The organism is Mucilaginibacter sp. KACC 22773 (assembly GCF_028736215.1).
GTDB lineage: Bacteria > Bacteroidota > Bacteroidia > Sphingobacteriales > Sphingobacteriaceae > Mucilaginibacter.
The window spans coordinates 2,479,876-2,941,248 of sequence record NZ_CP117883.1 but is presented as its reverse complement, the minus strand read 5'-3'; the positions used below and the strand labels follow the sequence as shown (position 1 = coordinate 2,941,248).

Annotated in this window: 358 protein-coding genes, 2 tRNA genes, 1 other RNA gene and 2 pseudogenes (1 of these 363 only partly in view); 153 read left to right on the top strand and 210 right to left on the bottom strand. The window is 43.2% G+C overall.

The genetic code is table 11. The features are described 5' to 3' along the window. The 8 genes from PQ469_RS12375 to PQ469_RS12340 form a co-directional block, all read right to left on the bottom strand. Window positions 1-176 carry the 5' portion of a hypothetical protein gene (locus tag PQ469_RS12375; RefSeq protein WP_274209700.1) on the bottom strand. It extends 58 nt beyond the left edge of the window, so the window shows 176 of its 234 coding nt (coding positions 1-176); its start codon is at window positions 174-176; the stop codon falls past the left edge of the window. Beyond that, complete coding sequence (locus PQ469_RS12370; protein WP_274209701.1) at window positions 140-1,054, bottom strand: IS3 family transposase; 915 nt, start codon at window positions 1,052-1,054, stop codon at window positions 140-142. Before PQ469_RS12370 ends, PQ469_RS12375 begins: the two co-directional genes overlap by 37 nt. Before the next feature lie 2 nt (window positions 1,055-1,056). Continuing rightward, window positions 1,057-1,611 (bottom strand): hypothetical protein, encoded by a 555-nt coding sequence (locus PQ469_RS12365; protein WP_274209702.1) that lies wholly within the window; start codon window positions 1,609-1,611, stop codon window positions 1,057-1,059. Window positions 1,612-1,729: 118 nt separating this feature from the next. Further along, window positions 1,730-4,858 carry an efflux RND transporter permease subunit gene (locus tag PQ469_RS12360; RefSeq protein ID WP_274213242.1) on the bottom strand — a complete coding sequence of 1,043 codons (3,129 nt, stop codon included), beginning with the start codon at window positions 4,856-4,858 and terminating at the stop codon, window positions 1,730-1,732. A gap of 30 nt (window positions 4,859-4,888) precedes the next feature. Beyond that, window positions 4,889-5,983: an efflux RND transporter periplasmic adaptor subunit gene (locus PQ469_RS12355; protein ID WP_274213241.1), complete on the bottom strand. Its 1,095-nt coding sequence runs from the start codon at window positions 5,981-5,983 to the stop codon at window positions 4,889-4,891. A gap of 13 nt (window positions 5,984-5,996) precedes the next feature. Continuing rightward, window positions 5,997-7,298 carry a TolC family protein gene (locus PQ469_RS12350; protein WP_274213240.1) on the bottom strand — a complete coding sequence of 434 codons (1,302 nt, stop codon included), beginning with the start codon at window positions 7,296-7,298 and terminating at the stop codon, window positions 5,997-5,999. 69 nt (window positions 7,299-7,367) lie between these two features. Beyond that, a complete protein-coding gene (locus tag PQ469_RS12345; RefSeq protein ID WP_274213239.1) occupies window positions 7,368-8,732 on the bottom strand; it encodes a sensor histidine kinase in 1,365 nt (454 codons plus the stop codon). Between the two features lie 6 nt (window positions 8,733-8,738). Next, window positions 8,739-9,422 (bottom strand): response regulator transcription factor, encoded by a 684-nt coding sequence (locus tag PQ469_RS12340; RefSeq protein ID WP_274213238.1) that lies wholly within the window; start codon window positions 9,420-9,422, stop codon window positions 8,739-8,741. A gap of 121 nt (window positions 9,423-9,543) precedes the next feature. Here PQ469_RS12340 and PQ469_RS12335 point away from each other — a divergent pair, with 121 nt between their 5' ends. The 3 genes from PQ469_RS12335 (at window position 9,544) to PQ469_RS12325 (ending at window position 13,604) form a co-directional block, all read left to right on the top strand. Continuing rightward, window positions 9,544-11,121 (top strand): glycoside hydrolase, encoded by a 1,578-nt coding sequence (locus tag PQ469_RS12335; protein WP_274213237.1) that lies wholly within the window; start codon window positions 9,544-9,546, stop codon window positions 11,119-11,121. 145 nt (window positions 11,122-11,266) lie between these two features. Then, on the top strand, window positions 11,267-12,346 hold the full coding sequence (locus tag PQ469_RS12330; protein WP_274213236.1) for an AI-2E family transporter: 1,080 nt from the start codon (window positions 11,267-11,269) through the stop codon (window positions 12,344-12,346). Between the two features lie 439 nt (window positions 12,347-12,785). Then, complete coding sequence (locus tag PQ469_RS12325) at window positions 12,786-13,604, top strand: sugar phosphate isomerase/epimerase family protein (protein ID WP_274213235.1); 819 nt, start codon at window positions 12,786-12,788, stop codon at window positions 13,602-13,604. Between the two features lie 132 nt (window positions 13,605-13,736). Here PQ469_RS12325 and PQ469_RS12320 read toward each other — a convergent pair whose 3' ends face one another. From PQ469_RS12320 to PQ469_RS12280, 9 genes are all read right to left on the bottom strand, one after another. Continuing rightward, entirely contained in the window at window positions 13,737-14,762 is a 1,026-nt protein-coding gene (locus PQ469_RS12320) for a DUF4097 family beta strand repeat-containing protein (protein ID WP_274213234.1), read from the bottom strand. A 162-nt stretch (window positions 14,763-14,924) separates the two neighbouring features. Further along, complete coding sequence (locus PQ469_RS12315; RefSeq protein ID WP_274213233.1) at window positions 14,925-17,321, bottom strand: ABC transporter permease; 2,397 nt, start codon at window positions 17,319-17,321, stop codon at window positions 14,925-14,927. 120 nt (window positions 17,322-17,441) lie between these two features. Further along, the gene (locus PQ469_RS12310; RefSeq protein WP_274213232.1) at window positions 17,442-19,823 is read right to left on the bottom strand and encodes an ABC transporter permease; all 2,382 of its coding nucleotides are present in this window, start codon (window positions 19,821-19,823) and stop codon (window positions 17,442-17,444) included. Between the two features lie 150 nt (window positions 19,824-19,973). Then, on the bottom strand, window positions 19,974-21,338 hold the full coding sequence (locus PQ469_RS12305; RefSeq protein ID WP_274213231.1) for an ABC transporter permease: 1,365 nt from the start codon (window positions 21,336-21,338) through the stop codon (window positions 19,974-19,976). A gap of 18 nt (window positions 21,339-21,356) precedes the next feature. Further along, window positions 21,357-22,349: an ABC transporter permease gene (locus PQ469_RS12300; RefSeq protein WP_274213230.1), complete on the bottom strand. Its 993-nt coding sequence runs from the start codon at window positions 22,347-22,349 to the stop codon at window positions 21,357-21,359. A 108-nt stretch (window positions 22,350-22,457) separates the two neighbouring features. Further along, on the bottom strand, window positions 22,458-24,884 hold the full coding sequence (locus PQ469_RS12295) for an ABC transporter permease (RefSeq protein ID WP_274213229.1): 2,427 nt from the start codon (window positions 24,882-24,884) through the stop codon (window positions 22,458-22,460). A 107-nt stretch (window positions 24,885-24,991) separates the two neighbouring features. Beyond that, window positions 24,992-27,376 carry an ABC transporter permease gene (locus PQ469_RS12290; protein ID WP_274213228.1) on the bottom strand — a complete coding sequence of 795 codons (2,385 nt, stop codon included), beginning with the start codon at window positions 27,374-27,376 and terminating at the stop codon, window positions 24,992-24,994. 92 nt (window positions 27,377-27,468) lie between these two features. Next, window positions 27,469-29,862: an ABC transporter permease gene (locus PQ469_RS12285; protein ID WP_274213227.1), complete on the bottom strand. Its 2,394-nt coding sequence runs from the start codon at window positions 29,860-29,862 to the stop codon at window positions 27,469-27,471. A 225-nt stretch (window positions 29,863-30,087) separates the two neighbouring features. After that, window positions 30,088-31,824: a phospho-sugar mutase gene (locus tag PQ469_RS12280; RefSeq protein WP_274213226.1), complete on the bottom strand. Its 1,737-nt coding sequence runs from the start codon at window positions 31,822-31,824 to the stop codon at window positions 30,088-30,090. A 768-nt stretch (window positions 31,825-32,592) separates the two neighbouring features. Here PQ469_RS12280 and PQ469_RS12275 point away from each other — a divergent pair. From PQ469_RS12275 to PQ469_RS12260, 4 genes are all read left to right on the top strand, one after another. Next, window positions 32,593-33,348, top strand: coding sequence for an SDR family oxidoreductase (locus PQ469_RS12275; protein WP_274213225.1), 756 nt, complete (start codon window positions 32,593-32,595; stop codon window positions 33,346-33,348). A gap of 75 nt (window positions 33,349-33,423) precedes the next feature. Further along, window positions 33,424-34,002 (top strand): TetR/AcrR family transcriptional regulator, encoded by a 579-nt coding sequence (locus tag PQ469_RS12270; RefSeq protein WP_274213224.1) that lies wholly within the window; start codon window positions 33,424-33,426, stop codon window positions 34,000-34,002. A gap of 400 nt (window positions 34,003-34,402) precedes the next feature. Then, entirely contained in the window at window positions 34,403-36,298 is a 1,896-nt protein-coding gene (locus PQ469_RS12265; RefSeq protein ID WP_274213223.1) for an AAA domain-containing protein, read from the top strand. Window positions 36,299-36,398: 100 nt separating this feature from the next. Continuing rightward, window positions 36,399-36,917 (top strand): DinB family protein, encoded by a 519-nt coding sequence (locus tag PQ469_RS12260; protein WP_274213222.1) that lies wholly within the window; start codon window positions 36,399-36,401, stop codon window positions 36,915-36,917. A 52-nt stretch (window positions 36,918-36,969) separates the two neighbouring features. Here PQ469_RS12260 and PQ469_RS12255 read toward each other — a convergent pair whose 3' ends face one another. Together PQ469_RS12255 and PQ469_RS12250 are read right to left on the bottom strand one after the other, a co-directional pair. After that, window positions 36,970-37,764, bottom strand: coding sequence for a helical backbone metal receptor (locus tag PQ469_RS12255; protein ID WP_274213221.1), 795 nt, complete (start codon window positions 37,762-37,764; stop codon window positions 36,970-36,972). 1 nt (window position 37,765) lies between these two features. Further along, window positions 37,766-39,169 carry an undecaprenyl-phosphate glucose phosphotransferase gene (locus PQ469_RS12250; RefSeq protein WP_090650270.1) on the bottom strand — a complete coding sequence of 468 codons (1,404 nt, stop codon included), beginning with the start codon at window positions 39,167-39,169 and terminating at the stop codon, window positions 37,766-37,768. A 65-nt stretch (window positions 39,170-39,234) separates the two neighbouring features. Here PQ469_RS12250 and PQ469_RS31445 point away from each other — a divergent pair, with 65 nt between their 5' ends. Continuing rightward, window positions 39,235-39,375: a hypothetical protein gene (locus tag PQ469_RS31445; RefSeq protein ID WP_490356160.1), complete on the top strand. Its 141-nt coding sequence runs from the start codon at window positions 39,235-39,237 to the stop codon at window positions 39,373-39,375. A 1-nt stretch (window position 39,376) separates the two neighbouring features. On the opposite strand, the gene PQ469_RS12245 is transcribed toward PQ469_RS31445, so the two are convergent. The 3 genes from PQ469_RS12245 to kdsA all read right to left on the bottom strand — a co-directional run bounded on the left by PQ469_RS12245 (window position 39,377) and on the right by kdsA (window position 42,508). Further along, entirely contained in the window at window positions 39,377-40,708 is a 1,332-nt protein-coding gene (locus PQ469_RS12245; protein ID WP_274213220.1) for a nucleotide sugar dehydrogenase, read from the bottom strand. 58 nt (window positions 40,709-40,766) lie between these two features. Then, a complete protein-coding gene (locus PQ469_RS12240) occupies window positions 40,767-41,702 on the bottom strand; it encodes a KpsF/GutQ family sugar-phosphate isomerase (protein ID WP_090650266.1) in 936 nt (311 codons plus the stop codon). Window positions 41,703-41,788: 86 nt separating this feature from the next. After that, window positions 41,789-42,508 (bottom strand): 3-deoxy-8-phosphooctulonate synthase, encoded by a 720-nt coding sequence (kdsA, locus tag PQ469_RS12235; RefSeq protein WP_274213219.1) that lies wholly within the window; start codon window positions 42,506-42,508, stop codon window positions 41,789-41,791. A gap of 204 nt (window positions 42,509-42,712) precedes the next feature. Between kdsA and hscB the strand changes: the two genes are divergently transcribed. Both hscB and PQ469_RS12225 read left to right on the top strand, forming a co-directional pair. Further along, a complete protein-coding gene (hscB, locus tag PQ469_RS12230; protein ID WP_274213218.1) occupies window positions 42,713-43,273 on the top strand; it encodes a Fe-S protein assembly co-chaperone HscB in 561 nt (186 codons plus the stop codon). Window positions 43,274-43,301: 28 nt separating this feature from the next. After that, a tRNA-Leu gene (locus tag PQ469_RS12225) sits at window positions 43,302-43,381 on the top strand. A gap of 15 nt (window positions 43,382-43,396) precedes the next feature. Here PQ469_RS12225 and PQ469_RS12220 read toward each other — a convergent pair. From PQ469_RS12220 to PQ469_RS12210, 3 genes are all read right to left on the bottom strand, one after another. Next, the gene (locus tag PQ469_RS12220; RefSeq protein ID WP_274213217.1) at window positions 43,397-44,311 is read right to left on the bottom strand and encodes a recombinase family protein; all 915 of its coding nucleotides are present in this window, start codon (window positions 44,309-44,311) and stop codon (window positions 43,397-43,399) included. Between the two features lie 83 nt (window positions 44,312-44,394). Then, entirely contained in the window at window positions 44,395-44,889 is a 495-nt protein-coding gene (locus tag PQ469_RS12215; protein ID WP_274213216.1) for a recombinase family protein, read from the bottom strand. Then, entirely contained in the window at window positions 44,886-45,068 is a 183-nt protein-coding gene (locus tag PQ469_RS12210; protein ID WP_274213215.1) for a hypothetical protein, read from the bottom strand. The genes PQ469_RS12215 and PQ469_RS12210 overlap by 4 nt, the downstream gene beginning before the upstream one ends. Before the next feature lie 334 nt (window positions 45,069-45,402). Between PQ469_RS12210 and PQ469_RS12205 the strand changes: the two genes are divergently transcribed. Beyond that, window positions 45,403-45,585 carry a hypothetical protein gene (locus PQ469_RS12205; protein ID WP_274213214.1) on the top strand — a complete coding sequence of 61 codons (183 nt, stop codon included), beginning with the start codon at window positions 45,403-45,405 and terminating at the stop codon, window positions 45,583-45,585. Here the strand turns inward: PQ469_RS12205 and PQ469_RS12200 are convergent. Continuing rightward, window positions 45,550-45,810: a hypothetical protein gene (locus tag PQ469_RS12200; RefSeq protein WP_274213213.1), complete on the bottom strand. Its 261-nt coding sequence runs from the start codon at window positions 45,808-45,810 to the stop codon at window positions 45,550-45,552. The two genes, PQ469_RS12205 and PQ469_RS12200, sit on opposite strands and share 36 nt — an antisense overlap. A gap of 198 nt (window positions 45,811-46,008) precedes the next feature. Here PQ469_RS12200 and PQ469_RS12195 point away from each other — a divergent pair, with 198 nt between their 5' ends. Then, window positions 46,009-46,233: a hypothetical protein gene (locus tag PQ469_RS12195; protein WP_274213212.1), complete on the top strand. Its 225-nt coding sequence runs from the start codon at window positions 46,009-46,011 to the stop codon at window positions 46,231-46,233. Between the two features lie 20 nt (window positions 46,234-46,253). Here the strand turns inward: PQ469_RS12195 and PQ469_RS12190 are convergent, their stop codons facing one another. The 10 genes from PQ469_RS12190 to PQ469_RS12145 all read right to left on the bottom strand — a co-directional run bounded on the left by PQ469_RS12190 (window position 46,254) and on the right by PQ469_RS12145 (window position 52,317). Next, entirely contained in the window at window positions 46,254-46,514 is a 261-nt protein-coding gene (locus tag PQ469_RS12190; RefSeq protein WP_274213211.1) for a hypothetical protein, read from the bottom strand. A gap of 2 nt (window positions 46,515-46,516) precedes the next feature. Then, window positions 46,517-46,747, bottom strand: a complete 231-nt coding sequence (locus tag PQ469_RS12185) for a hypothetical protein (protein WP_274213210.1) — start codon at window positions 46,745-46,747, stop codon at window positions 46,517-46,519. A 66-nt stretch (window positions 46,748-46,813) separates the two neighbouring features. Further along, entirely contained in the window at window positions 46,814-47,098 is a 285-nt protein-coding gene (locus PQ469_RS31390) for a PH domain-containing protein (protein WP_490356161.1), read from the bottom strand. A 198-nt stretch (window positions 47,099-47,296) separates the two neighbouring features. Beyond that, a complete protein-coding gene (locus PQ469_RS12175; protein WP_274213208.1) occupies window positions 47,297-47,923 on the bottom strand; it encodes a patatin-like phospholipase domain-containing protein in 627 nt (208 codons plus the stop codon). After that, window positions 47,923-48,720, bottom strand: coding sequence for a DUF4099 domain-containing protein (locus PQ469_RS12170; protein WP_274213207.1), 798 nt, complete (start codon window positions 48,718-48,720; stop codon window positions 47,923-47,925). The genes PQ469_RS12175 and PQ469_RS12170 overlap by 1 nt, the downstream gene beginning before the upstream one ends. A 2-nt stretch (window positions 48,721-48,722) precedes the next feature. After that, the gene (locus PQ469_RS12165; protein WP_274213206.1) at window positions 48,723-49,910 is read right to left on the bottom strand and encodes an ArdC-like ssDNA-binding domain-containing protein; all 1,188 of its coding nucleotides are present in this window, start codon (window positions 49,908-49,910) and stop codon (window positions 48,723-48,725) included. A gap of 10 nt (window positions 49,911-49,920) precedes the next feature. Then, a complete protein-coding gene (locus tag PQ469_RS12160; RefSeq protein ID WP_274213205.1) occupies window positions 49,921-50,346 on the bottom strand; it encodes a M23 family metallopeptidase in 426 nt (141 codons plus the stop codon). Continuing rightward, the gene (locus PQ469_RS12155) at window positions 50,343-50,756 is read right to left on the bottom strand and encodes a hypothetical protein (RefSeq protein ID WP_274213204.1); all 414 of its coding nucleotides are present in this window, start codon (window positions 50,754-50,756) and stop codon (window positions 50,343-50,345) included. The genes PQ469_RS12160 and PQ469_RS12155 overlap by 4 nt, the downstream gene beginning before the upstream one ends. Before the next feature lie 33 nt (window positions 50,757-50,789). Beyond that, window positions 50,790-51,236: a hypothetical protein gene (locus PQ469_RS12150; protein ID WP_274213203.1), complete on the bottom strand. Its 447-nt coding sequence runs from the start codon at window positions 51,234-51,236 to the stop codon at window positions 50,790-50,792. Window position 51,237: 1 nt separating this feature from the next. Further along, window positions 51,238-52,317: a type IV secretory system conjugative DNA transfer family protein gene (locus tag PQ469_RS12145; RefSeq protein WP_274213202.1), complete on the bottom strand. Its 1,080-nt coding sequence runs from the start codon at window positions 52,315-52,317 to the stop codon at window positions 51,238-51,240. 129 nt (window positions 52,318-52,446) lie between these two features. Here PQ469_RS12145 and PQ469_RS12140 point away from each other — a divergent pair, with 129 nt between their 5' ends. After that, window positions 52,447-54,168, top strand: a complete 1,722-nt coding sequence (locus PQ469_RS12140; RefSeq protein WP_443192805.1) for a thiopeptide-type bacteriocin biosynthesis protein — start codon at window positions 52,447-52,449, stop codon at window positions 54,166-54,168. Here PQ469_RS12140 and PQ469_RS12135 read toward each other — a convergent pair. Both PQ469_RS12135 and PQ469_RS12130 read right to left on the bottom strand, forming a co-directional pair. Then, the gene (locus PQ469_RS12135; protein WP_274213200.1) at window positions 54,165-54,830 is read right to left on the bottom strand and encodes a LytR/AlgR family response regulator transcription factor; all 666 of its coding nucleotides are present in this window, start codon (window positions 54,828-54,830) and stop codon (window positions 54,165-54,167) included. The genes PQ469_RS12140 and PQ469_RS12135 overlap by 4 nt on opposite strands. A 65-nt stretch (window positions 54,831-54,895) precedes the next feature. After that, window positions 54,896-55,957 (bottom strand): sensor histidine kinase, encoded by a 1,062-nt coding sequence (locus PQ469_RS12130; protein WP_274213199.1) that lies wholly within the window; start codon window positions 55,955-55,957, stop codon window positions 54,896-54,898. 96 nt (window positions 55,958-56,053) lie between these two features. On the opposite strand from PQ469_RS12130, the gene PQ469_RS12125 reads away from it, so the two are divergent. The 3 genes from PQ469_RS12125 to PQ469_RS31385 all read left to right on the top strand — a co-directional run bounded on the left by PQ469_RS12125 (window position 56,054) and on the right by PQ469_RS31385 (window position 57,965). Then, the gene (locus tag PQ469_RS12125; protein WP_274213198.1) at window positions 56,054-56,209 is read left to right on the top strand and encodes a hypothetical protein; all 156 of its coding nucleotides are present in this window, start codon (window positions 56,054-56,056) and stop codon (window positions 56,207-56,209) included. A 22-nt stretch (window positions 56,210-56,231) separates the two neighbouring features. Beyond that, window positions 56,232-57,425: a hypothetical protein gene (locus PQ469_RS12120; protein ID WP_274213197.1), complete on the top strand. Its 1,194-nt coding sequence runs from the start codon at window positions 56,232-56,234 to the stop codon at window positions 57,423-57,425. Between the two features lie 294 nt (window positions 57,426-57,719). Further along, on the top strand, window positions 57,720-57,965 hold the full coding sequence (locus PQ469_RS31385) for a helix-turn-helix domain-containing protein (RefSeq protein WP_147051838.1): 246 nt from the start codon (window positions 57,720-57,722) through the stop codon (window positions 57,963-57,965). 181 nt (window positions 57,966-58,146) lie between these two features. Here PQ469_RS31385 and PQ469_RS12115 read toward each other — a convergent pair whose 3' ends face one another. Further along, complete coding sequence (locus PQ469_RS12115) at window positions 58,147-58,470, bottom strand: hypothetical protein (RefSeq protein ID WP_274213196.1); 324 nt, start codon at window positions 58,468-58,470, stop codon at window positions 58,147-58,149. Window positions 58,471-58,475: 5 nt separating this feature from the next. After that, a complete protein-coding gene (locus tag PQ469_RS12110) occupies window positions 58,476-59,816 on the bottom strand; it encodes a hypothetical protein (RefSeq protein ID WP_274213195.1) in 1,341 nt (446 codons plus the stop codon). 218 nt (window positions 59,817-60,034) lie between these two features. Here PQ469_RS12110 and PQ469_RS12105 point away from each other — a divergent pair, with 218 nt between their 5' ends. Beyond that, window positions 60,035-60,634 carry a class I SAM-dependent methyltransferase gene (locus PQ469_RS12105; RefSeq protein ID WP_274213194.1) on the top strand — a complete coding sequence of 200 codons (600 nt, stop codon included), beginning with the start codon at window positions 60,035-60,037 and terminating at the stop codon, window positions 60,632-60,634. Between the two features lie 254 nt (window positions 60,635-60,888). Beyond that, window positions 60,889-61,476 (top strand): ComF family protein, encoded by a 588-nt coding sequence (locus tag PQ469_RS12100; RefSeq protein ID WP_274213193.1) that lies wholly within the window; start codon window positions 60,889-60,891, stop codon window positions 61,474-61,476. 1,440 nt (window positions 61,477-62,916) lie between these two features. Here the strand turns inward: PQ469_RS12100 and PQ469_RS12095 are convergent. The 7 genes from PQ469_RS12095 to PQ469_RS12065 all read right to left on the bottom strand — a co-directional run bounded on the left by PQ469_RS12095 (window position 62,917) and on the right by PQ469_RS12065 (window position 83,215). Continuing rightward, window positions 62,917-63,402: a hypothetical protein gene (locus tag PQ469_RS12095; protein WP_274213192.1), complete on the bottom strand. Its 486-nt coding sequence runs from the start codon at window positions 63,400-63,402 to the stop codon at window positions 62,917-62,919. 8 nt (window positions 63,403-63,410) lie between these two features. Further along, window positions 63,411-68,945 carry a DUF8696 domain-containing protein gene (locus PQ469_RS12090; RefSeq protein WP_274213191.1) on the bottom strand — a complete coding sequence of 1,845 codons (5,535 nt, stop codon included), beginning with the start codon at window positions 68,943-68,945 and terminating at the stop codon, window positions 63,411-63,413. 50 nt (window positions 68,946-68,995) lie between these two features. Further along, window positions 68,996-72,274, bottom strand: coding sequence for an RHS repeat domain-containing protein (locus PQ469_RS12085; protein ID WP_274213190.1), 3,279 nt, complete (start codon window positions 72,272-72,274; stop codon window positions 68,996-68,998). Between the two features lie 827 nt (window positions 72,275-73,101). Next, on the bottom strand, window positions 73,102-73,278 hold the full coding sequence (locus tag PQ469_RS12080) for a hypothetical protein (RefSeq protein ID WP_274213189.1): 177 nt from the start codon (window positions 73,276-73,278) through the stop codon (window positions 73,102-73,104). Between the two features lie 375 nt (window positions 73,279-73,653). After that, entirely contained in the window at window positions 73,654-74,100 is a 447-nt protein-coding gene (locus PQ469_RS12075) for a hypothetical protein (RefSeq protein WP_274213188.1), read from the bottom strand. Window positions 74,101-74,102: 2 nt separating this feature from the next. Continuing rightward, on the bottom strand, window positions 74,103-79,991 hold the full coding sequence (locus tag PQ469_RS12070; protein WP_274213187.1) for a DUF8696 domain-containing protein: 5,889 nt from the start codon (window positions 79,989-79,991) through the stop codon (window positions 74,103-74,105). A gap of 50 nt (window positions 79,992-80,041) precedes the next feature. Next, on the bottom strand, window positions 80,042-83,215 hold the full coding sequence (locus PQ469_RS12065) for an RHS repeat domain-containing protein (protein WP_274213186.1): 3,174 nt from the start codon (window positions 83,213-83,215) through the stop codon (window positions 80,042-80,044). Between the two features lie 91 nt (window positions 83,216-83,306). On the opposite strand from PQ469_RS12065, the gene PQ469_RS12060 reads away from it, so the two are divergent. After that, window positions 83,307-83,525: a hypothetical protein gene (locus tag PQ469_RS12060; RefSeq protein ID WP_274213185.1), complete on the top strand. Its 219-nt coding sequence runs from the start codon at window positions 83,307-83,309 to the stop codon at window positions 83,523-83,525. 957 nt (window positions 83,526-84,482) lie between these two features. On the opposite strand, the gene PQ469_RS12055 is transcribed toward PQ469_RS12060, so the two are convergent. The 3 genes from PQ469_RS12055 to PQ469_RS12045 are packed head-to-tail and all read right to left on the bottom strand — an operon-like array spanning window position 84,483 to window position 89,601. Then, complete coding sequence (locus PQ469_RS12055) at window positions 84,483-85,784, bottom strand: HlyD family secretion protein (RefSeq protein WP_274213184.1); 1,302 nt, start codon at window positions 85,782-85,784, stop codon at window positions 84,483-84,485. Between the two features lies 1 nt (window position 85,785). Further along, window positions 85,786-87,963 carry a peptidase domain-containing ABC transporter gene (locus PQ469_RS12050; protein ID WP_274213183.1) on the bottom strand — a complete coding sequence of 726 codons (2,178 nt, stop codon included), beginning with the start codon at window positions 87,961-87,963 and terminating at the stop codon, window positions 85,786-85,788. 36 nt (window positions 87,964-87,999) lie between these two features. Beyond that, the gene (locus PQ469_RS12045) at window positions 88,000-89,601 is read right to left on the bottom strand and encodes a cysteine peptidase family C39 domain-containing protein (protein ID WP_274213182.1); all 1,602 of its coding nucleotides are present in this window, start codon (window positions 89,599-89,601) and stop codon (window positions 88,000-88,002) included. 381 nt (window positions 89,602-89,982) lie between these two features. On the opposite strand from PQ469_RS12045, the gene PQ469_RS12040 reads away from it, so the two are divergent. The 10 genes from PQ469_RS12040 (at window position 89,983) to PQ469_RS11995 (ending at window position 101,142) form a co-directional block, all read left to right on the top strand. After that, a complete protein-coding gene (locus PQ469_RS12040) occupies window positions 89,983-90,255 on the top strand; it encodes a hypothetical protein (protein ID WP_274213181.1) in 273 nt (90 codons plus the stop codon). 114 nt (window positions 90,256-90,369) lie between these two features. Continuing rightward, entirely contained in the window at window positions 90,370-91,323 is a 954-nt protein-coding gene (locus tag PQ469_RS12035) for a hypothetical protein (protein ID WP_274213180.1), read from the top strand. A gap of 95 nt (window positions 91,324-91,418) precedes the next feature. Beyond that, entirely contained in the window at window positions 91,419-91,694 is a 276-nt protein-coding gene (locus PQ469_RS12030; RefSeq protein WP_274213179.1) for a helix-turn-helix domain-containing protein, read from the top strand. Window positions 91,695-92,510: 816 nt separating this feature from the next. Further along, window positions 92,511-93,158 (top strand): hypothetical protein, encoded by a 648-nt coding sequence (locus PQ469_RS12025; protein ID WP_274213178.1) that lies wholly within the window; start codon window positions 92,511-92,513, stop codon window positions 93,156-93,158. Window positions 93,159-93,760: 602 nt separating this feature from the next. Beyond that, window positions 93,761-93,904, top strand: a complete 144-nt coding sequence (locus PQ469_RS12020; RefSeq protein ID WP_274213177.1) for a winged helix-turn-helix transcriptional regulator — start codon at window positions 93,761-93,763, stop codon at window positions 93,902-93,904. A gap of 167 nt (window positions 93,905-94,071) precedes the next feature. Further along, complete coding sequence (locus tag PQ469_RS12015; RefSeq protein ID WP_274213176.1) at window positions 94,072-94,833, top strand: SDR family NAD(P)-dependent oxidoreductase; 762 nt, start codon at window positions 94,072-94,074, stop codon at window positions 94,831-94,833. Between the two features lie 71 nt (window positions 94,834-94,904). After that, window positions 94,905-95,513: a TetR/AcrR family transcriptional regulator gene (locus PQ469_RS12010; protein ID WP_274213175.1), complete on the top strand. Its 609-nt coding sequence runs from the start codon at window positions 94,905-94,907 to the stop codon at window positions 95,511-95,513. Between the two features lie 54 nt (window positions 95,514-95,567). After that, a complete protein-coding gene (locus PQ469_RS12005) occupies window positions 95,568-96,929 on the top strand; it encodes a TolC family protein (protein ID WP_274213174.1) in 1,362 nt (453 codons plus the stop codon). A gap of 93 nt (window positions 96,930-97,022) precedes the next feature. Then, window positions 97,023-98,075, top strand: a complete 1,053-nt coding sequence (locus tag PQ469_RS12000) for an efflux RND transporter periplasmic adaptor subunit (RefSeq protein WP_274213173.1) — start codon at window positions 97,023-97,025, stop codon at window positions 98,073-98,075. A gap of 4 nt (window positions 98,076-98,079) precedes the next feature. Continuing rightward, on the top strand, window positions 98,080-101,142 hold the full coding sequence (locus tag PQ469_RS11995) for an efflux RND transporter permease subunit (RefSeq protein ID WP_274213172.1): 3,063 nt from the start codon (window positions 98,080-98,082) through the stop codon (window positions 101,140-101,142). Between the two features lie 189 nt (window positions 101,143-101,331). On the opposite strand, the gene PQ469_RS11990 is transcribed toward PQ469_RS11995, so the two are convergent. The 7 genes from PQ469_RS11990 to PQ469_RS11960 form a co-directional block, all read right to left on the bottom strand. Further along, window positions 101,332-102,396 (bottom strand): YncE family protein, encoded by a 1,065-nt coding sequence (locus tag PQ469_RS11990; protein ID WP_274213171.1) that lies wholly within the window; start codon window positions 102,394-102,396, stop codon window positions 101,332-101,334. Window positions 102,397-102,716: 320 nt separating this feature from the next. Next, complete coding sequence (locus PQ469_RS11985; RefSeq protein WP_274213170.1) at window positions 102,717-103,703, bottom strand: 3-keto-disaccharide hydrolase; 987 nt, start codon at window positions 103,701-103,703, stop codon at window positions 102,717-102,719. A 517-nt stretch (window positions 103,704-104,220) separates the two neighbouring features. Further along, complete coding sequence (locus PQ469_RS11980) at window positions 104,221-105,396, bottom strand: formylglycine-generating enzyme family protein (protein ID WP_274213169.1); 1,176 nt, start codon at window positions 105,394-105,396, stop codon at window positions 104,221-104,223. 24 nt (window positions 105,397-105,420) lie between these two features. Then, complete coding sequence (locus tag PQ469_RS11975; RefSeq protein ID WP_274213168.1) at window positions 105,421-107,046, bottom strand: arylsulfatase; 1,626 nt, start codon at window positions 107,044-107,046, stop codon at window positions 105,421-105,423. 3 nt (window positions 107,047-107,049) lie between these two features. Further along, window positions 107,050-108,951: an arylsulfatase gene (locus tag PQ469_RS11970; RefSeq protein ID WP_274213167.1), complete on the bottom strand. Its 1,902-nt coding sequence runs from the start codon at window positions 108,949-108,951 to the stop codon at window positions 107,050-107,052. A 170-nt stretch (window positions 108,952-109,121) separates the two neighbouring features. Next, a complete protein-coding gene (locus PQ469_RS11965) occupies window positions 109,122-110,561 on the bottom strand; it encodes a RagB/SusD family nutrient uptake outer membrane protein (protein ID WP_274213166.1) in 1,440 nt (479 codons plus the stop codon). Between the two features lie 18 nt (window positions 110,562-110,579). Continuing rightward, window positions 110,580-113,732, bottom strand: a complete 3,153-nt coding sequence (locus tag PQ469_RS11960) for a SusC/RagA family TonB-linked outer membrane protein (RefSeq protein WP_274213165.1) — start codon at window positions 113,730-113,732, stop codon at window positions 110,580-110,582. A 581-nt stretch (window positions 113,733-114,313) separates the two neighbouring features. Between PQ469_RS11960 and PQ469_RS11955 the strand changes: the two genes are divergently transcribed. After that, a complete protein-coding gene (locus tag PQ469_RS11955) occupies window positions 114,314-117,703 on the top strand; it encodes a DEAD/DEAH box helicase (RefSeq protein ID WP_274213164.1) in 3,390 nt (1,129 codons plus the stop codon). A gap of 85 nt (window positions 117,704-117,788) precedes the next feature. Here the strand turns inward: PQ469_RS11955 and PQ469_RS11950 are convergent, their stop codons facing one another. The 9 genes from PQ469_RS11950 to PQ469_RS11910 form a co-directional block, all read right to left on the bottom strand. Then, the gene (locus tag PQ469_RS11950) at window positions 117,789-123,098 is read right to left on the bottom strand and encodes an Ig-like domain-containing protein (protein WP_274213163.1); all 5,310 of its coding nucleotides are present in this window, start codon (window positions 123,096-123,098) and stop codon (window positions 117,789-117,791) included. 283 nt (window positions 123,099-123,381) lie between these two features. Continuing rightward, the gene (locus PQ469_RS11945; RefSeq protein WP_274213162.1) at window positions 123,382-124,275 is read right to left on the bottom strand and encodes a glycoside hydrolase family 16 protein; all 894 of its coding nucleotides are present in this window, start codon (window positions 124,273-124,275) and stop codon (window positions 123,382-123,384) included. 480 nt (window positions 124,276-124,755) lie between these two features. Further along, entirely contained in the window at window positions 124,756-126,087 is a 1,332-nt protein-coding gene (locus PQ469_RS11940) for a TldD/PmbA family protein (RefSeq protein ID WP_274213161.1), read from the bottom strand. Window positions 126,088-126,094: 7 nt separating this feature from the next. Continuing rightward, a complete protein-coding gene (locus PQ469_RS11935; RefSeq protein ID WP_274213160.1) occupies window positions 126,095-127,732 on the bottom strand; it encodes a TldD/PmbA family protein in 1,638 nt (545 codons plus the stop codon). 31 nt (window positions 127,733-127,763) lie between these two features. Further along, window positions 127,764-129,548: a Rossmann-fold NAD(P)-binding domain-containing protein gene (locus tag PQ469_RS11930; RefSeq protein WP_274213159.1), complete on the bottom strand. Its 1,785-nt coding sequence runs from the start codon at window positions 129,546-129,548 to the stop codon at window positions 127,764-127,766. 6 nt (window positions 129,549-129,554) lie between these two features. Beyond that, window positions 129,555-131,681: a DUF4175 family protein gene (locus PQ469_RS11925; protein ID WP_274213158.1), complete on the bottom strand. Its 2,127-nt coding sequence runs from the start codon at window positions 131,679-131,681 to the stop codon at window positions 129,555-129,557. After that, window positions 131,678-133,192, bottom strand: coding sequence for a BatA domain-containing protein (locus PQ469_RS11920; RefSeq protein ID WP_274213157.1), 1,515 nt, complete (start codon window positions 133,190-133,192; stop codon window positions 131,678-131,680). Before PQ469_RS11920 ends, PQ469_RS11925 begins: the two co-directional genes overlap by 4 nt. Before the next feature lie 69 nt (window positions 133,193-133,261). Beyond that, the gene (locus PQ469_RS11915; protein ID WP_274213156.1) at window positions 133,262-134,137 is read right to left on the bottom strand and encodes a DUF58 domain-containing protein; all 876 of its coding nucleotides are present in this window, start codon (window positions 134,135-134,137) and stop codon (window positions 133,262-133,264) included. 148 nt (window positions 134,138-134,285) lie between these two features. Further along, window positions 134,286-135,284 carry an AAA family ATPase gene (locus tag PQ469_RS11910; protein ID WP_274213155.1) on the bottom strand — a complete coding sequence of 333 codons (999 nt, stop codon included), beginning with the start codon at window positions 135,282-135,284 and terminating at the stop codon, window positions 134,286-134,288. A 162-nt stretch (window positions 135,285-135,446) separates the two neighbouring features. Here PQ469_RS11910 and PQ469_RS11905 point away from each other — a divergent pair, with 162 nt between their 5' ends. The 5 genes from PQ469_RS11905 to PQ469_RS11885 all read left to right on the top strand — a co-directional run bounded on the left by PQ469_RS11905 (window position 135,447) and on the right by PQ469_RS11885 (window position 140,930). Then, complete coding sequence (locus tag PQ469_RS11905; protein WP_147060103.1) at window positions 135,447-136,073, top strand: DUF4159 domain-containing protein; 627 nt, start codon at window positions 135,447-135,449, stop codon at window positions 136,071-136,073. Window positions 136,074-136,135: 62 nt separating this feature from the next. Continuing rightward, the gene (locus PQ469_RS11900; RefSeq protein ID WP_090650962.1) at window positions 136,136-136,756 is read left to right on the top strand and encodes an RDD family protein; all 621 of its coding nucleotides are present in this window, start codon (window positions 136,136-136,138) and stop codon (window positions 136,754-136,756) included. 90 nt (window positions 136,757-136,846) lie between these two features. After that, window positions 136,847-138,481: a TldD/PmbA family protein gene (locus PQ469_RS11895; protein WP_147060099.1), complete on the top strand. Its 1,635-nt coding sequence runs from the start codon at window positions 136,847-136,849 to the stop codon at window positions 138,479-138,481. A 3-nt stretch (window positions 138,482-138,484) separates the two neighbouring features. Continuing rightward, complete coding sequence (locus PQ469_RS11890; RefSeq protein WP_274213154.1) at window positions 138,485-139,822, top strand: TldD/PmbA family protein; 1,338 nt, start codon at window positions 138,485-138,487, stop codon at window positions 139,820-139,822. A 199-nt stretch (window positions 139,823-140,021) separates the two neighbouring features. After that, the gene (locus PQ469_RS11885) at window positions 140,022-140,930 is read left to right on the top strand and encodes an RpnC/YadD family protein (protein WP_274213153.1); all 909 of its coding nucleotides are present in this window, start codon (window positions 140,022-140,024) and stop codon (window positions 140,928-140,930) included. Window positions 140,931-141,015: 85 nt separating this feature from the next. Here the strand turns inward: PQ469_RS11885 and PQ469_RS11880 are convergent, their stop codons facing one another. Together PQ469_RS11880 and PQ469_RS11875 are read right to left on the bottom strand one after the other, a co-directional pair. Continuing rightward, window positions 141,016-141,204: a hypothetical protein gene (locus PQ469_RS11880; protein ID WP_274213152.1), complete on the bottom strand. Its 189-nt coding sequence runs from the start codon at window positions 141,202-141,204 to the stop codon at window positions 141,016-141,018. A 54-nt stretch (window positions 141,205-141,258) separates the two neighbouring features. Next, window positions 141,259-142,230: a hypothetical protein gene (locus PQ469_RS11875; RefSeq protein ID WP_274213151.1), complete on the bottom strand. Its 972-nt coding sequence runs from the start codon at window positions 142,228-142,230 to the stop codon at window positions 141,259-141,261. A 490-nt stretch (window positions 142,231-142,720) separates the two neighbouring features. Between PQ469_RS11875 and PQ469_RS11870 the strand changes: the two genes are divergently transcribed. The 4 genes from PQ469_RS11870 to PQ469_RS11855 all read left to right on the top strand — a co-directional run bounded on the left by PQ469_RS11870 (window position 142,721) and on the right by PQ469_RS11855 (window position 146,188). Then, window positions 142,721-143,743, top strand: a complete 1,023-nt coding sequence (locus tag PQ469_RS11870; protein ID WP_274213150.1) for an SDR family NAD(P)-dependent oxidoreductase — start codon at window positions 142,721-142,723, stop codon at window positions 143,741-143,743. Window positions 143,744-143,775: 32 nt separating this feature from the next. Beyond that, complete coding sequence (locus PQ469_RS11865; protein ID WP_090645939.1) at window positions 143,776-144,606, top strand: helix-turn-helix domain-containing protein; 831 nt, start codon at window positions 143,776-143,778, stop codon at window positions 144,604-144,606. Window positions 144,607-144,936: 330 nt separating this feature from the next. Continuing rightward, entirely contained in the window at window positions 144,937-145,647 is a 711-nt protein-coding gene (locus tag PQ469_RS11860) for an SDR family NAD(P)-dependent oxidoreductase (protein ID WP_274213149.1), read from the top strand. Window positions 145,648-145,849: 202 nt separating this feature from the next. Continuing rightward, window positions 145,850-146,188 (top strand): zinc ribbon domain-containing protein YjdM, encoded by a 339-nt coding sequence (locus PQ469_RS11855; protein ID WP_274213148.1) that lies wholly within the window; start codon window positions 145,850-145,852, stop codon window positions 146,186-146,188. Between the two features lie 146 nt (window positions 146,189-146,334). Here PQ469_RS11855 and PQ469_RS11850 read toward each other — a convergent pair whose 3' ends face one another. The 8 genes from PQ469_RS11850 to PQ469_RS11815 form a co-directional block, all read right to left on the bottom strand. Beyond that, window positions 146,335-148,341, bottom strand: coding sequence for a fibronectin type III domain-containing protein (locus PQ469_RS11850; protein WP_274213147.1), 2,007 nt, complete (start codon window positions 148,339-148,341; stop codon window positions 146,335-146,337). Window positions 148,342-148,351: 10 nt separating this feature from the next. Continuing rightward, complete coding sequence (locus PQ469_RS11845) at window positions 148,352-154,810, bottom strand: carboxypeptidase-like regulatory domain-containing protein (protein ID WP_274213146.1); 6,459 nt, start codon at window positions 154,808-154,810, stop codon at window positions 148,352-148,354. Window positions 154,811-154,814: 4 nt separating this feature from the next. After that, window positions 154,815-156,509: a hypothetical protein gene (locus tag PQ469_RS11840; RefSeq protein ID WP_274213145.1), complete on the bottom strand. Its 1,695-nt coding sequence runs from the start codon at window positions 156,507-156,509 to the stop codon at window positions 154,815-154,817. A gap of 319 nt (window positions 156,510-156,828) precedes the next feature. Next, window positions 156,829-156,984: a hypothetical protein gene (locus tag PQ469_RS11835; RefSeq protein ID WP_274213144.1), complete on the bottom strand. Its 156-nt coding sequence runs from the start codon at window positions 156,982-156,984 to the stop codon at window positions 156,829-156,831. 11 nt (window positions 156,985-156,995) lie between these two features. Then, window positions 156,996-157,220 carry a hypothetical protein gene (locus PQ469_RS11830; protein WP_090639927.1) on the bottom strand — a complete coding sequence of 75 codons (225 nt, stop codon included), beginning with the start codon at window positions 157,218-157,220 and terminating at the stop codon, window positions 156,996-156,998. A gap of 44 nt (window positions 157,221-157,264) precedes the next feature. Beyond that, window positions 157,265-157,768 carry a hypothetical protein gene (locus PQ469_RS11825; RefSeq protein WP_274213143.1) on the bottom strand — a complete coding sequence of 168 codons (504 nt, stop codon included), beginning with the start codon at window positions 157,766-157,768 and terminating at the stop codon, window positions 157,265-157,267. Between the two features lie 470 nt (window positions 157,769-158,238). Continuing rightward, entirely contained in the window at window positions 158,239-159,150 is a 912-nt protein-coding gene (locus PQ469_RS11820; protein WP_274213142.1) for a helix-turn-helix domain-containing protein, read from the bottom strand. 84 nt (window positions 159,151-159,234) lie between these two features. Further along, the gene (locus PQ469_RS11815; protein WP_274213141.1) at window positions 159,235-160,053 is read right to left on the bottom strand and encodes an SDR family oxidoreductase; all 819 of its coding nucleotides are present in this window, start codon (window positions 160,051-160,053) and stop codon (window positions 159,235-159,237) included. 201 nt (window positions 160,054-160,254) lie between these two features. Between PQ469_RS11815 and PQ469_RS11810 the strand changes: the two genes are divergently transcribed. Together PQ469_RS11810 and PQ469_RS11805 are read left to right on the top strand one after the other, a co-directional pair. Then, on the top strand, window positions 160,255-161,022 hold the full coding sequence (locus PQ469_RS11810; RefSeq protein WP_274213140.1) for an SDR family NAD(P)-dependent oxidoreductase: 768 nt from the start codon (window positions 160,255-160,257) through the stop codon (window positions 161,020-161,022). A gap of 92 nt (window positions 161,023-161,114) precedes the next feature. Then, window positions 161,115-162,032, top strand: a complete 918-nt coding sequence (locus tag PQ469_RS11805; protein ID WP_274213139.1) for a helix-turn-helix domain-containing protein — start codon at window positions 161,115-161,117, stop codon at window positions 162,030-162,032. A gap of 120 nt (window positions 162,033-162,152) precedes the next feature. Here PQ469_RS11805 and PQ469_RS11800 read toward each other — a convergent pair whose 3' ends face one another. From PQ469_RS11800 to PQ469_RS11730, 15 genes are all read right to left on the bottom strand, one after another. Continuing rightward, complete coding sequence (locus PQ469_RS11800; protein ID WP_274213138.1) at window positions 162,153-163,811, bottom strand: trypsin-like peptidase domain-containing protein; 1,659 nt, start codon at window positions 163,809-163,811, stop codon at window positions 162,153-162,155. Between the two features lie 106 nt (window positions 163,812-163,917). Further along, window positions 163,918-165,069 (bottom strand): TlpA disulfide reductase family protein, encoded by a 1,152-nt coding sequence (locus PQ469_RS11795; protein WP_274213137.1) that lies wholly within the window; start codon window positions 165,067-165,069, stop codon window positions 163,918-163,920. Between the two features lie 158 nt (window positions 165,070-165,227). Next, the gene (locus PQ469_RS11790) at window positions 165,228-166,175 is read right to left on the bottom strand and encodes a hypothetical protein (RefSeq protein ID WP_274213136.1); all 948 of its coding nucleotides are present in this window, start codon (window positions 166,173-166,175) and stop codon (window positions 165,228-165,230) included. 26 nt (window positions 166,176-166,201) lie between these two features. Continuing rightward, entirely contained in the window at window positions 166,202-167,152 is a 951-nt protein-coding gene (locus PQ469_RS11785; protein WP_274213135.1) for a hypothetical protein, read from the bottom strand. 16 nt (window positions 167,153-167,168) lie between these two features. Continuing rightward, complete coding sequence (locus PQ469_RS11780; protein ID WP_274213134.1) at window positions 167,169-168,581, bottom strand: PKD-like family lipoprotein; 1,413 nt, start codon at window positions 168,579-168,581, stop codon at window positions 167,169-167,171. A gap of 17 nt (window positions 168,582-168,598) precedes the next feature. After that, window positions 168,599-169,447: a DUF4843 domain-containing protein gene (locus tag PQ469_RS11775; protein ID WP_274213133.1), complete on the bottom strand. Its 849-nt coding sequence runs from the start codon at window positions 169,445-169,447 to the stop codon at window positions 168,599-168,601. Between the two features lie 10 nt (window positions 169,448-169,457). After that, window positions 169,458-170,927: a RagB/SusD family nutrient uptake outer membrane protein gene (locus tag PQ469_RS11770; protein WP_274213132.1), complete on the bottom strand. Its 1,470-nt coding sequence runs from the start codon at window positions 170,925-170,927 to the stop codon at window positions 169,458-169,460. Between the two features lie 11 nt (window positions 170,928-170,938). Then, window positions 170,939-174,376, bottom strand: a complete 3,438-nt coding sequence (locus tag PQ469_RS11765; RefSeq protein ID WP_274213131.1) for a SusC/RagA family TonB-linked outer membrane protein — start codon at window positions 174,374-174,376, stop codon at window positions 170,939-170,941. Window positions 174,377-174,539: 163 nt separating this feature from the next. After that, complete coding sequence (locus PQ469_RS11760; RefSeq protein WP_274213130.1) at window positions 174,540-175,661, bottom strand: FecR family protein; 1,122 nt, start codon at window positions 175,659-175,661, stop codon at window positions 174,540-174,542. A gap of 194 nt (window positions 175,662-175,855) precedes the next feature. Beyond that, window positions 175,856-176,437, bottom strand: a complete 582-nt coding sequence (locus PQ469_RS11755) for an RNA polymerase sigma factor (protein WP_274213129.1) — start codon at window positions 176,435-176,437, stop codon at window positions 175,856-175,858. A 537-nt stretch (window positions 176,438-176,974) separates the two neighbouring features. After that, window positions 176,975-178,108, bottom strand: coding sequence for an efflux RND transporter periplasmic adaptor subunit (locus PQ469_RS11750; protein WP_274213128.1), 1,134 nt, complete (start codon window positions 178,106-178,108; stop codon window positions 176,975-176,977). A gap of 10 nt (window positions 178,109-178,118) precedes the next feature. Further along, window positions 178,119-182,471, bottom strand: coding sequence for a CusA/CzcA family heavy metal efflux RND transporter (locus tag PQ469_RS11745; protein WP_274213127.1), 4,353 nt, complete (start codon window positions 182,469-182,471; stop codon window positions 178,119-178,121). Between the two features lie 94 nt (window positions 182,472-182,565). Continuing rightward, a complete protein-coding gene (locus PQ469_RS11740; protein ID WP_274213126.1) occupies window positions 182,566-182,952 on the bottom strand; it encodes a hypothetical protein in 387 nt (128 codons plus the stop codon). Between the two features lie 114 nt (window positions 182,953-183,066). Then, window positions 183,067-183,402 (bottom strand): glycoside hydrolase family 130 protein, encoded by a 336-nt coding sequence (locus PQ469_RS11735; RefSeq protein WP_274213125.1) that lies wholly within the window; start codon window positions 183,400-183,402, stop codon window positions 183,067-183,069. A 77-nt stretch (window positions 183,403-183,479) separates the two neighbouring features. Beyond that, the gene (locus PQ469_RS11730; RefSeq protein WP_274213124.1) at window positions 183,480-183,731 is read right to left on the bottom strand and encodes a hypothetical protein; all 252 of its coding nucleotides are present in this window, start codon (window positions 183,729-183,731) and stop codon (window positions 183,480-183,482) included. Window positions 183,732-183,860: 129 nt separating this feature from the next. Between PQ469_RS11730 and PQ469_RS11725 the strand changes: the two genes are divergently transcribed. After that, entirely contained in the window at window positions 183,861-184,346 is a 486-nt protein-coding gene (locus PQ469_RS11725) for a DUF2231 domain-containing protein (protein ID WP_274213123.1), read from the top strand. A 136-nt stretch (window positions 184,347-184,482) separates the two neighbouring features. Here PQ469_RS11725 and PQ469_RS11720 read toward each other — a convergent pair whose 3' ends face one another. The 4 genes from PQ469_RS11720 to PQ469_RS11705 all read right to left on the bottom strand — a co-directional run bounded on the left by PQ469_RS11720 (window position 184,483) and on the right by PQ469_RS11705 (window position 187,955). Continuing rightward, on the bottom strand, window positions 184,483-184,887 hold the full coding sequence (locus PQ469_RS11720; RefSeq protein WP_274213122.1) for a nuclear transport factor 2 family protein: 405 nt from the start codon (window positions 184,885-184,887) through the stop codon (window positions 184,483-184,485). An 11-nt stretch (window positions 184,888-184,898) separates the two neighbouring features. Then, window positions 184,899-185,756 (bottom strand): SDR family oxidoreductase, encoded by an 858-nt coding sequence (locus tag PQ469_RS11715; RefSeq protein ID WP_274213121.1) that lies wholly within the window; start codon window positions 185,754-185,756, stop codon window positions 184,899-184,901. Between the two features lie 108 nt (window positions 185,757-185,864). Further along, window positions 185,865-186,449: a Crp/Fnr family transcriptional regulator gene (locus PQ469_RS11710; protein WP_274213120.1), complete on the bottom strand. Its 585-nt coding sequence runs from the start codon at window positions 186,447-186,449 to the stop codon at window positions 185,865-185,867. Window positions 186,450-186,656: 207 nt separating this feature from the next. Beyond that, entirely contained in the window at window positions 186,657-187,955 is a 1,299-nt protein-coding gene (locus PQ469_RS11705; protein ID WP_274213119.1) for an MFS transporter, read from the bottom strand. 107 nt (window positions 187,956-188,062) lie between these two features. On the opposite strand from PQ469_RS11705, the gene PQ469_RS11700 reads away from it, so the two are divergent. Beyond that, the gene (locus PQ469_RS11700; RefSeq protein ID WP_274213118.1) at window positions 188,063-189,349 is read left to right on the top strand and encodes a DUF2851 family protein; all 1,287 of its coding nucleotides are present in this window, start codon (window positions 188,063-188,065) and stop codon (window positions 189,347-189,349) included. A 1-nt stretch (window position 189,350) separates the two neighbouring features. Beyond that, a complete protein-coding gene (locus tag PQ469_RS11695) occupies window positions 189,351-189,572 on the top strand; it encodes a PspC domain-containing protein (protein WP_090650769.1) in 222 nt (73 codons plus the stop codon). Window positions 189,573-189,651: 79 nt separating this feature from the next. Here the strand turns inward: PQ469_RS11695 and PQ469_RS11690 are convergent, their stop codons facing one another. Continuing rightward, entirely contained in the window at window positions 189,652-190,032 is a 381-nt protein-coding gene (locus PQ469_RS11690) for a DUF1493 family protein (protein WP_158643021.1), read from the bottom strand. Window positions 190,033-190,414: 382 nt separating this feature from the next. Between PQ469_RS11690 and PQ469_RS11685 the strand changes: the two genes are divergently transcribed. Continuing rightward, a complete protein-coding gene (locus PQ469_RS11685; protein WP_274213117.1) occupies window positions 190,415-191,104 on the top strand; it encodes an HAD family hydrolase in 690 nt (229 codons plus the stop codon). Further along, window positions 191,101-191,730: pseudogene (locus tag PQ469_RS11680) on the top strand (CatA-like O-acetyltransferase). The gene PQ469_RS11685 and the pseudogene PQ469_RS11680 overlap by 4 nt, the downstream one beginning before the upstream one ends. Here PQ469_RS11680 and PQ469_RS11675 read toward each other — a convergent pair. Both PQ469_RS11675 and PQ469_RS11670 read right to left on the bottom strand, forming a co-directional pair. Beyond that, the gene (locus PQ469_RS11675; protein ID WP_090650758.1) at window positions 191,727-192,236 is read right to left on the bottom strand and encodes a GNAT family N-acetyltransferase; all 510 of its coding nucleotides are present in this window, start codon (window positions 192,234-192,236) and stop codon (window positions 191,727-191,729) included. The pseudogene PQ469_RS11680 and the gene PQ469_RS11675 overlap by 4 nt on opposite strands. A gap of 67 nt (window positions 192,237-192,303) precedes the next feature. Beyond that, entirely contained in the window at window positions 192,304-192,639 is a 336-nt protein-coding gene (locus PQ469_RS11670) for a cupin domain-containing protein (protein ID WP_274213116.1), read from the bottom strand. A gap of 225 nt (window positions 192,640-192,864) precedes the next feature. Between PQ469_RS11670 and PQ469_RS11665 the strand changes: the two genes are divergently transcribed. Beyond that, window positions 192,865-193,770 carry a J domain-containing protein gene (locus PQ469_RS11665; protein WP_274213115.1) on the top strand — a complete coding sequence of 302 codons (906 nt, stop codon included), beginning with the start codon at window positions 192,865-192,867 and terminating at the stop codon, window positions 193,768-193,770. 5 nt (window positions 193,771-193,775) lie between these two features. After that, on the top strand, window positions 193,776-194,069 hold the full coding sequence (locus PQ469_RS11660) for a chaperone modulator CbpM (RefSeq protein ID WP_090650749.1): 294 nt from the start codon (window positions 193,776-193,778) through the stop codon (window positions 194,067-194,069). Window positions 194,070-194,073: 4 nt separating this feature from the next. On the opposite strand, the gene PQ469_RS11655 is transcribed toward PQ469_RS11660, so the two are convergent. Then, window positions 194,074-195,756, bottom strand: a complete 1,683-nt coding sequence (locus PQ469_RS11655) for a MutS-related protein (protein WP_274213114.1) — start codon at window positions 195,754-195,756, stop codon at window positions 194,074-194,076. Between the two features lie 91 nt (window positions 195,757-195,847). Between PQ469_RS11655 and PQ469_RS11650 the strand changes: the two genes are divergently transcribed. Beyond that, window positions 195,848-196,126: a hypothetical protein gene (locus PQ469_RS11650; RefSeq protein ID WP_274213113.1), complete on the top strand. Its 279-nt coding sequence runs from the start codon at window positions 195,848-195,850 to the stop codon at window positions 196,124-196,126. A gap of 77 nt (window positions 196,127-196,203) precedes the next feature. Here PQ469_RS11650 and PQ469_RS11645 read toward each other — a convergent pair whose 3' ends face one another. From PQ469_RS11645 to kaiC, 6 genes are all read right to left on the bottom strand, one after another. Continuing rightward, window positions 196,204-198,741: a PAS domain-containing protein gene (locus tag PQ469_RS11645; RefSeq protein ID WP_274213112.1), complete on the bottom strand. Its 2,538-nt coding sequence runs from the start codon at window positions 198,739-198,741 to the stop codon at window positions 196,204-196,206. A gap of 337 nt (window positions 198,742-199,078) precedes the next feature. Next, window positions 199,079-199,855: an enoyl-CoA hydratase/isomerase family protein gene (locus tag PQ469_RS11640; RefSeq protein ID WP_090650741.1), complete on the bottom strand. Its 777-nt coding sequence runs from the start codon at window positions 199,853-199,855 to the stop codon at window positions 199,079-199,081. Window positions 199,856-199,959: 104 nt separating this feature from the next. Then, window positions 199,960-201,624, bottom strand: a complete 1,665-nt coding sequence (locus PQ469_RS11635) for a PAS domain-containing sensor histidine kinase (protein ID WP_274213111.1) — start codon at window positions 201,622-201,624, stop codon at window positions 199,960-199,962. Between the two features lies 1 nt (window position 201,625). Further along, window positions 201,626-201,958, bottom strand: coding sequence for a circadian clock KaiB family protein (locus PQ469_RS11630; RefSeq protein WP_274213110.1), 333 nt, complete (start codon window positions 201,956-201,958; stop codon window positions 201,626-201,628). Window positions 201,959-201,968: 10 nt separating this feature from the next. Continuing rightward, entirely contained in the window at window positions 201,969-202,256 is a 288-nt protein-coding gene (locus tag PQ469_RS11625) for a circadian clock KaiB family protein (protein WP_090650727.1), read from the bottom strand. Window positions 202,257-202,262: 6 nt separating this feature from the next. After that, window positions 202,263-203,996: a circadian clock protein KaiC gene (kaiC, locus tag PQ469_RS11620; RefSeq protein WP_274213109.1), complete on the bottom strand. Its 1,734-nt coding sequence runs from the start codon at window positions 203,994-203,996 to the stop codon at window positions 202,263-202,265. A gap of 346 nt (window positions 203,997-204,342) precedes the next feature. Here kaiC and PQ469_RS11615 point away from each other — a divergent pair, with 346 nt between their 5' ends. From PQ469_RS11615 to PQ469_RS11605, 3 genes are all read left to right on the top strand, one after another. Next, window positions 204,343-206,943, top strand: a complete 2,601-nt coding sequence (locus tag PQ469_RS11615; RefSeq protein WP_274213108.1) for a PAS domain S-box protein — start codon at window positions 204,343-204,345, stop codon at window positions 206,941-206,943. A 128-nt stretch (window positions 206,944-207,071) separates the two neighbouring features. Beyond that, window positions 207,072-207,542 (top strand): ferritin-like domain-containing protein, encoded by a 471-nt coding sequence (locus PQ469_RS11610; RefSeq protein WP_177183843.1) that lies wholly within the window; start codon window positions 207,072-207,074, stop codon window positions 207,540-207,542. A 10-nt stretch (window positions 207,543-207,552) separates the two neighbouring features. After that, window positions 207,553-207,876, top strand: coding sequence for a hypothetical protein (locus PQ469_RS11605; protein WP_274213107.1), 324 nt, complete (start codon window positions 207,553-207,555; stop codon window positions 207,874-207,876). On the opposite strand, the gene PQ469_RS11600 is transcribed toward PQ469_RS11605, so the two are convergent. Beyond that, window positions 207,873-208,262, bottom strand: a complete 390-nt coding sequence (locus tag PQ469_RS11600) for a DUF8785 domain-containing protein (RefSeq protein ID WP_274213106.1) — start codon at window positions 208,260-208,262, stop codon at window positions 207,873-207,875. The two genes, PQ469_RS11605 and PQ469_RS11600, sit on opposite strands and share 4 nt — an antisense overlap. Window positions 208,263-208,443: 181 nt before the next feature. Here PQ469_RS11600 and PQ469_RS11595 point away from each other — a divergent pair, with 181 nt between their 5' ends. After that, window positions 208,444-209,925, top strand: a complete 1,482-nt coding sequence (locus PQ469_RS11595; protein ID WP_274213105.1) for a PAS domain-containing sensor histidine kinase — start codon at window positions 208,444-208,446, stop codon at window positions 209,923-209,925. A gap of 11 nt (window positions 209,926-209,936) precedes the next feature. Here the strand turns inward: PQ469_RS11595 and PQ469_RS11590 are convergent, their stop codons facing one another. From PQ469_RS11590 to PQ469_RS11560, 7 genes are all read right to left on the bottom strand, one after another. After that, entirely contained in the window at window positions 209,937-210,710 is a 774-nt protein-coding gene (locus PQ469_RS11590; RefSeq protein WP_274213104.1) for a DUF6438 domain-containing protein, read from the bottom strand. Between the two features lie 29 nt (window positions 210,711-210,739). Beyond that, window positions 210,740-211,372: an HAD family hydrolase gene (locus tag PQ469_RS11585; protein ID WP_090650705.1), complete on the bottom strand. Its 633-nt coding sequence runs from the start codon at window positions 211,370-211,372 to the stop codon at window positions 210,740-210,742. 199 nt (window positions 211,373-211,571) lie between these two features. Next, window positions 211,572-212,231, bottom strand: a complete 660-nt coding sequence (locus PQ469_RS11580) for an MBL fold metallo-hydrolase (RefSeq protein WP_090651067.1) — start codon at window positions 212,229-212,231, stop codon at window positions 211,572-211,574. 316 nt (window positions 212,232-212,547) lie between these two features. Further along, window positions 212,548-213,462, bottom strand: coding sequence for a ribonuclease Z (locus PQ469_RS11575; RefSeq protein ID WP_274213103.1), 915 nt, complete (start codon window positions 213,460-213,462; stop codon window positions 212,548-212,550). Window positions 213,463-213,483: 21 nt separating this feature from the next. Next, on the bottom strand, window positions 213,484-213,861 hold the full coding sequence (locus PQ469_RS11570) for an STAS domain-containing protein (protein WP_090650699.1): 378 nt from the start codon (window positions 213,859-213,861) through the stop codon (window positions 213,484-213,486). A 52-nt stretch (window positions 213,862-213,913) separates the two neighbouring features. Next, complete coding sequence (locus PQ469_RS11565; protein WP_274213102.1) at window positions 213,914-214,858, bottom strand: phosphoribosylaminoimidazolesuccinocarboxamide synthase; 945 nt, start codon at window positions 214,856-214,858, stop codon at window positions 213,914-213,916. A 121-nt stretch (window positions 214,859-214,979) separates the two neighbouring features. Further along, on the bottom strand, window positions 214,980-215,939 hold the full coding sequence (locus PQ469_RS11560; protein ID WP_090650694.1) for a PhoH family protein: 960 nt from the start codon (window positions 215,937-215,939) through the stop codon (window positions 214,980-214,982). Between the two features lie 101 nt (window positions 215,940-216,040). Between PQ469_RS11560 and PQ469_RS11555 the strand changes: the two genes are divergently transcribed. The 4 genes from PQ469_RS11555 (at window position 216,041) to PQ469_RS11540 (ending at window position 220,732) form a co-directional block, all read left to right on the top strand. Next, window positions 216,041-216,817, top strand: coding sequence for an SAM hydrolase/SAM-dependent halogenase family protein (locus PQ469_RS11555; RefSeq protein WP_090650692.1), 777 nt, complete (start codon window positions 216,041-216,043; stop codon window positions 216,815-216,817). Window positions 216,818-216,826: 9 nt separating this feature from the next. Then, window positions 216,827-217,354 (top strand): hypothetical protein, encoded by a 528-nt coding sequence (locus PQ469_RS11550; protein ID WP_274213101.1) that lies wholly within the window; start codon window positions 216,827-216,829, stop codon window positions 217,352-217,354. Window positions 217,355-217,384: 30 nt separating this feature from the next. Beyond that, a complete protein-coding gene (locus PQ469_RS11545; protein ID WP_274213100.1) occupies window positions 217,385-219,217 on the top strand; it encodes an ABC transporter ATP-binding protein in 1,833 nt (610 codons plus the stop codon). A gap of 114 nt (window positions 219,218-219,331) precedes the next feature. Further along, window positions 219,332-220,732 (top strand): MBL fold metallo-hydrolase, encoded by a 1,401-nt coding sequence (locus PQ469_RS11540; protein WP_090650686.1) that lies wholly within the window; start codon window positions 219,332-219,334, stop codon window positions 220,730-220,732. 230 nt (window positions 220,733-220,962) lie between these two features. Here the strand turns inward: PQ469_RS11540 and PQ469_RS11535 are convergent, their stop codons facing one another. From PQ469_RS11535 to PQ469_RS11525, 3 genes are all read right to left on the bottom strand, one after another. After that, window positions 220,963-222,306, bottom strand: a complete 1,344-nt coding sequence (locus PQ469_RS11535; RefSeq protein ID WP_274213099.1) for a PhoH family protein — start codon at window positions 222,304-222,306, stop codon at window positions 220,963-220,965. 655 nt (window positions 222,307-222,961) lie between these two features. Further along, window positions 222,962-223,720 carry a TIGR03915 family putative DNA repair protein gene (locus PQ469_RS11530; protein ID WP_274213098.1) on the bottom strand — a complete coding sequence of 253 codons (759 nt, stop codon included), beginning with the start codon at window positions 223,718-223,720 and terminating at the stop codon, window positions 222,962-222,964. A gap of 2 nt (window positions 223,721-223,722) precedes the next feature. Next, complete coding sequence (locus PQ469_RS11525; protein WP_274213097.1) at window positions 223,723-224,979, bottom strand: putative DNA modification/repair radical SAM protein; 1,257 nt, start codon at window positions 224,977-224,979, stop codon at window positions 223,723-223,725. Window positions 224,980-225,248: 269 nt separating this feature from the next. On the opposite strand from PQ469_RS11525, the gene PQ469_RS11520 reads away from it, so the two are divergent. Continuing rightward, entirely contained in the window at window positions 225,249-225,608 is a 360-nt protein-coding gene (locus PQ469_RS11520) for an Ohr family peroxiredoxin (protein WP_274213825.1), read from the top strand. A gap of 79 nt (window positions 225,609-225,687) precedes the next feature. Here PQ469_RS11520 and PQ469_RS11515 read toward each other — a convergent pair whose 3' ends face one another. Then, a complete protein-coding gene (locus PQ469_RS11515) occupies window positions 225,688-228,630 on the bottom strand; it encodes a TonB-dependent receptor (protein WP_274213096.1) in 2,943 nt (980 codons plus the stop codon). Window positions 228,631-228,937: 307 nt separating this feature from the next. Between PQ469_RS11515 and proB the strand changes: the two genes are divergently transcribed. Then, window positions 228,938-230,017 carry a glutamate 5-kinase gene (gene proB, locus PQ469_RS11510; protein ID WP_090650678.1) on the top strand — a complete coding sequence of 360 codons (1,080 nt, stop codon included), beginning with the start codon at window positions 228,938-228,940 and terminating at the stop codon, window positions 230,015-230,017. 2 nt (window positions 230,018-230,019) lie between these two features. Continuing rightward, entirely contained in the window at window positions 230,020-231,267 is a 1,248-nt protein-coding gene (locus tag PQ469_RS11505) for a glutamate-5-semialdehyde dehydrogenase (RefSeq protein WP_274213095.1), read from the top strand. A gap of 98 nt (window positions 231,268-231,365) precedes the next feature. Here PQ469_RS11505 and PQ469_RS11500 read toward each other — a convergent pair whose 3' ends face one another. After that, complete coding sequence (locus PQ469_RS11500) at window positions 231,366-231,884, bottom strand: DinB family protein (protein ID WP_274213094.1); 519 nt, start codon at window positions 231,882-231,884, stop codon at window positions 231,366-231,368. Further along, on the bottom strand, window positions 231,884-232,891 hold the full coding sequence (locus PQ469_RS11495; RefSeq protein ID WP_274213093.1) for a glycosyl hydrolase: 1,008 nt from the start codon (window positions 232,889-232,891) through the stop codon (window positions 231,884-231,886). Before PQ469_RS11495 ends, PQ469_RS11500 begins: the two co-directional genes overlap by 1 nt. A 132-nt stretch (window positions 232,892-233,023) precedes the next feature. Between PQ469_RS11495 and PQ469_RS11490 the strand changes: the two genes are divergently transcribed. Next, on the top strand, window positions 233,024-234,565 hold the full coding sequence (locus PQ469_RS11490) for a L,D-transpeptidase family protein (RefSeq protein WP_274213092.1): 1,542 nt from the start codon (window positions 233,024-233,026) through the stop codon (window positions 234,563-234,565). Between the two features lie 59 nt (window positions 234,566-234,624). Here the strand turns inward: PQ469_RS11490 and PQ469_RS11485 are convergent, their stop codons facing one another. The 3 genes from PQ469_RS11485 to PQ469_RS11475 all read right to left on the bottom strand — a co-directional run bounded on the left by PQ469_RS11485 (window position 234,625) and on the right by PQ469_RS11475 (window position 238,743). Next, a complete protein-coding gene (locus tag PQ469_RS11485; RefSeq protein WP_090650046.1) occupies window positions 234,625-235,410 on the bottom strand; it encodes a murein L,D-transpeptidase catalytic domain family protein in 786 nt (261 codons plus the stop codon). A 220-nt stretch (window positions 235,411-235,630) separates the two neighbouring features. Then, window positions 235,631-236,212 carry a nitroreductase family protein gene (locus PQ469_RS11480; RefSeq protein ID WP_274213091.1) on the bottom strand — a complete coding sequence of 194 codons (582 nt, stop codon included), beginning with the start codon at window positions 236,210-236,212 and terminating at the stop codon, window positions 235,631-235,633. Between the two features lie 98 nt (window positions 236,213-236,310). Continuing rightward, a complete protein-coding gene (locus tag PQ469_RS11475) occupies window positions 236,311-238,743 on the bottom strand; it encodes a thiamine pyrophosphate-dependent enzyme (RefSeq protein WP_274213090.1) in 2,433 nt (810 codons plus the stop codon). 136 nt (window positions 238,744-238,879) lie between these two features. Between PQ469_RS11475 and PQ469_RS11470 the strand changes: the two genes are divergently transcribed. Together PQ469_RS11470 and PQ469_RS11465 are read left to right on the top strand one after the other, a co-directional pair. Beyond that, window positions 238,880-239,278: a DUF1573 domain-containing protein gene (locus PQ469_RS11470; RefSeq protein WP_090650036.1), complete on the top strand. Its 399-nt coding sequence runs from the start codon at window positions 238,880-238,882 to the stop codon at window positions 239,276-239,278. Between the two features lie 161 nt (window positions 239,279-239,439). Next, the gene (locus tag PQ469_RS11465; RefSeq protein ID WP_274213089.1) at window positions 239,440-240,666 is read left to right on the top strand and encodes a pyridoxal phosphate-dependent aminotransferase; all 1,227 of its coding nucleotides are present in this window, start codon (window positions 239,440-239,442) and stop codon (window positions 240,664-240,666) included. Between the two features lie 80 nt (window positions 240,667-240,746). Here the strand turns inward: PQ469_RS11465 and PQ469_RS11460 are convergent, their stop codons facing one another. After that, window positions 240,747-241,595, bottom strand: coding sequence for an isocitrate lyase/PEP mutase family protein (locus PQ469_RS11460; RefSeq protein ID WP_274213088.1), 849 nt, complete (start codon window positions 241,593-241,595; stop codon window positions 240,747-240,749). A gap of 164 nt (window positions 241,596-241,759) precedes the next feature. Between PQ469_RS11460 and PQ469_RS11455 the strand changes: the two genes are divergently transcribed. Continuing rightward, a complete protein-coding gene (locus PQ469_RS11455; protein ID WP_274213087.1) occupies window positions 241,760-242,350 on the top strand; it encodes a DUF4202 domain-containing protein in 591 nt (196 codons plus the stop codon). Window positions 242,351-242,443: 93 nt separating this feature from the next. After that, window positions 242,444-242,833 carry a VOC family protein gene (locus PQ469_RS11450; RefSeq protein WP_274213086.1) on the top strand — a complete coding sequence of 130 codons (390 nt, stop codon included), beginning with the start codon at window positions 242,444-242,446 and terminating at the stop codon, window positions 242,831-242,833. Between the two features lie 117 nt (window positions 242,834-242,950). Here PQ469_RS11450 and PQ469_RS11445 read toward each other — a convergent pair whose 3' ends face one another. From PQ469_RS11445 to PQ469_RS11425, 5 genes are all read right to left on the bottom strand, one after another. Next, window positions 242,951-244,375 (bottom strand): MATE family efflux transporter, encoded by a 1,425-nt coding sequence (locus tag PQ469_RS11445; RefSeq protein WP_274213085.1) that lies wholly within the window; start codon window positions 244,373-244,375, stop codon window positions 242,951-242,953. A gap of 239 nt (window positions 244,376-244,614) precedes the next feature. Then, entirely contained in the window at window positions 244,615-248,028 is a 3,414-nt protein-coding gene (locus PQ469_RS11440; protein WP_274213084.1) for an FtsX-like permease family protein, read from the bottom strand. A gap of 545 nt (window positions 248,029-248,573) precedes the next feature. Further along, complete coding sequence (locus PQ469_RS11435; RefSeq protein WP_274213083.1) at window positions 248,574-249,329, bottom strand: carbohydrate-binding protein; 756 nt, start codon at window positions 249,327-249,329, stop codon at window positions 248,574-248,576. Further along, window positions 249,322-249,621 carry a beta-xylosidase family glycoside hydrolase gene (locus PQ469_RS11430; protein WP_274213082.1) on the bottom strand — a complete coding sequence of 100 codons (300 nt, stop codon included), beginning with the start codon at window positions 249,619-249,621 and terminating at the stop codon, window positions 249,322-249,324. Before PQ469_RS11430 ends, PQ469_RS11435 begins: the two co-directional genes overlap by 8 nt. A gap of 69 nt (window positions 249,622-249,690) precedes the next feature. Beyond that, a complete protein-coding gene (locus PQ469_RS11425) occupies window positions 249,691-250,530 on the bottom strand; it encodes a family 43 glycosylhydrolase (protein WP_274213081.1) in 840 nt (279 codons plus the stop codon). A 30-nt stretch (window positions 250,531-250,560) separates the two neighbouring features. Between PQ469_RS11425 and PQ469_RS11420 the strand changes: the two genes are divergently transcribed. Continuing rightward, window positions 250,561-250,992 carry an alpha/beta hydrolase gene (locus PQ469_RS11420; protein WP_274213080.1) on the top strand — a complete coding sequence of 144 codons (432 nt, stop codon included), beginning with the start codon at window positions 250,561-250,563 and terminating at the stop codon, window positions 250,990-250,992. A 160-nt stretch (window positions 250,993-251,152) separates the two neighbouring features. Here PQ469_RS11420 and PQ469_RS11415 read toward each other — a convergent pair whose 3' ends face one another. From PQ469_RS11415 to PQ469_RS11390, 6 genes are all read right to left on the bottom strand, one after another. Beyond that, a complete protein-coding gene (locus PQ469_RS11415) occupies window positions 251,153-253,309 on the bottom strand; it encodes a glycoside hydrolase family 3 C-terminal domain-containing protein (RefSeq protein ID WP_274213079.1) in 2,157 nt (718 codons plus the stop codon). A gap of 260 nt (window positions 253,310-253,569) precedes the next feature. Next, window positions 253,570-255,030 (bottom strand): cellulase family glycosylhydrolase, encoded by a 1,461-nt coding sequence (locus tag PQ469_RS11410; RefSeq protein ID WP_274213078.1) that lies wholly within the window; start codon window positions 255,028-255,030, stop codon window positions 253,570-253,572. 185 nt (window positions 255,031-255,215) lie between these two features. Next, window positions 255,216-256,436 (bottom strand): glycan-binding surface protein, encoded by a 1,221-nt coding sequence (locus PQ469_RS11405; RefSeq protein ID WP_090645922.1) that lies wholly within the window; start codon window positions 256,434-256,436, stop codon window positions 255,216-255,218. Window positions 256,437-256,470: 34 nt separating this feature from the next. Continuing rightward, on the bottom strand, window positions 256,471-258,042 hold the full coding sequence (locus tag PQ469_RS11400; protein ID WP_274213077.1) for a RagB/SusD family nutrient uptake outer membrane protein: 1,572 nt from the start codon (window positions 258,040-258,042) through the stop codon (window positions 256,471-256,473). Between the two features lie 8 nt (window positions 258,043-258,050). Beyond that, window positions 258,051-261,212 (bottom strand): SusC/RagA family TonB-linked outer membrane protein, encoded by a 3,162-nt coding sequence (locus PQ469_RS11395; RefSeq protein WP_274213076.1) that lies wholly within the window; start codon window positions 261,210-261,212, stop codon window positions 258,051-258,053. 604 nt (window positions 261,213-261,816) lie between these two features. Beyond that, window positions 261,817-265,986 (bottom strand): hybrid sensor histidine kinase/response regulator transcription factor, encoded by a 4,170-nt coding sequence (locus PQ469_RS11390; RefSeq protein ID WP_274213075.1) that lies wholly within the window; start codon window positions 265,984-265,986, stop codon window positions 261,817-261,819. 1,107 nt (window positions 265,987-267,093) lie between these two features. On the opposite strand from PQ469_RS11390, the gene PQ469_RS11385 reads away from it, so the two are divergent. Further along, window positions 267,094-268,791, top strand: coding sequence for a cellulase family glycosylhydrolase (locus PQ469_RS11385; RefSeq protein ID WP_274213074.1), 1,698 nt, complete (start codon window positions 267,094-267,096; stop codon window positions 268,789-268,791). Between the two features lie 331 nt (window positions 268,792-269,122). Here PQ469_RS11385 and PQ469_RS11380 read toward each other — a convergent pair whose 3' ends face one another. From PQ469_RS11380 to PQ469_RS11355, 6 genes and pseudogenes are all read right to left on the bottom strand, one after another. Continuing rightward, window positions 269,123-269,263, bottom strand: a complete 141-nt coding sequence (locus tag PQ469_RS11380) for a glycoside hydrolase family 97 C-terminal domain-containing protein (protein ID WP_274213824.1) — start codon at window positions 269,261-269,263, stop codon at window positions 269,123-269,125. A 375-nt stretch (window positions 269,264-269,638) separates the two neighbouring features. Beyond that, a pseudogene (locus PQ469_RS31440) lies at window positions 269,639-269,976 on the bottom strand (glycoside hydrolase family 97 catalytic domain-containing protein); the annotation flags it as partial. A 269-nt stretch (window positions 269,977-270,245) separates the two neighbouring features. Then, window positions 270,246-270,398 carry a hypothetical protein gene (locus PQ469_RS11370; protein ID WP_274213073.1) on the bottom strand — a complete coding sequence of 51 codons (153 nt, stop codon included), beginning with the start codon at window positions 270,396-270,398 and terminating at the stop codon, window positions 270,246-270,248. Window positions 270,399-270,630: 232 nt separating this feature from the next. Continuing rightward, window positions 270,631-270,999: a transfer-messenger RNA gene (ssrA, locus tag PQ469_RS11365) on the bottom strand. Between the two features lie 127 nt (window positions 271,000-271,126). Continuing rightward, window positions 271,127-272,068: an alpha/beta hydrolase gene (locus tag PQ469_RS11360; protein ID WP_274213072.1), complete on the bottom strand. Its 942-nt coding sequence runs from the start codon at window positions 272,066-272,068 to the stop codon at window positions 271,127-271,129. Between the two features lie 4 nt (window positions 272,069-272,072). Beyond that, window positions 272,073-272,603, bottom strand: coding sequence for a hypothetical protein (locus tag PQ469_RS11355; RefSeq protein ID WP_274213071.1), 531 nt, complete (start codon window positions 272,601-272,603; stop codon window positions 272,073-272,075). 195 nt (window positions 272,604-272,798) lie between these two features. Between PQ469_RS11355 and PQ469_RS11350 the strand changes: the two genes are divergently transcribed. From PQ469_RS11350 to PQ469_RS11295, 12 genes are all read left to right on the top strand, one after another. Continuing rightward, entirely contained in the window at window positions 272,799-273,260 is a 462-nt protein-coding gene (locus PQ469_RS11350; protein WP_274213070.1) for a nuclear transport factor 2 family protein, read from the top strand. Window positions 273,261-273,616: 356 nt separating this feature from the next. Then, on the top strand, window positions 273,617-274,795 hold the full coding sequence (locus tag PQ469_RS11345) for a sensor histidine kinase (RefSeq protein WP_274213069.1): 1,179 nt from the start codon (window positions 273,617-273,619) through the stop codon (window positions 274,793-274,795). A gap of 152 nt (window positions 274,796-274,947) precedes the next feature. Next, entirely contained in the window at window positions 274,948-275,643 is a 696-nt protein-coding gene (locus PQ469_RS11340; protein ID WP_090649985.1) for a LytR/AlgR family response regulator transcription factor, read from the top strand. A 111-nt stretch (window positions 275,644-275,754) separates the two neighbouring features. Then, the gene (locus tag PQ469_RS11335; protein ID WP_090649982.1) at window positions 275,755-276,132 is read left to right on the top strand and encodes a response regulator; all 378 of its coding nucleotides are present in this window, start codon (window positions 275,755-275,757) and stop codon (window positions 276,130-276,132) included. Window positions 276,133-276,337: 205 nt separating this feature from the next. After that, window positions 276,338-276,586 (top strand): PqqD family protein, encoded by a 249-nt coding sequence (locus PQ469_RS11330; protein WP_274213068.1) that lies wholly within the window; start codon window positions 276,338-276,340, stop codon window positions 276,584-276,586. Next, window positions 276,586-277,638, top strand: a complete 1,053-nt coding sequence (locus PQ469_RS11325; protein ID WP_274213067.1) for an ATP-grasp domain-containing protein — start codon at window positions 276,586-276,588, stop codon at window positions 277,636-277,638. Before PQ469_RS11330 ends, PQ469_RS11325 begins: the two co-directional genes overlap by 1 nt. A gap of 10 nt (window positions 277,639-277,648) precedes the next feature. Next, entirely contained in the window at window positions 277,649-279,004 is a 1,356-nt protein-coding gene (locus PQ469_RS11320) for a type III PLP-dependent enzyme domain-containing protein (protein WP_274213066.1), read from the top strand. Further along, window positions 279,001-281,160 (top strand): urea transporter, encoded by a 2,160-nt coding sequence (locus tag PQ469_RS11315; RefSeq protein WP_274213065.1) that lies wholly within the window; start codon window positions 279,001-279,003, stop codon window positions 281,158-281,160. Before PQ469_RS11320 ends, PQ469_RS11315 begins: the two co-directional genes overlap by 4 nt. Further along, a complete protein-coding gene (locus tag PQ469_RS11310) occupies window positions 281,142-282,326 on the top strand; it encodes a tetratricopeptide repeat protein (RefSeq protein ID WP_274213064.1) in 1,185 nt (394 codons plus the stop codon). The genes PQ469_RS11315 and PQ469_RS11310 overlap by 19 nt, the downstream gene beginning before the upstream one ends. Further along, entirely contained in the window at window positions 282,314-282,934 is a 621-nt protein-coding gene (locus PQ469_RS11305; RefSeq protein ID WP_274213063.1) for a tetratricopeptide repeat protein, read from the top strand. The genes PQ469_RS11310 and PQ469_RS11305 overlap by 13 nt, the downstream gene beginning before the upstream one ends. A gap of 145 nt (window positions 282,935-283,079) precedes the next feature. After that, on the top strand, window positions 283,080-284,162 hold the full coding sequence (locus tag PQ469_RS11300; protein ID WP_274213062.1) for a hypothetical protein: 1,083 nt from the start codon (window positions 283,080-283,082) through the stop codon (window positions 284,160-284,162). Window positions 284,163-284,296: 134 nt separating this feature from the next. Then, complete coding sequence (locus PQ469_RS11295) at window positions 284,297-285,202, top strand: PepSY-like domain-containing protein (protein ID WP_274213061.1); 906 nt, start codon at window positions 284,297-284,299, stop codon at window positions 285,200-285,202. A gap of 174 nt (window positions 285,203-285,376) precedes the next feature. Here PQ469_RS11295 and PQ469_RS11290 read toward each other — a convergent pair whose 3' ends face one another. After that, window positions 285,377-288,052, bottom strand: a complete 2,676-nt coding sequence (locus tag PQ469_RS11290; protein WP_274213060.1) for a glycoside hydrolase family 2 protein — start codon at window positions 288,050-288,052, stop codon at window positions 285,377-285,379. 32 nt (window positions 288,053-288,084) lie between these two features. Beyond that, entirely contained in the window at window positions 288,085-289,524 is a 1,440-nt protein-coding gene (locus PQ469_RS11285) for an alpha-L-fucosidase (RefSeq protein ID WP_274213059.1), read from the bottom strand. A 463-nt stretch (window positions 289,525-289,987) separates the two neighbouring features. Here PQ469_RS11285 and PQ469_RS11280 point away from each other — a divergent pair, with 463 nt between their 5' ends. From PQ469_RS11280 to PQ469_RS11250, 7 genes are all read left to right on the top strand, one after another. Beyond that, window positions 289,988-290,608, top strand: coding sequence for an RNA polymerase sigma-70 factor (locus tag PQ469_RS11280; protein ID WP_177183835.1), 621 nt, complete (start codon window positions 289,988-289,990; stop codon window positions 290,606-290,608). Window positions 290,609-290,698: 90 nt separating this feature from the next. Beyond that, window positions 290,699-291,796, top strand: coding sequence for a FecR family protein (locus tag PQ469_RS11275; protein WP_274213058.1), 1,098 nt, complete (start codon window positions 290,699-290,701; stop codon window positions 291,794-291,796). Window positions 291,797-292,037: 241 nt separating this feature from the next. Next, window positions 292,038-295,355, top strand: a complete 3,318-nt coding sequence (locus PQ469_RS11270; protein ID WP_274213057.1) for a SusC/RagA family TonB-linked outer membrane protein — start codon at window positions 292,038-292,040, stop codon at window positions 295,353-295,355. A gap of 6 nt (window positions 295,356-295,361) precedes the next feature. Beyond that, entirely contained in the window at window positions 295,362-296,951 is a 1,590-nt protein-coding gene (locus tag PQ469_RS11265) for a SusD/RagB family nutrient-binding outer membrane lipoprotein (RefSeq protein ID WP_274213056.1), read from the top strand. 123 nt (window positions 296,952-297,074) lie between these two features. Further along, window positions 297,075-300,389, top strand: coding sequence for a VCBS repeat-containing protein (locus tag PQ469_RS11260; protein ID WP_274213055.1), 3,315 nt, complete (start codon window positions 297,075-297,077; stop codon window positions 300,387-300,389). Continuing rightward, window positions 300,389-301,732, top strand: a complete 1,344-nt coding sequence (locus PQ469_RS11255; RefSeq protein ID WP_274213054.1) for a vanadium-dependent haloperoxidase — start codon at window positions 300,389-300,391, stop codon at window positions 301,730-301,732. Before PQ469_RS11260 ends, PQ469_RS11255 begins: the two co-directional genes overlap by 1 nt. Window positions 301,733-301,789: 57 nt before the next feature. After that, window positions 301,790-303,955 carry a glycoside hydrolase family 3 N-terminal domain-containing protein gene (locus tag PQ469_RS11250; RefSeq protein ID WP_274213053.1) on the top strand — a complete coding sequence of 722 codons (2,166 nt, stop codon included), beginning with the start codon at window positions 301,790-301,792 and terminating at the stop codon, window positions 303,953-303,955. 152 nt (window positions 303,956-304,107) lie between these two features. Here PQ469_RS11250 and PQ469_RS11245 read toward each other — a convergent pair whose 3' ends face one another. From PQ469_RS11245 to PQ469_RS11235, 3 genes are all read right to left on the bottom strand, one after another. Further along, window positions 304,108-307,098 carry a glycoside hydrolase domain-containing protein gene (locus PQ469_RS11245; RefSeq protein WP_274213052.1) on the bottom strand — a complete coding sequence of 997 codons (2,991 nt, stop codon included), beginning with the start codon at window positions 307,096-307,098 and terminating at the stop codon, window positions 304,108-304,110. Between the two features lie 262 nt (window positions 307,099-307,360). Next, on the bottom strand, window positions 307,361-308,713 hold the full coding sequence (locus PQ469_RS11240) for a Gfo/Idh/MocA family protein (RefSeq protein ID WP_274213051.1): 1,353 nt from the start codon (window positions 308,711-308,713) through the stop codon (window positions 307,361-307,363). A gap of 21 nt (window positions 308,714-308,734) precedes the next feature. Further along, window positions 308,735-310,045 carry a DUF3472 domain-containing protein gene (locus tag PQ469_RS11235; RefSeq protein WP_274213050.1) on the bottom strand — a complete coding sequence of 437 codons (1,311 nt, stop codon included), beginning with the start codon at window positions 310,043-310,045 and terminating at the stop codon, window positions 308,735-308,737. Window positions 310,046-310,260: 215 nt separating this feature from the next. On the opposite strand from PQ469_RS11235, the gene PQ469_RS11230 reads away from it, so the two are divergent. After that, entirely contained in the window at window positions 310,261-311,289 is a 1,029-nt protein-coding gene (locus PQ469_RS11230; protein ID WP_274213049.1) for a LacI family DNA-binding transcriptional regulator, read from the top strand. Window positions 311,290-311,405: 116 nt separating this feature from the next. Here PQ469_RS11230 and PQ469_RS11225 read toward each other — a convergent pair whose 3' ends face one another. The 4 genes from PQ469_RS11225 to PQ469_RS11210 form a co-directional block, all read right to left on the bottom strand. Further along, entirely contained in the window at window positions 311,406-312,944 is a 1,539-nt protein-coding gene (locus tag PQ469_RS11225; RefSeq protein ID WP_274213048.1) for a beta-N-acetylhexosaminidase, read from the bottom strand. 61 nt (window positions 312,945-313,005) lie between these two features. Further along, on the bottom strand, window positions 313,006-313,761 hold the full coding sequence (locus PQ469_RS11220; RefSeq protein ID WP_274213047.1) for a 6-phosphogluconolactonase: 756 nt from the start codon (window positions 313,759-313,761) through the stop codon (window positions 313,006-313,008). Window positions 313,762-313,867: 106 nt separating this feature from the next. Continuing rightward, on the bottom strand, window positions 313,868-316,162 hold the full coding sequence (locus PQ469_RS11215) for a GH92 family glycosyl hydrolase (protein ID WP_274213046.1): 2,295 nt from the start codon (window positions 316,160-316,162) through the stop codon (window positions 313,868-313,870). Between the two features lie 232 nt (window positions 316,163-316,394). Next, window positions 316,395-317,456 carry a proline iminopeptidase-family hydrolase gene (locus PQ469_RS11210; protein ID WP_274213045.1) on the bottom strand — a complete coding sequence of 354 codons (1,062 nt, stop codon included), beginning with the start codon at window positions 317,454-317,456 and terminating at the stop codon, window positions 316,395-316,397. 221 nt (window positions 317,457-317,677) lie between these two features. Here PQ469_RS11210 and PQ469_RS11205 point away from each other — a divergent pair, with 221 nt between their 5' ends. The 3 genes from PQ469_RS11205 (at window position 317,678) to PQ469_RS11195 (ending at window position 321,447) form a co-directional block, all read left to right on the top strand. Further along, on the top strand, window positions 317,678-318,160 hold the full coding sequence (locus tag PQ469_RS11205) for a VOC family protein (protein WP_274213044.1): 483 nt from the start codon (window positions 317,678-317,680) through the stop codon (window positions 318,158-318,160). A gap of 150 nt (window positions 318,161-318,310) precedes the next feature. Continuing rightward, window positions 318,311-320,191, top strand: coding sequence for a CocE/NonD family hydrolase (locus PQ469_RS11200; protein WP_274213043.1), 1,881 nt, complete (start codon window positions 318,311-318,313; stop codon window positions 320,189-320,191). 461 nt (window positions 320,192-320,652) lie between these two features. After that, window positions 320,653-321,447 carry an SDR family NAD(P)-dependent oxidoreductase gene (locus tag PQ469_RS11195; protein WP_274213042.1) on the top strand — a complete coding sequence of 265 codons (795 nt, stop codon included), beginning with the start codon at window positions 320,653-320,655 and terminating at the stop codon, window positions 321,445-321,447. 100 nt (window positions 321,448-321,547) lie between these two features. On the opposite strand, the gene PQ469_RS11190 is transcribed toward PQ469_RS11195, so the two are convergent. Beyond that, a complete protein-coding gene (locus tag PQ469_RS11190) occupies window positions 321,548-321,748 on the bottom strand; it encodes a coproporphyrinogen III oxidase (RefSeq protein WP_274213041.1) in 201 nt (66 codons plus the stop codon). A 254-nt stretch (window positions 321,749-322,002) separates the two neighbouring features. On the opposite strand from PQ469_RS11190, the gene PQ469_RS11185 reads away from it, so the two are divergent. The 4 genes from PQ469_RS11185 to PQ469_RS11170 are packed head-to-tail and all read left to right on the top strand — an operon-like array spanning window position 322,003 to window position 324,953. Beyond that, window positions 322,003-322,404: a DUF4442 domain-containing protein gene (locus PQ469_RS11185; protein ID WP_337993762.1), complete on the top strand. Its 402-nt coding sequence runs from the start codon at window positions 322,003-322,005 to the stop codon at window positions 322,402-322,404. 9 nt (window positions 322,405-322,413) lie between these two features. Continuing rightward, window positions 322,414-322,872 (top strand): GNAT family N-acetyltransferase, encoded by a 459-nt coding sequence (locus tag PQ469_RS11180; RefSeq protein WP_274213039.1) that lies wholly within the window; start codon window positions 322,414-322,416, stop codon window positions 322,870-322,872. 25 nt (window positions 322,873-322,897) lie between these two features. After that, window positions 322,898-323,521 carry an AlbA family DNA-binding domain-containing protein gene (locus tag PQ469_RS11175; RefSeq protein ID WP_274213038.1) on the top strand — a complete coding sequence of 208 codons (624 nt, stop codon included), beginning with the start codon at window positions 322,898-322,900 and terminating at the stop codon, window positions 323,519-323,521. A gap of 52 nt (window positions 323,522-323,573) precedes the next feature. Continuing rightward, window positions 323,574-324,953 (top strand): MATE family efflux transporter, encoded by a 1,380-nt coding sequence (locus PQ469_RS11170; RefSeq protein WP_274213037.1) that lies wholly within the window; start codon window positions 323,574-323,576, stop codon window positions 324,951-324,953. Here the strand turns inward: PQ469_RS11170 and PQ469_RS11165 are convergent. From PQ469_RS11165 to PQ469_RS11135, 7 genes are all read right to left on the bottom strand, one after another. Further along, window positions 324,950-325,852, bottom strand: coding sequence for a histone deacetylase family protein (locus PQ469_RS11165; RefSeq protein ID WP_274213036.1), 903 nt, complete (start codon window positions 325,850-325,852; stop codon window positions 324,950-324,952). The genes PQ469_RS11170 and PQ469_RS11165 overlap by 4 nt on opposite strands. 5 nt (window positions 325,853-325,857) lie before the next feature. Continuing rightward, window positions 325,858-326,712: a bestrophin family protein gene (locus PQ469_RS11160; RefSeq protein WP_274213035.1), complete on the bottom strand. Its 855-nt coding sequence runs from the start codon at window positions 326,710-326,712 to the stop codon at window positions 325,858-325,860. 11 nt (window positions 326,713-326,723) lie between these two features. Continuing rightward, the gene (gene kynU / locus PQ469_RS11155) at window positions 326,724-328,010 is read right to left on the bottom strand and encodes a kynureninase (protein ID WP_274213034.1); all 1,287 of its coding nucleotides are present in this window, start codon (window positions 328,008-328,010) and stop codon (window positions 326,724-326,726) included. A 35-nt stretch (window positions 328,011-328,045) separates the two neighbouring features. Next, window positions 328,046-328,648: a DNA-3-methyladenine glycosylase gene (locus PQ469_RS11150; protein WP_274213033.1), complete on the bottom strand. Its 603-nt coding sequence runs from the start codon at window positions 328,646-328,648 to the stop codon at window positions 328,046-328,048. Further along, on the bottom strand, window positions 328,645-329,295 hold the full coding sequence (locus tag PQ469_RS11145; protein ID WP_274213032.1) for an alpha/beta hydrolase: 651 nt from the start codon (window positions 329,293-329,295) through the stop codon (window positions 328,645-328,647). Before PQ469_RS11145 ends, PQ469_RS11150 begins: the two co-directional genes overlap by 4 nt. Then, window positions 329,295-329,771, bottom strand: coding sequence for a GAF domain-containing protein (locus PQ469_RS11140; RefSeq protein ID WP_274213031.1), 477 nt, complete (start codon window positions 329,769-329,771; stop codon window positions 329,295-329,297). The genes PQ469_RS11145 and PQ469_RS11140 overlap by 1 nt, the downstream gene beginning before the upstream one ends. Window positions 329,772-329,946: 175 nt before the next feature. Beyond that, window positions 329,947-331,656 (bottom strand): GMC oxidoreductase, encoded by a 1,710-nt coding sequence (locus tag PQ469_RS11135; RefSeq protein WP_090647692.1) that lies wholly within the window; start codon window positions 331,654-331,656, stop codon window positions 329,947-329,949. A 193-nt stretch (window positions 331,657-331,849) separates the two neighbouring features. Here PQ469_RS11135 and PQ469_RS11130 point away from each other — a divergent pair, with 193 nt between their 5' ends. The 9 genes from PQ469_RS11130 to PQ469_RS11090 all read left to right on the top strand — a co-directional run bounded on the left by PQ469_RS11130 (window position 331,850) and on the right by PQ469_RS11090 (window position 340,295). Next, entirely contained in the window at window positions 331,850-332,692 is an 843-nt protein-coding gene (locus tag PQ469_RS11130) for an MOSC domain-containing protein (protein WP_274213030.1), read from the top strand. Next, entirely contained in the window at window positions 332,689-332,967 is a 279-nt protein-coding gene (locus tag PQ469_RS11125) for an Rdx family protein (protein WP_274213029.1), read from the top strand. Before PQ469_RS11130 ends, PQ469_RS11125 begins: the two co-directional genes overlap by 4 nt. Window positions 332,968-333,221: 254 nt before the next feature. Further along, complete coding sequence (locus PQ469_RS11120; protein ID WP_090647684.1) at window positions 333,222-333,656, top strand: RrF2 family transcriptional regulator; 435 nt, start codon at window positions 333,222-333,224, stop codon at window positions 333,654-333,656. 233 nt (window positions 333,657-333,889) lie between these two features. Next, window positions 333,890-335,980, top strand: a complete 2,091-nt coding sequence (locus PQ469_RS11115) for a ferredoxin-like domain-containing protein (protein ID WP_274213028.1) — start codon at window positions 333,890-333,892, stop codon at window positions 335,978-335,980. Further along, window positions 335,980-336,756 (top strand): uroporphyrinogen-III C-methyltransferase, encoded by a 777-nt coding sequence (cobA, locus tag PQ469_RS11110; protein ID WP_274213027.1) that lies wholly within the window; start codon window positions 335,980-335,982, stop codon window positions 336,754-336,756. Before PQ469_RS11115 ends, cobA begins: the two co-directional genes overlap by 1 nt. Further along, entirely contained in the window at window positions 336,734-338,242 is a 1,509-nt protein-coding gene (locus PQ469_RS11105) for a TSUP family transporter (protein ID WP_274213026.1), read from the top strand. Before cobA ends, PQ469_RS11105 begins: the two co-directional genes overlap by 23 nt. A 1-nt stretch (window position 338,243) precedes the next feature. Next, window positions 338,244-338,954 (top strand): phosphoadenylyl-sulfate reductase, encoded by a 711-nt coding sequence (locus PQ469_RS11100; protein ID WP_274213025.1) that lies wholly within the window; start codon window positions 338,244-338,246, stop codon window positions 338,952-338,954. 139 nt (window positions 338,955-339,093) lie between these two features. Continuing rightward, a complete protein-coding gene (locus tag PQ469_RS11095) occupies window positions 339,094-340,026 on the top strand; it encodes an RpnC/YadD family protein (protein ID WP_274213024.1) in 933 nt (310 codons plus the stop codon). Between the two features lie 89 nt (window positions 340,027-340,115). Next, window positions 340,116-340,295, top strand: coding sequence for an Rpn/YhgA-type helix-turn-helix domain-containing protein (locus tag PQ469_RS11090; protein WP_274213023.1), 180 nt, complete (start codon window positions 340,116-340,118; stop codon window positions 340,293-340,295). A gap of 51 nt (window positions 340,296-340,346) precedes the next feature. Here the strand turns inward: PQ469_RS11090 and PQ469_RS11085 are convergent, their stop codons facing one another. After that, a complete protein-coding gene (locus PQ469_RS11085) occupies window positions 340,347-340,928 on the bottom strand; it encodes a GNAT family N-acetyltransferase (RefSeq protein ID WP_274213022.1) in 582 nt (193 codons plus the stop codon). A 608-nt stretch (window positions 340,929-341,536) separates the two neighbouring features. Between PQ469_RS11085 and PQ469_RS11080 the strand changes: the two genes are divergently transcribed. Continuing rightward, entirely contained in the window at window positions 341,537-341,878 is a 342-nt protein-coding gene (locus PQ469_RS11080) for a hypothetical protein (RefSeq protein WP_090647651.1), read from the top strand. 73 nt (window positions 341,879-341,951) lie between these two features. Here the strand turns inward: PQ469_RS11080 and PQ469_RS11075 are convergent, their stop codons facing one another. The 11 genes from PQ469_RS11075 to PQ469_RS11025 form a co-directional block, all read right to left on the bottom strand. Continuing rightward, a complete protein-coding gene (locus tag PQ469_RS11075; protein WP_274213021.1) occupies window positions 341,952-343,739 on the bottom strand; it encodes a beta-N-acetylhexosaminidase in 1,788 nt (595 codons plus the stop codon). A gap of 261 nt (window positions 343,740-344,000) precedes the next feature. Further along, entirely contained in the window at window positions 344,001-345,425 is a 1,425-nt protein-coding gene (locus PQ469_RS11070; RefSeq protein ID WP_274213020.1) for an efflux transporter outer membrane subunit, read from the bottom strand. 105 nt (window positions 345,426-345,530) lie between these two features. Beyond that, a complete protein-coding gene (locus PQ469_RS11065) occupies window positions 345,531-348,746 on the bottom strand; it encodes an efflux RND transporter permease subunit (protein ID WP_274213019.1) in 3,216 nt (1,071 codons plus the stop codon). A 151-nt stretch (window positions 348,747-348,897) separates the two neighbouring features. After that, entirely contained in the window at window positions 348,898-350,034 is a 1,137-nt protein-coding gene (locus tag PQ469_RS11060; protein ID WP_090648054.1) for an efflux RND transporter periplasmic adaptor subunit, read from the bottom strand. Between the two features lie 337 nt (window positions 350,035-350,371). Beyond that, on the bottom strand, window positions 350,372-350,977 hold the full coding sequence (locus PQ469_RS11055; RefSeq protein WP_274213018.1) for a TetR/AcrR family transcriptional regulator: 606 nt from the start codon (window positions 350,975-350,977) through the stop codon (window positions 350,372-350,374). A 198-nt stretch (window positions 350,978-351,175) separates the two neighbouring features. Then, window positions 351,176-351,676: a DinB family protein gene (locus PQ469_RS11050; RefSeq protein ID WP_274213017.1), complete on the bottom strand. Its 501-nt coding sequence runs from the start codon at window positions 351,674-351,676 to the stop codon at window positions 351,176-351,178. 140 nt (window positions 351,677-351,816) lie between these two features. After that, window positions 351,817-352,254 carry a DUF5990 family protein gene (locus PQ469_RS11045; protein ID WP_274213016.1) on the bottom strand — a complete coding sequence of 146 codons (438 nt, stop codon included), beginning with the start codon at window positions 352,252-352,254 and terminating at the stop codon, window positions 351,817-351,819. A 203-nt stretch (window positions 352,255-352,457) separates the two neighbouring features. Then, window positions 352,458-353,207, bottom strand: coding sequence for a menaquinone biosynthetic enzyme MqnA/MqnD family protein (locus PQ469_RS11040; protein WP_274213015.1), 750 nt, complete (start codon window positions 353,205-353,207; stop codon window positions 352,458-352,460). A 15-nt stretch (window positions 353,208-353,222) separates the two neighbouring features. Further along, window positions 353,223-353,840: a histidine phosphatase family protein gene (locus PQ469_RS11035; RefSeq protein WP_274213014.1), complete on the bottom strand. Its 618-nt coding sequence runs from the start codon at window positions 353,838-353,840 to the stop codon at window positions 353,223-353,225. Window positions 353,841-353,963: 123 nt separating this feature from the next. Further along, complete coding sequence (gene mqnE / locus PQ469_RS11030; RefSeq protein ID WP_274213013.1) at window positions 353,964-355,160, bottom strand: aminofutalosine synthase MqnE; 1,197 nt, start codon at window positions 355,158-355,160, stop codon at window positions 353,964-353,966. 221 nt (window positions 355,161-355,381) lie between these two features. Then, window positions 355,382-355,903 (bottom strand): hypothetical protein, encoded by a 522-nt coding sequence (locus PQ469_RS11025; protein ID WP_274213012.1) that lies wholly within the window; start codon window positions 355,901-355,903, stop codon window positions 355,382-355,384. 97 nt (window positions 355,904-356,000) lie between these two features. Here PQ469_RS11025 and PQ469_RS11020 point away from each other — a divergent pair, with 97 nt between their 5' ends. Then, window positions 356,001-357,116: a trans-sulfuration enzyme family protein gene (locus PQ469_RS11020; protein WP_274213011.1), complete on the top strand. Its 1,116-nt coding sequence runs from the start codon at window positions 356,001-356,003 to the stop codon at window positions 357,114-357,116. Window positions 357,117-357,187: 71 nt separating this feature from the next. On the opposite strand, the gene PQ469_RS11015 is transcribed toward PQ469_RS11020, so the two are convergent. The 4 genes from PQ469_RS11015 to PQ469_RS11000 all read right to left on the bottom strand — a co-directional run bounded on the left by PQ469_RS11015 (window position 357,188) and on the right by PQ469_RS11000 (window position 364,140). Then, entirely contained in the window at window positions 357,188-358,237 is a 1,050-nt protein-coding gene (locus tag PQ469_RS11015; protein ID WP_274213010.1) for a DUF6807 domain-containing protein, read from the bottom strand. 6 nt (window positions 358,238-358,243) lie between these two features. Next, window positions 358,244-359,599: a Gfo/Idh/MocA family protein gene (locus tag PQ469_RS11010; protein WP_274213009.1), complete on the bottom strand. Its 1,356-nt coding sequence runs from the start codon at window positions 359,597-359,599 to the stop codon at window positions 358,244-358,246. A gap of 219 nt (window positions 359,600-359,818) precedes the next feature. Next, a complete protein-coding gene (locus PQ469_RS11005; protein ID WP_274213008.1) occupies window positions 359,819-360,679 on the bottom strand; it encodes a sugar phosphate isomerase/epimerase family protein in 861 nt (286 codons plus the stop codon). A gap of 17 nt (window positions 360,680-360,696) precedes the next feature. Continuing rightward, window positions 360,697-364,140: a ThuA domain-containing protein gene (locus PQ469_RS11000; protein WP_274213007.1), complete on the bottom strand. Its 3,444-nt coding sequence runs from the start codon at window positions 364,138-364,140 to the stop codon at window positions 360,697-360,699. Between the two features lie 386 nt (window positions 364,141-364,526). On the opposite strand from PQ469_RS11000, the gene PQ469_RS10995 reads away from it, so the two are divergent. Beyond that, window positions 364,527-365,330, top strand: coding sequence for an alpha/beta fold hydrolase (locus PQ469_RS10995; protein WP_274213006.1), 804 nt, complete (start codon window positions 364,527-364,529; stop codon window positions 365,328-365,330). A gap of 15 nt (window positions 365,331-365,345) precedes the next feature. On the opposite strand, the gene PQ469_RS10990 is transcribed toward PQ469_RS10995, so the two are convergent. Beyond that, window positions 365,346-366,371, bottom strand: a complete 1,026-nt coding sequence (locus tag PQ469_RS10990) for a WD40/YVTN/BNR-like repeat-containing protein (protein WP_274213005.1) — start codon at window positions 366,369-366,371, stop codon at window positions 365,346-365,348. 234 nt (window positions 366,372-366,605) lie between these two features. Here PQ469_RS10990 and PQ469_RS10985 point away from each other — a divergent pair, with 234 nt between their 5' ends. Both PQ469_RS10985 and PQ469_RS10980 read left to right on the top strand, forming a co-directional pair. Next, entirely contained in the window at window positions 366,606-368,516 is a 1,911-nt protein-coding gene (locus tag PQ469_RS10985; protein WP_274213004.1) for an AMP-dependent synthetase/ligase, read from the top strand. Between the two features lie 197 nt (window positions 368,517-368,713). After that, a complete protein-coding gene (locus PQ469_RS10980) occupies window positions 368,714-369,916 on the top strand; it encodes a DUF763 domain-containing protein (RefSeq protein WP_274213003.1) in 1,203 nt (400 codons plus the stop codon). Window positions 369,917-370,072: 156 nt separating this feature from the next. On the opposite strand, the gene PQ469_RS10975 is transcribed toward PQ469_RS10980, so the two are convergent. From PQ469_RS10975 to gltB, 5 genes are all read right to left on the bottom strand, one after another. Next, complete coding sequence (locus tag PQ469_RS10975) at window positions 370,073-370,693, bottom strand: family 43 glycosylhydrolase (RefSeq protein ID WP_274213002.1); 621 nt, start codon at window positions 370,691-370,693, stop codon at window positions 370,073-370,075. Then, the gene (locus PQ469_RS10970) at window positions 370,636-371,070 is read right to left on the bottom strand and encodes a glycoside hydrolase family protein (protein WP_274213001.1); all 435 of its coding nucleotides are present in this window, start codon (window positions 371,068-371,070) and stop codon (window positions 370,636-370,638) included. The genes PQ469_RS10975 and PQ469_RS10970 overlap by 58 nt, the downstream gene beginning before the upstream one ends. A gap of 52 nt (window positions 371,071-371,122) precedes the next feature. Beyond that, window positions 371,123-371,656 carry a DUF4142 domain-containing protein gene (locus PQ469_RS10965; protein WP_274213000.1) on the bottom strand — a complete coding sequence of 178 codons (534 nt, stop codon included), beginning with the start codon at window positions 371,654-371,656 and terminating at the stop codon, window positions 371,123-371,125. Between the two features lie 191 nt (window positions 371,657-371,847). Further along, window positions 371,848-373,326 carry a glutamate synthase subunit beta gene (locus tag PQ469_RS10960; protein WP_090647539.1) on the bottom strand — a complete coding sequence of 493 codons (1,479 nt, stop codon included), beginning with the start codon at window positions 373,324-373,326 and terminating at the stop codon, window positions 371,848-371,850. 6 nt (window positions 373,327-373,332) lie between these two features. Continuing rightward, window positions 373,333-377,850: a glutamate synthase large subunit gene (gene gltB, locus PQ469_RS10955; RefSeq protein ID WP_090647536.1), complete on the bottom strand. Its 4,518-nt coding sequence runs from the start codon at window positions 377,848-377,850 to the stop codon at window positions 373,333-373,335. Between the two features lie 440 nt (window positions 377,851-378,290). Here gltB and PQ469_RS10950 point away from each other — a divergent pair, with 440 nt between their 5' ends. The 14 genes from PQ469_RS10950 (at window position 378,291) to PQ469_RS10885 (ending at window position 392,557) form a co-directional block, all read left to right on the top strand. Continuing rightward, window positions 378,291-378,782, top strand: coding sequence for a D-glycero-alpha-D-manno-heptose-1,7-bisphosphate 7-phosphatase (locus PQ469_RS10950; protein WP_274212999.1), 492 nt, complete (start codon window positions 378,291-378,293; stop codon window positions 378,780-378,782). A gap of 180 nt (window positions 378,783-378,962) precedes the next feature. After that, a complete protein-coding gene (locus tag PQ469_RS10945; protein WP_274212998.1) occupies window positions 378,963-380,492 on the top strand; it encodes a hypothetical protein in 1,530 nt (509 codons plus the stop codon). A gap of 340 nt (window positions 380,493-380,832) precedes the next feature. Beyond that, window positions 380,833-381,684 (top strand): ATP phosphoribosyltransferase, encoded by an 852-nt coding sequence (hisG, locus tag PQ469_RS10940; protein WP_090647526.1) that lies wholly within the window; start codon window positions 380,833-380,835, stop codon window positions 381,682-381,684. An 89-nt stretch (window positions 381,685-381,773) separates the two neighbouring features. Next, entirely contained in the window at window positions 381,774-383,060 is a 1,287-nt protein-coding gene (hisD, locus tag PQ469_RS10935; protein ID WP_274212997.1) for a histidinol dehydrogenase, read from the top strand. A 1-nt stretch (window position 383,061) separates the two neighbouring features. Further along, a complete protein-coding gene (locus tag PQ469_RS10930) occupies window positions 383,062-383,790 on the top strand; it encodes a hypothetical protein (RefSeq protein ID WP_274212996.1) in 729 nt (242 codons plus the stop codon). A gap of 1 nt (window position 383,791) precedes the next feature. Next, window positions 383,792-384,850, top strand: a complete 1,059-nt coding sequence (gene hisC / locus PQ469_RS10925) for a histidinol-phosphate transaminase (RefSeq protein WP_274212995.1) — start codon at window positions 383,792-383,794, stop codon at window positions 384,848-384,850. A 4-nt stretch (window positions 384,851-384,854) separates the two neighbouring features. After that, complete coding sequence (locus tag PQ469_RS10920) at window positions 384,855-386,150, top strand: hypothetical protein (RefSeq protein ID WP_274212994.1); 1,296 nt, start codon at window positions 384,855-384,857, stop codon at window positions 386,148-386,150. Further along, a complete protein-coding gene (hisB, locus tag PQ469_RS10915; protein WP_090647512.1) occupies window positions 386,143-387,285 on the top strand; it encodes a bifunctional histidinol-phosphatase/imidazoleglycerol-phosphate dehydratase HisB in 1,143 nt (380 codons plus the stop codon). The genes PQ469_RS10920 and hisB overlap by 8 nt, the downstream gene beginning before the upstream one ends. An 87-nt stretch (window positions 387,286-387,372) precedes the next feature. Beyond that, complete coding sequence (gene hisH / locus PQ469_RS10910; RefSeq protein ID WP_090647509.1) at window positions 387,373-387,963, top strand: imidazole glycerol phosphate synthase subunit HisH; 591 nt, start codon at window positions 387,373-387,375, stop codon at window positions 387,961-387,963. A 5-nt stretch (window positions 387,964-387,968) separates the two neighbouring features. Next, complete coding sequence (locus tag PQ469_RS10905; RefSeq protein ID WP_090647506.1) at window positions 387,969-388,718, top strand: 1-(5-phosphoribosyl)-5-[(5-phosphoribosylamino)methylideneamino]imidazole-4-carboxamide isomerase; 750 nt, start codon at window positions 387,969-387,971, stop codon at window positions 388,716-388,718. A 128-nt stretch (window positions 388,719-388,846) separates the two neighbouring features. After that, on the top strand, window positions 388,847-389,602 hold the full coding sequence (gene hisF, locus PQ469_RS10900; RefSeq protein WP_274212993.1) for an imidazole glycerol phosphate synthase subunit HisF: 756 nt from the start codon (window positions 388,847-388,849) through the stop codon (window positions 389,600-389,602). Window positions 389,603-389,959: 357 nt separating this feature from the next. After that, on the top strand, window positions 389,960-390,547 hold the full coding sequence (hisIE, locus tag PQ469_RS10895; protein WP_274212992.1) for a bifunctional phosphoribosyl-AMP cyclohydrolase/phosphoribosyl-ATP diphosphatase HisIE: 588 nt from the start codon (window positions 389,960-389,962) through the stop codon (window positions 390,545-390,547). Between the two features lie 92 nt (window positions 390,548-390,639). Further along, window positions 390,640-391,530, top strand: coding sequence for a class A beta-lactamase (gene bla, locus PQ469_RS10890; RefSeq protein ID WP_274212991.1), 891 nt, complete (start codon window positions 390,640-390,642; stop codon window positions 391,528-391,530). Window positions 391,531-391,654: 124 nt separating this feature from the next. Then, a complete protein-coding gene (locus tag PQ469_RS10885; protein WP_274212990.1) occupies window positions 391,655-392,557 on the top strand; it encodes a WD40 repeat domain-containing protein in 903 nt (300 codons plus the stop codon). Window positions 392,558-392,570: 13 nt separating this feature from the next. On the opposite strand, the gene PQ469_RS10880 is transcribed toward PQ469_RS10885, so the two are convergent. Beyond that, window positions 392,571-393,332, bottom strand: coding sequence for a C40 family peptidase (locus PQ469_RS10880; RefSeq protein WP_274212989.1), 762 nt, complete (start codon window positions 393,330-393,332; stop codon window positions 392,571-392,573). Between the two features lie 228 nt (window positions 393,333-393,560). Beyond that, window positions 393,561-393,914: a 4Fe-4S dicluster domain-containing protein gene (locus PQ469_RS10875; RefSeq protein ID WP_090647487.1), complete on the bottom strand. Its 354-nt coding sequence runs from the start codon at window positions 393,912-393,914 to the stop codon at window positions 393,561-393,563. 101 nt (window positions 393,915-394,015) lie between these two features. On the opposite strand from PQ469_RS10875, the gene PQ469_RS10870 reads away from it, so the two are divergent. From PQ469_RS10870 to PQ469_RS10810, 13 genes are all read left to right on the top strand, one after another. Beyond that, window positions 394,016-395,041: an acyl-CoA reductase gene (locus PQ469_RS10870; RefSeq protein WP_274212988.1), complete on the top strand. Its 1,026-nt coding sequence runs from the start codon at window positions 394,016-394,018 to the stop codon at window positions 395,039-395,041. 97 nt (window positions 395,042-395,138) lie between these two features. Next, complete coding sequence (locus PQ469_RS10865) at window positions 395,139-395,348, top strand: fructose-6-phosphate aldolase (protein ID WP_274212987.1); 210 nt, start codon at window positions 395,139-395,141, stop codon at window positions 395,346-395,348. Between the two features lie 5 nt (window positions 395,349-395,353). After that, a complete protein-coding gene (locus PQ469_RS10860; RefSeq protein WP_090647474.1) occupies window positions 395,354-396,034 on the top strand; it encodes a cell division ATP-binding protein FtsE in 681 nt (226 codons plus the stop codon). A 235-nt stretch (window positions 396,035-396,269) separates the two neighbouring features. Next, window positions 396,270-396,881: a nucleotide exchange factor GrpE gene (locus PQ469_RS10855; RefSeq protein ID WP_274212986.1), complete on the top strand. Its 612-nt coding sequence runs from the start codon at window positions 396,270-396,272 to the stop codon at window positions 396,879-396,881. 202 nt (window positions 396,882-397,083) lie between these two features. Further along, window positions 397,084-398,253, top strand: a complete 1,170-nt coding sequence (gene dnaJ, locus PQ469_RS10850) for a molecular chaperone DnaJ (RefSeq protein ID WP_274212985.1) — start codon at window positions 397,084-397,086, stop codon at window positions 398,251-398,253. Window positions 398,254-398,405: 152 nt separating this feature from the next. Next, entirely contained in the window at window positions 398,406-399,554 is a 1,149-nt protein-coding gene (locus tag PQ469_RS10845) for a DmpA family aminopeptidase (protein ID WP_274212984.1), read from the top strand. Between the two features lie 307 nt (window positions 399,555-399,861). Beyond that, window positions 399,862-400,302: a hypothetical protein gene (locus tag PQ469_RS10840; protein WP_274212983.1), complete on the top strand. Its 441-nt coding sequence runs from the start codon at window positions 399,862-399,864 to the stop codon at window positions 400,300-400,302. Continuing rightward, a complete protein-coding gene (locus PQ469_RS10835; RefSeq protein WP_274212982.1) occupies window positions 400,296-400,865 on the top strand; it encodes a hypothetical protein in 570 nt (189 codons plus the stop codon). Before PQ469_RS10840 ends, PQ469_RS10835 begins: the two co-directional genes overlap by 7 nt. After that, the gene (locus PQ469_RS10830; protein ID WP_274212981.1) at window positions 400,862-401,458 is read left to right on the top strand and encodes a hypothetical protein; all 597 of its coding nucleotides are present in this window, start codon (window positions 400,862-400,864) and stop codon (window positions 401,456-401,458) included. The genes PQ469_RS10835 and PQ469_RS10830 overlap by 4 nt, the downstream gene beginning before the upstream one ends. Before the next feature lie 81 nt (window positions 401,459-401,539). After that, entirely contained in the window at window positions 401,540-402,643 is a 1,104-nt protein-coding gene (locus PQ469_RS10825; RefSeq protein ID WP_274212980.1) for an exo-alpha-sialidase, read from the top strand. A gap of 252 nt (window positions 402,644-402,895) precedes the next feature. Continuing rightward, complete coding sequence (locus PQ469_RS10820; RefSeq protein WP_274212979.1) at window positions 402,896-403,816, top strand: ABC transporter ATP-binding protein; 921 nt, start codon at window positions 402,896-402,898, stop codon at window positions 403,814-403,816. Then, on the top strand, window positions 403,809-405,062 hold the full coding sequence (locus PQ469_RS10815; RefSeq protein WP_274212978.1) for an ABC transporter permease: 1,254 nt from the start codon (window positions 403,809-403,811) through the stop codon (window positions 405,060-405,062). The genes PQ469_RS10820 and PQ469_RS10815 overlap by 8 nt, the downstream gene beginning before the upstream one ends. Before the next feature lie 173 nt (window positions 405,063-405,235). Continuing rightward, window positions 405,236-406,165 carry a Ppx/GppA phosphatase family protein gene (locus PQ469_RS10810; RefSeq protein ID WP_274212977.1) on the top strand — a complete coding sequence of 310 codons (930 nt, stop codon included), beginning with the start codon at window positions 405,236-405,238 and terminating at the stop codon, window positions 406,163-406,165. Window positions 406,166-406,473: 308 nt separating this feature from the next. On the opposite strand, the gene PQ469_RS10805 is transcribed toward PQ469_RS10810, so the two are convergent. The 6 genes from PQ469_RS10805 to PQ469_RS10780 all read right to left on the bottom strand — a co-directional run bounded on the left by PQ469_RS10805 (window position 406,474) and on the right by PQ469_RS10780 (window position 410,762). Next, a complete protein-coding gene (locus PQ469_RS10805; protein ID WP_090647432.1) occupies window positions 406,474-406,743 on the bottom strand; it encodes a hypothetical protein in 270 nt (89 codons plus the stop codon). A gap of 25 nt (window positions 406,744-406,768) precedes the next feature. Continuing rightward, the gene (locus PQ469_RS10800) at window positions 406,769-407,083 is read right to left on the bottom strand and encodes a hypothetical protein (protein ID WP_274212976.1); all 315 of its coding nucleotides are present in this window, start codon (window positions 407,081-407,083) and stop codon (window positions 406,769-406,771) included. After that, window positions 407,080-408,477 (bottom strand): radical SAM protein, encoded by a 1,398-nt coding sequence (locus PQ469_RS10795; RefSeq protein WP_274212975.1) that lies wholly within the window; start codon window positions 408,475-408,477, stop codon window positions 407,080-407,082. The genes PQ469_RS10800 and PQ469_RS10795 overlap by 4 nt, the downstream gene beginning before the upstream one ends. After that, on the bottom strand, window positions 408,470-409,219 hold the full coding sequence (locus PQ469_RS10790; protein ID WP_274212974.1) for a prolipoprotein diacylglyceryl transferase: 750 nt from the start codon (window positions 409,217-409,219) through the stop codon (window positions 408,470-408,472). The genes PQ469_RS10795 and PQ469_RS10790 overlap by 8 nt, the downstream gene beginning before the upstream one ends. 95 nt (window positions 409,220-409,314) lie before the next feature. Beyond that, a complete protein-coding gene (locus tag PQ469_RS10785) occupies window positions 409,315-410,055 on the bottom strand; it encodes a carboxypeptidase-like regulatory domain-containing protein (RefSeq protein ID WP_274212973.1) in 741 nt (246 codons plus the stop codon). A gap of 62 nt (window positions 410,056-410,117) precedes the next feature. Then, window positions 410,118-410,762: a hypothetical protein gene (locus PQ469_RS10780; RefSeq protein ID WP_274212972.1), complete on the bottom strand. Its 645-nt coding sequence runs from the start codon at window positions 410,760-410,762 to the stop codon at window positions 410,118-410,120. Between the two features lie 64 nt (window positions 410,763-410,826). Here PQ469_RS10780 and PQ469_RS10775 point away from each other — a divergent pair, with 64 nt between their 5' ends. The 5 genes from PQ469_RS10775 to PQ469_RS10755 all read left to right on the top strand — a co-directional run bounded on the left by PQ469_RS10775 (window position 410,827) and on the right by PQ469_RS10755 (window position 416,260). Continuing rightward, on the top strand, window positions 410,827-412,824 hold the full coding sequence (locus PQ469_RS10775; RefSeq protein ID WP_274212971.1) for a M1 family metallopeptidase: 1,998 nt from the start codon (window positions 410,827-410,829) through the stop codon (window positions 412,822-412,824). A gap of 134 nt (window positions 412,825-412,958) precedes the next feature. Further along, a complete protein-coding gene (gene mqnC / locus PQ469_RS10770; RefSeq protein ID WP_090647397.1) occupies window positions 412,959-414,083 on the top strand; it encodes a cyclic dehypoxanthinyl futalosine synthase in 1,125 nt (374 codons plus the stop codon). 95 nt (window positions 414,084-414,178) lie between these two features. Beyond that, on the top strand, window positions 414,179-414,730 hold the full coding sequence (gene scpB, locus PQ469_RS10765) for an SMC-Scp complex subunit ScpB (protein WP_274212970.1): 552 nt from the start codon (window positions 414,179-414,181) through the stop codon (window positions 414,728-414,730). Between the two features lie 140 nt (window positions 414,731-414,870). Continuing rightward, window positions 414,871-415,065, top strand: a complete 195-nt coding sequence (locus PQ469_RS10760; protein ID WP_090647388.1) for a hypothetical protein — start codon at window positions 414,871-414,873, stop codon at window positions 415,063-415,065. Between the two features lie 76 nt (window positions 415,066-415,141). Beyond that, window positions 415,142-416,260, top strand: coding sequence for a GNAT family N-acetyltransferase (locus PQ469_RS10755; RefSeq protein WP_274212969.1), 1,119 nt, complete (start codon window positions 415,142-415,144; stop codon window positions 416,258-416,260). Between the two features lie 28 nt (window positions 416,261-416,288). On the opposite strand, the gene PQ469_RS10750 is transcribed toward PQ469_RS10755, so the two are convergent. Continuing rightward, the gene (locus PQ469_RS10750; protein ID WP_076378169.1) at window positions 416,289-416,630 is read right to left on the bottom strand and encodes a helix-turn-helix domain-containing protein; all 342 of its coding nucleotides are present in this window, start codon (window positions 416,628-416,630) and stop codon (window positions 416,289-416,291) included. Window positions 416,631-417,150: 520 nt separating this feature from the next. Here PQ469_RS10750 and PQ469_RS10745 point away from each other — a divergent pair. Next, a complete protein-coding gene (locus PQ469_RS10745) occupies window positions 417,151-417,558 on the top strand; it encodes an Rrf2 family transcriptional regulator (RefSeq protein WP_274212968.1) in 408 nt (135 codons plus the stop codon). A 54-nt stretch (window positions 417,559-417,612) separates the two neighbouring features. Continuing rightward, a complete protein-coding gene (locus PQ469_RS10740; protein ID WP_274212967.1) occupies window positions 417,613-418,257 on the top strand; it encodes an NAD(P)-dependent oxidoreductase in 645 nt (214 codons plus the stop codon). 52 nt (window positions 418,258-418,309) lie between these two features. On the opposite strand, the gene PQ469_RS10735 is transcribed toward PQ469_RS10740, so the two are convergent. The 3 genes from PQ469_RS10735 to PQ469_RS10725 all read right to left on the bottom strand — a co-directional run bounded on the left by PQ469_RS10735 (window position 418,310) and on the right by PQ469_RS10725 (window position 422,580). Beyond that, window positions 418,310-419,662, bottom strand: coding sequence for a 3-keto-disaccharide hydrolase (locus tag PQ469_RS10735; RefSeq protein WP_090647371.1), 1,353 nt, complete (start codon window positions 419,660-419,662; stop codon window positions 418,310-418,312). A gap of 149 nt (window positions 419,663-419,811) precedes the next feature. After that, window positions 419,812-421,143, bottom strand: coding sequence for a Gfo/Idh/MocA family protein (locus PQ469_RS10730; RefSeq protein ID WP_274212966.1), 1,332 nt, complete (start codon window positions 421,141-421,143; stop codon window positions 419,812-419,814). A gap of 405 nt (window positions 421,144-421,548) precedes the next feature. Then, window positions 421,549-422,580, bottom strand: coding sequence for an aldo/keto reductase (locus PQ469_RS10725; RefSeq protein WP_274212965.1), 1,032 nt, complete (start codon window positions 422,578-422,580; stop codon window positions 421,549-421,551). A gap of 272 nt (window positions 422,581-422,852) precedes the next feature. Between PQ469_RS10725 and PQ469_RS10720 the strand changes: the two genes are divergently transcribed. From PQ469_RS10720 to PQ469_RS10710, 3 genes are all read left to right on the top strand, one after another. After that, window positions 422,853-423,077 (top strand): CDGSH iron-sulfur domain-containing protein, encoded by a 225-nt coding sequence (locus tag PQ469_RS10720; RefSeq protein ID WP_090647357.1) that lies wholly within the window; start codon window positions 422,853-422,855, stop codon window positions 423,075-423,077. Between the two features lie 125 nt (window positions 423,078-423,202). Beyond that, window positions 423,203-424,456, top strand: a complete 1,254-nt coding sequence (locus tag PQ469_RS10715; RefSeq protein WP_274212964.1) for a serine hydrolase — start codon at window positions 423,203-423,205, stop codon at window positions 424,454-424,456. A 182-nt stretch (window positions 424,457-424,638) separates the two neighbouring features. Continuing rightward, window positions 424,639-425,382 carry an SRPBCC family protein gene (locus tag PQ469_RS10710; protein WP_274212963.1) on the top strand — a complete coding sequence of 248 codons (744 nt, stop codon included), beginning with the start codon at window positions 424,639-424,641 and terminating at the stop codon, window positions 425,380-425,382. Window positions 425,383-425,455: 73 nt separating this feature from the next. On the opposite strand, the gene rplT is transcribed toward PQ469_RS10710, so the two are convergent. The 4 genes from rplT to thrS form a co-directional block, all read right to left on the bottom strand. Further along, window positions 425,456-425,800, bottom strand: coding sequence for a 50S ribosomal protein L20 (gene rplT, locus PQ469_RS10705; RefSeq protein ID WP_076369188.1), 345 nt, complete (start codon window positions 425,798-425,800; stop codon window positions 425,456-425,458). 79 nt (window positions 425,801-425,879) lie between these two features. Further along, window positions 425,880-426,080: a 50S ribosomal protein L35 gene (gene rpmI / locus PQ469_RS10700; RefSeq protein ID WP_090647347.1), complete on the bottom strand. Its 201-nt coding sequence runs from the start codon at window positions 426,078-426,080 to the stop codon at window positions 425,880-425,882. A 124-nt stretch (window positions 426,081-426,204) separates the two neighbouring features. Beyond that, the gene (gene infC / locus PQ469_RS10695; protein ID WP_090647343.1) at window positions 426,205-426,771 is read right to left on the bottom strand and encodes a translation initiation factor IF-3; all 567 of its coding nucleotides are present in this window, start codon (window positions 426,769-426,771) and stop codon (window positions 426,205-426,207) included. A gap of 1 nt (window position 426,772) precedes the next feature. Then, window positions 426,773-428,698, bottom strand: coding sequence for a threonine--tRNA ligase (thrS, locus tag PQ469_RS10690; RefSeq protein ID WP_274212962.1), 1,926 nt, complete (start codon window positions 428,696-428,698; stop codon window positions 426,773-426,775). Between the two features lie 262 nt (window positions 428,699-428,960). On the opposite strand from thrS, the gene PQ469_RS10685 reads away from it, so the two are divergent. Next, complete coding sequence (locus PQ469_RS10685; RefSeq protein WP_274212961.1) at window positions 428,961-429,560, top strand: hypothetical protein; 600 nt, start codon at window positions 428,961-428,963, stop codon at window positions 429,558-429,560. Here PQ469_RS10685 and PQ469_RS10680 read toward each other — a convergent pair. From PQ469_RS10680 to PQ469_RS10655, 6 genes are all read right to left on the bottom strand, one after another. Further along, a complete protein-coding gene (locus PQ469_RS10680; protein ID WP_274212960.1) occupies window positions 429,557-430,096 on the bottom strand; it encodes a DinB family protein in 540 nt (179 codons plus the stop codon). The genes PQ469_RS10685 and PQ469_RS10680 overlap by 4 nt on opposite strands. Window positions 430,097-430,141: 45 nt before the next feature. Next, on the bottom strand, window positions 430,142-430,870 hold the full coding sequence (locus PQ469_RS10675) for a (Fe-S)-binding protein (RefSeq protein ID WP_274212959.1): 729 nt from the start codon (window positions 430,868-430,870) through the stop codon (window positions 430,142-430,144). Window positions 430,871-430,879: 9 nt separating this feature from the next. Further along, entirely contained in the window at window positions 430,880-432,202 is a 1,323-nt protein-coding gene (locus PQ469_RS10670) for an MFS transporter (RefSeq protein WP_274212958.1), read from the bottom strand. 478 nt (window positions 432,203-432,680) lie between these two features. Further along, the gene (locus PQ469_RS10665; protein ID WP_274212957.1) at window positions 432,681-435,149 is read right to left on the bottom strand and encodes a glutaminase family protein; all 2,469 of its coding nucleotides are present in this window, start codon (window positions 435,147-435,149) and stop codon (window positions 432,681-432,683) included. Between the two features lie 403 nt (window positions 435,150-435,552). Continuing rightward, window positions 435,553-436,014 carry a DUF4268 domain-containing protein gene (locus tag PQ469_RS10660; RefSeq protein ID WP_274212956.1) on the bottom strand — a complete coding sequence of 154 codons (462 nt, stop codon included), beginning with the start codon at window positions 436,012-436,014 and terminating at the stop codon, window positions 435,553-435,555. Window positions 436,015-436,049: 35 nt separating this feature from the next. Continuing rightward, window positions 436,050-436,391, bottom strand: a complete 342-nt coding sequence (locus PQ469_RS10655) for a hypothetical protein (RefSeq protein WP_274212955.1) — start codon at window positions 436,389-436,391, stop codon at window positions 436,050-436,052. Window positions 436,392-436,612: 221 nt separating this feature from the next. On the opposite strand from PQ469_RS10655, the gene PQ469_RS10650 reads away from it, so the two are divergent. Continuing rightward, a tRNA-Leu gene (locus PQ469_RS10650) sits at window positions 436,613-436,694 on the top strand. 143 nt (window positions 436,695-436,837) lie between these two features. Here PQ469_RS10650 and PQ469_RS10645 read toward each other — a convergent pair. Continuing rightward, on the bottom strand, window positions 436,838-436,978 hold the full coding sequence (locus tag PQ469_RS10645; protein WP_274212954.1) for a hypothetical protein: 141 nt from the start codon (window positions 436,976-436,978) through the stop codon (window positions 436,838-436,840). Between the two features lie 14 nt (window positions 436,979-436,992). Between PQ469_RS10645 and PQ469_RS10640 the strand changes: the two genes are divergently transcribed. Both PQ469_RS10640 and PQ469_RS10635 read left to right on the top strand, forming a co-directional pair. Beyond that, the gene (locus tag PQ469_RS10640) at window positions 436,993-438,027 is read left to right on the top strand and encodes an SDR family NAD(P)-dependent oxidoreductase (protein ID WP_274212953.1); all 1,035 of its coding nucleotides are present in this window, start codon (window positions 436,993-436,995) and stop codon (window positions 438,025-438,027) included. Window positions 438,028-438,080: 53 nt separating this feature from the next. Beyond that, complete coding sequence (locus PQ469_RS10635) at window positions 438,081-438,896, top strand: helix-turn-helix domain-containing protein (RefSeq protein ID WP_274212952.1); 816 nt, start codon at window positions 438,081-438,083, stop codon at window positions 438,894-438,896. Between the two features lie 273 nt (window positions 438,897-439,169). Here PQ469_RS10635 and proA read toward each other — a convergent pair whose 3' ends face one another. Next, window positions 439,170-445,046 (bottom strand): anti-phage protein ProA, encoded by a 5,877-nt coding sequence (gene proA / locus PQ469_RS10630; protein WP_274212951.1) that lies wholly within the window; start codon window positions 445,044-445,046, stop codon window positions 439,170-439,172. A gap of 746 nt (window positions 445,047-445,792) precedes the next feature. Here proA and PQ469_RS10625 point away from each other — a divergent pair. After that, entirely contained in the window at window positions 445,793-446,647 is an 855-nt protein-coding gene (locus PQ469_RS10625) for a hypothetical protein (RefSeq protein ID WP_274212950.1), read from the top strand. A gap of 70 nt (window positions 446,648-446,717) precedes the next feature. Here the strand turns inward: PQ469_RS10625 and PQ469_RS10620 are convergent, their stop codons facing one another. The 4 genes from PQ469_RS10620 to PQ469_RS10605 all read right to left on the bottom strand — a co-directional run bounded on the left by PQ469_RS10620 (window position 446,718) and on the right by PQ469_RS10605 (window position 452,813). Continuing rightward, window positions 446,718-448,250 (bottom strand): Gfo/Idh/MocA family protein, encoded by a 1,533-nt coding sequence (locus tag PQ469_RS10620; protein ID WP_274212949.1) that lies wholly within the window; start codon window positions 448,248-448,250, stop codon window positions 446,718-446,720. A gap of 5 nt (window positions 448,251-448,255) precedes the next feature. After that, window positions 448,256-448,936 (bottom strand): 3-keto-disaccharide hydrolase, encoded by a 681-nt coding sequence (locus PQ469_RS10615; RefSeq protein ID WP_090647288.1) that lies wholly within the window; start codon window positions 448,934-448,936, stop codon window positions 448,256-448,258. A 353-nt stretch (window positions 448,937-449,289) separates the two neighbouring features. Then, window positions 449,290-450,327 carry a glycoside hydrolase family 43 protein gene (locus PQ469_RS10610; protein ID WP_274212948.1) on the bottom strand — a complete coding sequence of 346 codons (1,038 nt, stop codon included), beginning with the start codon at window positions 450,325-450,327 and terminating at the stop codon, window positions 449,290-449,292. A gap of 32 nt (window positions 450,328-450,359) precedes the next feature. After that, entirely contained in the window at window positions 450,360-452,813 is a 2,454-nt protein-coding gene (locus tag PQ469_RS10605) for a TonB-dependent receptor domain-containing protein (RefSeq protein ID WP_274212947.1), read from the bottom strand. A 239-nt stretch (window positions 452,814-453,052) separates the two neighbouring features. On the opposite strand from PQ469_RS10605, the gene PQ469_RS10600 reads away from it, so the two are divergent. From PQ469_RS10600 to PQ469_RS10590, 3 genes are all read left to right on the top strand, one after another. Continuing rightward, window positions 453,053-454,171, top strand: coding sequence for a sensor histidine kinase (locus PQ469_RS10600; protein WP_274212946.1), 1,119 nt, complete (start codon window positions 453,053-453,055; stop codon window positions 454,169-454,171). Window position 454,172: 1 nt separating this feature from the next. Then, entirely contained in the window at window positions 454,173-454,907 is a 735-nt protein-coding gene (locus PQ469_RS10595) for a LytR/AlgR family response regulator transcription factor (RefSeq protein ID WP_274212945.1), read from the top strand. A 133-nt stretch (window positions 454,908-455,040) separates the two neighbouring features. Beyond that, window positions 455,041-455,202, top strand: a complete 162-nt coding sequence (locus PQ469_RS10590; RefSeq protein ID WP_274212944.1) for a hypothetical protein — start codon at window positions 455,041-455,043, stop codon at window positions 455,200-455,202. Window positions 455,203-455,410: 208 nt separating this feature from the next. Here PQ469_RS10590 and PQ469_RS10585 read toward each other — a convergent pair whose 3' ends face one another. From PQ469_RS10585 to PQ469_RS10575, 3 genes are read right to left on the bottom strand one after another with little or no spacing between them, the layout of a single operon-like run. Beyond that, window positions 455,411-456,817: an efflux transporter outer membrane subunit gene (locus tag PQ469_RS10585; RefSeq protein ID WP_274212943.1), complete on the bottom strand. Its 1,407-nt coding sequence runs from the start codon at window positions 456,815-456,817 to the stop codon at window positions 455,411-455,413. 18 nt (window positions 456,818-456,835) lie between these two features. Then, a complete protein-coding gene (locus PQ469_RS10580) occupies window positions 456,836-459,994 on the bottom strand; it encodes an efflux RND transporter permease subunit (protein WP_274212942.1) in 3,159 nt (1,052 codons plus the stop codon). A 41-nt stretch (window positions 459,995-460,035) separates the two neighbouring features. Next, complete coding sequence (locus tag PQ469_RS10575) at window positions 460,036-461,235, bottom strand: efflux RND transporter periplasmic adaptor subunit (RefSeq protein ID WP_274212941.1); 1,200 nt, start codon at window positions 461,233-461,235, stop codon at window positions 460,036-460,038. Window positions 461,236-461,373 lie beyond the last annotated feature (138 nt).

The window sequence follows — 461,373 nt, the reverse complement described above, 5'->3', positions numbered from 1 at the left end:
AAGTTAAATAACTTGTTGTTTGTTTGTTGTGTTGGAATGTGGGAAACTCCTTCAGTTTTCCATATTTCAACACGTTTTTCTTTTTTTGCTTCTTTTTTTCTTTTTGCTGAACCTCCTCTTTTTGTTGATAACTCATCTGTCAGGCGGGTATGGCCAGCGGCTTTTCCTTCTCCCATTTGCCCGGGTATTCCTTCCAGCGTTTTTTCAGTACATCACCTTGTTCATGCGCCTGGCAAGGCGTCAGGTAGTCACAGCTTCCATGGGGCCTCAATTCGTTGTATGCCTTAATACTGCTATCGATCTTTTTATAAGTCTGCTCAAAGTTAACCGGGCTGATGTACAGGTCGAACTCCCCCTTGATGATGCCATTCATTCGTTCGGCCAGTGCATTCTCATACGGGTCACCCCGTTCAGTCATACTGATGGAAATAGTTTCGTTCCCAAGCAATTCCACATAATCCTTAGAGCAGTATTGGGACCCTCTGTCAGAGTGATGGGTAAGGGTTTGCCCGCTGTAACTGCGGACATCCAGGGCCATCTGTAAGGCCGCTATAGGCCCCAGCGCCAGCATATCCAGGCGGAAACAATAACCCATGATCTTACGTGAAAATGCATCTGTTATCAGTGACAGGTAGCCCCATTGGTTTTGCACCCGAATGTAAGTTATATCGCTTACCCAAAGTTCCTCCGGCCGTATAATATGCATTTCCTTTACCAGGTTGGCGTACTTATGCATCCAGTGCCGGGAATCGGTGGTGATTGCTTTTCGTTTACGCTGCCTGATCAGCAGCTTATGAGCGTCAAGCAAGTCAAACAGGTAGTCCCTGCCGATTTCTATATGATGAGAAGCCAGTTGCGGCTTAAGCAGATAAAGCATCTTTCTTGTCCCTAACCGGGGTAAAGGCTTCCTTATTTCATGAACAAGCTGCAGGATAATTTCCTCTTTGATAGAGTCATCCTGGTTTCTCCATAAGTGATCATAGTGCGCATGGCGGGTTTTGCCAAACAGTCCGCATAGAAACGCCCAGCTTAAATGCGCGTAATCCTGCTTCATTATCATGACTGCCTGGCCCCAGCTTTTTTTCTGATCTTGATCTTAAACTGATCCTCTGCTACATCAATAAGGGTATTTAAGGCACTGATCTTTAGCTGTGCATATTCCAAAGCCTTTTTTAAAGCTTCCGTTTCCGGGTCCGGCACACCAGACTGCCCTTCAGCTTTATCCTTCATCTCAAACTTTTCATGAACCGCAAGTTCGGCATTTTCTTTCAACGAGGCCTTAAGCCATTTATTTAACGTTTCTCCACTTAGTCCGTATGACTTCCTCGCTGCATAAGGTTTCAGAATGCCTTGCTCAACCTGGCGGACGACGGATCTTTTTTCTATGTCGCTTAAATGATATCCCCGCTGTTTTTCCTGGTACTCTTTCGAGCCGCGGTCGCGCATCCATTTACTCAGAGATGCCCGCGACATGCCATACTGATAGGCTATCACGCTCCGCGGAGTCCCTGATTCTATCAATTTTATGATCTCATTCCGTAGGCTGCTTTCAAAGTGACATCGCTTAGTAAGGCGAATCTGACTCGCTTTTTGTTCCGATTCTTCTTTCATACACTTTCTTTTAGTGTATAGTTATTTCAGGACGAGTCAGTGTGACCCCTGTTAAAAAAGCCCCCGTCATTACAACGGGAGCTTGGTTATATATAGAAATTAGGGAAAGTTCCTTGTTTTACAACCTGCCGGTATCTCCGCTTTCCACGCGTTTGCGATAAGTCCAGTAAAACACAATGGGGAATACAAACAGGTTAAAAATGGTATTGGTAATTAAGCCGCCAATTACCACAATGGCCAATGGTTTTGAAGCCTCGGAACCGATACCTGCGGACAATGCAGCCGGCAACAAACCAATAGCGGCCATCATAGCCGTCATGATAACCGGGCGCATCCTATCGGCTACACCGTTTTTCAAAGCCTCGGTAAAATCGGTAAATTGATGATGCCGCAGCTCCTTAATGTTCGATTTAAATTTCGAGATCAGGATAACGCCATTCTGCACGCAGATACCAAATAAAGCTATAAACCCTATCCCTGCAGATATATTAAAGTTAACCCCGGTAATCAACAAAGCCAGGATGCCACCCATGATAGCAAAAGGCACGTTGTTTAATACCAGCAGCGAATCCCTGAAGTTGCCGAAAAGGATAAACAGGATAAAGAAGATAATAAGCAAGCTTACCGGCACCGCCTGCGACAGCCTTTGCGTAGCACGCTGCTGGTTTTCAAAGTCGCCGGCCCATTCCAGGCGGTAATCTTTAGGCAGTTTTATTTGCGCGTTAACTTTGGCCTGTGCTTCGGCAATGGTGCTGCCCATATCCCTGCCGCGGATAGAGAACTTGATAGCGCCGTACCGACTGTTTTTATCCCGGTATATCATACTGATGCCCGTTATTTTGCCAATATCCGCTATCTCCCTTAGCGGAACTTTACCACCATTCAAAGTAGGCACACGCAAATCGCCTATGGCCGTTGCATTGTTCCTAAAATCTTCCGGGTAACGGATCCTTAGGTCAAACTTCTTTTCACCTTCATAAATCTGTGTAGCAGCGCGGCCGCCTATTGCAGTTTCAATAACCGCGTTGGCATCGGCAGCTGTGACACCGTATTGGGCCATTTTATCCTGGTTAAGGTTTATCTGTAACTCGGGCTGGCCCATGTTGCGTAAAATGCCCAAATCTTCAATACCGCGTACACCTTTCAGGATTTTGTAAATCTGTTCTTCCCTGCTTTCGATATAAGGGTAGTTATCTCCAAACATTTTCACCACGATCGATCCCTTTACCCCCGATACTGCTTCTTCCACGTTATCTGATATAGGTTGTGAGAAGTTGAGGTCGACACCGGGATAAAACTTTAGTTTATCCTGCATTCTGGCAATTAATTCCTCTTTGGTTTCTTTACGTTTCCATTCGTCCTGCGGATAAATATCAACATGGAATTCTATGTTATAAAAGCCGGTAGCATCGGTACCATCATTTGGCCTGCCGGTTTGCGATATCACCTGCTTAACCTCGTCAAAACTCAGGAAAATCCGGCGCATCTCGTTTGATAGCTTAACTGATTCTTCCAGCGAGGTACTTAACGGGCCGGTTGCCCGCACATATATCGATCCTTCGTTTAATTCCGGTAAAAACTCGGTACCTAATAATGTAAAACAACCTAAACTAATAACCAAAGCAGCAACTGCTATCGGGAATACTATTTTGCGTCGTTTAAAACACAGGTTATAAAAGCGAAGTGCATTTTTGGTGATAAACTCAACAAATACGTTATGACGTTCCTTTACATTTTTACGTAACAGGATGCTGCTCAGCGCGGGCACCAGTGTAAAAGTTAACAACAAGGCACCCAAAAGCGCAAAACTCAATGTCCAGGCCAGGGGCGAAAACATTTTTCCTTCTACCTTTTGAAAGCTGAAGATGGGTAATAAACCGGTGATGATAATAGCTTTGGCAAAAAAGATGCCCTTACCGTTTACCAAGCTGGCCTGGCGGATTAAGCCAAGCTTGCTGAGCTTGTTAAAATTCTCCATCCCCATTTCTTTGGCCTTATGGTCAAGCAGTACAAAAATCCCCTCCACCATTACAACGGCCCCATCTATAATGATACCAAAGTCGATAGCGCCCATCGAGAGTAGATTGGCGGACATGCCTTTCAACTTTAGGCACATAAAGGCAAACAACAGCGCCAGCGGGATGATAATGGCTACAATTATCGTAGTGCGCCAGTCGGCCATAAACAGTAATACAATCACCGTTACAAATATGATTCCTTCGGCCATGTTATGCAGCACAGTATGCGTTGCAAAATCAACCAGGTTTTCGCGGTCGTAAAAGGTATTGATCTTAACGTCCTCAGGCAGTATAGTACCGTTCAGTTCTTTGATCTTATCTTTAAGGCCTGCAATAACTACACTCGGGTTTTCGCCTTTGCGCATAACCACTATACCCTCTACCACATCCGGGTCAACATCGCGGCCTACCTGACCCAATCTCGGTAATGATGCTTCGGTTACCTCGGCAATAGTCTTTACATAAATAGGCGTACCTTTTACGTTATTAACAACAATGTTCTTTATCTCGCTGATGTTGTTGAGCAAGCCAATACCGCGTACCACGTAAGCCTGCCCGCTTTGCTGTATCACATCGCCGCCTACGTTTACGTTACTTTTGGATACTGCATCAAATAACTGCAAGGGGGTAATATCGTATTGAACCGCCTTTTCGGGGTTTATAGTAATCTGGTAGGTTTTCACCTCGCCGCCAAAACTGTTTACATCGGCTACGCCCGGCACCGCCCTTATCTCGCGGCTTACCACCCAATCCTGTATGGTTTTCAATTCGCGTACCGACCGCTTATTACTGGTTAAGGTGTAACGGTAAATTTCGCCTGTCGGCCCGTAGGGAGGTTCAATTTCGGGGGTAATACCATCTGGCAAATTGGCCTCATCAAGGTGGTTGTTGATCTGTAAACGAGCAAACGCATAGTCTACATCATCATCAAATGTAATTTTTACTACCGACAGGCCAAACAGGGACGACGAGCGCACACTGGTCTTTTTCTCGGCCGGGTTCATGGCCAGTTCTATGGGGCGGGTTACAAATTTTTCAACCTCCTCGGCGCTGCGGCCGGGCCACTGTGTTATAATAGTTACCGATGTGTTGGTTACATCCGGAAAGGCATCTATAGCTATGGTTTTAAAACTGATATAGCCCGCCACCGCCATAAGCAGGGTAACAAAAAATATAAAAATCTTATTTTTAAGTGCAAAAGACAGCACTCCTTTTATGAACTTGTTCATCTGTTCGTTTTATAAAATGATCGTGAACTGTTAGTCCTTTAATGACTCGTACAGGTAAACCTGCCTTGAAGCAACCACGCGCTGTCCGGGCCTTAGCCCTTTGCTGATGTAGGCCACATCTTCTACCCGCTTGGCTATTTCAACCGGCTGGATATGTACTTTAGCCGGCCCATCTACAACAACCACGTAGTTTTTATTATTATCAAACACAATAGCATCTGTTTTAATGGCCGGCAGGTTCATGCCCGATTTGGCCTGGATTTTTACATTAGTAAACATACCCGGCTTAAGCATATTATCCGGATTGCTTATCATCACCCTGGCACGCATTACTTTATTATCCGGATCGAGCACGTCAAAAAGCTTATCAATTTTGCCGGTAAATACTTTATCCGGATAGGCCAACGTAGTTATTTGTACTGCATCGCCAACTTTTACACTGGCAATGTCTGATTCATACATGTTGATGAGCACAAATACCGACGACAAATCGGCTATGGTAAACAGGTTCTGGTTATTATCCGCACGTACCTGCATATCATCCGTTACATTTTTCTCGATAATGTAACCGTTTAGCGGCGCCTGGATTTCATACCCTTTGCCGTTGCTTTTATTGATAGACATGATAGAACCGGCACGGTTGTTTTCGGCAGTAGCCTTTTGATAATCTGATTTTGCCTGCTCCAGGTCTTTCTCGGACGACAGGCCGCTTTTATAAAGATCCTGCGTGGTTTCCAGCTGGCGTTTGGCATTTCGCAGGTCGGCCTGTGCCGAAATCAAGTCGCGGCTGAAGCCGGCAATCTCGGCACTTTTCATGGTAGTAAGCACCTGGCCTTTTTTAACCACATCGCCCAGCTGCACATGAACCGATTGCGCTATACCGCTCACCATCGGAAAAATTTTTACCATTTTGCTTTCATCCGGCGCAATGCTGCCGGTAAGCGTTATTTCCGACAGCGCGTTCTCCGCCTTTACGGTGTCAATAACCAGACTACGCAATAACGTATCAGTTACCTCAAAGCGGGTATCTTTCGCAGCTTCGTCCGGATGATGCGAACAGGCCGAGATAGATAAAATCAATGCCGGAAGAATACTAAAAACAACTATTTTATATGGGCGATACATGATCTGTGTGTTATTATTGATTAAAGAATGGTGTGCCGGTTGCAAAATTCAATTGCTCTAACGAAGTGATGCGGTTGAGTTGCAGATTATTTAACTGCAGCGTATTGGTTTTATACGAATCATAAAAATCAAGAAACTCCAACAGGCCTATGTTATGTTTCTGGTAGTTTTTAAACACTTCCTGTATCAGGTGGTTAAAATCCTGCTTAAACTTGGGATCGAAGCTATTGTACAGGTTTTCAAGGCGTAACGCGCCCTTATAGTTATTGGCCAGTTCACTTTCCAGCTGGTCCTGCTGGCTTTGCAGCTGCACCTTACTGGCATCAACCGCAATACGGGCCTGTTTTATGCCGCCCTGGTTGCGGTTAAAAAATGGCAGCGAAAACGCTATGCCCGCGCTTGAATAATCCCGGATATAACTACCCTGCTTGTCATAGGCCAATGAAAGAGTAACATCAGGTATGGCCGTGGCCTTTTGCAGTTTCAGGTTAATGTTGTTATAATCAACAACCGAGCGGGCAACTTTAAGATCGTAACGGTTGGCATTGGCAGAATCTACAAGACGTTGATAAGGTACATCTGACACCATATTTTTTCCTTCCAGGTTAATGTCAACCTGGGGCAACACGAAGCTCGACGGTTTGGCGCGGATCATCAATTTCAACTCGCTTTGGGTGTCATCAATGCTATCCATCAAGTCATTTAGTTCTGATTGCAGTGAGTATAACTGCGACTGGATGCGCAGCACTTCTTTTTGGGAGATATTGCCTTTAGTATATTGTTCCTGGAAAGCCTTAAGCGTTTTCGCCAGCGAATTAATCTCTTCCTGGTAAACCTGTGCCGACTGCTCCTGGAAATAGATCTTATAAAAGTCGTTCCTGAGCGTATACCTTAGCGTTCGTAACAGATCAAAAAGCTGGTACTGAGCCTGCTGTGCACTTATCTGCGCCAGCTGGATATTTTTATTGCGCTTGCCCGCGGTTTGGATAAGCTGCGATAGCTGGGCCGAATATTCGCCGCCATCATGGCTGGTATCAAAAAAGCGTTTGGTTTGCGGGTTGTATAAAACGTTGGCAAAACTAAAATCGGGGTTATTGAACAACCGTGCAGTAATTACTTGCGCCTGCGCCTGGTCAACATTATAGTGCTGAATAATGAGGTCGAGATTGTTTTTTAAGAATTGATCTTCTGTCTCTTTCAATGACATCCTGAGGGTATCGCCGCCGGAGGGTTGCCCGTAAACCGGGCCCCCGACAGCTATACACCATAGTAATAGTTGAATTGAAAAAAGAACGATAACAAATTTTCGGTGCATAGTTTATTTGTTTGGCGCAAAACTATACCACCCAAATTAGACCAGCATTAAAGCGGGATTAGAAAGAGATTAGAAAATTGGCACAAAACTAATGGTAAAAGTTGTGCCTTGCCCAACTACCGATTGTATATTGATGGTGCCATTAAATAACTGGATAATTTTAAAAGCTACGTACAGCCCTACCCCATTGCCGTCAAATACACGCCCGTTTGCGCTGCGGTAAAAGGGGGTAAATATTTTTTCCTGGTCTTCGGCAGGAATACCAACGCCCTTATCAATAATTGTAATTACTATGGATTGATCATCGGCATTTAAACGGCAGGTAACGGGTTGATTATGCGAGAATTTAAACGCATTACCAATAATATTATTGAAGGCTATTTTAAGCAAAGTGGGGTTAGCGTTAATAAATAGCGCCTGTTGGTCGTCGGGCAAATGATCAATTTGTACCTGTAGTTGCGGGTGCCCGGCCGACATAGCCCAATGATGCTGCAACTCCCATATTTGTTCATCAATCTGGATAGGTTCCAGCTTTGCGCGGGTATATTCCATATCCGTTTGCGCCAGTTCCATTAAGCTGCTAATGGTATCACTAAGTCGCCCGGCATCATTTAATACCGAATTCAACAGTCGTTCATAATCTACGATACTGCGTTGCTTGTTCAGGGCAACCTCTACTTCGCCAATAATACTTGTAACCGGGGTGCGCAACTCGTGCGATGCATTGGCTACAAAAGTTTGCTGTAACTCAAACGAGTTTTGAAGGTGACTAAGCAGGCGGTTAAAATTAAGGGCCAGGGCACTTATTTCGTCCTTACCTTTTCCTTCGTCAACCCTTACATGTAAACTGCTGGCATTAATTTGCTTCATTTGTTTGATAAGGCCATCAATGGGCATCAGCGATCGCTTTGCAAACCACCTGCCTATGAAAAACAAAACGCTGTTCACCACTATCAAAATGATAATCATAATACGGATAATTCCCGATAGGCGCACCTTTGCCTGCTGATCATACGCGGAAGCCAGGATCACGAAATTCCCTTGGTTATCATGATAGTAAATACCTATTGTTTGGCGTTCGCCTTCCCTAAAGCTGATGTACTTTTTTGCGCGGACTTCTTCAATGGTGTTAAAGCTCCAGTATTGCTCTTTATCTTTTATAAACGAGGCTATGTTGTTGGCATTGTAAACCCTTATTACCTCGTTGGGCAATTGTTCCAGCATACGTTCGCGAACGTGGTTTAATGAATCGGATGATATTTCGTCGGCTTCGAGGTATAGCTGTGCGGCCACCTTTGCCCTATCTTTTAAATGCCCGTAAAAATCCGTTCTGAAAAAGTTGGCAAAAGCCAGGTACATACTCGCCATAATAATTAGCAGCATGGCAGAACTAAGGAGTGTAAAATTTAAGGCAAGCCTGTTTTTTATTTTCATACAGCCTTATTTCTCCTTTAAAATATACCCCATACCTATAACTGTATGAATAAGTTTTGACTGCGCGCCCTTTTCTATTTTTTTACGCAGGTAGTTTACATACACGTCAATAAAATTGGTGCCAGTGTCAAACTGGATATCCCAAACCTTTTCGGCAATATAATCTCTTGATAATGTTTTGTTGGGGTTGCGCAAAAACAATTCCAGTAAATAGTATTCTTTTGTGGTCAGAGTAATTTCGGTACCAGCGCGCTCGGCAGTTTTGGTAAAGGTGTTTAGTTTCAGGTCGCTAAAGGTTAATAAACCTTCTTCCTGGGGCATTTCCTGCCGTGAACGCCTTAGCAAAGCATTCATCCGCGCCAAAAGCTCGTTAAAATGAAAGGGCTTTACCAGGTAATCATCAGCGCCCGCCTGCAGGCCGTTTACCTTATCGTCTACCCTATCCAGCGCGGTAAGCATTAATATGGGCAGCTGCTTATTATCCCTGCGGATGCGACGGCAAAGATCTATGCCATTAATATCAGGTAGCATCAAATCAAGGATTATTAGATCAAAAGTATGCCCGGCCAACAGGTCAATCGCGCTAAAGCCGTCAATGGCGTGTGTTACCTCATAATCATGTTCCTGCAATCCCTTTGAAATAAAGGCGGCTACTTTTTCTTCGTCTTCAATAAGGCAAATACGGTTCATCCTAAAGGGGTAATTAATTGGTTACAAATTAAAGGAATAATATGACATGTATAATCAACAGGCCCGTTTCCCCGCAATTAAATAGCTAATAATACAATTATCCCGGCTTATATTTGCACCGATGAAACCGACAAAAAACTTTATTAAACTAATGGCCGTCCCGTTGTTATTGACAACGTTTTTTAATTGTACATCAATTGCCCAAACTACCGATACAACAATAACCCTGCATATCAATTTGAATAATACCGCCCAGGTAATTGAAAACATAGGCGCATCGGGTTGCTGGTTTTCTGAAGGGATAGGCAAATACTGGCCCGCCGAAAAAAAGGAAGCCATCGCTCGTTTATTATTCAGTAAGCAAAAAGACAAGTTGGGAAACCCATTGGGAATTGGCTTATCGGCCTGGCGTTTTAACATTGGCGCCGGAACTGCAGAACAAGGCGATAGCAGCGGAATTAAAGATTTCAGGAGGCGATCTGAATGCTTTTTAAGCCCAAATGGCGATTATGACTGGAACAAGCAGGCCGGCTATCAATTCTTTTTAAAAAAGGCACATGATTATGGCGTAGAAACACTCATAGCCTTTTCAAACAGCCCGCCGGTGCAATTTACACGTAACGGGCTTGGTTATAAAACAGAAAAAGACTTTACCAGTAACCTGAAGGCCGATGCCTATGGCGCCTATGTTAATTTTTTGGCTAAAGTGATTAGCCATTTTGATAGTGAAGGTGTTCATTTCAGCTATATCAGCCCGGTTAATGAGCCTCAGTGGGATTGGTCGCGCCCGTATATGCAGGGCGACCAGGAGGGCACGGCATGGAAAAACGACGAAATATACCATGTGGTTAATGAACTTAACGGTGTTTTAAATAAAGAGAAATTAAACACTAAAATTTTGATAAGCGAAGCGGGCATGCTCAATTACCTGTATTCGGGTAGTGGTAATTCAACAAACCAAATTCAGCGTTTTTTTGGCACAAATAGTTCATTATCTGTTAAGGCATTAAACCATGTACCGCCAACAATTGCCGGCCACAGTTACTTTACCGAAACTACCGACAGCGCAATGGTAGCTACCCGGAGCCAACTGGCCGATACCGCTAAAAAATATGGCGTCAACTTCTGGCAATCGGAATACAGCATGCTGGCCGATGGTTTTAAAGAAGGCTCAAATGGTGACCGGAGCGCGATAGATTGCGCATTGTTTTTGGCAAAAGTTATTCACTCCGATTTAACAGACGGTAATGCTACCGCCTGGCAATTTTGGAATGCCTATGAACCAGGCAGCGCCGATTTTAATACCCGGTATTACCTCATCGCTTTAAACCCCAAACCCGATTTTAAAGATGGCGAATTTACGGTAACCAAAAACCTGTGGGCCCTTGGCCATTACAGTTTATTTGTGCGTCCCGGCATGGTACGTGTACTTACCGGTACAGCGCCTGCCACACAAAGTAAAATCCTGGTTTCGGCATGGAAAGATGTGAATAATAAACTGGTTATAGTAGCTGTTAACCGTGGCACGGCCGATACAAAGGTAAAACTCGATTTAAAAAACATCACCAAAAAATACAAAACGCTTAGCACCTATTTAACCAATGGTGATAAGGACGTAAATATGCGGGCTTCTCAAAGTAAGTATACTAACAGCGTTTTACTCCCGGCACGGTCAATATCAACATTTGTACTGGATTGATTGAAGCGTTAACCACCCGTAAACGGATGAATGAGTGCTACCGGCGCTTTTGGCCTTGATATTAAATCAATATTGCGATATTGTTAAAACTTTTGGAGGTGTTCATTGTCCCCTATTTGAACATTCTTTTTCAAATTAGCACAAAATGGCCCTCAATAGCGATAAATATACCGGTAAAACAACTCAAAAAGAACTCACCTATATTCAAAAAGTATGGCAAACCGTTGCCGTAGTAGCCCTGTTGGTAGTAGTAATACTGATTGCCCGGGTTGCTTTTAATGTATTATTAATGGTACTTGCGGGTGTACTCATCTCCGTATACTTTCACGGCCTTGGCGACATGATCCAGCGGAAAACCCTATGGCGCCGCCGCATCTGCATGATTATTTCTATCGGTGGCACGTTTGTGTTGCTTGGGGTACTGTTTTGGTTTATGGGGTCTAAAATATCAAACCAGGTAGCAATATTAAGCGATACGCTTCCGCATACAATCAGTAATGCCAAACTAAAACTGGCCGAAACCCCTATCGGAAGAAAAATCCTGGAATACCTGGCTGATGATAACTCAGATGCCTTAATGACTACTGCCAAATCCTTCTTTAATACCAGCTTCGGTGTGCTGGGCGATATTTATATCATCCTGTTCCTGGCTATATTTTTTACCAGCAATCCTAACCTGTATAAAGACGGCATGATAAAATTAGTGCCCGAAAGCCGCAAACCGCTCGCCCACCAGGTGATAGACAGGATTAGTTTCGCCCTAAAAGGATGGCTAAAAGGAATGATGTTATCGATGGTGCTGGTATTTATTTTACTTTCTATCGGGTTAGGCGTCATGAGCATACCCGTAGCTTTGGTACTTGCCCTGCTTACCGGGCTGCTCAAGCTTATCCCCAACTTTGGATCGTTGGCAGCCATGATTCCCGGCGTATTGCTGGCTTTAACCATCAGCACAAATACCGCTATAGTTGTGGCTTTAATGTATATGGTTACTCAAACTATAGTAAGTAACATAGTAACTCCTATAATTCAAAATAAAATGATAAACCTGCCGCCAGCATTAACCATACTGGCGCAGGTATTAATGGGCACATTATCCGGTGTTTTGGGTGTTATACTTGCAGTACCCTTGTTAGCTATCGTAATGATTTTGGTTGATGAGCTGTATGTTAAAAAGATAGCTGATCTGGATATTGTAATTGTGCCTGAAAGAGGCCAACCCTAAACACAAAAAATGCGCTCCGGATCTCATCCCGAAGCGCATATTACTAATCAACTAAATCCAAATTTCTCAAGTTTGGAAGTTTTTTATCGGCATTGCTGTAGTCAAACCTAAAATAAGATTACTATACTGCTGGGGTGCCTCCCTGCTATTCTTTAAAAACACGCGCCAAATATATAATATTTTGATATTCAGAAATTTGCAAAACATGCAGTTATTTTAGCCCTGCGGAAACGTTACAGTACGCGTGCGTTTCTATAGCTTAAATTTGGGGGTCGACCAAAATACAATCGAAGCGCAAACCAATTGAGGAAGTTCGATTTAATTTTAAAAGAAAGCGATCTGGTGTTATAAGATATAGTGGGGCAAATAATCATATATTTATCGCATAGTAAAAATTAGCCATACAGATTATCTTTTCACCGTTCTTATAAATGTTATAATGAAAATAAAGTTTTTTTGCCCGCGCTGGGGTTCTGAACAATTGCCCTGGGACGAATTTTGTTTTAAAGTAAAGGAAGCCGGTTACCAGGGCGTTGAAGCATCTGTACCTTTTGATGAACACGAAAAAGACATCATTTTAAATGCGCTTAAAAAGCATAACCTGTTATTGATTGGCCAATATTACCAGTCGTTTGAAGAAGATTTTGAGGCGCATAAAATCAGCTTCCGTAAGCATCTGGAAAATTTAGTAAAGGCACGGCCGGTTTTAATTGACTCGCAAACAGGAAAGGATTATTTCACAAACGAGCAAAATAAAGCGCTTTTTGCCATAGCCAACGAGATTGCTGTGAAAAGCAGAATTACCATTGCCCATGAAACACACCGAAATAAAGCTCTGTTCGCCGCTCATATTGCTAAGCAATTGCTTACAGATAACCCCGATGTTTTAATAACCGCAGATTTTTCGCACTGGTGTAATGTATCTGAAAGCTTACTGGAACAGCAACCAGAAGCGGTTAAAATAGCCATCAGCCGGACTGTTCATATTCACGCACGCGTTGGCCATGCCCAATCTGCACAGGTTTCTGATCCAAATGCCCCCGAATGGCAACCAGAGCTGGAAGCACATTTGCAGTGGTGGGATGCCATAGTAAAATCGCGCCTGCAAAACGGCGCCGGGTTATTAACCATTACACCCGAGTTTGGCCCTTCCCCTTACATGCCTGTACTGCCTTATACAAAAATGCCGGTATCAAACCAATGGGACATTAACCTTGGCATGATGCAATTACTTAAGAAACGCTACCAGGAGCCCTAAGTCTGGGGTTTTAAGTCTGATTCGTCATTTTAGACTTAGAACTTAAGGCTTGGGACTTAAGACTTAAAACACGAAGAGCCTGTCGCGTTAAACAACAGGCCCCCATGCGTACTTGTTTACTTTATATAGATCTTAGTTAAGATTAAGATTGATACGGCTGTTGCCCCTTACCTCAAACGATGAACCGCCGCCATTCAATTTGCCTTCTATTCTTTCTTTTTCTTTAGTACCGCTAAAGTTTGATGTAAAGTTGGCTTCTACCTTATCAGCACGCATATCAAGGTCAAGGGCCGACTTGGATGGCACCGAAATATCGATGTGACCCGAACTTACATCGATTTTAACGTATTTGCCTACACTGCTAAATTGCGCATGAAAGCTGCCACCACTGGTTGAGGCATCTAACGCACAAGCCAGCCCGTTAAGGTTGATGCTGCCACCGGATGTACCTGTTTTTAACTCGCCTGCGATATTGTTGGCGCTGATGCTGCCACCGCTGGTGTTGGCATCAATAGTTCCCTTTAAATCGGTAAGATGTAATGAGCCACCCGAGGTTTCGAGGTGAATTTTTCCATTGCAGTTACTTGCCTCAATACTACCGCCGCTTGTTTCCAAATCAATGCTTGATCCCGAATTGCTTACATGAATGCTGCCGCCTGATGTTTGGCCTTTAATCATCCCTGTTAATTTATCAACATGCAAACTGCCGCCGCTTGTTTCAAATTTTTCGGTACCATCCAAATTATCCAGGTGTATGCTGCCACCGCTGGTATTCAGGCTGGTGTTAACATTTTTAGGTACAAATACTTTAAAACCGATACTTAGCGAGTTTCTCCAATTAGAGAAATTGTGCTTGTTTTTGGCTGTGGCATGAACTTCGCCGCCACTAACGGTAACGCTTAGTTCGTAGTTTTGCAGGCGTTTCTCTATTTCTTCTTTTGATATATTGCCGATGCTATTGTTTCCCTGGATATAAACTTCAACGCGCGGCGACTCGCCGGCGGCACCGCTTACGGTAATACTTCCGCCAGATGTGTTCACAAATACATCTTTAACAGCTCCGGAAATGGGTTTGGTCATGTATGGGGTTTTGGAGTCCTGCGCAAAAACAACACAGCTTTGGCAGGCAACAAAAAATAGCAGTAAGTGCTTTTTCATAATGTTTTAGTTTGGTTTATTAATAAGACAACAGCAGGAAGAAATACGTTGCATGTGGGGGAAAATAAATCCTAAACACTAAAAGGAATTACCAAACATTATACTATCAAATCTTAATATCAGACTTTTCACCAATGAACTAATGAACCAATGAACTATTCACTATTCACTCCTCAAACTATCCACCGGATTTGCCAGCGCAGCCTTAATTGCATGGTAGCTGACAGTGATAATGGCCGTTAATACAGCAATGCCGCCTGCGGCAGTAAATACCCACCAGGGTATGGTGATACGGCTGGCAAAATTCTGCAGCCAGTTGTGCATTGCCCACCAGGCTACCGGCGAAGCTATAATAACAGACAAAAGCACCAGTTTTAAAAAATCCAAAGAAAGCAGTGTACTTATTTTTGACAAGCTGGCACCTAATATTTTGCGGATGCCAATCTCTTTGGTGCGCTGTTCAATAGTGAACGCCGCAAGCCCAAACAAGCCCATGGTGGCCAATATCACAGTAATGTAAGTGAATAAACTAAAAATCGCGGCTAATCTGTCCTCGGCCTTGTATTGCAGGTTAAAGGCATCGTCCATGAAAGTGTATTCAAACGGGGTATCCTGATCATACTTTTTATAGATGCCCTGCATTTTGGCCAGCAAGGTTGGCAAATTGGTATGGGGATTTATTTTTACGAAAAGGCTGCATCCGGTCTTTTTCCAAAAGGATGAGGTATCGGGAAGTGTAATTAAAGCAAAGGGCCTTAACTCATCTGCCATTGAGCTAAAGTTGAAATTTTTAAGTACACCCATAACCTGGAGATTGTTATTGCCATCACTAATGAAACTGCCTACCGGGTTTGCGGGTAAATGCAGCTTCCCTATAGCCAGTTCGTTAATAACCACTTTATTGCGGCCGGTAATTTCGGTATTTGGCGCAGGCGGATATTTCCATTTTAAGCCAAGAACAGGGATAAAGTTATTATCGGCAACTAAATTGGCTATAGGTATACTTTTCTCTTCTTTGGTTTTGCCGACAGCAAAAAACATATCATAACCCTTGTACATGGCATAATGCGATGTGGCTATCTCCCCGATACCTGCCAAATCACTAATGTCTTTTTTAAATGCCTGGTAGTTTTTTACCAGACCGGTACCTACAGGCAGCATTACGATATTATCGCGGTTAACTCCTGTATCTGCGTGCCTGAAATAATAGAGCTGCCGGTCGATAACAATTCCGCATATAATCAGCCCCACAGATATGGCAAACTGCAGGGTAGTAAATACTTTACGTACCATTGCGCCGCCCGCCTGCGTGCTCATTTTGCCCTTTAGGGTAACTACAGGTTTAAAAGCCGATAAAACTAACGAAGGGTAGCTGCCTGCTATTAACACCGTAAGCACCAGCAAAGCTAACAGCAAGCCTAAAACTACCGGGCTATATAAAAACGAGCTATCTATCTTTAACTGCAACACATTTAAAAACCAGGGCTTGCAAAGATAACACAGGCAATAACTCAGCACGAATGAAATGCCCGCAAACAAGGCAGACTCTACATAAAACTGCATAGCAATACTAATACGGCTTGCCCCAGACACCTTGCGCACCCCCACTTCCTTGGCCCTTAACGTAGCCCTCGCAGTAGAAAGGCTCATGTAATTAACCAATGCCAGCAGTAATATCAACACAGCCACCAACGGAAAAATCTTTAAATACCTGGTGTTAGATGAATCACCAAAGTTCATGTGCAGGTGGGTATCAGTTATTGGCGATAAAGTATAAATCATCTCGCCCAGGCTTTTGTCTTTTTTGGCCATTGCCTGCAGGTTACGCCTCAACGCGGCAGTGTCCGAAGCATGTTTTAAAAGCAAATTCAACCCAAATGAGCCAAAACTTATCTCTTGCGAACCTGTATACATTGATGCTTCTTTCATTGAAAGCAAACTTGTGTTAGACGCTACAAAGTTGAAGTCGATAGATGAATTTGACGGGGCATTTTCGGCTACCCCGGTAATGTGGTAAGTATAGGCACTATCTGTTTTTATAATAAGTGTTTCGCCCACAGGATTCGTGTTACCGAAGTATTTTTTTGCGATATCCTTTGAAATTACAACAGAGAATGGCGCTTTAAGTGCTTCCGATGCTTCTCCTGACAACAACTTAAAAGAATAAAAATTAAAGAAACCCGCATCCGCGAAGATCAGTTTATTTTCTGCGAACTTATTTTCGGGTGATGCAGGATTGCTCACCACCATTGGCCTGAAATAAACCATTGTTCGCATGTAATCCTCCACTACAGGATTGTTTTGCTTTACGATAGGCCCGGCAGTGTAACTCATATAGGCCATATTCATGACATTCCCCCCCATCTTTATAGATGCCCGCAGGTTATAAATCCGCTTCCCGTTTTTGTGGAAACTATCGTAACTCATTTCATGGGTTACATACAGCATAATCATGATACAAACGGCCAGGCCAACTGCCAAACCTGTTATATTGATAAAGGTGAACCCCTTATTCCTGCTTAAACTCCTGAATGCAATCTTAATGTGGTTACGCAACATAAATCCTAATTTCTAAATTCTAAACCCTAAAATTCAAACTCTAAATCCTAATTTAAGCACCAATTTACCCACAACTCACAACTCACAACTCACAACTCACAACTCACAACTCACAACTGCCTACTCACTCTTCAGGCTTTTTACCGGGTTGGCCAACGCGGCTTTTGTTGATTGTATGCTTACCGTAACGGCGGCTACCAATAAGGCTGCAATACCTGTTACTACAAACACCCACCATTGTATATCAATACGGAAAGCGAAATCCTGTAGCCACTTGCTGGATATATACCAGGCAATTGGCGATGCGATAACGGTAGCTATAATCACCAGCGTTAAAAAATCTTTAGCAATCAGCATGATAATATTTACAACACCCGCACCCAGTACTTTACGAATACCAATCTCTTTGGTGCGCTGCACTACGGCAAAGGCTGTTATGGCAAATAGGCCTAAGCAGGCCAGTATGATGGCCAGTGCAGAAAATGTAGTGAATACCCCTGCTGTACGTTGTTCGGTGCGGTATAGGGCATCATAATCATCATCCAAAAAGCGATAATCAAACGGGCGGTGGCTAACCCTATCTTTCCATACCTTACCAATTTGGGCCAACGTTGCGGCGGTGCTATTCCCATCTATCTTCACAAACATCCGGTGTAACTGTTCGTTGTCCAGAAATAAGATCAGGGGCGTTATCTGGTCATGGAATGATTTAAAATTAAAGTCTTTTATCACGCCTTTTATTGTTCCGGTTACTCCTTTTGATATGGTTTTGCCAATAGCCTGCTCTGGAGTCCAGCCTAATGCTTTTACCGCCGACTCATTTAACATAAAGGTGTAATGATAATTTCTACGTTGATTTGTAGTATCCAGCAATAGCAAATCCGCATGGGTATAATCACTTCCCGAAATTAGTTTGAGCTGCATTGTTTTTATAAAATCCTCGTCAACGGGGATAGCATTTACAGAAATATTTTTACCGTCATTGGTGTTTATACCATCGCCCCAGCCAACATTTATAGGTTCGTCATTAGCAGCAGCTACTGATTGCACGCCGGGAATACCGCTCATCGCTTTTTTTATTGCATCCAGCTGCGGTAACATCTTCGCATCTATAGGCAGTACTACCATGTTGCTTTTGCTGTAACCAATATCCTTATTGCGGATGTATGATAATTGCTGCAGTATTACGATGGTAGATATGACCAAAAACACCGAGATCGCAAACTGGAAAACTATTAACGATTTACGTACGTTTTGACCGGATGTAAATGAGAACCCCGATTTTAATATTTTTACCAGCTTAGCATTTGATAATAACAATGCAGGATAAGCCCCCGCCGCAAAACCAACCAATAAACTTAATGCCACAAGGCCCAAAAGTATGAAGGGGTTGACTAAGGTGGCAGCTTCAAGTTGTTTGCCCGATATTTGGTTGAACAAAGGCAAAATCAACGCCGCCAGCACAATGGCCAATAGTGCAGCTATAACCGCTGTAAATACGGATTCAACAATGAATTGCCAAAATAATTCGCCATTGCCGGCACCCATAACTTTGCGTACACCAATTTCGGCACCCCGGCCTGCGGATTGGGCGATAGCAAGGTTAACATAATTTACACAACCTATTATCAATATTAATAAGGCTACAATTAAAAGAACGTAGATGTATGTTATGCTGCCAACCGGTTCAAATTCATCAGCCAGGTTTGATTTTAAATGTATATCTGTTAAAGGCTGCAAATTGTAAGTAAGATAATGGTTGCCATCCATTTTTAGTTCTTTTTTGCTTACCGTATTCACCATGTAAGCCGATACCTGTTTTTGCAATTCAGCAGGTGAAGCTTTATCGTTAAGCAGCAAATAAGTCATGTTATTGGCTGTCCACCATTGCTCCGGCCCGTTCATATCCATATAAAGACTAAATGGCAGTACAAAATCAAACTGTATTTGCGAATTGCTTGGCACATTTTCTGCTATTGCCGACACAGTGAAGTTTTTTGAGCCAACTTTCAATACTTTGCCCAATGCATCCTGGTTGCCAAAATATTTCTCAGCCGATTTTTGAGTGATCACAATTTTATCCGGAGCACTTAAAGCCGATGAGATATCGCCTTTAACTAAATTAAATGAAAATACTTTGAAGAAATTCGGATCAGCATACAAAATGCTTTTTTCGTCGAATACCTGGTTATTATAACCAATTACCCTGTTTGATTTAAACGTTCGTACATAGTCCTTTACCCTGGGCAACACCCGCTTAAATTCCGGACCAGCTTTAGTACCACTTACGGCTATGCTTTGTGGTCCATCAGCCGTGTTATATTCCATAGTTGCCCGCACTATCCTATCGGCGTTAACGTGAAACTTATCGTAACTTGTTTCGTGTTTAATGTAGATGCCTATAAGCAGGCAACTGGCAATCCCCACCGTTAAACCCAGTATGTTGATGAACGCATACAACTTGTTCTTTTTTAAATTACGCCACGCTAATTTGGTATTCATATGTATTTAAATGATAAATTCTAAACTCTAAAAAGGAAAATTCCTAAACTCTAATTTCTAAACTCTAAAAACGAAAAATTCTAAACTTTAAATTTCAAGTTATCAAACTTTTCACCAATGAACTAATGAACCAGTGAACCAATGAACAATCTATTCAGATCTTAAGCTTTTCACCGGGTTCATTAACGCTGCTTTAAGCGATTGAAAACTAATGGTAACAAGGGCGATAACAAAAGTTAAAAATGCAGCCAGCACAAATATCCACCAGTGGAGCGGGGTTTTGTAAGCAAAGGTTTGCAGCCATTTATTCATGCAATAATAACCAATTGGCATTGCAATAACTGTTGCCAGTAATACCGGTTTAAGCAGGTCTTTCGAGATTAGAATAAGGATGTTTTGCACCGATGATCCTAATACTTTGCGTACACCAATTTCTTTGGTGCGTTTTGTGGCAGTAAACGAAGCCAGGCCAAATAAACCAAGGCAGGCAATAAAAATAGCCAGGCCCGAAAAGATAGTCAGCATGGTTTGCTGCCTGATGTCTGTTTTATACGTGGTATCAAACTTCTGATCCAAAAAAGTATATTCAAAAGGGTAAACCGGCGCCACTTTGGTATAAATATTTTTCACAGCCGCCACCGATGCGGGTATATTGCCTGGTTTTAGTTTGATAACAATTACCCTCCTGTCGTCATTTGGCGCAATGACGAGCGCATCCATGTTTTCTTTAAGGGAAAGGTAATTAAAATCCTCAACCACGCCCACTACATTACGCTTTTTATCATCCCTGCCCCTGTTTTTTATCCACTTGCCTATAGCCTGCTGTGGCGAGAAACCCAAGTCCTTGGCACAGGTGCGGTTAATGAGCACCGAGTTAGTAGTATCTGTAGCAAATTCCGGCGAAAAGTCGCGGCCGGCAATTACCTTTAAACCTAAAGTTTTTACGTATTCAAAATCGGCAAATTCGGTGCGCGATTTAAAAACGGACTGTTGCCCTTCAGCATCAAAGGCGTGCACATCATAAAACCCACCTGGCTCGCCCGACATCAGGGACACTGATGATACAGCACCCGAATTTTGCAATTCATCCTTAAAGGCTTTGCGGTGATCATAAATATCATTGTTATCTATCTTGATCACCAGCGTTTGTTCTTTATCATACCCCAACGATTTGCTTTTGATATAATGCATCTGGTTTACGATAACAATTGTGCCGATAATAAGCATCACCGAAATGCTGAATTGCAATACCACCAATCCCTGCCTGAAAATACTGCCGCCTTTGCCCAGCTTCAATTTACCCTTTAATGCCTGTATAGGCGAAAACGCCGACATAAATATGGCCGGATAACTTCCCGCTAAAACGCCCACTATCAAGATAACTCCAAACAGGAACAGCCAGATAGGTGCGCTATTCCATGATACGGTTAAGGAATAGCCTAACAATTGATTGTAAAAAGGCATCAGCAGCAACAATAAACCGATTGACAATGCGCACGAAATGAGCGCCAGCATCAACGACTCGCCAATAAACTACCAGATTAAATGGTTACGCAACGCCCCCATTACCTTGCGCATACCAACCTCTTTTGAACGCTCAACCGCCCTTATGGTGGCCAGGTTCATGAAGTTGATACAGGCAATAAGCATAATAAGTGCCGCTATAGATATAAAGATGAATACTACCGTTTTATCGCCATGCTTAACATTGTCAAAGGCCGAATATTGCTCAAAGTAAATGTCATTGAGCGGGGTTAAACCCAGGTCGAATTTGGCGCCGAATTTTTGCATATCCTTGCCCATATATTTATCCATGAACTGCTTAAACCGGCTCTCGAGCGCTGTTTTGCTGGTATGCTCGTTCAAAAGCACATATACAAACAGTCCGTTATTAATCCACACATTAAAACCCTGATTTTTAGTATAATTGGCTATCGGCATCACCAAATCAAAATCAAGGTGCGAGTTTGACGGCACGTCCTTGGCAACGCCCGTAACTTTCAGGTTCAGCTGCTTATCAAACTGCACTACCTTACCCATGGCATTATCGGCCGAGCCGAAGTATTTTTTGGCAGTAGTCTCGGTAAGTACCACGCTATTGGGATTATCAAGCGCTGTGGCGGCATCACCCTTAAGAAGCGGGAAAGTAAACAGCTTAAAAAAGCCGGCATCTACGGCATACACCTTCTTTTCATTAAAGGCTTTTTCGCCAAAAGATACCAGGTTATTTTGCGGCGATACCCGCACTGCCATCTTAATATCCTGCGGATAATCGTTCAACAACGCCGGCGCATACGGGCCCGACAGGTATGGAACCCTCGGTTTCGCCGGATCGAAGCCACGCATTACCCGGTAAATATTTTTGCCCTGCTTATGAAATTTATCTACACTAAACTCATTCATAATATACAGGAAAATCATGAGGCACACCGTAATGCCCATGGTTAACCCCAGGATATGGATCAGCGAAAAAACCTTTTGCTTATAAAGGTTTCGCCAGGCTATTTTTAAATAATTACGTATCATTTTATTTGTTCATTAGTTCACTGGTTCATTAGTTCATTGGTACTTATCGCTTCATAACTTTGTAGTGAGCTCCCCGCTGCTTACTGCAAACTCACAACTGCCCACTCACTACTCACTACGAAGGCTCTTCACCGGGTTACTCAACGCCGCTTTGATGGATTGAAAACTGATAGTGGCGAAAGCTATAAAAACAGCCAGGAAAGCCGATACTGCAATTACCCACCATTGAATGTTTTGGCGGTAGGCAAAGCTTTGTAGCCATTGGTGCATAGCCAGCCAGGCTAAGGGCGTTGCCACCAAAATGGCTATCAGTACCAGTTTAATAAAATCTTTGCTCAGCATAGCTACTATGGTACTTACTTCGGCGCCCAACACTTTGCGGATGCCTATTTCTTTGCTGCGCTGCTCGGCGGCGTAAGCGGCAAGGCCAAACAAACCAAGGCAGGCAATAATAATGGCCAGCGTGGTAAATACAATGGCTATGGTGCCCATGCGCTGCTCGGCGCGATAGGTGGCATCAAAATCATCGTCCATAAACGAGTAGTTAAACTCCCGGTTTGGCGCCACAGATTTCCATTTGCTTTTGACAAGGCCCATCAGTGTTGTAATGTTGGCCGTATTTATTTTCAGGCTCAAGGCCCCCCTGTCTTCGCCGTACATCAATACTACCGGGCTGATGTTGGTTTTTAATGAATTGAAATTAAAATCTTTTATCACTCCAACTATCCTGTATCCCTTCCAAACCCTGGCCATATTATCCTGCGGAACGTACAGCATTTTGTTAACCGGATCGGCCACATCCATCAGTTTTGCCGCTGTTTCATTAATGATCATCGACGCGGTATCTGTGCCCATTTGTTTATTAAAATTGCGGCCCTTTACCAGTTTCAAACCAAGAGTGCCTATGTAATCTTCATCAACCATCCAGGTTTGCGCCAGCACTGCCTTCTTTTGGTCAAGGTTACGATCGGGGAAAACGCTGCTGCTGTTACGGTAGTCCATAGTTGGCAAAAAGCCTGTCATGGTGGCATTAATTACGCCCGACAACTGCTTTACTTCGTTTTTAAATGTGGCAGCCTGTGCGCCCATTTCATAAATACCATGAATAATCAATACCTGGTTACGGCTATAACCCAGATCTTTACTTTGGATATATTTTAACTGGTTATAAATAACCAGGGTGCCAATAATCAGGAAAATAGATATCGAAAACTGGAACACTACCAGGAAACTTCTTAACCAGCCGCCTTTAAAACCATTGGCCAGCTTACCTTTTAATACCTCGATAGGTTGAAATGCCGAAAGGAAGATAGCCGGATAAAAACCGGCCAAACAGCCAATAATTAATACTGCCGCCAACATGCCCGGCAACAGCCAGCTTAATGCGCCGATATTGAAACTAAATGATTTATCGGCCATGTTGTTAAACACGGGCATAAATAAATAAGCCGTAATTATAGCCAGCACCGCCGCTATAAACGTAACCATCACCGACTCAGCCAAAAACTGAAAAATAAGGTATTTACGTGGCGAGCCCAACACTTTACGTACCCCAACCTCGCGCGCCCGGTTTGATGAGCGGGCGGTAGATAGGTTCATGAAGTTTACACAGGCTATAAGCAATATAAAAATAGCCACCGCTGTAAAAATGTATACGTACTGAATATTGCCATTGGGCGCAAGTTCTGATACAGCGTTTGATTTTAGGTGAATGTCTTTTAGCGCAATTAAATTAAGCTGGTACTTATTACCTGCTTTTTCAAACTGATCGAAAGTGATGTGAAGTATACTTTGCAGCTGCGGACCGGCATACTTACGCATGAGCAATGGTAATTTGGCTTTAAATTTCTGCGGATCGGCCCCATCACGCAATAAAACATAAGTATTAAAATTGTTGCTGAACCAGGCGTCATCCTTACTTTCGGCAAGGGTGCTCATTGATAAAAAGAAACCGAAATTAAAATGCGACTGCTTCGGGATATCTTTTATAACCCCGGTTACTTTGTAAAGTATGCTATCGTTAAACGTAAGCGTTTTGCCAACCGCCAGTAACGGATCATTAAAATAGCGCCTGGCAACGCTTTCATTAATTACCACGGTATGCGGGTCGACCAAAGCCTTATGCGGGTCGCCGGCTATCATCGGGAATGTAAACACGTCAAAAAGTGTAGCGTCGGCAAACAGCATCTGGTTTTCCTTAATGTTTTGGTTGCCTTTCTTTACGTTGTAGCCTCCCCTGTTTATTAGCCGCACGGTTTTCTCTACTTCGGGCAAATCGGCCACTAAAGACGCCGCCAACGGCGCGGGCGAACTGGCGTACGACTGATCGTTGCCGCCAAATTTGATATCGTTATTGATTCGATATATCCTGTCGGCCTTTGTATTAAACTTGTCGTAACTCAGCTCATCTACCACATAAAAAATAATAAGCAAACAGGTAGCCAGCCCAAGGGCCAGCCCCAAAACATTAATAGCCGTAAAACCCAGGTTTTTCTTGAGCGTACGAAACGCCGTTTTAATGTAGTTTTTTATCATTTCAATTGGTTCATTAGTTCATTGGTACTTATCGCTTCATAACTTCGTAGTGAGCTCCCCGCTGCTTACTGCAAACTCACAACTGCCTACTCACTACTCACTACTCACTACTCACTACGAAGGCTCTTAACCGGGTTGGCCAAAGCGGCTTTAACCGATTGTATGCTGATGGTTAGCAGGGCTATTGCCGTTGCACCAAAGCCGGCCATCAGGAAGATCCAGGCAGTTATGGTAATCCGGTAAGCATAATCCTGCAGCCATTTGTCCATGGCGTAATAGGCCACAGGCACCGCTATTAAAATAGAGATCGCTATAAGTACAATAAACTCGGTAGTCAGCAACCTGATAATGCCTGCAACGCTTGACCCTAATACCTTACGGATGCCGATCTCCCTGGTCTTTACCTGTGCCGAATAGGTTGCCAGGCCAAAAAGCCCAAGGCATGATATAAAAATAGCAATGGCCGAAAACACGTTAAATAGCGAGCCTGTACGTTGCTCTGTTTTGTATAGCTGGTTAAACGAGTCATCTAAAAAAGTATAGGAAAACGGCGAATCGTTATTGTATTGTTTCCAGGAAGTAAGCGCGGCTGCAATGGCTTTTTGTGCATTGGCACCAGTGGTTTTAATGTATATTTTGTAGCAGTCGTCGGCGCGGTAGTACAATACCGCCGGCTCAATTTTTTTACGCATAGATGCGAAGTGAAAATCCTTTACTACCCCACTTATGGTACCCTTCATTTTTTGGATGCGGATATTTTTACCTATCGGATCCTTAAGGCCCATAGCAGATACCGCGGCCTCGTTTAGCACAAAACGGGTAGTATCAGCAATAGCCCCGGTAAAGGCTACACCCTCCTTCATTTTTATTTTAAAGAAAGATATAAAATCCTTGTCGGCAGCAATCGGATGAAAAAACAGGTTAGCTTTGGCTGGTTTACCGTCCCAGTCGTTATCGCCTGTCCAGTTATCGTTTTCAATAATATCATTGCCAGACCGGGTTACCGATATAATACCGGGCTGCTTCAGCAACTCCTGTTTAATGGCATCGTAATGCGTTTTCATATCGCGCATATTAAACACAAACACGTTTTCTTTATCATAGCCAAGATCCTTTTTCTGGATAAAATTGAGCTGCCTGCCAATTACCAGGGTGCCGATGATCAGCACGATAGAAACGCTGAACTGAACCACAACCAGTACCTTCCGGAAAACGGTATTTCCTATACCCGTAGTTACTTTACCCTTAAGCGCTTTTAATGGCTCAAAAGATGAAAGCAACAAAGCCGGGTAAATGCTTGATGCTGCTAAGGTGCCTATCAGTGTAATTACCACATACATCCAAACCTGGTAGTTGGTTACAGATAGTTGCAATTGCTTGCCCGAGAAGTTATTGTACATAGGCATCAGCACATACATTAAAATAAGGGCAAACAGGGTTGATATGGCAAACAGTAAAGTAGTTTCAATCATAAACTGCATAAATAGCTGCAGTTTACCGGCGCCTATTATTTTGCGCATGCTTACTTCCTTGGCCCTTAACATCGATCGTGCTGTCGAAAGGTTTACGTAGTTGATGCAGGCTATTACCAGTATCAAGATGGCCACAATGGCAAATGTGCGTACTGTTTCAATACCTCCGTTACTGCCATCGGCTTTGTACAAATGCATCTGGAACAGTGGCTGCGCAAGGTAAGGCACGGGCGCATCTACCGGGTGTTCGCGTTCATGTATCGCACGAAGCTTTTTGGTAACCTGGTTAATATCGGTATTGGGCTTAAGCAACAGGTAAGTATCAAATGCAAAATTGGCCCAGTCGCCATCCATCGAAGAGATGAACGTTTTATTGTCGTAGCTTAATTTCCTATCCATGTAGGCCAGCTTGTTAAACCGGCTCATGGGCAGCAGGATGTTATATTTTAGGGTGGAGTTTGCAGGATAATCGGCAACTACCCCGGTTACTTTCAGGTTTTCGTTTAAGCCTAAAACAACCACCTTGCCTATAGGGTCTTCGTTGCCAAAGTATTTTTTGGCTATAGCCTGTGTTATCACTACCGAATTATTATCCGGGAATGGTTTTTTCTTATCGCCTGCAACCAGCTTAAAATCAAATACAGAAAAGTATGAAGGATCGGTAAAAGCAAAATTATCTTCCCTGAAATTCTTTTCCTTGTATTTAAACGGCGCTACGCCAATATTCCTGATCCGCACGGCATCGGTAACCTCCGGCATCTCGGCTTTGGCGTAAGTAGCAAGCGGGGCAATAATCGAGGTAAATATCTGTTTGCTTTCATCAGTACCGCCCACAATGCCAACGCGGTATATCTCCGCCCCTTTTTTGTTGAACGTATCAAAACTCAACTCATCCTGCACCCAAAGCAGCATAAACAGGCCAATCACTAACCCAAAGGTTAACCCAGCCACATTAATGGCCGCGTAAAACTTATTGTTTACAATGTTACGCCAGGCTGTTTTAAAATAATTTTTTATCATTTTGTTTAGTCATTAGTCATTTCGCTACGCTGTCATTGGTCATTGGTACTTTCATCACCGGATAATACCAATGACTAATGACCGGTGACCAATCATTCACTTTTAAGGCTCCTGGCAGGATTAACTGTGGCCGCCCTTGCTGATCGTGCACTTACGGTCAAAAATGCGATTACAGCCGCTATAGCACCCGCCAGCAGGAATACCCACCACTGTATCTCAATACGGTAGGCAAAGCTTTGCAGCCATTTGCTCATACTGTACCAGGCTAATGGCGATGCTACCAGTGCTGCAAATAACACGAGTTTCATCAAGTCTTTCGACAACAGGTTTACGATACTGGTTACACTGGCGCCCAATACTTTGCGAATGCCTATTTCCTTAACCCTTTGCTCGGCAGTAAAAGTGATCAGGCCGAACAGACCTAAGCACGCAATACCAATGGCCAGTATGGTGAACACAAACAGTAGCTTGCCTTGCTTTTGCTCGGTTTGATATTGGGCTGCAAAGTTTTGATCAAGAAAATTATAGTCTGCTTTATTCTCAGGATCAAAGCGGGCATATACCTTTTGCAGGTAGCTGATAGCTGCCTGCACATTACCCTGGCCCAGCCGCACGTATAAATTATCTTTATCTTTTGTTTCGGATGGAAGGCTTAATACCATGGGCGATATTTTGTGCTGCAGCGAGTAGGTATTAAAATCCTTTACTACGCCTATCACGGTTGCGTAGGTAACCACCCCATGATTTACTCCGCTGCGAACGCGCGCGCCGACCGGGTTTTTCCAGCCCATTTCTTTCACCAGTGTTTCGTTAACCAATATGGAATGGTTGGCGGTATCGGCAGGGCCTTTCATGAAATTACGCCCGGCAGCCATTTTTATCTGCATAGCAGGTAAAAAGTCCTCATCGATGATCAATGATTCTACCAGTTTGCTATCCGGACCTTTTTTTCCGTCGGCCCCTATGCTAAAATAGGTAGATCCGATATCGTTATTACCGATGGGATTGCCGGCAACCGCCACGCTTTGGATCAGGGGGCTTTGCAGTAATTGCGTTTTAATTTCGTCGGTTTTCGCCCTCACGTCGCGGTTACCAATATGAAACGTAAGCATTTGCGATTTGTTGAAGCCAAGGTCTTTAGTCAGCACAAAATTGAGTTGCTGGTAAATTACGCAGGAGCCAACGATCATTAATATGGTAATCACAAACTGGAATACTACCAGCCCCTTGCGGAAAAGAATAGTTGAAGATTGGTTACCCAACTGCCCCTTCATGGCGCTAATGGTTTTAAAGCCAGAAAGGAACAAAGCCGGGTATACACCGCTTACCACGCCGGTAACTACAGCGAATAATACAAATACCACCAACGATTTGGTTACCCCGAAATACCAAAGCTGTAACGATTTACCGGATAGGATATTTACGTAGGGTAAGGTAGCCTGTATCAGTACCATACCTGCAATGGTAGCCAGCACCGCCAGCAGGATTGATTCGGCAAAAAACATGTACAGCAATTGCATCCGGCCCGAGCCGATTACTTTCCGGGTGCCAATCTCTTTGATCCTGACAGATGAGCGAGCCGTGGTAAGGTTAACGTAATTGATAACCGCAATGGCCAGGATGAGCAGACCAACGATGCCAAAAACATACAGGTAGGCTACGTTGCCATTATTGCCCATCTGGTAATCAAGGCTGGAGTGCAGGTGAATGGCTGTAAGTGGCAATAGTTCCAGTTTATAGGTTACCCCTGCCAGGTTTTGTTTCAGGTATTTGTTATAAAAGTCACCGGAGCCTGCTTCTATTTTTTTATAGTCATCATGATCTTTTAGCAGCACAAAGGTGTAAATGCCTGCGTTGCCCCAGTTGCCATTATAATCGGCATTGAATGAACGGAGTGCGCTAAACTTAAATGTAGAATTTTGCGGCACATCATCAATTACCGCGGTAACGGTATTTTGAACGTCGCCTTCAAAAGTTATCACCTTATCAATGGCGGAGGAAATATCACTACCAAAGATCTTTTCGGCCAGTGTTTTGGTTAAAACGATACATTGTGGCTTTACAAGCGCCGTGTTGGGATCGCCGGCTAAAAAGTGATAGCTAAATACATTAAAGATGTTTTTATCGGTAAAAGAAATATCGCCGGCCTCAACCTGCTTTTCGTTGTAAACAATTTTGCCGCCGCCCTCCAAATCAACACGTACGGCCTCTTCAACATCGGGGTAGTCTGCTTTTAGCGCCGGTGAATAGGGTGGCGAGGTTACCGCCAGGTTAAAACTGCCGCCGTTCCATTTGCCATGCTGGGCTACCTGGAAAATCCTGTCCGATTTTTCATTATAGCGGTCGTAACTCCACTCATCGGCAACGTATAAACTGATAAGCCAAAACGCTGCCACCCCAATAGCCAGGCCGCTTACATTGATAATGGAGAAAACCTTATGCTTTATTAGGTTTCGCCAGGCTATTTTTATGTAATTCTTGAGCATGAGGCAAATATTTAACGTTTATACAACTTAAATACTAAAACCCGTACCAATTACATAATTACTTAATTAACAACAACTTATAAAAAATCAAATATAAAAAACCGTCCGCTTTCGTACGGTATCCGTGCAAAGGCGAACAGATGGAGATTTTTCAGCCCCATGATAACGCAAAAATCCCGGCGCAAGGGCCGGGATTTTCAGCATATGTAATTTTAAACGAATGGCTTACACGCCCAGGTCCTGCATAATGGCGTCAATTTTAGCATCCAATTGCTTGTCGGTATCGGCATAAGCTTCTTTACTCGCCAGTTTACCGTTAACGCTGCAATAAAATTTAATCTTCGGCTCGGTACCTGATGGACGGGCAGATATTATGCTGCCATCTTCGGTAATAAACTGTAACACATCTGATGTAGGTAACTCAATTGCTTTGGTAGTGTTGGTATTCAGGTCGGTTTCTACCTGGAATTCGTAATCCTTTAAAGTAACCACTTTTGATCCGCCTAAAGTAGCCGGCGGATTTTTCCTGAATGTTTCCATCATGGCTTTAATTTCTTCGGCGCCGGTTTTACCTTTTTTGGTTATCGATATCAGCTTCTCTTTATAGAAACCATATTGAACGTATGTATCAATCAAGGCCTCAAATAAGCTGCTGCCTTTGTCTTTGTAATAGGCCGTCATTTCGGCAATAAAGGCGCTTGATACAACAGCATCTTTATCGCGTACCAGCTCGCCTATCAAGTAACCATAACTTTCCTCGCCACCGCCAATGAAGGTTTGTTTGCCTTCAAAACGGGTCATCAGTTCGCCTATGTACTTAAAGCCGGTTAGTGTATTATAGCAGGTCACGTTTTTGGCTTTAGCTATGGCATCAATCAGGTTTGATGTTACAATGGTTTTAACAATGTACTCGTTGCCGGTAAGTTTACCTTTATCTTCCCATGCGCTAAGCAGGTAGTTGATAAGCATACAGCCGGTTTGGTTACCGTTAAGCAATATAAATTCGTTATCGGTGTTTTTTACTGCTATCCCTACACGGTCGGCATCGGGGTCGGTTGCTAACACTAAATCGGCATCAACTTCCTGTGCTTTTTTTAAAGCCAGGGTTAACGCTTCTTTTTCTTCGGGGTTTGGATACACTACCGTAGGGAAATTTCCATCGGGTGTAGTTTGTTCATCCACCAGTATCACATTCTCAAAACCAAAACATTTTAAAGCTTGCGGCACCAGGGTAATACCTGTACCATGAATTGGCGAATAAACAATTTTTAAATCTTTTTGGCGACTTATGGCTTCTGGTGAGATAGATAATTTTGTGATCCCTTCTAAATAAAGCTCATCAACTTCCTCGCCTATCTCTTCAATGTTTGCATCAACACGGTTGAATTTAATTTCGTCGATGCTGGCAATTTTTGCCACTTCGTCCATAACCGCTTTATCATGCGGTGATACGAATTGGCCACCATCGGCGCCATATGCTTTGTAACCATTGTACTCTTTAGGGTTATGCGATGCAGTAAGCATCACCCCGCTTTTGCAACCAAAGTGGCGCACGGCAAACGAAAGTTCAGGTGTTGGGCGCAGCGCCTTAAAAAAGTAAACATGAATATCGTTGGCCGAAAATACCTCGGCTGTGATGTTCGAAAACAAGTCGGCGTTGTTGCGGCTATCGTGTGCTATGGCAACTTTAACTTTTTCGCCAGGATAGGTTTTTTTAAGGTAGTTTGCCAGACCCTGGGTAGCTGCACCAATAGTGTACTTATTAATACGGTTTGAGCCTGGGCCCATGGTACCACGCAAACCACCGGTACCAAATTCCAGGTCGCGGTAAAACGAGTCTGTTAACTCGGTATATGCTTTATTGTCTAATAAAGTTTGAATTTCCTGTTTAACATCGGCATCGTAATTTCCTTCGAGCCAGGTGTTTACTTTTTTTAGGATGGATGGGTCTAAGTCCTGCATTGGTATAGTATTTAAAAGATGATTGGGTTAACCAGTGGTTGTAACAAATATGGTAATAAAATGTGTGTTTAAATCACGATCAAAAAAATCTGCTGGTTTAAAATTCCCCATATCGTTACGGCGATAAATGTAATATTTTCTGCAATTATCTTTCATTATAAAAACATTAATTCCGGCAGCTTATAAATTATAGTTTCTCAAATCCGCTCAAATCCGCCCAAATGCGTCCTTGCTGCATTGAAATAAAATAAGGGGGAGGGGGGTAAAATCCCAACCTCGGGCCACGCTCAACTAAGCCATCATCTGGTATTGCGTTTAGGCGATAGTAAATTTTGCATGATATGGCGCAGCCCAGCCTCACCAACAGAAAGTTAAGCAGCTTCGTCCTTATCTGTACTCTGGATTTACAAGCAAGCTTGACGGAAATATTAAAACACAATGAGCTTTTAAACAAAGTCAAATAATCTTAAGTTCTTTGCAATAAATAATTTATGTATTCTATATAATATATTACTTTTAGCTAAATTTCCTTTGAACGCTATTTTATGGAATGACAAATGAAGTTAAAACATATCTCCCGGGCAAAGCAGCAATAACACAACACCCGGTATCATTTAGCATAATCAGCTCCAAAAAATCAGTTGCAGGCCCAGTTTTGTAAGCCAATTGTAATCATCAGTAAAACCATCATTTTTATTTTGGAACGATCATTCCAATTTTATTATCTTTGAGTCATCAAACAAAAAACAGTTATTAAAAAATAAAACAATGAGCAATTTAACAAACAAAGTAGCCGTGGTTACAGGTGGTAACAGCGGCATAGGATACGCCACCGCAAAAGAGTTGGCAGCCAAAGGTGCACAGGTAATTATTACCGGGCGTAATGCCGCCACAGTAAGCAAAGCAGCCGAAGAACTGGGTGTAACCGGTATAGTCTCCGATCAGGCTAAGTTAAACCAGATAGACACCCTGGTTGCCCAGGTGAAAGCACAATTTGGCAAAATAGATATACTATTTCTTAATGCCGGTGTAGCCTTGTTCAGCCCGATGGAAGTTGCAACCGAAGAGCATTATGATACCATGATGAATCTAAATGTAAAAGGCGTGTATTTCACCGTTCAAAAATTTCTGCCTATTTTAAATGATGGCGGTTCTATCATATTCAACGCATCAGTTAACGCATCATTAGGCGCCCCCGATAGCAGTGTATATGCAGCAAGCAAGGCAGCCCTGCTATCATTCACTAAAGTATTTGCCCGCGAATTAGCCTCCCGTAAAATCCGTGTTAACTCCGTATCACCAGGCCCGGTTGAAACCCCGCTTTATGGTAAACTTGGCTTAACTGAAGAACAGGTTAGCGGCTTTGGATCTGTTTTAAGCCAAAGGGTTTTGCTTAACCGTTTTGGCAAATCAGAAGAAATTGCAAATGCGGTAAGGTTCCTTGCTTCCGACGATGCCTCATTTATAACCGGCACCGAGCTTGTTGTTGATGGTGGCTTAACTGTTAATGCACTTATTTATTAAAAAAAACATCAAAAAATTTACACCTATTTGGAATGAATATTCCAAATAGGTTTTTGTATTATTACAATTTAAACTATGGCCAGGAATAAAGATTTTGACGAAGATAAACTGCTTGGCAAAGCCGTTGAGTTGTTTTGGGATAAAGGGTATCATGCAACATCTGCCCAGGATTTGGTAGATGAATTGGGTATTAGCCGCTCAAGTTTATACAATACCTATACTGATAAAAAAACGCTGTTTTCAAAGGCCTTACGGCAGTACCAGGGCAAAAACACCAACGCGGTACTCACATTACTCAACAATACCGAAAACCCGGCAGAAGCCATTAAACAGGTTCTGTATGGTGTGATCCGCGAAAGCGAAGAAGACAAATTTACCAAAGGCTGTTTTATGGTAAATACAGCCATCGAATTATCCAGCCACGATAAAGAGATTGCAGAACTGGTTTCTCAAAACAACCAAAGTGTGGAAGATGCGCTAACCAGTGTTATAAAGAAAGGCCAGCACCAGGGACAGTTTAAAACCGCCCTGCCCGCCCGGGCACTGGCAAGGTTTATTTTTAGTACTATAAGCGGTTTAAGGGTATCGGCCCGTAGTGGGGCCGGCAGCAATGTACTGGAAGATATTGTGCGCGTGGCTTTATCGGCTTTGTAAGGGTCGCGCTTAATGAATGCCATTAAGGTAAGGAATTAAGGTCGATTTAATATCGAAGACCGAATGTCCAATATTGAATATGAAGGAAAAACTTCAGAGTTGGGCATTCGAAATTCAGTGTTCGATATTAATTACCCTTCTGTTTTTCTTACCTTGACGATGGCTTTTCTTCGGCTCCTGTATTGGGCAACACAAGCACAAATATTTGGAGGAGGCTAAATTACGCTAATACATCAGTTTAATGTTAACCATGTAAAAAATATAAAATATTGATTATCAGATATTTATAAACTTACAATCCGAAATATGTTAAGTTATGTTAACCCAATTAGATGCGTTTGCCCCAATAGCTTTCTGCCTTCCGCCTTAAGCATTTAGCTTTATTACTACCTTTGCGCCGATGGATTATTTTAAGAAGCTGCTCGATCTGCTGAACAAAGAAAAAGAAGAAGACCGCAGCGCCTACCTCAAGCTTACCGAAAACACATCTGCTGCAGATCGTCGTGGGCAGGGCCTTACCTGGTACCCTATCGCCATCAGGAATACCGAACCCGGCCGGGGCGATTACATCAATGTAGAGGTGGAACGTACCACCCACCAGGATATTTCTCACCAGTTACGCTTTGGTGTACCCGCCGCCTTATTCAGCAATCACGATCCTCAAAAAGATCGCGTGGAGGGTACTATTACCTACCAGGGCGGTAACAGGCTCAAGATTACCTTATATACCGACGAACTGCCCGATTGGGCCCGCGACGGCAAATTGGGCATCGACCTGCTATTTGATAATAACAGTTACGACGAAATGTTTAAGGCCATTAAACAAGCATCGGCCTTGGGCGAAAAACCGGAAGGCCGTTTGGTAAATATCCTCAGTGGCAAAACCTCCCCTGTTTTTGCTGATGCTGCCCAGCCATTAAATATTTCCCGTTTGAATGCATCCCAACTGGCGGCAGTTTACAAAATAGTAACTGCGCAGGATCTGGCCATAATTCATGGCCCGCCGGGCACCGGGAAAACCACCACACTGGTACAGGCCATTTGTTTGTTAGCTAAACAAACCGGCAAACAAATTTTAGTAGTGGCCCCAAGCAATACCGCCGTTGACCTGCTGAGCGAAAAACTGGCCGACGAAGGCTTAAACGTTTTAAGAATAGGCAACCCCAACCGGGTATCCGAAAAACTGGTTTCGCTTACGCTGGATAGCAAAATGGCCGAACACGCGGATAATAAACTCATCCGCACGCTAAAAAAACAGGCCAGTGCCTATAAAGATATGGCGCACAAGTATAAGCGCAGCTTTGGTAAATCGGAACGCGACCAGCGCAAAGCCCTGTTTAACGAGGCACACAAGATCATGAAAGATGTGGCCCTAACGGAGCAACACATTATTGACGACCTGGTGAGCAAAGCGCAGGTAATAACCGCCACTCTTGTTGGTTCCAACCATTACACCATCCGCGAAGTAAAATTTGAAACTGCGGTTATTGACGAAGCCGGCCAGGCCCTTGAACCTGCCTGCTGGATTCCTATCCTGAAAGCGCAGAAAGTAATTTTGGCCGGCGATCATTTGCAGCTGCCCCCTACCATTAAATCAAACGATGCTGCCCGTGCAGGTTTAAGCACCACCCTCCTCGAAAAATGCGTTGCCCTTCATCCCGAAGCCGTTGTTTTATTAAATGAACAATACCGCATGAACGATACCATTATGGGCTTTTCATCCCGGGAGTTTTATGGCAATCAGTTAAAGGCTCATGCTTCCGTAGCAACACGATTATTGTTCAATGGCGATACGCCGGTTACTTTTATCGATACCGCCGGGGCCGGGTTTGAAGAGCAAGTAGCAGGCACCAGTACCTATAACCCGGATGAAGCAGCACTGCTCTTCAAACATCTAAACCGCCTGGTAACGGAGATCGATCCGACCGACAAATTCCCATCGTTAGCCATTGTATCGCCTTATAAAGAACAGATCAGGGTGCTGAATGAACAATTGCAGGCCAACCCGGAACTGTTGCCTTATATCGATAGTATTGCTATTAATACCATTGATAGTTTCCAGGGGCAGGAACGCGATATGGTTTACATCAGCCTGGTGCGCAGCAATGCCAATGGCGAGATAGGCTTCCTTTCGGATATCCGCCGCATGAACGTAGCCATGACCCGCGCCCGTAAAAAACTGGTAGTTATAGGCGATAGCGCTACCCTAACCCGTTTACGGTTTTATGCTGATTTTGTGGAATATACCGAAAAGCTGGGCGGCTACCAAAGCGCCTGGGAGTATGTATCAGATTAGCAGCCTGTCGTATATCGCCCTTAATCGGTCGGTTACACAGGTCATCGAATCAAATTACATACCGTAACTTTACCATAAAGAAAAAAGCTATTGATAAGCGATGATAAAGATTGCCCGCCCATATATTGAGGATGCACCCTCCTGGTACCCCTATTTTTTCGATTTAGCCAAAGGCGATGACCTCATTGAAGCATTGGAGGTTAACAAACAGCAAACAATTGACTTGATCCGGTCGATCTCATCATCAGCGGAAAATTACAGCTATGCCGGGGGTAAATGGACTATAAAACAAGTGTTAATTCATCTCGCTGATGACGAGCGTTATTATGCCTACAAAGCTTTTTGCTGCTCGCGGCAGGTTGATGCATTATTAGAAGTGCCGCAGGGCAATGATTATAATAAGGATTTTAACGCGCAAAACCGCACCTTAACAGATATAGCCGAAGAACTGATAACCATAAGGGAAGCTACCATCAGCCTTTATAAACACATGACCGATGCCATGCTGGATTTCAAATTTGACAAACTGCCGGTTTATACCGCAAGAAGTGTGGGCTGGATGGTTGTTGGGCACAATGTTCACCATTGTAATATGTTGAAGGATATATATTTAAAATAGGAAAATGGTGATTATTTCCATAATTATATTTTTGCCGCTTTAATAAAAGTGATTACTTAAAGAGCAAACCAAGTTCATTCAGCAATTTATTAAAATAGCCAGGAACTTCCAGCAGCCGGCTGCCATACCATGAAAACATTTCGCCATCAACTAAAACAACTTTGGCTTTTGGCAACAACTGTTTAAACTCATCAATATGCTTTTGTCTGAACGGATATGGTTCGGATGATAAAAACACCACGTCGGGGTTTGCGGTAACCAAATCATTGGCTGATACTTCCGGGTATCGCTCCGCTTCAAAAACGTTATTCAGGGCACACATTTGCATCAGGCTATCAATATAAGTTTGCCTGCCTGCAACCATGTATGGTTTCCTCCATATAAAATAAGCTATTTTGATATTTAACGGGTGAAAAACAAGTGTATTAAAACGATGCCGGATTTCGCTGTTTAAAGCGTCCGCCTCCTGCTTTTTGCCAACAAGTTGACCAACACTTTGAATCATGCTGAAAGCCGTTTCCAGGTCATGAATATCACTGATCCAAACAGGGCAAATATGCATCAATGCCTCAATCTGGCTCCGTTCGTTCTCCTCTTTGTTGGCTATGATCAGTTCCGGTTGCAGGGATTTAATAAGCCCGATATCCAGTTGCTTAGTACCCCCTACCTTTGTAACCGCCTTAACTTTCTGCTTTGGATGGATACAGAATTTAGTAATGCCTACAAGTTCGGCGTCTAAACCTAAATAAAAAAGCAACTCGGTTTGCGAGGGCACTACCGAAACTATGCGCTTTGGTATGGCAGGCAGATTAATTATGCGGTTTAACTGGTCGCAAAACCCGGCCATCTTAAAACGCGTTCTTCTCTCCTCTTAAAGCATTCCAGAACGTCAGGAAAACGATCTTCATATCTAACAGGAACGACCAGTTTTCAAGGTACCAAACATCGGCTTCAACACGTTCAAGCATTGCCTGGGTTGTTTGGGTTTCGCCCCGTAAGCCATTTATTTGTGCCCAACCGGTAATTCCGGGCTTTAAAAAGTGCCTTACCATAAAGGTGTCTATAAGCTGCGAATATTGTTGCGTGTGGCTAATCATGTGCGGCCTCGGCCCTACTACAGACATATTACCCAATATCACGTTAAAAAACTGAGGCAGTTCGTCAAGGCTTGTTTTGCGGATGAAAGCACCCGTTTTGGTAATACGGGCATCGCCCCGGGTTGCTTGTTTCTTGTCAGAATCCTTGTTTACCCGCATACTGCGAAACTTATAACACTTAAATGGTTTATTATCCCTTCCTGAGCGCTCCTGCACAAAAAACACAGGGCCCCTGGATTCAAGTTTGATGAGAATAGCCAGGATAGGAAAAAGCCAGCTGAATACAAAAAAGATGATAAATAGCGAAAACAAAACATCAAACAACCGCTTAATAAACCGGTTAAGCATATTCTCCAACGGCTCGGGCCTTACCGATATAACCGGAATATGCCCAAAGCTTTGAATAAAAGTTGGCTTTTTTGCGTAATCATAATACTCTGGGATGAACTTAAACCTGATGAGATTTTTGTCGGCATCGAGCATTAATCTTTCAATTGTTGCCGCCTCCGAGTTAGGCAACGTACAAAAAATTTCGTCTACCTTGTTATTCAGCACGTAACTGATACAATCATCAGTACCACCCAAATAAAGGTGTTTATCATTTACCGTTTCAGGATTATCATCAAAAAAACCTATCAGATTATACCCGCGCTCCGGATTCTGTTTAAAAAAGCCATATAAATCAGTACCAATCCTACCTCCGCCAATAATAATCACCGCACGGGTATCTATCAATGATGCCCTGTCGCTTTTGCGTATTGTAAGGAATATAAGCTTCCACAAGCCAAGCAAAAACCCAAATAACGCAAGTGAGTAAAACAGGTACTCACGCGTAATAAAATATGCCTTGGTACCTATCAGTATAATTATGGTAAAGCAAATAAAACTTACAAACAGCATGTATGTTTTTATAACACCACGATAAGTTTTGATTGAATCTTTATTTAAAACATGTTCATACAACCCGGTAATATTGGCCGACAATAGCCATATTAAATTAAACACTAAAACAACGGGTAAATATTTCCTGTTATTTATCCAAAAAATGTATGACCTATCCTCGATAAAGTAAGAGATTACCATGCTCATATTAAGTATAATATAATCAATGGTAAGGTTCACTGCTTTAATAAAAGTAGCGTATCTGTGAATCATGTATTAGAGCTTGTTGAAGTATTTAACACCTGCTAAAATTAGCATATTTATTTATAAATAACAATGTGATAATTGGAAGTACAATCAGTTACAAATATGTTATTGCATGTGTGGCAAAATTAAAAATTAAGAAATTTATATCAAATCAAATATGTGTTTACCGTAACATTTTACAACTATCACATAGCAAAAACAACTTTGGCTAAACTATAACCGGCCATCAACTATACCTTTATCCAGTATTCCCTTTATATCATAAATAACTGATGAGGCTTCTTTTTTCAACCGGTTATAATCCAGACCGAAAAATTCCTTATGTGATACCGCTACTATTATAGCATCGTATCCACCCTTCAGCTCGTCAAAAGTTTTAATAGTTTTAACCCGGTACTCTAATTCAACCTCGGATGGATCTGCCCATGGATCGTAAATCTCATAACATGCTTCAAACTCACTTAAAACCTTTACAATATCAATTACACGGGTGTTGCGTACGTCGGGGCAGTTTTCTTTAAAAGTGAACCCAAGCACCAGCACATTTGAGTTTTTAACCGGGATTTCCTTTTTCACCATCAGCTTGATAACTTCGAGGGCTACGTATGTGCCCATGCCATCGTTAAGCCGGCGGCCGGCCAGTATAATCTCGGGATGATAACCTACCTCCTGTGCTTTTTGGGCAAGATAATACGGATCAACTCCGGTACAATGACCACCAACAAGACCGGGTTTAAAATTCAGGAAATTCCATTTGGTACCGGCTGCTTCCAAAACAGCATGGGTATCAATACCCATTATCTGAAATATTTTGGCCAGTTCATTTACAAATGCAATATTAATATCGCGTTGCGAGTTTTCAATTACTTTACAGGCTTCGGCAACTTTAATACTCGGGGCTTTGTGAGTCCCCGCCGTAACAATTGCCTGATAAAGGTTATCAATAAAATTAGCGGCCTGGGGCGTTGAGCCGGATGTGACCTTCAAAATATTAGTAAGGGTATGCACTTTATCCCCTGGATTGATCCGCTCAGGCGAATACCCTGCGTAAAAATCAACGTTGAACTTAAGCTCCGATATCCGTTCAAGTATGGGTACACATATATCCTCAGTAACTCCAGGGTAAACTGTCGATTCATAGATTACTACGTCGCCCACTTTAAGTACAGAGGCAACTGATTCACTTGCCTTTTTTATCAGGTCAAGATCGGGCCGGTTATGCTGATCTGTGGGTGTAGGTACTGAAATTATATAAACATTACAATCTGCTATATCCTGAATATCCGAAGTAAATACGAGCCCGTTGCCAGCGCCGCCTGATAAAACCGATCCCAATACATCGGCATCAGTTTCCAGCGTACGGTCAAAAGCATTATTTAACTCATCAACCCTGCTTTTTTTTATATCAAATCCTTTTACCGGGAATTTTTTTGCAAACTCAACGGCCAGGGGCAATCCCACATATCCCAGTCCTATTATTGCAATGCGGGTAGTTTCCGGGGCGTTAAATTGTTGCTGGATTTGATTTGACAGATGATCAAACATGTTTAAACGAGGGTAGATATTTGCAAATATATATTATTTTTTGTGTTGATAAACCATATTATTGACTGTAGATCTGGTATACGCCCGCGACAGACCTGTTAGCCGCCGACCCCACAAGTAAGGTGGTAATTTTCTTGTCGATCATCAATTGCTCGGCATAACCTGCAAACTCCTCACCATCAATAATAAGCGGATTGGCCGTCATTATTTCCAAAACACTTAGGGTCGATGGGTCCGGGTGTTTCAATAAAGCGCGCCGCAAATCACCATCGGTAATAACACCTTTAATATTATTCGCCTCGCCAACTATCACCATCCCCAGCCGCCCGGCCGACATGTTGAGTAATAACTCTGTGAACGACGCACCTTCATGTATAAAAGGCAATTTATCGGTACGCATTATATCTTTTACCTTAACTAACAATTTTCGGCCAAGGCTACCGCCGGGGTGGAAACGGGCAAAATCATGCTGCTTAAATCCGCGCGACTCCATCAAAGCAATGGCAAGCGCATCGCCCATTACCAAGGCCGCCGTAGTTGATGATGTTGGCGCCAATTCAAGCGGACAAGCCTCGCGCGCGATTTTTATATTTAAATGATGATGGCTGTTTTTAGCAACAGTAGAATTTACATTACCCGTTACTCCAATAACCAGATTATTGTTCCATTTTAAGAAAGGGATTATGCGTAGTACTTCATCGGTTTCACCCGAATAGGAAATCAGCATAACAGTATCGTTGGGGCCAACCATCCCAAGATCGCCGTGAAAAGCCTCGCCCGGATGTAAAAAAAAGCTTGGTGTACCAGTGCTGGCAAGTGTGGCCGCAATTTTTTTTCCTATAAGGCCGGATTTACCGATACCAATAACTACTACCTTACCGGTACAATTTAATACGGCCTCAACGGTTTTAGTAAATTCGTCATCAATTAACCCCGCCACGTGCTTCAGCGATTCTATTTCGATGTCAAAAACTCTTTTGGCAATATCCTTCATTAATATTATACGTTTTACGTATTAAGTTTTACGTTTTTAATGATAGTTCACGTACTACTTACAACGTAATACGTAAAACACCAACACTATACAAGTGAACCTATCAACGCATCCAAATCATGTAACTTCAGCATGTTAGGGCCATCGCTAAGCGCGTTATCCGGATCGGGATGGGTTTCAATAAAATAGCCATCGGCGCCAAAAGCCTTTGCCGCTAAGGCCATCATAGGCACAAAAGTACGGTCGCCGCCGGTTTTGCCACCGGCTCCACCTGGTCGTTGTACCGAATGGGTACAATCCATGCAAACCGGGTGCCCAAAAGCCTTCATGTCATATATGTTCCTGAAATCAACAGCAAGGTTATTGTAACCATACATATTACCACGCTCAGTTAGTATCACCTTGGTATTACCAGCCTCTAACACCTTTTGTGCAGGATAAAACATATCAGCTCCCGACAGGAACTGCGCTTTTTTTACATTTACTATTTTACCGGTCTCGGCTGCTGCTACTAAAAGGTCGGTTTGACGGCACAAAAATGCCGGAATTTGCAACACGTCAACTACCTCAGCAGCCACAGCCGCCTGAAAGGGTTCGTGAATATCGGTAATAACAGGCAAACCAAATTTTTCTTTAACATTCTGAAGCATTTCCATCCCCTTCCCAATGCCCGGGCCGCGGTACGAGTGAATGGATGTCCGGTTAGCTTTATCAAAAGATGATTTGAAAATAACAGGGACGTTATACTTTTGGCCAACTTCGGCAACCTTTTGGGCAACAGTGTATAACAGTTCCTGGTTTTCCATTACACATGGGCCTAATATAAAAAACGGCTTCTGCCGCATCTGCTCAAATAACATATTATGTAGGTTATGTGGCAAAGATAATGATAAGCGCGAACTTCACGAATGAAACTAATAGGCACGAATATACAGGCAGGAATATATCATTTGTTTATAATCTTGATCCTGTCCGGTGTCCTGTTATGAAATTAGTATCAATTAACATTCGTGAAATTCGACATAATTGGTGAAATTCGTGTTTATATGGATTATTTTGAATTTTATGGCATACCCGAGTCATTTAACATTGAACCGGCAAAGCTTAAAAAGAAGTTTTACGAACTAAGCAAACTATATCACCCCGATTTTTATGCGGGCGAAGACGAGGCAAAGCAGCAGGAAATACTGGAATTATCTACCCTAAATAACAAAGCTTACCAGGTATTAAATGATCCGGCACGCAGGATGGAGTACATTTTAAAGCTGCATGACCTGGTATCTGAGGGGGCAAAACCACAATTACCTGCAGATTTTTTAATGGAAATGATGGATATTAACGAACGCCTGATGGAAGTTGACAATGCCACAGAATTAGCTTCCATAACAGCGGAAGTGCTTGCTTTTGAGGCCGATATTAATGAAAGCCTAAATAAGCTAACAGCCGATTATACCCAACTTGACCATACCGCGCAGGAAGAACGCCGCATAAAAATTGCAAATATTTACTATAGACAAAAATATCTGTTGCGAATTAAAGAGAGTTTAGATACATTTGCAGCCCGCATGTAAAAGATCACAGATCAATATAACAGAGCATGCCCAGCTGGCGGAATTGGTAGACGCGCTGGTCTCAAACACCTGTGGGAAACCGTGCCGGTTCGACTCCGGCGCTGGGTACTAACCGGATTCCGGTTAGAAAACTGAAGGGGTTGCTTGTAAAAAAGCAACCCTTTTTTCATTGATTTTCAGTATGTTATCGTAAAAGATTGGATGAATAAAAGCGGTTCTAAACGCACCATCACCCCATAGCAGATTATCTTTGAACACCCCCCTAATCAGGGTTTGCTTCTGAATTACGTTCCCCTTCTCGTAAATCTGATGTAAGTTGGATAATTCTGGAAGTAAGCGTTGAATTAAATCATCGCCTGAATCAAGCTGAGGTTTGTTTTTTCCGTTTAAAGCTAATTCGAGTTTTGCTTTTTCCTCCTTAAATTTTTGAAACCAGGTTTTATAAGTACTGGCTTCAATTTCATTGTTCATTAACCTTTCTTCAAGTTTGTATATTTTCTCATTGATATCATGCAATGCTTTTAGATTTTCAGATTGCCGCTCCTTTTTTAGTTTCAAAGGTTCAACCAGCATAGCTTTCGAAGTTTCAATTAAGAAGTTTACATGATGAGGTTGAAAACTTAAACCTTTAAGCACGTTTTCAAAACGCTCGTGCAGCATCCCACCGGCAATGTTTACATTGGTATGTTGTGTGCAACGGTAATACAAATAATATTGTTTCCGTCCCTTTGTCCAACCAGCGGTCATACTTAGGCCACACCAACATTTCAAAACCCCTCTTAACGGAAAATCTTCTGCTGGTTGTATCCTTGTTTTTCGCTTACTGTTTGCTAACATACTTTGGACGAGCCAAAATTCCGCATCTGAAATGATTGGTTGGTGAATAGCCTTCACGTATTTTTCAGGTAATTCTTTAAATGCCGGAACCTTAATCAGGCCAGCATAAACACAATTTTGAAGTATATCCTGTATGGCTGAGCTCCCGGTGTGTTTAAATCCTAAAGCTTTGGCATTTTTATAAATAAGATATTGGGGCACCCCCAAGATATAGTCCCTGAATATTCGTTCGATTATTAATGCCTGGGGTCTATTAATTTCAATTAAATTTCGTTTGGTTCCATCTACAATATTCTGATAACCATAGGTGCGCGTCCCAAATAGCGTCCATTTTCTTTAGCATTTCTGATACCCTGTTTAGTTCTTTTCCTAATATTAAAAAGTTCCTTGTTGGCCATCATATAATCGAGCGCCCTTTTCATAAAAACATCTGGATCTGAAGTATCAAGATCTATCCTTTCGCTGGTGGATATTACTTTAACTCCGTGTTTGTTTTCCAGCTCGGCAATTTTATTTAATGCCTGGGGTAAGTTCCGGCTAAACCTGTCATGATCCAGTACGATGAGGTATTGACACTCGCCTTTATATTTTTTCAAATAGGCTTCCAACGCTTTATAATCTGGTCTGTCGAACGTGAAACTTGACTCTCCATTGTCTTTAAATACCCCAATAACCTTCAAATTGTTACGTCTACAGTATTCTCTTATGGTAGATTCCTGATATTCCAGAGATTTTGATTGATCTTTAGCGCTTAACCGCATGTAGCCAATTGCGTTCATAATTCTTCTTTTATAATAATATCAACAATAATTTGTGCTATTAAAGTTAGCAAAATCTTTTCATCTTCAGCAATTTGGGAATCTCTTTTTTTACGGTTTTTTACGGCGGAACCAAATTTATCGGACAGCTTATCAATGATTAAGGACGGCTTGATACCTTTTTGTTTTTCATCAACCATAAGTTAAACAGGTATTAATTAGAATGAAACTGATAAAATATTGCGGCTTATTACCTGAAAATTACCGGGGAACATAAGTTAACGGAACGATGTTTTCAGCAGGAAGGAAGCTATTTGACAGGCATGATTGGTGATTATAGGGATAAAGTCAAAAAGCTTTTGGTATTAAAGGGCGAGTAGAAAAAATAAAAGCCCCAATTATTACACAAGATGGCGATGAACTGACCGGTTCAGCGGAGCAACAGCTGAGCATCCGGGTGATCACTCCCGCAAAAAAGCGGCCCGCGAGTTGTTTGAACATACGGTATTTGCATGCAAGGTCAATACGATTGGTGTGACCATAAAAGATCTGCAGTCACCGGAAACACTATTCCCGGAAACGGTCAACTACGATTTTGAAGTAATGCGAAATGACCTGCCTTTTAGCAAGCCCGATACCGGCCTCTTGCTGGAGGCCATTACTTTTTACTGCACCACCAGGCTACAGGTAACCGAGGCGCAGCTGATCATTTGTTAAATTGAACGACTGGAGAGTGACGATGATCCTGATGATGAAGACGATGACGAAACCCACTATGATTTTAAATATTTCGGTGGAGACGATAAACAGGTGATCTACCTGGCTGACGGGAGTTTCCGGATGCAGGTGGAGGAAAGAGAGCCTACGAAAATGAAAAGCGGCCTTGTGCTGACAGCCATCCTGTTTCAGCCATTCGTGGACGCTCACGTCCTGCGTTTTCATTATGATGACTGGGAGATTCAGTCCTATTACATTTTCACCATCTTGATTTGTGAGCAGCCACTGGACGGTTTTATGCGACCAAAGAAAATGTATTTCGACGCGATAGATTATTATTTCGTACATGCTTTGGGGGTGAATAATTACCAGCTAGGCCTACCCTAACATTCCTATCTATACCAGGAAGATTAAAAACAAGATATGAAAAGACAGCAGCAGCAATACCTAGCTTCCCTTTCTGAGAAAGACAGGGAATACCGGGAAAGCCTGGCACCCGGTGACAGGGCTTTATACGACTATTTCAGCAGCAGCCCCGCAATGCCTAAAAGCCCAAACGGGGGTTTTACGCCAGGGCACGCCTTAGGGCACGAATTAATCGTTGGAGATTGTACACCCGAGCTTTGGGAGAAGATCGGGCATATGTAATAGTCAAAAACGGTTTACTTTTATAAGAGACCTCCCGACAGGCTTTGCAATTGCTGGGCGATGGCCTGCAACAGCTCTTTATTCAGCGTATTCAGGTTAGCTTCCAATTGTTGTGCCGTCAATAAAGCCCGGTAGTTCCGTTCTTCATCAGGTTCAAAGATAACTCCCAACCCGTTGATTCGGACTTCGATCCGATGGATATAACCGTAAGCATAAAACCGTGCCTGGAATTCCATTTCCTGATCCTGAAAAGTTACCGGTAGAGACAGCAATTCACCCATAGTTAATAACGTTGCCGGTTACGGTAAAATGCACGCATGTGAGCCTGGAAAAGCCGTTCATTACCACGTCTTTCAGCAGCTTCCCTGGAGCGTTTCAGGTATCCCCGGATAAAAACGGCCCAGATGCCAAAACCGATTAAAAAAGCGGGTAAAGGGTTTTTCATGTTCAAACCGCCTAATAAAGCGCCGGTAGAGATGAAAATCGTAATGATGAGATAAATGGCAGTTTTCATAATTTCAACGCATAGATTTACTAAAAAAGTTAGCAAAAACAAAATTTACTGACAATAATTTTCCGGTTAATTTAACTCCGCAATATGGTTAGCCAGCCGTGCTTTCTGCACATGATCCCGAATCGTATTGATAATATCCGAAACCGGGATGCCGGTTAACGTCAGGCGCCTATTTTCCGGGTCCTTCGTTTTTAAAGTCAGGTTCATCAAGCTGAATACCCGGAGCATCAAGGGTTGTACGACCACGTAGTCTTTGACGCGGTACATTTCGAGGCTATTCAGCCGGGTAAAAAACAGGCCGGTACTCACCCGGATTACTTCCGGGCTAATCAGGTAGCAGGTCCTCCGGATATACAGGAAGCGGTAAGCGGCAATCAGGATTAATGCCAGGCTGACCCATACAAAAGCCGCAACCAGGTTCCATGCTATCCAAAAAAAAATCCCGACAGCGCAATCAGGGGAATAACCTGTAAAAATGCATAGCGTGCGGAAGGCTTCAGGATGAGCTCCGGCTGTAGTTTTATTTCGTCAAAATCCATCGTTAATAGTTTAATGGTTAAATGTCATTGTCATCAGGTGGTCTATAAATGTCGCCGCCATATTTGATTTGTGGGTACGTACAGTAAAACGGTAGCCTGCTGCTTTTTCAAATGCATGCAGGCTAAAGCCGCCGGTATCGAGGGTATAAAGTGCATTCCGGAAATTAACCGTTACCCGGTTACCTGTGACGGTCACTTCCATGGGCCACCCGTGCAGGCCGGCAGCGATTTTAAGGTCGATAATCTTCCCTAACAACTCCCTGTCGAACAGCAGGTGCAGCTTTTTATGTCCGAGGTTACTACGGATCCACTGCAACTGACTGCCCTGCGGCAGCGTTCCTACGCTGACGAACAGGATATTATCCGCTTTTTTCAGCCAGTTTCGGCGGAGGGTTAAAAAGGCAATAGCGTCCATGGCTGAACCGGCCAGGAAAACATCGCTGACCATGTGCAGGTTTAAATTTCCGGCCATCCATAGCTGACCGGCTACCGGGACCTTATGAAAGGCAAAACCGAAGTGCTCGATTACATTGCCATAGCTGAAGACCAGGTTGCCAATAGCGTCAGTGTGATAAAATGGCCGGAAAAATAATTGCACCTCTGGCGGAACGCCGAAGCGGGTAGGAAAGGGGCTCATCAGCGTCGCGGGCTGGGATAAGTATAGCCACGATGATACTGGCCGGGCGGGCGGGAGTTGATGTCATGGCCTTTATGAGTTTGCAATTCATCCAGATCCATTTTGGCTTTGAGATAGCCGGTGCTTAAGTCGGCTGCATCCTTTTCATCGCGTTTTTTGTTAAAAAGTGCATTCAATCCTTTAAAAAGGATGTAAGATATCCCGCCATCCAGTACCACGGATACGATTAAACCGATCTTATTTGCCCTGACGGCATCCTCACTGGTAGCACTGAACCGGAAAGCGGTTCCGTCCTGTAGCTGAACTTCCTTACCCTTGCGGTAACGCTCCTTCTGGTCCAGGGTCAACAACTCATCGTTAACCATATCCGGCACGAGGATTTTCTCGGTATCTGTAATGATAAACTCCCGGGTGTCGGGATCAAATTCGATCAATACCTCTTTTTGAACCCCGTGGTCGTTTATAGTCTTACCGACATTGGCTATTTCACCCTGTTCGAGCTCTTCGGCCTCGGTATCTGTGAGGTAATCAGGGATGTCCGCTTCGCGGTAAATGGGGTGTACCAATAAATCTAAATTTCCGGCGGTATTGGGGCGCAGGGATAATTTAGCATCGAGGGCGGGAATGCGAAGGCCATCGGTCTCGATGTTTTCGAGGCGCAGCATGCCGGTGCGGTTGCCGGACAGGAGCGCAGTCAGATCCTTTTCATTTAAATTCAGGTGACCATTCCCGGCCAATCCAATCTTTTGCAGGTCTGCCAGCGGCAATTCCTCTTCTTCAAATATTTTCTGAAACATGGTTATCGTTTTCTTGAATAGGTTTGCGATTGGCCATTATCTCCGGCCATTTCGATACCAGCCGCGGCGTCCTGGTTATAATCGTACGCTGCTTCCTGTGAATTTTGGCGAACGTTTAACAGCGAAGCGTAGAGACCATCCGTCGGGGCAACTTTGAGTTTTGCGCCAGTGGATTGATCGATCAGTTTTAAGGATTTGTTAGCCAGCACCTTTTCAACTTCATACAAGGTATTGTTATACCCGATCACATCACCTTTGCCAAATGAGGGTAAAGGCAATTCCTGGCTTACCTCTTCTTTTATTTCGATCTTTTGCTCAAAACCCACCAGGTAATCGACCACCACCTGCGCGTCGTCGGCAGCGTTAAACAGTTCGGAAGGATGTTCGGTGAGTATGCGTACCCAGGCATCGGCGAGGTCATTGGACACATCGTGTTCCATCCCTAAGTTCAATTCCGAGCTGATGAACACTGCGGCAATATTTGCCCTTAATTCCCGCCTGCTCCATTCATCGTCGTCGCCAATCGGCGGCAGGTCAAAATATACGTCTTTATTGGCGGCAGCCCATCGCGGCATTTGCTCCATCACTTTAGAAAAATACTCGAATTCATCATGGTAATCCTTCACCGAAATATTACCTGATTCCGGGTTATAAAAGGTATCGCTTTGGGAATACACCAACGAGGCTCCAGTCGCGTCAATGATCGCCTTAGCCCGTTCCAAAGGTTCCGGTAAAGCCTCATTCTTTGAATTCAATTCCGGCATATTACGCAGCTGCGCGGCATTGAACAACCACGCATCTTTTAAGGTGGGCTGTTCGAGTTCGACCCTTTCCATCACCGGCTTGCCCCCGGATGACACTTCCGGCTGGTGATCGCTACCGACCTTTTGCCTTAATTCGTTGGTGGCGAAGAACTGGATCAGTGTGCCTTTTTCTTCCTTTTCAACGGGTGTTTTGTTAAACGAGGCCTGTTTGTAAGACATCCATCGCGGATCCTCGTTGCCCTTCATGAGCAGGACAAGCGCGGCAGGGCCAGTGTAGTTAATCCCCGTGGTGGGATTGTACGGCATGGCCAAAGCAGCCTTCCCATCAGGCTTCATTGGTTTTTGAAAAATCGAATTGCCTGCTTTTAAGGCAGCAATCATCTTGTCAGCGATCTGCGCTGACAGCGGTTTGAATTGTTCACTCATCTGATTAAATTTATTGATTACTTAATTTTATTAGCGACAGCATGAAGGCAGCGGGGTCAATCAACCTGTGCCTGAACTGCATACTGAAGTGCAGATGTTCACCGGTTACCCTCCCGGTTGCCCCGGTAATTCCAATAGGATTTCCTTTTGAAACGGCATCACGAGGCATGACAAAAGCCCGTGAAAGATGGCCATAGGCGCTTTGGAAATCGCCGTGATCGATCCGGATATAGACGCCGGAAACGGGGCCATAACCTACAGCCTGGACAGTACCTGACAGGACCGCGAAAACCGTATCGCTGTTCGACCGCAGGTCGATCCCATTATGCAAACTATACAAGCCATTCACGGGGTGAACCCGGTAGCCATAGGCAGAGGAAAGTGACCAATGTTTCATTGGCAGGCACAGGAACATGCCGATCAGTAACCTGTTCATCGTTTGCGGGCATTTGTTTGTTGAAGTTGTATGACATCCTTGAGAAGATCGAGGCAAAGCGGCTGAATATCCGGGTTGTTTACAGCCAACTGAAGGGCATTGCGCAACTTGTCACCATCACCATACCGGATAGTCAAGTCAAGTTGGGTTAAGGCCTTCAGTTCGGGAAATGCCAGCCGATCACCATGATCTACGAGCAAGTGATGAATTTCATCCACCGATTTCAGGACGAATAAAGCATCTGACGCATATAAAGCTGTCGTATGATCGGAAAATGCCACATAGAAACCGTCATCAGCCATGTCGGCAAAACGGATAACACCTATGGTATTTTGTTTACCGGCCGGGTCATGTTCAAGTGCAGGATGAACCAATACCAGTCCACCTGTTAATTCCGTATTAATGTCCATAAAAAAGGATATTGGGATAAAAAACGAAAACGATTACCTCGCCCGGGCCGGTGGGCGTAGCTGGTTCAAATGCACGGTGGCCACATGGTTGATGCCCAGTTTGTCATTTAGCGGAATCAGCGCAAATTGCTGTAGATTGGGGTGATCTTTTAGTATTAGCAGGGCTTCGCGATTGGGGGCCGGACGGTCGGTTTGCTGCAGCAAATTGACCCGAAACAAGGTCTTGAAATCCCCGCTGGAAAGCTTCATCCGGTTATCCATCATTTCATTGTATACTGAAATATTGCTTTTTAATACCAATAAGGCATCGCTGCTGTAACGGGACTGCCCGTTTTTGCCAAAACTTACGTAGATATCATCACTGTCCAGGTCAGCTTCTGTGACCAGGCCAACCTGGTTTTGGCGGCCTGCCGGATCATGGGCCAGGTCGGGATTGACCAGCACAAACGTGCCTGTCATTTCATCTGTCTTACTCATCATTTCAGAATTTATCGTTATTAAACTTGTTGCTGCCCAGGGCCTTCATTGTAGCTTTGGGCATCACCGGTGGCGCTGCCGGTTTTCGAAATTTCGCGATCATGGTTTCTACTTCCCTGTTGATGCGCAGGAAATTATGCCGCAGGATTTCGTCCTTCCTGCCTTTGAAGTCGTAGTAAACCGGGAGATCGGTGAAACCTGCTTCTTCTTCGGCAATTTCTTTGGGATCAAGATTAACTTTGCAGTTTACAGCCGATGTTTCAAACTTCCCCGTAAACTTTTCCCGGACGTCTGCCGCGATCAGGCCCACCATTTCCCCTGTATTGAGGGAAGCCATTTTGCCCGCAGGAATGAGGGACTCCAGTTTTTCATTCAACGAGGTTGACGTCCTATTGCGGTCAATCGACAGGCTCTCCCCTATTTGCTTATTCTTCCCGAACATGCGTTCCAGCCATTCCAAAGTTTCCTTATTGCGTACTGACCCAGCCAATACATTACCGGTAACCGAAGTGATGGTATTGGCCGTATCTTTCCCATATTGCTGCTGAAATTGCGGTATTTCCTGCAGGCCTAAGAGCACGCATAGCTTGTTGGAACGGGCCACTGCGATCAGGTTTTCGACTTTGTGCACGTAGAGTGTCGGTACCTCATCGATGATCAGCGCGGAGGGCAGGTTGCCTTTGCTGTTGATCAGCCTGGTTAAGCGATTCAGTACAATGGAATAACAGGCCGAATTGATATTCTGGGTATTGGGGTCATTCGCCAGCACCACGATGCCGGGATCTTCCTTACCGGAGATCTTCATGTTGAAATCGTCACCGGAAAACACCCAGTAAGTTTCCTTAGTAGCCAGCCGGCTGATAAAGATCTTCAGGGTACCTACCTGGCCTTCCAGCTGGTCAAACGCTTTGGCTTCGAAGGCGCTCCGGAAAGGCGATAACAGGGAAACCAGTTCCGGTTCGGTAAAAATCGTGTTGAAAATATCCTCATAGGAATGGTTTAAAAAGGACAACACATGCGGAAAGCTGGAGAATTTCCCGGGCGAGGTGAGGCGACCAAGCGCATTGACTGGACGCCGGTACATCAGTTATTTCTAAAAACCTGGCAGCGGCGGCCGTCCTCTACCCCTTTCGCCCCGCTGATCATTCATGACGATGAGGTTTCCGGGTTAGGTGATCTTGCGGGAAATTCGAAATTACCGCCGTCGATCTCTATGTTATTTACAAAATCTGCTGACAAGCTTGTCCTTGAAAATAACGGCGGGGCTACTGCAACAGCATTAACCGGTCGTTTTAACGTATTCAGCGAGGAAGCAAATAGGCTTTGCCAGGAAATCGCGCGGGCCGAGGCGATGGCAAACCCCGACGTCCTATTCGCGGAAATCCACCAGCTATCTGACATCCATGTAGATAACATTAACCGGCGTAAACCAGTTTACGACCATATTATCCATATCAATACCTTTCCATGTCCTACCGGCCAGCAACAGATCAGGCTTGACGACCTCCAGGTTTCGATCCAGGGCGATGACATCCTGCTCGAATCGGTCAGCCTTAAAAAAAGGGTGATACCCCGGTTACCAACCGCGTATAATTTCAATCACAATGAACTGGCTATTTTCCGGTTTTTATGCGACCTGCAATACCAGGGATTGCAGGCCAACCTGACATTTAACCTGGAACAAATTTTCCCCGGGCTTGATTTTTACCCAAGGGTAGAATACCGGGGTATGGTCATCAGCCTGGCTAAATGGCGGCTTCAAAATCAAGATATTGCGGGCTTAATCACCGCACCATCCATCGGTAAACTGCACATCATGCGCCAGGTACGCGGCATACCTGCTTTGGTATCGATGGGGATGAGCGACCAGAAGCTGGTATTTGATCTATCCTGTGATGCGGAAGCTTTGTTTTTTATGGATTGCCTTAAAGAACAACAAAACATTTTAATCACTGAATACCTGGAGCCAGACCGTTCGGTGACTGCCGGAAAAAACAGACTGGCCGGACAATTTGTTGCACTGCTTACCAGAACTGACCGCATTTATAACGGAATTGCCATTCAGAACAGTCCTAAGCGGAAAGCATTGCACAGGTCATTTCCTCCCGGAAGCCAGTGGCTATACTTTAAAATCTACTGTGCCGAAGAAACATCGGATACGATATTGTTAAAACTTATTGGCAAACTCAGCCAGGCAGCCAAAGCTAAAATAGAGCTGTGGTTCTTTATCCGGTACTATGATCCGGAAAGCCACATCCGCCTGCGGATCCGCACTGATATTTCAAATTATGGGGAAATGGTCAAAACAATCTCGCGAATAATTGGCCATAAGTCCGTTAAAGGTTTTGTACGGGATGTGAAGCAGGACACCTACGTGCGTGAAGTCGAAAGATATAGTGCAGCATTAATGGAAAATGTTGAGCACTGTTTCCATACCGGCAGTGAACTCGTGGTGCAGTGGTTAAACCAAAAGATAAAACCCGAAGCCCCCAATGGATTTGACATGGCCGTTTTTAGATTAGTCTATCAAATGGCCGCCAGGTTCGCCGAGGGAAGCGCTGTTATTTCCGATTTTTTCAGGCAAAGGGCAGAAAGCTTTATTTCAGAATTCGGAGACACCAGGAACTTCCGACTGGACCTGGACCGAAAATACAGGATGGTTGCGAGGGAACTGGAGGCAGCACTTGAACACCTGGCTGAAGACCCAAAAACAAAGGACATCGTAGCGGAGACAGCTTTCCTGAAGTCGGTCGAAAATCTTGCGAAGGGCTCAGCAGCATGGGCGGATGGCAAAAGGCTGAATTTATTGGCGGACCTGATCCATATGCAGGTTAACAGGCTATATTCTGATCAACAACGCAGGCATGAACTACTGATCTGTTTTTGTTTATATAAATATTCCACATCCCTTGTTTTGAGGGATGTGGCGTATTAATTATCTGAAAGGCGTTTGCTAATGAGGAATTCAGGTGCAAGGCGCTTCATAAACGCGGCCTCATAAGCTTTTCCTATTGGAATTGCCCGGTCATTATGCAGCCTGACCTGTGATTTTTCGATTGCGCTGACCTGTTTTAAATTAACGATGTACGAGCGGTGGACCTGGCAGAAACCGACCGGAGGTAATTCTGCAAGGATCTCTGCCAGGGTAAGGTAGGTTAATACCTTACCGGCAACCAGATGAATTTCGATATAGTTGAGCGCCGCTACGATGTAAATAATTTCATCGATAACGACTTTGATGTATTTTTCCTTGGCATCACCTTTTACAAAAAAGGAAGCCCGTTCTTTGACAACGTTATGTTTACCCTGCCGTTCAGCCATTACTTTTTGAATAGCCTTATAAAAACGGGCATACGCTACCGGTTTTAACAAATAATCAATGGCTTTCAGCTCAAACGCTTCGACACCAAATTCCCGGTAGGAGGTTATGAATATGATACTGGTTTCACTATTAACCAGCCCTGCCAATTCTAACCCGGAAATGCCCGGCATATCGACGTCAACCAGCAGCAGCATCGGGGCAGTATCACCGGACAGGCTTGATAAAACACCTGCCGGATCAGTTGTCGCCCCCACCAGCTCCAATTCGGGCGTCATTTGTACGTATTGCTTTAATATATTGACCGCGTGAGCTTCATCATCAATTATAAATGTGGTAATTGTCATAATGGTATATTTAGTTCGGCTTCGAAAAAACCGTCATCTTCCCTGGTTGAAAGCGTATAATCCGGTCCGTAAGTAAAGTCGAGGCGGATCCGGATATTTTCCAAGCCTGTACTTCGTAACCTTGCGAACGGTATTTTTGCTTTTGATCGGTTACTGGTCAAGAATTTCAATTTGCCGGGCTGATTTAATACCAGTTTAATCGTTGCCGGATAATCCCGAAGATCCCCATGTTTGAATACGTTTTCAACGAGCGTAATCAATACCATTGGAATCAATCTCTGGTCAGCTATTGCCCCGTAAACCGAAAATTCGACCTTATTTTTATGCTCAAAACGAGCCTGGCTGATCCGGATCAAATTATGGATCTGCTCCACTTCACCGGCCAATAATATTTTGCCATCCTTATCGGTTTCTTCCATCCCATATCGCATCATATCAGCCAGTAGAATGACATTTTGGGCGGCTTCCGGTGAATTATTATAAACCAGGCTATGAATAAAATTCAGGGAGTTGAAGAGCAGATGCGGGTTGATTTGCTGTTTCAACAATGCGTTTTGTGAACGGGCCAGGCTGGCTTCGAGGGTGAGGTTATCGCGCGCGGCCATTAATTGTTTGATTTCGGCATCCTTAGCCTTTCGTTCAAAGACAGAAATATTAGAAGCTGCCCAAAATAGCGTGGCCAGCGCAGCAAAAAACAGGTTCCTGTTGAAGTCGAGCGCAATGAATTGCCTGATTTCCGAAAACATCAACCCATTTCCATTGCTATATAAATAATCCAGCAGCAGCTTAATCGCCAGGAATACTAGCGTTTCCAGGATAATGAGCAACAAAACCTTAAAAAACCTCGCCCTGATCAAATGCCTTGTCCGGTTTAATATGATCATGTGCGTATAGAAAAGTAATACGTTTACTAAAAAATAGGAAAAATACCTCTCCAGATACAACTCTGAAATGGCAAAATAAACAGAAGATAGTTCATAAAAAATGTAAAAAAACCACCAAAGCAGGTGGTAGAAAACCACCCTGTACTTATGAAACTTCATAAAATCAACTTTCATTAAGAAGTTCATTTTTGGTGTAATTTTCCAGGGGATTGATGTAATAAAAATATCCTTCTTCTTATAAAATATTAATATAGTAAAAAAAATAATATTATGAAAACCAACAACATTAAATTACCCAAACAAACCGTAACACGTCGTTTTAACTTTGTTAACGATTCACAAACCAACACAGTTCAAACTTCCAGCTCCAAAACCGATCCTACAAACACGTGTACTACTTTATTTACCACAACGCATTACGTTTAACCGGTCATCTTAAATAGCAATTATGCTGAGCGCAAAAAGTGTTTTTTCTGATAAGGAATCTTTCCATCACCTCCATTTATTAAGTGAACTGGAAAATTTATTGACCGGCAATTACACCGACGACATTTTAAAAAAGTTAGATGAAGTCATTGTAAAAGTCCGGGCCTCCTGGACTTTTACAGCTTTTTCTGCTTTAACGGAACCCGCAATGCGGCGATATTTTACTCACCAGTTATTGTTTATTTCGGGCGCGCCGGAAAAGTACTTTAATAATCGCAGCCAAAGACTGGTTGAAAACCGGTTAACTCATTCCATCATCACCGAAAAAGTCTGTTTATTGGCCGACGACTTGTTGACCTATTACGGTAATTACCCCGACAAAACGATCCCCGTTGCTATTAGTTACAGGCAACACTATACCAAAAACTTAAAAGACACCGGTATAAAAATTTGTAACGCGCTGGAAGATTCACCTGTTAAACCCAAAATCACTGAATTTTTAAAACGGTATATAGAGGATATGACGGATGATAAAAATGTTTCCTGTAGTTTGTCACAATTGGTTTATTTTAAGCAGGTAATTGATGAACTAAGCACGATCATTCCTGATGCAAATTCCGGTAATTTCCCTCAACTCGTTTATCAAAAGCTGATAGCACTGGAGTTAAACCAGTTTGACGTACTGGTTGTACAACAGGAGGAAATCCTTAGGGAAATATCAGGTAAGCCCAAACCAAATCAATTATCACTTCTTAAACACTATACCGAGCTTTTCAGCTACCTATCAAAAGGGGAAATTTCACGATATGATGACCGGTGGCCACCTTTATCCCAAATCCTGTCAGACTGGTTGCAGGAAGTAAAAGAAAGTTTAGAACCTGCAAACCACCCATCGCCGTCACACCAGGCAGCCAATAACAAGCGCCTGAAACTTGAGTTTTCAGTCTCCCATCTTGCCTGCCTGATCAGGCTGTTCTTTAAAGAACACCTTATTAACGCTGTGCCCCTTACTGAAATTTTTGATTTTTTCGCGGAAAACTTCAGCACGAAAAGGCAGGAATTCATATCCGCACACGGGCTTAGCAAGGAGTATTATAGTAAAAACCAGGTTACTGCAGCGGAAATGAAAGCGATTCTTCAAAAAATGATCAGCAGAATTAACCAGGATTATTTCCCGGTAGTGGCTGCAATAGGTGTAACAATTTTCTTTCGCTGAGAAAAGCAGCAAGTTCTCCCAACCATGCATAATTAAACCCTGTCCTGTTACCAAGCTCCTCCGGGTTTAAACTGGTAACGTCCTTTAACGTTACGAACCCCATGGCGACGCATTTCGATTTGAATTCTTCACTCAATTCCAGTTCCAGTATCAGAAGATCCATTTGCACCGAGATAAAATCTTGTCCCATTGTTCCTTGCGGGTAATTTTTTTATTTTCTTAGGCTAAAATATTAAATATCGCCGATATATCGGCGTATAATTCAAACTTTAATATTTCATTTTCGGGGTTGAAATGGCCAACCGAAATGTTGAGGCAAATAAGATAATAGGTATCAGGTTGCGCGACGAGCGTAAATCCAAGGGAATATCACAGGAGAATTTGTGGGCTATTTCAGGGATCACCACTTCGCAAATCAGAGAAATTGAGAAAGGCAGAGGAGACCCGAGGTTAAGTACCATGGTTGAGCTTGCTAAAGCACTCAATGTCTCCATAGACGTACTATTGCCACCCAGCACATACCTAAATAAAGCAGGTTAGGTTAGTCCGGAAAAATCAGGTGCCAATTTAACATATCAACCGGCCCTTTATTCATCTGTACAACCCTCGTTCTTTATAGGAATTTGGCATAACAGATAATACGATGCCAAATAAAAAGGGGAACTGGTTGGTTCCCCTTTTTTGCATAAATTTTTTGAGCGATAGTAATATTTACCAAAAATTATTTTTCAGGCTCTTTATAGGGTAGTTTAAACCTTTCATTGTGGAAGATCATTTCTCCCCACTCCCAGAATCGCCAGGGTTTGATGGTAAAGGTTCGATACAGTTTATTGTCGCCCTGGTCTTTCTCCGGGTGTTGACAAAGAAAATACCCATAAAGTCGTTGACATCCTAAAAACGACTTTCCCTTTCCACCTTCCTCGTTATAGGTAAATGACCCATCGATATTTGAATATGTGAAATCTTCCTGTAAAAAAAAGGTAAAAAATGGCAAGTTGCCTATAAACACAATGCAGAGTATTACAATAATAATTTTCGTCTTCATAATAATTAGATTGTTGGGTCACATGATCCTTTACTGTTTGGGGTAGTACCTCCTTTTGCGTTTACATTCGGTTTACCATCTAACTTTTCTATGTTATATCCTAATGTAGAGGGTGCCATTGTCTTATATTCATTTCCATCCGAATCGTATCCGGCAGTCGTTGATGCATTGGGTAAAACAATCCCGCCCTGTTGAACAGCATTATTTACAAAAGTCGTGCAATTCATCGTTATTATATCGTAGGTGGACGGTGGATTTGAAATATATGTCGCAATTTTTTTAAACTGATCGGCAGTTACACTATAACTTATGCTTGCATTATAGTTCAAATCGCCCCCATTATTGACAATTTTCGATGGCGCGTGTGATTTATCCTTTCCGCTTGCGTCAGGATAAAATCCTACAACCTGAGTAATTGACTGGTTTCCATTTGATTTTGTAAGTCCGATAGCTGTATGTCCTACCGAGTTTGGACCAATGTTAAAGGTCGTGCCAGGCCAAGGTTCTTGTACATAAACAGTTATGGTCAATTTAGCGCCGTTATCCGGAATATTATCAAAACAAATCATCAGGTTTTTAGGGTTTACCTTGGGATTATTTTCACCCGGCAGATTGGATGCAGCGGGTGCCGCGCCCGCACCGGAAGAGCTGCCACCGCCTGAACCTGCTGCTGCTGTTCCCGGGCCCGATCCGTCACCGCCCCCGCCAGTTAATATGCCTGATGACCCGTCATCTATAATTTCATTTTGACGAATTTTTTCTGAATAAACTACCACATTCCCTTCGCTGTCTATGTAGTTATCATCTACCCACTGGCAGGTAGTGATCACCTGGACGTAATTGGTATGTAAAGTATTCCCGGAACTATTTGAAGGTTGCGGCTTGATTAAACCAATCGCTTTTCCACCCGAATAAATATATCCGGAAAGTAAGCGATAGCTGCTGTCAAAAGTGAAAATTTTGCCGGTAAAGTCCGCTTCTGTTACTTTTTGCTTTTGCTGCAGGTAAAAAGCATCCGGGATTATTTCGAGCATATGCTGGTTAATAGCCCCGGTAGTATCCCTGAAAAATGCGACACGCCTGTATCCCAACTTCAACTGGTTGTAAACAGGACGGCCGGCCAGGTCAACAAGCCAGTAAAGATTTTTGTTCCGTACTACCTGCCTGGCCGTTTTCCATTCCAACGTGTTTGTCGTATCGGAATGATACCAGGTTTTGATCTCCTCTAAAGTTAATGCAGCTGTGCTGGTTGTTTTTCCGGAATTAACAGCCGGTAAATGCCGGTCTTTTTGACATGCTGAAACCAGCATGATCAAAATTACGGTCATTGTTATTTTTGTTTTCATAGGTGATGGTTTTACCACAAATTACGAAGCAATTTTCCATTAGTAATTTGATTCAAATCAAATAATTCTATTTTTTTTATACTTACAATTGCCAGGTTTTTCAATACAATCCGGATACTACCGGAATTTTCGTCACCGTTGATGAGGACTTTCAACAAGAACTTATCATCGGCATCATCAAAATTAATGTTCAATTTGGCTTAAATAAATTTGCATCTATGTCCGATAATGACAATTCCGCCATCTTCAATTATCACCGCAGCGTGATAGCCTGGCATGGCAATAAAAGTCATGGGGCTCTTGGCTGGACAGACCTCGATAGCCAGTTATTGCGTTTCAGCATATTGTCTGAAATGGCCGATTTCGGGGGTTGCTCCATATTAGACGCAGGCTGCGGACATGGCGACCTGCTTGCTTACCTGGTACCACTTTACGAAGGGATTACCTATACCGGCGTAAAACAAATACCTGAATTAATGAAAGAAGCGCAATCCCGGTATGGTGAATTATCTCATGTCCATTTTCTGCAGGCTGACTTTATCAATGATGAATTGCCGTTATCGGATTATGTGCTTGTCAGCGGATCATTAAACTATTATTACAGCGACCCTGATTTTATTTATCATGCGATCAACAAATTGTACCAGAGCTCGAAAAGTGGCCTCGGCTTTAACCTACTCAGACAAATTATCCCAAACGGTCTCCTGGCATCCTATGAACCCCAACAGATCATAAACTTCTGCGGTACAATTTGTCCGAATGTGCAACTGAGAACAGATTATAGCCCGGAAGATTTTACGGTTTATATGTACCGTTAGCGCGGCAGACAAAGGTCAGTTCTATCCAATATGACACCGAATATTAAGTTCAGAAATCCATTATTTAGCTCAGGGAAAACAATGAACCCGATAATTCATTTTATGATTATTGTTTCATTTGAGCATTAAACAGCCTGGCTATGCAACTGATGCAGCGTAAATTACGGTACCAGGACAAGATCAACTTTCAATTGTACCATTTATGTTATTATTTCTCTGCCCCATCGTTTTGGGATAATGACCGTAAACAGGTTTTGGAATTTAAAAACAATAAGGAGCGCACAATCCGGACGTTTATTTCAGAAAGCATCAATAATCTCCTGTTGCACCAGATGAGCCGGGATTTGGTAATTATCCGCGCACTTGGCAGTAATGAATTGGAGGCTGATAATCCGGCTGAAAAGCCGCTGGACCGTTTGGGTAACAGCCTCGCAGCAACTTTTGGTTGTTATTATTTGCCGCAAATCCTGCATAAAAGAAAGGCCACCAAGCCTATTAAATCACTGAATCTGACTAACCGCCAAAAGATGCTGGCCGATGTTTATGAGGTAAAAAAAAATGTCACTAATCTCAACCGTCGTAAAGTGCTCATCCTTGATGATGTCGTTACCACCGGTGTAACTTCCTGCGCTATAATCAGCGCTATTCTAAAAGCTTTTCCAGCTGCAAAGATCAACGTGTTTTCTCTCGCATGGACGCCTACTGTTAACCAGCAGACCTATTTGATGGATTTACAAAGCAGGTCACTTCATTTTAGCGAACCTGGGCCTGTTTACGGGAAAATAAAAAAGGAAACAGATGAGGAATTTGAAAGGGGCAGAACAAATGTTTCGCTCTTTTAAGGGTATAACATCTCTCTCCTACACTAATTAAACTTCGCCGCTTTGCGTCCTTGTTTACCGCTACTAATCTTGCGTTCGATTTATCATTTTAAACGTGCTATTTTTACCAAAATGCCAGTATTCTGCTGAAAACATAGCTGGTTTTGTCTTTCTTATGCTGTTTACGCCAGGCTTGCCATCTTTATTAAAAATAAATTACGGTCGTCGGAATGCTTTGGGTCTACCAGTCATTGTATGAATATTTTACACCTCATAAAAGTTATACATTTAAAAACTCACCGGTTTCAAGCTATTTTTAAGTTGTAAAAAAAACATTCATTAATAATTCACGATAATTTAATATTATTACACCTCAAGCAGGCACCCGCCTGCATTGTGATAAGGTTTAGGTTTAAGTCCCCGGCGGCGAGCGCTTAGGGGACTTTATTTTGCCTAGCCCGCCAAAACACCCACTGCTTTTGCAATATATTGAGATGTAGATTTTTTAACTTATGCCAATAAAAATCTGTTCCCCGGTAGCCTTGATAATTGTAATGCTAAATTCCGCTACTCTATATTCACTTTTATGTCACCATTCTATTAGTTCCATTGGTTGACGCTGGCGCAATAAGGTACCTCCGAATGTTTCGGGCAAAATAAATGGATAGCTTTTAGTGGCATCGTCAAGGAATCCGATACAAATACGTGTAAATAACTTTAGCAGACCAGCGTATTGGTCTTTTTTTCAGTGCGGTGAAAATTGGTTGGGACATAATCTTTTAGCGATTCCTCACTATTGTGCCATAAGTTCAAGTATGAGAAAAAGGTTACAGGGGGAAATAAAAAATTATGATGGGAAAAGCCATTAAAAACACACGATTTACCCAAGTGCGGGTAAGTGTTAATCAAGACGATAATTTCTGAAATCTTAACTTTAAATTCAGAGAAACTTTTGAATTAGATTTCTTCCAGCCGATACTGAACGCCCGAGGGTCAGTTAAAATAAAGTGAGCTGGACACGGCCCACTGTTTTGAGCTTATAGGTACGCTTCAATTTCACATGCCCTGTCTTATCCTTGTATTCTCCTCTACCGTGCGAAGCAACCGTTGGTACTCTGCCAGTTCTCATCTTTGCTGATCGTTGCAAACTATGTTCCGGCATCATAAAATGCAGGCGTGCCCCGTGTAAGCACCCCGGTTCTGCTGACCGTATAATGGGTAACTTTACGGCCGCCGTCATCCCGCGCTGGTCGTTGCAGGAAAAGCTACCAGGTCATTTGCCATTCGTAAACGTCATATCGTTCGGGGAGCCCTGCCAATGGTAAGCATAGTTCCATTGCCGCCTTTCGCTGCTGTTCCCGTAAAAGTTGCTATTGCGTTATAGCTGATAGACTGTGTCGCAGGCGTGATCGTGACGGTTGCCCGCTGCGGGTAAACCGTCACGATAGGACAACTGGGAATTTAATTATGCTCAACATCCAGAATTAGAGTATCCAAATTATGAATGGGAATTACATTTCTTAAACTATCTGCAAGCTTTCTTATGTCCAACGTTCTCTTATGCGCCATTGCTATACTATCTGCAATCCTAACTTTATTTTGAATTATGGTTAGATCGTCATAAATTATATGAATTCTTATGTTTTTTAAATGAATTTTGTTTAAATCAACACTTGCCGTTTTTGAATTAATTCTTATTGTTAAAAGATTTCTTTCGTTGGAATCAATCGAGAAACGAGTAATTAATTTAGGGAAATCAGTATGCAAATCGTTAACATTAATAATAGTATCAGATATTTTTTTATCATTTATCAACACATTTAAATGACATAATTTTATATTTAACGTACCCGATGCATCCATTAGAAGTGAAACCATTTTTTTTTTGCCAGCAGAATGACACCCTATAAATAAAACTAAACCAACCATGATATATATCTTCTTCATAGCTTAAACTATTGGTTATTTATTATTGGCATTAAAATATGCATTCCGTATTTCCTGTCGCCTCTATAAGGACGGTTATTCGTTGTAGTGCTATTTGTTACTCCGTTATTTTGTCGGTTAGTTATTATAGCCCTGTTAAAGCCATGATTCAAATTGTATAGGGTATAGTTTAAGTAAATAGATTTCATTTCAAAGCTAGTAAATTTATTCCCTTTATACATTCCTCCATTATAGTCCATCGGGTCACTTTTATTTCCTTCGAAATGATCTATAAATCCGAATTGGTGACCTACCTCATGATAAGCTGCGTCAATATTAGTTTGTGATCTTCCCTGATTTTCAATATAAGAAAGTCTTTCAAAAGGTCGATTTGTAATACCCGCAGCAGGTGTTACGCCATCTGACGATAAGCCGTTAACCTTATCGACAATTGCAACAACGTTATCAGTTTTCCCTATATCATCTACAGAATGAGCAACACTAAATTGGGCATCAATTGTATAAATTACGGTTTTTACTGTTCCGTCGGCATTGTTGGTAACTTCTGAACTGGAAGAATTATTTAACATTGAATTTAAACCGGATGCCACTGCATCCGCACCTCCCTGTTCCGTTACATCAATAACTTTTCCTGTAATATGAGTTGTATTGATTGTGTATGTATTTCCATTTTTATCAGTTCTTGTAGAAGTTGTGGTCCATACCGAATCACCATTCATATCAATATGTGAGATAGGATTAAGAGCCCCGTATTGGTAGGGAGTCATTGAAGAATATTTTTCAGCATAGGCATCCATCGTACCAAACCTAGCAATAGCCGGATCATAGAACCTTGCACCATAATCGTACTGACCTGTCTCGTCCTGCAATTCCTTTTTATTGTAAAGATAATGATTCGTTCCCGGAGTTCCTGCAGCAGAACGCATGCCGAACGGATAGTAATCATCCGCCTGCAATAACACTGCTTTCAGCGTAACTGGGTCCTTGTAGAACGTCACGCGGGTATTGCCCAAATGGTCGGCCAGGTCATATTCATAACGGTAGGTGCCGTCCGTCCGTTTCGAGGCCCGCCCCTCTTCCGTCTGGATAAAATCGAGTCCGTGCGTCCCGCTCAGGTTATCATACTGGATGCCCGATATGTAATCCGTCGTCGTTGTTCCGCTTACCTTTCGGAGCTTGTCCCCTGCCGCATCATAGGTATAGGCGATATTGAAAGCCCCGGTACCTGTTTTAACTACGGTAGAAGGCAGGTTCAGCAGGTTATAAGTGAGCGTCGCCCCGGTGCGGCCATCTGTTGTCACATTACCGCTGTTAGGATCATAGGCATAGTTCACGCTGGTCAGCCCGCTTACGGATTGCAGCTGGTTAGTCCCTGCAATATAGGTATAACCGTAGGCTGTATTGGCATCACGTTTTAATGCCTGGATATTCCCCCCCTGGTCATAGCTGATACCGCTTTCCGACATCGGCCCTGATACTCCCGAGATCACCCGGTTCATGGCATCGTAGGTATAACTGAATGTTTGTGATGAGGGTTGCTGATAAGTGTACCATTGCTGGCTGGATATATTGCCGTTGTACTGCGGCGATGAGCCGCTGTTATAGCCCAGCTGCATCGCGAACATCGACTGTGCTGTCGGCGCGGTCGCAGGGTCGTTGATCTTGCTCAGCCAGCCCCGCTCGTTATAAGCGTAACCGGTCTTTTGCAAAAAGTAGCCGCCGAGGTCTTCGCTGCCCTGCTTTTTCGTCCACAGCTGGCCAAGTTCGTTATAGGCCTGCTGCGACAACAGGACATTAGCTTCACTGTTGATCTGCTCATAGGTTTGCTTTTTACGGCCCAGGTGATCATATACATACGTATTGGTTATGGTGACCGCCAGCCCCGCCGTGGTATAGTGCTTCCGTGTACTTGATGTTAATGCGTTCGTAAAATCATAATGATTAGTCACCACATCATAATTACCCGTATTCGGGCTACCCCCGCCAAGGTTGTGCTGCTTGTATGTTTGCAGTACCCTACCGAAGCTATCATAATAGGTTACCGACCAAAGGCCGTAAGTGGCCCCTAAAACGTATTGCTTAATGGCGGTTACTGAACCTTTGGGCAGCGCTATCGCCCCTGCCGGGGCCGTGGTAAAGGCCGGGGGCAAACCTGTAATATTACTAAAGGTGTAATCATCGTAATAATTGATGCCCAGGTAAGTGGTGATGGATGGATAACTGCTGATCGTATAACCGGTCGTTGCATCAGCGGTGTTCCTCACATCCCATTGGGATGCACCGTAGATATTAGCCTGCAACGTAGCTTGCGGATATGCGGATACATCCGTCCACAAACCTGTTATGATCACCCGGCCAAGGCCGTCATACTTCATCACCGTCCACTGGTTGCTTGTCCGCTGCACCGCGTCCTGGCTCAGCACCACCTGGTCAAGCCTGTTGTAAACCATGTATTCCCAGCCTTTGCCCGGTATCTTCTTCTGGATCATCCTGTTCCGCTGATCGTACTTATACTGGTAACAAAGGTTGTTCAGCACACCGGCCGCAGGTACGCCGCTTAACATGTCTCCGCCAGCCAGCGGCGGAAGCACGAAGGCCAGGTTACCCAGGTCATCGTATACATAATACGTCGACAGCATTTCTGCTGACGTCACCGCATTCACCGTTTTCAGGTTATAGGTACGCTTCAATACCACATGGCCTGTCTTATCCTTGTATTCCTCTACCGTGCCGAAGCAACCGTTGGTACTCTGCCAGTTCTCATCTTTGCTGATCGTTACAAACAATGTTCCGGCATCATAAAATGCAGGCGTACCCCGTGTAAGTGCCCCGGTACTGCTGACCGTATAATAGGCAGCTTTACGGCTGCCGTCATCCCCGCTGGTCGTTGCAGGGAAAGCTACCAGGTCATTTGCCGTGTATACTATCTTTGACGTGTGGCCTGATATGCCATCTGTCGGCTGCCAGGCTGCACCAGCAGACCCTTGTTCTGTTACCCGGTTCAGTGGCGAAGCCTCGAACGCAGTTTGTGCAAAGGACGGCGTGATACTCCCGCTTACCGGAATCTGGGTTACGCCAGGCGCATTCCAGGTACCACCGCCCGGCGTATTGTAAAACGAGGCCTGGTCCGCAATTGCAGTGCTCTTGTAACTGCCGTTACTATTTGCCGCTGTTGCCACATATGGAAGGTATTTTGCCGCCTCCCGCCCAAACGGATCGTAGACATTAGGCACCACGATATCCCTGTTCGAGGGGCTTGCCTTGACCTGTACCGTTTGCAGCGGCCTGCCCAGCCCGTCAAAGTATTGGATAATTTGGTTGACATCGCAGGTACTGTAACCTGTACCGAATGTCTGCATTTGTGTCCGGGGAACAGACATGGTGATATAATTCTTATCTGCGCTCGGGCTTGATCCCAGCGCCACACATTCCGTTATCGTCACCGTAGCTACATTACTATTCACTGTTGCACCATTGCTGGTTACCGAAACCCGAAAGTATTTGGTCGAAACAAGTACGTCGGGATTGTAGCTGCTGCCTGTTGCCGTATTGATATTGATAAAAGTTATATTATCCGCCGAGATCTGCCACTGGTACGTGAACGTACCATTTCCACCAGACGGCGTACAGGTTAATACGCCTGCTGCAGCATTCGGAATGACCATCTGGCTGGCCGGCGAAATTACTGCGCTTAACTGCGGGTTAACCATCACCGTCGCTGACGCACTGTTCACCGTCACACCGTTGCTCGTTACCGCCCTGCGGTAATATTTCGTTGCCGTCAGGGTACCGCTCGTATAACCCGTACCTGTTGCGCCGCTGATATTCGTAAATGTCGTATTGTCCGGTGAACTTTGCCATTGGTAAGCATAAGTACCGTTGCCGCCCGTTGCTGCTCCCCCTGTTAAGCTTGCGGGTGTATTGTAGTTAATCGCCTGCGTCGCCGGGCTGATCGTTCCGGCTACAAGCTGAGGGTACACCGTTACCGTCACAGAGTTGCTGTTTAACGGTTGGCCATTACTCGTTACCGTCCTGCGGTAATACGTCGTTGTAGTCAGGCTGCCGCTCGTATAGCTGACACCTGTTGCGCCGCTGATATTCGTAAACGTCGTATTGTCCGGTGAACTTTGCCACTGGTAAGCATAAGTACCGTTACCACCCGTTGCTGCTCCCCCTGTTAAGCTTGCTGGTGTATTGTAGTTAATCGCCTGCGTCGCCGGGCTGATCGTTCCGGCTACAAGCTGAGGGTATACCGTCACCGTCACAGAGTTGCTGTTTAACGGCTGGCCGTTGCTCGTTACCGTCCTGCGGTAGTAGGTTGTTGCCGTCAGGCTACCACTCGTATAGCTGACACCCGTCGCGCCGCTGATATTCGTAAATGTCGTATTGTCCGGTGAACTTTGCCATTGGTAAGCATAAGTACCGTTGCCGCCCGTTGCTGCTCCCCCTGTTAAGCTTGCGGGTGTATTGTAGTTAATCGCCTGCGTCGCCGGGCTGATCGTTCCGGCTACAAGCTGAGGGTACACCGTTACCGTCACAGAGTTGCTGTTTAACGGTTGGCCATTACTCGTTACCGTCCTGCGGTAATATTTCGTTGCCGTCAGGTTACCGCTCGTATAACCCGTACCTGTTGCGCCGCTGATATTCGTAAACGTCGTATTGTCCGGTGAGCTTTGCCACTGGTAAGCATAAGTACCGTTACCGCCCGTTGCTGCTCCCCCCGTTAAGCTTGCTGGTGTATTGTAGTTAATCGCCTGCGTCGCCGGGCTGATCGTTCCGGCCGTTAGCTGAGGGTATACAGTGACAATAACCGAACCGCTCGTTGCCGATGAACCGAAACCGGTCGACACGATCCTGTAATAGGTTGTCGACGTCAAAGCCGGCGGCGAATAACTCAACGATGTTGCGCCGGACACTACTGACCAGTTACTGTTATCCGGGGAGCTTTGCCACTGGTAAGTGAAACTGCCGTTGCTGCCTGTTGCGGCTGTTGCCGTCAGCGCTGTCGATGGTGCGCTGTTGTAATTAGCTGCCTGGCTGGAAGGACTAATTGTGCCTGATACCGTCGGGCTGTAAACAATAACACCCAGCGGGTAAGTAGAACCTGTCTGCCCTACAGAGTTATAAGCGTAACAGTTGATCGTAAAACTACCGGCATAGTTCGCCGGTACTGTCAATGTTCCCGTTAAGCCTGACGACGACATCATCACGTTATCGTCCGTCGCTACCCAGGAATAGCCTGTCGCCCCCGATGCTGAGGTCGTCGTATACGTTGCCGTAATCGACGATGCACCGCTCTGCAGCTGGATCGGGCCCGATATCGGGCCCGGGGCACCGGGTGGGTCCGTCGGCTGAACCACATTAGGGCTCACCGTACCTTTTTGCCCGTATGCCTGATTAACGGTAAATATAATTCCCATGACTAAAAACAGCCGAAGCAACGCTTCAACCTTTAGATGTAGCCGCCTGGATAGCCGGTGTACAAGGCTTATAAAAAACTCGCTGTTTAACAGGTTCGCCTGTTTGGTAGTGTGATCATGCATATCGTGATAATAGAAAAAGGTCGTTTTGGTACTTTGTTCAGGAACTTACTCTAGTTATTGGCGTAATGGTAATCCATGTGCTTAATAATATTACCGTCTTTGTCTTTGATGTTCAACAATCGCTGAAAGCTGTCATACTCATAATAGGTAACCAGTCCCTTGGCGTCGGTACTGCTGGTAATACCCAAAATAGGATTGCAGGTAAATGTACTTACCTGGTAAGTACTACTGGCCATTAAAGGTGTTAAAAAGCTTTTAACCTGCGCATCTGTTGGTAAAATGTTATTCTTGAAGTTTTCAACAGCGGTTACTCCCCCCAGGGCGGAAACGATGTCGCTGTAAACAGCGTTTTCAACTTTCGCTATAGGATATCGGCCCGCATAACTCCATATATAACAGGTTCTTGGCCCCAGGTCCTTCCCGGTTTCAACCTCGTTCCCCTGATTGTCGTACGTGTAGTAATGCAGTCTTGGTTCATATGCATTAATCCCTGTTTTCGAGCTGACAACGTTGGGCGCAATAACAGTTCCCCAGGCCGCGTAATCTGTCTTGACAGAGTTCAGGAAATTGGATAACGAGTTTTTATAATTCAACTGCTCTACAACAGGCCCCCAGATATGCCTGGTGTACATGTCCGTATATGGTTGTTGCGACGAAAAGTCCGAGGGATATTTGTATACCGAAATAAAATTATCACCCGAACTGGTTAACATCGTTTTTTGTGTTACCAACTGATGCTCTAAGTTACCGTAAACATAACTCGTTGTCGTCGTTACCGGCTTCAGCCCGTTCGCGTCAAACTGGATTTCATCCGTCTCAATTAACTTGTTCAAGCGGGACGGATAATAGTAATATTGTATACCCTTCCAGACCGTTGAGGAGTTTGAGTCTTTGTTATAAGTTGCGACTCTGGCCCCTAGGACGTCAGTACTATGATTTATTGCCGAATTGCTTCCATAATAATCATCTTTGTAAGCATTGGTCAGGCTTCTTATCAAGATATAACTCCCACTGACCTTGCTGTAGGTAAGTTGTTGCAATAAGGAGCCACGTCTCCACGATTGAGAAACTGTCGGCACAAACGGAAAACTGACTCCGGAAGATTCATTGATCGGGATGGTATTATTTACGTAGTCATCCTTATAGCAACTCGGCGTACTCGAATTGACCCCTAAAAAATCAAGATAACCCAAACCATATACGGGGCTACCGGAAGCGGCCGCATAAGATGATATGTAATCAACCGGCACCGAGTACAAAAACTCAGTTTTTCCTCCGGTCCCTAATTCATGGGTCTGAGTGTTCTGGCCATTGTATACGGTGACCTTACTATAAGCTACGCCATCGTCGTCCCCTGCTATCCTTGAAACAGCAGTTCTTGTGGTTACGATGTCCGGTGCGCCATGATTATAAATCATCTGGTAATCATACTTTGGAATTGTGTTCAGCGTACCTGAAGAATTAGAAAACGAATCCAGGTATTCATAATTTTTATCAATGGTATTACCGGCAACGGGGTCGTTTATAATCGTTTCCTTTACCCTGATACCACCTGCCGATTTGTATCCCGGGTTCATATATTGAATACCAGACATGGTAAAACTGTAACTTCCTGTTGTGGTTGCATCACTCGCCAGTGCCTGACTGGTTGATGTGTACTTGCAGATACGAAGGATATAATTGCCATTAGGCAACCCAACATTATCAGACCCGCTTTTGGTTGTACCATCAACAATTATCTGCCCTGAGGAAGAATAAACAGGATTCTGAAGATCGGTCGTTTTAAATATTTTAAAGAATAAATTGGTTTGAGGATTTGATGCCGAAATAGGCACGGCATTGCCCGAACAGGTTGGAGGCGTGCCAGGAGGAGCGTAACCCTGGAAATTTATTTTGAAGGTTACACCATTGGCCGAATAGTTATTTACGCTAAAGTTGACCTCCGGTGATACATTGCACGGCGATACTGCCGCTGCATAATTGAGATATTGGGGAGTAAAGTCCAGTTGGTTGTAAGATATGTTTATTCTGTTACCCTCGTAAATAAAATTTGTATATCCACCCGTTGGATAAGTTATCTTGATAAGCACACCCGCCTTCGCATAATTTTCATCAGGATTCCTGTCAGCACCATTCGTAAAAGACGGCACTCCATTGACAAATCCATTTTGATACCGGGGAATAAGCGTAGTATTGGAACTCTTCCCGTTGTAATAGCCCCAGTGGTCGATTGCTTTGGAAGTCAGTCTGTCGGGTAACCAAACACCATTTTCATATGTGAACAGGTATGGCGGTTTAGCCTGGCTACTATTGTCAACTTCCTGAATACTTTTAAGTGACAGCCTAAGCGTCGTGTTTGCAGTAGTTGTTGCGGTCGCTGGTGTCAGACTACTAAATTCGACCATGCTGCCATCTCCAAAATAGTTATAGCTTAAATTAAATCCTTTAATTAGGTTATTATTGGTGTCCTTTATTTGGATGCTACTAAGTATTTGACTTCCTTTGAGATCGTGCCTAAAGGCCCCAGGCACGAAGCTGATCGATCCGCCTGAAAAGTTAATTTGCGAAAGTCTCATTGCCTGGCTTTGTGTGATGGTTATATTTGAAAAGGAGTTCCAGCTGACCACATCGCTTACTGTTTCAGAAATAAATTGCTGATTTTCGGTTGTGTAAGATTGATAACTTAATGTTATATTATCCGCAGTATTGCCCGTAGCGGACTTGATAGCTGTCAGATACCAACTGGTACAATAATTACCCCCTGGACTTGGCAATGAGCTGAAAGCCTGGTCGAATATCTTATATTCGTATACAACTCCACGTGGATCAGTAATAGTCCAATTGTCGAATCGCCCACTTACCCTATTCACTGTAATTTTAAGATTGGTTTGAGGCATCTGGTGGACGTTCCCGCTTTGATCGAGTACAAACTTTCCTGATCCGGCAGGACATGAATAGCTAAAAACATCAGGTTCCCAATCGGGACTGCCACCTTCCGCACTGTAATAGGTATCATAGGTATAATCATTGGGACAAATGGGTATGATATTGTTCGTGCTTGCGAATCCTGAGGTCGCATCGTCCGGAGATCCTTTTACTGTTCGTGTTATTTGACCTCCTGCCATTAGAGCCCAGCTTGCACCAACCCATGAAGGCGTTTCTTCAACCTTAATTCCGCCTGCATGATAGTTTAATGAAATAGGCAAGGAAATATCCCGTTGCTTAATATTCCATATGGGAACACTAATTTCAGGAATGCCCCTATAGAGGTCTACCGGCTGATCGATAAATTTTTCTAATGCCGCCGCTTCCGGGGGCGGGGGGATCACATTTGTAAAAGAAAGCTGAGCATTTGCTACCTCAAACCGAGACAGAAAAAAAAATAGAAATAAAAGACAGAAGTTTGCTTTTGAATTCATTTTTGAGTTATATGGTTTTTTATTATTAAAATTTAATTTCAATTAGACAGATCCAAGTGAATATGCTTCCGCCGAAGCCGGATCTCAATTCGAGCTACTTTTGTTGGTTCTTATTAATTAGTCAATTCCTGTGCAATTAATTACAGGTGGGTAAGCTGTGGGCGTGGCAATGATTGAAAATAGACATCGTTCGTTTTCGAAATCTAATTTTTAATCAACAAATCAAACCAGCACAATTGAAAACTCTTAAAGGAAAAGAATAATTACGTTGTCGGCGACCGTTGACTTTCTGAAATTAGAAGCTTGATACTTTATAAAGGACAGTGTTTGGGCGGTATTTTTCTTCATTTTGTTGTGATTGTTTAAGTTCCTTAAAAGTATCATTTCAAAATGAAAAATCAAATGCATTTATAATATTTTTTTCAATACACCTGTATTTAGCTTCCGGTAGGTTGCCATCCTAGCTGATTAAACTATTGCACGGCAACAAAACATTAATCTACTATCATTTATTACTTTCGGTTATATACACTCGGCGTTTTATATAATGCCCGTTCCTGTTTTTTTTTGTTACCCGACCCATCGCGCTGACACAAAACAATTTACAGCGTAAAACAGCAGCAGAGCAGCGTTTTTACCAATGTTTCATTGAGCAAGTTAGTATCCCGCAAAGTAAACGCGGCTTGTAAATTTTCAAGAACAGATTCGCTATATCGGCACCTCGTACCTCGTATGTTTCAGTTGTCTTTAATACCTGATATATTAATAACGGTAACACCGGGTTCGACCGTCCCTGTATGCAGATTATCATCTGTAGCAACATATTGAGGCGCAACCCTTTCTACTTCATTTATTGCTTTATCGAAACCATAACCAACTCCTCCAACTACTGATATTTCATCCCCTTGTTGCATTTTGCCATCTCTTGTTATATCTTCAAAACATGACCGACCTCCAACGAAATTTGAAAAGTCACTTCCTAATTATTCAGAAAATGGATTTTGTTAATTTTTAAATCCTTTCCATCGTGTCGTTCAACTAACTCCCCATATCGATCAGAGGCTGACTATCGATAGGGTAACCAATGAAACTGTATAGTGACAACCATCTTCATGTAATTCATTTTCAGATACAGCTCGGTTTATTTTGAATTAATTTAGATTCGATTTAAAAAGTTCATTCGGATGCAATCTCTCCCCAAAAAGCTATTTACCAAAATTCTTGATATTCAAATGCTTCAGTCATAGGCCAACTCTCCATTCAAGTGCGAGGAACTGAGGAAAGCCCTTTCAAAACTTTCTTCTCTGCTTATCAAATTCTATTTTTTCATTCGTCCTAATTTTAAATGCTCGGTCATTTGAAGCATCCCATTTATCTATATTTTTTAATTCTTCTTCTGTAGGATTGTAAAATTCAAAAAAAACTCCATCGGGCGAAGCCGTCATAACTCCCGTGAGTTTTAGCCTCTCGGACAATATGTTCCCATGATAATCGTATGGAATAAATTTTGTATTATTTATATCTTTAATACGAATATAACCCATCCTTGATGAGTCACTAAATTTAATAGTTCCTATCCCATCACTCTTCGATGTAGAGTCTTTTGTTAATCTGATAAAATACCACCCACTTTTATGGGAGTCTATAAAAATGTTCACAGTTTTAACACTTGAAACAGAATTACAATTACTAAAATAGGCTAATGCCAAAAAGATCACAATTGTCATTTTTTTCATTATCATTTATCATTTAAAATAACAGAACCTGGTGTATTACCTATTTTATTGGTTTCCTTATATCGTTCATTTATCCTTTGATAATCATCAATTGCCCGCATTTCTCTTTGAGCCATCCTGATAAGAAAAGGTTGAAGACTCGGATTAGAAGACTGCAATGAAGTGACAGACCAAAACCTTGTCGCATGACTTCGAATAAAAGAATCCTGTTGATAGCGATACCAATTTACTCCTGCTACATTCATACTCACCGAAGGATAAGTCCCGTGCATAAGATCGATATTTAAGTTTCTTTTCTGGCCAAATGATATTACAAATTCCTGATTCACGTCCACATTTTTGCCAATTACCTTTAATCCTGCTGTTTCGATGGGAGGGGTTGTAACGTGAGCGAATATCATCAGGGAATATTCGCCGCTAGATGACCCGGCCAAATATCCTGATCCTTGTTGAGTATTTAATTGTCCGGGCGTATTAACACCGTCGAGGCCGGGCGCATTAAAAGTCGCCCCGACCGTTCTCCTATAATCGACCGTGAAGTTTGAGAAGCTGCCGTCTTCTTTGTAATTCCCTGTTATTGAAATACTCGTTGTTAACTTATCGCCGGCCGCAGCTCCAGATACCTCTTCAGGTAATGGTAAATCATTTGGAGTATTAATATAGCTTGTTGTTGTAATAGTTAACGTACTTCCGATGTTGGAGTAGATCATATTGTCTTGAGTAAAGGCTTTATCTTTGGAATTGTTCCAAATTATCCCTCCATCACTACCCCTAAACCAATCATTACCATCAGGATCGGTAATTTTAATGGGGGAATTTGTGACATAGTTATAAGGCGATAATGGGTAATATTTCTCAGTTAAGGCATCCATCGTTGTCCATCTAGCAATAGCCGGATCATAGAACCTTGCACCATAATCGTACTGACCTGTCTCGTCCTGCAATTCCTTTTTATTGTAAAGATAATGATTCGTTCCCGGAGTTCCTGCAGCAGAACGCATGCCGAACGGATAGTAATCATCCGCCTGCAATAACACTGCTTTCAGCGTAACTGGGTCCTTGTAGAACGTCACGCGGGTATTGCCCAAATGGTCGGCCAGGTCATATTCATAACGGTAGGTGCCGTCCGTCCGTTTCGAGGCCCGCCCCTCTTCCGTCTGGATAAAATCGAGTCCGTGCGTCCCGCTCAGGTTATCATACTGGATGCCCGATATGTAATCCGTCGTCGTTGTTCCGCTTACCTTTCGGAGCTTGTCCCCTGCCGCATCATAGGTATAGGCGATATTGAAAGCCCCGGTACCTGTTTTAACTACGGTAGAAGGCAGGTTCAGCAGGTTATAAGTGAGCGTCGCCCCGGTGCGGCCATCTGTTGTCACATTACCGCTGTTAGGATCATAGGCATAGTTCACGCTGGTCAGCCCGCTTACGGATTGCAGCTGGTTAGTCCCTGCAATATAGGTATAACCGTAGGCTGTATTGGCATCACGTTTTAATGCCTGGATATTCCCCCCCTGGTCATAGCTGATACCGCTTTCCGACATCGGCCCTGATACTCCCGAGATCACCCGGTTCATGGCATCGTAGGTATAACTGAATGTTTGTGATGAGGGTTGCTGATAAGTGTACCATTGCTGGCTGGATATATTGCCGTTGTACTGCGGCGATGAGCCGCTGTTATAGCCCAGCTGCATCGCGAACATCGACTGTGCTGTCGGCGCGGTCGCAGGGTCGTTGATCTTGCTCAGCCAGCCCCGCTCGTTATAAGCGTAACCGGTCTTTTGCAAAAAGTAGCCGCCGAGGTCTTCGCTGCCCTGCTTTTTCGTCCACAGCTGGCCAAGTTCGTTATAGGCCTGCTGCGACAACAGGACATTAGCTTCACTGTTGATCTGCTCATAGGTTTGCTTTTTACGGCCCAGGTGATCATATACATACGTATTGGTTATGGTGACCGCCAGCCCCGCCGTGGTATAGTGCTTCCGTGTACTTGATGTTAATGCGTTCGTAAAATCATAATGATTAGTCACCACATCATAATTACCCGTATTCGGGCTACCCCCGCCAAGGTTGTGCTGCTTGTATGTTTGCAGTACCCTACCGAAGCTATCATAATAGGTTACCGACCAAAGGCCGTAAGTGGCCCCTAAAACGTATTGCTTAATGGCGGTTACTGAACCTTTGGGCAGCGCTATCGCCCCTGCCGGGGCCGTGGTAAAGGCCGGGGGCAAACCTGTAATATTACTAAAGGTGTAATCATCGTAATAATTGATGCCCAGGTAAGTGGTGATGGATGGATAACTGCTGATCGTATAACCGGTCGTTGCATCAGCGGTGTTCCTCACATCCCATTGGGATGCACCGTAGATATTAGCCTGCAACGTAGCTTGCGGATATGCGGATACATCCGTCCACAAACCTGTTATGATCACCCGGCCAAGGCCGTCATACTTCATCACCGTCCACTGGTTGCTTGTCCGCTGCACCGCGTCCTGGCTCAGCACCACCTGGTCAAGCCTGTTGTAAACCATGTATTCCCAGCCTTTGCCCGGTATCTTCTTCTGGATCATCCTGTTCCGCTGATCGTACTTATACTGGTAACAAAGGTTGTTCAGCACACCGGCCGCAGGTACGCCGCTTAACATGTCTCCGCCAGCCAGCGGCGGAAGCACGAAGGCCAGGTTACCCAGGTCATCGTATACATAATACGTCGACAGCATTTCTGCTGACGTCACCGCATTCACCGTTTTCAGGTTATAGGTACGCTTCAATACCACATGGCCTGTCTTATCCTTGTATTCCTCTACCGTGCCGAAGCAACCGTTGGTACTCTGCCAGTTCTCATCTTTGCTGATCGTTACAAACAATGTTCCGGCATCATAAAATGCAGGCGTACCCCGTGTAAGTGCCCCGGTACTGCTGACCGTATAATAGGCAGCTTTACGGCTGCCGTCATCCCCGCTGGTCGTTGCAGGGAAAGCTACCAGGTCATTTGCCGTGTATACTATCTTTGACGTGTGGCCTGATATGCCATCTGTCGGCTGCCAGGCTGCACCAGCAGACCCTTGTTCTGTTACCCGGTTCAGTGGCGAAGCCTCGAACGCAGTTTGTGCAAAGGACGGCGTGATACTCCCGCTTACCGGAATCTGGGTTACGCCAGGCGCATTCCAGGTACCACCGCCCGGCGTATTGTAAAACGAGGCCTGGTCCGCAATTGCAGTGCTCTTGTAACTGCCGTTACTATTTGCCGCTGTTGCCACATATGGAAGGTATTTTGCCGCCTCCCGCCCAAACGGATCGTAGACATTAGGCACCACGATATCCCTGTTCGAGGGGCTTGCCTTGACCTGTACCGTTTGCAGCGGCCTGCCCAGCCCGTCAAAGTATTGGATAATTTGGTTGACATCGCAGGTACTGTAACCTGTACCGAATGTCTGCATTTGTGTCCGGGGAACAGACATGGTGATATAATTCTTATCTGCGCTCGGGCTTGATCCCAGCGCCACACATTCCGTTATCGTCACCGTAGCTACATTACTATTCACTGTTGCACCATTGCTGGTTACCGAAACCCGAAAGTATTTGGTCGAAACAAGTACGTCGGGATTGTAGCTGCTGCCTGTTGCCGTATTGATATTGATAAAAGTTATATTATCCGCCGAGATCTGCCACTGGTACGTGAACGTACCATTTCCACCAGACGGCGTACAGGTTAATACGCCTGCTGCAGCATTCGGAATGACCATCTGGCTGGCCGGCGAAATTACTGCGCTTAACTGCGGGTTAACCATCACCGTCGCTGACGCACTGTTCACCGTCACACCGTTGCTCGTTACCGCCCTGCGGTAATATTTCGTTGCCGTCAGGGTACCGCTCGTATAACCCGTACCTGTTGCGCCGCTGATATTCGTAAACGTCGTATTGTCCGGGGAACTCTGCCACTGGTAAGCATAAGTACCGTTGCCGCCCGTTGCTGCTATGCCAGTTAGCGTTGCTGTTGCGTTATAGCTGATCGACTGTGTCGCCGGGCTGATCGTTCCCGCCGTTAGCTGCGGGTACACCGTTACCGTCACAGAGTTGCTGTTTAACGGCTGGCCGTTGCTTGTTACAGTTCTGCGGTAGTAGGTTGTTGCCGTCAGGCTGCCACTCGTATAGCTGACACCCGTCGCGCCGCTGATATTCGTAAATGTCGTATTGTCCGGTGAACTTTGCCATTGGTAAGCATAAGTACCGTTGCCGCCCGTTGCTGCTCCCCCTGTTAAGCTTGCGGGTGTATTGTAGTTAATCGCCTGCGTCGCCGGGCTGATCGTTCCGGCTACAAGCTGAGGGTACACCGTTACCGTCACAGAGTTGCTGTTTAACGGTTGGCCATTACTCGTTACCGTCCTGCGGTAATACGTCGTTGTAGTCAGGCTGCCGCTCGTATAGCTGACACCTGTTGCGCCGCTGATATTCGTAAACGTCGTATTGTCCGGTGAACTTTGCCACTGGTAAGCATAAGTACCGTTACCACCCGTTGCTGCTCCCCCTGTTAAGCTTGCTGGTGTATTGTAGTTAATCGCCTGCGTCGCCGGGCTGATCGTTCCGGCTACAAGCTGAGGGTATACCGTCACCGTCACAGAGTTGCTGTTTAACGGCTGGCCGTTGCTCGTTACCGTCCTGCGGTAGTAGGTTGTTGCCGTCAGGCTACCACTCGTATAGCTGACACCCGTCGCGCCGCTGATATTCGTAAATGTCGTATTGTCCGGTGAACTTTGCCATTGGTAAGCATAAGTACCGTTGCCGCCCGTTGCTGCTCCCCCTGTTAAGCTTGCGGGTGTATTGTAGTTAATCGCCTGCGTCGCCGGGCTGATCGTTCCGGCTACAAGCTGAGGGTACACCGTTACCGTCACAGAGTTGCTGTTTAACGGTTGGCCATTACTCGTTACCGTCCTGCGGTAATATTTCGTTGCCGTCAGGTTACCGCTCGTATAACCCGTACCTGTTGCGCCGCTGATATTCGTAAACGTCGTATTGTCCGGTGAGCTTTGCCACTGGTAAGCATAAGTACCGTTACCGCCCGTTGCTGCTCCCCCCGTTAAGCTTGCTGGTGTATTGTAGTTAATCGCCTGCGTCGCCGGGCTGATCGTTCCGGCCGTTAGCTGAGGGTATACAGTGACAATAACCGAACCGCTCGTTGCCGATGAACCGAAACCGGTCGACACGATCCTGTAATAGGTTGTCGACGTCAAAGCCGGCGGCGAATAACTCAACGATGTTGCGCCGGACACTACTGACCAGTTACTGTTATCCGGGGAGCTTTGCCACTGGTAAGTGAAACTGCCGTTGCTGCCTGTTGCGGCTGTTGCCGTCAGCGCTGTCGATGGTGCGCTGTTGTAATTAGCTGCCTGGCTGGAAGGACTAATTGTGCCTGATACCGTCGGGCTGTAAACAATAACACCCAGCGGGTAAGTAGAACCTGTCTGCCCTACAGAGTTATAAGCGTAACAGTTGATCGTAAAACTACCGGCATAGTTCGCCGGTACTGTCAATGTTCCCGTTAAGCCTGACGACGACATCATCACGTTATCGTCCGTCGCTACCCAGGAATAGCCTGTCGCCCCCGATGCTGAGGTCGTCGTATACGTTGCCGTAATCGACGATGCACCGCTCTGCAGCTGGATCGGGCCCGATATCGGGCCCGGGGCACCGGGTGGGTCCGTCGGCTGAACCACATTAGGGCTCACCGTACCTTTTTGCCCGTATGCCTGATTAACGGTAAATATAATTCCCATGACTAAAAACAGCCGAAGCAACGCTTCAACCTTTAGATGTAGCCGCCTGGATAGCCGGTGTACAAGGCTTATAAAAAACTCGCTGTTTAACAGGTTCGCCTGTTTGGTAGTGTGATCATGCATATCGTGATAATAGAAAAAGGTCGTTTTGGTACTTTGTTCAGGAACTTACTCTAGTTATTGGCGTAATGGTAATCCATGTGCTTAATAATATTACCGTCTTTGTCTTTGATGTTCAACAATCGCTGAAAGCTGTCATACTCATAATAGGTAACCAGTCCCTTGGCGTCGGTACTGCTGGTAATACCCAAAATAGGATTGCAGGTAAATGTACTTACCTGGTAAGTACTACTGGCCATTAAAGGTGTTAAAAAGCTTTTAACCTGCGCATCTGTTGGTAAAATGTTATTCTTGAAGTTTTCAACAGCGGTTACTCCCCCCAGGGCGGAAACGATGTCGCTGTAAACAGCGTTTTCAACTTTCGCTATAGGATATCGGCCCGCATAACTCCATATATAACAGGTTCTTGGCCCCAGGTCCTTCCCGGTTTCAACCTCGTTCCCCTGATTGTCGTACGTGTAGTAATGCAGTCTTGGTTCATATGCATTAATCCCTGTTTTCGAGCTGACAACGTTGGGCGCAATAACAGTTCCCCAGGCCGCGTAATCTGTCTTGACAGAGTTCAGGAAATTGGATAACGAGTTTTTATAATTCAACTGCTCTACAACAGGCCCCCAGATATGCCTGGTGTACATGTCCGTATATGGTTGTTGCGACGAAAAGTCCGAGGGATATTTGTATACCGAAATAAAATTATCACCCGAACTGGTTAACATCGTTTTTTGTGTTACCAACTGATGCTCTAAGTTACCGTAAACATAACTCGTTGTCGTCGTTACCGGCTTCAGCCCGTTCGCGTCAAACTGGATTTCATCCGTCTCAATTAACTTGTTCAAGCGGGACGGATAATAGTAATAAGAAATCCCTTTATATACTGCAGAGCCAGCAGGCGTTCCATCTGGGGCCACACCGTGTTCCTGGAAGTACGTTGCGACCCTCGCCCCTAAGACATCAGTGCTATGATTTATCTGGGTATTGCTCCCATAATAATCGTCTTTATAAGTATTGGTCAGGCTTTTGATCATAATATAGTTCCCGGCAACTTTGCTATATGTAAACTGATTGAGCAAAAGCCCTCTCCTCCAGCCCTGTGAAACATTTGGAACAAATGGGTAAGTAACCCCATAGGAGTAATTGATCGGCGTCGCGTTATTTACCATGGCATCTGTATAGCAACTGGAAGTCGTTGAATTGATAGCCATGAAATTATTATAACCTAAAGTACTGACTGAGCCAACACCGGAATAGGTGTATGTCGTGACATAATCTACAGGCACCGTATAAATGTACTCTGTTTTTCCATTGGTTCCGACTTCCTGGGTCTGAGGATTTTTCCCTTCATAAACGGTAACTTTACTATAAGAAACACCATCATCATCACTGGTGACGTTAGCTACCGACGTTCTGACATTGATTACGTAAGAACCATTAGGTCCATATTCAAACTTGTAGACGTAGGTTGGAATATAACTAAGTGTCCCGGAACTTTGTGCACCGTCAATGTATTCAAATGTCTTATCAATTACATTATTTGTTATCGGATCAGTATTCAATATTTCCTTAATCCTTAACCCTCCGGCTAATTTATAACCCGGATTGCTATATTGTACGCCTGACATGGTAAAACTATAACTACCCGATGTCGTAGCATCACTTGCAAGCGCCTGGGTGTTTTGACCATATTTACAGATCCTCAACACATAATCCCCATTGGCTAAACCAACTTGATCTGATCCTGATTTGGTTGTACCGTCAACGATCATCTGACCAGATGACGTGTATACAGGATTATTAAGATCAGTAGCTTTAAAAATTTTAAAGAATAGATTAGTTGCCGGATTAGCCACCGTTATCGGAGTAGTATTTCCAGTACATGTGATTGGGGTGGCAGATGGTACATATGACTGAAAATTTATTTTAAAAGCGACTGCATTTCCAGGATAATTATTAACGGTGAAATTGACTGGAGGGGAGACGTTGCAAGCGGATACGGCCATGGCAAAATTAAACTGCTGGGGAGAATAATCCAGCTGATAATATGACGTATTAACCCTGTTATTTTCATATACAAATGTTGTAGAGCCACCTGTCGGGTAGATTATTTGCTTCAGTGAACCGGCCTTCGCGAAGCTCTCATCAGGGTACCTGTTGCCTCCACCCGAACCTGTTGTATAGATAGGCGCCCCGTTAATAAAACCGTTTTGATAAGACGCGATTAGGGTAAGGTTACCGTCCTTTCCATTATAATACCCCCAATGATCGAGCGCTTTTGAATTAAGCCTATCCGGTAACCATGCCCCGGTTTCATATATAAATTGATAAGCTGGTTTTGGGGTATTATTTGCATCTAATTCCTGCAGGCTTTTTAAAGACAACCTGAAGCTTGTATTGGCGGTTGTTGTTGCCGTTGCCGGTGTCAGACCGCTGAATTCAAAAAAGCCCGTACCCCCAAAATAGTTATAGGAAAAATTGAAGGTTTTCATCAAATTACCGTTGATATCTTTTACCGTGATACTGCTTAGTGTTTGACCTCCTTTAAGGTCATGCCTGAATGCACCCGGAATGAAATTTACGCTGCCCGCAGCATAATTAATTTTGGATAACAGCATGGCCTGGGTTTGACTGATGGTTATATTAGCATAAGAGTCCATGGTGCTGTTATCGGCAACTGTCTCGGAGCTGAATTGCTGATTTTCTGTTGAATAAGCCTGGTATTCTAAAGTAATATTGTCTGCAGAATTACCCGTAGTTGGCTTTATTGCGGTCATATACCAACTTGCATTATAGTTAATACCAGGACTAGGGATGGTACTGAAAGCCTTCTCAGGTTGGTTGAATTCATAGACAACACCATTAGCATCTGTAATTGTCCAATACTCAAATCTCCCAGCAACTCTTGTAAAAGCAATCTTTAAGTTTGTTTGCGGCATTTGGTGTACATTACCACTTTGATCGAGCACAAATTTTCCGGAACCCGCAGGGCAAGTGTAGCTAAAAACATCAGGCTCCCAATCCGGATTACCCGATTCCGCACTGTAATAAACATCATAAGACCAATCATTAGGACAAATGGGGACAATATTGCTTGTACTTGCAAAACCTGAATTGGCATCATCCGGAGCTCCCTTTATGGTTCTGGTAATCTGCCCCCCTGCAAAAAGAGCCCAGCCAGCGCCGGTCCACGACGGAGTTTCCTGCACTTTAATACCTCCGGCATGATAACTCAAACTAATTGGTAACGAAATCCCCTTTTGTTTGACAGTCCATATCGGAACAGTCACCGTTGGGATACCTCGATATAAATCTACAGGCTGTTCAATGAATTTTTCTAAAGCCGCAGCCGCGGGGGGCGGAGGGACAACGTTTGTAAATGAAAGCTGCGCATTTGCTGCTTCTGCTTTAGCGAGAAAAAAAAGCACGAACTGCAAACAAAAGGTAGTTGTTTTTGAACCGGATAATCTCATTATGGTGATTTTTACTTTTCAAAGTCAATACGCGCAAACCTCACTTTTGCCAGTCTTAAATTGGTGGCAGTAAGCAAAATAATTTGAAATTAAACCTCCTGAAAATGATAAAATTTGTTACCGAATTCATCAAAACCCAAACGCCGCAATCTTTAGGAACGAAACTTTTGGTATTTCTGAACCTTGCTGACGATAGGTTATTAAGATAAAAAGTGTAAGTATTTCTTTGATTTCAGTTGTGATTGTTTAAGTATTATAAAGGTATTAAAAAAAATAAAATAAAAAAAAGTATTGTGTTTTATTTTTGCAAATAGAGCTGAATGAATTATAATATAAAAATGTTTTGCAAGAGTATCGGACAGCATCTTTACTCCAAGTGATAAAGGTTCGCCACAGTTACAAAATCAGCCTTGAAAAAGCATAAGACACATACTATTCATTAGCATGGTTTGTTGCGCTAATATTTAAGATGAAGCTTTTTGCTTTCCAGCTTACATCATTGGTTTTTACTTTATTTCAACTTATTTTAATTACTCAGATTATTGATAAAAAGTTGACACAGCTTATTGCGGACATTCAATCCAACAATTCCGGCCATGTCCAGAACTGTTTGCAAACAATACAAAGGCGCGGATCGATAACTGCGGCGTGATAGGTAGAAATAACCTGTACCGATGATGTTTTAAACTTATGACAGGACATCACCTATTCAAAAGTTATGCCGCTACAGGATGCGAAGGCAGGCAATTACCATAAGATCGTATAACAGAAGATCGTATAAACTGTAGAGTACGACAATATTTGTCTTTCAATTCTGATCGCATCCAAACACGATAATTTGTAAGCCGGTGCCCGATTTATAAATTCATCAGTAGTTGAAACTAACGCATAATAATACTGTAGGTTAATATTTTCAACCCAAATCAATATCAAAAAATTAATAAACATGCATCTATGAAACGAAAGTTTGGTTTATACTTATACTTTGCGGTATATTTGCGGATCTGATTGCTTTTTAGTTAATACATTATTAATTGGGACCGGCCATCTTCCTCAGATTATGTGTGATGCGCTGCAACACCGTAGCGTCTTCTGTAATGATTTCAGCATCTGCCAGCATACCTTGCTTCAAATGAACAACCTTTTTCATGTCCGTATTATACAGCAGGGGAAAATTGACCCTGGAAATAAACACGCTGTCTTTGTAAGGAACAGCAGCAATAAAACTGATATGTCCATGCATAATTCCATATTGCTCATAAGGGAATCCCTTTAGCTTGACCAATACTTCCTGTCCTTCCTTCACTTTACCCATGTTGGTTTGGGGTATACTCATAATACCAAAAAAGTTTGATTTCTGGGAGTCAATATAGAATACTTCCTGTGCGACATTCAATACCTCATTTTCCTGCACAATGCCTGCATAGTTGATGATGCCACTTTGAGATGCACTTAATATATACTTACTTTTCCAGTCATCTGCCTGGCTGATCAGACTATTCAAGGCTTGTGAAAACTTCGTTTTTTCCTCCCTGATCTGGTTATCAAGTTCCAGTATTTCTTTTTGTTTAGAGGCATAGGTGGCCGCTGCTGATATTAACGAGGCCTCTGTTTGTATCAATGGAGATTTTTTAGCAAGATATTTACTTTCAGCCTGCCTGAACTCAGCAATAGTTTCGACTTTCTCATGTTCCAGCTTTTTGTGCATTTCATATTCCTGACCGGCTAATAAATAATCCTTTTGTTCAAGATCTTTTTGCGCGTTAAGCTGTGAACGCTGTTCGTTCAGGTTGGTAAGGTCTTTTTTTAAGTAATCCCTCTTTTGCAAAAAGAACCCATCTTTTACCGCTGACTGATAATTCAAGTATTCCTGCATGAAAACCTGGTATCCTGATTGTAATTCACCCAGCGAAAATTGCTCATCGCGGTTGAACCCGTGCCGGTCAACGATGCTGTCGTTGAGTAATTGATGCTGCATCCGTTTTAAGACGGTTAGCAATTGAAGTACTGTTTTATGATGTGCTGTACTTTCCAGGTATGCCAAGGGTTCGCCTGTCGTGACTTCCTGGCCTTCGGATACCAATAGCTTCACTAGTTTACCCGGCACTTTAGATACGACGGCTTTCGGCGAATTTGGGGAGTCGATCTTCAACTGTGTCTTCACAATATCGGGGTAACGTATAATCGCAGCAAGCCCAACGATCAGAACCAGGATGATAAAAAATATGGCTATACCCCATCGTAACAACCATGATGGTACCGTCGTAATGATATCCTGGATATCATCGGTATGCCGGGCTTCCAGAGTGGAATTTATATCCGAGATTGGCATGTCAGTTTCCTAATTCTAATTGATTCTTGACTAAACGATAGTATTCCCCTTTCATGGATGAGAGTTCATGGTGTGTTCCCTGCTCAATAATACGGCCCTTATCCAGCACGACAATATTATCTGCATTTTTTACAGTGCTCAGGCGGTGTGCTACGATGACAACAGTGCGGCCTTGAAAAAATTCAGCCAAATTATCCATGATTATTTTTTCGTTATTGGCATCCAGTGAATTTGTGGCTTCGTCAAAAAATATATAATGGGGGTTCTTGTAAACGGCCCTTGCTATAAGCAAGCGCTGGCGCTGTCCCTGGCTTATCCCGTTACCTTCAGCGCCTATTTTGGTGTGTATTCCCATAGGTAACCTATCTATCAAATCCTGAATATTAGCAACTTTAATCGCATGGCGTAATTTTTCCTTATCCGGGTATTCATCGCCTACAGCTATGTTTCGTTCAATACTATCTGAAAAGATAAAACCATCCTGCATCACAACGCCGCATTCGCTGCGCCATATTTTAAAACCCATGGTGTCAATGGGTTGTCCGCCAATCTTTATATCGCCCCTTTGCGGCTCGTAAAAACGAAGCAGCAATTTTAGGAGGGTGGTTTTGCCGCTGCCGCTCATACCAACTATTGCGGTGGTCTTTCCCTGGGGTAGAAGCAGGTCGATTTCTTCGAGTACAGGTTCATTCCCAGCGCCCGGATACCGGAAGGTAACCTTATTAATCGATAAACTTTTGTTTTCCGGAAAGGTGTGGTTCCATTCTTTATGGCCATGTTCTTCATCGTCAAGCTGATGGATTTCGTTTAGCCTTTCCAGACTGATCTTCGCATCCTGAAAGGCCTGAACAAATCCCAGAAGCTGATCAATGGGACTGCTCAACTGACCAACGATATATTGAACGGCAACCATAGCCCCTAAAGTCAGATCGCCATTAATAACTGCCGTTGCGCTCATAAAAGTAATCAGCAGGTTTCTACCCTCATTGATCAATGTGGCACCACCCTGCTGGTATTGACTAAGCGAAAGTGACTTAACATTGTATTTGAATAATCTTGCCTGTATATGTTCCCATTCCCAACGTTTCTGCTGCTCGCTGTTATTAAGCTTAATCTCCTGCATGCCGCCGATCAATTGTACGATACTGCTTTGGTTTTTAGCTGCTACATCAAAGCTTTTGTAATTCAATTGCCGCCGCCGTTTTAAAAAAAGCACGATCCATGCCGTATATAAAATACTGCTAACCGCGAAAATAAAGAATATACCGGTGTTGTAATAGGCAAGTACCACCGAAAAGACAAGCAAGTTAAACATGGAGAATATGGTGGTTAGCGTGGAGCCGGTCAAAAAGCTTTCTATTTTTTTTTGATCGCTCATGCGCTGCATGATATCGCCGGTCATTTTGGTGTCAAAAAAGCCTATGGGCAACTTCATCAGTTTTATCAGGAAATCGGTAAGAATGGAAATATTAACCCTTGTACTGATGTGTAGCAAGATCCATGACCGTATAAATTCGACGCTTACACGGCCAATGATGAGTGCGGCCTGTGCGAACAGGATAACGTAAATAAAATTAAGATTGCGGGTATTGATCCCGATGTCAACAATTGATTGGGTTAAAAAGGGGGTGATCAACTGAAGCAAACTACCGATGCCCAGACCAAACAGCAGCTGAATCACCAGCTTCCGGTAGGTAACCAAATACCTTAACAAGAATGACCAACGCACCTCATTGTTTTTTTCATCATCCTGCTCGTAAAAATTCGGGGTCGGTGATACCAAAAGTGCAATTCCGTTTCCGGTATCCTTGTCTACCTGCCAGTTGCGTTTAAACTCTGCTTCATTAAGCTTAACCATCCCCGCGCCGGGATCAGCCATATAGTAATGATGCTTACTGATCTTGTACAGTACCACAAAATGGTTTTGCCGCCAATGCAAGATACAAGGTAATTCCACTTCACCAAGCTGTTGAGCATTTAGTTTTACCCCCATGGAGCGGAAGCCAATTTTTTCAGCAGCATCACTGATGCCCAACAGGGAAACGCCTTCCCTATTAATTTCGCAGAGCAGCCTTAATGTCTGTATCGTAAAATTACGGCCGTAATGCTTGGTAATCATCCGAAGGCAGGTTGGGCCGCAATCCATCTGATCGGCTTGTTTGTAGAAGGGAAAGGCCATTGTTCGTTACTAAATAGTTGACACTAACAGTTCGTTTTATTCAAGCATATACTTCAAATCAGAAAGCTGGTAAAGATCTGGCATTTTATGCCCATTCACTAACATGGTTGGCGTTTCCGTAATCTCAGCGGTGCCGCACCATGCAGCTTGCCGGTCCAGTATATGGTAATCGGCCTTATCTATTTGTACCGGGTAGATTTTAGCCCACGTTGCATAGTCTTTTTGTTTCTGATCATACCAATCGTTTAATGCATGTTTGACCAGTTTTCTGTCGGCGAGCCGGTTCAGTGCCATGAGGTGCCGGACTATTGGTGTCCTGATATCCCTGTCGTGATTTGATGCGGTAAATATGATCCGGGCCTGCACATCGCCCCTTTGCGCCAACAATTCCTCTAGTGCCTGGTGTGCCCTTGCACACGGTTGGCAATAAGGATTGCTCACCATCGTAATAATATTATTGGCATCTGTATTTCCCAATAAAATACTCCATTCTTCCCCCGGCAACGCGTATTTTGGCTGGGCGGCAAGAATACTGTCGAATAATTCGATATTGTATTTGAATCGCCGTAACAGCCCTTTTAAGGGCTTGACCTGTTGTGCCTTCAAGACAACAGGTTTAATGAGCATCCACAAAATTATTGGAAGGGACGAGTAAATCAAGATATCGGACAGCTCCTTCCACGTTAGCGCAAGTGACATGGTTTTACCAAAAGTTGTTACCAACACCGAAAACTCCAGCCATAAAACAGATTGCACGATACAACAAAGCACACACCATTGTTTCGCTATCCTGGCCTGATAGTAGATAGAATAAAAGGTATAGGGCAGACTAATGAAATTGAATATAGCTAACGTTCGCCACATTAAGGGTGTGCCGTTGCCAAACAATAGAAGCAGCCATGTTCCTGCAAAATAAAAAAAGCCCAACTCACTCCAGGACAGCCCTTTAAATACATTTGCCGCTTTTGAGGACAGGATGCTGTTGCAATTAACCTTATCGCCAGTACTTCCGCAAAATCGTTGAACAAGGGGATTATTACTGTCTATGCTCTGTATTAATAACAATAGCGCTGTGATTAAACCAGCAGTTTTAAACAGGGTTAGTGTTACTGCCGGCCAGCCGATGTTTAAAAAAAAGCGGGTATGAAATACTATCCCTAAAATAAAAATAAACATCAGGCCTCCAATCGCGAATAGGAAACGGAAAGGTTCTAATGCTGCACTGGCTTTGATGTATTTACCTCTATTTGCAGCGTTTACAGTCGTCGTAACTGTTAATATGACGCCGTTAAACAATTTCTTAAAGTCTTCGAGGCTTATGGAATAACTAGCCTTGTTTTCATCCGAAAAGTTAACCCTTCCTTTATCAATTTCATTTACTACCACAAAAGCATTAATGCGGTTGGTATGCGCTATGAACGGACAGGAAACCTCTGTCAATAAAGTTGGATCCATGCGGTACGCCACGTTTTCTACGCCGAAGTTATTAAGTACATCACTAATGGATAATAAGCTTGGATAATCGGGGTGTTTCTCCAATTCTGCACTTATGGTTGATGGAGATATATTTACAGCTATCTTTTTTAAAAGCCTGTATACTACTTTATCTGCATTTTGAGTTGTAAAAGGGAACAGCATATATATATTAAGGTTAGGATCACCAAATATATGAAGACGTTTACCTTTAAGCAAATGTTATTTAATATAATGAGGGGTATAAAAATAATAATCTTCGAACCCAAACATACTAAGAAAGAAGTTCATTACGAATTGCCGAAAATTACTACAAGGCCTAAAATATAGCTAAAATGAATAGGAGTCAAAACATTGCGAAATGTTACCCTTCAAATAAAAGCCGCTTATTGTTTGTTGTTAACATTATAAATCAATATAAGTTACAATATTTTGGATTTATAATTGTTTTTTATAATTTTACTAAACCCGGATAATGAATTAATAAATACCTCACTAACTAACGGTAAAAAAATTATTCGTTTAACTTAACCTTATACTCAAAAGATGGAAAATTTCAAATTACAAATCAACGGTAACAAAGAAAAATTGACCAGGATGCAAATGCGGATGGTCTTAGGTGGTTATGTGGCTGGCCCTGGTGGCGATAATGGCAATCCTTGTCCTACCTACTGCGAGCCTATGGGAGGCCAAATTATGTGTTCTGGGGTCATAAATGGTATCAATTACGTTTATGATGGCAATTGTAACCAGCAACCGTATAGCCCTTATTTGCACAATTGGTGCTCCAACGACGCCACGGGTGATTTCTGGTGTTAATTGTGAACCTGCCATAAAAGACCAATATCTTGAGATAACCTATTCAATTGTAATAGAGCTATTTCAAGATATTTTTATTTACCCGAAACTATGGCGTAATTATTTTTATTAAATATGAAACGATGCATTTTATTCTTGATCCAATGTCTACCTTTTCTTGTGAATGCCCAAAGTACTGCAACCGTTGCTATTACTTTCCAAAATGCAAAATACACGAAAATAGAAAAGCATTCTTTTTTCAAGTTTAAAAAGCCTGATAATTTCGTATTAAAAAAAATAGACAATGAACACTATAAGCTGGATTACCTTGATTCTAAGCCGGGTGTGCTTTATGTGAATAAACGGCCAATTTTGATTACGCCAGGCGACAATGTTAAATTGACTTACAAATTGATAATATGGGACGATGAAAATTTTAAGGATACGATATCGGCCTTGGGCAAAAATGCAAAAAACTATACTTACTCAAATTTTTTAAATACCAGGTTAGTAAAAGGGGACAGCTTTCCTGATTTAAGAAACGTCAAATATCAAAATGATCCAGAGGCCCTGTATACTGCACTGGTTAATGCGTATGCTTTTAGATTAACGTACTATAATGCCCCTTTGAAAGTATACGGTTATGATAAAAGTTTTTCCGACTATGTTAAGCGAATAAACAATATTGAATTTTTGAGCCATGCATTATCTCTGGAAACAGAACTTGGTGAACAACATAAAAAACAGCATCCAGTTTTTGCTAAAAAAGTACGGGAGGCTTTTTTTAACACCAGCTTCATAGCGGCTGATACAAATTATACGTATCGGATGGAAGAAACTTTTTACGCCTATTTTTGGCACTTGGCTCATGCGGAGTTCGCACCATTGAATTCTCGGAAAAATTTCGACGGTCTGTTGACGTTTATCATTAATTATCCCAATTCTTTTGTCAGAGACTACTTTCTTTCTTTCTTAATAATAGACTACAATGATAGCTGGAATAAATTTAGGCCCCAAAGTATAATGGCTGTTGTTCAGGCTATCAAAAACCCTTCGTTAAAGGAGCTGCTCAGGAATTATGATTACTGATACACTGATGTCCGGTAAAAATAAAAAGGAAAAGAAACAGGGCCTTTGTGTTTAATTGAGGGGTATTTAAGCTGCCGGAAGGCGCCTGGGAAGGAATGAAGACCTGTCGTGGTTTTCAGGTTTCTTATTTCGGCAATATTTCACGGAAAGGTATCAGCAACCCATACATCAAAAAGCTGTGGAAGGATGTTCATTTCTACCCAAAATCTGTTGGTAACAGAGCTAATGCTTTATCCAAAGAACAAGTGACAAAAATTCGCGCACTTGCAAGTGATGGCCACGACGTCGCGGCCATCGGAAAGCAATTGGGCGTTTCAAACCTGAAGCGCTTAAGCAATATTATAACAGGAAAGGCCTATCGCCGTATGTGACCTACGATTGCTGCTTAATCGGTTCTGCGGCTTCCAGCCTCGACAGAGAAATTTTGTATTCGTTTTTGAACACATGGACGAAATGGGCAACGTTTTCAAAACCTGCGTTAGAAATCTAGGTGACACCTACATTAGATCATTTGAAATTGAAAATGATTTTAAAATCAAAAAAAAGTTTTTATCTTAAACTTAACAATTAAGTACTTTCTATTGCGTGATAGGTAGAGTAAGAAACACTTAAAAAATATAATATACTGATTATCAGAGCATAAAAACAAGGTTCAAAAACCATATTTTGGAGTTAGAGGGAAAAATAAAAAGGACTTTGTCATTCATAGAGTAGTCTCCGAAAAACCGCCAAAAACCGCGTTTCCAGCGCGTAAAGACACAAAGTTCATGACCCTATAGCTCTCCCAAAAACATGCTATTCCAGCTTTATCCATAATTTTTTTAATATATCCAAGAAAAACGGTTCAAAAGTAGCCCGCTCAAGGTGTGTTAAAAATCAAAAAAAGAAAATCTCTTTGCTTATTTTATGAACCCTTTAACTTTCAAATCTTGGATTATGGGCTCCATAAGCCGTAAAAAGCTTTCTAAGTGTTCAAAGTATTCCCGCTCAGGGGTACAGGAAAAGTTAGGTAGTACTTAACTTTACTGTAAAAATTAAAAACCCTCTTTACATAATTGTAAAGAGGGTTTTTTGTTGTGCATTTCGATATATTAGCGCTTAACTATAGTTCATTCGTTTGTAGTCAAATTTCGGCTGCGATGTTATAAACAATTTAAGAATTAGTAATGGGACTTGATTGGAAGCCAATGAACAGGCCTAAACCTGGTAGAGAAAAAGAATACGAGGATATTTTTACGGCACTGCAAAAGAAGGAAGAAACCTCGTTTTTTAGTAAATTATTGGGGAAGAAGCAAAACGGTAGACAGAAGTTGTTAGAGTCCTTTTTCGATATCTCAATTCCAGCTTACGAGACGCTTAATGCCCCAAGAGTGGGCTTTGATAATAATGCTACTGAGTGGGTAAAAGAAAAATATGAGTTTAGAGAAGACAAAGCCTTATCCTTAGAAGAATTTCTCCGACAAATGTATGGATACTATGTTGTTGAACTGGTTCCTGAACATGACGGTATTCCCTTGTATATAGCACCTCATTATGAACCTCATATATTCAGGGCTCAATTTTTAAAAGATTGTGAGCAAATTATCGGAGAAAGAATGTTGGAAACCGCATACACCTCGCAACTTGCTCAAGGTGCTATACTCTTTGGACAACAAATTATGGGAATTGCAGACGATTACGCGATTAAAAACAATGTTACCTATTTAAAGGACCAACGATTACCACCAGATTTTGATGAGGATTCGGCAGAAAGCAAGGCTCACATTATGTTCTCGGCCGCGAAATGGTTATTATGGTGGGGAGGAAGAGGTCATGGATACGAGGCTGATTTTTAGAAGAATCAGGACAATTGGTAGTTCAATTCTAACCCGCTTGGTCCAAATTACTCGTGATTTTATAGAATATTCGTTCTGTTATAAATATTCATTTTATAAACCCTTTAACCTTTAAATCTGGATTATTGGCTCTATAAGCCGTAAAAAGCTTTCTAAATGTTGAAAGTATTCCTGCTGATCGGTACAAAGCTCCGATACCATGGTATCGGAGCTTTGTTGTTTTTAGGCTTGCATTATTACCGTCCCTTTTTGGAAACAATAGGTGAGTTTTGTTCAAGATTTTAATCAGGCAAATCGGAAGCGCCTAAAGACCGATGTATTAATTACAAGATTAGCTATACGGGTCAATTTTATTTTAGCAAACCTGAGACGAACCTGCACCGAGTTGAATCTTTTCGTTTTTCAATAGTGGAAAAGTAATTATTGAATATTTATAAGCAGCGCTCGTTTAAAGATCTTACGATTGATATACATTCAACAGTAACGGCTTCCCGTTTAAAGTACGCGATAGATGCGCTTATTGGAAACGACCCGTTCACCGATATACAAGAAAGCATTCGCGGCATTTAGCCAAAGAACTGAAAGACCTGAAGCAGCACCGTTTGATTACCAGGACCGTGATCGATGGCTACCCGGTGAAGATCACTTATCAATTGATTGAATATGCCAATACCCTGACGACCGTTATCTATTCCCTTAAATACTGGGGATTAAACCACCGAAAGAAAGTGACGGAACGGGAATAATAGTTGATTAAATCATCCCTTCTTATGGTGACGATCAGCAACGTGTGAACTTCAACGCCCACCTTTTCTGTTTTTAATGTCAGTTTTTAAAATGATGTATACTGTTTTTTGTTTTATTGAACAGTGTTTAATAAATTTGTACCGGTTTTAAATTAATCCAGGCAATCATGAAAAAAGCATTGATCACAGGCGCCAGCGGAGGCATCGGGCTCGAAACAGCCCGGCAGCTGGCTCAACAGAATTACCAGGTTACCCTGGTAGCCCGTAACAGGGGCCGCCTCGAAAAGGCGTTAAGCGGTTTAAGCGGCAGCGGCCATACCATCCTGGTTGCTGATCTGAACAACAAGGAAGACCTGCAAAAGCTGGCGGCACATCTCAGCGCTGAAAAGTACGACGTGCTCATCAACAACGCGGGTAACGGTACTTACGGAAAATTTACTGATATCCCGCTGGAAGACCAGTTGGCCACGATGCAGCTCAATATGCAAGCTTTGGTAACTTTGTCTTATAGCTTTTTACAGAAAGCTGTCAAAGGAGATGCGCTCATCAATATCGGTTCGCTGCTGGCCCATTCTTCTCTGCCGGGCGGTGCGGTGTATGCAGGCACCAAGAGTTTTGTCGCTAATTTCTCAGAATCATTGTGGTGCGAATTCAAGCCGAAAGGCATTTATGTAACAGGCTTTAACCCCGGCGCCGCAAACTCCGATTTCCATGCAAACGCAGGCGGGCATACCAGTGATTTCCCAAAGTTTGTAATGTCTTCTGTTGAGGATGTTGCCAGGGAACTCGTGAAAGCCCTACAAAAAAGGCAGAAGCCAAGAGTGATGCAAGGTTGGAAAAATCGTTTTATGCTATTCGGTTTCAGGTTTTTACCTAGAGTTGCTGCGGTGAACATTATGAGTAAGATCAGCCCAGGCATGCAGAATTAAGCAGAAACACCCATCCGAAATTTGGCCACACGAACGGCGATCTTATATTTGTATCTTATCATTATCTAAAAATGGGCATAGCAGAAAGAAAATTAAAAGAGAAACAGGAAATGCACAAACGCATCCTTAACGGTGCACGTAAGATATTTTTGGAGAAGGGCTATGAAAAAACCAGTATGCGTAATATCGCCGCTGAGATCAATTACAGCCAGGGCTCGCTTTATTTCTATTTCAAAGACAAGAGTGAGATCTTCCACGAATTACATAAGGAGGGCTTTCGCCTGTTGTTGAACCAGTTGAAAGTACTGGACAAAGTTGGCGACCCTTTTGAGCGGTTAAAAGCATCCGGGCGCGTGTTTATTCAATTTGCCCAAGATAATAAAGATTATTATAACCTGATGTTCATTGTTGACGAACCTGTTAAAGATTCCCTGTCTGAGGGATTCCAGATAGCTGAAGAAGCCATCAAATATATGCAGGGAATGGTACAGGAATGTCAGCAGAAAGGCAAGTTCGTAGATATGGACACAGAATATTTTACTTTCCTGATCATCTCCGTAGTGCACGGAATCTGCGCACTTTTTTGCAAACACCGCAATACAAGCTTTGTTGGCAAGACGAATGAAGAGCTCATGCAGAACGGATACGAGTCTTTTGTGGCGTTGCTTGAAAAAAGTTAGCCTTTTTTTTAATATGTTATTGAACAGTGTTTAAAATTAAATCGATGATTTAAAATGAAATTCAAAAGTCAAACATTTTACCAACTTTTGCTTTTGTCGTCAGCCTTACTGGCTGCACCCTTTGCAAAAGCGCAGGGCAAGCTGGATGAGTATATCCGGCAGGGCCTTGCCTCAAATGAAAGCATCAGGCAGCAGAACTTCGTGCTCGAAAAAAATATTTACGCGCTTAAGGAAGCGAAAAGCATGTTTCTGCCCGATGTTACTTTTTCGACTACCTACACGAAGGCTGATGGCGGCCGTACGATAGATTTCCCTACCGGCGACTTGTTTAACGGAGTTTATTCCACGCTGAATAAATTGACCGGTAGCAATGCCTTTCCGCAGCTACAAAATCAGCGGATACAGCTTAATCCGGATAATTTTTATGATGCTAAGTTTCGCACCGCACTCCCTATTCTGAATGCGGAACTGATCTATAATAAGCGGATCAAAAGGCAGCAGGTAGATCTGCAAAAGGCCGAGGTATTGCTCTATAAACGCGAACTGGTCAAAGAGATCAAAGCAGCCTATTACAATTACCAGAAAGCCGTTTATGCTACCGGCATCTATGAATCTTCACTCCGGTTGGTTGAAGAAGGTCAAAGGATCAATACGAAGCTGTATGACAACAGTAAGGTTAACCGTACCGTTGTGCTCAGGAGTCAGAATGAAGTATCCAGAATCAATGCTTCGCTTATTGAGGCACAGAAAACAGCGGAATCAGCCGGCTACTATTTTAACTTCCTGCTTAACCGGCCGCTGACAGACAGCATACTTTCAGACGACATTAAAACACTGCCTGCAAGGGAACAAAGCCCGGGTAACAATGTTGATGGCAGGGAGGAATTATTCAAACTAAGGATAGCAAAGGATATCAACGGCAACCTGACTGGGCTGGCCAGATCCTATATCGTCCCCAAGTTAGGAACCTTTATCGATCTGGGTTCGCAGGCTTTTGACTGGAAATTTAACAGTAATAGCCGTTACTATCTGTTCGGGGTTTCCCTGGAATGGAACCTGTTCTCTTCCGGCAAAAACAATTACCGGGTCAAGCAGGCGCTTGCCGACCGCGAGGCCCTGGCATCACAGACCGATTACGTGCAGCAGCAATTGCTTACCGAACTTAAAGTTCGCCAGGCTGGTATGCAAAGCGCCATTGCGCAATACCAGGCCGCACAATCCCAATTAAAAACCAGCCAGACCTATTACGGGGATATGCTGAAGTTATACAAACAGGGAACAGCCATTTACATCGAACTGCTGGATGCCCAGAACCAATGGATCGATGCCCAGCTTCACGCCAATATTGCCCTTTACGACACCTGGATTGCAGACGCCGCTATAGAACGCGCCAATGCCAGTTTCACCATTCAATAAAATAAGATCATGAAACCATTATAAGCGATCCTTAAAAGACAATATAAATAAGCTCATGATCGATTCATCTCCATTAAAAAACAAATTAAAACGATGAAAAACTTACAATTATTCAGCATTATCATAGCAGCGTTAATCTCAATGGCTTCCTGCAAAGCAAAACACAGGGAAGGTAATCCAATTGGAGAACCGGATATCATACCTGTTAAAACCGCATCGGTGTCCACATTAGGCGTACCCGACCAGATCACCGCTACAGGCCTGGTCAGTACGGAGGATGAAGCCAAATATGCCTTTAAGATAGGCGGCGTGATCAACCGTATCCTGGTACAGGAAGGCCAGTTCTTTAAACAGGGGCAATTGCTGGCCACGCTCAATTCTACCGAAATTTCAGCTGGTTTAGCCCAGTCCAGCTTAGGTGTTGAAAAAGCACAGCGTGACTATAGCCGGGCACTAAATCTTTACAAAGATAGTGTTTACACTTTGGAACAATTGCAGAATACTAAAACAGCTTTGGATGTTGCCAAAAAAGCAAGGGAAGCAACAGCCTTCAATGAGCGCTACTCTAAAATATATGCCGCATCTGATGGTTTTGTAAGCAAGAAAATAGCCAATGAAGGCGAGGTTATCGCCGGGGGTATGCCGGTACTGCTGACCAACTCTACCGAACAGCAAAACAGTTATTCACTTAAAATTGGCGTGACTGACCGCGAATGGGCCATCATCAGGCCCGGACAAACCGCTAAAGTAACGCTCGACGGCTATGCCGGTCAAACCTTTGATGCTACCGTTTTCCGCAAGTCGCAGGCGGCCGATCGGGAGTTGGGTTCGTTCCAGATAGAACTGAAACTGCAATTAAACGGCCTAAAACCCGCGGTTGGCATGTTTGGTAAAGCGGAGATAGCCACCCACCAGGATAAAAGCGTGATGATTATCCCATACGGATCACTGGTAGAAGCTGACGGCAATAAAGGTTTCGTATTTACCACCATAGGCGCAACCAGGGTAAAAAGAGTACCGGTTACCATTCTGAAGTTTGACAACGAAAATGTTTATCTGAAGGATAAACTGGAAGGTATAGACCAGATCGTGATCTCCAACAGCGCTTACCTCAACGAACAATCTTTTATTAAAATTATCAAGTAAGGCCATGAAGATCACAAATTTTGCCGTTAAGAACTATCAGTTCACCCTGATCATATTCCTTTTGGTGGCAGTTGTAGGCTTACTCACGCTGTTTACCATGCCCCGTTCGGAAGATCCGACAAACCATCCGCCGCAATACATCATCACGGTGATTTACCCTGGAACCAGTCCAAAAGATATGGAAGAGCAGGTAGTAAAACCCATCGAAAACAAGATCTATGGGCTTGAAAACATTGAAAAGATCCTGACAACCGTAGAGGACGGTGTAGCGGTTATCCAGCCCAAGTTTAAATATGGCGTAGATGTGGACAACAAATACCAGGAAATCTCCACGGAGATCAATGCGCTAAAGAACAGTGAACTTCCTAAAGATATCTATCTGATCAAAACAGAAAAAGTATCCTCATCAGACGTAAAAATTTTGCAGGTTGCGCTCGTGTCAGATAACGCTTCCGGTAAATTACTGCGGGATAAAGCAGATATCCTGAAAACACAATTAGAAAAGATCACCAATTTAAAGGAGGTAAAGTATTTCGGTATGCCCGAGCAGGAGATCCGGATCGATATGCAACTCAATAAACTGGCGCAATTGAAAATACCGCTTAATGTGGTCATCGGCAGTTTGCAAAGCGAAGCCGCGGATATCCCCGGGGGAAGTATCAACCTGGACAGCAAGGTATTTAATGTTAAAACCAGCGGCAAGTTCAAGAGTGTCGATGATGTTGCCAATACGGTTATCTATAATGCTAATGGCAAAATCATTTACCTGAAAGATGTGGCCGACGTAAGTTATAAGGACGGCACGATAGACCATATTACCCGTTTAAACGGGCACCGTTGTGTACTGGTTACGGCGGCAATGAAAGGCAATGTAAATATTGCCAGCGTTCAGAAAGAGTTTTTACCGGTACTGGATGAGTTTAACAAAAGCCTGCCTGAAAACATTCGCATGGTCAAAAACTTCGATCAGGCCGATATGGTATCCAGACGTTTGGGCCACCTTGGTTTTGACTTTGGGTTAGCCATCGTTCTGGTCGTCATCACCCTGCTGCCACTGGGGTTCAGGGCATCGCTGATCGTGATGATCTCCATCCCGCTTTCTTTGGGCCTGGGGCTTATCGCCTTGAATTTCTTAGGGTATTCTTTAAATCAACTCAGTATTGTTGGGCTTGTGGTAGCATTAGGGCTGCTGGTAGACGACAGTATTGTTGTAGTAGAGAATATTGAGCGCTGGCTCAGGGAAGGGCACTCCCGCATGGATGCTGTCCTGAAAGGGACAAAACAGATTGGTGTGGCAGTTGTAGGTTGTACAGCTACCCTGGTTATCGCGTTTTTGCCGCTTGCCTTTTTACCTGATGCGGCCGGTGAATTTATCCGCAGCCTGCCGGTGGCTGTTATGACCAGTGTGCTGTCGTCTATGATCGTAGCTTTAACGCTTGTACCGTTTTTGGGCAGCCGGATGTTAAAGACGCATACACATGGCGAGGGTAATTTCTTTTTAAAGCATCTGCAAAGGTTTTTGACCCGCTCTTATGCCCGGGTGATGCCGCTTGCCTTGAAATGGCCTAAAGTTACTATCGGGATATCGTTAGCCCTGAGCGGACTTGCTTTTTTTCTGTTCACTATTACCGGGTTCAAGCTTTTCCCAACTTCGGAAAAACCGATGTTCCTGATCAATATCAAATTGCCCCTGCAGGCGGATATCCCGGAAAGCGACCGGGTGACAAAACTGGTAGAAGGTGAACTGAAGAAACACAAAGAGATTGTTTTTTATACGTCGAATGTGGGCAAGGGTAATCCGCAAATTTACTACAACGTGCACCAGCAGGATGTAAAGCCTGATTTTGCCCAGGTATTTGTTCAACTGGATGAGGAGGCCAGCCCGGATAAAAAGACCGAACTGATCAAGCAACTGAGAAAGAAGTTCAACGACTTTCCCTATGCCAGGATCGAAGTGAAAGACTTTGAACAGGGAACGCCGATCGAAGCGAATATCGTAGTAAGGGTATTTGGAGAAAACCAGGATACCATACGATCCCTTTCTTTTAAAGTCGAAGAAATTCTGAAAAAGCATCCCGGTACATTTTATGTCAATAATGAGCTGAATGTTTATAAATCAGATGTCAAAATAAAGATCGATAAAGAGAAGGCCCGTACCTTAGGCGTGCTAACCAGTGATGTGGACAAAGTGATCCGTATGGCGGTAGCGGGACTAACTGTCGGGGACTATATCGATGACCGGGGTGATTCACGCAACGTGGTAATCACGCTTCCAAGAGACAAGTTCTCTAACCTCGATGCTTTAAAAAACTTGTATGTCAACAATGTGCAGGGCACGCCGGTACTGGTTGATCAGATCGCCACTATTTCGTTTGAAATGTCGCCCACAGCCATCAACCATTTTAATAAATCACGCTTTGCGAAGGTGACTTCCCTGACCAAAGAGCACGTGCTGGCGAACGACGTCCTGAAGGATATCGTTCCGCAGCTTAACAAGCTAAAAATGCCGCCGGGTTATTATTACAAACTTTCAGGGGAAGCGGAGTCTGAAGGTGATGCGCTGGGCGGTAACTTTCTATCTGTGATCATACTCAGCACATTCCTTTTCATTGGTGTGCTACTCCTTCAATTCAAAACCTTTAAAGGAATTATTATCGTGCTTTCGATCATACCATTAGGCATACTTGGCGGGGTGGTTCTGTTACTGATGACAGGCAACCCGATGTCGCTTGTGTCTATCATCGGATTCATCGGTTTATCAGGGATACAGGTTAAAAACTCATTGTTATTGGTTGATTTTACTAACCACTTGCGCCTGGAAGGACACAGCATAGATGAAGCCATCAACATGGCCGGCGAAACGCGCTTTCTGCCCGTTGTATTGACTTCGATAACAGCAATCTGTGGTTTACTTCCAATCGCTTTGAACCCTAACCCGCTCATAGCCCCGTTGGCGATTGTTTTGATTGGTGGACTGATTAGTTCTACCATCCTCTCACGGATAGTGACTCCGGTAATGTATAAATTAATACCTCCACATTTGGAAAATGATGAGGAAAAAGCTTAGTTAATTAGTCCAATTTACAACATCCATAGCAAGCATTTACAACAAAAAAATGCACAGTGAAAATGCCTGCTATGGATATTTTTATCATTCTATATAATTCAGCTTGATCAATGGCAACCAATTATCTCCATAAATCTTTGGCAATGAATTTCTTTTACTTTATCACCCTGATCCTCTCCCATCGTAATACTAAGGCCTAACTGCCCAGGCCAGGCCGTCTGCCCCCGGAATATCAATATGCCCTGTCACTTTCAGCGCTGTGAGATCGACCACCGCCACGTAATTGTCGCCCGTACAACCGATAAATGCCCGTGATCCGTAATCATCTACCAGGATGCCGGCTGCTCCATGGCCGGTACTGATGCGTTTCAACTCTTTGTGCGATGCCACATCATAAATAAACAGATCGCCGGTCCTGAGGCTTGTAATTAATACCCGCTTACCATCTGGCGTAAACTTGAGCCGATTGGCGCCAACAACCTTTGCGTCGATGTTGCCGGTTACCTTTTTGGCGGCGATGTCGATAATGGAAATGGCACCATCATGAGCACCTGCTGTCCACAATTCACGGCCATCGGGCGAGACATCAAAACCTTCAGACCCTACGGCAACAGAAATAACAGTTTGCACCCAATCCTGGCGTGCCGGAGGTGCAAATCCTGTTGGGGAGGCGACGGGTTTGAGCAGACTATCTACCAAAATGCTTACCGTCCCTGCCGACACGTTTGTTGTGTAAACCTTTTTTCCGTTGTTGGTTACATAAATCATATGTGTCCGGTCCTGGCCTGTTCCCATGACCCAGTCGAGTTTGGTTATCGCCGGATCATATCGACCAACTGCCTTTGATCCCTCCGCTGTGAACCACACCTTATCGTTGGCGAACGTTAGTCCGTGTGGCCCCATTAACGGCCTGGTATCAATTGCCGGTAAAGGCTTCTGTGCTACCAGGTCAACCACACTAAGCTCGTGCAAGCTACCGCCGCCGTAAATAGAAACATAAGCAACCTTTCCATCAGTTGATGCAATAACCTCATGAGGATCGGAGCCCACAGGTACACGGGCGATAATCTTTAGTGTAACGGGGTCAATGATCGCCAGAATATGATCGGTTTTTGAAAGCGCAAGCAGGGAACGCGCCGGCGTAGGCTGCGCGGCGCATCCTGTTGCCGCAAAAATCAACAATGTACATAAAACGTTTATAACAACTAATTTGGCCAGATTAAACTTTGTGGCTTTAAAAATTGAGTTACACATGAACTTGTTCATATACAACGATGAATTAAAAGAAACTGTGATAAATTTTGTTTATACGCTGGCATCAAAGTCAATCATCAGAAATGATCTTCCTGGAAACAAATATACAGAACTCAATCCGGGCTTCCGGCGAAGGCGGCAGATGAATCGACGATCGGCTGAAGACTACCGACCATTGGTTGCTTTTAACAGATGAACTACCATAATTAAACACAAATAAGATAGATATAAAAAGGGCCCCAACGCTGAAAACATTCCCGGCATATTGCAAGAAAGCCCTCCTGATTATTCAGGAAGGCTTTCTTGCTTCTTAGTATCCTTTATTTGGCAGGAGTTATAATAATATTCCTGTAATCAATCGGTCCGTGATCCCCCTGGATCAATATCGGGCCAGGTTCGCCTTCCTGGCTATTTATTGCTCCGCCGGTTATCCCGGGGATTATCTGGTCGCATATTACTGTTTTCCCATTGGCCACGATAGTTACCATTCTGCCAACCAGCGTAACGTCATACGATTGCCAGTCACCGGGGTTTTTCGCCATCATTTTATTTGGCGGCAGGAAACCATAGATCGAGCTGAACTGGTTGTTAATAGGCTCAGGGTCTCCGCTTTTGGTATCAATCACCTGCAATTCATACCGGCCCCTCAGGTAAACGCCACTGTTGCTTCCCTGCGGATACCTGAATTCAATATGGAGTTTAAAATCGGTAAAAGTTTTATCAGTTATCAGGTTAGCTCCCGAATGCGGGCTTCTCAAAATTCCACCCTCCGCTATCCATTGATTCTTGCCATCTGTATGCCAGCCCTTAACGTTTTTTCCATTAAACAATTTCACAGGAGCACCCCAAACCGGGCTTTTAGTTCTCACAAGCAATGGGGCACGTACACCAGTAAACTCATAAGAAGCACCGTCGGTGTAAACCATGGTACCTGTCAGTTTATCGCCGCTAACTTCAAATTGAAAATCCATATTCCGGGTTCCTTCTTCCCATTGCGGGGGAATAGAAAAGCTGTATTTTCCATTATCCGGTTTAACTTCCGAAATCGGGCGCGCGCTTCCAAAGGCATACACAAAGCGACCGATTAAAGTATGGGTACCGGATTTTTGCACCTCCAGCCATGATGGCAGGCTTTTACCGCCTTTGGTGATGGTGATATCCCATCTGCCTATCACATCAGGGTCTTTCGATGGCCCGATTTCTCCGGCTGATACTTTTAAGACCGGGAACGCAAATAACATTAGCATTACTTGTAGCCGAAGGAGACGGCAAAGTGAACTATTACCCATTATTAATAAATTTTTCATGTTTTATTTTAAGCATTTATTGGTTAAAGTATTTGGGACTACAGGTTGAAAGGTAGCTTTTATTTTTCTTTATCCAAAAAATTATCCGGCTAACTGCCTTTATTAAGAAGCTGTTTAAATTAAATTGAGATTATTTAAATAACCGTCAATTAAGGATTTATAACGAAACTGATCAGGTGGCTCACCAAATGGATACTAATTAAACGGGTTATTTTTTACTTGTTTGGGGTACTATGCATAACCAATAAAGTGTGTGTACCAGTACAAATGAAACACCCTGACACGGGGTGGTACGGGCTGACACACCATGAAACGGGCTGAAACACCCTGGTACACCCTGAAACACCCTGGAACACCGTGGAACGGGGTGGTACACCTGTTTATTGTACCAGGCCATTTCCTCACATAAGCCATAAAACTGTGATAATGATAACAGCCTTGAAAAAAGAAAAGCCCGCACAGGAAATTTCAATTCTGTGCGGGCTTCACTGTTTAGTTTGAAATTTACCTAAGCTTATTATTTATCAGCAACGCACCTGAATCCAAGGTGCTCCATCCCGCTGTCTTCGGTACTTTTCATGCGGCGGGCAACGCGATAGCCCGAGCAATAGCTATCATTGCACAGGAACGATCCACCCCTGATTACTCGCTTGATAGCATAAGGCTCGTCGGGATCAAAGCTTTTTGCCGCGCCGCCTGGATTTTTTATGCCCCCCGGCCGGTTAATCGTTTTGTAGTAATCGTTGTTATAATAGTCGGCACACCACTCCCAAACATTGCCGGCCATATCAAATAAGCCATAACCATTGGGTGCGAAGCTGGAGACCGGGGCTACACCGTAAAATTTATCTTTATTGATATTTTTATCCGGGAAGTGGCCTTGCCATGTATTGGCTTTTGCTTTACCGGCATCAACAGGCTCGTTGCCCCAGGGGTAAACACTGTTTGATAAACCACCACGGGCGGCCCACTCCCACTCGGCCTCGGTAGGTAAACGTTTACCAGCCCATTTGCAATAAGCTACAGCATCATACCAGGAGATGTGCACCACCGGGTAATTATCTTTCCCCTTGATATTACTTTTAGGGCCATGCGGATGTTTCCAGTCTGCCCCCGTTTTCCAAACCCACCACTGGCTGTAATCATTCAAATCAACAGGATGAGTTGATGCGCTAAAAACCAGCGATGCGGCTACCAGCAAGCTATCAGCCGGCTTTTGGGTTCCAGGAGGCAGCTGCTTTTTCAATTCGTTCCAATCCGGTTTTTTCTCGGCGGTAGTAACGTAGTGGGTAGCTTTTACAAATTTGCTAAACTGCGCGTTGGTTACTTCAGTCGCATCCATCCAGAAACCATTTACGCTTACCTGGTGTTTTGGATATTCATCTGGCAATGCCTGTTTATTATCGCCCCCCATCTGAAATGTACCCGCCTTAATAAAAACCATACCTTCATGGCCCGCGCTTACACCGGGTTTATCCAGCAAGGCGGCCTGTTGACCGGCAAGCGATGGAAAACGCGCCGGGATATTTGACTCGCAGCAGATGGCTTTTTTGGGCGGTAATTTAGTTTTAACCAAAATGCCTGCTGCAACCGGTTTGGGTTTACATGATGGTGCCGATAGGCCGATGCCTGCAATAACCAGAACTAAAACTATGCGATATAGCCGTTTGCTTTTTATTATTAATCCTTTCATTACCACCTTAATTCTGCTATCTGTTTAATTTGCTTTAATATCCAGTATCGCTTTCGGTTTTATCAAATTAAAATCCAAAACTACATTATTTGCATTTACCCATTGCAGGTATTCTAACGAAAGCTTACGCACTACGTCGGGGTTCTTGGCAGCTAAATTATTGGTTTCTCCCCTATCGTTATCAATATCGTACAATTCCCATTGATTCACCGGGAATACCGATACCAGTTTCCATTTGCCTTCGCGAATGGCACGATTGCCCCATAGCTCCCAAAATAGTGGTTTATCGCGGTTAAGTTCCTCTCCTTTAAAAAACAATCCGGTAAGGCTCTTACCAATCAATGGGTTGATTTTGGTACCGTTGTAAGCTGCCGGGTATTTGGCGCCCGCCACATCGTAAAATGTTGGTGCAAGATCTACCAGGTGGGCGGTACCCCTTTCAATAGTATTTGCCTTTATTTTACCGGGGAACCAGGCAATCAGCGGCGAGCTCATACCTCCTTCATACAGCGCACCTTTAAAAGACCGCAAAGGCGAATTGGAAACAAACGACCAGTTTTTTCCCTGCGATTCAAACGATCCGGATGTACCTACCGGGCCTATGTTACGGGCTGCGTGTACTTTACCATGCGCCACATCTTCGGCAGGCGCACCATTGTCAGATATAAATACGATGAGCGTATTGTCATCCTTTTTAAGCGCTTTTAACTTATCCAGCACTTTACCTACATTTTGATCCATCCTATCAACCATCGCGGCGTAAACCTCCATTTTGGCCTTCCAAAGCTGCTGCTCATCGTAGGTAAGATTATCCCAGTTGGGCACTTCGGCATCGCGTACGGCAAGCGGCTGGTTTGCATCGCGCAGGCCTAATTGTACCTGGCGTGCCAGGCGTTCCTTACGCAGCGAGTCCCAGCCTATGTTGTACCTTCCTTTATATTTGGCAATATCCTCGGGTAAGGCCTGTAAAGGCCAGTGCGGTGCGTTAAAAGTGAGGTACAAAAAGAAGGGTTTATTAGTTTTGCTTTGCTCGTCTAAAAACTTAGCAGCATGATCGCCAATTTCGTCGGTCATATAATAACTATCATCCGGTTTATGCCAGCGTTTGTTATCCTCTTCAATAATAACCGGGTACCTGGCGCCACCAAGTGGCATGTAGCCGCTATTAAAGTAATTGGCCGCGCCGCCTATAATACCGAAGAAATGATCAAATCCCCGTTGGTTTGGCCAACTGGTGCTATCGTTGCCTACATGCCATTTTCCCGACATTAATGTGCTGTATCCATTTTGTTTTAGCACTTCGGCCAAAGTCAGTGATTCTTTGTTCAGGTAGCCCTGGTAAGCCGGTAACCCCAGGTTTTGGTCAAAATAACCAATGCCCGCTTTGTGCTGGTCTTGCCCGGTTAATATAGATGCCCGGGTTGGCGCGCAGATGGCGTTATTATAAAACTCCTTTAAACGCAGGCCTTGCGAAGCCAGCTTATCCAGGTTGGGGGTATGGATCTCGGAACCATAACTTCCCAAATCGGCGTAACCCATATCATCTACTACAATAAGGATGATATTCGGTTTCTTTTGCTGGGCCTGTACCTGTTGCAAGCCTGCAACGGCTAACAAAAGCGTTGCGCATATAATGCTCGTTTTTTTCATCTGCTATTTCCCTTTAGGAGTTGTGTTTATCATCGACTTTTGATCTGCCTGGGCCACACCTGTTTTTTTATGGATCCTTTGCTTAAATACGTCGTCCCAATCAATAAAAGGGTAAATATTGTTCTTTTGCGCCTGCTCATCAAATAAGGCCTGTAACTCCTTTAGCTTTTCGGGGTATTTAGCAGCCAGATCATTACGTTCGTTAAAATCTTTATCTAAGTTATAAAGTTCCCACTTATCCTTATTAAAATCTCTGACGGTATCGGCCGGGTTACGCGATGTATTAAAAAAAGTGGTATGATGCAAGGCTTCGGCCTTCCATCCATCTTTGTAAATAGAGCGCGACCCAAAAATATAGTAGTATTGCAAATTGTGCCTGGTTGGTGCAGCGCCGTTATCGAACGAATAAACAAGCGATGTACCCTGTAAGGTATCTTGTTTTACACCTTTAATGTATTCTGGCGCTTTAATGCCCAGGTATTCGAGCGTGGTAGGCAACAAATCGTTAACATGGCTATATTGGGTGCGTATGCCGCCTTTATCTTTAATGCCTTTAGGATAAAATACAATTAGCGGGTTACGCGTTCCCCCCTCAGAGTTGGCATCTTGTTTCCAGTATTTAAATGGTGTGTTGGCGGCCTGTGCCCAGCCTAACGGATAATTTACTTCGGTGCCTTTAGGCGTACCAATATCGTCTATTTTACTAAGATTGTATTTAATAGTTTCCTCTTCAGAACCACCGTTAGCCAATATAGAACGATCGATATCGCCATTCTGCGAGCCTTCTTTACTGGCGCCATTATCGCCAATTACTACAAATATCAGGGTGTTATCCAGTTGGTTACTTTGTTTCAGATAACTTATTAAGCGCTCCGTTTCATGATCGGTATAGGTAAGATAACCTGCATAAACTTCCATAAAACGGGCATACAGTTTTTTTTCATCTGCCGATAGGGTATTCCACGCTTTGATACCGGGGTTTCGCGGAGGCAGCACTGCGTTTGCGGGAATAATGCCTTTACGCTTTTGTTCGGCAAATACCTTTTCCCTGAAAACGTCCCATCCCCCGTTAAACTTCCCCTTATACTGGTCGCTCCACTCCCTGGCTACCTGGTGTGGCGCATGTGTGGCGCCCGGCGCGTAATACAGAAAAAACGGCTTGTCTGGTGCTGCTTTTTGCTGGCGGGCAATGTAACTAATCGCCTTATCGGTTATCTGTTCGCTCAGGTGCCTTCCATCTGGTTTTACGTGGGCGTTATCTTCGACCAGGTCGGGCTTGTACTGGTCTGTTTGCGAACCAAGAAAGCCAAAAAAATGATCAAACCCTTTACCGCTTGGCCACCTATCAAACGGACCGGCATCGGTAGCATCCTCGTCGGGCGTTAAGCCGTATTTGCCAACCGCAAAAGTGTTGTAGCCGTTCTCGCGCAATATTTCGGCAATGGTACCTTTATCTGCCGGTATGCGCCCATCATAACCCGGAAAGCCTGCCGATAATATGGTATGCGCAAAACCGCCCATGTGTACATAGTGATGGTTGCGGCCGGTTAGTAATGCTGCCCTTGTAGGTGCGCAAATGGCTGCCGTATGAAAGTTGGTATAGCGCAGGCCATTATTGGCCAGGCTATCATAAGTTGGGGTATTAATGATGCCGCCAAACGCGCTTGTAGCACCAAAGCCAACATCATCAAGCAAAATCCAGATTACGTTTGGCGCGCCTTTGGGGGCTGTAACCGGGGCGGGCCACCATTCTTTTGAATCGGCAAGTGTTTTGCCAACTTTTCCCTGGTAAGCCGGCGTTTGATTATTTTGCGCAAAAGCCGATGTCATGGCCGACATCACCAATGCCCCGGAAAGCAAAGTGCCCTTTGATAACCGGCTGATGGATTTAAAGTGTGTTTTCATGTGTTTTGTTTATATAACTCCGTTGATGATAATTTGATAAACCAACCAGTGTTAAGTCAACAGTACTAAGTCGTAAGTCTAAAGTTATTTTCCTTTTTTGGCTTTGAACTTAAGACTCTGAGCTAAAGACGATCCGTCAATTTATCGTTGACCCGACACTAATGGCTTTGTTAATTTGTATAGCCTGGGTTTTGCGTTAAGCCCGCATTAATACTAATCTCGCTTTGCGGAATAGGAAACAGGTAATTTTTTGCGCTCACATTGGTTTTTGTCGCAACTTTTGAAACCGCTTCAACCAACTTGCCTGTACGGGCCAGGTCAAACCAGCGCTGGGCTTCCTGTACAAACTCGCGCCGCCTCTCGGCGTAAAGCGAATCCCTGAACGCAGCCTGTGAAAGTCCGGGCGTTAAATCGCCCGTATTGGCGCGGTTCCTTACCTGGTTAATACCGCTGTAAGCATCGGCGGTTGCACCTCCAACTTCATTTAATGCCTCCGAGTACATCAACAGCACATCGGCATACCTGAGTACGGGGAAATTTATACTGCTTTGATTTGAAGTAAGCAGCACTGTTCTATCTACATATTTACCAAAATAAAAAGAGGGGTAAATTTTAACAACTCCGGTTGATGGGTTTGTGAGTGATGTGTAAAACGTAACCGCCCTCCGTGTATCATTGGCGCTAAATTGCTTGTAAACCGAACTGTCGGCCGGAATATCGGCAGGCACACTTACGCCAAAACCGGTGAACGCAGCCCCCATTAACGTACTGGTATTCCCCAGGCCTCCGTTAGAGTCAAATTGCGCCGAAAAGATATGTTCCTTGCCGTTTTTGGTAGCCTTGTTAAACAAATCGCCGTAGTTGGCAACTAAACCATAACCATAGGGGCCGTTAATAATTTCTTTTGCCTTAGCAACCGCATTAGCCCAGTCTTTTTGAGTGAGGTAAACTTTTAACAGCAAAGTTTTGGCAGCCCCACCAGTAGCTCGGCCTATATCCGCTCCGGTATAGCCGGCAGGTAGATTTTGGGCATCGGTTAAGTCGGCTATAACCTGTTTATATACATCGGCAGCCGGACTTCTGTTAGTTTTTAAACTATTTAAATCGGTAGATGTAGGGTCATGCAATACCAGTGGCACGTCGCCCCATAGGCGTACCAGGTCAAAATAAAACAGGGCGCGTAAAAATTTGGCTTCCAACACCAGCCTCTTGCGAATGGTTTCATCAAAAGACATAGCCGGGATTTGATCGATAGCCACATTTGCCCGGCTGATACCTGTGTATAATTGTCGCCATAAAACCTGTACCCTATCATTTGTCGCCGTATAAGTAATGGAGCTAAGCGACCTTACATTTGGATTGATTGCAGACGGGCCGGCAGAAAGGTCATCGGTAGTCATATCCGTAAGGAAGTTGATCTCTCTGCCGTAAAGCGGCTGTTCTGTCCCATCACTCACCAACTCGCCATAAACAGCGGTTACCCCGGCAACGGCATCCGACTGTGTTTTAAAAAATTGTTCTTTTACAATCACAGATGCAGGCTTTTCATCCAGTTTATTGCAGGAAAAAAGGACGCTTGCCACACCCATCAGTATATATATCTTTTTCATTTGTGTTTAATTATTAGGTTAGAAAGTGACATTTAAGCCCACTAAAAAGGTTTTGTAATTTGGATAAGCGCCAAAGTCGATGCCTTGCGAGGTATTGTTTTGCTCAAACGAATTCACTTCCGGGTCATACCCTTTGTATTTGGTTATGGTGGCCAGGTTTTGAGCGGATACGTAAACGCGCAGCTGCTTGGCGCGGATTTTATTGAGCAACGTACCGTTGAAGGTATAACCCAGCACCACGTTTTTAAGGCGCAGGTACGATCCGTTCTCGATATACCTGTCAGACATTTGCGCTACCGGCGAATTTGTTGCCCGGGTTACATCGTTGGTTGGATTGGTGGGCGTCCACCTGTTGGCTACGCTGGCGTAGGCGTTGGCAGATAGGTTGGTAATTTCCAGTTGCTGGCGCAGGGCATTATAAATCTTGTTGCCATATGATCCCTGGAAAAACACCAGCAGGTCTACATGGCGATAAGAGAAGTTGTTGGTAAAACTACCGGTGAACTTTGGCTGCGAGCTGCCAAGGTTGGTTTTATCGGCGGCGGTAATCAGGCCGTCGTTATTGGTATCGACATATTTGCGGTCGCCGGGCTTGGTATTAGCCTTGGTATCCAACGTAGGCGAACTGGCAATTTCTGCCGCTGACTGGAATATGCCCGCTGTTTTATATCCCCAAAAAGTACCCAACGGCAAACCTACTTTTATATTAACCGGCTGCAATATACCCAAAGTGCCATTTGGCACAGCCGGGAAAAACGATGTTTGCGTTGCCCCCAGGCTCAAAACCTTATTGCGATTTAGCGCATATACTAAAGAGGTTTTCCAGGTAAAAGCCCCACCGCTTATGTTTTCGGTGTTGATACCAACCTCCAGGCCTTTGTTTTGTACGCTGCCTATGTTTTGCAACGACGTAGAATAACCTGTTGATAATGGGATTGGGATACTCAGCAACAAGTCATTTGTTTTTTTGTAATAAGCATCTAAAGTAAGGTTGATGCGGTTATCCAATAATCCAAGGTCGATACCAACATCATACTGCTTGGTTTTTTCCCATTTCAAATTTGGATTTGAGAGCCTGTTGGCTGCAAAGCCTGTTATCAGCACACTGTTAAAGTCGTAATTAACCGGCGATAAAGTTGCCAGCGACTGGTATTGCCCTATCTCCTGGTTTCCGGTCTCTCCGGCACTTAAACGCACTTTAAGGCTGCTGATAGATTTGATATTTTTGATAAAATCCTCTTCAACCGCGTTCCACGAAAAACCGGCTGACGGGAAGTAACCCCACTTGTTGCCAGCACCAAACCGCGAGGAACCATCGGCCCTGCCCGAAACCGTGAAATTATATTTATGCAGGTACGAATAGTTTATACGTGCCAGGTACGAGTTAAGGGCCCAGCTATACGCGCTTGATGTAGGTGTTGAAGTTTGTGAGCCGCTTTGCAGGCTATTATAAGTTGTAGCACTGCTTACAAAGTTTTTTGAGCCGGCGGTTGCTGCCTCGCCGTTGGATTTTTGGGTAGTATAACCGGCAAGGATATTGATAAAATGTTTGTTATCGATAATTTTATCGTACGTAAGCGTATTTTCGTTGAGCCATGTATTTACGGTGGCATTACCCACACTTGCAATGCCCACAACTGCATAACCGTTGGCTGTATTTGGTCCTGCAAAGTAGTTTTGTTTGGTGCTGAGCAGATCGGCGCCGAGGCTGATTTTTGCCTTTAAACCCGGCAATAAAGTATATTCTCCGTAGAAATTACCTAATGATCTGTTGATGTTTGTTTTATTGATAACGTTCAACAGGTCATTGATCGGGTTAGACGGCACGCTGGTATATGGATTAACCAGGTTATAATTACCATTTTGATCTTTTATGGGTACTACCGGGGATGTGGTTATAATATTGGTGATCAAATTAGGGCTGCTCAAACTGGCCGATCCGGTATTGGCAGCTGCGCCTGTTGTAGTTGAATAGCTTGTAGTAGAGTTTAGGCCTATCTTGAATTTAGAGGAGATATCACGCTCATAATTGGCGCGAAGCGAATACCGCTTAAAATTGGTATTGAGCACTATTCCATCCTGGCTAAAATAATTGCCGGATAAGGCAAACCTGGATCGTTCATCGCCACCGGTGAAGCTTAGTTCGTGATTTTGTACCGGTGCATGGCGAAAGGCTGCATCCTGCCAATCACTTCCCTCTCCCAACGCGGCAATCTGATCGGCGGTGAAGGATGGCGCCTGGCCGGTACTGGCTAATATGTCATTCCGGAGGTTGGCCCACTGCGTAGCATCAAGCAATGGCAGTGTTTTGGTAATTCGTTGCTGACCATAATAAGCGCCGTAAGACACATCGCTTGTACCCCTCCTGCCCTTTTTGGTACTGATAAGAATAACGCCGTTAGCGCCTCTTGAACCATATATGGCAGTTGCCGAGGCGTCTTTAAGAATTTCGATAGATTCTATATCTGAAGGGTTTATGGTCGACAGTGCATTTACACCTGCGCCCGAACCCGAGCCTGTTGCCACACTTGCGTTATCATTATATACAGGGAAACCATCAATAACGTATAATGGCTCGTTACCGCCGGTGATAGAATTACCCCCTCTGATACGGATACTGGCAGAAGCGCCGGGCTGGCCCGAGCTTTGGGTTACGTTGACCCCTGGTGCCGAACCACGCAACAAATTATCAACTGATGCCGATACCTGGTTAAGGTTTTCTTTAGGTACCGACGAGATGGCCCCGGTAACATCACTTTTCTTCTGCGTGCCGTAACCTACAACTACTACATCGGTAAGTTGGTTTACTGCAGGCTTAAGTTCTATCTGCACCGGGCTGCCGTTTACTGTAAGTTCTACTTTATCATAGCCAATAAAGCTTACTAATAAGGTATATGGAAACTTTTGGCCTGTAACAAAATTAAACTCGCCATCGGAGTTGGTAGCAACAGCGTGGGTGGTGCCTTTAATACGTATAACCACGCCCGGAATAGGCTGTTTATTAGTGGCATCCACCACTTTACCGTATAGTTTGGAGTTGATAACCGATGGACTGCTTGTTTGCGAAAAAGAACCGAAAGGAATAAGTATCAGCAATAAAATGGCCGATTGTTTGAAGACTTTATAGGTACGGGACAGATATAAAAACTTGGCATGGAGATATATTTCCATATATTTAAATGTTTTATGTTAATGATTATTTGTTAGTAAAACCGGGGATGAAGATCAGTTAGTGATTGGCGTTACGGGCTGATCTGCCATCCAAACCACCGGCAAGGCTCCCTTGCCGGTGTCATTTAAGGATAGTTAGTAAATCTTATTTCATCTTTTTAAGGGGCTTAAAGAATGTTGTAAATAAATGTTTTGTATAATTTTGAATGCCGCATACCTCTTCCCAAAAGCAAAAATTAAGCATCAAAAAAACAAGGTATTGTGCCGCGTTACCAACAACAGCAGTAACAGCACATGGGCTGTTGCAGAATAGCAGAAGAAAATTTAATGAACCCTGTTTCAGGATTAACAAAAGCGATCATGGTGGTATTTTTACATCGCAAATATAAAATAATTTCATTAAACTACTAATTCTATAGGAATTATATTTTTTATTGCAATTTACCTCTTTTATAAAGGATAATTAACCTACAATTAACAGAATGCCTATTTGAAGCCCTATAAATATTTTCTTTACTCCAACTTGGTTAGTCTGCCCAATTCTTAAGATATTTACCCAAAACACAACAAAAGGGATATAAGTGGATACAGCAGCTATTTATGAGGAAGATGAACCTGGAGGCCATACTTATATTTTAGATTTACCCTTTGCGGCCATTACCGAAACCGCCATCCTCCAACGGTCGGGCGGTGGATATGATAATCATCCAGCCTATTATAAACACATTGTTCCCGAGGTTATTGAAATTAACAGCGGCGTATTTTACCACGAATTTGATGCCGTTAACTTTCCGCAGGTTACCATAGTTCAAAATAATCAGCAACTTTTATTAACCTGCGGCTGCACCGCCAGCCATGGCCTGCTTTGCGAACACCAAACGCTGGTGCTTACCGCCGTTATTAAAAAAAATGATCTGCGCATATACTTTGATAGCCGGTTAAGGGACGAAAAAATAAGAAAGGCGGCCATTGATTATGGCCTGGAAAACGAACCCGACCTGGATGCTTTTTTTAAAGTGACGTATATAGATAAGCAATCGGTTATTGTCCCAAGGTTGCCCTCGCTTATACCGGTTACTAAAGATAGCCTGGCCCAATACGGCGAAATGTTGCTGCCCGCTGATGCGGCAATTACTGATAAGACCGACGGAGATACAGGCCAATCCATATGTATTGTGTTAAAACAGCACAAATATTATCAATACCTTTTTGTGGAGCTGTACAGCGCCCAAATTACCAAAGAGGGTAAAATTAAAAACCCGCTGACTCTGGTGAACCCTTTAGACCAGATCTGGAGTACGGACGACCATGAGCAGCTAAAGTTTTTTACAGGCATTAATAAATTTCAGAACCACATCAACAGCAAACGGTCGGCAGCCGATATTCTGGCCTTAAGGGCAATTATTAAAAACCCGCTGAAGTATAATTTTTATTACCACAACAGCCAGGTATCCGACAATATCACAGCTTCATCGATAGTATCTGTTAAGGTTGGGCTATTACCGCAAAACATTAGCCTGAATATAAAACCGCAGGGGCCGTTTTATGAATTTTCGGGCCAGCTTACAATTGATGGCGAGGTGCATCAGCTTAAAGACCTGGGTATCCGGTTCAGCTATTTTATTTTAGTAAAGGACAAGCTTTACCTGGCCGATAACATCCAACTGCTGGGCATTATCGACCTGATGCGTAAACGGCCCGAAAACCTGCTTATCCACCACTCCAAATACAAGGAGTTTAAAACGCAGCTACTCACCAAGCTGGAAGACAGGATTACAATTGCCTATCAGCATATAAAGCCAGCTACACAGGCCCAGTTAAAGCAACAGGGATTTACCGCCGAAACAGAGCAGATCATTTACCTGTCGGACTTTGGCAGTCATGTGATGATAATCCCGGTGATGCGTTATGGCGAGGCTGAAATTCCTGTACGTACCAAACGTACCATTCATGGGGTTGATCATAAAGGCAACGAATTTATTGTAAAACGCGATGACGAGGCCGAGATAGCCCTGACAGCCCTATTGGTAAGGCAACACCCCTACTTTGATGAACAACTGGATAACGACCTGCATTATTTTTACCTGCATAAAAGACATTTTTTGCAGGAAGAATGGTTCTTAAACGTATTTGAGGATTGGCGGCAGCATGGTATTACTGTTTTAGGTTTTAACGAGCTGGAAGGCAACAAGCTTAATGCCAACAAAGTAAATATTACAATAAGGGTGCTTAGCGGCATCAACTGGTTTAATACCGAAATTGGTATCCGCTTTGGCAAAACCAAAACTTCATTAAAACGCGTGCAAAAAGCAGTGCGTAACAAAAGTAAATACGTGCAGCTGGATGATGGCACGGTGGGTATTTTGCCGTTGGAGTGGATTGAAAGATTTACTAAATACTTTAATGCCGGCGAGGTTACTGATGAAGATATTTTAAGCATCCATAAAATCAATTACGCTGCAATTGATGAATTGTTTGATCAGCAGGTGATGGATGAGGAGGTTAAGGCCGAGTTATTTACCTACCGTGAAAAGTTAGCTGATTTTGATAAGATAACACATGTGGAAGTATCAGCCGACCTGAAAACGACACTTCGCCCTTATCAGCAACAGGGTTTAAACTGGCTTAACTTTTTAGATGATTTTAATTTTGGCGGATGCCTTGCCGATGATATGGGTTTGGGCAAAACCATGCAGATTATTGCCTTCATATTATCGCAACGCAACAAAAGAGATCGGAATACCAATTTGCTGGTGGTGCCCACATCTATCATATTTAACTGGCAGGCTGAAGTGAAAAAGTTTGCCCCATCTATCAGGATGCATACCATTTACGGGGCCGACAGGATGAAAAACACTTCAGAGTTTGACGGTTATGAAATTATCCTGACATCGTACGGCACGCTGCTTGCCGATATTGGCTTTTTAAAGCACTATCAGTTTAACTACGTTTTTCTGGACGAATCGCAACAGATTAAAAATCCCGATTCGCAAAGGTACAAGGCGGTGCGCCTGCTAAAATCGCGCAACCGGATCGCCATTACAGGCACTCCCATCGAAAATAACACCTTTGATATTTACGGTCAGCTTTCATTTGCCTGCCCGGGTTTGTTGGGTACCAAACAGTATTTTAAAGATATTTATGCTGTACCCATTGATAAATTCAAGAGCCATAAGCGCGCGGCCGAATTGCAGCATAAAATAAAGCCCTTTGTTTTGCGCCGTACAAAGCAACAGGTAGCCGCCGAATTACCCGAAAAAACTGAGATGGTACTTTATTGCGAAATGAAGGAACAACAACGCAAAATTTATGATGCCTATGAAAAGGAATTCCGCGAATACATCTCGGCCACAACCAGCGACGAACTAAGGAAGACACCGATGAACGTGCTTAAAGGGCTAACCAAATTAAGGCAGATCTGCGACTCGCCGTTGTTGATTGATGGAGAAAAGCCACCCGGCTCAGAATCCGCCAAGATAGAGATGCTCATTGAGCAAATTGAAAGCAAACAGCATCAGCATAAAATACTGGTATTTTCGCAGTTTGTATCGATGCTGGAACTGATCAGGAAAGAGTTATTGAGTCGTAAAATTGAATTTTGCTGGCTCACTGGCAGCACCCGTAACCGGGAGGCTGTTGTAAATGAATTTCAAAACAACCCCAAAATAAGCGTATTTCTCATCAGCATGAAAGCCGGCGGTACCGGCCTTAATTTAACCGAAGCTGATTACGTGTATATTGTAGACCCCTGGTGGAACCCAGCTGTTGAAAACCAGGCTATCGACCGCTCGCACCGGATAGGTCAAAGCAAACATGTAGTAGCTGTAAGGATGATTTGCCCCGATACCGTAGAAGAAAAAATTATGCAGATGCAGGACTTTAAACGAAGCCTGGCCGATAATTTGGTTAATACTGATAGCTCGTTTTTACAATCAATGTCGAAAACAGATTTGCTGGGAATTTTGGGTTAAAGTGAATGGCGAGCAGTGAATGGTGAGTGGTTGGACTCGGGTTATTAACTACTCACCGCTCACTATTCACCACTCTCCGGCAAGGCTACCTCAAAACAGTCACATATCCTGTAAACCGTTGCCCGTTAAGTTTGGTATCCACAATAAAGTAATAAACCCCAACCGGCACGGGTTGCCCGTTTGATTTACCATCCCAGGGTACACCATATCCTTTGGAATGGAATATGAGGGTACCGTAACGGTTAAACACATCAACCGTGGAGTTTTCATAGGCTACCAGTCCGGTTATTTCCCAGGTATCATTCGTACCATCGCCGTTGGGCGAAAATGCGTTGGATACCGATAACGACGGCGATACAACAATATGTGTGGTGCCGGTGGTAATACAACCTAAACTATCGGTAATAGTTAGTGTATAGGTGGTATCAACGCTTCCTGTTATAACCGGATTTTTAGCATGAATATCACTGATATTATAATTTGGCGACCATAAGTAGCTCACAGATTCGTCATTTACAGATGGGTGCAGCGTGATCGTTTTATCCCTTAAAACATATCTTATCTTCTCGGTGGTAAGCTCCGGCGGACCAAAGAATGTTATTTTAACCGAATCAGACGGCGTATAGCACTGGCCGGAATTATCTACATTAAAGGTCAGCATAACCGATCCTTTTTTCAGATCGTTAACCCCCGGCGAATATGTGGCATTTGGCTGGTTTCCCGAATGAAACTGACCGTCGCCGGTAGCAGTGCTCCAAAAACCTGTACCGCCGGGCACAAGTACTTTGCCGGCCAATTGCACAAACTGATCTTGCGAGCAAACATTTTGGTTTTTACCGGCATCGGCGCCCGGCTCCTGCCCGTACCTGATATTGAGTACCGAAGTAGAGATAGTGCAATCGTCTTTACTGGTAGATGACAGGGTTATAGTGACACTGCCTGCAGCCTTTTCGTCGGCCGAGGGGATATACTGCACATTATCAACAGAGGTTGACGATGGTAAAAACCTTCCTTTAGGATTACTTGACGACCAGATACCTGTTGTAGTACCCCCGGTAACCGAACCTTTAAGAGCGATAGACGTTACATTACTACACACCAGTTGGGGACCCGTGGCCGTAGCAACAGGTGGCTGATTTACCTGTACCGTGGTAACTCCGGCATCGCTTGTACAACCGGCCACGGTGACAAATAAGTTATAGGTACCAGCACTTTCAACAGTAGCCGGAATATCCGGGTTTTGTGATGTTGAGGAAAAATTATTAGGCCCTGTCCACATATATGTGGCACCTGCTAAAGAAGGAGTACGCAAATTAATAGTATTGCCAAGGCACACCGGCGAGTTACTGTTTGCCTGCGGTACATTAGGCTTGGTGTTAACATTTACGGTATGAGTAAACGGCACCCCATCGCAACCATATGCTGATGGCGTAATAATATAGTTAACGCTGACGGGAGCTGTTGTAGTATTTGTTAAAGCTTCATCAATAATGGGGCCGGTACCCGTGGCTGCCGGGTTACTGATACCCGGTACCGCTGCACGGGTCCAGCTAAAGGTTGCAGTAGGCACATTGGATGTAATGGCGTAGTTTTGCGGCGTTTTATTACAAGCCAATGAAACTGTATCACTGGTAATATTAAGTGCAGGGTTAACGGTTACAACCCAGTTAAAAGGTTCGCCATCACAGTCGTTTGTTTTGTAATTAATGGTGTAAACAACATCAATCGGGGTGGTATTGGTATTATATAACACCTCCCTGATCACATTAGAGGCCTGGCCGCTTACCGCGTTATTGGTAATACCTGCCACGGCTGCCCTGCTCCATCTAAACGAGGTGTTGGCTGTATTAAACTTTATATTGTAATTGGCAGAGGTACCATTACATATTGAAATTTTTGGCGATTTGGTTATCACCGGCGTAGGGTAAACTGTAACAACATACTTAATGGGCGTACCAGGGCAGGTGCCATTTATTGGAGTAATTGTGTAAGTTACATTGATAGGATTGGCCGTAGTATTTATTAACGTTTCTGAAATCAAAGTATTGGTCTGATTTGACACCGCCGGGTTACTAATACCAGCAACAGCCGCCCGCCCCCAACTGAAAGTAGCCGTTGGCAGGTTAGCGGTTATAGTATAATTTAAAGGATTGCCACTGCAGGTAAAACCACTTGAGCTACTTGTAATATAAGGTGTTGGGTTAACTATAACAACTACCTTTTTCATGGCGCTTACACATTGCCCAACCGCAGCCTGTACATTATAAAACGTACTTGTATTTAATGACGACGTTGTAAAAGTATCGCCGATGTTTACGAGTTGTCCGCTTTCGTTTAACCACTGGTAGGTTCCTGCCGAGCCGCTTGCAACAAATTTTGCCGTACTACCTGCACAAATAACCACTGTATCGGCCGATGTTTGTGGAGTTGGCGGTGCATCGTAAACGGTTACTGTTACAGCTTTACGCTGGCTGTTAAGGCCATTTACCGTAGTTTGAACATAATAAGTTGTAGTAGCGGTGAGGCTTGGCGTAGTATAACTTGCCCCCTGCTTTATTGATGAACCGCCACTTGCTGCCGTAAACCAATTATAGGTGCCGCCCGGAGCTGTCGCTGTTAACGTGGCGCTGCTGCCTTTGCAAATTTGGGCATCCTGGGCAGTAGGTGCCGGTGGTACCGTATTAAAAAAAATGGTTACCGTAGCAGATGCCGCATTACATGCGCCGGCCGACTTGTTTGAAAGTAAAGTAAGCACAGCCTTACTTTCATTATTTGCAGGAGTATAAACAGCGTGAAGATCATTTACATCTGAAAATTTGCCGGCCCCGCCAGACCATGTACCTCCCGAAGCACCGCTTACGCTGCCATTTAAAGTTACCGGTGTATTTAGCGGTACACTCTGATTGGCACCTGCACTTACCGTCACGGCATCATCAATGGTAATATTAAAAGATGATGAACTGCCCGAAAACGAGCCGCTGGGCGGTATGGTATTGGTGATGGTATATGTGCCCTTGGCAGTATTTGCCAAACTGATTTCGCCGGTTTTATCATCAACAAAAGTTAGTCCGGCGGGCGAAGCTGTAAAAACCCCGGCGCTGGCACCCGGCGCAAATGCTGGTTTAGGATTGGCCCCTGTTTTACAAATGGGGGTATTATACGTAAAACCCGTAAGGGGACTCGCGCTGATAGTTATAATACTTGAATAGGTACCCGAACAAGTGCCGCTGCTGGTTAACACAACGTTATAAGTTCCGGGAATACTTGCGCCGACATTAATTTGTCCTGTAGCCGTACTTATAAACACCAGGCCCGGAGGCGCACTGAATATACCGCTACCAGAGGGATTGATAATTACAGGGGTTGGATTTGCGCCCGTTGTTGCATATGTTGCCGACGAATACCTAAATGAGGTGCCGCTATTGTCAACGGTAACCGTAACTGGGGTACGCGTACTGGTACAGGTACCAGAAGTACTTTGCACATAGTAGGTTTTATCGGCCGATAAAGGCGGCGTAGCAAAGGTGTTCCCAGTGTGCAGCGATACACCGCCCGAGGGTACGTCATACCAATCAATACTCTCACCCGCGGCTGCGCTGGCCGAAAGATTCGCAGTGCTACCAGGACAGATTGTAGGCGACGGCCCCACTACCGGTGACTGCGGCAACGGTGTAACAACCACTTTTACAGCTACAGGTGCGCTGGTGCAACCATTAACAGTAACCTGTACCGTGTATGTTGTAGATGCTGTTAATGCCGGGGTAATAAATGTTTGTCCCACCTGTACAAGGTTGTTACCGCTATCAAACCAGGCATAATCCCCGGCTGGCCCGGTTGCGGATAACGTTGCCTGGTTTCCGGAGCAGATGTTGGCATCGCGCGCCACAGGTGAGGCCACAGGACTTGAAACAACAACCTTAACAGCAGTACGGCTGCTTGTGCACTGCCCTACGGTTGTTTGCACGTAATAGGTAGTAGTTGCTGTTAAGGCAGGCGTGGTGAACTTTCCGTTCTCGGTAACCGGTAAAGGATTATTATCCGTGGCGGTTGCAAACCATTGGTAAGTTCCTCCTGGCGCTGTAGCCGTGATTACAGCAGTCGACCCGCTGCAGGTAATAGGCGGGTTTAAAACTGATGGCGCTGCAACCGGTGGCGCCACAATTACATTTACGGGGCTGGGCGCACTATTACAACCCGAATTAGTAGCCACAATATAGTAAGTAATATCCTGGGTCAATGGCGGCGTATCGTAGGTAAGCCCTTGTTTTAAAAAGTGCTTTCCATCGGCATCTGCATACCATTGGTATGTGCCATCTGTACCGGCAGTTAGGTGTGCACTGCTATTATAGCAACTATTTACAGTTTGTTGCGCGGGCGCGGCAGGTATTGGGTTTACGGTAACGTTAACCGGTACACGCGGGCTTTGGCAATCGTTTATGGTATTTTGTACATAATAAGTGGTGTTAGCCGTAAGCGGCGGCGTTGTATAATCAGGACTTGATATTAATGGGGTTCCGCCGGTAGGGGTATCAAACCAATCAGCAACACCGGATGGGGCATCAGCGTGTAAAGTGATTACAGAGCCCGAACATACAGTGTTATTACTGGTAACCGTGGGCGGTTGTGGTGCCGAAGTTACCGTTGCAGATACAACTGTGCGTTGGCTTGTACATCCGTTAACAGTAGAGGTAACATAGTAACTTACCGATTGTTGCAACGACGCAATTGTAAGCGTTGGCCCGGTATTAACCACGTTTGTTGAGGTACTTGAGGTATACCAGCTATAATTATCACCATTGCTTACCGATAGGGTAACCGGACTGCCCGCGCATGCTTTAACACTATGGGCTACGGGCTTGCTTAAAACGTTAACAGACACCGTGGTTCGTGAACTTGTGCAACCAGCGGTAGTGGCTTCAACATAGTAGGCCGTATACCCGGTAACCGGTGGTGTATCATAGCTATTGCCGTTATGAAACGGGGTGCCGCCTGCTGCTTGTGTGTACCATTGAAAACTATCGCCAGCCGAAGTAATCTGGAGATGGGCGCTTGTGCCCTGGCAAACCGTGCCGCCACCCGTTACTACCGGCGCAGCAGGTGTTGGCGTAATGTTTACAGTGATTGTTTTGCTTGCCGTGCAACCCGAAGTTTTGTCGGTAACAGTTACCGTATAGTTGCCTGCTTTGTTTACGTGAATTGGATTAACGGTTTCGCCCGTGCTCCATGCGTAATCATAATTGCCAGAGCCGCCAGAGGGAGTAGCTGTTAAAGCAATAGTGTTGCCCGCGCATATGCCCGGTTCGGAAGAAGATATAGCAACAGTTAATGAGCACGACTGGCTAAAGCCACGCAGCGAAATAAGTAAAAAAATAAAAATAAGTAGACGGATCTTCATTAACCTCAATATCTATTCGTTTCAGCTTTATGATAATAAGGTTCGGTTTGAATAAAACCTCAAACCGGTAAATTATTTACAACCAATAACATAGCCTACCACACTGTTTTTATAGAAATTAAATCTCAACCTTTATACGTAAAACAAACAAAATGGTTTGGTACTTCGTAAAATTTTCTGCTTAAATTTTCATTTTTATCGCCTAATTGTCTTTTTAATTAAAAATAGCAAAAAAAGCGACTACCGAGGCCTGTTCCAAATTCAAGAAACACTTTGTTTAAAATTATTTTTTTTGAGTTACCTTAACCCAATCAACCAGCATTTTTGCTTTGTTTTTCTTAATAAGATCTACTGTTGATGCCGGCATACCATTGTAAGGCAAAGTTACGCCGTTTATTTTTACCGGGTAAGCACCGCCAAGGGCGTAATTCAGGATGAGGTATTTTTTGTTATCAAACGCCCACTTCCCGTAATGCCCGGTCATATTTTTATTTAACCTGAACATAAGTTTACCATCGTATTTAAAATAAAGGGCATCCGGCGTCCATTCTACGGCGTAAATGTGCCATTGGGTAACATTATTGCCTGCACTAAAATACTGGCGGTTTACAAATGGTGTTTCGCCGCTGTAGCCAGGGCCATGCACGGCGGCACTGGCCCAATCCTTTTCGCCTACGTATTCCATAATGTCAATTTCGCCACAGGCGGGCCAAAGGCCGTTACCTAACAACCACCAGGCGGGCCAAAGGCCGGCACCTTCAGTTAGTTTAATCCTGGCCTCGGCTTTTCCGTAGGCAAATTCAAATTTATTTTGGGTATTTATCCTGCCTGATATGAAATCAAAAGTTTGCCCGTCTTTTGTTTTAAAACCAGGTATCCACTGTGGCCTTATTACTAAGGCACCCTTTTTTGCACCCTCTGCCGCTGCACCACTAACCAAAAACACAGTCGAACCCGTATCAACATAAGCCTGCAGTTCATTGTTCACATGCATACCGGTTACTTCGGCATTCCATTTATTGCGATTGAGTTTTTTGCCCTCGAAGTCATCAAAAAAAATGACCGTCTCTTCAGTTTTTGCTGCTGCTTTTTTCTTCTGACCCAAGCAAATGGTAGATACAGCAAGCGCACAACAAAAGAAAACCATAAAGCCATAATTACACTTTTTACATTTCATGTTTAATCATAATTGACAGGTGATATTGGCTTTGCCGGCGATAAAGCTAATCACTATTAGTTACCAGCCGTTGCTCCAGGCAAATGTAATGATTGGCAATTGCTTATTCATAAAATCCGATATACTCAATTTTGAATAGCGTGTAGCTAAATGGCAGATTAACAGCGCCGACAAACCACGGGGCGGTGCCTTTTAATTAAAGAATTGCTGACCGCTACAGAAAATAATTTATTTGAAGCTTTGTCTGAAATTCAACCAAAGACTTTGAAATTTAGAGCGCTCAAATTTTTAATATGAGTGCGGCTTGACTCTCTTTAACAACGAATAAATGTAAATAGCAAATGTTAATTACAGACAGGTTCCATCCGCATGCCTTCTATTCAGTTTCGGGGGAGCAAGAATAGCCAATATGTGGCAGTATTAATATCGACAAAGGAGCAACTTTTAGCCGCTCCTTTGTTGATGTAATCATCCGGGGTATTAAACCGCATCTGATAGTGAACTAAACGTAAAGTCCCTGACCTTCAACGTAGGAATCAGGTAACTACGGTAGCTTTCTACACTGATGCTCCGCTCCTGCTTGCCCAATGCTTCCAGGTTGTTTAGCATAATAACCGGGCTCTCGTTAAACCTGAAGTTTTTAACCGGGAACTTGATTTTGCCATTCTCTATATAAAACGTACCATCGCGGGTTAGGCCTGTTAACAACAGCGATTGCGGATCGACCATGCGGATATACCACAGGCGTGATACCAGGATACCTCGTTCGGTGCTTTTAATGAGGTCTTCCAGGCTGGCATCGCCGCCATCCATAATGATATTGCCAGGCCCGGGCAAAGGCTTAACACCTTTTTTATCAGCCCAGTAGCGGCTATAACTTAAGTTTTTAACTACGCCTTTTTCAATCCAGCTGGTTTTTTCGCGCGGCAAGCCTTCGCCGCTCCATGTGGTTGATGGAAGGTCGGGATTAAAGGGATCAGAGTAGATATTTACTTTTGGGTCCATTAATTGTTCACCCAGGCGGGTGCCCCCACCCTTTTTGCTCAAAAAGCTACGGCCTTCCTCCGCGCTCCGGGCATCAAAACGGAACATGTTTTCCAATAGGTAGGTAGCCGCAACGGGTTCCAATATCACAGTATATTTACCTGGCTCTATGGCTTTTGCACCTGACGAGCTTAAACATTTACCCGCGGCGTATTTGGTTGCCGAAAAAGTATCCATCTTACTTACATCGGTAAATCCCCTGGCCGCATAGCCAGATGCTGTGCCTTCCTGGTTACGTGTAGTAACCGAGAAAGTAACATCGCTACCTTTGTTATAAGCAAACAAGCCTTTAGAATTCATAACGGCGTTAAAACTGGTAGAATTCTCGAGGAACCCGGCTGCTGTCAATTTTGCTTCCTTAGTAACCGATAAGCTCTTGGCCACCATTTCTGCGCGGGTATCCGGCGTTATGGCTGCAGTGTTGGCGTTAAAGGTGATGGCCTCTGCAAAAGTTTGCGGACCTAACATCGGCATATACTCGGGATTGGCCGGTGCTAACTGCGCCAGCTCCTCCGACCGGCGTACCACCCTTTCAAGGGCGGCATCGTCAAATTCATCAATGGTGGCGGTACCGGCTTTTTTGCCAAATACCGATGTTACGGCCAATCCAATAGTACTGATATCGCCGGCTGTTGAAACCGCGTTTAAAGCAGTGCGGATATTACCGCCTTCGCTGCCGTTTAAACTTACCTCACATTCCTCGGCTTTTGAATAGGCAAGTACCTTTTTTAGTAAAGCCTGGGCTTCTTCTTTATTTAATATAGGCATAATTCAGTTATCCGATTTTTCTTTTAGTGTTGATTACATTCACTCCCTTAAATAATGCGGTTGATGACCCGTGCGATACCGCGCTTGACTGGCCCGGCTGGCCTTTACCGTCATTAAAGGCCCCGCCTAAACGGTAGTCGCGCTCATCGCAAACCTGGCTACAGGAATTCCAGAACTCCTGTGTATTGGCCTGGTAGGCAACATCGTTAAGCATCCCGGCTATTTTGCCATTTTTAATCTCATAAAACAGCTGCCCGCCAAACTGGAAGTTATAGCGCTGCTGATCGATAGAGAATGAGCCATCGCCAATAATGTAAACACCTTTCTCGACGTTTTTAATCATCTCATCAACACTCAATGGGGTTTTGCCCGGTTGCAAAGATATATTTGGCATACGCTGGAATTGTACGTCCTGCCAGCTTTGCGAGTAACAGCAGCCTTGCGACTCAGTAAGCCCGATGATATGTGCCTGGTCGCGGATGGCCTGGTAGTTAACTAAGGTGCCCTCTTTTATGATATCCCATTTTTTACACTTAACACCCTCATCATCATAACCTACAGCGCCTAATGAACCCACCTGGGTTTTATCGGCCACAATATTTACGGCTTTGCTGCCAAAGTTAAACTTGCCCGATTTCCATTTGTCCAATGTAAGGAAGCTGGTACCGGCAAAGTTAGCCTCGTAGCCCAATACGCGGTCAAGCTCGGTAGGGTGGCCAACAGATTCGTGAATGGTTAACCATAAATGCGAAGGATCAAGCACCAGGTCATATTTGCCCGGCTCAACCGATTTTGCTTTTATTTTATCGGCAGCCTGCTGGGTAGCAAACTTCATATCTTCAATCATGTCATAACGTTTTTTGTAGCGGGTAGTTATACCAGCCACTTTCTCGCTATCCAGCGGATCAAGATACTCGTATCCCATACCAACCGGCGAGCTTAATGACCTGCGGGTTTCAAATGAACCGGCTGCAGGATCAATTTTGGTCACCGTAAAACTTGGGAATAAGCGATGTACATCCTGATCGATATACGAACCATCGGTTGATGCAAAGTATTTTTGCTCGTTTACGGCAAACATTATCGAGTTTACAAAGTTGGCCCCGCCTGCCATGGCCACGCCGTTGGCGTTAAGCAACAGGTCAACCTTTTCTTTGATAGGCACTTCAAAAGCATTTTTGGTAAGCGGTGTTTTCCAGCTTACTTCGCCATAACCTTTTTGGGGAGCAAGCTCTACGGGCGCACCTCCAATTTTGGCATTGGCTTTGGCGACTGCAACTGCTTTCAGGGCCGTTTTAGCCATGCCCTCTTTAGTTACATCGTTGGTTGCTGCAAATCCCCAGCAACCATTAGCTATAACCCTGATACCGATACCGTACGATTCGGTATTAGCCACATTAAGTACCTTGTTTTCGCGGGTAACCACAAACTGGTTAAGGTAGCGGCCAATCCTAACATCGGCATAAGTAGCACCGTTTGATTTGGCTGCGTTTAAAGCCACGTCAGCCAACTCTTTTTTGATCTTTACATCAACGCCTTCCAGCGCCTTTACCGGATCGATTGTTTTACCGAGGGCATTCATACCGGGCAGCATCAAAGCGCCGGCACCCATACCCGTTAAATAGATAAAGTCACGTCTTCTCAAAGTATATTTCCTCCTTTTATTACTTATATAACTACCGAAACCTGGCCTCTAACCATAAAAAAGCACACGCCATCAGCAGCAAAACATAAAAATATATTTTACTTACAGCAATCGTGGCTTTTTCATGTATCTGTTTCGTTACATTGCTATTAATCGCGTTGTTGGCGATGTAGGCTTTGGTGTCGGCCTGCTTTTTTAGCGCCCTTATATTTTTCCAGTCATCGTAACTATAAACATAAAACCAGTTTAAAGCCCCGTTATTTTGTTTTACAGATTGCCAGCCAACCGTCTTTGGCCAATAGTTAACCGTCCATTGAAAAGGGAGCTTGCTATTTTGTATTGGGGAGATAACCGTGCTGTCAATTTGTATTAAAGGCGGCGCTACCGCACTCTCCAGCTGCAATTCAACCGGATTTGATAATGTTGGTATAACCGATTTTATTGTCCATGATTCTAGTGTGGCAACCTTTCGTGCTGCCTTGGTAATCAATAGCGACCATAAAGATGAATAGTCGGCTTTATCGCCGCCCAATATCCAACTGAAAGTATTATTCAGGGGTGTGAATACCAATTTGCCGGCACCGGCCAATGCATTGGCTGCTAAAACATGTCCATGCTCGTCACTAATCAATGATTGGGTATTGGCCTGGTTTGCCAGGTAAACCATTCCGGCATTCAATTTGGCTGTATTACCGGTTTTGCCTTGTATGTTGAGCGATATCGGTGCGGGATCTTTCACCGCCAGCCGGTCGGCAGGGAAATCACGTTGTAGCCACGAATTTGATCTTAAGCTACTATCAGCCCGGACAACTACCCCCAGGCCTTTTTGGGTTACTTCCTGTTGTAAGGCGGCAGCCTCGGCCCCGTTTAGTGTTTTCAAAACGGAGAGGTCGGCAATTAACACATCAAACTTGCCAAAAACCGACGCCGATAAATGATCAAGCGGAAATTGATCCAGGTTGATGAACTCTTTGTTGAATTTATCTTTACTGATTACCGAGCGGACAGCCACCGCGTATCCGTTTTCGGAAAGCCAGTTCTTTAAAAACCGGCTCTCAAAATCGGGCGATGCAGTTAGCATTAAAACATTCAAAGGTTTAGCCGGGTCAATTTGTACGGGGATATTTTGGTTTTCGAGGGTATCCATCCCGGCTATGGACAATAGCTTATAAACGTTTTTACCTTGATTTTTTGGCGTGTTCCTTAAATTAAACGGCACCGCCTCGCTTGGTGCAATGATTACCGAATCCAACCCTGTACTTAAACCTTTCAGTACCAGTTTTATTTTTCCGGGCAAGCTGTTTTTATAAGTTCCGGCAACGTTAATCTCGTCTCCTGCTTTTAGATGTTCATTCCAACTAACTGCAGTTATTCCTTGTTTAAAAGCCGCAGGACGGAATATTACCGGTACATGATCCAGTCGCTGTAGTTCTTCCTTGTCCAAACCATCACCCAGGATCCGTATTTGTGTAATTGTCGAATCTGCTTTCAGATCTGCTAAATCATAGATCAGGATCGCTTTTGGAATCTTTTTGCTGATTGTGTTATTCAGGGTGAATATTTTTTCCGTATTATACTTGCTCACACTTTCAGCACTAAATCCTTCGGTTAATAATAGCGCTTCCCTTTTGTCCTGCTTATTTACATCAACCTGGTAAGTTAAAGGCAAAGCAATACATGCTAAGGCAATTACGGCCGTTATAGTTGTAAGCAGCCGTAAAACCAAACGCGATTGATTGGCCCGAACGTACTCTTTCCAAATCGCGAAAGCAGCAATTAAAATGCAAATGACGATAACAAGGGTGTTCCAATTCATTTGTATTTAACGGTTTAAGCGGTTAAGGTTTTTATAATACTGCTGCGATAAACCTAAATCTGCGGGGTTTTGCGCTGCAACCGGCATTTTATCAGCTGGAATCAGTGTTTTTTGAATAGCCCGTTCTACCAACGAGATATCGCCCGGCCTAATTTTATCTGGGTTCGATAATATCCGGCGCATAGCACTTAAAGCCGGCAAGTAAGCACCCGGTTGAGCAGATGCCTTTGAGCTAAGCTGCTGGTTGGCTAAAGCAAGCACATGTTCATCTGCATCGCTCATTTTTGGCGCAACCTTAAGCTCCGCTAAAACCTGCACCGCCTTTTTTAAATTTTCATATTGATCGGTACCGGGTTTAACATCCGATTTATTGATGGGTTGATTGATCTTCGACAAATCGCCGCTTAAACGTTTCTCTAACTTTAACGCAGGTGGATTATACGACGTTTTAGCTACATACATCCTTGATTTTTGCTGCAAATCTTTTAACAATCGCAGTGCCTTATACTCAAATGGCAATGCGTCTTGTGGTTTGTAAAGCCTTAATTGCAATTCGGCCTTCCACATTTCTGTAAGCGTAGCTTTAAGTTGCTTTTTTAGTTCGGGGTCAAAAAACTGGGCATCCTCGGCATTATCATGTTTATCAGTGTATTTATCCAATACAACCGCCGCATTGCCGTAATTTTTGATATCCCCAACAGGATCATCTTTCACATCCGCAGGATTAATGTCCGATTCTGACTCCTCGCCCAAAAACTTACCATAGCGCAGCCGGAGCAGCTTTTGATCAACACCCAGGTCGTTGCTCCGGTTGTTAAACTTAACCGTTGTGATGCTGTCTTTATCCTTCAGCAATTTTTCGGTATCAAGGATAATCTGCCTTTCACTACGGAAAAATTCCGGCTTTTGGTTAACCCCGCTCAGCATACCATCCATATTTAACAATTGGGCGGTATCCTGTATAGATACCGTATAAACATCCGTGCGGCTTTGCTGCTGGTGGGTATCGGTAGCCTGTATGTAAAAGTAAAGTTCATCGCCAGGCTCCATGTTTAAAGCAGGCAGACTAATTAATTTTTGCAGGCTATACTGTGGCAGGTGCGAACTGAAAGCAGTAGAAAAATCGATTTTATACTCTTTGAATTTTACGGCCTCGCCGCTTCCCTTAGCTACTGTCGCGAAAACAAGCGCGCTTGCTACTCCATAATCATCATTAACGGTTGCGTCAATATTTATCCTTTGCGCCTCGCCCGCATCAATATAGGTGTATTGCTTGGGCGATTTGATATGAATAACCGGCGGCTGGTCTACAATTACCTGTACCTGGTATAAGTCCGAAAGTTTGCCGTCTACATTAACCTGGTAAAAACCAGGCTTGTTAATCAGTTTTTGAATTTGCCAGGCGGTTTTATCGGGGTTTATATTTTTAAGGTTGATAGTTTCTTTATCGTTAAACAGCAATGCCACCTGTTTAACAGCAATATTGGTGGCGATTTTCCAGCTCACAGTCGCGCCATCCTCTACATTTAAAGTAAACTTATCCTGGCTACGAGGCTGTTTACCTGTGTAAGCCGGCGGATGTACTATAACGTCAATCGAGGATATTTGAGGCAATACCTTTTCTGCAAGGGCATTATTTTCAGTTGATAAGGCTTTTCCTGTTAAAGATTGATTTGTTGCCGACGGCTTGTTTAGTACCCATGTGAATCCGAATGCAAACAACAGCAACAATAGCGCAAGTTTAGCCCGCTTTAAAAACGAACTGTGCCACTGCGGAACAACCTGCAACTGAGTTTCTACCTTTTGTAACTGCAATGTTTCCAGGAGGTTTAATTCTGATGCAGGTTTTAATACCAAGCCGCTGCTTTCTTCCAGTTCGGGATATTGTTGATCAAGGAAATTAGCTATTAAAACGTCGCTGGTTTTCCAGGCCTGATGAATGACCAGAAAAATTACCAGGCATAATACAAATAACGGTAATGCCCAAAGCACCGGCACCTTAAATAAATACCTTAACAAAGCAATTGAAAGCAGCGATATAGCGGCGGCAAAAAGCACATCGGCAAGCAGCTGGTAACTGATATACCACCTGCGTATCGCGTTTATTTTCTTTATCCCTGTAGGTTCAATCATTTTAATACAGGCTTATTTTTATGGGCAACCCATCTTTCGACAATGAACACGGCAATCAGCATCAACCAGAAATAGCGCGACAGATCTGTTTGCACAATTATTTTACTATTATCTATCTTTTTTGCCGACCAAATTATATTTGGCATCATTTGCCGGTGGTCAATTTTAGTTAAATCATGACTGTTTAATACTTCATAATCAGGATGATATAAAACCAGTTTCAATAATAACTTCGGGAATTTATTACTCCAAACCAGGTCATTCCAGGCCGGATTGAAACGGGAATAAAAGTGGTACTGTATAGTTTGCGGGCCGTGCTCCTGCGTTAAAACAGGGTTGCCATAGTCATCAACCCAAATAGGTTTACCGCCCGAAACTTTATTTTTAACCAGTTTATAAATTGCTGCCGGGTCTTCCTCGTCGGCCAACGCAAAAGCGCTGCTGGTTTTTATTGACGATGATTCCAATTCGATCTTCCCCTGCTGGTAGTTAAATATATGTGCAGATTTAACCAGCGCACTGGCATCAACGGGTTTGTCGGACAGCCAAAATAACCAGTCCTGTTTTATTGGTATTTGCGCCGCATCAGCATATTTTTTGACTACAACCTTACGTTGGGTAAAATCGATAATTGTCTGTAAGGCAGCAACTAAATACTTTTCATCAACACTGTATTTATCGCTATAGATAGCCACCCGTAAAGCACCCGTATCAATCGGCGTGTGTTTTTCGGGGGCCGTTTTCAAACTGACAACCGGGCTACCATGGTTAACATCTACCACAAATGGCGATTTTGGATCGCCTTCGGATTGAATAATATAGCTGGTAAAATAAGTACCCGATGGCCGGCAATTGCCTTCAATGACTTTAATTGAATTATTAGTGGTAAACCATGCACTTTCAATCCAGGTGCTTACAGAGTCAGCGGGGGTATATGTTAACCAATGCAGGTTGAGCGATACAGATGGTTTGCTGCCGTTAAAGTACTTTGCCTGGTTTGGTGTGAGTAAATAAACCGAGAGAGCTGGCGGTAGCTTTTCGTTTAATTTTGCCACCAGGCTCCAGTAATTTTTTACATCAGGTTTATCTTTTAATAAACTATCATTCAGTGTTTTATTTAGTTCAAACTTCTTAAAATTTTCATCAAAAAAATGAAACTCGTAACCAGCTTTAGACAGAGAATCTACAGTAAATTTTAAATTTTTGTAGGTCTCTTTCAGGTTGGCTTTAGGGATAAGCACCCACCCTTTTGTTTTGGCTGTGGCCTGGCTGCGCTGCCAAAAGGGAGCCGCCAATAAAAAAGCAAGCGTCGATAAAAACAGGCACCGTAAAATAAATAGCAACACGTCGTTCAGCTTAAAACTCCGGCTGCTTTTTTGCGCTGCCGCGGTTATCAGGGCGATGCTGCCAACCTTTAGGGTTTTGCCCGGCCTGATATTCCATAGGTGTATAACTACCGGGATACTTATCGCGGCAATGGCAAACAACCATATGGGGTTTAAAAACTGCACCTTTTGTTAATTATTGAATTAATGAGTTATTGAATTATTGATTTAAGAATGAATAAAGTAAACAGTTTGTTAAAATTTGCTTTTATTCCGTTGTGTTAAAAAATCGCGTAAGGCTTCATCCAGCGGCTGGGCAGTGCTGAGCATCCTGTAGTAGATATGCTTGCCCAGTAATTGCATCCTGATAGCCTCTAAATGGCTTTTTAGCTTTTGCTGGTACTCGACTGCCTGTTGGGTATTTATTTCGATGGTCTCCCCGGTTTCCAGGTCTTCTAATGAAGCATATCCGCCAAAGTCAAAATCAAGCTCGTTTTTACCCATCAGGTGGAATACCACCACTTCATGCTTTAAAGCTGTTAGTGAATCGAGTAGTTTATTTATCTCGCCATCAGCCTGGTACATATCGGTAACAAATACCAGCAGCTCCTTACGTCCGTCGCCGGCAAACAGCTCCCTGTAATGCACAGGCTGCGTAAACCTGCCGTTGGGTTTAACTTGCTGCAGGTGATAAAACAACCGCTGCAAATGCTGCGGATCGGGTTTGGATGCTAACGAAAACAAACCTCCATCCTGGAAAACATACAACCCTACGGAATCGCCCTGCAAATTGGATAGCCAGGCCAGCGATGCCACCAGGAAGCGGGCATAGTCTATCTTTTTAATTCCATTATCGTCATGATCCATAGAAGCGCTGGCATCAACCAAAAACTTTACCGAAATGCTGGTTTCCACCTCCGATTCGCGGATATAGTACCGGTCGCTCCTGGCAAACATATGCCAGTCCAGCCAGCGCAGGTCATCGCCGGGCTGATAGCTGCGGTACTGGCTAAACTCAAGCCCGGGTCCCTTCACCTTGCTTTTGTTAAACCCATTCATAAAGCCATCAATAACCGTTTTCGCCAGCAATGGCAAATCCTTAATGGTCATTAATACTTTTGGATCAAGCATTTTAATTTCGGATTTGGGATGTTCGATATCGGATTTATTTTTTTCTGAACTCGGATTAAGCAGATTAATGGATTGACAGGAATAACAGAATTTAAGTGTTGAAGCAAATCAAAATCCAAAAAATCTGATAAATCTGTTTAATCCCGGTTCAGACAATGGCTTTACTTCTCTCTACCACCCTCACTAACTCCGCCGTCACTTTATCTGATGTAATACCCTCTGCCTCGGCCTTAAAATTCATCAATATCCTATGCCGTAACACAGCCGGGGCCATAGCGTGGATATCTTCCATTAAAACGGAGTAACGTCCTTTTAATAAAGCGCGTGCTTTGGCAGTTAAAATTAAAGCCTGCCCTGCCCGCGGGCCTGCACCCCAGCGCACCCATTCTTTTACATAGCTTACAGTGGTGGTATCGGGGCGGGTTGAGCGGATTACCTTGCTCACATATTTTACCAGGTCTTCGCTTATAGTAACCTGCCTTACCAGGGCCTGGGCCTGAATGATCTCTTCGGCGGTTATTACTGCCTTAACATCGGCTTTTTTGGTACCGGTGGTACGGTTCAGTACTTCAAACTCTTCCTGCTCCGTTGGGTATCCAATTTTTATCAGCAATAAAAAGCGATCTAACTGGGCTTCAGGCAATGGGTAAGTGCCGGCCTGTTCAATAGGATTTTGGGTAGCAAGGATAAAAAATGGTTTATCTAACGGGTATGTTTGTCCACCATACGTCACCTCAAACTCCTGCATCGCTTCCAGCAATGCCGATTGCGTTTTGGGTGGCGTTCGGTTAATTTCATCGGCCAAAATAATGTTGGCAAACAACGGGCCTTTATTAAATTTAAAAAAACGTTTGCCTGTAGCATGGTCTTCCTCCAGTATCTCGGTGCCTATAATATCCGTAGGCATCAAATCGGGAGTAAACTGGATGCGCCTGAAGGCCAGGTGTAGCGCCTGCGACATAGTTTTTACGATGAGTGTTTTGGCCAGGCCGGGCACGCCTTCCAACAGGCAATGGCCTCCGGCTAAAAATGCTACCAGCAATTCGTCCAATATGGCATCCTGCCCTACTATTACCTTTTGAATTTCGCCTTTTAAAGCAGGCAATTTGGCAAGCAGTGCTTTTATATTATTTTCGGTCAGTTCCAACTTAATACGTTTTTAATGTACTCCCCCAATATATCACCCTTTTGATTAATAACCAGTATTTTTTATTAAAAATTAAATAAAGTATCCAAAACTTTACAAGCAATGCAAACAAATGTAGCATCAGCATAAAATATTGTACTACTTTTAAGGTTTTAAAACACGATGGCATTCAGCGGAAAATTTACGTTTACCAGGTTAAGTTATCACTCCGGCGATTGGGATACCGATCAGCGCATGCCATCAAACCTGCTTAATTCCCTGCTGGAGTATACCACCATCCCCATCGATCAGCAGGAAAAAGTGATCCCCCTGAGCAGCGACGATATTTTCTTATATCCATTTTGCTACCTGAGCGGCCACAAGCTTGTGCAGTTTGACACCAAAGAACGGGCGAATTTTAAAAAGTATGCAGAAAACGGTGGTTTTATTTTTGTGGATGACTGCAACCATGACATCGACGGACTTTTTGCCAAATCATTCGAAGCGCAAATGGCTGCTTTATTTGGTCCAACCGCGTTAAAGAAGATCCCCAACAATCATAAAATATACCATTCTTTTTTTTCTTTCGATAAAGGCCCCCCTACCACCAGCTTTGAATTAAATGGCTGGGGAGATGATTTGGTGCACGATTACCTAAAAGCCATCGAAATTAACGGGCGTATAGCCGTATTATATAGCAGCAAGGATTATGGTTGTGAATGGGACTATGATTATAGGAATAAGCGCTTCCTTGCCGAGGATAATACCAAGTTTGGGGTAAATATTATTATGTACGCGCTAAATTATTAACCCCGATAATTTGTTTGTTACCTGGATTTTAATTAATTTCCAAAACCTAAACAGATTGATCAATGATTAATGAATACTACATTTTAAGGCAGGGACAAAATGAAGGCCCGTATACACATACCCAGTTAATGGATATGAATATTAAAGCCGACGATTTCCTATTATCGCCCCTCGCCGAGGGCTTACAACACGCGGCAGATTTACCAGAATTTCAGGAATATTTCGTTTCAAAGGGAATAAATCCACCTAACCGGTACAATGTTGCCAGTTTTTGGTGGCGCCTGTTGGCTTTTGTTATTGATTATGTTATCGTAATATTGATACTGATCATATTTTTCGCGCTGATAAATGTTGCTGGGATATTTACGCACAATTCAATAAATTTAGATTCTCCGGACTCCGATCTTTTATTCCGGGTTATATTTTTCCTGGGCCTTGTTGCCTATAATTCCATTTTTGAGGCAACAAGCATGCAAGGCGGAATAGGCAAATTGATTTGCAAACTAATTGTTGTTGATGAAAGCGGTGAAAGGATAAGCTTTGGAAAAGCCCTATCACGCAATTTTAGCAAATTGTTATCCAGCTTCCTTTGCGGCGCAGGTTTTTTAACGGTTTTTTGGAACCCAATGAAGCAAGGATGGCATGACCAGGTCGCCAAAGCCTATGTAATAAGGAAATCTTAAGATAATCCGTAACAAATCACGCGATCTAACTTCAAACACATAAATATTCAAACTTCACTCATTATATTTAGGACTTAAAACTGACTGACCTTGAAAAGAAAAGATTTCCTTTACCTAACCGGAATGGGCATTAGTGCATCCATGCTTAGCAGGATCCCCGTTTTCGGTTCGCCCGTTTTACCCGGCCATGATATGAGCCCGGTAGATGTGGCCCTTAAAAAACGAATGGCCGACGTGGTTTTAAATGCTGCCCGGTCAAAAGGCGCCACCTATACCGATGTGCGTATAGGCCGCTACCTTAACCAGTTTGTGGTAACCCGCGAAAACAAGGTTGAAAATATAGTTGATACCCAATCGTACGGTATGGGTATCCGCGTTATTGCCAACGGTTGCTGGGGTTTTGCCGCTACAGATAAGCTGGATAATGATAGCATAGCCAAAGCCGCCGAGCTTGCCGTAGCTATCGCCAAAGAAAACGCCCGCATCCAAACCGACCCCGTGCAACTGGTGCCTCAAAAGGGCCATGGCGAAGTAAGCTGGAAAACGCCGATTGAACGCAACGCGTTTGAAGTGCCGATGAAAGAAAAAACAGATTTGCTGCTATCTGTAAATGATGCGGCCATGAAAGGTGGCGCCAATTATGTAAACTCCATCCTGTTTTTAGTAAACGAGCAAAAATACTTTGCATCTACCGATGGTTCATATATCGACCAGGATATCCACCGCATCTGGCCTTTATTCGCGGTTACTAAAATAGATTCTAAAACAGGCAAATTTGAAACGCGCCAGTCGTTAAGCGCCCCGCGCGGAATGGGCTATGAATACATGACCCCACGCGAAAGCGATAAGATAAAAGGTGTAACAACCCTTTATAAAGACAGGTATGATATGCTGGAAGATGCCCGCGCGGCAGCTACCCAGGCCGATCAAAAACTGAAAGCAAAATCTGTTGAAGCGGGCAAATACGATTTGGTTTTAGATCCAAGTCACCTTTGGTTAACCATACACGAATCTGTTGGCCACCCTACCGAGCTTGACCGCGTATTAGGTTACGAAGCGAACTTTGCAGGTACCAGTTTCCTTACCCTGGATAAATGGGAATCAAAAAAATTCAATTTCGGCAGCAAAAATGTAAACATTGTGGCCGATAAAACCCAGGTTGGCTCGCTTGGCGCCGTTGGTTATGATGACGAAGGTGTTGAGGCCAAAAAGTGGGATATTATTAAAGATGGTATTTTGGTTAACTACCAGGCCATCCGCGATCAGGCACATATCATCGGTTTAAAAGAATCGCAGGGCTGCTGTTATTCGCAAAGCTGGCAGGATGTGCAATTCCAGCGCATGGCCAACATATCCTTGCAACCCGGCAAAGTGCCTATGGGCGTAAATGATATGATCAAAAACGTAGAAAAAGGCATTTACATCATTGGCGATAGTTCGTTCTCGATAGATCAGCAACGGTATAACTTCCAGTTTAGCGGCCAGCTGTATTACGAGATCAAAAATGGCAAAATTGTAGGTATGCTGAATGATGTAGCTTACCAGTCAAACACCCAGGAGTTTTGGAACTCCTGCGCCGCAGTTTGCGATGCCAATGATTATCGCTTAGGCGGATCATTTTTTGATGGTAAAGGCCAGCCTATGCAGGCCAGCGCCGTATCTCATGGATCGTCCACAGCATTATTTAAAGGAGTTAACGTAATTAATACAGCAAGAAAAATTTAATATATGGCAATTTTAACAGAAGATGAATGCCGCGCGATATTAAAAAAGGCGCTGGGCTATTCAAAAGCCGATGAATGCGAGATCAACTTTGGCGGATCAGACTCGGGCAATATTAGGTACGCCCGTAATACAGTATCTACCAGTGGTTCGTTAAGCCAAACCAGTATGGTTATTTCATCAGCATTTGGTAAAAAACTGGGGGTGGTAACCACCAACGAATATGATGATGCCTCGGTTGAAAAGGCCGTTCGCTTATCTGAAGAACTGGCACAACTGGCGCCCGAAAACCCGGAGTTTGTATCCTTTTTAGGCCCGCAAACTTACGCACCACGTTCAAAAACCTTTGTGCCCGAAACAGCGACTATTACCCCAGCGCTGCGTACAGATATGGTGGGCAAAAGCCTGGATACAGCAAAAGAAAATAAATTAATAGCAGCAGGCTTTTTGCAAAACAGCGCGGGCTTTAGCTCGATGATGAATTCGCATGGCTTGTTCGCCTACAATACCTCTACAGATGTAAATTTCTCGGTAACCTTACGTTCCGAAGACGGTACAGGTTCGGGATACTCAACCAAGGGTTATAACGATGTGAGTAAACTGGATACACTGGCATTTACCAAAATAGCTGCTCAAAAAGCAACCGGCTCCAAAGGCGCCAAAGCTATTGAACCGGGAAAATACACGGTAATTTTAGAGCCCGCCGCCGGTATTGTATTACTTGAACAATTGTACGGCGGATTGGATGCCCGCAGCGCGGATGAAGGCCGCAGTTTTTTGAGCAAACCAGGAGGCAAAACCAAACTTGGCGAAAAAATGGTTGATGAAAGGGTAAACATTTACTCCGACCCATCGCATCCCGATTTGCCAACCGGCAGTTGGGCCGGCGATGGCCAACCGCAGGTGAAAAGAAGCTGGATTGAAAAAGGAGTAGTTAAAAACTTCACATACTCGCGTTACTGGGCTCAAAAACAAGGCGTGAAACCGATTCCAAATCCCGATGGCATAATTATGGAGGGAGGCAACGCCACTTTAGAAGAATTGATAAAAGGAACTGAAAAAGGAATTTTGGTTACCCGCCTGTGGTATATTCGCCCGGTTGATCCGCAAACGTTATTGTTTACCGGCCTTACCCGTGACGGTACATTTTATATCGAGAATGGACAAATCAAATTCCCGATCAAGAACTTAAGGTTTAACGAAAGCCCGGTTATTATGCTTAATAACCTGGATGCTTTGGGTAAATCCGAACGTACGGTAAGCGGCGAATCGGGCCAAAACGCGCTGATCCCTCCTATGCGGATCCGTGATTTTACTTTTACTTCGCTATCAGACGCGGTGTAGAGATAAGATAGTAGTGAGTGGTTGACTGGGTTTATTAAGTGAGTAGTTTTTGAACACCTAACATCTTTAAGCCTATCAGCTACCCGCTTAATCAACTATCCACCACCGACCAAACCCGGCACTATTAAAGGCCGGGTTTGGTTATTTAGAGGGCTTGTGTTGACGATTTTAACTATACTTAATTTTTGTTTTTACCTAAATGAGAAGAAAAGATGACATCCTTTGGAAAGGGATCCTCGAAGATATTTTTGACGATTTCCTATGCTTTCTTAATCCTGAAGCTGCGGACATCTTCGACTTTAATAGAGGCTTTGAATTCCTGGATAAAGAGCTGGAACAAGTTTTCCCTCCGGATAATGATGAGTACTCGCCAAAGGTGATCGATAAACTGGTGAAAGTATTTACCAAAGCGGGGAAAGAAGAATGGATTTTGGTACATGTGGAAGTGCAGGGCCAGTATCAAAAGAATTTTGCCAGCCGTATGTACACCTACTTTTACCGGATATTGGATAAGTATCAAAAGCCTATAGTAGCCTACGCCATATTTACCGAAGCCAATACCAGAGAAAGGCCAGATCATTTTGCTATAGATTTTATGGGTACCAGCCTGCGCTATACATTTAACACCTACAAAATAGCCAGCCAAAACGATGAAGCGCTAAAGGCCAGCAATAACCCTTTTGCCCTGGTGGTGCTTACAGCAAAGGCTGCATTTGCGGGCAGGGATTTGAAAAACAGCATAGAACGGGATGAGTTGCTATTGAACTTAAAGCTTAACCTAACCAGGTTATTACTGGCCAAACAGATAGCAAAAGAAAAAATAAGGGTACTGATGAATTTTTTGAGATATTACATACGCTTTGAAAACCCGGAGATAAACACTAAATTTGAACAACAGGTAGAAATTTTAACAGAAAGGACTAACACCATGGGTATTGAAGAACTTTTATTAGACAGAGCTGAAAAAAAGGGTGAAAAGAAAGGCGAAAAAAAAGGTGAGAAAAAGGGTAAGAAAGATGTTGCTCGCGAAATGAAAAAAGAAGGTTTCCCTATTGCCCAGATCGAGAAATTCACCGGGCTTTCGGCGGAGGAAATAGAAAAGCTATAAGAAAAACTGCGGTAAACGTGCAAAAAGCTATTGTTATGGCTTGCTGATTAACAGTGATGAAGCCCGGTCTTATTAAATGTCTATTCTATACCTTGACAATTTTATTTTTATAGTCGAAACAAATCAAACCGATTTTCACTCCAATTTTAAGTTCAAGTTGAGTCAAATAATCATAAATAATTGGTTCTGCCTTTAAATGGGTAACAATCATTAATTCTATTGCAAGATTTTGGTCAGGGAAATATTGATACTCAAGCAACTGGCCTACTGCCATCCTTACACTGGTCAAAACATCTGGATAGGTTTTAATTTCGTAAAATATAAAACCTTATGCTGTTTGCCTGACCACATCAACTCTTGTATTATAACCAATTCTGATACATTCTTTACCAATTTTATCTTCAGTATATGTAATTTTCAGGTACTTTATAAATGCTTTCTGAAGGTCGTAATGAACATTTAACAGCTCCCTTAGACCTACTGAGTAATTACGCTTAATAATTGTTGTATTTTCATTATTGTCATTGTCATCATTATCGTCGTCCACCTCTTCAAACCTAAGCCCCCCAACTTTAGGCGGGGTTAAAAATGCAGGCTTATCTCCTGCATCGGGTAAATTATAATGGTTTGATGGTGGTTTTTCATTTTTTGAAAATGGTTGTAATTCAGGAAATAGTTTGACATCTTCCGGCCTAAATCGAATGTTGAATAGATCGTTCGCATCCCAATCCACAAAGCTTTTTACATTCAAATGTTCGGAATTTTCGTCCGTTTTACGTAATTCCTCTAACTGAAGCTGCTGTTCATTCCACCATCGTTTTGCCTTATATTCCTTATAGATTCTATTTGATTCGTTTTTTGAGATCACCTCTACCTCCCGAATTTCTCCTACCCAAAACCATTGCGAAATCCCGCTATTGAAGGTATAGAAGATCAGATCATATTTTTCATTGATATGCTTACCCGTTTTAATGTGTACAGGTTCTATCCGTGCATAATGGTATCCTTCTATAGTCTTTTCAAGATCAAATAGCCATTCTTCCGGGGCAAATCCATTTTCGCGCTCATGGATAAATGCCTGTGACCGTTGAGCCGTTACCGATTTTCCTAAAAACCCTGAAGGTCTCGTCCAACGATAATCGTTCCAGCATATTCTTGCAGATTTTCTAATTCTGTGAGAATTGATATACGCTATCGTATCATTATAAGTGTCAATGGTTTCGGAAATATATGTTTGAGATTCGTCGATCAGCAGATTCCAGTCCGAATCTTTTAGTTCATTTTTATAAACATCCGCCACTCATGAATTCCCCTTTGCCTTTTCAGGCTATCAAAATACTCTTGAAAAGGTAGAAAAAGCTTGTCTGTACCATTCTTTGACAATCTAATTTAATAACCAACGCCATGTCATTTGCATCTACACCGACAGTATAAAACACTTGTTGATGGTAGTTATTTGTGAAATGTAATTTATACCAGGAATAGGCTTTAAATCGCTGGCCTTTTCGGGTATCGGTCATTCCATTGAGTCCGGCCAGAAACCTTAAAACTTCCATCGCCAGCGATCAGATTTGCCCAATGTTTTGATCTGCGCCAAATATTTTCTTTAATATATGCTGCGTAGAAAGGGAATGTAAAAATCTTTAACTTACAAAGTTAAGCACAATGCAAAAAAAATGTATTGACGAAAAGTCAAGATATAATTGACGTTTTGAACAAAGTAATTTGACGCTTTAAACAAAACGTGCTGACGCATAGACAGCTACTTTTGTCTTATAAAAACAGCGAAAATGAAATTAAACGACAATTACAACGGAGCCCTGCAGCAACCCCTTCATTCCGGGTTTGACATTGCCTCCACCGCCCGGGATGTTATCAAAGGAATTGATTTGAATGGTAAAACGGCCATTGTTACCGGTGGCTACGCAGGTATAGGGCTTGAAACGGTGAAAACCCTTGTGGCGGCCGGCGCTAAAGTAATTATACCGGCCCGCGATAGTAATAAGGCCGCAAACAATTTAGCAGGTATGAATAATGTAACCATCGAACAAATGGACCTGATGGATGCTAAATCTATAACGGCCTTTGCCGGGCGGTTCATGGCAGCGAATGATGCCCTTCATATCCTTATCAATAATGCCGGTATTATGTGGGTGCCGCTGCTGCGCGATAAGGATGGGAATGAATCACAATTATCTACCAATCATTTCGGCCATTTTCAGCTTACCGCGGAACTTTGGCCAGCTTTAAAGGAAGCCAATGGCGCGCGCGTGATAAATGTGTCTTCCTTCGGGCATCAGATAGCGCCGTTCAATTTCGAAGACCCCAATTTTATTCATCGCCCGTACGAAACTTTACAGGGTTACGGGCAATCCAAAACGGCCAATAACCTTTTCGCCGTAGAACTTGACTATCGCGGGAAAGAATTTAATGTCAGGGCCTTTTCCGTGCACCCCGGTGCTGTGATCGGTACCGACCTTGCGCGTGTTGCGCCGGTCACTTTATTTCAGCAAATGGGTACCCATGATCAAAATGGAAATCTATTTCCTGATGTAGCGGCCAAACTAAAAAATGTTGCTCAAGGGGCCGCCACATCGGTTTGGTGCGCTACCAGCCCGCAATTGAACGGCATTGGCGGCGTTTATTGTGAGAATTCAGATGTGGCCGAGCTGGATAAAGGAAATATTGAACATCATTATAATGACCCTTCATCCCTGAGAGGGGTGCAGCCCTATTCCGTTGATGCGGAAAACGCGCAAAAGTTGTGGGCATTGACGGAAGAAATGACCGCGGTACTATTTCCAGTTAACTGACATTTTTTTAATTTGTAGATTTACGCTTACGTATGACATTTGAAACCAAATATATTACGGCTGACATTAAGCTTTCGGAATTTAAAGGTAAACTCTTTAAAACCGAAGTGATGTTTGAGCACCATATCCTGGTTTGGTTCTTATCCGGCGAAACAAAGATCATACAAGCTGACGCAACGCAGGTGTTTAATGCCGGTGATATTTTTTTAATACCCCGTAACCAGTTGGCTACTGTTATTAATTATCCAAAGGATGGGCGATCACACGCGGCGGTAGCGATGCACCTGACCCAGGAACGTTTAAAGGATTTTTACGCCAGGCATCAGGCGGTCGGCAGAGCGGAGCCTTTTAAAAAAATCTATAGTTTTTCAAAACATCCCTTGTTGGAAAGCTGCCTGGCATCCCTGATCCCTTATTTTGACTTGGGTGAAAATCTGCCGCCGGATATAGCTGAGCTGAAAATTGAAGAAGCCATTCGAATATTAAGATCGGTGGATAAAAATGTCGACGGTTTACTGGCTGACTTCGAACCGCCTGGTAAAATAAACCTGACGGATTTTATGGAGCGGCATTATATGTTCAATATGACATTGGATAGATTTGCCTACCTGACCGGACGTAGCCTGGCCACTTTCCGTCGGGATTTTAAGAAGTCATTCAATGCCACACCGCAAAACTGGCTCACCAAAAAAAGGCTGGAGCTGGCGCATTACCAGTTATCGGAAAAGCAGCGCAAAGCCAGCGATGTATATATGGAAGCAGGCTTTGAAAACCTGTCGCATTTCTCTTATGCTTTTAAAAATCAGTTTGGTTACTCGCCTAACGCCCTATTGATAAAAAGCGTTCCGCGCGTATACAGGTAAGCCGGGCAGCTTGGCAGGGTTGTTTGTCGCGGCTGGAGATTAATTCACAACCACCCTGCCGCTTCTTCAAACCCTTCACGGGTATCCTGGAGTTGGATTTAGTTGACTTCAAAAACCTATCAGCTACCGCAGGAATTTCCGTTTTTAAACTGGCATGATCTTCCCGCCAGGTGGCAATACAGACCACATTATATTGCGGTTTTTATTGACCTTGCGGAAGACGGGGACCATCTCGCTCTCAAAATAGCTGTAGTAGGTTTAATAAATCCAGAAAAAAGGCATTGGCCTTTTCATCGCAACAAAGATAATTTAGCTTTGTTGTCAAATACAATGGCAAAGATATTTATCACAGGTTCCGCGGATGGTTTGGGCCAGCTGGCGGCCAGGGAATTAGTAAAACAGGGACATGAGGTGGTGCTGCATGCCCGTAATGAAAAAAGAGGGCAAGAGGCGCTGGAAAACTTGCCCGGCGCTATTGATATACTTATAGCAGACTTAGCAGATATGGAGGCCATCAAGACATTGGCCGAAAACGCTAATGCATTGGGAACTTTTGATACAGTCATTCATAACGCAGGCGTTTACCAAACCAGTGCACAACAATTGTTACATGTAAATACGCTGGCACCGTATATATTAACTGCTTTGATGCACAAGCCTGAACGGCTGATTTATTTAAGTTCAGGAATGCATTTATCAGGTCACCCGGAATGGACAGCTAAGCCTTCCTATGCCGATACCAAACTGCATGTGCTCATGTTAGCCAAAGCGTTGGCCAGAAAGTGGCCGGGGTTGAAGGCCAATGCCGTCGATCCGGGCTGGGTACCCACCAGGATGGGCGGTGCAGGTGCACCTGATGACCTGGAACAAGGCTATCAAACGCAGGTTTGGCTGGCTGCAAGCAATGAACCAGGCGCACTGGTCAGCGGGCAATACTTTCACCACCAAAAACAGGCACCTTATAACCGTTCGGCGGATGATGCCGGCAGGCAGGATGAACTGCTGGTCAATTGTGCCCGGTTGACAGGTATTTCCCTTTAACCGGCCTATCACCTATCCGCCCGGGGCAACGTATTTCAAAATAGCCGACAGCGCATGCACATTTACACTTCACTCAAAAGCGTTCGGTATGGTCGGGAGCAGCGTATCCGCCTCCCGGATGGTTTCGTCCTTTGCCAGTTCATCAATAGTAAATATTTGGCTGTTAATCGTTACCTTTGCACATTCAATATATTGAATAGCTATGACTGAACTTGCACCTTGTCCGATCTGCCAATCCCCTTATACTTATGAACAAGAGAGCTTACTCGTTTGTCCGGAATGCGGGCATGAGTGGAGTTCTTCGGGAGAGCCCGCGGTTGAGGAATCCTTTGTAGTAAGAGACAGTAACGGTAATACGCTGCAGGATGGCGATACGGTGGTGACAATTAAAAACCTCCCTGTAAAAGGTACCTCCCAAACTATCAAAGCCGGCACGAAGGTCAAAAACATTCGTTTGGTAGACAGCGATCACAATATCGACTGTAAGATCGAGGGTTTCGGCGCGATGGCGCTAAAATCAGAATTCGTTAAAAAGGCCTGATCACTGCCCCCGTTTTTCTACATTGCACAGGCTGCCCTTAAAAGTACTGTTTTTTTACCACGCCCGCGCCATTAGCATAAACAGCGTGTACGACACACATCGGTTCAAAACTTGTACTACAATGCATCAAAGGTTCCAGGCATATCTTACTTTTGCCGCCTGACCGCTTTTTCCTGCCCGGCTTTACTTTCTGTTTGATCCAGGAGGGCCGTCAGTTTGTACTCATATAATACCCCGGGCACTGCCGTTTTATCAAGGTAAGTGCTGGCATTTTCAACCATAGCTACTTTGCTAAATGTTTTGGATGAGGCCGGCCTGCGGTAAATAACATAATGGTTACCACGGTCGTTCCCCGGCCAGCTGAGCCCTACGCCTTCTGGTTTATTGGTCAGATACAGATCTGATGGCGGGGCAATAAAATCATCGGTCGGTATCATCAATTCCGTAAGCGGCGATAAGAGGCTTTGATTGGCAAAAGCATCAACTGAGCTAATACCATATTCGTAAGTTTTGCCCGGTGTAACAAGCGTATCCCTGAAGAATGGCAGGCGCTCTACTTTTGATATCACCTTAAAAAGAGGCTCTCCTTTCTCCCGCCTGAAAACAATATATCCAATCACGTTATCATAAACAGCGACGGTATTTTCCCACTGAAGATTAACAGCCCTATCGGCCCAGCGGCTTTGTACGCCGGCCGGCGATGCCACATATTGGGCCTTAAGCGGACGGATGCCTACGGGTGCGGATAGATCGCTCATATTTTGCGCCAGGTTCATTACTTGCACAGCGTATATATACTGCGTTGCACCATTGAGATATTTCATCGAGTCGCGATAAACCGTATCACGGATAGGCGGCGAAATGACCCGCATATCCTTTGCAGAGGTGCCGCGAAGTACATAGTAGGCAAAAAGATCGAGTTCGGGGTTTTTATCCCAGCTTAGCACGATAAATCGGGTGCTATCCTGCTTGGCGGTCAGTCCGCCCGGTTTTGATGGTCGTTCCTTTTTTACCTGCATCGAGCCATTTGCAGTAGCGGTAGGCAGCATCTTAAAACCCGGATACGGCACCAGTAAAGGCCGTACCTGGTAATAATATACCATGTTGGGCAGCACTTTCCGGTCCAGGTAGTTAACGGCGTTAGGTGAAAGCGTATCTGCAACCACAAAATCCTTTTGAGCCGATCGGGATTTAAGAATCTGGATACCAGAGTAAACAGCCTGCCTCGGTAACGCGTTCCAACTCAAATAAAGCGCGTTGGTGGTATCTTTTACCTTGAAACCGCTAATAGCAGCAATACTTTTAAATGATTTGGTGAGATGACTGGTTGGATCAGAGCCCGCCCCCCTGTTGCCGGCCATATCATAGGGTTGCATATAATAGGTAAGCAATTCGCCGGGGTTTACCTTTTCAGTAAAATAAACATGCAAACTATCGTCGCGGTTATAAACTATCAAACGTTCGGCAACCACGGTGAAGCGTTTTGAGGTTGACGATTTTTTATATACCGAGGCAAAGACGGCAGGGTTTAACGCCGGAACGGGGATGGACCATGTAAGCTGAACCACGCTATCGGCAACCAAAGCCCTGTTCAATTTAAACCTGGGGAACGGCACCCGTTTTACCGCCGAAACAACTTCGGTATAAATCACCTCTGCTTTCCCGCCGGCGTCAACAGCCGAAATCCGGTACACCGTAACCGGCGAATTACCCTTCACGTCGGTATCTGTCCACATCATCCCAATGCTTTCCAAAAACTCCCTGGAAAGAAAAAAATAGCCTATTTTTTGCACATCACCGCTTTGCAGGATAGCCCAGGCTTCGGCATCGTCCTTCGCTTTTACCTGCATCTTAAACTCATCAGCCAACGATGATCCCGCGCGTTTTTTAAATTCGGAATAGGAAACGGGAAAAGTTACCGTAGCCTGTTTTTTAAAGTTCCCTGTTCCGCTTTGATCTTTACTGACCTCATAGCTTTTATATTTTTTGAAAATATTAAGCGATTTGGAGCCAGCATCGGGCGCGTTCACCATTACAGTTACTTGCTTATCTGATGGTAGCAGGTGGCCGCCCACTACCCCGGTTTGTATTTGCTGGGCACTTAAGCCCATGGCCGCAATTAGTAATGCTATTATTAAATTAAATCTTTTCATCAGTTTAAAATTAAGGGCATACCGAACGGTCGCCACCTACGTGAATACCAAAATTGAGTCCTTTGCGTTGCGAATAACCGAGGTCGACATTAGCGGTAGCGCAAACTTTGGCACCGGCGGGTGGCAGGTCCCAGCAGGTATCTATCGAATTACAGCTGGGGCTGCAATTACCTATACTAAAGTCGGCCCTGCCACCTGCAGATCCTGAAATAAACCAGCCATCCGTATCATTACGGCCACCGCGGATATCATAACAAGCCTGGAAACCGGCGCTTACGCATAAACCAATGGCACATGCTTTGGCACCGCCCCCATATTTGCCTGATAAGCCAAGCAGGTAGCTATTTTCGGCAAAATTGAGCAACAGGGTTGATTTCGATTCTGTATAAAACCAAACGCTGGCGCTGGCTACATAAACATCAAAACCAATAGCCTTATTTTCGGGAATCCCGAGCGAAGCTGTACTGTTGAGGTAGATGCCCGAAAACTCGGTATTGATATACTCCGGCGCTGCATTGGCAAAATAATACGAGAGCCTGTCGGTACGGGTACGCGGGTTTTTGAGGCCTATCGCCATGGCATAATCTGCCCGGGCATTGATGAGGCCTAACAGCGAAAGATCCATGCCGCATCCAAGGAACACATACTTGTCGGTACTTTTACCGCTTAACACCAAATCGCCCTGGATATGAGCTTTCAGCAATCCTTTTATCGGCTCAATATCTGAGGTGACGGCTACCGTAAAATATTGGTTAGGTATATCCAGCACCAGATCGGCATGGGCCAAGTTCAGGTAATCTGCAACCTGCAGGGTAGCGTACCCTTTAATAACCGGCCCGCTCTCAACAGATACGCCGATAGGGGCGAGTTTAACCAGCGTGCCGGTTCCTGAAAACGATACATCTCCGTTTATATCTATCTTAAATTTCTTCTCCGCGCTATTGTAATTGAAACCGCCGCCTACACGCTCAATAGTAATAACCCCAACAGGTATTACGGTGCCCATACTAAAGGCTGCCCCTACATCAATACCCCCGGTTACTTTATAGTAATGAAAATCAATCGAGGCATTTATAGGAGTGCCCGGTATTGATAATGATCCCGCGCCGTCAAAACCATTATCCTTGATACCCACCTGGATCTCTGATTTCATTACCGGGATATCGATTGTGGCACCAAGCTTACTTACCGAAGCCTCTACCCCACCGCCTGCTTTAGCTTTAAAGCGGATATCACCTGCCGTGAATTTAACCATTGGCACATCTACTGTAAATTCACCCTGCACGCCGATAAAAGGAATTTGGTCGGTAGTGTTGAACTGGATGCTTTGCACTTTAAATTGGGCAAAGGCGAAATCGGCCGAGAAATCTGTCGGCGCATCTATCATAAACCGTCCGTCGGTTTGTATTTCAAAAACCGGAAGGTTGATCTCTTTAGTGATAAACGTATCAAACTTAATCTTGCCCGATCCGGCCAGTTTATAGGCTGATGAGCCCGGAGCCTTACCAAAGCTAAGTGGCGTACTACCCGGCATCAGTTTTACCACATTCAGCAGGTTTAAACCCTCATCGGGGATTTTGAAGCTGCCGCCGTAAAAAATATCCTTACCAACCCGCAGGTCTGAAAAGCTCACTGTAGATGGTACGGACTTTGGAATTTGCACGGTAATGCTGCCGCCAAAATTAAAGCCGTCTTCAGTAAACACCAGCGAGGCCAACGAAGCTTCCCAGCTACCGATAGATAGTTTGGGCAGATCGGTAGCTACTATTTTTAATTTGCTGATCTGTAACTGCGGGTTCAGCACAAAATCTTCAATTTTTAAGTTGATGGTTTTTATAACGCCCAGGTCGGGTGTACTTACCGATCCTTGCAGGTGAATGCCTTGCTGATCAACATAACTGTCGGCAAAAGCTATTTTCGCTTTAAAGCCGTATACCTCGGCTTCCCAATCCGTCATGTCGGCATCTGGTCCCGTAAACTTCAGTTTGGTTAATGCAGATGGCACCCCGCCCGAGCTAAAAACAGGTACCTCGGGCGATGAGGTGTTATCTGGTATTAACTGCGGTATGTAACTTTTGGCCAGCAGGTAACCCCGGCTGTTTGTTACATCGGTCATATCTAACTGCAGCTTGCCCTTTATCTCTCCTTTACCACCTGTTGTACCGGTAACAACCAGGGTTTCTCCATCAGGCTTAAGTATTAGCGGTAAAAAGTTAAATACCTTGAGCGAGAGTTGCGTCTCATCGGTTTGTACCTTATTTCCCTCTGGTATCGGGTTGTTTGATGCATCAAACGTAACCCGTACATTGGTAAACTTCAGCGCTATTTTATCATGGCTGCTCAATGCCGGAAAAAGCGGAGTAAGATCATTGAAGGCACCACTCACCCGGTAGGCATTGGCTCCATCGGGTATCATTTGATCAAGTGCCACCGGGAAACCCAATAAACTGCTGATGTTTTTACCGCCGCCGTCGCCAAGCGTAAAATCAACGGTCAATGGCGAAACGCCAACTATCACATTTTTGGCTAATGATATAAAACCAGATTTTGATGCTTTAAGACTAATACTTCCGGGGAGAAGATTGGTATCTGTGGGAGGCAGGCTGATCTGGTAACGGCCGTCGGCCCCGGTAAGGGTGTTAAGGTATGGCTGGCCTTCAACTTCAATAACAGCACCGCTTATGTTGTGCCCAGCCGCGGCAACAACCCCGCTAACCATTGTACCTTTTACAAGCTTAATAACCTGGGTAACTTCGGTACCATCCTCAATCACGTTTACCGTCTGCTCAACAGCCACAAGGTCCGATCCACTTGGCGGCATTACGCTTACTTTGGCGTGGCCACCAAAACCCTCGTAAAACCATTCGCCATTTTGTGCTACGTGCGATGTATCAAACAGGGCAATGGTAGCATTGTTTACCGGCACGCCATTCGGGTCTGAAATTTTAAACCTCACCCGGCCCGTACGACGTACCAGGTTACCGCAATCACCCATATCAATAGTGCGCACGGCCGATTGAACCAGCGGGTTATTGTGAAGATTTTTTGAATAAAGGTCGGCAAATTGGATAGCCGAGGCCCTCATTTGAACATTGTTGATAATGTTCCTATCGGTAACAGGGCTGTTAATTATCGGGTTATTGGCGAATATACTTCCGGCAGCACCGGGTGTATTATTAAGTACCAGCGCATTTGTTACCTGTTTTACATCGCTTATTGCCGGTGATGCGGTGCTTGCTATTGTTGGCCCTGCAAAACCAAACATGCTTGTTTTATAAACAAATCCCCGGTTAATTGACGCCTGGATACTACGGGTGGTAAAAATATTGGCATTAAGCTGGTTAAGCTTTGCTATGTTATCGCCGGGATTAAATATCGGGTTGATAATTCGTCCGGGATTAAAAACAACTCCGGGATTCTGTAAAACAATTCCAGTGCTATTGCCCGGCGCGGGGTTAGTATTTGCTTTTGGAGGTGCTGGAATCACGACATCTATGGTTTGTGAAATGTATCCCTCCTTCTCTATCATCAACTTATGGTTACCCTGGTAATAGCTTGTCTGGAAAAGGCCGTCCTCGCCCGAATTGAAATAAACCGTTGAGTTAACAAAATGCAGGCGGGCATTTGGAATGGCTTGTTTGGTAGATGAAACAGCCCTGCCCACTACACTCACAATATCTGGTTTGATGCTGAATATTACTTCCCTGTTTGACCCTTTGGCCAACGCCTGGAAAGTTTGCACTGTATCGGGCGTAACTTCCAGGTCCTGAAATTCGCTGCTTACTTTAATGAGTTTTACCTTAAAGTTCCTGCCATCTTTTAGCTGGGGTAAATTTGAAATGGTAAACCGGCCAAGTGAATCGGTTTTTGCGCTGTATGGGCCATAATCAGCCGATAAAACCTTCACAAGGTTTAGTTCATCTACCTGGCTTAAAACGCTCTGCGCTACCAAATTTAACTTATTTACATCGCTTGCAACGGTATTTGAAATGGGTGTAGGTGCTAGCGGAGCTGTTACAACAGCAGGCACCGGACGGATGGTTGCAGGGCCGTTAAGCCGTCCGCCGCTAATTGACAGCGAGTTTAGTATTAATGGCCGCGCAATAAGCCCGCTTGCAATAGGCACCTGGTTATTATTGCCACCTGTAACGAGTGCTATTTTAGAGCCTTCTCGTTTTAAATAGTCAACTACAGAACCCGCAAGTGGTGGTGGGCCAGGGTTCAATAAATCGTCCGTATTATATTCAACCTTAACTATGGCACCCGTAACAGGCACAAAACCTGTGGGGAGCGACATCCTTACTTCGCCAAATACATAAGCCGGCGTAGCTGTTAACCGGTAATCAGCTTTAACATTAAGTACCTGGTTAGATGCGAGGTAAAGGTTATGCGCTTCCAGATCGGTGGTTTTACCGTCAAAACGCTGGTTATGACTTTCAATAACCACTAAAAAACGCCCGCCATAAAATAGCTTGCCATACTTTAGTGTTCCGCCACCGGTGCCCATTTTTACACTATCAACCGAAACCTCAACCACACTACGGCCGTTTATAGTTACGGCATGTTTAGATTCAAAAGGAATATTCCCTTCCTGGTATAGGTAAGGCTCATTTTCAAAATCAATCTTATTACGGTAAATATGTACAACCGCTATCTTATCTTCCTGGCTGGCATCGGCAACATCGTCTAAAGTGAGTTTGGGCGTGTAGCGCAACGTGCGGGCCAGTAAAAGGACCTGTCCTATATCACGCATCCCCGTAGAATCGAGCTTACTTATGGGAATTTCGACAGTTTTCTGCTCAAAATTTTCAGACGTTATACTAATGATCAGTTTTGTGTATTTAGCTAAACCCATGTAGGAAGGATGGGTAAAATCGATAGCGAAATTACCCCCGCCATCAGTTTTACTGGTGGCTATCAACTCCTCTACCGGTGGCGGATCTAAGTTGTAGTGAAAACCGAAACTAAAATCGAACATGGAGTTTACAAAACTACTTGCCGGGAACGAATACATGCCCAGGTACGAAAAATCGCTTGTGTAATTAGTGGATTGTGTGACCGCTGTCGTGGTCGAAAAACCGTTTGTTGTCTTCCAGTTTGGATCAACAAGGCCTTTAATGACGATATCCGTATTAGGCAGCGCGTAACGTTCTGTGGCGCTGTCAACAACTATCGCGTCTTCGTTGTAAGAAAGGTTGGTACCTCCCGTTGTAGTCATAACAGCGCCCGCGCCCAATCCGGCTGTGGTTTGTACCGGCACATAAGGTATCAGGGTCGGATCTACCTGCGCGGCCGCGGCTATCCTGGAATCATTTAAAACATTAGGCGCATTAAATACAGGGATTCTCAAACCCGATATTGGCCTAGAGGCGAGGCCTGGTATAGGTGCACCGGTTAATACTATTGGCTGCGCCGTGGCCTTTCCATTAGTATTGCTTGGAACCGGAATAGCAGCCGACACACCACTGACGGGTGCCGACCCGAAATATTGAGGCTCTGTTTTTTTAAACGCCCATAACAGCTTGCCTTTGATGGTGTTGGTAGCGTATTGTACCGATTGAGCTTTCTGTTTGGCTTCCTCTTTTGCTTTTAAGGTATCTATCTTTACTATCGGTGGCCCGCCGTAAATGAACGACCTGACCTCGCTGCGGCCTTTATTACGAAAGGGGGTATTATTGAAGGGGTCAAACGCTTCTACCAGCATTGCGTAACGGCGGCCGGGCGTAAGCTGCGGATCGGCAGCATTATAAATGTAAGAATTGCCTGTAACTTCCTTTTCAAAAAAGTAGGGCTGCGTGGCCGACATCAGCGCATTGCTCGGATTCCTATCACCTATCACTTCCACCATCCTGAGTTTATACCGCACCGACGACATGATTTGGGGGGATGTACCCGGCGGCGTGCTCCATTGCATTAATACGATTTGCCCTGCGGCAGCAGATAGCTGCGCATCTTCCATCGGTGTGATGATGGTTGGCGGCTCCAGGCTGCTTATGATAAATGTATTGCTGCAGCCTACCGGCTCATCGGGACTTATCGGGGCATTGGTATCGTAGTCAAAAGCCTGTACGCAAAAACGGTAACTCCCCTCGGGTAGTCCATTTTTGTTGATGAAATCGCTTCTGGTAATGCCGGAGTATTTAACCTGGGTGTAATCAAAAAACTTGCTGATATCGTTTCCGTTAAAGCTGCGGGTTTGTCCCGGATCAAGCTCAATGGCGGCGGGGCTTTTATAGTTGGGCTTTACGGCAAGTATCACGCCATTATCCCCTGTAACGGTGCCCCTGAGCTGGATGCGCTGCCTTTTAGATGATACGTTTGTAACTGCAATTACCATTAACTGCGGCTGCGACGAATAATCGGTGATCTTACGCGGATATGGCGGCAAAATCTGTATCGATACGCTGACCTGTGCTTTTAAAGGTTGCCAGGCAACACAAATAAGTAAAAATAAGAGTAGTTTTTTCATGTTTTTAAAAGCTTAGTAGATAACTTAATTCCCCGCGTGTTTCTGTAAAATTTGGTTGCAGCTGCGGCGCTGAAGTTTTTGCCTTGTTATTGGTAAGGAAAAAATTAAAGGATACAAGCTGCTTATTGGTAACCCGGTATCCCAGGCTGCCGGTACCATTGATGATAAATGTATCCTCGCCGCCAAGGGCTTTGCTGCTGGTAAAAGTGCCGCTTAAACCAGTTTGCAGTTTCTGAAAAAAAACCTTGTTAGCCCCTGCAGTTACCGACCTAAAACTGTTGCTCATGCCCTGCCCGCTTAATTTGGTGTCGGAGATATTGACATAGGCACTCAGCATTCTTTTGGTGAAGTTGATGTTATAGCTCAGCATGTATTGATTTGTTTTTATGCTGCGCGATACAGCATCGGTGCTGTAAAAAGTGTTATAATCATTTAAACTGTTACGGGTAAACGAGCCGGAGATCATGTGTATCAAATCGGTACTGATGATCATGTACCGGGGCATGACGGTAATGGTTTGGGTGGTTTGAACAATCTTAAGCGAATCGGCAAATAAAACGGTTTGGGCTTTTTGATTATCGGAGAAATTGGTATAAACCGCATCTATTGACAATGATTTGGTAATATCAATACCTGCGTTAAACGCTCCGATAATACGGTGGTTGGTTGCCCGTTTCTGATCTTTTATATTGTCGTGCTGAAAGCCGAGGCTACTGTTAAACCTTATTTTGCCTTTGGCAAGATTTGCCGATGGGCTCACCGTCCAGTTTTCATAATCCGAACTGAAATAGTAGGCCCCCATGGTTTGAAAATCGGGGTCAACGCGTTTGTATTTCAGTTTGAGGCCGTAGTTCCGGCTTTTATAACCCAACCCGGCCGAAAAGGCGGTATAATATTCGGATGTACCATTTAACCCGAAAGTGGTGCGGAGCTTATTCAATAAGGTAGTGCCGCCATTTTCAAGCGAAATTGGTGAATTAACGTCATTGGTATACACGCTTAAAGCGCCATCGCTTTCAAACATGAAGTACTTTAAGAAGCTGAACCGCGAAGTATAACCCATCACATCATTTCTGGCCGGGCTTATATAATTTTGCTGTGGGGTAATACCTTTGGGTTTAATGGTATCATCTTTGGCACTCAGGTAACTCAATTCAAAAAAGTTACGGTCGGTTCCGTAACCAAGTTTAGCGGCGTATCCTTTTCTTGAAAAGGAAAACGGCACTAAAGCCTGTGTTGTGGTATCAATGGTAGTTGCCCGGTTAAGCCGACCATACATAAAACCAACCCGCAACTTGCCAGGGTTTAGTTCAAAACCTGCCCCAAGCATGGTATGGCCGCCTAACGTATAAGGTGAAAAAGAAATATCCCTATATCCAACGTGTACAGTAACCCATTTATAAGTTGGACTAATTCCGAACTGGTTAAACGGCTGTCTGAATGATTTGTCGGATTGGCTGAAGCTGAAAGACAGCGGTACATCCAGGCCATACAAACTAATTGTTGGGTTGCCCGAAAAATAGTATGTAAAAGGGGCGCGGCGATCCGGAATACCTGTTGCATTATAAAAAATACCCTGTGCCAGGATATTGCCCGACAGCGTTACCGGCTTTTGACGAGAGATATTTTCAAGGTCCTGGGCATGAAGCCGGTAATGCCCGCAATAAACGAGAACTAAGAGTAATAGGCATTTTTTCATTGCAGGTTGATTGATGAACACCATTGAGGTGATGGGTTTAGTCCATGGTCAGCCGATAAGTTTATCGATATGCTGACTTTGTAAATAAGTTATCTTAATGGCCAAATGACAGGCCTGGAATAAGGGTGAAATTTTGATTGTTTACAGGTTTCATAGGTATTGGGTTTGATGTGATTTAAGGTTATTTGCCGATAGGTTACCGATAAAGCAAATTTCCGTTACAAAAAAACGTTTGCCGGTTAACAAAAACTTTCGCGGTTGTTGCAGATACATTATAGTTTGTTACATTTTTTATTCCAGTGGGCAATAATTACAGCAATCAGAGGATAAAAAGAATAGCAGGCACAGCCGCCACGCTGCCGGCTGCGCCAAAATATTCGGTCCAGTGGGGCCGCGTTAGCGACAGTAAAACAGCAGCAACAACGGCGGTAATAATTCCGGGTACGTTTATCCCCCAATATTTTTTATCGGGCATGGCGGTAGTTATTAAGGTTTACGGGGTGGACTTATTGAATTGCTACCTTCCCGGTAATTTTTACCGGCCAGTTTTTTCCTTCTGTCGTTCACAAGGCTTACTGTGGCATATATAAATACGGCCAACATTGCCAGTATCTCCAGAACGTCTTTTTTGACAATTCCGTCCACCACGCAAATGGGGCCCAGCACGACCAGGCAAATAAGGGTTGGTTTTCTCGGCAATAGAACAGCCATGATAAATAACTTAAAAGGTTACCAAATTTGAAGGCTATATTAACTTATTTTACAACCAGGTCTGTTTCGGCGTTCAACTCATTGCCGGCTTTAACCTTGTCCCAAATGTGAACTTTAACGTGGTAGGTTTCGCCGGCAACCATTGGTTTGGCAATGGTGATATCTCCGCGCAGTTCGGAAGCCTCCGCCGGCAGATGGCCTTGGTCGCCGGCAAAAAGGTCGTCGGCTTTAAGTATCGGGGTCCCCTTTTTATTAGTCACCAGAAGCATCATTCCCGGGAAGACCTTTCCATCCTGAAGCCCATAATTGTCTATCCCTAATGCTGCGATGGCGATGCGGGTATTGATTTGTACCTTATTATCGGTCATCCGCTTATTGGCCGGGTCTATCAATAATACATCCCGCACCCTAAAGCCATTGTAGCTGAAGGACAGGCCGGTAAGGAAATCTTTTTTAGTGCCTTTACTAAAGTTACACGCGGTAAGTATTAAAACGCCTGATATGACTGGAGCAAGCAATATCATCCAGGCGGGTTTAGGAATTTTCATAAGTAGATAGGTTAAAGATTATTTGTGATTTAAACATGCATCCCCCATTACCACCAGGGATGGTAACGACGGTATAAACGTTAGCAAATAAACGTATCCGTTCAGAAAATCACTTTCGTGCATGTTGCAAATCCTTTCGGTTTTGTTACATTTTATAGCGACAGGCGACAAAATGTCTAAAGCTCCAGGCTGTTTTAAAGGTTATTGGTTTCTTCTAATCTACTTCTTACAAACACAGCATGTTAAACCATCTTTAGCACAACGCTTACCGGCTATACAATTCAAAAAAAAGTTATAAGGGTTGCTATTCCTGTACAAAATACCAGAAGCATGCTTGAGGTATTGAATGTGAACATCGGGTAGATTGAAAGAGAATTAATAAGTATCAAAACCAGAAAGCATAAATCCACAGCTTGCCGGCTGAACCACTTCGCTCGTGAATCGTTTGGCAAAATTGCGATCGAAACTTCTTAGTCCATGTTGCGAAACTCGACAGGCGTTTTACCTGTCTTTTGCTTAAAAAGCTTATTAAAATATTGGGGATATTCAAAGCCCAGTAAGTAAGCTACTTCGCCGACTGACTTATCAGTGTTGATCAGGATATTTTTGGCTTCTTCGATTAAATAATAGTGGATATGGTCCTGCGCATTCTTCCCCGTTTCTTTTTTTAGGAGATCGCTCAGATAACCAGGCGATAAGTTGACCTTATCTGCCAGGTTTTTTACACTTGGTAAGCCCCGCTCTTTAATCCCGGCCTTGCTAAAATAATCGCGCAGTATTTTTTCCACTTGCATGACAACTGAACTATTCGCACTTTTTCTTGTAATAAATTGTCGCCCGTAGAAACGTGCACAATAATTTAAAAGCAGCTCGATATGGGATACAATGACGGACTGGCTATGCGTATCTATATTCTCATGTAATTCATTGTCCAGTTTCTGCACGCAATCATAAAAGATACTTTTCTCTTTTTCGGACATATGAAGCGCTTCCCACACTTCATAAGAGAAAAAACTATAGTCTTTCATTTTATCATGAAGACTGGTTCCTCTGATCAGGTCGGGATGAAAGAATACGCCCCAACCCTCCTTTTCGGTGTACGCGCCAATGTCGGTTTCCAGGTCTAATACCTGGTTCGGTGCAATACACATCAGGCTGCCGTTATTGAAATCGACAACCTTACGGCCGTATTTTACATTATTGCCATCATACCGCTTAAACAATAAGCAGTAGTAATCGCAGGATATCCTGGTGTTTTCTGCCACCTGCTCATCAACATTGCTAAAGTCGATAACGGCAACAAGCGGATGTTTAAGTGACTGATGTAAGTTGAAGAACTTGTAAACATCGGCTATCTCGGAAAAATGAAGCGATATGCTCATAGCGTATTGACTAATAGCTTTAAAGTTACAGATTTTTGGCAATACACAGGGCCGTAGTATTGCAGCAGCCCTGTGTGGCTTATCCTAATCAAGCTTAAACAGACCTTTGATTCCCTGCAAAAAAGTTTGATCGTCAGCTTCCTTGCGTTGGGCAACAATTCTCTTCGCATCTTCTCCTGCGGTGTATCGAAGCTTATTGGTGCTATCTGTTGCTGCTTCGTAAATAACTTCGGCAACTACGCGGGCAGGAGAAGCATTCTCAAAGAAGGCAGGCATTCCTTCGTTTACTTTCTCCACAATACCTTTGTATTCAGTCATCGATTCATCGTTACTGAAGTCAAGCGAACGGCCGGCAAAGTCCGTAGCGACGGCGCCAGGTTCAACGATTTTAATTTTCGCGCCGAATTGCTCCAGTTCGTAGCTCATGGCCTCTGATATTCCTTCCACGGCAAACTTGGTACCGTGATATAAGGCGCCGAGGGGAAAAGCCATCTTGCCGCCTATAGACGATATGTTGACGATGATGCCGCTTTTATTGCTGCGAAAGTGAGGCAATATTGAACGGGTTACATCAATAAGCCCAATAACATTGGTATCAAACTGGCGGATAATATTTTCCCTTGAAAATGCTTCCAATGGTCCGAATGCGCCATAACCTGCGTTATTAACCAAAACGTCAATCTTTCCAAACTGTTTAATGCCTTCGGTTATCGCCCGTTGTATACTATCAACGTTAAGAACATCCAGCCTGGCCAGGATTACATTATCCAAAGCTTTAAGTTCTGATTCGCCTTCGGGATTTCTCATTGTAGCTATCACATTCCAGCCTTTTTCCTGAAATAATATAGCTGTTGCTTTACCTATTCCGCTGCTTGCACCGGTAATTAAAATTGTATTTTTCATGTTTTAATTATTTTGATAACACAAAGGTCAGCGTAAACTGATAGCAGCAGGTAACACAAATTCCGGTAAGTTGTATACTTATTACGGTCTATTAAACCAGGTAAATAAATTATTCATTTCGGTTACAACTCTCCTTGATTTGGTTACAGGTGCATAAAATGAAACGCAGATTTTTGTTTCATAACAGTTAATCAAAATCTTATGGAAGATCAAATAACATCTGCGAACAAACCGATTGCCTTAGTGACCGGCGCTAACCAGGGTGTAGGTAATGAAATTGCCAAAGCGCTCGCCGCTAACGGTTATGTGGTATATGTGGGTTCGCGTAAATTGGAAAATGGCGAAAAAGCAGCCGCAGCAATAGGGCAAAATGCAAAGGCTATACAGCTGGATGTTACGCAACAACAAAGCATTAACGCGGTAATAGCGCGCATTGAAAACGAACACGGCCGCCTGGACCTGCTGGTGAATAACGCAGGTATATCACACGGCGGAACATCTCCAAAAAGTCCGGAAGAGCTCATGAGCACCGGGCGTGCCGTCAATGTATCACTTGACGAAGTGCGTGCTGTGTGGGAAACCAATGTTTTCGGCGTTATTGCTGTAACGCAGGTTGCTTTACCTTTGCTGCGTAAGTCATCGGCTGCACGCATAGTCAATGTATCAAGCGGACTGGGATCACTCACCTGGATATCTGACCCGGCTTGCTGGGCAAGAGAACATTTCGGTATTGTTTACGCCGCCTCTAAAACTGCACTTAACGCGGTTACACTTGCCTTTGCCCTGGAGCTTGAAAGGGAGAACATCAAGGTGAACGCCACCAGTCCGGGCTATACGGCTACCGCGCTCAACAATTTCCAGGGAACTGACAGCCTGGAAGTTGGATCACGCGAGCCGGTTCGGGTAGCCCTGGAGACCGACGGCCCCACTGGCGGCTTTACTGGCCCTGAGGGACCTCTGCCCTGGTAATTACGCTTAACGGGTACCAGCGTAATCTTATTCACAAACCAATTATGACCGGGAGCTGAAACAGCATCCGGTCGTAATTATTACCTTTCAGTATGAAAAACAACATACCAAAAGTTATTAAACTCGGATCGATAACGGAAATACATCGTTTGCTCGGTATCCCGGGGCCTGCTCACCCGCTGATCAGTTTATTGGATACCAGGGACGAACGGATCAACCTGAGTCGCCTGCCGGTAAGCTATGTTACCACACTTTACAAAATATCTTTTATTAATAAGTTAGGTGGTAAATTCAGATATGGGCAGGGGTATTATGATTTTGACGAGGGAAGTATGGTTTTTACAGCACCGAACCAGGTAGTGGGCAGTACAGCGATTTATAAGGGAAACGAGGGGTATTCTTTGATTTTCCATCAGGATTTTCTCCATGGTTATCCGCTTGCTGTTAAAATAAAACAATACGGTTTCTTTTCCTACGCTTCAAACGAGGCGTTACACCTTTCTGAGCAGGAAAGGGCGACCATTTCTGCCGTTTTTACCATTATTCAGGAAGAATTGAACAGCCGGATAGATGATTTTAGCCACGAAGTAGTTATCGCACAGATCGAATTGCTATTGAGTTACGCCAGGCGCTTTTACAAAAGACAATTTCTGACCCGGCAGGCAGCCAGCAGCGATCTGCTGCTTCGGCTGGAAGAATTACTCGAGTCTTATTTTAAGGAAGATAAGCCGGCCAATCAGGGATTGCCTACTGTACAATACCTGGCTGAACAGTTAAACTATACACCGAACTATTTAAGTGATATGCTGCGCTCACTCACCGGACTAAACGTACAGCAGCATATTCATGAAAAGCTCATCGGGCGATCTAAAGAATTACTCACTACTACCACTTTAACCATCAGTGAAATAGCTTACCAATTAGGGTTTGAGCATTCCCAGTCCTTCAGCCGGCTTTTTAAAACCAAGACCAGGCTTTCGCCTGTACAGTTCAGGCAAGCGTTTAATTAATTTTTTAGATGAGCGAATCAATGGTAGGGAAATTTGGCAACGGGTAAGATAATTTTTTTTCAGTATTCAGGCCGCTGGCAATTTTGATTTCCGGGCAAACGACGTTTATTAAAACGCGATCTACAGTGTATCAGCAATAAATTTACAAACTATTTTTGATGGCACGGTAATACTAACTGCCCTGCTGTATCGCCCTATATTAACACCGTAAAAACGACCATAGTTATCAAATACCGGTCCGCCGCACCTTTGTGGAGTTAGCATTGAATCATGTGCAAATACGTCCTTAAAACCATCCCTCCTACCACTTTTGCCACCTGTAAACAATTCTGCCGGGTGATCAAAATGTACCGCAGGGACAGTACCAAGCACCAAAGTTTTGGTGATTAAAGCGCCACCTCTTTTTACCTTTAACGTTAAGGTATCTCCCGGCCAGTGATTTTGCATCTCCGCTTTAAAATCACCTGCGGTGCGTATTGCTAAACCGTTTATGTAGTTCACCTCGTCTTTTGCAAGCAGACCATTTTTTGCCGCTGGCGAAAGTGGTTTTATCCATAAAGCAGATGCAGCCGCGTTGTTATCACCCACAAACACGCCAAGATAACCTGCATTTACCACTTTGGGAAGTAAAAACAGTTTACTCCCTAAAACCCCGGTTACATCTGATGTATCGGGCTGTGGCGATCGCAAAAAAGTGCCCGGTATTAAATTGAAAGTAGTATCCTTACAAATTTCTTGATAAGTTATTCCTCCCTTGATATCAGATGCAGGCACTAAAAGTACAAGATCGTTTTCTTTATCCCGGGAAATAACAGTCGCTTCAACTATTTTTTTTCCGATCATCACTATCGGTGCATCGGCTACTATCGAACTTTTACTTACGATGATGGTATGGCTTTTAATTGTCTTAAAATGCAATCCATCAACAGAAAAAAGCGCGCCCAAAGCCTGCTGGCTAACACCATTAAAATTGCTGCGGATAGCTACACAGGTACCGATATGTTTGGATAAATGGGCAGTGGAAAGCTCGTTAAACATTCTTTTGCTAACCGGCGGAACTGATACCGGCACACTATCGGGCAACGTATGATAAACTGCCGGGCGCATTAAGCTTTTCCAGTACTTTTTATAAAGGTCAACCGGCACGTCGTAGTTTGCATCTTCAGGAACTTCAATTGCGCTGTGCAAGCCGACTACATTCCCCGAAAGATTAAACAGCGGACCTCCTGAATCGCCGGGCTCCATCATACAAGTTGATTTGATAAACCCACGGCTGTTTTTCACCTCGGTTACATGACCAAATCTTACGGTAGGTTTATCCTGGTTCAAGCTTTCTGGATAAGCAATACTAATCAATGGTTCCGATAAAATAAGCCTTGCCGAACTCCCCATATCGGCATATGGCCAGTCGCCTTTTGTAATGATCTGCATTATGGCTACATCAGGAAGGGTTTTATCAGCTGCTAATTCTATCTTACCCAACGCAACAGCAATAGCCTCTCTTCCATCCGGGAACATTACTTTATAGGTAAGGCCTGGCCAGGTAACGTGCGCAGCGGTTAGTATGTGATGCTCCTTATCAACCACTACCCCGCTAAACTGCCCGCCGGTACGTTTATTGGCCGATGTATCGTAGCTCCACATACGCACACAAGCGGGATAAGCTTTTTGAATACCCGCTTTCAACACTTCTTCGGTTTTGTTTGTTTTGTTTTGCTGAGCATATGCATATTGTATTAGCAACACAGCTACCAGGAAAACGAAATGAAATTTCTTCATCAGTTGTTTTATAACATTGTACAATGTGTACAGATGAAAACCCAGGTTATACAATTATCAAAGCCAATTGATACGCTTTGAGTTATTGTATAGCCTGGGTTTAAAATTAGTTTTTAAATGTTTCGGCCAGTTTTTTGTTCAATTCTTCTCCTATCAGGTTCACGCCTATTACTTTACCATCTTTATCAAGTAAAAAGTTTTGCGGTACAGCCCTTACGCCATAAAGGTGACCAACAGCGTTGTTCCAACCTTTTAAATCGGATACGTGAGTCCAGGTAAGATTATCGGCAGCAATAGCGTTTACCCACTTGCTATGATCGCTATCAAGTGATACAGAAAGGATCTCAAAACCTTTGGCCTTGTATATTTTATACTGATCAACCAGGTTAGGGTTTTCGGCGCGACATGGCGAGCACCAGCTTGCCCAAAAATCTACCAATACATATTTACCCTTGTAGCTGGCTAAAGAAACCGGCTTGCCGTTTACATCATTTTGAGTAAATGCCGGTGCCTGCGCACCAATAACGATGTTCTCCATAGCCTCAATACGTTGCTTTAACTCCTTACCAACATCTGTTAACTGGTATTCTTTTTTAAGGGCATTGAAAATGGGCTTAACTATTTTAGGATCAAATTTATTTCCTATACCTTCAGACAGCCCCACCAGGCCGAAGTAAGAATCAGGATGATCTTTGGCAAACTGGATTTGCTTAGCAAAATGGTCATCCATTTTTTTATGATACCGCTCGCCTACTTCCTTTACAAATTCCTGGTCGTTTTGCAATTCCGGTGAACTGGTGATCTCGGCGTTAGCTTCTTTTGCAAACTGCATTACCGTGCCGCCGGTGGTTTTTACATAAGCCTGATATTCGTTATAAACTTTTGATCCGGTGAAAATAGCGTTAGCCAGGGAGTCCTTGGAGGTGATCTCAACATTTTCTTTACCAAAATAAATATAGATCACGTCGGAAGCAGGCATGTAAATAGCCCGGTCTTTACCACCGCCATCGTGCGATAGCGCCATACGTGCGGTAGCATAGCCCGAGTTATGGCCGGTAAACTTGAAATTTCCGTTAACCAGCACAGCCGAGTCGGTGTGGTTTGCCCCATTGTCCATGTTATCCATATAGTCGAGATAAGCTTTGGCAGGCGCGTTTAGCGTACCGATATGACCGGTAATTGTAAAATTGTTGGCTGTTTGTGCAGATGCGATGCATGGTGCCAAAGCGGTAAGGATCATTAAAATTCCTTTTTTCATTTTTATGTGTTTTAGATGTTTCATTTTGATATTTTTTTGAACAAACTAATGGATGGCCGCCAACGCTTTCCATCGACGATGTTTCGTTCTCACCGAAACTGCTGCCAGGAGCTTTTTTGACGGCCTTTCCAAAAGCTAACTATTACTGATTTTAGTTTTTAATATGGATATTTTACAGCAGGAAAATCCTCCTGCGCATTTTTAAACTCCTGCTCCCATTCCATGCTCCAGCCAAATGCCAGGGTGGCCTGTGCCTTCAGGTTTACGCCTGCGGCGCCGCTCCAGAAGTGAATAAATTCGCCCCAGTTTAAGTTGCGGGTGTACTCATAGCCTATGGCATTTTGCTTTTTGGGGAAATTTGCAGCTAACAACTTAAAGTACTTGCTCAATACTGCCGCGTGCCCGTATTTTGAATAAATAGGGTAAAACCAGTTTTTAAACCACTGCGAGTTTGCCCGGGGAAAATTATCATACTGTGACTGCATTTGCGTAAATACACGGCCGGCTTCATCTTCCATGCCAATATTCATCAGTACATCGTAATTATAGATCTCCATAAACTTACTATCGCCCCAAAGCACATCAGAGGGTGAACCCTGTACGCCGTTGTTGGCCCCGCAAATAATGTGACCGGTTTCATGTACCGGGATACCGATGATTTGCCCGGTTGGCGTCGCCCAGTCGCCCAGTCCACAATCAATTGCGTTGCGGTAATCATGGCTGGCATCAAAATACGACGCCGGGTGACCGCCGCCTAACGCGTCATCAAAAGGGGTTACTATACCATGCAATACCACGTATAAGCGCGATGAGTCGCCAAATGCGCCGTACGTTTTCTTGGCATATTGCCAAACCTTCGACATTGTTTTGTAAGGCCAGGTAACCGAGGTATCCATATTGGCGTCGTAGTAAATGGCATCATCAGCATCGTAATACACTCTTTTCAGTAAATAAACATGTGGGCCTCCCCAATGCTCCTGCCAGGTTTTAGGCGGCGGCCCGCCATAAATTGTCCCGGTACTTTTTGCTAAATCCTTTTTGCACGCGCTTAATAAAGCAAGGCATGCCAGGCATATTAAAATGCTTAATTTATTAGTGGCCTTCATTGTTGTAATTTCTTGTTATTAAAAATCTAATAGGCGTACTTCACATTAGGAAAATCTTTTTGGGCCTGCCTGAATTGCTGCTCCCACTCATCAGTCCAGCCGAATGCGAATGTTGCCTGGGCTTTCATGTTATCGCCGGTAGCACCGCTCCAAAAATGGATAAACTCGCCCCAGTTTAAATTCTGGGTATATTCTGCTCCGTGCGGGTTTGGCATTTTAGGATAATTGGCAGCCAACAGCTTAAAGTATTTGCTAAGCACAGCAGCATGGCCGTATTTTGAATAAATAGGATAAAACCAATTTTTAAACCACTGCGAGCCGGCACGCGGAAAGGTATCTACCTGTGCCTTAAGCTGATCATATACCCTTGATGCCTCATCCTGCCTGCCAATGTTCATGAGCACATCATAATTGTAGATTTCCATAAACTTACTATCGCCCCATAATACGTCAGATGGGGAACCTTTTACTCCATTATTGGCTCCGCAAACAATGTGGCCGGTTTCGTGAATAGGGATGCCTATTTGCTGCCCCGTAGGATACTTCCAATCGCCCAGCCCGCAATCTATAGCGTTGCGATAGTCATGGCTTTCATCAAAATAAGATGCTGGATGGCCACCGCCAAGAGTTTCTTCAAATGGGGTAGTTATCCCGTGCAAAACCACGTATAGCCTGGCCGAATCGCCGAAAGCGCCATACGTTTTTTTAACGTATTTCCAGGTATCTGACATGGTTTTGTAAGGCCAGGTTACCGATTTATCCATTGACGGATCGTAATACACTGCTACAACGCTATCAAAATAAACCCGGTTTAGCAAAAATGTATGCGGACCGCCCCAATGCTCCTGCCAGGTTTTGGGTGGCGATCCCGGCGGATCATTTTCTATCGTGGCTGTTTGTTTATTTTTCTTACATGCTGCTGCCAGGAAAACCAAAAGCATGACCGAAACAAGAATTATGTTTTTTGAAAATTTCATGATCTTAATTTTTTACTTACTTAATTACGATATCAACCGGCGAACCGGGGATACCGTCAAGCTGTTTTGTTACTACACCGTTTTTACCTACGCTAACATCAAGGGTATACAGGCTTCCGGCGACACCGGCAGTAAGTGTATTACCATCGGCACTTAGCTTTATCATGCTTACTTTTTTGCCCCCCATATTGGCATCTAAAGTGCGTAAATCCTGATTTAAAGGATTGTAGCGATATATTTTATCGTCAGATGTGAAGTAGAAGACATCAACCGCCGATTTTTGCCATTTGGTATCGGCTTTTATATACGCCTCGGCTTTAAACTCGCGTTTGTAATAAGTTTCTATAGCGCGTTGCGAATAGTCATCCATATCGATGTAAAAGGAAAGCTCATATATTTTGCCATCGGTATCCCTGAAATAAGCGTAGGATTGGCCTGGCTGTGCCTGCATAAATACCAGGTCGGTAATACCCGTGTTAAGCGGATTAAAGGCTTTGCCTTTTACCGTGTAGTCGGCCCCCATATAATTGCCGCCGCCATCAAAAGAAACAAATGCTTTGGTTGCTAAATCGAACCCAAAAAAGTAACCGGGCGTACGGGTAAAAAACTTAGATAGTGTGTAAGTACCCGATTGCGGGTTTGAAAACTTTCCAAAATCCGGTGCAAACGGCGCAGTTGAGGTAACGGACAAATAAAGCTTATTATTGATAACACCTGTTGGTACACCCATTGAGGCTTCAAACCCCTGCGGAGTGATGGTAGCCGGTGCAACAAAAAATTGTTCGTTAAAATACCTTTTCCTAAGCATGGTATTACCATCAATGGTCACGCTGTTTTTGGTTGGGTCCTGGCAAATAACCCAATAATCTTCGGCTGTGCCAGGCTGATAAGCCAGGGGTTTGGCGAATAGCTGAACAGGGTTATTGGGTAGATTTTCGCCCATAAGAGAAAAATAAAGGTTGCTTAATACAGACCTGTCGGGTTTTATAAAAGATAGCTTAGTAACGCCATTATCAACACTCAATACTGTTGTACCTGTTGAAAACTGGGTATTACCCTGTATTTTGAACGGAAAAAAGTATTTGATACCGTTACGTTTATCGGTAACAGTTAATTTAGCGTTACGCAGCTTTGGCGGCAAGTTATACACTATTGCAAGGGGATAGCCGGTATAAGTATCTGTACGCGCATCTTCATCTACATAAATATCCCATTGATAGGAAAGATCTTTCAGGTAATCGGCACCATCAAACTGTACATAGGGTTCAAGCTTTAGGGTATCGCCAACCAGCGCATTAAACGTACCATCAGTAAAATTCACCACAATGGGCTGCGATGGCGGATTATACTTATAGTTACCTAAATCCTTTTTGCAGGCGCTAAAGAACAAGGCAAACAGCATAGGTATATATAATATTTTGTACTTCATTACTTTTTAATTAATTGTTATATCAGAATCTGATTTTTATTCTCATCCATAAAAATGAGCTGCTTAACGGTTGGGAAGTATTTGAGCCAGAACTTTTTATTGGGCGCGGCCTGATTATAAAAATCATAGTCGCCGGTGTTATCGCTCCGTGGGGTAAGTACAAATCCCTTGCTTGGATTTTGCTTGATCCAGTTAAAAGGATCAATCAAAAACTCGTGCATATTATTGATATAGTACAAATCGCGGGGGATATATAAGAAGTAATTAGGATCAACCTGTGGATTAAGCTGTACCAGGTCTGTAGTGCCCGATGAAATTAAAAACAGTTGGTGCTTTACCCTGCTGTAACCACCCAATTGTCCCCAATATGGCCACCATGCGGGTTCTTCTAACCTGTTGGAGAAAACGATTTGCTTGGAGCGGATATCCAGTGGCAGGTTCGATGAAAAATCTGTCCCGCCCGAAACCTGGATAGCGAGTTTTACCGAGTAATTGACCAAACCTGTATCGGTATTTAAAATAATAACCGGCACATGTATCGTACCCGAGTCGGCAGGCATAGTATATGATGGTTTTAATGGCTGATAATGCAAAGTGCGCACAGCCGAAGAATTGGCCGCATCAACGCTCAACATAAAGCTCCGGGGATGGTTAACCCTGTTACCTGATATTTTTACGGGCACCCAAACGGTATCCTGGTTTAAGGTTGGCTTATAGGCAAATGAATATACTACGCTGTCGGTATTGGCATACCCAAGGTAAATATTATCCTTGCCGCCGGGTGCATTGTATGTAGTTAAAGTCTCTTTTTTACAACTGGCAAGGGCCGCGCAAATAAGAAAGGCAAATAATAATTTTCTTTTCATATCTGTTTTTTTAGTTGGTTCTGTAAGCCTGTTCATCTTGCGGCAGCGGGAACATAAACACCCCATTTGATGGCTGTATATTTTGCGTTGATGACACCACTACCGCATGGTTCAAGCGTTTATACATATAAAACATCTGGTTTTCAGCATAAAACTCTTTACGGGCTTCGGCCAGCAGTAAATCGATGAAGGCGTTTTTGGCCGGTACATCTATAAGTGTGTTGCCTATCCCGCGTTTTGCCCTTATGGTATTATAGTAGCCTATCGCCTTAACCGGGTCCGTGTCGTAGCTTGCTTCGGCAGCTATATAGTACATTTCACTTAATCGTATAGCCGGTGCAACCAGTGGATGGAGATTAGGTTCGGGATCAAGATTGGTGATGTATTTTTGCAACACAGCACGGTTTGGCCCGCCTGTAGTAGCCGCGGTTGATAAAAACCATTGCTTATAGCGCCAGTCTTCGGCCCCATCCTGGCCTACCTGGTAAATGTCATTAACCTGGTCAACCGTGGCACTGTAAAGCGGGTTACTTACAGTAAACAGGCTTTGAAGCTGGCCGTTAATGCCTTTAGTGTCAATAAACCAGGCGGCAATCAGCTCTTTATAAAAGATCCTGTCCTTTTTCTGAATGTCGCTATTGAAAAAATCGTCCTGATCTGTAAAAGGGAATCTTTTAGCGTTGATTACTTCTAATGCATTGGCAAGACTGTTAACCTGGTCGCTCTTATACAAATAAACCCGGGCCAACTCGCCGCAAACAGCGTAATAATTAAGGCGATGACGCCTGTTTTGCAAAAACAGATCATTACTTGCTGTTTCGGTACTACCAACTGTTGATGGATAGCCAATTACATAGGCCGATGAAATGATAGGATCAGACATCAGCAATGTTTTTGCCGCGGTCAGGTCGGCAATTATTTTCGTGATCGCGTCGGCGGTAGTCGAAAACGGCGTACTGGTAACACCTACGGTAGTAACGTATGGTATCGCTTTGATACTTGGCCCCACTTTATACGATGGACCAAACATGCGGAGTATATCAAAGTGCAGGTAAGCCCTTAATGCCAGGGTTTCGCCTTTAATCAATTGGTAATCCTTATCGGCAAACAGTCCTTTTTTATCGTCAATAGCTGCCAGGATATAATTACAATTGGCTATTGCGCGATAGGCTGATGACCAGGTATTATCATTTTTTGCTACAACGCCACTAAGGCTATAATTAAAATTAGCGGTAGATTGCAGTATCACATCATTAAACTGGTAATTCTGCGATAAGATGTCATTATTGAATGTCAGGACGCCACCATACAGCGATGACGATGCACAGAGGGTATAAACCCCGTTTAAGGCCTCCTTAAATCCCTGTTCTGTAGTAAAAAGATCGTCTTTATTGATTTGCGACTGCGGCTTAACATCCAAAAACTTTTTGCATGATGTAAGCAACATGATAACCACTACGGTGTATAAATATTTTTTCATGTTAGTCATTATTAAAATGTGGCTTGTATTGAACATGTTAAACTGCGGGCATAAGGGTAAGTAATGCCGCGCTCCGTTTCGATGCTTGATGAATGGAACACATCATTAACCGTAAGTGTAGCCCTAACCATTTGCATCCCTATCTTTTTAGCAATGCTTTTTTTGACGTCGTACGATAGGTTGAAAGAAGGAAGATCAATAGTATTTTCCTTTTGTATAAAGCGCGAGGTAGCATAAGAGGTACCCAAATCGGCAATGTTTTTATACAAGGCCACATCCCCGGGTTTCTGCCATCTTTGTGCAAGGGCGCGGCTATCAACATTAAAGCGGGGATCGGCGTTTTCAACCCGGTCAATCAAGGTTTGGTTAAACTGTTGGCCACCAAATTTGTAGTGAAAGGTAAAACTAAGCAAGAATTGCTTATAGGTGATATTGCTGCCAATATACCCTTCAACCTTGGGTTCAGAGTCACCAATGGGCTGCGTATCGGCGATATCATAATTGTAAGTTAAAGAACCATCCTTTTTAACCAGGATCTCTTTACCGTTTTCAAGATCGATACCTAATGATTTTACGCCCCAGATTGTATTGATGGATTGCCCCTCTGCAAAACGCAATAACGGGGTGCCCTGTACACCGTTACTGGCATTTGACTGATAATCATCAACACTTTTGTTATAAGCTTTTAACGCATTGGATATGCTTACTATTTTATTGGTATTATGCGATAAATTGCCAACAATGTTGATATTCAAGTCTTTAGACCGAAAGGCATTCGCGGTCAAATAAAGCTCATAGCCCCTATTACCCATATCACCTAAATTAGCTTTGTAAGTGCTATATCCTGTAGATGGCGCTATGTTAATGTCAGATAGTAAGCCTTTGGTCAGCTTGTAATAATAATGAGGGTTAAGTACTATACGGTCTTTAAACAAACCCAATTCCAATGATAAGTCGAAATTATTTGTCTTTTGCCATTTCAGGTCGGAGTTTCCATAGCCGTTAACGGTTGCGCCAACACCGGTTGAATACCAGTTGGATGTTTGGTAAGTATAAGTGGTATTTGACAACGATGGGGGGAAATCTACCGAACCAGTAATACCGGTTGACGCTGTAATTTTTAACCTTGAAATAGATGGAAAATTATTTTTAATAAAATCCTCATAATGCATATTCCAACCGATACCGGTAGCCCAAAAAGGCGCGAAACGCTGGTTTGAACCAAAAGCCGAAGAACCGTCAAGGCGGAAGGTAGCATCAAGTAAATACTTGTTTTTGAAGGAATAGCTACCACTAAAAAAGGAACCAATCAACCGGCTTGCAGCCTCATCTCCTGCAGGCGCCGCATTCGGCGTATAAGTACGGGCAAACCCAATGTTGGTAAATTTGTCATTTGAAAAGCCGCGGGCTTCAAACGCTTTATAACTTGAAGTAGCTGAGGTAATATTTGAACCTAAAGTGGCATTTACGGAATGATTGCCAAGTTGCGTATTGTAAACAAACCTTAAATTACCATCAAGCTTTAAAGAGTTGTTAACCACGTAATCGTAACTGCCCCTGTTTTGAATATCGGCAGTAGGGCCGTAAAAAAAACTGTTGCTTAAGGGCGATACAAATGCATCTGAGGTTCCTTTAGTATCGGTAACGCTCATTAAACCAATTAAACGCAGGCCTTTAAAAATTTTCCAATCGATTGAAATATCGTCCAAAAGCTCCAGGTATGCCGACTTGTTGAAGTTACCCAGGCTGGCTTCAAATAAGGGGTTGTAAACAGGTTCGTTCCTATACTGGCCGTATACCGGATCATTATAATGAGTATCAACAACCCAGTTAGCTATCTCCCTGATGTAATTGCCGTTTGCATCCTTTATAGGATAGTACGGGTTCATACTTACATAGGTAGAAAAATCGCCGTATTTTGATACAACAGAGTTAACCTGGCTTACAGTAACCTCGTTTTTTATCAAAACGTTACGGCTGGGATTGTAAAAGAAACTCATTCCGCCGGTATACTGGTTACGTGACGATCCTTTCATTACACCAGGATTGGTTTGATACCGTAAATTGATACCGTACCTGAAAGTAGAGTCGCCGCCTTCGGCATATAGCGAATGTTTGTGGCCATATGAATTAATAAGCGGTTGTGATAACCAGTAGGTATTTATACCACTCACTACATTGCGCAGTTTGCTGTAATATTCATTATCCAACTGATCCTGGCTTGATGCCGTGTTATTTACAGCACTATATAAACCTGCAAGCTTTTCGTACTGTAGTTTGTCGGCAGCGTTTAATACGTGATACCCGGTAAGGTCTGGCGCTTGTACTGTAAGCTGGTAGTTGTATGAAAGCTGCAATTTACCCGGTATTGGCGCTTTGGTTGTAATTACAATTACGCCGTTTGCTGCCCTTGAACCGTATACGGCGGTGGCAGCAGCATCTTTTAAAATGGTTACCGACGAGATGCGGTTCATATCCAAATCCACCACTTTTTCTAAAGAAACCTCAAACCCATCAAGTAAAAAAACAGGCAAATTGTAGGTACTTGACAGGTTATTACGATCAATGATTTCGCCATTTACCGATGGCAAAGTGGTTGAACCACGAACGGTGATCTTTGGTAGCGCATTAGGGTCAGATCCCAGCAGGTTGTTATCCGCAATTCTTAGCGAAGGATCAAATGTCGCTATACTTTTAATCAGGTTTTGAGGATTCACCCGCTGTAAGTCGTCACCCTTAATCACAATGGCACTACCTGTATAGTTGTCTTTTTTAATAACCTGGTAACCGGTTATCACCACATCGCTAATGGTGCTGTTTTTAGATAACATGTTTATCTTTAGATACTGCCCATTTTTAATGGTTACTTCTTTAGTTTGGTAACCAACATATGAGAATGACAATACGTCGCCCTGCAAAACACTTAACGTAAACTCGCCGCTGGCGTTAGTCTGCGTGTATTGGGCTTTATTTTTCACACTGATGTTAACTCCGATTAACGGAATATTTGCCGCCGAGTCGATCACCTTTCCCTGGATAATTACAGGGACAGCAAAGCTGCCTGTTGCGGCGCCCGGTACACGTTTTTCAGGAGCCTTACGACTAATCACAACAGTTTTATTGATAATGGTGTAATTCAAATCAAGACCCTTTAAACAGGTTGCTAAGGCTGTTTCCAGCGGGGCGTTATCGATATCAATGTCCAGTGTTTGTTTTAGGCTGATCTTTTCGGGGTAAAAGAACATATACCCAGTTTGTTTTTTGATGTCTTTAAAAATAGTTTCGAGCGACGCATTATGCCTTTTGATGGTTACGTTTTGCGCAAAAGTTGCTGCAGATAAGTGTAATGCACAAATGAATACAAATACTGTAGTTAGTTTGATGATAGCACGTTTTTGCTTTATCCCCCGTAATAAGCAAAGAAGAGGGTAAAGAAATTTTAATTTCATACTTTTGATTTAGAAATAGGTGATAATTAAGCAGGACACCGGTCAAAGTTTACTGCTTGCCTTTTTGATAGCCGGGAGATTAGCGTCTTTCGGCTTTTCTTTCTTTTTGCGGAGGTTTTTAGTATGATTTTATCATAGGCATAGCTGAGTTTTAAAGTTTAGTTTAATCATTAGTTGGATGTGGATTATAGGATACGATAAGGTTGTTATCTTTTTGTTCAAAATGAACCTGGTAAAGCTCCAGGATTTTTAATACATCACTTAAATTGCTGAACCTGGAAATTTCGCCATGAAATTTCTCGTCGGAAATAGTTCCAGAGTAGCTTACATCAACATTGTACCAGCGAGACACCTGGCGCATAATTGTTTTAAGATCATCGCCATCAAAAGAAAAAATGCCATTTTTCCAGGCAACTTCTTTTTCAGTATCAACCTCTCTTTTCAGCAAATCACCCTGATCACGGGATACGCTTTGCTGCCCCGGCGCAATTACGGTTTTAGCATCTTGATTACTAACTTCAACGGAGCCCTCAAGCAGGGTTGTTTTAATGCTGTTCTCATCAGCGTAAGCGTTTATATCAAAATGGGTACCCAGTACCCGCACGGCCTGAAAACCCGATTTAACTATAAATGGCATGGCCTTATTTTTGGCCACTTCAAAGTAAGCCTCGCCCGTCAACTCCACCTTTCGTTCTACGCCTTTAAAAACAGCTGGAAAACGAAGAGACGACATTGCGTTTAGCCAAACTTTGGTACCATCTGCCAGAATGAGCTGGTATTGGCCTCCTTTAGGGGTTGTTATAGTGTTGAAGCCTTCTGCCGCCTGGCCTTTTCCCTTTGCAGCATAGCTTAACTGGCCGTCTGCCACTTTAAGCACCGTTACATTACCCTGGGTTGCTATATTTCCGTTTTTGGCATTATTTAAAACAATTTTGACGCCATTTGCAAGCGTCAGGAAAGCTTTATTACCGCCAGGAAGAACATTCGCAATCTGAACGCCGTTCTGTTGGGCATCCGGCTTCTTTAAAAGCAGATAAAAGCCGAGCGATAACAAAATCAAGACAGACGCGGCTATAGGCATCCACAATTTCGCAGGACGTAATTTTTTAACATGATTACCTTCCTCCTCTTTTCCAAGTGATCCCAGTTCTTCGTCCATTGAATCTGAAAGATATTGGTCCAGTTCCCCTTTTTCGGCCAGGTGAAAAAAAACCTCCAATTCTTCGTCGGTCGACTTTTTCTCCAGGTATCGTTTTACAAGCTCTTTGTAATGATCTTTATCCATAAAAACAGATTTCTATGCCTAAGACAACGAAAACGTGCCTGCAGGGTAGCTGAATTTTATAAAAAGTTAAAAAGAAGTTAATATTGACGAGAATGGCCGCCAAATTGCAGCGCGACGACAGAAAAATCGGATATATGGAAAGGGTTGCCTGCCTAAAAAAGGAAACAATTGACAAATTCAGTCTATGCCAACGGCTAATAACGGGAGACTATTGCAAAAAAAACAGTCAAAGAGATACCAAGTTCTTTTTTTAAGGAAAAACTCAGTGCTTTCATAGAAGCTACCATATGATTTTTTACCGCATTCCGCGAAATTCCCAGTTCCTGTGCTACTTCGTCATAAGTTTTTTCCTGTTCGCGGCACATATGGAAGATTTCCCTTGTTCTTGGCGGCAGGCTTTCTAACACCCGTTTTAAGAATGTAAGGTATTCCTGGTGTATCAATTCATCTTCGGTACTATTTCTTGCCGCGATAAAGCTATTTACAACCAGACCCAGCGCAGCTTCGGAGCGAAAAGCCGCCTTCATACAATTAAGGGTATGGTTTTTTGCTATTGTATACAAATAGCTTTTAAAAGAGGTGACGGCCAAAAGGTTAGTCCTGTTTTCCCATATTTTTATAAATACTTCCTGCGTAAGATCTTCTGCCAGTAATTCCGAATGAACATATTTCATGACAAAATGATAAATCAGTGCCTTATACTTTCCAAATAAGCGGGCGAATGCCAATTCATCTCCTGCAATCATTTTTTGCAGAAGTTGCTGATCATCATACATGTGGCCTAATCTCACAGAATGTCAGAAATATCAATTTAATAATAAAACATACAGTAAATTCAAATTTAGTTAAATAAACAGGATTTTTAATAATAAATCAACCAACAAAAACACTAAATATATCCACGGGAGTGTAACAGGCTCAGTAGGCGCTGTAGTTACCTGTTACTCCACGGGTTATGCGCAAAAATGAAATTAAAACCGACTATCCCCGACCGGTAAAGGAATAAAGCGACCCGACCCAGCCGTTTAGAGCAAAACGCAAGCCGGCAACTAACCGATTGTGATAAACGGGTCCACGCTTCGGAAATTTTCAATATTTTCTTTAATGCTCCCACCGAGCAATCTGCAATATCCTCACCGGTGACTTCCATCAAGCCTTTCGCATCTCTTTTTCGCCAATGACTAAATGCAGCTGAGAACAAGCTGAAAGTCAGTGAACGGGGCGCAGTTGATAAAAGCAACCTTTCCGCCCCGTTTATACAGCCTTTGACTTATTTAGGTTGTCGCATATCTTTGCGCCAGGCGCGACGCAAACTATTCAGCCTTATTCTTCATCATCATTAATAGCGAATAGGCACCCTTGGTTACAAAAGCAGCATTCGAGGTCATGTCTTTTGTCGGCGAAAGAATTTCTGTAAACCCATTTTCACTTTCGCCCGTATTAACCAGAGTCATCTCAAACTGGCGGTCCCCAATAGCCTTATAGATATACTGTTTGCCCTCAAACTGCACAATTGCTTCGTTGGCTATGGTACAAGCCTGGGTGTTTTTCACTTGTATATCGGCATTCATATAGGTGCCGGGCACCAGTGTTTTATCATAGTTTTCAAAATGACAGTGCACATCCGCATTCCTGTCGGCAGAAAGGTCACGGCCGATCAGTAATATCTCGGCTTCGTGTTTTTTCCCCGGCTCATTGTTGGTATAGGCCACCAGCTTTTGACCAATGTATAATTTATCCAGGTCCTTTTCGTACACTTTCAGTGCCAGGTGGATATCTGTCGGGTTAACCAACTCAAACAGCACCTCGGTAGGTGATACGTACTTGCCGATGTTGACATTTACTTTTGATACAAAGCCATTGATAGGCGAATAGATATTTACGCTCCTCGATATTTTCAACGCGCTCATATTCCGAACGTTGATGCCAATAAGTTGCAGTTTTTCGGCAAGCGAGCTGATCAGCACCTGTTGGCTACGGTATTCGGCCTCGGCCTGCTGAAAAACTTTGTCGCTGCTGGCTTTACTCTGGTTAAGGTCTTTTTGACGGTTATATTCATTTTCAAGATAGCCTATCCTTGCCTTCGCGGTCAGATAATCCTGCTGCAACTGAATGTATTGCTGGTCTTCGATAACCGCGATCGCTTCGCCCTTGTTCACATGCATACCCGGTAACAGTTTGGTGGATTTTAAATACCCTCCTAAAGGCACACTAATGGAAACCATGTTTTGCGGGGGAACATCAATTTTGCCATTGAGTTTTAATACGGACGATATCTGTTTTTGCCCGATCTTGCCGGTGGCTATGGATGCGTTTTTTAGCTGTGCGGCTGTAAGTGTCACGATATTAGGATTAACTGTATTGTCTGTTGTTTCCGCTGTCGGTTTTTTGCCGCCGCAGGCCGATAAGGTTAACACGATTGCTGATAAATATATAATGGATTTCATGAGCTGAATTTTAGTTGTTAGAAAAATAGTTAAGTTGTATGGCCGCTTCATTGAGGTTGCGTACAGCCTCCAGGTAATCATTTTTGATCGTGGTAGCCTGGTTAACCAGCTGTGCCCATTCCAGGTAATTGATATTACCGGCCGCTATTTGCTGGTTGGCCGTATTGGCTATCAATTCAGCATTTTTTAAGGGTTTGCTTTCAAAATAGGATACAGTTTGCAGGTATTTTTTATATTGGAGATCTGCCGCCCGGTAACCTGATGTTATGTTTTGTACCTCTAATGCAAGATTACTCTCGGCTATCTGTTTATTCACCCGCGCACTGTTGATCCGGGCTTTTTGTGCATTGGCGAAAATGGGGATACCAATTCCCACCTGCACCGAATTAAACCGGTTTGAACCATTATACAACTTATTATCGGCACCGATACCTTTGATGCTGGTGTTGTTATATCCGATGGTAATATCCGGTAAAAGCCTGCTTTTTTCCACTCGTATTGCCGCATCCGCAATTTGCTGTTGCTGCGCTATTAATTTCACTGCCGGATGTTCCTTTAAATTGAGGCTGTCATTGACAGCAGAAAGACTTAATTTACGGCTGGCTCTGGTTGTTGTAAATACAGTAGTAGAATTCAGCAACAGCTGCAATTGCAATTGCAATATGGCTTCATCTTCTTTCAACTGGTTCAATTGCATTTGTACCTGCCCCAGCAAGGTTTCGGCGCTGGTTTTCTCCAGTATATTGGTTTCTCCTTTAGCCAGCCGCAACTCAGCCTTTTTATAAAATCCCAGGTACAGGCTGTCGGTATGCTGTAGTAACCACTTTTTCTGTTCCATATAAACCAGGGCGTAGTATACCTGGCTCACTTGTTTTTTTAACAGCGCTTCATTGACAGCAACACTCAATACACTGTTTTTCCAATCGGCTTTTAAAAGTTCCTTTTGCCTGCTGTAGACAGTGGGAAAGTTAAAAGACTGTGATATGCCAAACTTAGTGTCGGTATAATTGCTGTTGATCTGCCCAGTCTCGCCAAACAAGGTGGCCTGCGATATGTTGGCCGATGTGCCAATCAGCATTTGCTGGTATTTTACCTTTAGTTGCTCATGTTTCACCTGCAAATTATTTTTCAAAGCAGTATCAATAGCAGCTTTAAGTGTAATTGGTGTTTGTGCATTGGATGCCTGGCTTATCACAGTCAGCAGGATAATAGTCAGCAACATTGTGCTTTTTTTGCTAAGTACGGTTTTGAACCCTTTTTCAAACATGATGTACAAAACGGGTAATACAAATAAAGTAAGAAAAGTTGCAATCAGCAGACCACCTATTACTACGGTGGCCAAAGGCCTTTGCACTTCGGCGCCGGCGCCGTTACTGATGGCCATGGGAAAAAAACCCAATGAGGCTACAAATGCAGTCATGAGTACCGGCCTTAGCCTTACTTTGGTACCCATTAACACGATACGTTTCAAATCGGTCATACCTTCCTTTTTTAGTTGATTGAACTCGGATATTAATACAATGCCGTTTAGCACAGCCACGCCAAACAGAGCTATAAAACCCACCCCTGCACTGATGCTGAATGGCATGCCCCGCAATGCAAGGAACAGGATACCCCCGATGGCTGATAAAGGAATTGCAGAGTATATCAATAATCCGTGCTTGATGGAGTTAAAAGCAAAATAGAGCAGTAAGAAAATAAGCAGCAGCGAAACCGGCACCGCAATCATCAGGCGCTGTTTGGCAGCGTTCAGGTTTTCAAAGGCACCGCCATACGTTACATAGTACCCTGCCGGGAATTTGAGTTGCTGATCTACCTTGGCTTGTAACTCGTTTACAATGGTTTGTACGTCCCTGCCCCGAACATTAAACCCCACTACAATACGGCGTTTGGCATCCTCCCGCTGTATCTGGTTGGGACCATCCTTGATTTGCACATCGGCAAGTTGATACAAAGGGATATGCGTGCCTTGCGGTGTCGGGATCAGTAAATTCTGGATGTCCTTCAGGTCTTTTTTCTGCTCACCACTTATTCTCACCACTACCTCAAAACGCTTTTCACCTTCAAACAAGGTTCCGGTGCTTTGCCCGGCAAGCGCTGTATTAACCACTTTATTAATATCAGTGATATTGAGATTGTATTGCGCTATGGCATTACGATTATAATTAATGATGATCTGCGGCATGCCGGCAACTGCCTCAACATACAGGTTTTTAGCACCGTCAACAGTACTGATTATCTTACCCAGTTTATTGGCGTAAGCTGCAAGGGTATCCAGGTCTTCGCCAAATATCTTGCAAACTACATCCTGGCGTGCGCCGGTCATCAGCTCATTAAAACGCATTTGTACCGGAAACTGGAAGCCCGCGGTAACACCCGGAACAGCCTGTAAGGCCTTGCCCATTTTTTCGGAAAGCTCATTAAAGGTTTTGGCTGATACCCACTCATCCTTAGGTTTCAGGATCACCATCATATCGCTGGCATCCATCGGCATCGGGTCTGTGGGCACCTCGCCACTGCCAATCTTGGTAACCACTTTTTCTACTTCAGGGAACTGTGTTTTTAAGATATGGGCTGCTTTTTGGGTGTTAGCGATGGTTGTATTCAGACTGCTGCCTGTCAATACGCGGGTATCAACGGCAAAATCACCTTCTTCCAGCGCGGGGATAAACTCACCGCCCAGCGTAGTTAAAATATAGGCTGAAAATATAAATAAGCCTACAACCGTGAACAATACCATTTTCGGAAAAGCAATGATATAGCTAAGGCCTGACTGATACGCTATTTCTGCCTTAGTCATCAGCCGGTCTGAAAAGTTCGGTTTATGCTTAATCTTTTTACTCAAGCAGATGGCACTCATCATTGGGATATAGGTAAGGGATAAAATAAAAGCACCTAATAAAGCAAATGCCACCGTTTGTGCCATGGGCTTAAACATTTTACCTTCAATGCCCTGCAAAGTGAAGATAGGCAGGTACACCACCAGGATAATGATCTGGCCAAATACGGCGCTGTTCATCATCTTACTGGCAGCGCTGTTTACCTGCTTGTCCATGTGTTCCTGGCCCAGGGTGCCAATACCTTTAAATTGTTTACTATGGCTAAGTGTGTGCATAACCGCTTCCACAATAATTACGGCCCCGTCTACAATCAAACCAAAATCCAGTGCCCCCAGGCTCATCAGGTTACCGCTAACGCCAAAAAGGTTCATCATAATGATGGCAAACAGCATGGCCAGCGGGATCACAGAGGCGACAAGCAAACCTGCCCTGAAGTTACCAAGGAATAATACCAGCACAAATACTACAATGAGCGCCCCTTCAAGCAGGTTACGCTGCACTGTGCCGATGGCATTATTCACCATTTTCGTTCGGTCCAGAAATGGCTCGATTACTACTCCTTCGGGCATGGTTTTCTGGATCTGTACGATGCGCTCCTTGACATTTTTGATCACCTCGCTGCTGTTGGCGCCTTTCAGCATCATGACAACAGCACCGGCAACTTCACCTTCATCATTGTAGCACATAGCGCCAAAACGGGTGGCGTAACCTATTTTAACATCAGCTACGTCTTTAATAAAAAGGGGCGATCCGCCGGTAGTGGTTTTAATCATCGTATTGTTGATATCTTCGATACTGCCGATCAGTCCCTGGCTGCGGATGTAGAGCACAGTGGGCCCTTTTTCAATATATGCTCCACCGGTATTTTGGTTATTATTTTCCAGGGCCTTAAAAACATCGGTTATCGTGATATTATGCGAGAGCAGTTTATTAGGGTCAACCTCGATGGAGTATTGCTTTAGCTTACCGCCAAAGCTGCTCACCTCGGCAACGCCTTTAACACCCAAAAGCTGGCGGCGGACAATCCAGTCCTGGATGGTGCGCAGGTCGGTTTCATTGTATTTTGCAGCATAACCCTTTTTGGGGCGCACTACGTATTGATAGATTTCGCCAAGCCCGGTGCTTACCGGGCCCAGCTCCGGCGTGCCGATACCGGACGGTATCTGGCTTTGCACTTTTTGCAAACGCTCGGCAACCTGTTGCCTTGCCCAGTAAACGTCTGTGGCATCATCAAATACAATGGTAACCAGCGAAAGGCCAAACCTGGAAAAGCTGCGGATCTCCTTGAGTCCGGAAATATTACTATTGGCCTGTTCTATCGGGTAAGTAACTAAACGTTCGATATCGGTGGCCCCGAATGATGGGGCTACGGTAATAACCTGTACCTGGTTGTTGGTAATATCAGGTACGGCATCAATGGGCAGCCTGGTAAACTGGTAACTGCCATAGCCAATCAGGGCAATCACAAAAAGCCCTATGATCAGTTTATTCCTCACGGAAAAAGCGATGATATGATTTAACATAAAATAAGATCTTGAAAAATTAATAATTCAAAAAGTACTGCATAGCAGGAACAGCCATGCTAAGCATTGTACATAAAATTGAAAAGAGGATTAATTAGCAAGATTTTGGCGGCTGCCAAATGCTGGATAAATACGCAGAGTGATTAAACCAGAAATCGAAGACTTGTAATTTCGTTTCCGCTGAAAATATCACAGGAAGGGCCAGGGCCTGTAATAATTGAGGAACCAGCACCGGTGATGCGGTTGCCGTGCAATTATCCGCCGTTTTGAAGGGCAATTTCATGTCTTCGCTATAGTCTTTATCCCTTGGGCTACCGTGCATGTAGTGCATGTCAAGAAATTGCAGGAATGAAATGCTCTTGTTTTCCTTACGATGTTCGGCTAAGTGTTCAAAAAATACGGGCAATTTTAGCAACTGGTGGAGTTCAGTTGTCGAGAACAGGAAAACTGTTAAAAGCAATATGGCCGTGAACTTTTTCAAACTTCACAAAGGTAACAATTAATAAGCAATCGTTTTTTGATGCAAATCACATGATTATCAACTCTTCATCATTTAACGTTGTGTGGATACAAAGCTTTCCCATTTTGTTAAACCTTAAAGCGGCAGCAATTCGTCAGGAATGTCCAATCGCGCCACCCTGATATAATTATCGGCCATTCCGTAATAAATGTCAAATCTGTTTGGTGTACCCAGATCATCGCGCCGGTCAATGCCAGTCGGGAATACCACGCTTTGAACTATTCCAACCTTTTCCTCTGTAAGCATTGGCTCTAATATGGGAAAGGGCGAGCGATACAAAATCTTATCAGGCTTATTGATATCTAATACCATAATCCCGGCCGAATAGATTAAATGATGCGGCTCGGCCCCGACAGGCAGTGTTTGGTGTACCCCGTGATAAACCAACAGCCAGCCATGCTTGCACAGCACGGGCGGTGTTCCCGCACCGATTTTTTACCCAGCGAACCTTCCCCGCATTGATAATCAGTTTTAGGTTTAAAGTCGCCCTACGATATGCCTGCCATGACATGCCTCAATTGAATGGCTAACTGGCTAAGTTTTGCAGTACTTTCATCCTTACGAAAGACGAATTCTTCAACCACCCAGGGGCCGCCGGCATACGTCGGCAGTATAGGATGGTCATAGTAGGTGTTGTAAAGCAAAATATCCGCCTTCAATTGGGGAGCAACTTTTGCGGCGGTTTTTGCAGCATGATCCGCATTTTCCGAAAAGTCGGTGAGCATGATGATTGTCTTCATAGCAGCGTTTTTTTTAGATCATAAAACTGGCTTTTTACCTGCTAAAAATAAATGACAAAGATCATTAAAACACTTGATTACAACCACTTAAACATTACGGACAAATACTGAACTTCGATAAAAAAAGTCATGAACCAGACGCATATCCACCTACTGATTACCCACCTGCCGATCATCGGCGCTGCGCTGGGTGCTCTTGTTTTGATCCATGGGATATGGAGAAAAAGCAATTCTACCCTTATCGCTGCCTATAACGTTTTGATCCTGTCTGCTATAGGTGCCGGTATAGCTTATGCAACCGGTGAAGGTGCAGAAGAAACAGTTGAACATTTACAGGGTATATCTAAAAATTTGATCGAAGAACATGCGGAGTCTGCCTTAACTTCGTTGGCAGGCCTAATAGTTATAGGCATGATGGCCGTGACCGGGCTTTTTATTACAATAAAAAGCACATCCCTAACCAGGCCGTTTGCACTATTTGCGGTTGGGGCATCATTGATCGGCTTTGGGCTAATCGCAAGGACCGGTTATTTGGGCGGACAGATCAGGCATACAGAAATTAGAACGAACACGGCTTCCCCAGTGAAAGATGGAGATGGCAAGGATAACGATTAACATTAACAACACAAATATGAGGCTTACTTCAATGGTTTATTTTGTTGTGTTGTCCAATTTATTTTGTTGTAGCGTTTGGGTAGTGAATAAACCAAGAGACCTCATAATTATTGATATGAGGTCTCTTGGTTATCGATCAGGAGATGTCGATACCTTTGATGTCACGAATCACCGGCACCATATTCAGCGCCTCACGGATCAGTTGGATTTTGCCATTTTTAGCGACCAACCTGCCCATATAGTGCTGGGCGTATTCCTTGCCATTGGCGGCGATGACTGCGGTGGCTTCATATTCGCCGAAGGCCTGCTGGGGTGTGTCGATATGAATCTGGATATTTCTGAATTTAAAGCCCGGAAAGGTCTTGGGCAGGTTACTCAGAAACTTGTATAATACCTCTCTCCCTTCCCAGCGGGCTGGCAGGCCAAGACTGGCCAGGTACGGCAATTCAAAAACAGCGTCATCAGCAAATAGCCCGATCTGGAAATCCGGATTACCTATATGATTTAGGTAATCCAGTAATAGTTCTTTTGCGGTTTTCATGTTCGTATAAATTAATTGGTGTAAGCAGCTAACCATTTCTCTTTGATTGCAGCGCGGGCCTCGATGAATTCTTTATCAGTACCACGGGCTATGGCATCCAGCGGAAAGCGCAACGGACGGGAGCCTTTAGGCATATTGACCAGTTCCAGGATACCGTCGGCTATGGTCTGCGGATCCATATTGAATTGTTCCATTTTACCGAACAGGGCGGTTCCCAAAGCGTTGAATCTTTCGGTGGCGGCATTCCCGTATTCAGCTAAGACCTCGGGCCTGTCTGCATGCACGCCAGCTTTGGAACCGTTATTCATTTCGGTAGGATAAACGCCTGGCTGTATGCTCACATTTTCGATGCCGAAGTCGGATAGTTCGCCTTGCGCACCTTCGGTAATACTTTCCACCACAAATTTGGAGGCCAGGTATGGAATCATAAAAGGTAAAGTATGGCCGCTGGCGCCGGAGGTCAGGTTAATAATCAGGCCCTTCTTTTCTTTCCGCATGGCAGGTAGCACTGCCTGGTAGGTGCGCAATACTCCGTAAACGTTCACCTCGAACATGTTCCTGACCTGATCCAGTGAATACCCCTCTAAAAGGCCAAACCCGCTGACAGCAGCATTGTTAACCAATACGTCGATCTTGCCATATTTTGACAATACGTACTCAAAGGCCTGCCGAACAGAGTCGTCGCTCGTGATATCGATCTCTACAACCTCGACATTGGGAATGCCGTTCAGTTCCTGAGCGACGGAGGCATTTTTGCCCGCCACATTACGCATACCTGCTATAACCGAATGCCCGGCGTTTGCTAAAGTAATGGCAGTGAGTTTTCCAAAGCCTGTACTTGTTCCGGTGATAAAAATTGTTTTTGACATGGTTCTTATTTTTAATTTTTGTAAATGTTTGTTTGAACACTACAAAGGTGCTGCAACGGCCGAACCTGCACATTGATATAAAATAAGAAAGCAATTGATATAGATCAATCAGGACTTGTTGCGCGCCGTCTGGGTGCGGATACGGCTTAGTGTTTCAGGAGTCATACCCAGATAAGAAGCGATCATACTTTGCGGAACACGCAGGGCGAACTCGGGGTACTTTTTAACAAAGTTGAGGTATTTTTCTTCGGCCGTATAACTCAGGGCGACATTAATGCGGTTTTGCTGAGTAACGAAACTTTTATTAAGGATGGTATTAACCATTTGATCAAGTGCCGGGATATCCCTGCAAAGTATTTCAAAATTACTATGTGTAAACAGCACCAGTTCGCTGTCTTCTATCGCATCAATGTTGAAACGAGCGGGCTGCCGGGATAAAAGGCTTTCCCGGTCGCCACACCACCAGTTTTCAATACTGAACCCGATGATATGCTCGTTCCCTTTTTCATCTACAGAATAGGTGCGTAAACAGCCGGAGCTTACAAAAGCATCATACTTCCATACGTCACCCGCTTGCAGCAGGTACTGGCGTTTACGGATCTTTTTAATCACAGCAACCGAACGTATCATTTCTTTTTCCGCATCAGTCAATGTAGCCCGGTCATCAATGTAGCGCTGAAAAGTTTCATACATGGCCCCGAAGATAAATAAAATGCGGTAATGCCACCAACCCCTCTCCCCCGCAAAATAACAATACCCATCGGCAGAAGCAATATTTAAGGCATTAGAACTTTACAACAGGATAATACTGGATAAATGGATGAATAATCTCTTAATTCGGTAAATTTGGTTCAGAAGATCATTTTAATATTAGAATTCTAAAAACCTACACATCCAACCTTAATCCTCCTCCATCTTCGAGTGTTTCCGGGTATCCCTCATGGTAATATACAGCGCTAATGATAAAGCTATGCACACGGTTACATACCAGTAAAACCATTGGGCGTGATGCACCGTTTTAAAACCTAAAGCAATGTATTCGGCCGAGCCGCCAAATATAGATACTGCAATGGCATACGGGAAACCAACACCAAGCGCCCGGATATTTGCCGGGAAAAGTTCTGCCTTTACAACAGCATTAATAGAGGTATACCCACTTACAATAATAAGTGCTGCCAAAATAAGGCCGAAGGCAATCCAGCCGTCTTTTGTGCCTCCCAGCAACGTGAGTATCGGGATAGTGGTTATTGTCCCTAAAACGCCAAAGCCTATCAGCAATGGTTTGCGCCCGATGTTATCAGATAACAATCCAAATAGCGGCTGTATCAGCATAAAAACCAGTAAAGTAAGGCTTGAAATTAAGGTAGCTTCTGCCTTGCTAAACCCAGATGTATCTACCAGGAATTTTTGCATATATGTTGTAAACGTGTAAAATGCCAATGTACCGCCTGCCGTAAGGCCTATAACTGTAAGTACAGCCTTTGGGTGTTTGGTCAGTTCGGCAATAGTACCGTTTATTGTACTGGTTTTTTCTTTAGCAAAGGACGCGGATTCCTGCAAACTACGGCGCAGGTACATCGTAATCACAGCCAGACATGCTCCGATGCCGAAAGCGATGCGCCAACCCCAGTCATGTAACTGTTGCTCAGTTAAAAATATTCGTTGCAATAAAACTAATAATCCCAGGGCAAGCAGCTGGCCCATAATGAGGGTTACATATTGAAAGCTGGAATAAAAGCCCCGGTGTTTGCGGCCTGCCATTTCGCTTAAATAAGTCGCGCTTGTACCATATTCGCCGCCAACACTCAGGCCCTGTATAACACGGGCCAGCACCAACAGCAACGGCGCAGCAACACCAACAGTTTTGTAACCAGGCGTTATGGTAATAATAAGCGAGCCAAGGCTCATGAGCAGCACCGATATGGTTAGCGCCTTTTTACGGCCATGTTTATCGGCATATGTACCCATCAGCCACCCGCCTATCGGCCGCATCAGAAAACCAAGGGCAAATACACCTGCGGTATTTAATAGTTGGGCTGTCTGGTCGCCTTTGGGAAAAAACGAGCTGGAGAAATAAAGCGAAAATGCAGAGTACACATACCAATCGTACCATTCAACCAGGTTTCCTAACGATCCGCCAATTATTGATTTGATACGGTCGCCTGTTGTTTTAACGGTAACATGGGATGTATTAGTCATATTTTGCTTAAAAAAGGTAAACGTATAAATGTACCATAATCAAATTATCGTACAAAAAATTTAATCAGCCTAATCTAACTAAATCAACTACTCACTATATTTAAAGCATGCTTTTCACTGAAGATTTTTTGCATTACGTATGGAAATTCCGTCTGTTTGACCGTTCAGATTTGCGAACGGAAGATGGCGAGGCACTGGAAATATTTTCCACGGGTATTCACAACAGCGATTCCGGCCCCGATTTTCATAACGCCCGGATTAAAATTGGAGAAACGCTTTGGGCTGGAAATGTGGAAGTACATCTTTCGGCTTCCGATTGGCAAAAGCACGGACACACCACCGATGAAGCTTATAATAATGTGATTTTGCATGTTGTTTATAACAACGATTTACCATTAAAACTAAACAATGGCCGAACAGTACCGACGCTCCAGTTAAATAACAGGGTTCCGGCTGAATTATATGGCCGTTATCATCAGATGATATTCGGCAACCAAACTATCATACCATGTGAAGCAAGTATTGGTGCAGTTGACGGCCTAATTATGCACAACTGGCTTACCCGTGTTTTGGTGGAACGGCTGGAAAAAAAATCGACTGCCGTAATAGCCGCCCTTGCCATTAACCGCGGCGATTGGGAAGAAACGTTTTACCAGTTTTTAGCCGCCAATTTTGGGTTTAAAACAAATGCCCTGCCCTTTGAACTGCTGGCAAAATCGTTACCGCAACTTACACTGGCTAAAAACAAAAATAACCCGATGCAAATTGAAGCGCTCATATTTGGCCAGGCAGGTTTTTTAGAGGGCGAAATAAGCGATGACTATCCCGTTAAGTTAAAAAAGGAATATGATTACCTGCGAAAGAAATACGGCCTTAAACCAATAGAAAACCATTTGTGGAAATTTATGCGCTTAAGGCCTCCCAATTTCCCAACCATCAGGCTTGCCCAATTTGCCGCGCTGATTGTTAGTGCCAATCACCTGTTTTCGAAGATATTGGAGATAAAGGATATCGATGCCTTACGCAACCTGTTTGCATCCATTAAAACAAACGAGTATTGGGACAATCATTACCGTTTTGATGTAGTTTCAAAACCATTGCCTAAAGTTATGGGAGCGGCTTCGGTTGATATATTGCTTATCAATACACTCGCATTGTTCTTGTTTAGCTATGGCAAACACCACCAGCAGCAATATTATATTAGCCGCGCACTAAAACTTTTAGAAAATTTACCGGCCGAGAAGAACAATATTACCGCAGATTTTGTTAACTTAGGGGTGAAAATTACAAACGCATTTGAATCGCAGGCACTGCTCGAACTAAAAAATAACTATTGTAATTACAAGAAATGCCTGCAATGTGGCGTTGGTAATAAAATATTAAAGCTCAGCTGACATGCTACAAAGAATATTAACTTTTTTTGAACGCTACTCCTTCGGTGTATGTACATACCTGGGCGAAAAATTCAACATTTCGATAGCCAAAATCCGTTTGTTTTTTATTTATTCATCGTTTTTAGCGGTAGGTTTCCCCCTTATATTCTACTTCTTCGCCGGTATTGTGCTCGATATCCGTAATTATGTAAAGCGTACCCATACAAGGGCTACTGATCTTTAACACAAAGCAAAAATATTTTAGGTGATACCCTATTTGCGGCTGCAATGCAGATTTTCAGTCAGATCGGCGGGCTTTGCGATTACACCAACATGCCGGTTATAACGGCGTCCTGCAAATTGCGCACTTTAAACTTGGGTTTGTAACAGTAGTGTGCAAGTTGCTTTACCCAGGTGCTGTTATACCCAAACACCATTTTTATCATCCTTACCCGGGTTGAACCTTTGGGGTACCCGTATTTGTACCAGGTAAATTTAGATTGGTCTATTTTAAACTGATCGGTAAAATCGGCCAGAAAGAGGTCTATTTCGATATCAAAAATATCGAGGTCAAGATCAAGGCTGGTTTCAAGGCAAAGGCTGCCGGGATCTACACTGCGAATTTTGTAGCGGCTGCAATAATCAACAATAAATTCTTTTAAAGGGGGCAGTATCTCTTCCATTAATTGAATAGTTTTGATCATGTTGGTTATAGGACGTTGTTTTAAAAACAAAGGTTGCATCATGGAGACCAGTTTTTGAAAAAAAGGTTACCGGATTATTAAAAAAGATATTGCTTACTTTGTGTTTATTACGTGCTTCTTACTAAAAGATTTAAATCTGTTTGGTACCTATTTTGGCCACTAATAGGCTCAAAAATTTATGCGTTTAAATTTGGCAAAACATCAGTTTAATGTTAACCTTATCTGAATTGCAAAGTACTGATTATTAGATATTTATAAATATATTCCTGAAATGTGTTAAGTTATGTTAACCCAACTTAGATGCGTTTGCACTGCCATTAATGCAATTTTGCCAAATAATTCAAGCGGTATCGTTATTATTGCAATCAGTTTACCAATTACCATGAAATTAAAAGTTATCGCTTTTGATGCCGACGATACCCTTTGGGTTAACGAACCTTATTTTCAGAATACAGAGAGAAAGTTTTGCAGCCTGCTGGAAGATTTTTTGCCCGAACATGATATTTCAAAGGAGCTTTTTAAGGTAGAGGTTGATAACCTGCCCCTTTACGGATACGGCATAAAAGGCTATATCCTGAGCATGATTGAAGCCGCATTAAAAATATCAGACAATAAGATTGGTATTGATACCATCAACATTATTTTACAATATGGGCGGGAGATGCTTAATGAGCCTATTGAACTGCTGGATGGCGTGGAGCACGTTTTATCAACGCTAAAAACCGATTATCGCCTGGTTGTAGCCACAAAAGGCGATCTGCTTGACCAGGAACGTAAACTAAAAAAATCGGGCCTGTCGCATTATTTTCACCATATCGAGATTATGAGCGATAAAAAGGAAGATGATTATATTAAACTGATAAAACACCTTGATATCAACCCTGAAGAGTTTATGATGGTGGGCAATTCGCTTAAATCGGATGTAATGCCGGTGTTGAATATTGGCGGATATGCTATACATGTACCCTATCATACCACCTGGGCACATGAACATGTGGAGACAAGCTTAAGTCATGAAAAATTTATGCAGGCCGATAAGCTTACAGATATTTTATCATCGGTAAAAGGATGAAGAAAAAATTAGATCTTGATACCTGGGTACGCAAAGAACATTTTCTTTTCTTTAAGCAATTTGACGAGCCTTATTACGGTGTAACCGTAATTATGGATTGTACAGCCGCGTACGTATTTGCCAAAGAAAAAAAGGCATCATTCTTTTTATACACCATGTACCTTGCGTTAGCTGCTTCGCAAAAAATAGCCGAATTTACTTATCGCATCGAAGGTGATGAAGTATACATCCACGATCAGGTAGACGGAGGATCAACCGTTGGGCGTGCAAATGGCACATTCGGCTTCGGATCGTTTCCATACGCGCCTTCATTTGATGAATTTATAGTTACCGCCAATCAGGAGGTTGAGCAGGTGCAATAATCCAATGAGCTGGTACGCTCTTCGGCAACCAATATCATCCGGTTTTCGTCATTACCGTGGATCGACTTTACCAGTATATCGCATGCCCGGATGTTTGGTATTGAAGATAGCTGCCCCAAGATCTCCTTTGGCAAAATGACAATACAAGAGGATGGCAAAAGATCAATGCCTGTATCTATCCATGTACATCACGCCCTGGTAGATGGCTTACACGTGGGCCAGTTTATTGATAGTTTTCAGCAACTAATGAATAACGGCGCTTAAACCGTTTTTTCCATTACAATAAGTTCTATCAATTCTTTTGGTGCTCCAAAACGGCCGTGATCATGAAATGGCTGAATTTCGCCCGTGAATGCGTAACCGCGCCGCTCATACCAGCTAATCAACTCTTTGCGGCTACGTATTACCGTCATGCTGATGGTATGGAGGTTAAGTCGCTTTGCAATAACTTCGGCCTCCTCAATTAAAGCGCGACCCACTCCCCCATTTTGCAGCGCCGGCGATACGCTAAACATACCCAGGTATAACTTATCCCCTTTAACTTCAAGATATACCGTACCTATGATCTTGCCATCTGTGTTGGTATATTTTAAAATAGTGATGGCATCGTTATTCAGGTAATCAATCAACATCGGTTCATCAATCCTGATACCGCCAACCAGGTCTGTTTCTGTAGTCCAGCCTTTTTTTGATTCTTCGCCCCGGTAGGCACTATTAATTAATATATTTAGTTCGGCCACGTCGGTAAGCGTTGCTTTGGTTATTGGCATAGTATGTTGTTTTTTGGGAGGGCAAACTTAGTATTTACAGCAATAAATCCCTAACAAAATTAACCGCTTACAATAATTTATAATCCTCGCGGGCAGGGCTAAAAATATCAATTAGTTTGCAATCAGTAACAGCGGTACCACCATGCACAATATTTGATGGGATGATTGCAAACATCCCGGGATCTAACACCTGCGGAATACCATCAACAGTAAGCTCAAATTTGCCTTCCAGCACAAACGAAGATTGTTCGTGTACGTGTTTATGCATCGGTAAAGATATGCCAGCCTTTACTTCAATAAAATTGATGGTGTTGGATTTGGTGTGGATCAGTTTTGAAAAATATCCCGGCGCAATCTCTTTGGTTTTGATATCGCTAAAGAGGTGAAAAAATTGGTTTTGCATGTATCAAATTTACACTACTATTTTAAACTTTATATTTTTTCTTTCATCGCTATTCACTCCCAGGTAAAACGATCCTGATGTTTGGCGGCATTACAAATCTGGTAAAAACAACCGCGTGATATAATTAGAATATATAACCAAATGTTGACCGTTTATAATGCCGGATTATTTGAAAACCATCTTATCTTTATACAGTTATTAGAATAAGTTACACATCAACCAATCATGGCTTTTATTGATTATTATAAAATATTAGGGGTAGACAAGGCAGCTTCGGACAAAGACGTTAAAAATGCTTACCGCAAGCTGGCCCGCAAATATCATCCCGACTTAAACCCCAACGACGCTGAAGCGAATAAAAAATTCCAGGAAATAAACGAGGCCAATGAAGTACTAAGCGACCCCGAAAAACGGAAAAAATACGATAAATACGGCGAAAACTGGCAACATGGCGAAGCATATGAACAACAAACCAGGCAGCAACAAAACCGGCAACGTAGCAATGGTGGGACGGGTGGCTTTGAAGGATTTGGAGGCGGCTTTGGCGGAGGCGAAGATTTTTCGGATTTCTTCCAATCAATGTTTGGTGGAGCCGGAGGCGCAGGGGGCGGCCGCCGCACAGGGTACCGCGGACAGGATTTGAATGCCGAATTCCAATTGAACCTGCAGGATACTTTGCAAACACATAAGCAAACGCTTACCGTTAACGGAAAAAATATACGAATTACTATCCCGGCAGGAATTGAAAATGGCCAAACTATTAAAATTGCAGGCCATGGGGGCCAGGGTGTAAATGGAGGCCCAGCCGGCGATCTGTTTATTAAATTCAATATCCCTGCCGATGCCCGTTTTAAACGCGATGGCGCCAACCTTTATAATACCATTGATCTTGATTTATATACAGCGGTATTAGGTGGAGAGATCATGGCCGAAACGCCAACCGGAAAAGTAAAAGTTAAAGTAAAGCCCGAAACTCAAAATGGCACTAAGGTAAAACTGAAAGGCAAGGGTATGCCAGTTTATAAAAAAGAGAATGAGTTTGGCGACTTATATCTTACCTATAATATAAAAATACCAACCAACCTTACCGAAAAACAAAAGCAACTGTTTGAAGAACTGTCAAAATCCTGAATATTATGAAAACGGAGAATCTAATTACAGTCGATGAATTTTGTGTTTACCATAATGTAGAGTTCACTTTTATTACTTCATTGCGGCAGGCGGGGCTTGTTGATGTTAAAGAAGTTGACCAAACCATATTCATTCCCGAGTCGGAATTGAAAAAACTTCAGAAAATAATTAGCTTGCACGAGTTGGACATCAATATTGCAGGCATCGAGGCTATAACCCATATGCTTGACAGGATTGAGCAAATGCAGGAAAATATGCGTGGGCTTAGGAATAAGCTGAAACTGTATGAGGGGGAGTAGTCCCCTACTCCATATATTTCAACATCATGCGTTCGCTAACAATATTGGCGTCATCAATTACAGATTCCGGATAGCCCATGGAGGCCAATATGGCAATACCATTTTTGCTTTTAAGCAGTCCCTCTTTTAATTTGTAATCAAATACCAGCGTTTTGCCCGATTTGGAATCTTCAAACGAGTAAATGGCAAAGTCTTCGTCAAGTAATTCGGCCAGTTCAAGGTCATGGGTAGATACAAAAACAAAATTATCATTGGCTGTGATATATGATAATACCGATTTTGCGGCCGCAATACGTTCAATTGTATTTGTTCCCCTGAAAATTTCATCTATAATAACCAGGCTTTTAATTTCTTCGGCAGCACTGCTGCTATCAACAATATTTAATATAGCCATCGCCTGTGCCTGAAAAAAGCTTTGTTGCTCTTCAATACTATCTGTTATTTTGATACTGGTTTGTATTTTCAGGAATGGTGCCTTGTAAGCCTTGGCGCAGCTGGTAAATATAGTTTGGGCCAACAAAGTATTGATTGCTATTGCCTTAATGAATGTAGTTTTCCCCGACATGTTTGAGCCGGTTATCAAAGCTCCCCTATCTGCCCGGGTATACAATGAATTAGGCACACAATTATCTATCAAAGGATGGAACAGGTCGGTAATTTCCATTTTGGCATCCTCGCTGATAAATTCAGGCTTGCTATAAAACGGCAAACCTTCCCTTACCGATTGTATGGCTATCAGCATATCTACCTCGGCTACAAAGTTGTACACCTTTTCAATATCGTCGCGGAATTTGCCAATGTGGTTTATTGAATTGGTGTAGATATGGGGTTCGAGCAGAAAAAGCACCTTAAAAAACTGGAATACCGCATAGCCAGGGGAGTCCGAATCAACCACCAGCTCACTTTCGAAATTCACAATAGTCAATGATCGTCTCAGGCCGGCGAGATTTACGAGGCACCTTTTGATGTCACCTGTATCGCCGATATTGGCATATTTAACTAACCAAACGGCTACTTTATGCATTATTAACAGTTGGGGCAGTGAGTCAGAATATCCAGCTGTCTTTTTCTTGCTGGCAAAATGAAATATTGTGTTATAACCCAACAGAACGCCCAATATAATCAGGCTAACAGGGTTAGGTATAACAATAAGTGAAATAATTACCGTTAAAATTAAATACGGCACGATTTTAACGTACAAAGCCATTACAGGTGCAAATAATGGCGTATGCGTTTTTAAAAATAAGTTGGGAATTTGATAGGCATTACTATGGTTGAGCTTTGAAAGTTCGAGTTCCAAAAATTCGCGATTAGGTGCATCCGCGTTCAGGGCCGTTACCTTAGCATCAAGTTTCAATAAATTATCAAGTGATGTTTCCGGAAAATGTAGTTTTTTATATAATAATTGTTTTCCGGGTTTTGAATTAGTTCTGTCTATATAGTTAAAAACATTTTTCAGGTCAAGATCATCCGAGGTTACCGCTGTTATTTTGCCTTTAGTAATATCTTCATCCAGGTAAATCTTTATCAAATCGAAATTGCGCTTAGAGTTTACCGGTTTAGCCCATTTATTTTTGATTTTCTCCAGTTTTTTTTCTTTAGCCCGCAATCTCCCAAAATAAGATACTATGTATGAAATTGTTAGCACAATAGACAAAAGTAGTACCGTAAAAATGATGTAATACATGCTTAAAAAGAATAAAAAAATTAAACCGGTGGTTTATTTTCCAGTCAATATAAATGTAGACAAAGTTATTAACTAATAAATTTTTAAAGCCATGAAACTGATTAAAATTTCGATAATAACCCTGGCCATATTATTTTCATTTCAATTTGCCAAAGCTCAAAGTATCTCGATTGCCGCGTCATTTGGATATGGCTACCCACATCACCGGGTTATTATGGCCGATGATTATCGCCCTTACTACCCCGAACCCGTTTACTATGACAGAAGTGTTTATTACGGCAGACCACGATATTACACTTCAGTAAGCAATTGCAGACCGTACTATCACAGGGCATATTATAGGCCATTTCATGGCCACCGCCGCTGGTAATACGTAAATAAAAAATATTCAAAATGAAACCCATCCTGCAATACCGGATAGACTTTCATTTTGAATATTCAAACCATTTAATCCTCATGGATGGCTGCATCATTTGCCATTTCAATTATTACAGCGTCAAGACGGTCAAGTTCCAACATAACATAAGCTAAAGCCGTGGCATCCCCCGGATCATCTTTAAGCATTGCTGCAAGTCCCTTTAAATTGGCAACAGGGCTGCGCATAAAGTGAGATTGCTTCCAGGCCATTGTTTTTATGCTGTTTATCTGAGCATGAATCCGTTCATAAGCAGCTTTCAGATCGCTTTCGGCATTCTTTCTTTCGGTAATGTCATAAAGCGATATCATAAGCCCCAATATCAGATCATTGCTGTCAATAATTGGCAACAACCTTACGTCATACCACATCGTATCACCATTGGGCTGCTGGTAATCAATTTCATAACTTACATGATGTCCGGTTAACACCTGGCCGGCAAACTTTTCAAGCTGAGGAAACCGTTCAATGGGAAAATAATCTGCAGGCAAATCAGCGCCATCCTGTTCGTGCTTATATTGCGTTTTTATAAACTTCGCAGCCATCGTATTATATGCCAGTACACGCAGGTTTTTATCAAACAGCGCATAAGCAGAATCTGTGGTATTTAAAATTGTTTGAAGGTTAGCTTCTGATTTGCGCAGTAACTCTTCCGACTTAATTTTTTCAGTAATATCGTTAGCCAATGATAGCCTCACCGGCCGCCCATTAAATACAATATCCTGTGTAATGATCTGAACATTAATTATCGATCCATTTTTCCTTTGATGTTTAAAAATACCCTGATCTCCTGAGTCAGAAGTGTTTTTATTAAAGCTATCAACCATGGCGCTCCAATCCTCTTCAATTCTAAGATCCCTGGCATTCATCTGTAAAAACTCATCAATGGTATACCCGTAGTGTCTTGTTGCAGCTTTATTTGCAGCAATTATCGAAAGATCGTCTTTCGAGATCATCCACATGGGTAATGGGTTGCTATCAAACAGCAATTTATATTTCAGTTCAGATTGGCGCAGCAATTCCTCAGCCTCTTTCCTTTCTGTTATATCTATCATTGATCCTATAATGGTGGGTTCGCCATTAATGGTTACCATGTTACCATAAAACTCTACCCAGTTTAATGATCCATCTGCCCGTTGGCCAATTGCCTCGTAATCGATACTGTCAATCTCTCCTGCTAACCGGGCACGGATGTGCTCTAACGCGATGTCCCTGTGTTGCTCGCTAACAACCATTGCTGCAGATGGGGCATTAATAAGCTCTTCCTGGCTATAGCCAAAAACCTGTGCAAAACGTGGATTTACATAGGTAAATTTCCTCTTTTGAACAATGTAGATGCCCACCATTGATTTTTCGGCCAAAGTTCTGAATTTTAGTTCCGCAAGTCTTAGCTCGGTTTCCATTGCCTTACGTGCTGTAATATCGCGGGCTATAACCAGGATGCGGTCGTCTGAAAATTTTTTTACGTTTACTTCTACGTCAAAACTGGTGCCGTCTTTCTTCAGAAAACGACGTTCTTTAATAACTGCCTCAGCCAATTCATCCGGGCTCAAGACAATGGGGTCAATTTTAAGATGCCCGGGCTCAATCAGGTTTACTAAATTAAGTTGTAAAAGTTCTTCACGCGAGTAACCGGTCATTTTGCACATGCTGGCGTTTACTTCGGTAAAATTATTGTCGAAATTAAGCACATATATGGCATCTGAAGCATGTTCAATAAGCAAACGGTACCGGCGTTCACTTTCGCCAAGTTTGTTTACCAGTGCTGTTAGTTCAACAGATCGTTCTGCTACCCTTTTCTCAAGCGAACTGTTAATTGAAATAACTTCATTTTCCGCCGCAGAGCGTTTTTCATCTATGCGGTTAAGCCATATTGCGGTTAAAGCAACTATGGTAAGGCAAATGACAAGCATGATGAGGGGTAGCATATATATACTAACCTCAAGTGTAACCAGGTGGTTATATTGTGTTTTAAACCTAAGAAAACCCAAAACAACAAATATCAGTTCCAACGGTAAAAATAACTTACGGGCCATTTGATTACCCACCCTGCTACCTGTAAACAAATTGGTAAAGCCATATTGGGGATGCAAAAGCGAGGCTGCTATTGAAATCCCCAAAAACAACGATGCGGTATGCACCGGCATCGAACTCACATAGCTGAACTTATAAAACAGCGACAGGCCATATAAATAACCGATGATGGCAACAGTTGAAATAAGTGTAACAACATGAAGCATATACTGCCCCATCAGTTGTATTTTCTGTTGCTTGTAACCAAGCAGCAAAAAGGCCAAACCTAACAACAAGGTACAAATAGAAGTGTTTATGGTTGCATAGCTATTATAAGAGTAGCTGGTATTGGTTAAGGTATCATTGCCGCCATTAAAAAATTGATCAGTAACGACGTGAAACTGCAGCAGGTCCTGCAATAAACCAAATAAGCCAAACAACGCAACGATGATTGATAGTGTAATTAATGCAAACCTGATATTCTTTTTGGGAGATTGTTGGGTTAATAAAGTAGTTACTCCCAAAAAACACAGGCACATTGCAGTGCTAAATTTCACCGTCACATATTGGGGTATGAGTGTTTTAAGTGCGTCTATGTTCAAAAGCCACCCACAGATAACTAATACACCTGCCAATATGGTGAATAAGCTTACAAAGGTTATAAATTTGCTTTTTTGAGGACAGTACATTTAAAATAAAATATTCCTGCAAGCTATATAATTTACCAAATATTTCGCTTTAATCAGGATGTAGTTTGGGCTGTAAATTTATCCTGATAAAGTTATAACAAAATCAGCCCAAAGCTAATTTTAATAGATGATGGATTCAGTGGGTAATAACTATTTTGATTAGTACATAAAAAAATCAAAACCTATTGATTAAACTAACAGCTACTCATTTTTTTGAGGTTAAAAAAACCTGAAGTGCCTGCTGGGTAAAATCGGATAATACAAGTTCGCCACTAATTGCCGCCCTACCAGCTAATAACGAATCCCAATCGTTGGTTCCTTCCCATAATAGTTGTTTAAGGGCAGTTAAGGCCGCGGGATTATACGACACAAGTTTGTTTACTAACTCATTAACAGCAAAATCGAGAGAGGTTATATCGTCATATACTTCGTTATACAAGCCCTTTTCTTTTGCCCATTGCGCAGTTTGGAATTCAGTTGCCTGAAAAGTCAATTGCGAAAATGCCGGTAACCCAACTTTACGTATCACCGCCGGCGATATCACAAATGGCCCTATCCCTATTGCAAGCTCGCTTAGCTTTATCGCGGCGAATTGGGTAGCCACACAATAATCTGCTGCTGCTGCCAGGCCCACCCCACCGCCAACGGCTTTCCCCTGCACCCGGGCAACAATTAGCTTGGGCGATTTGCGGCACGCGTTAATTACATCAGCAAAGCCTGAAAAAAATTTGCAGCCTTGTTCCTTATCCTTTATCTGCATCAGTTCATCAAAGCTGGCGCCGGCACAAAATGTACGATCGCCCTCACTTTTTAATATAATCACTTTTACAGCGTCATCGACGCCTGCCTCCCGGATACTTTTAGCCAGCTTTTGCAGTAAATGAGATGGGAGTGAATTTTGGGATGGGTGATAGAAACTAATAGTAGCCGCACCATTGGTACTTATTACGCTTGATACATTTCCGTTATCGATGGCCGACATGTTTATGATATATATAGATTTGCTAACCAAACCATTTTACCTCCAATATCAGAAGTAATTAATGTAACCGCAATTTTAGCCTAAAATAATTTGACGGGCAAATATTAAGCTATTATTGGCAACTCAAAATAAAAGGTTGCGCCTTTGCCCAATTCACTCTCTACTCCTATCTTGCCGTTGTGATTATTTATAATTTCGGTGCTGATATAAAGCCCCATGCCCAGGCCACTCGCCATGAATTTTTGATCTTCAACGCGGTAAAAACGTTCAAATATACGCTCAATCTGCCCGGCAGATAACCCAATTCCAAAATCGGTAACAGATAGGCGCACCACGCTTTCGTTGATTTCGGTTTTAATAATTATCTTTTTGTTTACCTGCGAGTATTTTACGGCGTTATTTATAAAATTCATAACTACTTGTTCTAACCTTTCAGCATTTCCAATAATTTTAAAAGGGGATGTGGCCAGGTTATCAAACTCATGCTGGGGATACATGTGCTGCGCGTTCTCAAGCGATGTTACGACCAAATCGCGCAAGTTAACTTCTTCGATCGCATATTCAAGCCTTCCCGCATGTATTTTGCTCACGTCAAGTAAGTCATTTATCAGGCGTTGTAGTTTATTTACAGCAATCGCTGCTTTTTCAATATATTGTTTAACAACCGGCGGCACGTGTTCCTTATTATAGCCGCTGATGAGTTGAATGTAGCCTTTTAAGCTGGTTAGCGGTGTTTTAAGTTCATGGCTGGCTACACCTATAAATTCATCTTTACGTTCCATTTCCTGTTTCTGATCTTCAATATCAGTAGCTGTGCCCACCCAAAAAACAATTTCTCCATTATCACCTTTCAAGGGCATGGCCCTGTTCAAATGCCAGCGGTATTTTCCATCCCAACGCAGATAGCGGTTTTCTACCTCAAAAACAACCCCGGTTTTCAATGAATGTACATATTTATCCATGGTTATCGCAAGGTCATCCGGATGGACTACGCGTTGCCACCCCCAACCTGCGGTCTCACTAAATCGTAAGCCTGTATAATTATACCATTGCTGATTAAAAAAATCAATTTCGCCATTGGGCAGGTTTGTCCAGCTCATCTGTGGAATATTGTCGCTTAGCAGCTTAAAATGCTCCCTGCTTATCAGTAAGTCTTTCGTACGCTCCTTTACTGTATCCTCAAGTTCATTATTCAATTTTTTAGTTTCTTCCTGTGCTGCAATAAGCTGATCATTTTTTACTTTGAGTTCCCATTCGGCTTCTTTTTGAGTAGTTAAATCGGTAAGTATCAAACTAAGCGACAGGCCTTCGTCAAGACTGAGTGTTGTGCATGATAACAAACAAGGGGTTAAATGGCCACTTTTATCTGCTAACAAAATCTCCCCTTTGCAATCTTCTTCCCAGCCATTATTAATCATATAATTAAACCTTTCCTGAGAAATTTCGGGTATAAAAGTTTCAAACCTTAATCCAATTACCCGCTCTAAGGGCATGTTCATCATCGTTGCAAAACGCGAATTACTGTAAAGGATTACCCCTTCCCTGTTCAGGGTAACAGCCCCCTCGTTCATTTTTTCAATAAAAACCCGGTATGTCTGGTCGGCTGTTTTAAGCGTATATAATTGATGCCCGGTATCATCTTTAACAATAAGTGCATCAACCTGGCCATTTCGTATGGCGTCAATAGTATCGTTTGCTTCATCCAATTGAAGCTGAAGCTCCCGAAACTCTTGTAATAACTCGTCGTATGTCAATTTAGCAGGATTCATATTAATAATCAGTATATAAACCAAGCCCGCGAAGTACTTTGGCGATATTACTCATGTCGCCTATTAATCGGCGCTCGGCGCCTGGCGCTTTTTTAATTAGCAGCGGCAAGGCAATAATCTGTTCACTTTCGGCAATTAATGGCTGTTGGTAAACGTCTATAATTACCAATTCATAATTGCCCTTTAAATACTGTTCGCAAATACCCTTTAAATTGGATATAGCACGCGTTGAATTTGGCGAGGCTCCGGCTACAAACAAGCGTAACTGAAAAACACTCCCATCATCAAGGTTTAAATTCCGGGCCAAAGGTGGCAGTTGATCTTGTTCAGACATTATATTTTCTTTAGCGTGGCCTGATATTTAAACCCACCAGCACTTTTTCTTCGTTTGATAAATCGCCAATGATTTTCCTGATAGGTTCAGGCACCTTTCTTACCAGGGTAGGTATTGCAAATATCTGGTCGCCTTCGGCAAGTTGGGGCTGCACCAATAAATCTATTACCTCAATTGCGTACTGGCCTTTTAAGTACTCTTCGCAATATTTTTTCAGGTTGGCAAGCGCGGCGACAGATTTGGCTGTTTTGCCGGCAACATACAACCTCAATTCATATTTTACTATTTCTTCTTCCATTGTATTTTAGCTCTTGTTCTTTTCAGCACCAGTTGTCCCTCTGCGCATCCTCGTAATTTCTTCCCGGTTCTTTTCTATTATCTGTTGCTTTAGTTCTTCCTCTAAATAAATTTTATTCAACTCGTCTTCAATTGATTCGTACTCTGCTTTTAGGTTAGTTATTTTTGATTCCAACATCATTCGCTTGCGCATAATCTCCTTGTCTTTACGCGATACAGCAAAATCTCTCAATGCAAGCCCGGTTTTTTCTTTTAGTTTTTCGGCTTCACGTGCCGAGCCGGTAAGTACGCCATCAGGCCCAAGATATACATCTACCAGATCGAGCCCGTTGTCTGTAATAACAAACTCACGCACCTGGTTACTATGTTTCATACCACGCGATTTCATGATGTACATGCCTCTGTTCCGCTCTCCGTTATATTCAATATCACGCACCAATAGCCATGCATCAACAAGCGAGGAAACACCTTCGTCGGTTTGGTCGCTGATTATAGTATTAAGGGTGAGGGCCGTAAACATTACCGTAATTTGTTCTTCCTGCAAAAAATCTATCAGCCTTATCAGCATTGATTTTACTTCACTTACCGAGCCAACAGTGATGAGGTTGGTTATGGGGTCAAGCACAACGGCGGCGGGTTTAAATTTTTTAATAAGTTTATAAATGGCCACCAGGTGCATTTCAAGGCCATACAAAGTAGGCCTGGATGCATAAAATTGCAGCAGGTTATTATCAATGTGTTTTTGCATATCCACATTGATAGATTTCATATTTCTGATAATTTGTTTTGGCGACTCCTCGAACGCGAAGTACAAACATCTTTTACCGCTATTACAGGTTTCGTTGGCAAAGTATGCAGCTATACTGGTTTTTCCTGTGCCGGCTGTGCCTGAAACTAAAACGCTGCTACCTTTGAAAAAACCGCGCCCGCCCAGCATGTTATCAAGAGCCGGAATACCCGAAGAAACTCTTTGCGACGACACATCTTTTCCCAGTTTTAAAGATGTTACCGGTAAAACAGAAATTCCGTCTTCGTCAATTAAAAAAGGATATTCGTTAGTGCCATGTTGTGAACCGCGATACTTGATAACCCGTAGCCTGCGGGTAGAAATCTGGTTGATAACACGATGGTCAAGCAGGATAACGCAATCAGAAACATATTCTTCCAAGCCCTGCCGGGTTAAAGATGGGCCTTCGCCTTTTTCGCCGGTTATTATGGCAGTAACTCCTTTGCCCTTCAAAAACCCAAATAACCTGCGTAGTTCGGCCCGCAGAATAGTTTGGTCGGTTAGGCCCGAAAACAAATTTTCAAGTGTATCTAACACTACCCTTTTAGCACCAATTGCATCTATAGAATAGCCCAATCTTATAAAAAGGCCTTCCAGGTCATATTCGCCTGTTTCTTCAATCTCACTACGATCAATATGAACATGATCAATCTTTACCATGTTATCGGTTTGCAACTTTATAAGGTCAAAACCTAATGAAGCTACGTTCATGGCCAACTCCTCGGCCTTCTCCTCAAACGCCATAAATACACCTGGCTCGCCAAACTCCGTTGCGCCGCGAATGATAAATTCGAGCGACATTAAAGTTTTACCGCAGCCAGCTTCGCCACATATTAAGGTGGGGCGGCCTTTAGGTAGCCCACCGCCAGTTATTTCATCTAAGCCTGTTATACCAGTTTGGCTTTTAGGTAACGTGGGAAAATTCCCCTTTTCTTCTTTTTTTACTATACTCATCGTGAATAGCGTTTTACTTAGTACATTTTATAAACGCACATGTATTTGCAATTTAATTGGTTAATAATGCGATACGGGTATAATTTGTTTTATCTGGGGGAATTTATTTATTAAATTGAAGCGGCTTTTTAGTTTGCTAAATGTAGCGTTAGCCCGTTATCACTTAAATAATTTACATCAATGGCCCGATAATTAATTGTTTATAAAACCAGCTTTATATGGCTAAAAACAACTAACTTACAGATATTTCCAATAACAGCGTATCAAAATTCATTAAAACACATTACTGCTTTTTTAGTTTATTACCAATAAATTAAAAGGCTTTATTACATACTTTTCCAGGTAAATGACCAACACTACAGAACAAAGTTTACTCAATAACGAAAACATCTTTCGCACGTTAATCGAAGAATCGCCAAGTCCGGTTGGTCTTTATGTAGGGCGGGATATGCAGATAAAAATTGCCAATAAAGCCATCATCAAAATATTTGCAAAAGGCAATGATGTTATTGGTAAACCTTATTTTGAATTATTGCCCGAACTAAAAACACAACCGGTTTTTGATATCCTTAACAATGTTTATAATACAGGGGTAGCTTATGAGGCAACAGAAGCGCGTGTTGATATAGTTGTAAATGAGTGTCTTGAAACATTTTACTTTAACTTTGTATTTACGCCAATAAAGAACAGCGATGGCCAGGTTTGGGGAGTTTTAAATACAGCAGCAGATGTTACCGAATTGGTATTAACCCGCCAAAAATTAAAAGAAAGCGAGGAACGTAAACAATTTACTTTACATGCAGCAGAAATAGGCACATGGGATCTTTACCCACCCCAGAAAATTGTGATTTGGGATGATCGCTGCAAAGAGCTATGCGGTTTTTCGGCGGGCGATGAAATAACTTACAACGATATTTTCAGGTACATCCATCCCGAAGACGAATTTCGGGTGAGGGAGGCTGTCCAGAATGCGTACAATCCATCGTCGGATGGCAATTATGATATTACATTCAGAACAATCAATAAGGACGGGAGCCTGAAACATTGGATTCAATGTAAAGGCAAGGCATATTTCGGGTTGAATAACGAGCTTTGGCGTTTTGCCGGTATCATAAGGGACGCTACCCGCGAACAACTATACAGGCAGGAGCAACAAAAGTTGATAGCCCTGGTTGAAAACACTGCTGATACCGTTATACTGGGTAACGCATCTGCCGAGGTTAGTTACCTAAATAAGTCTGGTTTTAATTTATTGGGGATAAATGACACAGCCGATACATTAACACCCGGATTTAATTACTTCCATGAAGATGACAGACAAATTGTAACCGATAAAATATTACCTGCTATACAGGAAAACGGTAAATGGAGTGGCGAAATAAGATACAGGCATTTTAAAACGGGCGAACCGATACCTGTATACGTAAATTCGTTCCGAATTAATGATGATTATTCGGATAACGCCATTGGACTGGCTACTGTTGCCCGCGACCTGAGGCCTGAAAAAAAAGCACATAATGAACAATATAAGTTATTAACGCTTATTGATCACAGTTCTGACTTTGTTAGCCTGTCTGACCTGGACGGCAATGTAAGTTATGTTAATGCGGCCGGGCGTGTTATGTTAGGCATAAAAAGCCAGCACGAACTGGAACGACACAACAGCGAGTATTTAACGAAGTCCGAATTAGCTAAACTGGTTAATAAAGTAAACAAGGGGCTGATGAAAGATGGCAAATGGTCGGGTGAAATTAATTTCAAGCATTTTGAAACCGGCGACGCCATACCTGTTTATGGAACAACAATGCTGGTGTATGATTCGGTTACTGGTAAACCACAAGGCCGCGCTACAATAGCACGTGATATGCGCCGGGAAATTGCCGACAGACAGGAACTAAACGACCAGATTAAGCAGTTTGAGTTTGTTACCGATTTTATGCCCGTACAATTATGGACAGCGACTACAGATGGTAACATAGATTATGTAAACCAACGTGCAACAGATTATTTTGGAACAAGCCAGGAGCAGATAATTGGCACAGCATGGTTAAACATGGTACATCCCGAAGATGCTGATGGATGTGTTGCAGCATGGACATCATCGATAAAAACCGGAGATATATACCAATATGAGTTTAGGCTGCTCGATAAAAACCGGGTTTATAAATGGCACCTTGCCCAGGCATTTCCTTTTGTTAACGACGGGAAGATTGTTAAATGGTTTGGTACCAATACCGATATAGACGAGCAAAAACAGTTGCAGCGTCAAAAAGATGATTTTTTAGGCATCGCCAGTCATGAGTTGAAAACGCCGGTAACCAGTATAAAAGCCTATGCGCAGGTACTTGGTGCCATGCTTACCCGGGAAGGAGAAACTAAAAAGGCCGAAATGGTAAACAGAATGGACGCCCAGGTAAACCGGCTTACTAATTTAATTGGCGATTTGTTAGATGTTACGAAAATAAACTCGGGCAGGTTACAATTTAACAAAGTGTGGTTTGATTTTAACCAGGTAATTAAAGAAACCATAGATGATTTGCAGCATACCACGCAAAAACATAAGTTGGTGGCTGATTTCACCGAAACCGGCCAGATTTATTCGGATAAAGACCGCATAAGCCAGGTAATTACCAACCTGATAACTAATGCAATAAAATACTCGCCACATACTGATCAGATAATTGTGAGCACCCGATTAAAAAATAAAGAAGCCATTGCTTGTGTGCAGGACTTTGGCATTGGCATTCCTGATGATAAAAAAGATAGAGTATTTGAACAATTTTATAGGGTTAGTGGCGACAAGCAACATACTTTCCCGGGTTTGGGTTTGGGGTTATACATATCGTCGGAAATAATTAAACGTGAAGGTGGCAGAATGTGGGTAAACAGTGTGGAAGGAAAAGGATCTACTTTTTGCTTTGCTTTACCTGCAGAGGGGAAGGAGTAACAAGTTTTAATTTTCCGTTAATTATATCTCTCTATCCAAAAATCCGAATACCTGATTTCAGTTACTTAACACATCCGCAAAACATTAACTCCCATAGTATGTTGTGTTTATATTATATAAATAAAGCCATGGGAGTATTACAGCATATCCAACACCAGATCTCGGCACTTAACGATCTGATCAAAATAAATAACGACCGTATAGCAGGTTATCAAAAGGCCCTTGAAGATTCAACAGAAAGTGACCTGGTTTTGCTATTTAATGAATATGTTGATCAAAGTAAAAATAACGTCAGCGAGTTAAAAGAATATATCCTGTTTTTAGGTGGCCACCCAACCGACGGCACTACATTATCGGGCAAATTTTATCACACCTGGGTTAACCTGAAAGCCGTACTTATCAATAAAGACAGGCAGGGCATACTGGCCGATTGTGAGTATGGAGAAGATGTGATCATCAAAGCATACAGGAAAGCACAGGACGATAAAGAGCTTATTTGGGAAGATGATAAGGTTGTAAACCTTTTAGCATGGCAATTGGAGGGGTTCAAAACATCGCATGAAACTGTTAAGACATTACGCGAAGCTGTAAATATTTAATTGTATTACCATGAATAGCGCCGATCATTCATTCTTTGATGACTACAAACCATTACACGTGCCGCATGAATATTCGCCCTCGGCTTGCGTGCAAAATAATGTTGTATTTGCACTTGCCCAGTTAGGTGAAGCAACAGCGGGCGAAGTTGCAGCAAAACTAAGCCTGCTTGAACCGGGCACTAACCCCGGCACCCACCAAAAAAATGCCGACGATATACTTAACTACCTGTTTGATAAAGGCTTGATAAAAGCCAACAATATTGGCGGTCAACTGGCCTTTAATTTAAGTAAGATTACAGAACCTAACTCCGGTAAAGCCGATAGTCTTTTTTAAGGATTAACCGGGTTTATTGGTTTAGCCGAAATTATACTATCAACAACAAATACACTAACCCCTCTCCAAGGCAATGTGTGCAGGTATTCTTTATAATGTAATTCCAGGTACGAACCGGCATTGTTGTTTAACTGCTGAGCCACTTTTTCATTTGTTACCGAAAACATAAACTCATTTGAAGCAATATTGCCTTGCGTTTGTGTACGTATACCATTCTGTATCAGCCTGCCCTCATAAGTTTTAAAAATATAACCCTTTTTTACAAAATAATTCATAGTACCTGCTTTAGCGCCCTCACCAAAAACAAAGTAAAACCGGTAGTAAAAAAAGCCCGCAAGTAATAATAATACAATTGATAAAAGAATTAGCCTGGTTTTGGTTTTCATAGATGGTATTTTTAATTATCTAAAGCTACAAAAAGTTGGTGCCAAGCAGAACGATAATTCAAATAAAAAGAACATATGATTTGCAATTAGTTTCCTAAAGGTTAAATAAAAAATATTATTAATAATTACCCATATTAAGTTTAAACCCTAACTTTATCTAAGTTTACCTAAAATAATAAAAATGCCCTCCGAACTATCGCCTGTTTTGCCAGATGAGATTTTCAAAATTATATTTGAAAAATCGCCGGGCTCACTGTTGGTAAAGGCCGATGCACCACATTTTACCATTATGGCTGCAAACGAGGCGTACCTTAACATAACAAATGCTACCCGTGAAATAATTATCGGCAAAGGTTTTTTCCAGGTTTTTCCTGATGATGATGATGACCCATCTGATGAAAGCGGCGCCCGTAAAACATTTACTAAAGTAGTGCAAACAGGCCTCAAAATTGATATACCCACCTACCGTTACGATACCCGCGACCCCGAAACCGGGGATTATAAGATCAGGTATTGGTCATGCAGTAATGTTCCGTTTAATGGGCCTGATGGTAAGGTTGCTTATATTTTAAATACAATTGCCGAAATAACAGGTGAGGTAAATGCAAAAGAAGCCGCTATCGAAAGCGAAAACAGGTTACGCCTTGCCGCCGAAGCTACCGGTTTTGCGACATTTGACTGGGACTTTAAAGACGAAGTACGGTTATGTTCGCCACAATTAGCCGAGTTGTTTGGCCATCCTGCAGACAGCAGGCTATCATCAGTAGATGTATTTCAAAAACAGGTATTACCCGAAGATCAGCAGGTAATTGCGGATGCATATCAAGAAGCAAAAAAAAGTGGCATTTATGCATACGATGTACGGGTTGTTTGGCCGGATAATAGCATCCACTGGCTGAGTATCAAAGGTAAACTTGTTATTGACGAGCGACAAAAACCAATCAGGATGCTGGGTACTGTGATTGACGTAACCGAAATTAAACGGGATGAAATCAGGAAAAACGATTTTATAGCCATGGCCAGCCATGAGTTAAAAACCCCGCTAACTTCAATTAAATCATATATTCAGATACTATCAAAAAAACTGGCTTCAGATAATGATGCTTTTATTAACAATGTGTTAAGCAAAGCCAATAACCAGGTTAACAAAATGACCGACTTGATTCATGGCTTTCTTGACCTCTCTAAACTGGAATCAGGAAAGCTGCAACTAAAGCCCGAATTGTTCGATATCAATAAACTTATAGAAGATTGCATTTCTGAATTACTGCAATCCACCTATAGCCATATCGTTATTTTTAACAACCCAGGCAACTTAAACGTTACCGGCGACAGGGAAAAACTTGGGCAGGTTATCGGTAATTTTCTAAGCAACGCTGTAAAATATTCGGCCAAAGAGACGAAAATCATTGTCAAATGCATTAACAACGACGGATATGTTGTTGTATCCGTTACCGATGAAGGGGTGGGTATTAAGCTAAAAGATCATAAGAAGGTGTTTTATCGTTTTTACCGGGTAGACAATGAAAAAATCAAAAACGTTTCGGGTTTTGGCATTGGTCTTTACCTATCCACCGAGATTATACAATGTCATAAAGGCAAAGTATGGGTTGAAAGCACAGAAGGTGTAGGCTCAACCTTTTATTTTAGCATCCCAGCATAACACCTGCACAGTTATTTTACCGGTGTTAATTTTACTTTTTTATAGGATGATAACATAAATTCCACCAGGCCGGTCATGTTTAATGGTGGTTGATTTGTAGTTATACTCAGCTTTTTTTTATTATTTTCAAAATCAAACTCAAAATAATAATTAGGCATATCAATAACCTGGTCTTGCTGTCGCCAGTTGTACATTTTTTTAAGTTCGCTATGTTTAAGCCAATAGTTTAGTGTATCAAGTTGTGGTTTTGATAATTTCCCTGTAAACTCACCTTTAAAAGGATCGGCGTACTCCCCTCCTCTTAAATGATAATCGCCGTCGGCCCCAATTAATATTTCAAGTTGCGGACAATCTCCATGACAGCTGGAAGATAAAAAACGCACAGCAGATAGTTTAATATCCTTATCATAGCTATTTTTTAAATTTGTAAATTCATAAGTGTCGGGGCCAGCAAGTTTAATGGCATTTGAATCTACAGCTTTAATGTAAAGGCGGTTTTTGGTAAGGTCCCTGATCAAAAATTTAAAGTTAATTTTATGTTTAACCTTAAAATTATCGACGCTTGAAGTGTAAATATCCATCATGATCAAAGTATCCTTCACAATGGAATAATGACTTTTGAATTTATCATTTCCAATAAAATTGAAATTAACACGACCGTTCTCGAAATATAAGTGTCCGAGGTCTTTATTAATCCACCGGATAGAATCCAATTGTACTTTTTGGGCGTGCAATTCGCCAAAAACAATAATAAATGCAAATAACAAAAACCCGTGTTTTACCATTTAATTATATTTATGGAATATGGCTTTGCTTACAAACCCATATAATAGGATGTTAACGATGGAAAGTCATTAAACTTGTGTTCATAATCCTCTGTTTTTCCAAATCCGTAACTCACAAATATAAAAGGTATGCCTGCTATGCGTGTCTGCTCCGCGTCACCTTGTGTATCGCCCACATATACCGGGGCTTTAAGCCCATGTTTATCTATCAACAGATGCATGTTGTAATGCTTGGGCATACTGTTTTCCCCATATGCTATATAATCGGTAACATAATCGCCAATGTTTGCCCACGATATAAATAACGGGATAATACCGACCGCACAATTACTCAGGACAAAAATTTTATATTTTGTTGCCAATAGTTTTATCCCTTCGATAACGCCTTCGTACATATTACCACCGCTTTGCGGTAATATTTGCCTCCGGGTTTCATTTACATCCATGTAAATTCCCTGGGCTATATCGTCGTCAAGTTCGGGCAATAAAGCCCTGGTTAGTTTTTTACCCTCCATTCCGATAAGGCCCAATAACTCAGTGCGGTTTATTATCCTGTTTATATCAAGTTTTTCAAAAGTTAGATTCCATGAATTGGTGTACGTGTCAACAGCGTCCCAAAGGGTTCCATCCATGTCAAAAATAAGGCTATCGGGCTTCTGCATACAAATTATCCGGCTTTTTTGCTAAGATGTAAAATTAAGCTTAGGTATAAAAACGAAGTTCATACTTTCTTCATTATTAATCTACACTTTTGAAATGTGATAAGGTTAATGTGGGCCAGCTTAGCAGGAGGTTGGTTCCATAGAGGTCTCCGCCGTAACAAGCGGGGACTTTTTTGTTTTACAACTAAATTTTTGACAATCAAATAGTTATACTATCTCCAACTTTGTAAACCTCGTGAAACTTAATACCGAGCTTATCAAAGTGTTTTACATAAGCCGCGTAGCGTTGTTTTATGAAAAACTCTTTAGCATAACCATCATGAACCGGCAGGATTTGCTTCGGTAGTAACTTATCTGCAAAGCCCGAAATCCGTATTTCATTGGCAAACGGCGCCATGGTAACCATTAACAATAATTCAATTCCTTTATATTCAAGTAACTTATCTTCCATCGAATCAACCGGGTGTAGTACCTGGTCATTGATGATGAATCCCGTCATCTGTGGCAATGGATTATCCATAATTGGTTCATGCATAACCGGGATGGCTTTCAAAATAAACGGCCCAAAATTTGCCGTACCCTCTTCAAATAAAGTATATATAATCCCGGCCTTGTCCAATTCTTTGCCTATCTGGCTATTGGTTATCACGATAGCCCCGCTTAAATCGAGGATGCTCTTTAAAATTTGAAGTTCGTAATGGTCGGGGTGAATGTGCGTTATAACGATGGCTTTTACATCAGCAAACATTTGCGCAGTAACCTCGCCTTCTGCAAACGAAAATTTACCAGGGTCAAATAATAGCTTATACTCATCCAACTCAAATACAAGGCAGGAATGTAGGTATTTAGTGATTTTCATAGTAGTATTATAGTTCTGCACGATTTGACTATCGTGTTTAAATTTTAACAACACCTGTTATATAAAGTTTTGAGCGATGATACCATCGAATTACCGGACATCTACCCATAGGATAATCCTAAAAAAGGAACTGGCATGTTGGCTTTAAGGCCCAACCACGACGATGTCGGGGAACGACGCAATCTCCAATATGCTAAATCGTGAAATGTTTAATAATTATATCAACGAAGTACTTCGTTCCCGGCAACAACCTGTATAAATCAATATATTCCAGCGTAATCACACAAAAGCCACCAATCGTGTCCATTATTACAACTTATTCTATATAAAAAGTGCGCCCTTCAACGGCGAGTTCAGTTGCGGGGAATATGCTTTTAGCTTCATCCAGCAACTCAGTCAAGGTTTTGTAACGCGCCGAAAAATGGCCGATCAGCAATCTTTTCGCGTTTGTTTTTAGCGCTACGGCGGCGGCCTGCAGCGCTGTTGTATGGAAAGTATCATTAGCCCTATCCAGCATCTCATTTAAAAATGTGGCTTCGTGATAAAGCAGCGTAGCGTTGGCTATTTGTTCAAAATACTGTTCACCGTAAAGCGTATCAGAGCAGTAGGCGTATGATTTGGGTTGATCCGAATCGATGGTCAGATCGTCATTTTTGTATACCTGTCCGTTTGGTGCGGTATAATCGGCTCCTTTTTTTAATGCGGTAAAGTAAGGCACCGGGATTTGCAAATACTCAATTACCTCCTTACGAAGTTTGCGCAGGCGCTTTTTTTCGCGAAAGATAAATCCTGTAGTATCAATCCTATGGTTGAGGGGGATTGTTTCTACAATGATGTCATTGTTGCTTACGATTACTTCGGGGTGTTGGGTATGGGTTTGTTTAAATTCTAAAGGGAAATGCAGGGTAGTTTCTGAATATTTTAGCTGCAGATCAATAATCTCCATTAAATGCGGTGGCCCAAAAAGATAAAGTGTTTTTTTACGCCCGTTAAGGTGCATTGACGATAGCAGGCCAACAAGGCCCAGGTAATGATCACCATGCAGGTGACTGATAAAAATATAATCTATCCTGCTGGCTTTGATGTCAAAACGCAGCATTTGCTGCTGGGTACCCTCGCCGCAGTCAATTAAGTACAAGTGCTCGTTGATATTGAGCACTTGTGCTGTAGGATTTCTGTTAAAAATGGGTGTTGCCGAACTGCTTCCAAGTATTGTTACCTCAAATTTCATAATGGGATAACAATGTACAGATTATCTTGATTCTTTTTTCAATTCTTTCTCGATCTCTTCCATAAAAATAAGATCGACACCTTCTTCGGCGGTTGGTACAACTGTAAGTACGTTATCCAGTTGCGAAATAGTAATTAAACGCGCCACAGCATCGTTCAATCCGCACAATATAAATACCCCCGATGCGTTTTTGCACAAACGGTGACCAACCAACAAGCTGCTTAAACCGGATGAATCGGCAAATTTCACTTGTGAAAGGTCAAGAATGATGTTTCTTTGTCCTTCCGTATTGATCAATATCAGTTCAGATTTTAATTGAGGCGTTACTAACGAATTCAATTTTGATTCGTTAAGCTTCACTAAAATGTATTTCTCGTGTTTATCGACAGCAAATTTCATTCTTATAAAAATTAATAAGCTAAGATATGATTAATTTATGTGTAATTAAAAATTACATAATACTAAGCGCATTCTTTATAGCGGTTTCAACCCTGTTTAACACACTTTCTGTATCCGATTTCACAAACGTTTCACCTATGATCTTTTCATAAAGTTCGATATAACGTTCAGATATCGACGCTACAATCTCTTCGGTCATTACCGGAACAACCTGGCCTTCCTTACCCTGAAAACCGTTTTCAATCAGCCATTTGCGTACAAACTCTTTCGAGAGCTGTTTTTGCGGTTCGCCTTTTTGCTGGCGTTCCTCATAACCTTCCTTATAAAAATATCTTGAAGAGTCGGGGGTATGGATTTCATCTATTAAATAAATAACGCCATCAACCTTACCAAACTCATATTTGGTATCAACCAATATTAAGCCTTGTTTGGCAGCAATTTCGGTACCGCGTTTAAACAACGCTTTGGTATAGGCCTCCAGTTGGGCATAATCTTCGGCAGATACAATACCCTTGGCCAGTATATCCGCTTTTGAAATATCTTCATCATGCCCTACCGATGCTTTGGTAGTAGGTGTAATTATTGGCTCGGGCAGGATATCGTTTTCCTTTAACCCTTCAGGCAGCGCTTCACCGCAAACCTGCCTGCGGCCTGCCGCGTATTCACGGGCAGCATGGCCAGCCAAATATCCCCGTATCACCATCTCCACTTTAAAAGGCTCACAAATGCGGCCGATGGTAACACTTGGGTCGGGCACAGATATCACCCAATTGGGTACAATATCGCTGGTAGCCTTCAAAAAACGGGCCGCTATTTGGTTAAGCACCTGCCCCTTGTAAGGGATAGCCTCGGGTAATACCACATCAAAGGCCGAGATCCTGTCGGATACTACCATGGCCAGGTACTTATTATCTATCGTATATACATCACGTACCTTTCCCTTATAAAAGCCAGTTTGGCCCGGAAAGTTAAAATGTGTTTCTTTTATTGCATTCATAATTTTAGTATCAAGTAGTAAGTATCAAGTAGCAAGTATTTTGCCCGATTTAAAAGACAGAACAAGTATCAAATATGCAATGCATCTTGATACTTGATACTAACTACTTGATACTACCTTCTTACTGTATATCCCCGTAAGCTGCCAAAATTTTGCGTACCAGTTTATGGCGTACAACGTCTTCGCCGCTTAAGTATACTATTTCTATTCCTTTTATATCTGTTAATATGCGCAGGGCGGTGTGCAGGCCCGATTGCTGCTTTTTGGGCAAATCTATCTGCGTTACGTCACCGGTAACAATAAATTTGGCCGATGGCCCCATACGCGTCAGGAACATCTTTAATTGCATATCGGTAGCATTCTGCGCCTCGTCCAATATCACAAAGCAATTATCCAGCGTACGGCCACGCATAAATGCCAATGGTGCAATCTCGATGGTACGGTTTTCCAGGTAAAATTTCAATTTCTCTGCCGGGATCATGTCATCAAGCGCATCATACAACGGCCTCAGGTATGGGTCGATTTTTTCTTTTAAATCGCCAGGTAAAAAGCCAAGGTTCTCTCCTGCTTCAACAGCCGGGCGGGTTAAAATAATGCGTTTAATTTCTTTGTTCTTTAAAGCACGTACGGCCAATGCAACCGCGGTGTAGGTTTTCCCGGTACCTGCAGGGCCAATAGCAAACAAAATGTCGCTTTGGTTTATGCTGTCAACCATTTTGCGCTGGTTAGCGGTGCGGGCTTTCACCATTACCCCATTCGGACCGAAAACGATAACTTCGCCACTGGCAAATTTATCAGTTACAGGTTCCGACGAAGAATTTGAAGATACCTTTGATCCTAAAATACGTTCAAGATCGGTAATGTTCAGGTTCTCGAATTTCTCGACGTGACTAAGCAGGTGCGAGAATTTTTCCTGGAAAACATTGAGTTCGTGATCATCACCCAAAACTTTTACTTCGCTGCCCCGTGCAACAATTTTAAGCTTGGGATATTGTTTCTTAATGATCTCAAAATGATCATTATTTGGCCCCCACAATACGGCTGGATTTACGTTTTCAATTGATAGCTTAAGTTCGTTCAATACTAATTGATTTTTTAGTTACGGATTTTTATGAATTAAAAATTGAATATTTGTAGCTTCAAATGCTATTACAAGATTAGCAATAAATATTTATAAAATTAATGGCAATAATAACATTAACTACTGATTTGGGCGATAAGGACATTTACCAGGCTGCGCTTAAGGGTAGCATCTACAAATTGTTGCCCACAGTTAATATAGTTGATATTACCAACAGCGTGGCCGCCTTTAATGTGCAGCAGGCCGCTTTTATATTAAAGAACAGTTTTTATTACTTCCCCGAAGATACAGTACACCTTATAGGCATTGATACTGTTTACAGCGATCATACCAAATACCTGGCGGTAAGGTACAAAAAACATTATTTTGTGGGTGCCGATAACGGAATTTTTTCATTGATGTTTGATACCGACCCGGAAGAAATTGTGGAAATAAACATTATGCAGGATTTAAAGTTCCTGCATTTTCCGCTGGCAGATATCTTTGTTAAAGCTGCCTGCCACCTGGCCAAAGGCGGCAAACTGAGCGAAATTGGACTGCCGGTGCATGACATTGAAAACAAAATGAACCTACAGCCTGTTATCGAAAAAAACCTGATCAAAGGTGTGGTGATTTATATCGATTCGTTTCAAAATGTGATAACCAACATTACCAAGGAATTTTTTAACAGCGTGCAGCAGGGCCGTAAATTTGTACTTAATTTTAAACGCAACGAAACTATCAATCATTTAAGCTGGCACTATAACGAGGTGCCCATTGGCGAAAAACTTTGCCTGTTTGGCATCAGCGACCACCTGGAGATTGCCATTAATAAAGGTAACGCCAGTGGCTTATTAGGTTTAAACCTTAACGATAAGGTGATTATCGAATTTCAGTAAATTTAACCTATGAAAAAACTGTTACTATTTGGATTGCTCTGTTTTTTTGCCCTGGGTGATGTGTTGGCCCAATCGCAGGCTAACTCCGATTCTGTAGCCTATCAGCTTCAGCGAAAAAAAATTAACACGATGCTGGCAGCGCGTAAAGCCAAATTTGGCCAGTACGATCAAAGTTTAAGCCAACATACCGGCATTTTTGGTTTGCAAACAAAAAATGATATCCGCAGATCAAACAGTATCCTGATGGACATAGCCCGCACTGACGATGCCATTTTTAAAGAACTGAAAATACTATTTGAATACAGCGCATTCCAACAAAGGCAAATTCAAAGTCACAGCAAAGAGGCCGAGACAATAAACCATAATTTCCTGCTTACTATAAGCAAGTTAAGGCAACAGAACGCGCTGCTAAAAGCCGAGGTTGCTAAAAACAAAGAGCAAACAAACAGTTCAAGGCCCATTTATATTACGGTAATTGTGCTCATGCTTGCGTCAATTTTGTATTTGCTTTACCAAAAAAACAAACGGAAGGTGTAATTTCGCGCCGGTAACTACTTAAAACTATAAATGGCACGAGGAAGACTGAACAGTGGCGCTAAAGCAGAAGCCGAACTACCCAAAGCAAAAATCAACAGGCAGAGCATCCAAAATATTCGTAAACTGCTCACTTATATTAAACCATACCGGGGGAAATTTATAGCGGGAATATTGTTCCTATTCATCTCCAGTCTGGTAGGCCTTGCTTTCCCGGCAATACTGGGAGCTTTAATAGATGCGGCGCAAGGTAAATATAAATACCCCTACTTACCACATAGTTTAAACGCCATAGCGATAGCCGGATTCATTATACTGTTCGGCCAGGCGTTCATATCATTTTTTAGGGTGGTGTGGTTTGTGCAGGTTGCAGAGCGTTCCTTGGCCGATATACGCAGGGATACTTATTTTAAGCTGATAACGCTGCCTATGAATTTTTTTGCCAACCGGCGCGTTGGTGAATTAAATAGCCGCATTTCTGCCGATCTTTCGCAAATTCAGGATACGTTGACAACCACTATCGCCGAGATTATCAGGCAATTGGTAATTATGGTGGGGAGCGTTATTTTATTAGCTATAGTATCTATCAAGTTAACACTTGCCTTATTGGCAATACTGCCTTTTCTTGTGACTTTTGCCGTTTTTTTTGGCAAGTTCATTCGCAAACTTTCACGCCAGGCGCAGGATAAGTTAGCGGAGTCAAATACAATTGTTGAAGAAACTTTGCAGGGGATAGCTAATGTTAAAGCATTTGTAAATGAGGCTTACGAAGCTACCCGGTATGATAAAATTTTACGTAACGTAGTTGATATCGCCGTTAAAGGGGCCAAATTTCGCGGCATTTTTGCGTCATTCATCGTGTTTTGCTTATTCGGGACTTTTGTCGGAGTAATTTGGTATGGGTCGGTATTGGTTAGCCATGGCGAGATCCTTGTGGGCGATTTAACTACGTTTATCATGTATTCCATATTTGTGGGCGCCGCCATGGGCAGTTTCCCCGACTTGTATGCCAACCTGCAAAAAGCAGTTGGCGCAAGCGAGCGTGTGTTAGAGATATTGGCCGAAAAAGGCGAAGACATTTCGATGGTAGAAAGCAATAACAAAATAGACCAACCTATTAAAGGCGACTTGTCATTTGATAATGTGGTATTTGCCTACCCATCCCGGTCTGAGCTAACTATCCTGAAAGGCATTTCCTTTGATGCTGCAGCCGGGCAAAAAGTGGCCATTGTTGGGCCAAGCGGCTCGGGTAAATCTACAATGGCATCGTTAATACTGCAATTTTATCACCCTCAAAGTGGTACTATTTTATTTGATGGCCGCTCGGCTGACGAATACTCAATAACCGATATCCGTAACCAGGTGGCCATAGTACCGCAGGATGTGTTGCTTTTCGGCGGATCGATATTAGAGAATATTGCTTATGGCCGCTTGAATGCATCAAAAGAAGATATTATACAAGCAGCCAAACGGGCAAACGCGCACCAGTTTATACTATCGTTCCCCGAGGGGTATGAAACCATTGTTGGCGAGCGTGGGGTAAAACTTTCAGGCGGGCAGCGCCAGCGCATTGCCATAGCAAGGGCATTGCTTAAAAATCCATCCATTTTGATATTGGATGAGGCAACCTCATCCTTAGATTCTGAATCGGAACGCCTGGTACAGGAAGCTTTGGAAGAGTTAATGAAAGATCGTACGTCTATCATTATCGCCCACCGTTTATCAACTATTCGTGAAGCTGATAAGATCATCGTTCTGGAAAAAGGCGAGATTATCGAAAGTGGCAGTCACCAGGAACTCATTGGCAACGAACAAGGGCTGTATCGTTATTTAAGCCAGCTACAGTTTGAAACACAAACCAGTTAATCCATCGTCGATAGTCCATAAACCATTGACCGTAGCGATTATTTTAATATATTACCACTGCAAAAGATTTGCAGAGACTATGGTCTATCGTCCATGGTCCATCGACCAATAAAAATGAAATTAACCATACACGGGGCGGCCCGACAGGTAACCGGCAGCATGCATTTGCTGCAGGTAGGCCAATACAAAATATTAGTGGATTGCGGGTTAGATTATGAGAAGGACCGCAGCATACAATCAAATGAAAACTTTCCTTTCCGGCCGGAAGAGATCGACGTGGTAATACTTACCCATGCGCACATCGATCACTCCGGTAATTTACCTACATTGGTAAGGCTTGGCTTTAACGGCCAGATATTATGTACTCCCCCTACCGCCGATTTGACCGAACTATTATTGCTTGATTCTGTAAGCATCTTCATGAATAAGGCAGGCAAGGGTAACCGCAAACGCGGTAAAGGCAAATTCAATTCGGGCGGTGGCCCACAGCCACTTTATCTGCAAAAGCACGTGATGGATACGGTGGAACGTTTTGTTACCATTGGCTTTAATCGCCCGTTCAGGATTAACGGCGATATCGAGCTTACTTTTATTCCGGTTGGCCACCTGTTGGGTGCAGCATCTGCTGTTTTAAAAGTAACCGAAAACGGCGAAGAAAAATCTATTGCCTTTACCGGCGATATCGGCCGGAAAAATTACCCCGTATTAAATGATCCTCAGCAATTGCCAGCTGTTGACTTCCTGGTATCAGAATCAACGTATGGCGGCCGTTATCACACCAAAGGAAAATCGGTAGAGGAAACCCTTGTAGAAGTTATTGAAAAGGCATGTATTAAAGAACAAGGCCGTTTAATTATCCCGGCTTTCAGCATAGGACGTACGCAGTCATTGGTATATTCGTTAAACAAGATTTTTACCGAAGGACTATTACCAGCCGTAAAAGTATTTGTAGATAGCCCGATGGCAACCATGGCAACCGGTATTTTCCGTAAATATCATAGCCTGGTAAACCAGGAAGCTCAGGATTTTTATAAAGATAAAGGTGATGAGTTTGAATTTGATAACCTTACTTATGTAGAAACCCTGAAAGATAGCCGCCAGATTTCTAATTACTGGGAACCCTGTATCATCATTTCTTCAGCAGGAATGCTTGAGGGCGGCCGCATCCAGGACCATTTATTTTACAATATTCAAAATTACTACTGCACCATCCTGTTCATTGGCTATTGCGCCAAAGGAACCCTGGGGCACCGTTTATTGCGGGGTGATCCTATCGTTCACATTAAAGACCGCGAATTAGCCGTTTATGCCACTATCAAACAAACCGATGTACTAAGTGCCCACGGCGACCACCAGGATCTTTTAGATAATGTAAAACAGCAGGATAAATCAAAACTGAAGAACGTATTCCTGGTTCATGGCGAAGGAGAAAGCATGAAGCTGTTGGCTGCTTCCCTGGAAGATGAAGGATATATAGTTACTGTACCTGAGAAGGACGTAACCTACATACTTTAGGGTGTTTTGTTATCTTTTCAGATATGTATAAATGGCATTGTTAGCATAGGGTAACACGACAAACTATGCAAACCGCCATATATTTTTATCGGATTTGCTATATGTTAAAAAATCAGCATCAACAGTCAGTTATTTAAAAAACAAGCCGGTACGATATCTCCGAATGTTGTCGGGCGACTTATATGGCCCATTTGCGTTTGGAGACTTGCTTCGGCGTGATATACGGCTTTTTACAACAATTCTGTAGCCAAGTTTGCCAGTTCGCTCCGTTCGCCTTTTTGCAACGTGATGTGCGCGTAAAGCGGGTGCCCTTTGGCCTTATCAATCAGGTATGATAAGCCGTTACTCTCGGCATCAAGGTAAGGTGTATCAATCTGGTAAATATCGCCTGTAAATACAAACTTACTGTTCTCGCCTGCGCGCGATATGATTGTTTTCACCTCGTGCGGGGTAAGGTTTTGAGCTTCGTCTACGATAAAGAATATCTTACTCAACGTTCGGCCACGGATAAAGGCCAGCGGGGCTATAGATATTTTATCATTACTCACGAGTTCATCAATTTTAGCCTGCATTTTATCATCATCGGCAAACTGATCTTTTATAAATTTTAGGTTATCCCAAATGGGGGCCATATACGGATCAATCTTGGATTTGATGTCGCCAGGTAAAAAGCCAATATCCTTATTACTGAGCGGTACTATAGGGCGGGTAACAAAAATCTGGCGGTAATATTTACGCTGCTCCAATGCGCTGGCCAGTGCCAGCAAAGTTTTACCTGTGCCTGCATTGCCTTGTATAGTTACCAACTTAATATCCGGATGCAGCAAGGCATGAATGGCGAAAGCCTGCTCAATGTTGCGGGGGAAAATATTAAATACAGGTTGCTCTGTAACTTTTTCCAGTTGGTGGGTTTGCGCGTTATAGAACCCCGATACATCGCTCTTTTTGCTCTTTAGTATGTAAAAATGATTATTGGTGTATTGTGGTACACTCAAGCTTTCGGCAGACAAATTTTCCTGCTTATTGAACTGAGAAATAATTTTTTCGGTAACCTTATCTACATCGGTTTTACCTGTGTATAGCTCGGCCAGGTTTTTAATTTTACCGGTTTCGTAGTCCTCGGCATGCAAGTTAAGCGACTTGGCTTTAAGCCGCAGGCAGATATCTTTTGATACCAGCACCACTTTTTTTGCCGGGTATTCTTCCTGAAGGCCTAAGGCAACGTTTAATATGCGGTGGTCTATTTTGTCCGACCCAAAAACTTCTTCGGCATCGGTAGCTGTGGTTTTCACATCCATAGCCACTTTAAAACTACCTTTACTTTTCCCGTTCAAGGGAATCCACTCATTTACCAGGTTGTTTTTTGACAGATCGTCCATCAGCCGGATGAAACTTCTGGCTTCGAAGTTCCGGGTATCGTTGCCGTTTTTTTTATTGTCCAGTTCTTCCAGTACCTGGATGGGTATGGCTACATCATGCTCCTGGAAGTTTTGAAAGGCGTTGTGATCATAAAGGATCACAGAGGTATCTAAAACGAAAATTTTCTTTTGGTTACGCTGGCCGTCCTTATTCATATCCTACTAAATTAGGTTTTTTAACGTTTGTTCAAAATGAAAAAGCACTCTGAAAATAAAAAAACCTTATAAAAGCGAAAACGGGAGCCTCCTCTTTCGATTTGAACTCCCGTTTCCAAACCCCTGTTCAACCGTAGCTTCCCAGCGGCATCAAGTTTTGTGTATCTATGACCGATATGCCTTCATATAAAGTTTTTGCAAACCATCTACTACCGCGATATCACCAGTTCTGTTTTGGATCTCCGTAGAGTTCCGCATCGTTCCTGGTACCTTATTTAGTCACAATCTTTCTTCGAACAAACTTTCGTAAGTTCAATTCTTTCATATGACTCAGTGAACTTCTTTTGATCTTTAGTTCCTCCGAAGATTCACCCGATTCAACTTCTGTTTTCCTGAAAGGTTGTCAAAGTACGTCGTTCTTGATGATTACAATATACGGACTAAAAAGCACCTTTGTCAAGTAAAAAATAAATTTGTTATAGACACGTTATTAACAACGCTTGTTAATAAAAAATAACTTATAAAGTTCTGATTAATAATACCTTAATTAATTAAAAGCAATCAATAATTTAGGTTACCAACATAAAACTTATTAACAAAGTATCAAAAAAAGTCACTTTAACATAATTGTAAAAAGCGTAAAATCACCAAAACGCTAAATTTTTTCAGTTAAATGCCGCCAATATCTTTTGGGAATATGTCTTAAATGTAGCCTGGTATTCTTCCTGGCTACAATATTTACACTGGTAAAGTAGCTTTTCCAAAGTTGCTGATATATTTTTTCGTCTTCGGTAAAAGCACTTATAACATCTGCAGGTTTGTTAACTTCCGAAAAATCCAGCGTGATATACTGTGTATCGTGTAAATCATAATGAATGCCGTACCGGCGTTTAATATCGTAAATGATCCATTTTTGGTCGGTATACCGGTTTTTAAAATGCCTGATAATTAAGGGAAGTACGTTAAAATCAGGCTCAATGGCGGCATAGTAAGTTTCATCTTTTAGTTTCTGGAAACGGATAAAAGCTTCCATCCTATGTTTTTCGCGCCTCACCATCTTCAAAATCTCCGATAGGCGCATCACGTATTTATTGCCGTAATCTTCTTCAACATTTACGTCTGTATCAAAAACATACCTGATAAACCCAACAATGGCGCTCTCTTCATTTTCCATTTCGGCCATATGAGCAATGTACAGGCGTTGAATCCCCGCAGCCGAGAGTTTTTTTCTTAAGCCCTTCAACACCCTGTTGGCGCGATGCTCGTCAGTTATTACCTGTAACACTTCTTCAAACATGGCACTGGTGCGCCACTCTCCTTTTATAAGCTTTACGTGAAACAATTTGCGGTCGTATATTTCAAATACGGCGGTAAGCAAACCTTCAAATGTTCCATCGTAAACAAGAGTGTACATCGTCAAAACAGGTTAAGTTGGGTTTGCGTATTTTTATTGTATTTGCTTTGCGATTCGGCCAGGATAAATTGTTTGATGTTGTTACCCGTTAAATCACGGCGTTCAAACTCATTGCTTTTACAAACAATAAAGTAGCGGGCCCGGTTAAGGGCCACCCCTATCTTTTTCAATTGTTCCCAGCTCAACTTGGCAAACTTGCGCGCGCTAACTATTTTCTGCGCCGATAGCAACCCGATGCCCGGCACACGTAAAATCATTTGCACATCGGCTTTATTGATGTCGACAGGAAAAGCCTGCATATTACGGATAGCCCAACTCAATTTAGGGTCGATATCCAGATCGAGCAAGGGATTTTGATTGTTTACTATTTCATTAACATGAAAACCGTAAAAACGCATTAGCCAATCCGCCTGGTAAAGCCGGTTCTCACGCACCAGTGGCACCGATGTATTCAGGTCTGGTAAACGCTTATCGGCCAACACAGGCACATAACCCGAATAATAAACACGCTTTAGGTTGAAACTTTTATAAAAATAACTGGCCGATTGTAACACCTGCTGATCACTTTCGGGAGTAGCGCCGATAATTACCTGGGTACTTTGACCGGCAGGCGCAAACAGCGGCGCTCTTTTAAAAAGTTTCTTTTCTTCAGTCCGCAGGATGATCTCGTTTTTCAGGAAATTCATTGGGTTTATCATATCCTGCCGGTTCTTTTCCGGAGCCAACAATTTCAATCCGGCTTCGGTAGGCATTTCCAGGTTTACACTCAACCTATCGGCATACAAACCAGCCTCGCGCATCAACTCGTCACTTGCGCCGGGGATGGATTTTAGATGTATGTACCCGTTAAAGTTATTTTCGATGCGAAGCTTTTTAGCTACCCTTACCAAGCGCTCCATGGTATAATCGGCATCTTTAAAAATACCCGAACTTAAAAACAGGCCCTCGATATAATTTCGCCGATAAAAATTAATGGTAAGGTCAACAACTTCCTGAACCGTAAATGCTGCCCGTTTGATATCGTTGTTTTTGCGTGACACGCAATACGCGCAGTCAAAAATGCAGTGATTGGTAAGCAGTATTTTAAGTAACGATACACATCGCCCATCCTCTGTATAACTATGGCAAATACCGTTGCTGGCATTGCCGAGGCCTTTATTATCATTTTTACGCTTGCTACCGCTCGAGGCGCATGACACATCATATTTAGCGGCATCAGCCAAAATATTCAACTTCTCTGTTATCCTTTCTGCATTCATATCAATTCAAAAATACTAATAATTTTAGCAAACATTAAGTTGATTTGGAATTTATTTTAAGAACCGGAATTAAGCTGATTATTTAGATTTTACTTTCAAGTTTTTTAAAAAAGCCGAAAAAATCAATAAATCTGTTAAATCCCGGTCCAGACTAATCTCAATTTCTCCAACCATAACAACCTGTTCTTCGTTGGTTTTAAAAAGAGTTTTGAATCATGGAAAAAGTATAAACAGCTGTAGTAACAGCAAAAGGCGGCCGGGACGGCCATATAAAATCTGAAGACGGCGTAATTGATATGGAGCTAAAAGCTCCTGCGGCTATGGGAGGCGAAGATGGTTATCCTAACCCCGAATTATTGTTTGCAGGTGCATGGGGCGCTTGTTACCTGGGCGCACTTGGTTCGGTAGGTATCAGGGATGGCGTAAATGTTACCCAAGCTACAGTTGATGTGCACATTACTTTTAATAAGGAAGGTGCTTCATCATATGCTTTATCTGCCGAGCTTCATGTACATATCCCTGGCGTTGATTGGGATGTGGCCCAAAAACTGGCTGATGCTGCACATAAGGGTTGTCCGTATTCAAAAGCAACAAGAGGTAATATTGAAGTAAAGGTGATAGCCGATTGATTTGGCAGGCATTTTTAAAGTAAAAAGCGGATGGGCTTGCCCTCATCCGCTTTTTGCTTATTATACTAAAATTCGTTCCTTATTTACCGGCAAGCAATCCATCAAGCGTAACCGATACATAATATAAGCCACCGATAGTTGGGCCGCCGGCATACTGATAATAACGTTTGTTAAAAATATCGGTTGCACCAACTTTAAAGGTAGCGTAGTAAGCGGGAACGCGATAAGTAACCTGGGCATCAAATGTGCCAATTGCAGGCACCTTGCCTGTTACCAACGGGCTTTCCCACAGGAACGACTCCTGCCATTTGTAAACGATGTTAAAGCCTACATTTTTGGCTACTTCGCGGTTACCGAACGATAGGTTGCCCGACCATTCAGGGGTATTGAAACCGGTCACAAAAATATCTGATGTGGTTTGGGCTTTTAGTTTATTGAAACTTACGTTACCAGATACGGTATATCTTTTATAAAAGTTATAACTAATACCTGCCGATGAACCATAGTTATGGTAAATGTTTTTAGCATTGGTATAAACGCGATACCTGCTTTGCCCCTGGCTTGCAGCGTTGCTGGACGTGCCTGTTGTTGGGTCGCGGTTAATATCAAGCATGGCTAATACAGCAGCGTCTGTGCCTACGGTTGTACCATTTGGTACAAATACCTGTACCTGTCCTAAAAAGCCGTTGTAACGGTTAGTGTAGGCGTCGATATCAATAAACACTTTATTATCTAATACAATTCCTTTGTAACCTACTTCATATGAAGTGATCTGTTCCGGACGCGCGGGTGGCAAATCGGCAACTTTCAACAGGTTCCTGTTGGCCAGCGCAACCTGGTCGGTACCGCCGGCCGCGTTAACAACTGAGTTAAAATTTGCTACCGAAGTTTGAGTATAGCTATTGCCCAAATAACCCAAACCATCGTTAATGAACGGCAAACTGCCTACACGTTTAACACGTCCGTTGTTTACATACGACAGGGCCTCGAATAATGAAGGAAAGCGGTAACCATTCTGGAACGTGAACCTGAAATTATGGTTCTCATTCAAAGTATAAACAGCCGCTAAACGAGGCGTAAATTTAGGATCAAAATAAGGGTTATAATCCCATCTAACCGATCCAAATAGCTTCAATTTTTCGTCGAAGAACGTTTTAGTCACCTGGGTAAACGCGCCATACTTTTTGTAGATCACATCTTTACCAAAGCTGCCATCAGCCAAAGGCGTGTTCCTATCGGCAATCGGGCGACTAAAATCGACAAAGTTGTTACCATCCGGGGTAATGGCATATACCCGCACATCACCACCAACCAACAGGTCAACTACCTTAACCCGGCTTGTTAAATCCCATTGCGCTTCGGCATTGTACATATGGCTTTTTTGCACCAGTGCCGCGCCACCGGTTACCGGTGCGTTTGGTATCAGGCTCGATTTAATATCCCAGTTGTTGATGCCTATGATGGTTTTTCTCAAAGCATCAAATTCCGGCGTACCCGGTTCTACCCTGCCTTTATCTGCGGCAGCTCTTGCGGCTTGCTCGGCAGCGGCCAGGTTTGCAGATGTTAAGCCTCCATTTGCAGAACCGTAGGCGTTTAACGCGTTTTTAAAAGTGGTGCCCCAGGCCGAGTTACTGGCATGGTTCAAATCCAGGTTATCTGCCAGCGGTTTTACATTGAATGAGTTACCGGTATTTTCTATCGATTCGTAAGCGCGAACCAGAAATTCTTTTCCTTTTAGCTCGACTTTATGGTTTTGCACCGTTGCGCCCTGCAGCGATATTTTATTGCCTCGTTGAAATACACCGTCGAGCCTGCCGTAACGGTAAGTGTAAGACAGTATAGTATTAGGCGTTAATTTATAAGATAATGTACCATCCAGTTTCAGGTTGGTAACTTTCGGATCAACCAAATCAACCTCGTTGTATCCTGTACGGGCAACTGTAAGATTTGGCATTGCTTTACCATCAACTGTAAGGCCTTTTATTGACACGGTATTGCTACCGGCAAGGGCATCATCTCCATATTTGTTCCAGCCATCATAAGCAGCATTGCTGGTGCCCGTTAAGGCCGGGAAACCGGGGTTGGCGGTTTTTAAATAGTACGGGTTTTGATCGTTACGGGTATCAGACTGCCAGTCTTTACCCTGCATGTAGCTAAAGTTTACTTTAAAAGCGAACTTATTGTTAAATGCTTTGGCATAACGTACAGCGGTTTCATTAAGGGCGCTTGCACCTAACCTGTCATTGCCCACATGGTTTAAACCCTCGCGGTGATAAACACTTAAGCCCTGGTATCTAAAAGGATCTTTAGTTATTAAGTTTGATAAACCGTTGATGGCGTTTGTGCCATATAGCGCTGCTGCTGCACCAGGCGTAATTTCTATACTGGCAATATCCAGTTCGGTTGGGCCAATGGCATTACCCAGCGGAACACCTAAGGTAGCCGATTGCATATCAACACCATCAACCAGCTGCATAAACCTGAAGTTGTTCGGGCTGTTAAAACCGCGTGTGTTAGGCACTTTAAGTGTTATACTGGTGGTTGTCATCTGCACGCCCTTAACGTTTTCCAAAGCATCGTAAAAGCTTGGGCCGGGCGACTGTTTAAGCGCGTTAATACTCAGCTTTTCGATAGCAACCGGCGAACGTAAAAGCTTTTCTTCTTTGCGGGATGCGGTTACTACCACCTCATTAATCAATAACGATTGACTGCTTAACTGGATGTTTAGCGCACTGTTGGCGTTTTTAACGAAAAATTCCTGCGGCTGAAAGCCCACAGCTGTAAAAACTAACGTATAGGGTAGTTTAGCGCTGGTGGTTAACGAGAATTTACCGGTACTATCAGATGCAGTGCTGTTGGTTGTACCTTTAATACTAACGGTTGTACCTATTAACGGTTGGCCATGGTCATCTTTTACAACTCCGCTGATGATGTATGAACCATTAAGCTGGGCATGGCTTATCGCCGGGACGAGGAGTACAAAAAGTGCTATAAGTTTAAATGAATTTATAAGTGTTTTCATGAAAAGGATCAGTATAATTTAATGTCTGTTTATTGTTTTATCTGTTGAAATAGCGTAAGGTTGAGGCTATCAACAGCAATACATGACATTTAGCTGCATTTTTAAAGGGGAGATAGTAGTAAAAGAGTATATATTATACATAGTCTATTGAATTAGTCGACAAAAATAAAAATTTTTTCCCCAGTGTCAAGGCTCAATTCATATTTTTCTATAATATCTACTGTTTTAGTGGATATATTTTCAAATAATCTCGCCCTCTTCCCTCCCAATTTTGTAATATTGGCGGCTCAACCCGTACTAATTTATAATGTCTTTCAATTACCAGCGTATCATCATCAAAATCGGTTCCAATGTTTTTACCCAGGAAAACGGCTTGCCCGACCTGCAACGTATCGAACATCTGGTTGGCCAGATAGCCGCTATCAAAAAACAAGGAAAAGAAGTGATCCTGGTATCATCAGGCGCTGTCGCTTCCGGCCGGAGTTTGATCACCATATCCGAAAAATATGATGCTATTGCCGCAAGGCAGCTTTTAGCCTCTATAGGGCAGGTAAAATTAATCAATACTTATTCGCAGCTGTTTGAACAATTTGATATCCTTTGCTCGCAGGTATTGGTTACCAAAGAGGATTTCAGGGACAGGATGCATTATTTGAATATGAAAAACTGCCTCGACCTGCTGCTACAGCACCAGGTTGTACCGGTGGTTAACGAAAATGATGTGGTATCGGTAACCGAACTGATGTTTACGGATAATGATGAACTGGCCGGATTAATTGCATCTATGCTGAACGCGCAGGCGTTAATTGTGCTAACCAATGTTGATGGCATATATAACGGTGACCCTAAAGCGCCGGGCTCGGCCGTCATTGAAGAGGTGGCCGGTTCGGTAGTTGATTTTGCAGCCTTTGTTTCTTCAGGAAAATCGCAGTTTGGCCGCGGGGGAATGATCACCAAATCAACCATGTCGCAAAAAACGGCACAGTTGGGTATCGCAGTGCACATTGCCAATGGCAAACGCGACAATATATTAACGGATGTATTGGAGAATAAAGTGATCCATACCCGGTTTATTCCTAATAAAACAGCGTCAGGCAAAAAGAAATGGATAGCCCATTCCGAAAAGTCGGCCACAGGTGCAGTGTTGGTTAATGCAGGTGCCAAAGCCGCGTTGATATCCAGCAAGGCCACAAGTTTGCTGCCCGTTGGAATTGCAGCAGTAATAACCGACTTTAAAAAGGGCGATATTATTAAGCTAATGGATGAAAACCAAAAGCTGATAGGCCTTGGAATCGCCGAATACGGATCGGACAAAGCCAAAGAACGCATCGGGCAAAAAAACCAAAAGCCTTTGGTGCATTATGATTATCTTTATTTACAAGGTTAACAATGAGTTACAATATATATTTCGAGAACGCACGGGTTGCAGGCCGCAAACCTACCCTCGCCCCTGCCCTTATTAACCAGGTTTTATTGGACGTGGCCGCCGAAGCAATTGCCCAAACCAACCTGATATTAGCCGAAAACCAAAAAGATCTTGATTTGATGGATCCGAAAGATCCTAAATATGACAGGTTGAAACTCACGGCAGCCCGTATTGAAGCTATTGCTGCCGATATGATCAGTGTTGCAAAATTGGATAGCCCATTAGGCAAGCAGCTTTCAGAAGCGCAGATGCCCAATGGCCTGTCTATTTCCAAAGTGCGCGTACCATTAGGTGTTGTTGGTGTAATTTATGAAGCCAGGCCCAATGTTACTTTTGATGTATTCGCCCTCTGCTTTAAAACTGGCAACATCAGTATTTTAAAAGGCGGCAGTGATGCCGACTACTCTAACCGTGCCATTATCGGCATAATTCATAACGTGTTAAATAAGCACCACATAGATACCAATATGGTTACCCTGTTACCTGCAGAACGAGAGGCTACGGCGGCTTTACTAAATGCCATTGGATATGTTGATGTATTGATACCACGCGGCAGCCAGTCGCTTATTGATTTTGTGCGGGATAATAGTAAAGTACCTGTTATTGAAACCGGTGCAGGTATTGTACATACTTATTTTGATTTAACAGGCAACCTTGAAAAAGGTGCGGAGATTATTGCCAACGCCAAAACCCGCAGGGTGAGTGTATGTAACGCCCTTGATTGCCTGATTATTCATGCCGAAAGATTAAGTGACTTGCCCCGGTTAAGTCATGTACTCAGTGAGAAAGGAGTTGAGTTATTTGCTGATGAAAGGGCTTACGAAGCATTAAAAGCCAGTTATCCTGACGCTTTATTACATAAAGCGCAGCCTGAGCATTTTGGCACCGAATTTTTATCGATGAAGATGGCTATCAAAACGGTTGATAGTTTTGAAGCGGCACTTGAATATATCGCCATTAATAGTTCTAAACACAGCGAGGCTATCATATCTGAGGACGCCGAAAATATTGCCACCTTTTTAAATGATGTTGATGCGGCAGCGGTTTACGCCAATGCATCCACAGCCTTCACAGACGGCGCACAATTTGGCTTAGGCGCCGAGATTGGCATCAGTACCCAAAAACTCCATGCACGGGGGCCTATGGGTCTCGAGGAGCTTACCAGTTACAAATGGATTGTTAAGGGTAACGGGCAAACCAGAAACCCGTAAAAAGATTATTAATAATTGCAGACACCACACTTATACCTTTTACTTAGATCTGAGACCAGAAACTATCCGTCGTTTCACATTTGACAGAATAGTAAGTTCTACAATTCTTGTTTCAAAACCTTAACAGTAACAAGCAATTGGCCCAAATGGCGCATAGTATGCTCCGCAGCATGTACATACAGGCCAATAACAGTTGATGGCACCTGCGCCCGCCCCACACCTCTTTTATCGGTTAAAGTAGATTGATTGGTATTGGCCAATTGTTTCACAGCGCTATCAACCTGCAAATTAAATCGCTTAACTAATGCAGTTGAACCAATGGTTTCAGCGGGCTTACCCTCGGCGGCTAAATAGGTCAATTGGTCTGCGGAGAGCCCCTCGCCTTTTGCATAGGTAAAAAGCCTGTCGAGCACACCTGCCAAATGCTGTAAATGAAAACCAGGCGATGCCAGGCCAGCAACTTTATCCCACAACAATGGGTCCGGGAAATCGACCATCAGCTCATTCAACTCTTCCCTGGCCTGCAATAAAGCATGTGCCACGGGCTGCAGCAACGCCGGGATATCATTTAATGGACCGCGCAACCAAACTTCGGGTAGTTTAACTTTATCAATCATTATTTTTGCAGCATGGCTTTTACTTCATCGTGGTTAAGGGTTTGTGGCAGGTTATAAATTTCCTTTACCCGCTCATGGGTATTATCCGTCCATAGCCAGCTTGTCCATACCATAAACCAGGCCCATTCGGGTTGGGCTGCCAATACCTCTGGTCTGGGCAGTTCGCCGGTTTCGCCAAGCACTATAATTTTACCGTTGGCCAGGCTTAGCAGTTCGTTGTAATCCTTTTGCTCATAGTCAAAGTGATAAACGTCCGCACCCAGGATATCAACATAATCAGCACCAGGGTAATATAGTTTATAATCGTACGCTTCATCTTTTGGTATATCCCGCAAGCCGTTTGCGCCCCATACCCAAATCAGGTTATTTAGCTTATGATAATTGGTGTACCTGTCGTACATCATTTTCCAAAGTTTTTGGATCCCGTTTTTACCTTTTTTATCGCCCCACCAAAACCATACGCCATTCATTTCGTGGTAAGGTCGCCACAAAACCGGCACATGCGAATCTCGTAACTGTTTTAGATAAACCGCTTTTTTATCTATATCGGCAAGCCATCTTTTATTCAAGGGCGTATTTGGTGTAATTAGCTCTGTCCATTCGGCATCGGTTAGCTTGCCCTGTATACTTGTTTTCCAATCGTATGGCGCATCATCGGTTGGCCGGCCCTGGTGCCACATAATGGTAACCAGGTAACCATCATGCCATTTCTTTTGAGCTTCGTATACAAGCTTCTGCCCGAGGTCTTTATCGCCCCACAACATAAAATCAGAACCCCATAATGCAGGATATTTCCCGGTTATGGCGTAAGCACTATCCGAAAACGTATTCAAATCGCTATTGTAATTCTGCTGACCAGACAGGACATGCCTGCCCTTTATTTGATATAAAAAGGATAGTAATTTAACCACTTCGGGCGATGCATTTTTGTTCACCGGCTTAAAACCCTGGGCAGCGGCCACAAATGGCAGAAGAGTTGCTGCTATAATTAATAACTGTCTTTTCATTAAGCGGCCTATTGAGGCGATTAGTCAAATATTCCTGATAAATTGTCTGATTTCAAATTTAATTAAAAACTTGCAGCCTTTGTGGTATGGCTATTGCTATTAATAAGCTATATTTAACAGATTTTTATAGATATGCCTCCCGTCACGAAAAATAAACTCTCAATTTCCCTTATCCTTATTTCGTCATTTGCTTTATTATTAACTTTTCAAAGCTGCAAAGAAAAGCATGACAAAATAGCCAATAATCTTTTCAAAATAACTAAAAACAAAGTCTTCAAAGATTTTGATGACGATGCATATGTCGTTGCGTTTAAAAAAGAACTGGAGAATGAAAAATTAAAACTATCCAACGAACCTGTGGTCGAAGCTTTTTACAAAGCAAATAATTACCTGCCGGTATTTGTAATGAACCACCTTGCCAACGGCGACCTGGATGCCATACCTGATTTTTACGACAAAGCAACTGACCATGGCATCGATCCAAAACTATTTAGCACCACGGAACTAAAAGCTATGATTGCTAAGTTTCATGATGTAAACAGCATCAAAACTACAGATGAAGCTTATGGTGATCTGGCAAAATTGGAATTGCTGGCAACCAGTTCATTAACAAAATATGCCAGTGCCATGCAGTTTGGCTTACTTAATCCAAAAAAAATCTATTCGAGGTATTTTACCGTCACCAAACGGCCAGACAGTACATCGATGAAAGCTGTGCTTATGGCCACAGATACAAGGGCGTACCTGGATAGCATCCAACCTAAAGACCCACAGTATATTGCCTTGCAAAATGCATACCTGCACGGTGATACGTTTGATGGCTTATCAAAAGAAGAAGCCCAACGGTATCTGTTGGTTAATATGGAACGTTTGCGCTGGCGAAACAAGCCTTATGAGCCCAAATATGTATATGTAAATATCCCGGATTACAGGCTTGATGTTTTTGAAAATGGCAAATCTGTATTAAATATGAAAGTTTGTGTTGGCCAGGGCCGAAATATGGATGCGCAAAACAGCCTGATTAAATATGATGATACCTGTGCAATTGATAAACCATTCGCGCGTGAAACGCCGCAGTTGAGTAGCTTAATTCATAGCGTTGATGTAAACCCCGTATGGAACATACCACGAAGCATAGCCACCAAAGAAATTATAATAGAGGCCGCCAAAGACAGGTATTACCTATCCAACAAAAATATTGATGTTTACAAAGACGGAAACCTGATTGATAATCCCGAAGATGTTGACTGGAGTACTGTTACCAAAGACAACCTGGACTATGATTTTAAACAGCGGCCCGGGGAGGATAACTCTTTAGGCAAGATAAAATTCCTGTTTAAAAACAAAAGCAGTGTTTACCTGCATGATACCCCGGCAAAATCTGCATTCGGAAAAGCCATGCGGGCCGTGAGCCATGGTTGTGTGCGCCTTGGAGATCCACAGGCGCTGGCAAAAAACCTTTTTGGAGAGGGCGAAGAATTTGATACCATTGCAAAAGACATGGCTTCTGACAATCCAGACCCTACCAGCATAGCGCTGCCTAAAAAAACACCTATTTATATCACATACGTTACCTGTTGGGCTGACGAAACTGGCACATTACAATTTAGGCAAGATGTATATGGACTGGACATTGTGCTATATGCTCACCTGAAAAAATTTCTGAGCAAATAAAAAAAATGCCCGGCTTGGTTAGGCCGGGCATTCAGATTTATAATTGGATAGGCTATATTTTATAGCTTTGCTATATCAAAAGATGTAGAATCGGCCGCTACCTGGTTTAAAAGTGCCGTTTCATCAAGATATTTTGAAGTGTAGGTATCATCATTACCATTGATAAAAAGTACCGATTTACCCTGGATGTTGTCGATCACAAAATTAACGACATTGGGTGCTACAGCCGGGCAGCCGAAACTACGGCCTAAACGTCCCTGCTGATCAATGGCACTTTGGCCTACGTATTTTGCTGCATGAACAACAATATCACGAAAACGGGCACTGGCATTAAAACCAGAATCCAATCCATCCAAATGCAACGACCGGCCATGTTTGCCTATGTAAACATTATCGGTAAGATAAAAACCTAAACTGCTTTGGTGCGAATCGTTACGATCAGAAAAGTGCTCGGCCATTTCCATTCCGCTTCCAGATCCGTGGGCCACCCAGGTATTTAACAACAGTTGCTTACTAAATAAATTGACAATCCACATGCGTTTTTCGCGACTTGATTTACTGAAATCGACTATGGTTAACACCGCGCTGTTTTCTGGTATTTTATGTGATAATTTCAGGTTGGTATAACCGGTAAAGGCTTTTTCAAATACATCAAAAGCCAACCCCGATCCTTGCAACCCTGTAGCCACATAAAGGCTATTGACGTACTGATTAAATAATTCCTTGGCAGCAAGACCAGAATTTACCCCTCCGTTTGATTTGTTAGCATTTGGCGATCTCCAGCTAATAACTGTTGCAGAAAATAAAAAAATCGCCAATATTAAGCCCCAAAAACATTTCCTCATACTTGTGTTGAGTTTAATTTTTAATCAATAAGTTAAATTAGTGAAGGCTTAGAATTGATAATTGACCGGCATTAGGAACCGGACAATTACAAATATATAAATTCCAATCTAATTAAAAAATCATTTTTAACATTTTTTTAGTTATAATGAAATTTTATTTCAATAAAGGAAATTAAAATACAGGATTATACGATGTAAATAATGGAAAGGTTTGGATTATTTATTTAACCCATTTAACTTTATTTTCAAGAGGAACGGTTCTTTTTCCTTCGGGGTTTTGATCGGCATAACCTAGGTACAATACGCCCATTACCTGATCCTCTTCACGCAACTGTAAAAATTCTTTAAAACCCGGTTTTAATATTGCACCACCCGTACTCCAGAATGAAGCCATACTTAAGGCTGTAGCGCCAAGCAGGATGTTTTGAATAGCGCTGGAAACTGCAGCCACCTCCTCAAAAGCTGGTATTTTTAGCAGGTTACCCCTCTCCATAATAGCGATAATAACATGGGAAGCTTTATCGCCCTGGCGTTGGAGGTTGGTGTAAACAGTTTCGTTATATTCTTCGGCGTTTACTCCTTGCTTATAAACGTCTGCATGTATTTGGCAAAACTTAGTAGGATCTTCATATACAATAAAGCGCCACGGCTCGGTAAAACCGTGTGTTGGCGCCCAATCAGCAAGTTCAAGCAGGGCAGCAACATGACCATTTGGAGCCTTGTGCCCGTTCATCATATTTGGTTTAACCGAACGACGAGTTTTTATAACGCTGGCAACGGCAGCAAAAGAATTAGAATCCATGGTTTTAAATTTAGTACATAGTATCAGGTAGTTAGTATCAAGTAAATATCATAGCGTCTTTTAAAAAATCTTGATACTTGATACTAACTACTTGATACTTAAAAGATCGGCGGAAATTTGCCTGGGTTTGCTTCACTTACAATGGCATAAACAGCCTCAACAATATCATCAAGAGATGGCTTGCTAAAGTAATCGCCATCTGAACCATACGGCGGGCGGTGCTCTTTCGCAGTTAATGTACGCGGCTGGCTATCCAACGAGTAATAACCTTTTTGGGCTTCAACGATTTGTTGAATAATATAGGCCGATGCTGCGCCCGGAACATCCTCGTCAACAACCAGCAGCTTATTTGTTTTCTTCAACGAAACACCACAAAGGTTCTCTTTATCAAAAGGATATAAAGTTTGCGGGTCGATAACTTCAATGTTAATACCCATTTTTTCCAACTCTTCGGCAGCCTCTAAAACGATACGCAACGTTGAGCCGTATGACACCACGGTAACATCGGCGCCCTCCCGCATAATCTCGGCCTTACCCAGCGGAACGGTAAACTCGCCAACGTTTGCAGGGAGTTTTTCTTTCAGGCGGTAGCCGTTAAGGCTTTCGATAACCAATGCTGGTTCATCACCGCGCAGCAAAGTGTTGTACATACCTGCGGCCTGGGTCATGTTACGTGGCACGCAGATATGAAACCCGCGCATGGAGCCTAATATCATCCCTAATGGTGAGCCCGAATGCCAGATACCTTCCAGGCGGTGCCCGCGGGTGCGTATAATTAACGGCGCTTTTTGCCCGCCGAAAGTACGGTAACTCAGGCTACCAATATCATCGCAGATAACCGTCATAGCATATATCAGGTAATCAAGATATTGAATTTCGGCAATCGGCTTTAAGCCACGCATAGCCAAACCCATACCCTGCCCAATAATGGAGGTTTCACGGATACCGGTATCAGTTATCCGCAAATCGCCATACTTGCTTTGCAAGCCGGCAAACCCCTGGTTTACATCTCCTATGGCACCTACGTCTTCACCGAATGCGACAATGGTTTTATCCCTTGCAAAATTGGCATCGAAACAAGCGTTTAAAACTTCACGGCCATCAATTGAGCGCGCATCATCACTGTAGGTTGCAGGAACAACGGGCACATAAAGAGGTGATTGTGGCGTATTTGAAAATAGTTTTGTGTTGTATCTGTCGTTATTTTTTTCCTTTTCAGTATTTAACCAGTTTACGAGTATTTGTCTTTCTGCAGAGTCCTCTTTAGCGGTAGCCCTCAAAGTTTTCCTTACAGCAGAGACAATTTCTTTGCGGCCGGCGTCATAACTTCTATGCAATTCCGCTACTATTTCTGTCAATTGTTGTTTAACAGAAACACCTTCGGCAAATTGTTCAATCATTTTGGCGGCTTCTTCCAATTCGGCATTTATTAGGGTTACTAACTCCCCTGCCGCTTCACGCTGGCAGTCGCGTACATATTTTTTGGCCTCTGCTTCTAATTCATCCAGCTCTTGTTCGGTTGATATGGCCGAAGCAATCATCCATTGGCGCATTTTTAGCAAACAATCGTGCTCATCCTCCCAGGCCAGGCGATCTTTTGATTTATATCGTTCGTGTGAACCCGACGTTGAATGGCCTTGTGGCTGTGTCATCTCGGTAACGTGGATCAGTACCGGAACATGTTCTTCGCGGCATAAAGTAATGGCACGGGCGTAGGTTTCGCAAAGTGCTATATAATCCCAACCTTTTACTTTAAAAATCTCGAAACCATTTGAGCCATTTTCGCGCTGAAAACCTTTTAATATTTCAGAAATATCTTCTTTGGTAGTTTGGAGTTTAGCCGGCACCGAAATAGCATAGGCATCGTCCCAGATGGATATGGCCATCGGCACCTGTAGTACACCCGCTGCGTTGAAGCATTCAAAAAATACACCTTCGGATGTGGCACCATTACCAATACTCCCAAAGGCAACCTCGTTACCATTAACCGAAAATTGTTTAAGATATTCCAGCTCCTGGTTTTGGCGATATAGTTTTGAGGCATATGCCAAACCCAGCAATCGTGGCATATGGCCGCCTGTGGTTGATATATCCGATGAGCAATTCATCGTTTCGGCCTGGTTTATCCAACTGCCATCGGCATTAACAAAACGGGTAGCATAGTGGCAGTTCATTTGCCGGCCGGCTGAGGCAGGATCTTTTTCTACATCAGGATGGGCATAAAGCTGGGCAAAAAATTCCTTCAGGTTGCTCATGCCTGTGGCAAACATAAAAGTTTGGTCGCGGTAATAGCCTGCGCGCCAATCGCCGGCGCGGAAGGCTTTGGCCATAGCCAGTTGTGCAACCTCTTTGCCATCGCCAAAAATACCAAATTTGGCCTTGCCCGTCAATACCTCTTTACGGCCTATAATACTGGCTTGTCTGCTCTCATAACCAATACGATAATCTTCAATAACGATCTTTTTAAAATCATCAAAACTAAGCTCTGCGGTATCAAATTTACTGGTGGCACGAATTGCAGTTCCAGGCATATAAAATTTCGTTTAGACGGTAAAATTATAAAATTCTATTTTGTATTTGGTATAGTAACACTTAAAACATGAAGTATTGCTAATAGTTTTGTTATTACGTTAAACCTTTTATATTTGTATTAATCAAATATAGTATATGAAAAAGATATTAATGATCTGCGCAGTGGTTTTGGGTTTTGCCTTCACTGCATCGGCACAAGATAACCAAAAAGCCGAGTTTAAATTCAACGAAGAGAAGCACGACTTTGGGAAAGTACCCCAGGGCACACCTGTTACCACCGTTTTTGAATTTACAAACATTGGTAAAGAGCCACTTATACTTACCGAAGTAAGGCCAACCTGCGGTTGCACTATTGCAGATTATACCAAAACCCCTGTAAAAAGCGGTGATAAAGGTTTAATTAAAATCACTTATAACGCTGCAGTTGCTGCCCCTTTTAACAAAACTATCGTGGTTAAATCAAACGCGGTTACACCCGAAAAATATTTAAATATTATAGGTGAAGTTATTGCCAAACCGGCCTCAAGTAAATAAGCTCCAGCCAAACCCTCCCCGGAAGGGAGGCTTAAATAAAATATTGAACACCGCGACGCGGTGTTTTTTTTTGAAATTCATTTGACAATCATTATAATGAATCCGGATTTTAACCAGGGCAACTGTTTTCAGAGCCGGATAATTTTTTTGTAATTTTGCACATGCCAAAAATATCTCAGAAAGGGCAGCGAATGCCCGCATCTCCTATTCGTAAATTAACACCTTATGCTGACCAGGCTAAGCTGGACGGCAAAAAAGTGTACCATTTAAATATTGGGCAACCGGATATTCAAACGCCTGAAGGCATGTTAAATGCCATTAAAAACATTGATTTTAAAGTTTGGGCCTATACCCCATCCGAGGGTACTTTGAGCTATCGTAAAAAGCTTACACAGTACTATAACAAGTTAGGTTACAATATCACGCCGGATAACATCATAGTAACCACCGGCGGGTCTGAAGCCATTACCATAGCTATGATGGCCTGTTTAGATTCTGGTGATGAAGTAATAATTCCTGAACCTTTTTATGCCAATTACAATGGTTTTGCCAGCCAGAGTGATATTGTTGTAAAGCCTATATTATCCTACATTGATAATGGATTTGCACTCCCACCTATCAGCGAATTTGAAAAGCTGATTACCGATAAAACCAAAGCTATCATCATTTGCAGTCCCAATAACCCTACAGGCTACCTGTATTCACAGGAAGAACTGAAGGCCTTGAGGGAGTTGTGTTTAAAACACGATCTGTACTTGTTTTCGGACGAGGCATACCGCGAATTTTGTTACGATGGCCGTAAATTTATTTCGCCCATGCATTTAGACGGGTTGGATGATAACGTGGTGGTTATGGATACCGTAAGCAAGCGTTACAGCGCATGCGGCGCCCGTTTAGGCTGCCTGATTACTAAAAATGCAGCATTACGCACAGCGGCGTTAAAATTTGCCCAGGCCCGTTTGAGTGCAGGCATGGTTGAACAAATTGCCGGCGAGGCAGCCGTTGATACGCCCGATGAATATTTTGAAGCCGTAAATAAAGAGTATACCAGCAGGCGAAACACCCTGGTAACCGCATTAAATAACATAGATGGCGTTTACTGCCCAAATCCCGGAGGCGCTTTTTATGTGGTTGCCCAACTCCCAATTGACGATGCCGATAAGTTTTGCCAATGGATGCTGGAAAGTTTCGACTACAATAATCAAACTGTAATGATGGCACCGGCAACAGGCTTTTACAGCACGCCGGGCGCGGGGATAAATGAAGTTCGCATGGCCTATGTACTTAACAATGATGACTTAAAAAGCGCCATGATTTGTTTGGAGGAGGCTTTGAAGGTGTATCCCGGAAAAGTAGTGGCAACGGAGCATCTTGTCGCTAAAAATTAGTGTTTTTTAGCACGCATTATTTTATCATACTTTACAACAAAACCTGGCTAACGCCGGGTTTTGTTGCTTAACAGTTTTTTTTAATGCCCTCCGAATAACTTATTCAAATTACCATACGGTGGAGCATCGTCAGCATAGCTAAAAGTACCGTTTTGAAGTATCTCTTCTGCCGCCCTAAAAACCGCCCCGTAAGCTGCCCGGATGAGCGATGAGCCAATACTTACGCGCTTCACGCCAATATCTTCGAGCATATTCAAGGAAAAGTTGCTACCCGACAGGCCCATAACTACATTAACCGGGCGCGGCGCTACAGCCTTAACTACCGCCTCAACTTCCTGGCGTGTTTTAAGGCCGGGTGCAAATAGTACATCGGCCCCGGCATCAGCAAACGCCACAAGCCTTTTAATGGTATCTTTTAAATCGGGCCGGCCGTATATCAAATTTTCGGCCCTTGCGGTTAACGTGAATGGATGCGGCTGATTTCTGGCAGCTTTTACGGCGGCTTTCACCCGTTCAACCGCCAATTCAAACGGGTAAATGGGATCGGCCGGATTTCCGGTGGCATCTTCAATAGAGCCTCCTGCTAAACCGATATTTGCAGCAAGGTTAATCGTTTCAGCACAAACCATAGGGTCGTCACCATAGCCATTTTCCAGGTCGGCAGATACCGGCAAACTGGTTGCCGCAATGATATTTTTCACATTCTGCAACGTCTCCTCCCGTGTAATGGAAGCATGCCCGTCAGGCTTACCCAAAGAGAAGGCAAGCCCGGCGCTTGTTGTAGCAAGCGCCTTGAACCCCAACGATTCCAAAATCATTGCCGACCCCGCATCCCAGGGATTAGGAACTACAAAAATACCAGCCCTTTGATGCAGCATTTTAAACTCATTGGCCCTGGCTTCAAATAAATTTGCTGTAGATGTACTCATAAGATTATTGGTTAGATGGATAACAAACAAATCTATTGGATATTTGTGATTTCAAGCAAGACTATTTAGGTTCAGTAGTTAAATTTGGATTAGTAAGCTGCCGGAATTTGTGCCAATTAAAAAAACTATGATGGCATTATAAATATTTAACTTATTTTCAACCTATGAGTAAACTAAGTAAGGCATTTGAGCTTTTTGATGCTTATAATAAGCAAGATCCACGCAGTTTTACATGGGAAGGTGTAACTGAGCCGCAAGAATACTTTTTTGCTGTTAAATTATATGAATGGGTTTTAAAATTAGATCCGGACGCTGGTGAAGAATTATTATTGGCATCCAGAAGTCAGCACATTGGCCGTTGGGAAATTCCGCGTGAAGATTACCCGGAGGGACGTGAGCCATACCTGAAATGGCGCAAAGACCTGGCCTTGCACCATGCTGCCATTGCAGGCCGTTTAATGAAAGATGCGGGTTATAACGACGAAACATCAGATCGTGTTAAACAAATCATCCTGAAGAAACGAATTAAGGTTGATGCTGATGTGCAGACCATGGAGAATGCGCTTTGCCTCGTATTCCTGCAATTACAATATGAAGAATTCAGGAAAAAGTATGAGCAGGAACCGGAGAAAATAATTAATATTCTTCGGAAATCATTATTGAAAATGGACGGGCACGGGCATCAGTTCGCATTAAAATTGCCTTATTCGGAAAATGGGTTAGCGTTAATCAATGAGGCCTTAAGCAAGTTGTAATTATAACGGGCTGTAAGTAATTTTGTGACGCAGATGAATTTATAAACTACCCTAAGGAGGAGGCAGCTTTTCATATTATAAAAACGTAAAACTATGTCAAAGCTTAATTTTATTTCGCCGTTTTTTATTGTTTCCAATATAGACAATTCGGTTGCCTTTTATGTAACTAAGCTTGGGTTTGAAGTGCGGTACATGGGCCCCGAAGGCGATCCGTTTTTTGCCATGGTGGGCCGTGGCCCCGTTTCCATAATGCTAAAGGCAATTACAGCCGACATAAAACCCATCCCCAATCCTACCCGACACGAATGGGCCGCCTGGGATGCATACATTTCTACCGAAGATCCTGATATTTTATTTGAAGAATTCAGCCGGGCCGGCATAAGCTTCCGGCAACCCATCCACAACAATAGCGACGGGTTGCGTGGTTTTGAAGTAACAGATGCCGATGGCTATGTTTTATTTTTTGGCCGGCCCAAAGAATAGCCACCAACGGCTTTACTATCGCCAAATCCCGCCCATCGAGGCTGGGTTTAGCCTAAGTTAATGAAGCACAGCACGCCTTTTAGAAAAACCGCTTATTCAAATTTAAAAGGTTAAATGCTAAACCATCGTTTTCTTCCATTTCCCACGTTTAAATAATATGTAAGCGGCTATGGTCAATCCTATTTCGGAAATGGGGATGGTTACAAAAACGCCCGTTGGACCCATTCCAAAATACTTAGCCATTAAATAAGCGAAAGGAATTTGGAATAACCAAAATGTAAAAACGTTAATTTTTGTTGGTGTCCAGGTATCGCCGGCACCATTAAACGCGCTGGTTAAAACCATACCAACACCATAAATAATAAAGCCCCCGCTTAAAATTTGCAAAGAGCGGGTGGCTATCTTCTTAACCTCTTCATCGTCTGTAAAAAATGAGGCAAACAAATGCCCGCAGGTTAAAAACAGGATGCTCACGATGCCTAAAAACACAACCGTATATTTTATAGTTTGAAATACCGATTGCTCTGCCCTCTCCAGGTGCCCGGCGCCCAAATTTTGCCCAACCAACGTTGCGGCAGCATTGCTTAAACCCCAGGCGGGCAGCAGGAAAAACATCATCAGCCGGAGCGATGTTTGATAACCGGCAGAGCCATGGTCTCCCCCTGTTGTGGCAACCAATTGCGCCAAAAATATCCAGCTGCAACTGGCTATTACAAATTGTAAAATACCCGGCGCAGCAATTTTAATAATCGCCTTAATTTGCTGCCAGTCGGGTATAAAATAGCTTATGCGGATTTTTAAGGCATTTTTACCATTAAATAAATTGTAAACCTGGTAAGTAACGCCCAAACCACGACCAATGCTGGTGGCTATGGCTGCACCCGTTAATCCAAAAGCCGGGATGGGCCCAAGCCCCCTGATAAAAATAGGACATAAAATAATGTTTGCCATATTGGCAATCCACAAGCTACGCATGGCTATGGCGGCATTACCGGCACCTCTGAAAATCCCGTTAATCAAAAACAACAGTACAATAATGATGCTGCCGCCCATCATAATGCGAACGAATGGAGTTCCATGATCTGCAGTTTCTGCCGAAGCACCCATAATCAAAAGCAGCCCCCGGGCATGTAAAAATCCAAAAATACTTATACCCAGATTAATAAGTACTGCTATGACGATGGTTTGCATACCGGCTTTTGACGCGGCCTCCGGATTTTTTTCGCCAATGCGACGGGCAACAACCGCCGTTGCGGCCATACTTAAACCTATGGCCAGCGAATATATTACGGTTAAAACAGATTCGGTTAAACCCACTGTTTGTATAGCATGGCTACTGTTTTTTAAATGACCCACAAAATAAAGGTCGACCAGTGCAAAAACAGATTCCATGGCCATTTCCAGCATCATGGGGATGGCTAACAAAACAATTGCCCTTTTTATGCTGATCGAGGTCAAATCAACCTCCTGTCCCTTTATTGCTTGTTTTAAGACCGAGAAAAAAGAAGATACCTTACCCTTTGCAGTAGATGATTGTGACATAAATATAAGCTTGTGTTTTTTAGGGAGCGGCGTTTTATCTGATACCCTGGATAGCAAATATAATGAAACCTTTGATTAGGCAAGTAGCGATTAAAAATCAATTTAGCTTAAGATGTTATAGTTGAACGAAACTTTATAGATTGAGAACTTCATAACAAAAAAACCCACAAGCCAAACATACGTTCAACTTACGGTAATTGATTTATAGGAGCCGGAGAAATTTAAAGTTGAATGAAACCTCATTCTGTCTTCAAACTTTTTATCGGGTTTGCCAGTGCGGCTTTTATGGACTGGAAGCTTACCGTTATTAATGTGATGAGTATAGCGCCAATAGCTGTAACAATAAATATCCACCAGGCAACTTCGGTATGATACTGATAGTTACGCAGCCAGTTATGCATAAATAAATAAGCCACAGGCGAGGCTATGATTATTGACAAAAACACCAGTATGGCAAAATCTTTCGATAACAATTGCCACAGGGCGAACACTGAAGCGCCAAGCACCTTGCGTACACCTATTTCTTTAGTGCGCTGTTCGGCCATGAATGATGCCATACCAAACAGCCCGAGACAACTGATAAATATAGCCAGGCCGGCGAAGACAGTAGCCAGCTTCCCTATGCGTTCTTCATCACCGAATTCTTTTTCATATTCCTGGTCAACAAAATGGTATTCAAATGGCTGTTCCGGGTTTTCGGTTTTTAACACTGAAGCAATGTTGCGAATGGCTTTGCCGGCGCTCATTTTCGGACTTATCTTTAGCAGTAAACAGCCTCCCGCCCATTTCGATAGAAAATAAACCATAGGTTGCACCTGTTCATAAGGCGACCGGTTAATGATGTCTTTAGTTACCCCTATGATTTTAAACCGTTGGCCAAAAAAAGTTATGTGGTTTTCTGTCGGTTTTTTAATGGACATAAAATCAGCTGCTGCCTGGTTAATGATTACCGCTGATGAATCGGAAAGGAATGAACGCGAGAAATCGCGGCCTGCGCTAAATTCCCAACCAATGGTTTTGCCATAATCGTATGAAATATCCTCCTGCCCGAAATTGATATCCAGATTAGGGTCTTGTCCAGGCCATCCCACTCCATCGGTAGTACCGGCAACCTTGTTAGGCGGGGCATCTGCTTCGGCCATTTCAGTTATTGTGCCGTTACTCATAAGGACCTGTTTTATCGCATCAAAATGTTGATGGAGTTCAATGGTTCGGACGGGTATCGTAATCAATCTGTCCTGGCTGTAACCTATAGGGCGGTCTTTGGCAAAAAGTATCTGCCGGATAACTACAATGGTACCGATGATGAGCACAATAGAAACTGTAAACTGAAGCACCACCAGTACTTTACGCGGGGCTGAAGCCAGCCGCCCAACCCTGAACGCACCCTTCAATACCTTTACTGGCTTAAATGACGACAGGTAGAGCGCCGGGTAACTGCCGGTGATAATAGCAGTAACCAAACTAAGGCCAATGCCGGCGAGCCAAAACGCCGGGCTGTTCCATGGAATAACTATTTGTTTACCGGCCAGCTGATTGAAGGCCGGGAGATTTAATCTTGCTATTAGTAAAGCCACTAAAAATGCCAGTAATACGCAAAGTACCGATTCGCCGTAAAACTGTTGTATCAACTGGCTGCGGGATGAACCAATTGCCTTGCGGATACCTACCTCGCGCGCGCGTTTCTCAGACCTGGCTGTACTTAAGTTCATAAAGTTAATACAGGCCAGCAGTAGTACAAACACACCTACAATACCAAAAAGCCACACATATTGTATTTCGCCGCCGGTGTTTTTTCCGTCCTTAAACTCATGGTACAAATGCCATTTATTCATCGGCTGCAGAAACAGCGCCGGTTTTGTTTTAGCCGAAAGCGGTTTCAAATGCCGCAGCATTTCATCTCTTATTTTTAAAGACACTTTTCCGACGTCGGCATTATCGGCCAATTGAACATATAAATTAACAATGCCGGGCCCCCACGGCTCTCTCATTCCGCTTAATCTATAATTTGTGGCATAGCGGTCCCAGCAACCAATAAAAGCCAAACCGGCAAGCGTGGTGTTTTCGGGCAGATCTGCATAAACGCCGGCTACTTTCAGGTTATCCAGGTTATTCAGCTTTAATACTTTAGCCATAGGGTCCCCATTTCCAAAAAATGCCTTAGCTGTCGACGCGGATATTAATATAGATGATGGGTCTTTTATAGCATCGCGCCTGCCCTTAAGCATATTTAATGTAAACAGGTCTGGTCCGCCGGCTTCCATAAAAACGCCTTGCTCGTTCAGCTTTTTATCGCTTAAAGCCAGGATATAATCTCTCGGGAGTGTCGACATGGCTACAGACTTAAAATCGCTGCTGTAATTTTTGCGTAGCTCGGCCGCCAGGGGGTACGGTTGATGGAACGAGGTTTTTACTTCGCCATTAATGGTCACATTTTGCATTACCTGGGCTATATGGCGGTAATTATCGTGATACTTATTAAATGATACTTCATCCAAAATCCACAAACTAATCAGCGTTACCACCGCCATGCCCACTGCAAGGCCGCCTATATTAATAAGCGATAATACTTTATTGTTAATAAGGTTGCGCCAGGCAATTTTCAAATAATTTCTGAGCATATAATTGCGATTTAATTTTACAGGAACCCAACCTGCTGGGCTTCCTGAACGCAATATTACCGGTGGTAAGTGTGATGAGATGGCCAACTTATCATTTGGCAACTCTTTTTTCAGGCCGTTCTTGTATTCTGCCGGGGTTTTGCCGGTCATCTCTTTAAAAACGCGGTTGAAAGTTCTTTGGGAGTTAAACCCCGACTCGTAGGCGATCCCCAGCAATGTGAGCCGATTATGAGCCGGTTCCCGCATCTTCCGGGCAATTTCACGAACCCTGAACTCATTAATAAAGTCGTTGAAGTTCTTTTCCATCCCCACATTAATAATCCGCGATAAATCGTGCGGGTGGATATTCAGCTTTGCTGCCAGGGTGGTCAATGTCAGTTCGGCATCCTCGTAATAACGGTTTGCGGCTACGGCCTCTTTTACCCTGCGGCTTTTTTCCTTTACATCGTATCTATCTGTTATCGGCGTGGCCGATTGTATGCTGCTATCCAATTTTAGCATCACTTCTGCAGCCACGCCAATAAGCACAAAAGCAACAGCAAAACTCAAGACATCATTAAACAGCCATAATATGCAAAGCAAGGCGAGCAGGTGCAAGGCCTTATCCAACCGGCGGAAAGCAAAGCGCGGCCTATCCATGAGCACCGGCTGCAGGCGGTTATAAAAATGCTGTATCAACCGGTGCGACAGGTATAAATAAATGACAACCGAAATGAGCACCAGCCAGCCCGGCATCCAATAGGTAACCAGCAAAGGGGAAAAATGTAAAATATCTTTTAAGCCAAATCGCAGGTTTGGTACCGTCATCCGCCGCACATAAAAATATAACAGCGGCCCCAGCGCCGGTAACAAAATTGGTGAAAGCCCGCCCGTCTTCAGTACAATTACCGCCAAAGCGGCACTTAAAAACAGGTTGGCTGCCTGGCCTTCCCTTTTTGCGAAAGCTAAAAGCAGCGCAAGTGTAAACCCCGAAAACAGGGTTGCCATGGCAGCCACATGGTACAGATTAATATGGAATATATCAGGATTCAAATTGCCCAAGGGTTATTTCAAATGTACGATATATTGATATATGGAAAATTATGTGGTGATAAATATCTATTGCCGTAATGGAAGCCAATATAGGTGGTTCGTTTGGTCTGTAGTCGGTATTATCACCGCATCACTTCCAGTTGGCCTTACGGAGGCCAGGTATTTGCGCTGTAAGCCGCCAAGACCTTCATGCGATTGCAAAGAAAATACATGCAGCTATCGCATTAGCACGATTCGATAACTCAATTCGGATGACGACATTCGTTTGCGGCAATCAAGCAGCCCGATTATGGGTATTCTTAATTACCTCCTGCGCAAAACTGCTTTGGGCGACCAATACCAGTAAAGCCATTAAAAAAAAGCTTATTGCTACTTTCATCAGTTTTAGTTTTTAAAGATGATATATTCGGTTTATAGCCGACCAGCCTCCCCCCGCGGGCAACGCCAGGATAATTAATGATAATATTGTTCTTTTCTTGCCAAAAAAATGTTTTAAGTATCAGCGTATACCGGATCCCTTTTCCACTATTGAGAAGCTTCCCTAATTAATTCAAGAATTGTATGCTTTTGATTACCAATCCCCTTGCCGCCTTAGCCGGAAATTTGACAAAGACATCGTGCTGACCGGTAAGCCATTTTAGCCCGCAGCGGTAGTACCTCCACCCAAATTTGCGGTTAAAAGGTATTTTAGCAATCAACTTTCCGCGCTGCAAATCGTCCACCCAAATTTCAAATTGCCCGTTTACCTTGGCATTAGCCAATACACTAACAGCTGACGGCGACCTGTTACCGAGTTCGACACCCGAAAGCATGAACCAGCCGCCGTAGTCCGAAGTATTGGCTACACTTTTACCAGATGCGTCGTTCACGGTCATGATACCGTAATAGTTGCTGTACCCAACGGCTGGCATCGCCGATGTGCCATCCTTACAAATAAAACAATTAAAATCGGCTGGCTGGCCTTCCGCAAACAATCCTACGCTTGTCCCTACCCAGGAATTGTAATTGGGCTGTGTTTTATCCAGGCCGGCGGCATCAACAGGCATACCAACAGGCGTCCAGGCTTTACCATCACCGCTGCACCAGGCACGCAGTAAATGCTGATTCCTTTCCAGTTTAAGCCATACCCTATTTCCAAAGCTGTTCGGAATGCTGCGCCTGGCGGTGTCTAACTCGAAAGTGATCTTTTTACCTTGCTCATAACCCGTAAATAATTTGGCAACCACTTTTTCGCTACCGTCGGTCAGGTAAATCCCGGCCTCGCTTGTTGCTGTTGTGGCATTAAGATCCACTTCAGTCACTGCTGTATAATAATGGTCTGTTTCCTTTTGCACTACGTGTACGCCCGGTATCGGGCTTCAACCGGATCCAGCCTTTGCGCTCACTGAGCGAATAACGGGTGCTGGCTTTCCTGGTTAAGAAATGCCAGTTAAGATCGAGCGTGCCGCGGTTAAAATAATCGGTTTTAACACTCCGCCAGGGAATGCCGGCTTGCCGAAGGTTAGGTTTAATAATAGGTTTGGTGGTAGGCGCCATCCCCCAGGGCCGGTCGCCTTCCCAGGTTACCGGGTACAAGGCTGTTTGCCGGCCCAACCCAGACCAATCATCTCCTTCATATTTTTCGTAACTCTGCCCTATTGTCCACCAGGTGCCATCGGCTAATTAGAAAGGAGCCGAAATATGATTTGGCCTGCGAAACCCGACTTTAGGATCCGTAACCGGCTTGAAGAAACCGCCCAGCCGTTCCCACCTGGTCGAATCGGCGGTCAAAGCAGTTCCCCTCAACACATACTGGCCGCCGGACACATCCCCGGCGGGAAAATAGTAGTAAAATCCATTGCGCTTGCACATTACCGGCCCTTCTGCCCAACTATATTGCAGATTAGTGTTAACCCAATCCATATTGATCACAGTGCTGGTTAACTGGCCATCACGGCCTAATTCCTGCAGACGATTCACCCTCTGCCCGTTCTTGATCACCATGTAGGGCTTACCGTCGTCATCAACAAAAATAGAATTATCATAACCCAGGTTCCCGGTCACCGCATTTGATTTCACTTGTACTGGCTCTGTCCAGGGACCTGCAGGCGAGCTCGCCTTACTAAACCATTGACCGTTTGCAGAAAAGTAGATCCAGTAAGAGCCATAAAAATAAGTTATGGCACCCTGACAGATACCCGCCGAGGGGCGATCTGTTACCCAAGCCGCTTTAGCTGGCGGTAAAACCCGGCTGGTCACCTGCCAATGCACCAGATCCTTAGAATGGTAGATGGGTAAATAGGGATTGAAATGAAACGTAGAACCGCAATGATAAAAGTCATCTCCAACCTTCAATAATGTAGGGTCTGGGTGGTCACCGGGCAGGACAGGATTAACGTAGGTTCTTACAGTTTGATAAAAAGAGGACGAGTCGGCAACCGACTTTGAATGTGAGTGGGCGGCCGATGTACAAAATAACAGCAATGCAAGGCATTGCTGCAGGCGGTATAAATGATTGATCATATCGTTAATTAAAAATCCTATTCTTATTGATTGCTCCGCGATGTTGTCACTTATCCGGCTTATAAAGACCGGGAGCATCGGGCATTGGCCGGTTTGTCTATGGGCGGCGGGCAGTCGCTCAATTTTGGATTGGGAAATCCTGACACTTTTGCGTGGGTCGGCGGGTTTTCTTCCGCTCCCAATACCCGTAAGCCCGAAGAACTCCTTCCTAACCCTGAACTGGCCAAACGTAAATTGAGACTACTTTGGATTTCCTGCGGCGATCATGACAATTTGATATCATTTAGCCAGCGTACCCACGACTACTTTGTTAAAAACAATGTCCCCCATATCTTCTACATTGAGCCCGGTGTACATGATTTTAGGGTATGGAAGAACGATTTGTATATGTTTTCGCAACTATTGTTCAAACCAGTCGATGTAGCAAAATTCAACAACGATGTTACGGGCGGTAGCAAATAGGCTAACCCTTATCAAAACGGGCATACATAAAGGCGAAAGATCATAACTGAATGACGAATAACCACACGGGCGAACACCAAGCGATTTTCCGTTAACAAATACTTCGGAGTTCATTTAAATACATTCAAAATAAACAGAAACGATTTTACCTATTCAATATTTATTTAACCGATATTTTCACTTTCTGAATAATGTTACGTGATGAATTACCTAACTGAAGGATGTATTCACCGGATTCTGCATTCCATGCTTTTTTTGTTTCGTCATAAAAAGCCAGATCGCCAACCTTTACATCCAGTTCGACGGTTTTTGTTTCACCGGGCTTTAAAAATATCTTTTTAAAACCTTTAAGCTCCTTTTCAGGACGCAGAACCGAACAAACCGGATCGCTTACATATAACTGCACAACTTCGGCCCCATAACGGTTGCCTGTATTTTTGATAGTGAATTTTGCACGGATGGTTTCATTTTTTCCGTAGCTTTTTTTGTCTACCGAAAAGTGGCTGACAGAAAAATCAGTATAAGAAAGCCCATAACCAAATGGAAACTGTGGCTGAATTTTCTTAGTGTCGTACCAGCGGTATCCAACCAGGATGCCTTCTTTATATTCTGCCGTAGCGCCTTTACCCGGATAAGTATTTAAAGCGAAAGCAGGGGAATCTTTTAACGATACAGGAAAAGTAAATGGTAATTTGCCTGACGGGTTTACAACACCTTTTAATACATCGGCCAGTGCATTACCGGCCTCTGAACCGTTAAACCACGACCAAACAACTGCATGGTTGGATTTTTTGATTTCATTCAGATTATACGGAGCGCCGGCCATGATTACAATAATAGTATTGGGGTTGGCTGCGGTAACCGCGTTAACCAAGGCCTGCTCGCCAAAAGGCAGTTCCAGGTTTTTACGGTCATGGGCTTCACTTTCATATTCACGATTGGAACCGATGCATAAAATGGCGACATCGCTGGTTTTTGCAAGCGCTACCGCCTCATCAATCAGTTTTTGATTGGGTTGATCATAACCACTATTTTGTTTGTCGCTATTATTTGCCAGGTAGTTTGCTTTATAACCCTGGGCGAAACTGATGCTCGCTGTTTTACCGAACCTTGATTTTATACCTGCTAACGCGGTAACCTCATATTTGGCTTTTACACCGGCGCCGTATCCACCCAAAGCAAATGTACGGATGGCATTATCGCCGATGACAGCAATGCTTTTAATCTTATCTGCTTTTAAAGGCAACAAATGGTTGTCGTTTTTTAGCAAAACGATGGATTCCGAGGCAATATCATAGGCGGCTTTGGCATGCGCCGGTGTAGCGATAGACCCTTTAGGATGGTTAGTACTCATGGAGGTGTGGTACATTACCCACAAAATCCTGTGCACTTTATCATCAATTGTTTTTACCGGAACCTGGCCTTCCTTAACAGCTTTTAGTAAGGGTTGGGCAAAATACCATTGATCATACGGTCCGCTTGATCCCATTTCAATATCCAGCCCGTTGTTTGCCGCTGCAACGGTATGATGCGTCCCCGACCAATCTGACATGACCAATCCTTTAAAGCCCCATTCGTTTTTTAGCACTTTATTTAATAAAAAATCATTCTCGGAACACCAATAGCCGTTCAGCTTATTGTAGGCCGACATAATGGTGTAGGCATTACCCTGCTGTACGGCTGCTTTAAATGCCGGGAAATAAATTTCGCGTAAAGCCCTTTCATCAACTAAGGTGTTTACGCTATCGCGGTTAAGTTCCTGGTTATTGGCAGCAAAATGTTTTATACAGGCTGCTACATGCTGGCTTTGAATTCCTTTTACAGATTGAACAGCCAATTGGCTGTTCAGATAAGGATCTTCCGAATAATATTCATAGGTACGGCCGCATAGCGGCATCCTGCAAACATTGAATGCCGGTGCAAGCATTACAATCTTTTTACGGGCATTTGCTTCCTGGCCTATAACTACGCCATAGCGGTTTGCCATTACGGGATTCCATGTGGCCGCTATTGCCGAGCCATTTGGCAGAAACGTGGCAGAATCAGTTGTCCAGTTAGCCGACGCCCAGTCAAAGCGTTTTATTTCTTCCCGTACGCCTAAGGGGCCATCATCGCAGGTAAGCTCCGGGATACCTAAACGGCTTACGCCTGCCGAAGAAAACAGCGCGTTGCCGTGAAGCATGCCTATTTTTTCTTCCAGCGTCATTTTACTGACGATGCTGTTGATCTTCGCTTTAAGGGCAACCTCACTTTTATTTTGCGCCGAAACGCCGCCGGCCACGAAAAATGCCATAAAACAGGCAATGGTATATTTCATAAAATGTTATTTCTTTTCTTCTTGTCGGTGCTATTTATTTGCGGCCGTAATTTTCAACAGCAGATGCCTTCAACCCTGGTGATATGGTTTTACTGTAAATATTGCCCGTTGCAGCCGATGCCTTTACTGTAAACTTTTTTCATGTCAAATTCTCTTAAACTTCCTGTATAAACTACCGGCCTGTATTGGTTATGCTGATAAATAAAACTGGTGTAGTGTAAAAATGCCTGTGTCTTTTGGTAAAAGCCACAGGCATTCATTTAATTGGCACCTGCCTTGATGGCAACAATAGTACGCTGATCTTTTACAGTATAATTTCGTCTGTCCAAAGCACCGCCGGTATCCCAGAAAAATGGCAGCATGCCGTTGGATTTCGCTTGTTTCGTAACATAGGTATTCCAATAATCTACTGCGCCCTCGTGCGTTGGCAGATCTAAAGGAACATGCGCACTATTGTCACGCCTGTAGGCGCCATACTCCCCTAAAAGGACAGGAATTCCCTTGTCGACAAATTTTGTCTTCATTCTATTGAAAGAGGCATCAACATCACTTTCTTCGCCCCAGGTGGCATTTCGTTCAGGTTCGATAGTTGAATGGTGCCCTGCGCCCCAATAATAAAACATTTTACCCCAGCTGGCATCATTGTCCAGCAGGCAGCAGAATTGAAACGGCGAGTAATAATGCACCTCAACCATCAACCGGGCTGCCGCCTGGTCCTGCGGAAGGGATGTCATATAATCACTTGTTTTTTCCATGTTGGTAGAAGGGCCCTGAAGCACCAATACCCGATAGGCGTTTTTACCACCGGTTGATCTGACTGCGTTAATAAAGGTTTGATGATAGGTGGAAAGTATTGCTGTTGTCGCGGCATCATCTGCAGCCGGCTCATTGGCGCTGGCAAACATCAGGTGTTCGTCAAAATCGCGCATGGCCGTTGCAATTTGTTCCCATAGCGCCTTTTGTTTAGCGTTAACAGAATCTTGCTTTACCTTCGTAACGTTATTTTCAAGCCAGCCGCCATCCCAATGTATATTGAGTAAGACATACATATCATTTTTTACGCAATACCCCACCACTTCTTTCACCCTGTTAAGCCAGTTGGCGTCTATTTGTGCAGTTGCCTGGTTACTTAGATGGCCCATGTTCCAGGCACATGGAAGGCGTATAGCGTTAAAGCCTTGCTGTTTTACAAATTTTACATAATCTTCGGTGATAAGCGGATTGCCCCAGCCTGTTTCGCCACCAGAAGCTTCCAGGGTATTACCGATATTCCATCCTAATTTTATTTTAGCGGCCAACTGAACAGCATTACTGCTCATTCCCGTTGCGTCAGCTGCTTTTGGCGAGGTATTATAAGTTGGATAGATAGTGGTTGCCTGCGACACCGTTACCCTTCTTGACTGACCATTAGACGAACTAACTTCTAAAACGATGGAGCGTGTTAGCCCTGTGGCATTTTGCGACAGCGTTGTTACATGAATGACAGTACTGCCGCTGTTACCAGATGTTGTATTCAATTGCAGCCACGAAGAACCCGGATTGCTGATGTTCCATGTGGCATTGCTTGCAACAGAAAAGTCCTGCGTTCCGCCTTCGGGCGTAAATGTAATTACGGACTGATTAACTGTTAATTCTGCGGCTGGATTATTCGCCTTTTTACAGGAAAAAAAAGAAGCAATCGCAACAAAAAATAATACTCTTAAAAAATTCAATGTTTTCATTTTTATAATATTTAAGCCCTTTTAGCAGAACCACACATTTTGCGCACTTTTCAGACTATTTATGACCAAACAAATAAGGACGACACCCGTCTGAGAAAGTGCTGAGCCGATGAGGCCTAAAAAAATGCCGGGACCTCTCGGTAAAGGCCCCTGGCATCCACTTATATTCAACTAAAACTCTCTTCTTATTTTATTCTTACTACCCTGATATTGTCAACAGCTATCTCAGAAGTTTTGATGGTAGTTGTGCCATCGTTAATAAATGTAACATTGATAGCACCCGCCCCCTCGGCCCCAAGCAACTCCGTCAGGCTGGCGGCTGGGATTCCCGTACCATTATTTGTTCTGAACTCTGATAGTGGTATGGTTACCGTTTGCCAGCCCTTTGTAGTAAACTGCGTTGTTGAACCGTTGGCATTCTTCCACGGGCGATAAATGGCCGAATATGTCCAGGAGTAATCTTTAACAATCTGGATAGCACCGGCCGACCATGGCGTAGTTACAGATACTTCAAACTTTAAAGCATAATGGTCCACTGTATCCTTTAAGCTGGCTTTAGGTACCCACTGCGCCCCATTTGTATTGATGGACCGCCCGCCATTCCACCAGGATCCGTCTCCCGCGGGAATGTTAGTTGATTGCAATAGCCCATAATAGCCATTATTACCAGGATAGGCTGCAGAGCTGTTAGATGTGCCCGATCCCCATGAAAAGTTATTTACATTATCATAATTATTCAACACGCCTGTTACAAAGTCATGTACCTTATAAACAGAGGTGGCCGAACCTGATTTTGTTGTAACACTTACAATGCCACCGGTTTGCGTAACACCCGCAGGTACTGCCAGGCTGATGCTGGTACCATCATTTGATGATTTATAACTGGTAATATTAATCCCGGCATAGGTAACGCTTTTTATAAAGAAAAAGCTTAGTCCGTTGATTTTAACCGAGTCGCCAGGGTTGGCATCTTCATTAGAAACGCCGGTAATTGTAGGCGCTGGTGCAACAATAGGGAACGAAAACGTAGTTTGCCCATGGTTGGTAACGTACTGAATAGTATTCAGCTTATCTGAAGGTACCGAAGGGAACGCGATAACCGCCGGGATTAATACGATTGCACTGGTATCTGAAAACCAGGCATCGTTAAAAGAGCCTTTTACCCCGTCAAAATTAATAGCGAGCGCACCTTTTAAATTTTTACCTGAAATTACAACCCACTGGCCCGTGCCTACGCTGCTTAAAAGCGAATCACCGGGATGGGCTACATAATTGCGTATAGCGGTAATTACCGGGGTGCCTTTTGATGGTGAAGCATCCTTTTTACAGCCCGGCTGCATAACAACCACCGCGGCAAGCAAGGCAAGCACCAGGCAGCCTTTAATATGATAAATTAATTTTTTCATGATGTTTAAATTATATCAATGATCAAGAATACTGTTAATAATAAGCTACAGGTTCCTCCAGCAGCTTGGGATCGGCGGTTTGATCATTTGCCGGTATAGGCAGCGTAAATGTTGCAACTGTGGCCGGGGTGATGATCAATCCGTTAGGCGACGGTGTTTTTACGCCTGTAGCTTGATTGTAGGTAAACTGTTGCCTTTTTTGACCGTTAAGAGAATTAATGGCCGCCTGCGGTTTATAGTAAGAAAGGCGCACCAAATCAAACCAGTACTGGCCTTCAAATGCCAGTTCAATCCGCCGTTCTTTCCAGATCATATCTGGCGTAATACTCGTAACCGTGCTTACCCCGGCCCTGCTGCGTACAGCATTAAAATATTGTAGCGCCTGCGGGTTAGCAGTAGAAGCGTTGTTGCCTAACAAGGCTTCGGCATATACCAGGTATACATCGGCCAGGCGTAAAACGGTGTTATGCTCGATCGACGACCATAGGTCCATAGTAGGCGAATTATTATCTGCAGCAGTACCAACAATGTGTTTTTTAACATTTACACCCGTAGCGGTATACCCGCCATTTGCGGCGTTAAGCTCAGGATATTTATCGCCGGTAAGCATATATGTGGCTTTGCGGCGCACGGAGTCATCCATGCTGTACTCGTTAGCCAAATCAAGGGTTGGGCCAATGGCGCCGCCCCAGCCACCGCCGCCGGTAACCAGGCTGCCGCTGGGGGCAAATTGAGCCTGTATAGCGTTACCTTGCCCATAGCCTACACCTGGCGCCCATTGAAAAGCAAATAATGATTCGGGGTTATCATTATACTGGGTCCTGAAAAGGTTGTAATAGCTTGGTAACAACGTTAAACCACTGGTGTTGCAAACATTGCCGGCGTAATACGCGGCACTATCAAGGTCAGATTGTTTGCGGGTGCCGTTTTGGCCTAAACCTGCCCTGGTTAAATATACCTTTGCCAACAAGCCCTGTGCCGACCATGTAGTTACACGTCCTGGCTGATCTGCTCTTGGCAAATTAGCTGCAGCATATCTTAAATCATTTATGATGAATTTATAGACGTCGGTAAGCTTATGACGGGGCACCAGCGGATTTGCTATCAGTTTGTCATTATCTTCAATAATTGGCGCGGCGCCCCACAGTTGCGCGATAAAGAAATAAGATGTGGCGCGTATAAACTTCAATTCGCCAAGCGCACCTTTTTTACTGCTTACAGCCACACTATCCGGAAGGCTGGTGTTAATGGCTTTTATGTTAATGTTGCAATGGGCAACTATGTCGTAAAAAGACTGCCACGACTGGGTAATATAGGAGTTTTGGCTTGTTATAGAAAAGGTAGTAAACTGAACCAGATCGGCGTTATAAGGCTGCAGCATATTACCGCTCATGATATCGCCAACACCAAGCAGCGGAAAATTGTTCCAGTTAGACCAGGGCTGGGCATAAAGTGCCGCGGTAGCCAGTCTTAAATCCGAACCACTTTTATAAAAGTTATCTTTGGTTATACCGGTTAAGGGTGGCCGGTTAAGGTAATCCTTTTTGCAGCTGCTTATCATAACGACAAACAGCAGTACCATATTTATTTTTATGAGTTTCATCATCTTAAATTTTAGTTATTTAGCGATACGTTAAGACCAACTGTGTAAACACGCGGCTGAGCATAATATCCGTTATCAATACCCGCTGCCAATGGGTTCCACGAACCAATTTCAGGATCATAGCCGGTATATTTGGTAACCGTGAAAACGTTGGTAACGTTAACATACACCCGTAATGACCGTAGTTTGATCTTATTTAAAATGTTGTTTGAAAAGCTGTACCCCAAGGCGATACTTTTACATTTTAAAAACGACCCATTTTCGATGTATTTGTCAGAAAAACGCTGATTGTCGTTACCACTGCTCTGGCTTATCCGCATAATATTGGTAGATGGGTTTGTGATATATACGTTGTTAATATCCGATGCAGAGCCGGTCGGGTCAATCAGCCCGATCTTGGCATAGTTGAGCACAGAAGGGAAATAGCCAAAGTTTTGATTAGGATTCTCGCCGTTTACCTTTATCTGGTTATAAACTTTATTGCCGTAATTACCAACCATGAAAACATTCAGGTCGAAATTTTTATAGTTAATGCTGTTATTGATCCCGTACTGGAATTTAGGTAAAGGTGATCCTAAAAAGGTTTGGTCACGGGCATCAATTATCCCGTCGCCATTAATATCCTTAAAAATAACATCACCTACCCAAACACCGCCCGATCCGGGAGTTATAGGTATCGAGCCACCTCCGTTTTGGGATAACGCAGGATATTTAGTAAAGTCGGCAGCATTTTTGTAAATGCCCAGTACCTGGTAACCATAAAATTCACCTATTGACCGGCCAACTACAGTTTTGGTTACTGAGCCGTTTATTGCGGGGGTGCCATCAACCAAAGCGAGTACTTTGTTCACATTCCTGGAAAAGTTAATATTGGTGTTCCAGTTAAAGTCTTTCGATTTCACATTTTGGGTCGACAATGTAAACTCAAATCCCCGGTTGCCCACCGCACCAATATTTACATAAGGCGCCTGCACCGCCCCCGGCGAATATCCGCCCGAAGCGAATGTACCTGAGTAATAAGGCATGGTAAGGCTTAGCAACAGGTTATTTGTTTTACGGTAGTACGCATCGACAGAAAATCCGATCCGCCCGCTTAACACAGAGGCATCCAAGCCAACATTATATGATCTTGTAGTTTCCCACTTGATATCGGGATTACCCGTTGTGCTGGTTATCTGCGAGTTGCCCGACAAGCCGGTGGGTATTGTGCTTAATGTTGAACCGTAGGCATATTCGGCTATATTTTGATTGTTTACCAGGCCATAACCAACTCTAAGTTTAAGATCATTGATAGCCCTCACGCCTTTAAGAAAGCTTTCGTGGTTTATCTTCCACGCCAGCGCGCCTGAGTAAGTGGTATTCCACCGGTGTGCTTCGGCAAATTTTGATGAGCCGTCATGACGTACCGTAGCGGTTAACAAATACCGGTCATCATAGGTAAAGTTGGCCCGGCCAAAATAGGCTTCTAAAGATCCCTGCCCTTTTACACCGGTATTGGTAGCAGTTGTTGCATCACCGCTACTTATGGTTTGCACGTTATTACTTGCAAAATTGGTGCGGGTAGCAGAAGAACCGCTGCTTTTAAGCAATTGAGCTTCGTGCCCGGCTACTACGTTAACATAGTATTTTTTTGCAAACGTATGCTGGTAGGTTAAATAATTGGAGATTGAATTGTAAAAATTTTGCGCGTTGGTTGTCGTACCGCTGTTGGTGGTTTTTGAATAAGCACCCATAACATACGATGGATTGAAATAATCCTCGGTGGCAAAGTCAAAGTTTCCGGCTACTTCGTTGCGCAGGGTAAGTTCGCGTGTAAATTGTATTTCGGCATAGGCGTTGCCCATTAATTGGTAACGGCTTTTAAAATCCTTTACAATAGTGGCTATAGCGAACGGGTTGGTACCAGTTGCGCCATAAATGTTAGGATCATTACCGCCCCATGTGCCATCGGGGTTTACTACATTTACATCCGGGGTTTGGTTAAGGGCCTGCAAAATTACCCCGGTATTGGACGTAGCCACATTTTCGGCCACGTGTGCCATATTCAGGTTTACACCAACCTTTAACCAGTTGGTGGTTTTGTTATCGATGTTTGCTTTTATCGAAGTCCTTTTAAAATCAGAGCCCAGCGCAATCCCTTGCTGTGAGAAATAGGTGCCCGATAAATAGTATTTTGTCCTGTCATCGCCGCCGCTGATAGCTATATTATGGTTTAGCATTGGCGCGGTACGGTACAAGGCTTTTTGCCAGTTGGTGCCCACACCCAGGTATTGCGGATTGGCAAATTGCGGCCGTTTGTCGTAACCGATGATGGCACTCTTTTCATTCATGAAAGTGGCGTATTGCCGCAAATCCATTGCATCATAATACTTGGGTAATTTTTGCCAGCCCTGGTAACCATCATAGCTGATAAGCGGCGGCCCGGAGGCTCCCTTTTTTGTGGTAATAATAATAACACCATTGGATGCCTGTGAACCATAAATAGCTGTGGCCGAAGCATCTTTTAACACATCGATAGAGGCGATATCCGAAGGGTTTATGCTGGATAGCGGATTGGTACCGTTGCCCGGTATAGCCGACTGGCCGTTGGGCGGTATTTGCACACCATCAATAACGTATAATGGCGGCGCGCCTAAGAAACCGCCCAAACCGCGAATCTGCACATTTACATCACCACCCGGCTGGCCAGATACCTGCTGTATTACAACACCTGCAACCTTGCCCTGCATGGCCTGATCAAAGGTTGTTGGCTGGGTTTTAAGAAGATCGGCCGATGTAATTGACGATATAGATCCGGTAAGGTCGCTTCGCCTTTTGGTGCCATAGCCAATTACCACAACCTCGTTCAAATCGTTGGTTGATGGTTTAAGCACTACGTTAATAACCGAAGATGAGCCTACAAATATTTGCTGGGTAGTAAAGCTTAAAAAACTAAATACCAGCACATCGCCGGGTTTTGCATTAATGGCATAGCTGCCATCAACACCAGATAAAGTGCCGGTTGCTGCATTCTTTACTTTAACGGTTACACCGGGCAATGGTCCGGTATTATCGGCGCTGGTAATTTTACCTGTAATTTTTATGGTTTGCGCATAGCCCGTGAGGCTTAGCAACAGCATAGCCATTAGCAGCAATGCACCATGTCTTAATCTTTTTCGTAAATTTTTTTCCATGTTAATTGGGGTTCATAATTAATTGATAATTGGTTTGTTTATTTGGTTATTGGTTAGCTTCCCTGCATTGTTTTCCTCCCATCGTATTTATTGTTAAATTGAATTTATTACCTGCGTGCAATGGCCGAATGGCACACTGCTAACACTCAGATCAAATAAGATAATTCATGTAAAAAGCCCGTTATTGTTGCAGCAGCCTACGCTGCCCGATGTATGTGGGGTATTAATGATGGCTCCCGAACTATTTTTGGTAACTGCCCGGCAGGCAAATAACAGGCGCTAATAAGTACACGTTTTGGCATAATGCTTAGTTTAATCAGGTTATTATTAAAATTGGTTATGTGCCTGCATCATTACATAATGACAGGCCTGCGGCAGCTATGTTGAATTTATGCCGCTTTGTATAGGTTAAAACTACAAGGGGTGGCGCAATCGATTGTTTAAAAATAGGGGCACAAATGTTAAATCATATTAACTAACTTATTTTCAGATAGTTAATATAGCAAACATTGATTTAATGGTAAAAAATCAGAAAAATACCGGCAGGAAGATTAACAAAATGGGCCAAAAGAGAGGAGAAATTGAGGGCTATGCGCCGCAATTATCAGGCTTTATCAGCCTGTTGCCTACTTTTTTGCTGATACGCCGACGGAAGACAATTGAATTCAGCTTTAAAGGAGCGTACAAAATACTTCTGGCTTTTAAAGCCTACCTTGTATGATATTTGGGATATGGTTAACTGCGAGTTCTCAAGCAACTGCGCGGCACGCTTTAAACGGATAGACCTGACCAATTCAACCGGAGACTTTCCGGTTAAGGTGAGCGCCCTTTTATATAGCGTAACACGGCTCACACATAATTCGCTACTGAGTTCTTCTACCGAGAAATCGGCATTATCAATATTTTTTTCGATAATCAATAAGGCTTTTTTAATAAAAGCCTCATCGAACGACTCGGGCACCACATCTGTTGGCTTGGCATCAAGCTGTTTTTGATAGGTTTTGCGCATATCCTGCTGTATGGCCAGTATGTTTTTCAGTTTGGATAGCAGTATCTCGAAGTTGAAAGGTTTGGTGAGGTAATCATTGGCGCCAGTTTCGAGGCCCTTTAACTGTTGCTCTTCGCCGGTTATAGCGGTAAGTAAAACAACCGGTATGTGCGATGTCCGTTTGTCGTTACGTATTTTGCGGCAAAGGTCTATCCCATTCATTTCGGGCATACTTATATCGCTAACTACCAGGTTGGGGTGCAGGGCCAGCGTTTTTTGCCAGCCTTCCTTGCCGTTTGCGGCCTCAACAATATGAAAAAAATCGTTTAAGTTGTCTTTTAAATAAAACCGGAAGTCCTCATTATCTTCAACCAGTAAAACAGTTAGTTTTTTAGCAGCAGCAACACCCCCGGGTTGTTGCAAGGCTTGTTCGTCGGTCCCTGAAAGTTCTGCCAGGTTAAACCCGTCATCGGGCCATTGTCCTTCTGCCTCGGCCGTTAGGTGCACAGGCAGTAAAATGGTAAAATAACTTCCCTGCCCGGGTTCGCTTTCTACATATATTTCACCATTATGCAGCTTTACAAATTCCTTTGTTATTGACAGGCCAATACCGCTACCCTGGTTAACCATAGATCCGGGAATATCGTTTTGAAAAAAACGTTCAAAAATTTTATCCTTTTTATCGGTGGGAATACCTATGCCTGTATCAATAACCTTTATTTCGAGCATTTGCTGCCCGGGTGTTTGTTTGGTTGATAATAATACGCTCACGTGCCCGCCTTCGGGTGTGAATTTAAATGCGTTGGAAAGGAGGTTAAATATGATACGTTCTATTTTATCGTGGTCAAAATTGATCACCAGGTTTTCAATTTCCGAGTCGAACACAAACCCGATATGTTTTTTTTCGGCAATATCTGAAAAGGAATAAGACATTTCCTTAATAAAGCTAACGATATCGCCGCTCCGGGCATGTAACCTGAGTTCCTGAACTTCCATCTTCCGAAAATCAAGCAGTTGGTTTACAAGGTTTAACAACCTTTTAGCGTTTCGCCTTATCATATTCAATTGCTCGCCCCGCTCTTTATCGGCATCAATAAGCATTTTATCAACAGGTGCCATAATTAATGATAATGGAGTCCTGAACTCATGACTTACATTTGTTAAAAATTTAGTTTTCAACTGATCAAGCTCCAGCATACGCTTAACCTCCTGCCGTTCCTGTTCAATTAACAGCTTTGCTTCCTGTTTTTCTTTTTCGGCTATAAATTCCCTTCTTATTTTTTGTATTCCGCGCCGGCGTATAAAAAGAAGCGTTCCGGCTATCAGGAACAGGTAAATGACGTAAGCTAAAGTAGATTTCCAGAACGGGGGCAATACCTTAATTTTTAATTTTATATGTATGGGTTCCCATTTTCCCTCCTGGCCAATAGCCCTTACATTAAAAGTATAATTGCCCGCATCAAGGTTGGTATAGGTAGCTTTCCGGGTAGCATTGTCTGCGGTAAGCCACCCTTTATCAAAACCTTCCATCATATACTGGTGCGTTATTTTATTGGGGTTAAAGAAATTTAAGGCGGCAAATTCAATCGTAAACACATTTTCGCTGTGATTCAGTGTTATCTCTTGTGTGGCCGAGATGGCTTTAGATAATATGATATGGCCATCAACTATTTCATTGGCTGCTATACTTTTGTTGAATAGCTGAAAACCGGTGAAAATTAATTTAGGCTCATCTATATTCGGATGTATACTCAGTGGGTCGAAAATATTAAAGCCATGCGAGCCGCCAAATACCAATTCCCCTTTATTGGTTTTTAAGGCTGCATTTATGCTAAACTCTCTGCCCTGCAGGCCATCTGTTTCATCAAAGTTTTCAAATTCAAACTTATAGGTTCCATTGCCAGGTTGCAGTGTTATCCGGCCAAGCCCCTTTGATGTACTTAGCCACATGGCCCCCCTGTTATCCTCCAATACATTCAAAACCTGGTTGTCGGGCAACCCTTCCTTTTTCGTCAGCGAAATAAAACGGTTGGTTTCAGGGTTCAATATGCTCAGTCCGTCCCTTGTTGCTATCCACATCAGGCCGTGGCTATCCTGAGTGATACTATTGATGTTATCGCCAATCAAACTGTTAGGGTCGTTGTTCTTTTTATTATAATGTATAACACCACGTCCATTTTTTAATATTTTATCTATCCCAAAATATCCCGCCACCCAAATGTCTCCCCGCTTATCCTCAAACAAAGCGGCTGTATACGGGCACCTGATTTCGGTTTGGCCGAACGGATGATAAAATATATTTTTCGAGCGGTCAAAAATTTCCAAACCGTTATCAAAAGTGCCAATCCATAACCGGTTTGATGAATCTTCCAGGATATTCCACACCCGGTCATCGGCAATGCTTGTGGGAACCTTGTCATTATGTTTGTAGTGAATAAATTTTTTTCCGTCAAAATGGTCCAGCCCGCCAAAATACGTACCTATCCATAGTTGCTGGTCGTGGTCGATACATAAGCTTACAATAATATCGCTGCTGAGGCTGTTCGGGTTTGCCGGATCGTGTTTATACTGGATAAACCTGCCTGTTTTGCGATCAAAATAAATTAAACCGCCTCCATTGGTACCAATCCATAAGTTACCGTTTTTATCCTCAACAAATTTGTTAACATCTTCAAAAGTAACACTCCGGGGATCTGAGGCAAAGTGTCTGTATAACGGGAACCTGATAATATTTTTATGATAATAACTTACTCCTTCCCTAAGAGTACGGGCCCACATAATGCCTGTATTGTCCTTGTAAACAGATGCTGTGTTTTGTGCCAATGATTTTGCATCATCTTCCCTGTTCAATAAATAAGTGATTTTGCCACTTTTTTTATCCAATATGTTTATCCCGCCATGATCAGTGGATATCCACATGAGTCCGTCGTCGGCCTGGATAATATTTGTAATGATGTTCGATGTAAGTGGTGTCTCTGACGATTCTTTTGCAATCTGCCGGAACCGTCCCGTCCGGGGGCTGTAATAATAGGCGCGGGAGTCTATATTTGGGTTAAATACCCAAAGATCGCCGTCACTGTCGATAGTTATTGAGTAATTTCTACCCTTATTATTAGCTGCTTTTTTAAAAATATCGGTATGGTACGTAATTGCATTACGTTTTACGTCAAATAGCTCTACTACGCCGTCGTCATAAGCAAGCCATATATTGCCGCTTGCATCCTGCGCAATGTCTGTAACAAAACTTGAATATAATGATGGGCTGGAATTTTGGTGATGATAATAACGCGTGGCAGTTTTTTTCAGCTCATTATACCTGTAAAGGCCCGAATCGGGGCATAAAAACCAGAAGTCGCCATTCCCATTGTGAAGTGTTTTGGAAACTATCGGATACCCGGGAAGTTTGAAAGGATAGACTACTGACCATACATCATTGTTAAACTGCTCCGTTTCGGGGTCATAAAAGGAATATCCGGCCCGGGTTGTTATCCATAATTTTTTGCCAGGCCCTTCACAAATATTAGTTACATAATCATCATTAATGGAGTATTTGTTATTTACATCGTGCTTAAATACTTTAAAAGTATAACCGTCATAACGGTTAAGGCCCGAAGCCGTACCGAACCACATGAAGCCCTTGGGGTCTTTAAATATGCAATTAACCTGGTTGTGAGATAGTCCGTTACTTATATTGAGCCGCGAAAACTGGTATTGGCTGTTTTGTGCAAAATTGTTGGTGTAAGCAAAAAACAATGCTGAAACGACAATATAAAGTTTTACGCGCATTAAAAATTAGTTGAAATCTTCGAAATCGGGAACCTGGCCCTTAAACAAGCCGGTATACTAAGGTAGTATAAAAGTAAGATAAATTCGTATTTAAAGAGATAAAAGCAGGTCAAACGCATCAAAATAGCTAATGGAATGAGCTTATGTCGTCGGTACGATTAAACATCAAACGACACCTTTTTTTATCGGCTGATTGTGGTTAATGATCCACCTGCCGAAGGAACTTATATTGGCCAAAAACAGACATAAGTATCAGGATGCGCCTAAATTGTGCTATCAGTTTAGTGTTAACCATATTAAAACACAAAGTATTAATTATCAAATGTTTATAGATATTTTATCTAAAATATGTTAAGTTATGTTAACCCACTTTAGATTTGCCCTGGAGATAAAAGCCTCAGTTGCTAACCATCACTTTAAAAATGAACAATATGTTGTAGTTACCCTGATCTTCAGTCTCAAGGAATATTAACTTTAAGTATTATTAGGCTTCCTAATATGGTTATCGAAAGACGATAGACACTCATTTTCGATACCGTTTTATCATTTTTCTTTCAGCTAAGGCGGCTATTTAGCCAAAATCCTTACAGACTCCATATTTTTTTTGACAAATTAACATTGAGCGCCCTATTTTCTAACTTTTGTGCCCCCATCATTCATTTATTTCTTCTGTAGTTTTACTACTCAATTAATAAACCTGTTAACAATTCAAATATTGCTAAATAAAATATACCTGTTATTCCAACGGCTGCGTTTTGTTGACTTTGATTGTATTGTTTTCATTAATTGTCTACCTGCTTCGGAAAAACAAGATTTAACCAATTAAACAAATAAACCGGTTCGGCCCCGTTTTATCCTATCGAAAAATGAAACTACTGTTAAACTCTGCCTTATGCGGAATGTCAACTGCTTTATTATTAGCTTTCTTAATACCCTACTGGCTGAAGGTATTTATAAATACAACTATTTATAACACTATCCATATAAACCGTAAAGGCAAAACGATATATATCCTTGCTTTACCTGGCTGTTTAACACTTTCAGATGCAATTAACCAATTTATTAATAGCGGCAAATTTATATGCCGCCCAGTTTAACCATTTTTTTATGAAGAACACTTTAAGTTATTTTTTATGCATTCTCGCAATTCCGGCATTTACAAGGTGCACGAAGCAAAAAAACGTTTCTCCTGATGTTATGCCGCTCGTTAAAACAAGCACCAAAAAGCTGACCGCCACCAGCTATCCCAGTTATAATATTTCGCCGCTTCAGCCCGATCAAACCGGTGTTGCAAGTACGGCAACTCAGCTTGCTGCAAAGTTCCAGTTAGGTTGGAATATTGGCAACACACTGGAGGCAACAGGCGGCGAAACCGCATGGGGCAATCCTACAGTAACCCAGGCGCTTATTGATCAGGTTAAAAGAAGTGGTTTCACCGCGGTGCGTATCCCTTGCAGTTGGGACCAGTTTGCTAACGCAACCACGGCTCAAATTCAGCAAACATGGCTCGACAGGGTGAAGCAGGTTGTTCAGTACTGCGTTAACGACGGTTTGTACGTAATATTAAATATACACTGGGACGGCGGATGGCTGGAGAACAATTGCACTACCAGCGCACAGGCCGCCGTTAACGCCAAACAAAAGGCTTTTTGGGAGCAGATTGCTACTCAAATGCGTGGTTTTGACGAACATGTTATTTTTGCGAGCGCCAACGAACCCGCCGTATCAGATGCTACAGGGATGGGAGTGCTGCTTTCTTATCATCAAACGTTTGTAAACGCAGTAAGATCGACAGGCGGGCACAATAGCTACCGGGTGCTGCTTATCCAAGGGCCATCTACAAGTATCGACTACTCAAATACTTTAATGAATACCCTTCCCACCGATCCGGCCTCCAATCGCCTGATGGTTGAAGTGCACTATTACACTCCCTTTAATTTTGCCGGTTTAAGCGCGGATGCAAACTGGGGTAATATGTTTTATTATTGGGGTAATGGATACCACTCTACAACCGATGCTTCACGAAATGCCACCTGGGGCGAAGAGTCGGATGCCACTGCAGAGTTTCCGAAGATGAAAACAAAGTTCATTGACAAGGGCATTCCGGTTATATTGGGAGAATATGGAGCTATCCGCAGGCTGCAAACGCTTTCGGGAGATGCATTAACATTACATGAGGCCGGCAGGGCTTACTATATTAATTATATAACACACCAGGCTTTGCAATACGGCTTGCGCCCATTTTATTTTGATGATGGCTCGACGGGGAATAATGCATTCAGAATTATTAACAGGCAAACTAACGGAGTTGCCGATCAGCAAGGTTTAGCCGCTGCAGTACAAGGCGCGCAAAACGGTACATCCTCAACCATCCAGGTTGGACAGGTTTACCAGATTTATAACAGGAACAGTTTTAAAGCTTTGGAGTTTGCCGGCTGGGGTACTGCAAATCAAACACTGGCCGACCAATGGGATTATTTAGCCGGTGCAAACCAGCAATTTAAAATAGAAGATGCCGGAGGAGGTTACTATCGGTTAACCCCGATGCATGCCACCGGAAAATGCTTGGAAATGTATGGCTGGAATACCAGTAATGGTGGGCAGGTGGATTTATGGGACTACAACGCCGGTGCAAACCAAAAATGGTCAATTCAGATAACCGACAACGGATATTATAAAATCATCAACGCAAATAGCGGAAAGGCATTGGATGTTGCAGAATCTTCGCTCAATAACGGCGGCGCACTTGACCAATGGACCTATTCCGGAGGCCGTAATCAACAATGGGGATTTGTGAAAATATAAGATAAATACAAAGCGATCAATTAAGTTATTTCACCAATCGCCAAAAATCTCTAATGCCTCTGTTTTAAATGAGGTATTAGAGATTCTTTTAATGTTAGATGCTGATGCTGTAATTGGTTGGACTAAAAAATGGTCTGAAATAAAGATTAAAACAGGCGGTTACCGGATGTTTTAAAAGTGCCCTGCGTTTCATTATATGTTATTTTTTACTTAAGTGCGATTGAGTTTTCCTGGCCGATTACTCCTGCGAAGCCGCCTCTGGGCAGGCATTGGATCTGGAGTGTATTTGACTTTTTTATTTTCCCGGTTTCGCTTGTAATTGACTTTGTATCTATTCCGTCTTTGAATATTTGGAAAGAATAGCTCGAAGTCCTAAAAAGTTAAAATTAAGATTAAGTGTTTGCGGAGTGTCTTTCCCGTTAAGCCCGGCAACATACCAAAGTTTGCCTTTTCTTCGGGCAATAACAACCATTTCGTCGGGATAGCAGTTAATAAGCTTCGTTTCATCCCAGGTTGTTGGAAATTCCATTAGAAATTTACAGCGGGCTTCAGCTAAATCATAACAGGCAGAAGACCTGTCTGCAAAATGCTGCAATCCGGATTCAAATACTACTGCCCAAGCCAACTCATGGGCAAAGGAAGTTTTATACTCATGCTGCGAGTTGGAAAATGTCACCGGTGTATAATCCATCGAGCCTACTATATTCCGTGTAAACGGAAGAGTTGCATTATGCGCAGCGGCCTTATCGGTTAAAATACCATTGTTGTTATACCATTCTACACCGTACGCCGCTTCGGTATTCATTAAATTAGGGTAGGTACGCGCCCAGCCACCGGGTAAGGTAGTTACATGAAAGTTAACCAAAAGATGGTATTTTGCTACATCTTCCAGAATGTCGATATAATATTGCATCATATCCTGCTGGTCTCCCGCAAAAAGTCGGCCTTGATACCCGATACGCCAACCTCTCTCAGCCAGGAAAACTCCTTTGCTCTTTTCTCGGGTGTTAACAGCCTATCTGAAGGACTTGCGTCAAGCCAATCGGTACCCGAGTTACACCATAAAAGCGTTTTGATGCCCTTGCTCTTTGCATAACTCAAAGCATCCTTTACAGTCCCAGCGTTTGACATTATGTCCCATTCCCAGTCAATAAGTACATACGGCCAATTCATTTTTGCAGCCATGGCAATGTATTCAATCACCTTCTGATAATCCTTTGAACCGTGGTTGTTTTCCCAATATACCCAAGCCACGCTACCTTGCTCAATCCATTTCGTGTCCTTAAAAGCGGCAGATTCGCTAACATCAGTGATCAACGTACTTTCTAACAGATCAGCCAGTCCGCCCACTACCATCACATGCCATTGCGATCGTATCTTTGATCCTCACTTCGACATCATTAAGTACCAGGTTTAATTTGTAGACCGACTAGGCTTTCCCTTTGGCTCTTTTTTCATTTGGATTCCAGAGCTTGGACTGAATTTTGATCGGTTGCCAATTCAGCACGCCGGCCATTACAGGTGATTCGTACATAAACCGGAACTTTTTCTTCTTTTGAATTCGTTCTCTTTTTCAGATAAAAGAAAACAGCTACATTTTTGATCATAAAAAGCTGTTAAAAAGTTAAACAAATTTACCTTTACAGCATAATTCTCACAAGATGACAACTCACTTAATATATTGTTTGTCAATTAGTTACAATCTTACTGGTGAGCACTTGTTTTAAAATTACGTGGTCACCAAAATGATCGTTCAACAGTGAGCAAATGACACCAAAATGCAACAAAAAACCCCTCAAACGTAGCGTTTGAAGGGTTTTAGCGGTGTTGATACCATTTTCGTGGAGCCGGAGGGATTCGAACCCTCGTCCAAACATGGTATAAGGTAAGCTTTCTACATGCTTAGCTTCTGTTTAATTGTCGGGAACAGGAAGGTCAGTCGCTTACCTGTACCGTGTTCCGTAGATGCTTTATCTCGCTTGCTTATCACACCCTAAGCAGGCCAGTTTCATTTGTCGATGCCCCTGATGCCGATCCAATGAAACGCAGAACCGGCGGGACAAAAGCTATGCTAATTCTAAATTAGGCAGCTAAGGCGTAGTTATTTTCGCCATTTGTAAGTTTGAGCGTTCAGATTAAAGCGCTAATTCACCCAACGCGCTGCATGCTTACCTACTTATCTCCATCCTGTCAATTCCGGTCGACCCCATTTTTGAGTTCGCAATTTGCCGGTGTGCAGTATTGCAGTTAAGAGTGCAAAGATAGTTAAAAAGTTTGCAATTTATATGCATATGTAAACAGGTTACACAAAAGGCTAACTGTAAATACCGGAATTTTAATGTATTATCGTATTGGCTATATCAGTGAAGGCATCCGTTTGGTTTTTCACATCCTGCGTTGTCGGCGCGGGATCGCGAAGCGCAAGGCGGGTAAAAACGTGCAGGCTGGAATTTACCAGTTGTACATTTATTTTTGCCCCAGTGCTTGTTTTTGTGCCGAGGTATATCAAAACCGCACTTACCCGGTCGGCCGTATCATCTTTATCGGCTTTAAATACTTTTAAGGTACAATTGGCTGGCAGTGTAACACCGTCCTGTAATTGCTTACGCACTATGTTAATTACATTGTTTAACTGCTGTAACGATTCGTATGGCCTGTAATGAAAGTAATACTTTTCCTCGCCCGCAGAATTATCAACGGTAGTGTACCCAATAACCGGCCCCAGCGGGTCTACAAGCGATAAAGTTTTATTGGCCGGGATAATAATGGGATCGACCATGAAAACGTGCCTGGGCTTAATGTGGTTATTGAAATAACCATCTGCCAGCATTTCCAATATCAGGGTTGCCCCTGTTGATGAGCCGGCAAGGCTGATATTTGTATAGCCTTCCTGCTCCAGCTTACTATATTCGTCCATTATTGGCTGCTTCCATATTTGCCAGGTAGCGCTTTTAAAGTTGGCATAATCTAAACCATGGCCCCCCAGTAATACTTGTGAGATAGCAAAATCTGTACGACCGCCAGCCCAGGTCCTGAATTCATTCCATTCAAAAGTAGTGGCACTATAGCCGTGTACAACGATGATAACCGGTTTTTTAGCTTCATCCGGCGTTGGATTGGGCTTTGCAGCCGATACAAGATAATTTGCGGGCGTATAAAACGATGGATCGTAAAGTTCACTGCTGCCACCCAGCATATCCGGTATAAATTTAGGGTCCTTTTTGCAGGCCGGAAATAATAATACGGCAGATAATATAATGAGTATAATTTTCTTCATGGCGTTACAGCTTTGCTATATTATAAGTGACACTTAACTGGTAAAACACAGGGTACAATGTACCCGCGCCCGATGTACCGTTGCCTGTAATAGCGTTGTAACCAAGCGAAAGGTTTACTTTAACAGGAAGTTTGAATTGATATGATATGCCACCATCAACCGAAGCGATGGCCGAGGTGTGTGGTAAACCATCAAATATTGGCGAGCCATAATCGGCCGTGAAATAGCCCAGGTTTCCGCTAAAAAACGGCTGAAGCGCGTGTGCGGGTCGGAATTTATAAGTGCCGGATGCAAATAGATTGTCTTGCTTTATAGCATTTGTGCCCCAGGCAGTGCCCAACCTGCTGGTTACATAGGTTACGCCCAATGCCCAGCGCCGGGTGAGGTTGTATTGGCCGGTTATCCCGTTTTCATAGTAAAGGCCTATGCTTTTTTGAAAGCGCATTCCTACATCAAAACTGTGTACCTGGGCCTCTGCCGGTTTGCAAAATGCAAAAATATGAGCAGCAATAAACAGGGGTAATATTTTTCTCATTGTGATAAGATTTTCAGCAAGTTATGTAATTATTTACTACCGCCAACGATTTGACAGCATAAAGCGTAAAAACACTCATGTCCATGACGTTTAACTACCCGGACATTAACCTGGTTAGCTTCAAAACTTACCTGCTGCTCCTTTTAAACAGCAAAGTATTTAAAAATCAATATATTTAACCATCAATTATAAATCATGAAAAAAGCGGGCTTATTATTCGTTTTGGCACTTTTGCTTAGTTCTCACTCGTTTGGCCAGGATCAAAAAGCTATGTTATACAGCAAAGAGCCTCAGCTTGCCAAAAACAAGAAACTGGTTTATGATTTCTGGCGGGAGGTGCTTGAGGGCGGGCATCTTGACCTTGCCGCAAAATACCTGCTACCTACCTACATTCAGCATAACCCCAATGTACCAACTGGGCGGCAAGGTTTTATTAATTTCTTTTCCAAATTTGCCAAACCATCAACTATAAATGCAACTGTTAAAGCGCCGCTGATCTCGATAGTTGCCGAAGGTAATTTGGTTATACTTAGCTTTAAAGATGAACATCCCGATCCGAAGGTGAAAGGCAAAAAATATATTACCACCTGGTTTGATATGCTACGTATCGAAAACGGCAAAATAGCCGAACACTGGGATAGTGCGCTTAAAGAGTAATATATTTCTTTAAGGGCTTCTCCCCCGCTTGTGTTTATATAAGCCTTTTCTATTTCGTTAGCGCCTTTTTTAATCATTCATCTATACAAAACCACGGTTCACCGATAAACGGTTGCCCCTTGCCCTGCCATTTATCACCTTTGAACCAGTAACCGGGATATCGGGACATCTCCCGGCTATTGTGTTCTGTTTTTTTTCATAAGGTTGCAAGCGCCCCGCGGTTAATTCCGGGGCGCTTATTTAACCCCGCAGAACCACCCAGATGAAAAACAAATGATCAACTGAGTTTAACTATTTTAACATGGTCGGTAATTGGCATTGCAACGGCTGCTATATTTAATAAATTTTTTAACCAGATGATCGTTTCTAAAAAAGCCACTAATATATTCATTCATGCAGCCGGTTGGCTGGTATTTTTTGGCTTCCCGTTGTTATTCATGAACCGTACGCAGCAAAGCAGCAGCAGCACATATAACGTTATTCTATCGCCTTATTATTGGTTGTTTTGTCTTACCTATATTTTCATGTTTTACTTTAATGCCTGGTACCTGGTGCCACGGTTTGTCTTCCATAAAAAATATGTGGTTTACGGGCTTATCGTTTTACTACTATCGGGCTGCGTATACTTTTTGCAACCGTTTGATAACCTGCTTTTACATAACTTAGTTAAAGAAAAACAAAGCACTGCGGCCCCTATCGGACCACAACTGATACCGGGCGCCGACAGCGGCACCGTCAACCCAAAAAATCTGCCGTTCGGGCCACTGCCTCATGAGGATTTACGGATGCAAGACCCAAGCCTGAAAAAACCATCCAACCAAATTATTTTAATCCATCAATCGGGCAATATAGATATGGTAGGCCTGTTCATTTTTATCATTGTAATAGGTTTGGGCATAGCTATGAGTACGGTACAAAAATGGCAGCTTACAGAGCAGATGGTGATCAGGGCCGAAGCCGAGAAAACCCATGCCGAGCTATCTTTCCTCAAGGCGCAAATCAATCCCCATTTTTTGTTCAATACGCTCAATAATATCTATGCCTTATCGGTAACGGATAGTGAACATACCTCAGAAAGCATCATGAAACTATCCAACATAATGCGCTATGTAACAGATGAGGTGACCGAAGATTTTGTATTGCTGCAAAGCGAGATAGATTGTATTAACGATTACATTGATTTGCAAAAGCTGCGCTTAGGAAAAAAAACCAAGTTGGATTTTAACTTTTACGGCGATATGGCACAAAAAAAAGTACCGCCATTGGTATTGATGACCTTCATTGAAAACGTGTTTAAATACGGCGTAAGCAAGCACGAAGCTTCGGTAATCAGCATAAATATAAAAGTAACCGAGGATAAAATATTGTTCACCTGCGAGAATACCATATTTGATAACCGCCCTGCGAGCAGCCGCAAGGGCATCGGCATTACCAATACAAGGCAGCGGTTACAACATATTTACCCGGGCAGGCACAGGCTAAACATTAGCCAGGAAGCCGCAATGTTTAGGGTTGAGCTGGAAATTGACGCTTAAGTCATAAGTACATAGTCGGAAGTCACAAGTCGAAATCTGTCTTTTCAGAACTTAGAGCTTAAGACTAACACTCATTTTACATTGACAAGACACTAAAAGCTTTCTGCTTTGCGCATTCAGCTTTTAGCTTTTAGCTTTAAATAAATATCATTATGCAGTTAAAATGTGTAGCCATTGATGATGAGCCGCTGGCGCTGGAGATCATCAAAAAATATGTATCAAATTATCCATCCCTGAAGATGGTAAATACTTTTGAAGACGCCATTTCGGGTGCCGAGTACCTAAAAAGGAACCCGGTAGATGTGCTGTTTGTGGATATTAATATGCCCGATATTACCGGGGTTGACCTGGTACGTTCACTGGACGAGAAGCCGATGATTATATTTACCACCGCCTATAAAAAATTTGCGTTTGAAGGTTTTGAATTGGAGGCGTTGGATTACCTGCTGAAACCCATCAACAGCAACCGCTTTGGCGCAGCCGTGCATAAAGCCATTGATTATTACCAATTTAAGCATACCGACCATACCGCCGAGGATGAACACATTTATGTACATTCGGAATACCGGGTGATAAAAATCGGCATAAGGGATATTGAATACATAGAGAGTATGCAGGATTATATTAAAATCCACCTGCTCAGTGCCGAAAAGCCTATACTCACCTTGATGTCGTTAAAAAGCATGATCGAAAAAATACCGGCTACCCAGTTCATCCGCATCCACCGAAGTTTTGTGGTGGCAAAGGCTCAAATCAGGTCGATATACAACCGCAAGGTAAAATTGCGCAATATCGAACTTCCGGTAGGCACCAATTACGCCGATTTCATCAAAGACTGGTCTAAATGATTGCCTTTTAACCGGTTCATCGGCACATTGGGGGTATTAACCGACACATTGTTTTTAAACAGCGGCATTAAGGCGATTTTTATACTATAAACTTATTTAATCCCCTAACAGATGAAAACTACAGGCAGCAAAAAGAAGATCCTGATTTTAGATAAAAACAGCAGAATGTTATCTGTAATTGATGATATTATGTATTATGGCGATTTTGATGTACACCTTACTTATGATCCTAATGCCATTTATGATAAAGCGAAGGTGATACATCCAGATCTGATCATTTTAGATTATCTATTGCTGGATATGGATTGCGCGTTAGTTTGCCAGGATTTTAAGGACGATGAGCAATTGAGGCAGGTGCCCATAATTGTGGTTACAGCTTTCAAAAGCAAAAAGGCCGAGCTGGAATCATACAAATGCGATGCTTTATTTGTAAAACCATTGGATATGGAATTACTGGCATCGAGAATGGAGTATTTAATGGCGTCGTAGTTTGGTTGATTGAGTTGATTGAGTTGATTGAGTTGGATTGAGTTAACTGAGTTGGATTGAGTTAACTGAATTGGAGCAAGTTGATTATGTTGGATCAATCCAACCTAATCAACTAAATCAACCTAATCAACTAAACCACATATTGTAAAACCCACTTAAACCTGTTAAGTTTAGCCTTTATTATTTACCGTACCTGCAATTATAAATGAAAATTAAAAGTAACATAGCTACCAGCGAAAACGGGTTTATTTTTAACCCTGCAACCGGCGATTCTTTTTCGGGAAATACCATCGCTGCACTGCTGTTATTGGCTATGAAAAGTGGCAAAACAGAAAGTGAGATAAAGCAAGATATCCTGGACAGGTATAACGTAAGTGAGCGCCAGCTGGATCTGGACTGGGAAGACTGGATGGTACAGCTAAAGGAAGCAAACCTGCTTGAAACTGAACGATAATGCCAAACAAGTACAGTAACTTATGCATTGCAGTTACCGGCCTTAACGCTAATGACAACCCGGGGCCAGGGATGGCTGTTATCCGTTCATTAAGGGAAGCTTTTGGGGCAGGATTAAGAGTTATCGGCCTATCCTATGAGTCATTGGAGCCTGGGATTTATTTGCGGGAACATGTAAATAAAACCTATCAAATACCTTACCCAACAGAAGGTACCAGTGCGTTATTAGAAAGATTGGGGTATATCCATCAGCAGGAAAACCTGGATGTGATTATTCCTAATTTTGATTCGGAGCTGTTTAATTTTATAAAGGTAGCGCCGCAGTTACAGCAAATGAGCATTGCTACTTTACTGCCATCGCAACAACAACTGGCCCTGCGCGATAAGGTGAACTTAAAGGATTTTGGAACAAAAAACGGTTTTTACGTTCCTGCCGATCATAAAATATATCATGCCGACGACCTGAAAAAAACAGCTGATGAGTTTAACTTCCCGATGGTAATAAAAGGTAAATTTTATGATGCCTATGTGGTATATACTATGGACCAGGCCCTTAAAGCCTTTCATCAGCTTAATGCCACGTGGGGAGTACCGGTAATAGCACAGCAATACATAACCGGCACCGAAATAAATATAGCTGCGCTGGGCGATGGTAAAGGCAACAATACCAGCGTAGTGGCCATGCGGAAACTATATATTACCGATAAAGGTAAAGCATGGGCCGGAGTTACCATCAAGGAAGATAAGCTGATTGAACTGGCCGGCAATTTTGCTAAAGCAACCAACTGGAAAGGTGGTTACGAAATGGAGATCATGAGCAATGCCGAGGGGCATTTATATATATTAGAAATTAACCCGCGGTTTCCGGCATGGATTTATTTAACAGCCGCTGCCGGCCAAAACCAGCCCGAAGCTATGGTAAAAATGGCTTTGGGCGATGATGTTTTACCATACACCGATTACCAGGCTGGTAAGTTGTTTGTGCGGTATTCATGGGACCATATTGCCGATATCAGCGATTTTCAGCACATCTCGGTATTTGGCGAATTATAATTTGATTACAATGGAAAAGCTGAAATACGAAAAGCCATATATTAAAAAACTGCACGCCGGCGTGATGAACAAATTTGGCACGCGCACCGGCATACAGCCTGTTAAAAGCATCGAGGGTGTTCCTGTTAAAAGTTTGGTTGAGCAATACGGTTCGCCGGTTTTTGTATTATCAGAAAAACAGATCCGTAAAAATTATCGTTCGGCCTATCGCGCTTTTAGTACCCGTTACCCCAAGGTGCAATTTGCATGGAGTTATAAAACCAATTACCTGAATGCCGTTTGCCAGGTATTTCACCAGGAAGGCAGCTGGGCCGAAGTTGTATCCGGTTTTGAATATCAAAAAGCATTAGGTAACGGCGTGCCGGGCAGCAAGATTATTTTTAACGGGCCTGGCAAATCAAATGACGAATTACAACTGGCTATTGAAAACGACTCGCTTATCCATATAGATCATTTTGAAGAGCTTAACCAGTTACTCGCATTAAGCAACAACCTGGCCAACAAGCCACGCGTTGCCATCCGCGTAAATATGGATACCGGCGTATACCCGCTTTGGGACCGTTTTGGTTTTAATTATGAAAACGGCGAAGCGTGGACAGCCTTATCAAAGGTAATTGATTCGGGCAAGCTACAGCTGGCCGGGTTACATTGCCACATAGGCACCTATATGCTTACAACAGCAGCCTACGGCATTGCGGCAACTAAATTATGTGATTTGGCTATGCGCTGCCAAACGCAACTGGGTCATAAAATAGAATATATTGATATGGGTGGTGGTTTCCCATCAACCAATACTTTAAAAGGCGCCTATTTACCCGGAAATGATACGGTGCCTTCCGTTGACGATTTTGCCGAGGCTATTACATCGATAATGCTCAATTTTGGCTTTGCAAATGACGATTTACCTTTACTTATACTGGAAAGCGGCAGGTTATTGATAGACGACGCCGGTTACCTGCTGGGCACGGTAATAGCCAATAAACGCTTAAGTAATGGTAAAAGGGCTGCCATTATGAATTTTGGCGTAAATATTTTATTCACCTCGTTTTGGTATGAACACCAGATAAGCCCGGCCCAGGACTTTGCGCCGCATACAGAAAATATGGTGGTTTACGGGCCGCTGTGCATGAATATTGATGTAATAAGGGAAAGCATTAACCTGCCCTTGCTTAACCCGGGAGATAACGTGGTAGTACACAAGGTTGGCGCCTACAACATGACGCAGTGGATGCAGTTTATTACGCTTAGGCCTGCTGTGGTTTTAATAGATGAACAACAGCGTACCCACCTTATCCGCAGCAACGAAACACTTGGATATACAGAAGGGCCCGAGCTTATGCCCGAACATTTAAAAGCCAGCAAGTGAAGCAAATTACAGCATTTATAAAATCGGTAGTTAGTTCCTATTCGGTACTGTTTTTTTCGCAGAACCAGATATTAGGGATCATCTTGCTGTTTGTTTCTTTTTTCAATCCTGTATCCGGCTTTGCGGGGTTGGGCTGTGTTGTTTTTTCGTTAATAGTATGCAGGTTGCTAAAGTTTGATGGAGACAACCTGCAACTGGGTATTTATAGTTTTAATTGCCTTTTGTTAGGCATTGCCTTCGGCGCATTTTACAATGTAAATGTTATGTTTTTGCTGTGGCTTTTTGTTGCGTGCTGTGCTGTAATCGTGGCCACAATCATTATCTCCACGCGGTTAGGTACGCAGGGGTTGCCCATGTTATCGCTGCCATTTGTGCTTGTGTTTTGGCTGGTGCTGCTGGCGTCTAATAGTATTTTCGCTATGGGCCTGCAACAAAAAGACAGCTACCTGTTAGAGGAGATTTATGCCGGCCCGGGCAACCATATGGCAGGCATCGAGGGTTACCTGGCTACGGAATTGCCGCAATTTGTAAGTCTTTTCTTCCGCTCATTAAGTGCCGTGCTATTTCAGCATAATATCATCGCGGGGATGCTTATCAGTGTAGGGATGCTTGTTCATTCGCGTATTGCTTTTAGCTTACTCATCATCAGCTTTGTATGCGCAATTGGCATCAACGGGCTCACGCATACTTACCCCGAGGGAATTAGCTATTATCATTTAGGAGCCAATTTCATGATGGCGGCAGTAGCCACTGGAAGTTTTTTTACAATCCCCTCCCTCCGCTCCTATTTGCTGGCAATTTTGAGTATTCCAATGGGTTTTCTTATCATTAATGGCTTAACAGGTTTTATGTCGGTACACGCCTTGCCGGTATTTTCGCTTCCATTTTGCATCGTCAATATCAGCCTCTTATATTTTTTAAAGCTGCGACATACCAGCGGCAAATTACAATTGGTTGTTTTCCAGCACTATTCGCCGGAAAGGAACCTTTACCAGTTTTTAAACCAGGAGGAGCGGCTAAACGATCTTAAATATTACAAGCTGAACCTGCCGTTTATGGGGTATTGGACGGTGTCACAGGGATACAATGGCAACATAACACACAAAGGAGACTGGGGCCAGGCGCTGGATTTTGTGATCAGCGATGATGAGCATAACACATTTCAGTATCCGGGTACCTTGCCCGAACATTTTTATTGCTTTAACAAACCTGTTTTGGCTTGCGGCCCCGGCGTTGTTGAACAGGTTGTAAACAATATAGAAGATAACGCCATAGGCAAAGAAAACCTTAAAGAAAACTGGGGAAACACCGTGGTGATCCGTCATGCAGCAGACTTCTATTCCAAAGTATCCCACCTCAAAAAAAATTCAGTAAAAGTTAAGCCCGGTGATGTTGTAAAAACCGGCGATTTACTTGGTTTGTGCGGCAATTCGGGGCGGTCCCCCGAACCACATCTGCACTTTCAAGTGCAAGCTACGCCATATATCGGGTCAAGGACGTTGAGTTATCCCATATCCCACTATATTAGTCGGGCTGAAAATAAAAACAGATTAATAAGCCATACGATACCTGCAGAAGGCGAGCTTGTTGGCAATCCTGAAATTGACACCCAAATTAAAAAGGCATTTGATTTTCAACCAGGATATATTGCAAGCCTTGTATCGGAAAATGGTATTGCCGAAGATTGGGAGGTTTTTAAGGATGCGTTGGGCCAATCATACATTTATAGCAAAACAACAGGTGCCGTTGCTTATTTTATTAACAACGGCGTTATGTTTTATTTTACCAGTTTTTACGGTAGTAAGAAATCGCTGCTTTATAACTTTTACCTGGCGGCATACAAAGTTGTTTTTAGCAATAACGAAGGGATGCCAATAACCGACAAATTACCGCTTAACGAAACAGTCAATAAGTTTTTACTTCGGCTGCAAGACGTTATTGCACCATTTTACAGGTTTATTAATATTAATTACAATAACTACAATCTGGTTAATAAAAATGGAGTAAGCATCACGTCTAAAATTCATACTGAAATAGCAGGTAAAAAAAACGAGGAAGCTGAGTTAAGCGTTTATGTAGATCATGGCAATCTGATTTCTTTCAGCATCAATTCAAATGGTAAAAACATTACAGCAAAATGGGGTACAAAAAACTAATACTGATTTTTACTTTATTTGTTGCGTTGGCCGCTAAAGCGCAGGATAATAGATTTGCCGTGGCAGATAGTACTGCTGAACAACTGTACAATGCCGGCGATTGGAAACAAATGATCGTATTTGGCAACAAAACTATTGCGGATAGCGTTGATTTCCCAGGCCTGCGTTTTAAACTTGGATATGCTTACATGATAACCGGAAACTATAAGGCAGCTATCGAACACTTTGACCAGGTATTAAGTAATGATTCGGCCATTTTTACCGCGCGCCTGTATGCTTATTACTGCAATACTTATTTAAACAACGACCTTGGGGCATCGTATAACGCCGGTAAACTGGATACGGCAACCAGGCGCGCGCTCAAACTTTCTCCATTTGGATTGATAGATTCAGAACTGGAAAGCGGCATAAAACTGCCCAACAATAGCCAGCGCGATAATGGCTTTTTTGAACGTGTTGGGTTAAGTAACCGCCTGTCGTGGCGTTTGCAGTTAGACCAGTCGTTCATGTTTTTCAGTCAAAACATATTCAGATCATTATTTGACGACAAGGATGCCGACAAATATCTATCGGGCAAAACAGACAGGCAAACAGAATATTTTGTTAGGGCACAATTTGGTATTAGCCCGCACGTAAAGGTTATTGGATCGTATCATTACATTTACACTACTTACCGGGGCAGCATAAACAATAGTAATTTAGGTTTATTGGGAATAAAATACAACGGCCGTTTTGTTGACTTACAGGCAGATGTTAATTTTGGCCGATTGATAAACAAAACATTAAAACAATATAATACCAGGCTAAATTTTTATCCGTTGGGCAATCTTAATTTATATACAACAAGTAGGGCATCGGTATTAAACTTAAGCGGAACCAACAGTTTTATATACAACCAGGCATTGGGCTTTAAAGCATTTAACAAAACCTGGCTTGAAACATCGGTAACTTTTGGCAACCAGGACGATTATTTGGATGCTGATGGCCTTTACGTATATAATTCTATCGACCCAACAAAATTTAAATGTGGGGAAACCGTTTTTTACCAGTTAAACACCCACGCCCTGTTGAATTTAAACTATATTTATGAAAAGAAGACGGATATTTACCGCTCTGTAAACTATAACCAGAATTCTGTTACGTTAGGTATAATATGGAAATTTTAAAAAAAACGTTTATAGCAGTATTTTTAATATTATTTGCAGTACAGCTACAGGCCCAAACCAACGCCGTGCTGCAAAAAGCATTTCGTAATAGCTATGTAGATGAACAGAATAAGAATTATACGGCTGCTATAAACGATATTTACCCTTATCTGAGCGACAATAGTTACGAGGTAAATATCCGCTTAGGCTGGCTGCATTATCTAAACAAAAACTATACAGCTTCGCAAGCTTACTATCAAAAAGCCATCAGCATAAAACCTGTTGCTATTGAACCTAAGTTTGGCTTTGTAAAACCCCTGTCGTTTTTACAAAGCTGGGATAAGGTACTTGAACAATACCTGGCTATTTTAAAAATAGACCCGCAAAACACGCAAGCTAACTATTGGGCAGGGGTAATTTATTATAACCGTAAACAATATGATTCCGCTGTAAGGTGTTTTCGGGTAGTTGTAACCCTTTACCCTTTTGACTATGATGGCAACCACATGCTGGGCTGGAGCACGTTGATGGCCGGAAAAAAAACCGAGGCTAAGCCATTTTTTGAACGCGCGCTGGTTATTAAGCCTGCCGATGCTTCAAGCACCGATGGTTTAAACCGTTGTAATTAATCGGTACAATATGGTCGTTTATCGATTTACTATAATTTTTGTCGGGCCGGCATTATACTTTTGATTGATTTTGAAGCGTTTTGTAATCTCGTTGTATAAATCATTAGCCAACCATTAACGCACTATTACCGTATATAAGTTATAAATGAAAATAAAATATTTACTTTTAAAAATGCAGCTTATTGGCTGTCTTTTAATAATTATAACTTTTAGTTCCTGCAAAAAAGATAAAACAAGTGCCGTTGTAAACGCGACGCCGGTAACAATTGGGTTATACGAATATGCCAGCGGCGTTGATAAGAGGTTATTAGTTCCCATTACAAAAATAGGCACGCAAACTGTAAACTACGGAACCATATTTGATACTGGGTCACCGGGAATGACTTTGGATGCTAACGGTATTTTGCCGGCATCGATGATAACATCTGCGGGTATCACAGTAACAGGCGACTCAATTGTGGTAAGCGGTATCACCGTAACTTCAAAAACATCGACCATCAGCTTTGGGGATGCAACAGGTACCACAATAGAATACGGAAATTTAGCTTATGCCAACGTTACCGTTGGAAATTCATTAGGAAGCCTGGAATTAAAACGGGTTCCATTTTTTTTATATTACAAAATAAAAGACAGCAAGGGTAACATATATCCCGCCCATTCGGCAGACGTTTTTGGGGTGGGCACCGGAACAAGCAGCACAAATACCAATATATCGAGCCCTTTAAAATCCTATTCTTACGGTACCGGCCTAACCAGCGGCTTTAAACTGGCAACATTAAGCAGCACCTCGTTCCTGGGCACGCCTACGTATGTTTCCAACTTGCTTACTATTGGATTAACCAGTGCTGACTTATCGTCGGCCGGGTTTATTATGCACCCATTATTGCCAAAATATAGTTACAATCCATACATCGAAGGAACGTTAACTTATAACAATAAAACCATCGATGCTATATTTTTATTTGATACAGGTACGCCGTCGGTGAGCACTATCGAAGACAAGCTTGCGGTCGCCGCTGTTTCTTTGCCAACCAATACAACAGTTACTTTAAAAACCAACCAGGGTTTTACTTATACCTACGTTACATCAAGCACGGGTAATCTTACGCAAGTAGCAAACCCTAATACTACACAAGATTACCGCACCATTTTCAGCCTCGACTTTTTTATAAAAAACGAGTATCTGACAAATTACGCAAGTCGTATTATTGGGTTAAAGAATAATTAACAGCAAAATTCATTCGTCGATAAATAACTGCGTTTTATCGACACATCGTTGCCTGTCAAATCCATCACTGGTAATTTTAAATAACAATCCCGATAACTATATCGGGTACCATTTATTAATCAAAATCAATCCAGATGAAAACGAAAATTACTTATTCATGGGTGTTGGTGCTGGCCGTTATCTTCGGTTTGGCTTCTTGCCAAAAAGAAAGCGGCACTAAAACAACTACTACCACGACTACAACTTCTTCTACCATTGCATCAACAGGCGCTATTGCCATTAGCCTGGCATCGGGTACAACCGACTCGGTTTATATGGTTGGCTGCTTTGGCCATCATGACAAAAAAGACTCAATAGCATTTAGCACATTACCAACAGCCATAGGCACTTACCTTACAGCAAATTACAGCGGTTACACGTTTAAAAAGGCGTATGCTATTACCGATAGTGCCAAAACTGTTATCAACTACATTGTTGTAATTAAATATAACAGTGCGCTGGTTGGCCTTAAATTTACTGCCGCCGGTGTATTTGTAAGTACACTTGAGCAACGCGACGGTAATGATTTAAAGGGCCAGGGATGGCACCGTGGCGGGCCGTTTGATAACCGGGATGGCAAACACCGTGATACCATAGCACTAACTGCCTTACCAGCTGCAGTAACCAGCTACTTTAAAGCCACTTATCCAACAGATACTTTATTGCATGCATCTATTACGCCAGATAGCGCATACGCATTAGTAAGCAAAAACAATGGCCTCTTTATAACAATTATTAAGGCAACAGGAACGTTAATAAAACGCATACAAATTGATAAACACGTTGGCGCTCACGTTGCAGTTACCGCAGCAAACCTGCCAGCTGCCATCACAACCTATTTAACAACCACTTATCCCGGTTATGTTTTTGATAAAGCTTTTTCACATAGTGTAAGCGGTGTCATTAAAGGATATGATGTAGAAATCACCTCCAACAGTACCAAGTATGTAGTTGTATTTGATGCTACGGGCACCTTTGTAAAAGCCTTCGCTGTTCATTAAAAACTTCCCTATTAAATTAATATATAGTAAGGCCGGCTCTCTTTAAACAGAGGCCGGCTTTTTGGGGTTTGATGCCGGCTTTTTTTCAAAGACAAAACAGTCAAGTCAGACCGGTCATCCCCGTTAGCAGGAAAAGTGTTGTTACGACGGCCGGCCTGATTTTTATATTTGTCTCTATTCGTCTATAATTATCGTTTGCGGAACATTTGAGGCATTCCAGCCGTTAATGCTCACCTCAAGCTTTTTCTTAGATGCAGGTACATTATAATCAATAACTAACTTTTTTTCCTCTCCAGGCAACACTGTAACATAATTATCACTGTAAAATGCCGGCAGTATCCTTGTTTTGCTATCAGCATCTACTAACGATATCCTGTTAAAAAAGGCAACCACGCTATTTTCTTTGTTAACTAACGTAACTTCTACCCTGCCTGGTTTTATATATTTTGCTTTAACTGACAATTCTTCAGCTTTCATTTTTTGCAGACCTGAAAATCCTCCTTTGCTATCCGGAATCCAGTAAGTATTATCGGTAATTACTTTTTTGCTTTCATCCAGCAGTTGTAACGACAGAAAAACGCCTTCCTTTGCGGCCAGCTTATCAACCGTGCCTTTTATAGAGAAATAGTTTTTAACAGTAGTGGCATTTATATCAGCAAAAACCTGGGTAAGCAAATTTTCTTTACCCTCCATATCATAGGTTTTTACTACCATCATCATGCTACGGCGTGCTTTAAATGTATTGTTGGCCACCATTACCATTCCGTTAATTGGATTGTACATGATGTGGAATGGGGCGCTGCCGTTATGCAAGCCATATAAGCAGGCATTGGGGTCAAGGTAATAGTCATACATCTGGCCGCGCATGGCTGTCCATGGGTTCTGGGTTTTCCATATGATGAAACCTGTATACCAATCCCACATATGCGATGTAAAGCCCTCGGCCAGGCCGCGATACTGATCGTAGTTTACCAGTTGGGCTTTCATGGCAAAATCGGCAGCATTTTTGGCTTTGCCATATTTATTAATGGCGGTATCATAGCCAATATATTTATGATAATCCCAAACGCTGTCTGTTTTTGTTTTGTGGGTCTCCTCGTCGTATACCGGCGGAACCATATTGGCCGAGGGTATAAAACGTTTTAATGATTCATAATCGCCAACGCCAACCGAGCCAACTTCGGAATTGAATGGAAATGTTTTAAACTCCCAAAATACCGACAGCGGCTGAATACCGTATGGCCCATCGCCGTTACCACCCAATACATTGTGCGACATGCTATCAGAGTTGGAGTAATCAACAAACCAGCGGGTATTATCCAATTTTGGTAAAATGGTATCGCGCAAAGCAGTCAGGATATCTTCGGGTGGTGTTATCTCATTGCCGCCGCACCAAATGGCCAACGAGGCATAATTACGTACCATTTTTATCTGGTCAATTGCCGAACGAAGGAACAAGCCATGATCATCAGGATATTTGCGGCGCGTCCATTGGTCGTCCAGCTTTTGGGGATCCTGCCAGCGGCCGTTGCAATCGCCAGATCCCCAGAGGTCCTGGAAAACCAGGATACCATATTTATCACAGGCCTCAAAAAATTCAGGGCGCTCAATCATGGCACCACCCCATACCCTTATCAGGTTCAGGTTCATATCACGATGAAAACGCACTTCGGCATCATAACGCGTATCCGAAAGGCGCAGCATGGCGTCAGATATTACCCAGTTACCACCCTTGATAAAAATTTTCTGGCCGTTAACCATAATCTGGCGGCTGCCGGTATGTTCGTTATATTCACTCGTCAGTTGCCGTACCCCAATATTAAGCTGATGCTGATCTGACACAGCCTTACCCGCAGCTGCAAACTTTAACTTGAATTTATAAAGATGCTGATCGCCGTAACCATTAGGCCACCAAAGTTTAGGATTGGGAAGGCTATAATCGGCAAAACTGACATTGGTAGTGGAGTTTGGTTTCAGGCTCACTGGCTTGGAGATGGTTTTACCATCCAGTTCAAAACTTAACGAGCCGTTTACCATTGCCGCAGTTGGGTTGCTTAATTCGGCCGCCACTTTAATAACCGCAGGTTGTTGCGCGCCTTCAGGAAGCCTTACACCGGGCACTAATGTAACAATGTGCTCATCCGCTATGCGTACCGCCCCTGTTTTTTGGATGGTTACTTTGTCCCATATACCGGTATTCCTGTCGCGCATGGGCTGTATCCAATCCCATCCGGCCGTGTACTGTAAACCAACGTTGCGTGCAATTGTACCGTCGCCGCCCTGGCCGCCATTTGGGTTGCCAACAACGTCTGGTGGATGCACCAATACCGCCAGGCGGTTATCTCCGTTTTTTGCGAGGTAAGGCGTTATATTGTAGTTAAACCGCAAAAACATCCCTTTCTGAATTGTTCTGTTCAGCTTATGTCCGTTCAAATAAATATCGCAGCTATAATTTATTCCCCTAAAATTAAGATAAACCTGGTTACTGCCCGTTGCCGGCGTTTCTTTAAAATCTTTGGTGAACCAATAGGTATAGTAATCGGCACCGGTTTTATAAATATCGGCTATATGTTCGTTGTTCATGCCCCAAAATGGATCAGGCACTTTTTGATTGTTTAATAACGTGGTCAACACTGTTCCCGGTACCGTAGCCGGCATCCAGGCTGTAGTGCTAAATACCGGAGTAGACAATACTGTTCCGCTTTCTTTTACGCTGCTTACAGGCGCGCACTTCCAGCCGGAATTCAGTTCGTAGCTACTTTGGGCGTATATATTAACAAAGGGTAAGATCAGAGCCAGCGTAACAAACAATTTTAGCTTTGCCGGCCTGTAAATTAAAGTTGAGGGCATTTTTTATAGTTTAGTATATGATGTAGTAAATGTTAATATTGAATTTTAAATACCGCTGCTTGTTTTAATCCTGATTGCGTTTGCAAAGACGAAGGTATAGTTATATTTGCCACACCCTCATTCAGGGTATATTTAACTTTTGCGTTAACACCCAACAAGCTTATTTTTTTCACTTTGCTTTTACCTGTCAGGTGCAAAGCAATTTTTGCAGGCAGTACCACTTCATCCTGGTCTTTTGGTGCCAGTATAAAAGCGTAAACGCTATTACCCGCTTTAGTATAGTAGGTATTTCCCTCAGAGTATGGCGCTATAGCCATCGAACTATAAATACCTTCACCGTTAATCTTCATCCAGTCGCCAATTTGTTTAAGGCGACTGTAAGCCGCTGGGTCCCAGTCGCCATCGGGGCCGGGGCCAATATTCATAAGTAAGTTGCCGCCACGTGAAACAATTTTCACCAATAGGGTTACAATCTCATTAGCCGATTTATAATGATCGCCCGGCACATAGCTCCAGGAATTGCCCATGGTGATACAGCTTTCCCAGGGATGATCAAGGGGTACATCCGGTACCTGCTGCTCGGGCGTGGTATAATTTTCATATTGACCCGCCACGGTACGGTCAACAACTATCAGGCCTGGCTGTTTAATCCTGGCAGCTTTGGCAATTTTCGCCATATCAATATCCTGATCATACGGAATGGTACGTTGCCAGTCAACAGCAGGATCGATTGTATTTTTAGGTCTTACCCAACCACCGTCAAGCCATAAAATATCAACTTTACCATAACCTGTCATTAATTCCTGGATTTGGTTAAAGGTAAAATCCTTAAACTTTTGCCAGCGATCCGGGTATTTAGCCGGGTCGTAGTTCACATTCCTGTCTTTAGGCGGAAAATAAGGCCACCAGTAATACTCCGTATTCCAATCGGGCTTTGAAAAATAAGCCCCGATCATAAAATTTTCTTTGCTAAAAGCACTAAAAACTTCTTTGACCACATTACTGCGTGGGTTAGTTGAAAAAGGTGTTTTTGTACTGGTTACTTTATAATCTGTTTGTTTTGTATCAAACATGCTAAAGCCATCATGGTGTTTAGTAGTAAATACTACATATTTCATCCCGGCATACTTGGCCGCTGTCACCCATTTTTCGGGATTGAATTTAGTTGGGTTGAAGGTTGTTTGTAAATTTTCATAGGCTTTTTTATATCCGTTATAATCGGCGCCATACGGTCCGCGGCGCTGCGTCCACCCCTCATCTTCGGGACAGATACTCCAGCTTTCAACCACGCCCCACTGACTATAGGTACCCCAGTGCATAAAAAGTCCAAACTTAAGCCCCTGCCATTTATGAAGATTTTTTTGCACCAGCGAGTCATCGGGCACTACATAATCTTTTGACATATTATGTTGCTGCGCCACGACATTGCCCATGGGCAAAAGGAAAGAGATAAAAACCAACAGTTTTTTCATTTATATATGTATTTTTTGTTTCTTTATAAAACAACCGATTTAAACGCCAAAAAAAAACAATTCTGATAATATCCAATAAAAACCGGGTAAAATCCGGATATTTTAAGTGTATTTTTATGCGTAATAAATTAACAATATTCTTACTTAGTGTATTAGATACAACACTTATCTCTGCGGCAAAAATGTTAAAAAAGTATCAATACCTTATCACATTACCTCATTTCTTGTCAGATACGGGGTAAAAATGTCAGTTTAACATTTTAAAATACCTCAAAAATGACCTTTAAACACCCTATTGACAACTTTATAAGCCAATTTGCCTACACACTAAGTAAATAAATTTTGAGTTAGATGAATTTCCGATTAAAAAGTTGTCGAAATTAAAATAAATGCTTGTTTTTGTTATCAAATTGTTACATTGCATCGCGATAATTGTTTTGTGCAACACTTAACTATTAAACTATTGAAAATTTCTAAAACAGATACTTCGGGTTTATGGAATCAGGTTTGTTTTAATGATGATATTAAAGCATTTGAATTATTGTTTCATAATTTAAACACCCGGCTTATTAAGTTTTGTATTTTTTACATACGCCAGAAAGAAGCCGCTGAAGACATCGTATCTGATGTATTTATCAAATGTTGGGAATCACGTAAAAGCCTCACCGAAGTTGCCAATCCCGAAACTTATTTGTTTGTAGCGGTTAAAAACCAATCGTTCAATTATTTAAAAAAATTCTCCAATATCCACCTTGTACAGATAGAAGCTTCAGACGAAGTTGAATTTGTAAATACTTTTGATCCCGAAAAGGAATTAGAACGCAAAGAGCTTCATTTTTTATTAGATAAGGCTATCGCATCTCTCCCTCAACAGGCATGCATCATTTTTAAATTAATTAAAGAGGATGGCATGAAATATAAGGAAGTGGCCGAAATTTTAAACATATCGCCCCGTACTGTACAAACTCAGCTTTTTAGGGCGATGAAGAAATTAAGCATCATTCTTTCGGCGCATCAACTTGCATCTAAATCATCAGAGAGGGCATCTTCTGACCATGACATCATGGGGCTTTCGTTGTTATAGGAATTCTTTTTAAATTTTTTTTCAAAGCTTGTAGGCAATTTTAAAAAAACTATTGTCCTATCTAAAAACAAGCCCGCTTTAGGCGAAAAAATGGTGAACGAAAGGTTTATTGAACTGTTAACAAAAAAGCTCTCGGATGAGATGAATGCTGCAGAATTGGAGGAATTCAATTTTTTGCTTGCAAACGATGAGGCTTGCAGGCAGCAAAACACTTTTTTTAAAACCTACTGGATAAAAAACGAGGAACTGTATTCAAATACCAACCTGATGTTTCAGCGCATCGTATCTAAAATTGAGGTACCTGCAACAGAAATACAACAACAGAATAGTGAGGCGACCGGCGAGCGTTTTAAAACCCGCCGCATGATTATATTTTTACGGAGCCTGGCAGCGTTGTTAATAATCGGGATTGGTTTATCTGCTACTTATTATTTAAAGGCTTACAATCAAAAAAGCTTTGCGTTGGCTGATTTTCAGCAGAAAAAGACCTCAAGCCGCGTAAAATCAAAAATTTACTTAAGCGACGGAACTGTAGTAACATTAAATTCCGAAACTACTTTAAAATATCCATCATCATTTACAGGGCCTACGCGAGAGGTTTACCTTAATGGTGAAGCTTTTTTTGATGTAGCCAAAGATCATCAGCATCCTTTTATAGTACACGCGGGTAAAATGAGCATCAGGGTTGTTGGTACTGCCTTCAACGTGAAATCGTATAAAAACGATATTGCGAGCGAAACCACCCTTATCAGGGGTTCCATTGAAGTTACCCTGGCCGACAGACCATCAGATAGGATTATCCTTAAACCAAATGAAAAGCTTATTTTAAAAAGCACTACGTTTAAAAGGCATACCATTAACCGTAATTTGGTGGCGCAAACTCCCGATACTGCAAAAACAAGCTACGCGCTTACCAACCTTACTTACTTAAAATCAAATGACACTACTGTGGTTGAAACCTCGTGGGTAAATAACCGACTGATTTTTAAGGACGAGGACTTTTCCGAAATTGCCAACAAAATGGAGCGCTGGTATGGCATCAAAATAAACTTTAAAAACACAGATGCTAAAGACTATCATTTTACCGGTGTTTTTGAAAAAGAAAACATTTTGCAAGCCTTAAAGGCACTGCAAATGATCGAACCATTTTCATACAAGTACAAAAATGAAACCGTATACATTTATTAACCTAATACAGACAATAAATAAGCCTATGACATAAAGAAAGCTTTACATACCACAAAAAAAACGGGAATTACCAGAGGTAACTCCCGCGAAGATGAAGATCTGTTAGTTAATCATGCAATGTTCTCTCGAACAGAACATTGCCATTTAATCAAGTCACCTTTAATTAAGTAAAAGTATGAAATATTTTAAACACCCAAAGGGTGTAAGAGATAACTATTGGCTATTTAAGTCCATATTAATAATGAAATTGACATTTATTTTAGTAGTAGCCTTTAGTCTGCAATCCATTGCAAATGTCTACTCGCAACAAAAAGTCACGTTTAACATAAAATCGGCAGATTTTAGTAAGGTTATCTCTGCTATTCAAAAGCAGACTAACTACCACTTCGTTTTCAGCGAGCGTAAAATCCCATCAACCAAAAAGATAACGCTTAATGTACAAAACGAAGAGGTTACGTCGGTTTTGAATAAGCTTTTGGCAAACTCCGACTTTACCTACACCCAACTTGAAAACAACCTGATCGTTATCTCTCAAAAAAATGAAGTTGTAAATGCTGCGGTTGTAAAAGGTAAAGTAGTTGACGAAAACGGTACACCGGCACCTGGCGTTTCGGTAAGGATTAAAGGAACAACTACGGGCACCATAACAGATGCCAATGGTAATTTCTCTATCAATGCCCCAGCCAACGCTGTACTTATCTTTTCGTTTTTAGGTTATGAAAACCAGGAAGTACCTGTTGGCGGTAAGAGCGAATTATCTGTAAAGCTTACAGTATCTGCTAAAAGCCTGAACGAAGTTGTAGTAACGGCTTTGGGTATCAAAAAAGATTCTAAAAAATTAGGTTATGCTGTATCAACGGTTAACGGCGCTGTAATGGACAAAGCAAAAGAATCAAACGTTGCTATGTCGTTAGAAGGTCGTGTTGCCGGTTTAAGCATCAGCGGTGCAAACGGTGGCGCCGGTTCATCAGCACGTATATTATTACGTGGTGTAACAAGTACCGGATCTACCCAGGGCCCGTTATTTGTTATTAACGGCGTACCTATGGACAATACCCAAAGAGGCCAATCGGGCGAATGGGGCGGTGCTGACTATGGCGATGGTATCGCTAACATCAATCCTGATGACATTGAAACCATGACTGTTTTGAAAGGTCAGTCTGCATCAGCCCTGTACGGTACACGTGCTACAGGCGGTGTAATCCTGATCACAACCAAATCGGGCAAAAAAAATTCTGGCTTTGGTGTTGAATACAATACTAACTACCAGATGGATAAGGTATATGACAATACCGATTTTCAGACTCAATACGGACAGGGTGAAAATGGTGTTAAACCAACAACCGTTGCCGGCGCTTTAAGTTCAGGTAACTTAGCCTGGGGTGCAAAGCTTGATGGTTCGTCGGTTATCCAGTTTGACGGCAAAAGCTATGCTTACTCAAAAACCAGTGACGACTATACTAAGTTTTACAAAACCGGCGGTACTTTTACAAACACTGTATCATTAACAGGTGGTGGCGAATCAGGTGCTTTCCGTTTGTCATTATCTGATTACAATAACCACGCAATTACTCCTAACAGTGGCTTAAACAGAAAAACTTTCAACTTTAACGGTTCGCAAACTGTTATCAAAAACCTTGATATAAACCTGGTTGCAAACTACGTAATTGATGACGCTAAAAATCGCTCTGGTTTAAGTGACGGTCCGGGTAACCCAAATAACGTTCAATTCCTGGCGCCAAATGAGGCTCAAAGCATATTATCTCCAGGTACAACAGCGTCAGGTGCTGAGCAACAATGGAATAATGATATCTATGTAACTAACCCTTATTTTGCTGCTTACAAATTTGTAAGCAACACAAAAAGAGAGCGTTTAATATCTTCTATATCAGCAAGGTATGCTATTACACCATGGGCTTACGCTCAAGGTCGTATTGGTTATGATAAAATCAATGATAACAGGTTAAACATTGAGCCTACCGGTACAGCTTACGTTGGCGGCAATGGTAACATGAATACCCAAACTTCTCAGACTACAGAGTTTAACGCTGATGTATTATTTGGCGCTAAGCATGACCTTGTAAAAAACTGGGTAAATCTTGATTTATCTGTGGGTGGTAACGTACGTAAAAGTGATTTTAGAGGCACACAAATTGGCGGTAGCAACTTCATTATCCCTTATTTTTACGATTTATCAAACCTGCCAAGCAGGAACAGCGGAAACCTTGATCCCAAAAAACTTGAAGTGCACTCAGCCTATTATACAGCAGATTTCGCTATCAAAGATTTCTTAGTATTAGGAACAACCGGTCGTTATGACTATTATAGCAGTATCGGAAAAGATTTAGGCCCGGGCATCTTTACACCATCTGTATCGGCAAGTTTTATTTTCTCTGATCTTGTACACGTTAATGGGTTAGATTTTGGAAAACTTCGTGTTGCTTACGCAAAAACAAGCGCAGGCGCTGATCCTTATGCCAACCAGATTTACTATAGTGTAAACAATTCTATCAATGGCGTAAACGCAGGTGGTTTCAGCTCTCAATTGGCTAATTTATTATTAAAGCCTTACACCTTAACTGAGGTTGAGATAGGAACAGAGTTGAAATTTTTCAATGATCGCTTTGGATTAGACGTAGCATATTTCAATCGCAAAACAAAGAATGAAATTGTTAATGGCAGCATTGATTGGTCAACAGGCTACACAAATGCTTACGCCGCTACTGCCTCAGTACAGAATAAGGGTATAGAAGTTGAATTACATGGTACACCGATAAAAGGAAAAGATTTTACCTGGTCACCTTCATTTAACTTTACTTATGTAAAAAATAAAGTGTTGGAAACGGATAAAACCGGCGCTAACATTGGCTTAGGTACATACCGCCCATTAAACGCTACTACAGCATTTGTTAAAGGTATGGCTGGTCCGCAAATATTGGCAAATGACTATGCCCGCGACGCCAACGGCAATATCATTTTTGATGCAAACGGTATCCCAACTACTACCGCACGTATCCCAATGGGTAGTGTTATTCCTAAATTCTACGGTGGTTTAAATAACGACTTTAGCTACAAGAACTTCAATTTAGGCTTCCTGATTGATTATCGCTTTGGCAACAAAGTACTGTCTGCAACTAATTATTACAGTATCTTCCGCGGTTTAAACCAAATGACACTTGTAGGTCGTGAAAGTGGAGTTGTTGGTCAGGGTGTTACTGCAACAGGTGCAACAAACACTGTAAATGTACCAGCCGAAACGTACTACCAGGCTTTGGCCCGTGGTGTCTCGGCATTGAACGTACTTGATGGCAGCTTTATCAAACTTCGTCAAGTAACCTTCGGTTATACATTTGGTAAAAACTACCTGGCAAATACTCCCCTTAGTTCAATTACCTTCTCGTTAGTAGCAAGAAACTTGTGGACTATCATGAAGCATACCGATAATATCGATCCTGAATCAAATTTTGCTCCCGGTATTAACTATGCCGGTATTGAAGGCACAAGCGTTCCTGCTGTTAGGACTTATGGGTTTAACTTAAACTTCAAATTAAAAAAATAACAAAAGATGAAAAAACGATATATATATAGTTTTTTGCTTGCCGGGGCTACGCTTTTTGCAGGCTGTTCAAAAAACTTTGACCAGGTTAACGTCAATCCCACCAAGGTAAGTGCCGACTTGTTCAATCCAAACTTTTTAATGGCACAGGCACAAATCCAGTTTTCAAATACAGGATATGACCAATTGTTATTTCAAAGTATGTGGTCTCAGGCTCTTGCGTCAACCTATGATTATTATGGTAATGGTGATAAATATGTTGCATCGGGCAGTTTCCAGGATTATAAATCCCGCACATGGAACAATGGTTATAGTGCAACTACACTGATAGACGAAATGAAAAACCTGGTTGCAGGTAAGGCAGAATATGCTAACCTTGACAATTGCGGTACAATATTACGTGTATTGATGTTAGAGCGTGTTACTGATGCTTACGGCGATATCCCATTTTCACAGGAAGGCCAGGCAAAAACAGGTATTTTCACACCTGTTTTTGATTCACAAAAAGATATCTATGCTTCAATGCTTAGTCAACTGGATAAAGCATGTGCTGCATTAGATGCTACAAAAGCGGGCCCAACAAGCGATTTATTCTATAGTGGCAATGTTGCCCAGTGGAAAAAATTGGGTTATTCATTAATGCTACGTGCCGCAATGCGTTTAACCAAGGTTGACGCTGCTACAGCTAAAACATATGCTGAAAAAGCTTATGCAGGCGGTACAATGGCTGGCATTGCGGATAACGCTAAAGTGAAAGCCGACTACACCAATGGTAACGGCAACTCAGATGCTGCTGCATTATTGGTTACAGATGACTTCAGGGAAGTTAGATGGGGTAAAACTCTTATCGATTATATGAAAAGCACTGCAGATCCACGCGTTAGCGCTGTTGCCGAAATTTCGGCCGGAACAGGTAAAGCGGCCAATGAAACCAAGGCAGCGGGTGTAAGTACCTATGCTTTACAATTTGGTATGCCAAACGGTTACGACTTAAAAGGAGGCTCAACTGATATTTCAAAAGCTCCGGGATATCCTGGCACTTCGCCGGCTGATCCATCTGTTTCGGGCGATGCACCAGCACCTGTTGGTAAATACTCACGTCCTAAATTTGCAGTATATGATGATCGTAACCGCTATAACTTCCTGTTAACTTACGGCGAAACCGAACTATTATTGGCAGAAGCTTCCTTTAGAGGCTGGGCAACTGGTGTTGCTGCCACTCATTATGCAAATGCCCTTAAGGCTGATATGGAAACATTAAGTCAGTTTGGCACTACATCTGTTGATGCTGCGGCTATAACTACTTATGTTGCTGCTCACCCTTTAGTAGCAGGTACCGAGTTACAACAAATCAACATGGAATATTATGTAGAAACTGCAACAGTATTCAACTTTAACGAAAACTGGAATAACTGGAAGAGATCTGGCTTCCCTGTTTTGACCAAAGTGTCTTACTCAAATCAGTTTGCTACGGACATACCAAGAAGGTGTGATTATCCGGTTACCTTACCTTCAACCAACGGTGCAAATTACGCTGCCGCGGTTGCTAAGTTAAGCGGTGGAGATAGCTTCACCTCAAGAATTTATTGGGATAAATAAAATTAAATTTTCTAACAAACAGGGAGGCAATATTGCCTCCCTGTTTGTTTTTACTACCGCTACATTGTTTAACAATCTTTTTAGAACTGTGTACCCAAAACATGAGTTTTAATTAAAGTATTTATGTCCCTGTTTAATTCATATTTCTTAAAACGGTTTGTAGGTTTACCCGCTTTAGCAACTGTTGCGTTTAGTTTTTCGGCACTTCCCTCCTACGCTCAGCAGCCTTTATTCAAGCTATTGAATAGCAAAGAAACCAATATTAAATTCAGCAATGATATCAACGAGACCGAATCACTCAACGTGTTATCATATGAGTATTTTTATAATGGTGGCGGTGTAGCGGTTGGCGATATTAACAATGATGGCCTGCCCGACCTAATGTTTACCGGGAATATGAAGCCGAACAAGCTTTATCTGAACCAGGGGCATATGAAGTTTAAGGACATAACCAATGATGCCAGCCCCGACCTTGGCGGTCGGCCCGATTCCTGGAAAACCGGTGTTACCATGGCCGATGTTAATGGCGACGGATTACTGGATATTTATGTATGCTACTCGGGCAAAACCGATAATGCAACACGTAGTAACCAGTTATTTATAAACCAGGGTAATAACAAATTTAAAGAACAAGCGAAAGAATACGGTTTAGCCGACCCGGGATACAGTACCCAGGCCGTTTTTTTTGATTATGATAATGATGGCGACCTGGACATGTTCCTGCTGAACCATAACATTAAAAAGATTGATAACATGGAACTGGCCCGTTATAAAGATCAAACAGATGATCTGGCCAGCAATAAATTATTCCGCAATGATAACGGGCATTTTATCGATGTATCAAAAGCGGCCGGGATAGTGCAAAACCCGCTCACCTTTGGGCTGGGCGTGGCCATTGCCGATATTAATAAGGATGGATGGCCCGATATTTATGTAACCAACGACTACAACGAACCTGATTACATTTACATTAATAACCACAACGGAACTTTTGCCGAAAAATCAAAAGAAATGCTGAGGCATATGTCGCACTTTTCGATGGGTGTTGACATTGCTGATTTTAATAATGACGGCCTGCCCGACATTATGACCCTTGATATGCTGCCCGAGGATAACCACAGGCAAAAATCACTTCAACTGGAAGAAAACTACGAGTCCTTTGCACTGATGCAAAACCAGGGACTTTACAAACAATATATGCGTAATATGCTGCAGCTAAACAATGGCGACGGCACATTTAGCGAAATAGCGCAGCTGGCCGGCGTATCAAACACCGACTGGAGCTGGTGCCCCCTTATTGCCGATTTCGATAACGATGGATACAAAGACATCTTTATCACCAATGGATATTTAAGGGACTACACCAACAAAGATTTTTTACGCTACTGGGGCGATTACAAGATAAAAAAAGCAATGGCTGGCGAGCCATTCCGCCTGATGGACCTGGTGATGGCCATGCCTTCAACCGCCGTGCCCGACTATATTTTCAAAAACAATCGTGACCTTACGTTTACTAATAAACAGGTAGAATGGGGCCTCAACCAGCAAAATATATCAAGCGGCGCAGTATATGCCGACCTGGATAACGATGGCGACCTGGATCTTGTAGTAAACAATATCAACCAGCCGGCATCCATCTACCAAAACACCAGCCGCGAGGCTAACAACACTTCGTACATTGCGGTAAAATTAAAAGGTACAGGCAAAAACACTAATGCCATAGGCGCTAAAGTAAGCGTGTATAACGGCAAAAATATCCAATACCAGGAGGTAAACCCAAACCGGGGATATTTATCATGCGTATCAACAACGCTGAATTTTGGTTTAGGCGATCTGAAGAAAGTTGATTCTATCCGGGTTACCTGGCCGGATAACTCCACCCAGTTACTAAAGGATGTAAATGCCAATCAGTTGCTTACTGTTAAATATGATCCAAGCGGAAAATTTTCCGGGCAAACTACCGAAATTAAGAAAACCATATTTAAACGCGCCGAGCCCGTTATTGAATTTAAACCTGAAGAAATTACACTGAACGATTTTAAACGCCAGTTATTGATGCTGTTCATGTACTCCAAAACCGCGCCGGTTATTACCAAAGCCGATGTAAACGGTGATGGGCTGGAAGATTTATTTATAAGCGGCGAAAAGGACAGCCCTGGCAAAATATACCTGCAACAGGCCGGCGGCAAGTACCTGGCTAAAGACATAATTCGGGGCGGCATAGATAACATCGGCACAACAGCGGCAGCCGCTTTTTTTGATGCCAACGGCGATGGTAAAGCCGATTTGTACGTTGCAAAAGGCGGTTATTCGTTGTATGAACCCAACACTGCCGATTTACAGGACGAACTTTATATAAACGAGGGTAATGGCCGGTTTGTGCTATCGCCTACTGCCCTGCCGGTAATGAATGCCAACAGCAAATCGGTAGTAAAAGCGTGCGATTTTGATGGTGATGGCGATTTTGACTTGTTTATAGGTGGCCGGGTAATACCAGGCCAATACCCACTGGAACCGCAAAGCTATTTGCTGGTTAACGATGGCAAAGGTAAGTTTACCACCGCCGTTGCATCATTTAATAAAATTGGCATGGTAACAGATGCCCAATGGATTGACCTTAATAATGATGGGCGTAAAGACCTGGTTTTATGCGGCGAGTTTATGCCGGTAACCATTTTCATCAATACTAAAGAAGGTTTTACCAATAAAACCGCAGATTATTTTAATACCCCGCAAAAAGGATTCTGGAACAAAATTGCCTTTGCCGATGTAAACGGCGACGGCAAACCAGACCTGATAGCCGGTAATCTTGGCCTAAATACCCAGATTAAAGCCACAGACAAAGAGCCCGCCGAAATGTATTTTACCGATGTGGACGGCAACGGTTCTATCGACCCGTTTTTCAATTTTTATATCCAGGGTAAAAGCTACCCCTTTGTAAGCCGCGACGAGTTAAATGAGCAGATTTACCCTATGCGCCGCAAATTTAACTCGTACAAAATGTATGCGGATGCTACTATTAATGAAATTTTTAGTGCCGATAATATGACCAAAGCCGGAAAATTGAGTATCAATAATATACAGACAACGTTGTACCTCAATATTGATGGCAAATTCGCGGCAATATCCTTACCAACAGAAGCCCAGTTTGCCCCTGCCAGCCAGATTCTGACAGGCGATTTTGATCACGATGGGCATACCGATATTCTTTTATTAGGTAATCACTCGGATAATCGCCTGAAAATTGGCAGCATAGATGCAAATTATGGCTGCTTGCTAAAAGGCGACGGCAAAGGCGGTTTTACATATGTAAATCAGCCAACATCGGGCCTGTCGGTAACGGGCGATGTAAAATCGGCAGTAGAGATCAATATCAACAATACATTATATTTACTGATAGGCGTAAGCGACGGGCCGCTTCAATTTTATAAAGAATAATGAATTACTTAAAAAAATCGCTCCTGATATTTTGCGCGTTGATAACACAGCAATGCTACGCTCAAAATACTAATAATAATTACCCTGATTATTTGCAGCCAGATCATGCAGTAAACGCGGTAACCATGGTAATGTTGCATGATGTGGTTGGCCCTCCCGTTGCCGCGCGCTATTACGCTTATGTAATGCTGGGGGCCTATAATATTGTAGCCGCCAACAATAAAAACATCCCCGAACTGCAAAAATTCATCAAAGACTATAAGGCTAACAGTAGCCTGGATACTATCCGCTTAAAATACGACTATAAAATTGCTGCTTTTTACAGTATTCTGGAAACTGCCAAACTACTGCTGCCATCCGGATTTATGATGACTGATGATCAGGACGCTTTTGTACAGCTACTTAGAAAAACAAATGTAGATTCAACCGTCATTCAAAACTCAATTAAAGTAGCAAAGTTAGCTTCAGCGGCCTCTGTCGCGTTTTCAAAAACCGACCATTACAGCCAGTTGAGTGCGTTGAAAAGATATACCCCTATAAAAGACGAAAGTAAATGGTACCCTACCCCGCCGGGATATTTTGAAGCCCTGGAACCCAACTGGAAAACCATCCGCACAATGGTTATCGATTCGGCCAATCAATACAAGCCGGCTCCACTAATCCCATTTAGTAAAGATACCTCATCGGCATTTTATAAACAGGTAAAGGCTGTTTACGACGTGTCAAAACATCTTTCGACAGAGCAAATTAACATTGCCCTGTTTTGGGATTGCAACCCATTTGCCATCACCACATCCGGCCATATGGCTATTGGCTATAAAAAGATCAGTCCGGGTGGGCATTGGATGCACGTAACTGGTTTGGTAACCCGCCAGGCAGGGCTTGATTTTGACCATTCCATCGAGGTAACAACCTTAGTGGGCGTTACACTGATGGATGCCTTCATCAGCTGCTGGGAGGAGAAATTTACCAGTAACAGAATTCGCCCCGAAACTTTTATTAACCGGTACATGGATGTGAAATGGCAGCCTGTTTTACAAACCCCGCCTTTCCCGGAGTACACCAGCGGACACGCCGTTATCTCGAACGCATCGGCCGAAATGCTAACCTACTTGCTGGGCGATAATTTTGCCTATACCGATAATACCGAGATTCCTTTTGGCAGCGGCCAGCGCGATTTCAAGTCATTCCGCCAGGCAGCAGCAGAAGCATCTATGTCGCGCTTTTATGGCGGCATCCATTATATGCAAAGCATAGAAAATGGCAACGCACAAGGGAAAAAAGTTGGAAACGCCATTATCACCAAAATAAAAAAAGCTGGTATATTGCCACTTGTTAAATAAGACTCATCTATCTTCATAAATATCTGCCTTCTAATGAAATATATTACACATCCCATCATGAAAAAAAGTGCTGCCTATTTAGCGGGCTGCGCGTTAATACTATCGTCGTTACCTACCTTGGCGCAAAATACGCCTGTTTATAAAGATGCTTCGCAATCGATTGATACAAGAATAAAGGATTTGATAGCTAAATTAACATTAGAAGAAAAGGTATCCTTATTGGGCTACAGGAGCAAGGCAGTACCACGTTTAGATATACCTGCATACAACTGGTGGAACGAAGGCCTACACGGCGTGGCACGCGCCGGCGATGCCACCATATTTCCGCAGGCCATTGGTATGGCGGCAACGTTTAATGAAAAACTGGTTGATTCCGTGGCCGATGCGATCTCGACCGAGGCAAGGGCCAAATACAACTTATCCACATCATTAGGGCGCCGTTTGCAGTATATGGGCCTCACCTTTTGGACACCCAACATCAACATCTTTCGCGATCCACGATGGGGACGCGGGCAGGAAACCTACGGCGAAGACCCGTTTTTGACCGCGCACATAGGATCGGCATTTGTACACGGGATGCAGGGCAAAGACAGCCGTTACCTGAAGGCGGCAGCTACCGCCAAACATTTTGCAGCGCATAGCGGCCCCGAAGCTACCCGCGATTCTTTTGATGCTATTGTTGATGAAAAAGACATGCGCGAAACGTACCTGTATGCATTCCACGCATTGGTAAACTCTGGTGTAGAATCTGTGATGACAGCTTATAACAGTATCAACGGCGTACCAAACTCTGTAAATAAAAACCTGGTAACAGATATTTTAAGGAACGAATGGGGCTTTAAAGGGCATGTAGTTACAGATTGCGGTGCACTTGACGATGTTTTTTTAGCTCACAAAACCATCCCGACAGCTGTTGAAACGGCGGCCGCGGGTATAAAGGCCGGAATCGACCTGGACTGCTCCTCGGTTTTCCAGGGCGACCTGGTGAAGGCTGTACAGCAAAAGCTGTTAACAGAAAAAGAAGTTGATGTAGCACTATCCCGTATCTTAAAAACCCAGTTCAAATTAGGCTTTTTTGACGATGGCGGTGCGGCTCCATTTAAAAATTACGGTGCCGATAGCATCCACAACGATGCTCATATTGCGCTTGCCCGTAAGGTTGCGCAACAAAGTATGGTATTGCTAAAAAACGATAACAATATACTCCCGTTTAAACAAGGCCAATACACCAGCTTTATGGTGTTAGGCCCCAATGCGGCCGCATTAGATGCGATGGTTGGCAGTTATCATGGTGTGAGCAGCAAAGTAGTAAACTTTGTAGAAGGTATTACCGGCAATGTGGATAAGGGCACCCGTGTAGAATATGACCTGGGCTGCGATTATCGCGACACTACCCATTTTGGCGGTATCTGGGGTGCAGGCAATGCCGATGTAACCATCGCCGTAATAGGTTTATCACCTGTATTGGAGGGTGAAGCCGGGGATGCCTTCCTGGCCGAATCCGGAGGCGATAAAAAGAGCCTGAGTTTGCCTGCAAGCGAAATAGCCTTTATGCGAGAATTGCGTAAGGGTGTAAAGAAACCTATCATTGCTGTAATAACTGCCGGCAGCGATGTGGATGTAGCCGCCATAGCACCATATGCCGACGCCATCATATATGCCTGGTATCCCGGTGAGCAAGGCGGAAACGCTTTGGCAGACATTGTTTTTGGGAAGATAAGCCCGTCGGGGCACCTGCCGCTTACGTTTTATAATTCGGTTAAGGATTTACCGGAATATACCAGCTATAGTATGAAAGGCCGTACCTACCGTTACTTTGGGGGCGCTGTACAATATCCATTCGGGTTTGGCCTAAGCTATACTTCGTTTAGTTACGAGGCCGCTTCCGCACCGGCCAAACAATATGCGGCCAAAGATACCATCAGTATTACTATTAAAGTTAAAAACACGGGCAATATGGACGCCGATGAAGTTGTACAAGCTTATATTAAATATCCAAATTTAGACAGGATGCCAATTAAAGAGCTGAAAGGCTTTAAACGAGTAAGCGTTGGCAAAGGAAACGGGCAACTGGTAACCATAAAAATACCGGTTAAGGAGTTACAAAAATGGGATTTGCAAAAGCACGGCTGGAAGCTTTATCCGGGGGATTATAAGCTGATTATGGGCAGTAACTCGGCCGACGAAAAGCTAAGTGCCAGCTTTAAGATAACTGGTAAATAGGAAGTAGCCGGTAATAACTAAGATATATGAGATTTACTCTATTCTTACTTACAACGTTAGAATAAACATCCACTCGTACTTCCTTAATAGTAACGATTGCCACCGGTATACATTTGCTACCAGTGGCAATCGTTGTTTTTTATCGGCCTGTTTTACCTGATAATCAGCAACCAGCCCTTTCCTTTTTCAACCGGAATCCTATCATCCAAACCAAACGTTTTAGCAGGCTGAAAACTTTTAATCTCCGGCGCTGTGATGGTTGCTTTTGCAGGATCGATTCCCAGTTTCTTCCAATCGATGATTAGTTTAAAATCAGTATCACTTTCTTCCCAACTGGCTATAGATACCATTGCCGCACCTGCTTTTTTGTAAACGGTTGCCAGGACTTTGGCTTTATCGGTTTTTACCGGGTTATCATCAACCCAGTAACCAATCATTTTGGTGCCCTTCATACCAAAGTTATCCCAGGCTTTCCATATCGGCCTCGGATCGGCGCCATCGCTCCAGGGCATGCGGTTGGTCATGCCGTAAACCATACCACGCCATTTATTACCGCCGCCTTGTAGCATTTCGCCCATTAGGCCAAACGGAATACCGCTCACTTCGGTCAGGAAAAAATCAGGGGCGTTCTTTTCGTAATCAAAGTATTCGCCAAACCACAGGCGGTTCAGGTATGGAAAATGCTCCATGTACAGGTTGGCGCTGTTATTAAAACCATCACTTTTGTTGTATTGATTGGCCGAGTGAAGATCAATTATACCAGGATGCCCGTCTTTAGTAAGCACGCGTTTAACACGTTTCATAGTTACACGGTCAAAGGCCACATCATCTAAATAAATACCATCGATGCCTACGTTTTGGGTAAGCCAGTTCATGCCTTCTACATAGTAGTTATGCCAGCGGTTCATACCGCTGTTAATAATGGCGGCATCCTTAATTTCGGGAACAAACCAGGCGGCAATGTAATCGTCGCCAACGTGTTCCTGTAGCCAGCTGAAGCCCCCACCTTTGCCTGGCGAATAAATTTCGTGCCCAAGGCTGCGGAGCGCGAAAGTTTCATAAGCGTGGTTTGACAGTTCGCGTATGGTGTTGTAAATTTTTACTTTTAATCCTGCCGAATGAGCCGAATCATCATAGGCCTTCATTTTATGCCAGGCGATAAAAGGGTAGTTGATAGTCGGATTGATAGCTGTAGCATGGTGAATGTTTATTAAGCTTGCACCTGCTGCCTTAATGGTATCAATGGGTTTGTAAGCATGATAAAACCTGGTGGCCCACTGAAAATCGGTATTAATGGTATGGAAAGGGGTAATAAGCAAGGTAAAGTTGTAGTACAACTCCTCTCCTTTTTTCAAATTCCGTTCGCCGCTGTAGTTGTTTACCAGCACCGCTTTGCCATCAAAGGCAATTTTGATACCGCCTTTATTATCATTGCCCCATGATGATGGCAGGATTAATGGTTTTTGCAGGTAGAAATTGGTATTAAGCGGACGAACGTATTTCTCATCGCGCAGTGAATATTGCAAACCGCCGTTTACATTGCCAACCCAGGCGCCATCCTGGTTTTTATGGGCCACATCCCATTTCCACTCAAAATTCTCAGGACGATCTCCTCCCTTTTGGCCGAGGCCAATCATGTATTTGGCAAAATCTTTTTTAAGGGGGATATGCATATTTATCTCCTTTAAACTTACATCCTGCAAGGCCGTCACCTTTACCGTATAGGCCATAAAGCCATCAAACTCCAGCGATGCGGATACATCCATTTGCAGGCTATCATTAGCACTTGCCGCTGTCCACTGTACTGTACCGGCTTCTTTTTTACCAAATTGTACACCCTGGCTTTTCAGGTTAATTTTTTTGCCGGCAGCGTTTATAAAATGGAAGTGAATGCCTTCGGTGAGTAAGTTATTAGGTGTGGTGGCATATTCCGTCATTTCGGGTGTAAAGTAAGTTTGTACCTGTTTAGGGAACCCATCTTTATTTACCTCCACCTTTCTGCCCAGCAGGCTAATGGTATTGCCATCAACTGTTAATGGGGTGTACGGCGCTATTACCGTATTTTCCTGCGCCATAGTTGAATTTAACCAACCCAGGCGGGTCATTTTATAAGGCTCATTTACGCCGCCGTCTTTTAATATTTTGTTGTTTACTTTTATGGATATCGTAATAACTTTAGCAGCTCTTCCATCCGCCACGATAGTTGCCTTTCCTGTATAAATTGAGGGCAACGCCGAAACGGGCACGTTAACGCCGCACCACAAAGCCTGTATTTCGCCCTGCGCTACATTTACGGTTTTGGTTAGCGGTTTAGCATCATAAGTGGTACCGCCCGTATTGATACAAAACAACGCCGAAGCAGGGATGATTTTGCCGGTCGGCGAGGTGAGGTTACTGAACGTAACTTCTACGTCTTCGATGTTCTGCAAGGCGTAAACGCCCAACTGAAAGGCGAAGTTTTCGCCACGGGCAGCTACGCCTGTATATTTGTTTTGCGGCCCGCGTTCTATCCATTGCTGCGGCAAATATTTGGTCATGCGGATAGCGTTTAACCTGTCTTCCGGGAAAACCAGGAAGTCCTCTTTTTTATTTTTTCCAATCAAAGCGTCAGTCTCTGCTTTGGTGGCAATCACCTCCATTGGGTAAAAGCTATTGAAAGCATCTATGGACTGAAACTCTTTAACCTTAGCGCCAATGAAAACATCCCTCGTAGATAGTTTTTTCATCCAATCTTCAGATGCTGTTTTTTCGGGTTTTAAATATACGCCCTTTGGATAGTTGGAACGGCCTTCGTTTTTGTAAGGCATATAATAAACGTAGTAAGTGCCAGCTCCAGAGGTTGGTTCAAAATAAACCTTCCCTTTTTCCCGGGTTATATCATTCATTTCTACATTGGTGATCTTTATATTTGTCTTCGCATCAACAACAATTATGCGTTTATCCTGCGGGTTGGCGTCGCGTCGTCTCCAAGGGATATCGGCAATGGCTATTCCCGAGGATGGGCCGGTATAACTTAACACCACCCGGTGATTTCCTAATGAATCGGGCAGCCAGCATTTTTCGCAATTGGTATAAGGTATTTTTTGTGCCGAAGCAGCAAAACTGCCTAACAGTAAAATAATGGCAGCAAATTGTTTTTTCATTTTAGTTAGAACTTATAATTTCTGAATACCGGCTTTGGGTAAATTTGATTTCGTGCAATCACTAATACGCAAAGCAAGCTATCAAAAATTAAAATCTATTATAAAGATGTTATAACTTTTGGAACCTAAAAAAGGTAAAATTATTGATACCATGTTCGCCACATCCACCTTAATCCACTTTAGCAACTCAAAGCACTCTAATTGCCAGGCTGTGCACTTGACAATTAGGGTGCTTAAATAAACCGGCGACATCATCACATATCTAAAATCCGCTATCGTCCAGGGCAAAACTGTTTTTCCTATCTTTCCATTTACCTTTTGTAAAATCAGGAAAGACCACGCTTGCATTGCCTTCTTTAAGGGATTTGGTTGATAATGGCGTAATAACACTCATGGTAACTGAATCATAAACATCAATAGGCGTTTGGCGTTTATTTTTTACCGATTCGATAAAGGCGTTAAATACAAACCAATCCATCCCGCCATGACCGGCGCCTTCGGCCATTTTTTCGTATTTTTTCCACAACGGGTGATCGTATTTATCAAACCATTGTTGTGCGGGATCCCAGGAATCATCCTCTTTTGATTTATGGTCGATATAAACACTTTTGTTTACATCCATCCACAATCCCTTTGTTCCCTGTACGCGGAAGCCCAATGAATACGGGCGCGGCAAATGCGTATCGTGGCTCAGCAATACCGTTTCGCCGTTGGCGCAATTGATCATGGTGGTAGTTACATCGCCATTTTTATAATTTATCTTAGCGTTGGGATGGCCGGGCGACAATTCTTCGATGTAAGCCCCCAAACCGCGTGCTTTTGAGCTAAAAGATACCAGGTTGGTAAACCGGTTACCCGCGTTGATATTGGCGTAATGCATACAAGGGCCTGCGCCATGGGTTGGATAGATGTCGCCATCCACATCTATATTAAACTGGGTACGCCATTGGGCTTCGCTTAAGGCTTTGGCACCATATTCCACGCCTCTGTTACCGTAGCTCCCTTTACCATCGTTAAACAATACCGGCCTTAAATTGTGCTGGTAACCGCCTTCCAGATGGATAATCTCGCCAAAAAGGTCCTGGCGTGCCATATTTAGCGCAGCCATTACATCCCGCCGATAACAAACATTCTCCAATGTCATATAGGGCATTCCTGTTTTTTCGGAGGTATGCACAATATCCCAGTGTTCATCTACCGTCAAGCCTGCAATAACTTCACAACCCACATATTTGCCGGCCTTCATGGCATCAATAGCCTGCGGATGGTGAAACTGCCAAGGTGTGGCTATGATGACTGCATCAATATCCTTACGGTCTAAAAGTTTTTTGTAGGCATCCAGGCCACCTGTGTATTCCGTTACCGGGGCATGGCCCTTTTTGGCTATGTATTCGCGGCAAATTTTCAGTGAATGCTCCTGGGTATCACAAATGGCTACTACTTCTACATCATCGCGCAGCAAACCTTCGGCAATGTGGCTCATGCCGCGGGCACCAACGCCAATGTAACCCAGCCTTACTTTGGCCGGTGCAGATGCAAACAAACTACCAGACGGCAAGATGCTGAAGCCGGCTGCGGCAATAGCGCCGGTTTTTATAAATTCTCTTCTTTCCATTTTATAAGTTATATATCAGTTTTATTTAATAGGTAATTTATTAATATCAATAACAGGTTTTACACCTGCCGCTGCCCTGATGAATGGCGTGTTCAGTTTCACGAAACCGTCAAAAAAACCGCCGTTTTGCAGGTAAAATTTATCTCGTTCGACGCCGCCTGCATAATCTTTCCGGTAGTTGGCTTTTGCGGTAGCGTCACCGGTGTATACAGCATGGGTAAGTTGCTGCCAGTTATTTTCACTATCGCCTATCCATTGGTTTGTAAACAGGGCTTTGCGGGTTTTATCGCCGTTTTCGGGCTCAAAATTCTCTACAAAAGAATAGAGGCTGGTTAGGTAAGTTGCTTTTTGCGGTCGGTTAAAGCTGGCCACCAGGAACCATTTACCAGCGGCAACGTCTTCAAAATAAGCCGTAAACGTTGTTGAATTTTTAGCAGGATCAGGTTCGGCGCTTAACAAAAAGGCGTAGGCTTTCCCGGCTTCCCAGGGATAGTGCATATAACTTTGCCCACCCGATCCTTCGTTGCCAAATTCGCCAATGTGTACGCCCGCGCCGCCTTTTACCAATTTAATGCGCATGCTATCGGGAATGCTTTTGGGGTCTTCGGTATTAAACGGGCTCCATACAGAAAACAACACCCGGCGTTCGGCAGCCGAATTTACCTGCATGCCAAAATATCCCTGACCAAATCCATCTGCCATAAAATATGATCCGACGACGTCCTGCCCCCTGGGAACAATTATCTGGTTGTAAAACCATCGCACTTTTGTTTTTTTATCATCGGGAACTGTAAACCTAAGGTGCACCGATGGCCCCCTCCTGCCGAAGTGGAACGAACTGCCTGGTTTTACATAAGCTATATCGGCATCGGGCTGTTTGGTTTGGATGATGAGGTCGCTTACATCAGCATACACTGCGCCTGTTTTACTCATACCCTTCAGTTCAATTTTAACATGACCGGCATGCTTTAAATGAATCGTTCCCATCTCAATGGTATCAAAAGCCCGGTTGCTTACCTTTTTAAATATATAATTTTCGCCTTCTTTTATCCGGATCTTACTTTCGCCGTTTGGCACCCGTAGCCGCAACGATATTTTAATATCCTGCGCAACCGAAACCCTGAAATAGATGTTCGCGGTTGATTTAGGGCCTTTCCAATTCACCAGGCCTTCATCAGTAATGGTATCGGGCGCGTTTACCCAGGCATTGCCACCTAAGGGAATTACCTGCCTTATATTGAGCACATCGGGGTTTGCAACCTGCGCCAGCGAAACAGCGGCTATAAAAGAACCAATTAAAAAGACAAGGCAGCTTACTGTAGTTTTTTTCATATTATGTTATCGGCAAACACCAACTGGTATCCTTTTATAAATGTGCCGGCTTCTTAATAAACATTTTGTTTTGCTGAAATTAGTGATTAAGCATGTGAAAATAAATTACACAAACCCAAAAACGGCACGCAAACGTTTGCAGTACTTTGCAAACCGGCAATAATTTGATAATAATCTGCTAACTTTAATTTTATTTCAAGTACACCAAAAGGATAATGCAATCAAAGCCGACTACTATAAAAGAGATAGCCCGACAACTTGGTATCTCGGTATCTACAGTTTCAAGGGCCTTGCATGATCATCCCAGCATCGGACTTAGTACCAGGGTAAAAGTTAAGAAACTGGCCGGCGAACTAAACTACGAGCCAAATCAAACTGCCATTTTTTTACAGAAGGGGAAAACCCGCACCATTGGTGTTATTTTGCCCGAACTTTCTGAAGCCTTTTTTTCATCGGCTATTAGCGCCATTGAAGATACCGCCTATAAAAAGAATTATACGGTATTGCTTGCACAATCACATGACGATGAGCAGAAAGAAAAAGAACTGGTAGAGAAAATGAAAAATCACCGTGTAGATGGGCTGCTGGTATCAGTAGGCAAAAACACTTCTTCTTTTCAGCATTTTGAAAACCTTAAAAAATATAATATCCCTATAGTTTATTTTGATAGAATTCCCAACATTGCCAACATCCATTACGTGGCCTGTAATATGGAAATTGGCACTATAGCGGCAGTTAGTTTCCTGTTAAAAAAAGGTCACCGTGCCATAGGCATGATCAATGGCCCTCAAACTATGGTGGCTACCGGCGAACGAAAAGAAGGCTACATTAAGGCCATGACCAAAAACCGGCTAAAATTTGACCCCTCACTTATTGTATCCTGCGATTTAACGGAGGAGGGCACAAAAAAAGCTTTCGACGAGTTGTTGGCCAACAAAAGAAAACCAACTGCCATTGTTACGTTTAACGACTATGTAGCCTTATTTGCTATTAAACACGCACGAAAGCTCGGCATCAGGATAAATAAAGACATTGAATTTGTAAGCTACGCCAATTTACCGTTGATCAATTATATGGAAAACATCCCGACAGCCTCGGTTGAGCAATTCCCCTACCTGCAGGGGCAAAAAGCTGCTGATATCCTGATGGACTTGCTCCATCACCAGGATAAGGGCAGTAATGAGCAAAGCGCCTATTATAAAATCATTATAGAATCGCAGCTGATCGAGAATAAGAATAAATAAAAAGCGGTCAAACGTTTGCGTGCCGGTTTCATCAGGCCTGTTAAGTGTATTTCAGCTGAAAGCTGAAACCATGTTTAACCACGAGGTGAAACCTCGCGGTAGCAAGTGATATTAAATTATTTAGCTCCTGCCAGCCTATCAAATAACCCTGTCACTTTCATATTACGCAAGTCGTTTTCCACCTGGATAGCCGACGGGGCCAGGAAATCTTTATTCAATTGTTCAAACCTGTCATCCAGATTTTTTGATGTAGCCAACAGTTGCTTTAACGCAGCAATTACTGCAGTCTTTTGCGCATTATCAAACGACGCCTCATTAACCTGCTTCTCGATAGCCTGGTAAGTGAGGTAATATACCCTGATATCGGCCATTAATTTAAAATGCTCAAACTCCTCCTTGTTTTTTGTTGGCTTTAGCGCGTAAAACTTTTGCCGGGCAATGGTGCAGCTATCCAGCAATTGCTGAACCGATAGCGGTGCGGGCGATTTCACCTCGCCCTGTTGTATTTCATAAGGTGCTGTTTTAAGTGCTTCCCAAAATGAAATGGCCCCGGCCCTATCAAACCCGAACTGGTTTTGACCGTAGCCGTACACAAAGTTGGTGATATTTAAAGGCTGGTTACTTTTAACTGCTTCGAAATAGGCAGCTATAGACATATTGAACCCCGACAGTGGGTACACGTGCCTGATGGCATACAGCTCGGCCATATCCGCTTCTGATTCATACACTGCCGAATACTGGCCGGATGTTGACCACGACGTCATGATCATCCCTTTATAGCCCAACTTGCTTGCAGCCGGTATAAAATTGCTGATATTTTTCAGGTGTTTTTCCCAAAGGGTGAGGTTATAATTATCCGGGCTCGAGCGGATTGCCGGCGATCCCCAGATTTCGAAACCGCTTTCCATCAACTTTTGATGGTTGCCAAAATAGCTCATATCCCAGCCATAGTTCCAATCTACAAAAACGGTTTCTTTGGGCAGCGATTTAATGGCATCGGGATATTTCAGCGCGATATCGGCCCAAAGCACGGGGCGCTTGCCCAGCTTAATCACGATTTCGCATAGCGTTTTAATGTAGTCGGTATATAGTTTGGATTTACCTTCCTTTTCGGCTTTGGCCTTACATTTTGCATCGTGCCCCAGCAGGTAGGTTTCATCGCCGCCGATGTGGATATATTTAGAGGTATGTGTGGCGGCAAGTTCGGTATACAAATCAGTAAACAGGGCTTTATCCCCATCCGTTTCCAAGGGGCACACCTGCGATACATCTTTTTGATCTTCGCGCAGGTTTTTATAACGTTGGTGCCGTAAAATGTATTCCACATGGCCGAAACTTTGTTGCAGCGGTATCACATCAATACCCAAGCTGTCGCAGTAGCGGATAAAGTTTTTAATTTCCTGCTTGCTGTAAGCATAGCGATTGGGTATCAAGGGATGTTTTTCGAATGGATAAGTACCCTCCCACTCCATCACCAGCGTGTTCATCCCATTTTGGCTTAGTTTTAATGCAAAAGCTTTAAGCGCCGGCATGGTCATTACCTGGATGCGCAAATCGAGATGGAAACCGCGCACCGCAAAAGGCGATTTTGCCTCCTGCGCCATAACGGCGTTTAAACTAATTAATAGTAATAAAGCGGGTAATAATTTTTTCATGGAATCGCAATCTTAGCGGGTGCTGCTTTCGTTTCCCCAATTTATTTTTTTAACGGGATGCTTAAATATACGTTCCGCTTTTATCATCAACAAATAATATAGCATCAGGGTGTGTCCGCAATATTGTTGAAGGGTATTTTTCTGATATTGCTGCATTTAAAGTATGTTTAACCGCATCTGCCTTTTTTTCGCCGGGCACAACGGCAAAAGCAAAAGGCGTGTTTACCAATGCGGGGATAGTGAGCGTTAAGGCATGGGTGGGTACATCTTCTATCCTGGCAAAACAGCCATCATTTACCTGTTGCACACGGCAGACATTGTCCAGATCGACAATTTTAACCAACAGGGGATCATTAAAATCGGCCACATGCGGATCGTTGAAAGCAAGGTGCGTATTTTCGCCGATGCCCAGGCAAACAACATCCGGAGGGAATTGGTTTAGCAAGTCTGCATAGCGCAGGCACTCCTGCTCCGCATTGGCAGCGTTGCCGTTAAGATAATGTACCGCCTTAAAAGGCACTTTGCAAAACAGTCGTTCTTTTAAAAAATTGCCAAAACCCTGCGGCGCGTCCGCATCCAGGTTAAGGTATTCATCCATGTGAAAAGCCCTGATCCTTGTCCAATCTATATCCCGTTTCAGCAATTCATCCAAAAACTCATTTTGTGACGGGGCCGCCGCGAAAATGACATTAACGAATTGCTTTGCTTTTAGCAGTTCGATTATTTTTTTAGCGACAGCATTTGCAGCCGCTATGGCCATCAGGTGCCGGCTGCCCGACGCTTCAACCTTCAATTGATCTTTTATAAATTCTTTCATCAACCGTGACTTATCTAAATTCTTCTCTGATATTCTGTACAGACCATGCTATAGAAAAAAAATCTGCACACCTGAAATCTGCACATCTGCATATCCGCTCATCGTATCAATCTTTTTGGGGCACACTTGTCATCTTAAATTCCAATGTACCCCCGTGGCTTATCTGCTCGTGCGATATCATGTGGTTTTTTATGGGCTGGCCATCAAAAGTAACTGCCTTCACATATTTATTTTGTGCCGATAGGTCGGTTGCTTTAATAACCAGCTTATTGCCATTTTGCAGGCTTAGGGCAATATAAGGGAATTGCGGCGCGCCAATACTGTACATACCCGATGCCGGTGTTACGGGGTAAAAACCCATGGTGCTAAAAATATACCAGGCCGATGTCTGGCCGCAATCATCATTGCCGTTGATGCCTACCGGGGCGTTGCGGTAATTTTGCCAGCCCACGTTTTGCCTTACCAGTTCCTGAGTTTTCCAGGGCATACCGCAATAGTTAAACAGGTATATATAGTGGTGTCCCGGCTCATTATCGGCCCGGTAGTGGCCATCGGTAAAGTTATGGGATAGTTTATCGGCAAAAGCTTTTTCGCCGCCCATAAGGGCTATCATGCCCGGCACATCATGCATGGCGCCAAAGGTATAAGTCCACTTGGTGCCTTCGGTAAATCCGCTATCCGGCTTGGCCGACCATTGTCCGTTGGCGTTGCGCGGCGCCATGAATCCTGTAGCACTGTTATATACGTTTTTATAGTTCTGGCTCCAGGCCATCAGCTGTTTATAATCATCATCCTTGCCCAATGCTTTGGCTACCTGGGCCACACAGTAATCGTCGATGCCATACTCAATAGTCCGTGAAACCGATTCACGGGTTTTATCAACGGGAACGTAGCCCAGTTTATGGTAGTTGGTAAGGCCGCCGCGGGCTTCAAAGCTCGTCCACAAATCGCGGTCGCCCCATTTTTTTTGTGTATCGCCGTCGGGCGCTGTAAAAGCATCTTTATGCATGGCCTCATAAGCCAGTTTGGTGCTATATCCCCGGAACCCTTTTACATAAGCATCGGCTACCACAGCATCAGCATGGGTGCTTATCATAATATTAGTATAGGTTGGGTTTGGCCACATGGGCATCCAGCCGCCCTCCTGGTACATTTGTAATAAGGATTTCACCATACCGTTTACCCGCTCGGGCTGAGTCAGCGTTAACAAAGGGTGTAAAGCCCGGAAAGTATCCCAAAGTGAATAATCGTTATAAGAAATTCCACTATGTACTTTATCGTCAAACGCGCTGTAATACCTGCCATACTCCGAAAATTGCCTTGGAAACAATAATGTATGATATAGCGCTGTATAAAATATAGTTCTTTGCTCGTTAGTGATGCCATTTACCTGGAGTACCTTTAGTTGCTGCTGCCAGTTATCGCGGGTATCCTTTACCACTTTCTCAAAATCCCAATCCGGAATTTCTTTTTTCAGATTGTGGCGGGCCTGGTCGATACTGATAAATGAGGTAGCCACGGCTACTTTGATCTGGGTATTGGCTATTGTTTTAAAAGAAATAAATGCGCCCATACGGGTGCCGAATTGTTCCTTACTGCCCTTTTTGATGACATTTTTATCCCAGGTGCCGTATTTACGGATCTGTTTATCAAACCTGATGATAAAATAACCCTTGAAGTTTTTAAGCTCGGGGCCTATCTGGGCTGATTGCCTATCGGGATTGTAGCCGGTAATTTCATTATTGATAGTATCAACATGCACGTAGCCCTTTAACTTTTTAAGTCTGGGCTCATAATCATTTGCCCAATCCTTAAGCTGCGGGTTAAGGTTTATGCCCTGGATAATAAGGTGTGCCTTTTCGGCAGCCGGGAAAGTAAACCGGAACATGCCGCAGGTATTCGCCCCCGCTATTTCTGATTTGATAAACGTTTTATTATCAGCCTTTAGCTTAACCGAATAGTAGTACGGCTTTGCTATCTCGTCTTTATGATTGTAAGTTAATTTGCGTTCGTTGGGTAATACACGCAGGTTACCAACCTGGGGCATAATAGATACATAACCATAGTCGCCCATCCAAACAGTTGGCTGATGGGTGGCCAGCAGACCTATAACGGTTTTGTCTTCGTATTGGTAACACATACGGCCCATTTTGCTTTCGCCGGTTTGCGCAACAAAGTTGGTCATGGCGAAGGGCACATTTACGCATGGCATAGTGCCACCACCATCAAGGCCCTTGGCAAAACCGGTAATGGCTGTACCTATTAAAGGATTAACAAAGTCTACTTCGTCTTTCTGAGTTTTTTGGCTGGCTTGCTGTGCCTGGACTGTGGCGTTAAAACTTGTGAGCAGAGCAAATAAACAGGCACTTATTTTTAATTTATGGTCAAATAAAAATCTCATTTTTCAATAGGTATGTAAATGTGTTTATAAATAGTGGTATAGCAAATGTCTTATTTTAAAACTATTCCCGATAGCGATAGCCGCGTTTTTTTGCTAAAACGTTTAACGGGTGGCTGTTTAAAAACCATATAATAACATAAAAAGCGGATGCCGGTTTGCATTCAATTAGCTACAAAGCAAAACGCCCCGGCAGGTAAAGGCTCAGGGCGTTGCATTTTGAATCTGAAAGTGATTATAGTTTTATCTTCTTTTCGCCTGCATCCACTCCTTTTATAAATTTAATAAGGCCGGTCATGTAAGTTTGCTGGTCATCATACATGCTCATATGGCTGCCGTTGGGGCAATATAAATAACTGCCGTTTTGCACCAGCTGAGATACTTTTTCCATGTGCTTCGGGTCCATAGTATCATATTGACCGCCTATGCTTAGCGTTGGTACATCTATTTTGGGCAAATCGGCCATCCTATCCCATTTAACCAGCTTACCGGCAACACCAAATTCGCTTGGGCCTTGCATAGTTACATATAAGGACTGGTTCATTTTGGCAAATGAACGGTTAACCGGCTCGGGCCATTGGTCAAGCGGGATACGGCAAATATGTTTAACATAAAAATTCGGCATCAACAAAGCCATGTATTCCGGGTTTTCAAAGTCACCCTTAGCTTCAATAGCCCTTATGCGCGCCAAAATTTTAGGATCAAGTTGCTTTGCCAACACTTCATCGGCATACTTTCCATAAGCAGGTACGCTCATCATCATATTTGAAATGATAAGGCCTTTTAAATTACGCTGGTACTTTTGCGCATACTCCATAGCCAGGATACCGCCCCACGAATGGCCAAGCAGGTAAAAATTGCTGCTATCCAGCTTTAAGGCCTGGCGTACCTGTTCTACCTCCTCAACATAACGGGGCAGGCTCCACATGGAGGTATCTTTAGGATTGTCGGAATTGCCGCAACCGAGCTGATCATAATAAATCAATTCAATGCCTTCGGCCGGCAAAAAGCTCTCCATACACTCAAAGTATTCGTGTGTGGCGCCAGGGCCGCCGTTAAGCAGCAGTAACTTAATTTTAGGGTTATTACCCAGTTTTTTTGTCCAAACGTTGAACTTGCCTTTGGGCGTATTGATAGTTACTATTTGAACGCCACCTGTTTTAACACCACCGGTGGTATCGCTAAAATAGCTGCTTAAAGTAACATCGCCCGGCTGCGAAATTGGGGGTTGCTTACAGGCAAAAAAAAGCGCTGCGATAACTACCGGCGCTATCCATTTTATGAATCGTGTTATCATATGATGTTTAAGATGTTGGTGCTTTAAAGCTAATCAAAATTTCACAAGCCCCAAAAACAACCTAAAATTAAACAAAGGCGGTTTTGGGGCCAAATTTGCCTAAACTTAGCTATGCTTACTTTCATTATCACCCCCTAAAAATGTCATGATCAACCCGCATCAATAAAGCCTGTTTACAGCTACATTTGATCATTCAAATCAATTTAACAACCCGACTATTTATGGAAATCAGACAAAAAATCACCCCGTTTTTATGGTTCGACAATAATGCCGAAGAAGCCATCAACTTTTATATCGCTGTGTTCGAAGGATCAGCCGTTGGCGACCTTGCCCGGTATGGCGATGCAGCGCCCGGCAAAACAGGCAGACTAATGACAGGCACCTTCACATTGGCGGGCCAGCAATTTATGGCGCTTAACGGCGGCCCCATGTTTAAATTTAATGAAGCTATATCGCTATTTGTTGATTGCAAAGACCAGGAAGAAGTAGATTACTTTTGGGAAAAGCTATCCGAAGGGGGCGAAAAATCACGTTGCGGATGGCTGAAAGATAAATTTGGTCTATCGTGGCAGATAGTACCCGATACCCTAACCAAAGTACTATATGGCGCCGACCGTGAAGGCTCGGCAAGAGCGATGCAAGCCATGATGAAAATGGATAAGCTTATAGTTAAGGATTTGCAGGATGCGTACGATGGTAAATAATAACCAGTAGAAGAAAAAACAGCCAATTTGAGAACAGATTAGCCGGTTTTGCTGTGCATAATTTTCGGGCTCATTGTAACAATTAAGTTGGCAAACAGCCTAAACCTGGCTTTATTCATTAAATTGCAGTTTAAATTAACTGACTGACTTATGAAACAACTGCTACTCTGTTTAGGGCTTGCTTTATGCTGTTCGCTCGCGGGAGCACAAACAGCCCCGCCAACTGACGATGCCACCTACATCAAGGACAACTACAACAAGATGGAAAAGTACATTACCATGCGCGACGGTAAAAAACTTTTCACTTCCATTTACCTGCCTAAAGATCAATCAAAAAAGTACCCCATCATGATGACGCGTACACCGTATACCGTTGCCCCTTATGGGGAAAACGAATACAGGCGCACGCTTGGTCAAAATATGTTGTTTGCCAGGGCAGGGTATATTTTTGTTTACCAGGATGTGCGTGGCCGGTGGATGAGTGAGGGCGACTATGTAGACGTACGCCCTATATTAGATAAGAAAAAAAGCAAAACCGATATTGACGAAAGCACCGATACCTATGATACCATTGATTGGTTGGTAAAAAACCTGCCCAACAACAATGGCCGTGTTGGTATTGAAGGTATCTCCTACCCGGGCTTTTATTCCAGTGCCTCGTTGCCAAACGCACACCCTGCACTAAAGGCTGTATCGCCACAGGCCCCGGTTACCGATTGGTTTATAGGCGACGATTTTCACCACAACGGAGCGTTTATGATGATGGATGCATTTAACTTTTATACTGGTTTTGGCATCCCCCGTCCCAAGCCTATTACGCCAAAAGAATTTAAAAGCAATATTAAACCAGTATTTAAGGATAACTACAAATTTTACCTGGAAATGGGCGCTTTGCCCAATTTCAAAAAGAAATACATGGGCGATTCTATCAAATTCTGGAACGATTTAATGTCGCACCCTAATTATGATGAGTTTTGGAAAGCAATGAACATCCGTCCGCACTTAGTCAACATTAAACCGGCTACCATGACTGTCGGAGGCTTTTTTGACGCCGAAGATTGCTTTGGTGCCTTGCATGTGTATGATGCACTGGAAAAACAAAACCCGCAAAGTCATAAAAACATGCTGGTTATGGGTCCATGGTTCCACGGCGGATGGGAGAGCAAAGATGCAACGCTTTTTGCTGATCAGAATTTTGGGTCGAATACAGCCGAATGGTTCCGTGAAAATATTGAGCTTCCATTTTTTAACTACTATTTGAAAGATGAAGGCAAAATGGAATTACCCGAGGCCAGCATATTCATAACCGGCAGCAACCAGTGGAAAAAGTTTGAAACATGGCCGCCAAAAAACACTACCGAAAAAACACTTTACTTTCAGCCTAATGGCAAGCTATCATTCACTGCTCCATCGGCAACCGATAGCTTTGACGAGTATGTGAGCGACCCGAATGCACCGGTGCCCTACCAGGACGGTATACAAAAAGGCCGTACACGCGAATACATGCTGGACGACCAACGTTTTGCTGGCCGCAGACCTGACGTTAAGGTTTACCAAACAGATACCCTTACCGAAGATATGACCCTAACAGGCCCTGTAATGGCCGATTTGTTTGCATCAACAACCGGTACCGATGCCGACTATGTGGTAAAGCTGATTGATGTTTTCCCTGATAATTACCCCAATGCAAACCCCAACCCTAAAAATGTTACCCTTGCCGGTTACCAGATGCTGATCCGGGGCGAAGTTTTTAGGGGCCGCTTCCGTAACTCGTTCGAAAAACCCGAAGCTTTTATACCGGGCAAAGTAACGGAAGTGAAATATGCGCTGCCGGATGTAGGCCACACTTTCAGGAAAGGCCACCGGATAATGATCCAGGTACAAAACTCCTGGTTCCCGTTGGTTGACCGTAATCCGCAAAAGTTTGTGGATATTTACCAGGCCACCGATATCGATTTTCAAAAAGCTACCCACCGCATTTACCACGATGCCCAAAATAAATCGTCGGTAACCGTTACTGTACTTGAATGATATAAATAAAGCATAAATAGTAAACAACGCCACAACAACGACGATATCGTACCTGAAATTTCCCTGGAAAAAGTACTCCCAGGTGCTTACCGGGGTTTTATCGTCAGGAACGAGATAATTGCCGTTGCGTTTATTATAGTACATGTAAGGAACAAGGATTGATGCCCCCCACAACGTGCCAAAGTGAGCAGCCAGTTGAAATTTTAAATATGCGGGGGGCATTTTTTCTTTTACCTCAAGGTAAATGAACCAAACAGATACCTTATAATTTATGTGGTGAAACACCCCAAATTTGTGGTGAACGGACAACTGTATATAGCTTTGTTTAAAACAATCCATACTTAAGTCATAAACATATTCTTTTGTCAGGGTGGTTTAATCTTTGAGTTTAAAAGCTTGCGGTTCTATAAACATGTATTAATCTTGCATTGGTAATTCAAAAAACCACAAATACAAAGCATATGGATCTTCAACTTAAGGGCAAGGTTGCTTTGGTAACCGGCTCAACTGCCGGTATCGGCTATGCCATTGCCAAATCATTAGCCGGCGAAGGCGCCCAGGTATACATCAACGGCCGCAATCAACATAAAGTTGATGCGGTTGTTGACAAAATGATCAATGAAACCGGCAACAAAAACATTAAAGGCATCGCTGCCGACTTTTCGGATAAACAACAAATTCAAAACCTGTTGACTCAATTACCGGAGGTTGACATCCTGGTAAACAATGTAGGCATTTTTGAACCGAAAGAATTTTCGGCAATTACAGATGAAGACTGGTTTAAATTTTACGAGGTAAATGTGCTGAGCGGGGTGCGCTTATCACGAGCCTATTTTGATAAAATGATCGCCAAAAACTGGGGGCGTATCATTTTTATTTCGAGCGAGTCGGCATTACAAATTCCCGCAGAGATGATTCATTACGGAATGACCAAAACGGCACAAATAGCAATTGCCCGCGGATTGGCCGAAATGACCAAAGGTACTGCCGTTACGGTAAATTCGGTATTACCCGGCCCAACCTTGTCTGAAGGCGTTGGCGACTTTATCACAGCCTTAGCCAACGACCAGGGACTGACGGAAGCTGAAATCGAAAAGGAGTTTTTCACCAGCATGCGCGGCACATCCCTCATCAAACGTTTTATAACTCCCGATGAAATTGCCAGCCTGGTAACTTATGTGGCCAGTCCGCTTTCGGCGGCCACTAATGGCGCTACTTTAAGGGCCGACGGCGGGGTCATAAAAACTGCATTTTAACCGCCCCTGATTTACCAAAAACGCAATAAATTTTACCATAAAAATTCCTGAATTTTCGTTGAAATATCTTGAAATTTTTATGGTAAAACTTAATGGATAATTACATCTTTTTAGAAGTATCTTTTTTGGTGGTGTCGGTTTTAGCGGTGTCAGTTGCTGCCGGTGCCGGAGTTGTTGTAGATGTTGAATCCATTTTTGTACTGTCGGCTCCTTTACTGGCGTCTTTAGTTGAACTACATCCTATTGCAAGTGCGGTTACCATTGCCGCGACTAATGCGAAACTTAAAATTTGCTTTTTCATAGTTATTGATTTAATAGCGTTTGTCGTTTTGATGAACATATTTATTAACCCGACAAATCCTACATTGTTTAAACAAGTTTGCGTGTAAAATGAAATTTTTTGAAATAAATTGAAATTAAACTGTCAGTTTTTACTCCATTATTGAACTATTTTACCATAAAATCCAGATATTTAAAAATATGGTTGTATCCGAGCACCTATTAAAGTGGGCATTGCGCATTTACCCTCCCCTCCTTTTTCAAAGAATTTGGGTTGTGCAATTTGATAAAGATTTTAAAGGGGTGGAAGTAAAAATCAAAAAGAGTTTTTTAAACAAAAACTATAATAACTCAATTTTTGGCGGTACCATTTTCGCTGCCGCCGATCCGTTTTATCCGCTGTTATTTCACCAGGTTTTTATCAAAAAAGGCTATCGCTTACGAGTATGGTCAAAATCATCTACTATACAGTATTTAAAGCCTGGTTCAACTGATTTACGTTTTAAAATCATCTTAGGTGACGCTGAAATCGCTGAGGCTGAGGACATATTAAAGAGTACCGGAAAATATACGGGCCACCACCCTATTGACATTTATAATAAAGATGGTGAAATATGTGTTTCATTAATGAATGAGGTTTATGTGCGAAACCTCGATTTTATCGATCAGAATTTATAATTTTAGCTGATGACTACTTTTATTGACGATACACCTTTTATTGAAAAAGGCTTTATAATATCAACAGACAAGAATTTGTTACCTATTGACGTTATATTCAACTATTTAAATGACGATTCCTACTGGGCTCAGGGTATTCCACGGCAAAAACTTGAAAATGCAATTGAGAACTCCATGTGTTTTGGAGTTTACAATCACACCACATTTGCCGGGTTTGCGCGGATTATTACAGACAAAGCCACTTTTGCATACCTTTGCGATGTGTTTATTTTACCCGAATTCAGAAAAAAAGACCTGTCGAAATGGCTAATGCAAACCATAGTTAAACATCCTGATTTACAAGGATTAAGGCGTTGGTCGTTAGCTACAGCCGATGCTCACGGCTTATACGGACAGTTTGGATTTTCGCAATTAAGCAAGCCCCAAAACTGGATGGAAATATTTACGCCTTATATAAAACCTCAATAATTAGTTTAAGGAACCGGAGCTTATAATGAATATAAAAAAACTGATTTTTGAGGGCGAGGGTGTTAAGCTCGACTTTAAAAAAACTATTACCAGCTGCGAAAAGATAGCCCGTACTATGGTATCGTTTGCCAATAATAAAGGCGGCAAATTATTAATTGGCGTTGCTGACGACGGCACCATAAAAGGCGTAAAATCCGAAGATGAAGAGCGTTACATGATTACGCGGGCCGCCCACATGTTCATCAGGCCTGCACTGGAGCCTACTTTTGAAGAAATTTATGTTGATGATAAAATGGTTTTGGTAGTAGATATCCCAGCCAGTGATCTTAAGCCACATTATGCCCTTGCAGATGATGGCAAATGGTGGGCTTATGTAAGGGTAAAAGATAAAAGTGTATTAGCCAGTAAAATTGTGCTGGAGGTGCTTAAAAGATCGGCAAGCGATCAAGGCGTTTTGATAGAGTATTCAGATAATGAAAAAACGCTTCTCAGCCATCTGGAGAAGTCAAACCGGATAACTATCAAAGAGTGTAGCGAATTGCTGAAGATGGGACGCAGACGTACACAACGCATCCTGGTTGATCTTATTCTGTCGGGGCTTATTCGTATAAACACAACCGAAAAAGAGGAATATTATACGGCCTGTTAGGTTGTTCTTTTGTCGCCACCAATCGTTACTTTTGCACCCCTGCAAATAAGTGATGAAAGCCATATACCATAAATACCGCCCATTTTATAGCGAGAGTTTAAAGCTGGCCATTCCGGTAATGATATCGCAACTTGGCCATATTATGGTTCAGATATCAGATTCAATTATTATTGGCCATTTTACAAATAAAGTATCCTTAGCTGCAGTTTCGTTGGTAAACAGCTTGTTTATGATACCACTTGTTGTTGGTATGGGGATATCATATGGCTTAACCCCGCTCATCGCTCAAAACAATGCGCGCAAGGATTTTAAGGAGTGTGGTTTATTACTATCAAATAGTTTAATGTTAAACCTCCTGACCGGCATTGTCTTATTTTCGGTTATATACTTTGGTACTTTGCCGTTAATTGGCCATCTTGGGCAGGCGCCATCAGTTGTAAAAACGGCTACACCTTATCTTTTCCTGCTAAGCTTGTCCATTATTCCGCTACTTATTTTCAACACATTTAAGCAGTTTGCCGAGGGTTTGGGCTTTACCAAACAGGCCATGAAAATATCTATTTGGGGCAATGTAATCAATATATGCCTTGGGGTCATATTTGTTAAAGGCTTGTTCGGTATTCACCCTATGGGTATAAAAGGAGTTGGGTACAGCACACTGATTGATCGTTGTGTTATGGCAATTGTAATGGCCATCTATGTATTCAAATCCCCCATATTTAAAGGTTATTTAAAGAATTTTGCCGTCAAAAATATCGATCGTTTGCGTGGCTTGCGAATCTTAAAAATTGGTGCTCCGGTTGCCCTGCAATACATTTTTGAGGTTAGTGCCTTTGGCGGTGCATCTATTTTAATAGGCACCATTGGTGTAAACCAACAGGCTGCGCATTTGGTTGCGCTTAACCTGGCTTCGGCTACATATATGATGGCCACCGGTGTATCAGCTGCCGCTGCGATAAAATCGGGCAACTATTTTGGTGTTAACGATCACAAAAACCTGCGCCTTGCCGCTATATCTAATTATCATATCGTATTGATATTGATGGGTATAACAGCAGTTATTTTTTCTCTTGGTCGAAATTATTTACCCTGGATCATAACCTCCGACAAAGACGTTATTATTATAGCTTCGCAATTATTGATCATAGCTGCCTTTTTTCAGCTTTTTGATGGAACGCAGGTTGTTGGCCTGGGCGTATTACGTGGAATGGGCGATGTAAATATTCCCACGTTTATCACCTTTCTGGCTTATTGGGTAGGCGGTTTGCCAATTGGTTACTTACTTGGCGTAAAATTAAAAATGGGCGTTTATGGGGTTTGGTACGGACTTGTGCTGGGCCTGGCTATTGCCTCTGTGCTGCTTTTTTTTAGGTTCAATTTGATCAGTAAACGGCATAGGGATATAACGATACCGATACCTGCAAAAGATTAAAAGTACAAATCGATTGCTGCCTTAAAGGTATTGCAATGTGCATCCACGATATCTTTGATCTGTGGCGAATAGCCTCCTCCCATGCTTACCTGCACCGGCAAATTATTGTTGATACATTGTTCAAAAACAAATCTGTCGCGTTTTTTACAGCCATTTTTGCTAAGGGATAACTTGCCCAGTTTGTCGGTACTCAAAATGTCAACACCCGACAGGTAAAAAACAAAGTCCGGTTTATGTGTACTGATTAACTTTGGCAGTGTTTTATGTAAGATATCCAGGTATTCTTCATCTCCAACCCCATCTGCTAATGGAATATCAAGATCCGACCGTTCTTTTCTGAAAGGGAAATTTCTATCACCATGCATCGAAAATGTGAATACCCTGGCTTCTTTTTCAAATATCTGCGCAGTGCCATTTCCCTGGTGTACATCTAAATCGATAATTAAAATAGAATTTGATAAGTTACTATTTAATAAATAGTTAGCAGCAATAGCCTGGTCGTTCAACATACAAAATCCTTCGCCCCAGTTTGTACCGGCATGATGTGTGCCACCGGCTACATTAAAAGCAATCCGGTTATTTAAAGCGGCTAAACAACCATCAATAGTTCCTTTAGCGATTCTTACTTCACGCTCAACCAGTTGTGCCGATAATGGGAAGCCTATTCGCCGCTGTTCTTTTGATGGGAGTGTTAAATCGTGGAGTTGTTTCCAGTAGCCTTTATCATGAGTTTTGATTATAATATCATCTGATAACAGTCCCGGCGAGAAAATATCGTCGGGTTTAATAATCCCTTCATGTAATAGCTGTGCCGGAATCAATTCATACTTCAACATCGGGAAACGATGCCCTTCGGGCAGCGGATGAGCATATATCGGGTCGAAGGCTATTTTAAACATATTATTCAACCTAGGATCTCCCCTACGTGTTTCTGGATATTTTCGCAAATATTATCTAAGGGAAGGTCATTGGCATCATATCCAAACGGGTCTTCAATTTCTTCGGCCAATAACTCAATGCTGGCAAAAACAAATAATACAAAACCAATAATTGGTATAGCAAGATATTTCATCTCAAACGCCCATGTAAATGGAAGCGTCATGATATAAGTAAAGATGAACTTCTTGATAAATACATTGTATGAGAACGGTATCGGGGTTTTTCTGATCCTTTCACATGCACCGCAAATATCTGTAAATGAAGTAATTTCGGTAATTATGCTAAATAATTGCTCCGGGTTGATATTACCCTGTTTGTTAAGTTCATAAATACGCCCGATAATGGCAGATGCCACCTGGTTAGGCACATGTTTTTCGGCATCGATAACAACAAAAGCTTGTTCTTCTGGTATATAAATATCCCGGAGATGATTTCGTAACACTCTTGCATATAACGGAATCAGGTAGTTGAAAAACGCCCATTCCTCTTCGCCAATCAGGAATTTTAATTTAATAGCCAGGTTACGGCTGCTATTGGTTAGGCTACCCCATACTTTCCTGCCTTCCCACCAACGGTCATAAGCCGAGTTTATCCGGAAGGCCAGTAATAACGATAACACAAACCCTACGGTTTGGTGTACAAAACTTACTTTTTTGAGCAGGCTACTGTCTTGTAAATGCCAGAAGTCTATCAGTAAATAAATTACTGCACCCGCATAGGCGCTAACTGCGATAATCAGCGGCAGAAGCTCACGTAGTGTATCGGCCTTGTTAAGCTTAAAAATAAAAGAAAACCACTCTTTGGGATTGTAGTAAACCATGTATCAATAATCTATTTTACGGCTTCAATGGCATTTGCCAGGTGTTTTGCCGTGTTGTAAACGTCCTGGAAAGAATTATATAATGGAACGGGACTTAACCGAATCACATCCGGTTCACGCCAGTCGCCAATTACACCATTGTCGGCCAGGTAGTTAAAAATAGCTTTGGCATTCCGGCTGCAAATTATCGATAGCTGGCAGCCCCGATTAGCTTCATCTGCCGGTGTAATAATATTAAAAACATTATCCCCCAAATCTTTATTAACCTCCTTGATCAGAAACTCCAAATAGCCCGTTAGCGCAACGCTTTTCTTACGGAGATTGTCAATATAGCCCGCATCGTCAAAAATCGCCATAGAGGCCTTAAACAAAGCCAAAAGAATTATGGGGCTGGTACTCACCTGCCAGCCATCGGCACCGGATGCCGGATCGAAGCCGGGGGCCATCAAAAAGCGTTTATCGGCTCGGTAGCCCCACCAACCGGCAAAGCGGTTCATTTCCTTATCTTTAAAATGTTTTTGATGTACAAATATCCCGCTAATGCCTCCCGGGCCGGAATTCATATATTTATACGAGCACCAGCAGGTAAAATCGGCTCCCCACTCGTGCAGCTTCAACGGCACGTTTCCGGCAGCATGCGCCAAATCGAACCCGGCATAGGCGCCGGCATTGTGTGCAGCCTTAGTTATCGCCGGTAAATCAAAAAACTGGCCGGTGTAATAGTTTATTCCACTAAACATTACTAAAGCCAATTCATCAGCGTGCTCATTTATGCAATTTACGATATCTTCGGTACGTAAAGTTACTTCGCCCTCACGCGGAAAAATTTCTACAATGGCATCTTTAGGATCAAGACCATGAAACTTCACCTGGCTTTCCATGGCATACTGATCTGACGGAAAAGCGCCGCCTTCCATGATGATTTTAAATTTTTTATTATCTGGCTTATAGAAACTTACCATCAATAAGTGAAGATTTACTGTAAGCGAATTCATAACAGCTACTTCATTTTCATTTGCACCGACTATAGCAGCCACCGACTTTGCAAGCGGCTTGTGGTATTCCAGCCAGGGGTCACTTCCCTGGAACCAGCCTTCAACCGCAAGGTTTTGCCAGTTTGCCATTTGATCGGCCACATATTGAGCTGCAGATTTTGGCTGCAGGCCAAGGGAATTACCACAAAGATAGATGGCATCCTCTCCATTATGTTTCGGGATCAAAAAGCGATCTCTGAACTCCTTTAGTGGATCAAGTTCGTCCTGTTCAATTGCAAATGCTAAGCTGTTTTGGTAATTCATCGCCCAATATTACAAAAAAGGCATTTTAAACCGGGTTATTTATTGGGTTTACTCACGTATTTATTGCCTTTTACATAAAAACGATAAGGTAAAAAAGCATCCTCGCCGGCATAACTTACACCAATCCGGGGGCCAATTGTAATTTGCTCACCTGGAAAATTGAGTCCACGGTCCTCTATCCAAAGCGTATCGCTTTGGAGGCTTATCGCATTGATATTTCGGGAGATACCCAGAGCCTTAGCCACCGAGCCCGGCCCGGCCGTGATAGTCGGTTTGAGCACTGGCATGTTGCGCCTAACCTGCATGGCCTCAATGCCTTCAGTAGGATTTATTGCACGAATAAGGATGGCATGAGGTGTGCCCTCAACAGAAGTAACTATGTTAAACATTTCGTGAATGCCATAGCACAGATAAACGTATGCTATACCGCCCTGCATAAACATGGTTTTGGTACGCGGGGTTATACGGTTGCCATAGGAATGAGAAGCCCTATCAATAACTCCGTTATAAGCTTCTGTTTCAACAATATAACCTCCGGTGGTTACACCGTCTATACAGGTAAATAAGTACTTACCAAGCAGGTTTTTACTGATGGCAACTACGTCATTCCCGAGGTAATAATCCTCATTTAGTTTCATTGTTGATAAAGGATTGGTTTTAATAATTTGTTTATTTCTGCTGCTTTATCAAAAATCATAATGTGCGTACCGCCTTTTACAATGGTAGCATTCTTTATTTTTTTGTAATCAAAAAACAAATCTTTATCGCCGGTAATGTGGTAGGTATTTGGTGGGATAATATCATTTTTCCATGCTAAAATAGCACTCATTGCCCACTCGATAAACACCGGTGAAGTACCTTTCAACATCTCCATGAACACCCTTGCATCACCTTTAGCCATCCCCCCGAACACCGGCCTGATCATGGGCCCCATCGAGGTCATCAGTTTACCCGAAATGAGTTTTTGAATCGGCACATTTCTGAAAAAGCTAAAATAGCCTGGAGCCTCGTCACTGGTTTTGATACTGGATATCAGGATCACCTTTTTCATAGGCACGATTTTGGCAATTTCTACCGCGAGCATTCCTCCCAACGAATTGCCAATCACTATTGAATCAGGTTTTATATTATATTGATCTATAAGCTTTTGGGCGTACATAGCTAAAGTATCAGCTTTGCCGGGCTCTATCCAGTTTATCGGGATAACTTCATGGTCGTGCAAGTCGATATTCTTATAAATCCGGGTGTCGGCACCAAGGCCCGGAATGATATAAATCCGGCTCATTAAAATTTAATCAGCTTTACTATTTGCTCCAGGAACAAAGCATCGGTTTCATCAAACTGATCCAGCAATTCGCTGTCAACATCCAGCACGCCTACTGCTAAATCGTTATTAAATACCGGCACCACAATCTCCGACCGGGAAAGCGAGCTGCATGCAATATGCCCGGGAAATTCTTCAACATCCGGCACTATCAATGTTTTGGCCTGCTCCCATGCCGCACCGCAAACGCCTTTGCCCAATTTAATACGGGTACAGGCAACCGGGCCCTGAAACGGGCCTAAAACAAGTTCGTCGTTTTTTACCATATAAAAACCAACCCAAAACCATTTAAACTGTTCTTTTAAAGCTGCGCTGATATTGGCCAGGTTGGCCACTAAATCGGTTTCGCCATCAAGCAAAGCTGCTATCTGGGGTAGCAATGTGGTATATTGTTCGGTTTTATCGGTTGATGTGGTTATGTTTAAATCCTCTGCCATAACGCAAAGATGGATAATTTGGCAGCAAGTATTTTAGTGCAAAAGTCAATTTTTGCATATTATTTACAATGCAAAAAAGACCGACAATACAAATCCTACCAAACAATCCATCTTCAAATTTTCAAATCCTCAAATCTTCAAATTGCTTTTCCAATCCTCAAATTTTCAAATCAATTTAAATATTTCCTTTCTTCAGCTCGTCGGCAGCAAAATTTGCGGCCCGCGCGGTTAATGCCATATAAGTTAAGGATGGATTTTGGCATGCCGACGATGTCATGGCCGCGCCATCGGTAACAAAAACGTTTTTAGCATCCCAAACCTGGTTATGTTCATTTAGCACCGATGTTTTAGGATCGCGGCCCATACGGGCGGTGCCCATTTCGTGGATTCCATCGCCTATATTATGGCCACGGTCATGCGTTTTTACGTCTTTAACACCGGCGCTTTCCAGCATTGCTTTAGCTTCTTTAACAATATCTACGCGCATCTTCATTTCATTTTCCCTGATAACCGCATCCATAGATAATATGGGCAGCCCCCATTTGTCTTTACGGGTTTTATCAAGCGTAATTTTGTTATCGTGATAAGGCAGCAGTTCGCCAAATCCGCCTATACCTATTTGCCAGTCGCCAGGTTCGGTTATGGCATCTTTGTATTGCGCACCAATATTCATTTCGGCAATTTCACGGCTCCAGCCGGTGCGGCTCGCGGCGCCCTGGTAACCAAAGCCACGCAGGTAATCGCGTTTATCGCCAAATAAATTGGCAAAACGCACTACGTAAATGCCATTGGCCCTGCGGCCATAGTAATATTTATCTTCAAATCCTTCAACAGTGCCCGATGCACCCAAATTATAATGGTGATCCATAATATTATGGCCCAATTCGCCACTACTGCTGCCCAACCCATCAGGCCAGATGTCAGTAGCCGAATTCATCAATACCCACGCACTGTTTAAGGCAGAAGCATTAACAAATACAACCTTGGCGTAATATTCATAAGTTTTGTTGGTTTCGGCATCCAGCACCTCTACTCCTTTTGCTTTTTGAGTATCCTTATCATATAATATCCTGGTAACTATACTGTATGGCCTTACGGTTAAGTTACCGGTAGCCAAAGCGGCCGGCAAGGTAGATGACTGTGTACTAAAATATCCCCCGAAAGGGCAGCCCTCCCAACACCTGTTCCTGAACTGGCATTGCGTACGGCCAGGTATAGCGGCCGTAAGGTTGGCAACACGACCTATGATCATATGCCTTGTATCGTTATAATTCTTTTTAATTCGGGCAGCTACATCTCTTTCTACCCAGTTCATATCCATCGGTGGCAAAAAATGTCCGTCAGGTAAGTGAGGCAATCCTTCCAACGATCCACTTATACCAGCAAACTTCTCAACATGATCATACCATGGGGCAAGGTCTTTATAACGGATGGGCCAGTCAATTGCCCAGCCATCTTTTGCATTGGCTTCAAAATCATAATCGCTCCAGCGGTAGCTTTGGCGTCCCCATAAAATAGAGCGACCGCCCAGTTGATATGATCGCCACCAGTTAAACGGCTTAACCTCGTGATAAGGTGCTTCCTGCTCATTCACCCAGTAATCCATAATAGGTTCCTGGGCGCCCCAGTTACGTGAAATTACCGGGCGGGCTTTTCGCTGCTCCTGCGTTACCGAACCGCGGTGCTCAAAGTCCCAGGGATCTTTGGTTGCTGTTTTATAATCTTTAATGTGCTCAAAGTTCCTGCCGCGTTCAAGCATAATGGTTTTTAAGCCCCTGCCTGTTAGTTCTTTAGCCGCCCAGCCGCCGCTGATGCCCGATCCTACAACAATAGCGTCATAAGTATTTCCGGCTTTGGCGCTGCCGCTTACATTGTTTAATGGCATAATCTCGAATTGGTTATGAGTATATTTAGTATTGGTTTCTCAATTGGATAAAACAATATTATCAATTAATATTAACTAAAGCAATCGATTGAAATATTTTTTATCCGAACCTGGATGAAGCGCCTTAGCTTTCATGCCGGCTTCGCATTCAGGTCAAATTTTTCTATTTTTACCGGGCCATCACATATCGCGTATGCTTCAAATCAGCCAGCTTTACATATATCCTATAAAATCTCTTGGCGGTATTCCGGTAACTTCGGCCGAAGTTACCTCGCGCGGTTTTAAACACGATAGGCGATGGATGCTGGTTGATGGCCAAAACAGGTTTCTCACCCAAAGGGAACACCCCCAGATGGCGCTGATCAAAGTAAACATACAAAGCGATGGCTTGATGGTTTCTCATCATGCAAACGGATCTATAAAAATCCCTTTTACATACGATACCCTTAGTAAACATGATGTGGTTATTTGGGATGATACGTGTATAGGCGTTTATGTAGGCGATGAGTTTGACGAATGGTTTACCACCATATTGGGCATTCCCTGCCGGCTGATTTACATGCCCGACGATAGTGAACGTGAAGTTGACCAACGTTATGCACAGCCGGGCATGATCACTTCTTTTGCCGATGCTTATCCATTTTTACTCATCGGCCAGGCTTCGCTGGATGATTTAAATAAACGCCTGCCGGCTGCCTTACCGATGGATAGGTTTAGGCCCAACATTGTTTTTACCGGCGGCGATGCCTTTAGCGAAGACCTGATGGACCATATAAACATCTCGGGCATCAATTTTTACGGAGCTAAACTCTGCGCCCGCTGTGTAATGACCACTATCGATCAGCAAACGGGCGTAAAAGCTAAAGAACCGTTGAAAACACTGGCTACTTATCGCTTAAAAAATAACAAGATCCTTTTTGGACAAAACCTGGTACACCAGGGCGAAGGATTTGTTACTGTCGGTGATACCCTTAGTGTATTAAGCACACACACCGACGACAGATTTATAATTGAGAAAAAGAAATCAGTATCATGAAACCAACCGTCACTATTGAATATTGCCCCAAATGCGGCTGGATGATGCGGGCAGCTTATATGGCCCAGGAACTGCTTACCACTTTTACTAATGATATTTTTGGGGTAACCCTACATCCAAGCGAAATAAGCGGAAGGTATTCTGTTTTTATCGATGGCGATGTGATTTTTGACAGGAAAAAAGAGGGGCGGTTCCCGGAAATTAAAGAGCTAAAACAATTAATACGCGACAGGGTTAATCCCGAAAAAAACCTTGGGCATTCGGATAAAAAATAAAGATATATCAAAAAATCTCGGGTTTTACTGCAATTGTATATTCAATTAACAGCGCTTTTTTTTGATAAAAAGAAATACGCCCATCATATCGCCCTCTTTTTCCGTCTTAACATCCATTGATTTTACATATTTTTTGGCAAACTGTAATTTTATTATAACAAAAAAGGTAAATAAGATAGTATCGTTGTACTCTATAGTTTTAGTGGATTATTTTATTTAATATTGTTTAACTTTTTGAGTTTTTATTTTTTAAAATGCTTTCCAAAAAAACAAAGTACGCTATTAAGGCATTGGTGATCCTGGGCAAAAACATGGATCAGCCGCCTATGCAAATTTCGAGAATCGCCGAGGCAGAACGAATTCCCAAAAAATTCCTGGAACAAATCCTGCTCGATCTGCGCAATGCTGGTTTCCTGTATAGTAAAAAAGGAGCAGGCGGCGGTTACAGCTTAAACCGCGATCCGAAAGAGATTTTCCTGGTAAGTATCATGCGCATTACCGATGGCCCCATAGCCATGGTACCTTGTGCCAGCCTGAATTTTTACCACAAATGCGATGAGTGCCACCAAGAAACTACCTGCGGCATCCGCGATGTGTTTGTTGATGTGCGGGATGCTACACTTAAAATACTGAGCGAGACCAGCATAGCTGACATTATAACCCGCGAGCAGACGCTCATCAACGTGTAATGTCATCATAAAACTGTCAAATAACAGTTTTTTCAATTAAATTCTACCATTTCCCTATACTATGTATATATTTGTGATATAAAACATAATGAGCCCTATTAATACACACACTTATATCCACATGTACTGCTGTTTAACCGGCGACAGGACACGGCTATAATTTGTATTATCCACATACGCCTCTTTAGCCAAAGCCAAAGGGGCTTTTTTATAATTGATTAAAAAAATAGCTTATGCAAAGCTTCAGAACAGAACTGGAGAACCCAATAGTAGAGCAGGATATTATCGACCTGGAAAAAAAGATCAGAGCTTTTCGTGAAGGTAAAATACACGACGAAAAATTCAGGAGCCTTCGTTTGGCCCGTGGTGTTTATGGCCAGCGCCAGCCAGGCGTACAAATGGTACGCATTAAGCTGCCATTTGGTAAGGTAACTTTTAAGCAACTACTTAAAATTGCCGATATATCTGACGAGTACGGAAGCCGTAACTTACACCTTACCACCCGCCAGGATATCCAGATTCATTATGTAAGCCTGGATCGTACGCCCGAACTTTGGGCCAAACTGGAGCAGGATGATATCACCCTGCGTGAAGCCTGTGGTAATACCGTGCGGAATGTTACCGCCTCTCCTACCGCCGGCATCGATCCGTTGGAGCCTTTTGATGTATCGCCTTATGCACATGCTACTTTCGAGTACTTTTTGCGTAACCCTGTTTGCCAGGAAATGGGCCGTAAATTTAAAATCTCGTTTTCATCAAGCGATGCGGATACTGCTTTTTCATATATTCATGATATTGGCGCCATCCCTAAAGTAAATGCTAACGGCGAACGTGGCTTCAAAATACTTTTGGGTGGCGGCTTAGGCGCACAACCCATATTGGCAAGCATTGTTGAAGAGTTTTTACCCGAAGATCAGCTGATCCCTTATATCGAAGCCATTATTCGCGTGTTTGACCGTTATGGTGAACGTAACAACCGTAATAAGGCCAGGATGAAATACCTGATCCAGAAAATTGGATTAGAGGAAGTGTTACGTTTAGCCAAAGTTGAAAGGACTGCCATTAAAGTAAAAAGCTATCCTGTTAATCGCGATACCGTTGCATTGCCAGCGCTGCCGGCAACAGCCGAATACCCTGCGGTAGAAATCAGCAACCCATTCCGCTATGAGCAGTGGCTGGTTACCAACGTTTTTGAGCAAAAGCAAAAAGGTTTTTACGGTGTATATATTAAAGTACCGGTGGGCGATATCCCATCTGATACCGCACGTGCCCTGGTAAAGGTTTTAGAACCCTTGGTGGCTAACGAAATCCGCATTACGCAAAACCAGGGTTTATTGTTAAAATTTGTCCGTAAAGAGGCATTGCCTGCTTTATATGAAGGTTTAGCTAAACTGGAGCTTGCCGCGCCCGGTTTTGATACCCTGGCCGACGTTACTACCTGCCCCGGTACCGATACCTGTAACCTGGGCATCAGCAACAGCATGACCATGGCGCGTGTGCTGGAAGATTTGATTTTTAATGAATACGAAGAGTTCATTTTTAACCGCGACATCAAAATAAAAATAAGCGGGTGTATGAACTCCTGCGGTCAGCATGGTTTGGCCCATATAGGTTTTCATGGCAGTTCGCTTAAGGCCGGTACAAAGGTATTGCCTTCGGTACAGGTAATGCTGGGCGGTGGCACTGTTGGCGATGGTGTAGGCCGTGCGGCCGAAAGAGTGGTTAAGGTGCCTTCAAAACGTGCTACCGACGTTTTAAGAAAAATCCTTGACGATTACAAAGAGTTTTCGCCAGAGGGTGAAACTTTCCATGCCTATTACGACCGCCAGGGTAAAGATTATTTTTACCGCCTACTGAAACCGCTTGCAGATTTAACAACCCTTACCGATGATGAATTTGTTGACTGGGGCCACCAGGAAACCTATGTATCTGCTATTGGCGTAGGCGAGTGTGCCGGCGTAGTAATTGATTTGGTTGCTACCCTTCTTTTTGAATCGGAGGAAAAAATGGGCTGGGCAAACGGTTCATTTACCCGGGGCGACTGGTCTGATGCTATTTATCATTCGTATAATGTTTTCATCAGTTCGGCAAAAGCTTTATTGTTAGATAAAGGTACCAACAGCAGCACACAGGCAGGCATTATTAAAGAGTTTGATGCGCAGTTTGTAGCAACCGGCGAGTTTGATTTGCAAGGATCGTTTAGTGACCTGGTACTGCAGATCAGTCAAAACGAGCCCTCAGCTGAATTTGCAGCGGCATATTTAGCGCAGGCCGAAGAATTTTTAGGAAAAAGCAAAGCGCAAAGAGAGGCATTGGTGCAATAATGACGGATAACACTAAACAACCACAAATAACTTTAGTGGGTGCAGGCCCCGGCGATGCCGACCTGATTACCGTTAAGGCTATTAAAGTATTAAAAACAGCCGATGTTGTTTTATACGATGCTTTAGTGAACGAAGAATTGCTTGGCTATGCGCCAGAGGCTTCGGTAAAAGTATATGTAGGCAAACGTTCCGGCGATCATACCTTCTCACAGGAAGCCGTGAACCAGCTGATGGTTGATTACGCTATCAATTACGGCCACGTGGTAAGGTTGAAAGGCGGCGATCCGTTTGTATTTGGCCGTGGGTTTGAAGAATTGGATTTTGCCGCATCACATGATATCCCCGCTTCGGTTATCCCTGGAATCTCCAGTTCCATAGCCGTAGCCGAATTACAAAATATCCCGGTAACTCATCGCGGTTTAAGCGAAAGTTTCTGGGTAATTACAGGTACTATATCAAACGGGAAAATATCACCTGATTTGTATGATGCTGCCAAAAGCAGGGCAACGGTTGTTGTGCTTATGGGGATCAATAAGCTGGCCGAGATTACCGAAATATTTAAAAGTGAAGGAAAAAGCAAGCTGCCCGTAGCGGTAATTCAAAGCGGCACTACAACGGATGAAAAAGTTGCTATTGCTACAGTTGATACCATTGTTGATGCAGTGAAAGAAAATAATATCGGTTCGCCGGCGATTATAGTGTTGGGCGAAGTGGTTTCATTGCACCCTAAATACCAGTTGATTAAAGAAATTTATGACGTTGTTGCCAAAGGATAATAGTTTAACGCAAATTGAGCACGAAGAGATCGGCGGTAATCAACTGTTCCCGGTTTTTTTGAAGCTGAATAACCTCCATACCGTTTTGGTTGGTGGCGGTAATGTTGGCCTTGAAAAACTAACGGCTATTTTAAACAATAGCCAGAAAGCCAACGTAACGGTAATATCTAAAACATTTTTACCCGAAATTCATGAACTTGCCGCGCAATACCCGGGCTTAACCATTGTTCAGAAATCGTTTACAGATAACGACCTGGATAATGCCGAGGTGGTAATTGCAGCTACTAATGATAGCGAACTAAATAAATACGTGCGCCAATCGGCACATGACCGTAAGCTGCTCATTAACGTGGCCGATAAGCCCGAACTTTGCGATTTTTATTTAGGTTCGATAGTAAAAAAGGGCGACCTGAAACTGGCCATATCAACCAATGGTAAATCGCCTACGGTAGCCAAACGCTTAAAAGAAGTACTAAACGAAAGCCTGCCTGATGAGCTGGATACCACGCTGCAACAAATGAGCGAGTTAAGGAACACCTTAAGCGGCGACTTTGCAGATAAAGTTAAACAACTGAATAGTGTAACATCAGTATTGGTTGAGCCGAAATCTGTTGTGATCAAAAATTTCATCTGGCTTATATGGTCAACCATTATTGTTTCATTGGCCATTGTTATAACTGCTTTATACTTCAAAGAACCCGCTTTTAAAACATTTGTTGAAGGTGTAAGCCCGCAGTTTTATTACTTTTTAGGTGCAGGGTTTATATTCGCGATGATAGATGGCGCCATTGGCATGTCATATGGTGTTACATCAACCACTTTCTCCCTTTCAATGGGCATCCCTCCTGCTTCAGCAAGTATGGGTGTCCACCTGTCCGAGATCATGAGCTGCGGTATTGCCGGATGGATGCATTACCGTATGGGCAATATCAATTGGAAGTTATTTTGGTTATTGGTATTACCGGGCATTGCCGGTGCAGTTATTGGAGCATCTATCCTGTCGTCCCTTGAACATTACAGCATGTATACCAAGCCCGTGGTATCAGTGTACACTTTGATATTAGGCGTTGTAATACTCTCCAAAGCGTTCAATATTAAGAAAAAGAAATCGGCTGATAAGGTAAAACGCATATCGTTGCTTGGTTTAGGCGGTGGTTTTATTGATGCTGTTGGCGGCGGCGGTTGGGGTTCAATCGTGTTATCAACACTAATAGCCGGTGGCCGCAGCCCTATATTTTGCTTGGGAACGGTAAAATTATCCCGCTTTTTTGTGGCGATAGCAGGGTCAATCACATTCATCGCCATGGTAAGCAGCGATCATTGGCAAGCTGTTGCCGGCCTGGTACTGGGTAGCGCTTTAGCATCGCCTATTGCGGCAAAAATTTCAAATAAAATTTCAACCAAAACCATCATGGTATCTGTGGGTATCATCGTGATTTTGGTAAGTATTAAATCAATTGTTGCCTTTATTACAAAGTTTATCTGATATGAACGAGGCTTTTGAACATATAAACAACATTACACCTGGTCTGGGCCCTGTTGAAGCGCTGACTAAGCTGGCTGAGCTTTATCCCGGCGAGATTGTATTTTCGACCAGTTTTGGCTGGGAAGACCAGGTGATCAGTCATATGATATTCGCCAATAGGCTGCCCATTAAGGTATTTACTTTAGAAACAGGAAGGCTTTTCCGCGAAACCTATTCAGTTTGGGCCAGCACAATGGACAGGTATAAACAACCTATCCACGCCTATTATCCAAATAATGAACTTTTGGAGCAAATGGTAAACGCCAAAGGCCCTAACAGCTTTTATGAGTCGGTAGAGAACCGTAAAGAATGCTGCGGCATCCGTAAAATTGAACCGCTTAAGCGCGCTTTAAAAGGCAATAAGGTTTGGATTACGGGTATCCGTGCTGATCAATCGGCCAACCGCCATGATATGCATGATGTAGAATGGGACGAACAAAACCAACTGGTAAAATACCACCCTATTTTTCATTGGACTTTGGATGAGGTTAAAGCCTATATTAAACAATACAATATCCCTTACAACTCACTTCACGATAAAGGCTTCCCGAGCATAGGCTGTATGCCTTGTACCCGTGCCGTTGCCGAAGGCGAAGATTTCCGCGCCGGCCGCTGGTGGTGGGAAGATCAATCCAAAAAAGAATGCGGCTTGCATGAGGTAACGGCAAAATAGACACTATTTCGGAATTTTACAGGATTGACAGGATTTAAAAAAATCTCCTGTTGGAATTTTGCATCTCTTTCCTTACATCCGTCCCGTGGGCTTTAATAAATCTGCTTTTTAATCAATTATAATTTTCTATTATTGTTTAATGAGAAGAAAAGACGACATTCTTTGGAAAGGAATACTCGAAGATGTTTTTGACGATTTCCTATGTTTTCTTAATCCTGATGCTTCTAAGATTTTCGACTTTAATAAAGGTTTCGAATTCCTGGATAAAGAGCTGGAACAGGTTTTCCCGCCCGAAAACAACGAGTACTCGCCAAAGGTGATCGATAAGCTGGTTAAGGTATTTACCAAAGCCGGCAAAGAAGAATGGATTTTGGTGCATGTGGAAGTGCAGGGCCAATATCAAAAAGATTTTGCAAGCCGCATGTACACCTATTTTTACCGCATACTGGATAAGTATCAAAAGCCAATAGTTGCCTACGCCATATTTACCGAAGCCAATACAAAGGAAAGACCAAACCATTTTGCCATAGATTTTATGGGCACCAGTTTGCGTTATACGTTTAATACGTATAAAATAGCCAGCCAAAGCGATGAGGTGCTACAAGCGAGCGATAATCCTTTTGCCTTGGTTGTGCTTACAGCAAAAGCGGCGCTTGCAGGCAAAGACCTGAAAAGCAGCAGGGAACGTGACGAACTATTGCTGAATTTAAAACTTAACCTCACCAGGTTATTACTGGCCAAACAGATAGCAAAAGAAAAGATAAGGGTACTGATGAATTTTCTGAGGTATTACATACGCTTTGAAAATCAGGATATAAACACTAAATTTGAGCAACAGGTAGAAATTTTAACAGGAAGGAGCAACACCATGGGTATCGAAGAACTTTTATTAGACAGGGCTGAGAAAAAAGGCGAAAAAAAAGGTGAAAAAAAAGGCGAGAAAAAGGGTGAAATAAAAGGCAGGAAAGAAGAAGCTGTTGTTATTGCCCGTGAAATGAAAAAAGATGGCTTGCCTGTTGCCCAAATCGAAAAATTCACCCGACTTTCTGTTGAGGAAATAGAAAAATTATAAGCAAAACTCTATAAACATCCAAAAACATCCTGTACTATAACACTAAATTTGATCAACAGGTAGAAATTTTAACAGGAAGGAGCAACACCATGGGTATCGAAGAACTTTTATTAGAAAGAGCTGAAAAAAAAGGCAGAAATGAAGGCAGAAATGAAGGTAGAAAAGAAGAAGCTGTTGCTATTGCCCGCGAAATGAAAAAGGAGGGTTTGCCTGTTGCCCAGATCAAAAAATTCACAGGGCTGTCGGTTGAGGAAATAGAAAAACTGTGATATAGACTCAATTTAGAATGAGCAATCATCTATGCTTGATTCCAAATGTGTTTAAATCTTTCTGATGTCCCAAACAACTACATACCAATCGCCAAACTCATCACGGTGGGTACCGGCTATTTCGAAACCCATTTTTTGATGCACTTTTAACGAGTTGACGTTTCTTACTGCAATTTCGGTGATGCAAAGTTCATAATCGTCGCCTGCCAGGTTGGCTGTTGCGTTATAAAGTTTGCTTAACAATCCCAGCCCTCTGAAATCTTTATCAACACACACCTGGCCTCCTACAAAAAATTTATAGGCAGTTAAAATTTTACCCTGGTACCGGATTTTATAAAACTCCCTGAACATTGGTTCAAGGCTGGGCAGTTGTTTTTCCATAGCAGCTGTCATGGCCAGGTTATAGCCAATTACTTTATTTTTATACAACGCAATAACCTGTGGTATTTGCGATGCCATTTGTTGTAATAGTTCAACTGTATGCTCGGCAAAAACAAAGCCTTGCTGATCCTGCTCTTCGGGCGTTAATGATTTGTATAGATTTTGATTTTGAAGCGCTACAATTTGTTCAAAATGTTCGGTTGTGGAAGCTGCCTGGTAAGTTATTGCCGATAGAATGTCTTGGGTTGTCATTTGGCAAATGTCTTATTTTAACCGTATTCGTGCAATCATAAAAAACACTGAATTAATCGGCGAACGATATGGAACTATAGGTGAGCGGACATCGCTGCTTTGTTGCTTAACTATGATGAGTAATGCCCAAATAATGGGCAACGCGGCTTAATTGCACGCGAAGTGTTAATATAGACTGCCGCATCATAAAAAGCCTGTATCGGGCTGCTGAGACGGTTCACCGGTCATTGTCATGCTTTTTAATCCACCAGGCAGATTACCTGCCTGCTTCGAAAAAAGAGCATTTATCACTTTTTAGTTTCGGATTTTATTGACAACACTCCCTTGCTACGTAAATAAGGACACAATAACTACTGATTAACAACCCATTACACCACATAGGTTATAAAAATATAAATTGCGGGTGTATACTTTAATTTAGGTAGCTTTGAATTGTTATGCGGTAATATTATTCGCGGGAGTAGCTGTCCCTAATTATCCCTGTTTCAAAACAACAAATTACATACATAAAATAAGATCAGGATATATGGTTTTCCTGTTCTTAAAAATCTTAAAAGCCCCTGTAAACGAATACCTACAGGGGCTTTATTTATATATATAAGCATATCATGGAAGAAAGAAAGTATTTAACTACCTGGAAAAGGTACATGCCGGTTATCCGTTTGCATTTGAAGAAAAGCCTGACTGAAGATCAGCAGTTCAAACTGAACATTACCGATTTTGAATCTGCCGGCGATCGTGGAAAATCGGGCTACACGTTCAATATAAATATGGAAAACGGCAAGGTTACCAACAACATCAGCGGATCGGCCGTGGCGCGCGATCTTTTTGAGGCCATCAAAGGCGATGATGCTGTTAAGGCTATGTTATTAGACAAAAACGTTAAAATAAGCGTTGGGAAATCTTTTGTGCTAAGCATCAAAACTACCCACCTGTCAACCTATAGGTAGAACCGGAGTAAGGCGAAAAGCTCAAAGCTACTGCTAATCGGTAATAAACAATATAAAGGAAGTAACCAGCAGGCTATTTCCTTTTTTTATGGGGTTTATTTTTGGTCGACTTGGATTTGGATGTCGATTTATGAGATTTTGCCGATATCCTATTTCCCCTCTTTGATGCTTTTGAATGTGCTTTATGGTGACGGCCATGTTTTTCGGCTACGGGAGTTTTTCTGATTACAGGTGCAAAATCAACTGCCTCGGGGTGGGCCTGCGGATCGAAAGGGTTAAAGTAATAAATATCGGCAGCATCCCAGTTTTTTAAGCCTGCCTGTACCCGTTCATTAAATGCCGCCTCGTTTTTTACCTCGGGCGCAGTCCACCCAGCTTCGGCCAGGCCGGCAATCCGTGGGAAAAGCATAAAGTCCAGGCGTTTTTCTGATGCTATTTTCTCTGTCCAGATATTTGCCTGCACGCCGATGATTTGGTTTGATGCAAGCTGATCTGCATTTAATTGCCTGTCCGGAAAGTTATAGATATCTGTATACCGGTTAAATACACCCTTCCAGTTACGACCCGAAACGTGTGTGCCATCCTGTAAAAAATCGAGATATAGCGGCAAGCGAGGGCATAATACCACCTGGTAATTTTTCTGCAAAGCAAGACTTAGCTGGCCCGGCAAATTTTGCCGCCACCAAAAAATGATGGTTTCCCCAGCCGGCAAGTCGGTTTGGGTGGCCTCGTCCCAGGCCAGAATCTTACTGCCCATATTGGTTACGGTATCGGTCATCCGCTTAAAAAAGTAGCGTTCCAGCGTGCCAACATCAGCAAAACCCTTATTCTGCATCATCCGGGCAATGGCCGTATCTAACGACCATGCTTTGATACCCAAAACAACCTCATCGCCGCCCAGGTGTATCATTTTTGATGGAAACAGGGCAGTTGTTTCCTTGATAACATTGGCTAAATACTGGTAAGTTTCTTCTTTTGCCGGGTTAAATGTGAAGTTTGGATAACCGGCTACGCTCCCACCCGAATATTCGGGATAAGCTTTATTAGCGGCGGTTGCATGGCCGGGCATGTCAATCTCCGGTATCACTGTTATAAAGCGCTGAGCAGCGTAATTAACCACTTCTTTGATATCATTTTGGGTATAATACATCGGAAGGGCCTCTGCCGATGTATCGCTGTAATCACCCACCCCGCCCACGGACGTTAACCTGGGGTATTTTTTTATTTCAATGCGCCAGCCCTGCACATCTGTCAAATGCCAGTGGAATTTATTGAGCTTGTAATAAGCCATCCAATCCAAAATCTGCTTAACCTTTTGCTTGCCAAAGAAATGCCGCGATTCGTCGAGCATTAAACCACGCCATTGGTAACGGGGCGCGTCGGTTATTTCTGTGGATGCAAGTACAACATTTTGGTACTCACGGGCGTCAGTTGCATCTGTTGACGCAAGAGTAAGGTTATCACCTTCTTTAGGATGATCTTTAATAAGTTGTAAAAGCGATATCAAACCATAAAAAACACCTTCTTTATTTGAAGATGATATGGTTATCTGCCCCGGCGTAATTTTTAGTGCATATGCACCTATAGTTTGGTTTGTGTTGGTTAAAACGAGTTTAACGGTACTTTTTAAATCACCGTTATTTATCGCAGGTGATAAACCTTTTACTTTAAATAATTCCTTTTGAAAGTAAATAGCCAAAGTGGTTAATGAAGTATCGCTTAAGCTAATTGTCGAGTGATTATTGATGCTGATTTGCCCGGAACCACTTACAACCGACCGTGGCTGAGGAATGATTTTTAAATTTTGTGCTTTCAGGTATCCGGATATAAGAAGCAGCGCTATTAAGAATTTATATTTCATTAAAAAACAAGTCAAAATTATTGGGGTTGCGCTATGATAGCGATTTTATGCTAAATCGAGGTAATTTATTTGTAATATCTGAATTTGGGCACCTGGCTGCTTTATTTAAACACATGGCGTAGACATAAACGCGAGGGACGCAATTATACGCCTCTACGAAAAGAGGCCGGTCGTATTAAATACGACCGGCCCCGAATATTTGGCAATAAGCTGATAAAGCTAAACTACCCTCCTAATCAACTTAATCAACTACTTACCAAATCACTTCCATCCGCCACCTAATGAACGGTAAAGTTCGGCAGTAGCGCTTAGCTCATCTCTTTTAATAGTAGCAAGTGCTAATTCACCTTGCAATACATTGCCCTGGGCTGTTATTACTTCCAGGTAATTAGCCAGGCCGTTTTTAAATAACATGCTGGCGTTTGTTGTAGCTTGTTGCAGGGTTTTTACACGATTTGCAGCTATGGCTTGCTCCTGTTTTAGCTTTTCAATTTTAACCAGAGCGTCAGATACCTCGCCAACCGCATTTAACACTGATTGTCTGAATTGCAGTACCGTTTTTTCGCGGTCAATTTGCGCAACTTTGTAGGTAGTGCTTAGTTGCTTATGATCAAGCAAAGGTGTTGCAATACTACCGGCCACTATCCCAAACAATGAAGCCGGGATGTTAAACCAGTTGCTGGCCTTAAAAGAGTTAACGCCACCGCTTGCAGTGATCCTTAAAGCCGGGTACATTTCAGATTTGGTAATGCCCACTTTGGCATTGGCAATGGTTAAAGCCAGTTCCTGTGTCCTGATGTCGGGCCTGCGGCTGATGATGGCCGATGGAACCCCGGCAGTGAGCGTTTCAGGGAATTTAACATCATTTAATGTGCCGTTGCGTTCGATAGCATCCGGCAATTTGCCTGCCAAGATACTAAGAGCGTTTTCCTGTACAGCTACGTTCCTTTCAAACTGTGGAACCAACTGCGCAGCAGCCTGTTGTTGTGCTTCGGCCTGTTGTACTGCCAGTAAAGTTACCTGGCCGGCATCATATTGTAAACGGATGATCCGGATGGTACTGTCGTTGAGTTTAACGTTCTTTTTAGCTATATCCAATTGTGCATCAAGCATCAGCAGGTTATAGTAACCTTGCGATACGTTTGCTACGATGTTGGTTTGAATAGCCTTCTTTGCTTCGGCTGTTTGCAGGTATTCTGCAAGAGCCTGGCGGCTTTGGTTACGGATTTTGCCCCAGATATCGGCCTCCCATGAAAGGGCAAGGTTTGCTGAATAATCTTCAATGTGTTTGGTACCTAAGCCATACTGTTTAATGCTTAATCCGTTGAGGCTGTTATCGCTCGGGCGGCTGCTGCTTGCCGTTACATTTAGTGCAACCTCGGGTACATAATTCCATTTTACCTGTTTAAACAGCAACTGTGCTGCATCAATATTTTTGACCGCTATCTGCATGTCATAATTTTTTGCTATGGCGCTGTCAATCAGCTTTTGCAGGGTCGCGTCGGTAAAAAAGTTTTTCCACTGTATATCGGCTACGCTGCTGGTATCGGCAGTGGTTATGACTGTGGCGCTCCTGAAAGCAACCGGCAGCTCTGGTTTGGGTGTTTCCACATCCTTTGATACTTTACAAGCGCTTAAAAAGGCCGTAAGTAATACAAAAGCTAATGGAGTTATATAACGTTTCATTTTTTTAATATTAATAGAATCAAGAGATTAGAGTCAAGAATCAAGACGGCTTCAACAACTTTTTAAAGTCTTGATTCCTGGCTCTTGATTCTTGATTCTCAAACATTAATTATTCTGTAGTTCCAATTTTTTAGGATCAATTGCATGCCCTTTTTTGTGTCCCGGCCCGTCACCGTTCAGCACGGCCAATGGTACACCGCTGATTCGCTCCTGTAATCCCTGGAATATCACAAACAATACCGGGATGATGAACAATCCTAAAATTACTCCTGAAACCATCCCTCCGGCTGCACCTATACTAATAGAGTGGTTACCTTGTGCTGATGGGCCTGTGGCAATACTCATCGGGAATAAACCGAATACGAAAGCCAGCGACGTCATGATGATAGGGCGTATCCTCAGCCTTGCAGCTTCAATCGCCGATTCAATTAAACCATGCCCCGCTTTTCGGCGCTGTACCGCAAACTCCACAATAAGGATGGCATTTTTAGCTAACAAGCCAATGAGCATGATTAAAGCCACCTGTACATAAATGTTGTTTTCGATACCGGTTAAACCTAATACCACAAACACACCTAAAATACCTGTTGGGATGGAAAGGATAACTGCCAATGGCAATATATAACTTTCATATTGTGCTGATAATAAGAAGTATACAAACACCAAACAAAGCATAAAGATAATAGCCGACTGACCGCCCGAAGCAATCTCCTCACGGGTTTGACCAGCAAACTCATAGGCAAAGCCGGTAGGCAATTGTTCCTGTGCTGTTTCCTGTATAGCTTTAATGGCATCACCAGAACTATAACCCGGTTTTGGGATAGCGTTGATCTCGATAGAGTTGAACAGGTTATAACGTGAAGCCGTTTCTGAACCATATACGCGGGTTAATTTAACCAGTGTATTGATAGGCACATTTTCGCCGGCTTTATTTTTAACAAATACCCGGTCAATTGCCGAAGGGTCTGTCCTGTCCGCAGTATCAGCCTGCACTACCACGCGGTAGTATTTACCAAAGCGGTTAAAATCTGACGCCTGTGCAGTACCAAAATACGCCTGCATAGTTTGTAAAATGTCTTTAACATTTACGCCCAACTGACCGGCCTTTTCGTCATCAATTTCTAATTGCAACTGAGGATAATCTGCTTTATAAGATGTAAAGGCATAAGCTATTGCTGGTTTCTGCATCAGCTTTCCTATAAAATTATTGGCAACACCACTAAATTTATCCAGCTTACCGTTGGTTTTATCCTGCAATACCACATCCAAGGCTTCTACGTTACTAAAACCTGGCACCGTTGGAAAACTGAACACAAAGAAAGTACCGCCAGGTATGCCGCCTAATCTTCCTCTAACAATGTTCTGTATCTCGTCAATATTTTTAACTGCTCCCCGCTGTTCATTTGGTTTTAATAACAGGAAGATTACACCGGCAGATGGACTGCTGGATTGGGTTAAAAAGTTAAAACCTGACAACGCGGTAACAAACCTTGCCGATGGTAAAGTTTTCAGCTGATCTTCGGCTTGTTTAAAGATTTTGTTGGTACCGCTTAATGATGTACCAGACGGCGTGCTAACAGCAATGGCCACAAAGCCCTGGTCTTCAGTTGGAATAAAGCCAGTTTTTGTTCGGTTTACCAGGTAAACTGTGGCTGCTATTACCAGCACCAACCCGCCTATGCTTAGCCACTTTTTACGGATAAGGAATTTTAAGCCTCCTACGTACCTGTTGGTCATATAATTAAAACCACCATTAAAGCCTGCATAAAATTTATCTACAAAGCCTTTTTTAGGTGCGTCATGGCCATCTGCGCTGTGTTTGTTCTTTAAGAACAAAGCGGCAAGTGCAGGGCTTAAGGTTAAAGCGTTAACAGCCGATATAATAATGGCAATTGCCATTGTTAACGCAAACTGGCGGTAAAATATACCTGTTGAGCCTACCATGAAGCTAACCGGTAAAAACACCGCAGCCATAACCAGCGTAATAGATATAATGGCACCTGTAATTTCGTGCATAGCCTCGGTAGTTGCCGCCTTAGGGGTTAGGCTTGGGTCGTGTTCCATTTTGGCATGCACGGCCTCCACTACCACAATAGCATCATCCACCACAATACCTATGGCCAGCACCAGGGCAAACAGGGTTAAAAGGTTAACCGAGAAACCAAACAGGTTCATGAAGAAGAACGTACCGATAATGGCCACCGGAACAGCTATGGCTGGGATCAGAGTAGATCTGAAATCCTGCAGGAATATAAACACTACAATAAACACCAATATAAAAGCCTCCACCAATGTATGCTCAACCTGGTCAATTGATTCATCAAGATCGGTTTTGGTACGATAAAACTGATTGTATTTGATACCTGCCGGGAAATCTTTAGATAACTTAACCATCAGCTTATCAATCTCAATCTGAATTTGGTTGGCGTTTGAGCCCGACAACTGTATGATACCAATGATAATACCGTCGTGCCCGTTCAGGTTACTTACACTATTATAAGAATAGGCGCCCAGTTCAACACGGGCCACATCTTTTAAATGTAATACAGAACCATCTGCATTTGCACGGATAGCAATATTTTGATATTCCTCTGGTTTGGTAAGCTTACCTTTATATTTAATTACATATTCAAATGCCTCGTTACTGCGCTCACCAAATTTACCAGGCGCGGCTTCAAGGTTTTTGTCCTGTATAGCTGCCATTACTTCGGCGGGTGTAACTTTGTAAGTTGCCATTTGCGCAGGATTAAGCCAAACACGCATAGAGTAATCCTTAATACCACCAAATATACTGGCCGAACCTACACCCGTGATACGTTTAATTTCGGGCACAATGTTAATCTGTGCGTAGTTGGCTACAAAGGTCTGATCGTATTTTTTAGGATCTTCCGAATAGATGGCCATAGCACCAATGAAGCTGTTTTGCTGTTTGGTTGTGGTTATACCATATTGAACAACCTCGGCCGGTAACTGGCTTGTAGCCTGCGAAACACGGTTTTGAACGTTTACAGCTGCCTGATCGGGGTTGGTACCCTGTTTAAAGTAAACGGTGATACCCAATGTACCATCGTTACTGGCGGTAGATGTCATATAGGTCATATTTTCCACACCGTTAATCGCTTCTTCTAACGAAGGCGTAACAGAACGCAAAATAGTCTCGGCATTAGCGCCCGGGTAAACAGCCGATACCAATACCGCCGGAGGGGCAATATTCGGAAACCGCTCCAAGGGCAGTTTTGTTAAACCAAGTACACCTACTATCACCAATAATATGGAGATAACGGTTGAAAGTACCGGTCTTTCTATGAATTTTTGAAACATGATTTTAATTTTTTAATTCGGATTTCGGAAGTGCGATTTCGGATTTATTAGACGCCACCTATCATTTCGCAATTGAACGATACAAACGGCTACCAATTAAACCTTTCACCTTTGGCCTTTAGCCTTTTACCTAAATCCTAACTCTTGATTCTTATTTATTAACTACAGCAGCAACCTTATCAGTAGCTTTTTGAGGTGCTATTACCATACCTTCGGCTAAGTGGTCCATGCCGCTCAGTACAATCTGGTCGCCGGCTTTAAGGCCATCTTTAACCAGGTAGTTTTCGCCGCTTTTGCCTACAATGTTGATAGGTACTTTTTTCACTTTATTGCTATCGGCAAGGGCGAAAACAAACACTTTATCCTGCATTTCGACAGTGGCCGACTCAGGCACTATCAATGCATCTGTATGTTGTAAGCTTAAACGTACTTTACCTGTGTTACCGGCACGTAATAAACCATCTGGGTTGGCAAAGTTTGCCCTGATGGTAATAGCCCCTGTATTTTTATCAAACTGGCCGTCTATTACATCTATTTTACCTTGTTTGGCGTATTGGCTGCCATCGGCTAATAGTAATGATACGGTAGGCAAGTGCTGTAGTTTCTCTTTTAAAGTAGTACCGGGATACTGTTCTTTAAAGGCTACGAAATCTTTTTCGCCCAAAGAGAAGTAAACATGCACATCATGCACATCAGACAGTTGGGTTAAAGCTTCCACGTCCTGCGGAGTAACCAGACTTCCCTGTTTTTTGAGTAAACGACCGATATAACCGCTAACCGGTGCTTTTATTAAGGTATAGCCTAAATTAATTTGCGCGGTTGACACATTTGCCTTGGCCGATTCGATATTGGCTTTAGCAACCTGCAGGCTTGCTTTTGCGGTTTTTAACTGGTAATCAGATACTACCTTGTTTTCAACCAGCGGTGTAAGCTTGTCAACTTCAAGTTGCGCGTTACCTGCTGCTGCTTCGGCCGCGTGTAAGCTGGCCAGGGCGTTGTTTAAGGCTGCGCGGTAAGGCTGCTCATTTATTTTAAATATGGGCTGGCCGGCGCTTACAAAAGCACCTTCGTCAACAAATACCTTGTCTAAAGTACCGTTTACCTGCGGACGAACTTCTACGTTAACGGTACCTTCAATAGATGCAGGATATTCCTGGTAAGTAGTTTGTGTGCCCGATGCTATTGCGGCAACAGGTAGTGCCGGCGGTGGCGGTGCCTGCTGCGTTTGCGGCTTGGGCGAGCAACCATATAATGTGAGTGCTAAAAGCGCTAATGGGATAATTTTCATGATACTTAATTTTGAGGGTGATAGATTGTGATTCATTTTGTTGCCTTGCGGCTGGTAGATATATGTTGAGTTAATTGTTTTCATTGCTGAATTGATATATGTGTGATTTTTATTCAAATGATAACCTTTGTTTTTAAGGCTATCGGTGGTGATTACTAACTGAGCTAACGTTTTGTAGCTAAATGGTTGCCGCGTTTTGTGTTTGATGACTTAACACTGTTTAGTAACGCTATGTAAAAGTTGATATCCATAGTTGTTTTATTATTTATTTGTTGTTGAGTTTACTTTTATTTAACACTGTTAAATTATTTAACAATGTTATTTTCGAAGCAAAAAATTACTCAGGTTTTATCGACCTGATGATACCGGTAATGGCATCCATTAATACCTGGCGATTGATATCGTCTGATGAACCGCGCCGCAATAAGTTGATAGACACCAACCCATGAACAACAGACCAAAAAGTGTAATATTTAGTGCAAATAACATCCGATTCGGGATTGTCAATACGCATCACCTTGCCAATTACGTCGGTGAACAAATCCCATGGCATCACAGATTCTTCCAGCTTGTTTATCTCGTCGCAACAGCAATTGGTAGTAACGCCAAACATAATCTGGTAAAGCTCTTTGTTGGCAAAGGCGAAATTCCAGTAGGCAAGCCACATAGCCTCCAGTTGTTTTTCTGGCAGCAAGTGTTGTTCGTGAGCTGTCCTAAGGTCTTTAGCTAATAATAAGTAGCCTTTGCGGGCAAGTTCCAGCAAAATAGCTTCTTTATTAGCGTAATATTCATATATGATAGGTGCGGTGTATTCAATTACATCGGCAATTTTACGCATACTTAAAGCCTGCCATCCCTCCTCTTTAACAATTTGGAGCGCGGCATCCAGGATATTGATCCTGGTTTCGTCTTTTAAGCGTTGAATACGTTCTTTACTGGCCATTTTATTTACGCCTTAAATCATTTAACAGCGTTAAGCAAATATACAGCTGTTTATTTAGGCATAGTACCATCCATTTGTCAAATTGAGATCATGGAATTGTCAGGAGGAAGCCCCCTAACCCCCTGAAGGGGGAACTTTTTGATTTGCGAAGAGGCTTTTCTTAAAGCCTCCCCTTCAGGGGAGGTTTGGAGGGGCTATCTACTTTTTCACCAAATAGGCCAGTTGCCCCATGTGGTAGCCCTGGTGAACGGTTCTGTTGATGAGGATATTCAGTTTGTTGCGATGTGGTTCTTTTGCAAAATCTTCGGCAGGGATGGCGCTGTGTTTGGTAAACCAGTCTTCGGGCTGCATGGCATCAAATTTTTGTTTGAGGGTGGTGTTTACGTTGTGCCAGGCAGCTTTGATATCGGCTATCGGCGGTTTTTCCAGCCCGGAGTTATCGGAGTTTTTCAGGAATATCTCATCCAGCTGCGGGTAAAGCCGCTCGCCAAGTTCTAAATAGGTAAAAAGGCCGTCGCTTACCGCGGTTAAATGCCCTAAAAGATAGGTGCCGCTATTACGGTCGGGCGCTGTGAAGCCGGCAATTTGCTCGTCGGTTAGTTTATCAAGTAAGGCGTTAAGGCGGGTGTTTTGCAACTCCCAGTTTGATATGGCTATTTTAATGAATAAAGCTGTGGTTGTTTTCTGTTGAATTTCCATATTAGGATTTATTTTGATAAATATAAGGTTGTGTCACCGATAAATTGACACGTATTCTTCAGCCCAATGTCACAAGTTGTAAATACAGAAATGAGATAGCCTTATGATTTCCGACTTAGTACTGTTGACTTAACAATAGGTTATTTTGAAACTACCTGCCAGCCATTAAATGGCTTTACTGTAGCACAATTTGGGCTGCCGTCTTTGGCTGTTCCGGCTACGTTTGTTTTAAGCATTAAAGCCGCATCTGCATTTAGCTGATCGATGATCTCCCAGGTTATTCCCGCCATCGGAATTTTGAGCCTCCTGTTCCAGGGGCTAATCTGCCCGGCCAGCGTGCCGATATCGAGGTAAATAAAGTTGCCCATGTATGGGCCTTGTATAAATGGCCCGCCAAACCTTGGCAAAACATCTTTAAGCCTGTCCCCTTTTGTGGTTATCGTTAAATAAAAATCCAGGTCGCCTGAATCAGTTTTTTGGATTTGTACAGTTTCATATTTATTGCCCGATCCCTTTTGTAAACCAAAAGCGACCCCGGCGGTAGGCTTTTCGAGGATGATATGAAGCGATAGTTCCATGGTTTTATCAGATTTTGGTTAGTATCAATAAACAACGGTTAAGATACTGAAATCGCGAACTATATCTTTGATCTCTAAGCGTGATTTTGATATCATTCAATTTGTCTGAACTCGAATTACTAAGCGAATTTTTAGAATTTCCGAATTAGCTTTTTAATTCTGTTAATTCTTTGATTCTGTAAATTCTGATTCAGACAAAACCGCTAATCGTTCAATCGCTTTATGTAGTCCAAAAACATATACAGCGCCTTCTTCTTCCCTTCGGTTAAATCAAAATCAATTTTTACCATCAGGTAATCAACAATATCAAAGTCATCGCGCATAGGCAACTCTTTGAACAGCTCCTGCCTATGGTCGAGGCCGTATTTCAGGGCGGCGTTAAATTCCTGCATAAAATCATGCGGGATTGGTTTGTTGGCTATCCAGCCTGCAAACATGAACGGCAGGCCGGTAAACTTTTGCCATTCTTCGGCCAAATCGTATACATATTTATACTGGTCTTTTTTGCCAAAGGTGCGGTCGCCAATTTGAACAAAAGCCGTGTTTGGTTCGGTCGATAGGCTGTAGTTTGGAGCACCCTCAATTAACTCCGGACTTATTTTCCAATAGTTTTTAAGCAGTACACGCCCCAGGTTGTTAGATGAGCGCGATTCGGGATCAAGCTGCAGGTATTTAATATCGTGTACCGGGCAATTACTAAATATAAAAACCGAGTTTACCGCGCCTACGGCACCAATGCAGTAATCGGATACTATTTCCCAGTTGGGCAGGCTTAACGTGGCCGCCACGGGGATAAGGCCTATATCCGCCACGTCATCAATGAGTTTTTGGGCACAATCAGTCGGGGTGTCAAGGCTTAGTTCTATTTTATCTACAAAACCAGTATGTTGAAGGCCGTATATAAAGGGTTTGGTATTAGTGTAGCTTACTGCTGATATTCTGATCTTTTTCACAAGAAACGTTCTCTTTCAGGATTGTTTTAAATGTTCGGCATTGTTAAAATCTACAATAGCAAATTGTTGGCCATCATAAACAACTTTGTATAAAACCAAATTTTGATGCGGAAAGTTATCCATTTCGCTTAGTGGCTTGCCGGTTAAAATACAAAGCAATAAACGCATGGCGCGGCCATGCATGCAAACCAGTACGGTTTTTTCTTCGGGATGGCTCATGATCACCTTCAAAGCCTCGCGCTGACGGATCTCTACTTCGTTAGGGCTTTCGCCGCCTTCAAATTTACTATCCAATTTTCCATCCAGCCAATCGCGCATAATTTGCAAAAAGGCTGCTTTATTTTCCGGCGTGGGCAGCTGACCTTCATGAATACCCCAGGCCAGCTCATCAAGGCCCGGAAGCTTTTCAAATGGCAATCCCCCATCCAAAAAAGGCTGAATACTTTGCTTTGTACGTTTTAGCGCAGATATATATGCTTTATCAAAAGGTACGTCTTTATAAGCCGCAAAAAACTGTTGAGCCTGCTTGCGGCCCTCGTCGTTCAGGTCGGTATCAACGCCCCTGCCCTGGATAATTCCCAATTTGTTGTACTCAGTTTGGCCGTGACGTACTATGTATAAGGTTTTTTGCATTTTTTAGCTTAAAGCTGAAAGCATAAGGCTTAAAGCTTTGTTATTGTTGTCGTATTAATTATGTTGAAAGCACAATGTTTCTCCTTCTTTTTTGCTTTCAGCTTTTAGCCTTCTGCTTTAAGCTTAGTTTATTACCGGCAGCTTGTAATATTGCGGCTTGGGCTGGGTTTCAGGAAATTCAAAATCATTGTAATCGGTAACTACATTATAAAGCGTATCGCGCTCAATAGGGTACCTGCCTACATGTTTAATCAGTTCCACCAATTGTTTGGTGCTCATGCCGGGGTGCTGCTCTTCGGCGCCTGCCATCGAGTAAATTTTGGTGGTATCGTCAAGCGTACCGTCAATATCATCTACCCCAAAATTAAGCGAAAGCTGCGCCGTGGTACGGCTAATCATAGCCCAATAGGCTTTAATGTGATCGAAATTATCCAAATAGATCCTCGCGACAGCATAATTACGCAAATCTTCAACAACAGTTGATTCAGGCACATGCGACATCTGGTTATCCTGGTTGCGGAATTTCAGCGGGATAAAAGTTTGGAAACCGCCTGTTTTATCCTGCAGCTGGCGTAAGCGTTCCATATGATCAACCCGGTGATGAAATTTTTCGATATGACCGTAAAGCATGGTGGCGTTTGAGCGGCCGCCCAACTTATGCCATTCCTCGTGTATGGCCAGCCATTGGTCGCCGGTACATTTATCTTTTGAAATCAGATCACGAACCTCGGGGTGGAAAATCTCGGCCCCGCCGCCGGGTATCGAGCCCAAACCGGCCTCCATCATCAGGCGCATGCCGGTGGCGTAGTCAATTTTGGCTTTTTTGAAAATATAGTGGTATTCAACCGGCGTTAAGGCCTTGATGTGTAATTCGGGGCGATGGGCACGTATACGACTGAAAAGCTCCTGGTAAAAAGGTACATCATATTGCGGCAGTACGCCACCTACAATATGTACTTCGGTTACCGGTTCGTCATCATATTTGGTTACCATGTTAAACATTTCGTCCATGGTATATTCCCAGCCTTCGGCTTTTTGCTTAAGCAGGCGCGAGTACGAGCAAAATTTGCAATCGTAAACGCAAAGGTTGGTGGGCTCGATATGAAAATTACGGTTGAAATAAGTTTTATCGCCATGGCGCTTCTCGCGGATGTAGTTGGCTAAAACACCAAGATAACCCAGGTCGCCCTGCTCATATAACGTAACACCTTCATCAAAGGTGATCCTTTCGCTGCGCTGTACCTTTTCGGCAATATGCTTTAAATCAGCAGGCAGGTCGGGGTTTTGTAATAATAACTGTAAATTATGCTCAGCTTCCATTCAAAAAACTTTGAACAAATGTACTAAAAAAGCGGAAAGCTTAAAGCCCAGGGCCTAAAGCAAGGGGCATCTTTACAATAAGATTATGAGGGGGTGGAAGCTGAAAGCCGAAGGCTGAAAGCAAAAAACTAATTGGGGAAAGCCGAAAGCTAAAGGCTGAAAGCAAAAAGCTTAAAACAAGAATTGGAATAGCTTTCGGCCTTTAGCTTTCGGCTTTTAGCTTACAAAGCGGTTATGGCTGTAATGCTTATCCCTCTAAAGCAATCGTCGGCGCAATTGCGCGGCACATAACCACAGTCGGAAATAAGGCCGTGGTTTTTTGCTTCAAATATGATATCATTGGTTGCGGCATCAGCTTTAAGCCATTCGGTACGGGCCTTTAAGTAAATGTCATCTATCGTAAGTGCATTGGCTGCATCATTTGGGTGCGAGTTTATGGTGGCAGCATCTTCATGCCAGGCTTTAACGGTATCAGCCTTATTGGTGCCATCGTTACGGGATTGTACTTTAATGTAATCACGCGAAACAACTTTACCATTGCTTACAGCTACTTTGATGGTTACACCAAAACCTACCCACGAGCCAAAGGTTGTTGTATAGGAATATGAGTTTTTGCTGCTGTTTTTGAAACTTATCCAGGCTTTATAGCTGGCATCGTATTCGCTTTGTTTGGCGATGTTTTCTTTTTTACAGGCAGTGATTAATAATAACAGGGCGATTGTAAGCAGGTGCAGGTTTTTCATGTTGTGTTTTTTAACAATTACGCAAAATTTACATTGCCTGCTACAACACATTACAAATAATCTTATTTACTTTGAAGGCGCAACAACATCAGCAATAATGAAAACTGAAACTATAGCTATACACGCAGGCAACCATGTAGACGGATCATCAAAAGCCGTGATACAACCTATTGTTATGTCGACCACTTTTGAACGTGACGAAGATGGTAGTTTTCCAGGCGGGCATATTTACAGCAGGGCATCGAACCCTAACCGGGCCTTGCTTGAAAATGTTATAGCCAAATTAGAGGGTGGCGCCGATGCAGCGTCATTTTCATCGGGTAACGCGGCGGGCATGTCGGTATTTCAGTCGCTGGCTCCGGGTACCCACATTATTTGCCCTGATGACATGTACCACGGTTTGCGTAATCAGCTTAAAAACCTCTTTGCGGGTATTTTAACGTTTGATTTTGTTGATGTTAATGATATCGAAGTTTTAACCCAACACATCAGGCCCGACACCGGGGTGATTTGGGTTGAAACGCCATCAAACCCACTGCTCAAGATCACCGATATAAAAAAAGTAGTTGCCTTTGCCAGGGCGAACAACATTAAAGTAGTGGTTGACAATACTTTTGCCACTCCTATTTGCCAGCAACCATTGGCTTTGGGCGCCGATATGGTAATGCACTCGGCCACTAAGTACTTTGGAGGCCACAGCGACCTGATGGGCGGCGCATTAATTACCGCCGGAAAAAACGATTGGTGGGCCAAAATACGCCAGGTACAGGAAATGGGCGGCGCTATCCCCTCCCCAACCGACTGTTTCTGGCTGGTACGGAGTATTAAAACCCTGCCCTACCGTGTTAAGGGCCATGTTCACAATGCGCAATTATTAGCTGAGTTTTTAGAGCAGCATCCTAAAGTAGAAAAAGTATTATATCCCGGCCTGCCATCACATCCGCAACATAATATTGCCAGGGAACAGATGCTGGCCTTCGGCGGCATGCTATCATTTATTGTTAAGGGTGATGAAAATGATACGCACAATATCATCAATAAATTAAAAATATTTACCAGGGCAACCAGCCTGGGAGGTGTTGAAAGTTTAATTGAGCACCGTGCAACGATGGAAGGCCCAGATACAAAAACACCATTTAACTTATTGCGGGTTTCAGTTGGGTTGGAACATATTGATGATTTGGTGGAGGATTTGAAGCAAGCCCTGAGTTAAGGCTTGCTTTTGCCGCTATACGCATTTAGCGAGACGCTTGTCCGCGCGGTTTGTCGTAATAAATTAAAAAATTATTTCTTCCCATATTCCGCTGCCATCTCATTAAGCTGCCCGCTGCTGATGGTTTGCCCGCCATTACTGATAACTACACGAAAACGAAAAGTCACCGCCTCGCCTTTATTTAAATGCAAATTCTTTGCCGATTTACCATTCGTAAAAATCTTCTCACCTAAAGGGTTAGCCGCAAATAAGCCATAACCCCTGGCATGCCAAAATGTGGGATAATTAGGATTTTGAGGATGATCTATAATAGCGATACCTACCGAATCGGCACCCATTTTACCGTAAACCTTGCACCATACGCCGCGGCTGCTCCAGGCATCGTTACCTGTTTTGCCAGCGCTGGTTAAGTAATTGCCGTTGGCCACTTTATCGGTACCGGCTTTAACTATGGTTACATTGCCTTTATCGTCGGTAAATTTTTGGTCTTCAGTAGCAGGCATCTGCAGGTCATGAGCCAGGCGCAGGCCAAGCAGGCCGTCTTTAGCATCGGTAAAAGTTGCATCCACACTGGCTTTTAGTGTAGTAATACGATCTATAATGCGCTGATTGGCTGTTCCGCTGAATTCAAAACGGGTGGTTTCTTCTAAAATGACATCTTTTTGCTGGTTAGTCCAGTTTGCATGGTATGCCAATACGCCGGTTGTGCCGCTTTTGGTTTCCAGCACCTTGTCGGTACGGATCCAGCCGTACAAATTCTTTTTCTCTTTATGAATGGCATAGGAGTTATTCCAGAAATCCAGTCCGTTCAGGTTTTCAAAATTAAACCAAAGGCCTATGTGATGTGGATGGTCGGTTGGGTCCCCGGGCTTTGGATCAAGCGGAAAGCCACGGGTAACAACAGTTCCATTAGCTGTGCGTAAAGGATATAAAACCGGTTTCTCAAGACTATCAGGGTACAGAAAACTTGTAAACGGCTTACCGCCGATAAACACATCTACCTTACGTTCCTTTTTTGACTCTACAACCTTTACCGGCTCGCTTTTTTGAGCGGCTACACCTGTGGCAAAAGCTATTGAGGCTATCATTAAACCTGTTTTTTTTAAAGTATTTATCATCATTACTTATCAATATTTAAAAACTTTACCGTTTGCCATTACTTCCTGGGTGCTTTCATCAAACGTTGCCTTAACACCGGTGTGTACCGCCGCATTGGTCATGATATTGGCAATAGAATGGCTGTACCCAGCTTCCACCGGAGCATTGGGTTGCTTACGACTGCGTACGCATTCCATCCAGTTGCGCACATGGTTTGAAGTAAGCACATCGCCGCCGGTGTTGGCCGATGCTACAACCTGTTGTGTATTTGCCAGGCTGATCTCGGGCAGCAGGTTGGCTTTCATGCCCATAGCGGCAGCCATTTTTTCTGTGAGCCCGCCATTTGGAGACACTTTATTGGTGATCAGGTTTAGTTCGCCTCCGTTGGAATAGTAGATTTCGGCGGGATGTTCATCTCCGTTATGCATGCGCGAGCCAAAGGTTACCTGGAAACCGGTTGACAGATCATCCAGCGGACCATAATCAAAGGCAGCCAAAATGGTATCCCAGTTGCGGCGGCCATCTTTCCACATATAAATACCGCCGTTGGCAACAACGCTGCGCGGGTGCTTCAAACCGGTAAACCAATGTACTGTATCAATCTGGTGGCTCATCCACTGGCCGGGCAATCCGGAGGAGTATGGCCAAAACAAGCGATATTCCAAATACTTGCGCGGATCGAAAGCCTCGTATGGCCGGTTCATGATGAAGCGTTTCCAGTCGGTATCTTCTTCTTTTAACTTACTAAGTAATTCGGGCCGGCGCCAGCGGCCCGGCTGGTTAACGTTCCAGGTAAGCTCGACCATGGTAATAGGCCCAAACTTACCCGAGCGGATAAAATCATTGGCAGCGTGATAATTATCCCCGCTCCTGCGCTGCGATCCTATCTGCACTATTTTTCCAGATTCCTTAACGGCCTTAAGCGCCGCGCGGTTATCCTCCATAGTTTCGGCAAATGGCTTTTCCACATACGCATCACAGCCTGCTTTAACAGCTTCAATTGCATGGCGTGCATGCTGAAAATCGGCCGTACTAATAAATACCGCGTCGACGGTTTTGCTATCGTACATCTCCTCGTTATTGCGGTACGCCTTTACATCGTTCTGCATTTTTTCTTTCCATACAGCGGCACCTTCTTCTCGGCGGTTTTTCCAGATGTCGGATACGCCAACCACTTCGAAATTCAATTCTTTATAATGATTCATGAAGCTGGGGATGTGCGAACTTTTATGCCTGTCGGAAAAGCCGACAACACCAACCCGAACACGGTCATTAGCACCAATAATGCGTTTGTAGCTTTTGGCGCTCCACGCGTTTTTAGTGATCAATACGCCTGCTCCTGCTATAGCAGCCTGTTTTATAAATGTACGACGAGAGTTTTCCATACTGTAAGGTTTACTGTTTTTTCAGTGTAGATATAAATTGGTTTAAATAGCGGTTTGTGGTGCCGCGATATCAAATATCGAAGAAATACCGCATAATGCATTATTCTTTTTTGTAAGAAGCGTATTACAATGTATAAGGTGAACAAGCCGGCTAATGCCCCGGATATAACAATAAGTACTTCACTATCAAATTTTTATCCTATTAAAACCTTTCACGACCTAATATTTTAATCCTTTAATATATTCAATAGTAACAGGAATTTGCGTTGCGTACGATGGGCTTTCATCCTCAATAAAATAATGCCTTACGCCCGCTTTCCTTGCTGCTTTAAGCACCGCCGGGATATCGATCTGACCGGTGCCAAGGGCTACATCGTTTTTAGTATCGGTGCCCCCGGTAAGGTCATTGGCTACGCCTTTGCGAATATCCTTAAGGTGCATCAGTTTAATGCGGGTTGGATATTTTTCTATCAGCTTAGCCGGGTCCTGCCCGCCGTGGAACGACCACAACAGGTCGATCTCGAATGATACATACTTTGGGTCGGTATTTTTAGCGATATAATCAAACAGGGTTCCGTCCTCGTAAGGGCCAAACTCATACCCATGGTTGTGGTAGCAAAATGTAATCCCGGCTTCTGCAAGGTATTTGCCAACCGTATTAAAATCAGTAACGGCTTTTTTGGCATCTTCCAGGTTAAACTCCTTACCATGCGGAATCCAGGCTACCATCACATATTTGGCGCCTAACGCTTTAGCCTGTTTCACCACCTGGGCCGGGCTTTTCACTATATCATCATACCCTGCTCCTATCGACGGAATGCTGATTCCTCTCTCGTTACAAAGCTTACGGAAAGCTTCGGGCGTCATGCCCTTGGGTTCCTGTCCTTCCAGTTCGGTTATGCCCATTGCTTTAATGGTATCCAGTACGGATATTGTAGCTTTAGGCATACTGCTCCGGAAGGTGTAAGCTTGCACGCCTATTTTACCGACAAAAACCGGTTTGCCGCTTTGAGCAAAAGCATTGGAGGTTAATAAGCCTAAACCTGCACAGGCGTTTATTATAACTGATGATGTTTTCATATGTGGTGTTTTGTATGTTATTGACCGAAGCGAATATCGCTTAATTTAAGGATGCCATCATTTGGTTTGGTACGTTTAATGGCAAAAACAAATACATTGTGTTTGCCGGTAACCTGCTTTTGCACATCGCCGCTTAACCAGGCCAGTTTATCCCAACTGCCGGTATCGCCATAAGTTGCCAAACAAATAACGGGGCCTGCCTGTGAATCCATCCGTACTTCAATCTCGCCATCAACTCCCTTCGATCCGTATTGGAAGCTCATTTTTTTGATATCGGTTAAATCAACATCCCTGAACAACACAAACGATTTATGGTTGCCCAGCGACAGATCGTCTTTGAAACGATTGAATCCTTTTAACTCATCAGCATAAACAGCCTTTACATCGGCATTTCGTAAGGTTACCACATCGGTGCCTGTAAGCGGACCAACCACCTTACTACCTTTATCAGTATAGGATGCAAACAGGGTGTACTGCCCGCGCGGCTCGGCGTCGCTAAATTTCAGGTTCAGGCTACCGTTAAGCGGTAAGGCAGTGGCCTTGCCCTTTTTGTCGGTAAGCGAAAAAATGTATTTCACTATCTCCCTGGTATCGGCGGCCGAAAGCTGAGGGTGCGCGCTCATGACATGTTCGGTTCCCCAGCTGCCTGCGCCACCGGCTATGATTTTTTTGGATAGCTTATCAACCGATCCTTTTTGTGTTTTATACCGATTGGCTATCGCTATAAAACTTGGCCCTACAGCGGTCTTGTTGGCCAGGTGGCACGATTTACAATCGCTATTAGCCATTAACGCCTTGCCGGGATAGCTTATCTCGTTGGCCGACAAAGCAGCCAGGCTTTGCACTGTTTTACTATCGGTTGATGGCTGGGGATTATAGATGTAAAATAAATTCACCCGTTTAAGGTCTATCTTAGCGTCTTCTTTATCCTTCACCACCACATGATATTTAAAGGGCTGCCCCTTTTGGATGAATGATTTGTTGCCCGCACTGGCAATAGTAACCACCGGCCGGGTATTGCCCACCCTAACTATAATAGTATCGCGGCCTGTAGCACCGGCTTTATCGGTAACTTTTAAAATAGCCTTGTAAACACCCGGCTTAGTATAGGTATAGCTTGCCGAGGCTGTTGCTGCTCCTACCGTTTTACCGTCAAACAACCACTGATAGGTTATTTTATCGTCATCATCCAAATCTTTACTGTTCTGGCTATTAAAACCTACGGTTAGCGGTGCCTGGCCTGATATCTCTTTTTTTACGGGCATTTCCTTCAACTCGGCAGTAAGGTATTTGGTATGCTGGTAGTAGGCTTGCGTAGCGGTATCGGTAATACCGGCTTTGGCAATTGGCGCGCGGTTGCCGGTGTTGTATTCAATTTTTACCAGGCGGGCATCTTCGTTTTGCGCCCCGTACACAGATCCGTATTCCAGCATATATAAAGCACCATCGGGGCCGAACTGCATATCAATAGGTCGCCGGAAATCGCCATTGGCGGGCATAAAAGCCTCATTGCGCACGTAGTTTTCGTTTTCATCAAACGTGAGGCTTATTACCCAGTTGCGCATCCAGTCGGCAACAAATAATTTACCGTCGTAATAATCAGGGAACTTATTGGGATTTTTAACATTGGCATTATACTTATAAAAATCGCCACCTATAGCGCAGCGCCCGCCTAATCCCAATTCCGGAAACTCATCCGATGCAGCGTAAGGGTACCAGATCATGGCTGGCGTAGCCGGTGGCAATACACTTAAGCCGGTATTATTGGGCGAGTTATTTACCGGGCGTTTAGGATCAAACATTGGCCCCGGTGTGCCCGTAACAAAATCCCAGTGCGAGTAGGCAAAGTTGTTGCCCACAAAATACGGCCAGCCAAAGTTGCCTGCCTTGCGTGCCTGGTTAAACTCGTCATATCCACGCGGACCACGTGGCGAATCGTTACCGGCATCGGGCCCTATCTCGCCCCAGTATAAAACCGAGGTATTGGGATTCACCGCAATGCGGTATGGGTTACGGCAACCCATCACATAAATCTCCGGTTTAGTTTTGGCCATGCCTTTGGGGAAAAGGTTTCCTTCGGGAATGGTATAGGTTCCGTCAGCTTCGGGATGAATCCGCAATATTTTACCCTTAAAGTCATTGGTATTACCTGCGCTACGCTGGGCATCCAGGCTAAAATGCTCTTTTCCGGGGCGTTCGTCCAGCGGTGCGTAACCATCGGCCGGGAACGGGCTCGAGCTATCGCCTGTAGACAGGTATAGGTTACCGTTTTTATCCCAGGCCAATGAGCCGCCGTGGTGTGCGCCGCTTACTATTTGTACCGGCACTTTTAACAAAACTTTTTCCGATTTCAAGTCGAGCACGTTAGTCGGGCTCAATTTAAAGCGTGAGAGCTGGAAGTTTAACGGCTCAACGGTTTGTCCTTCGGGCATGTAATAAATATATACAAACTGGTTAGTTTCAAAATTTGGGTCAAGCGTTAGGCCAATAACCCCGGTGCCTCCCTGGTAAGTGATGGGGAATTTATGGATCACTTTAAACTGGTTGGTTTTGGTATTATAAACCGAAAAATTACCCATCAACTGGGTAAAAAATACGCGGCCATCTTTAGCCGTAGCCAGTTCCATAGGCGATGCCACGTTACTAACCAATACCGTTTTAATGAAGCGGGTTTGATCGGGCGATACTTTGGCGTATGCTTTACCGTAATCCAGCGGTTTGCCGTTGCCCATAGCATATTTAATACCACCAAGCATCTGCCCTAAAAACAAAGGATCGCTATAGCTTTCGTCGGTGTGGCCGCATCCGGTATAAAACGAGCGGCCGCCATCAAACTCGTGGAACCAGGTTATGGGGTGATTAGCCCCGTTGGTGCCGCCATCGTAGGTGTTTTCGTCAAGGCTGGCCAAAATATGTATCCCGCTATAGATGGATTTGTAGTTGTACCACTCGTCGGTACGCTCCCATCGGGCAGGCAAACCGGCCGTTATCGGGTTTGTACGGTCGGTAACATCTATAGTAGCCGTACGGATATTGGAATTATTGGGATGGCTTGAAAAATAGGCGCCCACCAGTTTACCATACCATGGCCAGTCGTACTCGGTATCGGCAGCCGAATGGAAGCCTGCATATCCGCCCCCGGCCTGTATGTACCGCTCAAACGCTGCCTGCTGCGCGGCGTTAAGTACATTACCCGTGGTACATTGAAATATAACGGCATCGTATTTTTTAAGATTCTCGTCGGTAAAAGCTTCAGAATTGGTTGTGGTATCAACATCGAAGTTGTTTTCTTTACCCAGCTTTTGGATAGCGGCGATGCCAAACGGGATACACGAATGATGCCAGCCTAATGTTTTTGAGAAAACCAGCACATGCTGCCGCGGAACAGGTTTTTTAAACGAATACAGCCCAAAACTGAGCCCTATCAATAAAATACAGGTGAGTTTTAATTTTAATGACATGAGTTGAGAGATTTAGTTGATGCACATTTTGTTGCCAATAAGCCCGCCGGCAATAACCCTTAAAAGCGCTGCAAGAAAGGGCTGATAAGGCCCGGTGATAAATATGTATTATGTAACGGTAAAAAAGTACCGGCTAACTAATTGGTTCAACAATATTAACGATTTAGCAAACCACTGTGTAATAAATACACCCTTATTTCGCTCTCGCGGCGCATTGTAAATGAATTGTTACCCTTGGATTGCTGAAACGATTTACAACCTGTCGTAAACCACCCTAAACTTTGTCGCATACTGCTATTTGCGCAATTAGCCCCTGGCGTTAAATTTGAATTATGAAAAACTTAATGCTGCTTTATATTAAGATCACTACTTTTATAATTATACTTATGACAACAGCGACCACCACCCAGGCACAAGATGCCGGTAAATATGCCCAGGTAAACGGCATAAAAATGTATTATGAAATTTATGGCACAGGCCATCCGCTGGTATTAATTCATGGCGGTGGTTCAACAATGCATACTTCATTTGGTAAAATTATGCCCCAACTGGCCAAAACCCATATGGTTATTGCGGTCGATTTGCAAAATCATGGACGCACATCTGCCAGGGATATTCCCGAAACTTTTGAGCAGGATGCCGATGATGTAGCCGAACTGCTAAAACAATTAAGCATTAAAGGTGCCGATGTTATGGGTTTTAGCAACGGCGGCAGCACTACCCTGCAATTGGCTATCAGGCATCCCGAATTAGTACGTAAGCTGGTTACCATTTCGGCACTTTATAAACGTGCCGGGACGTTCCCGTGGTTTTGGGATTTTATAAACAAAGCAGATCTATCTTCGATGCCACAGATTTACAAAGATGTTTACCTGGCCATCCCCGGCAATACCCAGGCAGGGCTGCAAAACATGCAAGATAAAGATGCCAAACGGATGCAGACCTTTAAGGATTGGAACACCGACGATATCAAAGCCATCCAGGCTCCTACCCTGGTCATCGTAAGCGATCAGGATGTGATAACGCCCGAGCACGCTATAGAGTTGTCGCGGTTATTGCCACATGGCCGGCTCACCATAATGCCCGGCAGCCACGGCGCTTTTATGGGCGAGGTTATGGCACCAAACCCGTATAGTAAAGTACCGGAGTTATTTGTAGCATTGCTTGATGAGTTTTTAACGGCTGAATAACGGCAGCGCCCAATTTTAATAAGTTATCTTAATTATTTTATTTCCCGTTATGCCAAAACCTACGCTTTGGTTCGGGAAGCTTACAGCGTTAATGGCAGAATACCCGGTAATATCTGACGATCCTGTCCAGCTATCGCCGCCATCGGACGTGGTATAAATTGAAGCATAAGAATGACCAAAATCGCCCCCCGAATAATTGCCCCGGCCGAGTGCGATGCCGTTTTTAGAGTTTTTGAAATAGATGGCGAAAACATCTGCCGGCGAATTAGCCAGCACGCTCCACGAGTTGCCATTATTTGTTGATTTTATAACCTTGCCCTGCCCACCCACATAGGTAACGCCTCCGGCAGATGCTATGCTGTAGTAACCGGTGTTGGTTTGCGGGCTGGTTACTTTCCAGGTTAGGCCGCCATCATCTGTCTGTACTATCTTATCAAACAGGCATATTATGAAGCCATTTTTATCATCAGTAAATTTTATTTGCATCATTTTCCCGCCCAGGTTTTCGATGGCCTGCGCTGTCCACGCCAAACCGCCGTTGGTAGTTTTGTAAATCACGTTATTACCTACGCAAAAGCCCACATTGGTATTTACAAAATAGACGGACGTTATCTCAGTTTTTTCAACCGGTGTATAAACCCTTGCCCAGCTTTGGCCGCCGTCAAGCGTACGCAGTATAAAACCACCCGGCGGCACACAGCCCGTTCCTCCACATGAGCTTTCGCCACCAACCGCAAACCCTTTATTGCTATCTATAAAATAGAGGCCATAAATAGGCAAATTGGTATTTGAATTTTCGGCTTGCCAGCTGTCGCCACCGTTAAAAGTTTTATAAATACCACCGCCACCGCCGGCAACATAACCGGTTTTAACATCAGTAAAAAATACCGCTGTAATTGATTGGGGCAACTGAGCAGGCAGCAAAACTACTTTGGCGTTACTTTCGCTGCTTTTAATTGCAGCCGGCTGGCCTTTATCGCAGCCCGACAGGACGGCCATAACAATTGCCATTGCAAGAAAAATAGGGTAAGGTGGTTTCATAAAAAGTATAATTGGCTATTAACCTGATTACGCATTATTACCTGCAAATGCTACAACTGAATCATTTTTTTAATAAAACCTAAGGAATAAATTACACATCCGGAATTTTTAAAAATACTTTACGTTTGCATGGGGAACCGTCCCGGCTTTATTTATCGGCCATTAATATTTGATTTGAGTTTTATACCGAAAAAACATAAGTTTGATGCTTGAAGAGAACCAATTGATCAATTAATGAGCCAGGCTAATCAACTTACAACTGTCCCATCGTTTATACGCAATACCGTTGCCAATATCCATCCCGAAAGTCATACATTTTTAATCCATAAGGTTAAAGATACCTGGGTGGAGATTACTTATGGCGAGGCGCTGGAAAAGATAGATGCCATATCGGCATGGTTATTAAACCTGGGCATTAAAAAAGGCGACCGGTTGTCGCTGATTATCGAAAATGGGCCAAACTATGTTTATTACGACCAGGCATTACAGCAGATAGGTGCGGTAAATGCATCGATATACCCTACCCTCACCGAAACCGAAATTGAGTATATCTTAAACGATTCGGGCGCAAAAACCATCATTACAGGCAATCCGTTCCTGCTTCGCAAGGTGCTTAAAATAGCCAATAACTGCCCCGAGCTCATTCGTATTATACCGGCTTTTGATGATTTTGAAAAACACAGCGGTAAACATACGCTCAACGCCGGTGTAATTGGTTTTGATGATGTGATTAAAGAAGGACTGGCTTTGGTGAGCCAATATCGCCATGCTATTGCTGCCGCCCGCGAAGCTATTTTACCTACCGACCTTTCCTGCCTTATTTATACATCAGGTACAACAGGTATCCCTAAGGGTGTAATGCTTACGCATTATAACCTTACCCAAAACGCGCTGAATAGTGTTATCCAAATTCCTTTTGTAAGCAAGGATGACCGCTTTTTATCGTTCCTGCCATTATCGCATGTATTTGAGCGTACAATTTATCATATCGCAATTTTAAAAGGGTCGCAAATTGCTTTTGCCCAAAGTTTGGAGCTGTTAGCTAAAAATATGGGCGAAACGCAGCCTACCATACTATGTTGCGTGCCGCGCCTGCTTGAGCGTATTCACGATAGGGCTATCAAAAGTGGTACATCTGCAGGTGGCATAAAAACCAAAATATTTTTATGGGCATTTGAAATTGGCAAAAAGGTACGTTTGATACATGAAGCCGGTAAATCGCCGGGCCTTATCCTTAAAGCCCAGCATGGCATTGCCGAAAAATTGGTTTTCAGTAAGATAAAAGAAAAAACCGGCGGCAAGCTGCAGTTTATGGTATCGGGCGGAGGCGCACTGCCCAAAAACATAGGTGAGTTTTTTGGCGACCTGGGTATAGTAATACTGGAAGGTTTCGGATTAACAGAGACATCGCCCGTTATGGCTGTAACCGAAAGGCACAGGGTTATTTACGGTACCGTGGGCCGCATTATTCCGGGCATTGAGGTAGCCATCCAAAATGTAGAAACCAAAGAAATTTACTCCATACAAACCCACGATAATTTTAAGGAAAATACAGAAACCGAGGAAGGCGAAATTATTGTTCGCGGCCATTGCGTAATGAAAGGTTACTGGCATAAGCCCGAAGAAACAGCCATGGTTATAGATGACGACAACTGGTTTCACACAGGCGACATAGGCAGGTTTTATCGCGGTAACCTGCAAATTACCGACAGGCTTAAAAACATGCTGGTAAACGCGTATGGCAAAAACATATATCCTACCCCGGTTGAGAATACGTACCTCAAGAGCCCCAAAATTGAACAGGTGTTTTTAGTGGGCGATAAACGCGAATACATAGCCGCTATCATAGTGCCCGGTAAAGAAGGCTTGCAGGAGCAATTCGGCCTCCAGAACGATTTTTTTGAACGCCCGGAAGTATTTATCGATGAGCAGGAAATTGTGGACTGGATAAGCCAGGATATCCGCAAATTCAGCAACGAGCTCGCCAAGTTTGAACGTATCAAATCATTTAGGATAAAACGTAACCCTTTCAGCATGGAAGAAGGCGAAATAACCCCAACCATGAAGGCCAAACGCAAAGTTATTGAGAAAAAGTATGCCGCAGAAATAGATGAACTGTACGCCGGTGAAACGGAAGAAGATTAATTTAATTTGAGAATTTGAAGATTTGAGAATTTGAAGATGCTTTTGGTCTAAACCACTATTTTGAGATTAAGGGATTGACAGGATTGGATTCCAAATCAAATCCAAATAATCCGAAAAATCTGCTTAATCCGAGTTCAGAATAAATTTGTTAATCCTGCAGGCCCCTTAAATCAAAAACAAATACTAAATTTATTAGCATGAAGCGATCTGGCAGTGCTGACTTACCTTTACACTATGGCTATGTACCCACATGGCTTGCCGAGCGCATGGCAAAGTTAGGCCTGGCTGTAATTGAAAACATCGTAATGGATTATGGCAAGGACGAGGTTTTACGCCGCCTGAGCGATCCTTTCTGGTTTCAGAGCCTTGGCGCGGTTATGGGGATGGATTGGCACTCATCGGGCATAACTACCTCAGTAATGGGCGCTTTAAAAAAGTCAGTAAACCCATACAGCCGCCAGCTGGGCATTTATATTTGCGGCGGCAAAGGCAAACACTCCAAACAAACCCCTGCCGAGTTGTTAAAAATTGGTGAAACCACCGGGCTTGACGGCAACCACCTGGTACGATGTAGCAAACTAAGCGCTAAAGTTGATAACACAGCCATTCAGGACGGTTTCCAGCTATATACCCACAATTTTATCCTGAGCGATACCGGCAAATGGGCCGTGGTGCAGCAAGGCATGAGCGATGCCAGCAGCACGGCACGCCGCTACCATTGGCATTCTGAGCAATTAACATCATTTGTTGATGATCCGCATACATCCATCTACGGCAAAAATACAGGCCTGATCCTGAACATGACAGATAAGCTGGCCGACACCTCCCGAAACGGGGTAATGCAGATAGCCGCCGAAAATCCGGAAGCCATGATCAAAGAGATCAGTCACCTGGTACTGCCCAACCATCATGATGTAAAAGCCAGGGACGTGGATTTGAAACGCCTGGGTGCCGTACTTTGGTTAGCGCATGAAAAGCAACCTGCTGATTTTGAAGATTTATTACTATTACAAGGCCTGGGGCCACGTACCCTGCAATCGCTGGCATTGGTAAGCGAGGTTATACACGGAACTCCATCCCGGTTTAAGGATCCGGCAAGATTTTCATTCGCGCACGGCGGTAAGGATGGCCACCCCTTCCCCGTACCTACCAAAGTTTATGATGAAACTATAGGCGTCCTCCAAAATGCAATACACAAATCGAAACTGGGGTTATCAGAACAAAACGAAGCCATCAAACGCCTCCATAAAATAGCCGAGAATGCCGAAAAAGATTTTACACCCAACGCCAATTTTGACCAGGTAATTGCCAAAGAGCGTGAGGATTCATGGAAATACGGTGGCCGCACCGTATTTGGAAAAGCAAAGCCACCGGTACAACAGCAATTGAAATTATTTTAGCATCTTCCGCTATCGCGCATCGCTCCCGCGAGCTTCCAGCTCGTGGGGTACATGGTTTCAGCTTTCAGCTGAAATAGTTAAGCCATAGGCTTAAACCAGGATGCCCACGAGTTACGCTGACGCTAACCTCGCGGGAGTTAAAGGGTTAACAGGTTGTTATTTATCCTCGGCATATTTCCATTCCCCCGTTTTTACATCTATCTTCCAGGGTTGTGGCTTTGGCAGCCATAACTTGCCGTCGCCTATCTCCAAAGGCATCCACAGATAGCGCGAATCCCATTGGGCTTTGGGATGCCACTGATCGGCCATAAAAATCACGGTGGTACGTTTTGTACCAACAACCTTCACCATCATGGTAGATTGCGATCCATAAGTATTTGTTTCGGGCGGGGCGATATCTTTAAACTCCGACCATGGCCCGCTTAGCGATGTTGCCGTAGCATATTTGTTAGGATTAGCGTCCCAGCCGGTAAGCGCCGATCCAATGGCATAATAAAGTCCTTTATAATGCACCAGGGCGCCACCTTCCAAAGGCGCTTTAATGAGGCATATCTCTTTTTCAACGCTCAGGTAATCGTCCGATAGTTGTGCAATATGGAAGCCTTTGGCCCTATCCTCAAATATCAGGTATGCCGAACCGTCGTCGTCAACAAACTGACCAATATCGCGGCTTTGCTCGCCTAAGGGCCTGAAGCTTTTAAGGTATTTGTAGTCGCCATCTATCTTATCACAAACCGCAACGCCAACGCGGGCTGCTTTGTAGTTGGCGCTATCCATATCAGGTACATTACATATTGGCGGTTCTTTTGGTTATAAAAAACTTTGGGCCGTTCCAATACAAATCCCTCACCAAAGTTTGCCGGATCACTTGTTTTAATCACCTTGTTCCTGAATGTCCAGTTAGTAAGGTCGGGCGACGAATAGCAGGCCACGTAGCGTTTTGCGGGATCATTGTCCTTTGCTCTGTCTTCGCCAAACCAGTAATATAATTTCCCAATTTTGATAATGCCGCCGCCATGTGCCTGCACATGTTGCCCCCGGTTATCGGGCCAAACCTCACCCGGCTTTATAGCAGAAACTTGTGCAGAAACCTGTATTTGGCAGGCAATTAACGCCAACAAAAAGGTAATAAATGAACTTTTTTTTAATAGCATGATTTAGATAGGTATAGCCCGCAATTTAAACATTACCCTGCTATTAGATAAACTATTTTAACGCCAGCATAATCACCTTAGCCGAATCAAGATGCGCCTGCAACGATGGCATGTTTTTGTTGGCAAAATCAGATAGGTTTGGATTTTTATTGAGTGAGACTGTTTTAAACAAGGTTATCTCCTGTTCGTGCTGGTTTACAATTAGTTCCATATAAGCTTTATCAAAATCGGCCGCCTTTTTTTGTTCAAGAGCGGCAATTACTTGTTGATGGCCGGCATTTATGGTATCGCTGGAGGTTACAAAGTTATCAATCTCCAATTTTTTTAAATTATCGGCAAGCAAAGTATGGTCGTCAATCATCGCTTTGGCAAACTGAATAACCTTTTGATTTTTTGAGTTGGAGATAGCCAAACCGGAAGCTTTTACGGTGGTCAGGCTGGCCTCAGCGCCATTTTTAAAAAAAAGTATTCCGGCGTCGTCAACGAGCACTTTATTATTGTAATTGTTTGCGCGTTTGTTGCTTTCGCATGATGGTATCCAAATGAGGGTAACCAAAATCAATAATAAGCCGGTGAAATACTTCATTTATAAATTGATTATGCCTTGTTTAGATTTAACAACAAACGGGGCAAGTGGTTTACCAGAGTGGCATAATTAATATTGATTAACCATAACAGCACAAAATAACCCATCAAAATAAAACAAAAAACCACGCTGCGATACCCATAAAAGAGTACGCAGCGTGGTTATATATCTTCAGCAGATCAGGCGTTTTCTTAAAACACCTGGTCAAACTGATTAACGGCATCCTTACTTTCCAGCAATGAGTGGCCCATTAAAAACTCATCTACTTTGCGGGCCGTTTCGCGACCTTCGGATATTGCCCAAACAACAAGTGATTGTCCGCGGCGCATATCGCCGGCAGCAAATACTTTACTTACGTTGGTGCGGTAAACGCCTTCTTTGGCTTTAACGTTTTTGCGGTCATCCAGTTCAACGCCTAATTGAGCTAACAGGCCTGCAGGCTGCGGATACAGGAAACCCATGGCCAGGAACACACGCTGACAAGGAATTTCACGTTCTGATCCTTCAACCACATGGAATTTTACAGGGCGGCCCATAAAATCCTGCTCCCACTCTACATCTACCACTTTTAACGCACGCAGGTTACCTTCGTCGTCGCCTAAAAACTCCAGGGTGTTTACGCCCCAGAAACGTTCGGCGCCTTCCTCGTGCGAACTGGTGGTTTTAAGCACCATTGGATATGTTGGCCATGGCATGTGCTGTGTACGCTGTGCAGGTGGCTGAAACATCACCTCAAACTGCTTAATTGATTTTGCTCCCTGGCGGTTTGATGTACCAACACAATCGCTGCCGGTATCGCCGCCGCCAATTACTACTACATCTTTGCCTGTGGCCAAAATATCATCCCCGTCAACTGCAATATCGCTTACACGTTTGTTTTGCTGTTTCAAAAAGTCCATTGCAAAATGGATGCCTTTTAATTCCCTGCCGGGGATCATCAGGTTACGTGGTACTGTTGAACCGCCCGCCAGTACTACAGCATCATTATTGCGCACCAATTCATCAGCGGCAACGTTAACACCTACTTCACTGTTCAGCTTAAACACCACACCATCTTTTTCCATTACTTCTATACGGCGTTCTACTACAGTTTTCTCTAATTTGAAATCAGGAATACCGTAGCGCAATAAACCTCCCGGTTTGTCATCGCGCTCGTAAACTGTTACTGCGTGGCCTGCCTTTACCAATTGAGCTGCAGCAGCCAAACCGGCCGGACCAGAGCCTATTACAGCTACTTTTTTGCCCGATTTTACTAAAGGCGCAGTTGGTTTTACCAGGTTTTTCTGGTAAGCAATTTCAATGATATGCTTTTCAATTTCCTCGATAGCTACAGCCGGCTTGTTGATACCTAACACACAAGCAGACTCGCAAGGTGCAGGACAGATACGACCTGTAAACTCGGGGAAATTATTAGTTGATGATAAAATATGGTAAGCTTCTTCCCAGTTTTGACGATACACGGCATCGTTAAACTCCGGGATAATATTACCCAGCGGGCATCCCGAATGGCAAAAAGGGATACCGCAATTCATACAACGGGCCGATTGCTGGTTCAGCTTTTCGTCGGTATATAAATTAACAAACTCTTTATAGTTTTTTACGCGTTCAGCAGCGGGAACCTTAGTTGGTAATTCCCTGTTAAACTCCTGAAATCCTGTTGGTTTTCCCATTGAAATTTAGCCTATTGTTTGATATTGTAACTTCTCTACTACTTTTTTATACTCTTTTGGATACACCTTAACAAACTGTGTAGATGCCTCGGCCCAGTTAGCCAGGATCTGCTGCGCCAGTTTGCTGCCGGTAAGGCTTACATGCTTACGCAACAAGGTAAGTATCTGCTCTTCATCCTGTAACGATAGCGGATCAAGATCCACCATCTCGGTATTACAGTTCTCGGCAAAGCTGTTATCCGGGTTATAAATCCAGGCTAAACCACCGCTCATACCAGCCGCAAAGTTACGGCCTGTTTTACCAAGGATAAGTGCACGGCCACCGGTCATATACTCGCAACCGTGGTCGCCAATACCTTCTACAACAGTAGTAGCACCTGAGTTACGTACCGCGAATCGTTCGCCTGCCATACCGCCTATAAATAGCTCGCCGGATGTTGCACCATATAGGGCAACGTTACCAATGATGATATTATCTTCCGGTGTAAAAGTAGCTTTCGCTGAAGGATAAATAGCCAGTTGTGCGCCTGATAAACCTTTACCTACGTAGTCATTGGCTTCGCCTTCCAACTCAAAAGAGATACCCTTGGTTGCAAAAGCACCGAAACTTTGCCCGGCCGAGCCTTTGAATTTGTAGTTAATGGTATTATCGGGTAAGCCAGCCGAACCATAGATCTTCGAGATCTCGTTTGACAGTAAGGTACCAATGGTACGGTTAACGTTGATGACATCGAACGATGCAAATACCGGTGTTTTATCTTCAAGAGCAGGTTGAGCTGCCGCTAACAACTGCCAATCCAATATCTCATCCATGCCATGATCCTGCTTTTCGCTGTTATAAAGCGTCATGCCTTTGGTATTGGTAACCGGGTGTAAAATACCGCTCAGGTCAATCTTTTTAGCCTTCCAGCTTTCCAGATGATCTTTCACTTTCAGGAACTGAACACGGCCAACCATTTCATTAATGGTACGGAAACCTAATTCGGCCATAATCTCGCGCAGTTCTTCGGCCATAAATTTAAACAGGTTCACTACGTGATCTGCCTTACCGCTAAACAGTTTCCTTAATTCAGGATCTTGCGTGGCAACACCTACCGGGCAGGTATTCAGGTGACACTTACGCATCATGATACAGCCACCGGCTACAAGCGCCGCTGTTGCAACGCCCCACTCTTCGGCTCCCATCAAAGCTGCAATGGCCAAATCACGACCGGTTTTTAGCTGGCCATCTGTTTGCAATACCACACGGCTGCGTAATTTGTTACGTACCAATGTTTGGTGAGCTTCGGTTAAACCAAGTTCCCATGGCAAGCCGGCGTGTTTTACCGAGCTTATTGGCGATGCACCTGTACCGCCATCGTATCCGGCAATCAGGATAACATCAGCATGTGCTTTGGCCACGCCTGCTGCTATTGTACCCACACCTGCTTTTGATACTAATTTTACATTGATACGTGCAGCTCGGTTGGCGTTCTTTAAATCGAATATTAATTGCGCCAAATCCTCGATAGAGTAAATATCGTGGTGTGGCGGTGGAGAGATTAAGCCTACACCAGGGGTTGAGTGACGGGTTTTAGCAATCCAGTCGTCAACTTTATGACCCGGAAGCTGTCCGCCTTCGCCTGGCTTGGCACCTTGTGCCATTTTTATCTGCAATTCATCGGCATTGGTCAGGTAATTTGATGTTACACCGAAACGGGCGGATGCTATTTGCTTAATAGCCGAACGCATGGAATCGCCGTTGGCCATTTTTTCGTAACGCATTTCATCCTCGCCGCCTTCGCCGGTGTTGCTTTTACCACCTATGCGGTTCATGGCAATAGCCATGGTGCTATGCGCCTCGTGAGATATAGAGCCGAATGACATGGCGCCTGTTGCAAAGCGTTTCATGATATTTTCGGCCGGTTCAACCTCATCAATGCTTATAGCTTCACGGTGATGGGCAAAGTCAAGCAATCCACGAATGGTAAAGTGCTTTTCGGTTTGCTCGTTAATTGCTTTAGCGTAATTTTTGTACACGTTGTAATCATTGCTACGGGTAGCATGTTGTAATAAGTGTACAGTGGTTGGGTTAAATAAGTGCGCTTCGCCCCTGCGTTTCCATTGGTAAATACCACCTTCGGGCAATAAATTGTCGGCTCCCTTGGTGTTAAAGCCCATGCGGTGTTTGCATAGCGCTTCGCGGGCTATTTCGTCAAGGCCCAAACCGCCAATACGGGTAACAGCTCCGCAGAAATATTTATCTACAACCGTTTTATTTAAGCCTAATATTTCAAAAACCTGCGAACCATGGTATGATTGTAGGGTCGAGATCCCCATTTTAGAGAAGATCTTCAACAAACCATCATTTATAGATTTTACGTAGTTTTTTTGTAATGTTTTAATATCATGGCTGGTTTCTAAACTGCCGTTGTTTTTAACGGTTTCGATAGTTGCCAAAGCCAGGTACGGGTTGATAGCTGTAGCGCCAAATGCCAGCAAGCAGGCAAAGTGATGCACTTCCCACGCATCCCCGGTTTCAACAACCAAGCCTACAGCGCCGCGGCGGCCTTTTTTAATCAGGTGATGATGTACCGCAGATACCGCCAATAATGTAGGGATGGGCGCGTGCTCCGAATCTACAGCACGATCCGACAGGATCAATACTTCAAATCCATCATCAACGGCATCCTCGGCATAGCGGCAAAGCCTTGCAATACCTTTTTCTAACGAGCCGGGCATACCATCGGCTACAAAGTAAGTTTGCAGCGTTTTGGCATGGAAAAGGCCGGTATCAATACTCCGTAGTTTTTCTAACTGGTGATTTTTTAATATCGGGTGTTTTAAAACCACGCAATGACAGTGCATTTTATCTTCATCCAGCAAGTTACCATTGTTACCGATAAAGGTTGCCAAACTCATTACCAGGCGCTCGCGGATCGGGTCGATAGGCGGGTTGGTTACCTGGGCGAAAAATTGCTTAAAGTAGCTTGATAAATGTTGTGGTTTATCAGATAATATAGCCAAAGGCACATCGGTACCCATGGAGCCTACGGGCTCTTTACCATCAACAGCCATTGGCTTAATAATGGTATCTATATCCTCGCGGCTGTAACCAAATACCTGCTGGTAACGGAATACCGAAGCTTCTGATAGCTGAGCGAATGCCAAACGGGGTTCGGTAAGTTCGCTCAGGTTTATTTTATAATTCTCCAGCCAGCGGCCATAAGGCTGCCTTGAAGAAATTTGTTTTTTTATCTCATCATCTGTAATGATCCTGCCTTTTTCGGTATCAATCAGCAACATTTTACCAGGCTGCAAACGACCTTTACGTACTACGGTACTTTCGTCGATAGCCAGGGTACCCGCTTCAGATGCTGCTATAACGCGGCCATCGTTGGTAATTACATAGCGCAAGGGGCGAAGGCCATTCCTATCCAATAAAGCACCTACCAGTTTACCATCGGTAAAGGTGATAGCGGCCGGGCCATCCCATGGCTCCATCAAAGTAGCATGGTATTCGTAAAACGCCTTTTTAATAGGATCCATGTGTACGTTGCCGTCCCATGCCTCGGGTACCAGCATCATCATTACGTGTGGTAACGAACGGCCCGAGTGTAACAGAATTTCGATGATATTATCCAGACAGGCAGAGTCTGACTGGTTGTTATCAATCACCGGCATAATCATTTCCATTTCTTCGGCCGTGAAGTACGACGAAGCATATGATTTTAAACCGGCGTAAAACCAGTTTAAGTTGCCGGTTAAAGTATTGATCTCGCCATTATGGGCAATCAGGCGGAAAGGCTGAGCCAGTTTCCACGATGGGAAAGTATTGGTAGAGAAACGCGAGTGGATCATGGCAAAGCCAGATGCAATACGCGGATCAGTTAAATCAGCATAATATTTACGCAGCTGGTAAGTAGTTACCTGGCCTTTGTAAACAATTGTTTTGCAGGATAACGAAGTAAAATAAAAATATTCAGATGCGCCTGGGATGGTATCCGTAATAGTTTTATTGATGTACCTGCGTAATATGAAAAGCTTCCGCTCAAAATCATCCGCATTGGTAATGTGATGCGGGCGGGCAATAAATATCTGCTCTACATCCGGCTCGGCCTGGCGGGCTGTTTCGCCAACTGCCATTGAATCAACGGTCAATTTGCGGTAACCTAATTTAACAAGGCCAAGCTTTTCTATCGCATTGGTAATCACAATGCGGCAGGCCTTTTTTTGTGCCGAGTCTTTCGGGAAAAAGATCATCCCAACACCATACTCGCCCGGTTCGGGCAGGCTGATCTCGAGGTTTGAGCATTCCTCCATTAAAAACTCATGGGGCAGTTGTATTAATATACCGGCACCATCGCCGGTTTCAGGATCACATCCGCAGGCACCGCGGTGTTCCATGTTCTCGAGCATCGTAAGCGCATCATCAATAATCTGGTTACTTTTATGACCATTTATGTTGGTTATAAATCCAGTTCCGCACGAATCGTGTTCAAATTCTGGCCTGTAAAGGCCCTGGTTGCTATCAGTTTGATTCATCTTTAGAGTAAACCGTTTATAAAGGGGTGTAACAACGAAGTTACCAATTTGCAAATAAATTATAAAATTTATCGGAATTTTTAAAGATTTCTAAAAATTCGATTATCTATATCATATTTATTTAACAAAATGACAACATAAACAATAAATTATTATGATTAAGCAAATGAAATATGTTGTTTTCTTATTTAGAATCGGTATAAAGTTGCACCAATTTACCGCTATTCATTTATACAATCGGTAAATATACCAATAACAGAATAAAATTTTGTTGGTTAAATCTATGTGAAGAGTAGACTATTTGGATTAGCAGACCATGGTCAATAGTCCATGGACCATGGAACCCAAATCTATCAATTTAACTGTATTAACCCATGGACTATCGACCATGATCTATGGACTCTTCGAAAATTACTAACTTCGCCAAAAATTAAAATTAGATGTCTGCAAAAGTTAAAGCCGTTTTTTTAGATCGCGATGGAGTATTGAACCAGGAAATGGGCGATTATGTTCGCCGTTTTGAGGATTTTCATGTACTTGATAATTTTGATGCCCTTAAAACTTTGCAGGATAGGGGCTACATGCTACTGGTAGCCACCAACCAGGGCGGCCTGGCTAAAGGCTGGTATACCGAAGAGGAGCTGGCAAAAATGCACAGCCATTTAAAAACAGTATACGCTGAGCATGGCGTGGTGATAACCGACTTTTTTTACTGCCCGCACCATCCTAATTTTACCGGCGATTGCGATTGCCGCAAGCCAAAACCAGGATTGTTACTACAAGGCATTGCCAAATATAATATTGACCCTGCCCTATCCTATTTTATAGGCGACCGCGAGCGCGATGTGGAAGCAGGCACCCTGGCTGGTGTTAAAGGCATTTTGATTGACAGCGATCAGCCGATTAGCACCGTGTTGGATTTGATTGCGTAGGGCACATTATAAATATGCCATTGCGAGGCACAAAGCAATCGCACGCGTGCAAAACAAAAATGCATAGTTCGCGATTGCTTCGTGCCTCGCAATGACATATTTGACTTGCAAAAAATCATTTTTTAAAACATTTTACCCGCTTACAACTTTTACAACTAAATTTAACAGTAAAAAAGTCCTATGCAGCTAAGCCGCTATTTAAAAAACTACGACACATTTATTGCCGCGGTACTTGGCTTTGTTGCAATACAAATGTTTTGCAGTTATAGCGGTATTGGTATATCGCCAGACTCTATTATGTACACCAGCGCTGCCCGGAGCTTGAACACTAATGGCACGTTGCAAACATTTAACCATATCCCTATTGTTGATTTCCCGGTATTTTACCCCATATTTTTAGGGAGCATTATGTTTATTACCCGCATAGATCCTGTTGTTTTTGGCGCGGTATTGAATGGTTTGATGTTTGCCACGCTCATTTATACCGCCGGTTGGATCATGCAGCGTTTTGTGCCCGCAAACCGCGTTTACAAGTGGCTGATGCTGGTAGCCATTATATTAAGTCCGGCGTTATTGCAGGTATACTCCTACCTGTGGTCCGAAACATTATTTATAGTAGAAACCTTGTTTTTCCTGGTTGCTTTCAGACAGTATTTGCTGAAGCATACGGTTAAAGCTTTGATAGTAGCGGCATTAATTGCCGCAATAAGCTGCGTTACCCGTTATGCCGCAGTTACCATTGTTGGCACCGGCGGCTTACTTTTATTGCTGGACAGGGTTTTGCCGCTTAAAAAGAAGATCATACATATTATTATATACGGGTGTGTTTGCATTTCGCTATTGGTAAGTAATTTGGTTTTTAATGCTTTTATGTCGGGCACTACTACCGGGCCGCGGGAGCCTTCAATAACCTCATTTGGCAAAAACCTGTATTACTTTGGCAACGTGGTTTGCGACTGGATGGGGCTTACGCCTAACCAATACTGGTTATCTGTGCCGTTGGCTATTTTAATATTCGGTGGTTTTATAGCTGCCCTGGCTTACAATTATTACCGCAGGCACCTGGATAGTTTTGAAAACCTTGCCATAACTTTTGCTTTGGTGTATGGCTTATTTATAGTGGTCTCTTCAACCTTTTCGCGGTACGAGCGTATTAACCATCGCCTGCTGGCACCTATATACATCCCCGCGCTTTGGGGTTATACCAGCTGGGGACTGCTGCTGCTTAAAAAAATAGTTAATGATAATACCCGCAAAATAGTGGGCGCTATTATGATCGTCCTGATGCTGGGTTTTGTAACCAAAGAGTTTTTTATTGATAAAAACCGCTACGACGACCAGGTAAGGGACGAATACGGCAACCCGGGATATACTGACGAAAGTTGGATGGATTCGCCATTTGCGGCTTATCTTAAAACCATCGATAAAAGCCAGTTCGACCCGAAAGTTACCATTTATACCGATGCGCATGAGGCGGTTTACTTTTTCTCGGGCATGTCATCCTACCTGGTGCCTCATCGGTTTTTTAAAAAGGATATAGCCAAATTTTATACTTTTAAGCACTATTACCTTATCTGGTTTAAAAGCCTTGAAAACCCGGAACTGATCAACATAAAGGATATCCAAAAGGTAAAACAGCTGAGGCTGATTAAGGATTTTGGGGACGAGGGTGCAATTTATGAGTATGATGAAAGTCAGAACCGGAATTAAACGAATTTGTCGAATTAACAGAATTTCAAAACCAATTCGGTCGTTTTCCAGTTGTAGTTAATAAGTTATCCTCGAAAAGCCACTTTTCAAATTCAATAAATTCCATTAATTCGTTTAATTCCGGTTCTGACACAAATTCACTTTTAATTTTGATTTAAAAAACATCTGTCTATATTTGCGCCAGACTTACCCGTATACTATAAAAAAATGAACGGTATCGCATTACATCATCTTCATCTGCATCACCACCATGTGGTGATCAGCTAATATGTATGTTTCTACGCGAAATAACAACCTCCGTTTGTACTCTTTTTTATTATAGTTCATAAATTCAATTCTTTTGAAAACACTTAAAATAGCGATCCAGAAATCTGGTCGTCTCAACGAAAAATCTGTCGAATTATTAAAAAATTGCGGCTTAAACTTCGAAAACTACAAAAGTTCACTAATCTCGCCTGTTTCCAATTTCCCTTTAGAGATCCTTTTTCTGCGCGATGATGATATCCCCGAATATGTTCAGGATGGCATTGCCGACCTGGGTATAGTAGGCGAAAATGTGATAGAAGAAACCGAAGTTGAAGTAAGCTATCTGCAGCGTCTTGGCTTTGGCAAATGCTCGCTTAAAATAGCGGTACCAAACAATAATGATATTGCTACCCTTGCCGATTTAAATGGTAAAGCTATAGCTACTACCTACCCTGTGATATTGGGCAAATTCCTGAAAGCCCAGGGTATCGAATCAGATATCCGTACCATTTCGGGCTCGGTTGAAATCTCTCCCGGCCTGGGCTTGTCTGATGCTATTTGCGATTTGGTATCAACCGGCGGTACGCTAAAAAGCAATGGTTTAAAAGCATTTGCCGATGTAATGTCATCAGAAGCCATCCTGATTAGCAGTAAAGCCACTGAAAGCAATGACCTTGTTCAGGAATTGATACAACGCATCCAATCGGTTTTGCGCGCCAAAGAGACTAAGTACGTGGTACTTAACGTTCATAAAGATAACCTTGATACAGTGATTGCTTTATTGCCGGGGGTTAAAAGCCCGTCGGTAGTGCCATTGGCCGAAGCTGATTGGGTTGCAGTACACACCGTTATCCCGGAGCGCGATTTTTGGGACAGGATAAGCCAGCTAAAACAAGCCGGCGCGCAAGGCATTGTAGTAATGCCGATTGAGAAGATAATTCTTTAAGCCCCCCAGCCCCCTAAAGGGGGAGCGAAAGTGGCTGCAACATAAATATTAACCTTTTAAATTCCCCCTTTAGGGGGTTAGGGGGCTCTATGAAACTATTTAAGTATTCAGAACTTACTGCAAAAGATATCCAGAAACTGGTTCAGCGTAATGTTGACCCGGCAAATGAGATTCGTGCTGTTGTGGAGGAAGTGATTGCCAACGTGCAGCAGCACGGCGACAGCGCCCTGATTGACTATGCCCAAAAGTTTGATAAGGTAGCGCTAACTAAGCTTTTTTTGGATAAGGCCGAGTTGGAGGAACTGGCTGAAGCTATTACGCCAGAGCAAAAAAATGCCCTGGAAACCGCTTACAGCAATATTTACAAATTCCACCAAACACAGCTAAAAACCGAGGATAAGGTAGAAACCATGCCCGGCGTTACATGCTGGCGCGAGTTAAGGCCGATTGAAAAAGTTGGTTTATATATCCCCGGCGGATCTGCTGTTTTGCCAAGCACATTTTTAATGCTGGGCATCCCGGCGCGCATTGCAGGCTGCCATGAAATTGTTGTTTGCTCGCCTCCGCAAAAAAGCGGCAAGGTAAATGCATTTATAGCCTATGTGGCGTTATTGTTAGGCATCGATAAAATTTATTTAGTTGGAGGCTCACAGGCCATAGCAGCAATGGCTTACGGTACAGAAAGCATTGCTAAGGTTGATAAGATATTTGGCCCCGGCAACCAGTTTGTAACCAAAGCTAAAACGCTTATTCAGTCAACTACTACTACGGCCATTGATATGCCGGCAGGTCCATCAGAAGTATTGGTTATTGCAGATGACACGGCTGTACCGGCTTATATAGCTGCCGATTTATTGGCGCAGGCCGAACATGGTATTGACAGTCAATCGGTGTTGGTTTGCACATCGGCTACCATTGCGGAAGCGACTTTGGCAGAAATAGAAAAACAATTACCCGTATTACCAAGGGCCGAAATTGCCGGTTTAGCGTTGGATAACTCCTACATTGTAGTAACATCCAGCCTGGCCGAAGCCATGGATTTCAGTAACCGGTATGCGCCTGAACACTTAATATTGGCAACACACAGCTGGGAGCAGATAACCGGAAGTATCATTAATGCGGGCTCGGTTTTCCTGGGCAATTTAACGCCAGAGAGCGCCGGAGATTATGCATCGGGTACCAACCATACTTTGCCAACCAGCAGTTACGCAAGGGCTTACTCGGGCGTATCAGTAGATTCTTTTGTAAAAAAAATCACGTTTCAGCATATCACCCGCGAGGGAATTCAAAATATTGGCCACACTGTTGAAATTTTGGCCGAGATGGAAGGATTGCATGCGCACAGGAATGCGGTATCAATAAGAAGTAACAGTTAAAATGAAGCCTTTAGCCTGCTTATCATTGATTATTTTGATTACCGCATGTCATTCTGATTCAAAAACAGAATCAGCAGATACTCTTGTAAAAAAAGAAACTGTTACAGACATGAGTGCTGAAAAAAAAGCAACCGAAAATCCGGTATTTAAGCCTTACCAACTCAACGGGCATTACACGGTAGTAGATACTGGCTTTTTAGACTTGACTGTTATGGAAGCCACCTATGCCGTTATAACCAAAAATGGCAAACTTGTTGATACTATTGACAAGGACTATGGTATTCAAAAAATTGACGACGACCATTATTTATATTTAACAGTAACCGGTACCGGGCCACTTGAGGCAAATGCTTCAAGTAAAAGTGGCTTCAAGAAACAACTTAGCGGTTCATTAGGCCATTACGTTATTACAGGGAACGGAAACAAGCAACATCTATCAGGCCTAACAACAGGTTTAGATGATTATTTTTCTTCACCATCAGTAATTAATGGCAAAATCTATTTTTGGCAAATCAAAAAAATAGGCAAAGACGGCAACAACCAAATTTCGGCAGCTGCATATGACCCCGCAACAAAACAAACTGTAAGTCAATACATTAAGGACGACTTTATAGAAACCGATGATGCTGGTTATTTTGCGGCTCCCTACGATCAAAAAGACACCATCTACTTTGATGATGGAAATGACAAATTAAAAAAGTTCGACAAAGATTTAAAGTCTTATAATTAGAATGTACAACATCAATAATATACTAAGAGAAAATATTAAGCGGCTTGTCCCCTATTCATCGGCACGTGATGAGTACCAGGGCGAAGCCAGTGTTTTTTTAGATGCCAATGAAAATGCCTACGGTTCACCATTAGCAAAGCAATTTAACCGCTACCCTGATCCTATGCAATACGCCATTAAAATGCGTTTAAGCGAGATCAAGGGCGTACCTGCGCGTAACATATTTATAGGAAACGGCAGCGATGAAGCTATCGATATCCTTTTCCGCAGCTTTTGCAACCCAGGTGTTGATAACGTGATCCTGGTGCCCCCTACGTATGGTATGTACGAGGTATCGGCCAACATCAATGATGTGGAGGCCCGCAAGGTTTTGCTGACCGAAGATTATCAGCTGAACTTAGAAGGCATTGCCGAAGCTATCGACGAGCATACCAAACTGATATTTATATGTTCGCCAAATAACCCAACGGGCAATTCCATTAACCGCGCGGATGTTGAAACATTGCTGGCAAACTTTAATGGTATTGTAGTGGTTGATGAAGCCTACATCAATTTCAGCCGTCAAAAAACTTTTATTCAGGAACTTACCGAATATGCCAATTTAGTGGTGATGCAAACCTTATCCAAAGCATGGGGCCTGGCTGGCCTTCGTGTTGGGATGGCCTTTGCCAGCGAAGAGATTATCGAGGTGATGAATAAAGTTAAACCACCTTACAACGTTAACGAGTCATCGCAGCAACTGGCATTAGAAGCCCTGGCAAACGTTGACCAGGTAAATGGCTGGATAAAAGAAACCCTTTTACAACGCGACAGGCTGGTACTCGCTTTAAAGGAATTTGATTTTGTGGTAGATATTTATCCATCAGATGCCAACTTCATTTTGGTGAAAACTACTGATGCCAACGGTATTTATAAATTTTTAGTGGGTAAAGGCATCATCGTACGCAACCGCTCAAAAATTGATTTGTGCGAGGGCAGCTTACGCATTACCGTGGGCACCCCCGAAGAAAACACCATATTATTGGACACCCTACAGAATTTTGGCCCCTCGTTACTTTAATTGAATGAAGATTTATTTAATGCCAAGTACAGCTGGACGATATGGAGGAGGATTAAAAGGAAACCTCGAATATCTTGTTGCGATCATCCAAAACAGATTGGATAGTTCTGGGTTCGCATCTTCGTTCAATGAATTTTGGTTAACATTCTTTTATTCCCCACTATATGTTTTGCCTGGTGTTGTTGGAATTGAGAATGATTTTAAAAAAGTGTTCGAAACTCTTCCATCTTCCTTTTTAAACAGACGTTATAAAAAGATCGATGTTAGTTTAAAAGCGTTTGAGTTTTCCGAGCATTTAGATAAGGCCGATCAAAAAAAATATGAACATCAGTTTGAGGTTGACAACCAATATAAAAACCTATCTGAAATTGATTTAGCACACGTGTTGATTGACAAATATCTTGAAGCGGGATCAATTGTTAAATCAAAGCTAAAAAAAGACGACCTTTTTGATTTTGAGACATTTAAAAATGTATTACTCTTATTAAAAAGTCAAATCAGCACTGATTTTCTTGAATCAGAAAATATTAAACTTGCAGCAAAATCCAAAGCGGATACCTTAAAGCACGCAATTGATTTAAGAGAGGAAAGATCGAGATCAAATAAGGTTAAAGACAAAAGGATTAGGGATTTCAGGGTATATGATTTCGATTTGGGAGCAAAAGCTCTTTACCCATATGCATATCAGTATTGCGAGATCTTTTTGAACATTTTAAGAAGTAAAAATTTGTTATGCCCTGTGTATCACCATTTATATATCCAGGTTTGCAACACGATGGATGTATGCCTGGAGCGATCATTTACTCTTGATCATTGGTATATAAATGGCCTTTCAGTGATAGACTATGATAGGTACTTACAGCAAAGTGACGCTGAAAAAGAACTGACTGTATTCGATGTTATTGTAAATGGCTTAAGGGATATTGCTCACATCGATAAACTTGACAGCGAGATCATTGAAAGTACTATACAAGAGATAAAACAAAAGGGCCTGGATACGGAATTAGTATATGAAGTGATTGAAAATAAACGATACAAATTAATAGTCAGCTATTTTTCCCGTAGCATGGAAGAAGAGAGCCCTATTTATTTTACGGTATTAGATAAAACCTCGGGCAAATCGGGAAAGGTACAAATAGGCAAAGCAGAAAACTCCCAAATATACCTTTGGCTGCAGAAGATCACGCTAAGTGGCAGCCAAATTAAAGTTAAATCCAGCAATTCAATTACGGCCGATGTTTATTTAAAAAATAAACTCCGAAGTATGGAATTCAACATAAAAGATATCTTAAATGGATAAATCAAAAAAAATACTCTTTGTTGATCGTGATGGTACCATGATTAACGAAACGCCGGACGAGCAAATCGATTCGTTCGAAAAACTTACTTTTTACCCCGGGGCGTTAACTTACCTGCCCAAAATAGCCAAAGAACTTGATTTTGAACTGGTAATGGTTACCAACCAGGATGGTTTAGGTACCGCCGTTTATCCCGAAGATACTTTTTGGCCGGTGCATAACTTTATCCTCAAAACATTTGAAAGCGAGGGCGTAAAGTTTGCCAACCAAATTATCGACCGCACCTTTGCGGCCGACAAAGCCCCTACCCGTAAACCGGGAACTGCCTTGCTTACGCAATACCTTAACACAGAGAAATACGACCTTAAAAATTCTTTCACCATCGGCGATAGGAAAAACGATGTGCTGCTTGCTAAAAACCTGGGTGCCAAAGCAATCTGGTTAAATAACCAATCTAACTTAGGTGGTGGCGAATTTACCGAAGCAGATCATATTGGCGATACCATCGCATTGGAAACTACCGACTGGCAAAAAATCTACGAATTTCTGAAACTGGGAGAACGCGTGGTTGAGCACCGCCGCAGCACCAAAGAAACTGATATCTACATCAAAATAAACCTGGATGGTACCGGCGAAGCCAAAGTATCAACCGGCCTGCATTTTTTTGACCACATGCTGGATCAGATTGCCCGCCATGGCAGCATCGACCTGGAAGTGATTGCCAAAGGCGATCTGCATATTGATGAACACCACACTGTTGAAGATACGGGCATCGCTTTAGGCGAGATTTTCGCCACTGCTTTAGGCAACAAAATGGGTATTGAACGCTATGGTTTTTGCCTGCCTATGGACGATTGCCTGGCGCAGGCAGCTATTGATTTTGGCGGCCGTAACTGGATAGTTTGGGATGCCGAATTTAAACGCGAAAAAGTTGGAGATGTGCCCACCGAAATGTTTTACCATTTCTTCAAATCATTTAGCGACGCGGCAAAATGCAATTTGAATATAAAAGCCGAAGGACAGAACGAACATCATAAAATAGAAGCTATATTTAAAGCCTTTGCGAAGGCAATAAAAATGGCCGTTAAACGTGATGTAAATAAGATGGTTTTACCATCGACCAAAGGATTACTTTAAGTTGGCAGCAGGCAGTTTTCAGTAGGCAGTGAAAAAGCATTGTCAATTAAAACTGCAGCTCAATGCAAACTAATAACTGCAAACTAAATGATTGGTATAATAAGATACGGCGCCGGTAATATTTTTTCGCTTACAGCGGCGTTGGAGCGGTTGAGCATACCTTACGGCATGATCAATAGCGAAGAAGATTTTGATAAGTACGACCGATATATCATCCCTGGTGTTGGACATGCGGGCGCAGCCATGAGCAAATTGGAGTCGACAGGATTAGTTCCCACGATTAAAGCCCTAAAAAAGCCCACTTTGGGCATTTGTGTGGGGATGCAGTTACTCACCTCCTACTCCGAAGAAGGTGACTCTACCCTGCTTGGCCTGTTCCCTATTAAAACTTTAAGGTTTAAGGACAGCAATTTATACAAGGTACCGCATACCGGCTGGAACCAGGTTTATCCCGAAAAGGAAAACCCATTATTTGAAAATATACCGTCAGGATCACATTTTTACTTTGTACATTCATACTTTATTGAGTATGATAAAGCGTACACTTTACTATCGGCCAATTATAACAATGAATTTTCGGCATCAATTTGGCGGGATAATTTTTATGGCGTACAATTTCACCCCGAAAAATCGGGAGTGTACGGCGAAACACTTTTAACAAACTTTTCAAAAATATAAAAGACATGTACATAATTCCCGCTATCGATATTCTGAATAAAAAAGTAGTTAGGCTACGTGAGGGTGATTACCAACAGGTAACAGAATATGATGTAACGCTCGAAGAAATGATTGAGCGCTACCAAAGCAATGGCACCAACTTTATCCATATTATTGACCTGAACGGCGCTAAAAACGATTTCAGCAACCAGCAATACCTGTTTGATGTGATCCGTAAAACCGACATGAAGGTGCAATACGGTGGCGGTATCCGCAGCATCGAAAAAGTAAAAGAGTTGATTGACTCGGGCGTTCACCGTGTTATTGTAGGCACACAGGCCTTAACCAACCCCGAATTTTTGCCCCAATTAGGTAAAGAGATTTGCGGCCGCGACAAGTGTTCCGACCAGGTGGTTATCGCAATAGATGTGTTGGACGAAGTGATCAAATACTCAGGCTGGATGGAAAGCTCGCCAATTAAATTAATGGATTATGTTGATAAATGCCTTGCTTTAGGCTTTTTCCGTTTTTTATGTACCGATATCAACAAAGATGGCAAACTGGGCGGCGCGGGTATTGAGCTTTATGAAAAACTGCTCGACCATTCGCCTTTCATTAAACTGATAGCATCCGGAGGTGTAAGCTCGATGGATGACGTAGAGAAACTGAGCCGTTTGAAGGTAGAATCGGTAGTTGTAGGTAAAGCGATCTATGAGAACAGGGTAACTATCGAAGATGTAAAAAACTGGAATTTAGAGGCCCTTATATCAATATAGTTCACCCCTCAATATAAAATAAAACATTTGTCATTGCGAGCGATAGCGTGGCAATCTCGTGGCATGCAAAGCGAATAAGCAAAGTTCGCGATTGCTTCGTTCCTCGCAATGACATATCTAAAAAGCTTATGCTTTCGAAAAGAATTATCCCTTGTTTAGACGTTAAAGACGGTCGCACCGTAAAAGGCGTAAACTTTGTTGACCTGCGCGACGCGGGCGACCCGGTTGAGCTGGCCTGGAACTACTCGAGGCAGGGTGCTGACGAACTGGTATTCCTGGATATTACCGCAACAGTTGAGCGCCGCAAAACCATGGTGGACCTGGTAAAGGCTGTGGCCAGGCAAATAAATATCCCATTCACCATTGGTGGCGGTATTAACGAAATTGCCGATGCCGATGCACTTTTAAACGCCGGTGCAGATAAGATCTCGATCAACTCGGCAGCGGTACGTAATCCGGCTTTAATTGATGAGTTGGCCAAAGCATTTGGCGTTCAGTTTGTTGTAATTGCGGTAGATACCCGCAGCATTGCCGGCAAAAATATTGTACACCTGAATGGCGGCAGATTACCTACTGAACGCGAAACGTTAGAGTGGATCATGGAAGCCGAAAGCCGTGGTGCAGGCGAAATTTTGCTTACATCAATGGATCATGATGGTACAAAAGCTGGTTTTGATAACAAGCTATTAAAAATTGTGAACGATGCGGTACACATCCCTGTAATAGCCTCGGGCGGGGCAGGTTCGGTACAGCACTTTGTTGACGTATTTGAAAAAACAAATATTGATGCAGCTTTAGCAGCGTCGGTATTTCACTATGGCGAGATATTGATTCCGGATTTGAAAGCGGTATTGAAGAGCAATAATATAGAGGTGAGGATATAGGGTGGCGAGGTTCGAGGCTCGGGCGTTGTTAGTTTTAAAACAAGCGTTTTACCCGAACCACGAACCTGGCAACCGGCAATAACTCTTCTACCCGCGTTAGGGATTGCAGCGGATACCGGCCCGTGATTAAGGCCTGTGCGGTATGAGCGTAAAGCCCGGGCCAAAGGTAACGCCCTTACACTCACACGTGAGGTAGCTGCCTGTGAGGACACAGGCCAGCGGGAGAGACGTAGATGCATGGTGTAAAGCACACCCCTGCCAGCGCTCAGGACTCACACGCCCCCTCTCAAGAGGGGAATTTGATTGAATATAACACGAACCTGGCACCCTGGAGCAGGAACCAGAACAACAGATACAATGAATATAGATTTCAACAAAACAGACGGTTTAGTACCGGTTATTATACAGGACGAGCAAACCTTAGAGGTGCTGATGCTGGGCTACATGAACCAGGAGGCTTATGATAAAACCGTACAGGAAAATATAGTTACATTTTTCTCCCGCTCAAAAGACCGCTTGTGGACCAAGGGCGAAACCAGCAGTAATTTTTTGCATGTAAAAAACATCAGCATTGATTGCGATAATGATACTTTGCTGATTAAAGTTAAAGCTGATGGCCCTACCTGCCATACCGGCTCGCGCAGTTGTTTTAACACCGGCTATAATCAAAACTTTATTTTGGAGTTGGAAAATATTATTGCCGATAGATACGAAAATCCGGTAGAAGGATCGTACGTAAACAAGCTGCGGAATAAGGGACTCAACAAAATAGCTCAAAAGGTTGGTGAAGAAGGCGTTGAAACCGTTATAGCCGCTTTGGCCGAAACGGAAACTGACTTGATTAATGAATCGTCCGATCTGGTTTTTCACTTGTTGGTTTTGCTTCGCGAAAAGGGACTGACGTTGGAAACGATAGCTAAAAACCTGGAAAACAGGCATAAATAGTCATTAGTCATTAGTCATTAGTCATTAGTCATTAGTCATTAGTCATTAGTCATTAGTCATTAGTCATTAGTCATTAGTCATTAGGGAAACTTATGGTGAGGTTTGTTGTTTTTTATATTTTGCTGTTTTGTTTCTTTTTTATTGGTAATGCCAATGCGCAACAAGATAGGCTTAGGGAGAAGATTGCCGAAATTGCGAAGGATGCAAAAGGTACTGTTGGGGTTTCGGTATTAAACCTTGAAACGGGTGATACGTTAACATATAACGGCTACCTGCGCCAGCCAATGCAGAGTGTGATGAAGTTCCCGATTGCCATTACCGTTTTGCACGAGATTGACGAAGGGAAATTCACATTAGATCAGCTGGTTCGCCTGGATAAAAGCGATTTATTTAAAACATACAGCCCCTTGCAGGATAAATATCCGGCGGCAAATGTGGATGTTTCGATAAGGGAGTTGCTTAGCTATATGGTATCGTTAAGTGACAATGTTGCCTGCGACAAGCTTTTAAAAGTTTTAGGCGGAACGGATGCGGTAGAGGCCTATATTCACCATATCGGGATCAAAAACTTCTCGATAAAAGCCTCCGAATATCAAATGGCGCAGGCCTGGGACGTACAGTTTACCGATTGGGTGATGGCCTCCGAGCTTACGCATTTATTGAACGTAGCATTTAAGCCTAATTTCCTTTCGGCGGCCAGCCACACCTATTTATGGAAAATCATGCAGGAAACCTCAACCGGCCCCAACCAGATTAAAGGCTTGTTGCCTGTTGGCACAATAGTATACCATAAAACCGGCCGCTCGGGCACCAACGAAAAGGGGATTTCGGCAGCTACCAACGATACCGGCATAATAGCGCTGCCTAATGGCAACCACCTGGCTATTGCCATTTTGGTTACCAATTCGCCCGTTGATTTGAAGGCCCGCGAATTGGTTATTGCCCGCATAGCAAAGGCCGCCTATGACGAAGCCATAAAATAGATTGCGTCAAGGCTAATATCAAAACAACTCATCTCCGTCAAAAATCTTACTTTTGCTTACAGCCCAATATCAACTGCAAATCAAAAATCTTGCTACTTGATACTTGCTACTTGATACTAACATAATGATTGCAGAAAAAATAGCCGAACTTACCGGGCATGGCAACCCCATTTTCACTTTGGAGCTATCACAAAAACCGGGAATACTATTTACCGGCGGCAATGATAAAGGATTGGTGGAGTGGAGCCTGAAAACAAATGCCTTTATTAAAGTAATGTTCCCGGTTAACGCATCTATTTATGCCATTCATTGCCCGGCGGGTTATCCATTAATGTTTGCAGGCTTGCGCAGCGGCCAGGTGCTGGTTTTCGATTTCATCCAGCAAAAGATCATCAAGTCGCTCAATCATCACCTTAAGCCGGTGTTTGATATCAAGTCTGTCAGTGGTAAAAAAGAGCTACTGATAGCCTCTGAGGACGGTACAGTGTCGGTGTGGGGCCTTGATACATTGGATTTGGTGCATAGCATTAAAGTTTCGGCCGATACGGTTCGTTGTATAGCCGTTTCGCCTGACGAAAAGCAGGTTGCTTTTGGGTGCAGGGATAATGCGATTAAAATTTACGATTTGGAGGATTACACCTTGGTGAAAGCACTGCATGGGCATACCATGTCGGTTTTTGCATTGGCTTACAGCACCGATGGCAGTTACCTGGTGTCCGGCGGCCGTGATGCACAGGTGAAAATTTGGGATACGGCAACTTACCAACTGATAAAAAACATCCCTGCGCATTTGTTTGCTGTTAACCATATCCTCTTCCACCCCTCCCAGCCTTACTTCGCTACGGCCAGCATGGATAAAAGCATTAAAATTTGGGGAGCCGATGATTTTAAACTGTACAAGATCATCAGCCGCGAAAAAGGATACTCAAGCCATCCGCTGTCAATAAATAAACTGGCATGGAATGGAGATCAGCTATTATCAGTAAGTGATGATAAAAATATTTTTATTTGGGATATAAAATTTTAACGTACGCTCCTGCTTAAAAAAACCTCCGGATGCTATGCAAATTGTGTGTGTGACGCTTTAACTCTTCCGAATAAATGCCGTCGTTATCAATAGGGTCTATTTTCACCTTTCCTGAAGCATGAATTATTTGTCCGCCGTTTAATAAAATACCCACATGGGTTACACGTCCTTCGGTATTATTAAAAAAAGCCAGATCGCCCAGACGGGCGTTGTTTAAACTGTCAACTTTTTCGCCCTCCAGGGCTTGTTGACTTGCATCGCGTTTTATTTTTATTTTATTAAGGTTAAATACTACCTGTGTAAAACCAGAGCAATCAATGCCAAAGTGGGTGCGGCCACCCCACAAATAGGGTGCATTCAAAAATGATTTTGCCGTTGTTGCTATATCTTCCCTTTCGCCTATTTCGCCAATGATCTCGAATTTATCATTCCCTATTTTGCAGGTTGTTCCTTTTAAACCGGCAAGTGAGCTGCCTGCAGGCAAATAAAGTATTGAGTTATCAATAATTTTCCAGGCCTGGGTAACCGCCCGGTAAGTTAAAGGCGGAGGCATATTTTGTTGGCTTTTATAGGCTACATGCCCGAACATGGCAAATTGCAGCCTGCCTATCCAGCCCGTATAATTATCAGTTGTTGTAACAATTTTAACCCAGCGTTCGGCCCACTCCTTAATTTCAAAAGTTTCGCCAAATAACACCTGCGATACCTGTTCGCTCCTGTCATCAGGCAAAGCGCGAAGCGGGATTACAGCAAGGTTACAAATACCATATTCCATAGATCAGATTAAATGCAAAAATTAATGTAACTAAGATGCAATAAGCGATCAATAATTACACCGTTTTAATTGGTTTTCAAGATATATTTTAGCTGTGGAGGAGATTAAAGCTAAAATTTACAAGGCTAATTTATTAAATTATTAAACGCGAAATAATTTTATTTAAAAAACAAGCAAAAAAAAGGGATCAGCAAGCTAATCCCTTTTCAAAATATTTTTTTTATAAAATTATTCATTCATATGCAGCCAATCTTTTTTGGCTAACAATTCTTCCTGTGTTTCGCGGATATCTTCATCATCTACGCAGCAATCAACCGGGCATACAGCAGCACATTGTGGTTCGTCATGAAAACCAACACACTCGGTACACTTATCAGGCACTATATAATATATCTCGTCGGACAGGGCAGCCTGAGTTTCCTCGGCATTTAAAGTATTGCCATCTCCAAAATCAATAATTCCTTTAAGGCCGGTACCGTCGCTAAAGCGCCATGCCGCACCAGCATCATAAATTGCATTATTGGGGCACTCCGGCTCGCAGGCTCCGCAGTTTATGCATTCATCGGTGATTTTAATCGCCATATTTCTAAATATATAATAATCTCAATTAACTTTGCCCGTAATTTACAAGCGCACAAATATAACAAAAAAAGGCTTTAGGGGTTTAAATCCTCACCATATATATGTCAAAATTTAACATAAAAAATTCCATAAACTCATTTTCGACCTTAGGAAAGCAGTTAATTGCCCCCGATGCGCAATTAATGACCATCATTGAAGACGAACGCTACCATAACGCCTGGTTTACGCCCGAAAGCGTTTTGCAAGCCGTAACCGCCATAGGTAAAATGCTTAACGAGGACGATTTGAAAACCTGGCTCGCAAAATACAATCTTGAAAATGACGCCCCGGGCAAAAAAGTGGGCCTTATTTTGGCAGGAAATATCCCGCTGGTTGGTTTTCATGATGTGCTGTGCGTGCTGGCATCCGGCAATCACGCACTAATCAAAGCATCGTCACAAGACGCCCGGCTGATAAAAACTGTTTTAGAACGATTAGTGGCTATTGACGTCAGCTTCGACAGCCAGTTTAGTTTTGTAGAGCGCTTAGCCGATTTTAACGCCGTTATAGCCACCGGAAGCAATAATAGCTCGCGCTACTTTGATTACTACTTTGGAAAAGTGCCTAACATCATCCGTAAAAACAGGAATAGTATTGCCCTGCTAACCGGCGATGAAACGGCAGAACAACTGTTTAACCTTGGCCATGATATTTTTGATTATTATGGCTTGGGTTGCCGCAATGTGAGTAAGTTGCTGGTGCCGAAGGATTATAATTTCAATTTCTTTTTTGAATCGATTGAAGATCATAAGGCTATCATCCATCACCATAAGTACAACAATAATTACGATTACAATAAATCCATCTACCTGGTAAACAGCGACAAACATCTTGATAACGGTTTTTTGATGGTAAAGGAGGATGACAGACTGGCATCGCCACTGGCCGTGCTGTATTTTAGCTATTACGACGATCTTGCCCAGGCGCAGGAACTATTACAAAAACAAAGCGACAATATTCAGTGTATTGTTACCAATGCCACCATTAATGTAGCCAGCCAGGTGGTAAGCTTCGGCCAAAGCCAGCACCCCGCATTATGGGATTATGCCGATGGGATTGATACAATGGAATTTTTGTCAAATCTTTAAAATAACAATACCTTTGGGGAAAAGCATATAGTTGATAGTTCATAGATCATAGCCGGAGCTTGAAGGCAAAAATACTATGAACCATGAACAATGAACCATGAACTACCACATTATAAAAGTTAAAGGCGTTGCCAAAATACCCGATTATGTACAGCTGCGGGATGATAAGTTTACGTTGCTGGCTTATTTCAGGGTAGATAGGCCCGATAAATCGTTGGATAAGGTGGGGCTGGCGGATAAGGCGGAGTATATTATGAATATTATTAAGGATTTACCTTTTGGGCAGATCCTGAAATTAGAGCTATAAAAAAGATGATTGGGAACTCTATTATAAAGCTAAATGGTGTTGATATTTTTCAGCAGGCACACCTGGTACTGTCAAACGTAAACCTGCATGTTGATAAAGGTGATTTTGTATGGCTTATAGGCTCTACCGGATCGGGCAAAAGCAGCCTGCTTAAAGTTATTTACGGCGACCTGGGCATAAAAGCTGGTACCGGGCATGCCTGCGGGTACGAGTTAAGCAAGCTATCGGGCCGGGATGTGCCCTATTTACGCCGCAAGCTGGGTATAGTTTTCCAGGATTTTCAATTATTGACAGATCGCTCCATAGAGCAAAACCTGCTTTTTGTTATGCGCGCCACCGGCTGGAAAGACAAAAAGTTGATAGCCGAACGTACCCTTGACGTACTGGAAAAAGTTGGCCTGCGTTCTAAACTTAAAAAAATGCCGCATGAGTTATCCGGCGGCGAGCAGCAACGTGTGGTAATTGCCCGCGCCCTACTTAACAACCCCGAAATTATATTGGCTGACGAACCAACCGGTAACCTTGACCCCGAAACTTCTGAAGAGATTGTATTGCTCCTAAAACAGATCAGCCAATCGGGTACCGCAGTGTTAATTGCCACCCACGATTATCATATCATCCGCACTTTCCCATCGCGCATTATTAAGTGCGAGAATGGTAAGGTTTTGGAGGATGCGGTGATATAGTTATCTGAACCGGAATTAAACGAATTAAACAATGACCAGAATTTTAAAATTCTATAAATTCAAGAAATTCGTTTAATTCCGGTTAAGACAATCTCCCCGTTCAGACAAAAAGAATCAGACAAATAATCCTGTCAGCCTTGCGCATATTGCGCCACTCCTGCCTGTTATAAAACACACCACTGACACCTTGTCGGCTTTATGGCTATGGCAGGATACTTGATTGGCACTATCAGCTATGAAATTTAACGACATGTTGAAGAAAAAGAAGAAAGAAAATATGGATACCCCTGAAAATATTAATGAGCCTACACGGGAAAATTTAGCCGAAGAACAACAACTAAAAGAACAGCAGGCAGAAACTGTTGAGGCTGTTGAAACCGAGGAAATACCCGGCCCTACTGCAGAAGATAAATTAAAGACCGAACTGGCGCAGGCTAATGATAAATATTTACGTTTGTATGCCGAATTTGACAACTTCCGCAGGCGCACCCAAAAAGAACGCGCCGAAGCCCGGGAAACTGAAGGCAAGGATTTAATTATTGCCCTGTTACCCGTTTTAGACGATTTTGAGCGTGCACAACGCTCTATGGAAAAAGCTGTTGACGTGGCCCCGGTTAAAGAAGGCGTAACCCTGATACAAAACAAATTAAAAAACATACTTGCCCAAAAAGGTTTAAAAGAAATGGAATCAATAGGTGCTCCGTTTGATGCCGACCTACAGGAAGCAATTACTAATATACCCGCCCCTACCGATGACCTTAAAGGCAAGGTTATCGACGAAATGGAAAAAGGCTACACCCTAAAAGACAGGGTGATCCGTTTTGCCAAAGTAATTGTAGGAGCGTAGTTAATTATTGAGGGACTGAATTAGTGAATTATTGAATTTAAAAATCAGAGAGGTTTAGAAATATCACTTGGTTATCTACCATGGTAATTAAATCAACAAATCGAAAGCGATAAAAAGTCTTTCAACCTCTAATTCAATAAATCAATAATTCACTTATAAAAACTCAATAATTCAATAAATCAATAATTCAATAATTAAATACATGGCTAAAAGAGATTATTACGATATACTGGGCGTTTCAAAAGGATCAGATGCTGATGAGATAAAGAAGGCATATCGTAAAATGGCTATTAAATATCACCCGGATAAAAACCAGGGTGACAAAGAGGCGGAAGAAAAATTTAAGGAAGCCGCTGAAGCTTATGAAGTTTTAAGCAGCCCCGAGAAACGCCAGCGGTATGACCAGTTTGGTCATGCAGCCAATGCTTCATCGCCAAATGGCGGCGGTTATGGCGGCGGAGGCATGGATATGAACGACATATTCAGCCAGTTTGGCGATATATTTGGTGGCGGCAGTCCGTTTGAAGGTTTCTTTGGTGGCGGTGGCCGCCAGGGTGGCGGTGCCGGTGGCAGGCGTGTAGCCCGTGGCAGCAACCTGCGTATTAAAGTACGTTTAACACTTGAAGAAATTGCCAACGGCGCCGAAAAGAAAATAAAGGTTAATAAACAAATAGTCTGCAAAACCTGCGATGGCAGCGGCGCAAAAGATAAAGCATCGTTTCAAACCTGTAAAACATGTGGCGGCTCGGGCGCGGTGCGCAGGGTAACCAATACTATTTTGGGCCAGATGCAAACAACCAGCACCTGCCCTACCTGTAACGGCGAAGGCTCAACCATACTGTCAAAATGTAATGTTTGTCATGGTGATGGCGTAGTGCGTGGCGAAGAGTTGATTACCATCAACGTACCTGCTGGCGTGAGCGAAGGCATGCAGTTAAGCATGAGCGGCAAAGGTAACGCGGCCCCACGCGGTGGTGTACCAGGCGATCTGATCATTTTGATCGAGGAGATTCCGCACGAAACTTTAAAACGCGATGGTAACAACGTGATCTACGATTTGCATGTAAACTTTGTTGATGCAACATTGGGCACCACTGTTGAAGTACCTACCATCGACGGTAAAGCCAAAATAAAAATTGACCCCGGAACCCAGGGCGGCAAAATATTGCGACTGAAAGGCAAAGGCGTACCCGAAGTAAACTCATACCATCGTGGCGACCAACTGGTGCACATCAACATCTGGACACCAAAAATTGTAAGCCGCGAAGAGCGCGAAATACTGGAAAAATTACAATCATCTCCTAACTTTAAACCCAATCCGGGCAAAAATGAAAAAAGCTTTTTTGAGCGGATGAAGGAATATTTTGAGTAGTTGATAGTCGGAAAGTCAGTAAAGACGGAAAGTCCGAAAGATTTTGAGAGCCCGGAGTTTTATGACTTCGGGCTTTTTTGTTACAGATGATTTCCGCTATCATTTTTTGATGGGTATATTAGAATTTTGGTTCCTGCTTAACAAACATCAAAATGAGATCCCTTGCTCTAACCGTATTTTTTATATCAACCATTGCTGCCGCTGCCGCCCAGCAACGCGCCCGCGATCTGGGTATCAAATTTAACGGCACTACCGGCCAGTACAATGCCATTACCGATGTTAAAGGCGTTTTGGTGGGCTACAAGACATTAATAAGCGGCGAAGGCCCCTTGGTTACCGGCAAAGGCCCGGTGCGTACTGGTGTTACCGTTATTATGCCAAACGGCAAATCTATCGATCCGCTGCCGGCTGGATGGTTTAGTCTTAATGGCGACGGTGAAATGACCGGCACTACCGTAATTGACGAATATGGCCTTAACTACGGCCCCATCGGTATTACCAATACCAATAGCGTTGGTGTGGTAAGAGATGCTATTGGCGAGTGGAATGTTAAAAACTTCAGCAAAGGCTCGTTGGTTGATTTCTCCTTTGGCCTGCCGGTAGCTGCCGAAACTTTCGATGGTGTATTAAATGACATTAACGGATTTCACGTAAAAAAAGAAGATGTGTTCGAGGCGCTGAATACTGCCCATGGAGGCAAAGTAGAAGAAGGTAACGTTGGCGGTGGCACGGGTATGTCGTTATTCCAGTTTAAGGGCGGCAGCGGTACATCGTCAAGGGTGATTAGTATCGATACGGCTACTTATACGGTTGGGGCCTTTGTACAGGGCAATTTTGGCAGGCGGACAGACTTGATTATATCCGGAGTACCTGTTGGTAGGGAATGGAAAGGCGACTTGCCTGTTATCAATTCCAAACCCAAAGATGGCTCTATCATCATCATCATTGGCACCGATGCCCCTTTATTACCGGCACAGTTAAAACTTGTAGCCAAACGCGCATCATTAGGTGTTGCCCGCTGCGGCGGCGTGGGTCGCAATAGCTCGGGCGATATTTTCCTGGCATTTAGCACAGTACCACCCAAAGATAACGCTAAAGGCACCCTGCAAACCTGGACCGTATTGCCCAAAGAACAAATGGATAAAGTTTTCCAGGCTACCGTTGAAAGCGTGGAGGAAGCCATTATAAATGCCATGATAGCCGCCAAAGACATGAAAGGCATTAATGGTAACACCGTTTATGCTATACCGCATGATAAACTGATGCAGGTGATAAATGGTTATAGCCATAAAATGCAATAACCGTTCTGCACCAACTTTTGCTCATGAGCAAAGCATATGTATTTTGTTTGTATCGTTTTTTTAATTATTTTAAAGCTGCCTTAACACGATGAAAGTAACTATTAAAAAAACAATCTTTTTCATGGCTCTGCTGCTTGCCGGGGTTGCGTATGTTATTTCTATCAGCATACTGCGTTTCATGGCGATGCCTCTCAACCTACCAGCTCCGTGGTCTACCGTTATTTCGGTGTTAATAAATGTGATTTATGCCTCTTCAATTTTTTATTTGATCTGCATTGTAAAATTTAAGGGCGAAAAAAAGATTATCATGATCTCTCTACTTCTTTTTCTTTGCATAACCGTTGTATTTTCGGCAATATTCACGCTATCGTTTCAGAATATGGCGTTACTGATACCGCTATCGGTTATAAACGTTCTGGTAATGCTAAATATGGTTGTCCAAATTTTTAGGATAACCGATACTACATTGGGCATTCCTTTTAAACTTTGGGGTATATCACTTGTGTTTAAACTTGCTGCGCAATTTGGGCTGCCTTTTGTTTTTGAGTATTTAGCCGATAACTTATCCATCAATTTTAATGCCCTGAGTTATATCTCCACGGTGTTGGAAATTTTGCCAACATTTATCATCGTTTTTATTTTTGTAAAGGTGTTGCAGGGGCTTAAAAGCCAACAAAACATACAGATAAAAGCCGGCTTGAGTGAAATTTATTTATCAGACAATTCAGATAAAACAGAACAATGGTAACAACCAAAAGCACCTACTACGTGATGGCTGTAAATTTACTTTACACGTTATCGGTAGTTATATCTATTATATTGAAATTTAATGACATACCGCTAACTAAATGGCACCTGGTTTTAAATGAAGTAGTATATATAATACCATTGATATACCTGGTTATGGTATTAAAATATTTGAAGGAAGATGCATCTATTATCACAACGTGCAAAATCTTCATCGGAGTTGATGTTTTTATTTCCTTGTACTTTGTTGTTGTTAAACTCAGGGCAAATAATGTATCCTTGTACTATCTTCTTTTTTTGCTGTCTATTGTCGTTGTAATTATTTTTATTATCCAATCAGCCAGGATACAGAACAAGTGGCTTGCCTATCCCATGCTCACTTACGGTCTTATATTCCTTTTTATTAGTTTATTACAACTGGCGGCAAGCATTTTTTACTCGTCGATGATCTTTAAATTTGTTAGCCTTACCGAAATATTAATCCCGGGGATGACATTCTATATCCTGTTTAAGATAGCAAGGTACCTGGCTATCGACAAGGGCATAAACGAGCAAATTATATGAAAGCAAGCGTTAAAACAACCAGGTTTATTATTGCCGTTAATGCCGTTTACTTTATTACAATCATTGGCGCACTCCTATTTGCGCTAAACCAACAGCGGCCACCGTTTTATTTCACACTGTTTAGGGAGTTACTTTTTGATACGCAGCTTATATACCTGGTTTATGTGTTAAAACATTTTCATGAAAAAAAAGCGTGCATCAGTAGTTTGATAATTTTCATCATATTTAATTTTATAATAACCATGCTGTCTGACCTTGCAACGCCCAACACCAATGGGGCCATGTTATTATTCTTCCTATCCATTTTTATGATGATCATGAGCATCGTCTTAATTATTCAATTTTTCGGATTGCGTAACGACGAGCTTAGGTTGCCTTACGGTTTGTTCCCGCTTGCTTATTTGACCTACCTCTTGTTTTATATTACATCTGGTGTTATGATGGCGCTTATTGGTCAAATATTTATACAAATTGCCATGTTTAGCCTGTTATTTATACCTGCTTCGTTATGTTATGCATTGATAGGGATAACCAAATATTTAAAAACCCAGGATGAACTTAACCGGTCAATCTCCGAATTTCGAACACAATAAATGAATATCCCATCAAAATCAGATTTTAACACTGTGCGTGTTAAATATTTTGCCGCCATAATTATTTGGTTGATAAATTTCATGCCAGGCAACGTCCAGGCCCAAACCATCCACAACACCTATAAAACCGAAGCCGGAGTTCCCAAGTTAAACATCCAGCGGTCGATGATCTACTCGCCGGATAAGGAATGGCTGTATAATCATCACCCCTCCATCATCCACTTTAAAGATAAATTCATCGCGATATGGAGCAATGGCCTCATCGACGAGGATTCGCCGGGCCAGCGTGTGGTTTACGCTATATCGAAGGATTTTGTACATTGGTCGGCACCTGTTGCCCTGGCATCTCCGGGCAAGGTTAATGATACACTTAACGTGTTAACGGCCGCCGGCTTATACCAATACAAAGGCACTCTGGTTGCCTATTACGGCGAGTACACCAAACAACGCCAAAACACCCGTCTTTGGGGCAAAACCAGCAAAGATGGTCTCCACTGGAGCAATCCTATCGACATGCATGTGCCGCTAATCCCTAATCATGGCCCCGAGGCTACCACAAGCGGCCGGCTTATCATCAGCGGTAACTTTTTGTTTCCTTACACCGATGATCGCCGCGGTATCTCCGGTTGGAAACTCAGCAGTTTTTACCCCGATTCATTATACACCCAGGATAACTCCGCTGCCTTTTATGCTCCCGCAGCCAGGCTTGGCTTGCCCCCGCTTTGCGAAGGTTCGTTTTTCCAGACGGATGATAACGTGCTGCACATGCTGCTACGGGTAACCGGCAAAGGCTGGAAGGGTAAATTATGGCTTACCGAAAGTAAGGATAACGGCAGTTCATGGTCGCGCCCGGCAGAGGTCCCTTTTTCTGACAACGACAGCAAATTTCACTTCGGCCGCTTGCCCGATACGCGTTTTTATTACGTAGGCATTCCCGATACACTACATCATTACGACCGGAACCCGTTGGTGTTATCATTATCAAAAGATGGCCAATCGTTCGATAAAAACTACATCATCGCAAACCAACTTTACCACCTTAAAAAAGAAGGGTTATGGAAAGGCGGCCAATACGGATATCCGCATACTATCATCTACAATGGCTATATGTATGTAATTATATCGCGGCAGAAAGAAGCTATTGAGGTACTCCGGTTCGATTTTAAGCAGTTAGAAGCGCACTAATCCCAGCACACTAATTTCACGAATTCTATCGAATTTCACGAATGCGGGGGGCGTACACGATTTTTATAAATAGACGCCTAAATTGCACCTGATGAAAGAATTGCATTGAATTCATTTAATCTTGATTCGTGTAATTCGATAAAATTCGTATCAATTTGTGTTTATGAATTCGTGACAATTCGCGTGTCATGTAACATTTTAAAATTGCCCGTATCTAAACCATAAATTAACAAAATAAACCTTAATCAAAACATGTTAAGCATCCGCAATATTGTTAAGCAATACGCCGGTCACCGGGCGTTAGACGATGTAAGCCTGGAGGTAGAAAGCGGCCAGGTTTTCGGTCTGCTGGGACCAAATGGCGCAGGCAAAACTTCCCTTATCCGCATCATTAACCAGATAACCGCGCCGGATTCAGGCGAAGTTTTTTTTAACGGCCAAAAGCTCAACCAATCGCATATAGACCGTATTGGCTATCTGCCCGAAGAGCGCGGTCTGTACAAAAAAATGGAGATTGGCGAGCAGATGATTTACCTGGCCCGCTTGAAAGGCCTCAGCCGCGATGAAGCCCAAAAACGTTTAAAGTTTTGGTTTGATAAGCTGGGCATGGAAACCTGGTGGAAAAAAAAGATTGAAGAACTATCCAAAGGCATGCAGCAAAAAGCCCAGTTTGTGGCAACCGTGTTACATGAGCCCGACCTGATTATTTTAGATGAACCCTTCAGCGGTTTCGACCCGGTAAATGCAGAAATCATTAAAGACGAGATCCTGGAGCTGAACAAAAAAGGTGCTACCATCCTGTTCTCTACCCACCGCATGGAATCGGTAGAGGAGCTTTGCGATGCTATCGCCCTTATCCATCAATCGCATAAAATACTGGATGGTACCGTTAAAAACATCCGCAACTCCTACCGCAACGAAACCTATATGGTTGAGTACGCAGGCCAGCGTTTAAGCTTTAACGGCGCCCAACCGTTCGACATCATTGGCGATACCATCACGGATGATGATAACCATACCATCCGCATCAAACTAAATGAAGGTTATACCTCAAATGATGTACTGCAATACCTTATGCCCCAGGTTCGCATCAATATGTTGCAGGAAGTAATACCGGGCATGCATGAAATATTTATCGAAAAAGTAAACGCAAACAACAAAAGCCATGAATAAAGTATTACTGATTATCCAGCGCGAATACCTTACCAGGGTGCGGAAAAAGTCGTTCATCATCATGATCTTTGTGGTGCCTTTATTAATCCTGGCGATGGGAGCTATTATCGCTTTAGTAGCCAAAGACAGCAACAACCTGTCAACACTCCAGATAGTTACGGTAGTTGATGACAGCAAAATTTTTGTAGATAAATTCCGGGATGTATCCAACATCAAATTTGTAGTAAATCATAAAGATTTAAATGCAGATAAAGCAGAATCAAAAAAGGACGAAAATATCTCTACCCTTTATATCCCTGCGGATTACGCAAAAAAAGGAAGCGTGCAGATCTTCTCTAAAAAGAAATCGCCCATGCAGCTTACCGATGAGATTGAAAAGCAAATGGGCAACATAGCCTTCGATTACAGCATGATTCAGCACCATATTGATACGGCGGTTATCCACTCAATAAAAAGGGCTAACTTTAGCGTAAAGACGATAGAAATTACCGAAACTGGCGATAAGAGCAGCGACCTTGGTGCAAACATAGCCGTTGGAATTGCCTGCGCTATATTCATATACATTTCGCTGTTTATTTACGGCGGCCAGGTTATGCGTGGCGTAATTGAAGAGAAAACAAGCCGCATCATAGAGGTGATCATATCATCAGTAAAACCTTTTCAATTGATGCTGGGCAAAATTATAGGTGTAGGCCTGGTTGGCCTGACACAATTTGCCGCCTGGATCATTTTATCTGTTGTATCGTCGAAAATAGCTGGGCATGCCTTTAATTCACCCCAAAGCCCCATGGCAGGTATAATTGCGACCCTGACGACTATTAAGGTGGGATATATTTTATTTTGTTTCCTGTTTTATTTCCTGTCGGGATACCTTTTATATGCCGCCTTATTTGCCGCAGTAGGTTCTGCTGTTGACAGCGAAACCGAAACACAGCAATTTATGTTCCCGATAACACTACCGCTGTTGTTTACCTACATGCTATCGGTTACGGTATTATTTCGGGCACCTGATAGTACCCTGGCCGTTTGGTTATCTATAATTCCTTTTACCGCGCCGGTTGCTATGATGGTACGTCTGCCGTTTGATCCAGCGCCATGGCAGGTTGCCTTATCCATGTTTATGATGGTGGTGGGCTTTTTGTTTACAACCTACGTAGCAGCACGTATTTACCGGGTTGGAGTTTTGATGTATGGTAAAAAAGCCAGCTTTAAAGAGTTGAGCAAATGGTTTTTTTATAAGGAGTAATTGGTTCATTGGTTCATTGGTTCATTGGTTCATTGGTTCATTGGAAAGCGGGCATAGCGGGCAAAAAGCAGTCGACTGCACCAGCAACTGCACTTTACAGAGTCAGCCACCAGAAAAGACCAATGAACTAATGAACAAGTGAACCAATGAACTAAAATATCTATTTTAGCAACATGAGTAAACGCGTTGCCGTGATGGATTTGGGTACAAATACCTTCCACTTATTGATTGCCGATGGCGAGATACACAATTATAAGGAGATTGTACACTACCATGAAGCCGTAAAGCTTGGCGAAGGAGGTATTAACAAGGGCTATATTTTACCCGAAGCCTACCAGCGAGGTATTAATACCATGCAACAGTTTGCTACAGAAATAAAGGCAAAGGGCGCTACCAGTGCCCGCGCCATCGCAACATCTGCCCTGCGTAGCGCATCAAACGGAAAAGATTTTATCAGCGAGGTTAAAGCCCAAACAGGCATAGTCATCGAAATTATCGATGGCGAACAGGAAGCGGGTTTTATTTACCAGGGCATAAAGATCAGCGGATGCTTATCGGCACAAAATTCGCTCATTATGGACATCGGCGGCGGCAGTGTAGAATTTATTTTAGGAAATGCCGATGGTATCATATGGAAACAAAGCTTTGAAATTGGCGCAGCCCGGCTGATGGATTTGTTTCATCGAACAGATCCTATCCCACCGGCATCCATAGAAGCCTTAAATCAATATCTTGACGAAAAACTGGTCGATTTGTTCGCAGCCGTAAAAAGCAGCAAAATCGACACCCTCATCGGCTCTTCCGGCGCTTTTGAAACTTTTGCCGAGGTTATAGAAGTTGAAAAAGGGCATAATTTTGACTTAAAAACCAACAAAAATTACAGTTTCGACGAGGATGAATTATTAATGCTCATTAGTAAATTTGTAGCATCCAGCCATAAAGAGCGGGCCGCCGATAAAGGTATTATCCCGGTTAGGGTTGATATGATAGTTGCCGCATCGCTCATTACCCGATTTATTATGACTAAACTTGGTATTGGTAAGGTAAGTATGTGCAGTAATTCGCTTAAGGAAGGGGTTTTGGCGGACATGTTGGGGGAATAATTGGGTACTATGCATAACCAACAAAGTGTGTGTACCGGTCAGGACGAGACACCCTGAAACACCCTGGTACACCCTGGTACACCCTGGTACACCCTGAAACACCCTGAAACACCCTGAAACACCCTGGTACACCCTGGTACGGGGTGGTACACCACCGGTGTTAGTCTAAGAATCAATGACAAATGTTTAAGCCGTTATTGTTACATCTGTGGCATTTTCCAAAATATTTTAAAATGCAAAATCAACTAATCAATCAATATATATCCCTGGAACAAATGTTTCACTATCTGGCATAAGATATAGGTAAGTTAGCTTGAAAAAACGGCCAAACAGGTTGAAAAACCAATCAGCAAAACCACTAATGCACTTAATAAAAATTCTTTACGATAAACAAAAATGGCTGCTATTAAGCATATTATAATTTGGACGGCTATAAAGAACGCTTCACCAATAATAATAAGTTCTTCTTTGTTAACGCCGAAGTATATAGTATAACCAGCCAGCACTGCAAGGTTAATACCGATGATGATTAATTTTTGATCCTGTTTAGGCTGTTGCTTTTTGTTTAGCTCTTCCATTAATAGTTTAAAATTATTTATTACACTAAAGTCCTTTAAAGCCAACCGTAACACAGGTAGAAAACCCAATAATTAAGACTAATAAACCGGCCAGCAGCCAAAACCAGCTTCGCTTACCAAGGGCGGCACAAATGCATACAACCACATGGATAAATAGCAGGAAAGCTTCAATTAAAGCTCCGCCAGATACAGTAAGGCATGGTATGGAGTAAACAGCAAGTGCTAAAATATTGTATCCAACTATTTTCATCCCCTCACTTTGTTTATTGAGCTCAGGTCTTTCATTAGTATTAAAACCACCTGGTTGAGTGGTGTCGTTAAGGTCGTTATCTTCTATCATACCGTAATTTCATTTCGTAACTGTTCTAAATATTCCCGTTTATCATCCCGGTAAAAAATATTCATGGTTTCAAAGGGGATAATCTGCATATCCTTGTTTACAATGTGCACGCATGATTTTTTGATGGCGCGTACATCAAAATTATGGGCATCGATGAATTGCATAATAATTACCCTGAACAGGTTATCGTAACTCAGGCTTGGTGCGTCAATTTCGGGCAGGCAGCATAATATCGAATGCAGATGCTCTTTAGCTTTATCAACCGAGTTGCCGGTGCTGAACATATTCAGCAAATGGCCTTTCAGCTGTTCGTCCTGTTCATATACAATGGTATTTTTGGAGTTATCCAGCAAATCGTCCGGGTTTATCATCCGGGTGAGCGGGAATACCTGGTCGCCCAGTTTTAAGGCGTAGGCCATTACCAGCGCGTCGGGGTTGCAGGGTACCGGGATCAGGTCATTTTTATTGAAGATATTGGTTTGCTCCAGTATAGCGGTACGCACCTCGGTTAGCGTGTACCGATCTGTTTGCTCATTAAAATTCTCCAACCGCCCAGCCTGCTGTGTTGGCTGGAACGTTACCCCGCGGATGCAGGGTTGTTTCAGGGCGTATTCGATAATTTGGCCTATCTCGTCGGTATTCAAACCTTTTTGCAGTGTTACTACCAGCGTGGTCGAGAGGTTATATTTATTCAGGTGCTCTATAGCCTTGGTGCGTACCTCGCGCAAATCATCGCCGCGCAATTGCTCCAAAGCTTCTTTTTTAAAGGAATCAAATTGCAGGTATATCTCAAAATCGGGCGTGTAAGTGGCCAGCCGCTTTACAAAGTTCTCGTCCTTGGCTATGCGGATGCCGTTGGTGTTCAGCATCAGGTGTTTAATGGGCTTTGTTTTGGCTATGTCCAATATCTCAAAAAACTGGGGATGCACTGTTGGCTCTCCGCCGCTTATCTGTACCACATCGGGTTTGCCCTCGTTCTCTACAATTACGTCCAGCATCTGCTCAATCTCCTGCAAGGTACGATGACGGCCATAGCTTGGCGACGACATGGCATAGCAGGTTGGGCAGCTTAAATTGCACCTGTCGGTAACTTCAACCACGGTAAGGCAGGAGTGTTGTTCATGATCCTGGCACAGGCCGCAATCATAAGGGCAGCCGTAATGCGTTTTGGCGTTGAATTTGAGCGGCATTTCGCTACGTTTGGCATAGTTGCGGCAGTTTTTATAATACTCAATGTCGGTGGCTATCAGTACTTTTTCGAAACCATGCTGGCGGCAGTTTTTAAGCATGTACACCTTATCGTCCTCAAACACAATTTTGGCATCAACCCGGCGCAAACAAGTAGAGCAAATGCTCAGGGTAAAATCATAATAAATATAAGGGCGTTCAGGCATCGGTTTTTATCAGTTTAGATGGGTGTATAAATACTTTATAATAATACAAAATACCTGCCAAACAAACTAACTGAATTACCGAAAGCCCAAAACTAAAAAAGTAATCGGGCTTAATAAACTCGTCCAGAAATCTGAATACCAGGTAACTTGCCATAAAAACCTTAAACTTTGAACCATCGGTAAATTGATGTCGCCGTTCAATCAATTTCAAACTGAGCCAAAGCAAAATCCAAAATACAATCTCGTAAAGGTTTGTGGGATGCCTGCGGATACCATCGCCAAAATTGATAGCCCAGGGCAGGTTTGAGGCTATACCGTAAGTACCATCTTCCAATCCCGCCAGGAAGCAACCGGTTCGGCCGATAATCATGGCCAGTATCAGCGGGTAAACCATCAAATCGCCGGATGATACGGTTACTCCTATTTTCTTCTTGGTAAGCTCCACGCCTATCAATCCGCCAAGCATTCCGCCCACAATGGTTTTATTGCCCATAAAGTAAATGAGGTTGAACTTTGACAGCAGCGCTGGGTTCTCCAAAACGCCAACCACATGCGAGCCTACAAAAGCCCCGAAGGCCGCACCTATAAAGATAATAAGCCGGTTTTCAGTGCGAATCTGGTCGTGGGTATTCCGGCGCAGCCAGGCATAGTAGCGATAGCCTAAAAAATAAGCCAGCGTTTCGCACACAAAATGTACGGGAATGGAAGATTTGCCTATGGGGATATTTACAGGGAAGTGCATTGGGTGGCAATGTACCAATCTGCCGTATCAAAGCAAATTAAATTCATATCGCATTTGAGCAATCATTAAAACAGGTAGTCTCCACTTTCCATACATCAATTAAATATCTTCTTTATCGGCTTTTTAATGCATTTGTAATAAATCCGCTTGATAAGCGGCTGCCTTATCACCATGATGTCGCCCATAACCAGTACCTGTTCTGTCGTAAGTTTTACCTGGTAATTTTCATCTGCACAAATGTCAACCAGCATTGTTTTGTATCCTATAAAGGCAACCTGTACTTGCTTTGTATCTGCCGGTATGGTCAGCCTGAATTTGCCGGCTGCATCGGTGTTAGTGCCGGTTACGCCCGATGGTATTTTGACAATGACGCCCGGTATAGGCAGGTTCTGGTCATCATATATGCATCCGGTGATTGCCCTGGTTTTAACTACGTCTGTTGCTATTACCTTACCCAGCATAAAACTGCCTGCATCGCCGGTTGGCCTGGGAACTTGTTCTGTTGTAGTTGGTTTATTTTGCGCTGCTGCTTTAAATGATAAAGTAAAACTTGAAATACTCATTATCAAGGCCAGCCTTTTCCATCCTGTTGCAGCTGTTGCCGGAGCATCGGCAATAAACTGATGATTGAGGTTAGCTAACTGTTCCCCGTTAAACCTGCCACAAACGTTGCCTGTATTGTTTAGGTAAGCAATAATCTGGCTATTAGTCATGGTTGTAAAATCGGTAACGGTTTTACAACATTGGGCGCAATGCCTGCCGCTTTCGGCAGGCATCATTTGCTGCCATGATTGGTGACAAGGTTTAGGTATGTTGATGTTTTGGATGTTCGACATATCGGGTGCGTTTTTTAACAGGATGCAATTTTTATCGCCATTCCATAAATGTTGTAAATTTTTTAATTGCCACCGAAAACCCATTTTGTTTTATCCCAGGCACGGTATAAAACACGACGAATGGTAATACCTTGAACTGAAACACCACCCACAACCTCGTGTCGCACATAATCTTCGGTACCGATCTGTTTCACACTAACGGCTTGAATGGGTGCGTCGGTATTAATCTTCACATTGGTATGCGTTTGGGCTTTTGGAAGGCCCGCGCCATGCCGTTTCGATTTAGTCGGCGCATACTCCATTTTATATTCTTTTTGCGCATTTGCCCTGGCAAAAGGTATAGCCATCAAAACAGCAGCCACAAGGCCCATCCTTTTAAAAAAGATAAATGGCGTCGGCTTTTTTTTTTGAAATTGTTGATTTATCCGGATCAATTGCCTATCCTCAAACCGCCCGCACACATTTTGCTGCCTGCCCAGGTAACCAATTACCTGGGCTTCCGTCATCGCCGAAAAATCAATAACCGTTTTACAACAACTTTGGCAGTGCCGGCCACCGTCAACCGGTACCATCTGTTGCCATAGTTCGTGACAAGGTTTGGTGATATTAATACTTTGGGTTCGCGCCATTTCAATCCTTTTGTTACAGGATGCGGTTAATTGAACTTTTCCATAAACGCCTTGTACTTTTTTTAAAATTTCCTGCATCTTTTTTATTGCCAAATAAAATTCCCGCCCATCCTTTGTATATTGCTGCCTTTAACTGATCCTCATGAAAATTAAATTTTTAGGCTTCGGCCTATTCGTCCTTTTTGCTGTCAATTCCCAGGCACAAAAAACAAAAATTAACCCCGGCGATACCACATCCAACTACAACCCGGCGGCATTATTTTCGCCGCAGTTTTATACCGATAAGGGCAACGAGTTCCACTCGGCCAATGGCGAGCCCGGCGCCAAATATTGGCAAAACCGCGCCGACTATACCATTAACGTAGCGCTGGATACCGCTGCCAAAACCATTAGCGGCACAGTAACCATTAATTATGTCAACAATAGCCCCGACGCCCTGCAATACCTGTGGCTTCAGCTGGATCAAAACACCTATAAAAAAGAAGCCCGCTCTAACTTTTTTACCGGCCGGGTGCCGGCACCAAACCAGCATACTACAGGTTATACCATAGAATCAGTCGCTTTAGATTATGGCGATGTAGTTAAGCCTGTGCCTTTTATCATAACAGACACGCGTATGCAAGTGCGTTTACCGCATGCTTTGGGCAAGGGTGCTTTAAAACTGCGCATCAAATACCACTACACTATTCCGGGCGACTTTGGTAACCGCACCGATTATGTAAACACCAAAAACGGAACGATTTACGAAATAGCCCAATGGTTTCCTCGTATGTGCGTGTATGATGATAGCCGGGGCTGGGATACCCTGCCATTTTTGGGTGCGGGCGAGTTTTATTTAGATTATGGCGATTTTGATTACCAGGTTACTGTACCATGGGATATGATTGTAGCCGGTTCGGGCGAGTTATTAAACCCAAAAGAAGTTTTAACCGCCAAACAAATAGCCCGCCTTGATGCCGCGCGCGCAAGCGATAAAACGGTAATGATACGCACCCTTGCCGAGGTTACCGACCCGGCAAGCCGCCCTGTTAACAAAGGCACGCTTACCTGGCATTACAAGATGATAAACACCCGCGATGTAGCATTTGGTGCATCAAAAGCCTATGTTTGGGATGCGGCAAGGGTTAATTTGCCCGGTGGCAAAAAATCATTGGCCATGTCGGTTTACCCGGTCGAAAGTGTTGGCCCCAATGCCTGGGACCGCGCGACTGAGTACCTCAAAAAATCGATAGAATATTTTTCAGAAAAATGGTTTGTGTACCCCTACCCTGTTGCCATTAACGAGGCCGGTATTGCAGGCGGTATGGAGTATCCGGGTATTGTGTTTGACGGCATTACCGATAAAGGCAACGAGTTATATTGGGTAACCGCGCACGAGATAGGCCACAACTGGTTCCCGATGATAGTAGGATCGGACGAGCGCCGTTTTGGCTGGATGGATGAAGGCTTTAACACCTTTATAGACATTTACGCATCGGAAGAATTTAACAAAGGCGAATACGCCCCTAAGCGCGATGGTGAATATGCGCCCGGTGGTGGTAACCCCGTCGATGAGATCATCCCGATTTTGAACGACCCCGCTTCGCCATCTATCATGACGGCTGCAGATGCAACACCCGAAAAATATCGCCACCCACTGGTTTATTTTAAGCCTGCATTTGGCCTGGTTTTGCTGCGCGAACAGATACTGGGTAAGGATAGGTTTGACTATGCCTTCCGCAACTACATCAGCAAATGGGCATTTAAACACCCGCAGCCCGACGACTTTTTCCGCTCGATGGAAAGCGGCGCCGGCGAAGATCTGTCCTGGTTTTGGAAGGGCTGGTTTTATAACAACTGGGTGAGCGACATAGCCATTACAGCAGCCCAAAACGTAGGTAGTAACGCAACCAAGGGCGTAAAAATAACTATTGTGAGTAAAGAGCAGCTGCCAATGCCATTTACTGTGGAGTTAAAATATAAAGACGGCAGCAAAAAGCGCCACTACCTCCCTGTTGAAACCTGGATGCAGCGCAAAGTAGTAACGGTAATACTCCCCGACGACAAAGACGTTGAAAGCGTTACCATCGACCCGGATAATGCACTACCTGATTTGAACAGGGGAAATAATAGTGTAAAGGTGAGCCCCCCAACCCCCTAAAGGGGGAGTTTCTGATTTGTAATTAACCTCGTTTATTATTGCTCCCACTTCAGGGGGCTGGGGGGCTTCTCATTAATTTGTCAATCTTCTGTGTGGATTAAACGAATAACATCACAATACTTTATCTTTGCTATATGAACACAGCCGATCTGTTGCAACGCGCTTTGCGGTTTGATTTTTTGACCCAGGAAGAAGGGGTTTATCTATATAATAATGCGCCTACTGCCGATTTAATGTACACTGCCAACGAACTGCGTAAAAAGCAGGTTCCGCATGGTAAGGTTACCTGGCAAATTGATCGTAATGTTAATACTACCAATGTATGTATAGCCAATTGCAAGTTTTGTAACTTTTTTCGCAGGCCCGGCCACGAGGATAGCTACATTACCGATATTGAAACCTACAAAAAGAAAATAGAAGAAACTTTCCGTTACGGCGGCGATCAGTTACTGCTGCAGGGCGGCCACCACCCCGACTTAGGGTTGAAATTTTACACCGATCTGTTCAGCGAACTGAAACAATTATACCCCAAGTTAAAACTACACTCTTTAGGCCCGCCGGAGATAGCGCACGTAGCCAAGCTGGAGAATATGAGTCATATAGATGTACTCAGGGCGATGAAAGAGTCGGGACTGGATTCACTGCCCGGCGCAGGCGCCGAGATATTGAACGATCGTGTACGCCGCCTGATATCAAAAGGTAAATGCGGCGGCAAGGAGTGGCTGGATGTAATGCGTGCAGCCCATCAGCTTAACTTGCCTACATCCGCAACTATGATGTTTGGCCACATAGAAACCATCGAAGAACGTTTTGAGCACCTTGTTTGGATCCGCGAGGTACAATCCGAAAAACCGGAAGGTCATTATGGATTTGTTGCCTTTATACCCTGGCCTTTCCAGGACGATGGTACGCTGTTACGTAAAGTACGTGGCATCACCAATAATGTAACCGGCGATGAATACATCCGTATGATAGCGTTAAGCCGCATTATGCTGCCTAATATTAAAAACATACAGGCCTCATGGCTTACCGTTGGTAAACAGGTGGCCCAATTGTGCTTACACGCAGGAGCTAATGATTTTGGATCAATCATGATTGAAGAAAACGTAGTATCCGCTGCAGGCGCACCGCACAGGTTTACCGCAAAAGGCATCCAGGATTCAATCAAAGAAGCTGGTTTTGAGCCACAGCTACGTACCCAAAAATACGACTGGCGCGATATACCGGTTGAAATTGAGGAACAAGTTATTGATTATTAATTGGTGAATTGTGAGTGGTGAGCAGTGAATGGGCAGCAGAATATTAACCTAATCAACTACTCACTACTCACCACTCACCACTCACCACTCACCAAATGACCCATCATATAGAGGCACTCATCTTCGCATCTGAACAAGGTATACGGTTGGAAGAGATCATGTATTGCCTTCAGGCTGCTTTTGAGCGCGATTTTACGGCCGATGAAGTTAACGAGAGCCTAAAAGCCATCGAACTAAAATATAGTGACGATAACCTGGCTATCGAACTGGTAAAAGTGGGCAACGGCTACCAGTTTTTCACCAAAAAAAAATACCACCCGGTTATCAACCTGTTACAATTGCAACGATCTAAAAAAAGATTGAGCCAGGCTGCTTTGGAAACCCTTGCCATTATTGCCTATAAACAGCCGGTAACCAAAACAGATGTAGAGCAAATACGCGGTGTAAACTGCGATTACTCGATCCAAAAATTGCTCGAAAAAGAGCTAATAGCTATAACCGGGAAGTCGGAAGCGTTGGGAAAACCTATATTATATGGCACCAGCGGCCTTTTTATGGACTATTTTGGAATTAACAGCATACAGGAATTACCTCAGATTAAGGATTTTACAAGCACATCGGTAGCCATTGGCGAACAAACAGAATAATTTTTATTTCATGTTTTTAATAAAAATGATTTTGATTATTTTTACTATTGAAATGGGAAATAAAAGCTTCTAAAAAAATTCCTGCTTTTTGCCCGATTTAAAGTATTATTGACAAAGTTTTACAAATAAAATCCATTACAATGGGAGCGCCAAAAAAACCAACCACTAAGAAGATCGACAATTCTGATGACGACCTTGATGACGACGACGATCTGAGTCTCGACTCAAAAAAGAAAAAAGTTGAGGACGATGATGATGATTTTGACGGCCCTTTAGATGACGATCTGGGCAGAGGTTATGATTCATTTGATGACGACGATGACGACGATTTTTAATCGTTAACCATACATAGTTCCATTTGTAAAGCATTCAGCACATGCCCTGAATGCTTTTTTTATATTTAGTCCTCCTATGATTATAACCCAAGTAAAAGATAAAGCATCAAAAAAAGCATTTTTAAACCTTGCACGTACGTTATACAAGAATGACAAAAACTGGGTTTGCCCGCTGGATAATGATATTGAAGCCGTATTTGATGCGGCTAAAAACAATTTTCACCAGGATGGCAAGTGTACCCGCTGGATTCTTAAAGATGATAACGGCAAGGTGATAGGCCGTGTTGCTGCCTTCATCAATAATAAAAAGGCCTATCATTATGAGCAGCCAACTGGTGGCATGGGCTTTTTTGAATGCATCAACGATAAAAAGGCAGCTTTCCTGCTATTTGATACCGCAAAAAAATGGTTGCAGGATAATGGCATGCAAGCCATGGACGGGCCCATTAATTTTGGCGAGAATGATAATTTTTGGGGATTGCTGGTTGAGGGCTTCACCCACCCCTCCTACGGCATGAACTATAATTTTCCGTACTACCGGGCATTTTTTGAAGATTACGGCTTTAAAACACTGTATGAGCAAATTACCAATCACCTGGATGTAAACAAGCCTTTTTCTGAGCGCTTTACAAAAATTGCCAATTGGGTTATTAAAAAGCCCGGGTACGATTTCAGGCATTTCGAGATAAAAAAGATGGAAAAGTTTGCTGCCGATTTTATCGAGATTTATAACGATGCCTGGCAGGATTTTGAAAACTTTGTTCCAATTACCCAGGCCACCATTGCCGAAAGCTTTAAAAAAATGAAGCCCCTAATGGACGAAAAATTGATCTGGTTTGCGTACATTGATGATGAACCGGCTGCATTTATTATAATTTTGCCCGATGCCAACCAGATGCTTAAGCCACTAAACGGCAAACTGGACCTGATTGGTAAGCTTAAATTTTTATATTATCGTTGGAAAGGCGTATCGCGTATGCGGGCGATAGTGATGGGCACCAAACAAAAATACCAGAAACACGGGCTCGAATCGGCCATATTCATCAAACTTAAAGAGTATGTTTTACCTTTAAAGCAATACGATGAACTGGAATTGTCGTGGGTTGGGGATTTTAATGAGAAAATGATTGCCATTCATGCGGCTGTTGGAGCTACATTTGGCAAAAAACACTTAACAATGCGTTGCACATTTTAAACAAGCCCGGTTGCACCCGGGCTTAAATTTATGCGGTAGCTTTTGAGTGCCTAAGCTCTTCAAACAGCTCAATCACCTTTTTTTGCAGATCGATAACTTCGGTTTCACGATCCATTAAACGTTTGTTAACTGTTTCCAATTCGTTAACAAATTTTTGATCCTGTTCGGCATCATTGAATGTAAGTAGCTGAACCACCGACATTTCGAACAAAGTTGCTATTTGCTCAAGCCTTGATAAGTTAATATCCGTTATCCCGGTCTCAATTTTTGAGAATGCGGGAATGGAAATATCTAACCGCTTTGCAACATCCTCCTGGCTCCACCCTTTTTGATGACGTAATAGTCTGATTTTTTTTCCAAGTGTCTTCATTTAATTCGAATAATAATAAAGGTTTCGCAAAAGTTAATTACCTTACAATAATATTTATTATCACGCTAATTATCAACTAATTTGCACAATATTTTATTTAAAAGCGCAACCCGATAAAACAAATCGCAATTATCTGCGTTACAGGGCACTAAACAAGTTTCAATCCACCTTTTTAAGTATAGCCGAGCGCAAACTATTAACCGTTCAAAGTTGTAAAATAATCGGGATTCTTTATAGCGAAACATTCTTTTACATTTTTTTGTGGTGCCCTACCGGGTTTTGTACAAATAAAATCCGAAACAATTATATGCCTGGTATCATGCAGGCAACGAGGTGGCAACCCAATTCGTCGATAAACAAATATTACGGAGCGTTCTAATATTGAGCGGTAGAGTTGGCCAAAGCTATAACCCTGTTATTTTTTTTGTGCCTAAAACTGTAATTTTAAAAATAACAGTTAAAACCTATTGCAATTATCGATTACAGTCGTATCTTTGTACTGTAATAATTTTAATTACAGATGAACGGGCAATTTCAAATAGCGATACACATTCTCACCCTACTCAATGCGCAGCCGGGTGAGCTATTGCCGTCTGATTATATTGCCGGCAGCATCAATATCAACCCTGTATTGGTACGTAAAGAGATTAGCAACCTGCGTAAATACGGATTAATAGCCAGTAAGGAAGGTAAGGCCGGCGGATATAGCCTTAACCTGCCGCCCGATAAAATTCGCTTCAGTGATGTGTATAAGGCTGTAAAAGTTGCACCGGCTTTGGGTCAGGCAAAAAATAAACCCAACCCAGCCTGCTCCATAGGTAAGCAAATAAGTAAGCACCTGGATGATTTGGCCGACGAGGTTGATACAACCATATTTGACAAACTAAAAACGATGACACTGGCTGATTTCAGCAGCAAATTCGAGTAAAAAAATTTAAACAAAACTGTAACAAATTAAATTACAATAAAAATAACAACAATTATGAAATTAGCACTAATAGGCGCTACAGGCTTTGTAGGCAAAGCTGTATTAAACGAAGCGTTACAACGCGGATATGAGGTAACTGCTATCGCCCGTAACCCTCAGGCAGCTGGTATTAATAACGATAAGCTTACGACGGTAACAGCTGATATTTGGGATACCGATAATTTGGCAGCGGCCCTTAAAGGCCATGACGCAGTAGTTAGCGCTTTTAACGCCGGCTGGACAAATCCAAACCTTTATGATGATTTCTTAAAAGGCAGCGAAGCGATACAACAGGCTGTAAAACAATCGGGCGTTAAGCGCTTATTGGTTGTTGGCGGCGCGGGTAGTTTATACGTGGCACCGGGTGTACAATTGGTTGATAGCCCTCAATTCCCTGCCGAGTGGAAAGCAGGGGCTACAGCGGCACGCGATTACCTGAACATCCTAAAAAAAGAAGATGAATTGGATTGGACATTTTTAAGCCCCGCCATTAACCTGCACCCCGGCGAGCGCACAGGCAAATTCCGTACCGGTACCGATGAACCAATATTTAACGATAAAGGCCAACACGAAATCACGGTTGAAGACCTGGCCGTTGCTATTTTAAATGAACTGGAAAACAACGAATTTGTAAAAAGAAGGTTTACAGTAGGGTATTAAGCATAATCCCGTCTCAAGTCTCGCCTTTGGAGGGAGACTTGAGACGGTTTTTCTATAGGGCCCTAACTTTTATACTCCTGAAAAACACCTCATTACCATGATCCTGTAACAATAAGTGTCCTTGAGGGGCTTCGCCAAAGTTTTTCCATATGGTATATTTACTAATGGCAACCAGGTCTTTAAATGCTTTTGAACCACGCTCGTATTCTAATACTTTAACTCCGTTCAGGTAGTGCTCAACGTGATTATTAGGATAAACCACTACCCTGCCAATGTTCCATGCTCCTATCGGGTGTACAAAGCGCTCCGGTTTATTTGCCTTAATAAGGTCATATAATGAAGCCAGCGTTCTGTCGCCATCGCGGCCAAGTTTGGCATCGGGATGCAGTTTATCATCCAATACCTGGTACTCCAGGCCTATTGCTGATCCTGTAGTGACTTCACTCAGGGTAACAAAGTATTTAACACCGCTGTTGGCCCCCGGAGTCAGCTTAAACTCAAACGAAAGGTCGAAGGCGCTATAATTGTCATCAGTAACCACATCACCACCGCCCGATTCTTCTTTACCGGCAGATGGCAGCACATGCATAGTTCCGTTGGCTACCTCCCAGCCATGGTTAGGGAAAGTTTTGAGGGTTGCACCACGCCAGCCGGCACTGGTTTTACCATCATATAACAGCTTCCAACCGGCGGCTTTTTCGGCAGCGGTGATACTGTTGGGTTGCAGGTTCACAACATACACATTTTTAGGAAACGGCTTTGATTTTAGATTGGTAGTTTGCAGGTTAAAGTTTTTGAAATATACTTTTTTACCGGCTTGTTTTTCGTCGCTCACCGCGTGAACCTGTAAGGCAATGAAGCCTTTAGTGTCTATGGTATCCACCACATCAGCAGTTGGGATTCCGTTTACCCAGGTTTTCATTTCGTTACCAATGCACTCAATGCGGATGTGATTGTACTCGCCCACTTTAAAGGCATCTTTGGCAGCGGCATTCAAATCAAGTGGGTACAACCAGTCGCGGCGTCCTTCGTCATAAATACCACCTGTCCATTTACGATCCGATGGATCAATCTCAAACTGGCGGCCATAAACCAGCCCCTTGCCATCGTGACCGGCAGGGTTATAATGGCTACGTGTTTGCACACCAGAGTTGCTCAGTTTGCTTTCTATTTTGGCATCCAACTCTAAAATAAAATCGCCGTATTCTTTTTCGGTAACCAAAAAGGTGTTGCCAGAGTTTAACACGGTGGTGCCCACAATAGCCCCGTCTTCTACCTTATAATCCGCGGTACCGGCAAGGCGTTTCCAGCCTTTAAGCGTTTTGCCATCAAATATTTTGGTTTGCGCCTGGGTTAATGACGCTGTTGCAAGTAAAAGAGCTAAGGGATAGATGTATTTTTTCATGTTATGGTATTGTTATTCAAATTATTAAACTATGTCATTGCGAGCGTAGCGCGGCAACCTCTTCGCTTACTTGGCGGAGATGCATTTCTACGGGATTGCTTCGTTCCTCGCAATGACATACTGGTGAGGAATGAGGCAATAATGGCGTTTTACACCTTCACCTCCCAGCCTTTTTCATATTCCCGGCTCCAAAGTTTTTGGGCTTCAGGGTCGTTTAGGATATGGCCGTTAGTTGGATTAATGTGCAGCACGCGGTCAACGCGGTATGATATATTGCCTAACTGCGGCAACAAGGTTGATTTAAAACCAATTTCGATGGGGCAGTTCAGTGGCGCTACTCCCCTTACACCATCGATAAAATTCTTCAGGTGAAAACCATCAAGCGCCTCGGTAGGGCTAACTTTGTTAGTGCCGTCAACTTTGGTATCGTCTTTTACTTCTTTTACCAGCTTGTTATCGCCATCGTAAACCTGGTAGCCATTGCCGCTGCCGTAAAACAGGGTACCTTTATCGCCATAAAATACCACCCCGCGGCTTAACTGCTCGATATTAAAACCATTACTACTCCGGCTTTCCCACTCGGCAGCCGTATTGTTGGGGAAATTATACAGGATATTCTGCGTATCGGGCGTTTGCCAATCGTCATTAAAATGGAAGCGGCCGCCGGTGGATACTACTTTGTTAGGATAATCAACCCCCAAACCCCAGCGGATCACATCCAGTTCGTGGGTACCGTTGTTCAACGCCTCGCCGGTTCCCCAGTTCCAAAACCAGTGCCAGTTATAGTGTATCAGGTTATCCTGGTAGGGCTTCCGTGGGGCCGGGCCCTGCCACAGGTCGTAATTTAAATTTGCCGGCACGGGCACTTGCTTGCCATGCCCAATGCTCAGCCTGTGGTTGGTATACCAGCCTTTGGCGTAATAGGTACGGCCAATAACACCGTCATGCAATTCCTTTACCATGGCCTGCACGTTGGAGAACGAGCGCCGCTGACTACCCATTTGCACCAGCCGATTGTATTTTTTTGCGGCCTCAACAGCCATTTCGCCCTCGTGTGGGTTATGGCTGCAGGGCTTTTCAACATAAACATGTTTGCCGGCCTGGCAGGCCATAATGGTTGCCGGGGCGTGCCAATGATCGGGCGGGGCAACAACAACGGCGTCGATATCTTTTATTTCCAGCATTTTGCGGATATCGGTAATTCCCTTTGGCCGTTTGCCTGTTATTTTATAAATCTCTTCAATGGTTCTGTCCACTACTTTGGAGTCCACATCGCAGATATATCCTATCTCTACATTAGGAATTTTAGCATAGCTCTGTGCCAGGTAAAGGCCGCGGCTATTGGTGCCCATAGAGCCTAAAACTACTTTTTCATTGGGCGAGCCTTTGAAAAAACCGGCCGCCTTTGAAAGTTGGGGCGCAAGTAAAAAACTTGTCCCGGCAACTGACGTATTCTGAATGAACTGTCTTCGGTTAAGCATAGGTAACAGCTAAATTGGTTTACTGTAATTGCCCGCGGGGGCAGGCAGGCAAATTAGCTAAGTTTTGTAAAGCTTCGAAGAAAACAGGCTGTTTTTTTTGAATACCATTGTAATTTAGCTGTTACGTCAATACGTTGCTAACCTAATCGGCTTGCCTGAAAAACAAAAAAACAAGCCGGCAGAAAAGTGGCTTGTTTTTAAAGGATAGTGTTTAGGAGCATTAAATTATTAACTATTAACTGTCTACTTTGTAAAAATAGGCATCCCCTGTTGTTATCAGATTAGTAGAAACACGGTATTTGAGTAATTCCTACACGTGTTTTTACGTAAAAAAACGCGTGACTTTCACATCTATAGCGGCAGGTTTTAAACCTGTCGCTATAGATGCTTAAATAGATAATTATATTAGTATTGTATTGGCGGAGGTATGAGTTTGGGGTTCTGGCGCTGGTGCCAGTACGGATATATTGGAGTCAAATCGCTGGCGGCATCTAATTTTTTTATCTGGTCGGTAGTTAAATTCCAACCTACTGCACCCAGGTTCTGTTTTAGCTGTTCCTGGTTACGTGCGCCTATGATGATATTGGCAACGGTTGGCCGTTGCAACAGCCAGTTAATTGAAACTTGTGCTACAGATTTACCTGTTTCTTCGGCCACTTCATCCAAAACATCAACAATATTGTACAAGCGATCGAAGTTGGTTGCCGGGCCATGAGCGCCACCTTGTACGGTTCTGGAATCTGCCGGTATGGGTTGCCCCCTCCTGAATTTACCGCTCACTTTGCCCGATGCCAACGGGCTCCAAACTATGGTACTCACATTTTGATCAATAGCTAAAGGCATCAGCTCCCATTCAAATTCCCGGTCTAACAACGAATAATAAGCCTGGTTGGCAATGTACCTGCTCCAGCCATAACGTTCAGATACCGACAGCGATTTCATTAAATGCCAGCCCGAAAAGTTTGAACAGGCAATATAACGTACCTTGCCGCTGGTTACCAGGTCATCAAGCGCGCGCAAGGTTTCTTCCACCGGGGTTGTGGCATCAAAGCTATGCATGTGGTAAATATCTATATGGTCGGTTTGCAGGCGTTTAAGGCTATCTTCTGCCTGCTTTATTAAATGCAGGCGCGATGAACCATAATCGTTAACACCATCGCCCATAGGAAGTGTGGCCTTTGTGCTGATGAGTACCTCGTTACGCAGCCCTTCCAATGCCTTGCCTAATATCTCTTCCGATAAACCCTTTGAGTATATATTCGCGGTATCAAAAAAATTGACGCCGGCATCAAGGCATAAATTAATTAGTTCTTTGGCATCATCAACCTGTGTATTGCCCCAGGCTTTAAAAAATTCGTTGCCGCCGCCAAACGTGGCCGTTCCGAAACTTAATACGGGCACCCTCAATCCAGATGCTCCTAATTGTCTGTATTCCATAGTGTAATTTTAAGCAGAAAGTTTAAAGCAAAAGGCCGTAAGCCTTTATCGCATATAACAAAACTAAAACATCTGTCTCTGTAGCGCGGATATTGCGCATCATCATTTTGTCATTTGTGGCCAGCAAAAATAAAAGGCCAGGTTATGCGCTGTCTTTGTCTTGATTCTTGACTCCTGATTATATCCGCAGCCCCAATCAGGAACCCTTCTAAATAGCAAATAGCACCTTTAAAGGCCATTGCATTGGTTAACTTTGCGCCAAAATTTAACTTATGGCAACAACTAAACTTACTATTAATAACAACGGATCTGTAAAAATCGACGGCGATTTTGAAATTGTAGATATGCAGGGCAATAACTATGGCTTACAAGGCAGAACAATAGTTTCTATCTGCCGTTGTGGCTTATCGGCCAACAAACCATTTTGCGATGGGTCGCATAAAGGTCATTTTGAGCATGATGCAATCGCTTTTGATTTGCCCCCTAAAAAGGTATAATTCGTTTAATAACGGGCTCCGCTACTAAACCGGCAAATTATCTGTTTTTTATAACAAATGGCTCCTACGGGGCCATTTGTGTTATTATGCCGGTAAACTTGTTTACATAGCGTATATTTATCATAATGAAACAATATTGCATCCTGTTAATAATGATTGTAACCGGTTTAAAAACCTTAGCCCAACAACCCGATACCACCTTCCTTAAAAATCTGCTACAATCTCACCCGGAGTTGTTTCAAGGCATCCTCAATCATCCAACACATAACGAGGTACAAATCCTGTATACCCAGATTGATCGCGATAAAAACAATATACCGCATTTTAAATCATTCAGTTATCGGCTTAATCCAAAGCGATATTTTTATCCGGCAAGTACTGTAAAGCTGCCAACCTGCATTTTCGCGCTCGAAAAAATTAACGAGCTTAAAATTAAAGCCTTTACAAAAAGTTCGGCAATGATAACCGACAGCGCTTTTGCAGGACAAACTAAAGTTAAAACAGATACATCGTCGACCAATGGCTTGCCATCGATAGAAAACTACATAAAAAAGATACTGCTGGTAAGCGATAACGATGCCTATAACCGGCTGTATGAGTTTGTTGGGCGCGAAGAGATTAACCAAAAACTAAAAAAATACCAGCTTAACAATACCCGCATTATTGGCCGGTTGGCGATAAATGATACCGGCGAGGGTACCAAACACACCAACCCTATTGATTTTTACAATGGCGATAAGCTGGTTTACCAAAAACCAGCCTTGTATGACAGCAGCGATTACCCCATGCAATTGGATAACATGCTGCAAGGCAAAGGCTACCTGGATAAGAATGATAAACTGATAATGCAGCCCTTTGATTTTAGCCAGAAAAACGTTTATACCATTGCAGATCAGCAGATGGTTTTAAAACGGTTGCTTTTCCCCGAAACGTTCGACAAAGCGCAACGCTTCAATTTAACACCGGCAGATTATCGGCTTATCTACAAGTATATGAGCATGTTCCCCACAGAAAGTACTAAACCCACCTATAACCGGCCACAAAATTATCCTGTAATGAGCAAACTGTTGTTTTATGGTGCTGATAGTACCGCGGCGCCCGATGCAAACATCAGAATTTTTAATAAATACGGCGACAGCTATGGCTACAACATTGACAACGCTTATATAGTTGATTTTAAAAATAACGTGGAGTTTTTACTTACAGCAGTTGTTCAATCAAATGAGGATGGTATTTACAATGATAACAAATACGAGTATGCCACTGTATGCCTCCCCTTTTTGAAAAACCTTGGGCAGGTAATCTATCAGCATGAATTGCACCGGCCTAAAAAAAATAAACACGAATTGCCGCGGATTGTATCGAATTACACTAATTAAAAAGTCGATTTGTGTTTGTTAGTTTGTGTAATTAGATACAATCCGCGGCAATTAGTGTTAATATTTGCGTTTCTTAATTCGTGCAATTTACCTCAATTAGTCCAATTCGTGTTATAAAATACAATTCAACAAAACTTACCTCGCCATCCTGCGTTTAGTTTTAGTACCATTAAAACAAGCACATGGCAACTACCATAATTGAATACAAAGATAATTTTCCCATACTTTATGGCGATGACAGGGTAAACCTGAACTGGCCGGAACGTTATACATCTATCATTGGTGGTGTAAAACTCGGCTGGTCGGGCTTTAAGAACATTTTCTCGAGCCCATTTTCAAGTGTTTTAAAAATTGGCGCGGGTGGTTACCTGTTAAACCGCGGCCTTACAGGGCATTGTGAGCTTTATAAGCGCATTGGCAAACTTTCTACCAGTCCTATAAACGTTAATATCCGGTCGTCATTCACGGTAAACCAACCAAGGCATAAGGTTTATAATTTTTGGCGAAAGCTGGATAACCTGCCCTTGTTTATGAAACACCTGGAAAGCGTGGAAATTATCGACTCTAAATATTCTTATTGGGTTTTAAAACTACCTGCCGATATGGCAACCGTAAGCTGGCATGCCGAAATTGTGAAGGATGAGCCAAACGAAATGATAGGCTGGAGTTCGCTACCCGATTCGGCCATTAATAATGCAGGCAAGGTACGTTTCCAGGATACGGTTGACGGCACAGGCACCGTAGTTGATATTGTGATTAGTTACCAACCGCCCGCAGGCGGCATAGGCGCTGGCATAGCGCAGGTTTTGAACCCGTTGTTTAAAAACATGGTTGACAAAGACGTACAAAACTTCAAACAGTATATGGACCTTGATAACGGATTCGAAGCATCTTTTGATACGCCGGAGGTTATTATTATATCTTAAAAGCATAAAAAAAGCCGCCTTGCAAAACGCAAGGCGGCTTTTAAATTCAAGGGCAAACTGCCGGTGAATGTTATTATTTTACTGCATCAATAACGGCTTTGAAAGCATCAGGATGATTCATTGCTAAATCAGCCAATACTTTACGGTTTAAACCGATTTCTTTTGCTGCTAATTTACCTATTAATTGAGAGTAAGAAATTCCGTGCTGACGGGCACCGGCGTTGATACGCTGGATCCATAAAGCCCTGAACTCTCTTTTCTTGGTTTTACGGTCACGATAAGCGTACTGTAAACCTTTTTCTACTGTGTTTTTTGCAACGGTATAAACCTTGCTGCGTGAACCCCAATAACCTTTGGCGAGGTTCATGATCCTTTTCCGGCGTCTTCTCGACGCTACTGCGTTAACTGAACGTGGCATGTTGTTTGATTTTGGTAGTGAGTGCCTGCCTTTACAGCCGAACTTAAAACTCTAATACCTGGTTAAAAAAAATTGTGAATTACTTTCCGATGCAAAGCATGCGTTTAACATTTCCACTATCAGCTTTAGAAACTAAGCTGGTGTGGCCAAGGTTACGCTTACGTTTAGTCGACATCTTAGTTAAGATGTGGCTTTTGAATGCATTCTTCCGAGTGATTTTACCTGTTCCAGTAAGCTTAAAGCGCTTTTTAGCACTGGAATTGGTTTTCATTTTTGGCATAACTATTTAATTATATGTGCAGATGTGCAGATATGCAAATGTGCAAATCATTACACCCGCGGGTTTGATCTTTAATGCTTTTTTCATCCGCACATCTGCACATCTGAAATTCGCACATTTAAAATTATTTTTTTGCCGCTTTAGGTGCAAGGGTTAAAAACATCCTTTTACCTTCAAGCTTTGGTAATTGCTCCACTTTACCTACATCCTCCAATGCCTGTGCAAAACGAAGTAGTAATATCTCGCCTTGCTCTTTGTAAACAATGGCACGGCCTTTAAAGTGTACGTAAGCCCTCACCTTTTCGCCGGCTTCCAAAAACTTAATGGCATGCTTTAATTTAAATTCAAAGTCATGGTCATCAGTATTCGGCCCGAAACGAATCTCCTTTATAACAGTTTGCTTGGCATTGCTCTTTATCTCTTTAAGCTTTTTCTTCTGTTCGTAAATGAACTTGTTATAGTCCGTTACTTTACAAACCGGAGGTACGGCGTTCGGAGATATTTCAACCAGGTCAAGTTCCTGCTCCTGCGCTATAGCAAGGGCATCTCTTAATGAAAAAATACCTTGCTCTACGTTATCACCTACAAGGCGAACTTCCTGAGCCCTAATGAATTGATTGATGTTGTGTTCAGCTTCTTTTTTCTTAAAAGGAAGCCTTGGTCCTCTATTGAAAGGTTTGTTTAATGCCAAGTTATACTTTTATTTCTTTAATTATTTGTTCTTTAAAATCTTCTATGCTCATACTTCCCAAGTCGCCCAAACCATGTTTCCTTACAGAAACCATGCCTTCGGCAGCTTCTTTTTCACCCACTATCAACATATAAGGGATCTTTTTGACTTCAGCATCGCGTATCTTACGCCCTATCTTCTCGTCCCTGAAATCAATCAGCCCGCAAATATCGGAATCTTTTAACACATCAGAAAGTTTTTTTGCATATTCCTCGTATTTTTCTGATATCGGCAGGATAATAAATTGCTCAGGCGACAACCACAGCGGGAAATTACCTGCGCAATGCTCAATTAACACAGCAATAAAGCGTTCCATTGATCCAAATGGCGCCCTGTGGATCATTACAGGGCGATGTTTTAAGTTGTCGCTGCCGGTGTATTCCAGTTCAAAACGCTCAGGTAGATTATAATCTACCTGGATGGTTCCCAATTGCCATTTACGGCCCAGGGCATCTCTCACCATAAAATCGAGCTTTGGGCCATAAAACGCAGCTTCGCCATATTCTACAACAGTTTTAAGGCCTTTCTCGTTTGCCGCTTCAATAATAGCCGACTCAGCCAGCGCCCAGTTCTCGTCGGTACCGATGTATTTGGCTTTATTATCCGGATCACGTAACGATACCTGGGCGGTATAATTTTCGAAGCCCAGCGCCTTGAACACGTACAATACCAGGTCAATTACTTTTTTAAATTCATCCTTTACCTGGTCGGGACGGCAAAATAAGTGGGCATCATCCTGTGTAAAGCCACGCACACGGGTTAAGCCATGCAGCTCGCCGCTTTGCTCATATCGGTATACAGTACCAAACTCAGCCAAACGGACCGGAAGATCTTTGTATGATCGTGGTTTTGTTTTATAAATTTCGCAGTGGTGCGGGCAGTTCATTGGTTTTAAAAAGAACTCCTCTCCCTCCTGCGGGGTTTTTATAGGCTGAAACGAATCGGCACCATATTTTTCATAGTGACCAGATGTTACATACAGGTTTTTATGCCCGATGTGTGGTGTAATTACCTGCTCGTAGCCGGCTTTAACCTGTGCTTTTTGCAAAAAGTTTTGCAGGCGTTCGCGCAGGGCTGTTCCTTTAGGCAACCACAAGGGCAAGCCCATACCTACTTTTTCTGAGAAGGCAAACAGTTCCAGCTCTTTACCTAATTTCCTATGATCGCGCTTTTTAGCTTCCTCAATCATATGCAGATACTCGGTAAGTTCGCTGGCCTTAGGGAAAGTTACAGCATATATACGGGTTAATTGCTTGCGTGTTTCGTCGCCGCGCCAGTAAGCACCGGCAACGCTCATGAGTTTAACAGCTTTTATAAAACCGGTGTTGGGGATATGCGGCCCGCGGCACAAGTCGGTAAAGTTACCTTGTGTGTAAAATGTAATGGCGCCATCGGGCAGATCTTTGATGAGGTCGAGTTTATACTCATCCCCTTTATCAGTAAAATACTCAATAGCATCGGCTTTACTAACCGGTTTGCGAATGTACTCCTCTTTGGTTTTAGCTAACTCAATAATTTTATCTTCGATCTTTTTGAACTCATCTGACGAAAATTCACGATCACCAAAGTCTACATCATAATAAAACCCGGTTTCGATAGCCGGACCGATACCAAATTTGGTACCCGGATAAAGCGCCTCCAAAGCTTCGGCCAATAAGTGGGCCGATGAATGCCAGAAAGTTGATTTACCTGAAGCATCGTTCCAGGTTAATAATTTAACGTGCGAATCTTTTTCGATAGGGCGGCTGGCATCCCAAACCTCGCCATCAACTTCGGCTGCTAAAACGTTACGCGCTAATCCTTCAGAGATCGACAACGCGATCTGGGCGGAAGTGATCCCCTTGTCGTACTGACGAACGGAACCATCGGGAAGTGTAATACTAATCATCTACAACTATGATTTAAAGTTTATAAAATTACGTTTGCACAATCACCTACAAAGTGATTGTATATTTTGAGGTGCAAAAATAGGATTATTTTTAGGATTTCGGAATTGGGAATTTCGATTTCGGATTTGAACAAAGTGGTAAGTAAACACATATGCGCCACATAGCATCAAGATATCAACTATTATTTTTTTAGATTGAATTTTTGATTATTTTCAAATCGTTTAATCAACTTCATTTCCATAACCTTTATCACACCAAACAATGATCATCTACGGCATCAAAGCTACCCTTCGAAAAACCGATTTTATTGCAGATGCATGCCCGGCCTGCGGCGCAGGTAATGTAATGCAGATGAACGTATTTCAGCGGTACGCGCATGTTTACTGGATACCGTTTTTTCCAATCGGTAAAACCGGCGTTTCGCAATGTACCAATTGCAAACAGGTGTTAAAATTCAACCAGATGACACCTTCGCTCAAAATGAGCTATTACAATATTAAAAAGCATACCGCGATACCTGTATGGACATTTTCTGGTGTTTTTATTATCGCACTGATAGCAGTAGGCGTAACTATTTCCGGCAGGCAAACGGCAAAAAAGGTGAGCAGTATGATTACTTCGCTCAAAAAGGATGATATCCTTCAAATTAAATTAAAGGATAACGCATACACCCTGATTAAGGTTAACAGAGTTGTTGGCGACAGCATATATTGCCTTGCCAATAAGTATCAAACAAATCTGGAGTCGGATATTGATAATTTAAAGAGCAAGGAGTTTGAAACCGAAGAAGATGGCATAAGTACCGCCGATTTGAAACTAATGGATAAAAAAGAGCAGATATTGGATGTTGAAAGAAATTAGAACCTTTCGCAGAGATATTTTTCTTTAATAATGTTGATGTGATGTAGTTCATGACCTGCAATATGATACGCTAAGGCCCTCACAGTGGCATCATTTGCTGTGCCTGTGCCATGTCCCATTCTGTTAAATGCGTCTTCGGGCAGCCCATTAAACAGGGCTATGGTTGATCGCCTTACCGCATCGTATTCTTCAAAAATATTATCGAGTTCCCGGTTGTCCGCATCAGAGTATTCAGCATAAGCATCCTGGTCAAATCCAATAAGGCCATTTTTTTCGTTACGCGCAAACCTAAGTGCCCTGTAGGCATAAATGCGCTCATCGTCAATAATATGCACCAGCACCTGCTTTATACTCCATTTTCCTGGCGCGTACCTGTAGTACAAAACTTCATTTGGTAATGCATATATTAATTGTTTTATGCTATCGAAGCAATCTTGCAGGTGCTTTAACAGTAAGCCATCTGCCGGCACCAGCTTCATATACATGATAGCATATGGCGGATATTCGTTTGCCTGTGGAGGGTTTATTATTCTCATAATAAATTATCAGTTAGCTAAAAATCATCAAAACCAATCCAAAATTCAAACATTCCCCCAACCCAACGCCAAAACATCGGCCAGGTGAATAGTCTTTATAGGCAAGCTGTTTTTATCGATATACGTTTGCAGCTGCATTAAACAAGACGCATCGGTGGAGATGATATATTCTGCACCGGCGGCTAAAGCATTGTCTACTTTTTGCTGCGCCATAGCTGTAGAGATAGCTTCAAACTTAACGGCAAATGTACCGCCGAAGCCGCAACAGGTTTCGTTATCTTTTAGTTCGAGCAGCTCCAGGCCTAATACTTTGGAGAGGAGTTGCCTTGGTTCTGTCCTGATCTTACACTCGCGCAGGGCGGCGCAGCTATCGTGGTAAACGGCTTTGCCATCCAGCTCGGCACCGAAGTAATCAAACTGGAGGATGTTTACCAGGAAATCCGACAGCTCGTAAATATTACCCTGTATGGCCCGGCATTTATTGTGCAGGGCTGTATTGGTAAATAAATCGTTATAGTAATTTTTCACCATGCCCGTACACGACGCCGATGGCGTAACGATGACGCTATCTTCCGAAAAATCATTCAGGAATTTACTGCCCACTGCTTTGGCATCATCCCAAAAACCGGCGTTAAATGCCGGTTGCCCGCAGCAGGTTTGGTTTGGATTAAAGCTAACCTTACAGCCTGCCTTTTCCAGCACTTTTATGGTATTAAAAGCAGTATCAGGAAATAATTGATCTACAAAACATGGTACAAACAGCTCTATCTTCATCGGCACAAATTATTCGGCGCTAAATTCCGTATTATTTTTATTGTTTTTTTCGGCTTTCAGCAAAGAAAACAATAAAAACAATCCAACGATAAAAAATAATCCTAACACCAATACTGAATTGCGCGGACTGCCGGTTAATTCTTCAATAAAACCGAAGCTAAACACCCCGGCAACTATAGCCAGCTTTTCGGTAACATCATAAAAGCTGAAGAATGATGCCGTATCGGGAATATTTTCCGGAAGGTATTTTGAATAGGTAGACCTTGACATAGATTGTATGCCCCCCATTACCAGCCCCACAACAACGGCAACCAAATAAAACTGGGTATCGGTAGTTGTAAAATATGCGGCTACACATACACCTATCCAGATAATTACTGTACCGATAAGTACCCGCACGTTACCAAAAATGCCCGACAGCCTCGACATTAAAGTAGCGCCGCCTATGGCCACCAGTTGTATAATCAGGATGATTGAAATGAGTGCTGCCGTACCCATATGCAGCACTTTTGCAGCAAAACCCGTTGCCACAAGCATAACAGTTTGTAACCCCATGGAGTAAAAGAAAAACGCGGGCAAAAATCTTTTTAGCAGTGGCATGCCTTTCACTTTTTTCCACACGTTGCCTAATTCAATAAAACCTCCTTTGATAATATTGTGCTCATGGCTCACCGCATTCGGGCTACCTTTGGGCAATACAGAAAAAGGAATCAGAGCGAAACCTATCCACCACAAACCTACCAGCAGAAATGATAACCTTGCCGGGAAGCTTTTATCTAATATTCCAAACCATTCTGGTTTTAATACAAAAAGAAAACAGATTAGCTGCAATAACACGCTGCCAATGTAACCATAGGTAAAACCTTTGGCACTCACGTTATCCTGCATATCAATGGTAGCTATCTCCGGCAAATAAGAATTGTAGAACACAAAACCACCGCTGTAACCAATGGCCGCCAGTGCAAAGGCGATAATGCCCATCTCCAAAGTATCTTTTGTAAAAAAAAACAAACTACAGCAGGATAACGCGCCGATACAGGTAAAAAACTGCATAAATATTTTCTTGTTGCCCTTGTAATCGGCAATAGAGGATAATATGGGCAGCAGCAAAACCATCACCATATAGGCAGCAGCAAGGGCATAATCTGACAATGCGGTATTCACAAAGCTTTTACCGAAGAACATTACCCTATCGCCATTTTTAGCGTTAGCTGTGATGGCCACATAATATGCCGGAAAAATTGTTGAGGTGATGACCAGGTTATAGGCCGAGTTGGCCCAATCAAAAAATGCCCAGGCCCGGATGGTTTTCTTGTTATTTTTGGTTTCCATTGATAAGATAAAAGTAGCGAAAAAGAATTGAGATACAAGCCCACGCTAACTGCGACGCCTTCATTTAACTCCTTAAATAACAATGCGCCCCAGCAGAGCAGACTTTACAGCGTAAACGCTTCTAAATATTGAGCGGCAATGACGTGTTATTTAATAATAGCTAATGGAATAAGCTTATGATGCCAAAAAGGCGTAAGCATCAAACAATGCCTAGTGTTTGTTGCCCGGACACGGCAACCATTAGATGCGCTTAAATTTGCGCAAAGCACCATTTTAATGTTAACCATGAATAAAATTAAATTATTGATTATCAAATATTTATAAATAAAATACGTAAAATGTGTTAAGTTATGTTAACCCAATTTCCACGCGTATGCCCTGTTAGAATTAAAACTGGCTAAAAAACAAAGCCCTTTGCCAAAGTAGCAAAAGGCTTTATTTTTTAAGCCCTTCCTTCTGGGGAGGGTTTGGGTGGGGCTTATTTCACCGTTGGTTTCCACTTTTCCTGTAGTTCCTTGATAAAGTATCCGCCTACAACGCTGCGCGCCTGGAAACCTACCTGTTTGCCATCGGTGGTTTCGTGCCAATCGCTTAGGGGTACGCGGGTTGGGGTTTCCATGGCGTATTTGTAAACCGGGGCAACAAGGGTCTTAAAATCATCGTTGCTTTTGGCCAGGGTGGCTGTCCATATAATCCAGTCGCTTTTGGTATAAGTTTTACGACTATCCAATGGTAAGCCAAATTCGTTTTGTTTGCTGAGATAAAATTTAACCTCGCGGTCGTAAACCGATTGCGGGAACAGGTTTAAGCCAAGAATTTTATCCCATACAATATTATATTTCTGGCTCCAGGTTTCTGGCTTTTCAAACACAAGCGAGTAATGATCACCGGCATCGGCAAGTTTCATCCATTTGGCAACCATTTCTTTGGCTATAGCCCTGTACTTAGTGCCTGTAGCTTTATCGCCCATTAAATCGGCAAGGTGAGCATAACAGCCTACTCCTACTATTGCTTTGGCAGATAAGTTTGCATTGCGCGCCAGGTGACCGGCAAAATCATCGGTACACAACTGGTTGGCCGGGTCGCCGCCTTCACGAACCAGGTAGTTAGTCCATGCGGTTAAAGTTTTCCAATGCTTTTTGGCATAAGCAGGGTTATTACCATTTGCTTTAACAATGGCCGCTGTAAGCGCCAGCATATTGCCCGACTCTTCAACCGGCATACCTTCGCCATAAGTTTGGCCGTTTGCCAGCGGGTAGGTACCTAAATCATGCGCCGCAAAATCATGCGGAAATTTACCGGTTTCGCTGAAATAGAAAATACCATTCAGCATACCTTCCATCAGTTTTGGATTGTAAATAAGGAATAATGGCGCCGAAGGATAAGTTACGTCAACAGTGTTAATAGATCCATTACTAAAATTCTCTTTCGATAAAAATAAGAGTTCGCCCTGCGAACTTTTTACCAATATATGAGCGCTTATTGCCTGGCGATAAGCCAACACGCAAAGTTTAGCATATTTATCACCACCTGCTTTTAGAGCATCGTGATACATCAGTGCGTTAAAAGCCGCGCAGTTTTTAGTAATCACGGGGTAATCGGCTGCTGCTTTAGCCAGCAGCTGGTCAATAGTTTTAATTTGCGCGTTTTGCCAGTATGGTTTTAAGTTTACATGAAAATACTGAACGGGCGTAATATCATCGTAGCCTAATTCAACAAAATGTTCAACCGTTGTTTTACCTACTTTACCAAATGGCACTACCGTATTCAGTACCACATCTGTACCTTCTTTTACAGTTGATTTACTGTCGTTTTTAAAAAACGAAGTCACCGCTTCATCACCTGTGCTGATATACTGGGTGGCAGCGGCCGATTTTGGCACCGCAACATACATATATCCCCAATCTATCCGTAAATCGTCACCGCGTTTTTGTAAAATAGGCTGCTCAATAGTTCCTGCTTTTAATACCGACAAAGTGCTTGTTTCATACTTTTGGGTTGTAACAGGCTGTGATGGTTTGTTACGGGCAATATCCGCAGATGCGCCCAAATAAACCTGTACGTTGTGTGCCTGCCCATTGTTTGACTTTACCCTGTAAGTAATGTACGATATTGGCCTTGCCATCAAATCAAGGTTATTCATTAACAAAGGTGATGTAAACGTTACCTGCAAATCAATTTTGCCGCACTTAAATGCATACATGGTTTGGGTAGCCGTAACCTCAACGTGGGTTTGTTTAGCTACCTGGATATCGGCATGTTGGGTAGCTTTTAGTTCATCGGCAAAGCCAGCATCAAGGGCAGCACCGCCTCCGGTATTGGTACAATGCAAAGCCAATACGTTTTCGCCTTCCTTCAGTTTACCGGCTACATCATCCTTAAGCGGCATCATTTGCAGATCGCCGTTGGCGCCGCTGCTTACGTTTATTTTCTCGCCATTAAGATATACTTCGGTTTCATCATCGTGGTGAAGTTTCAGGAACAGTTTATTAATGTCTGCTTTATGGAAGGTAAACACGCGGCGCACCCAAATGTCGCGGCTTGTCCACACTGTTTTGCCTTGCTTGGGGTCGTCGCTAAAAGGCGCAGTACCCGTTTTCCATGCTGTATCGTCAAATTTTCCGTCGGCCCAGTTATCTGATGGCTTTGTTTCGGTATACTTTACTTCGTAAGGTTTTTCATCGCCGCCGGGTACCAGGGTTTTGTAGTGTACCGGTTCCTTACCCATAAAACGGTAAACCTCGCCATCCACCTTTATCAGGCCCAAAAGTGACTGATCCTTTCCTGTCCAGTGGTGAGTTGTTGATTCATTTAAATCATCGGTAGACGACCAGATACTGAAATAAGGATTGTGCGTAATAAGCGGATAAGCCGGCGCCTTAACATCCTGCGCCCGGGCAAACAGCCCCAAAATTGAAATACAAACGGTTAATGGAAACCTCTTCATGTGTTTTAGTAGTGTTATTATATAGATTGATAAGTACCAACGGTAAATATTTGGTTTTCTTTTTCAATTAATAAACGCTTTTACCAGAAAGCGTCAAATAGACGATTAATTGATACGAATTGTAGAAAGCGGATGTGCAGATATGCAGATTTTAGATGTGCAGATGAAAAATTATTTGAGGATGTGAAAATTTGAAGATTTGAAAATGAACTAAGTCTTAGTGCTCCTTTACTTCATTATTCGAAATTCAGACAAAATTCTGTCAATCTTTAATTCGATAAATTCAGTTTTTTTAATTACGGCATTGGCAGAAATCAAACCGTCATCTCATTTAATATCATCCCATCATCTGAAATTTAAAATCTGCACATCTAAAATCTGCATATCTGCACATCTGAAACACCTACTTAAACAAATCGAAACTATAACTTGCGGTGCTCCAGAAATCGTCTAAGGCGATGATCCTGGGTTTGAAAAAGGAGATTAGTGCGGGCCAGTCGTTTTGGTTAAATACGCTTACGTTGGGCAGGGTTTTGATGATACGGCTTACTGTTTTATCGTTATCATCGATAGTGTGCAGCAGCCAGTCCCATTCCTCGCCTATGCTGGCGTCAAATACTAATTTAAGTTCTTTAAACTGATCAAAAACGAGTTCTTGCATGCCCAAATCGGGATGCGAAATTTCGATACCAACAAATGCCGACCTTTTATCAGCCTGCATTTTAAAATGCAGGTGTTTGATGCCCGTTTTATAATTAACCCAGTTAATGCGTAAGCCATCGGCCGATGGCTGCGGCGCAATATATTGGCCAAAAGCTGTCCAGAATGCCTGTTTAATTTGTGATGCCTGATCGCGCGAGTACAATAGTTGTTATATTTATTACGCGGCGAATTTATAGATTATTTTGTGCTTTGTATAAACGCTACCACCTGCGCCTGTTCATTTGCCGAAAGGGGCCCGCCGGTATAGTCCCACTTTAATTTGTTGTTATCGTAGGTCAGGCGTCCTAAAAAAGCCGGGTTAAGTACATCTTCTACCAGCGGTAGGCTATCCCCTATTTCGGGCGCTATTTCCTGCAGTTCCAATAAGTGGGCTACACCATGGCTGTCGCCTTTATATAATGCGTAAACGCCCGTAAAATCAAGGCTGTTGTTTGACGACTGGGTTTGTACCGGCTCAATGATGATACTTATAGGGCTTCCGTTGTCTTTATTGATTTGATAGCTTACTGTACGTGGCATAGTTTAGTTTTTGTTTATTAGTTGTATTACAAGTTAGCGCGAAAATTGTTCGGACGGATGAGACATCAAAAGAAACTAAATCAAATACCTGCCGCCATTTCAATTGATGACATTAATTTAAATTTAATGTCAAAGTAATGAGGCAGATAAACAAAAAACAAAAATTATGTTTTATAATTTACCTTAAAACACTATCTTTGCGACCTGTTAAAAATCCTAATGCGGAAGTGGCGTAATTGGTAGCCGCACCAGACTTAGGATCTGGCGCCGCGAGGCGTGGGGGTTCGAGTCCCTTCTTCCGCACTTAAAAGTAAAAGCCTTCAAAATCGTTGATTTTGAAGGCTTTTTTTGGTTCGATAGATTGGTTATTTAAAGTGCTTTCGGTTTTAAATAATTGTATTTTAAAGACTTATGGGTTCGAGTTCAGGCAGCCCAATTATAAAAGTTCAAAAGTCTTTTTTATAAATCGTAATTCCACTGCCACACTGACTTAAAAAATACATTGGGATTTTATGGTCTTTAGAACAAAGTTCTTCGGCCTTTAAAACAAAGTAGCCAATTGCTCCATTTATTAATTTTGCTTTCATAAAATTCAATTATTATGGAACAAAATAATTATAATGGGGCTTTGCAAAAACCGGTAGGTTCAGGCTTCAACGCAGCATCCACAACATCTGATGTTATAAAAGGTGTGGATCTTAATGGAAAAATTGCTATTGTGACAGGCGGCGACGGAGGTCTTGGCCTTGAAATCACCAAAACGTTTTCTCAGGCAGGTGCGACAGTAATTGTACCTGCCAAGAATACTGAAAAAGCAAAATCAAACCTTCAAGAAGTTGCCAATGTAGAAGTGGAGCCAATGAACCTAACGGAATCTGCTTCTATTACTTCTTTTGCTGAAAAATTCCTGGCATCAGGTAGGCCATTGCATATGTTAATAAATAATGCGGGCATCATGTGGACACCTTTACAACGTGACGCCCGTGGTTATGAGGCACAATTTTCTACAAACCACTTAGGGCATTTTCAACTGACAGCAGAACTTTGGGAAGCCCTTAAGAAGGCAGAAGGAGCAAGGGTGGTGACAGTTTCCTCCTCGGCACACCATTATTCTCCTGTACTTTTTGACGACGTTAATTATCAGACGAGAGAATACAACAAATTTGAGGCGTACGGCCAGTCTAAAACAGCTAACGTGCTATTTACTGTTGAACTAGATAAAAAAGCTCGTGAGTTTGGTGTTCGCGCTTACACACTGCATCCCGGTCTAATATTGGATACCAATTTGGGCAGGCACCTGACCTTTGAAGATTTTGTTACTTTGGGTGTCGTAAATGCTGACGGCACACCCAATGAAGAAGCCCAGGCAGCAATGCAAAAAATGTCTAAGACTAAAGAGCAGGGCGCTGCCACAACAGTATGGGCCGCAACAAGTCCGCAATTGCAAAATATAGGCGGTGTTTATCTGCAAGATGTCGAAGTTGTCGGTTACAATCCCGATGCCTACGACAATAGTGCAGGCAAGAGCACCCCTGGCGGGACGTTCGGTGTGGCACCGTTTGCCCTGGAACCCGATGCGGCACAAAAGCTTTGGGTTTTGAGTGAGGAACTCACGAATACAAAATTCAATTTTTAATAGACAAAAAAGTAAGACCTGTACTGTTGGGCCTTATTTTTTACTTTTGTAGTATGGCGGTACGGCGAATAAATAATTACGCAGAGATTGTATTTACCTGTAGCGAAGCGGTTCATCAAAATAGTGAACTCGTTGCTGAGGAGCATTCTGTAGTCCGGGTTTTATCAGGTCAATTGAAAGTAATCGAATCTAATAAAGCTTACTTCTTTGAAGCAGGAGAAACATTCTTGTTCCCTAAGAACCGGTTGGCCCGGCTCGTTAAAACGGGAAAAGACGGTTTGCCCTACAGGGCGATTATTGTAAAGTTGACCCAAGATGTACTGAAAGCATTTTACGAGCATAAAAAAATTGATGCTGTTACAGTGTTTAAAAGTGATGCCATAATTCCTTTATCCAAAGGACCTTTACTGGATAGTTTTTTCGCGTCTATGCTTCCCTACTTCGACTTAGAGTATAAATTGCCGCGCGAACTTTCGGAGTTGAAAATACAGGAGGCAATAGCCATATTGAGAGCCATAAAAAGCAATATGGATCACATTTTATCCGATTTTTCTGAGCCGCATAAAATTAACCTTGTTGAGTTTATGGAGCGTAACTATATGTTTAACATGCCAATCGAAAAATTTAGTTATCTAACAGGGCGAAGTTTGACAACCTTTAAGCGTGATTTTAAGAAAGTGTATGGTACAACGCCTCAGAAATGGCTCACACAAAAAAGGCTTGAACTTGCCCGATACCAATTGGCTGAAAAGAACCGCAAACCTTCTGAAATTTATTTAGAATCGGGTTTTGAAAACCTCTCACACTTTTCATATGCGTTTAAAAAACAATTTGGTTTTACACCAAGTAAATTGTCAAAAGCTAAATAAACTCGAGAAACTTTCCTTAGGATACTTTGTGTCTATTAAAAGCTCTTAAATGGCAAATAATTCATACAAGATAGCTAAATCTCTTAAGAAATGGTTCGAATTTTGTACCGTCAGGTGCACAGCAATTAAAAACCCGGTCAAATTGATCGGTTTTTTTGTTTAAACCAATTTGAAAAGCTATTAGCTGATCTGATTTCGTTAGCGTTGGTCATCGGGGGATTAAGCAAAATTCTTTTTTTGCTACGGAAAATCGCTTATTTTCCTGTTTACCTATTAACCTTTAAAAACCACCCGCTCGCCATTTACCGTTGCAAAACCCTTATTCACGACAATATTAATACCGCTTAGCATAGCGCTTTCTACATTGGCGCCTATCCTGGCAAAACCAAACAGCTTCGCCCCTTCCCTTATCAGGTCGGCCCGGGCCAGGCTCACCTGGTTATGGAGAATTTCGCGGATAGCGTTTGCTACCTCCTCAGGCGGCAGGTCATCAGCATCCCGTTTATCGTCATCAGTTTTGGCAACGCGGTAGATGCTATATTTTTCAGGACTCTGGTCTGCTTTCCAGAAATAAACATTGCCCCCTGCGGTTTTGGTTTGCGTAAGGTTCATCTGGTCAAATACCCCATCAAGGTGATTAACAAACCGCGCCGTTACCCGGCTAATTCCCCACGCTGCCAGAACCCGCCTGATGAGCAGATCCTTACTTATCGGCGATTCGGTTTGCAGCACATTAAAAACCTGCGTTTTCAGCTTGCCGCGGTTATGCTGCATAATAAAATCATCGGCCGTTAGCGTATGAACAGCATCTAAGTGGCTAACCTGGTATGCCTCGGCAACTTTTGAAACAGCCGGAGCCGCAGGCCGGGCTTGTGTTTCGGGAACAGCCTGGTTAAATGATGGTTTGTTATTTAAGTCTTCGGGCCGGGTTGGTACCGGTTTAGCTTTTTCCGTTACAGCCGGTTTCGCTGCTTTCTTTTTACTTTCTTCTGCCTTAGTAACGGCATCCATTATGCCGCTGATAACCTTGTCTGGCTTCTCCCACCATTCTGTCGACCAGATCTTGTGCACATTCCATCCCAGCGACTTTAACACATCAACCTGCACTATCTCCCTGTCGCGCGAGGTGGTTGCCGCATGATAGTTTTTGCCATCGGTTAAAACGCCCAAAATATATGCCGATGGATTTTCCTTATCCACAATCCCAAGGTCAATCCTGAAATCAGAACATCCTATCTGGCTGTGTACTTCATAACCATGTTTACGAACCGATTCGGCTATGCTCAGCTCAAACCCGCCATCTTCTTTTTGTTTAACCGATGCGCGGGGCGGCAAAGCGCTTTTTCCCTTTTCGGCGTAGGCTAAAAATGCTTTTAGCCCTGCAACTCCTTCAGATGGTGTACGGTTAAGGTCTATGTGATCTGACCTTAAAGTCGAAAATACTTTCATCTCGTACCTTGCCCTTGATACGGCTACATTCAGCCTCCTCCAGCCACCATCGCGGTTTACCGGGCCAAAATTAAGGCTTACCCTACCCTTTTCATCAGGCCCGTAGCCAATAGAAAACAGGATCACATCGCGTTCGTCACCCTGAACGTTCTCCAGGTTTTTAATAAACAGGGGTTCGCCGGTTTCCAGGGCAATTTTTTCCAGGTCGGGCCTAAGTACAAAAACTTCTGTCAGCATATCATCAATCAGCAGTTGCTGCACCGAACTAAAGGTTACAATGCCAATACTCCTTTTGGCCAGCAACGGATCAGACAATCGCTTAATCACCTCATCAACAATTGCTTTGGCTTCGTATTTATTTTGCCTGCTTTTACCTTTATCGTAGTGCCCTTCAACAGGCACAAAACTTACTTTGCTGGTAATATCATCTGTCGACGGAAAGGTAAGTAGCTTGTTATCATAATACTTGGCGTTGCTAAACGCAATTAAGCTTTCGTGCTTGCTCCTGTAGTGCCACAACAGGTGTTGTGATGGCATGGATAGCGCGAGGCAATCGTCCAGGATGCTCTCCAGGTCTTCCTTCTCCACATTGTCCTCATCAAAGTTATTGGTGGCAAAAAAGCTGGTCGGCGGCATTTGTTTAGGGTCGCCTACTACTATTACGTTTGTACCACGGGCAATGGCGCCAACTGCTTCGCAGGTGGGCAACTGTGATGCTTCATCAAATATCACCAGGTCAAACTTAGGGTTGCCGGCATCAAAATACTGGGCTACCGATATCGGGCTCATCAGCATACAAGGAGCCAGCCGGTGCAATAAATTAGGAATGCCATCAAATATTTTGCGGATAGACATAGCCCGCCCGTTATTCCTAATTACCCGCTGCAACATGCCAATTTCTGAGCTTTGCGAAGCCTCCTGCGTAAATGAAGGGATGTTTGCTGCCAGCCTTGCGTATAACTCCTGCCGGGTGAGCATTTCAAACTTGCTGCTCACCTCACGAAACTTCCTTATTTTTTCGCCAAACAAACCACTGTTAAAACTGGCCAGTTCCGGGTGCATACTCAATATATATTCGGCGGCCGAGCGGTAAAACCCTTTCTGAAACTGCCTCACCAGGTCGGCATTTGTCATATTACCTTTTTCGTAAGCGGTAAGCAAGGGGTCTAATCCCGCGGCCAGGGCTTTGTCCCGTGTCGATGTCCAGTTGTACCAATCTTTCAATTCGTCAAGGTGTTGCACCCACTTAACGGCCTCATCAATCAGGTCGGCAGTGTAATCACCGGTAACAACAGGCAACGTGGCAAAGTTTATGCCCAACAGTTGTTGAATTTGCCCTTCGGTAGTAGTCACTTGCTGTGCCGTAGCCAGTAAACTGCCTAGCGTGCCGGAGTTTTGGATAATAAACGCCCTGCTGCCTTCGGTAAACTCACGCGATAATGCCGCACGCCACTCCCTCAACTGGGTGGCACCTACAAGCGTTCCTGCGGCGCGGTTAATACTGATAACGACATCACTTATACGGAGTAACGCGTCCCAGTCGGGATCGCCATTTTTCCATAAAAAACCGAGCAGGCCGGGTAAAAAAGCAGCTTTGTCAATCACATCCTGTTCTGCCCGGAAGGCTATCACCTGCTGCAAGTCCTGAGCTATAACCGATTTATCAATTTGCCCTGTGGCCGAAAGCGCACGCATGTTTTTTACAATTGCCCGCTGGCCCAGCCACCGTGGTAAAAACCATTTACCATTAGCAATATTCCATTCAGATAAAATTCTTTGGGCTGGTATAGCTAAAACCTCCTTTTGGTATCGGCCAAGCAAGGCCGAACGTAGTTTATCGCGCTGTTGCCCGTGGGCCGCAATCCCTACCACCTGGGCAAAAGTTTGCTCCAGGAAATCGGCCTGCAGCAATGATGCCGGGATATCGGACAATTCAAGCAGTAAGCTTACCAGGGTATGTAATGACTGTTGTTGCTCCTTGCTTTTAACCAACCCGTTTATTTTCAGCAACCTGCTTACACCAATAAGCTGGCTTTGGTATTGACTCAGGAGGTCAAGCAGGTGCTCTATCAATTGACCGGCGTCTTGCTTTACCTGGTTATTATATTGCTGCAAACGCATGTATTGCAGGGCATGGTTGGCAGGCTGGCCTATTAGTGCACCGGCTACCTGTAATTCTTCGGCCACATCGTGCCATGTAATTAACTTTGCAGGACTTAGCTGTGCTATTGCGCCTGCTGCAAAATATACCTTGTCCTCCCCCTTTTCAAAACGGCTGTAGCTGCTAAACAAATCAAACAACGAATAACCGAACGGATATTTTTTGTGCAGCACTTCAACATAAGTATTCAACTCATTTCGCAGGGCAAACAGGCGGTCGGCCTCGTCGCGGTGGCTTTCGGGGGCGGCTTTGCGGGCTACCTCGGTAGCTGCTTTCAGTTGCTCCAACACCGCTGTTTTTTTTGATTTGTTGGAATGTAGTTCGAGGCAAAAATCGCCTATGCCTATTGATTCCAGCCTGTCTTCCACCACCTCGAGCGCGGCTTTTTTGGCCGCCACAAAAAGCACCCGTTTCCCGGCGTATAAGGCATTGGCTATAATATTGGTAATGGTTTGCGATTTGCCGGTACCCGGAGGCCCGTGCAGCACAAAGCTTTTATCCTGCCCCGAACTTACAATAGCCTGCAATTGCGATGAATCGGTACTGATGGGGAGTGCGATATTTGCCGGGTGCAGCTGGCTATCCTGTATCAGCGATACATCGGCATTTTCCTGCGCCTGCCACTCCAGCTTGCCCGATACCAGGCTGGCTACCACCTTATTGCGATAAAGGTGTTCGGCATTGTTATGAATATCGTTCCAGAGGATAAACTTACTGAACGAAAAGGTTCCCAGCACCGCCTGTTCCTCTACGTCCCATCTTGATTTGGCCATAATGGCCTGCCGTACAATGTTAAATATCAGCTTTACATCTACCCCACTTTCATCCTTAGGTAATGTATCCAGGCCGCCTATAGTGACGCCAAAATCCTGCCGTATCATTTCCAGTAAGGTAATGTTCACCATGGTTTCTTCGTCGCGGCTGCGAATTACATAGCCTTTTTGAGCCGATTTACGGATGATCTCGACAGGTATCAGCAAAACAGGAGCATACCTTGGGCGCTCGCTGGCATCAGTTTCGTACCATCTTAACAAGCCCAGGCCGATATAAAGGGTGTTAGCTCCATTCTCCTCGATGGATAACCGCGAGGCACGGAACAAACTGGTAAGCCCATTGGTTAGTTCCGGCTCGGGCAAAAAGCTACGGATACGTTTTTGACCCAGTTCGTGCTGTATCAGCTCGGCAATCGGGTCAGACTGATGCAACGCCTGGTACATGCCGGCATCGCGCAGCGAGTTATCCCAATCGGCCGGCCTTGGCAACACCTGGAATTCCTGCCCATCGGCCAGGGCATCCTCCAGTTTACCTACGTTCACGGTCATAAACTGTACTACGCTTTTGGTTATCCGGATGTTGAGGAGGCTGTTACGCAACGTAAGATCGAGTAATTTACGTTCCCAAAGGCGTTGCTTGGAAATCTCGATATGATCTACGTTTCTTAGTTTTTGCCCGGCGTAAATCTCTTCGGGCAGGGCATTGGCCCGCTCCTGCCGGCTTTCTTCAATAATCTCCCAGCCTGCTGCGGTTTGTACCCGCAAGGGCAGTGGCCGTATACCGCTAAAACGGGCTCGCTTAATATCTATAAACAATATAAATTCACTGGCATTCAGCATTTTTTGCCCGGCCGATGCCGCAGCCGAATCAAATGAGGTATTGTTGCCTGCATTCATGCAGGTAGCTTCTACAATGGCTATCTCGCTTATACCATCCGCCGTACGTTTGGTAATAAGCGATGGATCGTCATTCACGGCATCGGCAAATGATTCGTCAACCAGCCAGCCGCCGGCAAAGGCATGCCCTTTCACTATAATAATAATCGGGTGGATACCCACGGCCTCCATACAGGCGGCGTATAACAACGATAGGTCGAGGCAATTGGCAAGCCTGTTGACAAATATGGCATCGCACAAGCGGATGCGCTGTCCGCTTTCTTCAAAGCTGGCTGGTACGGTACAATATATCAGTTGCTGCTCGGCAATGGCCTCGTAAATGGCGGCCATTTGCTTACGAACCCTATCGGGGCTGCGGCTTTGGTAATCATCAAATGATGGGTTATCCGTCCAGCTTTGTAAAATGGCGGATGCGCGGCGAAGGATCTTTGGAATTTCCGGGTGATTGGGTGTTACAAAAGCCGCCAGCATCTCGGGCAGCAAGCTCAGTCCGTTCCATTGATCGTAAGCAAGCAGTTCGATCGGGCGATTTTCCGACAATAGCAGTTCATCACCATTACGGATAATAATATTTATAGTGCCTGATACTTTCTCGGTTAATTCAGCCAGGTATTGGGCTGATAAATTAAGCTGTATAGCACCTGTTTCAAAGGCATCCCCTTGTTTTACATACCCGTAAATCCTTTTCCATAAAGGGGCAAAAGCTGGTTCAACGGTAATTTCAACTTCCAGGGCATTCCACTCAACCCTGGTGGTGTTGTTAATTACCAGCGACCGGATTACCGGCACATGGTTTTGTTGAAGTGCGAAATTGATTACAGGAGTATATGTAAGGTTGATATCTGTTGCTGTTAAAATACGCGTGCTCATATTAGTTGAAAAGATAGATATTTATTTTTATCTGTTCCATATTAAACGCTGCGAATGTGTTTTTTTAATATACCCAGCTAAAATATGGGCATGGGGGACTGGTGGGAACACATGAGTCTCGTATAAAAAAGACGTTGTGATTTCGATAGTATAGTGTATTCACAGCATTACTTAATCACCTTCGATTCGTTACTCATATGACACATTCAATATTTACACAAACATTGGCTTTCAACGCTGGTTAAGACTCACCCGGCTACGCTGCGCTGGCCACTCTCTCTTCGGCTTCGCCGGAAAGAGGGGCTTGGAAATTTATTACTTATTTTTTATAACGTATTTATATTCAACGTTCAAGCCCCTCTTTCCACCGCAGGTGATTGTTGCACAACTAAGCGCATACGTCGCAAAATTTCAAATCTTGTCGATCAACCTTCTGAGATTTTAATATTCAGCTATTGCCAAAAGCAAGTTAGTCGATATTCAAATCTCAGGGCGTCAAACCGCCATAAAACATGCGCTTTTTTTTGCAACCTTAGTTGTGCAACACTCACCGCAGGTGAAGAGAGGGTGGCGGGCGCAGCCTCGCCGGGTGAGTCTTCGCCGCCATGCGATATACGTTATTCCCCATTCAGAATTTCCACCGGGCATTTAGCTCCACCTTAAATTTTACATTTCTTAAAAAGCAACCATTTACCCTTTTTTAGAGTAATGACTAATAAAATCAACTACATCTTAAATTAAAACTTATGAAAAATTACAAGTTACTTCATGCAATGATTGCAGTGTTTGTAAGCATTGTGCTGTTGGACTCCTCATGCAGCAAAAGTTCAAATCGCATTATACCAACGCCGCAGCTTACCGGAGTTGTGCTAACCGATAACGCCACCTTCGGGAAAGTACTTACAGATAACAACGGATTCTCGCTTTATTTTTTCTCTAAAGATGTAAGCGGCGCTTCGGTTTGTGTAGACGGCTGCGCTACAACCTGGCCGGTATTTTACAAAGCAGGACTCACTATTGGCGCCGGCTTAACATCATCAGATTTTGGTGTGATTGACAGGCCCGACGGCAGTAAACAAAGTACCTATAAAGGCTGGCCATTATATTATTACAGCAAAGACCTTAAAGCCGGTGATACCAATGGTGATAAGGTTGCCAACCTTTGGGTCATAGCCAAGGCCGACTACACCATTATGTTTGGCAACGCCCAGCTTATCGGGCTGGATAAAGCCCAGTACAACGACCAAGGCATTGCAGGCACCGGAGCATCGCAATTTATTACTGATGACCGGGGGCTTACATTATACATGTTTAGTAAAGATGCATCAAGCAAAAACAACTTTACAAAAGCCGATTTCAGCAATAACGCCGCGTGGCCTATTTTTGAGGTTACCGGGGTGGCCAGTATCCCGTCAATTTTTGATAAAACCCAGTTTACCACTATTAACGTATTCGGAAAAACGCAGCTTGTTTATAAAGGGCATCCGCTATACTATTTTGGACAGGATGCCGCAACCCGAGGCAATACCAACGGCGTAAGCTTCCCGGTAGCTGGTAGTGCTATCTGGAAGGTGACTAACAGTACAACCGTAGCTTTATAAATCTTCAAAAAACATATTAACCGGGCGGGTGACATTTATCACTCGCCCGGTTTTATATTTCCTGGGTTAATTACAATTTCAGTTCGCCCCAACCCTGCCGGTAAGTACGGCGGATGTATTGGTTGGCGGGTTCAAAGTTGGTTACGCGCATGTTTTCGCCGTCCCAATTTAAGCCGGTGTACCTGCCGCTAAATTTGTAGCCTTCCATATTGCCATAAACCGGGTCGTTGCGTTTTATTTTCTCGCGCAGGTTAAAGGTGCGCAGCAACAGGTTGCCCATCAGCACTGTTTCCGTCAATGGCCCTGCATATCCCACAAATGGCGAATCAACTTCCATTTTGCCGTAGCCGGCTATACTGGCATCAACCCATTGCCACCAATGGCCATCCATCCCACCAGCAACGCGCGGGTACTTTTCGGGTACGTTTATATCCTTGTTTAAGGTAAGCGGCAGCAGTCGGGGGTGACTGCCTCCCCAACCACAGGAAACTTTTCCTTTGGTGCCTATAAATAATGTACAGCCTTCAAAATCATTTTCGCCGGGAAAATCTCCCAACGCTTCATTCATGTTTAAAGCAGGGTCAAGCTCGTTAAGGCGTTCGGGCGTTATGCCGCCATCCATCCAATGCAGATCGAGGTTTTTACCGTTTTGCTGTTTAAATTTAAACTTGATAGCACTGGATACCGGCCCGCTTTCGGGGTAAATGCCTTCTTTAAAAATGCCGCTGTAAACGGTGCTGGCGCTGCCCGAAACTTCGGTTGGGTAACCCAGGCCAAGCAGTTTAAACGGCGGCCCCATAATGTGGCAGCCCATATCGCCCAACGCGCCGGTGCCAAACTCCCACCAGCCGCGCCAGTTAAAGGGCACCAGGTTATCAATATAGCTGGTTTGCCTTGCAGTACCCAGCCACAAATCCCATTTGAGTTCTTTAGGAATTGGCGGGCTTGTTTTCGGCCAGGAAATCCCTTGCGGCCAAACCGGCCTGTCGGTCCAGCAATATACTTTCTCAATGTCGCCTATCAGGCCGGCTTCAAACCATTCGCGCATGGTGCGCATACCATCGCAGGATGCACCCTGGTCGCCCATTTGAGTTACCACCCGGTATTTTTCGGATGCCTGGGTTAGTATGCGGGCTTCGTAAATATCATGGGTTAATGGCTTTTGCAGGTACAAATGTTTTTTGAGCTGCATAGCGCTCAGCCCAACCAAGGCGTGGTTATGATCGGGTATGGCAACGGTTACGGCATCAAAGTTTTTATGCTGTTTATCAAACAGCTCGCGCCAGTCATGATAATAAGGCGCTTTGGGGAACTCTTTGCGGCGTGGCGCGGCCTGCCTGTCGTCAACATCGCATAAAAAGGCTATAACAGCATTCTTTTTAGGGGCGGTAGCAAAGTGCTTAATATCGTTCTCGGCCTCGCCGCCGCAGCCTATCGCGGCAATGTATAGCTTATCGCTTGGTGCTGTGTAACCTTTACCACCCAGCACAAAGCGCGGCACAATGTAAAACCCGGCTGTAGCTATAGCGGTTTTTTTTATAAAATCGGCCCGGCTTATGCCATTGTTACTTTTGTTACTTTTTGTTTCATCCAATTGCTCCATGGTTATTATTTATGCAATGGTTTAACAGCTACTTCCTTAAAAAAAACCACATCGTCATCGCCATGGTTTTGCAAGCCTATGTAGCCCTCGTTAGGACGCGTGCCGCGGAACGGTTCGAAATCAAATTTACGGGCCGGTGTTGGGTCGCCCTCCTTATAGTCGGTTACTTTTTGACCGTTAACAACAACTATAGTTCGCGGGCCATCCAGTGTAATTTCCATGGTATTCCATTGCGGACCGGGCTTGCCGGGTTTGGCCAATGGCTTGGTAAGCGAATACAGGGTGCCGGTAATATGGTAGTCGTCCTCTTTGGAGGTTTCGGGATGGTTATCTATCTGCACTTCATAACCATAAAATACGGGCATCCATTCCTCGCGGGGCTCCAGCGGTATGCGGATGAATACACCGGCATTGCTGTTAAACTTTTGCATTTTATAAACTACCCGGATAGTGCAGTTGCTGAATTTTTCTTTCGTCCAGTACAATAAGCCCATGCCGCCGTGGCTGCCGGTTAAGCCATCCTTTACATAGCGGCTGCCCTTGCCAACCTGTTTCCAGCCGTTAAGGTCTTTACCGTTAAAAAGCTGTCGCCAGCCATCTTTATTTTGCGCTTTGGCATCTATTGAAAATAAAATAATAAGTGGTAAACAGGCCAGCAGGCCTTGTTGAAAATGCTTTTTGATCATGGCAGACAGGAATTAAATAGCTTGTAACTGGTTATACTAAGGTAGAGATATTTATTTGAAAGATGCAAGGAAACCTTTAGACTGACACAGGGCAAACGCATCTAACTGGGTTAACATAACTTAACATATTTTAGATATATTTTTATATAAATATTTGACAGTCAATGTTTTGTATTTTTACATGGTTAACACTAAACTAATCGCGCAATCCATTAACTATTAGATGCATTTGCCTTGTAGACTGACATGTTTATCACCAATTTATTAACCCGCGCGCGGTATAATAAACCAGTTATCACCGCTTTTTAAGACTGCGGATTTACGACAAACCAACTGCAATTCAAACAACAATATTAATTCCCCGATGGTATATCAAGGGGTACGCCCTCTTTTAAAGGAACGCCAAAATCGGGCGATCCATCTTTTTTCCAGCCAAATTTTTGCGCCCTGGGCGACCGGTCATTACCACAGCCCTGGCCAGGTTTGGAGTTGGCGTGGTACAATATCCAATCCTCCGTTCCATCAGGAGATTTAAAGAATGAATTGTGGCCGGGTGCATAAACACCATTTTCCGGCGATTGCTTAAATACCGGTTGGACCGACTTTCTCCATGATGCGGCATCCAATAAGTTGCTGTTTTTTGATGCCGTGAGCATACCAAGGGCATAATAATCTGTCCAGCAACCGCTGGCCGAGTATATAAGGAATAGCTTATCGTTGTGTTTTAAAATCTCGGGGCCTTCGTTTACGTTAACATGCGGCGGGTTTGATTGTGCCCCAAGGTCGCCATATTTTTCCCAGTCAAACTCGGGGCTTGATATTTTTACCCGCGGGCCTTCAATGGTGCAGGCATCTTTCATTTTGGCTATGTAGATGTTTTGCTGCACGTCAACATCGCCTTCCCAGCCGGCCCAAATCATGTATAACTGTCCTTTATTTTCAAATACCGATACATCAATGGCCCATTTGTTGGTGCTGTCGCCTACTTTTCCTTTAAATGTCCAGGCGCCTTGTGTAGGATCAGTGGCGGTATTTTCGAGCACATAAATCCGATGGTTGTTGTTATTGCCGTCATCGGCAGCAAAATACATATACCATTTGCCTTTTATAAAATGAAGCTCGGGCGCCCAAAGTTCCTTTGAATAGTTGGTACCCGCCGGTGGCACCCAAATTGTTTTTTTAACAGCTGTTTTTAGCTGCGTAATATCTTTTGTTTTCCAGATAGCCAGGTGACTACCCGTTGAATTGGTATAATAGTAAAAGCCATCTTTGGAAATAACCCAGGGATCGGCACCGGAAGGCAGCAATGGATTCATGAAAGTTTTTTGCTGGGCAAAGCCCGATTGGGCCACAACCATCAATAAAAGGCAGATTTTTATAATGTTTTTCATGCCCTAATATAGGACACTATTTTTTATATAATTTATAACCGCCCTCTTTCATCTTTGGAGGCATTATCATCCTTTCGTTGAACCTTGTTTTTTGAGCCAAATGACCGATAATAGGTAAGCTTGATAATGGGAAAACCCCTTGACTCGCCGTTATACCGTACCCATACCTGCGAATTAAAAGCATCGCGGGTAAGGTGGCCGATATAAGCGTAATAGCTTGCCGACAACAACAAATCGGTAACTGATAGCTGAAAACTGCCTTTATTATTATCCAATTCCTTTTTTATCCCCAGGTTAAGCATCCCGTTTCCGTTGCTTCTTGAGGTAGCGTAATACGCCGGTGAATAGGCATAACCGGAAACCTCCACCGAAATGCTTTTAGGAAGTTTAAACGTTTCGCTGAAATCAACCGATCCGGCAAAGTATGATTTGATAAAAGTTTGCGGCGTATAGTCCACTTTGTATTGCCGCCAGCCGCCAACAAAACCATAACGCCCCTCCCACCAGCTTGTTATTTTTACCGGGACGCTGGTTTGCAGGGTAATGTTATTTTGATAAGGTGCGTTTTGCGGGGCAAGGTAAACCAACCCTTTAGATGGCCCGGTAGAAATTTGCGTTTGTAATATCACATCTTTATCGCGGCTGAATAAAACCGAGAACACATAATCGTGGTAATTGTAAGCCAGTTTAATATTATCGGTAATGGTAGGTTTTAACGCAGGGTTTCCTGTAAAAACAGATACCGGGTCATTATAGGTTACATACGAAGCTAGGTCGCTGTAGGATGGGCGGCTGACGCGTTTGGTATAGGATAACTGCAATTCGGAATGGTCATTAAGTTTCCTCGTCAGAAATACACTCGGAAACAACTTCTTCAATTTCCGGTCGATATCATATTGGGCATTACTGGCGTTATCGGTACTGTTGTGCGAGTATTCATAGCGTGCGCCAATAGTAAGGCTGGTAGCGGTATCCAGCTTCGCATTCAAAGTTGCGTACCCCGCGCCAATCACCTCCTTTGTAACCAGGTTATTGGATACCCCTACACTGCTTAGTACCCATTGGCCGTTTTGCATATTTTCAATTCCGGATACGCTATTGCTGCGGGTAAAGGTGCCCTTTACCCCTGCTTCTAATTTCAGGTTTGGGTTTATTTGTTTTGTGTAATCTGCTTTAAGCACAGATACTTTGATAGCGGTACTGGCCAAATCGCGCTGGCGGGGCGCGTAAAGGCTGTCGCCGGCACCGGCCAGGTTACCATAGTTATCAACAAAGGTGCTTTCAACATTAGTTTGCCCGTTGTTTTTGTAATAAATATAATCCGCATCAAAATTGATTTTTTCGCCTTTACTTAGTTCCCGTTCCAGGTAAATGGAGCCAATGGTATTGTAAGTATGATTAATACCATCGAGGTAGGAATTGAACAGCAAAACAGAATCGGGCTTAAGGGCATAATGGCCATGGTTGTAATTATTGTTGTGGTTACTTCCCGCCGCAAAATAGATACTGGCGCCAACGGTTGTCTTTTGATTAGGCCGGATGTCGGCACCAATTTCAGCATCCTGGTATTTGGCTATTGGTTTGGCAAGCCCTGTGTACAGAAACTCGGTTTGGCCACCTATGGCTGGTACAGTTTCCGTCCCACCTGCAAACAATTCACTATGCCCGCGGTCATGAGCATACGAATAAGAAGCCCACAGGCCCGCCTTACCGGTATTATGATTGATTGAGACGTTTGCCGAGCCCTTTTCGCCCCTGCCATATCCCGCCGTGGCCGTAACAGACCCGCTTGTACCTCGCTGTTTATTTTTTTTGGTGACGATGTTAATGAGCCCGGCATTGCCATCGGCATCGTATTTGGCGGGCGGGGTATTTAGTAGTTCTATTTTTTCAATATCATCAGCGCTTATGCCGTTTAGTAAAGTAAGTACCTGCTGCATCGACATCCGCATCAGCTTACCATCCAGCATAACCATTACTCCCGCCTTCCCGTTAAGGGTAATGCTGGTGTTTTGCGGGTTGACGATTATACCCGGCGAGCGCTGTAATACCTGTAAAACCGAACTGCCTTTTGTTAATATATTGCTTTGTACATTTACTACCATCCCGCCCGGCTCCTGCTGCACCAAAGGCTTATCTGCCCTGATCGTAACCTCGCTTAATTGCCTGGATGCCCCTTTTAGCCCGATAATGCCCAGATTTTTGGCTGGCCTTATACCGGCAAGCTCAAATACGGGCGACGACCATGTTTCATGAGTCATATCACTTACTTTGACAATGTACCGGCCCTGGCTAACAGGTTCAAACCTGAAAGCACCTTTATCGTCGGTAAGCGCCGATTTTATCAGCGCGTTATCGGTACTATCCAATAATATCACCGTTGCAAATGAAACAGGTTGCCCGGTAGCGTCCACAAATTTTCCCGATACCTGGGCAAACAATGTCTGGCAAAAAAAAGTTAGTAAGCTGATGATTAAGTATTTCATAGGTCAATTTCAAATGGTTGTATGACCAAAGGAATACAAACCAACTACCGCAGAAAAATCCGATTGACCAGTGTACTACCTTGATTGACGAAATACATTACAAGCGCCGAAGTTGATTAAAACGGTCCGTATTTATTATAATTTACCGGTTATACACCAATAGGTGCATTTGGTCAATTAATTAAGGCCGTTGAGATTACGGCCATAAAAAAATAATTCATTTAGCTGTATCTTTAGCTATGCCTCAAATTCAATCTAAACAAAACTGGCTTATCAGGTATAAGTTATACCACCTGCCTTTTTGGTTTTTATACAATTACCTGTGGTGGGTATTTTCCCAGGGCGATCCTATTGGCGTGGCGCGCAGCATCTTTTTCTCTCCCTACACGGTAAAATTTAGCTTTTACCTGGTATTCCAGGCTTTAGCGGCGTATTTTAACCTGTATTTTTTGATGCCACGTTATATGGAAAAGGGCAAATTTGCGCAATACATAACTTACGAGTTATTAACCATCATCGTGGCTGCCATGCTGATTGTTCCGGGGTATTTTTTAAGCGCCATTCTATCGGGTAAAACAATGGATGATTTATATGGTAGCGGGCCTCATAACTTTTTTACCCTTTTCCTGGCCAATCCGTTGCCATCAATAGTGGCCAGCAGCACTCTTGCCATGAGTATTAAGCTTACTAAAACCTGGGCACAAACGCAAAAAAGGCAACAAATGCTGGAAAAAGAGAAGCTTGAAACCGAGCTTAAATTTTTAAAATACCAGTTTAACCCTCATTTTTTGTTTAACAGCATCAATTCCATATTTTTCCTTATCCACAAAAATCCCAATATGGCTTCGGCTTCGCTGGCCAAATTCTCTGAATTGTTGCGGCATCAGCTTTATGAATGCAACGACCAGCAAATCCCCCTTCAAAAAGAAATAGCCTATCTTGAAAATTTTATCGAACTGGAAAAGCTGCGACATGATACCGAAGTGCAAGCTGATATAGCGTTGACAACACCTTTTGCCGGCAGCCTGGGCATCGCTCCCTTTATTTTGATGACGTTTGTAGAAAACGCTTTCAAGCACGTATCGGCCCATGTAAATGGCAGCAATTGGATCAGCATAAAACTTGAACTGGAAGGGCAGCGGCTTAGCTTATTTGTAAGCAACAGTACAGCCCCCGGCGAGGCTAACCAGGCGATAAAATACGGCGGTATAGGGCTGGCCAATGTTAAACGGAGGCTCGATTTAATGTACCCCGGCATTTATGAATTGGATATTGACAGCCAACCCGATACTTTTACGGTAAAACTACGGCTAACGCTTGCTGTGCTCCAAATATCACCAACCATGCAAATGGCTTAATATGAATATCAATTGTATAATTGTCGATGATGAGCCATTGGCCCGCGAAGGGCTTGGGAACTACGTACGCGAGGTAGATTTTCTACAGCTGGCCGGCACTTGCGAAAACCCGCTTGAGCTTTTGAAACTGCTTGACAGGCAACCCGCCGACTTGATTTTCCTGGATATCCAGATGCCCAAAATGAACGGGATAGAGTTTTTGAAGATTATGCAAAAACCGCCCATGGTGGTTATAACTACCGCCTACCCTACTTACGCGCTGGAAAGTTTTCAGCTGGATGTGCTGGATTACCTGCTTAAACCCATCACCTTTGAGCGTTTTTTTAAGGCGGCCAGCAAAGCCCGGGACTATCACCGGTTACTAACGAAACCTGCGTCAGCCGATGTCATTAAAACCGAAAAGCCGGAAGATTACTTTTTTATTAAATGCGGCAGCAAATATGAAAAAGTACCCTTGAATGAGATCCTTTATGTAGAAGGCATGCAAAACTATGTGAACATTTTTACGCTGAAAGGCAAATATGTAACCATGCTATCCCTTAAAAACCTGGAGGAAAACCTGGCCGGCAAGGCTTTTATCAGAGTGCACAAATCATACATTGTAGCTATCAACAAAATTGATGGTATTGAAGGCAATGAGATATTTATCCAGGCCAGCAAAATCCCTATAAGCCGTAATTACCGCGAACAGGTGATTGGCCAGGTGGTTACCAACAGGCTTTGGGATAAAAAATAACAAACACCAGTCATAAACGTAAATGGCGCCCATAGCCCAGGTTTAAAACGATTTACAAAACGCAGCAGGATAAAATTTAAACCACAAAGAAAACCCAATACTTTTTTGGCACGAAATTGGTATTAACTGAATCATGCAGATAGTACACATCAATACCGAAAAAACAGTTAAACACATCAAAAATTCAATTGTTGATCTGTTTACCAGGGAAGTAGTAACCCTTAAGGCTATTCATAAACAGTTAATTGGCAATAAACAGGTTAACAACACGCAATTTCCAGGCTTTATTGCCTGATCAGCATATATCACCTACCTATGAAAATGAGCTTCTTTTTTAAGAAGCTTTTTTTGTTTTAGGGGGATTTTACGAATCCAGACTTGCGAAGTTTTAAAAACTTCGCAAGTCTTCTGCCTCATGCCATCCGCGGGATTTTGGCTTCTATCCAATATCCTGTATCTTTTTATACGCACCTGTATAGCAAAATAACATACACCCGCCGCTACTACCGCCAGCCTCCACCCAATGCTCGGTATAAATTAACGACAGACTGCAGCTCCTGCAGCCTATCGTTAACACCGCTTAGCTGTGCTGCCAGCAGGTTTTGTTCGGATGTTAATACATCGGTATAATTGGTGGCCGAGCTGTACCGCAATAACTCCTGTGTATACTCAACCGATTTTTGCAAAGCGATGATCTGCTTACTGCGGGCATCCTGTTTTTCAAGGGCGGTTTGGTGTGCATATAATGCATTGGATACCTCCTGCCCTGCTACCAGCAATGTTTTCTGGAAGCTGTTAAGCGCTTCCTGCTGCTGTGCCTGCGCAGTGTGTAAACGGGCTTTGTTCAAGCCCTGGTTAAAAATGGGCTGGGTAAGGCCCGCGGCAATATTGTAAAATATGGAATTGACAAAAAAGTCTTTAAGCTGTAAGGTTGATAAACCTCCCGAGGCTGTGATGGTAAACGAGGGATAAAAATACGTTTTAGCCACGTTGGTATTCTCAAACGCGGCACGGAAAGCGTATTCGCTTTGCTGTACGTCCGGGCGGTTAGTGAGCAATTGTGTTGGGATGCCCACCTGTAATTCGGTGGCCATGTTCTGGGTATCCAAACTGCCGCGGTTTACCACGCCCGGCGGCCTTGATAACAGGATATCCAAAGCATTTTCGGTTTCGCGGATACTGCGCTTTAAATCAGGAATGGATACTTCGGCGGCATAGCGATTGGCTTCGCTTTGCACCACAGCGGCCCCGGTTACCACTGCGCCGGCCTTAAGCTCCTTCATGGTCTCCACATCTTTAATGCGGTTTTTGAGGGTTTGCAGTGTAATTTCCAGCTGTTTGTCCAATGCCAACAGGGTAAAATAGTTATTGGCTATGTCGGCAATCAACTGGGTTTGCACGGCCCGCTTAGCCGCATCAGTTTGTAAAAAACCAGCCAACGCCGCACGTTTGGTGCTGCTCAGCTTCCCCCAAACATCGGCCTCCCATGAGGTTGTTAGACCCGCCTGGTAAGTGGTAGTTAAGGTATTAACAATTGTACCGGCAGGATAATTTAAGCCTGCCGATGATTGTTTTGACCGGGTTACACTGGCATTGCCGCTTAACGATGGATAAAACGCGGCCTTACTTTGCTGCAATGTTGCCTGCGCCTCCAGTATCCGCTGAACAGCGGTTTTAAGGTCCAGGTTATTATTCAACCCTTCCTGTATCAGCGATTTAAGTATAGTATCGGCAAAAAGTTTTTGCCAGGGCATAGCCGCTATCGTGGTAGTATCGTTAGTTTGCCCATCGCGGTAAAGTCCGGTTGTGCCTATATCCGGCCGGTTATACGTTTTCGTTACTTTGCACGATAGCACAACGCCGAATAGCAGCGTAAAGGGCAGTATATATTTAAAACTCCGTCTGTTCATTTTATATCTTTTACTAAATTAACGGGCAGGTACTACTTCCGCCTCATCATCTTCATCTTCGGGTTTTGGTTTACGGCCAACTTTTTCTTGCAGGGATTGAAAAATGATAAACAGAATAGGGATAACAAACACCCCAAATACCGTCCCCACAAACATCCCCCCCACAGCGCCTGTACCTATTGATTTATTTCCATTTGCACCAGCCCCTGTCGAAAACATCAAGGGCATAATACCAAATATAAAGGCAAAAGATGTCATCAAAATCGGGCGCAAACGGGCTTCGGCGCCTGCTATGGCAGCGGGTATTAAATCCATACCTGCCCGGCGTCGCTCCAAAGCAAATTCTACTATCAGGATAGCGTTCTTTGCCAGCAAACCGATGAGCATGATGAGCGAAATTTGCAGGTAAATATTACTGCCGATGTCAAAAATCCAGGCAAAAAGGTACGTACCCGCTAAACCAACAGGCAGCGATAATAATACCGCGAACGGCAGGATATAGCTTTCATATTGCGCACTAAGTAAAAAGTACACAAACACCAGGCAAAGCATAAATATGTAAGCCGATTGCGTGCCGGTGCTCAATTCCTCGCGGGTAAGGCCCGAAAATTCAAAATCGTAACCGGCAGGCAGCGTTTGTTTGGCAACTTCATTAATGGCCTTTATAGCATCTCCTGTACTGTACCCCGGGTTTGGGGAGCCGGAAACCGATATGGCCGTAAATAAGTTAAACCTCGAAATAGACTCGGGACCAAATACCCTTTTCAGCGTGATAAACGATGTTATTGGCGCCATGGCACCAGCCGCATTGCGTACAAATATTTTACTCAGGCCAATTTCGTTGGCCCGGTAATCATAATCTGCCTGTACCATAACCCGGTATTGCTTGCCAAAGTCATTAAAGTTTGATGCATATAAACCGCCGTAATAACCTTGCAGGGTATTTAATACGCCTGTTACGGTTACTCCAGCTTCCTTACATTTTGCCACATTAACATCTACCTGGAACTGTGGGAAGTTTGGATTAAATGATGAGTTAAGGTTTTGGATCTCCTTACGTTTTTTTAATGCTGCCTGAAAGGTATTACTTACCTTATACAATTCATCAACAGTATGCCCGCCTTTATCCTGTAGCTGAAATTCAAAACCATCGCTGTTACCAAACCCCTGTAAGGTTGGCGGTGAAAAGTAAAACACGTTGGCTTCCCGCATACCGCTTGTTTTGGCCGAAAGCTGGCCAATAATGCTTTGCAGGCTTTGACTTTTATCTTTACGTTGATCCCAGCCCTTCAGCTTCATAATCACCATGGCGTATGCACTGCCCGAGCCGGCAATAAAGTTAAAGCCCACCAATTTAAGCGTATTAACTACCGATGGGATGGTATGGCCAATACTATCTATCTTATTGGCAACAGCATCGGTACGTTCCATTGACGAGGCAGGCGGCAAGCTGATGGCGGCAAACACTGTCCCCTGGTCTTCATTGGGCACAAAGCTGGATGGGGTTGTTTTTACCAGGTAAATCAGGATGGACGAAAACACCACCACCGCTGCAAGGGCAATCCATTTACGACCTGCCAAAAAGCTTACCGATTTTTTATATTTGTTGGTTACCGCATCAAACGAGGTATTAAACACCACATAAAAATGGTTGATGAAACCATGTTTTTTTGTCCCTTTTTCATGTGGCTTTAAAAATAACGCGCACAATGCCGGGCTTAAGGTTAGGGCGTTTACTGCCGATAGCAAAATGGCTACAGCCAGCGTAATACCAAACTGCTTATAAAATACGCCTGTTGAGCCCGAAATAAACGTAACCGGTAAAAATACCGCCGACATAACCAGCGTGATGGAAACGATAGCGCCCGAAATTTCGTTCATGGCATTTACAGATGCTTTCCGGGCCGATTTATAACCCTGATCAAGCTTGGCGTGCACAGCTTCTACCACCACAATGGCGTCATCTACTACAATACCTATGGCCAGTACCAATGCAAAAAGGGTAAGCAGGTTAATGGTGAAGCCAAACAAGTTGAGGAAAAAGAAGGTACCCACAATAGCCACAGGCACCGCTATAGCCGGGATTAATGTTGACCTAAAATCCTGCAAAAACACAAACACTACTATAAATACCAGGATAAATGCTTCTATCAATGTACTGATCACTTTTTCTATCGAGGCATCCAGGAAACTGTTGGCATCAACCAAGTAAGTTATTTTCATCCCCTTAGGGAATTTTTCGGCAGCGGCCTCCAGGATTTTTTTCGATTCGTTGATCACATCGCGGGCGTTTGACCCTGCTGTTTGGCTGATAGCCACCCCTACCGAAGGCAACCTGTTGGTTTGTATCTCGAAAGAATAATCCAAAGATCCCAACTCAACACGTGCCACATCATTCAGGCGCAGCAGCTGCCCGTTGCCTACCGATTTGATGATGATATCGCCAAATTCGGCGGCGGTTTTTAGCCGGCCTTTATAGCGGATAACGTACTGGAAGGATTGCTTGCTGTTTTCGCCAAATTTACCCGGGGCGGCTTCTATGTTCTGTTCGTTGAGCGCTTCGGTAATATCATCAGGTATAAGATTATAGCGCGACATCACATCGGGTTTTAACCAAATGCGCATCGAATAATCTTTTGAGCCAAACACGTTGGCATTACCAACACCGGTAACCCGCTGAATTTGCGGTACCAGGTTTATTTTGGCATAATTTTGCAGAAAAGTTTCGTCGTAAGTTTTATTCTCGCTGTATAATGAGAAGATAATCAGGTTACTGCTCTGACTTTTTGCTACCGTAACACCCGATTGCGTAACCACCAACGGCAGCAAACTTGTAGCACGCGATACCCTGTTTTGCACGTTTACCGCGGCCAGATCAGGATTGGTACCAACCTTAAAGTATACCGTGATAGACGCCGAACCATCGTTACTGGCAGATGAAGTCATGTAGGTCATGTTCTCCACCCCGTTTATCTGCTCCTCCATCGGGATAATCACACTTTTGAGCACTACATCGGCGTTGGCGCCGCTATAAAAGGCTTCTACCTGTACGGTAGGCGGTGCAATATCCGGATATTGCGAAATTGGTAAGTTTATTAACCCTAAAATACCCAGTATTACCAGCAAAACCGAAATTACGGTGGATAGTACCGGGCGTTCTATAAATCTTTTAAGCATAGTATAGCTGTTGTAAATGAATTGAGGGATAAGAAACGCTATTATTTAACGCCGCCGTAAACCGACCCGGCGCTAACTTCATTTGGCTTAATTTCGGTACCATCCTGCAGGTTACCCGAACTTTCCAGCACAATTTTATCGCCGGCCTTTAAGCCATCGGTAACTACATAAAACTGGCCGGCCGTATTATCCATCACTTTAATGGCTACATTTTTTATTTTATGCTGATCATCAACTACGTAAACAAAGCGTTTGTCCTGTAATTCATAAGTAGCGCTTTCGGGCACCAGTAAAGCCGATTTTACAACATTAGGGATGCGTACTACCGCACTGCTGCCACTGCGGATAAGGCCGCGCGGGTTTGCAAAATCGGCACGTACATTGGCTGCGCCGGTTGCGGTGTTAATTAAACCATTCACGGTTTCAACTTTACCGGCATGCTCATAAGTACTGCCATCGGGCAATATGAGCGAAACCGGGGGCAACTGGTTCAATTTGGTTTTAAAAGATGTTTTAGCTGTACTGTCGCGACTAAAACCAAGCAGTTGCTTCTCGTTCAGGGCAAAGTATACGTAAACATTTGAGGTATTGTAAACCGTGGTGAGCGGGTCTGTTGTGCTGCTGGTTACCAGGCTGCCCAATTTGTACGGCAACGCGCCTATAACGCCATTCACGGGGCTGGTGATGGTGGTGTACCCTAAATTCACTTTGGCATTTACCAACGCGGCTTTGGCCTGGGCAAGCGCCGCCGCTTTTGATTGCTGTGTATACTCGGCCGATTCCAGTTCATAATGGCTGATAATATCTTTCTCCACCAGTGGTTTTACCTTGTTCAATTGCATTTTAGCCAGTGCCAGATCAGCTTCGGCGGTTTTAATACCTGCCTCGGCAGTACGCACCTCCTGCTCATATTGCGGGGCGTTTATCTTAAACAGCAATTGCCCTTTGGTTACAATGGAGCCTTCATCAACATAAATTTTTTCAACATAACCATCCACCTTCGGCCTTATCTCTATATTTTGCTGCCCCTGTATACTTGCGGGATAATCAACATTTAACGTGGCCTGGCGTGGTTGTACCTGAACTACTTTGTAATCCAATACCTGCTGTCCCTGGCTGGCGGCCTGTGTATTTTTATTACCACAAGATGCAGTTACTAAAACAATGGCCGGCAATAAATACAGGGCATTAAAAAAACGTTTTGTTTGGATTTTTTTGGAAGACAGGATAAAAAACATCATTATAAATTAAATCATCAACACTACCGCGCACGGCAAAGCAGCCGCTAAATTCGGATATAGTTTCAATATAGATGCCTAAGAGGGCTATATTGTTACAGTAGGACTGAAAGATTGTTTGATTAGATAATTACAAATCGT

Excerpts from the sequence above, each read along its gene's own strand:
- PQ469_RS12370 (WP_274209701.1), bottom strand. The coding sequence starts at position 1,054 with ATGAAGCAGGATTACGCGCATTTAAGCTGGGCGTTTCTATGCGGACTG.
- PQ469_RS12365 (WP_274209702.1), bottom strand. The coding sequence starts at position 1,611 with ATGAAAGAAGAATCGGAACAAAAAGCGAGTCAGATTCGCCTTACTAAG.
- PQ469_RS12360 (WP_274213242.1), bottom strand. The coding sequence starts at position 4,858 with ATGAACAAGTTCATAAAAGGAGTGCTGTCTTTTGCACTTAAAAATAAG.
- PQ469_RS12355 (WP_274213241.1), bottom strand. The coding sequence starts at position 5,983 with ATGTATCGCCCATATAAAATAGTTGTTTTTAGTATTCTTCCGGCATTG.
- PQ469_RS12350 (WP_274213240.1), bottom strand. The coding sequence starts at position 7,298 with ATGCACCGAAAATTTGTTATCGTTCTTTTTTCAATTCAACTATTACTA.
- PQ469_RS12345 (WP_274213239.1), bottom strand. The coding sequence starts at position 8,732 with ATGAAAATAAAAAACAGGCTTGCCTTAAATTTTACACTCCTTAGTTCT.
- PQ469_RS12340 (WP_274213238.1), bottom strand. The coding sequence starts at position 9,422 with ATGAACCGTATTTGCCTTATTGAAGACGAAGAAAAAGTAGCCGCCTTT.
- PQ469_RS12335 (WP_274213237.1), top strand. The coding sequence starts at position 9,544 with ATGAAACCGACAAAAAACTTTATTAAACTAATGGCCGTCCCGTTGTTA.
- PQ469_RS12330 (WP_274213236.1), top strand. The coding sequence starts at position 11,267 with ATGGCCCTCAATAGCGATAAATATACCGGTAAAACAACTCAAAAAGAA.
- PQ469_RS12325 (WP_274213235.1), top strand. The coding sequence starts at position 12,786 with ATGAAAATAAAGTTTTTTTGCCCGCGCTGGGGTTCTGAACAATTGCCC.
- PQ469_RS12320 (WP_274213234.1), bottom strand. The coding sequence starts at position 14,762 with ATGAAAAAGCACTTACTGCTATTTTTTGTTGCCTGCCAAAGCTGTGTT.
- PQ469_RS12315 (WP_274213233.1), bottom strand. The coding sequence starts at position 17,321 with ATGTTGCGTAACCACATTAAGATTGCATTCAGGAGTTTAAGCAGGAAT.
- PQ469_RS12310 (WP_274213232.1), bottom strand. The coding sequence starts at position 19,823 with ATGAATACCAAATTAGCGTGGCGTAATTTAAAAAAGAACAAGTTGTAT.
- PQ469_RS12305 (WP_274213231.1), bottom strand. The coding sequence starts at position 21,338 with ATGCTGGCGCTCATTTCGTGCGCATTGTCAATCGGTTTATTGTTGCTG.
- PQ469_RS12300 (WP_274213230.1), bottom strand. The coding sequence starts at position 22,349 with ATGATACGTAATTATTTAAAAATAGCCTGGCGAAACCTTTATAAGCAA.
- PQ469_RS12295 (WP_274213229.1), bottom strand. The coding sequence starts at position 24,884 with ATGATAAAAAACTACATTAAAACGGCGTTTCGTACGCTCAAGAAAAAC.
- PQ469_RS12290 (WP_274213228.1), bottom strand. The coding sequence starts at position 27,376 with ATGATAAAAAATTATTTTAAAACAGCCTGGCGTAACATTGTAAACAAT.
- PQ469_RS12285 (WP_274213227.1), bottom strand. The coding sequence starts at position 29,862 with ATGCTCAAGAATTACATAAAAATAGCCTGGCGAAACCTAATAAAGCAT.
- PQ469_RS12280 (WP_274213226.1), bottom strand. The coding sequence starts at position 31,824 with ATGCAGGACTTAGACCCATCCATCCTAAAAAAAGTAAACACCTGGCTC.
- PQ469_RS12275 (WP_274213225.1), top strand. The coding sequence starts at position 32,593 with ATGAGCAATTTAACAAACAAAGTAGCCGTGGTTACAGGTGGTAACAGC.
- PQ469_RS12270 (WP_274213224.1), top strand. The coding sequence starts at position 33,424 with ATGGCCAGGAATAAAGATTTTGACGAAGATAAACTGCTTGGCAAAGCC.
- PQ469_RS12265 (WP_274213223.1), top strand. The coding sequence starts at position 34,403 with ATGGATTATTTTAAGAAGCTGCTCGATCTGCTGAACAAAGAAAAAGAA.
- PQ469_RS12260 (WP_274213222.1), top strand. The coding sequence starts at position 36,399 with ATGATAAAGATTGCCCGCCCATATATTGAGGATGCACCCTCCTGGTAC.
- PQ469_RS12255 (WP_274213221.1), bottom strand. The coding sequence starts at position 37,764 with ATGGCCGGGTTTTGCGACCAGTTAAACCGCATAATTAATCTGCCTGCC.
- PQ469_RS12250 (WP_090650270.1), bottom strand. The coding sequence starts at position 39,169 with ATGATTCACAGATACGCTACTTTTATTAAAGCAGTGAACCTTACCATT.
- PQ469_RS12245 (WP_274213220.1), bottom strand. The coding sequence starts at position 40,708 with ATGTTTGATCATCTGTCAAATCAAATCCAGCAACAATTTAACGCCCCG.
- PQ469_RS12240 (WP_090650266.1), bottom strand. The coding sequence starts at position 41,702 with ATGAAGGATATTGCCAAAAGAGTTTTTGACATCGAAATAGAATCGCTG.
- kdsA (WP_274213219.1), bottom strand. The coding sequence starts at position 42,508 with ATGGAAAACCAGGAACTGTTATACACTGTTGCCCAAAAGGTTGCCGAA.
- PQ469_RS12215 (WP_274213216.1), bottom strand. The coding sequence starts at position 44,889 with ATGAACGCAATTGGCTACATGCGGTTAAGCGCTAAAGATCAATCAAAA.
- PQ469_RS12210 (WP_274213215.1), bottom strand. The coding sequence starts at position 45,068 with ATGGTTGATGAAAAACAAAAAGGTATCAAGCCGTCCTTAATCATTGAT.
- PQ469_RS12200 (WP_274213213.1), bottom strand. The coding sequence starts at position 45,810 with ATGAAAACGCAGGACGTGAGCGTCCACGAATGGCTGAAACAGGATGGC.
- PQ469_RS12195 (WP_274213212.1), top strand. The coding sequence starts at position 46,009 with ATGAAAAGACAGCAGCAGCAATACCTAGCTTCCCTTTCTGAGAAAGAC.
- PQ469_RS12190 (WP_274213211.1), bottom strand. The coding sequence starts at position 46,514 with ATGGGTGAATTGCTGTCTCTACCGGTAACTTTTCAGGATCAGGAAATG.
- PQ469_RS12185 (WP_274213210.1), bottom strand. The coding sequence starts at position 46,747 with ATGAAAACTGCCATTTATCTCATCATTACGATTTTCATCTCTACCGGC.
- PQ469_RS12175 (WP_274213208.1), bottom strand. The coding sequence starts at position 47,923 with ATGAGCCCCTTTCCTACCCGCTTCGGCGTTCCGCCAGAGGTGCAATTA.
- PQ469_RS12170 (WP_274213207.1), bottom strand. The coding sequence starts at position 48,720 with ATGTTTCAGAAAATATTTGAAGAAGAGGAATTGCCGCTGGCAGACCTG.
- PQ469_RS12165 (WP_274213206.1), bottom strand. The coding sequence starts at position 49,910 with ATGAGTGAACAATTCAAACCGCTGTCAGCGCAGATCGCTGACAAGATG.
- PQ469_RS12160 (WP_274213205.1), bottom strand. The coding sequence starts at position 50,346 with ATGAACAGGTTACTGATCGGCATGTTCCTGTGCCTGCCAATGAAACAT.
- PQ469_RS12155 (WP_274213204.1), bottom strand. The coding sequence starts at position 50,756 with ATGGACATTAATACGGAATTAACAGGTGGACTGGTATTGGTTCATCCT.
- PQ469_RS12150 (WP_274213203.1), bottom strand. The coding sequence starts at position 51,236 with ATGATGAGTAAGACAGATGAAATGACAGGCACGTTTGTGCTGGTCAAT.
- PQ469_RS12145 (WP_274213202.1), bottom strand. The coding sequence starts at position 52,317 with ATGTACCGGCGTCCAGTCAATGCGCTTGGTCGCCTCACCTCGCCCGGG.
- PQ469_RS12140 (WP_443192805.1), top strand. The coding sequence starts at position 52,447 with ATGTTATTTACAAAATCTGCTGACAAGCTTGTCCTTGAAAATAACGGC.
- PQ469_RS12135 (WP_274213200.1), bottom strand. The coding sequence starts at position 54,830 with ATGACGCCCGAATTGGAGCTGGTGGGGGCGACAACTGATCCGGCAGGT.
- PQ469_RS12130 (WP_274213199.1), bottom strand. The coding sequence starts at position 55,957 with ATGAAAGTTGATTTTATGAAGTTTCATAAGTACAGGGTGGTTTTCTAC.
- PQ469_RS12125 (WP_274213198.1), top strand. The coding sequence starts at position 56,054 with ATGAAAACCAACAACATTAAATTACCCAAACAAACCGTAACACGTCGT.
- PQ469_RS12120 (WP_274213197.1), top strand. The coding sequence starts at position 56,232 with ATGCTGAGCGCAAAAAGTGTTTTTTCTGATAAGGAATCTTTCCATCAC.
- PQ469_RS31385 (WP_147051838.1), top strand. The coding sequence starts at position 57,720 with ATGGCCAACCGAAATGTTGAGGCAAATAAGATAATAGGTATCAGGTTG.
- PQ469_RS12115 (WP_274213196.1), bottom strand. The coding sequence starts at position 58,470 with ATGAAGACGAAAATTATTATTGTAATACTCTGCATTGTGTTTATAGGC.
- PQ469_RS12110 (WP_274213195.1), bottom strand. The coding sequence starts at position 59,816 with ATGAAAACAAAAATAACAATGACCGTAATTTTGATCATGCTGGTTTCA.
- PQ469_RS12105 (WP_274213194.1), top strand. The coding sequence starts at position 60,035 with ATGTCCGATAATGACAATTCCGCCATCTTCAATTATCACCGCAGCGTG.
- PQ469_RS12095 (WP_274213192.1), bottom strand. The coding sequence starts at position 63,402 with ATGAAGAAGATATATATCATGGTTGGTTTAGTTTTATTTATAGGGTGT.
- PQ469_RS12090 (WP_274213191.1), bottom strand. The coding sequence starts at position 68,945 with ATGCATGATCACACTACCAAACAGGCGAACCTGTTAAACAGCGAGTTT.
- PQ469_RS12080 (WP_274213189.1), bottom strand. The coding sequence starts at position 73,278 with ATGCAACAAGGGGATGAAATATCAGTAGTTGGAGGAGTTGGTTATGGT.
- PQ469_RS12075 (WP_274213188.1), bottom strand. The coding sequence starts at position 74,100 with ATGAAAAAAATGACAATTGTGATCTTTTTGGCATTAGCCTATTTTAGT.
- PQ469_RS12070 (WP_274213187.1), bottom strand. The coding sequence starts at position 79,991 with ATGCATGATCACACTACCAAACAGGCGAACCTGTTAAACAGCGAGTTT.
- PQ469_RS12060 (WP_274213185.1), top strand. The coding sequence starts at position 83,307 with ATGAATTTTTCTAAAGCCGCAGCCGCGGGGGGCGGAGGGACAACGTTT.
- PQ469_RS12055 (WP_274213184.1), bottom strand. The coding sequence starts at position 85,784 with ATGCCAATCTCGGATATAAATTCCACTCTGGAAGCCCGGCATACCGAT.
- PQ469_RS12050 (WP_274213183.1), bottom strand. The coding sequence starts at position 87,963 with ATGGCCTTTCCCTTCTACAAACAAGCCGATCAGATGGATTGCGGCCCA.
- PQ469_RS12045 (WP_274213182.1), bottom strand. The coding sequence starts at position 89,601 with ATGCTGTTCCCTTTTACAACTCAAAATGCAGATAAAGTAGTATACAGG.
- PQ469_RS12040 (WP_274213181.1), top strand. The coding sequence starts at position 89,983 with ATGGAAAATTTCAAATTACAAATCAACGGTAACAAAGAAAAATTGACC.
- PQ469_RS12035 (WP_274213180.1), top strand. The coding sequence starts at position 90,370 with ATGAAACGATGCATTTTATTCTTGATCCAATGTCTACCTTTTCTTGTG.
- PQ469_RS12030 (WP_274213179.1), top strand. The coding sequence starts at position 91,419 with ATGAAGACCTGTCGTGGTTTTCAGGTTTCTTATTTCGGCAATATTTCA.
- PQ469_RS12025 (WP_274213178.1), top strand. The coding sequence starts at position 92,511 with ATGAACAGGCCTAAACCTGGTAGAGAAAAAGAATACGAGGATATTTTT.
- PQ469_RS12015 (WP_274213176.1), top strand. The coding sequence starts at position 94,072 with ATGAAAAAAGCATTGATCACAGGCGCCAGCGGAGGCATCGGGCTCGAA.
- PQ469_RS12010 (WP_274213175.1), top strand. The coding sequence starts at position 94,905 with ATGGGCATAGCAGAAAGAAAATTAAAAGAGAAACAGGAAATGCACAAA.
- PQ469_RS12005 (WP_274213174.1), top strand. The coding sequence starts at position 95,568 with ATGAAATTCAAAAGTCAAACATTTTACCAACTTTTGCTTTTGTCGTCA.
- PQ469_RS12000 (WP_274213173.1), top strand. The coding sequence starts at position 97,023 with ATGAAAAACTTACAATTATTCAGCATTATCATAGCAGCGTTAATCTCA.
- PQ469_RS11995 (WP_274213172.1), top strand. The coding sequence starts at position 98,080 with ATGAAGATCACAAATTTTGCCGTTAAGAACTATCAGTTCACCCTGATC.
- PQ469_RS11990 (WP_274213171.1), bottom strand. The coding sequence starts at position 102,396 with ATGTGTAACTCAATTTTTAAAGCCACAAAGTTTAATCTGGCCAAATTA.
- PQ469_RS11985 (WP_274213170.1), bottom strand. The coding sequence starts at position 103,703 with ATGAAAAATTTATTAATAATGGGTAATAGTTCACTTTGCCGTCTCCTT.
- PQ469_RS11980 (WP_274213169.1), bottom strand. The coding sequence starts at position 105,396 with ATGAAAGGATTAATAATAAAAAGCAAACGGCTATATCGCATAGTTTTA.
- PQ469_RS11975 (WP_274213168.1), bottom strand. The coding sequence starts at position 107,046 with ATGAAAAAAACGAGCATTATATGCGCAACGCTTTTGTTAGCCGTTGCA.
- PQ469_RS11970 (WP_274213167.1), bottom strand. The coding sequence starts at position 108,951 with ATGAAAACACACTTTAAATCCATCAGCCGGTTATCAAAGGGCACTTTG.
- PQ469_RS11965 (WP_274213166.1), bottom strand. The coding sequence starts at position 110,561 with ATGAAAAAGATATATATACTGATGGGTGTGGCAAGCGTCCTTTTTTCC.
- PQ469_RS11960 (WP_274213165.1), bottom strand. The coding sequence starts at position 113,732 with ATGGAAATATATCTCCATGCCAAGTTTTTATATCTGTCCCGTACCTAT.
- PQ469_RS11950 (WP_274213163.1), bottom strand. The coding sequence starts at position 123,098 with ATGAAGATCCGTCTACTTATTTTTATTTTTTTACTTATTTCGCTGCGT.
- PQ469_RS11945 (WP_274213162.1), bottom strand. The coding sequence starts at position 124,275 with ATGAAATGTAAAAAGTGTAATTATGGCTTTATGGTTTTCTTTTGTTGT.
- PQ469_RS11940 (WP_274213161.1), bottom strand. The coding sequence starts at position 126,087 with ATGCCTATATTAAATAAAGAAGAAGCCCAGGCTTTACTAAAAAAGGTA.
- PQ469_RS11930 (WP_274213159.1), bottom strand. The coding sequence starts at position 129,548 with ATGAATTGGAACACCCTTGTTATCGTCATTTGCATTTTAATTGCTGCT.
- PQ469_RS11925 (WP_274213158.1), bottom strand. The coding sequence starts at position 131,681 with ATGATTGAACCTACAGGGATAAAGAAAATAAACGCGATACGCAGGTGG.
- PQ469_RS11915 (WP_274213156.1), bottom strand. The coding sequence starts at position 134,137 with ATGCTTGATCCAAAAGTATTAATGACCATTAAGGATTTGCCATTGCTG.
- PQ469_RS11905 (WP_147060103.1), top strand. The coding sequence starts at position 135,447 with ATGGCATTCAGCGGAAAATTTACGTTTACCAGGTTAAGTTATCACTCC.
- PQ469_RS11900 (WP_090650962.1), top strand. The coding sequence starts at position 136,136 with ATGATTAATGAATACTACATTTTAAGGCAGGGACAAAATGAAGGCCCG.
- PQ469_RS11890 (WP_274213154.1), top strand. The coding sequence starts at position 138,485 with ATGGCAATTTTAACAGAAGATGAATGCCGCGCGATATTAAAAAAGGCG.
- PQ469_RS11885 (WP_274213153.1), top strand. The coding sequence starts at position 140,022 with ATGAGAAGAAAAGATGACATCCTTTGGAAAGGGATCCTCGAAGATATT.
- PQ469_RS11880 (WP_274213152.1), bottom strand. The coding sequence starts at position 141,204 with ATGGCAGTAGGCCAGTTGCTTGAGTATCAATATTTCCCTGACCAAAAT.
- PQ469_RS11870 (WP_274213150.1), top strand. The coding sequence starts at position 142,721 with ATGAAATTAAACGACAATTACAACGGAGCCCTGCAGCAACCCCTTCAT.
- PQ469_RS11865 (WP_090645939.1), top strand. The coding sequence starts at position 143,776 with ATGACATTTGAAACCAAATATATTACGGCTGACATTAAGCTTTCGGAA.
- PQ469_RS11860 (WP_274213149.1), top strand. The coding sequence starts at position 144,937 with ATGGCAAAGATATTTATCACAGGTTCCGCGGATGGTTTGGGCCAGCTG.
- PQ469_RS11855 (WP_274213148.1), top strand. The coding sequence starts at position 145,850 with ATGACTGAACTTGCACCTTGTCCGATCTGCCAATCCCCTTATACTTAT.
- PQ469_RS11850 (WP_274213147.1), bottom strand. The coding sequence starts at position 148,341 with ATGAAAAGATTTAATTTAATAATAGCATTACTAATTGCGGCCATGGGC.
- PQ469_RS11845 (WP_274213146.1), bottom strand. The coding sequence starts at position 154,810 with ATGAAAAAACTACTCTTATTTTTACTTATTTGTGTTGCCTGGCAACCT.
- PQ469_RS11840 (WP_274213145.1), bottom strand. The coding sequence starts at position 156,509 with ATGAAAAAATGCCTATTACTCTTAGTTCTCGTTTATTGCGGGCATTAC.
- PQ469_RS11835 (WP_274213144.1), bottom strand. The coding sequence starts at position 156,984 with ATGCCCGATAAAAAATATTGGGGGATAAACGTACCCGGAATTATTACC.
- PQ469_RS11830 (WP_090639927.1), bottom strand. The coding sequence starts at position 157,220 with ATGGCTGTTCTATTGCCGAGAAAACCAACCCTTATTTGCCTGGTCGTG.
- PQ469_RS11825 (WP_274213143.1), bottom strand. The coding sequence starts at position 157,768 with ATGAAAATTCCTAAACCCGCCTGGATGATATTGCTTGCTCCAGTCATA.
- PQ469_RS11820 (WP_274213142.1), bottom strand. The coding sequence starts at position 159,150 with ATGAGCATATCGCTTCATTTTTCCGAGATAGCCGATGTTTACAAGTTC.
- PQ469_RS11815 (WP_274213141.1), bottom strand. The coding sequence starts at position 160,053 with ATGAAAAATACAATTTTAATTACCGGTGCAAGCAGCGGAATAGGTAAA.
- PQ469_RS11810 (WP_274213140.1), top strand. The coding sequence starts at position 160,255 with ATGGAAGATCAAATAACATCTGCGAACAAACCGATTGCCTTAGTGACC.
- PQ469_RS11805 (WP_274213139.1), top strand. The coding sequence starts at position 161,115 with ATGAAAAACAACATACCAAAAGTTATTAAACTCGGATCGATAACGGAA.
- PQ469_RS11800 (WP_274213138.1), bottom strand. The coding sequence starts at position 163,811 with ATGAAGAAATTTCATTTCGTTTTCCTGGTAGCTGTGTTGCTAATACAA.
- PQ469_RS11795 (WP_274213137.1), bottom strand. The coding sequence starts at position 165,069 with ATGAAAAAAGGAATTTTAATGATCCTTACCGCTTTGGCACCATGCATC.
- PQ469_RS11790 (WP_274213136.1), bottom strand. The coding sequence starts at position 166,175 with ATGAAGGCCACTAATAAATTAAGCATTTTAATATGCCTGGCATGCCTT.
- PQ469_RS11785 (WP_274213135.1), bottom strand. The coding sequence starts at position 167,152 with ATGAAATTTTCAAAAAACATAATTCTTGTTTCGGTCATGCTTTTGGTT.
- PQ469_RS11780 (WP_274213134.1), bottom strand. The coding sequence starts at position 168,581 with ATGAAGTACAAAATATTATATATACCTATGCTGTTTGCCTTGTTCTTT.
- PQ469_RS11775 (WP_274213133.1), bottom strand. The coding sequence starts at position 169,447 with ATGAAAAGAAAATTATTATTTGCCTTTCTTATTTGCGCGGCCCTTGCC.
- PQ469_RS11770 (WP_274213132.1), bottom strand. The coding sequence starts at position 170,927 with ATGAAAAAATATTTATACACCGTAGTGGTTATCATGTTGCTTACATCA.
- PQ469_RS11765 (WP_274213131.1), bottom strand. The coding sequence starts at position 174,376 with ATGAAATTAAAATTTCTTTACCCTCTTCTTTGCTTATTACGGGGGATA.
- PQ469_RS11760 (WP_274213130.1), bottom strand. The coding sequence starts at position 175,661 with ATGGATAAAGATCATTACAAAGAGCTTGTAAAACGATACCTGGAGAAA.
- PQ469_RS11755 (WP_274213129.1), bottom strand. The coding sequence starts at position 176,437 with ATGTATGATGATCAGCAACTTCTGCAAAAAATGATTGCAGGAGATGAA.
- PQ469_RS11750 (WP_274213128.1), bottom strand. The coding sequence starts at position 178,108 with ATGAAATCCATTATATATTTATCAGCAATCGTGTTAACCTTATCGGCC.
- PQ469_RS11745 (WP_274213127.1), bottom strand. The coding sequence starts at position 182,471 with ATGTTAAATCATATCATCGCTTTTTCCGTGAGGAATAAACTGATCATA.
- PQ469_RS11730 (WP_274213124.1), bottom strand. The coding sequence starts at position 183,731 with ATGAAGACAATCATCATGCTCACCGACTTTTCGGAAAATGCGGATCAT.
- PQ469_RS11725 (WP_274213123.1), top strand. The coding sequence starts at position 183,861 with ATGAACCAGACGCATATCCACCTACTGATTACCCACCTGCCGATCATC.
- PQ469_RS11720 (WP_274213122.1), bottom strand. The coding sequence starts at position 184,887 with ATGAAAACCGCAAAAGAACTATTACTGGATTACCTAAATCATATAGGT.
- PQ469_RS11715 (WP_274213121.1), bottom strand. The coding sequence starts at position 185,756 with ATGTCAAAAACAATTTTTATCACCGGAACAAGTACAGGCTTTGGAAAA.
- PQ469_RS11710 (WP_274213120.1), bottom strand. The coding sequence starts at position 186,449 with ATGTATGAAACTTTTCAGCGCTACATTGATGACCGGGCTACATTGACT.
- PQ469_RS11705 (WP_274213119.1), bottom strand. The coding sequence starts at position 187,955 with ATGACTAATACATCCCATGTTACCGTTAAAACAACAGGCGACCGTATC.
- PQ469_RS11700 (WP_274213118.1), top strand. The coding sequence starts at position 188,063 with ATGCTTTTCACTGAAGATTTTTTGCATTACGTATGGAAATTCCGTCTG.
- PQ469_RS11695 (WP_090650769.1), top strand. The coding sequence starts at position 189,351 with ATGCTACAAAGAATATTAACTTTTTTTGAACGCTACTCCTTCGGTGTA.
- PQ469_RS11690 (WP_158643021.1), bottom strand. The coding sequence starts at position 190,032 with ATGATCAAAACTATTCAATTAATGGAAGAGATACTGCCCCCTTTAAAA.
- PQ469_RS11685 (WP_274213117.1), top strand. The coding sequence starts at position 190,415 with ATGAAATTAAAAGTTATCGCTTTTGATGCCGACGATACCCTTTGGGTT.
- PQ469_RS11675 (WP_090650758.1), bottom strand. The coding sequence starts at position 192,236 with ATGCCAATAACCAAAGCAACGCTTACCGACGTGGCCGAACTAAATATA.
- PQ469_RS11670 (WP_274213116.1), bottom strand. The coding sequence starts at position 192,639 with ATGCAAAACCAATTTTTTCACCTCTTTAGCGATATCAAAACCAAAGAG.
- PQ469_RS11665 (WP_274213115.1), top strand. The coding sequence starts at position 192,865 with ATGGCTTTTATTGATTATTATAAAATATTAGGGGTAGACAAGGCAGCT.
- PQ469_RS11660 (WP_090650749.1), top strand. The coding sequence starts at position 193,776 with ATGAAAACGGAGAATCTAATTACAGTCGATGAATTTTGTGTTTACCAT.
- PQ469_RS11655 (WP_274213114.1), bottom strand. The coding sequence starts at position 195,756 with ATGTATTACATCATTTTTACGGTACTACTTTTGTCTATTGTGCTAACA.
- PQ469_RS11650 (WP_274213113.1), top strand. The coding sequence starts at position 195,848 with ATGAAACTGATTAAAATTTCGATAATAACCCTGGCCATATTATTTTCA.
- PQ469_RS11640 (WP_090650741.1), bottom strand. The coding sequence starts at position 199,855 with ATGTCGGCCATCGATAACGGAAATGTATCAAGCGTAATAAGTACCAAT.
- PQ469_RS11635 (WP_274213111.1), bottom strand. The coding sequence starts at position 201,624 with ATGAATCCTGCTAAATTGACATACGACGAGTTATTACAAGAGTTTCGG.
- PQ469_RS11630 (WP_274213110.1), bottom strand. The coding sequence starts at position 201,958 with ATGTCTGAACAAGATCAACTGCCACCTTTGGCCCGGAATTTAAACCTT.
- PQ469_RS11625 (WP_090650727.1), bottom strand. The coding sequence starts at position 202,256 with ATGGAAGAAGAAATAGTAAAATATGAATTGAGGTTGTATGTTGCCGGC.
- kaiC (WP_274213109.1), bottom strand. The coding sequence starts at position 203,996 with ATGAGTATAGTAAAAAAAGAAGAAAAGGGGAATTTTCCCACGTTACCT.
- PQ469_RS11615 (WP_274213108.1), top strand. The coding sequence starts at position 204,343 with ATGACCAACACTACAGAACAAAGTTTACTCAATAACGAAAACATCTTT.
- PQ469_RS11610 (WP_177183843.1), top strand. The coding sequence starts at position 207,072 with ATGGGAGTATTACAGCATATCCAACACCAGATCTCGGCACTTAACGAT.
- PQ469_RS11605 (WP_274213107.1), top strand. The coding sequence starts at position 207,553 with ATGAATAGCGCCGATCATTCATTCTTTGATGACTACAAACCATTACAC.
- PQ469_RS11600 (WP_274213106.1), bottom strand. The coding sequence starts at position 208,262 with ATGAAAACCAAAACCAGGCTAATTCTTTTATCAATTGTATTATTATTA.
- PQ469_RS11595 (WP_274213105.1), top strand. The coding sequence starts at position 208,444 with ATGCCCTCCGAACTATCGCCTGTTTTGCCAGATGAGATTTTCAAAATT.
- PQ469_RS11590 (WP_274213104.1), bottom strand. The coding sequence starts at position 210,710 with ATGGTAAAACACGGGTTTTTGTTATTTGCATTTATTATTGTTTTTGGC.
- PQ469_RS11585 (WP_090650705.1), bottom strand. The coding sequence starts at position 211,372 with ATGCAGAAGCCCGATAGCCTTATTTTTGACATGGATGGAACCCTTTGG.
- PQ469_RS11580 (WP_090651067.1), bottom strand. The coding sequence starts at position 212,231 with ATGAAAATCACTAAATACCTACATTCCTGCCTTGTATTTGAGTTGGAT.
- PQ469_RS11575 (WP_274213103.1), bottom strand. The coding sequence starts at position 213,462 with ATGAAATTTGAGGTAACAATACTTGGAAGCAGTTCGGCAACACCCATT.
- PQ469_RS11570 (WP_090650699.1), bottom strand. The coding sequence starts at position 213,861 with ATGAAATTTGCTGTCGATAAACACGAGAAATACATTTTAGTGAAGCTT.
- PQ469_RS11565 (WP_274213102.1), bottom strand. The coding sequence starts at position 214,858 with ATGAATGCAATAAAAGAAACACATTTTAACTTTCCGGGCCAAACTGGC.
- PQ469_RS11555 (WP_090650692.1), top strand. The coding sequence starts at position 216,041 with ATGGCAATAATAACATTAACTACTGATTTGGGCGATAAGGACATTTAC.
- PQ469_RS11550 (WP_274213101.1), top strand. The coding sequence starts at position 216,827 with ATGAAAAAACTGTTACTATTTGGATTGCTCTGTTTTTTTGCCCTGGGT.
- PQ469_RS11545 (WP_274213100.1), top strand. The coding sequence starts at position 217,385 with ATGGCACGAGGAAGACTGAACAGTGGCGCTAAAGCAGAAGCCGAACTA.
- PQ469_RS11540 (WP_090650686.1), top strand. The coding sequence starts at position 219,332 with ATGAAATTAACCATACACGGGGCGGCCCGACAGGTAACCGGCAGCATG.
- PQ469_RS11535 (WP_274213099.1), bottom strand. The coding sequence starts at position 222,306 with ATGAATAAGGACGGCCAGCGTAACCAAAAGAAAATTTTCGTTTTAGAT.
- PQ469_RS11530 (WP_274213098.1), bottom strand. The coding sequence starts at position 223,720 with ATGTACACTCTTGTTTACGATGGAACATTTGAAGGTTTGCTTACCGCC.
- PQ469_RS11525 (WP_274213097.1), bottom strand. The coding sequence starts at position 224,979 with ATGAATGCAGAAAGGATAACAGAGAAGTTGAATATTTTGGCTGATGCC.
- PQ469_RS11515 (WP_274213096.1), bottom strand. The coding sequence starts at position 228,630 with ATGAAAACACTTATAAATTCATTTAAACTTATAGCACTTTTTGTACTC.
- proB (WP_090650678.1), top strand. The coding sequence starts at position 228,938 with ATGTCTTTCAATTACCAGCGTATCATCATCAAAATCGGTTCCAATGTT.
- PQ469_RS11505 (WP_274213095.1), top strand. The coding sequence starts at position 230,020 with ATGAGTTACAATATATATTTCGAGAACGCACGGGTTGCAGGCCGCAAA.
- PQ469_RS11500 (WP_274213094.1), bottom strand. The coding sequence starts at position 231,884 with ATGATTGATAAAGTTAAACTACCCGAAGTTTGGTTGCGCGGTCCATTA.
- PQ469_RS11495 (WP_274213093.1), bottom strand. The coding sequence starts at position 232,891 with ATGAAAAGACAGTTATTAATTATAGCAGCAACTCTTCTGCCATTTGTG.
- PQ469_RS11490 (WP_274213092.1), top strand. The coding sequence starts at position 233,024 with ATGCCTCCCGTCACGAAAAATAAACTCTCAATTTCCCTTATCCTTATT.
- PQ469_RS11485 (WP_090650046.1), bottom strand. The coding sequence starts at position 235,410 with ATGAGGAAATGTTTTTGGGGCTTAATATTGGCGATTTTTTTATTTTCT.
- PQ469_RS11480 (WP_274213091.1), bottom strand. The coding sequence starts at position 236,212 with ATGGATTCTAATTCTTTTGCTGCCGTTGCCAGCGTTATAAAAACTCGT.
- PQ469_RS11475 (WP_274213090.1), bottom strand. The coding sequence starts at position 238,743 with ATGCCTGGAACTGCAATTCGTGCCACCAGTAAATTTGATACCGCAGAG.
- PQ469_RS11470 (WP_090650036.1), top strand. The coding sequence starts at position 238,880 with ATGAAAAAGATATTAATGATCTGCGCAGTGGTTTTGGGTTTTGCCTTC.
- PQ469_RS11465 (WP_274213089.1), top strand. The coding sequence starts at position 239,440 with ATGCCAAAAATATCTCAGAAAGGGCAGCGAATGCCCGCATCTCCTATT.
- PQ469_RS11460 (WP_274213088.1), bottom strand. The coding sequence starts at position 241,595 with ATGAGTACATCTACAGCAAATTTATTTGAAGCCAGGGCCAATGAGTTT.
- PQ469_RS11455 (WP_274213087.1), top strand. The coding sequence starts at position 241,760 with ATGAGTAAACTAAGTAAGGCATTTGAGCTTTTTGATGCTTATAATAAG.
- PQ469_RS11450 (WP_274213086.1), top strand. The coding sequence starts at position 242,444 with ATGTCAAAGCTTAATTTTATTTCGCCGTTTTTTATTGTTTCCAATATA.
- PQ469_RS11445 (WP_274213085.1), bottom strand. The coding sequence starts at position 244,375 with ATGTCACAATCATCTACTGCAAAGGGTAAGGTATCTTCTTTTTTCTCG.
- PQ469_RS11425 (WP_274213081.1), bottom strand. The coding sequence starts at position 250,530 with ATGATCAATCATTTATACCGCCTGCAGCAATGCCTTGCATTGCTGTTA.
- PQ469_RS11415 (WP_274213079.1), bottom strand. The coding sequence starts at position 253,309 with ATGAAATATACCATTGCCTGTTTTATGGCATTTTTCGTGGCCGGCGGC.
- PQ469_RS11410 (WP_274213078.1), bottom strand. The coding sequence starts at position 255,030 with ATGAAAACATTGAATTTTTTAAGAGTATTATTTTTTGTTGCGATTGCT.
- PQ469_RS11405 (WP_090645922.1), bottom strand. The coding sequence starts at position 256,436 with ATGAAAAAATTAATTTATCATATTAAAGGCTGCCTGGTGCTTGCCTTG.
- PQ469_RS11400 (WP_274213077.1), bottom strand. The coding sequence starts at position 258,042 with ATGATGAAACTCATAAAAATAAATATGGTACTGCTGTTTGTCGTTATG.
- PQ469_RS11395 (WP_274213076.1), bottom strand. The coding sequence starts at position 261,212 with ATGGAAAAAAATTTACGAAAAAGATTAAGACATGGTGCATTGCTGCTA.
- PQ469_RS11390 (WP_274213075.1), bottom strand. The coding sequence starts at position 265,986 with ATGCGCGTAAAACTTTATATTGTCGTTTCAGCATTGTTTTTTGCTTAC.
- PQ469_RS11385 (WP_274213074.1), top strand. The coding sequence starts at position 267,094 with ATGAAGAACACTTTAAGTTATTTTTTATGCATTCTCGCAATTCCGGCA.
- PQ469_RS11380 (WP_274213824.1), bottom strand. The coding sequence starts at position 269,263 with ATGGTTGTTATTGCCCGAAGAAAAGGCAAACTTTGGTATGTTGCCGGG.
- PQ469_RS11370 (WP_274213073.1), bottom strand. The coding sequence starts at position 270,398 with ATGATCAAAAATGTAGCTGTTTTCTTTTATCTGAAAAAGAGAACGAAT.
- PQ469_RS11360 (WP_274213072.1), bottom strand. The coding sequence starts at position 272,068 with ATGAAGAAAATTATACTCATTATATTATCTGCCGTATTATTATTTCCG.
- PQ469_RS11355 (WP_274213071.1), bottom strand. The coding sequence starts at position 272,603 with ATGAGAAAAATATTACCCCTGTTTATTGCTGCTCATATTTTTGCATTT.
- PQ469_RS11350 (WP_274213070.1), top strand. The coding sequence starts at position 272,799 with ATGAAAAAAGCGGGCTTATTATTCGTTTTGGCACTTTTGCTTAGTTCT.
- PQ469_RS11345 (WP_274213069.1), top strand. The coding sequence starts at position 273,617 with ATGATCGTTTCTAAAAAAGCCACTAATATATTCATTCATGCAGCCGGT.
- PQ469_RS11340 (WP_090649985.1), top strand. The coding sequence starts at position 274,948 with ATGCAGTTAAAATGTGTAGCCATTGATGATGAGCCGCTGGCGCTGGAG.
- PQ469_RS11335 (WP_090649982.1), top strand. The coding sequence starts at position 275,755 with ATGAAAACTACAGGCAGCAAAAAGAAGATCCTGATTTTAGATAAAAAC.
- PQ469_RS11330 (WP_274213068.1), top strand. The coding sequence starts at position 276,338 with ATGAAAATTAAAAGTAACATAGCTACCAGCGAAAACGGGTTTATTTTT.
- PQ469_RS11325 (WP_274213067.1), top strand. The coding sequence starts at position 276,586 with ATGCCAAACAAGTACAGTAACTTATGCATTGCAGTTACCGGCCTTAAC.
- PQ469_RS11320 (WP_274213066.1), top strand. The coding sequence starts at position 277,649 with ATGGAAAAGCTGAAATACGAAAAGCCATATATTAAAAAACTGCACGCC.
- PQ469_RS11310 (WP_274213064.1), top strand. The coding sequence starts at position 281,142 with ATGGGGTACAAAAAACTAATACTGATTTTTACTTTATTTGTTGCGTTG.
- PQ469_RS11305 (WP_274213063.1), top strand. The coding sequence starts at position 282,314 with ATGGAAATTTTAAAAAAAACGTTTATAGCAGTATTTTTAATATTATTT.
- PQ469_RS11300 (WP_274213062.1), top strand. The coding sequence starts at position 283,080 with ATGAAAATAAAATATTTACTTTTAAAAATGCAGCTTATTGGCTGTCTT.
- PQ469_RS11295 (WP_274213061.1), top strand. The coding sequence starts at position 284,297 with ATGAAAACGAAAATTACTTATTCATGGGTGTTGGTGCTGGCCGTTATC.
- PQ469_RS11290 (WP_274213060.1), bottom strand. The coding sequence starts at position 288,052 with ATGCCCTCAACTTTAATTTACAGGCCGGCAAAGCTAAAATTGTTTGTT.
- PQ469_RS11285 (WP_274213059.1), bottom strand. The coding sequence starts at position 289,524 with ATGAAAAAACTGTTGGTTTTTATCTCTTTCCTTTTGCCCATGGGCAAT.
- PQ469_RS11275 (WP_274213058.1), top strand. The coding sequence starts at position 290,699 with ATGGTGAACGAAAGGTTTATTGAACTGTTAACAAAAAAGCTCTCGGAT.
- PQ469_RS11270 (WP_274213057.1), top strand. The coding sequence starts at position 292,038 with ATGAAATTGACATTTATTTTAGTAGTAGCCTTTAGTCTGCAATCCATT.
- PQ469_RS11265 (WP_274213056.1), top strand. The coding sequence starts at position 295,362 with ATGAAAAAACGATATATATATAGTTTTTTGCTTGCCGGGGCTACGCTT.
- PQ469_RS11260 (WP_274213055.1), top strand. The coding sequence starts at position 297,075 with ATGTCCCTGTTTAATTCATATTTCTTAAAACGGTTTGTAGGTTTACCC.
- PQ469_RS11255 (WP_274213054.1), top strand. The coding sequence starts at position 300,389 with ATGAATTACTTAAAAAAATCGCTCCTGATATTTTGCGCGTTGATAACA.
- PQ469_RS11250 (WP_274213053.1), top strand. The coding sequence starts at position 301,790 with ATGAAAAAAAGTGCTGCCTATTTAGCGGGCTGCGCGTTAATACTATCG.
- PQ469_RS11245 (WP_274213052.1), bottom strand. The coding sequence starts at position 307,098 with ATGAAAAAACAATTTGCTGCCATTATTTTACTGTTAGGCAGTTTTGCT.
- PQ469_RS11240 (WP_274213051.1), bottom strand. The coding sequence starts at position 308,713 with ATGGAAAGAAGAGAATTTATAAAAACCGGCGCTATTGCCGCAGCCGGC.
- PQ469_RS11235 (WP_274213050.1), bottom strand. The coding sequence starts at position 310,045 with ATGAAAAAAACTACAGTAAGCTGCCTTGTCTTTTTAATTGGTTCTTTT.
- PQ469_RS11230 (WP_274213049.1), top strand. The coding sequence starts at position 310,261 with ATGCAATCAAAGCCGACTACTATAAAAGAGATAGCCCGACAACTTGGT.
- PQ469_RS11225 (WP_274213048.1), bottom strand. The coding sequence starts at position 312,944 with ATGAAAAAATTATTACCCGCTTTATTACTATTAATTAGTTTAAACGCC.
- PQ469_RS11220 (WP_274213047.1), bottom strand. The coding sequence starts at position 313,761 with ATGAAAGAATTTATAAAAGATCAATTGAAGGTTGAAGCGTCGGGCAGC.
- PQ469_RS11215 (WP_274213046.1), bottom strand. The coding sequence starts at position 316,162 with ATGAGATTTTTATTTGACCATAAATTAAAAATAAGTGCCTGTTTATTT.
- PQ469_RS11210 (WP_274213045.1), bottom strand. The coding sequence starts at position 317,456 with ATGATAACACGATTCATAAAATGGATAGCGCCGGTAGTTATCGCAGCG.
- PQ469_RS11205 (WP_274213044.1), top strand. The coding sequence starts at position 317,678 with ATGGAAATCAGACAAAAAATCACCCCGTTTTTATGGTTCGACAATAAT.
- PQ469_RS11200 (WP_274213043.1), top strand. The coding sequence starts at position 318,311 with ATGAAACAACTGCTACTCTGTTTAGGGCTTGCTTTATGCTGTTCGCTC.
- PQ469_RS11195 (WP_274213042.1), top strand. The coding sequence starts at position 320,653 with ATGGATCTTCAACTTAAGGGCAAGGTTGCTTTGGTAACCGGCTCAACT.
- PQ469_RS11190 (WP_274213041.1), bottom strand. The coding sequence starts at position 321,748 with ATGAAAAAGCAAATTTTAAGTTTCGCATTAGTCGCGGCAATGGTAACC.
- PQ469_RS11180 (WP_274213039.1), top strand. The coding sequence starts at position 322,414 with ATGACTACTTTTATTGACGATACACCTTTTATTGAAAAAGGCTTTATA.
- PQ469_RS11175 (WP_274213038.1), top strand. The coding sequence starts at position 322,898 with ATGAATATAAAAAAACTGATTTTTGAGGGCGAGGGTGTTAAGCTCGAC.
- PQ469_RS11170 (WP_274213037.1), top strand. The coding sequence starts at position 323,574 with ATGAAAGCCATATACCATAAATACCGCCCATTTTATAGCGAGAGTTTA.
- PQ469_RS11165 (WP_274213036.1), bottom strand. The coding sequence starts at position 325,852 with ATGTTTAAAATAGCCTTCGACCCGATATATGCTCATCCGCTGCCCGAA.
- PQ469_RS11160 (WP_274213035.1), bottom strand. The coding sequence starts at position 326,712 with ATGGTTTACTACAATCCCAAAGAGTGGTTTTCTTTTATTTTTAAGCTT.
- kynU (WP_274213034.1), bottom strand. The coding sequence starts at position 328,010 with ATGAATTACCAAAACAGCTTAGCATTTGCAATTGAACAGGACGAACTT.
- PQ469_RS11150 (WP_274213033.1), bottom strand. The coding sequence starts at position 328,648 with ATGAAACTAAATGAGGATTATTACCTCGGGAATGACGTAGTTGCCATC.
- PQ469_RS11145 (WP_274213032.1), bottom strand. The coding sequence starts at position 329,295 with ATGAGCCGGATTTATATCATTCCGGGCCTTGGTGCCGACACCCGGATT.
- PQ469_RS11140 (WP_274213031.1), bottom strand. The coding sequence starts at position 329,771 with ATGGCAGAGGATTTAAACATAACCACATCAACCGATAAAACCGAACAA.
- PQ469_RS11135 (WP_090647692.1), bottom strand. The coding sequence starts at position 331,656 with ATGCCATTAAACAATGTAAGCGGCAGCGCCAAAGCCGGAAATACTTAT.
- PQ469_RS11130 (WP_274213030.1), top strand. The coding sequence starts at position 331,850 with ATGCTTCAAATCAGCCAGCTTTACATATATCCTATAAAATCTCTTGGC.
- PQ469_RS11125 (WP_274213029.1), top strand. The coding sequence starts at position 332,689 with ATGAAACCAACCGTCACTATTGAATATTGCCCCAAATGCGGCTGGATG.
- PQ469_RS11120 (WP_090647684.1), top strand. The coding sequence starts at position 333,222 with ATGCTTTCCAAAAAAACAAAGTACGCTATTAAGGCATTGGTGATCCTG.
- PQ469_RS11115 (WP_274213028.1), top strand. The coding sequence starts at position 333,890 with ATGCAAAGCTTCAGAACAGAACTGGAGAACCCAATAGTAGAGCAGGAT.
- cobA (WP_274213027.1), top strand. The coding sequence starts at position 335,980 with ATGACGGATAACACTAAACAACCACAAATAACTTTAGTGGGTGCAGGC.
- PQ469_RS11105 (WP_274213026.1), top strand. The coding sequence starts at position 336,734 with ATGACGTTGTTGCCAAAGGATAATAGTTTAACGCAAATTGAGCACGAA.
- PQ469_RS11100 (WP_274213025.1), top strand. The coding sequence starts at position 338,244 with ATGAACGAGGCTTTTGAACATATAAACAACATTACACCTGGTCTGGGC.
- PQ469_RS11095 (WP_274213024.1), top strand. The coding sequence starts at position 339,094 with ATGAGAAGAAAAGACGACATTCTTTGGAAAGGAATACTCGAAGATGTT.
- PQ469_RS11090 (WP_274213023.1), top strand. The coding sequence starts at position 340,116 with ATGGGTATCGAAGAACTTTTATTAGAAAGAGCTGAAAAAAAAGGCAGA.
- PQ469_RS11085 (WP_274213022.1), bottom strand. The coding sequence starts at position 340,928 with ATGACAACCCAAGACATTCTATCGGCAATAACTTACCAGGCAGCTTCC.
- PQ469_RS11080 (WP_090647651.1), top strand. The coding sequence starts at position 341,537 with ATGGAAGAAAGAAAGTATTTAACTACCTGGAAAAGGTACATGCCGGTT.
- PQ469_RS11075 (WP_274213021.1), bottom strand. The coding sequence starts at position 343,739 with ATGAAATATAAATTCTTAATAGCGCTGCTTCTTATATCCGGATACCTG.
- PQ469_RS11070 (WP_274213020.1), bottom strand. The coding sequence starts at position 345,425 with ATGAAACGTTATATAACTCCATTAGCTTTTGTATTACTTACGGCCTTT.
- PQ469_RS11065 (WP_274213019.1), bottom strand. The coding sequence starts at position 348,746 with ATGTTTCAAAAATTCATAGAAAGACCGGTACTTTCAACCGTTATCTCC.
- PQ469_RS11060 (WP_090648054.1), bottom strand. The coding sequence starts at position 350,034 with ATGAAAATTATCCCATTAGCGCTTTTAGCACTCACATTATATGGTTGC.
- PQ469_RS11055 (WP_274213018.1), bottom strand. The coding sequence starts at position 350,977 with ATGGCCAGTAAAGAACGTATTCAACGCTTAAAAGACGAAACCAGGATC.
- PQ469_RS11050 (WP_274213017.1), bottom strand. The coding sequence starts at position 351,676 with ATGGAAATTCAACAGAAAACAACCACAGCTTTATTCATTAAAATAGCC.
- PQ469_RS11045 (WP_274213016.1), bottom strand. The coding sequence starts at position 352,254 with ATGGAACTATCGCTTCATATCATCCTCGAAAAGCCTACCGCCGGGGTC.
- PQ469_RS11035 (WP_274213014.1), bottom strand. The coding sequence starts at position 353,840 with ATGCAAAAAACCTTATACATAGTACGTCACGGCCAAACTGAGTACAAC.
- mqnE (WP_274213013.1), bottom strand. The coding sequence starts at position 355,160 with ATGGAAGCTGAGCATAATTTACAGTTATTATTACAAAACCCCGACCTG.
- PQ469_RS11025 (WP_274213012.1), bottom strand. The coding sequence starts at position 355,903 with ATGAAAAACCTGCACCTGCTTACAATCGCCCTGTTATTATTAATCACT.
- PQ469_RS11020 (WP_274213011.1), top strand. The coding sequence starts at position 356,001 with ATGAAAACTGAAACTATAGCTATACACGCAGGCAACCATGTAGACGGA.
- PQ469_RS11015 (WP_274213010.1), bottom strand. The coding sequence starts at position 358,237 with ATGATGATAAATACTTTAAAAAAAACAGGTTTAATGATAGCCTCAATA.
- PQ469_RS11010 (WP_274213009.1), bottom strand. The coding sequence starts at position 359,599 with ATGGAAAACTCTCGTCGTACATTTATAAAACAGGCTGCTATAGCAGGA.
- PQ469_RS11005 (WP_274213008.1), bottom strand. The coding sequence starts at position 360,679 with ATGAAAACATCATCAGTTATAATAAACGCCTGTGCAGGTTTAGGCTTA.
- PQ469_RS11000 (WP_274213007.1), bottom strand. The coding sequence starts at position 364,140 with ATGTCATTAAAATTAAAACTCACCTGTATTTTATTGATAGGGCTCAGT.
- PQ469_RS10995 (WP_274213006.1), top strand. The coding sequence starts at position 364,527 with ATGACAACAGCGACCACCACCCAGGCACAAGATGCCGGTAAATATGCC.
- PQ469_RS10990 (WP_274213005.1), bottom strand. The coding sequence starts at position 366,371 with ATGAAACCACCTTACCCTATTTTTCTTGCAATGGCAATTGTTATGGCC.
- PQ469_RS10985 (WP_274213004.1), top strand. The coding sequence starts at position 366,606 with ATGAGCCAGGCTAATCAACTTACAACTGTCCCATCGTTTATACGCAAT.
- PQ469_RS10980 (WP_274213003.1), top strand. The coding sequence starts at position 368,714 with ATGAAGCGATCTGGCAGTGCTGACTTACCTTTACACTATGGCTATGTA.
- PQ469_RS10975 (WP_274213002.1), bottom strand. The coding sequence starts at position 370,693 with ATGGATAGCGCCAACTACAAAGCAGCCCGCGTTGGCGTTGCGGTTTGT.
- PQ469_RS10970 (WP_274213001.1), bottom strand. The coding sequence starts at position 371,070 with ATGCTATTAAAAAAAAGTTCATTTATTACCTTTTTGTTGGCGTTAATT.
- PQ469_RS10965 (WP_274213000.1), bottom strand. The coding sequence starts at position 371,656 with ATGAAGTATTTCACCGGCTTATTATTGATTTTGGTTACCCTCATTTGG.
- PQ469_RS10960 (WP_090647539.1), bottom strand. The coding sequence starts at position 373,326 with ATGGGAAAACCAACAGGATTTCAGGAGTTTAACAGGGAATTACCAACT.
- gltB (WP_090647536.1), bottom strand. The coding sequence starts at position 377,850 with ATGAATCAAACTGATAGCAACCAGGGCCTTTACAGGCCAGAATTTGAA.
- PQ469_RS10950 (WP_274212999.1), top strand. The coding sequence starts at position 378,291 with ATGTCTGCAAAAGTTAAAGCCGTTTTTTTAGATCGCGATGGAGTATTG.
- PQ469_RS10945 (WP_274212998.1), top strand. The coding sequence starts at position 378,963 with ATGCAGCTAAGCCGCTATTTAAAAAACTACGACACATTTATTGCCGCG.
- hisD (WP_274212997.1), top strand. The coding sequence starts at position 381,774 with ATGAAACTATTTAAGTATTCAGAACTTACTGCAAAAGATATCCAGAAA.
- PQ469_RS10930 (WP_274212996.1), top strand. The coding sequence starts at position 383,062 with ATGAAGCCTTTAGCCTGCTTATCATTGATTATTTTGATTACCGCATGT.
- hisC (WP_274212995.1), top strand. The coding sequence starts at position 383,792 with ATGTACAACATCAATAATATACTAAGAGAAAATATTAAGCGGCTTGTC.
- PQ469_RS10920 (WP_274212994.1), top strand. The coding sequence starts at position 384,855 with ATGAAGATTTATTTAATGCCAAGTACAGCTGGACGATATGGAGGAGGA.
- hisB (WP_090647512.1), top strand. The coding sequence starts at position 386,143 with ATGGATAAATCAAAAAAAATACTCTTTGTTGATCGTGATGGTACCATG.
- hisH (WP_090647509.1), top strand. The coding sequence starts at position 387,373 with ATGATTGGTATAATAAGATACGGCGCCGGTAATATTTTTTCGCTTACA.
- PQ469_RS10905 (WP_090647506.1), top strand. The coding sequence starts at position 387,969 with ATGTACATAATTCCCGCTATCGATATTCTGAATAAAAAAGTAGTTAGG.
- hisF (WP_274212993.1), top strand. The coding sequence starts at position 388,847 with ATGCTTTCGAAAAGAATTATCCCTTGTTTAGACGTTAAAGACGGTCGC.
- hisIE (WP_274212992.1), top strand. The coding sequence starts at position 389,960 with ATGAATATAGATTTCAACAAAACAGACGGTTTAGTACCGGTTATTATA.
- bla (WP_274212991.1), top strand. The coding sequence starts at position 390,640 with ATGGTGAGGTTTGTTGTTTTTTATATTTTGCTGTTTTGTTTCTTTTTT.
- PQ469_RS10885 (WP_274212990.1), top strand. The coding sequence starts at position 391,655 with ATGATTGCAGAAAAAATAGCCGAACTTACCGGGCATGGCAACCCCATT.
- PQ469_RS10880 (WP_274212989.1), bottom strand. The coding sequence starts at position 393,332 with ATGGAATATGGTATTTGTAACCTTGCTGTAATCCCGCTTCGCGCTTTG.
- PQ469_RS10875 (WP_090647487.1), bottom strand. The coding sequence starts at position 393,914 with ATGGCGATTAAAATCACCGATGAATGCATAAACTGCGGAGCCTGCGAG.
- PQ469_RS10870 (WP_274212988.1), top strand. The coding sequence starts at position 394,016 with ATGTCAAAATTTAACATAAAAAATTCCATAAACTCATTTTCGACCTTA.
- PQ469_RS10865 (WP_274212987.1), top strand. The coding sequence starts at position 395,139 with ATGAACTACCACATTATAAAAGTTAAAGGCGTTGCCAAAATACCCGAT.
- PQ469_RS10860 (WP_090647474.1), top strand. The coding sequence starts at position 395,354 with ATGATTGGGAACTCTATTATAAAGCTAAATGGTGTTGATATTTTTCAG.
- PQ469_RS10855 (WP_274212986.1), top strand. The coding sequence starts at position 396,270 with ATGAAATTTAACGACATGTTGAAGAAAAAGAAGAAAGAAAATATGGAT.
- dnaJ (WP_274212985.1), top strand. The coding sequence starts at position 397,084 with ATGGCTAAAAGAGATTATTACGATATACTGGGCGTTTCAAAAGGATCA.
- PQ469_RS10845 (WP_274212984.1), top strand. The coding sequence starts at position 398,406 with ATGAGATCCCTTGCTCTAACCGTATTTTTTATATCAACCATTGCTGCC.
- PQ469_RS10840 (WP_274212983.1), top strand. The coding sequence starts at position 399,862 with ATGATCTCTCTACTTCTTTTTCTTTGCATAACCGTTGTATTTTCGGCA.
- PQ469_RS10835 (WP_274212982.1), top strand. The coding sequence starts at position 400,296 with ATGGTAACAACCAAAAGCACCTACTACGTGATGGCTGTAAATTTACTT.
- PQ469_RS10830 (WP_274212981.1), top strand. The coding sequence starts at position 400,862 with ATGAAAGCAAGCGTTAAAACAACCAGGTTTATTATTGCCGTTAATGCC.
- PQ469_RS10825 (WP_274212980.1), top strand. The coding sequence starts at position 401,540 with ATGCCAGGCAACGTCCAGGCCCAAACCATCCACAACACCTATAAAACC.
- PQ469_RS10820 (WP_274212979.1), top strand. The coding sequence starts at position 402,896 with ATGTTAAGCATCCGCAATATTGTTAAGCAATACGCCGGTCACCGGGCG.
- PQ469_RS10815 (WP_274212978.1), top strand. The coding sequence starts at position 403,809 with ATGAATAAAGTATTACTGATTATCCAGCGCGAATACCTTACCAGGGTG.
- PQ469_RS10810 (WP_274212977.1), top strand. The coding sequence starts at position 405,236 with ATGAGTAAACGCGTTGCCGTGATGGATTTGGGTACAAATACCTTCCAC.
- PQ469_RS10805 (WP_090647432.1), bottom strand. The coding sequence starts at position 406,743 with ATGGAAGAGCTAAACAAAAAGCAACAGCCTAAACAGGATCAAAAATTA.
- PQ469_RS10800 (WP_274212976.1), bottom strand. The coding sequence starts at position 407,083 with ATGATAGAAGATAACGACCTTAACGACACCACTCAACCAGGTGGTTTT.
- PQ469_RS10795 (WP_274212975.1), bottom strand. The coding sequence starts at position 408,477 with ATGCCTGAACGCCCTTATATTTATTATGATTTTACCCTGAGCATTTGC.
- PQ469_RS10790 (WP_274212974.1), bottom strand. The coding sequence starts at position 409,219 with ATGCACTTCCCTGTAAATATCCCCATAGGCAAATCTTCCATTCCCGTA.
- PQ469_RS10785 (WP_274212973.1), bottom strand. The coding sequence starts at position 410,055 with ATGTCGAACATCCAAAACATCAACATACCTAAACCTTGTCACCAATCA.
- PQ469_RS10780 (WP_274212972.1), bottom strand. The coding sequence starts at position 410,762 with ATGCAGGAAATTTTAAAAAAAGTACAAGGCGTTTATGGAAAAGTTCAA.
- PQ469_RS10775 (WP_274212971.1), top strand. The coding sequence starts at position 410,827 with ATGAAAATTAAATTTTTAGGCTTCGGCCTATTCGTCCTTTTTGCTGTC.
- mqnC (WP_090647397.1), top strand. The coding sequence starts at position 412,959 with ATGAACACAGCCGATCTGTTGCAACGCGCTTTGCGGTTTGATTTTTTG.
- scpB (WP_274212970.1), top strand. The coding sequence starts at position 414,179 with ATGACCCATCATATAGAGGCACTCATCTTCGCATCTGAACAAGGTATA.
- PQ469_RS10760 (WP_090647388.1), top strand. The coding sequence starts at position 414,871 with ATGGGAGCGCCAAAAAAACCAACCACTAAGAAGATCGACAATTCTGAT.
- PQ469_RS10755 (WP_274212969.1), top strand. The coding sequence starts at position 415,142 with ATGATTATAACCCAAGTAAAAGATAAAGCATCAAAAAAAGCATTTTTA.
- PQ469_RS10750 (WP_076378169.1), bottom strand. The coding sequence starts at position 416,630 with ATGAAGACACTTGGAAAAAAAATCAGACTATTACGTCATCAAAAAGGG.
- PQ469_RS10745 (WP_274212968.1), top strand. The coding sequence starts at position 417,151 with ATGAACGGGCAATTTCAAATAGCGATACACATTCTCACCCTACTCAAT.
- PQ469_RS10740 (WP_274212967.1), top strand. The coding sequence starts at position 417,613 with ATGAAATTAGCACTAATAGGCGCTACAGGCTTTGTAGGCAAAGCTGTA.
- PQ469_RS10735 (WP_090647371.1), bottom strand. The coding sequence starts at position 419,662 with ATGAAAAAATACATCTATCCCTTAGCTCTTTTACTTGCAACAGCGTCA.
- PQ469_RS10730 (WP_274212966.1), bottom strand. The coding sequence starts at position 421,143 with ATGCTTAACCGAAGACAGTTCATTCAGAATACGTCAGTTGCCGGGACA.
- PQ469_RS10725 (WP_274212965.1), bottom strand. The coding sequence starts at position 422,580 with ATGGAATACAGACAATTAGGAGCATCTGGATTGAGGGTGCCCGTATTA.
- PQ469_RS10720 (WP_090647357.1), top strand. The coding sequence starts at position 422,853 with ATGGCAACAACTAAACTTACTATTAATAACAACGGATCTGTAAAAATC.
- PQ469_RS10715 (WP_274212964.1), top strand. The coding sequence starts at position 423,203 with ATGAAACAATATTGCATCCTGTTAATAATGATTGTAACCGGTTTAAAA.
- PQ469_RS10710 (WP_274212963.1), top strand. The coding sequence starts at position 424,639 with ATGGCAACTACCATAATTGAATACAAAGATAATTTTCCCATACTTTAT.
- rplT (WP_076369188.1), bottom strand. The coding sequence starts at position 425,800 with ATGCCACGTTCAGTTAACGCAGTAGCGTCGAGAAGACGCCGGAAAAGG.
- rpmI (WP_090647347.1), bottom strand. The coding sequence starts at position 426,080 with ATGCCAAAAATGAAAACCAATTCCAGTGCTAAAAAGCGCTTTAAGCTT.
- thrS (WP_274212962.1), bottom strand. The coding sequence starts at position 428,698 with ATGATTAGTATTACACTTCCCGATGGTTCCGTTCGTCAGTACGACAAG.
- PQ469_RS10685 (WP_274212961.1), top strand. The coding sequence starts at position 428,961 with ATGATCATCTACGGCATCAAAGCTACCCTTCGAAAAACCGATTTTATT.
- PQ469_RS10680 (WP_274212960.1), bottom strand. The coding sequence starts at position 430,096 with ATGAGAATAATAAACCCTCCACAGGCAAACGAATATCCGCCATATGCT.
- PQ469_RS10675 (WP_274212959.1), bottom strand. The coding sequence starts at position 430,870 with ATGAAGATAGAGCTGTTTGTACCATGTTTTGTAGATCAATTATTTCCT.
- PQ469_RS10670 (WP_274212958.1), bottom strand. The coding sequence starts at position 432,202 with ATGGAAACCAAAAATAACAAGAAAACCATCCGGGCCTGGGCATTTTTT.
- PQ469_RS10665 (WP_274212957.1), bottom strand. The coding sequence starts at position 435,149 with ATGAAGAGGTTTCCATTAACCGTTTGTATTTCAATTTTGGGGCTGTTT.
- PQ469_RS10655 (WP_274212955.1), bottom strand. The coding sequence starts at position 436,391 with ATGCCACGTACAGTAAGCTATCAAATCAATAAAGACAACGGAAGCCCT.
- PQ469_RS10645 (WP_274212954.1), bottom strand. The coding sequence starts at position 436,978 with ATGAAAGCAAAATTAATAAATGGAGCAATTGGCTACTTTGTTTTAAAG.
- PQ469_RS10640 (WP_274212953.1), top strand. The coding sequence starts at position 436,993 with ATGGAACAAAATAATTATAATGGGGCTTTGCAAAAACCGGTAGGTTCA.
- PQ469_RS10635 (WP_274212952.1), top strand. The coding sequence starts at position 438,081 with ATGGCGGTACGGCGAATAAATAATTACGCAGAGATTGTATTTACCTGT.
- proA (WP_274212951.1), bottom strand. The coding sequence starts at position 445,046 with ATGAGCACGCGTATTTTAACAGCAACAGATATCAACCTTACATATACT.
- PQ469_RS10625 (WP_274212950.1), top strand. The coding sequence starts at position 445,793 with ATGAAAAATTACAAGTTACTTCATGCAATGATTGCAGTGTTTGTAAGC.
- PQ469_RS10620 (WP_274212949.1), bottom strand. The coding sequence starts at position 448,250 with ATGGAGCAATTGGATGAAACAAAAAGTAACAAAAGTAACAATGGCATA.
- PQ469_RS10615 (WP_090647288.1), bottom strand. The coding sequence starts at position 448,936 with ATGATCAAAAAGCATTTTCAACAAGGCCTGCTGGCCTGTTTACCACTT.
- PQ469_RS10610 (WP_274212948.1), bottom strand. The coding sequence starts at position 450,327 with ATGAAAAACATTATAAAAATCTGCCTTTTATTGATGGTTGTGGCCCAA.
- PQ469_RS10605 (WP_274212947.1), bottom strand. The coding sequence starts at position 452,813 with ATGAAATACTTAATCATCAGCTTACTAACTTTTTTTTGCCAGACATTG.
- PQ469_RS10600 (WP_274212946.1), top strand. The coding sequence starts at position 453,053 with ATGCCTCAAATTCAATCTAAACAAAACTGGCTTATCAGGTATAAGTTA.
- PQ469_RS10595 (WP_274212945.1), top strand. The coding sequence starts at position 454,173 with ATGAATATCAATTGTATAATTGTCGATGATGAGCCATTGGCCCGCGAA.
- PQ469_RS10590 (WP_274212944.1), top strand. The coding sequence starts at position 455,041 with ATGCAGATAGTACACATCAATACCGAAAAAACAGTTAAACACATCAAA.
- PQ469_RS10585 (WP_274212943.1), bottom strand. The coding sequence starts at position 456,817 with ATGAACAGACGGAGTTTTAAATATATACTGCCCTTTACGCTGCTATTC.
- PQ469_RS10580 (WP_274212942.1), bottom strand. The coding sequence starts at position 459,994 with ATGCTTAAAAGATTTATAGAACGCCCGGTACTATCCACCGTAATTTCG.
- PQ469_RS10575 (WP_274212941.1), bottom strand. The coding sequence starts at position 461,235 with ATGATGTTTTTTATCCTGTCTTCCAAAAAAATCCAAACAAAACGTTTT.